Below are 461373 nucleotides of genomic sequence, written 5' to 3'. Positions count from 1 at the left end.
TAAATCGCGACGGTACTCTTTGGTATTGGTCAAAAATGTCACAAAGTTACTTATCCCAACAACATCGATACCAGCACTCAAACGATCGTTAAAATGAATCATGGACGCCAAAACCATGTAACCCCCATATGATCCTCCGGCAACTAAAACTTTTTTGCTGTCGAGTTCAGGTTGTGCGGCAACCCAATCGAGGAGCTTGCCAATATCTTTTACCGAATCTTCGCGCTTATAACCATTGTCTAGCTTGAGATAGCTCTTACCGTATCCTGCGGAACCGCGAACGTTCGGAGCAACTACTGCCACGTTCAATTCATTTAAGTAATATTGAATACCTGAACTAAAACGCGGACGATACTGGCCTTCTGGTCCCCCATGAATCAAAACCACTACAGGAAAAGGACCTTTACCTCGTGGACGGTAATAAAATGCAGGAATTTCCCGTACTTTGTCTCCGAATTTGTCAAACGTTGGGTAGTGAATTAAAGTTGGTGTAACAAATTTATCGGTATTGAGACCTCCCACTTCACTATGCGTCCAGCGTTGTAAACTTTTGTCTTTCAAGTTATAAGAAAATATATCTCCTGGCGTTTGTGGAGTATTAATCGTCAACGCGAGATTTTCCCCACTGTTGTCAAAACCAAGGCCACCAATTGTTCCCACGGGAACGTTTACCTTACTTCTTTCTTGCGTTGTCGTATTATAAATGTACACTTGGGTCATACCATTTTCGTTGGTGGTAAATGCGACACTATTTGTTTTGCTCACCGTAACACTTTGAACATCCCACAAAATGTCTTTTGTTAAACTAGTGAATGTTTTACTTTCTAAGTCGTAGTAGTACAATTGACGAAACTCACCGGCAAAGTCAGAAGTCAGATAAATTCCTTTGCCATCCTGCGACCACACCGCATCGCCATAGCTTATTTTTTCCTCAGAAGGGTTGAGTTGTTGTGATTCTCCAGACACCATTTCATGAATGTACAATCGCGACTCGTTGATGGAAATATATTCGAGAATTAAAAGCTTACTATCATCCGGCGACCAACTAAGAGGAAGGCGAAGTCCCTTACTTTCCATCGTCATATACTGTTCTTTTGTTGCAGCAACATGGATATAGATATCCGAATCGCGTCCGTTGCGCTGTGTCGAATAAAAAGCAAACGCATCGCCTTTATTTGACCACAACATGCCACTATTACGCGATTTGCCATCTGTGATCATTTCGTACTTTGCGGTATCGAGATCGAAATGAAAGATTTGGTAAAACTCTGACCCACCAACATCTTTGCTAAACGCCACTTGCCCATTAGAACTTACAGCAGTACCGCGTACAGGTTCTGCGAAAAATGTAACTTGTTTACGCGCTCCCCCTGGCTTTTCCACAACATGCAACTGAGTAGTTTCGGCAAAACGCGTCGCAATGAGCATTCCCTTATTGTTTGGCAACCATCCACAAAATCGTGCTGAACGCGTATTCTCATAACGTAAGCGGCTATCAATCAGTTGCTGCGGAATCTCAGGTACATTTTCCAGGCGCAAATTTCCTTCTTCACGCACTCTTTGAACCTGCGCAAAACACAGCGAAAAAAATATCGCTATACTAAGTAAACATAAAAACTTTCTCATGATATATATTCCTATTTTCGATTTTTAAAAACAAACCTTTTGGCTTTCATTTCAAAACGCGGCAAACTTCCACGCGAAACAACCTCTACTTGCACGCGAAAGTGTAATTTATTTTGAATTATTTCCGACAATTTTTCCATAATTTCCGCTACTTCACACTCTACTTTAATCGTAATCTCCGTCATTTCCTTCACATTGACAATCTCGACCTGGAACTCTTCGATCTCGGCAAATTCACGCACAATATTTTCAATGGCAGAAGGGTACACGTTATTACCACGAATAAAAATCATATCGTCCTTACGTCCCTTAATACCACCTACCATACGACAAAATGTACGCTTACAAACACAGGTTTCGTCCGTCAAAACAGCCAAGTCCCCGGTTCGATAACGAATAAGCGGACATCCCCAACGTCCAAGATTCGTAAGTACCAATTCACCTTCTTCTCCAAAAGGCAAAACCTCCAATGTCTCAGGGTGAATAATTTCGGGAATGCACTCCGTTTCCAACAAATGCGTGTATCCAGGATTTTCCACACATTCAATTCCCAGTGAACCAATTTCCGTCATCCCCGTATGATCAAATACCCGCGCATTCCAACCGCGACTCAACGTCTCACGCAGTGGTCCCACAGCTCCCCCTGGTTCTCCGGCGACAACCAGGGCGCGTACTTTCGAACTGGCTACATCGATATTATTCTCGCGCGCTACCTGTAAAAGTCGCATAGCATACGTTGGCGTACAGCAGAGGTACGTTGCCTCGTTGTCAAGGATCGCGCGTAAACGCGCAACACTACTCATTCCCCCACCGGCAATGCACCGCAGCCCCAAACTCTGTGCTCCTTCAAACCCTGCCCAAAAACCAATAAACGGTCCAAAGGAAAACGCAAAAAAAGCCACGTCATCTTCGCGAACTCCCGTTGCATGGTAAATCATACGCCAACATTCGAGAAACCACTGCCAATCTTTAGCGGAATCCAATATCTTTAGCGGCACACCCGAACTACCACTTGTTTGATGAAAACGCACGTAATCACATACAGGATATGTAAGAATGGAGCCATATGGCGGGTAAGCTTTTTGATTTTCGAGTAGCTCCTGCTTAGTCGTGAAGGGTAGGTTTTGTAGTTCTGAAAAAGAAGAGAGTTGAAGCTGATCACCAAATTTTTCGCGGTAAAACGCATTGCGCGGTAAAATTTCACGCAACATCACATTTAATTTATCTAATTGAAGTTTTCGCAATTCTGCACGTGGAAGATATTCCTGTTTTGACTGTTGCATATTTGTCACCGTTGAGATTTGTTTTATTTGGTTAAAGACGAATTTGTGTAGGATATAGCATAATTACACCATATAAAATTCATCAATCTTTTACACAGTGCGTGTAGGTGCGGACCTTGTGTCCGCCCGTTCCCTCAAATACAGATAGATAAACTTATCAAACGCCACCGCCCCACAACACAAGATATTTGTATGTATTTTAGCAAAAATCCTACATTGAAAAAATAAATAAACAATAACAATACAGTTACGATTTATCACAATTCTCACGACATGTAAAATCTTTGCCGGATTGAAAAACTTTTTATATAATAAACGGATACTTACAAATTTGATTTAGAATGGGGAAAAAATGCAGAAGTTTATTTTCGTAGTCGCTATGGTAGCGTGGATATACGCACAAAATATCCATAATGACTACAACATGTTTGTCGTTGACGACACACCCAAAAACCCGGCCTGGGTTCATGTCGCCGATTTAGACAACGATGGTCACGATGAACTAGTGGTTTCGGTCTTCGCCGATTCAAGCCCTTTGGGAGCTGGTTTTGTTTCCATCTATAAAAGGCAAGACGGCATCAATAAATGGCAAAAATTTTACCTTCCTGGCTCAGAAAACATTGCCTTTCCCAACGATACGACAATTATTGATATCGATGGTGACAACGATTTAGATATCATTCTTCCGTCAGGATTTTTAGCCACAGCGCCTTATCATTCCGGCGCACTACGTTGGTTCGAAAACCTTGGGCAAAACAAGTGGAAGACACATGTTATTTGCAAAGAACAAAAGCTGTTCTACCACTATGTTGCATATGAAGATATAGATAACGATGGAATACACGATATGGTGACCGTTGGTGAGTTCAAAGGCCTCACGGGAGAAAGTGAAGCCAAAGTTCAGTTTTTCAAAGGCTTAGGCGAAGCTAAATTCGCGCAAAAGCCCACCACTATTATGAACTCATGCCTTGGTAGCATTCCCACATTGCGAGACCTCGACAATGATGGTGATTTAGACATCATTAGTGCCCAATATTTTGCCAAAGGTGCTTCCGCCGCTTGGCTAGAAAATAAAGGTTCTGGCAAGTGGGAAAAACATATCATCGAAAACGGCGTAGGACCTTGTATTCAACTGAGCATTATCGACAATCTTTGTCACAATGGTCAAACAATGGCGGTATTGTCCAATCACGTGAATACTCACGATCAGCCAAAGGGACCGACAGAAGGTATTTTTATGTACGAAGTCCCTAGTGATTATAAGAATTTAACCAAACCATGGTCGCGTAAACTCATATCAAAAGGTATTAAATCACGTCCATCTCCGTGGGGAGCACCACAAGCAGCCCCAGGTGTTTTTCAATGCGGTGATGTCACCGGAAACCATTTGCAAGATATTGTTGTTTCTGGCGATGGAGATTCGCGAATCTTTCTTTTAGAGCAAACTCAGCCCGGACATTTTGAAACAAAAGTGCTAATGGACAACATGGCTCAGGCAGGCGTGGCAGTTGCCGACTTAGATGAAGACGGTATTTGCGAAATCATTGTTTCCAGCTACGAGCATAACAAAATTGTTATTTTGCAAAGAAGTATGGAAAAGGTTATTGCGCGTATCACCAATGAATTTCGCCAACAAGGACGCGATATTGAATTTATCTCGGGAAAAGTGCGAACTATCCCCAAAATGCCAGAAAAATTGGGCAATGGCGGTGTCGTAGAGTACAAATTATTATACCCAGGAGGATCGAAGCGTGCCGGTTACATTAAACATGATCTTGTCGGAGGACACGTTTATGTAACAACAGTAGGCTTTAGCTTAGAAGGGACGTATCACATTTGGCAAGAAGTCAATCCCACTCCTAGACCAAAAATAGAAGTCAAAAGTAGTTTCTTCTACTCCCCGGAAGGTGGCTCGGTAAAAGTGGGAAATGGAAAAGTACGCAGTCACCTTGTGGCATTTACAACTGTAGGCAAAATGTGTAAACAAAAAATTATCGGTGGATACTTATTCATTAATCCCATCTGGGGAAGTGCAAGTGGCCACTATTTTATTTTTCAGGAAGCGATCGAAGCTAAATAACTTTGTCCACAAATAAAAATTTGAGAGTAAAGAAGAACCACTGTGAAGAAAAAAGAAAGGCAAGAAAAGGCGAAAAATTTTATCCTATTGCTAGAAAAACAGATAAAAGGTGATGAAACGGTAAAGAATCCGATACAAGTTCTTGGCCAATCTTTCAAATTAGGCTCGTGCCTCTATGTAGTATACAAAGAATGGCTAGAAGCATTCTCGTTTCAGCCGGGACGCAAAGACATCTTGCCTTACATTTTATCCTTGGTAAAAAAGATACTGGAATATAGAAGAGATAGCATTTCATACCTTTACGATGAAGAGGAGTGGAGAGAAGTTGTAAATCTTCGTGGTCCTATAGTAAATGTTACGATTAAGAAATGCAAAGCTTGCTCTAGAAAATACACAGAGATGGGTACAAGTGGATTTTATCAGGCGTATGTTTTGGTTTGTTCGAAATGTGGGGATGTTTATTTAACACCAGATCTCGGCGAAAAACCAATAGATTGTCCTGGGTGTAACGGAGTGATTAGCAAAGGTTGCGGTTGTCCACATTGTCATAATAAAGAGGGATCTGAGACAGTTGATGAAATCTCTCCCTACGAGTATTTTTATTATCATAAATTTACAAAAGCGCCCGGATTGTAGTTAAATACCGTATACATAAGCCAACCGCTTTGTGCCCAAATTTTGTATCAAAGTCGTTATATTCCACCATTCTCCGTTAAACCTCTTCATAGAAGTAATAATCGCGACAAAAATAGTAATCCAATGCGGCCATCACCACATAAAAGCCGAAGATCAACAAGCTAATGTATTGGTAACTGATCCCAGAAAAACACAACATCAAGAATAAAAAAACCGCAGAGCCGACATTTAGGCTTAGCCACACTTTAAAAATGGTAACATGTTGAAATTTATGTAATGCACACGACAAAAATGCCCACACCACATCGATAAGTGACAACACCAACAATGCATAAACAAAACTTCGCGGACTACTAATAAAACGCGCGATAATACAAAAATTCATGAGAATAATAATGTGGAAATAGAAATTAATCATAAACTGCGCAGGAGATTCGCGACGAGGTTTTTCGTGGTAGATGGTAATGCCGTGATAAAAGCGCGCAGCGGTAATTAAAAAGGTCGCAAAATTGACATAGGTATAAAACTTAGCCGATTTGCGCAAAATAAGCTCAATACCAAATTCGATTGACAGACCAATCAAAATTGCAAATAACGCTAAAGACGCCGTTCGCGCAGCGACATCATACGTTTTGTATGTTCTTCTTCTTACCATCCTGTTAATCCTGTCAAAAACCCGAGCGCCGATAGGAAATGAATGTATGTTTTGCGGCCATTGGTTTTCTTTCTGTTTTTGTGTTTAGGTATTCTTAATTCGCTTGCTTTGTGGGACAAAAATGCTGAAATCACAAAGCAATGGTGAGGGCATCAATATGAATAAGTAGTAAAGAAACGTTTATCTATAAGTATTTGAGGGAGCGGGCTGACACAAGGTCAGCCCCTACAACGCACTGTACTTTAGGTAGATTATTTTCATGCGAAAATACCTGCGTGTTATTTCAACAAACCCATCATTTCCGTGTTTTTCTCTTCTTCAGCAATTTGTCGTGCGGTTTTGTCTTCGCCATTTTTTTTGTTTAGATTCACCTTTGCCACAATCAAAAGCTGCACGATTTCGGCGTTGTTATTGTGCACGGCTATGTGAATGGGGTAACTGCCGGCGCTGTCGGGAACGTTTATATCGGCTCCGGCAGCGATTAGTCTTTTGACTACAGCGGCGTCTTCATTTTTTACGGCAATTACCACTGGGGAGCCTTCTAGCACTACGGACATGTTGACATCTACTTTCGGAAGTAAGTACTCTATCGCATCCATGTTGCCATCACTTACTGCGCGAACGAATGCGTTGTCATAGTCGTGCTGGTTCTGCAAATTTTCATAGCCACGTGGTGCGAAAGAGCATGAGGTGGCGATTAGTGCCAGAATAATACATAACGTGCGCATGATGTCTCCTATAAAAATGAATCGCGTTTGTACACGTCTTTATCCCAAACGCCTTTGACTTTAACAGACTGGTCAGATTCGTAGATAATGCCATGACCGTGTTTTTTGTCGTCTTTAAACTTGCCAACGTACTTTTCGCCATTGGCCCACATGAACGTCCCATGGCCACTTTTTTGGTCGTCTTTGAATTTACCTTCGAACTTATCACCATTGGCCCACATGAATGTTCCTGGACCGTTTCGTTGGTCATCTTTAAATTTGCCTACATAAATATCACCATTGGCCCACATATAGGTCCCTTGGCCATTTTTTTGGTCATCGCGAAATTGGCCTTCATATTTGTCGCCTTCGGCGGTGGTTAGTGTACCTTCGCCATTTTTACGACCGTCTTTAAAGTCACCTATGTACTTATTGCCTCCCGCCCAAGTGAGCGTTCCATGACCGTTCATGCCATTGTCTCTAAATTCGCCTTCGTAGATATTGCCATTGGGCCAGATAAATGTGCCTTTACCTACTTTTTGTCCGTCTTTGAATTCACCTATGTAACGCTCACCTTTGTGAGTAAAGGTTCCATAACCAGTTCTCTCACCGTTGTAAAAACTTCCTACATACTCATCACCGTTGGGCCATAGATACATTCCTTGGCCCACGATATTCGCGTTGCGAAATTCACCTGTATATTTTTCGCCGCTATTCCATACAAATGTTCCGTGCCCGGTGCGTTCACCGTCGTGAAACTCACCGCTGTACTTCTCGCCGTTGGCAAACAATAAGGTGCCGTGACCTGAGATCGTGTCGTTGGTGAATTGCCCGGTGTATTTATCACCTATCTTTTTGGCATCACCGTTTCCCCAAACGTATGTCCCCCAACCGTGCCTTTGGTTGTCTTTCCATTCACCAACGTATTCCGATCCGCATGCCCAAGTCATACGCCCGCGACCATTTTTCTTGCCGTTTTTTACTTCACCTTCGTACTTGTCGCCGTTGATCCATACAAACGAGCCTTGTCCATGAGGTACACCATCGTACCATTCGCCTTCGTAGACTAAGTTTTTTCTCTTGTATAGAAACTGTAATTTACCGCCGTAGAAAAATTCGCATTTACCGCGGGCAATGGGTTTTCCTTCTTTTAGTTGTCCCTCATATAGCGCTTTGCATACCGCGTTTCCTTCCCAAAAAGAAGTGTCTTGCAGCCACGTCTTTAAATGCTCTTTCTCGAACAAATCACAGCTGTGTTCGGCTTTTTTTTGTTGTTCGTCAGCGTCTAGTTCGCGGAGCTTTAGAGTTAGTTCTTCGTTTTCTTTTTGTTTTTCGGCCAATTGTGATTTGAGCTTCGCTTCTGCTTTGCTTAACGCTTCGTTTTCTTGTTGTAATTTGGCGACGGCTTTATTGAGCTGGTTTTCCTGACGCTGGAACTGGCGATGTTTGACAATACCTTTGATGCGTGTTTGGATTTGCTTGGTACTTTTCGCGTACAATTTTCCCACGTAAGGAATGTGATGTAGACCGAAAAGTAATTGTTCGCGATCATCGGGAAGATTTTTGATCTGTTGCCCGATGTAGTCGTCGTAGCATTTTATGCATTTATTGAGTATTTTCGACATGTAGATGCTGGCACAACGTTTTCCTGGGTCGGGATTCAAACATTTGTTAATGAGTTCTGTTAGTAGTTTCTTTACCTCTTGTGGTGCCCCAGGAAATGCAGGGTAGATACGCGCAGTTCGTTTTAAATCTTGCAATTTATAAACGAAATTGGGGGTATCATAGAACTCATCTACTAAAGAAAAATCATGGGGGATACGTCCGTGGAAAATTTCATAGAGAATAACACCTACGCTAAAAATATCTGCCGAAAAATCAGCGTTATGTGAAGATTGCAGCGATTCAGGGGCAATGTAATAGTAGGTTCCCATCACCTCCCCTTGAGTGGTCAAAGTAAGAGAAAAATCATCTTTGGCCAATCCAAAATCGAGAATAGTAATATGATCATCATCTCCCACCATCGTGTTTTCAGGTTTCAAATCGCGATGTACGATTTCCATAGAACGCATTTCCTCAAGGGCAGAGGCGTAGTTTGCGGCGATGGCGAGTTTGCGTGAAAATGGCAGAACCACATCATTTTCATTTTCTAAAAGTTGTTGCAGTGTTCCCCCTTGAATGTAATTCTGGATGATGAATTTACGGCCAGCAATTTCAAGCTCTTCCAAGACATGAACAAGGTGTTTGGCTTTGTGTTCAAAAGCGCGTTTTCCCAAACGTGCTTCTTCGGAAAAGCGCTGTGCAGATCCTGATTGCAAGACTTTTACAACTACTTTACCTTTTGTTTCTTGGTCTTCGGCAAGATAAACTTTCCCCATAGCTCCCTGGGCAATAAATTTTTCCACTTTGTAGCGTTTGGCCAACACGAGTAGATTGTTGCACTTTAGACACCATGTGGCATGTTCGGGATTTTTTGCTTTGCATTTATTGTTATAACACACGATGTTCATAGATTTTTCCTAACAGGCAAAACAGGTTTAGTCATAGCGTCGAGACGCATATTGTAGCAAATTTGCGACATTTCGCGTAAAAATTTTTATTGTAAAAATTATGTGGATAGTGCACACTGAATACTAGGTGCGCAAAGATTACGTTCTCGGTCCTATACCGTTTCCTAAAGCTTTGCTTCATTCATCGGAAACGGGATCAGAGTCGGGCTCGATATTGAGTGGGTACAATATTTTACTTTTTTCCAACTTCACTGCGATTATTTACGTATACTTAAATAACCACTCTTTGTAAAACGATCTCAATAGAAATCAAAGAAACGCTTAGCTGACATACAGATTGATGGTTAGGGGTTTCCCTAATTTCACGGCATAGCGATTAAGGTAGGAGAAATTTATGCAAAAAATATATATAGTTTTGTTGGTAGTGTTTTCGACTATATTGTTTGCGAAGGAACCAATAACTGATATTAATCTTGTGTCTAAGAAAGTGCAAGAAATAAGAGACTATGCAATTGCCCGTACTGTGGGAATTCGCATTATTATTGGTGACCGTCAAGGATATGGATCGGGGGCCTTGGTATCTTCAGATGGGCTTATCATTACGTGTGCCCACGTTGTGGAACCTGGAGATTCTCTTGTTGTTGTCACTTCTGATGGACGTGAATACCCGGCGCAAAAATTAGGATTAAACTCCGTCAACGACTACGCGTTAATCAAAATCAAAGGTAAAGATTTTCCCTATTTTGAATACGGAAACTCTGACCAACTAGACATGCTTGAATGGGTTGTCGCTCTCGGACATCCTGGTGGTCCGTACTTCGATGATCAGCCAGCAGTTGCTTGTGGTCGAATCCGTGGCTTTCACAAGAAACTCCCTATCCAAATGGGCGTAAAATTTTACGATGATGCGATTCAAACAGATGTTCCTATTTTTGCGGGAAACTCTGGTGGACCACTGATTGATCTCGACGGAAAACTCATAGGCATCAACGGTGCTATTATGCTGGTAAACGAACTCGCTTTTTCCGTTCCCATCAACGAAATTGTCACCGATCTAGAAACAATGACCGCTGGACGCAATGTAAAAGGACGTTCACCGGGAAATATATTCGACGTCTTCATGGAAATGCAGGAAGATTTATCTCCTGACGATATGATGAAGGCTTTTGACAAAAGCCCCATTGGCAAACTATTCAAAATGTTTAGCGGTACACAACAAATGCCCAAGAAAAAACCAAACCTTGGTATTGTTGTGCGCGAAGTAGAACCAGCAGGTCTACAAGTTACCCATGTAGAAGTAAACAAACTTGGTTCTCTTGCCGGTTTACGCACCGGAGATGTCATCACTCGCGCAAACGGAATCCCCCTACAACTACGCGACGATCTAAAAAGTATTGTTGCCTCAGCCCCGCGCACTGGAAAAGTGTTTTTGACATTAAAGCGCGACGGACAAAAAATACGCATACCAGTCTTCATTTCTTCACAGTCTTATTCACGCGACAACTATTTCCGTCGTCATTTCGTGTACAAAGGCTTAGAACTCATGGAAACCACCGTAAAAATTCGCAAAGGGCGCAAAGTATATGGTTACGGTGTGGTTATTTCGGAAGACGGATGGATTCTAACCGCAAATCACATACTCAACAAAGTAAAAGGTGCTGTTGATGTACAAATGCAAGATGGTACACGTCGTACGCACATTGGTGTTATTCGCGGACGCAATGGTGTCTTGGACGTAGCGCTGATCAAAATAAGCGCCGGAAAACCGCTTAAGGCAATGAAAATAGGTGACGACAAAAATGTACATATCGGCGAATGGTTAGTTTCTGGTGGAACAGCCGAAGGAATCATCAACGCCGGAATGCTCAGTGCAAAAAACAGACAAGTTTCTCACAATCGCCGTGTACCAACATTGGGCCTTTTCGGCATGTTTGGCCAACCCAATAAAAGTCCAGTACGTGCATACGACAGAGTATTTCAACACGATACCAATCTTGAAAAGAAACAATTTGGAACACCTCTTGTCAACATGAAAGGTGAACTGATTGGTCTAAACGTCGCGTATTTTTATCGTGGTACCGCTTTCGCAATCCCTATTTCATCGATTATGAAAGTATTGCCTGATTTAAAGTCTGGTAAAGTCGTTGCCGTTTCAAATCAATACAAGCCTCGTATTCCGAAAGAAGACGGCCTTAGCAAAGTATTGCGTCGCTTTTTAGGCAATGGTGAAGAGGAAGAGAAAAGCGATCCTTTAGATGATCTTCTTAAAGATATATTTGGTGGTGGTAGCAAAGAAAAGAAATCATCATCTTCAAAGGGATTCATTGGTGTACAGGTGGAAAACCATCCTCAAGGAGCCAAAGTGGCTTATGTTGTTCCTAGAAAACCTGCGCAAACAGCAGGCGTAAGAGCGGGAGACATCATTACAGACCTTGGTGGTAGTCCTGTAAAAGATGTGGAAAGTTTACTGAAGGCCGTGGGAAAATTTAAACCGGAAAGTAAAACAACCATTACCGTCATACGCGGCAACAATGAGTTCAGTCTACCGATTACGATTGGAAGTCGCTAAAAAAACATGTTCAGGGCGAACGTTCGCCCTGAAACCTATTTTTTACAAATATAAGTAAAAGCTGGTGGAACGTTTGCCCAAACAATAGAAGATTTTTTCACTTCAGAAAAGCTATGTTTTAGAAGCTGATAGAATTTTTTGCCACGAGGTAATGAAGTTCCATGTATGTATGCGAAAGAAACAAATATACCGCCGGGTTTTAAAACCTCTACTGCCGCATGCAAAATCTTTTTTTGTAAATCTTCAGGAAAAGCCGCCCAAGGAAGACCGGAAACAATACAGTCACACTGCATAACATTGTGTTTTGCCAGATACTCCTTCACATTACAAGCATCGTCGTTGTAGATAACAACTTCAGGGCAACGCTTTTTGGTTATTTCAAAGAGTTTGGGGTTAATTTCAAGAGCAATAAAAGTGGCTTCTGGAGTCTTTGTGTTGTGAATTTCTTCGGTGAACACTCCGGTGCCCACACCAAACTCAACAATTGAAGTTGCTTGTGCAACCCCCGCACTTTTTACCATTAGCCTGCCAAGTTTTTTAGAACTAGGTGCTACGGCTCCCGTATGCATGGGGTTTTTAAAAAAAGCTTTTAAAAAATCAACGGTACTCACAGAAGCTCCTTTCTTTACTAATAAATTTACATAGGACGTTTTTTAAGATACGTCGCTACATTTTTCAACGATCTTACCCACCAAACCATATTCTTTGGCTTCTGTTGCTGATAACCAAAAATCACGATCACAATCTTCGGTAATCTGATCGACATCTTTACCTGTTTCTCGAGCTATAATCGAGTTATAGCGTTCACGCAATTTGATAATTTCGTTAGCATTAATCTCAATATCTGATGCGGTTCCAAATAGTTGTGTCGATGGTTGATGCAACAAAAAGCGAGAGTTCGGTAGTGAAAAGCGTTTATCTTTTTCTGCCGCCATGTAGATAAGAACAGCAGCACTTGCACATATCCCAGAGCAAATCATGTGAATAGGAGGTGTGACAAAACGCAAAATATCATAAATAGCAAAGCCAGAATCCGCTGAGCCACCAGGTGAATTTACATACACGGTTATAGGCGCATCTTTATCATCTTCTTGCATCAGCAAACATTGAGCCGTTACTGCTCTAGCGAGTTTATCAGTAATTTCTTCGGAGATCATGATAACTCTAGCTTTAATCAAACGCCCAACTAAAGCATCTCCATCTTTTTTTTCTTTTTCTTCTTGGCTCATATTAGTTTCCTTATTTTCTAGGTTTATCACTAGCAGGCCTGATACCTGCGGATACAAATATATTTGGTACACAGAATATTAGTATGTTTACTACCTGTAGTCAAATAAATTCCCAATGTCGTCGTTATTTTTCATTGGGTTACTTTTCGTATTCAAGTACAATCTCCATCCCCATTTTCACTTGCAAGCTTTGCGCAGCATTTCCTAAATTTTGCGCAATCTCCAACAAGGTGCTACTATTGATGAGAGCTAAATGTTTTTTATATTCGCAATCACTGTAGCTGGTAACAATTTCATTTAACGACAACTGATTCAGAGTAATTTTTACTTTATGGCGATTGGCAACTAATTGATCGATAATCTCTTCGGAAATATTCGTGGTGATGTTACCAAAATGATCAACATCGATAACGCGTCCGTAAATACGACAAAGATCGGTATCCACTTTTACCGGAGGCAATGAAAATTGATGAATTTGATCATAGGGGACTTCTGGTCCTAACAGTGCAGGATCTAAGCCGCTGGCAAGATGCCCTGCCACCGGTGCAAAAATATCGCGTCCGTGAAATGTATTCGATACTTCCGATAAAAAGTACTCTTCATTGGTCACTTCGCGAATTACATCGATATTCTCGGAATCGAGTGACGATAACACGCCGTTGTCAGGTGCCAAAAACTGTTGCTCGCTTGACTGCACATACAAAATACGCCTGTTTGACCCAACGCCAGGATCGACAACAATAACATGCAAGGTGTCTTTTGGATAGTAAGGAATAATAGACGAGATCGTCAAATCCGCTTTACGAATGTCTTGTGGTGGAATGCTATGCGATATGTCAACTAGCTTTGCTTGCGGCGAGATGCTTAAAATAACTCCCTTCATCACCCCTACAAAACTATCACTTAAACCAAAATCGGTAGTTAAAGTTACAATCATGAATGTTTGTCCCAAAAGATGTATTGCAAAAAGCGTTCACAGAACGAAATTGCGGGATAAAAAGTATTTTGCGATGTTTATTTCATTATATTATCAATTGCAAAGTTTGACAACGATAATTAGCTTTGTAAAATCGACTTGTTTTTCTCGAACACTACCAGTAAAATAGCTGCAATGGTTCATCAAGTCATGGGGGCACGCTTATGAAAAAAATTGTTTGCATGTGCGGTAAAAAAATTCGCGTTTATGAAAAAACCCTGGGAAAAAATGGAAAATGCCCGCGGTGTAACAGGGTCATTACGATTTCAGCAAATATTTGGAAAAATTCTCCTGAAGTTCATGAAATAAACGACTACTCTGTTATTCGCGAAATCAGCCGTGGCCACATAGGTATCGTTTATGAAGTGATTGATAAAGAAGAAAAAAGATTTGCGATAAAAATTGCCTATTCACGTGACGAAAATGAGATGCTCGAACGCGAGTACAATTTACTCAAAGATATCTCACACAAAAATATTGTTTGTTATCACAAAATCGCCAAGTACAAAGAGCGCCTATTTGTGGTGATGGATTTTATCGATGGTAAGTCATTACAGGATATTTTACTAGGACTCCCCGGACAACTTCCCGTCATTATTTGCTTACAAATTGCACAAACACTAGCGAAAACTCTAGGCTACTTACACGCGAAAAAAATTATACACTGTAATATCAAACCATCCAATGTACTATTCACCAGTAACTATGATCTCGTAGTAATTAATTTTTCTATCGCGCATACGGCAAACAGCGATTTATTAATTCCCACAGAATTTGGTAGTAGTCCACGTTATAGTGCTCCCGAACAAAGGCTACACCGAAAAGTTCAGCCACAAAACGACATTTACTCCATCGGTTGTGTGTTGTTTGAACTTTTAACGGGGGAGTCCGTGGTGCAGGACGAAGATTTGCTCAAAAGTCAGCATATTTTTTACTCATCTCCGCACGCGATCAATGCAAGCATTCCTCAAGAAATTAACACTATTTGTCGTAAGGCAATCCACCAAGATCAAGAAAAACGTTACTCTAGTACCACACCATTAGTGTACGATATTGAAAGTTACATAGGTAACTCTTGTGACCCTCTCAGTTTACAGCTGCAAAAGTTTTTCAATGAATTCACCTTCGAAGAACCCATCCAATCCTTAAATCCCCAGGTAACCGTGGAGAATGAATTCGCACATTTTCGCATACTACAATATTTTCATCGCGATCATTACGGTGTGGTATATAAGGCCTTAGATACGCACAACAATAAGATCATCACCTTAAAAGTTCTTCTAAACGCAGATGACACAAAAAATAAAGAGTTTCGCGATACATTCCACGAGATCAAGAAGCAACGCCATCCACATATAGCAAAAATTACCTCCTACGGAGTGAGCCCACAAAAATACTATTCTACGGAATACTTATGGGGACAACCCTTAACCAAATTAATTGGCACCACAAAATATCGCAAATTGGCAAAAATATTTTATAAAATCGCCACAACATTGCATTTCATGCACGAGACTACGGTACACGGAGGTTTACACCCACAAAGTATTCTCATCACCGATGACCTTTCGCCGAAAATCATTGACTTTGGCTTAAGTTCTTTTTATTCACCACAACGTTTTCTACAAGACAGTATGCTGTGCTATACTTCCCCGCAACTACTCGAAGAACAAGTAGTAACGCAACATGACGACATCTATGCCTTTGGGGCAATTCTCTACCATCTTCTAACAAAACGTCCTCCCTTCGAAGGTGAAGACAGCACTGTAATGCGACAAATTCGAACTACCGCCGCCGTTCCGCTGTGTCAAATTAATCCAGATATTCCCAATGAGTTAGAATATATTTGCTTAAAATGCCTGCACAAAAATCCAGAAGAACGCTATGCCACGGCGGAGCTTGTCGCTCTAGACTTACAAAAATTTATGGAAAACAAACCTTTATACAATGAACCACAACGTAAAATTCCCATTGCGCGTGTAGGAGTGGCGGCGCTATTTTTACTTTTAACGGTGATCCTGGCAGTAAACCATTGGCGCAATGCACAGAAAATCAATACACTACAGCAACAACTCACCGCTAATATATATGAAAAAGCCCATACTCTTTATCAGCAAAAAAAATGGCAACAAGCACAAATTTTGGCAAAGAAAATTGCAGATATTGATAATGGAAAGTATAAAAGTGCAGCACAACATATCATGCAAAAGTCTCACATGAATCAACAATTGCAGTGGCGCATTCCGCATAATTTTCAGCAGATTAAGTTTAGTTTAAAGGGAAATGTACTTGGTGCGATGAAGGGCGAAGAATGTTTTATTATAGATTCACAAACGGGAACGATCTTACAACGGCACACCTTTGCAAAACAAATTCTCCATATTACATTTGCAGTAAACGATGAAGTAATTATCTTTCTCGCAGATAATACCTGCCAAATTTGGAACTACAAAAACAAAAATATATACAAAAAAACGCGTAATTTTCCACGTATATTGGATTGCGAAGGAAAAATATTGGCCTATGCGAAAGAACAACAATTGTGCTTATTTGATCTACATAATTGGAAAGAAATCGTCTGCTGGGACACGACATCATCGCATCTAAAAATGAGTCCTCATGGCAAATACATCGCCTTTAACGATAAAAACCATGTAGAAATATGGAATGTTGCGGAACAAGTACAATTGTATTCAGACAACAACAGTACTTGCCTTGCGCTGTCCAACCAGTTGTTCGCATTGTACAACAAAGAATATGTATCTCTTTACAACCTAGAAACACAAGAACAACTACAGCACATTTACATAAACGATTTAGTCGCGGCGAAAATCTCTCCTGACAGTAAACATTTGATGCTAATTACACGCAATACCATCAAAGTATACAATATTACATGTCGGTTAGTGGAATATCAATTCGCAAACGCCAAGGAATGTGCTTACCACCCTACCAAAAACGCGTGGGTTGCCGTGGGAAAAGATTGCAGTTATATTCACCATGAATATTCATTAACACTCACTACCGAAAAAATAGCGTTAACAAAAAGTACACCAACAAATACAATCAGAGAATTTCACCCGCACATGAAATTTTATGAGAAAGCTCCACAGAAAAATTTGGCGATTGCGATAGAGCATAATATCGCATTTTTGTGGAATACTATAGAGAATAAGGTTCTATTTAGTGTACCTATTTTCGTAGATGATATTCATATTGAAAAATGTGGTTGGTTATCAGAAACGCAGTTTGTTATGGAAACCCATACGAAAAACATTTGTGTAAATTTACATGAAATTCAAAAGCACAAAAAACAATGAGCAAACAAATTTACTGAATCAAGAATGTATTAAAATAGACATTGCTAATACGACCATTTACTTTTTCAAACATTATTTCGTTAAATTTATTTTTGATTTCCTCTTTCAACAATTTCTTATTATCATAGCCATCGATCGTTGCAATCGTTTTACTCGACAAAATCATTAGCATTACATCTGTAAGCAGTACTTGTTTCGTTTCTAAAAACGCCGCCGTTTGCGACAGATCTTCACTGTAGTATTCGATAGAAATACCAACTTTGAGATATCTCTTTCCTCCTGAACCACTTAAATTGGCGATAAGAGACGGCATGTTAAATAAGGTCTTATCTTGGGCAACGTCTTGTTGTTGCTGTTCTTTTTGCTCTGATGTGGGAATAAAAACCGCCACAAAAATATATGCAAACAAAAAAGTTCCCATCACACCAAAACCTAAAAGAACTTTGGGATTTTTTAATAATTTCTTCATTTCTAGCCCTCTGAATTAATAATCTTGGTGATACGCACGCCGAAACGATTTTCAATGGTAACAATTTCACCTTTGGCAATTAATTTGTCATTCACCAGCAAATCGATAGGTTCGTCAAGTTCTCTTTGAAGGTGTATCAAAGAACCAGGAGCCAAGACCAAAACATCTTCAATGTTCATATAAATATGGCCTAGCTCCGCAGTAACAGTGACAGGAATATTTTTTACAAAGTCTATTCCCAAATGATTATTTGCATCATTATCTTGTATTTCGATATTTGGCGCATTGATGGGAGAAACCTCTACATTCTCTTGCACCGTTTTTTGTGTTGCTGGCGCGGGGTGCTTTAATGGAGATGCCGGGTTTTCTGTTGTTGACTTAGCATCACTTGTTTCGTCGTTAGGTGTTGTCATATTGATCTCCTTCTTTGTCAATTAAAAAAACCCAACGGTGCTTGTAATTACCTATTTTTCCAGTAAACTTCGGAGTATCCTCAACATGCAATAACGCGGAGTAATTAGGTGGTCGATCTAACTTAATAACATCGCCTGGAGACAAATTAATTAACTCATCGTATGTAAGGTGCGCATTGCCAATTCTTACCGAAACGCGCATCGGAACTTTTTGTAGATGCTGTTGTAGTTCCTGATTGATGACGCGATTTTCTATCTTTTTATTTACCTTACTTTTTTCTAAATAGGTAATGGCGTCCATTGCTGAGATACACAATAATATTTCACCTTCAGGCAGAGCGCCTCCTATTTTAAATGCCAAAATCAATACATCGTTTTTATCTGAGAGGATAGAAACTAAAAGAGGGTTCGTCTCATGCTTGCGAACTACCCATGACAATTCTCCAATGTCTTTGAGTGACTTTTGAATTTCCGCCAATATCAAAGTGTTTAACCGTGCAACAAGACCTATTTCAATAGAAGTAAACTTAACTTCTTGCGTAGAAGAAGCGTCATCTGCTCCCAAAAGACGTTCAATAATAGCCGACATAGTAAACGTATTGTGTACCAACAAAGAAAAATTTTGAAATGTAGGCTCTTTTAAAATTTGAATAGAACAATGTGGTGGTAGGCCTGTAATAAATTCTTTGTACGATGGTGTGGAAACCCCTTTCCATTCTATCTCTACTTCCATATGCAAATATTGCTTGATGAACATTTGAATTTTCTGAGCACACAAATCGCCTATTTGATGTAGCAAATCAAGATATTGACGCGACAATTGCGCTGAATCGGGTATATATCTTTCTACGCGAGAGGCATCCATATGATTAGCATCCATATTAAAACTCTTCAAAAGAAATTTCGACCATTTGTTTATCAGAAGATAGACCTGTTTTCGCCATGGGGCGCATCTGCTCCATTTTGATATCGTATTTGTACAAATATTTGGTAATTGCCAGCGCTCTACGAAAGGCAAGTTTGAGGTTCTCTTCCGGAGAGGAATACTCTTGGTGTGAATAACCAATAATGTTAATCATTTCCTTCGTTTGCATTTTTTTCACTAAACTTTGCAAAATATTTTTTTGTTGTTTTGTTAATACGGCACTTTTTTTTGCAAACTTAGGAAGAAAAATTTTTGTGGAAAACCCTCGTTCAAATTGCTTTATGCGTGTACCTGTAATTGTCGGCAGTGGTGATAATTCTTTGTTCTCTTCCTCTTCTTCATTTTGTTTTCCGGGAAAAGGAGGAAATTTTGGCTTTTCCGAACTTAGATTTACCGGTTTATCCCCGGAGGTGGTAATGCCTGGTAATCCCATAGAATCTATAGCGACGTTAAAGGCGTCTATTCTTTCTTTTACAACGCCCAACTGACGTTTATCGGCATAGCTGTACAACAAAATGAAAAATGTCAGTACAATAGTCATCATATCGGCGAATGACGTCATATATGCGGGTACTGGTACTTTTTCAAAACTTTTGTTTTTTGCCATTTTATTCCTTGCTAAAATTCTTTAGGCTGTTCGTTCCATACCACAATATCCACCGTGGATTTTTTTTTGTTCAAAAAACCATCTGTTGGAAAACAACTCGCAATGGTTAGGCGGTTGGGATTGATTTTGTGACGTACAAAATAATTCCAAATTTTATATCCACGTTTTGCCGCCACAACGTAAACTTGCGATTTCTTTTTCACGCTGCGTGGATACGCATAGCATTTTATGGTAATTTCATTGTCTGTATGTTTTATAAACTCGGCAATGGAATCTAATATCTCGTAAGATTGTTTGGACAACTTCGTTTCATTTCGATGAAAGTAAATCTGCGTTTTCAAGAGCAAATACTTATTGTACATCGTCTCATCAATGGGCACTTTGGTTTCTAACTGAATAGGGTTTCCCTCTTCACCTTGGTAGGGCCCTGGAACTTCACTGTGTCTTTTCGAAGGACTTTTGATAAAAGCGGTCGTACGACTTTGTACACTAGAGCTATCGCGTTTAGGTTCACGTAAAACCCCTATCGAACCTTGTAGTGACCCTCTTACCAATTGAAATTCCTTCGAGTCGAATGCCGAATATGTAAGTAGCAATACAAAAAACGTCACCAACAGCGATATGATGTCAGAAAACGTGACTACCCACTCGGGAGTTTCCGGACCACCTCCCATATCTATTTTTTTTCTGGGTCTTCTTCTATTTGTCATTGTTGTCATCCAATTGATAGCGTTTACGTGACGGCAAGAATACTTTAAGGCGTTCTTTCATAACAAACGGATGTTCTCCAGATTGGATTGCCAAAATACCTTCGGTAATAATTTCGTTAATGACTTGTTCTTCATAGTTACGCGACTCTAGTTTTCCCGCAAGTGGTATAAAAACTAAATTCGCCATAAGAGCGCCATAAAAAGTGGTCAAAAGAGCAACGGCCATACCGGCACCGATTCCTGATGGATCGGATAAATTCTGTAGCATCTGCACCAAACCAATAAGAGTTCCGATCATTCCAAAAGCGGGTGCAGCTGCTCCCATTGAGTCGAGAATTTTCTTTCCCATGGCATGTCTAGTTGAGATAGCGTCCATTTCCAAAGTAAGAATATCGCGAATAATCTCTGGTGGCGTATTATCAATAACCATTTGCATGCCCCCTTTCATAAAGGAAGGCATTTCATCCATTTTCTCTTCTAACGACATAATTCCGTCTTTACGAACAATCTGATTATATTCAATCAGTTGTTTGATTAAATTGTGAGGTAATATAGAAGTACCTTGAAAGGTATTTTTCACAATCGCAAAAGTGCTGGTTACTTTAGCAAGAGGAAAGTTGATCAAAGTAGAAGCAATCGTACCTCCTACGGTGATTAATATCGAGGGAATATGCAAAAAGATACTTGCTCCACTGCCCATTAGAATGGAGCCAAATATTAATCCCAGCCCAAGTATTATTCCTCCAAGTGTTGCTAGATCCACTTATATCTCCTTTGGTTAATAATTATTTGACATTCTGCATGAGCTGTGTAACGTCTTTTACAATATCAGGATTCAAAGAAGCAAGTATTTTCGATGCACTGCGCGAACTCATGGAGAGAAGAATTCTCGCAATGACTTTTGGTTTCATTTTATTCAAACGCTGCGATGCCTGTTCCGCTTGCATCCCTTCAAACATTTTCGACAGTTTTTTTAAATTCTGCACCTGTTGCTTGGTCAAAGGGGTGTCGTCACCATCCGCAGTTTTCTTCGCGCTTTTCTCAATTTCTCCATATAGTAAGCTAACTTTTTGCATCAACTTCAAAACTTCTAAACGACGTTCCTCAATATCTTGGCGGAAACGTTCTAACTCTTTTCTTTCGATTTCCAAACTTTTGAGTTTTTCGTGGTATTCTCTCTTCACTTTTTTTAGTTCATCAGACAAACGCGACACTTCTGCGAAAGAAAAGGGTGAGGGTAATGAGTAGTTTACTTTTTGCGGTCGCGTGATAGTTTCTTGTTTGGCAATTTCATCCTTCCCAAAAAGGGAATCCAAAGTTTCGCTATTGAGTCGGCCTTGCATAAATAAAATAATCAATACAAACATCCCAAAGGCACATAAAGCCGCAAAACCTGTAATAAGCCATTTCATTTGTCCTTGCATAATCTATACCACTTGCCTACTTAGTTCAACGAGAAGCGCCTCCTCTTTTGCTTGCTCTTCTGCGGCTTCCTGCTTCTCTTTTTTTTCTTTCATTCCTTCGATAAGAACACGGTTTTGCATTTTCTCTTTCAATTTTTCTAATATTTTTTCGCACTCTGTTTTACAATCCATCGTCTGTTTTTGAAGTTCTACAATGTATTTTTTTATCTCTAATGATTGGTTATAGGCAAACTGCAAATTGATAGGGTTCATGATGGAACTGAGCTTTTTTGCATAAGAATTTGCACGATTTTGTAGTTCGAGAACCTCTTGTTGTAAACGATTGTGCTTTTGCTGCAACTCAGCATATTCCTGTTGATAATTTTTTTCATAGATTTTATTTACTTTGATTAAAGTATCCATCCATGAAGCCATTTTATTCTCCTTTGACAATAGAACCAAGATTTTGCAACATATCCTCATAGTCTTCTGTAGTTCGTAAGTCTTGTCGCAAAAACTGTTCCATTTGTTCATGTTTTTTTATTGCCATATCAATTAAGGGGTTACTTCCGTGCTTATATGCTCCAATATTGATCAATTCTTCTGACTTTGTATAAGCACTGCGTAAATGACGAAATCTATTCGCAAGATCCTGGTGATCGCGACCAATCACGTCGTTCATTACACGACTCACACTTTTTAGAATAGAGATGGCGGGAAAATGGCCTCGTTGCGCTAGCTCGCGATCGAGAATAATGTGACCATCAAGTAGACCACGCATTGTATCCGCGACGGGTTCGTTAAAATCGTCGCCCTCAACAAGTACAGTCAAAAACCCGGTAATACTACCATTGTCCGTGTTTCCCAAGCGTTCCACCATTTTTGCCAGCTCATTATATAAAGATGGTGGATAACCGCGTAAGGTCGGTGGTTCTTTACGCGCAAGACCGATATCTCTTATGGCCATTGCCACACGAGTCATCGAATCGCAGAGAAATAAAACATTGCGTTGCTGATCTCTAAAATATTCGGCAATGGTCAAAGCTGTCAGACAAGCTTTGTAACGTTCAATGGGGGAAGCGTCCGAAGTAGCAACAACGAGAACGCTCTTGGCCAAACCATCCCGTCCCAAGGAATGATTGATAAAATCCATTACTTCGCGTCCACGCTCTCCGATCAAGGCAATGACCGAAATATCCGCTTCACTATTTCTCACCAAAGATCCCATTAGTGTACTTTTACCAACACCACTTCCGGCGAAAATGCCTATGCGTTGCCCTTTGCCACATGTAAGAAGGCCATCAATCGCACGGATAGAGGTTTGGAAAACCTGCTCGATGGGGGGACGTAATAACGGATTGGGGCATTCGCGCTCTACAGGAACTTTATTACCTTTTAACAAAGAGCTTTTATCGAGAGGTTTTCCAAGACCATTGAGAACCATTCCCTGTAGAAAATCACCTACGCGTATCGTAAATTTTTGATGACACTGCTCTACACGATCACCACGTCCTACACTCTCTAGGGTTTCTAAAGGCATCAACAAACTGGCCTCTTGTTGTATACCGATAACCTCACAAGGTATTTTTTCTTTGTGTTTGTTAATGATATAGCACATCTCACCCACTTTGGGCGCGATCCCGGAGCATTCGATAATTAAACCAGATATTCGCTCGACATGTCCCTGACACTTTGCCCACTCGATAAAACGTAGATGATCGCGATAGTTATTCAGGTTTAACACAACCATCACCTTCCCTATGCACTGCGTTAAAAATAGAGTGCAGTTGTTGCAAACGATCTTTTAGGGAGATACTAATTTTCCCCCACTTCGTTTTCATAACACAATCCGCTCTTTCAACGCTATTGTCGGCAATTAAACTGATATTATTCAAAGATAGTTCTTGTAAAGTCTTTATATCATCGGGATGACAGTGCAGTTCTAGAACTTGTATATCTGGAGAAACTTCCTGAAAACCTAAGTCGACGATCTTGTCGATAGCATAGGCTCCACGCGAAACTTGTTGCTGCATAAGATGACCAACAACTTCAAGAATAAAATCGATTATTTGTGGTTTTATTTCTTCAAAATTCAGTCGTTGTTTTAATTCGTTTATGTTTGCATCGATACGCGCAAGAAGAACTTGTATATTTGCTTGTGCTTCGTTGTTTTGATGTTGCTGTTCGCGTTTTTGACCTTCGGCAACTCCCTGTTCAAAAGCCTGAGCAACTTTCGCTTCCATCTCGCACTGCAATTGTTGTATGATCCCCTCATAATCAGGTTTTGCTTCTCGGGAACATACAGCAATTTTTTTTATACTTTTTCCTAGATGTAAACATACTTTTTCCATAAAGTTACTCCAGCATACCTTCTTGTCCATCTTTTAGGATGCGTATCACCCCTTCTTCTTCCATTGTCTTTACTTCTCTCATAATGAGCTGCTGTGCTTGTAAAACTTCGTCTGCAGGCAGTGGGCCAAGAGCTTCTTTTTCGTCCAAAACAATCCCTTGAACTCTCTTGGACATAGCGCTTAAGATGTGCTCCTGTAAAGCTTGCTCGACACCTTTTAAAGCCATCGCAACTGTTTTGGACTCCACTTTTGCCATAACTTTTTGAATATCTCGGGTTGCGACAAAAATAAGATCCTTGAATACCAACATGTAACTCTGAATTTTTTCGACTATTTCAGGAGAATCTTGGCTTAGTCCATCCAGTATTTCTTTACTACCTCCCAGATTATGTAGAATCTCGGCAACATCTTTGGCTTTTTCGTCATTGTCGCGTTTAATAATAGATCTTCCTTGCGACCATGTTGAAGCTGTCGTCCACAACCGTTTTGCAATTTCGCGTTTCACTTCTGACGGACTTTCGCGTAATGTTAAAAATCTCTTAATAATATCAATACGCTCATTTAAAGAAAAAATGCTCAATATTTCAGCGGCTTTTTCACGATCCATATGCGCGAGAACTAATGCCACAGTTTGTGGATGTTCCACCTGAAGAATATTACCCAACGTACCGCTATCTATATCACTCAAACTATCAAATGACTGATCGGAAGACTCTTGTATCTGATTGATTAAACTTTCCGCTTTGATAGGACCAAGCGCTTCAGATACCATACTATACAACTGCGTAAAGGATTGATTAAGAACGGTGAGGTCTTTCAAATTTTCTAAGTATTCTTCAAAAATTCCCTCAATAACTTCTTTTTCAATGTCGACTTTTTCGATCTCTTTTTTTGCCTGAAATAGCAAAAACAATTCCTCATCGTTAAAAGACTTGATCGCTTCAACAGCCACATTTTGAGGTAAGTTACCGATAATTAAAGCGCATTTTTGTTTGCCAGTGAGTTTTAGATTCATCATAATCCCTTATTCGCGTAACCATTTTTTCAAAATAGAAGCACTTGTTTTTGGGTCTTCTTCGAAATTTCGTTGTACTTGTTCGAGAAGTAATTGTGTCGAAGTCTTCTCGATAACTTTGTCTTGTATTTGATTGATTTTGGCCTGCATCTCTTCTTGTATTTTTCGTTTGTTTTCTTGTTCGCGTTTTTCGGCTTCGATTTTTGCCTTTTCTTCTTTCTGTTTATTCAATATCTCGCGACGTTTTTCTCCTACAAGAATAAAGTAAACCAAATATGCAAGAATCGCGACGATCGCTAACATAACCAAATTTTTAACCATCGCATAAATAAGCGGAAATTTTTCTTGCCAAAAAGGAACAGCAGGCTTTTCTTTTACGACATTCTGTTGAAAAGGCAACGCATTTACTTCAATGGAATCACCACGTTTCTCATTATACCCCACACTTTCTTTGACGAGTTTTCCCAGTTGTTCTTGTTGCTCCTTCAACGAAACATCCACCACAAGGGCCACAGATAAACGTTTTAAGGTTTCGGCTGGCTGTTCAATTTCCTTTACTGTTTTGTCTACCGCATAAGAAGTGGTGCGCTCTTCTTGTTGTTGCTGTCGTTCTTTGAAACGTCGCGTACCAGAATTTCTTTGTACTTTAGAACGACTACTTGTTGAGCCTACGGGATAGGATTCTTTTGTTGTTGTCGTATTGGTTGTTTCACTGGCAATAATTTGATTTTCAGGATTGTAAATTTCTTGGACTTCTTTGACTTTTGTAAAGTCAATCTCGACATTCACTTTTACAATAGAGCGACCTTTTCCCAAAATCGTATCCAACATCGACTGTGCTTCGTGCTGTAGATACTTTGACATCCATTTCTGTTTTTCGACATAGCGCGTAGGCATTTGCTCTTCCATTTCCGAGCCATATAAGACATGACTATTTTGGTCGAGAATCGTCACATCTTCAGGGCGTAAACCTTCCACAGCATTGGCAATAAGATAACAAATCCCCTGTATCTGCTGACGTCCCAAATACTCTCCAGACTGTATCTCTAAAACAACAGAAGCCTTTACTTTTTTGCGCTCACGGTTAAATATGGATGGCTTTGGACGTGCAATGTGTATTGTTGCGGAATTCACTTGCATCAAACTACTAATCGTACGGCTCAGTTCTCCTTCCAGAGCGCGATTGTAATTTACTTTCTGTACGAATTCGGTAATACCAAACGAATTGGTATCAAAAATCTCAAACCCTACTCCGCGACTTTTGGGCAAACCTTGTCCTGCAAGCTCTAAACGCAACTCATGAACTTTGTCTTGCTCCACCAAAATCGCCGTACCATTGTTTTGCAATTGATAAGAAATAGATTTTTCTTTTAAGATATCCACAACTTGATTGGCATCTTCGATGTTCAGTCCACGAAAAAGCAACGTGTAATCCCCGTCAGAATGGGTAACGAAAAAATACAAAAGGCTTGCCAAAAGTAAACTAACGACTGCGGCAAGCGATATTTTTCTATTTTGACTTAAATTTTTCCAACGTTTGTGCAATTCTTTCAAGTTGTGCTCCGTTTAATATGATGCAAAGAACTCGCGGTGGTCTTTGTGTTTTACTTGATTGTAAAGAGGGGATCTTGGTCGTAGTCGTAACTTGATACTTATGAAACGGTTATAACTCTTATGTTGTCATCCCTGCAAAAGCAGGGATCCAGCATCTACAAGTCAACTTTATATTGCTGGTTTCCCGCTTACGCGGGAATGACATGCTTTGTGAGTCTTCATTAACTGGTACGTAACGGTTACGGTCACGACTACGGTCACGACTACGGTTACGACTACGGTCACGGTCACGGTTTAGATAGACATACGCATAATTTCTTGGTATGCATCTACCGCTTTATTGCGAACCTCCACCGAAAGTTTTAATCCCAAATCGGCTTTGTGCATAGATAGCATTGCTTTATGAATATCACGCGATTGACCGCTGCCAATATTTTCAATATTGGTTTGTGCATCCTGTTGTAGTTGATTTACTTCATTCACTGCATTGTTTAAAGCCTTGCCAAAACCATTCTCGTTTTGTGTAGTATTCGCGGAAGTATTTGTTTGGCTTGCACTGTTCATCGCGGCTTTTGCCATATATATATTGTTGTTTGTAGATAATTGTATGGGAATCATTGTATATCCTATTCCAAACTAATTGTTCGTTCCGCAATATCTTTAAACAATTTACCTGCCAGAAGATTCGCTTCATAAGAACGTGCTGCGGTAAGTAAATCCACCATTTCAAAATGCAGATCAATATTTGGTTTGTGAACATAGCCACTTTTGTCCGCATCGGGGTGATTGGGGTTATATTCGGTAATCGGAGAAGATTCATCTTCTACAACCTCAGCAACAACAACTCCCGCTTTTTCTTTATTTAGCAACTCTTCAAAAATAGCTTCTTTTCGTTTGTAGGGAGTTTTTTCACCGTTTTGACGCGTGGTGTTCACATTTGCCAAGTTTTGCGCGATAATATTCATGCGTGTTCTTTCCGCGCGAATACCTGTATTACTTATATTCAAACTACGAAATAAATTTTCCATAATATACCTCCTTTAAAAGTGCCCGCGAATAGCGCCGTTTAGACCTCTAATTTGGAATGTTAGCGAACGCAAATATGCTTGTTGCAATAGATTGTTCTTCGTAAGAGTTCCCACCTCGTCTTGTAGGTACGTAGAGTTGTCGTCAACGCGTTCGTTCTCTTCGACTTCGACAACTTGCGGTTTTACCTTTAATAAGCGTTTATTGTCCGCACTACCGTTTTGCAACAAGTCTTCAAAGACAACTTCTTTTCTTTTGAAATTTGAAGTATTGACATTTGCAATATTATGCGCAACCACCTTATGACGTAATGCAGAGACATCCAAAAATTTTGCAACGACATTTATGTTTTGATCAAACATCTCCATTTTCCTTCTTTAACTTAAGCTGTATGCGTTGAATGTAGTTCTTACAACGTGAATCCAACAACTGTAGTTGTTGTAAAATTTGCTGTAGGGTCTTTACTTGTACTTTTTGATCTTGTATTTGCTGTCGCAGATCTTGGGAATATTTCGCAAGTATTTTGTATTCATTTTTTTCTGGCACTAAAAAAAGCTTACGCTGTGACTTATGCAATTTTTTTGCCATAAAAGTAATTTTTTGCTGATATCTTTTAATTTTTTTCATATAGATCTTGATACGAGCCAAATATAAAGCGGCATTAGGTTCTAATACCGAAAAATCTTTTTCTAATAATTTATGGAGAACTTTTAAGCTTTTGCTATTTTTTCCATACCATTTATGAAGATAACTCTTCGTTTTTTTCGCACGACGTTTCGTTTCCACCGGATTCGCGGGCACAACTTCTTTCTCTATAGGCTGCTCTTCTACTGCATTCGTCACATTTAAAACGTCTTTACCTGCGGGGATTTCTTTTAACGGTTCTTCTTTTGGTTGTTCTTCATCTTCGTTATTGGTTTGTTGCGGCGACTCATAGAGAGCGATGTCTTGCTCCATTTCTTGCTTCCATCGCAAATAGTCAATAGACCATCTGCTTTGTCTCCGAAACATCGGCTCGTCGCGCAGTAAATTAAAGAAACGTTCTGCCTCATCGTAATCCCCCTGTGTTTCGTGAGCATAGCCTAATTTATATAATAGAGACGGGAACTTATCGTTGACTTTAGCATACATACCCAACGCTTCTTCGTATCTGTTTTGTTTCCAATATATATCTCCCAAAGCAAGATAATTCTTTCGCGAAGGAAAAGTACGAATGATAACTTCTTGGCGATTACGATCATCCCCATCGCCATCGCTTTCTTCTTCTAGCTGCTGCGTTTTTGCCTGCTGTTGTTGTTCACGCATTAGTTTGTATTGCTCTTGTAGAGTAGTTAATTTGCGTAATTCGGCCTGTAGTAATACTTTTTTATCGAGAAATGCCCCTTCGCTGGCGGAAGCCAACTGATCAATTTTTTCGTAAAGAGCTTGTATCTTTTTCTGGTAACCTTCGGAAGTTTCTTGGGCAAACACATAGGCATTCACAAGTCCCAGCAATAGAAATAACCACTTCATTCATTTTCCTCCAGTTTTTTAATCATCGAACTCACTTCAATACGCGAAAAAGCGTTCTCTGCTTTATCTGTCTCTCCTAGTTCTAAATAGCTCTTTCCTAAAAAATCAAGTGCGTGAGACATGACAGCATGCGAAGAAATCTTATCTTTATATTGGTCAAAAGTCAGTATACACCCCTTGTAGTTTTTTGCTAAAAAATCACATTCCATTAAACGCAGATATGAATGCTGCGCATTCCAATGATCTATCTGCTTTAGAACATATTTAGCCTTTTGCCATTCCTTCATCTGTTGATACGTATCCACAAGTTTCTGAGCCAACGGCATACGACAACGATTGTTAATTTCAATAGAATCTAATACCTTCTGCATTACACTAGCGGCACGTTCATATAGGCCTATTTCCATTAGAGCTGTTCCCGCCATCATTCCCGCTGCGGAACGCACTTCGGGATCGGGATCGGTAAACAACGGTTTTGCGAGAAAAAACACGGTAAAATCTTTATTACCTTTGCGTTTCACAAACTGTAATTGCAGCATTCGTACCTTAGGGGATAATGGATGAGTGTAGTATTCTTGGTAAAAGTGAACCAACTCTGAGTTGATATCAATATCGTTGCCCATTTGTAGAAACGTTACAATCTTGTGATAAACAGCTTGCGCTTTAATGGATGACTTCGCAGGGGCAATTTTTTTTATATAATCAAATGATTGCAAAGCTTTTTGGTACTCTTTCTGTTGTAAATATATAGTACCTAATTCCAAATGCAGTTGTGCTTTGTTACTGCTCTTTTTTTGTAATAAGTATTTGTATACCTTAATTGCCTGCACTAGTTTTTGTTGCCGACGATAGCATTTTGCGAGCATTAATGATGCGGTGTCTTCATGTTCGTGTTCGGGAAATAAATCAAAAAATCTTTTCAGTGCTTTAATCGCCAAGGGAGTATCTTCACTGAGAATATAACAATGAGCGAGTAACAACAATGTATTTGGCAACAAGTAACTCTTTGGATATTGACGATACAAGTTGTAAAACTCGGTTTGCGCCTCGCGGATGTCCCCCTCTTGCATATACAAAAAGCCCAAGTCAAAATAAATTTTGTCTGCACTTTTGTATTCAGAATATTCCACCAAAAAACTGCGATATGATTGAATAATGGCATATTTATTTTGGTCTTCGAGGTGGAGTATACGAATAGAGTTGCCCTCTTGTAGAGAGTAACAATCTCCACACCCAAGTAGACACTTAAGAGCATAATCAAAGCTGCGTCTTTTTAAACTTACGACCGGTTTTATTTTTTCCAAAGTACCTTGTAGCCACTTTTCACACGATACCTCTCTTTCCTCTATCTTGGTCATGCGATCAATAAGAGACCACAGGTTTTGTTCCCCAGCAACAATGGTATAACTACTATCTTTATTACGCTTTATAATCGCTTCGGCATTGAGAGAAATAATCCCGGTACAAATAAATATGAAAAAATACTTCACCATACAACTCCTTTAAAATATAGACGTCCGCGCATTTCCCCATTACAAGAAAGCAAAAAATTTGCCAGAAAAATAGATTTTGCCATAAAGCTAAAAAAATACCTGCCGATAATGGGTAGTAACCAATCGAAAAGAGAGAAAAGTTCTCGATTTTCCAATTTAAAAAATATGTTCAAGGAGGGGTTGCTTATGGCTATTTCTATAAACAACAACGCTTCATCCTTAAATGCTTCGCGACAACTCAATAAGTCGCAGAGTAATTTAGGGAAATCTTTCGAAAAATTATCATCAGGTCTACGTATCAATCGCGCCGCGGACGATGCTGCGGGCTTGAAAATATCCGAACGATTCAATTCACAAATCAAAGGATTAGGTCAAGCAATACGCAATGCCAATGATGGAATCTCTTTGGTGCAAACTGCCGAAGGTGCTCTCAACGAAACAACAAGCGTTCTACAAAGAATGCGTGAACTCGCCGTACAGTCAGCAAACGGAACATTCAGTGATAGCGATCGTTCGTCCATTCAAGACGAAACAGGTCAGTTGATTAAGGAAGTCGATCGAATCGCTTTAGAGACTAGTTTTAACGGTAGTAAAGTACTCGATGGCTCCGCAAACAACATCCAATTCCAGGTGGGAGAAAACGCAGGGCAAAATATTTCGATCTCCGTACGTGGAGCAACAAGTAAAAGCTTTGGACAAATCGCCAAGAATACCGGAGGTGCTGCCGTTGACGCAAACGCACTCGGTGTGGGTGAATTGGAGATAAATGGTCAGCTCGTAAGAGGTTCTTCAAACTTTGCAGGAAGCGAAGCGGGACAAACCGCGGATAGTGCTTTTGCAAAAGCTGCTGCCATCAATGCAAGTAACACGGGTGTTCGAGCGGAAGCACAAGCCACAGACGTACAAATAGCAGCAAGTGGTGTCGCTGTTGATGCAGATGAAACTCTAGAAATAAACGGTGTTTCGGTATTCGACAATAACCAAGGATCAAGTATTGGTTCTGCCGAAGAGCTAGCGGAAGCTATCAATGCTGTTTCTTCTGAAACCGGTGTAGTTGCAGAAGTAGACAATGTAAATGATACCTTCACTCTAACAGCTGCTGATGGCCGAAATATAGATATCGCCACCACAGGTACCACCACTACTTTTACCGCAGGTACCACACGAGGCGAAGTCCAACTAAGTAGTACAGATAATATTGAACTTGGCGGAGACGTTGCATCAATCGGTTTTACTGGTGTCACCGGGATTGCCAAAGATTCGGACTCTATTCGCGACATCGACTTGAGCACTCAAGCTGGTGCAACAGAGGCGATTGAAAGAATAGATGCGGCTCTAAGTTCAGTAGGTGACAGTCGTGGAGAATTGGGTGCGCTACAAAATCGCTTTGAATCTACTATTTCTAACCTCAGTAATGTAAACGAAAATCTTAATGCTGCCAAATCGCGACTTGTAGACACTGATTTTGCCGCGGAATCGATTAACTTAACGCGAAACCAATTGTTGCAACAAGCGGGAACCTCGATACTTGCACAATCAAAGGCTAGTTCACAAATCGCATTAAACTTACTATAGAGAAAAAGAAATATCTTTATGATCAAAGTACTTATGGTGAGGCAAAATGACGCACACCTTACAAAAAAGCTGAGTCATTTTGCCTCATTAGGGTTCTCGTTTTGAGGTATAGAAATTTCAAAGCGTTTGAGTTTGCGCCACAAGCTCTTACGCTCTATACCTAATATTTTAGCGGCTTGCGTTTGATTATAACTTGTGTGCATGAGTACTTTTTCTAGGTATTTCTTTTCCATTTCCTTTAGAGTATATAGTGAGTCAAAATTCAGACTTGGAGAGGATGTTTTCGATTGTAATGCCGACGGTAAGTCCTGTTTTTGAATTTCTTTACTGTTGGAAATAATCACGGCATGCTCAATTGCATGGTCAAGTTCCCTTATGTTTCCCGGCCAATCATAGTTAATAATTGTTTGCATCGCTTCTTTGGAAAAACTTTTCTTCGTATTTGGGGAATATTTATTTAAGAAGTGCTGGGCCAAAAGAGGAATATCTTCTCGCCTTTGATGGAGCGGGGGAAGGTCGATACTAAAAACATTTAAACGATAATATAAATCGCGACGGAACTTACCTTCGTTGACCATCTCCTCGATATTATCGTTGGTGGCCGTAACAATACGTACATCTACTTTGATTTCTTTGTCACTACCAATCGGTGTTATTTCGCGTTCTTGTATCACGCGAAGTAGTTTAGGTTGCAACTCTAGAGGCAGATTTGTAATTTCATCGAGAAATAAAGTTCCTTGGTGCGCCCGTAAGAAAAAACCTTTCTTTTTGCGAACTGCTCCGGTGAATGCTCCTTTTTCATGCCCAAATAATTCACTTTCCAACAAAGAGGACGGAATAGCTCCACAATCAATGGCAATAAATGGGTGTTTACTTCGCAAACTACTTTCATGAATTGCTTTGGCAACTAAACTCTTCCCTGTACCACTCTCCCCTTTTACAAAAACAGTCGCATCACAATGTGCAACTTGAGCAATACGCGTCATCACTTTTTTAATTGCAGGTGTTTTACCGATAATAAGCGACTGATTTGTCTGCAATTGTACTTTTAACGACGCGATTTCCCTTTGTAATTTACTGTTGTCAAGTGCACAACGAATCAAGGTTTGTAATTCGTATGGCTGCACGGGCTTCGACAAGAAATAAAATGCCCCTAACTTCATCGCTTCTACGGCTATTTTTACATCTCCATGCCCTGTAATAAAAATAATGGGAATATGCGAATACAATTTATTTTCTTTTATTCGCGAATAAAGCTCGATCCCCGAAACATCTGGAAGAGAAATATCCAAGAGAATTAAATCTATTTTGTTATTCTCTAGAGTTGCCAATACATTATGCCCTTTTGTCAGAGCAAATATTTCTTCATACCCGTCATCTCGTAAAATAGCCTCTAGTGCGTCAATGTAGAGCTCATTATCATCTATAATTAAAATACTCTCTTTGCTCATAATAACATCTCCTAGTTTCATTTCGGAAAATTGGCGCACATAAATTCAAAGACGAAAACAATGTAGAAATTGCATTAGGCACACTTAAAATACCACAAGGTAATATATTACATTTTTTTTTGTTTATAAACAAACTTTTAAAATTATGAAAATAAATAAAAAGACAACTACTACCGTATCATATTTTCTGCTTTGTGGAATATGTTTGAGTGGTGTAATGATTTTGTTAGTTGTAGGCATGAGTGACGAATAAAACTTTGCGGAGATATATTTCGCAAACGATTACCTTTGCCAGGCGTCGTCGAAAAAAATTCCTCATCGACAAAAATACCATCGGCAGACCATAAAACATGACCGTCGTGTGCGGCAATTAAATCAACCTTCAACCCCAATTTACAGGGAAGATCTTGATAGGTGGTTACACGCCCTCTTATGATGGCTTGGGCCTGAAACACCCGAGAAGCTTTAATGATATCATTTGCAGGTAACAGTTGATCACTTCGTGATAAGGAAAGCTGCATTTGTCGTACTTGAGCGGCAGAGGCAATGACAACTTCAAATTTTTGTTGGTGCTGGAGAGCTTCCCCGAACAACGAAGTAATGTTATGTTGCTCGGATTTTCCATGTAGTTGAAAAGGAAAAACAACTACGCGAAAAATTTTATATTCGGAGAAGTGAGGAGATAGGTATGCACTTGTCGAAACACCTGGTGTACGACAACTGGAGAACAATATACAAAATAGTAAGACAATGAATTTCTTCATGAACCATCTTTTTCTAACTGCATTTTTAGCTCGAGTATTTGCTGTTCTAAACGTACTTTTTCAATAAACAAATCTAGTATTGCTTTTTCTTGTTCTTTCGTTAAATTTTCCGTTTTCTGTAGCTGATCTTCCATGTTGGCATTTACTTTTTTGTAAAATTCCAATTCGTTGTGCACAAAAGTAACTTCGTTTTTTAAATTCTGCTTATCCAGCTTTTCCTGAGTGACCATATCACGCATTGCATTATATTTATTTTTTAGCATAGAGATTTGCTTTTGTGTGTTGTGTAACAATGTGAGAGGGCTTTGCTGATGATTTTGCAGCTCGCGAACAGGGCTGGGTTGTGCTAAGTACCCATGAGAAGGGTTCGTAGCACAACTACTTGCCAATATGAAAATAAGTAATATCCTACACATAAAAAACTCAATAAGAAAAATGAATGACAATAGATTTACCACAACCGCAATTTACGACAACACCTGTCACAACATCAGCGTTCTTTTGTACGCTAACTTGAAAATCGTGATCATGAATCACTTCATCATCATTGTATTTTTTTGTTCCTTGTGGCGTAAGATGTTCGTGATAAACCACTTTCTGATTTTTAACAATCGACGACTCTACTAACGTACTTTTCATTGACTATTCTCTTTTCTTAAGTACTGATTTAGTTGGTAAATAGCACGTGAGTGAAGATGTGATATCCGCGAAGGTGACACTCCTAATACTTCACTGATTTCTTTTAGCATCAACCCTTGGTAATAATAAAGTGTAACCACTTGGTGCTCTCTCTCAGGTAACTTGGAGATTGCTAGGGCCAATTGCTCCTCTAGTTCCTTCTTCTCTGCAGATTTCGAGGGATCATCTCCACGTGGATTTGTCAAAATAGATAAAAAAGCATTGTCTTCACTATTTGCATCTTGGTCAATCGACAAGAAGGTAATACCACGTAAAGCGACGAGTAGCTCACTAATTTCATCGTAGCTCATTTCCAAACGCTCACTAAGTTCTTCTAGTGCCGGAGGGTATCCATATTTTTCGTGTAACTCGTTATATTCACGACGAAACAACTTGAGCTTATCGCTAAAGTTACGCGAAAAAAATGAGGTCTTACGTAACTCATCAAGGATAGCTCCGCGAATTTTAGTATATGCGTATGTTTTTAGTGATGATCCCAATGTTGGATTGTAACTATCAACAGCAGAAATCAAGCCTATAATGCCAACTTCGATAAAGTCTTCCACATCTAGAAATGAAGGTATATTGATAGACATTCTACCAACGACATACCTTACCAGAGGTAAAAAGTTCTCGATAGTTTTATCTCTATCATTTATTTGCTTCTGGTTGTAAGTTAGCATATCAAAAGTTTTCCTTACCTTTCACATAATAGTTTTTTTGTTTTTACAGCAATAATAATGCCAATTGAGAAAAATTATAGGCTCTCTGTAGGGATTCAAGTATTCTTAAATCTGAACCACACCAATGCATTGTATCTGTGGAACGCTCATCACTTCTTGAAAAGATAATACTGGAACATCCGGCAAGGAATGATTAATAAGTTCGCGAATACCATAACGAACGTCGGCACTCACTAACAAGATCGGAAGTCCACTCACCACCGCGGTATTTTGTTGTTTAATACTACTAATAGACGTCACTAACTTTTGTAAAAAATCAGGAGCAAGAGGCGTTTTGCTCGATGATGTAATTACCTCGCGCAATGTTTGCTCATTTTCAGGTGCAAGCGTAATGACAGGCAAGCTACCATCAGAAGACTGATATCGCGAAGTAATACTTATGGCTATGTCTTGACGTACAAAGGTAACTAGCTGCGCCATATCTTTCGTTTTTGTAATATGCTTTGATAGACTCTCTAAAATACGTGGTAGGTTCAAAATAGGAATTTGTTCCAACAGCAAACTTTGTAAAACTTGATGTAGTTGAACTAGAGACACTTGATCAGGGATGGTATTTTTCACAAGAATAGGATAATTTTTTTCTGCGACATCAACGAGGAATTGGACATCATCACGTGAGAGTATGGCATAAGCACTTTTCTTGATAGTTTCCGACAGGTGTGTCACAAGCACAGATGCGGGATTAATGACAGTGTAACCGAGCATTTCCGCTTTATCTTTCTGCACAGAATCCACCCACTTGGCAGGTATCCCAAAAGCGGGCTCTTGAACTTTTATACCGACGAGTTCATCAGAGTCCTGATTTCCAAGAATATTGTGAATATCATTTTCCAGGTTGCTTTCCTCTTCTCCAATCACTAAAAAGAGATCGGGGTACAATGTATTTTCCGCAAGTTTTTCCCCTTCCATCAAAATACGATAATTATTCGGTGGAAGTTGTATATTGTCGATAACATGTACCGGAGGAATCACAATACCATACTCTTGGGCCAACTGCTGTCGCAACGAAACAATACGTGACATAAGAGTGGGGTGTGAGTAGGTATCAGCGATCTCGACGAGTTTATAACCAAGTTCAATACGCAAACGATCTAAACGCAGCCACTGTTCTTCGCTAGGCTCTTGCGGCACATCTTCGGTTATTTGTTCCGGTTCTTGTTGTTCCCGTTGTTTTTTTTCCGTACGCTGCATATTGTAAAAGACAAGACCCGACGCCATTGCCATGATAAAAAACGGAAAAAAAGGCAAGCCAGGCATGACGCTGAAAAGTAAAATAACTGCCGTTGTCATCGCTAGAGTACGAGGGTAACGTGTTAATTGCGTTTTAATTTCATTTGCCAAGTGCGAGTTGGAAGAAGTTTTGGTAATTAAAATCCCTGTAGTTACCGCAATTAAGAGAGCAGGAATCTGACTAACTAATCCATCTCCCACAGTCAAAATGACATATTTTTTCACCGCTTCGCCAATAGACATTCCCCGCATAATACCCAGAATAATACCACCGAGAATATTGACAATAATAATAATGATTCCGGCAACAGCATCACCTCTTACAAACTTACTAGATCCATCCATCGCCCCATAGAACTCTGCTTCTTGGGTAATTTCTTTGCGTCTTTCGCGTGCGGCATCTTCGGTAATCGCTCCAGCATTTAAATCGGCATCAATGCTCATTTGCTTACCAGGCATGGCGTCTAGTGTAAAACGCGCGGCCACTTCGGAGATGCGACTTGCCCCTTTCGTAATCACAATAAATTGAATGATGATCAAAATGGTGAATAGAATCATCCCGACAATGGGGTCCCCTCCCACAACAAAGAAACCAAAAGCTTGGATGACCGATCCGGCATCACCGTGGAGTAAGATGAGACGCGTAGAGGCAACGTTTAAAGACAGACGAAATAAGGTAATGATCAACAAAATAGAGGGGAAAGACGAAAATTCCAACGGTTGCCTTATATTCAAAGTAATGAGTAGTAACAACACAGTCGTGGAGATACTAAGACAAATTAAAAAGTCTAAGATTTCTGGTGGGAAAGGCACAATCAATATCAATAAAATTCCCACAATAACTCCGACAAGCAATATATCACTTTCGTCGCGTAGTAAATTTGATATTCTCGTCATCATTTAACCTTTTTTTTGGAAAATACATACACTAGAACAGATGCCATTGCTTGATAGAACTGCTCCGGTATTTCCTGGCCAGGTTCTACAAGGGAATACAGTGATCGTGCCAAAGGTTTATTTTCAACAATAGGAACCTCATTTTCATTTGCAATGCTGCGAATTTTTTGTGCAAGATAGCCTTTTCCTTTTGCCACCACTTTCGGAACAGGACTTTTTTCTTTGGAATAAAAAATAGCGATCGCAAACGTTGTTGGATTGGTGACAACTACTGTCGCTCCGGGAACCTCTTGCATTGCACGAGAATGCGCCATAAGAAACATTGCTTGGCTCCTCTTCTGTTTTATTTCAGGAGAACCATTTTCTTGCTTCCATTCGTCTTTGATTTCTTGTTTAGACATCTTCAACTTGTTTTCACGTTGTCGCCATTGCACAGCGTAATCCACCGCACCGATAAAAACTAGCATCAAGGTCGAGTACAGTACTATTTTTTGCAAAGCGGTACCCAACTCAAAAGCCAAGGAATCAACATTCGCGGGATATCCAGCTAGCCATAGGTAAAAAATAGGCACAACAACGAAATAACTCACGGTAACAATAACCAACGTTTTGGCAATAATGAGAAACGGTTGCGCCGCTTTACTAATGCTGAACATATTTTGTACGTTTTTTACGACATCAAGCTTGTCGAGAGAAAATTTTACTTTTTCTTCAAAGACAGCAAATTTAGTTTGCGCACCACCAATAATGATCGTTATAACTGCGGCAAATCCGGTAATGGGTAGCAAAATAGTCATCACGTCGCGAAAAATTTTTTGTGCTAACCACGTCTCGTCAATAGAACGATCGACAAAAGAGGATGGTATGCTAAAAAAATCTTTGATGATGAGCTGTAATTGCGTGACAATAAACGGACCGACTGCTTGTATAAATAGAGCAACAGAAAGTAACAGCAGTGCTGCATCTAAATCTTTACTACGAGTAAGATTTCCCTTCTTGATCGCGTCTTGTCTTTTTTTATCGGTTGGTTGTTCCGTTTTTTCGTCGCTCATCTTTACCCCAATAAAACCGTATATACATCGACAACTATATTAAAAACGTTCGCAAAACCCAAAGTAAGTGATGGCAAAAACCATGCCAGCAAAAATATACTAATACCTAAACGAATCGGGTATTCCATTAGAAATACGTTCATCTGCGGTACAAGTCGACTTAAAATACCTAGCTCAATGGAAATCGTAAAACCCATAAGTAAAAAAGGGGCTACGAGTATCAAGGTAAAACGGCAAAAAATAATCCACTCGCGATGGATAAGATGAAATATTTCTTCCGATAAATGAAAACTTCCTGGAGGGATCACTTCAAAACTCAATACAATAATTTGTAGTAAGTAGTGATGCGCATCGAACAAAATCAGAATAAATACCCCGTAATAAAAAATAAAATTTGCCATCAACGATGAGGGACCAAAATTTCCAGGATCAATAGTTTGCACAATCTCTAAACCTGCCAATTGCGAAATCATTCCGCCCACCATTCGCAACAGTCCGCCCAGTAAAAAAACCACAAATCCCATCATGGCCCCTGTGGCGATCTCTTGAACAAAAAGTATAAAAAGAGAATCTATTTCCTTGGCAAAGGAATACGTTCTTGGCATTACCGCGGTGATAACAACCGCAAGTACAAAGCAAAGAAATATCTTGGCGTATTTCGCACTTTGTTTTGTGGGGAAAAACGGAAAAAATACCAGAAAAGAACTGATGCGTAGTAGAACGCACACAAAAAATATTATGGACGAAAAAGTAAATGATAACTCCATAAACCCTCACTCTAATTGCGACTTTTTAGCTCTAAGCGAACCGGAAAAACTTTTAAGTATCGGTATATGTTAGTGTGCGAAGCCCCCACAATTGGCTTTGCCGATTACTCCCCCACAGGGATGACAAGGTTAGGTTTTATGTAAAGCTTATGATGCAAGGTACTTATGGCTAAAAGTAGATATTATTTCAACCTAAAGTTTCCCCAGGGTGTCATTCCTGCGAAAGCAGGAATCCACAATATAAAGTCGACTTGTAAACGCCTAGATCCCTGGTCAAGCCAGGGATGACAACCTGGGATTCGTTAGTAAAAAAATTTCTATCTCTTTTCTATATATGTATTTAGCCAGAACCTACCCCTGACAGCCCAAGCCCATTGACTTAAGAAAATCTAGTAAGTAGGTTTTCGTTTTCTTTTATAGTAATTAACTTGTTTTCGAGGAGATTTAACTCGGGGTCGAGGGCGATCTTTTCGAATGCAAGTAGGAGAAGAAAGAAAAAGTTGAGTAAGTTTTTCAAAAAGTAAATCAGAGTCATTTTCAAAAAGTAAATCAAGAGCGTAGTTTTTAATGGTATTAAAAGAAACGGATTTATTGACCTGCTGAGGATACTTATTGCTAGAAGTTTTCTGATCAAGAATATCTTGAGCATCTTCAATAAGAATAGATTCAAGACCACTAATGTAAATAGTAGCATAGAAATCTTGTTGAACAGATAGAGTAGTTTTGCCAGTGAAATTCTCAAGGTCAAGACGGTTTTTAATGCGATCAAAGAAAGTTTCTATACCCCATCTAAACCAATAAAGCTCTTTAAAATCATCAGTGGGGTACAATTGTTCATCCACTAAGGAAGAAACAAGGACTTCAACATCACCTGTATCAAGCATAACACGAACAAAACGTACAGAAATTTTCGATGGTAGAGACTGGTCATTAACTAATTTCTTTTTATCGTCAGGAGGTTCAATAGTTGTAATACAGCTCTCAATTTTCTGCTTAAACATTTTGTTTGCTTGATAGAAAGAATTAACAGGACATCTAACTACAAAATTGATACCTTTTTTACATAAATGTGCTAACAGGGTATATGAACAATAACCTCTGTCGAAGAGAATGAGATCATTTTCATTTGCATGTTGAAAGTGTTTGTAAGCAAATAGCTCTTCATCTTTTTTACAGTGTCCTATTTCGCTATCAATTGCGATTTCGTTTAGTAGATCATAAAGTACTGACACTGTTGCAAATGCGTGTGATCCTTCTACACTTATGTTTTTATTTTTATATCTTATTGTGCCAAAATGTTCTTCTATCTCTTTTTCATTTGGAAGTCTTACTTTTGATCCGTCTATTGCACATAGACGAAAACCTTTGTATTTTCTGTAGTCTTCATCTTCATACAATGTTTCAACTACTGCTTGCTTATTTAACTCTATAAAGGCTGTATAATTCAGCTTTTTCCTTGCTTTTGTATATGCTCCTGAGGTTACCGTTGTAAAATTTGTAAGCAAGTCTTTTACGAATTCGTTTAGCCTATTTTGTATTGATTTTATGCTTTTACGTATCATGAATACCATTAATCTTGAAAAAGGTAGTTTTCTTTCTCTTGTAAAGTCTTTTTCGTTTTTACGATGCATTTTTTTGAAACGCTCTGACTCTAATAGTTCTTTACTTTTATCTATTACTCTTTTTTTTCATAATCTCTTCTTTTACTGTTTTAAATTATTTTATACTATATACTTACGCTTAAGTCAATGGGCTTGCCCTGACAGCCCCCACAGGGGGAGTTTACGTAGTTCAAAAAGTATTGAAAAAACGACACTTTGGTTCGAGTCTATATAACAAGTATCCCGATTTTTTACCTACAACACCTCGGTATTTGTAAGCAGTGCAATAATAACGCCAAATAAAAAATAAAAACCGCTAAATAAATTTTGAAAACAGCCGATACTAGTAATAAAGTCTCCAAAAAATTATTGATTACATGTTAAAAAGAGGAGCTACATATGCAGACACAAGAGTTAAATTTAGTCAGTCAATTCGAAGATTTTACGAACGAACAAGATTTCAAAATTCCAACTATACCTCAGAATACGTTGAAGTTACTCGATTTACTAAATAGCCCCAATTCATCTACGGAAGAAATTGAACAAGTCGTTTCTCTTGACCCAGCAATTGCAGGTGAAATTTTAAAGGTTTCTAATTCGGCGTTGTATGGTAGTCGTATTGAAGTAACATCTATTAAACTTGCGATTACACGCCTTGGGCGCAGAAAGCTACGCACCATTCTCTTTGCTATTTCTATCAAAATTTCGTTTATCAAAGACCAAGCGTATCGCAAGCAGTTGACAAGAATATGGGAAAAATCTTTATTCTGTGCTTTTGTTTGTAGCACTTTGGCCAAAAAAAGCAAAAAAGACGAAGAAGAATATTTTCTAGTCGGTCTTATGCATAATATCGGCCAATTGGTTATTGTTTCCGCTTTACAGAACTTCTGTGAAAAAATACAAAGCGATTTTTGCATTGAAGAAGATTTACTAGAGATGTTATTTGCAGCGCACGAACACAAATTAGGGAAACGACTATTGAATATATGGAAAATTCCGGAAAAAACGATTAATGTGATTATGTCACAAAACGAGGATTCGGAAGAAACATACATTTTAAAAATCGCTTTATCTTTGTATGAGGAAGACGAGGAAGCAACAGTTGAATATTTAAACGTCTTAAATTTTGAAGATGTTGATTATTGGTTACAAATCGCAGCAAAAACAAAACAAGAAGTCTCTTCTATCTTTTAGGGGGCCACAAATGCATAAGGTATTAATCGTTGATGATAATGAAAATTTTCGAGAAGCGTGTACTGATGTATTTCTTGATAACGGCTGCCAAACTATCACTGCCGAAAATGGCAGTGATGGTTTACTCAAAATGCAAAAATACAATCCAGACTTAATCGTTCTCGATGTGTGTATGCCAAAACAAAATGGCCGCGATTTTATTATTCGCATGCAGGAAATAAAGTGCAATATTCCGGTTATTATTGTATCTGGAAGCACAAACTTAAAAGAAGACCCTGAAATTTACTTTTGTAAACAGGTAAAAAGTTTCTTTCCCAAAGATATTCAACTAGGAGAGCTCTACCAAAAAGCGGAACAGGTAATGGCAAAGGGAGAGAAAACGCAATTTTCTTTCCGCGAACGTCTAATGTCGCACCCTAAAAAACTAGATGGTGCATTTTGGAGCGGTTATCGCCTAGAAAAATTAGTTGGTTATAGCGAAAGTACGGTTGTATATCGTGCTTACCATACAGGTTTAGATATTCCCGTGTTACTAAAATTATGGTACAAAAGTGAATTCCTATCGCCTAAGTTTTCGCACGATATCAATACTTTGATTAACGTAAAAAACCCTTATCTCGCAAGTATTCTCAACGGGGGAATAAAAGATGATATCGCTTTTTTATTGTTGTCAGATGTTCCGGGGAAAACGCTAGAAAAAATCAGTCACGAATTTTCTTATTTACAAATAGCCGAATTTATGCGGCAGATTGCAACAGGTTTGCAAGCAGCACACGACGAAAGTATTTTTCATGGCAACATAAAACCAACAAACATTCTTATATCGCAAGAGAACAAAGCTCTTTTGTTTGACTTTTCCTTACAGCAGTTAAGTAAAAAAGTACGTCTAAAAGATGCGCAGTATTTATCTCCTGAACAATGCCTAGGCGTTCCGATAGATCAACGAGGAGATATATATAGTATGGGAGTATGTTTTTTTGAATTTTTAACAGGGCAATTACCTTTCCAGTCAGAATCATTGGAAAATTTACTATTGATGCAAGCAATACGACCGGTAACTCCACCGCATAAACTACAGAAGAAAATTCCAGAAAACCTCTCGGCAATTATTTGTAGAATGATGGAAAAAAGCCCTAAAAAAAGATATCCTTCCGCCTCGGAATTGATAGATGACTTGAGATTATATATAAATACTGGGTAAATGGTGGAAAATCAAATGCTCACATTGGATATAGAAAACAGAAAAGTAAAACAACAAAGTGCATGTATTGTAAAAATCAGTGGAAGTTTAGATAATGCAAATATCAATAAAATCTCCCCTTTACAAGTAGCGGAAAATATCCACTATTTCATTTTAGATTTTGCGAATGTAAAGTACATCAATCATGGAGGGATGTCTTTCTTAATCGATACGGCGGAAAAAATTAGCCAAACAGCGCAGTGTTTTTGTATTCATTTGAACTCAAAAATACAAACTATTTTTCGCTCGGTGGGTCTCAATTTACTTTATACCGTCAAAGAAAATTTATCAGATATATTCTGCGTCGCGCCGAAGTTAAACAGAAAAATTCTCGACAAGCGTGATTTACAATTCCTAGATTATTTGCAGAAAAATTTAAAAAACAAAATTGATTTACCGTTGCTGCCAGCAACGGCACTTCGCTTAATGGATCTCAGTGCAAATCCAAATAGTAATCTCAATGAGTTAGAAAAAACAATCAAAGACGATGTAACCATCACTACCGTTCTTTTGAAAACAGCAAACTCCATTAGTTTTGCGGGAAATTGGCCTGTAGAAACCGTACAATCTGCCATTGTACGCTTAGGGAGAAAGCGGTTACGTAGCATGATCATGAGTTTAACGCTAGCGTGTACCGTAATAAAGGGGAATAAAATAGATTTGCTCGCCAGAGACCTATGGAACCACAGTATGTCTTGCGCGCACTTAAGTTCATCGATTGCGAAGGAATTAGGTGTGGACGATGGAGTTGTTTTTGCGGGAGGCTTATTGCACGATATTCATAAAGCCGTACTACTGTCTATTTGTCGCAAAATATACAAAAAGCAAGGCGACTATTTTCCAACAGTTACGGTTTTACAAAACATCTATGATAGTTACTTTGAGCAAGTGACAAAAAAAATAGCAAGCGAATGGCATTTACCACAAAATTTAGTTTTTGCCATTCGCAACACATTTTACAGTACTCCGGAAAATAAAGAGCAGGCTGTAGTAAGTTTTGCGAGCAAACTCATCGATTATATTGAAAAAAATCTCGATGATTTTTTCTCATTTGCCACCGCAGAAATAGATCTTTTACAAATTCGCCGTAACGACGTATATAAACTTATTGGTCGAGGTCAACGTATTTATTGTTCATTGAAGCAGTCAAAGACATAGACAAGAGTCCACAACAATATTTAAAATAACTAAGATTTTCTTGAATTCTTCATTGTTTCCTCAAGAACCGTTACAAATGATTTTTTTTGGGCGGAACTTTCTTCAGATTCGTCAATGTTGAGTTCGGTAACATTGCTAATATTGTGAGGGCTCACCCCTATAATCATCAACTTATCTTTTATCTGTACGGCATGAAGAAACGTTTTATTTCCGAGATAGATTGTCTCCCTTAGAACGAGACGTTTTCCCTCAGGGAGTTTACCATGAGGGAACCATAACTTTTTAACAAACGTTATGACAACAATAAAAATAATGAAGATAACACTAATTACCGAAACGACATAAGTTGCCGTAGGAAATTTTATTGGCTCTGCTTTTTTTGTAAGATATTTTTGGTAATCGAGATCTAAAGTATCGTCTGCTTGACTTACAATCACAGAGCACAATAGCATTACAAGAAGTAAATATTTTAACATTTACACACTCTTATCTAATGTGGAACCACTTGTTTTCATAAAATAACCATAACGTGCTTTTTTTACTTCAAGTAACATCTTCAGGTTGTCAATGATACTTCTTTGTGATAATTGTGCTTGGGTAATCGTTTCTTTATCGATATTTACAATTCTTTTTATAATAGCAATAACTTCCTCATTATCCGTGGGAGAATCAGCATATTTTTCCTGAATATCTTGTTGTATTTTAACCTTAGTTGTTAACAGTGAGGCGACATCTTCGTTTTGATTTGCCTTTACTGCCTGCCACAAAGACTCAGATGCTTGTAAAAGACTTTCATAGTCTTTTATTTCTTCGCACATTAGACCATCCTTGCAATTTGTTGCCAAGTTTCCAGCAAATCTTTCAACCACTTTTGGGCGTTACGTAAACTATCTAAATCGTTATGGGTATTTGCCTTCGTTAAATGCGCAAGAATAATTTCATACGCTTCATGCAACCTTTTTGCAACGTCACCTTGAGAAAAATCGAGATTACTATTGAGCAAATTGATAATATCAATGGTTTTCAAAATTGCTTGACCTTTAGCACTATAATCTTCATTTATTAATTTTTGTTCTGCTAATATCAAAGACTGTATACTCTTCTTGTACAACAAGATAATGTTTTCCACTGGAGAGGAAGTATTTACAATAATCTTTTTATATTGATTGATGCCACTGTACATGTTAATCCTCCGTAATTCTTTGTATTAATTTTAAAGATTCCTGCATGATTTGGTCTTCTACTTTTTTTTTCCGTAGTTTTAATATAAGACTACATTTCATCACACGTAAATCGGCAAGTTGTAAAGTCGCTTTTTTTTTAGAATCCTTATCGTCATCGATCCTTGCCATAATTTTGTAATATAGTTTACGTGCCTCTTTATACTGTCCATTTTTATATCGATGATCGGCGATTTTCACCAGCTCGTGCAATTCGTAATCCTCAGAAGAGTCAAATTTGAGTACTTCAGGTGCTGCCGTACTTAACTTTTTCTGGGGCGTACGTGGAGAAAGCTCGTACAAGGATACTAATTTTTTTTTGGTTCGATAGTAACGTGGGTAATTAGTTGGAGTATTTGCTAAAACCTTCTCCAAATAATAAATCGCGTCCTTGTATTCTCCTCGATCAAAAGATTTTTTGGCAATGTCTTCCCAGTCGGAAATAATGTCAATTTTTGGTTTATCTGTGTCGGTACTCATCAAGCGCATAATAATGACAAACTGCACAAACAAAATAATAAAAACGATAATCCCTATAGTATTCGATTTTTTATTCGTCGATTCTTCTTTTGATCCCATCACCATCTCCAAACAGTCATACATACTGTTCAATATCACTGCTGTTTAGCAACAACCAACATATATTGAAAAAAAACATTCACCAGAAAAATTAATGTCCTCATCATCCACGGAAAAGCGATAAAGATAATAAGCATCACCGTAAACATCTTGGGGATAAAAACCAATGTCTGTTCTTGGATACTTGTAACTGCCTGTACAATACTCACCACCACTCCCACCAATGCAGCGCTAATTAAAATGGGAGATACCAACATTGCAGTTGTATAAAAGACTTGCTGCATAATTTCTAAAATCATTGCTTGCGACATTACTTTTCCTAACCAAAACTTACCACCAGAGTTTTTGCAACTAAATGCCACCCATCTACCATAATAAATAGCATCACCTTAAAGGGAATCGCAATGACAGTTGGTGGTAACATCATCATACCCATAGCGAGAAGTGTACTCGCGACAAGAATATCTATAATAAAAAACGGTATCAAAATAAGTAATCCCATCTGAAAAGCTATTGTAAGTTCACTAATAACAAAAGCAGGAATTACAATAGATATTGGAATATCGTTTACCGTTTTTGGTGGCTCACTCTTACTGAGAAAAATCATCAGTGCCAGATCTTTTTCGCGGACGTGTTTAAGCATAAAAGTACGTAATTCCTGCAGCGAACGAGACAAAGCTTCTTGAGTATTGATCTCTTCTTTTTGATAAGGAAGATAGCTATTTTGGTATATACCATTCCACACCGGAGTCATCACGAAAATAGTTAGGAATATTGCTAAACCTATCAAAATTTGATTTGGAGGAAGACTTTGAACTCCAAAAGCTTGCCGTGTGAATGATAAAACAATGAGAATGCGTGTAAATGAAGTCATTGTTAAAAGAATCGCGGGAATAAAAGACAACAGCGTCATAAAAATAAGTATTTTTAGCACTGGTGCCCACTCACCTGTATTTTTCGGTAAGTCAAGCTTGACATTTAACTGCTGATTATCAGCATATGCACAAGACAAAAACACTAAGAAAAAAATAAATAAAAATTTCTTATGTGCCATAGTATCCCCCTGAATGATTCGTTTACAAGCCGAATAATTAACTGCATATCGAGGATACATGCAAGAATGAAGCCAAATAGAAAAAGTGAAGGTTTTTTTGTAGGAAGCGTCTACATGCTGAAGAATAACTACAGTAGTGCTATTTAGTCAATAGCAATAGACTGTACAATTTGTCAAAAATTTATGACAAATCTATATTGATTTTGGAAGGTGTGTGGCATATTTACTATGTGAAATATTACCAAGTGCGGCATTTTGCCGCAGATAGCCATACTGCGAAATATGGCTAAAATTTAGCTTTTCAAGAGGACGATCTCTATAGGTGGGTCATTTTGCCACCCCTAGAGACCACCTTTTAAAATATTTTGTGCTGATTTTTTATCCATTTGTGGCGAAATACCAGACTCAAGCATCTCTTTTGCTTGTTGAATTTTCTCCGGGCGAATTCCACCATCCGCCTTCATAACTTCCTTTAAGCGTTGAATTTCCGTATCCATATGTTGCTTCTGCGCTGTGTTTACAGAAAAGGAATCTGTTTTTTGGGATGTTGTTTTTGGAGAAACGTCGTTCTGGGTTCGCTTTATGTATTGAGGACCACCTACACGATTAATTTCCATTTCTTTCCCCATAAAATTATGCCCAGCCTTTTTAAATAAAGTATCTTACGGCTTCGAGCACACAAATTTTTTCCAAATAACCTACCCATGACTATCAAATCTGGTAGACCAGTATAAGTATCTTATCGGACACTTTCTTTACAACTTTAGTATAAATAGTATTTTTTTTCTATTTTTCTTTGTAATGATCTATTTTACTAACGTTTCTACAATTTTAACATAGATACTTTTAAAAAAAAATAACGTTTTATTTAAATTTTGGCAATCTTTTTGAAATAGTGTTTCGCGAACATATTTTTTAAATTGAAAAATTGGTAATAGGGACTCCCAGGAGTCTCTATATTTTTTTAGGTAGAAACGTTTTGAAAATAGCAAATATTTTACAAATGACCCAACAATGCGCAACATCCAAAGAGGAAACATCGTCTTCCGCGGATGAATTTGCCGATATATTTGCTAGTGAAATGTGTTGTTGTCCTCAATGGCAAGAAGGTAAAAAAAGCGTTGTGACATGGTTGCAAGACATAAAATCGCAACTGGAAAACCACCATGAGTTACAGGATACACCAAGTGATGAAGCAGCGTTTTGTTCTCTGGTGTCTGAAATAAAACAAATTCCATTGCAAAAAGATTTTTGGCCTGGTGTATCTCAGGAGCTATCAAATAACGAACAAGTTATTGAACAGCATTTTGATGTACTTCAAGCGAAAACAGAAGTGCTGTGTGAAAATGACCAAAACTTTCCCATGGAAAGCTTCGCGGCACAAGACCTCGCAAGTCATCCAAAAATTGTTTCGCAATTGATGTCCGACACAGAGCCTACAGATAAAAATTTGACGGTACCTTCGCAAGAGAAAGTGTTTTTCAACAAAATAAATCTATCTACAAAACTAGAACAGCAAACATCATATAGTCGACTTGAAGAAGCACATAAAATAACGATTGACACAAAACACAACATTGAGAAACCGCACGAAACGATGCAAGAGATGCCCATCGAAATGGCACAAAAAGCAAATATGGAAGCACAACAAAGAACCAATATTGAAGCAATACGAGAAACAAACATACGAGCAATACAAGCAGCAAATGTCGAGACAAATGCTGAGGTAGATGTTGAGACAAATGTTGAGGAAATACAAGAAGTAACCGACGAAACGACGTGTGAACAATCAGCGACTCATAACAAGACAGTTGTCAAAGAGCTATCACCTAGATCCTCCGTTTACATGCACGGCTCTGAAAAAATCGAAGATAAAATCACACAAGAACGCATGGAAACATTTTATCTATCGCGAAATGCGGAGAATAGAACAAAAAATAGCGAGTCTATCGATATGTCTTCGCCGCAAAATATTTTTGAGATAGAAAATCTATTAGAAGAAAACGACGTACAGGTAAATCTTGTAGATTCTCAAGAGATAGACCTACAACTAAAGTATGGAGATGAAAACGACGACGTACACTTAAATATTGCAATGAAAGAAGATACTTTGTTTCTCAAAGTAGGTTCCGAGCAACAAGAAACACTGGAGCTGTTGAAAAACAATATAGAATCACTACGTCGCGATCTTCTACAAAAAGGACTCAAGTTACACGATGTCGAATTTTCGCGTAATTTTTCGCAGAGTTTTTCTCAAAACTCAAATCATCGTGGCAATCAGCACTTTTTACAGCAACGGTTTTCTGCAAAAGTAGAAGAAAATGCACGAGAGGTAAATCCTAACCAGATTTACTACAGCAATAAAAAAGTCAGTTACTATATTTGAGATGACCAACTTAACAACTGGAATTCAGCGATAAATCTCACGATTAAAAAAAATCGTCATTAGTAACTACAAATACTTAAGCGTTATCATCTTGTTGTTTAGGAGAATTCAAATGATCAATGAATTAACCGCTATTAGTCCAACACAAACAACTAACAACACCACAGGAAAACAAAAAGTAAATGAAGATGTATTTTTCCAGATTTTAAATGTGGAGTTACAAAACCAAAATCCCCTAGATCCCATGGACAATAGTCAATGGCTAGGACAACTTTCACAAATGCAATCGTTGGAACAGACCTCAGCGATGGCAGCAGAAATAAAAGAAATGAAACAATCTCTCGGCTTTTTTCAAGCCGCAAGTATGGTTGGGAAAGAAATAGAATATAAAGATACCAATGGCAAAACCCTTTCAGGGCAAGTCAATTCTGTAACGCAAAAAAATAATCAGCTTTATTTAAATGTTGCAGACCAAGAAGTGACCGTAGAACAAATCATTCGTGTAGGAGGAGCTGAAAATGACTAATTCACTATTTTCGGGTGTGTCGGGACTCTCTTCGTACCAAAAGATGTTAGAAGTTATTGGTGGAAACATGGCAAACATCAACACGCCAGGTTTTAAAGCGGGATCTTTTCGTGCTGTTGAAAATTTTTCACAAACGATAAAAGAGGCCGCTGCCCCAAATAACATCACTGGTGGGACAAATCCCGTTCAGGTAGGCGGTGGTGCAAATATCGGTGCCATTGTTGCCAACTTTGGCCAGGGAAATTTTGAACAAACAGGAAGAAATTTAGACTTGGCAATAGAAGGCGAAGGTTTTTTCGTACTAAATGGCGGTGAGCAAAACCTATTTTCACGCGTAGGTAGTTTTGCTTTGGATGAAGATAGTCAGTTGGTGGATCAAATTAGTGGTTTTAAGGTAATTGATGTTAACAACCAACCAATTACCATAAACACAGAGGAACCACTTCCTCCTTCTGCCACTTCACAACTAGGTCTACAAGGAAACTTAGACCCGACAGTAGCGATTCCCGCGGGTACGGTAACATTATCGAGTACCGTCGTCGATCCACAGGGAGCCAGCCACACTGCAGATATTACTTTCACCCATGTCGCTGCGGATCAATGGGACGCGCAAGTAAGTCTTCCAAACGGAGATGGAGTTGTCAACGACGCAGATATCACCGGGCTTACCTTCAATCCAGATGGTTCTTTTGCTAGTGTTGCCGACAATGCTTTTAGCATCACCTTCAATGGTTTTGCCACCCCGCAAACCGTTACTTTAGATTTTGGCAATGCAAATAGTTTTAACGGCGTTACCCAAGTTAGCGGAGCAACAACAATAGTCGCCAATCAAAACGATGGCTTTTCATCAAGTCCTCTTATTGACATAGGTTTTGACGCCGAAGGGCAAATTATTGGGCAATACAGTAACGGAGAACGACAAGCTCTTGGACAAATTGGCATCGCCACTTTCTCCAATCCCGAAGGACTGGAAAAAGTCAACGGTAATATGTTTTCTACCACTGGTAACTCTGGTGAAGCAAATATTACAGGTGGTCTTACGGGGCGTGCTGGTGCCGTACTGAGTGGTAACCTTGAAACAAGTAATGTCGATACCTCTAAAGAAATTGCCTTGATGATCATAGCACAACGCGGTTTTCAGTTTAACGCACGTGTGATTACCGCTTCCAATGAAATTTTGCAAGAAGCAGCGAACCTAATAAGATAGTGAGATAACGATGGATAATACCTTATACCTACTAGCTGGTTCTATGGATAGCGCCGCACAAAACCAACAACGCTTAGCAAAGAACTTGTCTAATACAAGTAGCCCTGGCTTTAAAGAAGTTTTCACACGAGTAGAAAGTGAAACCTCTAGCGGTGAAATACCCTATTCGCAAAATTTTCTGTCGTTCTCACAAGGAAGTGTTGTTAGTGATGAAGACCCTCATAGTTTTGCAATTTCAGGCGATGGTTTCATCGAAGTTGTCAAAGATGACGAAGTGGCCTATGTTCGTAGCGGTTACTTATATGTCAACAACAATAACGAATTGACAACTTCGGAAGGCCGTGTTGTTCAGGGAATTGATGGAGCAATCATCGTCCCCCAGGGTCAACAAGCACAAATCAAAATTTCAGAGGAAGGTGTCATTCAAGCCGGGGAACGCGAGTTAGGAACATTAAAATTAATGCAGTTTAGTGAGCCGCACAAACTCATCAATGAAGGTGGGACGTTTTGGAATCCCGCCAAAGTCGAAGCAAATGTTGATAAAGACAGCCGTGTTCTTCAAGGTCATATTGAAAAGTCAACGGTAAATAACTTTACTTCGATGAAGGATCTTGTCGCCAACATGCGTTACTTTGAGACGATTAACAAAGTAACGCAAACGGTCGATCGCAGTTGGCAAAATTTATTGCAAAACGGTCGCTAAAATCTTATCCACGGGAGGTATAAAAAATGATTAAATCTCTAGATAGTGCTGCAAGCGGCATGTTAATACAACAGACTACTGTCGATAATATTGCAAATAACTTGGCAAACGCTAATACGACTGCGTACAAAAAAAGTCGTATGGAATTCCAAGATTTACTCTATGTTTCCAAAGGAAATTTTACCGGAAAAGCAGACCCAGATCAACAAGTGCTCTCCGACATGCAAATAGGTAGTGGAGCAAAATCTGTGGCAAATGTCAAAAGTTTTGGGCAAGGAACCCTTGAGGAAAGTAACCGTGAATTGGACGTGGCCATCGATGGCCAAGGTTTCTTTCAAATTTTGGTGAACGAAGAAACTTTTTTCACAAGAGACGGCTCTTTTAAAATTGATGCACAACGTCAATTGGTTACCTCTGCGGGACATGCACTGGAACCGGCAATTAATGTTCCTGAAAACACCGAAAATATTATTATTGGTAATGACGGAACTGTCAGTGCTAAAGTCGCGGGGCAAGATCAACTACAAGTCTTAGGAGAAATAGAGCTAGCAACTTTTACCAACGAACCTGGTCTACAAAGCTTGGGCGGCAATATCTACCGAGAAACTCCTGCTTCAGGAGAACCAGAAATTGCGAGACCAGGTGAAGAAGGCAACGGCGTGTTGCGGCAAAATTTCTTAGAAAGATCAAATGTCGATACCGTAAGCGAAATGGTAAAACTTATCGTTGCACAACGCACCTATGAAATCAATTCAAAGGTAATTCGTACTAGTGACGAAATGCTTTCCATGACCAACAACTTGATAAGATAAAACATGAAATTTCTTTTATTGCTGATAGTCTTCATGACATATGTGATGAGCCAAGAAATTTTTTTGCAGCCGCGCGCCGAGGTAAAAGGACTTGTTATTTTTTTGGGCGACATTGCCAATGTAAATAATAACAAAGCTTTGCAAAAACTGAAAATTGGCGCGACACCTGCCCCAGGAAAAACGCGTATTTATCAGGTCGAAGAAATTGAAGATATTTTATTGCGAAATGGTGTCGTCGACTTTGTACTTCACGGTGATGAAGTACAAGTTGTCGCGAGTCGACTAGTTATCTCTCCAAAGGAACTAGCTCCACTTGCCAAGGAGTATGTTCATTTCTCTTTGGGAAAAACATGGAATGACTTTTCGATAGCACTCAAACATATTGCGACGCGACCAGTGATACTTCACAAGCCGCGCATTGGGTTAAAAATTAGCTACAGCAAATTAGAAATTCGTCGGCGGGGACAACAGGTATCGGTATATATATTGTTGGCAATTGACGGAAAAGTAATGCGTAAGGTCAAAGTTATATTTTCCGTAAATATTTACACAAAAGTGCTGGTAACACGACGCGCCATTTCTGCGAAGAAAAAACTAACTCCTTCTTATGTCAGCTACAAGCGTATAAAAATAGATAATCGCCAAAAATTTTTGACATTAAATGAGGCGAAAAAAAATGTGCGTGTGCGCCATACTTTACCAGTAGGGCATGTCTTGTTAAAACGCGATGTAGAGCGCGTTCCCATGATTCAACGCAATTCTAAAATAAAAATGCTATTCAAGATGGGAAACTTGAACATCGAAGTAAAAGTTAAGGCGTTAGAAAAAGGTTTCAAGGATGATATTATCCGTGTTATGAACATTTCGTCGCGACGTGTACTAAAGGCAAAAGTAATTGGTGAAAGCAATGTTGTTTTTATAAGCGAGGGATAATATGAATAGATGGTTGTGTCTTTTTTATGTCGTTATATTAGGATGCAGTAGTAGTAAAACTGTGGCTCCCAAAGAAATTCCTACATATTCCCCACAGCAACTTTCACTGCAACCCTTAGCACCCGAAAAACCACCACAGCATGGTTCATTATTCGACGAAAATTTTACTTCTTTTTACAACAATCGAAAGTACAAAAAGGGTGACATTCTTACCGTATTAATCAATGAACGCAACGACGTACAACAAGACAATGAAGTGGAACTTTTAAAGAATTCTCAGTCGCAATTAGATGTAGATCCTGGAGCAGGAGATCTTTTGCAGCAAGTAGGTGGCTCTTTGGTAACGGGCATTTCCTCGTTGGATGCATCGCGCAACAAAACGCACATTGGTGAAGCAACGTACCAACAAACATCTTCATTTGACGACCGAATTGCTGTTGTTGTTACTGAAATTCGCGAAGATGGTCTATTGGTGGTATGGGGAAAAAGAAATATTAGATTGGATGGTGAAGCCAAAACCCTTGTAGTGAGCGGTATGGTACAACCACAAAGTATATCAGATGATAAAGTGATCAGCTCTAGTCAATTGGCCATGGCAAATATACATCTCGAAGGAAAAGGAACTTTAACCTCAACAACGGAGCCTGGCACTGGGTCAAAAGTTTTTGGCAAAATACTTGATATTATTTGGCCATTTTAAGGACAGATATGAAAGTTCTAGTGTTTCTAATATTACTTGGAATGGTACATGCTGCGCGTATTAAAGATATTGTCGAAGTTGTGGGGCTACGCGAAAACCCCATAACTGGTATGGGATTGGTTGTTGGCTTGCCACAAACGGGTGATCAAAATCCCGCAGCATTAAAAGCCTTAAGAAACGTACTACAACACTATGACTTCCGCGTTTCGGAAAGAGACCTAGCACAAGGCAATGTGGCTTTAGTTATGGCCACAGCTCAACTTCCACCATTGGCAACGCGCGGAACAAAAATTCGCATCACAGTATCTGCCATTGGTGATGCAACGAGCTTAAATGGTGGAGTATTACTCCCTACTTTCCTGAAAGCTTTAAACAAAAAGATTTATGCTGTAGGACAAGGTACATTAAGCACCGATTTACAGTCTCCTACGGTGGCGACAGTACACAATGGAATTGTAGAGCGCGATGCCCCGGCCTCGTTTGTCACAGCCAAAGGACAAATATTTTTGCGTCTCAAAAATCCTGACTTTAATACTGCGAATAGAATTTCACAAGCAATAATGCAAAAATTCGACAACGATTGTCACACGCTAAATTTAAATACTGTGCGCGTGCAAGTTCCCTACGAGTATAAAAAGAAAAACCGTATTTCACAATTCATTGCCGAGATATACACCTTAGAGGTAATACCAGATATTCCCGCACGTGTTGTTATTAATGAAAGAACTGGCTCGATTATTGCAGGAGATAGTGTAACAATTAGTCCAGTAACCATTACACACAACACCATTAAAATTACAATTGGTTTAAATAACGGTCAACAAAAAATAACCGTCGAACAACTGACAAACGCATTGTTATCCGTGGGAGCTACCTCAAAAGATCTCGTTGTCATTTTTCGTATGTTAGAAGCAATGGGTGCGCTCCATGCTAAATTGATTTTTCTGTAGGCTTTATGGAGGGATAAAATGGATATCTCCATGATTACAAATAATTCGATACCGAAAAATAGTGCAAAAAATACAAGTACCGAAGTAGACGAGGCACAAGAGTTCAGCAAAATATTCGTCAAAACAATGCTAAAATCGTGTGCAAAAGGTCTTTGTCCCGAAGGGCAATCATCTTCGTACATGGATTCCTTGGTAATTCCTATTTTAGCGGACAAAATCGTCGATAAAAATTTTCCTCTTTACCAACAATTACAAAATTCCATAGAGGACAATAAACGTGGATGAAGAAATTATTCAAAGAGAATTAGAATGTTACGAAAATATCGAACATTTACTCGTTACTTTGCGCAATAAAATTTCTTACGAATGCATTGAGCAACACGTTCAACAACTGCAATATGAAATGGAAAAAATAAAAAAAATAGTCATTTGGCGACACAAAAACGCGCAAAAAATAGATGAAAAAAATATGGAAAAAATTCGCGACATTCAAGATGTACTAAAAGAAGTCAAGTTCTTACATGAAAATCAAAAACAAATGTGTAATAAAATGATTGCAATAATAACACCAGGAAATTGTTCTTATAACAAGAACGGAACAACAAATAAGGGCTTAACATATGGCAAGAGTATTAATTATCGAGGATGATCCGAAATATCGAGATCTATACGCTGATACACTTATAGATTCTGATTACCAAATCATTATGGCCAAAAATGGTGAAGACGGATTAAAAAAACTACAGAAATATAAACCGAGCCTAGTTCTTTTAGATCTAGTTATGCCAAAAATGGACGGCTGTAGTGTTTTGGCGGAAATGCGAAATTTAGGTATAGATGTCCCGGTATTTATTATCAGTGGTGATCCTAATTTAAAAAATGCACCTGAAATTTCTTACTACAAAAACGTCCAAGGTGTTCTACAGAAACCCATTAGCTTTATGGAAATAATGACCATAATAAAAGGTGTACTAGAGAAGCAGTCCATGGAAATTGAGGGGGTACGTGGAGAACTAATGATGGCTCCCGAATTTTTGATTAATTCAACCTTCGCGGAATGTAAACTGCAACAAGTACTGGGACAAGGGGCCAATGGCGTTGTATACAAAGGTACACATACAGGGCTAAATGTGGATGTTGCCATCAAGATTTTACACCCTGAATTTGAAATGACATCCCAAGAGGTAGGACGTTTTATCCGCGAAATAAAAGTTTTAACGCGACTCAAGCATCGAAATCTCATTCAAATCATCGATGCGGGAATTCATCAAAACCTTTTATTTATCATGACCCCTTATATAAAAGGTAAACCAATGGACGACCACATCGAAAGCAAGACATATTCGATAAACGAAGCGACACCGATGATGACGGAAATTTGCGAAGGTTTAAGTGTGGTACACGATGCGGGCATGGTTCACCGTGATCTAAAACCGCAAAATATACTCATCACGGAAAACCATATTCCATTGTTACTAGATTTCGGATTGGCGCGCGCGAAAAGAGATACAAAGATTACCAATAAAGGTACTCTTTTGGGAACACCGTTATACATGTCCCCAGAACAGTGCTTTGGACATGACACGGATATTCGTTCGGATATATATAGTTTAGGGGCGACATTTTATCATTTCATTGTTGGCCATCCACCTTTTATCGGACCAACTTGCTTCGCCATCATGAATGAGCATGTGTATACACCAATAGCTCCTCCTCATGTAGTGGCTCCTCAAATACCAAAAAGTATATCCAACATTATCGTGCGTATGATGCAAAAACTTCCTCACGATCGTTACCAAAGTATTCAGGAAGTCATCAATGAATTTAAAAATTTAACTTTAACTGTTACATAGGATAAATATGCGTTTAGAAAATGTATCTCGATCCATACAAATAAACCAACAAGCGATTCAGACTACGTCGCACAATATAACAAACGCCAATACGCCTGGCTTTTCCAGGCAAGAGGTGTTGTTAAAAGCCGGTGTTGCAGAAACAAGTAACATTGGCAAATTGGGCATTGGTGTAGACGCTTCGGGGGTTGAACGTAAGGTCAATAATTTTCTAGAACAACGTATAAGTACCAATTTACAAAATCAGGGTCGCATTGAAGTGCAAAAACCCATTATTTTACAGCTCGAAGATATTTTTGCCTCTTCTCCTGGGGACCTTATATCCCGCATAGATAAATTTTCTCAAAGTTTAGGAGAGGTATCTTTAAGACCAGAAGATAATGGATTACGCGAATTATTTATTGATACAAGCAAGGAATTAACAGACTCCTTTCGCGACCATGCTTCCAAATTTGCACAAGTAGAACAGCAAGTCAATGAGGAACTACAAGATAGTGTCGCAAATTTTAATTCTCTCATACAAGAAATTGACGGACTGAATAAGGGTATCGTCAGTTCTCCTGAAGCGGCAAACGATCTTTTAGATCAACGCGATCAAAAAATTCGCGAACTGAGTTCGTTAGGCAATATATCTGTTTCTTTCAGCCAGGAAGGGCATGCTCAGGTATTTTTGGGAACACAACCTATCGTAGACCAAAATCAAGTGTTCTCGCTCGAAGTAGCCAACGACGGAGGATTACAACTCCAAGGAACAAATAACAATATTGACGTCAAAAGCGGAAAATTGGGAGGTTTACTACAACTAAACAATGAAATATTACCGCAGCACACAAATCGTCTCAACGACTTGGCAACAAATTTTGCGTTTGAAATGAACAAAATTCATGCGACAGGTATAGGAAAAGAAACAGGTTTAACGGATACATTGTCCTTTGTAGGAGCTAGTGATCCACTAGCAAATTTAGATACACTCAACCTACCGATACAACAAGGTGATTTGACCGTACAACTTCGCGAAATTGCTACGGGAAATATTAGTGAAACAACAGTAAGCATCGACCCAACAACGGAAAGCTTGGAGGATATTAGAGCAAAACTAGATGCGGTCGCGAACATCAATGGAACCATTAATGCCAATGGTCAGTTGGGTTTGCAAGCAGATGCTGGCTTTGACTTTTCATTTACAGCAGATACTAGCGACTTTTTAGCAAGTTTCCAAATAAACTCAATATTCGTTGGTGATGATGCAAACAATATAAATGTTGCCACACAATTGGAAGATGTCAACCGGCTAGCATTGGCAAAAAGTTTTTCCGCTGGTAACAATGAAAATTCTCTTTTGCTACAGGAAACTTTGGAAAATAATAACAGCAACTTGCAAGACTTAAATTTTAGCGATTTCTTAGGTACAAGTATTTCAGAAATCGGACAACAGTCGCAAAATTTGCAAAACCAAGAAAATTTACAAAATTCTGTTATACAAAACCTTGAAAATTTGCGAGAATCGGTTTCTGGGGTTTCTGTGGATGAAGAGTTAGTAAACTTAAACAAATTCCAACGTTCTTTTGAAGCCTCCACAAGAGTGTTTCAAACACTCAATACTCTACTGCAAGATATTATAAACCTAGGTCGTTAACAAAGGATTTTAATACATGAATGAAAAAAATTCCATAGAGATACTTGCTGGAGGCATTGCGCACGACATTAATAATATATTGGGAGTTCTGATTACATACCCGTCTTTAATCTTGGCCAAATTACCTAAAGACAGTGCTCCGTACAAATATGTAGAAAAAATGTCTCGCTCGGTAGAAGAGTTGTCAAAACTATCGCAAAATTTAGCACAAGTCTATCGCGAAAATAGCTGTATCCTTACCACCGTCGATATGGATGAAATGATACAACAACTAAAGTCGAATTGGGATGATTATGTTCAAATCGACCTCAATGCAAAAAACGCAAAATTTTTGGGTAATTTTGAGCGTGTTTCCACACTGATAGACAATTTCATTAAGAATCTAGAAGATGGTATCCAACCTTCCGAAAGGTTAAAAATAACCTCGCAAGTTTTAAACGTTGAAAAAACAGAAACGCCATATGCAATCATTCCCAAAAAGGAATATATTGTGCTGGAAATACATAGCTGCGCATTTATAGAAGAAGAACATTTACCAAGAGTTTTTGAACCGTTCTACATAAAAAAAGTGTTGAGAAGATATCGCGATGGTTTTGCCCACGCACTACTTGCCATTTCCATTCGCAACATAGCAGGATATCTCAATGCGTTAAACAGAGACAAGGAAACTATTTACCAAATATACTTACCTTTGTCAGGGAGAAAATAATGCGAGTGACGACCAACGGTATACATCAATTTCAATTAGCTGCTGTACGTCAAAAAGGTGTTGAGTTACAACAAGCGCAGGAAAAAATAGCGCTTGGTAAAAACAACATACGCGTTTCTGACGACCCTAACCTAGCAAAAAATGCCTTGCGCATAAAACAAGATTTACGGCAAAATGACATTTTCACAAAAAACATAGAACATATCACCAATACACAGGCCAACAATGAAACGGCACTACGTGAAGTCAACAATGTCATTACAAGTAGCAAAAATTTGGTATTGTTCTCGGTAAGTTCGCTGGGGCAAAGTGATCGCGATACGATTGCCAATGACTTAAATGAACACATTGAACAAGTTGCTGGTATCCTAAACACCAAAAAAGAAGGGCGCCATCTATTTAGTGGCACTTCGGCACAACAACCTTTCGCGTTAAGTCGCGATGCCAACGGCAATATCGATGGTGTAACGTATAACGGTAATGACGAACAACAACAAATTTTCATTGATACCAATGTAAAAGTGGCAAATAATATACCGGGTAGCGATCTATTACCCGTACTTGAAACTCTCATTAATGCGCGTGATGTGCTACTGAATACTGGTGGGTTGTCAGAGCCGCAGATTCAACAGCAACTTTCCGACAATGTTGTTGCGGAACTAGACGCAATATTTGAAGACAATTCCAACAGAATCGCCAGTGTGGGAAGTTTAGTACAACGCCTCGATGAAACAAACGAAAAGCACATTGAAAATAAACTACAACTAGAGGTGCGTCTTGCCCAATTGGAAGATTTAGACATCGCCGAAGGAGCGATTGATTTAAATAATGCAGATACCAACCTACGCTCCACATTTTTCGCCGTTGGTAGGGGAAATCCAAGCTTACTAGATTTCACTTCGTAACCAAGAGCTTGTCAAGCTCTTGGTTACACAGCACCAATTTGTTGTAATAAAAAATTCTGGTTAGATTGTAAATTTGATACAACTTGCTCTAAATTGACAAATTGCTTGCGTAAGGTATCTTCTCGTTTCACTAATCTTTTCTCTGCCACATCTATTTGGTCCTGTAAACTATCCGCCGAACTTTGTAAACCATCTTGACGTGTGGCAATAAAACCTGTGGGATCGACAAATTCTTTTACGATACTCACCAAACGTCCTGAAACACCTTGTTCCGACTCACCGCCGGCAAACACACCTCGAACCAATGTAGGGTTTTCATCCACCGCCTCTAAAAACTTAGCCGAATCAAAACTAATCAGTCCATCTTCGCCTGTGGTGAGTCCAATTTCTGATAGAGAAACTCCCCCCTGCGCTTCGGTGAGTAAATTGCGAATACGACTTTGGGCGCTAATCAGTACGCGGTCTCCAGCAAGAACTCCAGAAGCTTTGTTATCGGAAGATCCTGAATTGGCGTTCACAAAAGACAATACATCGTTAATTTTGCTAACAAAATCACTTACTTTATTTTTAAAAGCGTCGTTGTCACGAGAAACAGTGATGATTGCCTCTTCTTCGCTAATGTCGTTTAACTCCAGAGTCACACCATCAATAGCGTCAGAAACAGAGTTGGTTCCACGAGAAATGTCAATTCCGTCAATGGTAATTTGCGCATCTTTTGCCTGCTGCACTTCTTCAAAATCACTGGTGGCAAATCCTGCAAGCGTCGTTTCTGCATCGTTGATAGAAACTGCGTTTTCCACCCCGGTACTTCCACTGGAAATTACCAAGCGAAAACCATTGGAGGCACTACCATCGTTTACAATCGAAGCGGAAATAGACGCGTCGAGATCATTAATTTGTGCCGCAAGACCTTCCAAAGTCGTCTCACCACCTTTAATTTCAAGTGTTTCTTCCGAAGATCCGATGTTGATAACAAGATTGGCGTCGCTTGCAGAAATCGCCGCTTCTTTATCATCCACTCCCAAATGCGCGAGTCTTGTCCCTTGGGCCAACTGATTCACTTTCACATTGTGTGTAGCTGGTTTTGCCCCTTCTTTTACCGAAGCTTTTATAAAATCAGAATCGCTCTTCGCTTTAAATGTCAGCAGTTCTTCCTTAGAGCTTGCGGCAGAAAGATCGTCATTTTGTCCATCTATTTTTTGCGCAGCACTTTTTAGATCGTTCATCTTGGTTTGCAGCTGATCGTAAGCCGCTTTTTGCGCCTGAAAACCATTTTTCCGTTGCTGCAAAATACCAAGTGGACGTCTCTCAACACTAATAAGTTGTCCTACAAGCGATCCAAAATCTATCCCTGTAGCCAAACCTACATTCAGTGATAAGGTCCCCTCAGCCATAAAACTCTCCTTGAATATGTAAACGCAAAAATCCCAGGTAGGTCTACCTGGGAAAGAAATAAGAATAAAGATACCAATTACAGCAATTTTGCCATAACCGTAACTGGTACATTTAATCTTCATAAATATTTTTTATTAGTGCTTGATAATAAGTTTTTTGTTTAGGGGCTGTCATCAATTAAAGAATATTTCCTTTACTGTGTCATCCCGCACCTGATGCGGGATCCACGCTTTTTAAGAGAAAAAACAATAAAAGAAAAAAATTCTAATGTAAAAAGAAAGTCTTACTTTTATTGGGTTTTACAACTTTATTCGTGGATTCCTGGTCAAGCCAGGAATGACACTAGGTGTATATTTTTTCTAAATTTGGTGCGTTTAGCTAATTGATGACACGCCCTAATAAAAAACTTATTATCGTTTTTAAAATTATCCTAAAAGATTCAAGGCAATTTGAGAAGATTGCTTCGATTGTGCAAGAATTGTTGTTCCTGCCTGTTGTAGTAATTGGTTCTTTGTTAGGTTAATGGACTCTTGCGCGAAATCTGTATCTAGAAGTCGCGAACGAGCAGCATTTAGGTTTTCATTTACATTGCTTAGGTTCGAAATCGTAGATTCAAAACGATTTTGAAGAGCACCAAGTTCTCCGCGGCTTTTTCCAACAGAGTCAAGAGCAGCATCAATTCTCTCAATCGCTTCTGTCGCTCCCCCTTGTGTGGAAAGATCTAAATCACTTACCGAGTTATTGTCACGAGAAATTCCAGCAACCCCTGTAAAACCGATAGAAGCAACGTTTCCAGCTAGAGCAATGTCATCAACACTAGAAAGTTGAATTTCTCCTCGGGTAGTTGCAGTACCGAAAGCTGTCGTTGTACCATTATTAACAACGTCAATATTGCGTCCATCAGCAGCGGTAAGTGTAAAAGTGTCATTTGTTACATCCACAGTAGCTGTTACCCCTGTATCTGCGGAAAACGCATTGATCGCCTCTGCGAGTTCTTCGGCATTCGTAATGTTTGAACCTTGGTTGTTGTCAAAAATGGCCACACCATTAATTTCAAGTGTTTCGTCTGCGGCAACGGCTATTCCACTTGCAGCTACTTCAAACTCAGTAGCCTGAGCCTCGGCGCGTACTCCGGTTCCACTTGCGTTAATTGCCTGCGCTTTCGCAAAAGCACTGGTAGCGTCTTGTCCAGCGGCACTACCAACAAAAGATGACGAACCACGTACAAGTTTACCATTAATTTCTAATTCACCTTCGGCAAGAGCGTTACCGTCTACTGCGCTATTTCCGGTGCTTTGTGCGATTTGTCCAAAGCTCTTGCTGGTGGCTCCACGTACAGAAATATCGATGGTTTGTCCGGCGTTTTCTCCCACCTGGAATTTTAAATTATTTGCTGAACCATCTAGAATTTTACGACCGTTAAAACTGGTTTCTAAGGCGACACGGTCAATTTCTTGAATAAGTTGCGATGTTTCATCTTGTATCGATTCACGGTCGCTATCGCTGAAAGTTCCGTTTGCGGATTGTACAGCAAGTTCTCTCATTCTTTGTAAGATACTCGTTGTTTCATTCAGAGCACCTTCGGCAGTTTGAACTAAAGAAATTCCATCATTGGAATTGCGAATTGCTTGACCTAGACCTGAAATTTGTGAATTAAATCTTTCTGCGATTTTTAATCCCGCAGCATCGTCAGCAGCGCGATTGATGCGTAGGCCAGAAGATAATTTTTCAAAAGATTTTCCTAAATACTTTTGAGATTTGTTCAATTGACGTGCAGAGTTTAGAGCAGATGAATTGTTGAGTATAGAAATTGACATAATTGCCTCCTTTAATTCCAAATGGTATCAGTTATTCTTATACCCTAATTCTCGGATGGGTAAAAAATAACTTTAGGGGAAAAAATTTTTTTTTTCCCCAGAGGCAAAATATCATGATAGTAATTGTTAATTATCTGTGGTAGGTAAGTAACTTTTTAATTCTTCACTGGTCCAATAGTAACATATTTTTAATGAGTCAACAAAGTAATCCACATTTTCACTTGTGGCATCACCATGAATTTCGTTACAAACTTGTGTAAATCTTCGCAAACCCAAATCTTTAAAATCTTTCTTTAATTCTTTTACTTTCTTGCGAATATCTTTTAACTCTAGACCATTTTCAATTTGACCAATTACTTCGGGAACCTTGTTTAAAAAATATTGAGTCTTAACATCAAGATAATCTTTGTCTATTTTTGCGATTACTTTTCGATCAACTACTTGCGAATTGAGAAGTTTATGATTTGTTGTAATTGTCTTACGCCGTGTTTTTTTATGATAACAGCGTTGAAGAGTATCGCGTAACTTTTCTATAGTTACTGGTTTATACAGCAAATCATCCCAACCATTTTTTAATAGATAGTCTTCTTCATCAAAAATTTCGGCTGTTAATCCTGCAATTAAGGGACAGTGTTCGGGTGCAAAGTTCTCGCGTATGCACGATGTCGCTTCAAAACCATCCATGATCGGCATGTGGATATCCACAAAAATAAGATCATATTCAGAACTCATCGCATAATTCACGGCCTCTTGACCATTACTTACCACATCAATTTCGTAACCTAGAATAGAAAAAGTATCTGTAAGAACCATGCGATTTGTTTCGTGATCTTCGGCAACAAGAATTTTCAAAGGGTGTTTCTGGAAAAAATTACCTGTGTCAGAGTGGCTAGCATCATAGCTAACGACGATGTCTTTGGCACGAAAAACTTCTATATCGAAAAAAAACTCTGAGCCTCTCCCCAAATCGCTACGGACTCCCAGCTTTCCTTTCATAATCTCCACAAGCTTTTTACAAATAGAAAGCCCAAGACCCGTTCCCTTGTAATCCTTTTGGTGTTGAACCTGATAAAAGTCGTCAAAAATGCGCTGTCGATCTTCTTCACATATTCCCAAACCTGTATCTTTCACTGAAAATAGCAACCTTGCATAAGAATCATCACAGGATTCTAGCTGAACAGAAATTTGAATACTTCCATGTTCCGTAAATTTAATCGCGTTGCTCGCTAAGTTAATTAAAACTTGTTTTAGTGGCTTTACATAACCACGAACGGGAAAATCGATACGCTCATCAATATCTAAATTAATTTTCAGATCTTTTTTTTGCGCTTCAGGGCTTACCATGTGAAAAATTTCACACAAGCACTCTTCGACCTTGAATACTTCTGTCTCTAAATTCAATTGGTTTGATTCTATTTTAGAAAGATGCAGAATATTATTGATAATGTAGAGTATGTGTTTACTACTATCTAGTAGGATTTTGGTGTACTTTCGTTGTTGTTCATCAAGTTGAGTTTTACTCAGTAACTCAGATACCCCAATTACCGCATTCATCGGAGTACGTATTTCGTGGTTCATATTGGCTAAAAATTGGCTCTTCGCTTTATTTGCCACTTGCGCCGCCTCGCGTTTTTTCACTTCCACGCACTCTAGACAGCGAGTCTCCAATGCTTTATTGAGTTCATTTAATTCCGTGGTTCCCTTATCTACTTGTACTTCTAAATCATCACATGCTTTTTGTAAACGGTTTGCTTTTTTTCCGCGTACCACATATTGCAGTATAAACAAGAACTGAATAACTAAACAAGAAATGGTGATTATTTGAAAACGATAAAGATCCCAAAGTGTTTTTTCGCGATAAAATATTTCACTCAACTTAGGCAGCTTTTTTTCATTTATGTTCCAACGTTTCAGTTGACGCATGTCAAATAGAAATTTTTGCCCTCCATCCACATTTTTGTCAACCTTTTCTCCCTTTAAAATCTTTACCGCTATTTCGGCTGCCTGTACTCCATCGAACTCAGCACAAGATACTCGTCCGCCGACAATTCCTCCCCCAAGAAGAGAATCCCATAAACCATAAATAGGGGCGGTAGAGTTTTGCGATATTTTAGAGAGTATTTTTCTTGGTATGAAATCTTTCCCTTCTGCATCGACAATCGTCAACAAATACAGCACGATTGTTCGCGGCGGAAGTTTCTTCACTCTTGAGAGTACAGTCTTCATGGAAAGACCAGTTAAATTGATAACAGAATAATGATCTCTGTATTTTTCGAGAACCTCTTTTGCTGCTTTTTCATACAGTTGCTCAACTGGTGAACATCCGCAAATAACCGCAATATTTTCCGTATCAGGGTGTAACGTAAGAGCAACATCTAAGGTGGCTTTTATGTCCACATCTGAAAATACCCCCACCATGTTTTTTATACCTAAGATTTTATCCTGGTCTTGTTTGTCAGAGATAAAAACAACAGGCGCCTTCCATGGTAGTTTATCGCGATATTGTGCAACAAAATTAGCAGCGGGAACATCAACTACAATAACCAAATCAATGTCATTGCGGTACTTGTGGGTATACAAATCGACCAAGTTTTGTTTAAAACCTGGGGTGTGCATCTGTGCCAGCCCGGTATATTCTAAATGAATTTCCAGTACTATGTTTGTGCGATCAAAAAAACGATTAATAGCTTCATTAACAGTTTGTTGCCATGGCATACCATAATTATATGAGTTTAAAATTAAAATATTTTTCGCAAGTTTCCTCTGTTCTTTTGCTAAAAGTGACGGCAGAAGAATAATAATGAGAAAAAATATTATTTTTAAAGCACGAGTCATTTATTAGCCTTTAAGAAAGAAGTGCGATTTCAATGTAAAAGTAATACCTGATCACTTTCAAAACGAAAAAATTATTGCTTATACATATATATACGTTTCTTTTTCGCAAACCGGCAGGTATTTTTTTAAATAAACATTACAAAAATATGCAACATGCAAAAAACAGACCAAAAAATGTAGAGTATACAAAACACAATAACGTAGGATAAAAAACACAAATCGCTGTAGAATATAGATTACAATGGGGTTAGCGAGATATACAGTATAACAAAAGAAAAAAAAATGCAATAATTTTTTCACAAATTCAATTTATTATATTTTTTTAAATTTCAACAATTAGTCCCTTGTGGAAGAGGTGTCTTCACAAAAAATCGAAATATCGAATGGATGACAACCTTATATTTGAATAAATCAAGAGATAGGTTATTTAGAATAATAAAAATTATGGTTTGTGCTAGTTGATTGAGGAGAAACGGTCCTGATCCCATTCCTGAAACAAAAGGCTTTCGTTATTTTGAGAAAAGTAACAAAAATTCAATGGGGTAATTTTTTTATGTCTAAAACGGTATAGGGATCTGGATAATAGAAATGGTGATAGAATTCCAGCGCAGAAAGCGTCGGAATTCAAATCGGCAATGCGGTGTATTTTTTACAACTTATACATGTAGAACAGACATCGCGCATAAAAAAATGTCACAACGCTGCCCATGGCTAGTTTGGGAAAAAAACTTGGAGCAAAAGGTATTCCGATAACCCCAAAGTAATTTTTTACACAACAACAGATAATAAAGGCCAAAGGAAAAATAAATACAGCGGCCATGTATTTACGACTTTCAAATACCAAATATGCGGAAAACATACCGATAAAGAAATCAAAAATATGCAAACTCAGAGAAAATCGATACATATAGAAGATAGGTAAAATGGAAAACAAAAACCCGAGAGCACCGATCAATAACTCAAATAAAGAAATGGGTCGTTGAACAATTTTAGGTTTCTCTACAGGTGTAAATGCCGGTATTATTTTCTCTTCTTCAGGGTACTCCCTTTTTACCTCAATGATGTGCTGTGGGTTCTGCGAAATAATATTCATTAAACTTTTTGGTTCTGCAACCAAAGGAGGCATAGATTTGCGTGCTTTTGTCATGGGGTCTTGATTGAGAATCTTCACTTTTTTAGTATCGTTGCGATGAAACTCTTTTTTTAATATTTGGTTACATTCACTACAATAAAGTGACTCTTTGTTGTTTTCTGTTCCACAAACCAGACAAATAACACCATCTTTAGGGGTACTTTTTACGACAGGTTTAGGTAGAGGTGTCGGTGTAGATGCATGGGCTTTTTTTATCGATAGAAATTCTTCAAAGTCATACAAGAACTCTTCTGCGGTTTGGTACCTTTTTTTGATATTGTTTTCTAACGATTTATTGATAATGCCCTCTAAAATATCAGGTATTTTAGGTAGATAAGTACGAATAGGCTCTGGTGGATTATTTGCTATTTTATAACAAATATCAATTACATTACCCCCTTCGAAAGGATTGTGTCCTGTTAGGGCTTCGTAAAGGATAATTCCCAAAGAAAAAATGTCTGTTCGTTCGTCTTGATACTCAACTTCCCCCTTGGCCTGTTCAGGAGACATGTAACCTGGGGTTCCCAATATTTGCCCTTCGAGAGTCAAATAGGTTTCATCTTTTTTATCGCTAAAATCAACACACTTTGCCAATCCAAAATCGAGAATAATTGGTTCTCCACTATCTTTCACAAGAATATTTGCCGGTTTGATATCACGGTGAATTACTCCTGTATCATGGGCAAACACGATTGCTTTCAAGATGGTGTGAAATAGCTTAAATTTTTGATCAAGAGGAAGACTTTGTTCTAAATACTTTTTTAAAGGCAAACCTTCAATGTAGTCCATTACAATAAATATTTTCCCTGAGATTTCTCCTTTTTTACGGAAACGTACAAAGTTAGGGTGATTTAGCCGTTTACTTGTCTCCGCTTCTCGCTCAAAACGCTTATATTGCGAATCATTCACCATGACCTTGATTGCCACAACCTCTTGTGAATCAACATGTCGTGCTTTGTAAATAGCTCCCATCCCACCGTCGTCTATTTTTTGAATGATTTCATAGTCGGCAAATCTTTTTGGGGGTTGCCAAGTTTTTTGAGTATCCATGGATTTTTTCTTAGTTATTGAGTATTTTAAAAGCCACAGGAGAAATTTTTTCTACCCACATAGTATACATTTTTGCAGATGGATGTAAACCATCATCTGCGGTTAACTCAGATTCAACAGAGGCTTTTTTAGAGATAGGTGTAATATCTACATAGTAACAATGTTTTCGGCTAGCTTCCTCTGCGTTTATTTTGTTGTACAAGTCTATCTGTTCGCCAATTTCCAAAGAAGATCTCTCGTCCTTTGCAGCGAAAGGAGTTACTCCCCAATCAGGAATAGAAATGACCATCACCTTGTTTGGGTCATTACTTGCAAAAACGATGGCCTGTTCCAAAAGTTCAACAAATTCTTTGCGGTATTCTTCGGCACTTCGTCGTCGGTATTGATTGTTGACACCAATCAGCAGGCTTACCATGTCAAAAGTTTCACTTATATTTTCTTTATGGATCGCCTCGGCGAGCTCGTCCGTTGTCCAACCTGTTGTTGCAATAATTTTCACATCTAAACTTATTTGGGACTTCATAACTTCTTTTAGATGAATTGGCCAAGAATTCTCACGCTTTACACTTTCGCCGATGGTATAAGAGTCGCCTAGTGCTAGAAATTTTTTAGCGGACATGTCTTTCTCACAAGTGGTTGGAAACGCAAAGTTACACAAAAACAATGGATGTTTCTATGCCTTTTTATTTTTTAACTTTATGTGTGTTCCAACGGAGCAAAATATCATTTTATCTTGACTTTTACAGTACATGCTTATATCTTAACAATAATTTTATAATGAATCTAATTTTTTTCCACAGAAAACTAAAGATCCTAAAAATAAAACTACACTGAGGTTTTTACATGAAGTTACTCCTTATTTGCTCAATATTATTGTTTGTGATCTCTTGCGGTGGTGGTATTAGTGAGCAAACAGCGAATTTAAAAAGTACCCGATCTCAAGACCGTGTTTGGGCAATTGAATGGTTATATGACAATGTAGACAATAAAAACATTGTAAAAAAAATGTTGAAAGAAGCTCTACTTCGCGACCAAAGTCCCGTTGTACGTTCCATTTCAATACGCTTAATGGTGAAATCTGGGGACAGAGAATACCTACCCCTGGTCGTAAAAGCTTTAGATGATGAGAATGCATTGGTGCGTATGGAAGCAGCACAGTCAGTAGGATCCTTCGCTGGTTTTGAATACCAAGAATTATTGGGCGAAAAGTTAGTCGACGAACAAGATGTCTGGGTAAAACTTAAACTAATAAAATCATTACGCTACTTAAGAGCGAAAAAAGTAGTTCGCCCACTCATTGATATGCTTCAAGATGAAAATCCATCGGTAAGACACCAAGCGCTGGCAGCTTTAGAGATATTTACCAAAACAAAGTTGGGTTTCAAATACGAAGCATGGGATGAATGGTATAAAAGTAACCAAAAACCTACGCAAAATAAATAACCATGCGAAAACATCTTAGTTTTCTACTACGATTTAGCATTACACTCGCCATCTTGCTTTACCTTGTCAACTATATGATTGTATTTCACGATACAATTCACTTAGCTGACGGTGGTGTCATCCCCTGTAGTATTCAGCAAATTACTGATTCCGTCCATATCATCAATGCACAAAATACCGAATTAAAAATCCCTCTATCACATATTGATCCGAAAAAAGGCATCGAATACGGATTTTATTCTATTATTCGCAATTTAAACATCGCAATGTATTTGGCATTTACCCTGTTTATCGTATGTAACATTTTTTTAACCTCGTGGCGTATCATATTGCTATTACAACCACAAAATATCAATATTACCTTTTGGCAAATGTCAAAAATTAATTTTGTATCGACTTTTTTTGGTAATTTTCTTCCTGGTTTCACAGGAGGAGACGCATTGAAAATTTACTATCTTGCCCGAAAAAGCTCACAGGTATTAAAACCTATCGCCATTGTTCTATTCGATCGCGTCATTGGGCTAATGGCTCTCATATTTGTCGCTACATTGGTCACTTCACTACAAATACACATTGCTGCCATTCAACATGTCGCCCCTTTTATTTTTATTCTTTTCTTGGGTGCGATAACAGGAATTTTGATGCTATTTTTTCTACCTTTGAGTTTCATACAGAATAGGCATTATCTACTAGACCAGATAATCGATATCGTCATTATTACACGTAAAAATCCATTTATTTTTGCAAAAACGATTTTCATTTCCGTTGTGGTGCACTCTTTGACAAACATATGGGTATATGGTTTTGCCACCGCTTTGGGCATCAACTTGCCTATTTACATCTTTTTTGTATTTGTCCCCATAAGTTTTATCATCATAATGCTACCTATTTCATTGGCGGGATGGGGAGTTGGTGAAGCAACATACAGTTATCTCTTCAGCACTGTAGGGGTTCCAAAAACAAAAGCAGTTACCTTGAGTGTTCTGACAAAATTTGGGAAAATGTTGGTGGGTACTATCGGAGCATTGATTTGGGTAAGTGATAAGGATATTCGTCGTAAAGAGTAACTTTACGAAAATGCTGGAAACCAATCTGGTTTTTTGAATTCACTATCGAATCTTGTGTTTCCACCTGTACACAAGCGTGTGGCAAGTCTTTCGTCGCAAGACAAACCTCTCTTCTTATGTTTATCCACTGTTTTCTGTACATCGTAACCTACTTGGCGATATTCAATATAACTCTTATAATCGATTGTAATGTAAAGAGCATAGCGTGCATTCGGATTATTATCGCGAGGCTGCCCAACAGATCCAGCATTGATAATCATTGTTGGAAATGGATCATTTACTTCGAGACGGTAAGACTTGGAGGATTTTCCACGAGGCAGCATAGTTTTTTGTGCCGGTGGTAAAAAATAGTGTCCGTCATTTCCAAAAAGGCTAATAGGGTGCCAATCTTTTCCAGCGGAATATTTAGAATATATAGCCGGTACATGAGAGTGACCAACGAAGACTATCTTGCGATCTTGAAAGTTTTCTCCTGCATTTTTTGTTTTGAGATATTCCCACTTTTCAGGAGAGGGATTTAGTGTACTATGCACAAGCCAAAAACGGCCAATCTTTTTTATCAATTCTTTTTGGCACAGTTCTCTTATATAGCCCGCTTCATCCGTCCCTTGCATTTCATTGATCGTCCACTCCATAACCTCTTTTGCCGAAGAACTAAAGTTGCTAATGTCCTGATCGCAAACTCCATAATCGTGATTGCCTGCAACAGTAGCAATGAGTTGTTTTGATTCGACGAGGTCCATAAGACGGCGTGTACACGCCATGGGATCGGGTCCGTAACCAACTATATCTCCAAGGCAATATATACTAGATACCTGTTGGCGCTTAATATCGTCCAAAATAGCTTCTAGCGCTTCCAAGTTTCCATGGATATCTGATATAAATGCAATTGCATGATAGTAGGGCTTATTTGACGGCATAGAAAATCTCGTAAGGAGGAGGTATTGAAGAACGGAGAGGGCGGGATTCGAACCCGCGGTAGCTCAAATAGTGCTACAATAGATTAGCAATCTACCGCATTCGGCCACTCTGCCACCTCTCCATTTTTTTTATCGGAGACGGTAGGATTCGAACCCACGATTCCCTCCCAGGAATAACGGTTTTCAAGACCGCCGCATTCGGCCACTCTGCCACGTCTCCAATGCAAGTGAAGTATAGTTTTTTTTTCGGCAAAGTCAAGAAAAAATATAAAAAAATTATTAGAGCGTGTCCTAGATAACTTTATTTAACAAAACCATGGACGTAAACAGGTATGTATTCTTGCGTTACACAATCGGTACGAACTTTAACAATGTCGCGAAATTCACCTTTGGGGGCATTTTTTGTATCTACATCAATATATAAGTAATAATATTTTTCGTCGATGACCTTTTCCGTACGTACTTTGATAAAAGAAGAAGAGGTTTTAGTACTAAGAATTTGGAATTTTTCAAAATTGTTGTGATACAACGTTACACGCTTTGTAAAAGTTTTTGGTGATGTAATTCCAGCGAATGTTACATAATCGGGAACGGTTGTTAAATCCCCAGTAACATAAAAAAATACGGGTACTTTGAAGGTTTTGTTTTCAGCTATGTTGGTGTGAATTGTTAAATATTCACTGTGGCGTCCAAAAGGTATGTCATCTTTTAATGAAACGGTAACCTCATAACCTGTCTGTGTACCAGGATAAAAATCTGTGATTGTTTTTTTTTCATGGACAACGGTTAAAAATTTTTGAGAACACTCAATACTATCAACAATAAAATCTGTTTGATGAGGAGACATAACCACTAGAGACGCCGATGAACTTTTTCCCTTTTTTACAACTCCAAAATTGATTTGTGTTGGATAAACAAAGAACTTCTTGCGTATTTTTGCACTAACAGAGATCGTAATCTCCTGATTTTGGTTGATTTCAACGGGCACTCTCCAGTTAAAATCACCTATTTGTCCTCTTGGTTCAACAGTAACGGAGATTTCTGTTGTTTCATTCACTTGGAGTGTTTTTTGTTTTATCTGGTAACGAATACAACTACAACCGGTTGGTTTTTCCGCAAGAACTACTTTTTTCTCTGACTTATTACGCAATACAAATTTTTTGACATGAAGACTATCATGCGCAATTGTTTTTAAGTCCCAAAAAGGGGGAGAAATTTCTATTTCTCCCATGGCCATGGCAATAACAGCTAAAATCAATAGGAGGTGTCTCATATCTAACCTATTTTCTTTTCTTTTTATGTTTTTTTAACACATCGGGACCAATAGAGATCATATCATCTTCAAACAATTCATCAGGATCTTCATCAGACAACTCTAAATTCATGCGCAACATTTGTGTACGTCGATCTTTTTTCTGCGTCTTCTTCTTTGCTTTTTTCTTCGCAGAAGAAAGAGACACGACATCATCTTCATTTTTCGTTTCCACTTTCATTTTGGATGTAAAAGAAAAACGATTGTTGTTTAAATCAGACGTATCTATGCGCGAGACTTCCTCTTGATCTTTTTTGTATACTGTTTGCTCAAAAAAGTCATCTTCCATCACAGAAAATTCATCGTCAGAAAAACTGGTAAGCGATTGCAAGGCACCTATTTCTAGGTTCGTTGTATTTGTATCTTCGGGAAAAAAGCTCAAGTCTGAAGTGGTAATAGAAAATTCTGCTTTGCGCTTCAGTTGGTTGTTGTAATCATTCTTCATTTTTTCCGTCGCTTTGGCAGTTACATCTTCAAGATCTGGCATTTCTTGGGCGTACATTTCATCTGTATCTAAAGAAATTTCACGCGGCCAAGCATGCTTAATTTCGCTGGATGATGTAGACTCAACTTCGGCAAATACTTCCTCTTCTATACGTTCTTCTGATTGATCAATGTCGTGCTTGCGCCTAGAAATTAAATCGTAAGCTTCGTCTTCTTCAGGTTGTGTTTCAGAAAATTCATCTTCGGCTGCGGCTTCGTCTTCATCTTCTTCAGGTTGTGTTTCAGAAAATTCATCTTCGGCTGCGGCTTCGTCTTCATCTTCTTCAGTTTGTGTTTCGGAAAATTCATCTTCGGCTGCGGCTTCGTCTTCTTCTTCAGTTTGTGTTTCTGAAAATTCATCTTCGGCTGCGGCTTCGTCTTCTTCTAAATCTTCGCTAGGCTGCGTTTCAGATTTTTCTTCTTCTGTATCTTGCTGTGCAGTGGTTTCTTCACTGGTTTCAAAATCTTCACTCGCAGTTGATTCGCTGGTAGATATTTGTTCTTGGGTTTCCTCTTGTGGCGAAGCAATCTCAGAAGTCTCATCTTTGTCAGTTGTTGTTTCTTGCTCTGTACTTTTGTCTTCGTCTTCTTCATCTTCAACAACCGCTTGAACAACGGGCATTTGCTGTATTTTTAGAATGCCTTCTTCAATATCAGACTTATACTTCTCGAGTAATTCCGACTCGTCTTCACTCGCTAAACTCTCCGGGACCTCTATAATCTTTTGGCATTTACGGCACGGGAAACGAGCTTTTGCTGGTAAGCCGACAATGTTGTAAGGTGTTTGACATTGGGAGCAAGGTAGAATTTTATCTTGTTGTAACTGTACAACTTCTTCGATTTGCTCATAGGTGAGATATTCATCGTTGTATAAAATTTCAGATAACCTAAACAGCAGACCTCTTTTGGCAACATCGCCTTGCAACTTCAAACATTTCACCAAATCGTTTATCGTTAAATAGTCATGACGAAACGCAATATAACCAAACGCCATATCTTCCTTGCGTTCCTCTGGTGATTTTACTGGGCGAGGGAGATTTTTTTTTTGTGCCTGAAGTATTGCTTTTACCTGGCTACGTTTAATCTGACCTTTTTGTCTCAGAATGTAGCTGACCGAGCGCATAGGTTTAGATTTCTTTTGTAGGTTAAGAGCCGCATCTAACTGCTCTTGATTGATTATATTATTGAGTAAAGCAATACGTCCAAATAACAAATCTTCTTTCATAAATATTCCGGGGCTATATGCTAGAGTGTTTTAGAACTCTCTAAATCGAATTTCGCCCAACCTCCTAATGTAAGGATTGAGTTTTGCCAATTCTATTTTGCTGTCTGTACGTTATTTTATCATTGATATTGTTTGTTGTCAATTAACTGGGGATTATAGATGTGACTTTGTCAAAAATTAAGACCTTTCGATTGCGACAAAAGTGGTTTTAAAATCGCGCTCGCTCCATATTTGTAAAAATTTATTTATACAATGTATCGGTGTTTTTGTATACTTGTATCAGTGGTCTGTATTTTTTGCACCTCATTTTAATCGTCTGAAAACAACAGGTGAGCAAAGTACATGTTGATTAAGATTTTTCACACAACAAACAATAAAGTATTTCAATTAGATGTTACCCCTGAAACATCACTACGCGAAATATGCAATTCACTGGTGCGTAGAGGCGATTTATCCTCCCACTTAGACGTTGTATTTGTATGGAATAAAAATGTTCTCAAATGGGAATCGACGATTAAAGAGCTAAAAGTTTTTTACAACTTTATTCCCGAACAACATCAAATTCAAGTCAATGCGGTAAAAAAACCTCAGACTTTTAACACCGACGAAATTTTTTACTTACTACAAAAAACGCTTGATGAAAAAAACAAAAGTTGGCATGAAGGCCACCTAAATCCGGACAGTGCGCACTCACAAACGCCAAAGGTCAACTATATTTTTGCGCAGCGTTATCAGATCATCACCGAAATTCGCGAAAAAAATATAATTCAAACCTACCAAGCTCTCGATATCAAAGAACAGCGTATTGTGTATTTATTTGTCGGCTATAAAAGTATTATAGATTACCATCCTGTCGCAAATACAAACCAGCTATCGATACTCAAAACCTACCATGTGGGGGAGTACGAAAACTACAGCTACAGCGCCGTAGAATATTTTCCGGGAAAATTTTTATCGGACATCATTGAAAAAAAAGAATTGTCCATCACTGATATATTAATTATTTTTACTAAGCTAGCACATACCTTATCAACCGTACATGAAAGTGGCTCTATCCATGGCAATCTCACGGCACGGGATATACTTCTAGATGAGCATTTAACACCTTGTTTGATTTTTAGTGGTTTACTATATCGCGAACACCCCAAACGTACATCAAATCCTCTACGAAAAACTCCTTTTGTAGAAGAGCCATTATACTCAAGCCCTGAACGCGTTTTTAGCCAAAAACAAGATGCCGCTAGTGACATTTTCGCTTTTGGTGCGATCCTGTACCATACATTGACAAATAATCCACCTTTTGGCTGTTACAAGGATCAACTTATTCACGATGATTTAGTTGCCGCAGAGAATTTTTGTCCTGAAATCCCCAGTTCTCTCGCGAGAGCCTTAGAGGCGATGTTAGCGGAGGATGCTAGCACAAGACCAAAAACAATGAAGGAAATTGTGGCCACGTTAGACCTTGCGTACCACGAAATTATAGTAGAGCAAATCGAAAATAGTGAACAACGAGACTTTGCAAACGCAATTCGTAATCTTCGCCAAGCAGATATAGAAAAGGCCAATGCAATACAAGAAATTGTTTTTTTGTGCTGTCAAAAAAACATGGCCTTAAACGCTGAAATGCGCGTGTTTATCCAAGCGGCCATACAGAAAAATGAGCCATTGGCATTGGCAAGTTTTAAAAACATTCCGCAAGACTTGCGTTCACAATGGGTTGAGCGCATACTTTATAAAGTTTCCCTCCCCCCTAAACTAACAAGCTTCATCTCAATAAAATCTTTAAATGCACTTGTTAAAAACCGTAACGAACACACCAGGCGTCGTATCAATCGCTCTTTGGTACTCTATAACGCCAATATTTCTCTATTTCACATCTTACAAGTAATAGAACAATGTAATGCGCAAAATCAGGAACAACTATACAAATACTTACATGCAAATAAGGAACAACTGCTTCCCGTTTTTTTTATACTGCTCTTCGAAAATAAAAAGCATAAATTAAAACTTGTGCATCATATACTTACACAATTAAATTTAGCTGTTGTTGTCGATGCCGTGACAAAGCTAAAAAAAGGCGAAGATGCCTCGTGGTGTAGTTTAATGAAAAATTTAGAACAACAACCTAAAATTTACTTTTCGTTGTTAGCAGCACTCAATACCTTACTGCGAGATAAGAGTCGTAATATCCGTTGGTTGGCAGGTCACGCGTTTTTCTTGTTGGGAACAACAACCCTAGTTCAAAAATATATACAACATCTAAAAGCGGAAAATAAAATAACCCACTTGTTACAAATCATAAATTTTTCAGGTAGTGAAATAGCCCTTTTCACAGCAAATTCACTCCGCGGAAGTTTAGACGATCAATTTTTAAAATACATTTGGAGCTTACGCTGGAGTTCGAAAGACGAAGAACGAATTCTTACATGCCAAGCATTCGGAAAACAAAAAATAGCACGTGGAATACAATTTCTAGTAGAAACACTTTTTTCCAGCAATCGCACATTGAGAAAAGAGGCAGAAAATTCTATTGCACAGATAGGCGTTTCCGCAGTAGGTGAACTTATTTTTTACATTCGCGACAAAGATTTGCAAAATTCTATCCAGAATATATTCCGCAACCTTGGACAACAATCCATCGCCCCACTAGCATCTTTTCTTGAACGCAATAAAGATTTGGTAGAGAAAAAAACTATTATCCAAATATTGGGACTCATCGGAGGAGAGGAGGCCATTTGTGCTTTACTTCCCTATCTAAGCAAAGAATATAGTACTTTTTACGGCCTTGTAAAAGAGCAAATGGTGGCTCAAAAACAACATTGCGAAGAATGGTTGCTACCAGCGTTAAAAGGAACACTGTATGTTCGACAGCGTGTACAAGAAATTTTAGTAGCGATAGGAAGTGCAAAAGCAATAGGAAGTTTATTTGAGGATCTACGATGCAGTGATACTGATACAGAGCAACATATCACAAAATTAATTGTACAGATCGACATAAAAGTCCTAGAAAATTTCCTAGACAAAGTACCCGCTGAACACCTAATAAAGTTATATTGCTTAACCAATAAACAAGATATTAAACAGCTATTGGAAAATCATCTCAAATCGCGTGTACAAGATTTCTACATCTTCCAACAATTTCTATCCTCCAATGTCAGCGCCGACCTAAAAGACCCTGATTTCTTTTGCGTACTTGTTTGTAAATTGCTAGAGCTTTCAGCAAAATTGTCTCCAAGATGTGCACAAACCCTAGTAAGTAGTTTCCCAAAAGAAAGTTCTCCTTACCTTGTCGATGCTTGGTATGATTTATGGAGCAGGCATATTTTTCAATTGGTTTTACATGGAGAATTGAGTATTCAAGACCTAAAAATACTATCTCCTCCCGCCAACGTAGATATTTATCAAGAATGCATAATAGATACCGCAGACCACGCCATTCCTTATTTAATGGAAAAGCTCCAACACTCTATTACTCCTATAGGAATGAAAATAATCGATTTGCTAGGTAAAATTCGTTCACAGCACGCCGTGCAACAGCTAAAAAACATCTTAAAAAACAACAGTTTAGGTAAATTTTTACGCCAGTTTGCGCACATAACACTATGCACAGTTAACAATGAAATTGATTTGCTGATTCAATTTTTTCAACAACAGCGCGGTACATATCTTGGAGACGAGACCCTCAACGTTTTACTAGAAATCGCCACGACTAGCTCTGCAAACATCATCGTGAGTAGTATTGCAAAATTGAAAGCCGATGAGGTATTTCGCGAGTTACTAGACAGAGTACTACACAGCCGGCTCGAATCGATACTATTTATGCCTTTTTTGGAAGAATGTCCCAAAGAAACACTAAAACCGCTACTACTTGAGAATATAAACAATCCCAACGGCCACGTCAGCGAACGTGCCATCGAATTTCTTGCCCTCTGCCCCACAAAGCAAATTCTCAACGCATTGCAAGTTTTGCTTATGAGGCGCTCAGACAAAAGCGCTATCATTGAAAAATCTATCGAAAAAATTCGCCAACAACTCGATCAAAAGTGAAAAGCTTTATTGTTGAGCGTGTTCTCAAAATCTATCGCAACAAGACGATTTGTGGCTTAATAGCGCGTGCGTCAAAAATTGTCGCTTCTATTGACCTAAGTTTTCTACGGGGATGTTCGTGTAAGTAGAGAACGTCTATCTCTATTCGAGGGAACGGGATTGGAAGGGATTTGGGATCGTTTTGCTACTCTAATAGAACAAAACCATTAATTAGAAAATCTGCTGGCACGAATGCGCCAATACAGATTTTCTGGTTTTTGTTAAGGATAGTTCTCATTTTGCACACAGAATATTCGAATAAATTTAGATTTGCCTATAGTGGTCAATCCTAACTTTAAAATCCCAAGAAATTTAGAGTGTAACGTAGTTCCCCTACGCAAAAACACATAAAAACTAAACTAGAATTTATATATTTTGCGGCGGCAAACCAAGAGTCACTATTTCATGAAAGTGGATTTATGCCAGGAATGGCACTGTTTAGATTTGACAAATATTCATTCAAATATTTTGTATACAAATTAAGAAAGGCAATTACGCAGGGGGTGATCGAGATTTTCTATTGCGGACACAACTACTCAAAAATTTAGGCAACGAAATGGTAACTCTTTTGAGAATAAGTAGTTGTACTTGAGGAATGTTTGATGAGTTGTCAAAATAGCTATTTGCCAACAATAGACAGATATCACAAGTTTGTGAATTTTGTGGTGATTCGTCGTGTTCGTGATGCTGGTGTCCACATTTACTTATGGGCTGTTTGACTGTGCAGCAGTGAAAATGATGTAGGTAGAAGTTTAGTGGTGTAATCAGTATAAGTAGTGTGAGTAAATAAACTAATTTTTTCATAATCTTGGTTGGTATAGTACACCATTTCGACAAAATCAAAAATCTAAAGTTAGTAGCTAAAAGTTTTATTTTGTTATTCACTGGTACCCCACACAACACGTTTGTTGTATGGATTTTTGTTAGTTAGGAATATGACAAATATATTTGGAATTTAAGTCTTAATTTAATAGTTTTTGTGTAGAATTTTTCAATTTTGGTATTCTACAACATAAATATACTTTATCAATAAAAACTTGTAGATAACTTTAGATTTTAGATTTTTTCGCATGAGGATGTTTCCTCACAAGACTATGCAAGGTTTTTATTCAGTCTTCACTTGTCCAAAGTTTTTTTGCTTCAATCACGGCTTGACAAAGCGCCTGAGTATTCACCAATTCATTTTCTAGATAGTCAAGTCCACCCATCAACCAATCAGCGATTTCTGATTTTGCCAAGCTGTAAAACTTGTGTTTACCTTCGCGTCTTTCTTTCACTAGTTTATGAGCTTTTAATAAAGATAGATGTTGAGAAACACGTGAACTGGAAGTACCTAAATAGGCTTGCAGAGCACTGACATCTTTTTCGTTGGCTCGCAACTCTTCAATGATTCTTATCCGGTCTGCGTTCGCGAGTACTTTTAGTAAAGCAGCTAATTCTCTCGCTACAATTATTCTTGCACCCATATTTTTCACCTATTTGCATGAATTATAAGCTTAGTTCATGTTCACATTACTATTTTATCATTTTTTACTATGATAACAAGATAATATATACCAAATTTTAAACAACATAGTTAATTTGGTTATTTGTTGTATTTATATGAAGCTTTTCATTTTAGATGTAAAAAAAAAACTTCATAAAAATTATTTTATAGTTGTAAATTGTGTTTTACTTATTATACTATTTTATTAAGTAAACATCTTATGTTTTTATAATATGTTTATATTACAACGAAATCAACAAGATGTAAACAAATTTTTTAACAAAAAATAAATCAAGGCAAAAACTTCTTGTTTATAGAAATGCGACTTGATTTAAAAGTTTATGTTTTAGTTTACTTTAAACCACTCCCATATGGACTTGTTCATTTGGAGTAACAAAGTAAAATTGTTGAGCGTTGTAAAAAAATGTTGGAAACGATTCCAACATCTAACAGTTCAAAAAGCTATTCCTTTATGCAAGGAAAACCATTAGAGTTTCACAGATGGGTATTATGACATAAGCAAGGAATTATAAAAGAATACGATTTTTCCACCTTGGATGTAAAAGTTTTAACGAAAAATCAAAGTCTGATATCTAGCTTTAAGAAATGTGTATAGTAATTATATGATGTGTATTTTGTTTTGATGTGTGTGAAACGGAGGAGAAAAGTGATGCTTTCTTCTCCGTTTTTCAATAATAATGCTTCAATTTTTGCCAATATATCCACAATATAAATGCAATAATAAAAACGGAAAAAAAAATGACAAAAAATAATGCTTCAGTATCTCAAAATAACATGGCGCAAGAAATATTGTCGTCTGTTGTGGTGTTTCTTGTTGCACTACCGCTATGTATCGGTATTGCCGTTGCGTCGGGACTACCTAATGCTGTAGAAAAAGGACTAATTACCGGAATTGTCGGTGGAATAGTTGTAGGTTTTTTAGCCGGCTGCCCCTTACAGGTTAGTGGACCAGCAGCAGGCTTAGCAATAATAATAAAAGAATTAATAGAAAATCCAGATATTGGTATTGCAGGACTTGGAGCCATTGTTTTTGCCGCGGGAATTATTCAACTTGTGGCTGGCTCTTTTCGATTAGGGCGAATGTTCCGTGCAATTTCTCCTGCTGTAATTGTAGGGATGTTATCTGGTATTGGAGTACTCATATTTTCGTCCCAATTCCACGTGATGATCGACGACAAAATAGACGGGGGCGGAATACAACAACTAATTTCAATCCCTGGAGCCTTTGTGAAAGTCATGTTTCCCATGGCCACTGATACACACCACTTAGCCGCTTATGCCGGTGTACTCACCATAGTCACATTGCTACTGTGGAATAAGTTTCGCCCTGAAAAACTAAAGTTTATTCCTGGTACACTCCTAGGTGTCGCCGCTGCCGTAATCTTTGTGCAGATTACTGGATACAATGTTGATAAAATCACACTACCAAAATCTCTCGTCACAAAGGAAAGTTTACTAAATTGGGGGGATGCATGGTCCATTTTACAGACACAGCAAGGAATTATTCTAGCCTTTACCGTTGCGATCGTCGCAAGTGCCGAAACGCTACTTTGTGCGACAGCTGTTGACAAACTTCACGATGGACAACGAACGAACTACGATAAAGAATTATTTGCCCAAGGTGTCGGAAATATTATATGTGGTTACCTAGGTTCGTTACCAATGACCGGAGTAATCGTACGAAGCTCTGCAAACATCAACTCGGGCGCAAAAACGCGTTATTCAGCTATTCTTCATGGATTTTGGCTCCTACTATTCATCGCCATTTTTCCGGGGGTCATCAACCTAATCCCTAAAGCAAGTTTAGCTGCGATTCTAGTATACATCGGCATAAAACTCATCAATGTTGGCTTCATTAAAGAACTGAAACAGTACGGTCGTAGTGAAGTTGTGATTTATATAGCCACCATTGCTGGTATTGTAGCTACAAATCTTTTGACAGGTATTATGATTGGCTTTGGGCTAGCGATTTTAAAAATGCTATATACAATGAACCACTTATCCATAACCGTAACCAAAGAAAAAGACCCAGACCAAGAATGCTATGTTATGCGCTTTGATGGCTCTGCTACCTTCTTAAAAATACCAGAATTAGCTAAAAATTTAGAGGCACTACCGCTGGATAGTGAAATTCACATCCATCTTGATGGACTCAGCTATATAGACCACGCCTGCATTGATCTGCTAAAGTCGCATAGTTCACAGGTAGAAAAACGCGGGGGAAAAATGGTTCTTTGTTGGGATAGTGTGGCTGAACTTTTTCAGAAAAGTAAGATGGGTAAAAATACAGAAAAGAAAGTGAAAAATTCACAAGACAAAGATTCAAACAAGTAGACCTCGTAAATCAAAAATATAATAGTAGTGATTTGTAATAACAACTTATGAACCTCATTCGGTCGAATGAGGTTTTTTTATTTTTGGTTTCATAATTCGTGGTTCGTGGTTCGTGGCTCGTGGCTCGTGGTTCGTGGCTCGTGGCTCGTGGCTCGTGGCTCGTAGGTTAGAAAAGTGTATCCAACTACATTTGATAGAACGGGCGGACACAAGGTCCGCCCCTACATTCTGACGGTGTATCCCTTTGATATTTGGTTTGCTAATTGTCAATTCTCTTCAGGGCATTGTACAACTCCGCATAGTATCCTGGCAAATTTTTCATACTACGCTGTGGTTTAAGAGCGGCGATCTTCTTACTTGGCCATTGTGCACGTATTTGCTTAGACAGTTTTATTTGTAAAGGTGATAAGTATTTCAGGTAATCATTTTTTCCATTTACCAATGCATGATTGAGCAAATTTACCTGCCGATGAGTTAAAGGCAAATAATAGTATTGTGGAAATCGACGCAACTGATACTTTTGGTCACGGGAGCTTGCGGCAGCACTTTTTTGCGTACTGTATACCGCCTTTTTACCGACAATTTTTTGTGCTGTGGAAAGTTGTTGCGTTGTACGTGCAAAAATGCGACTACTACAACCCAAATTTTTGGCACGTTTCACTAGTGTACTATACGCAACCACCTGTGGATTAAAATAAACGTCCACCACTTCATAACCTTGTAAATGTCCAGCCATTGTGTAATGAACGCCTTCTACTCCCGAGAGTTTAGACTCACCAGACCAGTAACAATACATGGCAAATGTTGCTTTTTGTAAATTTTTTGTTTCATATTCATCTAATGCGAGTTGCAAATACAAAGGTATCTCTTTACCTGCTGCTTTTAACGCTTTGGCAATCTGTTTAATCAAAAACTCACTGGAATATTTTTGGCGGCGTGGAATGAGATCTTTTTCTTGGTGGTTGAGAAACCGAACAACAGGATTATTCCATGACGGTTCGCCAAATTTCCGTAGAATCTTGGCGTCTTTTCCTTGGTGGTTGTTAAAAACAACAACTGGTACAAATTCCGACTCAGCAGCGGCAACCACCACAGGGTGTTGCAGAGGGCCTTGTCCAAAGTTTACACAAGTAGAACAACCAGGCACTTCATCAAAAAGAACCATCAATGGCTTGTTTTCTTTTTTTGCTAAGAGAAGAGCTTTCGGAAAATCGCGCTTCCATTTTATTTTTCCCAATTCCCTGGGAGAATCTGCGGCAATACGGGAAAATAAAATACAAGTGACGACAAAAACTATTGGCAAAATCGCTTTTTTATACATTACAATTCCTTTCTCGATATGGTTTTGTAACATAGTCGTCTATTTATTCACGACCTTACATTATTTTTTCTTTTGCCAAAAGTCTTTTAAAAAAAGTGATATAGCCGATCATCACGTATACAAACCTTATAAAATAAGCATTTTCAGGACCTCAAAATACTTCATCCCTTATAAAATAAGGATAAGAGACTTTGGGTGTGCAATGTAAAATGATATGTTACTATATTTACACAATTGACAATTAAATTATTTTGAAAGGAGAAAGTAAATGAAAGCTTTAAAATCATGTTTGATAAAATTAATCATCTGTTTGCTAGTTTTAAGTTATTGTTTGTATTCTTCTGGTAATGCAATAAATTTTGATACAATTGCATTAACTATTCTATCTTGTCGTTATTTTGTTCTTTTTTGTGTAGAAGCTATATACGCACGTCTAGATAGACTAAGCTGTTTACCAGCATAAGAACCAAAATTTTTTAAGAAGTTTTTTTATTGAGAAATATATATGAGTTTTAGTCGCCTTATTGCAGTATAAGGGAGTGCTATAATCCAATCCACTATGGATTATGAGCATCTCCTCCCAAAGACGGCTTAATCGTCCAACAAAGACCTACCTAATTTCAAATCCACATACGGAATTTTTTGTTCGTGCTCTACGTTTATGGCATAAACCTCCACTCCATTTAGGTATTGACCGGTAAAAGTAGCATTTGCATCACTGGTAAAAAATCGTGAGCTTTGCCCATTAAGATTTTGTAAATTTTTACCCAAATAACGATAGAAAACGCCTTTTTCTGTTGTTGGCAGTAATTTCTGAAGTACCTCGTGATCTTCAACGCATGTCACATAAATTTTCTTTTGCTGTTGCTGTTGTAATATTTCGAGCAATGACTGTGTTTTTTTGTGTTTTGCTTTGATATGTGCGATGGTTTCCTGCAAAGTAATTTCAAGAGCTTTTTTGCCCGAAGTAACATCCACTTCGCCGCCAACATGGATAAATCCAGCTGCTAAACAAGCATCTTTTCCGTTACGATGTAAACTCTGGTACCACATAACATGATAGGCCATGTACTCACACAAAAAACGTCCAGGATCTCCCTGCCAATCGACCCAAGCCTTAAAACCCAAATCCGCGGCATTTACTTTCTCTGCAATTTTTGCAACCGGAAGCGTCGAGTGAAGAGTAAAATTATCGGCACGCGTAACATCGGGCTTTGTGAGAGGAAACTGCGGAATTAAATAATCCTTACGCCAATTTTCTACTGCTAGATTACGCGCGTTAAATTCAATTTCCCATGGCCCCCGTCCCAAACCAAAAGCAATAATCGCATGGGGTTTTATCCGTTCAACCACTTTCCAAAAATCGCGCGAAGTGTCCTGGTAATCTACTTCCAAGTTTCCCTCCCCACGTCCATTTTCTCCTTTTACCCCCTTGGGAAACGTAGGAAAAAAAGAATAGATATCGTAACCGAGATTTTGCCAATTTTTTCCTTTCCAACCTCCAGGATTTAGAGCAGCATCATTACTAAAATCTTGTACAATTGCATTTGTCGGTGGCCAGTATCCCAAAACAAGAATATTTTTTTCTTTCGCAAGCAAACCACCCAGTAAAATAAAACTCAAAATAAAATAATGTAATTTCATAAACAACCCTTTCTGACAGTTAACCAATAAATGTTGTAAGAAACAATCTTACTAGCGCTTACACTTAATACAATTTCAAAAATTTTAGTTGATTCTTCCCCTATTATCCAATATTTTAATCTTAGTGTAAATTTCTTAATCTTAACAATGGAGCAAACGAATGATTGAAAGAAGTGAAGTTGAAGCAGCCCAAGAATCTTGGGGAACATCTTTGGTTAACGTTGGTGCCGGAGAAACATGGGAAGAGTCTCGTGATCGCGCTGAGGCAATGATCAAAAGTCACTACTTACTAGATGACGGCGCATCTTTGCTATTTTGCCCAACGAAGGCATCAGTTAAGCAGTTTAGAAGTAATTTAAAAAGTGCATTGTCTTATTTTGTAGGTCGTGATTCAGAATACGATGAAGATAAAGGTTTTGCATTAGAACCTTGGAAGAGTGTTCGATTTGAAAATACAGATGTTGTTTGTAAACAAGATATTGCATTTGCAATGGGCAATTACTACTTCACAACGATGGATGACACAGAAGTAAAAGTAGAATATTCTTTCGTATATGTTCGCGATAACGAAGGAAAACTAAAAATACAACTGCACCATTCTGCTATACCTTATAGCCATTAATAAAAAAACTCCCGAAACGGGAGTTTTCTTCAACTGCCAAGTTGCTTAATTACTTATTTAAAGCTTGCGCTTTTTTCACCAATTCTACAAATTCTTCGCGGTAACTGTCCTTTCCTTTACTCTCTGCGGCTAATTCCAGAACAAAATCATAATTCATATTGCCTTTGTATTTTGAATCGCGTAATAACATTCCGAAAGAAGCCACAGCAGAAGAAAAAACAAAATCCTGAGATGCGTCCTTTAGTTTAGCACCTTTATCGGTAATAGGGAAAGTGAGTAACTTGCTTTTATCACCTTCCGGTTGCTTGTAACGCAATTTTACCGTCATCATTTCATTACTTTGTGCCGCTTGTGTGGGCTGTTTACTTTGATACTTTAAATCATCCACGTTTCCTTGAGAATCTTTACCTTTTGGTACGATCTCATAAAGTGCTGTCACCGTGTGCCCAGCGCCTATTTCACCGGCATCTTTGGTATCATCGTTAAAATCTTGGTGACGAAGTATGCGATTTTCGTAGCCGATTAAGCGATATGATCCCACCACAAGAGGATTGAATTCAATTTGGATTTTTACATCTTTGGCGATGGTAACAAGAGTTCCCCCTACTTGTTCCACAAGAACTTTGCGTGCTTCTTTCACATTGTCAATGTAATAGTAGTTACCATTTCCTTTATTCGCGATTTGTTCAAGAAGAGCATCATTGTAATTGCCCATTCCAAAACCAAGTACTGTTAAAAAAACATTACTCTTGGCTTTTTCTTGGATAAAGCGAACCAAAGACCCTTGATCAGTGATACCTACATTAAAATCACCATCGGTAGCAAGAAGAACGCGATTAATGCCACCTTCAATGTAATTTTGAATGGCAACATCGTATGCCAACTTAATTCCTTGCCCACCATTTGTAGAACCACCTGCGCGAAGTTTATCCAAGGACTCAATAATCGCTTGTTTGTTGTCACAAGGGGTCGATGGCAACACTAAACCAGCAGCACCTGCATATACAACAATTGCAACGCGATCATTTTCTCCCAAGTTTTCTACTAACATCTTCAATGCTTTTTTGAGAAGTGGTAGTTTGTTACCATAGTTCATCGATCCAGACACATCGAGAAGAAAAACTAAATTGCTAAATTTTTTATCGTCGCGAGAAATTTCTTTTCCTTTAAGCCCAATACGTGCCAAGCGATTTTTAGCATTCCATGGGCAAGAAGAAATCTCTGTGCTGACAGAGAAAGGCGTATCATCGTTAGGAGCTGGGTAGTCATAAGAAAAGTAGTTGATCATTTCTTCTAAGCGTACAGCATCTTTAGGAGGCATACTGTTGCGATTGAGAAAACGTCTTACGTTTGCATATGAAGCCGTATCTACATCAATCGAGAAAGTCGAAAGTGGATCATCGCTAACCTTAATAAATGGATTTTCCACGATGTGGTTGTAATCTTCGGTGTTGTGTTCTGGTTGTTGCTTGTTCATGGAAGGATCGGCAGGAGCTGGCTGCGCAACCGGTGGTTGTGCTGGTTTAGCGGCGGCTAAATTTTGCATGAGCTTGCGCTTTCCTGCAATTTTTTTCACCTTCGCTCTTACAGGACGTTGTTCGGATTCTTCTTGTATAGCGTCACGTTTTACAACTATTTCTTTTACTTTACCTGGATTTTTAGTGGCTTCGTTTTTTTTGATACTTCGCGTATCGTTGTTTGCATTCCCCTTAGAAGTAGCGTTATCACATCCAAGTAGTAGTAAAAAAGTAAGAATAGATATTATTATATTTTTCATCGTAAATCTCCTGGTATTTGAAAACAATCTTTATTACCTTAGAGAAACATCGACAAAAAAAGTTCGTGAAAAAATGAAAAGTATGTAAAATTATTTGATGAAAAATATTGTAATCTTTGTACAAAAGGAAAATACATGAGAGAAAAATTAGCAATAGGAATTGCTTTCGTGATATTGATATCCGTGAGTTTACCAGCTATACGAGAGATGATGGACCCAGAGTTGAGAAGATACAATACATTTTGTACACAACTCACAAAATCGTCTGGAGATGAACTGGTCAGAATTTATGATAAGGCGTCGCAAACGGGAAATCAAAAAATACTACGTAAAATATTTCGCAAACGTAAAAGTAATGGCGCCGCTCTTGCGTATTGCTATTCATTAAACATCAAAAGAGGTATGGAACGAGAGCATGTCACTTTTCCTATGCTGTTAGGAATGGAGGTTGAGGTGGTAAAAAACGTAATACGCCAAGTTTCTTCACCTGATGCTAAGAGACGTCTTTGTGCACTGCGCTCCATGACAAATTTGTTGGACTTTGAGATAGTTTCCAAAGCTTTTCACGAAGCACAAAACGACAAAAATCTACAAGTTTCCACGCTAGCGAAAGATGCAATACGACAACACGAGGAGTTTAGCGCGAAACAGTGGAAAAAATTAATCAACAAAGTAAAAGAGGATGAGCAGAGAAAAAAGATAGATATCCCAAAAGGGCAAGATATCGAAGCTGTGGAAAAAAAATAAGTACTATGTCCCAAAAATGCAAAAAAATCAACTCCCCAAAACATTCAAAAACAAGCTCCGCAGCGGATCATCACACATTCAAGCCTTTACATTCAAGCATCGCGAAAAGTCAAAACGCCCAAAGCCCCATTTCTAGGGGCTTATTCGTTTTGGGTGATTAGACGCAAGAAGTTTGTTACATTATTAACATAATAAAAATAATAACTTACTAAACAAATCGGAGATCAAAAATGAAATCTATTAAATCATGCCTAATCAAATTAGTTTTGTGTTTATTAGCTCTATCTTACTGCTTTTATGCTTCACCAAATCAAGTCACCTTTGACATCGTTGCAATATCTCTTTTATCTTGTCGTTACTTTGCAATTCTTTGCATTGAATTTTTGTATGCACGATTAGACAGAATCAACTACCTCGCATCATAACTTAAAAACTGTTTTGCTCCATAAAACGAAAGTAAATTTTTCCAAGCAATTCTATATGAAGAAGAACGTCTATTTATCACAAAAAAATAGTAGTTTTGTAATAATATCTTCTCGACTATTTTGTTACCACTCTCGTGACAAAGAGAAGACAAAATCTCTGGAGTTGCACTCTTTCCATATTTGTACATATGCTGCAAAAAAGAATCATCTTTTGTCAAGTGAAACATTCCTAGTAAAAAAACAGGATTATTTTTGTCAAGGTCATAAGCTTTTTTTAGATAGCTAGACGCTTTTTGATCCTTTTCCACGCTCAACAGCAAAAACATATAGTAGTGGTACTGTGCCACAGAAGAATCTAAAGTAATTATTTGTTGTAGTAATTCTTTGATTTCACGTCGATGTTTTACATCTTGAAAATATTTTTTTGCCATACTAACATTCGCCCAAACTCTCTGCTCAGCGTTAATTTCAGTTAAAAAATACTTGGTAAACATTGTGGCGTCTTGGGTATCAATTTTATTTTGCACTAAATAAAACAAAGCATGAGCAACTGTTCTTTTCAATGAAGCATCATTTTTTCTACGTGTTTCGAAAAAAACATTCCTGCGTATGGCTCTATCCGACATAAAAACATAAGAATAATATGCTGCTGTTTTCACATTTTGGTGTGGATGTCTTAAATACTTTTTTGCAATTTCTATTTTTTCCTCACGAGAAGCTTGCCTTTGTGGTGTCCCCAAAATATTGATTTTTTTATTCAGAGCTCCTGTACCAACCGTTAACAACGTGAGTAGCACAGCCTTCATATTCAAATTCTTCTCTCGCTTGACAAACGGTATCATATTTTTAGACATCATGCTATCAAGAGCATAACCATAACTTTTTAATAATTCATTGGGTTGCTCTATCAAAAAATTTGTGCGCAGGGGTATTACTTTTTGTGCTAACCACAATAATCCTTTTTTTTGATCTCTTTGCAAATACTGCGTCACAATAGTAAATGTATCTATAGCATGTTTTTGAGCGGCAAAAGCCCTCAATACATCAATGTTCATTTTATTCGCGTAATATACAATTAAATCTCTAGGGGATTCTAACTTGCTAAAAGCCTTTATGGCCAAAATATGTATTGATATATCCGAAGTCTTTTGCAACAGCTCACGAATAGACGTTTTTAGGTACGGAAACTTTAAAGTCGCTGCGGACTGTAACAATGCTTTTTGTACTTCTTCTTGATCGTTGATTCCCTCCTGCCAAATTTTGCGGAGAGTCGCGCTAGAAAATGTAAAATTTTCTTTTTGGGAAAATTGTTTCCAAAAAAAATAGTACGCATTTGCTCTAATATTCACATCTTTGTGATGCATCCATTTGCGAAGTATTTCTTGACACTCCGGTCTCCTACTTGCAAAGTATTTATTTGCGATATTGAGAGAAATAAATGCTTTATCGTGATTTAAAAGCCGCGTAATTTGAACACTATTTTCCAAAAAACAATTTTTGGCAAAAATAAGGAGTAAAAAAGAATCTTGTGGTATCGACAATGGCATTGACTTAGCCACCCCTAAACCGATATCTTTCAAAGCGGATAAACATATAATTCGTTGAGCATTGTCACCTTTTTTATAAATATTGACAACCGTCGAGAACAACGATTTACTCAAAAGTGCCTTGGCTGCCAAATATCGGAAAATACTTTGCTCATTGCTGTTCTGTAAAATAGCAATTAATTTTTTTTCCGCAATGTAAACAATCGTACGCGGCTGCAAATATAATTGGGTTAATTGGTAATAAACAGAATGCTGTTCTTCCGTCGCCCGGGCTGTTGTTATCTTAGTATAAATTTTATTGAGTGCTCGGAATCTTTCGCGAGAAAATGCTTTATCTAAGTCTGGATGATAGCGCATTACCCACAAAGCGTTATAGGCATTCTCCACCAAATGGGGATCTTTGGAGAATAGTTTCTCAATTAACGGCAAAATGTTGCCTTTTGCATCTAATACTTTTTGCTGTTGTAAATAATTATGACGGTACTGATTCGCTAAAAATACAAATTGCGAACGTAGCAAATCAGGCGGATCGTAGCGATACTCATCTATTTCACGCATAATTTGTACATAGCGCCCGCGTAGAAAGCGAACATCGGCATACGCTACTTTGGTGAATCCTTCAAATGCTTCCATATTTTCGTGGTTTAGTTCTTTTGCTTTCGCAAAGCTTTTGCTGGCCTCTAAATATTTTTTTTGGGCAAAAAATGCCTTTCCCAACTCCGAAAAATGATAGCTATTTGTGCTGTCTAACCGTATACACTGCTCAAGTGATTCTTGCGCACCACTGTAGTCTTTAAAAGCTAGTTTAATCTTCCCTAAATAGAAATAACTTTTTACAAAGTAAGGATCTTTTTTAATTTCTTGCTGAAAATATGACCGTGCCTTAGACAGTTTCTTTAAAAGAAAACAACACTTCCCCATAAAGAAATCAGTGTGCTCCTGCTCCACAAACACAGCATTCATTGCTTTTATTGCTTTAAAAAAATCTAGAGCCTTGCCATATTTGCGCTGCAAAAGCAGAATACGTGCTAAATAATAACCTGCGCAAGATTTTTGTTGTGCGTTCCCTTCTTTCCAAAGAGAAGAAAAAATGGTATGCGCTTGCTCAAAATCTCTCTCTTTATATAACATCCGTGCATTTGCCAACTGCATAGAAAGTGATTCTCTCAAAGGTATATTTAGATTTTCGTAATATGAAATAAAGTCGTCTCGGTTCCCAATAAAGGAAGAGATGGTCGTCATATACATGAGAAAATCTTGTTGTGACAAAAGCTTGTTTTCGTAAGCTTTACGGAAAGACTTTTGCGCTTGTTGATAATGACCTCTTTTTAACCAGTTTTGTGCCTCTTGTAATTCGTTAATGTGAATGGTAACCTTGGGCAACAGAGGCTTTTGTATTTTAAAAATATACAAGAGAAAACTGCACAGTAGAACCAAGGCAATAAGCGTACGGGGAATATATTTACGATATAAGGAATATGTGGTTACCGTTTTATTCTCAAGGTATCTATGTAAGTCATCGGCAAAGAGTTTAGCTGTTTTATAGCGATACTTCGCTTGCTTTTGCAACGCTTTTAAGCAAATATTTTCTAAAACAATAGGTATGTTTTTATCTACTTTTCGCGGCATGATGATGGGATGTTCAATAATTTCAAGTAATATTTGAATCGTAGAGCTCTTAGAAACAACAGGTTGCTGCGTAATAATTTCGTAAAAAATGGCTCCGAGAGAATAAATATCAGAAGGTCTTGACAGTGTACTGACATCTCCTCTCGCTTGTTCAGGAGACATGTATCGCGGAGTTCCAACGATTTGGCCCGTTTGTGTAATGGAACGATCAATACCGTCAATCACTTTTGCTAGTCCAAAGTCTAACAAGTAAGGTGTTTGTTGTTGATCGATAAGAATATTACGTGGTTTTAAATCGCGATGAATGATCGACCGCTCATGAGCGTAATCAACAGCGTGGACAATCTTGAGGAACAGTTCAATTTTTTCGCGTAGCGTTAAGGAGTGGGCTTGTAAATATTTATCAAGGGTCATCCCTTCAATGTACTGCATAATCATACATGTGGTATTTTTATACTTCACGTACTCATAAACACGTACAATGTTCGGGTGCTTTAGTTGTGCGATTGCTCGTGCTTCCCGAGCAAATCTTTTCATGGCCATCGGTGTGGTGTCGTGAATTAATTTCACGGCAACTTTGCGTTTTATCTGGAGATCATAAGCCAGGTAAACGGTTCCCATTCCACCACGTCCGAGTTCGCGGACGATTTCATATTTTCCTGCCAGAAGGTTTTTTGTCACAACTTATAATCTCAACTGTAGGTTCGTACAGATTGAAAAAATCTGTACGAACATTGCTTTTATTTATTTACGTTTTGTTGCCTTCCATACATAGCTACTTTCGGCAGGCAATACTTTATCTAACGATGCAAGCTGAGTTCCATCGTGATTCTTAGTAAACTTTCGTGCCTTAATGGTGATAAAATCAGCGGCCTGAGCGATATCTTTTTTATTGTTAAAATTCAAACCTTTAAATAGTTTTAACAATTCTTTGATTTCCGCAATACCACCTGACTTTTTATCTACGGCATTTAAACGTTTAAACGCAGTATCTGCACGCTTCATCATTGAACTGAAATAGCGTCCTTTTTTTGTCGCAATTCCAATACCTCTCAATGCATATTCAAGATCAAGCATTGCACCAACAACAAACATAACGCGTAAACGTTCCTGAGAGTTTTTCGCATTTTTGACGTTATCTCCACGAATGTAGTTGTGGCGAATCATACCTTGCGACCAACGAACAATTTCAAAAGAATCACTTCCCGCTTTGTGTCCACCAACGTTCACTAAGTTTTCATTGGGGATACTGTGGCAACGATAGCAATTTTGTGCGATTAAGTATACATCATCGGTATTGTTCATTCCCAATTTCATTGCCTTGGAAATTCTTTCTTGTCGTGGTCTGGTTTTATCATTGTGGAATTCAACCCAATCTGCAGAAACACCATGGCATGATTCACATGATACACCGGAAACGACTTTCGGTTTTCCGCGCACTTCATCACGAGTATAGTGGCATCGATGGCATAAGTCATTACGCTTCATGCTACCTTTCATGCCCATGCTCTTCATAATTTGCTTTGCTCTTTTGCGTTTATGAAGTTGATCAAAAGTTGTGGAGTGTGGAGTTTTCTTCCACACTTTAATCGCTCCACCATGACAATCTTTACACTTATTCACGGTAAGAACTTTGGTGTGGTCCATTTCCAACGACTTTTGCCCCTGAATTTCTTTTAGCATTGCATATTCTTCTTGGGTCAAATTTGTATTTACTGGTGGACCTGCAGGACCCGCTCCTTCGTCTCCGCCTGAACTAGCCTGAGCTTCCGCAAGTTTTGCCTTTGCAGTTTTTAGTCTAGCCTCTGCTTTTTTGAGAGTTTTTTCGTATTTGGCAACTAGACTTGTATATTTTTTTACATATTTTTGCCATTTTGCAGAACTTGGTTGTGCGGCTAACTTTTTCTTCGACACGTTAAGTCTCGACTTCGCAACCCCCAAGTTTTTTTGGTATTTTGCTATAATACCCGTGTACTTTTTTACGTAGCCTTCCCATTTTGCTGCGTCATCCGCGTGCAAAGAGGCTATCATAAAGAAAAACACTAAAGATAAAATGCGCTTCATTGTTAAGTATTCTCCTCTAACTATACAAAACATCAAGATGTACAATCTTTTCTCATGTAAATATCCTATTGTACACCCTGAAATCTTAGTGATTTGTAATTATATTATATTATTATAGGGCCTCTCAATGTATTTTACCACTATTAGATTTGGCCGCTGCACTTAATTATGCGAAATTTTTCGTAAAAAGGAACGAAATTTTGCAAAAATTTCATCGCAATACATGCGAATTTTGTGTATTTCTGTTTCAACTAGTTTTTTGCTTGAGAAGTGCCTCTCCCCACTTTTTAAGAAGGCACTGCAATTTTGCCATTGTAATGGGCTTACTGATATAATCGTTCATTCCCACACTAAAGCATTCTTCGCGATCTTTTTGCCTCGCATTTGCCGTCATGGCAATAATAATCGGATTTTCAGACTGTGTTGCCGTAATAATTTTCGTGGCCTCTAAGCCATTCATTACTGGCATTTGCATATCCATAAATACAATATCGTATTTTTTTTCTTTTAAGATATTTACCGCTTCTAAGCCATTGCAAGCAATATCTATATTGTATCCAAGCTCCTTAAATAAAAAGCCCGCCACTTTTTGATTGATTCGATCATCTTCCACCAACATTATATCTAACGGATACTCGATAGAAAATTTTCCCAAAGCTACTTGGTTTGATGTATAGACACTTTCCTTTTCGGTCAGGCTGAAAACATCCATGAGTGCGTGAAATAAGCTGGAAGCTTTAATTGGTTTATGCAAAACAGTAATTTCGGGGGAAATATCGGATGTGGACTGCGTGGTGGCCAGAAGTACAGGAGTGCGAGGTAGAGCACCTTCCATTATTTTGTTGTCACAAAAAATGACATCATAGTTATGGACCGCGTTTCCCTCTAAACGAGAAGCCTTTACCCCCCACAACTGACACTGCTTGTTTAAGAATGAAAACACCATCGAACTCGGCGTTGAAATTCCCATATGTTTGCCCACGAGATAATCGATATCTTTTTCAAGATATTTCAGATCGTTTACTTTGGATGATTTCTGAACTTTAATAGCAAAAGAAAATTTGGTGCCTCGGTTGACATGGCTTTCGCAAAAAATAGTCCCCTCCATCATTTCAACTAACTTTTTGCAGATGTTAAGCCCTAAACCTGTTCCCCCATAAATTCGCGAAGTGGAATTATCCACTTGGCTAAAAGCCTCAAAAACACTACCTACTCGATCTTGAGGAATACCAATACCTGAATCTTCTACAATAACATCTAAAATAATACTCTCGGACTCCACACGATGCGTTACGCGAATAGCGATATGGCCTTCATTGGTAAATTTAATAGCATTGCTCACCAAATTAATTAGTATTTGTCGAATGCGTTTTGCATCTCCCACAACATATTGAGGTGTACAACAGTCGACTTCGCAGATTAAATCAAAATTGCTTTCATTTACCTTCGCAGAAAATAAATTTACCACATCTTCTAAACATTCTCGAAGGTCAAAGTCCTCTTTTTCTAATTCGAGCTTCCCTGATTCTATTTTAGAAAAATCTAGGATATCATTCATAATGTGTAATAGAATGTTACTGCTCTCGCGAATTGTTTTTGTCCACTGTTTTTGTTGCACGGTAAGATTTTCTTGTTCCAATAAAGCCGCTAAACCAACGATACCGTTCATAGGTGTACGAATCTCATGACTTACATTTGCTAAAAATACATCCTTGCTTGCATTCACTTCTTCAGCATACTGTTTTGCTTTTTGCAGTCTAATCTCTGTTAACTGTCTTTTACAGATTTCTTGTGTCGCAACAGAAAGAGCCTCTTCCACAGCCCCTTGTTTTTCTTGCAAAGATTCCAACATCTTATTTATTGAAGATGTCAACGCCGCAAACTCATCTTGCCCTTCAATACGCAACGGTTGGTACTCTTTGCTTTCCGCAATATTTTTAATTTGCTGTGTTGCTTTTTCAAATCGCGCTAATATAGATCTCTCTAAGAAAAATAAAAACAACAAGGTAACGATAAAACCCATCAAAAATAGAATCAAAGTAAATAGCTTAAATGCCTCTAAACCTTGTAGGTATATCTCGCGTTTGTGGGTGATGGATAAAGAAAAGAGATAGTTGTCATTTATATCCAAATATCTTAAACAAGTATGTAATGTGTGTTCATCAGTTGTGCAACAAGGATGTTCACATTTTGTTGTTTTGACATTTACCTGCAATTGTAAAGATTGATCGATGAGTTTTTTGCAGCGTTCCGGGGTAAGATAATAACCCCATATCAATGTTCCACCGATGGGTTCCTTTTGATCATTTTGTGTAATAGGACGCGAAATAACCATAGTTGGCGTATCTAAATCGATGAAACCACGAAGGCTGCTTTTGGTATTTTGATGTTGTAATAGCTGCTTGAACTTTAATATACGTTGTAATTTATCTTTGGGTATTTCTTCTAGTGATTTTGAACAGTGACTTGTTTGAAAATTTAGAACAACTTTATTATCTCGGTTACAGTAAATGACAAAATCAAGAAGGTTATAAACGGTCTCATATGTGAGATTGATTTTGATATAATTGGGGTTATTTCCCTGCACAAATTGATACGTATCATCCCAAGAACTCCAAAGTAATGCCTTATCATCTAAATTACTCAGGTAATTTGTTACAACTTTATTTGTTCTTTGAGTATCAAGACATACACGCTTTTCTTCTAAAGCCAAAAAGCGTTTCATAAATATGCTCTTACAAGCCATGCTGACACTATACGTAACAACAATGACTCCCGATATAACAATTAAAAATACTTTGTATCGCAAATTCATATAAAACCGTGTTTAAATAGTTAAAACAACTTTTCCTATATTTTTTCTATTTTCGATATAGTCGTGTGCTTCGGCTACTTTCGAAAAAGAAAATGTACAATCGACATGAGGTTTAAGCCACCCTTCATGAATGCCTTCGAGCAGCGTGTTCATCCAAGTTGATATTTTTTCTATTTCATTCCACAAGATACTTATATTAACACCAAAAACCCCTTTATTGCTGTTCATCAAAGACAACGGACCAAATTTAGGCAAACGTACAATAGACTTTATTGCTTGTAAATTGCGCTTTATTCTACTTGTTCCGTGAACTGTTGAAATTCCAAACATTCCGAGTCTACCTGTGCTACACAATGCACGGTAACTTTTTTTCCAATGATTTCCGCCAATAGGATCAATGACCAATTCCACACCTTTCCCGTGTGTTTTTTCGTTCAAAATTTGTAACCAATCAAAATTGCGGTAGTCAATCGCATGGTGTAAACCATATTTTTTTAGAAACGTATGCTTTTCAGGACTTGAGGTTCCATATGTTTTTGCACCAATATGAAGTGCGATATTGAGAGCCGCTAAACCCACTCCGCCACCCACATTGTGAATTAAAATAGATTCGTCTTTGCGTAAACCTCCCATAACAACAAGCAATTGATACGCAGTCAAATAGACCACAGGGATCGAAGCTGCTTCTTGAAAAGTTAAGCATTCTGGCTTGGGAAAAACGTATTGTTGTGCAACAACTACTTTTGTGGCATAGCCTGATAAAGGAGTCAAAGCAATAACACTTTGGCCTACCCACTTTTTGTCAACATTGCGACCTACATGTTCGACAACTCCTGACACTTCATAACCAACAACACAGGGTAATTCAGGCGTATTAGGGTATAAGCCTTTGCGAATTAGAATATCAGAAAAATTAATTCCTATCGCTTTTACATCTATCTGAACCTCGTTGTCTTCTATTTTGGGAAGGGGTTTTTCAATAGTTTCGAGGACAGACGAGTTTCCATGTCGCGAAATAAGAATTTGTTTCATATACATATACTTAATAAAAATAATTGATTTAAGAACTAAAAGCAATTTTAGAATTATTTTTTATATTATAAATTTATTACAACCAATATTCTACTCAAAAAAAAAATTAGCCGAACAAAGGCATATGTTCGACTAATTCAAAGTACCTGACTATTAGGTAATACGGTCTTAAATGTTGCAACATTCTTATCTTACTTCCGATTCTGTTTACGCCGCTTCCTTCTCTGTATCATCTGGCGTTACGGAATTAATGTATACTGAACATGCCATATCTCCCACAACGTTCACCGAAGTACGAAACATATCCAGCAAGTTATTCACCGGAAGAATGAATAAGATTCCTTGAGGAGGAATTTTTACAGCAACGAGAATCATTGTCAAAATAACAATACCTACTCCAGGTACAGCCGCTGTTCCAATCGATGCCATAACGGCCATCATAACAACGGTTAGCTGATCGGCCATGGTCAAATCAATACCATACACATTAGCTAAAAATATAACCGAAATTCCTTGGAATAGAGCTGTTCCGTCCATATTGATTGTCGCCCCTAGGGGAATAACAAATCCAGCAACTTCGTTTTTTACCCCTAGTTTATTTTCCGCAACCTCTAGGGTCAGAGGCATTGTCGCCGCACTTGATGCAGTAGAAAAAGCGGTAATCATCACCTCTTTTACATTCTTGAAAAATTTGATCGGACTATATTTCGATAAAAATACCAAGGATGTCACATTCAAGACAAGCAAGTGTGTCACTAAGCCTAACAATACACATATGGAAAAAGGTACGAGAGCCGTTAACATTTCGGTATTTTGCGTACCGGCAATTTGAGCAGAAATTAGAGCAAAAATACCGTAAGGAGCTATACGCATCACCATCATGATAATCCGCACGGTCATCTCTGTAATACCAGTAAAAAAGACAATTATCGGTTGAGAATGTTTTTCTTCTATTTGCAATAAGGCAATTCCACATATAAGAGCAAAAAAGATCACCTGTAACATATCGGGCTTGGCGTTGCTCACTGAGGTAAGAATATTTTTGGGAAATATCGCCTGCAAACCTTCAAAAAGCGTTTGTTTATTCTCTTCTGCCGCTTTTACTTTATTAGAAGCGGTATCTGCCAATTGCTTTTCAAATTGTTGTCTTGTTTCTTTTGATAAGTTGCCTGGTTGCATGAGATTTGCAAAGAATAAACCAATAGCAATCGCAATTGCCGTAGTGCAAATATAGTAGACAATGGTGCGCATACCAATACTACTGAGTTTTTTCACATCCCCTAAACTCGTAACTCCGGTAAGAATAGAAGAGAAAACCAGAGGAACAAGAGCCATTGTCAAACAGTTCATAAAAATCTTGCTTCCCACAGGCTTGATGGCAAACAACAACGTATTGTCAAAAAGGCCACTCAACGCAGAGAACACCCCTAAAACAAGCGCGATTAGAATTTTGACAAATAGGGAAAACTCAAAGCTTTCAAAAAGAACAAACAAGCTAATAAATAAGGAGAAATATCCAATATAACTGAGGTCGTATTTGGCTTTTGCCTCATCTGGCTGTACAGCTTCGACGGGCTGTAAAAAATATATGCTCACAGCAAAAAGCACGGCAAACAATACAACTTTTGCAATTGGATTTAGACTTTTTAATTTCTTCATTGTTTCGTAAACGAGGACTATTCAGTTTTAGAGTTTCAGAGTGGCTAGGAGTATTTTTCCAAATTTAATTGCAAACTGAGCTAGGACACTTACAAAAATTTAATGTCTAAGTAAACCTCGTATCTCCCTTCTGGAGTAAAAAAACACGAATCCAAGTAACATAACTTCATCATTCAAAATAATATTCTGTTGCGAGAATGACATCATAACATATAATAGCTCTAATTTCTAGCTGATAGCTAGGGCGTGTCGTCAATTAAAGTTTATTTAATTGATGACACGTGCTAATTAGAACCCTTTGAGTTTTATTACAAATGGAGAACAACATGACCGAACTAAAAGATTACACTTTGTATTATTCTCCTTATTGCCCATTTTGCGTTAGAGTACTCAATGCATTTAAGGAATTAGATGTTACCGTTGCCATGAAAGATACCGGAAATGCGGCAAACAAGAAAGAATTGATAAATGGAGGGGGAAAAGGAACTGTTCCATGCCTAAAGCATCCCGATGGGACTTGGCAATACGAATCTCTTGACATTATTAATTTTATGAAAGAAAAGCTGCAATCTTAAAAAAGGCTCTAATTTGTGGGTGGTGCAAAATATAGTTGCTACAATTTCAAAAAAATGGAATAATAAGAAAAGCATCTTCAAATAGAGTGCAAAAAACGTTATTACAAGGAAAATAGGCGTATCAGTCGTCCATTTATTGAAAGATTCTCAGTATGCATAAAAAAAATTTAAGTTTTTTTACTATGCTTGAAAACGAAGAATACACCACATTGACGATATTTAACAATATAGAGCAACAAAACGTCGAGTATACCTTAAATAAAGAGTGGTCAAAAACAGTAGTTTGGAAGGGGCAAGATAGCAAAGGTCTGTTAAAAAAAGTAAAGAAAGCCAGTGACAAACAGTTTACAGAACTCATTGAAAAATATTCTTTACAAGAATATTTAAGAGATGTTGTTGACTTAATGAAAAACAACAGACACAAAAAACTGATATTTATCTACGACCCTAAAAATAACATTCGTTGTATACTAGCCTGCCACAATACGAACAAAGAATACGTGGTGGGTGGACTGAGAAGAGCGCTCGAAGTACAAAGTGAGTGGCAGATTATTTCCGATGCATTGTGTTTGGCACGAGGAATGAGTTTCCGCTGTGCCGTGGCAGGTCTACCATGCTCAGGTATTTCACTGGCCGTTCACGGCCCTGCTCCTAAAGGAGATGTCGTTGATGAATTTTTCGGTTTTGTATCTTATATAATAGAACGTTTTGAAATCTTTGTCGCGGTAGAGGGTGGATTTTCAGGAAAGGACGTCTCATTACTAAAATCCTACACATCAAACTGCGTTTCTGAAGAAAGTAATTCAAAAAATACCATTAGTTTAGCTGCCACATATAGCGTGTATACTGCCATAAAAGTAGCTCTTCAGTGTCGCTATCCCGAAAATAGCCAAATTCAAGGAAAAACAATTGCAGTGCAAGGGTTGGGAAGTATCGGATCTAGCTTGGCTTTGCAACTTTTGGACGAAGGGGCCGAATTAATAGTGGCAGATATCGATGAGCGTAAGGTCGAAAATTTTATGAGCCGTTGTAGTCGCCCACAATCTGTAGTTGTAGAAGAGTTTCATTCGATTCCAATGCAAATGGGACACGTTTTTGCTCCTTGTGCGTTTAGTGGTGTTATTGATCGTGATACAATGTCGCATTTTGATTACCACATCATTGCTGGTGGTGCAAATAACATTATGTCAGAACCTGTCTACGAAGACGAAATTGCATTGGCGAATTTACTAATGAAAAAAGAAATCATTTACATTCCAGATTGGATTTCAAACTTCGGAGGTGCGATGCATGGGGTTTCGCTGTTCATGGATAAAAAAATAGCGGCTTAAAGAAAACCCAGAAAAAAATAGACAAGATAATGAAAAAAGTTATCGAGGAGCTTATAGGGGAAAGTAAGCAAAAAAATATTTCTCACTTGGAATTGGCATATCAAAAATTTGAACCGTTAATTTAAGGTGATTTGCGATGAAGACATATACACAAATTGTAGTATTCACAATGCTTTTCTTCATGATAGGCTGCCAGAGCACAACACAAAATACCAACAATAGCACTCAAGACAACGTCCCTGCAGCGAAAAAAATTGCGCAGAGTAACGAAGAAGAGCAAATGAACGAAATTATAAAAACGGAAGAAATCAACGACTCACAACCAACTATAAATGTGGAGTATGAAAAAACGCAGTTGTATGCGGGGCAAAAAGCAGATTTAAAAGTATTGTTATTGAATGAAAACAAAGAGTATAACGCTTCCGCAAGTGATTTCACCTACTCAGCAACATACGGCAAAATCGCAAATGGTATATACACAGCCCCACTGCAAATAGGATTAGATACCATAACAATAACACATACCCCTAGTAAAATCGGGAAGGCAATTAATGTACAAATTGTCGATACCCCGAAACTCAACGTAGATGTTAATGAAACTCTGTCGTGCAACGATGTCGTAGAATTTCAGCCCAAAATTTACGTTGGTGACACGGCAAAAGATTACCCATTATCCACTTTCGTTTATTCCGCAGAACATGGTCTTTTTACACGATCGAAATATCGTTGCCCAGACCAAGAGGTTGACGACACAATCACCATCAGTTATCCGGCTCTAAACATCGAAAAGAAAGTGAAAGTGGCAATCCGCGCCAAACCAGTATTGACACTAGAAAAAGTTCCGGAGTCTATTGAAAAAGGTGGCCAATTTGTGGTAAAAGCCTTTTTCAAAAAAGCGCAAAATAGAGAAGATATTCCCAACAGTGCACTTTCCTTTCGCTGTACATTAGGACGTTTTGAACAAAACAAATACATGGCGGCCAAAATAGGCACTACAGAAATTACAGTTAGTCACAACGCTTCCGGACAAAAAGTCACAAAAAAAATCGTAGTTAAAGAATCGTTAAAACTACAAGTTAAAGTCCCGAAGCGTCAATTAGAAAATTTCTCGACGATGCCAATAACAGCCAACTTACTACAAAGTAAGAAAGTAATTGATTCTGAAATTGAAAACTTTGAATTCAAAGCACAAAAAGGTTCGTTCACAGGTAATATTTACAAAGCACCGTCCGTTGATTCGGGACAAGGTGAAGTTGCTGATGTTATTACTGTGCGTCACAAAAAAGAAAACTTAACCGAAGAGGTCAAATTAAAAGTAATCTATTCCAAGTTTTTAACTGTGCGCACAAGTCGTTTTTCCATGCCTGTACCTAGTAATTGGTATGTCAAAAATAAAGATATGGGGTTTTTAGCTACCTCTCTTCCAGGGAAACCACAACTTGACCAAGGTTCTGAAATTAAGGCACTAGCACTTAGTGGCTTTGGGTTTCTTGATCCACAAACTGTAATGGTTCTATTCCAACAACAAGGAGGAATAGGCCGTAATATGGAAAAAGTGGGTGAAGACCAGATCAACATTGCAGGCCAAAATGTTACACGGGTACTTTTCGAAAGTAGTGGACAGGCATTACGTCGTAGTTGGTGGATTATCTTCAAATACAAAAGAATTATGTATCTCTTAACTCTTAGTGGAGAAGAAACTTTTTTTGAAGGTTCGAATAGTACCGCCTCACAACTACTAAGCGAATTCAAACTTCTCCCACTTCAAACAAAAGACAGCTCCCTTGCTATGTCTGCGGAATACAGAAATATAGATGAGCCGTTTTTTAATTTGAAAGTTCCGAAAAGCTGGAAGTCAGACAATATATTCGATGTCTTTTTTGCATCGAGTTCTGTTGCCCATGAAGGTGAAAAAATTGGTTTGTTCGTCTTTGCACACCGCAGTCGCGAAATCCAAAGTATGGATTTATCTCTAATATTATTACTATTTCGCCAAGAAATAGTGAAAGATCCTACAATGGTTGCTAGTGAAGAAGAAGAGATTGAAATTCAGGGGATTCCTGCTAAAATGGTAGAGTTTTCGGGAGGAAAAGAAAGTACAGATCGAATGTGGATTATCGCCATCAAGCATAATTTTACAGGATATGTTGTTGTTGTAAACGGACCAGATCAGATATGGAAAGCGAACCCACAGTTTGCCGAAAAAATAAAAACAAGTTTTCGACCCAAATAATTTTATTGTTGTTACTACTGCCTTCCTGTATTGAGCATACGCTCATACCTGGACAAATTGAGCAACAAGGACAAATTTCGCGCAGAATTACTCCAGACCACCACGATGTACTGAAAGGTGGTCTGTTAAAACAAAAAATTGCTTCACAAACACTTGTAGATCGCGTGCGTTTTTTGGCATTCTATCCACTACATTTAATGGCAATGGGAAATTTTGTAGAACAAGGTGAGTTAGAGAAATCGTTGCCTTCATTTGAACGACAAAATGTTATTTTTGCTTCTCAAAATAGACGAACACGCGAAGTAAAAAAGATGTTAACATCAGAAGATCGCGACACACGAGAACTTGGAGCGGGGTTAATTGAACAAAAAGAAAATATATTTACCTCTCTCTACAACATAGACGACTATGTGCGTCTAGCAGCCATTTATAAACTACGAAAATACGATTTTTTAGAGATAAAACCACATCTGACGAAACTGATCAACGATCAAAATAAATTCGTACGTTTAGAAACTGTTCGTTTATTGGGATTTTTTCCCCAAGAAGATATTTTTCCATACATACACGAATTTTTAATCGACTCAAACTCAATGGTTCGTGGAGAAGCAATTGTAACTCTAAACACCCTACACAATACTCGTAGTATCCAAAAATTATGGCCGATGCTCGAAGACTCAGAAACATATGTTCGCAAAAAAGCAGTACAAGCTCTTGAAAATTTAACAAAAACCAGTGTTGATTTCCCTTACAATGCAAATAAAAAAATACGCGAAGAAAATATCGCGTTGTGGAAAAAAAAGTGGTTTGAAAAAATAAGGTAGATTTTCCTAAAAAAAGGTATTTTTTGTAATGGCTAAGGTAAAAGATAAAGAATTAGGCAAGTTACTAGTAAAAAAAGGACTTGTTAGTTCTATAAAAATGAAAGAATGTATTCAAATCCAAAAAGATCTGTATGAACAAGGCGAAAAGAAATCATTGGAAGCAATACTTCTTGAAAACAAATGGGTGACATCCCAAGATATCATAACGATAAAAAATTACTTGCTTCTTGGAGAAGAAGTCGATTTACCGAATATACAACTTCTTAAAAAATTAGGTGAAGGGGCGATGGGGGTAGTATTCAAAGGTGTACAAATTAGCCTTGAAAGACCAGTTGCCATTAAAATTTTAGATCCTGATTTAGGCAAAGAGCAGGCTTTTGTCGATCGTTTTCATCAAGAAGCCAGAATGTTGGCCTCCTTAAGCCATCAAAATATCGTCAAAGGAATAGATTTCGGAGTCTCCGGCAATGTATACTATTTTGTCATGGAGTATTTGAAAGCAAAAACCCTAGGAGAAATCGTCGCCGTTAATGGTCCTCTTGACTACCAGATGAGTTTCAAAATTTTACAACAAATGGCCCAAGCCTTGGAATACGCGCACAAAAAAGGTCTTGTGCACCGCGATATTAAGCCAGACAACATTTTGCTATGTAGTAACAAAAAAGCCAAATTGTGCGACCTTGGTCTAGCAAAGTGGCGAAAACGCAACCTAGAATTAACATCAGCAGGGACAGTCATTGGTACACCCTACTACCTTTCTCCCGAGCAAGCGCAGGGCGAAATTGATGTTGATATTCGCAGCGATATTTATTCATTGGGAGCCACTTTTTACTTCTTATTGACAGGTGAACCTCCCTACGACGGAGACCGCGAATCAGTAATTCATTATAGACATATCTATGATCCTCCACCAAAAGCAACGGAAGCAAACCCACAACTACCGTCAAAGTTAGATATACTTTTTGAAAAAATGATGCATAAAGATAAAACCAAAAGAATACAGACACCTGCAGAACTGATTAATCATTTGCAAAAAATGAACTCTAGCGCCCGAAAATCAGACATTGTTCGCAAAGACCCACCACCAGCAGTGGTAAGTGAACCCAAAGTAGTACGTAAAGCCGCCACGCGAAAAGCACCTCCGAGGGCAGCTAAACGTTACAAAAAAGAAGAAAACGATTCTCGTGAATTTTTAATCGCCTTTCTCATTGTGTTAATTGTATTTTTATTAGTAGCTATCATTTACGTAACCTCGCAAAGGTTTTAACTCTATGCGTCTCTCAGATTATATTGTTGATCATTTACATTTTAAAATAAACTCGCAACTACAACTATCCCTCATGCTACCGAATAAAACAGGGGGAATATGCGAAGAGCATAGTTCTTTTAATTTTGTAGACGGTAAAAAAAACATATTGTATATCTCAAGTGCAAGAGCATGCAAAACGTACAAAAAAAGCAACTACAATCTAATCTGCATCAACTACCAACTACGCGATGAAGTTTTCGACATTTTAGAAAAAGATGCTAAAGTAGAAAAAAAACAAATTATCCATTCATTTATACAATCAGACAGCAATCTGGCTGTGGTTTTAATTATAGATGAAGACATTTATTATGTAGATGCCATTCGTATTGTACGATTTTTGCGAAAATCTCTACGCAGCAATATCCCTATTCATATATATGTTTTATTACCTATTATAAACGACTTATTATATTCGCGCTTACTTCTACTCGACTGTGAATGCTATACTCCTTTTGCTCCTGAGACCTTCTATGGAAAACATACGCCGCAACAGCATCAACATTTTTTACATACAGTCGACAAAATACGACAAGACCTTCCGCAAAAACAAGACCCGAAAGAAACACAGGTCATGGACATAGAAACATATCAAAACTATAACTTTGATGAGTACAATATCCCAACAATATTCGATACATCATCCGTAAAGTTTAATAGCTGTGACTACAAAGTAAGAATTGACACCAATGCCTATAGCACCCTAAATACACAACGTCAGGCAAGTACCCCGATTGGTTTAGATGTTTTTCCAGACATAGAGTTGTATCTAACGCTATCGGTACTGTGGAAAAGTTTTTCAAAGATTGTCCTCTACATCAATAGTTTACTGGGTAAAAAACTACAATTATTATCGGTATACAAAAGTAGCTTAAATACACTAGATAGCGAAATGCACCATGCGCCACAGTATCAAATTTTCTACTCTAGTATAGAAAACTCTTTGCTAGAAATATTTGAAAATCCAAGACAGGAATCGAACTACTTAGTGGAAACAAACGGAAATCATGAAGAAATCAATACATACATCTTTTACTACTATCATCTAATGTGTAGGTTAACGGCGATTATCGTGTACAATATTAATGACGAGCTTGAGCGTGAAGAGAAGGTCAAAATTGCTGTAAAAATAGTAGAAATACTAAAAAAAGACGTTGGTCTTTTTCCTATTCCTGTTCGCATCAACGATCGATGGGCGGAACTTTCTATTCTCGACATATTTAAACACTTTCGTAAAAATAAATTATAGGATGTTGTTATGTTTGAATGGCTTGATAAGCGACTACTAATCCGTGAAGCTCTTTGTAAACCATCTCTTCCGCGAGGAAGATCAAGCTGGCAATATTTTCCTGGTTTTATGACCTTTATACTGTTTTTTTCTCAGTTCATCACCGGAATATGGCTATCATTCAACTTTTCATTGGTTTCTCTTTCTGACCACTCTTCCTTCATGTTTAAATTACATCATGTGGGAGCACATTTATTACTTTTCTTTATGACACTACAGGTATTGCGTAATTTATTTGTCGGTTCATATCAACAGCCACGTGAATTTCACTGGTTGCTTTTAATTTCTGTATTCTTACTAACATGGCTAAATTACTACTTATCACTACTCATGCGCCCAGAAATTGATGAAAAAACATACCTGGCTATAAAATGGCTATATAATTTTTCATTTGCCACAGATTATTTACCACGTGACGGCAAGATGACAATTTCACAACTCAAGAATGTATTTGTTCTTCATGCATTGGTTATTCCCATGATTACTTACTCTTTATTTGTGTGCTATTTATGGCTACTACAACGAACGGGTTTAGAATGTCGTAACAAGGATTAGCTCTTATGAAAAATTTAAAAACAGGAATCGTGATAGGGGACTACAAACTCGAAGATCGATTAGCCAAGGGAACTTTTGGTGAGACATGGAAGGCATTTTCAGCAAATCAAGAGTTGGTGGCGGTACAATTCGTTGCAAATGAGTTATATGCAAAAACAATTGCGCAGTCTAGTTATAAATTTCCCAGCACAACAAACCCTAATGTCAGCAAATTAGTAGAATGGGATAAACAAAATCAAATGTTTGTGTGGGAATATGTTGCCGGACGCAAACTTTCTGTATTCATCCAACGTTTAAAAAAAATTAAACTGAGTATCGCGGTGTATATTGCGCGTAAAATTTTAGAAGCATTGAGCTACAGTGCCTCACAAGGTTTAGTTCACGGTTGTTTACGACCAAGTCGCGTAGCAATTACCTCTGACAAAAAAATTCGTTTAACTCACTTTGGATTGGGCAAACTAGAGCAACAAATTTTATATGACTTATATCAAAAAAAAGATTCCGTCATCAAAGACATTCAGATTTATTTTGCCCCAGAAGTATTAGAAGATAAAATCTTTGAAGATCCAAAGAGTGATATATATTCGGTAGGTATTATTCTGTGCGATATGTTGCTGGGAGAAAAATTTACACGCCAAGAAATTCCCAAAAAACTAACAGAAAACAATATTCCAAAAAATTTAATTAATATTATTCTCAAATCTATCGCTGATTTTGGCATGCGTTACAATCACCCCAATGAAATGCATCGTGATTTAACCAAACTTCTCAAACTATCAGAATCAAAAGAAAAAATATATGTGAATCCCCCTGTGCCTGGTAACCCAGAAAAAAATGCACTAGAAGCTGTTCCCGCGGATTCAGAAGAATATAGAGTTTATCAAGCAGATCACAATTTTGCCCGCCAAAGCATTGACGCGGGAGTTGTGGTAGCAGAGCCTGCCGAACCTGGAGAAAATGAGGAAGAGGAAGAAGAAAAGCAACAAATTACTGAAGAAGAAGCCAAAGAGAAAATAAAGCATATTTTACAAAAAACCGGGCGAATAGATGTCGAATCTGTCATGTTCGGCACCTTTGGCGACACAATGCTCACTCCGTTAGAAAAAGTACCCATTTGGCCACAAATATTTATAAAATATACCATAGCAGCGTTAATCTTTTTGGGCTTTGGCTTCTTTTGTGCGATATCACCCAGTCTACATTTTTTTATCGATGGCATGAGTGAAATTATATTACTTCCCTTTTACATAACTAGCCAGTGGCCGCCCCATATCCAAAATATCATTTTTTGGTTCATATTGTTAAATGTTACAGCGTTGATAACGCTTCCGTTTTGGGACTGGCGCGGTAAACTAACTCTCAATAACTTTTTTATCCCCTTTTACATGACGACAATGGCAGGATTAATCAGTTTGAGCCTATGGCGCTCGATAGCACAAAATACTGTTCACGGGATTATATTGGTGTCCATCCTCTTGGGTTTGGGAATTATCGCAGGTATGATAACCCCTCATGTATCTAGATTTTTGCGTAGGCAGTGGTAATCATGGATGAATTTGAAAACGAAAACGAAAACAAAGAAGTAATGGACGGCGTCAATGATTCAGAAAACGAACAAACAGCAAACGTATCGCTAAATGATATAAACGAAAATATCACAAATTTAAATGAATTATTTGTCGCAAAAATCAAAAACGATCATAATCAACGTGAGGCATTTGAAAAATTATACGCAGAGATGAAACTCTACAAGGATAATTTTTTGCGTTCGGCCACCAAGCCAATTATTCTCGATATTATATTGCTCTTTGATCAAACGAAACAGCAATTAAAAAAAGAACTCAGCGACGAAATGCGTAAATTTGTCACGCATACACTAGAAGAGCTAGAAGAAATACTATATCGTCGCGATGTAGAAATTATCAATACAACAAATGAAAAACTAGATAAAAAATACCAGAGAGCCATTAAAGTAGTTCCTACAGAAGAAAAAGAAAAGGATCAACGGATCTCAGAAGTAGTTCGTGATGGTTTTATGTGGGAAGAAGTGGTACTTCGTCCACAAGAAGTTGTTATTTTTAAATACAGCGGTGAGAGAGAAAATCATGAGTGAAAAAAACATAGTCGTCGGTATCGATTTAGGCACAACCTTTTCAGCAATTGCTTACTTAGATGAACATGGAAAACCCACTATCATCCCCAATAGTGACAATGAGAGAATCACTCCGAGTGTTGTACTTTTCGAAGAAGACGAAGTGATTGTAGGCAAAATAGCAAAATCCAGTGCCTTGTCTGATCCACAACACGTGGTAGAATTTATCAAACGCGATATGGGACGTCCAGAAGAAGAACGTGTATTTTATGGAAAAACGTACACCCCAGAAAGTATTTCGGCTCTCATCTTGAAATACATTGTGAACGATGCAGAAAAAAATCTACAAAGTAAGATTACCCAAGCAGTCATTACTGTCCCCGCCTATTTTGGAGATATTGAACGCAAGGCAACCCAAGACGCAGGAGAAATTGCTGGAATTGAGGTTTTGGGTGTCATTAATGAACCAACGGCAGCGGCACTTTCCTATGGTCTAGATCAACAAATGCAAGACGGAACTATTCTAGTTTACGACCTAGGTGGAGGAACTTTTGACGTTTCGATTTTACATATATCAGGACAGGACATCAAAGTGCTTGCCACAGACGGTGAAGTGCAATTAGGTGGTAAAGACTGGGACGATGAAATTATCAACTATGTTGCCGAAGAATTCTTACAAGAGCATGGTGTGGATCCACGAGAAGACATCGATGCCAGCCAAGCGCTACGTGACGCCGCTGAATCCGCAAAAATCACGCTTTCCAAAAAGGAAAAAGCACGCATAGTTTGTCAATCACAAGGCAATATGACCAAAGTAACGCTAACGCGCGAAAAATTCAACGAACTCACAACACCCCTATTAGAGCAAACGGAAGCCTACATTCCGGTAGTTCTTGAAAAAGCAAATTTACAAGTAGGTGATATTGACCGCGTACTTTTGGTGGGAGGAAGTACACGCATGCCACAGGTGAAAGACATGCTAGAAAAGATGTTCCACAAACCTGCAGATGACAGTGTAAATCCCGACGAATGTGTTGCGTTGGGAGCGGCACTGTATGGCGCTATTACTAAACTAAAAAGTGATGGCGAACTGTCTAAGGATCACTATCTCCCCGAAGATGTGAAAGAAAAACTCACGGGACTAACTATTCGCAACGTTACCGCGCATAGTTTAGGACTTATCGTCCGCGAAAATAAAGTACGTACCAATTTTATTTTAATTCCCCAGCAATCGGAAATTCCGATAGAACGTTCGGAAACTTTTGGTACAGAGGCCGACAACCAAACACGCGTAACCGTCGAAGTGACCGAAGGAGAAAGCAAAGATCCGGAGGAATGCGTCGCGATTGGAAAATGCGTGATATCCGGCCTGCCTCCGCGTCCAGCAGGTGCTCCTATTCAAGTTTCGTTTAAATACAACGAAGATGGACGCATTGAAGTGCATGCTATTGACAAAGGTACCGGTAAGGAAGTACGTACAGAGATCTTGCGTACACACGGCCTGAGTAATGAACAAATACAGAAAGAGAAGGCGTCTTTGGATCAGGTGGACCTTGGTTAGGTTAGCTGTTGAAGGTGAAATTCTTTCTTCGTATTGGTGCCCTCACCAATAATTGTTGAAGGTTCATTTTCCATTAGAGATTCTTTCTCCGGATTGATGCCCTCACCATCGAATTAGCAGGTTTCAGCTGCGCTGAAAACCTACTATTCTCATACCTCTCCCACGGGAGAGGTTTCAGTAGTCTCTTTTGTAAAAAACTAAATTCGTTTGAGTTGCGAGACAATAGTATAGCGTTACTATACTATACAATTATGGTTGTGTATGCGGCGGCACAACATAACACAATAAGAGTAATTAGGACGTGTTACGCCTCTCCCCGTGGGAGAGGCATGAGGCTTGTTGCTTTCAGCGTAGCTGAAATCTACAAGCCGATGGTGAGGGCACCAATCCGGAGAAAAAATCTCCTACCTCACTTAACCTTCTCATACAAGGGATGCCAGTTTTTGATATCGTCATCTAAACCTAAATCGTCTTCGCCGTCTTTGCCGCATGAGTATATATCAAAAAGTTTGCGATTGTATTTTGCGGGAAAACGATAGCGGATGGTATTTCCCCAATAATCGCGCAAATTGCCTTCGCCATCTATGCGTCCCTTCCACACCTGTAAATAGTGTTTGCTATCTGCGACGTCCTGTAATACAAAGGCAAGTTTATCACCACTTGTAGGAAACTCCCCTTTATGTAAACGATACTGTATAATTGCCTTTTCCAATTCGGAGAGTAAAACGTTTTCATGACGATAGCGCGCGATGTCTAGGCCAATAAAGACAAGTGAAACAAACACCACCAATATAATTCCCCAGCCTACATAGCGAACCCATCGAATGCGCCGCTGTGCTTTTCGTAGAATCGTATCGGTAGAAACATCGATATTTTCCTGCTCCCAATTTTGCAATTCTCGCAATTCATTTTGCAAGTTGCGATGTTTGCTACGACAATCATCACAAACATCGAGATGCTCCGCAATTTTTTGTAACTCATCCTCCGGCAATTCGCGGCAACTGTATTTATACAAATCAATGTCTTCACACTTCACGACTTCTCCTCCAAAAATTCGCGCAATTTCTCTACCGCGTAAAACATGCGACTACGCGCTGTTTGTTCATTGCATTTCACTACCAAGCTTATTTCTTTATAGGAAAATTGCTGTTGTACGCGCAATAAAAATACCACGCGATGTTTCGCACTCAATTTACAAATCGCTTGCTCTACGTGCTCCATTTTCTCTTTTTCCAAGAGATTTCCCAGAGGAGTTTTCACATCACTAACTTCACATGCATTTAAATCATAACGATACTTTTTACGACGACGTACTTTATTCAAAGCAAGATTGGTGGCAATTTTAAACAACCACGGACGAAAACGACGTTGATCGTTAAAACGCGGTAAAGACACTAAAACCTTCACAAAAGTTTCCTGAACGAGATCTTCGGCAATGTGTCGGTCATACACAAAGCGATACAAATAACCATATAACGATTTCTGATAGCGCGAAACGATCAAAGAGAAAGCCACTTTGTTTCCCGAAAGATAGTAAGCCACAAGTCTTTCATCACTACATTTTTCCCAATCCACAAAAATTCTCCATAAACAGTCAATCTAACATCTATTACACATGGAGAATAGATATGTTCAAAAAAAATTTAAAAAATTTTCGTCGTATTACAAATCAAAGTGATTTTTTCCCCATTTGCACATCGTCATGATAATATCTCTAAGACTTTCCCCCACTTCGGTTACTGAATACTCCACTTTGGGTGGCACTTGGGCGTAGACCTTGCGATTTATAATTCCGTCGCTTTCCAGCTCGCGAAGTTGTTTTGTCAACATACGCTGCGTCACACCTGGCATAACGCGCTTCAATTCTCCAAAACGGTAAGTTCGTTCTAGCAAATGGTATAAAATAACCCCTTTCCACTTGCCACCAATCAATTCCAAAGTTGCTTCTACGGGGCATCCTTGGTTGCATTTATAAGTTTTGTGACGCATATTCCCTCCCATTAGTATCATTTTCGATACTACGTAACTAAATAGTGCCTACTTGACTACATTTACAGTACAAGCTATATTTTACCCAAAGGTAAAGAAATGTAACGAAAAATTTATAGCTATATAAATAGTAACGAAAGAGAGAAACAATACATGCAACACGCTGCAAAATTATTACGCCATATATTTATAAGTATGCTCATTATCACGAGTACGTGGATATTTTGCGATGAGAGTACTTCACCATTAGGAAAGTCAGAGAACACGGTTGTACTGGTGTCTGAAGTAAAATGGGAGCAGTTGAATCCTGCTCGTGGTGACAAAAGTCCTCAAGCAGGAACTCTATGGGGAGATCGTAACGGTTCTAGTGCAACAGGTTTTCTACTGAAACCATCTCCGGGTTTTCAATCTCCTCCACATATTCACAATGTATCCTATCGTGGGGTGGTGATTCGTGGTCTCATTCACAATGACGATCCTGGTGCAGAGTATATGTGGATGCCACAAGGTTCTTTTTGGACACAGCCCAAAGGCCAAGACCACATAACGGCAGCAAAAGGGAATGATACCTTAGCCTACATTGAAATTGATGAAGCCCCATATTTGGTTCTTCCGTCTAAAAAAGCATTTGATAGTGGTGAGCGCCCAGTGAATATCGATAGATCGAATATCGTTTGGACAGACACCTTAAAGAATAGTATTTCGAAGGCAGGAGTCAGGATTGCTTATCTTTGGGGGACTCCACAACAAGGCAAACTCAACGGTACAATGGTCAAAATGCCTAGCGGATTCTCAGGAGAGATACAGACTTCTGGTTCCAATTTACGTGCAATTGTTATCAAAGGAAAAATACAATATACAAAGAACAAAAACAATATAAAAACTCTAGCGCCAGGAAGTTATTTTAGTTCCAAAGGAGAGGCACGACATCAGATTGCCTGTGCATCAGAGTGTATCCTTTACATACGTACATATGGCAAATTTAGACTACAGGTAAAAGAATGAAACACAAATAATTAATCCTCTTTAGGAACAGTACAATAAGGCTTTGTGTATAGAATATATGGCAAGGTAAGCGTGTCACCCACTAGAGTAAAAGGAACATCGACAATGAGCAGTATTCCAAAAGGGTAAGCAATCACCATGAATGAGAAATCATATAGGACACCACCATAAGGCATCCCTTCAAATCCAAGGGCTTTGTGAGAGTTTTCGGCTTGTAAATTTAGATATGTTCCGCAACCACAAAGAGTGATTGCCAGGAGTACGCATAGTAGTTTTTGCATAAAGTTGAGAAGTTCCACATCGTAATTGATGTGGAACTTTTTCTATTATTTTATGGCGTCTAATAGAGTTTGAGAAGTTTCAGGTATTTTCTTCAATTCTGCACGTATCGCTTCTTTTTGTTCTTTTGTGATAGATGTTTTACCACGTAATTCTTCTAAAAGCTTGCGAAGTTCAGGATTGCTTTGTTCTAGTTGCGCCATTTCGATGGTGATCATATCTTTGTTATCTGTTGTTTGTTCGAGTGTTTCCCAACCGAAAAACAGTGAAAGATATGGAAGATACACTTCATCTTCAGGAACGGGCTTGCTATCAATTTTAGGAGCAACTTTTAAAGCATCTGCAGCGCGATATACACCATTTCCATAATATTTTTCAGAATTTGGTAGATCTTTACGTGCGGTACTAAAAAGTGCATGACGAACAGCATTCACTCTTTGCCATTTATGTTCGTATTTGAAATCGCGATATTTATGCAACCACAATGCTGCTGTTGCGGCAATTTGTGGCGTCGCGGCGGAAGTTCCCCCACCATTGCCAATGTGGTTTCCCTTGCCCAATTTTCCAGCAGGTGTATTTGGTGTGTACGCAGCAATTGCAGAGCCCATCAACTCTTTTGGTCCCCAGTTTCCTTGCATTTCGACAAACCATTTATCGTCTTTAAAATATGGGTTGTGATCATAACCAACACCGCACACTGCGATAACGCGTTTAAACTTTGCAGGATATACTAAATAGTGTGTCGGAAGTTGTGCAACATTGTTTCCTGCTGCGGTTACCACAACAACACCGTTATTGTAAGCATCATTTACTGCCTCTGCCCACAATTTTGAAGCAACCCCACCCATGGACATCGATACGACATCGCAATCGCTTTCAATTGCGTAGTACAATCCTTTGGCAAATACATCTACTTGAAATAGCAATACGGTTGTAGATAGACGTACAGGTACGATATCGGCTTCGGGTGCACCACCAAGATAATCATTGTATTTTTTATCTGGTAGATCAACGCGATTTCCCGCCAGTACACTCATCGTAGATGTTCCGTGTCCTGGTTGATCGATAAGACCATCTGTTCCTGGGTCAGCCGCTAGGTTTTCATCTTCACCTTTGACAAAGTTTTTTTGCAAATCAAGACGCAAACTTTCTGGCGTAGTAATATTTGCTTTAGGGTCGTAACCTGTGTCGAAATGAGCTATGCGGATACGACGTCCACTTTTGTATGCCGCTTCACGTCGTGCTCTTTTTAACTGACCATGACTATCTTGCAAATGCCAACCAAAAACATCTGGGTCTGGATAACTCCATGTATCGTTGTAACCACGAGTATCATTTTGTGCATGCTCTTTTTTCAAAGAACGCGCCAATTCGCGATACTTGTCGTTCATTTTTGGGCTGTTGGGTTCACCGTAGATAACATCATCGTTTTCTTCCACCAATTGGTGTGCAAGATCCCATGATGATTTGTCTGATCTTTCATTGCTTGTTGCAATGAACCAATTTTTGGCAAAACGACTGCGTTTATTTGTGAGTGGGCGAATTTTAAAACTAATCTCACCCGCGCGAATTTCTTTTTTTGTAAAACTAGAAACGCCATCTGCTTTTATCTTAATAAGAATTTCTTCTGCACCAACAAAAGAAATGATAAAAACAAGACAAAATAATATTTTGTACATAATCTCCCCTTGACGTTAAATAAAAATAATCAATAAAATTATTATAACATCTTAATGACGTTGTGATTAAGAAAAAATAGCTCATACTAAGATATTCTTTTATCTTGACGACGAATATATGTAAATTTTATGATAATTGAGTATGTACAATGAAGTGATCCGTCAAAATAATTCCTCAGTAACATTTTGTTTCCCTTTCACAAGGAAAAGCATGAAAAAAAATAATGGATTTACATTTGTAGAAGTTATCGCAGTTATCATCATTTTAGGTGTCTTAGTTGCGGCATTGCTCCCTGCCTTAAGCCAAGTGAATGAAAACGCACGTAATGGAAGATGCAAGGCTTGTTTATCACAAATTGGCAAGGGGATGAATATGTATTTACTTGACTTGGGCAAGCAAGTTCAATATCCACAACGCAGTGCCCAGGGTTTTATTGCTGCGCTCTACGAAGAAGGAGTACTTATTGAGCCTGAAGTCTATTTATGTCCTAGCACAACAGACACAAATAGAGAGTATGAAACGTCTATTGGCAATACCAAATCTTCAGCAGCAAGTATTGCCGGCGCACCTGATTTGGGAAATGCTTCTGGACCAATTAGTTATGCGGGACGCCTCAATAAAAACCAAAATATATATCCTGGTATTTTTCGCCCAAGAGAAGATCTTACTACCACTCCTATTGTTGGGGACGACTTAGGAAGTCCTCACAATCATGAAAACGGACAAGTAATGTTTTTTTTGTTTTTGGATTCACATGTTGATCACGTACGTAGAAGAAACAGTGACTTTACAGATATGTTTTCGGTTCTAGGCAATTAAATACATTGTTTTACTAACATGTATTTAACTATATGGATTATTTATCAGTATAGAAAGTAAAACAATCGTTGAGTTCACCTTGTAGCTCAACGATTGTTTTATAGTAACTACGAATTACTTAGCTTGCATAAGATCGCGTAATACAGACACCGATTCTTCTAAAAATAAATCTTCGTCTTTTTTCACGGCATCTTCTTCCTCTTGCTGCCCCAAGATCTTTTCAATTTGCTCATACCATTTCTGCTCTTGTTCTTGCATCGTACGTCTTTTTTCCAAATTTAGAGACACGGCATTATCTTGTTGACGTTCTCTTACCTTAGCGATATAGCTCTTTAAGGTTTGGAATTTAGCGTCATTGTCCATGCGTTCTCGCGCTTGTTTTTTTATTTGCGCTAAAGATTTATGAGCATTGAAAACTTCTTGATTCGGAGACAATGATTTTATTGTATCCCAAGGCATCACATGTGGTAAGCTCGATTCGCCGTACTTGTTCTGATCAACAAATGTTGGATATGTGATATCTGGAGCAACACCTTTTTGCTGTGTGGACGCTCCCGTAGGACGATAGAACTTTGATATGGTGTACTTCAAGGCTCCGGCTTTCGGCTTACGCCCTAGACCAAATAGACTTTGCACGGTTCCTTTACCATAAGTGTTATTACCAACGATAATACCTCTCTTATAATCCTGGATAGCACCTGCGAAAATTTCTGAAGCAGAAGCACTGAAAGTATCGGTAATCACAACAAGCGGCATTTTATAGGCAAAGTTATCGTCATTGTCTTCACGCACTTTGATTTCGCCACTTAGGTTTTTCACCTGTACAACAGCTCCCTGTGGAATGAACAGACCGACTAGATCTACAACTTCATCAAGGCTTCCCCCGCCATTAGAGCGTAGGTCAATCACCAATCCTTCGACATTCTTTTTTTGCATATCCTCGATAATGCGTTTTACATCACGGGTAGTACTTTTTGCGTTGGGATCTTCACGTTCAAATGCATCAAAATCGCGATAAAAAGATGGTAGTGTAATCACACCAATATTCTTCTTTTCACCACCGTTTAGGGTAATCTCACGTGTATCGCCTTTAGCGGCCCTCTCCGTTAGTTTAACTTCATCACGAGTAATGACAATGTTAAATGGTACATCTTGTAAATTTTTTAGGACGGTCAGGGTAACTTTCGTACCTTTTTCTCCGCGAATTTTTTGCACAACCTGATTTAAAGGCATGTCGATAACACTAGTTTGTTCACCATTTTCTTGCGTGACAGACACAATGTAATATCCTGCCTTTAGCTCTCCTTGACGGTCGGCTGGTCCGCCAGGAACAACGCTTGATATTTTAGGATAACCATTTTCAGAAGAGATCACCGCTCCAATTCCTTGCAAAGAAAGACTCAAGGAAATTTGAAAGTTACTCAATGTGCGCCAATTTAAATAATTGGAGTGTGGATCAAATAGACTCGTAAGGCTTGTCAAGTAAGCTTCGAGTATATAGTAGCCATCATTTCCACTCATAAATGTATGGTAGTTTTTGTAACGCTTTATAATGCGCTCTTCTGCGGTTTGCTTCCAATCTTTTTTGCTGTCTTTTTCATCGGCAACTTCGCGATTGTCTTTTTCATCAGCAACTTCACGATTGTCTTTTTCATCAGCCACTTCACGATTGCTATTTTGAGGATCGGTGTTCTCATCCTGCTTAGAATCTTTTTTGTTCGCCTTCTTCTTTTCGTTGTCTTTTTGCTGTTGCATTTCTTGCAACTTAGCTTGTAACAACTGATTCTTTATGTGTTTGCGCCAAATTTCATCTAACTCATTTTTATCTTTTGCCCATGAGACACCTTCGCGTTTGACCACAAAAGTTTCATCTTTGCTAAAATCAAATTTATTGTTGATATTCTTTTTCACGTAATCATTACGTTCTTCTAATCTTTGCAAAAAACGCCGATAGACCACAAAAGCAAAGTCAGTATTTCCGGTCTTCAATTGGTCGTCTAAAGAAGTTTTGTACTCCGAGAATATTTTAATGTCGTCTGCTGTAAAATACAGTTTATTTGGATCTAATTTTTTTATGTATTCATCAAATAGTGATTTAGATACATCGTCGTTGATTTGCGGTTTACTATAGTGATAGTTTTCTAGTATACTGATAATAGTTGTCGCAATGTATGATCCTTCGGGTACTGGCTCGTGTTTACCACGTTTCTCTTCTGCCGTTGTCGGTAATACAAAAGCAACAATAAGAGTCACTAAGACAACGACTCCGGTTGTGATACCTGTAAATATTTTTATATTCTTTTTACGATTGTCCATTATTCACCTCAGCGTTCTTTAGTAAATTTTGATATAAACTTCCTGTTTTTAATATAGAAACTATCCACACGAATACAATAACAAACACTACGTAGCTCAAATTGGTCAAGGAGTACTCCATGCCATTCATGGCTAAAAAGAAAAGATAAAACGTGACCATGAGTGAACTACCAGCATCACCTAAGCGGAATAAAAATGTATCACAGACTGCTTTTGCTTTGTATTTTATATTTTTATCTGTAGGAACATAGAATATTTCTACACCGACCTTATATAGAGTGTAGTTTAACGATAGTGCAATAATTGCAAAATATCTTACCGCATATACGGAAAGTTCTTCAAGAAAGAAGATTGCTCCCACAAATAGAACCAACGGATATAGACATATACCGATTGCGGGACCTAGTAAATAAATCAACAAGGGAGTAATAATCATACACATCAGTATATTACAAATCCCCATATAGAAATTATTATCTGCCCACAATTGACCTTGCAAGCTAGATTGTGTATTGACCAATTGTGGAAATGACTCTTCTAAAATTAATTTGTTAATGACAATGATTTGCTGTGTTGTCAAATTTCCTTTATCAAGTTCTTTAGACACACGTTTACTCAATTTTATTTTATGAAATTTTTTTCCGGCAAAAACAATAAAATTTTTATTTGTGTCAGACTCCACAGGTCGCAATGCAAATACATCTTTATTGTAGAAAGACTTATTTTTAATTGATTTGTTAAGATCTTGGCAAACCAAAAACCATAATGGAATATGGATATCTTCGTTCTGAGAAGTGATATATTTATTGAGTTCTTTCTGCGTTTCTGTGCTTAAAAAAGAGGCAATATAATTTGTCAAAGGTTTTTCACGTTTGTGTAATTCTGACAAAAATTGGCGATTTTTAATCAGTCGAGGGGTTATGGTTAAAAAATTTCCGGGATACACTTCATTCAAAAACAACTTATTTCTCATGAAATTAAGAGAGCGTTGTTGTTGCGATTCGTCAAAAAACAAATTTCCCAAAAAAGATGTTGGTCGCGGGATCTCTTCTTTGTGCATAGCTGAAAATATTGAGTCTTCGTTGCCTTCCACAAAGTCTTTCGTTGCAAGAATAGTATTCAATTCGGACACGGCCTGTGCTGAAAGTTCTTGCTGTTCATTTATTTGCTGTTGAACTTGCTTGGAAAGCGCTTTGTAAAGTTTCGAATTCTCCTTTGTTGCACGTAACTTTTGAATCAAGTCCTTCTCATTACCCATATCTGATTTTTGCACAGCATAAAAACTACGGTCATCGAGGATGGAATTGTCTACTAGCCAACTAAACTGTTGGTCAGAAACTGTACTGGTGAAAGTGGCCAGCACCATAATAAGACCAATAAAAAAACATAGCGATTTTTCAAAAATAATTGAAAATCTTCCAAAGCACCTGTAGGAGTTGGCTTGGCGTTATCATCAGCAGAAGCCGGTATGTAAAACAATTCAATAAGAAGCCACGTAAGTCCCAATCCTCCGGCAGCGATGAGAAGTAGTAGCTCATAATTGTTACCGACGATAAACGTAGAGGTAAACTTGGACCCACCAATCACTCCAAGTTGCCCTCCCAGGAAAATATAGGGATAGAATTTTTTGGCCTCTTGGTTTTTATGAAGATCATGACTTATGGACCAAAATAGAGCCGTGACAAACAGTACATATAACGAAACAAAAAAGAAATATATAGTGGTCATCGTTGCGTCATATGCTGGCTGGTTACCCAAACTATTCATTAAAAGCGCAAAACACAAAAACGCTCCAATGACAATGGCATATAAAGTTCTCAGTAGCTGTTTACGTGAAAAACGGTTTACCAAACGGTTATAACCAATCACGGCAAACAGTGTAACAACTACGCTTATGTTATAAAAATGGTGAAGATATTCCTTACCCACATAAGTAAAAAGTAAAGGTTTGCGTGTAGGCTTTAGCACATAATAAGAACCTATTAAGAAAAAAAAGCTCAAAGACGCAATAAAGGTTCGCCACAAATTACGTGTAGATGTTTCACTCATCTTTTTTTTCCTCTCTTTTTTGTTCGGCGATTTCTATCAATGTTTTTACTTCATCGCGATTGGGATATTTAGGATTAATATGGATAGCTTTACGTAAATCGCGAATAGCTTCATTGTAATTTCCTAAATGTAAATGTGCTCGCCCTCTGTAAATATAACCTTTAACAAAATCAGAAGCGCGAGAGATAGACTCGGTTAAATCTTCGATGCATTTCGTGTATTGTTTTTTGTGATAATAAGCTTTTCCTCTTGTGGAATACGACATAAAATTGTGTATTCCTTTTTTTATCAGTATACTTAAGTCTTTAATACAATGATCTAATTCACCAGTGTAATATCTCGCAACACCCCTATGGCAAATACTTTGATAATTTCCAGGATTGTGTACCAAGACTTCGTTTGCCTCATCAATTGCATTCCCGTAAGCCTTATTTTCGATAAATAAACGCGAACGTCCTATACGACACAGCTCATTTTTCGGGTCAAGTTCGAGTATTTTGTTATAAATATCCAATGCTTCATCCACTTGTTTATTTTTAGCTAAAATAGCTGCCTTGTCTAAACACCACGGGATATTTTCGAGCGTAACCTCTTCGGTGTTAGGTATTTTCATCTCCTCCACAGATGCGGGAATAACGAAAATCTCTCCACTGTCAATTGCTTCCTGTAGAGAATTACGACATTGACGACACTGAAAATTTTCAGCAGGTTCTTTTGCCAAGTTCAAAACACGGTAATTGATATTACAACTTGTACAAAAAAAGTTAGTGATTGCGTCGTCTCCAAATACGCGAATAATATCTTTAGGCACAATAACATTGTTCATCAGCATAATATTACACAACGGTAAAATTTCACCTTTGCGTTGGATATCAAGTTGTTCGCGTAAAGCATTTTCCAGTTGCTGCTTGGAAATAATATTTTGGTCTAAAAGAACACGAGCAAAACTAGCATCCTCATCTCGCACTTCAAGGACCTCTGCTTCTTCTTCGGGAACATACTGAGGTATATCTTCCGCGACATGTACTTTTTTTGTTTTGCGCTCCTTGCGAAACTCATCCACAGACAACGCTCGCGTCAACCCTTCTTTTGCTCTTTCACCGCCATGTAGTATCTCATCAATTTTTGTATCCCATGCAATAGAGGTAATTTCAATAGCATTTATTTGGGAAATAAGAGGCAATGTCTGCCCTTTTTCGATGAGGACGCTAATCGCTTCGAGTATGATGGATAATTTTCGTACTTCATCTTTCTTAGACGGAAAAGTTTCCAATACAGTTTGCACTTGTGTTAAACTTGATACTGCCAAACCAAAATTACCACGGCGTAGATTTTTACGAATACTTTCTAGTTTATCTTCCAAAATAAACGTTCTTTTGTTCCAGGTGCTTTCGCTATTTTTTTCTTCTGCCATGTATATCCACGCAGAAATTTTTTCTTCTAAGTTCGCGGGCAGTAGAATAATATCATCCACCATATGTGCAAATGACACCTTGTTGTTTATTTGTCCAAATGATACCACGACAATCGGAATGCGTTGTAAATAGTGGGCGGTTTTTTTCGTACTGCACAACTTCAATAATTTTTCGTAAAATTCATCCTGTGCTTTATCATGATAGATAGCAATTAGTTTAATTTTTCTTTTATGCAGCTTAGCGATAAACTTATCTAAATTGTATTTATTCAGGTGAACTTCGTAGCCTGTATCGCGCAACTCATTTAAATAAGGAAGAATTTTATCGTCTTTATCCCCGATAAAACAAATATTTTTAGACATAGCTCCTGACCTCTCCGCCTGATTATCGACAAATTTTATATCCGTTAAAACTGCGCTCTATAGTATTAACGAATATTACTCCCTAAAAAAACTACAATAATCGCTAATGCAGTTGTTGTGTATAAACCAGGAGTCATAAAAACGAACGTAAAACAAAACAATATTATAACTAGCAATGATGTAAATCGAATACTTATTTGCAATAAATTGCTAAAAGAGCATAAAAAAAGCAACGAGCTAATGCCGATACTTACATGATCAACGGCAAAAACAAAAAAAAGAGAGCCACTCAACAATATGGGAATTATTTTAAAAAAACATAGAGAGCACAAACTACTGATCGCAGTATAATACCCTTTTTTGTCGGGTAAAACACCTATAACCCACAACCAATCCCGGATAAATATAGTATAAAATGGTAAGACAAACACAAAAGAAATTGGTGTGAGAACAACAGGGTCCACCATTGGAAACAAGGCGACAGCAATAAAAACCATGTGAAGGCCAGCAAGAAAACGACGAAAATTACTGGGAGGAAGCGCAAACAATTCTTTATTGCGTCGGCACAAGATGTGTAAAATAAAAAAATAGCGAAATAAACCAACAAAAATATACACCATAGGCAACTGCTGTTGTTGTACACAAATTACTGTGGCAACAAACATACCAAGAGCATCACATTCTGTATCCATTTTTTCGCCAAATACACTTATGTGATTTGTCATACGCGCAACAAAACCATCAGCAACATCGAGAACAACGACAAATAAATACAAAAATGCCAAAAATAAATCCAAAGAATTTCCCAAATAACCACTCATGATGGCAATACAACCACCGCGAAACAATGTAATATAATTTGCAAGTCCGACATCACAATAGACACGACTGTCGTCACAATAATTAAGTGATGAAAATCTCTGAAATAAAACTCCTAAAAACACACTACAAATCCCACTAAAGTACCAGTGGAAATTTTCGATGTAGAAGTATTTTATTCCTAAAGCTACTGTAGTCACAGCCATGACAAAAAAAACAACGAGACGATTGACTTGCGGTGGAGAAGGTTTATCTACCAACACTTTTATATATAAATCCTAGTTGTTCCATTTTCTTGGGATCGTACATATTACGACCGTCTATAACAATTTTCTGTTTCATTTTTTGTTTGATAACTTCCCAATCGGGAGAGTCGAATTCTGCCCACTCCGTCAATATAAGCAAACAATCAACATCAGTTACTACATCGTATGCGCATGAGCATAGCTCAACATCTTGCAACGTTTGTTGTAGATGTTGTGTATGGTTATCGATTGCAGGCATTTGTAGAATTTCATTTGCTTTTTGAATTGCTTGAGGGTCATAGATTTTGATTTTTGCTTGTTCACGCTTCAATTCATTAATAACATCTAAAGCCGGCGCTTCGCGCATATCATCTGTGTTTGGTTTAAAAGAAAGTCCCCAAATAGCAATCGTTTTATTTTTTACTACCCATAAAGTCTCTTTAATTTTCTTTAAAAAACGCTTTTTCTGCCTGTGGTTAATTTTTTGTACTTCTTCTAATAAGGCAAAATCATAGCCTAATTCACGAGATATATTGACAAATGCGTCGACATCCTTGGGAAAACAACTCCCCCCATAACCAACACCTGCTCTCAAAAAGTGCTCACCAATACGTCGATCTAAGCCAATTCCCTTTGCAACTTCTTCAATGTTCGCCCCGGAAAGTTCACAAATGCTGGCCACCGCATTAATGTAAGATATTTTCATCGCCAAAAAAGAATTTGCCGCGTGCTTGATAATTTCGGCGCTATTGACATTGGTCACGATTAAGGGGGCTGAAAAATCTTTGTAAATTTCGCTTAAAATTTTCTCCGCTTTCACAGACGGAACACCAAATACAATACGATCGGGGTTAAATGCGTCTTCCAAAGCCTGTCCTTCGCGTAAGAATTCAGGATTAGAAGCGACTTCAAATTCGACCCCTTGCGGAGCAAAACGTTTTATTGTTTCGTGAATTTTTTCACTTGTGTGAACCGGCACGGTGCTTTTCTCGACAATCAAACGATAACCGTCAAGATATTGAGCAATCTCCATTGCCACTCGTTCGATATATGTCATATCAGGTTCGCCGCTGGCAAGCGCAGGTGTGCCTACAGCAACAAATATTGCTTTGGCATGTTTGACACCTTCTTCGATACTATCGCTAAAGCGCAAACGCGATTTGTTTTTCGTCATCAATTCCTGAAGCCCAGGCTCATAAAAGGGAACTTGCCCGTTTTGTAGTTTTTGCAACTTATGACGATTGTTTTCGATACATAAGACATCATGTCCTTTATCGGCAAACAAAACTCCTGTTACCAAACCAACATAACCAGTACCAACAATACTAACCTTCATTTTTCGTTTTATCCTTCAAATGTTTGCGTAATCTTAGAATGGCATAAATAGTTTGTGGATCAGAAATTTCCATATCGAAAATCATCTCATAAACTTTTTCTAAAGGTATGTGCGCAACCTGCATATCTTGTTCACCGGCATCGCGCTCTAAGCTTTTTTTCTGTAGATTTGTCGCATAAAAAATAAATGCATAAGCCTTAAAAAAAGTACTCATAGGCTTTTGTTCTTCAATAAACTCTAACGTTTGCGGAAAGTACCCTACCTCTTCTTGCAACTCACGCACGGCTGCTTCATCTGGCTTTTCCCCAGGCTCAATCGCCCCTGTGGGGATACGCAATACATATTCGCCCGCAGCTCCACGATATTCGCGTACCATAATGAGTTCGTCGTTATCCGTAACAGCCAATACCTTAGCCCCTGGTTCTTTTAGTACCACATGCTCCCATGTTTCTTTGTGACCATCGGGAAACTCCAAGTCTTCCTCAATAAGTTTCAATTTTCGCGCCTCATGCAGAACACGTGTTGCATAGACTTTGGGTTTTTTTAATTCCATTGTTTACTTTCTGTTTAAAACGTTTTCTACCAATTGGAACAAATGCTGTGCACTTGTTTCCCAGTTATATTTATTTGCTTGTATTTTTCCCTTTTGTATCATAATTTGTCTTTGATTGCTATCATTGATTAGATTTATGATAATGCTACGCAATTCGTCACTTTTCCAACTTTCAATGTAGCAAGCGGCATCCCCTGCCACCTCAGGAATAGAGCCGCAACGAGATGCGACAACTGGACACCCATGAGCGAAAGCTTCCAGAATAGGAATCCCAAAACCTTCATTACGTGATACGTACAAAAAGCACTGTGCACCTTCATAAAGAGAAAGTAAATCTTCTTGGGGAGCATAACCAGTGAAAAAGACATTCTTTGGTTTGTTATTTATTATACTTGCATCTTGTATTTTTCCCACACAGATTAAATTTATTTCCGGTAAATTTTGAAACGTTTCCAACAGCAATTGAATGTTTTTTTTGGGACGTATTGTTGAAACAAATAAGCAATAATTCCCTTGGGGAATACCATAGTGACCGAAAACTTCATGAAGCGGTTTTTTCATTGTTTTATCAAAGGGATCTGCGGCAGGAGGAATGATTTTGATTTGTTTTGGTGAAAAAGGAAGTTCGCGCTTTATGTCTTCTTTGGTACATTGTGAGTTCGTCAGCAATATTTCGCATCTTAAAGCGGCAAGCCATAAAGCAGTACGATGTTTCCATGAAATTTTTTCTGCACAATCATGAAGCCAGGGGCACTCATGAATATACGCTAGTTTTGGTATGCCACAAAAACCAGGTAAGGCTGCAACAGGAGAAATAAAAATTTGGCATTTATTACGGCGGATGTAGATAGGTAAATTGGTGTAGCGCCACAATTTTCCTTTGGGAACTTCACATATTTTAACATTTTCCGGAAGAGATAAATGACTAGGGGCTGTGTGGCAAAATAAAACGTGTTGGTGTTCAGGGGTTAGCTTCCATAAATGGGCAAATAAATATTTTGCTAATTTTTCTACCCCTGTCAAACGTGTACCTTGTAATACACTTATATCGTAACCAATAATAAACAATTTTTATTCCATTATTCATTGCAAAAGGAAACAACATCTGCGATGATCGCATCGCATTCGTAATCATACAACATTATGTGATTGCTACGTGGATATTCATTAATCGTCACATTGCTATGTTGTGAAAACAATTCATTGATTTTCGCAAAAGAAATTACTTTATCATTGCGCGAAGCAACAATAAGAGTGGGAATAGATAACTTTGGAGCCACGTCTATGGCTTCCGATGCAAGAAAATTCAACTGACGAAAAGCAAGTGATGAAACGAGAAAAGTCCCAGGTATATAAGTATTGCGACCTTCTTTAGAGTATAATTGGCCACTGGCGAGTTTAGGTACCACAGGCAAAACAAATCCAAAAAGTTTATTAAAATTGACCAATGCATTGTGGTATTTCGGTAAAGAGTAAAAAGGTGCGATTAGAACCAATTTATCAATGCCATCCTCAGCAGCAAGAACTGTAGATAAAGTTGCCCCCATCGAAAAACCAATGAGATAGGGCTTTCGGCCAAAACGTTCCTGCTCTTCTTTAATTATTTCGCGGAGCCACTTAATAAAAAAAGCATGGGTAAATTTCCCGCGATTGTACGCCAAATAGTCCTTCGTCTGTCCAGGCATAATAGGGATGCGTACTAAAAATCCATTTTTTGCTAACTGCGAGGCCAAAGGTTTAAAATCAAAAGGGCTTCCCCCAAAACCATGGACCATCACAACACAGCGCCGTGAGTCTTGTTCGGGCTTCAGCAATTGTTCTTCCGTACACCACGACGTATTTTCTCCCCATGACACCGAGTATTCGTATATAGCAAAAACGAATATCCAAATATTGAAAATAACCAGCATAACGATAAAAAACATAAGTGTTTTTTTTGAGTAGCGATACAATGCGGTCATGTTTTTATTGCGAGCATGACATTGTATACTCGCTTCCTTTCTAAATTTTCGACAAATGCAAACATTATCCTATTATTGTTTGCTAATTGGCAATGTGCCCTATTATAATGTAATAAGTCGACATTGTATCACGAAGTAGTAAAAAAAACAAGAGATAGGAGTGATGCCTCTCTTGAAGTTGAATCACTAGAATTAGGTAACAAAGATGTTTAAAGATGAAGCAAAAATATATGTTCGTTCGGGCGATGGTGGAAATGGTTGTGTTTCATTTCGCCGTGAAAAGTATATACCCAAAGGTGGCCCTGACGGGGGAGACGGAGGGAAAGGCGGGGATGTTATTATTCGTGCCAACACTCACTGCTCCACTTTACTCGAATTGATCCGCTCACGTAAATTCATTGCCAAAAATGGAGAAAATGGCAAAGGTAAAAAATGTACGGGTCGTTCAGCAAACGACTTAATCATCAAAGTTCCCATAGGAACTATTATCCGTGACGAACAAGGTGAACTCATTGCTGATTTAACAGAACACCAAAGCGAAGTCGTTGTAGTAAAAGGTGGCAAAGGTGGACGTGGTAACGTGCACTTTGCTACGGCAACTCACCAAACTCCTAGAGAGGCGGAGAACGGCCAACCAGGAGAAGATAAATACCTACAACTCGACCTCAAATTAATTGCCGATGTCGGACTTGTAGGTTTTCCCAACGCAGGAAAGTCAACTTTACTTTCGCGCGTTTCCGCCGCAAAGCCAAAAATTGCGGATTACCCATTTACAACTTTAGAGCCACAATTAGGCATTGCACAACTTTCAGAGTATCAAACAATGGTAATCGCTGATATTCCTGGTCTTATCGAAGGTGCACATAAAGGGGTAGGTCTCGGAGATCGCTTTTTACGACACATTGAACGAACGAGAACACTACTGTACGTTTTAGAAATGACTCCTGACCAAGCTCAGTCCCCTAAAGAATCACTAGAAATTCTACAAAAGGAACTCAAGTCTCACAGTAAAGTCCTCAGTGAAAAAAAATATCTAATTACCGCAAGCAAAATGGATATACCCGGTTCAGAACAAATATATGAAGATTTTGCAAAAGAAGTTGGACAAAAAGTCTATCAAATTTCGTCGGTAACTGGACAAGGTTTACAACAACTTTTGTTTGCGCTCTATGAATCGGCACAAGCATCGAAAAATGATGAGGAATAACACATGAGAAAGTTATATCTGCTATTAGTATGCTTATTTGGAGGTGCCGTGCTGGTTGCAGACCCCCAAACCGAGTTAGTAAACTTTTTCAAAAAAATCAATTGGAGTAGGGCATTCGAACAGTTAAAACATTCAAGAGACTTGGAAATCTTATGTTGTGCTCTACTTTTTGCGATGAGCACAATGCTTATGCTATTTGCCTTAATGACAAATCACGTATATATATATTGGCATATATTATTTATCATTGCCGGTATTGTCCTAGGTGGCGTTTTTACCTACAACGAGTACGAACATTCGCAATACGCTACTCAAGCAGCAGTATACTTAATTGCTGGCGGCCTAATGGTCGCGACGAATATTATTTATTTGGTTCTCGAACGCCTTTTGTATAGGCATTAGTCACCACGGCAAAATAAGTCTTTTACTCAACAAATTTTTTGCTATAATCAGGTAAGTGACCTAACAAAATAAAAGTTCTGGAGTTTTGTTCTTTTCACCCACAACAAAACTTTTGTCGATAACTCTACTCCACATATCATAGGTTGAAGGTAATGAGTGACCCAACTAACGGGAAAACATACAGTGAAAATCTAAAAAGACAAACCATCCAATTTTTTATTCTAATATCGCGCCCTTTTATTGACTTCTACTACAACAACGGCCTGACACGCGCAAGTGTATTGTCCTACATTCTATGCGTAAACTTAGTTGTATTTGTCTATCTAGGTTTAACAATGGGATCCACCATCTTTGTAGCTCCTCTACAAGACCCGGAGGCAGCAACGCGTTTCATGGAACTACACTTCTTGTGGCCTGTTAAAGTAAAACGTTTATTACAAAATGTCCCTCCCGATTTTGGGGCTTCTCGTGGTGACTTGGTAACCGCACAAGAATACGAAGATTTACTCAAAAAATACTGCTTAAGACACAAAGCCGTCCCCGACAAAATAGAAGAAGAACAACTAGCGTATGTAAACTTCTCCATTACACGCAAATTAGGAGATGCCTTTCATAAGGCTGTAGGTGAATTTTACAATCAGCACGGTAACTTTTTACCCGGAGCAGGTTTTTTTATCGTGTTGGCCATCGCTTATATTGCCTTACTACTCAACATAAAGACGAACCTTGCAGAAAGTGTTTCCCCACTCATTTGGGGTAACCTACCTATATCGAGTAGACGATCACAAATTATGAAAATTTTGTGGCGTATTCCCTCATTTAAAACGATAAAAAATCGCTTGGTAGTATTTTTCATGCTACCCTTTGTATTTATTCTCGCCATTATAGTTTTATATTCTGGTGAAAAAGCCATTGATAAACTCATTGAACCGTATACATTTTTCAATACGTTGTTCACGGCGCTTATTTCGTTATTTATTACGTCGCTTGTCTTCTTTCTTTTATACAAAATCAATATCACGGGTATTTCGCATCGCAATTTATTCATTGGAGCTTTTGTAGCCGCAACTCTATGGATGGCTGGACGTTGGTGGTTCACAACTTTCCCGCTAAATTCACTGTATAAAAATTTGCGAAATTTCGCATTTATACCTATATTTCTAACATGGTTTTACTATCTGGGGGTAGTTTTCCTATTCGGCAGTTATGTTTCACAAACTTGCGAATATGTGAATCTTTCGAACACGGGTCGCGCGTGGATTATGCGTGATATTACATTCCTTCAACAATACACAACGCTGTCAAAATGGGTACGACTTGATTTTCTATTCCGCTTGGCACAAAATCGTTATGAAGAGTATCCTCCTCCATTTATCGGCATTCAAATTACAGGAGATACGGCAGACGAAATAGCACGGCAATCTTATTTGCCAGCACACTTTGTACGCGAATGTATATTGGAAATGATTACCTGCGCTTCCGACATATTCTATGTAGAAGTGGAGGGAAATAGGCAGTATTGTAAACTTAAACTTCCACCGGAAGAGGTGGATGTACGAATGTTAGTTACCGACAAACATCATTTTGTTCTTATGGCGGAAATGGAAGAGTACGAATTCGGTGATTTTATATTAACGCAATACAAACACACATGGAAAGCTCCGGCATTACCACTGTCAGAGGTTTATGAAGATTACAAGGCGCATTTAAATAAAAAACATGCGCAAATATACCAGGAACATATTGACCGCACCGAAGAATTGTTACCGTAAGTAGGAAGAATATATGGTAAGAGTAGCGATAATTAGTGATATTCATGCAAATTTAGAAGCTTGTGAAGCTGTACTAGCGGATATAGATCGTCATGGAATTGATGATATTATATCCTTGGGCGACAACGTGGGCTATGGTCCCAACCCTGTAGAAGTTTTACTTCGTTTGCACGAGAGAGATATAATGACTCTGGAAGGTAACCATGATTTGGCTGTCATTAATCCAAAATCATTTGCAAATGCATCAGGTTACGCCGCAAGTGCCTTAGAATGGACAAGAGAGCGCCTATCCAATCATGTAAGCGAAGATATGGGATTTCAAGAAATTCTCGGTATATATTTTGGCGCCCCCGCATACTCTGTATTGCACGATAACCACAACGTTCTTCTAGTTCATGGTAGTCCAGGAAAACACAAAGTGCGTTTTAATTACCTACTAGCTCCCGAAGACTTCTTGGCCCCCAAAAAGTATATGAAAAAAATGCGTTGCAATATTTGTTTTTTTGGCCATACTCATCGGCAAATTATGTGGGAAGTCGATAACGAAGGTGTTTCATTAATAGAATACGAAGTAGATGAAGCTTTAGAATACTCAGATGCGGAATTAAAAAATCTTTATTTGTTTTTAAATCCAGGTTCTGTTGGGCAACCGCGCGACAATAACCCTGATGCCGCCTACCTTATTTACGAAAAAATAGATGACCGCAATATTATCACCTTTAAACGTGTTGCCTACGATGTAAACACGACCATCGAAAAAATATACCAAGAAGATTTGTTGTCAAACATGCTAGGAGACAGACTCATAAGAGGTGCATAGCTCATAGCAAAATTTGTTACAAATATTTCTTGTAAAAAACTTTTATTCAATGAATAATCAATTATAGTGCGTATTACGAAACAATGACTCCCTGTCAGAGTGATTTTTAGTTTTGAAATCAGTACTTCTTAAGAGAGAAATTCGATGGAATCGTTTGATATAGACGCTTGGTTCAATGAGTTACCACAAAAGCTTTCACAGCTTTGGTATGATCTCATGCAACCGGTCCCCCTTGCTATTTTTGCAATTTTTTTGGTGTTTGCATGGCAAAAGTTAAAACTAGGCAAGAAGTTTACTGTATTTTTTCACAAGTTTTTTAAACTGGTAAGGACAATAATCGTTGTTGGTATGATTATACTAATTGCATATTTTGTCCAATATATGAGTTCTGGTAATACAACAACAACGGACAACGACCAAGTGGCTCAACAAAAAACGCAAAAACAACAGCCCGAAACTGCAAAGCCGCAACCAAAAACCATACAAAATAACACAGATGATATCGAAATTCCCAAAACAACAGAGATAAAAAAACCGCAAAAAACTCCACAACAAATCATTACCACAACTCTATTCAATCGCTATATATTCCTATTGCCTGATAAGCAAGCCTTACAAAACGAGCGTGTGGAAAGACATTACAACGAAGGCCTTATTGCAGCGCAAGAACAAAACTATAATAAAGCTGTTCTTCATTTATCCAAGGTCATTGGTTACACAACTCAATACGCATTCGTATACTGTGCCCGTGGTATTAGCTATGCCAAACTAGGTGAGTATGAAAAAGCATTGGCAGACTTCGACGAAGCTATATTCATTGATTCCAGTGCCGGAGAAGTGTTTAATAATCGCGCGGTAGTTTTTGCAGAAAAACAACAACTGCAAATAGCCCTGAGAGATTTTAATAACGCGATTTTTTTAAATAAGAGTATTTCCCAAATATATATGAATAGGGGATACATAACCTACCTTCTCAAAGATTATGAAGAAGCCATTTACAACTGGAAAAAGGCGATATCAATCAACAATAAGTATGCAGATCAACTAGGAATATGGCTGCAAAAAGCATATGATAAAAAATATAATTAAAAATAAAGATCGCGTGATACTGTTTGCGTACATTGGTATCCTACTTTTTTTATCTCTAAAACCTCCGGGGAAAGAGCCGCAAATAGACTCCGTGTTTGATTTTGCGCACGCCGACAAGATCAAACATTTTATTGCCTACTTTATTCTTTCGTTCCTACTATTGCGTTTTTTTCACAACGCACGAGAAAAAATAAATAGAACGATTTTTATCGCGATATTACTGGGAGTATTGATAGAAATCTTACAGATTTTTGTGGGAAGAGAATTTGATATATTGGATATGATCGTCAACGGTTTTGGAGCATGGGGCTACTGTTTCTTTTTCCAAAAGTATGGGAAAAACACCAGGATGCATACTCGAAAATAAAAGACAGGAACTATTTTGTAGGGTTATCCCTGGATTGACCAGGGATCCAAGGTTAGAATGTGTATAGAAGCATCTCAATAAATTCATGAATGTAAATATTTGGTATCGGTTTCAATTCTACTCAAAAAATTCCTGAAAATACTTGATTACATTTGCGATTTCTTCTGATTTTTCGTAGGATTGAATTTTACCATTTAAAAACATGAATGTGTAAATATGTTCTCGTAGATCTCTCGAATAAAAATCGAGTAATAAGTTTTTGCCTCGTTTAAAAATTAAAAGCATTTCTTTCAGTTTTTCACTCCCTCTCATTCTTTTAATTTTGAGAGTTGAGTCAAATTCATCGGTGATTTTTTCAAAATTGACTTTAATCAATACTTTTTTCTTAAAACAAAGTTCTAGTAAACCATCAGGAATGTTTTTTTGTTTTTCGTACCAATCGATTAAAGCTTGCGCAATACGCTTTTCAAGGAGAGATAATGAGTTATAAACCTTTTTCTTTCTTCTTTTGATCTTTATAGCAGCTAAATGTTTTTCCAGAAGTGCACGGCGTTTTTGTTGTTCTTTCTCTTGCTTCTCTTGACCCTCTTTGATGTGCGATATGTGCTTTTCAATGTCCCTATCCGTAACCTCTGTTTCTGTCATGGGGACATGTTCATCCAAGTTTTTGCTCTTTAAGTGATTAATCCACGCTTTTAATTTTGTCACGGTAGTAGAACCGGGTTTATCCATGCTTTTTTCCCCTGTTTTGTATTTCTTGTGATTGTGCACCAAAACAATCGTATTTTTATTCTATGCTTTCTGCTGTTTGAATACAAGACATTTTTCTATACTAGCTTTTCGAAGGAGAATAGTAATGCGCTATTTTATTTTTATCCTACTCACTTGTAACTTTTTTGTCCTCAGTGCCCAAGAGGACATAGCGGAAACGATACAAACAATACTTAGTAAAGAAGGAAAAGGTCTAACGGAAGCCGAAGAAGCGATATTTACCAGTTGGAAGGAGAATGTCGATTTTAAACCGTGGATCGACGCGATGGATAAAAAGTTTATGATCAAAGAAAAACTCATCAAGGTACAAAATAAACATTTTTACACCTTTGAAGATAAAGAAATCGCGGACAACCTCGAGGTAAAAATAGATAAAAAAGCCAAAACGTACCTTATTTTTGATACGATTGCGGAGAGCATCAATAATTTAGAATGGAATGCTGACTTTACCTACAAAGTGCCAGAATTTTCTTTAAAGAAAAAACAGGCGTATGCCTTCATGGAACTTATGCTACTCGATGATAAATCATCGGTATTAAAAGATGCGAAAAAGGCCATAAAAAAAGCAAAACTAATACCAGAATTAGAAGCACCCTTTTTAGCGGTAATCAAAGACTTTCAAAAAGAAATTGCAAAACGCGTAAAGGCCATAGTGGCAAAAAACGATAAAATCTTCGAGGCGCTAGAAGACGGAGAGGAACCGGAGAAACTGTGGCATTTGAAATTCACACTAGACAAAGAAGTGTACTATGCTTTGAGTGAAGACGTTTTTTCAGAGGACGCGCTAAAAAAACTCCGTGAACAAAAAGACTAATGTTAAACGAAATCATACTAATCGGCGGTGGAGGTCACTCTAAAGCTTGTATCGATGTAATAGAAAGTACACAACAGTACAAAATTGTGGGTATCATTGATAGTTATAAACAGCCAGGCACAGATGTGCTTGGCTACACAATTATAGGCGGCGACCAGCATATTCAATCACAACCATGCCAACTATTTGTCATAAGTGTTGGTCAAATAAAAAGCGTTGCCGCGCGTATCAAACTGTATGAAAAAGTCTTACAAGCAAACAAATCCTGTCCAAAGATCATTTCTCCACATGCATATGTGTCGCAACACGCTTCAATAGGTGATGGGACAATTGTTATGCACGGTGTATGTGTCAATGCCGCCGCACGCATAGGTATAAACTGTATCGTAAACACCAAAGCCAATATAGAACATGATGCCATTGTCGGCAACCATTGCCATATATCGACGGGGGCGACAATAAATGGGGACTGTAAAGTGGGTAACAACTGCTTTATTGGCAGTTCAAGTGTGGTGAGCAGTCAAGTAAGTATCACAGATAACGTTATTATTGGTGCAGGTAGTGTCGTTGTAAAAAATATTGACATGCCAGGAACTTATGTGGGCAATCCAGTTCGTAGAATAGCATGATGTTTAGTTCATTTAGGATTAGGGGTTTTGTTTCCGTATTGGTGCCCTCACCATCGTTATTTAGGTTCAATTGGGATTAGGGGTTTTGTTTCCGTATTGGTGCCCTCACCATCGTTATTTAGGTTCAATTGGGATTAGGGGTTTTGTTTCCGTATTGGTGCCCTCACCATCGAATTTCAGGTTGTAGCTTCGCTAACAACCTTCATTCTCATGCCTCTCCCACAGGGAGAGGCGTAACACGTATGAATTTGTTTCCATTTGCTTTCTTTGATGCATATCATAATACAACCTCAATCAAATGGTGTATTACACCACTACTTATGGCTCGCAAATCAAGTGAATTTTGTTTTTTACAAAAAAGAAGCATTACACCTCTCCCTGTGGGAGAGGTATAAGAATGGCAGGTTGCAGCGAAGCTGCAACTGCTAATTCGATGGTGAGGGCACCAGTCCGGAGAACGAACCCCATAATCTATTTATTTTCTCTGGCTTTTCGTCTCGCCTCAATGTTAGCGCGTTTATTGCGTCTACGTTCAAGTATACGTTGTGCATAGCGGCTATTATCGTTAAATGCAGGGTTAGCTACCTCGGGCGAGTTGTCGATGATTTGTTGTATTCTTTTGGTTGCTTTCAACGTTCGGCCACCGCGCATTTTAAGATATCCGCGAATCATGGAGACGTTGTTGAAAGATGTGAATTTGTATGTGTCTACTAAAACTTTTCGTTTTCCGGGAACAATCACTTTGCGATAACTTCGCGAACGACGAAAAACTTTACTGTTCACGCGTAACGCAGTTCTTTGACGCACTTCACATTTCTTCGCATTATCGTTAATCAGCCAAATTTGAACTTGGTTGAATGTAGGATTTTCTACCGAAATGTATACTTTGTCCCAGGAAAAAGCTTTTTCTTCTGTAGAAGAAAAGGAATACTTTTCCGCATACAGAGTTGTGATAGTAAGGGCGAGTATCATCATAGTTGTTTTCATAATTGCCTCCTTAAAAGTAATAGAAACGACTACTACTTACACATAACAAAGCAACAAAAGCAAAGCTTTTGTTGTTCCTATTATGATACACAATAACTCATTTTCCAAATACAAAATCAATATTTTATCTTACCGCACCATCATGTGCACGAATAGCTTTTTCCATAAGCCTTGCAGAAGCTTCAACACTAAATTCACACTTGGCTTTTTCATATGCTTTTTCACCAAGAGTGAAACCTAGATCGCGATTTTCAAACAACATGTCCATTGTCTGTGATAATTTACAAACATCTTTTACTGGTACTAGCAAACCATTTTCACCATGATCGATAATCTCCAAAGGACCTCCGGCCTGTGAAGCAATCACTGATTTTTTCGCAAGCATACCTTCCACAACGGTAATTCCAAAAGGTTCAGGGGTAATAGATGCGTGGACAACGACATCACTTGCGGTGATGATCTGTGGGATGTCTTTGCGAAAGCCAGTAAAAATAACTGATTCCGCAGCCGCGAGTTGTTGTAAACGTCGAAAAAATGGTTGATCATTGGCATGCGTATAATCCCCCACAACAAGCAACACAGCGTTTTTTTTGTTGCGCATTTTTTTAAACGCCTCAATCGCAATATGCTGCCCTTTCCACTCTTGTAACCGCCCCACAATCGTATAAATAAATTTCTGTGGAGAGATGGCAAACTCTTTACACAACGACTCTCTAGCATTTTTATTGTCAATACCTACAAATTTATCGACATTTGCCGCGGGATAGACGATTGAAGATTCTTGGCCAAGAACTTCGGCAATACTTTTTGCTGTAAACTCAGAATTCGCAACATAGAGCCATGGTTTCATACAACCGGCCAATAGAGTAATAGGTGACTTCCAGTACTGTGGATTGATATCATTCGCCACGTAAAAAATACTGCGAATACGCGCCAAACGCGCAATGATCGCCGCATAGACCCAAGAATTATTACCTTTACCGATAACAAATTCAATGTTGTTGTTGCGCACAAAACGCGTTGCCGTACGTACGGCAATGCCTACTTTAGCAATTTCACGCAAACGGCCACCATTTAAAAGTATTACATTTGGTGTTTTTTGCCATTTTAGGTAACGCGAATATTCTCCGGCCTTTACAATCCCTAAATATGCATCGCAATTTTTATGAGCCTTGACCACATGCGCGAGATAAGTCTCAATGCCTCCTACAGTTTCTCCCCCACAATGAATGTATAGAATTTTTTTCTTCGCCATACCACTAACTTTCGTCAATTGCCTGCAAGATGCTCAGTCTTTTTTTCTCTAAACGCTTTGCAGAAATAGGATACAAAGTCTTGAGTTTTTGTGCGAAGACGGAAATCTTAAACTCCTCAATCATCCAACGATACTCTTCAATCATGTTTACAATATCATCGGGATGATTTTGACTGGACGATTTTAGCTCGCGATATCTTTCAATATGTGGTTGAACTTCTTCTTTTTTACGCTGATCTTTATACAGATCATGCATCGCTTTCCCAATACGTATCTGTAAACATTTTAGGTAGCGTGGGTGATGCTTTATCTGTCCTAGCGTATGGAATGTTAAAAATTTAATGGGGAATAGCTCCCTAATTTCCGCGTACACTGTTTTTTTATAAATGTCGGAAAACTTACCTTCGTACAAAATCTCCTCTATTTTGTCCAATTCATCGATAATTTCTTCCAATAAATCGACATATTCAAGGGTAAGCCGCGGCAATGATTGGATAATGTTCCGACATTTTTCCTGAAAAGCTTCACGAGTGCGAATTACTTTATCTGTAAACAACAGCGTGTTACGTAAAAATTGAATACTTTCTTTCTTAACATCGTTACTCAAACCAAAGTGCTTCATGTCATCACGAAGATCTTTTGACAATTTCAATAAACGCTCTAGCTTCTTCAGTTCTTTCTCCAGCGAAGTGGCTAGTAAAAAATTTATCGCTTCCCGTGTCGCATTCTCGGCTTTACCTAGCTTGCGAAATAAGGTACGCTCCACCTTATTATTGATAAGCTGCAAACCTGGATAACCCAAATAAGGAATATCCCCAGTATCTTCAGTAACATTTATCGATACGGGAAGATCTTCAAAACTCCACGTAGACAAATCCTTCAAAGCCCACTTCTTTAAAGCTTTATGCCAAGCATCGTCTTGTGATTTCGCTTGAAATCCTTTTTGTAGAGCCGCTAAGTCGCGATCTATAGCAAGAATCGTCCCGTGCTTATCTACGACTTGAAAACGCATTTGCAAGTATAAGTCTAAACGATCCATGCGCCAATTTTCTTTGGGAATCGATAGAGAAAAGTGCTCGCGAATGTACTTGCGTATTTCTGCTAAAAGAGAGTTATGTGTGCGTGGTAAACCTTCGTAGATTTTACGTGCATATTCGGCACTCGGTTGCATTTTGCGTCGTATATCTTTTGGCAAACTCTTGAGTAAACCGTGAATCTTATCCTCCAACATTCCAGGAACAAGCCATTCAAAAGGCTCAGGGGTTAATTGATGTAATAGATCTCGTGGAATAGTCAGGGTCACGCCATCTTTGTCATCCACAGGTTCGAAATGGTAACTCAGTGGCATGCGCAAATCGCCCAATGCGATATAGTCAGGAAAGAGTTCTTCATCGATCTGAGGATCATCTTCAATTTGCAAGACATCCGATAATTTCATGTAAAATTTGTTATATTTGGGGTTTGTACGCATAAAATTTTTCAGTTCGCGTACATCAACAACATTGGGAAGAGTTCGGTAGTAAAATTCTTTCAGGTCTTCATCTTCAACGAGCAAGGTGTGTTTGCGAATCTTGTTTTCCATTTGCATCACAGAGTGGATAAGTTTCTGATTGGCTTTTAAGAAAGAAAAAGAGTGAAAAACTTCACCAACAACGATCGCTTGAATAAATATATCACGTGAAACTTGAGGATTAATCTTTCCATAATATACGCGCTTTTGCGGTATAATAACCAGGCCGAAAAGCGTTACTTTTTTGTCGGCGACTGGTTGCTGCCCCTTCAGGTTCCATCGCGCGTTACTATAAGAATATTTACATAAATCCCGAGCGAGCGGTTCAATCCACTCCGGCTGAATTTTGGCTACTGTTCTCGCAAACAACTGTGAAGTTTCGACTAGTTCTGCGGCGACAATCCACGGAAATCCTTTGCCATACTGCCCAGAACCAGGGAAGATCAAATACTCTTTATTGGCACGCCCCAAATAGTTATTTTTTTCTTTTTTACTACAAATATTGCTGAGGAAACCACTCAAAATAGCTTTGTGGATCGCTTCATATGAAGCAGGCTCTTTGTTTATTTTTGCGTTATTTTCGTGCTTCATAATGACCGAGAGTTGTTTATGTATATCATGCCATTCACGCATTCTCATGTACGACAAAAAGTGCTTATTGCAAAATTTGCGCACTTTGTTCTGCGTTTTGAGAGTCTCCCAAGACTCTTGATACTTATCCCAAATATTCAAGAAAGAAACAAAATCAGAATGCTCATGTACAAACATTTGGTGCATACGATCCGCATCTTCTTGCTTTTCCGATGGCCGCTGGCGTGGGTCGGGAATACTAAGTGCCGAAGCAATCACCAACACTTCACGCAGAGAATTTTCTTTCTGGGCTTCAATTAGCATCCGTGAAGTGCGTGGATCAATTGGAAGACGCGCCATTTGTTTCCCGAGCTTTGTGAGGGATTTTCGATCGTTCAGTGCTCCTAACTCTTCTAAAATATCAAACCCATCGAGAATTGCTGTGCGTGAAGGCGGTTCAATAAACGGAAATGTTTCAATATCCCCTAATTTAAGTGAAATCATCCGTAAAATAACTTCCGCTAAATTGGAACGGCGAATTTCCGGAGAGGTGTACTTTTCGCGGCTAGCAAAATCTTCTTCGGAATACAAACGTATACACACCCCATCAGCAACACGCCCGCATCTCCCTTTGCGCTGATTTGCACTACTTTGTGACACAGGCTCAATAGGCAAACGTTGTGTCCTAGTTCGCGGAGAATAGCGACTAATACGCGCACAGCCACTATCCACAACATAACGAATTCCCGGAATGGTAAGCGAGGTTTCCGCAATATTTGTCGCCACAATAATTTTGCGTTTGTCACTGCTACGAAACACGCGGTTTTGTTCTTTCGACGACAACCGACCAAATAGAGGCAAAATGTCACTTATTTGACTCCATTTTTGCAACTTTTCTACTGTTTCACGGATATCTTGTTCTGCGGCCATGAATACCAAGATATCTCCACTGCTCTCCGCATCGTCAATAATAAGATCCACGGCTTGTACCGCTGCATCAATAACCGTTACCTCCCCTGCGTCTTCTAACTCTTTATCTATGGGGAGATACATTACTTCCACGGGATACAAACGTCCTGAAACCTCAATAATAGGCGCATTATCAAAAAATGCCGAAAATCGTTCGGTGTCAATTGTCGCAGAGGAGATGATAATTTTTAACTCGGGTCTTTTTTGTAAAAGCTGTTTTAAATACCCCAAAATAAAATCAATGTTAAGGCTACGCTCGTGCGCTTCGTCAATGATAAGAGTGTCATATTCCATCAAATAACGGTCATTCTGCGTTTCAGCAAGCAAAATTCCATCGGTCATTAATTTGATGTAAGATTTCTCTGAATCGCTACTGGTAAAACGAATCTTGTAACTCACCGCTTCTTCACAACTTTGTGGCAACTCTTCGCGTATGCGATCCGCGATAGAAGTTGCCGCAATGCGCCGTGGCTGTGTACAACCAATTTTCCCCGAAATACCACATCCCGCTTCAATACACATTTTTGGTAACTGTGTCGTTTTCCCCGAACCAGTTTCCCCACAAATTACCACAACGGAGTTATTGCGAATGGCATCAATGATTTCCGTTTTCTTTTCTAAAATCGGCAGCCCTTCGGGATAATTCACAACAGGAATGTTCTTTTTACGATACTCATAAAGAGCTATGGACTCCTCAATGCGAACGTTTGCTTCAAGTAACTTTTCCTCGAAATTGGGCTTATTGTATTTTTTTTTCAAATTGCGCAACATTTTACTCAATGAGTAGCGGTGAAACGGAAGACAATTTTTCAGTTGCTTATTCAAAACATCTAGAGACTGCACGACGAAAACCTCAATAAATAAAATAGGCGCTAAGAGCAAAAAATAAGCCGGATTCTGTTCCCAAAGGGCAACGATCATTTATCTAGGATAAATGTTGCCATTTACCTCATACGGTCTACCCTGGAGTCAAACGAGACGGACAGCCTCTTCTCCTTTATTTGACCTCTCATCAGGTGGGGTTTGCCCTGCCAGAAATGTCACCATTTCCGCGGTGAGCTCTTACCTCACCATTTCACCCTTACCTATAAATAGGCGGTATATTTTCTGCGGCACTTTCCCTAAGATTGCTCTCGGTGGATGTTATCCACCACCTTGTCCTGTGATGTCCGGACTTTCCTCTGTAAAATTTACAGCGATCGTTTTTTTTACTCTTGCGCCTAAAAACTTAATATATATTTTTAATAATTACTATTGCTTTACACTAGTATGAGATGCCCCTCTGCCGGCGTTAGCCGCTCCCGAGGGCATCGCATACTAGCGATTTTATAAACAAGTTATGTATCTAAATAAAACCTAACGAACCTTCTATGGTTCGTTTTTTTATTTTTTAAAGTAATTTTTCGACCGTTACCTTCTCTTTATCAAGATGTAAGCTTCCCAAATCAATTAAATTTTCGGACAAGCGAATTACAGAAGGTTTATCATGCGGTTCACCGGCCTTGACTTGTATCGAACGAAGTCCACCAAGCCACGCACGTGGATCGGCAACAAAGAGTATGTCTCCTGGTTTTGCACACAATTTCTCCATATCTTCTGTGGATAAATGTGCGACGTCACCTTCGCCAACTTCAAGAGTTAAATGTAGTTTAACATCTGTACCTTCTTCGCTTGGTTCACCACCTTTGTAGCTACGCTTTGCATCATCGATAGAAGCCATCGTTAAACCTTTTGTCTCCTCTTGTTCACTGTGCTTGGTTAAGAATGTTGTTACAATAGCAATAACGAGAGAGGCTACTGTTCCAAAAAATGCACGCATGTGAACATAAGGTACATATTGTCCTTCTGCGACAGCGCCACTTTCATGTGCCGCTAAGTTTACTCCATGGTCAATAAATTCAATCATCCATGGAAAGACAAAAGACGATGCTGTCACCGCAAACCCAAGAACTAATGTTGTAAAAGCCGCGTTTGCCGTAAAGCGTTTCCAAACAATCGCTAAAGTAATCACCACAACCATGGATGGTGTCAACAAGGCCATGACGAGCGTAAAGCCCTCCATAATCAGGTCGAATTGATTGTAAATGGGGACGAGTAACATACCAACTCCCGTAGCAGATAATGCAAAATATCTCGCCATACGCAAGTAATACTTATCATCTTTACCAGGACTAATGTACGGACGCCAAATATCATTCACCGCGATCGCAGAAACAGCATTGATTAACGTATCCAGTGTCGACATCAAAGCCGCAATAAGAGCTGCAATCACAAATCCAAAAATACCTGGACTTGAAACCATGTAGGATACAACAACAAACATCTTGCTAACCGGCGTATCGGCAGGAATTTCTCCCTTTGCCACAAGAGCTGTCCCCAACCATCCAGCATTACTAACAGCAATCGCTGCGATTGGCATAAATACTAGTATAACAACACAAATCGCCTTTTTACCATCGCGAACACTTTTTACGGACATAAAGCGCATGAGAATTCCCTGGTTCATACAGTAAAAACCAATGGAAGCGGTAATTGCGTCTGACCAAAATGCCCCTATAGCATGAAAGCCGTTAGGAGTATTATAGTGGGGAAAGGGTAGCTTATGATCCATAGGCATCGACGACAACCAGTTACCAAATCCTCCCAAGTGGTAAATTCCCAATCCAAAAACGAGAAAACCTGCGCCAATGAGTAGAAAACCTTGGAGAAGGTCTGTCATAATTACCGAAGTCTGGCCCCCATGGTGCATATACATAATGGAGAACAGCCCCACACCAATTGCCGAACCATACAAAATAAGCGAATCTTTTGCAAAAATAAAACCAAGTAACTCAACTGAGGCCCCTGGGTCGCCAAAAATTCCCTGAAAACCCTTACCAATAGTATGCAAATTGATACCAATATAACCAACCAAATACAGCATGATAATGCACAATGCTGCCAAACGGGTTTTATCATCGAAACGACGACCAAAATATTCAGGAATAGAAAGTACACGAGAAAAATAAATAATCGGTAACCAGCCGAGCATAAAAATAGGTAGGATAAACCAGTCATTCGTATAATAAACCGTCGAACTAAGACCTGAAGTATAGCCTAATTCAGAATACGTAAGAAAACTATAAGATCCCACTAAAGTGGCCACACAAGATACGGCGACCAGCCACCAGGAAAAACGTTGACCTCCCAAAAAGAAGTCTTTGGTGGATTTTGTATAACGTCCAAACCAAATTCCAGAGGCCAGGACTCCTGAAAAATACAGGAATATAACTATATAGTCGTATATATGTAATTTAACCACAATGTGTCCTTTATTTAGTGACCAAGTACGTCCAAATAGAATGTACCCCTAGAAAAAAAACAAACCCAAAAATCAACGTCTTTAGTGTATTGCGATCTTGCTTTGATGACATTTTAAGCGCCTTGGTTTTTAAAGCCCAAAATATCATAAAGAAAAAAATACATCCTCCCACAGTGTATTGGTAAACTAACGTTTGCCAGTACTCAGGAAGAGATTGCCACCATCCAAACATAGGGAACCTTTCTAGGATTTCACGACATCACAGTTATGAACTAGTTTCTTAATTTCTTTCAGTACAGGGAGAGAACATGTAACATACACGATGTCACCAAGTTGTATCTGGCGATCTCCACGTGGGAACTTCAAACGTTCTTTTCCAGAAATTAACTTGAGAACGACTAAGTCTTTGGCCATCAGCTCATCGAGAGTCTTGCCAATAATATCACATTCATTTTCAATGCGCAGTTTTGCAGACACAAACAATTCTTTATCTACACGTACAGATTGGAATACCGCCTCATCAATAGAAGCCGCCGCAAATACGGATGCCGATAAACCAGAAGCACTAAACGCTATCTTTAATCCGAAAGCATTCTTCACTTTCTTTGCCAAATCCTGATCAAACATTCTCATAACGATGATAATATCTTCGCGTTTTTCACGAGCCATGAGCGCTACTTCCATGTTGAGTAGGTCATTCCCGGTACAAATAATCATGGACTTAGCATGTTGAATTTGTGCAGCATCAAGGCTATCGCTATTTTTCAAATTCTCTATTAGTACCTTGCATTTGCGTTTTTTGGCAACTTCCACCAAATCTTTATCATCTCCACGGTCAATGATAACAAAATCTTGTTCTAAACGACTTAATTCTTTGGCAATTTGATACCCAACGTTCCCCAATCCGCAGATAATAATGTGATCTTTCATTCTTATTTTCTCCCTAGCCATTAAGCGCGAAATTTTTTCCGATACTAAATAATTGACTATAACACTAAAACCGACTGTAACACACATAAGGCCCATCGCAGCCTGGATGACCATAAGTGTTCCTGTAATCAATTCGAGGTTATCGAGATTGAGGTTGAGCGGTTCTCCAGCGGTAAATAACATTAAGGTAATAAATACAGAGTTAGTGAACGATTTTTCTTCTGCGATCATTAACACTGCAATAGTAACTGCGGAGAAGAAGATAAATATCCACGTCAAATAGACAAATATTTTTTTCAAGATGTTCTCCTAATATTTTAGATTTGTACGTAGGACGTATTTTGCGATAGATACCCAAATTACGAATTGAGAGTAAAGCAAACCACAGAGATCTCAGAGAAACGTCAAACAGCGCAGAATAATTGATCCCAGATGTGTCATTCCTGCGAAAGCAGGAATCCACAATATAAAGTCGAACTTGTAAACGCCTGGATCCCTGATCAAGTCAGGGATGACATTTCATAGGTGTCATTCCTGCAAAAGCAGGAATCCACAATATAAAGTCGAACTTGTAAACGCCTGGATCCCTGATCAAGTCAGGGATGACATTTCATAGGTGTCATTCCTGCAAAAGCAGGAATCCACAATATAAAGTCGAACTTGTAAACGCCTGGATCCCTGATCAAGTCAGGGATGACACAGAAAGAAAGTTAATGACACATAAAGAAAGTTATCTAGTTCCAAATTGCCTCAGAACTCTGTGTTCTCTGTGGTTAGTTTTTCGAAAGGCAACTAATCATTAGGGTATTTATTCGATAAGCAAGATACGCTCTAAAATTTACGTGCGTATTGTAACTAAATTGAGAAGATTGGTCAATTGTTTCGAGTTTTTCATTTTTTTGGGAACTTGTAGATAGACTTTCCCTCTAATGAAATAAAACGAAATTCTTTTTAAGGGCATAACTATGCGGAGAATCACAGCACTATTATTTGTAAGCTTGCTTTTTTTGGGGTGCCAACAAACCAATGAAATTACTAAAAAAGTTGTAGGGCAACCGTACTGGTGCCTTGTTGAAGCGACAAAAGATGGAAAACAGATACCTTTAAAATTCAAAACCGGTTTTTCGTTGTATAACACAAATAATATTTCAGGTACTTTTCCGGTAAATGGTTTCCGTGGTGAGATGTATATCGCACAAGATGGTGCGGTAAAGTTTGGCGAAGTTATGTGGACATCCATGGCAGGAAGCCCTGAGCATATGAAGGAAGAATCAGCTTTACAACAAGTACTGTTTGAAATAACAAAAGCCGAAGTAAAAGAACAGCAACTCGTTATGAGTAACGACAGTGTCACATTAAAATACGCCGCATGTGACTTTGGTTACATGGATAATTTGAGAAAGAATACGTGGCAATTGGTGGGAATCGAAAAACAAGAGCCTTCTGATGTAGTTGTGGCCCATAGTGATCCCAATACACAATACAAAAATCTACAAAAAAAAGAAGATATCAAAATAACTCTAAAATGTCTGTTAGGAAATGAATACAATAGTAGTACAGCAAGTATCGTTTATAGTATCTCGGGAAAAATAGGGGAGAAAGAATATACCGCTAAACTAAACGTCAGCAAAACAACCGGACGTATGAGTGTGAGTGATGTTAAAGGCGGCGAAGAAAATGAGTTTACGACATACCTAAAAGATTTGAGTAATTTTTCTTTTATGCATGACAATTTACACATCGATACCAAAAATAACGTGTTGCTTGTGTTTAAAAAGAGCTAGTGAAAAAGTGTTCTCTTAACGAGAACACTTTTCAAGATTACTTGGAAGACTGGACTAAAAAATCGTGGTATTTCTTAGGATCTGCCTGAAATTTTTCCACACATTCATCGCAACAAAGATAAACTTTTTTATCTTCATAAACCACAAATGTCTCCTTATCAACCGCTTCGTCCTGCATCACAGGGCACATCTTATTACCCCACTCTTCGGTGATCTCAACAATAACAGGCTCATTACTATTATTCGCCTCATTGTTACTCGCATTGTTGCTTGCATCGTTATTTGCACTTTCCTGATTTTGCCCACCCTGACCTTGTGCGTTATTATTTTGTTCGTTGCATCCAACAATCAAAACGAACATTAAAAATAGTACAATGATTTTTTTCATGATAACACCTCACATAAAATTTGGTTAAAATTAATTACTAGCATTAATTCGAAGTTCGTGGCTCGTAATCCGTGGTTCGTGACTCGTGGTTTCAGAAACGTATGCCTAACTGTATTTGAGGGAACGGGCGGACACTAGGTCCGCCCTACATTTCCGTTATGATTCCCTGTGTTAGTCTTCGCTTCCTGCCATCCAAAACAGACTATACATTCCCTCATTCACATTGTCCGCTTCTACTTCGTAAGTAAAGTAGCTAAATGTTTCATCTATATTTACTTTGCACTTCAGATTACTATTACTCGTCTGGCATATAACTACTGGCTTCTTGCGAAATTTTTTGGCAAAGCTAATTTTTCCCTTTGTCGTTTTCCCTGAAACTACTTGAAAAGAGTCGCGACCAATCATAAAGTTACGCGGAAAATTATCTAGTTTTCTTTTAAATCTACTTAGTTCGCTCTCAAACATTTGTTGTTGCGATATTATTTGCAGATAATCCCTATCAGGAGAGGTTATTTCGGGGCTTAACATCGCAAGACGATTCTCTAAATTCACAATCCGCTTGTTCACATTTTTGGCAAAGTTAATATGAAAAACAAACATCACAATGAGCAAGGCTCCACCAAGAACAAAACCAATAAGGAATTCAGTCCATGGAAACCCACGATTGTTTTTCTTTAGCTCTTCTGCTTGTTCAGCGGTGACAGAAATTACTTGTTCTTTTAATTCGTCCACGTGCTTTTCAGGAGACATTCCTTCGAAGACATCTATCGCTTTTGCTTTTTCAAGACGCGCAGTGATCCCACTTTTTTTTTCTTGTGGAATTTCGGTTTCTTCTAAATTTTCTGATCGCTTTTTGTTTTTATTTTTCTTCTTAGCCATGGCTTCTCCGTTATTTATTATTTTGCAATTTTTTTGCCATAACTTCGGCGCGATAATGAGCATGGGAAATCATTTCTTTGGCAATAAAACGCGCCCCTCCCGGTTCATTTTCACAACAATAGAGTAAAGGTTTTCCTTGGGTGTGCTTCATTACCATTTCCATATACTCATAAGCTTTGTGCGCATCTTTCTCCATAACTTTTTCGTCAAGATACAGATTTGCTAAATGATAAAGGGCAATGAATCCTTCATTCGTTTCGCGTATATTCCTGCGCGAAGCAAAAGCGGTTTTCTCATACCACTCTTTTGCTTTTTCATAGTCCTTTTTAATTCCGTGTCCTAGTTCGTAGGCAACCCCCATACGTAAAAATGCCCAAGGTTCTCCCTCTTCAGCCTTGTATTTGACAATTTTCAGTGAATAGTCGTGATATCCTCGTAAAGTGTAATAATCTGCATTTTCTTTTGTGGGAGACGCAGTACAACCGTAGACAAACACTAGACACAAACAAAGTATAATCTGTGGCATTACAAATTCCTATCAGTTTACAGTAGAATTAGGTACGAGATATTTCGAGGAAAGATATGATTTTTTACGAGAGGTTGTAGGGAAGTTGTTTTTTATCTTCAATACAAAAAGTAATGGACGTACGATCGTACGTCCATATGAGCAAGTCGAAACTAACTTTGTTCTTTAATAACAAGCACCACCACCAAATCCGAAACCAAAGCCTGTTCTAAAACGTCTTCGGTGTCTATGTCCAAAGCTAAAGCTTGAATAAAAACTTGGATAATAGTAAAAATGCGGATAGTTGTAGTAGTAAGAGGTGCGATATTCAACTTCTCTCTTGATAAACTTAGTTAAACGACGATACTTGACACCACCAATATCATAGTTCCAAGTAATGCGAAAGGAACCAATTTTTCTTAAGTTGTAACCTGGAGGAAAAGGATACAATAATGTAAAGTTTGTAGAACTTTGTGGATACAGTACTATAGAGGGTGACGCATTTTGCACAGTAGGGCTAAAATTGTTAGCCTCGTCATCAATTAGATTATAAGAGTGCGGATTGATTGTTATTGGTTCGTTACCTACGTTTGTTATTTTAAAAGAAAATTTTGCTGTAGGAGATACATCTTGCTCTGTCTTTTTTATACCTCCAAAAGCTATCTTAAATTTTATAGGGTGAACTTCTTGAACAGAATTGGCATCATTTGAAATGGTCTCTACTGAACGAAAAGTGTAACGACGGCTTTGACACCCTACAAGTACGAGGAAACTTATTAGAAAAATCATAGATTTTTTCATAATTTTGTTACGAGGTAACTTCTAAAAGTTGTGAAGTTCTGTTTAACCTCGCATCTCCTTTCTGAGAGTAAAAGTAACCATCAACTCTTGTATCTATATAATAGTGGAATACTTGTAGCAAATTATTCTCAAGTTAGATAAAAAAATCTAAGATAGAGAGAGTTTTTACTTGATAAAAACCGTCGCATATTTTTCATCAACGGCGGAAAAGCTTATTTTTTCTTAATAGCAACAAGAGTGATATCGTCGTGCTGTGGAGCATTTGCCATAAATCTTTTTAGATCTTCCAATAAACATTTACATATTTGTTCTGCGGGTAGATGCCCATATTTTTCGCATAAAGTAACAAGATTTTCAAGCTCAAACATTTTTTTCGCAGGGTTGATTGCTTCCGTAACTCCATCGGTATATAAAATTATAGCGTCACCTGGCTGTAATGCAAGGTATTGATCTTTAAAAAATCGATTGGCTTTCTTCATCATGCCTAAAACAATACCGCCAGCACGAATTGTTTCACATTTTCTTGTTTGTGCCCGATAGACAATTATGTGCTCGTGTCCAGCACCAGTCCATTGTATTTGCTCTTTTTCAGCATCCCAGCTTAAAACCAACATCGACATAAACATGTCTTTTCGTGTATCTTCTACCAAAAATTTATTCATTTCTTCTATAATCATTTTGGTATTTTTACATGAAATAATCAAGGGACGGAAAAAACATCTTGCCATAACCATCACAAGACCAGCAGGGACACCTTTTCCGGAAACGTCACCAATACAAATGAATAGTTTACGGTTGTTTGAATTTTCGGGAATAAGGAAATCGTAATAGTCTCCTCCAACCTCTTTTGCGGGTTTCATTAGCCCATAAACTTCAAGTCCTTCGGTGACAGGAAGGTTCTTTGGTAAAAGTTTCATTTGAATATCATTTGCGATATCTAATTCTCTTTGCATTCTCTGCTTTTCGCCAAGATGCTTTACGAGAATTGCGTTTTCCATAGCAAGGGAAGCTTGCATCGCTATGGCAGTAACTAATCGTAAGTGATCTTCTCTAAATCCCTGGTTTTGTCTAGTACTATCTAGGTGTATTATACCTAAAATATTGTTATTTTTTCCAACTAAAGGAACGCAGATCGCTGCTTCAATACTTTGGTTGACAATAGAAACCGCCATATCTCCATAATCACCCTTGGCATCTTCGGTTAAGACACCTTCTTTGGTTTGCAGCACTCTTTTTATAATTGTACGTGACGGAACAACATCTTTTGTTACTTTAGGACGCTTTTTTGAAGCCATGGGCCACAATTTGCTACTCGCATCGGACTCTTTAAGAAGAACCATTCCTCGATCAACACTGGGGATCTCATCAAACATAATGTCTAATAATTGCGCAAGGAGCTCTTTTGGCTCAAGTTTAGACATGATGGCATTACTAACTTTTAGCAATACCTTTATATTTTGTGATGCTTTCTGAGTTCCATCATCAAGGTTCGCAAGAGCCGTATTTGTGTCTTTGTAGTATGTTTGGGTATTGGTAATCATTGGTTCATTGGCGTTTTGTTGAGGAGGTCCACCACCAACTAGCGCAGATTCACCAGTAGGCTCCTCGCCATAAAGCAACATGATATCGGCCAGCGTAATCATATCACCGTGGATTAATTTGCGTTCTTTGTGAATGGGCTGTCCATTGACCAATACACTACCAGCAGTAGCGCCTTGAATGTTATAATGACTGGCTTTCTTTTTGATAATTGCTTGAATATCTGCAATATTCGCACTTTGCAATCTTATATTGCAATTACCACCTCTACCAATGTTGTTAACTGCGTCCAGTTCATATGTCGTACCAGAGCCTGGCCCGTCCATAACTATAATTTGAGCCACTTCTATCCCTTCAATTAAGAAGCCATTACTTTTATTTTTATAGAATTATAGCACACAATATAGGCAAGACGCAAAAGATTTTTGAATGAGCCTAGTGATCGTCTTTTAAATCATCTTCAAACTGATCCCAAGCTTCATCTTCCGTTTCTCTTTTTAGTGTACGTATTTTTTCGGTTAAGTGTTCAATTATCTTGGTATACTCACTGATGCGCGTTTCTTTTTCCCGTAATTTTTTTTCCATTTCAGCAATTTTTTTCTTGTACATTTTAATTTCTTTTGCAACAGATTTCTTATATTCTTCAAGCTTTTTATTCGCTTCCTCACTAACTTTCTCTGCGAATTTTTTCTCACTCACTGTACGATAAGGCGAAAAAAAATATACAAATTTTTCGACGCGATCAAAAGAAATCTCACATGTACTTTCGGAAAAATCATCTTTGTGAATCGTTACATTCAACTTGCCAATGGTATCGTGATCCCCTAAGTCAAGATCAACAACTTCAATTTTAATCTGAAAATCCGGATAAACTTCAATCTGGGAGCCCATTTCGCTATCTACATGAAGTGTATTGTTGTAAGAATTACTAGTAAAGGCCTTTTTCCATATACCATTTTGTAACGTGTATATATTACATTTTACATCAGGGCTTCCCTTAAAACTATCCCAATGTTTACCATTTTGCTTTAGTTTATGGATTTTAAACTCTTTAATGTACAAATATTGTGGTGATTGGCATAGTCCAAAAGGGACCAAGACAATATACAACATTAACAAAAAATAAAGTGGCATATCAACCTCATAATTGAAGAAAGTATCCAACAGTAACCGTCACCATAGTCACCGTGACCATGACCGTCACCAAAGCGACAGTAACGATCACAGTAACAAAACATTTACTACATGTAAAAATAATGAATGTATTCAGGAAAAATACATAATAGAACCGCACTACACGCGATGACGATTGTCAAAACAAATTTACGAAATGAATAATTGCGCCTAGAGAATATTCTACATGCTGAAGCAAGCATGATCAAGAACAATAGACCACAGAATTGCACGATAATCCACATCTTGTCTTCACGAGGTTGGCGATAACAACGTACTTCCAGTTTTGCATTACCTTGTTTTTTTGTAAAATATGCCTTATGTAAATTATCAGGTGTTTTTATATCAAAATTGAAAGACACCGCCAATTGTTTCCGTTTTTCTTCTTGTTGCTTTTGAACAAGCAAGCCCAAAGCATCGTTTTGATCTTGGACAAATGAAGATTGTTTCTTTCCGGCAACGGCACTTGACTTGCGATCCTGAATCACCTTCTTGTTGCTCCCACGACGAACACGCTGTGCGGCCTGTAAATTCAAAGTACCATACTGCTTAATTCGATCGATATCTTCGAGATTACTAAAAAAAGCATTCTGTTTTTGTTGTTGTTTTTGAAACCAGTCATTCTGCCGTTTTTGAATAGCATTACTATTGGCCAAAGCTTTGTAAATATTGCCTTCATTTTCCAAAGCAGATATAGAAGTCGTTGCACGCGACACATCTTCATACTGTTCAAACTTGAATTTCGATACCTTGCTGACATTTCCACCAAAACGATATAAAAATTCACGAGGAGCACGCAAAGTCCAGAACACCTGATTTATTTGCTCAATATTTCTCACCTTTGGTGGGTTAAAAAGCAAAGTAGTTTTATGTGCTAAAGTTGCAATTTCTTCATCGTAGATAATGCGTACTGCGATCTTTCTTTCCTTATGCCCTGTTTGGTACAACGGAATTAAAATGATATTTTTTCCCTGAATTCTTTTTTGGGAAGGGCGCACAAAACGATTCGCAACAAAGGCTCCCCAAATACGAATTTTGGCCTCTTTTTCCAACTCCAGCTCTAAAAATTGCAGACCACTATGTCGCAAATTAAAAATCATGCGGTGGTAACAATCTTTTGGGGCTTGTACAACGGTATCGATTTTAATTGCATCAATAACCGCATGAATAGAGTGCTCTATTTTTTGTTTATTTTCCGAAAACACCAACTCCCATTCATCACTATTCACCTTGTAAGCACGAATAAAATCTACCTTAGTTGTGTCGGGTGGTAAAAAGGCGACTTGATGAATACTTGTCGGGGTAATGCCCTGCATTTTTTGCTCTGTAATTTCATACTGCGACTGATTTTGTACGACAATATTGCTTTGGTTTTGTATATTTGGAGGCAATAACATTGGGTAAAAAACAATACCTGTACCGTTATTTTTCGCAATGTTTGGAAAAATGCTCAACTCATAAGCACCTTTCACTTTGTTGTGCAGGGTAATGGTGACCGAAAGATAACCATCAGCTTCGACAATGCGTTTCTCGCGAATATTTTCCCCCAATACATCCACGTGTTGCCCAATCGCTTTTGGTAAACGAAAATGAAAAGTGTCCACACCGGCGTATTTGATGGCGAAACGCAAAAAGTAACCAAAATTAATCCAATCATCTTCCACCAACAAATTAATCACCGTTTTTGCACTTACTTCCGCCTTACGCAATTCAACAAAAATTTTCCCTCGGTAAGTGGTGTCCTGGTAGCGATAAGCGAAACGCTTTACCATATCCCTTTTCCTCAGAGAAATACTCGAAGTGTCTATTTGCTGCAAACCAAAAACCTCTGAGGTCCGTAACTCCAAATCCTCAGAAGACATTACCGTAATTGTTCCCGATTCAAATGAAACATTTTGTCCTTGGAAAACAGGAAGAGTAAATGGTTGTTTATTGTCATATTCGGCGTCTAATTGTAAATAAAGAGGCATACGCCCATCTTTTTTTACACTGCGATAAAAATTAATTTGCAAAAGATTACGCTCTTTATCGAAAGGCATTATCCGCCAATTGGTAACATTCCCTTTATACCCTTTACCTTGTTGAACTTTGTTTACACGCCAATGTTTCGCTAACAGCAAATTGTAGTAGAATATTTGCTTTCCTTTCACCTCTATATTGGTATAAAGTTCTACTGCCGCCTTGTCTTTTTCGATACTCACAACAGTATTGGACTTTGTTGTATTATCAAATTTATCTTTCATAATAGAAAATTCGAGAGAAAAAGGATGCTGATTATAACGAAATGACTCGGAAAATTTTCCCCGAGAAAACGAACTATTTACCTTACGTACTTGTGATTGATTCGTTACAAGCACTTTGTATGGGTCTTGATAGGTAACAATCGCCTCACCATTTTCGCGGTTAACTCCCAATGGTTCAACTTCAGGAAAGGAATGTTTTCCTGCCACAGACGCTAACTTTTTCTCCGCAACGATGACGACACGTAATTGCCGATACTGGTTGTTCGCCAATCTTACTTTAACAAGGTTATAGCCAAGCTCTTTTGTAAGAATCCAACTCTCCAAATTCGTACACGAAAATCCGACAATTTCATAATTTTGCGGAAATTTCATCGACAATTGCTCACATTTTCCCGACGCGACCTTATACGTAATATCACTATTGAGACGTAATACATTGTCACCTATGAGTAATTCGTGTTCACTTGTTGCAGATATATTTAAGCCTTTTGCACGATAACGCTCAGACGATTCATACCACAGCATTTCGAGCGAACTCTGATTTTGTGGAAACATCGTAATAACCTTATGCTGTGCTTGTAACTTTTCGTACCAACTTCCCGAAAAACCCTGCAAATCAGCTTCCATATCTTTGTCGAGAAAAAATTCGACTTGCGTTGTAGGAACTTCGGCCAAATTTATTCGAAATTTGCCGCGTTTTTGCGCCATTTCAAAAGAAGGTATAAACTCAAGGCGAAGCGTATACACTCCTTTCTCCACCACTGTAAAGCGATACCCTTTATCATGAACATCTAGAGCTAAATCGTTTTTTCGCAAAGCACTTTCTAGACTAGCGGAAGTCACAGAGGCATCCATTAAGCCAATTTCCACATTGACAGGGCCTTTAAAAACCTCAACGTTCATAGACGCCGAAAACACTACTTGATTTTCGACAATTTTTCCGCTGTATTTTGCATTGTACAACACAAAATGGGGTAGCTTTTCGCGAAGATTTTCTTCTTGCTGAGGGTGAACTTTGTTCCACAACTCGGTATACTCTGCGTAAGAAAGAAATATGTCTTTCTTACTATTTATCTGTGACATTTCTGTCGGGGAGTAAGGAACATATATATGTCGTACGTCTTCTTGGGCATAGTTCACATTACTTGTAACAAATAAACACAACAGTACGAGTGCTGCTTGAAAACCAAACCACCCACCTACTTTTTGCGTTATTTTTAACAACAAACGCATAATCCCACCTGAAATATACAAACCAATGGAAATCACCAAACCGAGTACAACAGCGTTGCAATAAGGGATTAACCACTTACCGAACCACATCGGTGCAAATGTTGCACACAATAACAATGTTAAAATAATCGGAAGACGCGGCAATTTATGTTGTGCAATTAACATGAGACACAGTGCCATCGACGCAATGACTAACCCAATAATTAAACTGCGAAAAGTGCTTGCCTTGGAATATTTGACATCTAAACTTCGCGTTGTCGCGGCAGTTGTTTTTCTACCAACAACCGTTTCATGTGTATCAAGCTCAATATCCATAGAACGAAGTCCTTTTGCCTTTAGCGTTTCGACATTAGATACATTCTTTAGACCTCTTTTCCCCACGATATTACCAATGGCTTTGTTTTTGTTTACCAATTTATTGTTTTTCCAAAAATTGGCATCTTTGAGCTTATCGTTTTTCGTGTAGCTTTTTCCAAGACGTTGATCTCGCTCATTCACCTCATTTTGAGGAACGATCTCATCAACGTCTGAATTCATGTCAACAAAATCGTCAAAATCAGCACCTTCTCCTGCCGAATTCATTTGCTCTTCTTGCGCAAGTTCTTTTTCAAACTCTTGTTGTATGCTGCGCTTTTTCTCTTGTAGTTTTTGGTAACGGCGTTGTTCATATTTTTTGCGTTCCATCTCTCTTCGGTTGCGATAAAAATCTTGACGCGGTTTCTTCGGCTGATTGTAGCGACCGCTACTTTGGCTTTGTGGCATTTCTTGTGGTCTTGCGTCATAACTTCTGGATGTTTTCGGACTAGAAAGACTGAGGTCTTCAAACAAATACCGCGAAGAATCATAGATGCGCTTTAAAATGCGTTCACTGTGTACATACCACGGTACATCGAGAACTAGACGATTGCGTATACCTGCCGCCATTTGATATTCTTCGGGAAGATGCACTTCCCATTTTAATGACAACACCGGAATTTGTGCGGATGTTTGCGGACGCGTTAGTTTAATTTTTCCTTGGCGCTCTAACGGTGGCGCTGGTCTCTCATACATAACGCGAATGCGAATGGCACGTCCACTATTCGGTGGGATCGGAATGGCAATGGTATTTTTACTACGCAGAGGTCTTTCTCCCTTACCATCGACAACAACCGCCCAAAAATTCGCTTTTTCAGGAAGCTGCACATTAAAGAACTGCTCTCCTAAATGTTTTAAATTGTAAATGCACTCTACGCGTTCGCTATTGTTTCCCGGAAAAATAGAACGAATCACCACATTCTCTAAAACAGCAGGAACGGTGTCCGCTTTATCGTGGACTCCCACACGCAAAGATAATTGATAATCTTCTTTGGTATACTTTGCCACATAAGAAAAATCGGTGGTGCTCACAAACTTAGGATGTGGAAAAATCGGTATTTGACTTGCGGGCACTTCTTCTAAATTCTTTAGAGATTTTTCTACTTCTAAGCGCGAATTTTTTTGAATGCCAATAAACCCCTTTATGTAGTCAACATCCGAAAACAATATAGGGTAAAATTTGTAGGTCTTGTCTTTTTGTGCAATGGGTAATTCATATGTTAAATACAAACAATAATTGCCCAATATTTTCTTTTGTACATTGACTTGCCAAACTCTATTTTCACCTTCCACATAGCTGCGTTTTTCCTTAATCAGTGACTGCTTTCGGTCATCACTAATATTCAAAATTCCCTCGAAACTTTTTGGCATAGCAAAGCGAAAGGAACTTCGCGAAGCACTTTTGACACTATATATCAAAGTCGTCGCGTAGGTAATTTTTTCAGGCTGTATGGAAATGTAGTGTGTTGCGAGAACCGATGTTTGAGGTTTTTTTTGCTCAACTTCAATAACACCTTTTGCCGCTGCCGTTTTTATAATGTAGCCTTGCTTTAGGTTTTTGCTATCGATATTTACGCTGCGGATAATTTTTAAGTCCACAGAAGACAAATCGCTAAAATCGCGCGCGGTGATCTTGTAATCTTGGTGAGCAATAATTCCTAAAAACGACGGTAAGAATTTTACATTTTGGGGGATTACAAGAGGTAGGTCGATATAGCGCTTACCTTCCCACTTATCCATACGCTTCAAGTTTTGCAAAGTAACCGACGCTTTGAACACCTGCCCTTTACGTAACTTATTTTTTAAAGGAATATGCAATATATCTTCTTTTATGTAGTAGTTGTCGCTTGATGTGGGCAAGAAGCGTCCCTGATATTTAGAAATAAAGGTCTCTAAATTTGTCAGCAACCAGCCTTTTGGTAACTGAACGGAAAGCTGCTTCGCCTCTCCTTCGACAACAGTAAAATTTACATGTCCAACCAATTCTAAACCATCGGGATAGAGGCTGACACCTATGGCAACGTCACTTTCCACAACTTGTTCAATCACAGATTTCCGCAGCTCAACGAGATAATTTTCATTCCAAATTTTCATGGTCATAAACGCCACCTCGCCAAAGGAGTGAATATTTCCACGCTTACGACTTTTTGATTTTTTATTACTGTAATTGCTCGCTGTCGTATGCTGATCGAGTTGTCGTGTTTGTTTCGCATCTACCAACTCTAGTTTTACATCGCGGTTATTTTCAATGTAAACAAGACCAGTTTGTCGAAAAAGACGATTTCCCGAAGCAACAATTTTCGGTAAAACAAAATCTCCATGCTCTAAAAGTTGCGTCTCAGCATTAATAAAAATACGATGTTCACCCAAAAGTTCCTTCTCGAGCTGAACAGTTAAAATCTTTCCGTCGTTTGTTTCTTCGATATCCCAACGATTTTCAGAGATATTGAGTAAGTATAAACTCTTGGGAATCAAAAACTGAAACGTCTTCAATTTGCGATGCTTCACGTGTAGATTTATCACAAAACGCGATTTAATCGCATCGAGCTTGATCAAATGCGAAGATGCAATATCCACGAGCAAAAGTGCTTGCTTTTCGTCACGCTTCTCTTTTGGTTTTACCACCAAATGAATATCCTGATTTTTTTGAGGATATATGGTTAAATTTTGTTGCTGTTCATCTAAATCGTGAATAGGGTCCGTTTCATATGTGTTTTCTGCCAAAGTTTGCAAATAAAATGTTTGCTGGGGAAAATTTCCCAGGACAACATTTGTAGACAAAATGTCGCGTTTACTATGCATATTTGAATGGCACGTTACAGTAAAAACATGGCTTCCCTTACCTGGGATTAACAAACGATACTGCCAACGAGAAGATTTCGTAGAAGGAACTTCATCAATTTGCTGAACGTCATTATTCAGCATGTCATTAGGCATATTATTGAAATTATCATTGTCGTATTCCAAACCGGAGGAAACAATTTTTTGCAAAAACAACGGAGCATCTTTTCCATTTAGCTTGGCTTGTGTTAGACCATATTCGCCAAAAGTAAAATCGCAAAATGTACGATGGTTCACAAATGACTCAATCTCAACACGCATGTCAAAAATAAGTGTATTCCCGTGAATACGTCCGCGATAAGTCGCATTTCTTACAACGAGTTCTTGCGAAGGAATCGCCTTATGAGTCTGCTGTTCTAAAAGCTTTCGGTACTGATCCTCAGATAACTTTACTTTCTTTTTTCCTTGCCATACTTGCTGCCAGTCTTGGTAAGGAACGTATATATATTTTTCGCGTTTTGCTTCTTGAGCGCTAAGAAAGCCCGCTACAAGAAGTAGTACGACAAAACGCTTCCATTTATTTATCATACCTTATCCTTTCGCACTTTCGTCTTCAGATTTTGATTCGTTTTGCGTATCTTTTTTCTGTTCGTTGTCACTGGAGTCTACAGCGTTCTTTTCTTCTTTTTTCGTTTCACGATACAAATTATGAGGTTTTGTAACTTCAGATGTACGTGTGATCCCAAAAAGAAAAGCACTCACCAATCCAACTCCCGTACCATAAATTACCGACAAATATGTATGTCCATATCCTTGCAAATCTAAAGTACTCAGCAGAAGAGCTGCTGCAAAAACAAGCAGGGAAAGATTGATACGGCTAATAATTTTTAATTTGGGAACAATGGAAATAATAAACCACGTGGCAAGAAAAATTCCCAAATACAGGGTATATACCCAATTTTGGTGCATATATTCCACCTTGATGTAACCATCACCACTTAGACGAGAAAACGAATAGCCTTTGCCTTGAATATCGTAACGAGGAATAACACCTGTTTCCGCATCTTGTAAAATAACAGCGTTGTTGACATTTCTTAGATCCATCAGAGCATGCCATATTCCCATGTGCTCTTTTTCTACCGTTTTACGGACAAGATTAGACTTAAATCTCATGTAGTCGTACTCTGTCGGCAAACCTAAATCCCAAGTGAAGTAAGACACAGGAATACTACCAAACTGAATAGGATCTATCTGAAAATTACCATGCATATCCATTTCACCACTTTGCAATGGATACGTATATTTAATCGTAAGAACAAAAGACGCGTCTTTTTTTACGTTGGAACTAATATTGACACGATATCCATTCCCGTCTTCATTACGCGAAGGCGTTATCGGCACAAAATAACCACCTCTTTCCAGCGTTGTGACATGAGTAGGAGACGTCAAAGGTTTTTGCAAACGTGCCACGGAAGTCACCTTACCGCCTTCGGGAATAGTGAAATCTAAAAACTGTTTGCGGTTATTGATGATGGAAATCACCGCTTCATTCTGCGTGGTAAAATCTTTGTTGACTGCCGAAACGATATGCAAACGGTTAATGACCGTATTGAGAACTGGCTCGAATTGTAATTTTTGCAATAAAATGGATAAGGAAAATCCATGAGAAAAGTACTTAAAAATAGCCAAGACATCGGTTTTGCTACCACGTGGAGAAAATTTCGGATCATTGATGTCTGTTGTTTCTAACAAGTTCACATTGGAAAAACTCAATGAGAAGTTATTGTTTTTCTTCACAACTAAAAAGCCATTTTCGCGTTCGATATTTTGTGTTTTGAGTTCAAAAACGTCCAATTTTAGTATTTTGCCTTCTTCTACTTGCTGTAAATTTTCTTCGTAGGACACTTTGAGTTTGTAAACACCCTCAATATCTTTTTGTGTGATCACTTTATAAAGGTGAGTGTTACTGCCTTTTTGTTCGACAATGTCGATTTCTTTAATAAATTCTTTATCATCTTTAACGCGATTTTTCGGCACTTTTTTGGAAATATCACTGGGCAATGTAAACGAAAATTCATTTATTCCAGTAAATTCGACGTTATAAAAAATATGAAATTCGTGCTTCAAAGTATTGTCGTTTACACTAATATAATCGTAAACTTCTGCGGTGACATATGGGTCACGTTTTTCAATTTTAAACTTTGCTGCAAGAGGGTGGCTGTGGTAGCGAAGCCCTATGTCAATAGAGCTAGCCCGCGGTCGGCTACCTGTTTTAAACAACGCGTTTTTATCCAGAGAAAAAACGTTTTGTTGGCTATCATTTATTGTGGTAATACTAAAACTTGGCTTAACTCCTAAACCAATGTTTCCGATCTCGCGCTTTGCCCCTATCACTTTAAATACCGGCAACTCAATCTCACGAACATCTTTCTCGGCGAATTTTTGTTGTAAATGCGCTTTTATGACGAGCTTTGTTCCAGAAGCAATGGCTTTCTTAAAGGTAATTGCGACAATATTTTCTTCTTCTTTGATAAAACGTTCTTTAATTTGATCTTCAGAACTTCCTCGCTCATTCGCCACCAGTTCGCGCAACACAAATCCCTTCGGAATCGATATTTGCGTTTGGAAAATCCGTGATTTTTTGATGGTGTATTCGAAATGAGTGTGCAGATCATATGTTGTTTCTTCCAGATAGGCACTCGTGTTTGTCACCACTTCATACACAGGATCGATTTTGGTGAGTTCTACAATAATTTCATACGGTGTTTTCAAATACTTAAAAGGAAAATTGACATCTTGAGAGGTCACATAGGCAGGAAGGTCCCCCGTCTCAAGCTGACTGATGTCTTTTCGCGAGATAATCTTTAGATCATGAAGATCATTGACACTTACAGTATAATAACCTTTTTCTCTTTCGATCCCAATTGTTTCTAACTTTGGTAAGACAAGCTGCCCCTGTAGATCCTTCACTATTTTTTCGAGTTTTATCTCTAAAAGAAGATCGACTTTTCCTTCACCGCGATTTTCTACATTCCCCAATAAATTGACATGCAGCGTACCCTCTTGGGTATTCCAATCGTTTATACCTTGTCCAGTAGTCGATTTTACCGAGTACACAGTAAAGCCTTGCGGTATCTTGACCTTGACATCTCCGATCTCTCCCTGAATCAGGTCGTAACGAATTTGCGTCGTAATGTTTAGAAAATTCTCACCAATTTTCAAACTAGTAATATTTTCCGCATGCACGATTTGCTTAATTTCTACCTTACGTTCCACTTCAGATTGCCAGGCAATACGTATACGATTATTGTTTCCCAAAAGAGAGGTCACTTTAGTATGCGTGTCTGTTTTCGTAATTTTGTTTGTAAGAGAAGGAGTCACTTCAATCTTCATGTTCGGTGTTTCACTAGAAGATGGAAGACTTAGTTCTAACTCTGCGATTGGAGAACGAGGAACATTAAATTCAACAAGAGCATTCATTGTCTTGCCAAAATGAATAGGTACAACAAAAGAAATCTCTAATGTATCTTGACCTTTTTCCAAACGTTCAAAAATAAGTTCATAAGAATCACCATTCAAGGCCAAAAAGGCAGGTTTGTCATTGAGTAACGCCTTCTGAATGCCTATCTTTTCAAAATTTAATGGAAATTTATGCCAACCTGGTTGCAAAGTATCAATGGTATACTTTGCAGTCACTTGCAAAAACTGTTCATTAACATTACATGTATAATGAGCTTTTGAAATGAGTACTTGTGCAGGAAGTTCTTGAGGAGTGTCCTCACCCTTCTTCGCCAAATCTAACAGTTTTTGATATTCAGAAAAAGATAGATATATTCCCTTTTCTGGACTATCTTTGAGCAATTGTTCCAACTGTTGGTATGGCACATAAATAACACGTTCTGTTGCCTTTGAGTTTTCTTGGGCAAAGATTGGTATCAGAAAAAAAATTCCCATGACAAGGAGAAACTTGTTCACCATAATATAACCTTTCGCAGATTTTCGTAATTTATCTAACTCAAATAATTATTACCCTAATCGCTAGTTAAATTCCCCAGTGTGTCATCCCCGTGAAAACGCATACCTGTCAAGCTAAGATGTAAAATATTTCTAAATAAAGACTTACAAAACCGTGTCATTCCTGGCTTGACCAGGAATCCACAAAACAAAGTTAAATTGTATGCGCCTGGATCCCTGATCAAGTCAGGGATGACACTGGTAAGGTAGTTTTTTAGTTTTAGAGAAAAAAATGTAATTCTTTTATTTGTAGTACTTTATGTCTTAGCTTGACAGCCATGCGTGAAAACGGGGATCTAGCAATAGGATTTTTTTCACATTACTGGTTTACCGCTTTCGCGGCAATGACATAAGCATTTGCAAAATAGTACATTAGACTCTTCAACTCTAAATTTAATTAGCAGAGTAATTATTCCATAGAGCATCATAACAAAATTATAAATAAACTGTGTAACAACTTTGTAAAACTAGAGAGTGTTATTGATTAAACTTAGATGAACATTAGCAAGTTAAGTTCCCGAAAAAAATGAATTTTTTTAAAAAAAGTGCATTTTCGCATTTTGATTTGTCAGGAACTACTTGTTTATGACAAAGAGTATGGTAAAATTTTTAAATTAGGACGTGTCATCAATTAACCTTCATTCACTATTGAGCCCTTCTAAATACTAGCGTCGTTGCTCCTTATTCAAATAACCTAGCTATGATGCATACGGAGCGCCTAGCTAGAATTTACAATAACTTTAATATTAAATAAACTTTAATTGATGACACGCCCCAAACCATGTGAAAAGCGATATGTTGTGATTGGAAGAAAAGGAGCTAAAAATGATGTTGCGAATATCCATTCTCATCATAGTCATGATCATAAACCCATTTAGCGATGAAAATGAAATCGTTCAAAAATGGTTGCAAGCAAATCAGACGTTTAAAAATGCGAAAAACACCGAAGATTATCTACAAGCGATAAGTCACTACGAAGATATTCTCAAAAAAGGTATCAAAAATGGACATATATACTACAACTTAGGCAATGCCTACTACAAAGCAAAACGCTTAGATCATGCTATTCTCAACTATAAGCGCGCGCAAATTTATATTCCCAATGATCCGTATTTGGTGGAAAATTTAAAATTAGCGCACACCAAACTACAGCAAAAAGTGAAATTTGAAAAGCCGACACAACAAAACACCTTTCGCTATCTATTTTTTTGGCATTTTAATTGGAAATATGATACGCGTTTGTTACTATTTATAGTTACATACATGTGCTTTTGGTTACTGCTCATCGCGAAATTACTATCTTGGAAAATTCCATTTTGGAATTTATTTATTCCCGTAACCATTTTTTTACTCGCAATTGGTTGTAGTGTGGCGTATGATTCATTTGAGGACCCAAATAGCAACAAAGCGATTCTCATTGGTGAAACTATTGAAATCCGCAAGGGAGATGCCACGACATATGAATTACTCTATGGTGAGCAAAAAATTCCAGGTGGAGTAGAGGTTCGTGTTATGGAAGAACGTAACAATTGGAGCAAAATAGAGCTACCCGATTTTTTGTATGGCTGGGTACAAAAACCTTTTATAAAAAAGATATATGACTAATATTAACAGTGAAGACTTAAAGAGTATTATATGTACGGTATCTTCGCATTTTAGTGAAGATGATAACTTCCCACAAATGTTTGTAGACAACGTATGCAAAAAGTTGGAAGAAACAGACCAGGATCGCGAAAAAACAATACTCCAAGTTTTTCAAGAAATGGGTCGTGCGGAAATGATTCCCTTCTATCATATATACTTAAAAGAAAAGGAAAACACATACAATAGTTTAAAACAAGAAAAGATAGAAATTCTTGTTGGCCCTACCTCCAATGATGATTACATTCCCTGGGAAACTCAAAAAATAGCACAAGCACTGGTACGTGAAGGCGGAATTCCCAAAAGTATTGCACAAAAAGTTGCTCTTTCCGTAGAACAAAAAGTACTCCACTCCGACAATCGCTACATCAGTACCGCTCTCATTCGCGACTTGGTCAATAGCGAATTATTCCTCAGCGGTCACGGCTACTATGTAAAAAAACAAACGGTGCTGGGTATTCCCAAATACAATCTCAATAGCTTACTCTACACACGCAATGGTGAAAACAATATTAAGAATATCCAACAATTAGAGAGCAAAATAGCGAGCATTACTTTTCGACAATATGCCTTAGAGGAAGTGTTTTCTAAAGAGGTCGTACAAGCTCATTTATCCGGAATTATCCATATAGAAGATCTTGAGTGGCCGGTCAAATACTTTTCCATCAACAGCGACATTCCCTCACAGTTTCAGGTCAAAAAGAGTTCCGATATAGAGAATATTGTTGAACTCTTGGCAAACATCCAACGCGTTTCACAATTCATCAGCCACTCGTTAAATATCTACAGCATAGATACAGAAGAAATGAATTGGAATAAGTCGATGTTGAAGTCTTTCATTTCTGGTATTTCACAAAATAGCTTCTTAAGCTATAATATCATCCTTCATCGTTTAGAATCTAGTTTTACAGACAATCTATACAAATGCTACAAAGATTTTTCTGGTAATGGAAAGTACAAACTTCCGCGTTTTTGGGTCCCAATAAATCCAGAAAGTTTCGAAAATAAAAAATTATTGAAAAAAATCGGAAATATTGCCTTAACCACCAATAACATTAACTTCTATTTCAAACCGCAAAATTTGTACGATGAAGAAAACAAACCACGAACGGGTTGTGCAATGAACGCTTTTGTCATCAACATCCTACGTGCCGCACTCACGGCAAAGACAAAAGAAAGTTTATGGCAAGAACTAAAAGAAACTTTTAACCTAACAGTAAAAGCTCATCTAGATAAAAAACGTTTCCTCTTCAACCTCTCTGATGGTACTCTTACACAGTTAACCCAATACAACAACATTTGCCAAGTTGATATCAACGACTCGATTTGTTTTTTGAGCATAGCGGGTCTTCCCGAGGCAATTTCATTTTTATGTGATGGCAACGATATGAGTGCCGGAGAAGGCTGGGAGTTAGCCATTGAAATTCTCGAGCGTTTAAATGAAATGGCGGTCAACTTAGAACAAAGATATGACATCCGCATCCGATTAGTCGATTACTCAAACAGTAAGGCCGTACAACATTTCGAAAATGTGCATAAATCTATTTTGAGTAAATTGCCAATCAACAAATACACTTTCGGCCCGCACTTTTCCGAAAACACCGAAATGAACCACCGCGAAAAAATACTCAAAGAGGGACAACTTCACCAGTATATAAAATCCTACATAAATATCAAAGATATCAAAGACGGTAAATCGTTGCTTTCTCTACTTGAATTTACCTACCAAGAGACAGATGCCAATATTTTGCGCGTTATTTAGGATATAAATTGTTACCGTGATGATTACGGTTACAATTACGGTCACGATTCACTCATCCTTTTCCAAGAGATCTTGAACATTGTTTTTTTCGTTATTCTCCATTCTTAAAATAAAAAAAACAGCGCCATTAAATACCGTAAAAAAAATAACAAAAGTCATCGCACCAAAAATAGAGGCTTCTAGCAGATTGCGATTGTCCATGTATTGTTTGTAACCAACAGCAATCGCAGCAATCATATATATAACAATGGAAACTTTGTGTATTTTCCAACCGATTCGTGTAAGCAGTGATACGTAAACATTTTTACCACACGTAGAGCATTTGTCCTGAGTATCGAGAACCAAGGCTTTGCACCATGGACATAGCTCATGAACAGCTTCGCACTTATCACAAACCAAACTCTTATGTAAAGAGCTGTTACATTTCATGCATTTATTTAGCATTTTTTTCCTATCATACCTATTCGTAACAAAATAATTGAGTTTCTGTGCATTTTATTTCAAAATATATTCAAACTTTTTTACCACAAAAGACACTATACACAAAAAGCTTATCGAGGATGACATATGTTGAGTACATACAAAAACAAAATAATAGTGTTCACTTTACTAATGATTACCTCATCTTGTTTTACAGGGTGTGCGGCAATGGTTCGCGCAATGCTAGAACCAGGTGAAAAATTCTCATATAGTGGAGTTCCCTACCTCCCAGACTATTCTCAACAGAGCGCCTGGGCGGCACTTCCCACAAAAAAAGATACTGCGGATGTTGTTCCACAAGGAGAAAAAGATTTGCAAAATACAGCGATCGCAGATGTATTTTTTATCCATCCTACGAGTTACAGCCGCGGTGAAAATTGGAACCAAGATATATATGACGAAAAAGTAAACAACAAAACCGATAAAGGGGCTATTCGTCATCAAGCCAGTGTGTTTAATTCCGCAGCGCGAGTATTTGCTCCGCGTTATCGCCAAGCGATTTTGTATTCTTTTCTTACGATACATCGCCTTCATGAAGCAAACAAGGCTTTGGAACTTGCCTATTCAGATGTTAGTAAAGCTTTCGAGTACTATTTAAAGCACCACAATAAAGATCGTCCCATTATTATTGCTGGTCATAGTCAAGGAGCGTTTCATGCGTTGCGTTTGGTTCGCGATTATTTCCACGATAAACCGCTGTATAAAAAACTGGTTGCCGCCTACATCGTTGGAATGAATATACCTCAAGAAGTTTTGACGCAACAACTTCCCCGTATACCAGTGGGTAATAGTGCTAGGCAAACAGGTTGTATTCTTACATGGAATACATTTGCGGAAGGAACGGACGTTTCGTACATCAACGATAGTTTTCCCTACGAATACTTTCAAGGTTTGCGCACAAATTTACAAAAAAAAGTGGCTTGTGTAAATCCTTTAACGTGGACAACAGATGAAGAAAAAGTAGCCAAAGAAAAACATCTAGGAACAGTTGCATTTCATGGCAGTGAAAATAACTCTCCAGGAATTGATGCACAAATGGTATCCACGCAGTGTAAAGATGGTGCACTTTTCATATCACCACCTTTACGTAAATATCGCTGGGATTTTTTTGGTAACTATCACATTATGGACTATACCATGTTTTACATGAATATACGCCGTAATGCAGAAGAACGCGTACAGGCTTTTTTACAAAAACATTAATCCTGTAGCGCTGGCAGCTTTGCCAATGCCCGTGGAATGTGAATAAGACCACTACCAAAATTATTGTCTTTACCTTTGTCCCCCAAGTCTTGAGCAGTTAGTTCTAGTGCTTTTAATAAGGCGCTCTGCTTGGTTTTTGGTTGGAAATACAACAATAGAGCCATTGCTCCCGCGACATGAGGAGTCGCCATAGACGTTCCTGAAATAGTACGCGTAGCATCTACACCGCCAATCCAACATGAGGTAATGTCAACACCAGGAGCAACGACATCGGGCTTTATGTATGGCTCTCCATATTTAATAACGGGACCACGGCTACTAAATGGTGCTATCCAGTTGCGAAAATTGGTGGCACCGATAGTAACAACGTCTTTTTGGTCCCCAGGAGAATCAATAGTACTTTTATAATGACCACTGTTTCCTGCAGCTACCGCAAAACGTATCCCCATTGCCAAAGCATTGTCGAAAGCATCGCGCAAAATCTTCTTTATCGGAGATGGACCACCTAGACTCATACTTACGATATCAACGGTTTGTCCATTCTGGTTGAATTCTGCAACATATTGGACACCACTTGCAATATTTCCCCAAGTTCCTCCACCATTTTTGGCCATTACTTTCACCGCGAGAATAGTAGCTTCAGGAGCAACGCCAAGTGTAGTTCCAGCAACGGTACCTGCACAGTGCGTTCCGTGACCGTTGTCATCCATAGAATCGTCATCGTTGTTCGCAAAATCTCGTCCGTTAATCACACGACCTTTTAGCTCATTGTGCAAATAATTGACACCTGTATCAATTACTGCGACGACAACACCTTTACCACTGTTACCATTTTGATTGACTTGCTTTGAGCCTATTTTCTCTAGACCCCACTTGTCTCCTGGACGTTGTTTACTACCTTCGATATAGTGAACAAACTGATGCTCGGCGTCGAGAAAAATACGTTCAACTTCAGGCTGCACGGCAATTTCGCGAATGGCGGTAACGGATGTTGTCATTGTCACCATATTGGCAATCCAATATGACTTATAGTTTTTTACAGGAAACTGTCGTGTCGCACATAACGAGCGCAACCAGTGTTGTGACTCTAATGCGCGATTTTTCATCGTTTGTACAACGGTAGAATGAAAATTTGCCGCTTCGTTTGTGATGGCGAGTTCGCCCATAATTTGCGAACAGTGGATACTCTTTTTCAAAACGACAATAATGGGAAGTGACTGTTGATTTTCTTTGTCTAAGGCAACTTGTAGTTCACGGTCAATGACATCTGCAAAGAGAAAAGATGTACTAATACATAATAAGATAATCCATTTTTTCATAATGTGGTGGCGAGTTTTTTTAGAAATAGTTTGTTTTGACATTAGTTTATCACTAATGCCCTCTGACCTCGCACTTCCTTTCTAAAAAATAGTTTTGCGAAAAGCGGTCTTTCTTCTAGATGCTCAACTAATAACATGTACTAGTATTTGTTGCGAATTTCTTTTTTATTAAAGCATCTCTCAATATTTTTCTCGTATATATCGATAGATTTACTATTTAAACAATATACAATAACTTTTTTAAAGTACTCGATCGCTTCATCGTATTTACCTTGAAGTTCTTTCATAATACCCATTTCGCAATAAATTTTTTCTTTATTGATACCAGGAACTTCTAAGGCTTTCCCCAATAATTCTTCCAGCTCTGTAAACTTTTGACATGTGGAAAGCAACACGGCGTAGTTTAAATATGTTGCGGGATACTCGGGAGCATAATCAATAGCGGTGCGATAGTAAAATTCAGCCTTGTTGTAGTTTTGGTATTTGGTTTCATATAAATAACCCAGGTGGTTATAAGCTCTACCATACTCGGGAAAACGATCCGTAATTTCATATAGTAATTTTAAGGCGCCTACAAAATTACCATCTTTAATTTTTTGATCTGCTTCGAAAAACATCTGATCGGCTTCAAATGTTTGGTCAAAGTAGGAATCACCTTCACTCATGATTTCTCTCCTTGTTATTATTTTGATAGACGAGCTTTTCTAGGAATATAGCAAAAATGTAGTGGTGTTGCTAGAAATTCATAGACTTTTTTTTCGTAGATGGGAAAGACAGTAATGCTTGGTGGCGTATGCTTGGCTTTAAGTTCTTTGATGCCACCAAGGTCACTTTAACTAGCATCGAATTCGTTCACATGATCAAAAAACTTCAATTTTCTACCTCAAAATCCATCCAAAACACCATGCAAAATCTTTCTTTCCCTTGCTTTCTGAGTCTTACACGCCTTCCTTACACTTTTTCTCTTTTCAAACTTTACAACAACCAAAATCCATTTTAAGGAACCGTAATATGGTTACTTGACAGCAAGTTCCATATTGACATTTTCCAGAATTTCTGCTAAGTTTAGCCTCCTTACTCATTCGTAAATTTCTAAATCCATATGTTTAGCACTCAACCAACTTAACTACCTTAACTTGGAGAGAAAAATGCCCCCAGAATTAACAGCTGTCGACTTCAAAGACCCATTAGATTTAAAATATTTGTTAATAAACCTTGCGATTGGAGTTATTCTATCGTTAATTCTAAGTTTTCATTTTAAACGTTTTGGATCTACACTATCAAATCGCAACGAGCTATCCCAGGTTTTTCCTTTTATTCTTTTGACCACAATTCTCATAATTTCAGTAGTCAAATCATCATTAGCACTTTCTCTTGGTCTTGTAGGCGCATTATCTATTGTACGCTTTCGTACTCCTATCAAAGAGCCTGAAGAACTTGCTTACTTGTTTATGGCCATAGCCATGGGACTAGGGTTGGGGGCGCATCAAGGACTTCCAACAATTATATCCAGCATTCTAATTTTGGGAGTTATGGCATTTATTAAGACGTATCGTAAAGACTTAAAAGGGAAAAGTATGTTTCTTTCCGTGGATTGGAATAGTTCGGAATACCCAGATAATAGTTTAAATTCCTTAAATGAGATTATTTCCAAACACAGTTCTTCGTGCGATTTGCGACGTTTTGACATCCGCCAAGACTTATTGGAAGCTGTTTATTTTGTAGATTTCGTTAGTGATAAAAATCTTTCAGAGATAACAGAGGAATTGCGTCAAACCTACCCTAAAATAGGAATTACCTTTTTAGATCAAAGTCAGCTACCCAGTGTCTAAGTTAAGTAACTAAGCCATTTAAAATAAAATCCTCTACAGAGCTCTTGGAAATAAATATTTTATCAAGGACCTATCATGAAAATTACGTCCCATAAACGCCGTAAAACAAAGAAAAAATTTTTTTCGCCCCTAAAAAAAACATTTCTTGTTTTCTTGCTGTTAGGGTTTCCTATTTTTTTTATATATTTGCATGAGATTAAAACCTATATTTGGAAAATGGCGGAAAATAGAGGGCATTTTTGGATTCGAAAAGTCACTTTAAGCAGCCAACTCAAACAATTCCCAAAGCTTTTAAAGCGCATGAAGTTTAACAATATTTCCAGAGTATATATAGATATTAAATTTGAACATTTAAAAAAACTTCATGCTAAACGGCAGCAAGCATTATCAGAAGGCATTTTGACTCAAAAAGAGGATGATTTTGTTCCTGCTAAAATGCGTTTTGGAGAACGCCAAGTGAAATGCAAACTTCGTTTAAAGGGTGATTGGGTCGACCACTTGCAGGGGAAAAAATGGTCATTTCGCATTCACATTAAAAATGGCGATCAGCTATTTGGGTTGCGTCGATTTTCAGTACATCACCCTCAAACTCGAGTTTATCAGGGGGAATTGTTGTTTCACGAAACACTTCGCATGTTTGGTGTGCTTGCGCTTAAATACTTTTTTGTCGATGTTACAATAAACGGTGATAGCATCGGAATTATGGCAGTAGAAGAACATTTCTCTAAAGAACTTTTAGAACGAAATGGACGTAAAGAAGGAGTTATAATCCGTTTTGATGAATCCCTATTTTGGAAGTCGCTGAAATATAAAGATGCTGAAAAGTTAGCATTTGATAGTTATTTGAATGCAGATATCGATGCATTTCAATCGACAAAACTACAAAAATCAAAAAGATTAACACGCGAGTATGCGACTGCTGTAGGTTTATTGGAAGGTTTTAGAGAAGGAAAAATAAGTTCCTCGGAAGTTTTTGATGCGAAGCTATTGGGCAGATATTTAGCGGTGTGTAAATTTTTTGGGGCCGATCATGCTGTTAGATGGCATAACCAAAGGTTTTATTTCAACTCGCTGACTATGAAGCTAGAACCAATAGGTTTTGATGCAAATATACACTTCGATTTAGATATTCATGCTCGTAATTCTATTCGCCTTATGAGAGAGCCCATAGTTCGAGAAATGTTAAAAGATCCTAATGTTTACAATGTTTTCCAAGCCACTCTAAATAAACTGATCAATGACGCCAAAAGTGGTACGCTTACTGCTCACCTAAAAAAAATAGAAAAACCCTCTTTACAAATAATGCAAAAAGAATTCATATTTTTGGAATCTTTTCCTGAGGACTGCGTAAAAAAAATGGCCCAACAAGTCTTTACGACAAATGTACAACTCCTACCCATTCATATTCGCGCAGGCACGATTGAGAACAAAAATACTGGTTCGCTTCACATTAAAAACACTGTACCTTATGAAGTGGAAATTTTACAAATCTATTGGATCAACAAATCAGGAAAAACTTTAAAACTAGAAACTTCTGAAAAGTTAGAGCTGCCATTGGTCTTATCCAAAACAAAATTGCGAACTCAACCCAAATCACAAATAATTAACTATAAAGCTTTACCACCAAAAAGCGGTTACTGGTTAGAAATAAAATCCAAAATCAAAGGACCTTCAAAAGTCACGACAACCAGAGTAAAAAAAACATTTCCAGTTCTATTTCAAAATCCTATGCCGACTGATCGCCTAAGCAATCAATTAGCCAAGCATTCTTTTCTATCTGTCTCAGGTAGTAATACTATTAATGTCAAATCGGGAAAGTGGCAAGTTAAAGACTCGATCATTATACCTAAAGGCTATAAACTTTTCATCTCTGGTGATACAACTTTACAGTTCTCAGAGAATGGTTCTATGGTAGTATTTGGAACGACTATATTTAAAGGAACAGCGCAAAATCCTATCATTTTTGAAGGGATAGCAAAAAGCAAAAGAGCAGGAACTTGGCAAGGAATTGCAACATATAATTCTGAGACAAGATGTGAATGGTCTCATGTGATTGTCAATAACACCACAGGAATGAATTGGCCACAATGGAAATTGACAGGTGGAGTTACGTTCTATAAAAGCGATGTCGATTTAAGTCATTGCGTTTTCGATGGTAATAGGGGAGAAGATGCTTTAAACATCATTCACTCTAATTTTAAACTGGAACAAATACAAATAAAAAACACTATCTATGATGCCTTTGATGGAGATTTTACCACAGGACAAATAGAGAACTGTTTATTTCAAGAGATTGGGAGTAGTGGTAGTGGAGATGGAGTAGATGTTTCAGGCAGTAAAATTCAAGTGTCGAATTCAAAGTTTATTGGAGTTAAAGATAAAGCGATTTCTGTTGGTGAAAAAAGTTTTTTGCAAGCGCGCGAAGTAGTCATTGAAAATTGCGGAATTGCGGCAGCAAGTAAAGATAATTCAATATTAGAAATCAACGACTCTAAAATCGAAAATGTTTCGACAGCTCTTATGGCGTATATTAAAAAAGCCGAATATGGCCCCACTAAATTAATAGCTAAAAAAGTTAGAATTACAAACTCTAAAAAAATAACTCAGGTACAACATGGTAGTTATTTAGAAATTGATGGCGAGCAAGTTTCGGCAGAAAATCTAAATGTAAAAAAGTTATATGAAAATGCAAAAAAACAGGATCAATAATGAATAACATCCCAAAAGACAGTCGCTTTGAAATCAAATTTGTCGCCCATGAATCAGAGGTCAATAAAATAAAGTTATGGCTAAAATTACATTGTGCAGGATTTTATACACCTCATCCTGATCGTTATGTAAATAATGTCTATTTTGACACATATGACTACTCTGCTTATAAAGAAAACCTTGCAGGAGAAAGCCACCGCGTCAAATTACGCTACCGCTGGTACGGGGAATATGCATATCCACAACAAGGCTCTCTTGAAGTGAAATGCAAAAGAAACTACTACGGTTGGAAAATTCGTTTTCCTAACAAAAACTCTCCTTATAAAAAAGGAGACCGTTGGCGCGACATTCAACAGAGAATGAAAGAGCAAATGGGGGAACAAGCCAAAAAATGGCTCAATTTCTATCCCCAACCAGTGCTTATCAACCGTTACTTGCGGCACTATTTTGTTAGCCGCGATGGCAAAATAAGAGCGACAATTGACCAAAAACAAAAAATGTATGATCAGCGCTACAAGTCTTTACCTAACGTCCAAAAACAGTTGAATGCTCCACAAACACTTGTTTTAGAATTTAAATTTCAACGTTGTGACCAGAATATTGCAAAGCAAGTTTTTATGGGGTTGCCACTAAGAGTTGGTAGTCATTCCAAATATATAACAGCAGTTAAATCCATGAAGTAGATGTAGTACCCGCAATGCTATTGTGCCCTAAGAAACACTCAGCTCGATACCTTACATATCATCGCGTCCAAATACATAGGTTAAAGCCCAGTAAGACACACCAAATTTTCTAAGAAACATTGACTTGTCGAAGTCTTTTGTATAACCTCGTATGTAAGTCATGGATTTTACGTGCGCTCTCAGAGATAACATTTAACAGACATAGAAAGATTAATAATGTTTAAGATTTTAGTTTTGTTTATTGTATTTTTTTGTTTACAAATAACTATTTACTCACAGTTAGCTATAAAGTCTCCTATTAACCAAAAATTTCTAACAAATGATAATAAAAACTATAATTTTCTCGTTTTAGGGCACACTTATGGTGCTCCTGAAAATAAGCATTCGGTTTTTCCTTCTTCTAGCTTGTTAGCAAACCTGGATAATATCAATAATTCTGAGTGTGCTTTTGTTGTTTCTTTAGGAGACACTGTTAGAAATTCAACAGACATTCAACTCGCAAATTATAAATATTTTTTTGCCCAAAAGTTAAAATTTCCAATATTTAATAGTGTTGGTAACCATGAAATGACGGATCGAAAAAAATATGAAAGTTACTTTGGAAAGACATACTACTCTTTTGCTTTCCAGAAAGAATTATACATTTTTTTAGATAGTGAACTTGACGATTGTAAAATTGCAGGTAAACAGTTGAAATTTTTTTTAGAATGTCTTGAACTAAGCAAAACAAACGAAAATATTAAGCGCATTTTTATTTTTACACATAAGCTTTTGTGGGCAAAAAATATACCGGTGTATTCATCTTTTTTGAAACATATAAACGATTCAAGATATAAACCAGATGAAAATTTTAGCAGTGTAATTATACCATTACTAAAAAAAATCAGCCGCACAAAAGAGGTCTTTTGGCTAAGTGGAGACATTGGTTGCTCTTGGTCATTACCATTGTTTTATGATAAAAATAAATCTTTGGGTATTACTTTTATAGCTACTGGGTTAGGAGATACTGTAAAAGATAAAGCCATCAAAATGCATGTCGGTGAAGAGGTATCATTTTCTGTATTTTCTTTAGCTCTTACGAAAGAAAAACAGTTACCATTAGAAAGCTACAATTTAGAATATTGGAATAAGCACTTTAAAAAAGAAAAAGTGAGTTTTCGACCTACTTTTATTTCAAAAGCATTTAGAGTAATCTTTAACAAGTACTACTGGGTAGGATTTTTTACACCTTTTATAATATTTTTTGCGACAAGATTATATATTCTTGCAAAAAAGTAGGCATCTAGTGTAAAAATCAAACCAAATTTTTCCCTTATTTTCCGGTAGTACTTTTTCCACGTAAAATCCATGACTTATGCAAAATAAACATTGAAACGTTGCAAAAAATCATACTATTGATAGGATAGTTTAAGGTACTCATCTAAACAATAAGCCTTTTCAGATGTATAGGAGAATTCATGGATTCAAACATTGACTTCGAAAAAAAAGCTTATGAATCAGTAAGTATTTTCAAAGCTTATGTTGCATGGTTATTTGGTGGGTGGATGGGAGTCCACCGTTTTTACTTAGGAAAATGGTTTAGCGGTGGCCTATATATGATATCATTTGGGCTGTTTATCGTCGGATGGGCCATTGACTTTTTATTGATTCCAGCCATGGTCAAATCAAGACGCGCCCAACTTGCTAAAAAATGGCAAGACGAAGCAGAATGGGCCAGACAAGTGGCCGAAGCCAGCGGCGAAGACATTGCCATTTTTGAAGATAAATTCGAATTAGCCCCATGGGCGGGAAAATCAAGCTGGATTTCTTATATAGAATTTCCATTCCGCTTGTTATTTTTTATATTTGCTCCAGCCATATTTACCTACTTTGCCCTTATACAAGGTAACTGGGAACTTATTGTTTTAATGGCTGTCATTCTTGTTGCCACAAGTTTTATCCACACTGTGCAAAAAATGCTGCATTTTCATCCCGAAGTGGACAAAATTCCCGTACTAAGCGAAGCGTTATCCTCTTTTAAAAAACTGTACGCTTACTACATGGAAAACAAACCACGCAATTTTTTATTTTACGTGGGTTATTTCTTTTTCGGCTTTCTCTCTATGCCATTTTCGCAAAAAACCCGTACCGAATTTAATCTATATCGCAATATGATCTTCGGCATTTTCATTTTACTCATACTGGAAACAGCACTGAGTTATAAATCCGTTTATCCTCCCTATTTGGCCATTGGCGACGCTGCCACTTTATTAGTCGCCGAATTACTTCTACTATTTTTCATGGTAATCAGCTTTATGATGCCAATGGTAACCACATCGTTTTCCCTTAGTTTATCGGGAAAACAAAACATGCTACGCGTCCTCACTTTAGTGGCCGTAGGATTTACCATACTAATTACAGTAGCCATTTACCAAACAGGAGGCTTTGACACAGATTCTCTTGGAGACTCAATGAATTTTAGCTCACGCATGCAAAATAAAGATTTTCGTCGTGATATGGGTGCAACAAGTGAAATGTTCCTTTCGTACTACGGCCGTAGAGCCCCCCTAAAACAAAATGCAGCAACCAAGGTATCCTTTCACGAAGCAATGACAGATATGTACAGGCGTAATATCACCGGTTTTGTCGCGGGAAATGAGACAGTCCTCGTCAAAGTATTTGTGATCGAACGTCCCGGAAAGCACGATGCATACGGCCTACGCTATGGAGATTGGATTTTATTTCTCGCGGATCATAGTGGAGAGGTATACAAAAAGTGGAAAGATGTTCCCAAAGATATCCAGGATGTGTTTGAAGTTGTCACAATAACTCCTCTAGGAGACGAGAAATATCGCTATATAACAAAACAAGGTCTCATTGACGACTTATACCAGGAAAAATAATGCCCACAAAACACTACTTTACTCACGATACTTTTACCTTATTGCGAATTTTACACAAGGAGAAAAGTGTCGACGTATATCTGGCAAATAGTGATGCGTTTTGTGGCTCTGTCCAAGATCCTTTTCAGGATGTATTTCAAGAGGTAGCGCAAAAACTACCTCGTTCACTAAAAAAGCTGCTCATTACCGAAAAAGATGTTTTTTGCCGCACGCACGACGCGCAACATATTCTCGATTTCTATTGGGGAGCTTTCACTTTCCGCAGCGGTGCTTTTAGCGGTGCCAAGTTGTTCATGTGGATCAACCACCACATGTTGCAATTTGGGCTTTGTAGTGGTCCTGTGCACAAAGACAAACCTTGGTTACAAACCCAAAACAATATATCCATTCCCAAAGTTTCTGCTGATGAATGGTTACAAGACAAACGCAATAACATGGAATTTTCCACAACATTGACAAAAGATGAAGTTTTATCTTTTAAACGAGAGCAGTTTGTTGCATTTGTGGTCTCCACGTTTGAGAAAATATACACTCGCCTTTCCATTTTTGACGAAACAACCCATACACCGCGTAAAAACATCCACTATCCCATTAAAAAATGTGCAGCCGACACACACATTTCCTATAAAAAAATTTCGATGTGGTTGCGCGCGATACGCCATAAAAAACACGCCATTATCTATGGGCCTCCTGGCACTGGAAAAACTTATCTTGCAGAACGACTGGCCCAAGTTATTCTAAATGAGAAAACCGGAATATCGACAACAGTACAATTTCACAGTAGCTACAGCTACGAAGATTTCATTCAAGGTTTGCGACCGCAAGAGGACGGATCTTATCGTATTACAAATGGAACATTTTTACGTTTTTGCGAACAGGCAAAACAACAAGACGCGCCGAGTGTTCTCATTATCGACGAAATCAATCGTGCGGCAATTGATCGCGTTTTTGGTGAACTCATGTATCTATTGGAGTATCGCGATCGAAGTATCACCTTGCTTTCAGGAGAAACATTTAGTATTCCTCCTCAGGTCCATATCATTGGAACAATGAACACCGCCGACAAATCAATTGCCATTCTCGACTACGCACTACGCCGTCGTTTTGCTTTTATACCACTCTATCCTGATTATAGTTTGATTCAAAAATTCTCGTATGATAAAAAATGTAATATCAAAGCTTTAACATCAACTTTACAAAGTTTAAATAACGAAATTTCTGATCAAAATTTTCAAATAGGTACTTCTTTTTTTTTAACCGCAGACCTAGCTGATCATATCGAGAATATTTGGCGCTTTCAGATAGAACCATATATCGAAGAGTATTTTTTTAACGAACTTCACCGGGTGGAAAGATACAGATGGAACAAAATTTGCAAAAAAATTACGCAAATTTAACAGATATCACAATACGCGAATACAAGACAATATTTTTACCCAAAAATTTTCTGTCGCAAAAGATCGCGGAATGTATTTGGCATAATTACTCTAGCTACTTAAATATAGATTTCCCTAGCGCAAAAACCGGTAATAAGTGGAAACTCACGGCCAGAGGTTGGGTCGGTTATTTAGCGATCTCTGACAATAAAAATATTACGATAGAGCCCAAAGTTAGTGTCAAACAGTTTTTCCAAATGATAGAATGTGCCTTTGATATTCGCGTGAAGACTTTTACCCAATTGTCAAAGTGTGCTTCGATACATGCTTTTTATAACTTTTTAGCCAAAATACTCATAGAAAAAATACGCAGGATTAAACACCTAGGACTAACGCGTTCTGTCACCGAAAAACAAGAATGGTTACCTCATGTTCGCGGCAAAATACAACTTCGCGAAAGTTGGAAAAAACGCCACCAGTTTTTCGTTCACTTTGACGAACATTCGGTAAATAACTTCGACAACCAAGTTCTCATCGCAACACTAAGAGTCATTTTGTACAATACGCGATGTTTTGAACAGTTGCAACAGCAAGCAAGAGAAACGTACTATTGGTTATGCAAACACGTTTCGAGCTCTTTAATACCACAACAAGAATTACTTGCGCGTTTACAAAGAGGTAATCATTATAATCGTCTAAACGCTCACTACAAACCCATCCATGCATTATGTCGCTTTTTCTTGTCGCACACGGCTCCATTAAAAAGCAAAGGGGATCATCCAGTCACATCCTTTTTGGTCAATATGCCGTATTTGTATGAAAAATTTGTGGCAAACTGGTTGGGAAATAACCTTAAAGGGAGTTTTCGACTCACCACCAAAGAAAAAATAACATTTTGTGAGAAACACTTTTCATTTGTAATAGACATGGTTTTGTATAAAAATAATCAGCCTTTTTGTGTGATAGACACAAAATATAAAAATGTAACAAAACCACCACATGCGGATATTTTTCAAATAATATCTTATGCAAAATTACGTAAGTGCTCGCAGGCAATTTTAATTTACCCATGTGCTCTCGAACACAAACTAGATCAAAAAATAGGAAATATCCGCGTACGCAGTTTATCTTTTATGCTAGATAACGATTTACAAACAACAGGAAATAAATTTTTACGAGATTTGTTGTAAAAACCACAACCTAACAAAGGAATTTAAAATGAAACCTAACTTAGAAAAACATGGTATCTTGGTAAAAGACATCATACACAACGCCTCACCTGCACGTTTATATGAAGAAGCTCTAGCTCAAGAAAAGGGTTCCGCGATTGTCGCGAGCGGTGCTCTTGCCGTAAAGTCTGGAGTAAAAACAGGTCGTAGCCCAAAGGACAAAAGAATTGTCGATGATCCAGAGGTACGCGATGATATATGGTGGGGAGATGTCAACGTCAAACTAGATGACCATATTTTCCTGGTAAATCGCGAAAGAGCTATTGATTATCTAAACACGTGTTCCAGGATCTACATCGTAGATGGATTCGCTGGTTGGGACCCCAAATACCGTATCAAAGTCCGTATTGTATGCACAAGAGCATATCATGCGCTTTTCATGAATAACATGTTAATTCGCGCTTCACAAGAAGAACTCCAAGACTTTGGCGAACCGGATTACACTGTTTTTAATGCCGGAAAATTTCCAGCAAACCGCTACACATCTAAAATGACATCAAAAACAAGTGTTTCTCTTTGTTTTAACCGCAAAGAGTTCGTTATCCTGGGAACAGAGTATGCCGGCGAGATGAAAAAAGGTGTGTTCACTATCATGAATTACATCATGCCTAAAGCAGACGTTCTATCAATGCACTGCTCGGCAAACGAAGGCAAAGACGGTAATGTATCTCTATTCTTTGGACTTTCTGGAACAGGAAAAACAACTCTCTCTGCAGATCCCGAACGTGCTCTAATTGGTGACGACGAGCATTGTTGGTCAGACGATGGTGTATTCAACATCGAAGGTGGATGCTATGCAAAATGTATTGATTTAACAGAAGACAAAGAGCCAGAAATTTATCGCGCCATTCGTTTTGGAACTGTATTAGAAAATGTTGTGTATTCGGAAGCAGATCGTCGCGTCGACTACACGAACAGCTCACTAACACAAAATACACGTGCCTCATATCCAATAGAATACATTGACAATGCGAAAATCCCTTGTACAGGTGGACACCCGAAAAACATTATTTTTCTAACATGCGACGCTTTTGGTGTACTACCTCCCGTAAGTCGATTGACTCCAGAACAAGCCATGTACCATTTCATTAGCGGATACACCGCGAAAGTTGCGGGAACAGAAATGGGAGTAACCGAACCTGAAGCAACTTTTTCTGCGTGTTTTGGAGCAGCGTTTCTCGTATGGCACCCTGGAAAATATGCAGAAATGTTGGCCGAGAAAATGCAAAAGCATGGTGCTAAAGCATGGTTAGTAAACACCGGATGGTCAGGCGGAACCTATGGTGTAGGTGCTAGAATCAAACTAAAGGCCACACGTGCAATCATCGATGCCATAAACGACAATAGGTTAGATGATATCGAAACCGTAGAAGATCCTATTTTCGGATTCGCGATTCCTACTTCATGTCCAAATGTTGCAGAATCATTATTACAACCGAAGAAAACCTGGGCAGATCCGCAAGCCTATGACCAAAAAGCCAAAGAGTTGGCACATCTATTCCGCAAAAATTTCACCGCTTATGAGAGTGGTGTGAGTGATGCGGTAAAAGCTGCTGCTCCTAAGGTGTAGTATAATCGGTCACGGTCACGGTCACGACTACGGTGACGGCTACGGTGACGACTACGGTGACGACTATGACTACGGTGACGACTATGACTACGGTGACGGTATTTGAGAGAACGGGCGGACACTAGGTCCGCCCCTACATTCCAACATATTGCCCATAAATTTTAGTTTGTGTTTACAACATGTCCGCTTAAAAATCCTCTTGAGCTTATGTACATCAATGCGTTATAATATAGAAGTTCATCGACAAATGTTTGTCGATAATTTTCTCAAATCTGGAGGTTCAGATGAATAAATTATTCGTATTTGCTCTTGTTGCACTTCTAACTGTTTGTGCATGGGCGGATGGCCTATCCATTTCACAAAAAGTGGACAATATGCTTTTCCAAGGCCGTTACGCTAACGGCGAGATTGTTGTAAAATACGTTGAAGGTAGCTTTGCTGCACAAAACGTAGATACACGTTCTGTAAAAAACTTAGGTAACAACACTTTCTGCATGAAGCTACGCGGCGACATGAAGAAAACATTGGTTCAACTTCTACAAGACCCTAACGTCAAGTATGCAGAGCCTAACTACCTATACAAAACTATGGCAACCCCTAATGATGCTAAATTCAACCAACTTTGGGGAATGAAAAAGATCAATGCTCCTGCGGCTTGGGATACCAAGTCTAAGGGTAAAGGTGTTTTGGTTGCAGTGATTGACACTGGTATCAACTACAAGCACGAAGATCTAAAAGACAACGTATGGGTTAACGAAGCAGAAGCAAATGGTAAACCAGGTGTTGATGATGACGGCAACGGTTATGTTGATGACATCCACGGTATGAATGGTATCAATCAGAGTGGTGATCCTGCAGATGACCAATCTCATGGAAGTCACTGCAGTGGAACCATTGGTGGAACAGGTAACAATGGCATCGGCGTTACTGGCGTATGCTGGGATGTTGACATCATGGGTTGCAAGTTCCTTGGCGCTGATGGTAGCGGAAGCCTTGAAGGTGCTATTCTTTGCATCGACTACGCTGTAGAAAATGGCGCAAAAGTTCTTAGCAATAGCTGGGGTGGCGGTGGATTTAGCGTTGCTCTTCGCGATGCAATTGTAAGAGCACAAAAGAAAGGTGTTCTTTTTGTTGCAGCAGCTGGAAACAGCTACAATGGTGAACTTTCTTACCCTGCAAATTACTGCATGGCAACTACTCACAATGGTCAAACATATGAAGGTTTGGACAATGTATTGGCAGTGGCAGCAAGTGACCAAAATGATGGCAAAGCTTCTTTCTCTCAATACTCTGTAGATGCAGCTAAATCTGGCGACATGATTGCTGCTCCAGGAACAAGTATCCTAAGTACTGTTCTTGGTAACGACTACGCAAGTTATGATGGTACATCTATGGCAACTCCACACGTTGCCGGTGCCGCTACTCTTGTTTGGTCTAACAACCCAAGCCTAAGTGCAGTAGAAGTTAAAAAACTTCTCGTCAACAGTGGTGACACTCTTGAATGGAGCAGTGGCTGGTGGGGACCTAAGTTTAACGTTCAACGTCTAAACTTGAACAACGCAGTTAAACAAAGCAAATAATAATAAGCATCGACCAGAATGTTGCGACCCTTCGGGGTCGCTTTTTTTACAATTAGGAGAATTCGATGCGCATAGTTTATATACTAGCAGGCGCAGGCGGTATGTACTGTGGTGCTTGCAATCGCGATGCCGATTTGGTCAATGGCATCGTAAAAAAAGGGTTAGACATAGAACTGATCCCACTTTATACGCCACTACGCCATGACAACGAGCAACCTTTACAAACTAGCCGTATCTTCTATGGCGGTATCATCACCTTTCTCGAACAACGTCTCAAAATTTTTCGTCACACCCCCGCTTTTTTCGATTATCTATTCGATAACCCTACTTTGCTGAAAATTCTCGGTAAATTTACGATCGCAACTCAGCCACAAAAACTCGGGGCGATGACAGTTTCTGTTCTTGCAGGGAAAGACGGTAACCAAAAAAAAGAACTACAAAAACTCATCGAATATCTACAAACCGTAAAACCAGATGTCATTAATATAACCAACTCCATGCTATCAGGTATTGCTGTTTCACTAAAAGAAGCCCTTAATATACCTATTGTGTGTACATTTCAAGGAGAAGAAGCTTTTATCGATTCCTTAAGTGAACCACACCGAACGCAAGCAAAAAACTTACTCGAATCCAACGCACAAAGTATTGACCATTTTATTGTACCACACAACCGTTATGTCGATGAAATTATATCCTACTTAAAAATTTCACGCGATAAGATGTCGGTAATTCTTCCTGGAGTTGACCATCAACGATTTGTGTTTCAAGATAGCTGTGATCAAAGCGGGAAAATAGGATATCTTTCGCGGATTGCTCCGGAAAAAGGTTTAGATACACTTCTCGAAGCTTTTTCTATCTTACACAAAAAAAACAACGACCTCACTTTACATATTGCTGGGCAAATCTATGTAAAAAGCTTTTGGGAAAAAATGCAAAAGTACATCAAAAAAAACAAGTTGACAGAGCATGTCATCTACCATGGAGAATTAACACTCAAACAAAAACAACAGTTTTTACAACAATGTAACGTTTTTTGTGTTCCCAGTAAATTTAACGAATCTCGTGGCCTTGCCATCTTAGAAGCTGTCGCAACCGGAACACCAGTTGTCGTTCCCCCTATGGGTATCTATCCACAAATTGTAGAAGACACCCAACACGGCATAATTGCTGATCCAGCAACGCCCGAAAATTTTGCATCCTGTATAAACGATGCTTTGCAAAATGAAGCAAAATACCGCGGAGAAAACCGCGACATTTTTTTACAAAAATACGGCTTGACACGCATGGTTGATGAAATCATCCTTTTATATGAAGGTCTTGTTTCCAAAAAGACTTAAAAAATTAGGTGTTTATACGTTTTATGACGATAAACCAGCAGAGAACATCCATTGCGAAATGGATTTACAACCTTGGCGCGAAATGGTAACCTTACCATCGCAGCACACAACGCCAACAATTGAGAGCGTTTCAATATCTCTCTCAATTGTTCGTTCGCTTACTTCATACTCCTGTGCTAAATCCATAACTGTCGTTTGTGAGTGAGGAGACAACTGGCCTAATATACTGAAAAGTCTTTGTAATCTAGTATTCCACATACAAAATCTCCTTATTGTTTTGTAACCTATTCCGGACCTCAGTGGTTTTATACAACCACAAAAATGTTACCTCATATGTTGATATCTAACTTATGCTAAGTTGCTAAAGCAAAAGTAATGCCAAACATATACGCCAAGACGTAAACCATTTTTAAATATAGCTTTACCTTAAAACACGCAAGAAACCTCTTATGGTTATTTTGTATCACTACCGCACATCATGTGTGCGAAATCGCTCATTATTTGTGAGATCATCATGGAAATAGAAAAATACCAACCACTAGAATTGATAAGTTCATGGGAAGGCGGTGTTTGTTACCAAGCCCACGATCAAGAAGAAAATATAGTTGACTTGCGTATATTTAAACACGGTTATTTCTCACAAGAAAGATGGCAATACCTAAGCAAAAAACTACTACGCCTGTACGCATTAGATCATCCTGCAGCTTTAAAAATCATTGATATGGAACTTGTTAGTTCGCCGCGTTTTCTTGCTTTTGAATTCTGTAATACAAAACCATTGCGAGAAATAGATATAAAAAAATGGGAATTATTGGATCGCATGCAATTTGCAACACAAGTTGTCGATTTGATAACAGAAGCCCATCGTTTAGGAATTGCGCACAACAATTTATCTATAGATACAATTCGTGTAACAAATGAGAATAACATAAAGGTTGATTTTGCACATAGATTGTCGATGCAACACGACACATCATCTTTTTTATCTCTAGATGAAGATACATACTCAATGGCAAATGTTTTATTCTGGATTTTGAGTGGTGGTAAAGAATTTAGTGAAGGCATAGACAAAGAAGATACCATTGAAAATCAATATTTTGCTGTTACACAATTTCATGATTTGTTTCACCTCACTAGTGAATGCATTCAACAAACCATAAATGTACAAATGCATGAGTTCAAAAAAGCTCTCCAACAATTTATCGCAGCGATCAAAAATATTACTCAACAAATGCAAGGACAAAAAACAGTCATTATTGACGACCTTGCCGATCATTCTCTTTTTGGCGGTGCAAATGCGGAAAACAATTTAAACGACCTAAAAAAGTTAGGACGCTTTGCCATAGAGAAGGAAATTGGTAGTGGTGGAATGGGTGTTGTTTACTTAGCCAAAGACACAATCGATGAAAGTACCGTAGCCTTAAAAGTAATTTCGGGCAAATGCGCTGCTGACAAAAACTATCTACAACGCTTCCATAAAGAAGCACGTCTGCTCGCCGAAGTCAACAATCCTTACGTTGCCAATATGTTGGAAATCAACCGTGAGAAAAACATTCATTACTTGGTGATGGAATTCATCGCAGGAGACAATGTCAGTAATTTACTAAAAAAACACCAAAAGTTAAGTGAAAAACAAGCTCTATGCATCATTGCAGACGTTATTCGCGCTTTGGCAATCGCCCACGAAAAACAGATCATTCATCGAGATATCAAACCTGCAAATATTATCTCTACCAAAAAAGAAATACTCACAGAAATAGACAATACTTCCGCGCAAAGTACCGCAACAAAAATATTTGCCAAACTTTCCGATTTTGGATTAGCACGTCATGTCATTGAAAACGAATCGCTTGACTTAACACAACCAGGGGCCATTCTCGGCACACCAAAATACATGTCTCCGGAACAGTGCGCAGGCAAAGAAGTAAGCATTCGTAGCGACCTATATTCCGTGGGGGCAACCCTATTCCATTTTTTAACAGGGCACCCTCCTTTTGAAGCAGATACTCCTTTTGCCATCATAAATAAACATGTAAACTCCCCTGCTCCCTCCATAAAGGAATACGATACAAACGTAAGCGATGGTTTGTGTTCCATAGTCGAAAAGCTATTGCGAAAAGACCCCGATGAGCGTTATCAAAATGCAAATGAACTTCTCCATGATATAGAAAATTTACTACGCGGCAAACCGACAAAACTAGTCATTCACCCACAACTACCTTCCGTAGATGACCCTGACGTACTTCATTTTGAATTCAAATGGCATTTAAATTCGAATGTGCAGCAATTGTGGCCACACGTATCCGATACCGAAAGAGTGAACAAAGCATTGGGGTTAGTTGCTCCCGAATATTCCTATTCCAAAACTTCGAGCAACAAACGCAAACTTCTTGCGAGAAATCGCAGTAAGGTATTCGCCTTAGAGTGGCAAGAGCACCCCTATGAATGGTTAGAAGAGAAACGTATGAGTGTATTGCGAGAATACAATTATGGCGTATTCAAATGGATGGCAAGTATAGTAGAATTTTACCCACAACAACAAGGAACACTATTGGTTCATAAATTTGTCATATCTCCACGAAATTGGTTTGCACGCATTTTATTAAATTATCAATTCAAAAAATCCATTTGCAAAAAACTACAGCTCATATATCAACGTATAGACCGTGTTTGTCAACGAACAAAAAATAAACAAATCATGAATGCCTTTGCCGAAGACAACGAATTACCAACAAACAAAAAAATACTATTGCGACAGCTCATGAAAAAAAGTTGCGATAATACGATTAGCAAAAACACGCAAGAACGATTTGCTCTATTTCTAGAAAAATCATCTGCGCAAGATGTTGCGCGTATTCGTCCACTAGCACTCGCACAACAACTGGAAGTCGAACCACAAGAACTGATCACTTTGTGCCTCAACGCTGCGGCCCAAGGTCTACTGACCTTGTTATGGGATATGATTTGTCCGCTATGCCGTATTCCCTCTGATCTAAAAGATACGCTACGCGAAATGAAAAACCACGGACACTGTGAAGCGTGTAATATAGACTATGAACTCGACTTTGCAAATTCGGTAGAACTGATCTTCCGCGTCCACCCCTCAATACGCGACAGTGACTTACAGGTCTATTGTATTGGAGGTCCTATTCATTCTCCACATGTCATTTCGCAAGTAAAATTGCGCGCCCAAGAACGTATGGAGCTTAACTTACAACTATTAGAAGGCGCCTATTTACTTCGATCTCCGCAGTTGCAAAAGCCTTGTCAGCTGCACGTTTCCAACAACAACACGACTTATCAACACAACATACAAATTTCTACTTTGGGTAACCGAGAATTACACTTACCCCTAGGAAAGCAATGTATACAACTTATCAACGACTTTGATGATGAAGTGGTCATTCGTTTAGAGCACACAGTTTCTAGACGTAAAACACTCACGGCTTCCTATGTCTCTTCTTTGCCTCTCTTTCGCAAACTATTTCCATCTGAGGTTCTATCCCCGCAGCAGTTAGTGGCTATTTCTAACTTAATTCTTTTTGCTGTCGACATCGATAATTCTGAACTTTTTTATCAACAAAAAAGTGATGCGGAGGCTTTTCAACAACTTTACAACTATCTACAACTTCTAGAACAACATGTCGCTGAACATTCAGGGGTGGTCATAAAAACGAAAAACGAGGGAATCATCGCGTCGTTTCCCGAAGTCGAAAAAGCGATTAATGCAGGTATTTTCCTACAAAGAAATTTACGTAAATCCAATTGCGAACTAATGGTAAGAGTAGCGGTACATCGTGGAGCGGCTATGGTCGCCACTATTAATAACCGCCTGGATTATTTTGGTTCGACAATAAAATCATTGGAATATTTATTAAAAGTAGGTAACACTGACGAGGTAGTATTTAGTCAAAGTATTGCGGAAGATCCGGTATTTACACAATTGATAAACAAACATCAATTGCGTAAAATTGTTCAAGAAGCGAAGGTACCTAGAACTAAGGAGTATATTATAAAGACACCTAGTTTGATTTAATACGGTCACGGTTACGATTACGGTTACGGTGACGGTCACGGTCACGGTGACGATTACGGTTACGAACGGTTACGATTACGGTTACGGTTACGGTTACGGTTGATAATACTGAATTTTGAAATGGAATGGAAAAAAGATGTTTAGATGTATCATCATCATGTTGAGTATAAGTTGCTTATTTGCGCAAGTCGAGACACTCAAAAAAGATATATATTTATGGCAGTATCAGCGTCAGGGTGTTGCAAAACTTCATTCTCTTCTGGAACATGAAAACCACAACATCCGCTTGTTGAGCGTTAAAGCCTTAGGGCAAATTCAAAATCCTAATTCGATTGGCAATATTGCCAAATGTCTCAAAGATAGTGATCAAAATGTACGAATGCATGCTGCGTTTGCTTTGGGGCAGATGTGGAATGAGGCGAGTGAACTGTTTTTGTTACAGGCTTTGGAAACTGAGAAAAGTTTGGCGGTGGTTAATATCATCATCGAAGCTTTGGGAAAAGTTGGTACAGAAAAAACTATCAAAAAATTCATCGAAATGTTTTCGCAAAAAAAATCACCACACACGGAAGCCATCGCATACAGTTGTGGTTTATTGACTTACCGGGGTGCACACAATGATTCCCTGATACGTCAATTGATTGCTTCTTCCCTGCGCTCTTCTGCGAAAGCTCGTGGTCATATTAGTTATGCTCTCATGCGTGCAAAGGAACCACGTACCGCAAATCATCTGTTACAATTACTTTATGATAAAAATCCTTACTGTCGTATGAATGCTGCGCGTGGAATCGGCTATATAAAGAATCCTAAAACCCTTGCGCACTTGTATGTGGCCATGAATGACAAAGATATGCGCGTTGCGGTAAATGCATTAAATGCTTTACGTAGTTTTTCTAGTGTTGATGTGACAAAGATTGTGCCGCTTGTTCACCATAAAAATCATCATATTTCTTTAACAACGATCGGTGTTATAGGAGATTTAAAACTTGATGCGCACCAACAACTACTCAAAATTTTTCCCGAAAGTGATGGCATCAAAAAAGGACAAATACTAGTTGCCCTTGCAAAAATAAAACCACAAGCCTGTATACAACAAATCGCATCGTTAGAAAAACCAAGCGTACTTTTACGAGCCAAAATTGCTGAGGCTTTAGGATTTATCGATAATAAGGCATCTGTTACTAAACTACGACAGATGCTAACAACAAAAAACAACTATATACTACAAATGGTTGTCGCATCTCTTGGTAAAATATCTTGTGACGATACCACTGAAGATATCGTCGCTAGCCTAAAATCACGAGATATGGCGGTGATTACCTATGCGGCAGAGGCTTTAACAAATAAAAAAGCATTGAGTACTATGCCACATCTTATTGAAATCTACCAACAACTAAGTACCCCAGATGACATTGAAGCAATGCAAGCAATTATCAATGCCGTAGGTAAAATGACCGATTCATCACACAAAAAAAGCATTGATTTTTTACAGCAAGTGGCCACTGATTCCCATCCATTGTTGTCAACCATGGCCCGAGAGTATCTCACTAAATTAAAAGTAACTATTCCCCCATCAACAAACACACCTAAAGTACCTAAAGTACTTTTTACCTACGAAGAGATTTGCAATTTACCAGATTTTACAGTAGAGGTCGTGACGAATAAGGGAAAATTTGTCATTCGTCCCAGTGTTGACGAAGCCCCGATTGCCGTGTATAACTTTTACCAACTGATCAAGAAAAAATTCTACCACAACCTCACATTTCATCGTGTCGTCTCCAACTTTGTCGTTCAAGGAGGAGATCCACGCGGTGATGGTTGGGGAGGTCCTGGATACAATATCCCTTGCGAATATAATATGCTACGCTACAAACGCGGAATGGTGGGAATGCCGCTTGCTGGAAAAGATACGGGAGGATGCCAATTGTTTATTACACATTCACCACAACCGCATTTAAATGGGAAATACACTATATTTGGTGAAGTAATCAACGGAATGGACGTTGTTGACTTAATTCATACAGGGGATACGATTCGCGAGATGAATATTATCGTACATAAACAGCAAAACAAAACAAAATAAAACAAATCAAAACAAAACCAACAGGAGAAAAAATGAAATCTTTTTTAATCACAATATTTTTTGTGTCTGTTTCTTTCATTTTTACTGAAAGTCACTGGTACAATGTGTATAACAACCAGAAACAAAAAATAGGTTACGCTGTATCGGAAACTTCATCGACACCGAAAGGCTTTACTTGTTCCGAAAAAGTGTTCATCTTAAACGGCAATGATTTTATACTTGCTGACTCCTCGGAAGCCAAACTAGATAAGAAATATCGTCTACTCAGCATGACAAAAAAAAGTCCACGAAAAAATTACACCTACACAGTAGACGTACGTAAAAGAGTCATGTACGTAAAATTGGACACAGGTAAAATATCCATCCCCTTCAAAGGGGTCATTTACTCTAATCTAAATGGTAAAGAAGCAAAAGCGTTAAAACTTCTAAAAAAAGGACGTAAAGCAACTATACAGGTCGCCGAAAATGGAAAACTTGTCAAATACACGGCACGTACAGTTGCTCGTGGTAGTTTAGTGCATGGCAATGGCAAGGTTACTGTTTATGTTATTCAAGTAAGTTCTTCCGGACAAACAGGGCGTATGTTTGTTTCAAAAGATGGTGTTATGTACAAAATGAAAGTTGCTGGTGTCGAGCTTAAGAAAGTCACCAAAGAACAGGCTCAATCCGTCGGCGACATCCATTCTTCATCTGATAAACCGAGTAACAGTAGTAACCTGGGCAGCAATTCGAACAATATTCCAAAAGTTGCCAGCATTTCACGCGTTGATGGCAGCGGCGTTAACTGGTCAAGAGTAACAAAACACCCAGAATTAGATCAAATAGGACAGCGAGTCGAAGATGAATGTAGTCTTGGACAAGGGCAGTACTTAAACTCCATCGTTGATATTAACGCCTTGGCAAATACTGTTACGACAAACATCGGAGTAACAGGTGCTGAAAAAGCGCAATACGCAATGCAACTGCGTTCTTCGTTTAACTTTGGAACTACAATAGCCGGCGTTGTCACCCAAGGCGGATCATATAAGTTTTTGCGCTCTTCCAGTAATCCACAAGGGCTTCTATTTCGTTTAATCGACCCAAGAGGAGCATTAAATTATCATTATTATAAAATGACCAAGGCAAGTGGTCAGTGGAAATACACCGATATATATGTCTATGCAACGGGAGAAGACGTTACAACCTCTATGTCAACAGCCATTTCATTGGTAACTCAAAAATTGGGCTTTTTTGATCGCGTGATGGGGGGAGAAAGCGACGCACAAAAATTTGTACAAATGACCCAAGCAAGCCGCCAAGGCCAGTATTACAAGGTAGAACAAATATACAACACCCTGTCAGCAAAAGCCCAAAAGGCCAAAATTTGTTTAGTTGTAAGAGCGAAGGCCGCCTCACAATTGGGCACAGAGGTCTATCAAAAAGCTCTACAAGTTTACTTGAAGCACTTTCCAAACGAAACGGATAGTAATTTGATGGCGCTGGATTTTTATTTTTTAAGAAAAGAATTTAGCAAAGTTTTGGTTTCTGTAAACAAAGTAGATCAAGTAATTGATGATCCCTATCTAAATATCTTTCGTGGTAACGTATACATAGAAATGGGTGATAACAACAAAGGAAAAGCAGCGTTCAATAAAATTCTCGACGCAGAACCGGATAATCGCATGGCATACTTTTCCTTAATAGGAGTTGCTCTCGAAGAAAAAGATTACCCTTCGATAACACGTTACTTAATTGCAGCGGAACAAAAGGCGGGTATACAATGGTCTTTGGACAATGTACCTGAATATGCTGGTTATGTCGCTTCACCTGAATATCAAAAATTCTTAAATCGCGGTAAATAAGCAGAGTATGGAGTGTAAAATCACACTCCATATTTTATTTACAACACCTGGAAATATTTATTTAGATGTTAGTTCAAAAATAGGAATAATACCGCCTCCTGCGCTTACATTAATCACTTTTGATTCTGAAATTCGCCCCAGGCACCCAACGTATTTTCCTTTAAAGATATAAGGGTTTACATTGAGATTTTTCTTCTCCAATACGACCTTATTTCCACGCAGAACAGGAAACTCATATTCAGGTATATCTACGGCCTCTTGGACAATCCACCATGGGCAACCAATCGCAGACTCCACAGCACCAATCCATTCATCTTTAGGGGTTACCTTGCCCACATATACATCATACCCCCCTGCCCCGGCGGTAGGTTTCAAAACCAGTTCTTCTTGATGATTAATCACATACTCTTGCAAGGCAACATCGCACCCTTCTTTGGATATGGTAATCGTTTCGTCCATTTTCCGTGTCCACGGTACGTATTTTTTGATACACTCCGCCTCTTCTTCCGTAAAATAATGATGGTTTTCTTCATTCGTAATAAAAGACAACGCTTCTTTATGAGAAGCAATAAGAGCACGAAAGTGATTTACACAACAAATATTGTTATCGCGTATTGCCGCGAGGAAATCTTTCATTTCGTTGGGGAAACGCTTAAAAAAAGTAAAACGAAGTGTCAAATTCACAATATCAAAAGGAACATTACCCGAATATAATTTCTTTTTGCGATATTCAAAATCGCGTGCATCAACGAAGTTAGTTTCAATGCCGTTTTCAATCAAATAATCGCGAACAATTTCATCGTCAGAACCAGCGAGAAACTTCTTGAAAGACACCAAAGCAACTCGTGGGTTACTTTTCTTTCCTCCCCACTCCTTGTAGCAAGAAAGTAAACTATCCTTTAGTGCGCGTAACATTCGACGTTCGCTAGGTGGCGCAAATTTATTAATCAAATCACTATAAATAGTGTGTTTGCGAAAAAGTTCTTCGGAAATATCACTCCACCCACGTCCACCTGGATTGTCAGTGTTAAATTCGATAAACTTCAAATTTTTTCCATCAAAAATCGCATCATGGCGGTTCAAAATGGTTGGTTTTTCATATCCAGAATCCCAGTTAATCCACTCTTTCGGGATATCGGTATAAGGAAAGTAAGAAGCGACATACTCATCTTCAAAATACGCTTTGGTAACCTTATCGAGAATGCGATCGAGTTGTTCACCCACATCGGCAATCAGTCGCATAGACTCTTCTTTTAAAAACAGCGGGGAAATCGTAATGGGAAGTATTCCTCCCTTACCACCGTAACAGCAACGCTTTTTTAAAAGCTGTTGCATGAAATGCTTACGCTCCTTGATCATCTTTTCAGGGTTTTTCATCATCCATTCAATAGTTTTTTCTTCTGCTTTGTGAAAGGAATCTTCTAACACCGCTTTATCAACAACTTTTTTTTTGGCAGTAGATTTCTCTACCTTCGCTTTAGAAGACTTTTTGGTACTTTTCGCCATTTTATTCTCGCTGAATGAAATCCAATAAAATTTTTTCGGGCACAACACCCACAAAATTCCGAATACTTGCACGTAAATATATCAATTTACATAACGGTAGCAAATGATTTATTGAAATAAATCGCGATGTTTTTCACACACCACTTTCCAAGAGAGATATTTGGAGAAAAAAGAATAGGCACTTTCTTGTATTTCTTGACGAAATGTTGCGTCGGTGTATATTTTGTTTAGATGTTCGATTAAGGTTTGCGTACATAGATGTTTCAACAAAATGGCACCACTTTCGCGACACAAAATACTGTCTGTCAACTCCCCTTTGTTGCTCACAATCACTAACGAATTGGCAAAAGCAGCACACAAGGAGCCACTGTGCAAGAAAATCCCCTTTTCTGGAAATTCCCAAATAAGAAAAATGTCAGACATGGCCAAGTATTTTGCCGCAGTATCTGCGGCAACATAACCCGTAACATGAATGTGTTCTTGCATCCCTAAACGAACAATTTCATCGTAAAATGGTTTACATTTTGCACTTTGATAGCTACCAACAAGTAGTATTTTCCACGATATTTGTTCTGAATCTAGCTTTTTTAGCGTCGGCAAAAGTTCGTGATTATTGCGAATATTACCAAAAATAGCAAAGAGTAAGTCGCATTCTCCAACGGTTTGTCTGCGCAACTCTTGTAAAATATTTTCAGGAAGGGAACATGAGGGAATGTTACTACCAAGATGAATCAACTGCGTGCGCTTTTCCCCTAAAAATTTTGCGACACATTCGTTGCTGACAATAAGATGATCACTCATGCGGCAAATAAAATAGGCAATGAAACGTTGTGCAATCGCAACACACAATTGTTTTATTCTAGGAGAAATTTCGATGGCGACTTCATGAAAAAAAATAGCCTTTTTCCATGCGCGCAATCGCCAGAATAGAACACACAAATAAAAAGGCATTCCCTTTTGATGATACAAATACGGTACATATTGCAGTAGTATTTGTTGCGGAGAAAGCTGTTGTATTTTGTCAATAACAACTTTCATTCCCCTTAAATTCCAAGTGTCCACAATTGGAAAAACGTCGACATTGTCAATTTTTTCCAATTGGGAGTTTACCGAAGTAATGATAGACACTTTCATGTCGCGATACTGCGCTAAATGTTTCGCTAAATTGTATGTATAGTCCGCTACACCGCAATTACGAGGAGGAAAACTTCGACAAATAATCAACAAGTGTAACCGTTGGGGTTTTGGATTTTCCACAACCACGCACTTTCCATAATTTTTTCGATACACGAAAACTTCGGTTCCCATCCGAGTACTTTTTTCGCCTTTGCAGCATCGGCAACAAGTAACGGAGGATCTCCCACTCTTCTCTCAACAAACTCAACAGCAATGTGCTTTTGTGTTACTTTCTTGGCAGCATTGACCAAATCCATAATGGAATACCCTTGACCATTGCCTAAATTTAACGCTTGCGATGTACCTTGTTGCTGCAAATATTCGAGAGCGGCGATGTGTGCGCAAGCCAAATCATAAACATGTATATAATCCCGGACGGCAGTACCATCGCTTGTCGGATAGTCACTACCGTTTATACATAAAACGTCTTTTTCCCCCTTGGCTACCGCCAAAATATTGGGAATGATGTGTGTTTCAGGTTGATGAAATTCGCCATGTTGCTCCGTGGCACCACAAGCATTAAAGTAACGCAAGGCCACATAATTCAAATCGTAAGCGTATGCATAACTCTCAAGAACTTTTTCAATGGTCAGTTTACTCCAACCATACGGATTTATAGGGGCAAGTGCTTCGTTTTCGACAATCGGCAACTGCGAAGGAATCCCATACACGGCGCACGACGAAGAGAACACGATTTTATCAATTTTTTTACTCCGTAAAGTATCGATAAATTGTAAACTGCTCGAAATATTGTTCTCGAAATAAATATGTGGCGAAACTACGGATTCTCCGACATACGCGTATGCAGCAAGATGTATACACTGTGTGATGTTGTGTTCATCTATAATTTTTTTTACGAGTTCGTGATTCTTTATATCTCCACGATAAAAGGCACAACCTTTTGGTACTGCCCCTTCATTACCACGCGACAAGTTGTCCAGCACCACAAAATCTTGTTTTTGTCTGTTGAGTAACTCAACAATGACACTTCCTATATACCCAGCGCCGCCTGTAACCAAAGTTGCCATCATGCTCTCCCATAGATAGATTCATATCCACACCAAACTTTTTTGAGCAGTAGTTTTCGCGATTTTTTTTTGTCTTTCAATATTTCTCGATCTTTGTAAAGAAAGATCCCCAATGAACACAGTAGTATGTATTCCGCTAAGTGCCGCAAAAATAAAATCGGATGGAGTATATATTTTGTAGGTAATAATTTATGCTTATCTAAAAATTTATAACGGTTGCGGTAAAAACGCAGTACCCTTTTTGCTGTGCTTTGAGGGCTACCTCCACCTACGTGGAAAACACGTAAATCATTTGATATTTTCAAACGCCATCCCTTCAACCGCAAACGCATAAAAAAATCAATATCCCCGTCTAAAAAGTCAAAACTCTCATCAAAGCCATCAATACTAAAAAAAGCCTCGCGACGGATAACTACACCGCAAGAGTAGCAAACAAATGGTGCATTTTCTTTGCGTTTCCCTCGCAACTTTCCATAAATCTTTTGTCCGAGAATTAGTCCCCAGCAGTTGGGAACTCGTTCATGATTTCCTGTCACTTGTCCTTTCTCGTCAACAAGGTGAAGGGACATCGCCCCTAAAGAAGGGTCTTCTACAAAATTTTGCGTTAACGTCTCAAAAATGTTCATAACCGGATATGCATCGCTATCCAAAAGCACAACTAAGTCTTCACGAATGTACTGCATACCAATATTCACAGATGCGACATAACCACAATTTTTCTCATTACGAACCACCTCAACCATCGAGGGAAATTCTTTTTGGCAAGTATGTGTAGACGCGTCGTCAACAATAACGATTTTTTCAATGCGATCAACACCATATTCATAGATCTTTTCCACACAACGATGTGTAAATTCCCAGGTGTTGTAATTTGTAATAAGAACGGCGATTGATAGAGGACTACTCATGGCAACTCCACATGTTGATTTCGGAGAACTATTGTATTTTCTCCTTGCATGAAATGTTGATAAGGACCGTATTTTTTTAACGCGCAGTAAAAACTTTGTTTACAACCAGGCACCATTTGTTCATGGAGTTCAATAACAATTGCCCGCGTATGTTGAATCCAATCCGTGTTTTCCGAAAAAACTTGCTTTTCGGCTCCCTCGATATCTATTTTACAAATATCGATTTTTGGCCACTGTAAAGAGCGTAAAATGTCCGGAACTGTAATACTTTGGATATTTGACTGCGGTACTTGTGACACGCGAAAGGCGTATTTTTCATCAGAAGGGTTGTCGATTTGCAAACACGCAGTTGTGTGCCACAAAGCATTAGGTAAGACTTTTATTTTTTTATGTTGCCGTATATTTTGTCGCAAAATTTCCACATTGGAAATTTCTGGCTCAATACACACAATAGATGCCTCAGGATATTTATGTGCAAAAAAAAGCGCTGCATACCCAACATTTGCCCCGGCATCAATAATGAACTGTGCTGACTCCACACAGGAAAGTGCATACTCTTCGAGGATAAATATTTTTTCGAAGGTAGCGACATCCGAAGTTCTTGGACGTATAAAGACATGTTGTTGTAGCAAAGGTACAAAAACGCCAAACTTTTGCCTCCTTACCGCTAAAGATACAATACATTTACTTGCATTTACAAAACCTAGTTTGCGAAAGTACTTTAACTTAATCCATTTACGATAAAATGCCCGCCACATATTGCGCAATATCTTTTTCAGTTTCTCAGGCAGAATATTTTTGTAATTCAAATTCGTCACAGGCCTTTAAAATAAATTCGACACCAATTCCCATGTTAATACGTTTATGACTACCTAATATACTACAACCATAAAAATATGTAAATAAAAAGCCTCCGATTTTACAGAGCCCTCTCTTCACTGTTTTGCATTGCATCTTGTCCACATTTTAGATAAAATGAAAAAAAAACAATGTACATTTAGGATGAGAATCATGAGTACAGCAACCCAACCTGTTGAAGATGTCAAAAAAACGTCGCTACAAAACAAAGACCAAAACCACAAACAAAAGAAATCACTACCCAGTTTTATGAAAGCGGCATTTTCCGGAAGAATAGATCACAAGCTAATCTTTCCATTTCCCGAACCTTCGAAAGAAGAATTAGAAGAAATGGACTCTTTTCTTCAAGAATTTGACAAATTTTGCAAACAAAAAATAAACGCAATGCAAATCGACGAAGACAGCAAGATTCCACAAGAAGTCCTCGATGGCTTAGCCGAATTTGGGATATTCTCCTTAACGGCTCCCGAAGAGTACGATGGACTAGGAATTTCGAACGTTTTCTTTTGCCGCTTTATGGGGCTGATTTCTCGTCACTGTGCTTCCGTATCAACAACATGCGGTGCGCATCTTTCCATCGGTAGCAAGGGTCTTTACCTATTTGGAACCGAGGAACAAAAACAAAAATACATACCCGGAATTACCAGTGGCGAAACAATCGCCGCATTCTGTCTAACAGAACCACAAGCAGGTTCCGACGCCCATAGTATTCGTACTACCGCAAAGCTCTCTAAAGACGGAAAACACTATGTCTTAAATGGAGAAAAAATCTACATCACCAATGGCGCTTTCGCCAATTTCTTTACCGTATTTGCCAAAATTGCTTCGGAAAACGAAGAAGAAAGTGGTTTTACCGCCTTCATTGTCACACGCGACATGGGAGGAATCACCAACGGCAAGGAAGAGAAAAAGCTGGGTCTAAAAGGCTCCTCTACCACACCAATTGTCTTTAACGATGTACAAGTACCTGTAGAAAACGTTCTTGGCGAACCAGGCAAGGGATTTAAAATTGCCATGGAAATACTAAACCTTGGACGTCTTGGTCTTGCCGCAGCGTGCGCTGGTGGAGTCAAGCGCTTGGTAGATGAAGGTGTTCGCCAAGCCGCAGAGCGAAAACAATTCGGTTCTCCTCTGAGTTCTTTCGGACTCATACAAAAGAAAATTGCCCGTATGGGCGCTTTATGCTATGCAATGAACAGCTCTGTACTTTTAACCGCAGGACTAGCTGACACCAAAGAAATAGACTTTTCTATTGAGTCAGCCATTTGCAAAATTTTCACCACAGAGTCCACATGGGAGATTATCAATGAAACCGTACAGATATTTGGAGGAAACGGTTTTATTGCTGACTTCGAGCTAGAAAGAGCGCTACGTGATACAAGAGTGAACATGATCTTCGAAGGAACCAATGAAATTTTACGTCTGTTTATTGCCTTGACGGGAATAAAGGACTTCGGAAACTACCTCAAAAACGTTGGGAAAGCTCTCAACAAACCCCTGAAGTCGATGGATGTTATCATCGAATATTTATCGACAAAAGTAATTCGTTCCATTGCCAAAGAAAAATTCGACAACGTGAATTCTCTACTGAGTACCGAAATAAAAGTTGTGGAAAAGTACATTGCTCTTCTAAACCACGTCGCGGAAAAGCACATCAAAATGTATAAAAAAGATATCATCCACCAACAGTTTCTACTAGAGCGTATGGCGAATATGGCGATTTACATTTATGTTCTCGCCGCTTGTATCAGTCGCATTGATACACAAATGAAAAAAGGCAAAACCGCCGAAGATCTCAAACATGACCTTGAGTGCCTGCGCATGTTTGGAGAAATGGCAAGAGAACAACTTGAGTATAACTACAACGGGATCAACAGTAACTATGATGATTCTATTACTAAAATCAGTAACCATATGTGCGAACAACAAAAATATCCATTTAAGGTTTGGGATTAATGAGACTTTTTAATTCACTTGTTGCTCATACATTGCCCTACGTACCAAAATCAATTGTGGGTTTGGTATCCAAACGTTACTTGGCAGGGGAGACCATTGCTTCGGCCATGGCAACTGCCAAGGCGTTAAACGAAGAAGGGGCGGTATGTACCATTGATTTATTAGGTGAATTTGTCACATCAGAATCGGAAGTACAAAAAACCATTGCTCTTTACAAAGACATCATCACCAAAATTCACGAAGAAAAAGTAACTTCGAGTATATCGCTAAAACCCACTTCATTTGGCGCGCTTATCGATCGTGAACAATGCGCAAAAAATATCTACGATTTGGTAGTCTTTGCCAAAGAAAAAGACGTGCAGGTTACCATCGATATGGAAGACCACCCGTATACCGATTTTACCCTAGAGACATACGATAAACTGCGTAAAGAATTTCCCCAACACATCCGAACAGTGGTGCAAGCTTATTTGAAACGCACATTGCCAGATGTCAAAAAGCTCGCAGAATCCGAAAGATGCTGCTTGCGCTTATGTAAGGGGATCTACGACGAACCAGCAGATATTTCCTATAAAGATCGCAATAAAGTCAACGAAAATTATTTGGCAATATTGCGGGTAATGATGGAAAAAAAGAGCTATGTTGGTATCGCCACTCATGACGACTACCTAGTTTACAAAGCGTTTGAAATGATTGAGGAATTTTCCTTGACCGAAAAAGACTACGAATTTCAAATGTTATTGGGGGTTCGTTCTGAATTGCGCAAAGAAATTCTCGGCAAAGGGCATCCATTGCGCATCTACATTCCCTTTGGGGAAAAATGGTATGAATATAGCTTACGCCGCTTAAAGGAAAACCCTAACATTGCAGGCAATATCATAAAAGGCGTTTTGACTTTTGGACGATAGTCCTTGTGTGTTGATTCATAAACTCATAGGTGGATTTGTTCATTGTAAAGTACATCTGTATTGATTTGAGGGAACGGGCGGACACTAGTTCCGCCCCTACATTTCCACCTTGTTTCCATGGTTGTATAAAAAAAGGCATGTGTTTGACACACATGCCTTTTTTTGTTATTCGATCGCGAACGCCAGACTTGGTACCTTCTTGCGGTGGATCACCGTCGATATCTCATAGCGCAGTCGTCCACTAAAACGCGCTAGCTCACGCTGCACTGCCTCGATAGAATTGCTTCCATTCGTCACAATTGTTACCAAAAGCCGCGACGTATTTGGTGCAGGGATCGCTTGTTTTGCGTACAAAGAACTCACCAGCTCGCCATCAATTTCGGCAAATGCCAAATTAATTGCCTGCACAACTTGACTACAAAGTTGCTTATTCTTGCGGTGTATTCTCTTACGCCGACTATTTTTATCGCGTTTTTTATACTTACGCGGATCGACACCGTCACCTTCACAAATGACAGCACAACATTTCAATAAATCTCTTTGCGATTTTTCCATGAATTTCTCCAGTAGTTTTTGAATTCTATTATTTACCGAAGCCCGTCCATGTTTCGTCGCTATTTGATATAAGTCACACCAATAAAATAGTTTGTGTTTTTTTCATATGTATAAAATCTTTGAGGATGCCATACATTTATATTTACTAGCATAACAAAAAATGCTATACTGCGGAATAATAAACATAAATATAATCACTATAGTGTTATAGACATATCATCAATTAAGCAACAACCAGACACACAACATGCAAAGGTACTTATTGTTATTTTTGGTGAATCGAAAACCACAATTGTAAATAAAATATCAAAAAACAATATTTTTGTTTTAGATTTTTTCTTTCATATTGTAAAGAGTTATGGGTTAGGAATTTAACACAGAAGCAAAAGTCCATTTAATTGATGACGAGTCCTAATAATAACGTTATTTATTCATAAATAAATTCCTATCTGGCAACTCGCGAGGTCAGATTAAGTTTATGGAGGGAAACATGTTTCCAACTAAATTACGCTTCTTCACTATCATGCTAATGATGGCCGCTTTGATTTTAGTCGGCTGTGACGGTGGAGATGGCGGCGATAACAATGATGACAACAACAATGGTGTTGGTAATATTGATGCCAACTTCGGTAATGCTGGAGTATTACTTGTAGAAGCACAAGGTCAAGAAATTGTAGAACCTGAACAAGATGCTCAAAACATCGCGGCACAAAACCGCAACGAACAACAACGTCGTGAACTACTTTTTGCCAACCGTATTAATGATTTGCAAAGAAGACCGAACGACCGTTTTAGAGCTGCAGGTGACGACATTCTTGAAGCAGTTGATTTCAACGCAGCACAAAACAAAATTGCCTATGCTGGTATCACTGACACAGTAATTACAAAGGTAATGATTGCGGTAACAGACGTGAATGGTGTTTTAGACGTTACTTTTGGTGGTGACGGAAGAGTTGCTATTGACGCAGATGCCGCGAACATCGGTGACATTGTCGTCAACGGTGTTGTAATGCAAGATGATGGTAAAGTTACCGTAGTAGGTACTCGTACACAAGCAGGTAACCAAGATGTTCTTGCTGTTCAAGTAAATGCCGATGGTACAGTTGACAACACTTTTGGTGTCAATGGCGTTGCCGCTTTCGCTAACCTAGAAGGTGGTGCAAACCAACAAGACCAAGGTAACTCTGCTGTTTTAAGTGGTGGTAATATCGTCATTGGACGTTCAGGTACTTTTGACGGTGCTACATTCAGAGCTGGTATTTTAATCATCGACAATACAGGTGCCGTAGTAAGTAACTTTTCTAGTGGAGCCGACAATTCCACGTGCCTAAACGCAACGGTTGACGGTAATGGAAAACTTATTGGTGTTGGTGCTCGTGCCGCAGGTTCGCAAGTTTTCAGATTAAACGCCGATGGTACAGCCGACGCTACATTTGATGGAGTTGATGGCATCATTGAAGTAGCGGGTAGTGATTTTGTTTCTGTGGTAACAGACGCAGCCAATAATGTGATCATTGCAGGTCGCGATCAAGCAACTACAGACACTTTCCTTACCAGAAGATTGGATGTTGGTGGTGCGATAGACGCTGCTTTCAACGGTGGTGCAGACCTAGTATTTGAACCTAAAGTAGGTGGCGACAACCAGTTTGGTACAGACGTTTTTCTACGTGGTACACAAATTGTAGTCGTTGGTGGTGGTGCTGCTGGTGGAGATGTATTTGGCTTCGTTACTATTCTAGACGCTGCAGGTAACATAGTCAGCACTTTTGAATCAGAAGGTATACTTGATGATGACGTCATCAATGAAGACTTCAAGGAAGGCTTTGTTGAGCCCGCTTCTAACCGTGTTGTCGCAGTAGGACAAGCTGTTGAAGATGGTCAAAATACATTTGACGGCGTAGGTATACGCGTGATCGACTAACTTTATACCAAATAAATTAAGTGATACTTTTTCAAGTATCACTTAATACAAACCTTAGAACATCGCCATCTGTTCGTCAGACTCATTCTGTTCCTTGTCCTTATCCTTCTCTTTTTCTTCCTCTTCCAACTTCTGCTGCTGCTCTTTTGCTAACAACTGTTTTCCCTGTTCTTCCTCCAGAGGCTGTATTTTCAGTAATTGATATGTACTTAAACGGTTTCCTGTGGCTTTCCATCCCTTAATGGCAATAAATTCCACCAAGTCAATCACCTCATCTACAAGTTTACGTGGACGCTTGCGCATATAACTCACCTGTACATAAGGATGTGGCTGTGTAAATATGTGCAGTAAACGCGATTCACTATGAGTGGTGGTGATTTGCAGTAGTTTTCCAGAATGTTCCTCTTCGAGCTTGAAACGCTTCACGAATATTTGCTTCTTGTTTCCGTCGTGGTGAATGACTGTAAGCGGGTTTGCTGGGTTAAATTTTTCGATTAAGTATACGTCTTTGTACTGAAAGTCTAGTTGATAAGGAGAGATTTCGACACAGCCATTGTTGTAAAAAATAAGTAGTAGATCTTCGGCCAAAAATTCTCCCAAAAAATCGCCACGTTCTTCGTTGTTTACCTGACCAATGGGTTCATCAAACCACAGCTTTGTCGGTCCAAAAGTCGATTTTCCTTGGCTCTTTTGCGTCACGCGGGTGACAGGATATTTTGTCACCAAATTTCCATTAGCACTGCGACCCTTTACCGCCAATTCCTCGAACTCAAAATCAATTGTCTTATTGCGCGCTGTTGCCTTGGGGTGCAAATGCAAAGTAACCGTTTCGGTTTCGCCATTGGGATTCACGGTAAAATACAACACGCGAGAGCCTTTGGTTCCTTTAGTAAGGTCATATTCCTTGTCGCGGGTAATGGCCGTTACATTGAAGCGTTTTGCTAAAATACGCCCGCCGGTACCATCGCGATACACCATGTTATAGACACGACGTTCGTCGTTCTTTTTCCACACGTCAATATGGATAATATCTTTACCAACAAAAACCTTATCGGTAATGCGTACTACCTTAAAAATACCGTTTTTCAAAAACACAATGATGTCGTCAATGTCAGAGCATTCACAAACAAACTCATCTTTTTTGAGTGACGTCCCTAAAAAACCGTCTTTGCGATTTACATACAGTTTTTGGTTGGCCACCGCCACTTGTGCCGCTTCAATCGTGCTAAAACTCTGCATAATCGTCTTGCGTTCGCGACCTTTACCGTATTTTTTCTTCAACGACTGGAAGTAACGAATGGCGTAATTTTTTAAATTGCGTAAATGACGCTCTATTTTTTCAATTTCGGTTTCTAGACTACGAATTTGCTCTTCGGCTTTGGTATGATTGAATTTTGATATACGCTTTATTTTTATTTCGGTGAGTTTCACAATATCATCATTGGTAATCGGCTTATGTAACTGATCACTAAATGGTTGTAAAGCGTTTTTAATACAAGAAATTACTTCTTCCCAGGTTTCGCATTCTTCAATTTTGCGGTATATCTTTTTCTCGATAAAGAATTTCTCTAACGACGCAAAGTGCCACTTTTTCTGCAACTCTTTCAAAGAAACCTGTAGTTCTTTCTTGAGAATTTGCACCGTGTGGTTTGTCGACTTTTCAAGTAAATCTTCCACACTCAAAAATAGAGGCTTGTCTTCGTATATGATACAGCAGTTGGGGGAAATAGAAACTTCGCAATTGGTAAAAGCATACAAAGCATCCACCATAATCTGCGGTGCAATGCCCGAAGGAAGTTCGACAAGTATTTCCAACTCTCGTGCGGTATTATCGATAATTTTTTTTATCTTAATTTTACCGTTGTCATTGGCTTTAACGATCGAATCAATCAAAGAAGATGTGGTAATTCCATAAGGGATACTGCGTATCGCCAAGGTTCTTTGATCCACAACATCAATGTCGGCACGTACGCGAATTTTTCCACCTTTTTGTCCACCATTGTAATTGCTAAAATCAGCTTTTCCTCCATGAGGAAAATCAGGAAAAATTTGTACTTTTTGTCCGCGAAGAATATTGCAACTCGCATCGAGTAGTTCATTAAAATTATGCGGCATAATTTTGGTGGCCAGCCCTACTGCAATCCCTTCAACGCCTTGTGCCAAAAGTAAAGGAAACTTCACCGGAAGATTGATCGGCTCTTTACGTCGTCCATCATAGGAAACCTGCCATGAGGTTACACTGGAGTTAAACATCACTTCTTTGGCAAAAGGAGTCAAACGCGCTTCGATATAACGTGCGGCAGCCGCAGGATCTCCAGTACGTGTATCTCCCCAGTTTCCTTGAGGATCAACAAGAAGAGTTTTCTGACCAATATTTACAAGCGCATCATTGATTGCAGCATCTCCATGAGGATGGTACTGCATGGTGTGCCCAATAATATTTGCCACTTTATGATAGCGACCATCGTCAATTTCATTCATTGAGTGTAGAATACGTCTTTGTACAGGCTTGAGACCATCTTCAAGAGAAGGAACCGCACGTTCTAAGATCACATATGAAGCATAGTCCAAAAACCAATTCTCGTACATATTCTCTAAATGCGATTTAGGTGGTATAAAATTTTGTGGGGCCTCACTCTCATTTTGTGGCTCATTCTCATTTGTTTTCGCTTCGTCTTCATTAGGTATTGGTTCGTTTTCATTAGACATTGGCCACATCCTTTTCTACTTTTAGGTTATCGATAATAAAACGCTGGCGATTCGGGGTATTTTTCCCCATATAGTAGTCAAGGGTTTTGTCAACAGGAGTATTGTGGTTTAAGATAACAGGCTCTAAGCGCATATCTTCACCGATAAAACGCGAAAATTCATTGGGTGAAATTTCTCCCAAACCTTTGAAACGCGTAATTTCAGATTGCTTCCCGAGTTTTTTAAGCGCTTGTTGTTTTTCACTTTCACTATAGCAGTAAATGGTTTGCTTTTTGTTGCGTACGCGAAACAAAGGTGTTTGCAGAATATACAAGTGACCATTGCGTACCAATTCTGGAAAAAATTGCAGAAAAAAAGTGAGTATGAGAAGACGAATGTGCATACCATCGACATCAGCATCTGTGGCAATCACCACGTTGTTGTAACGCAAATCTTCAATGCTCTCTTCAATATTAAGTGCATGTTGCAACAAGTTAAACTCTTCGTTTTGGTATACAATTTTTTTGGTCAAATTGTAGCAATTGAGAGGCTTCCCACGCAAACTGAAAACTGCCTGAGTTTGAATATCACGCGCTTTGGTAATCGAACCACTCGCCGAATCCCCCTCGGTGATGAAAATGGTGGTGTCGTAACGCCTGTCTCCACGGCGGTTATTTAAATGCACCTTACAATCGCGTAGTTTTTTATTATGCAAGTTGGCTTTTTTTGCTCTTTGATTTGCCAGTTTGCGAATACCCGCCATTTCCTTTCGTTCACGCTCTGACTGCATGATTCTTTTCAATAAACTATCTGCTGTTTCTTTATTTTTGTGCAGATAGTCATCAAGTCTTTTCTTCAGGAAATCGTTAACAAAAACACGTATACTCGCGCCCTTCGGGGCAATTGTCAAAGAACCAAGTTTTGTTTTTGTTTGTGATTCAAATACCGGATCTTGAACACGTATACTTACCGCTGCTGTAATTGCTTGACGCACATCAGAAGGATCAAAATCTTTTTTGTAAAAGTCGCGCACTGTCTTCAACAATGCCTCGCGAAACGCCGACAGATGTGTTCCCCCTTGTGTCGTATACTGGCCGTTGACAAAAGTATAATATTGTTCTCCGTAATGACTACCGTGTGTCATGGCGATTTCGATATCATCACCTTGCAAATGAATAATAGGGTAACGATGGGTTTCCACCTCGGTTTTTTTGGTCAATAAATCAAATAAACCTTTTTTCGAATGATATTTTTCACCATTGAATAAAATGCTTAATCCTGCGTTTAAATACGCGTAATTCCATAGCAGTCCATCGAGATGCTCGGGAATAAAACGAAAGTTTTTGAATATTTCGTTATCAGGGATGAAGGTGATTTGTGTACCATTCGCTTCCGTTGTTTTGGTTTTCGGAGGGTCGCTAATGAGTTGACCGCGGTGAAATTCCGCCATTTTTTCCTTACCGTCGCGAATAGAACGCACACAAAAGTAGCTAGATAGCGCATTGACCGCTTTTGTTCCCACTCCATTCAGTCCTACGGATTTTTGAAACGCTTTTGAGTCGTATTTCCCACCTGTGTTTATTTTGGCCACGCAATCGACGACTTTTCCTAGAGGAATTCCACGCCCATAATCGCGCACAATGACTTTTTCATCGGAAATAGTTACTTCAATCTTGGTTCCGTGTCCCATCATGTATTCGTCAATACAGTTGTCTATCACTTCTTTTACTAGGACATATATACCATCATCGGGGGAAGAACCACTTCCTAATTTGCCAATGTACATTCCTGGACGCATGCGAATGTGTTCGCGCCAGTCTAAGGAACGAATATTCTCTTCTGTATATTTGACTTCCATAATACCACATTCCATTAAATAAAAACGATTCTAACGTTTTGGTAGAACCAGCGTAAAATAAACTAGGCGGCACTACGCCGCCTAATAAGCTCTATAAAACTAATACAATTTAGGTCAAATTTTGTGACCACTTAATCATACAATAATGTACGTAAAAATGCAAGTTTCTAATACGGTTTAACTACGGATTAATCATTTTTTTCGCATAAGCGATAAACGAAGGAATCCTCATATCTTGACCGTTATTATACACAATGTCCTGATTATTGGAAACGCAAACCGTTCGCCCACCTGCTTCGCGAAGTATGATATCCGCTGCCGCAATATCCCATTCCATCACAGGTGACAGACGAGGATAGAGATGAGCTTCCCCTTCGGCCAAAAGCATAAACTTCAGAGAGGATCCCTTTGCCAAGGTCTGCGGATTGTTTAATTTTGCAATATACTCTTTTGTTTCTTCGTTTAAGTTTGACCGCGAACAAACAACACTTAAGTTTTCATCGCTCATTTTAAATTCTTCACAGCACAGTTTTTGAACCCCATCTTCTCCCTCACAATAAGCGCCTTCGTTTAACTGTGCCCAATACGTCTTTCCCGAAACGGGAATATGTATAACTCCCAATATGGGCGAACCTTGCTCAATCAAAGCAATATTGACCGTAAATTCGCCATTTTTTTTGACGAACTCTTTTGTACCATCTAGTGGATCGACTAACCAAAATCGCGTATATTTTTTGCGTACTTCATAATCGACGGCTTCATTTTCTTCACTCACAATTGGTATGTCAGCGTAGTTCTCTTGCAATTCTTTCACAATATAATCATTTGATAAGCGGTCGGCTTTTGTCAAAGGGCTACTATCTTCTTTTGTTTCGACAGCAAAGTCTTCACTATTGTACACTTTCAAAATTTGTTGTGCAGCACCAATTGCAATTTTTTTTATCAACTCTATATCTACTGAACTCATCGCGATTTTTTCCTAAAATTTTTTCGTTGTTCTTTTAGTTTTTCTTTCACATGGGACGAAACTTTCTCCACCGCCGCCGAAAAAGCAACGGAGGATATGTCATTTAAATTTTTTTCCATAAAATCTAAGGTTGCTTCTGGATATACATTTCCCACTTCGCGCAACGTCCATCCAACGCCTTTTTGTACATAATAGTCTGTATCCTTCAACAACTTCTTCACCAAGGAGAAGATCTTCGTTTTGGCGATTACCTTTTGCCGCAAGGTACTATAAAATATCAAACTAACAACAGACTGCCGACGAAACCATGGATTTTTTGCGCTATTCCACTCTTTTAACACAGGATATACCTTCTTTGGATTCTGTTCCAGCAAATGTGAATAAAAACGTGATAAGCGATCAGAGTGCTCCCAGTTATCTACCCCATCCAACCATGAAGAAAACAAAGACCAATGCTCATCATAGTTGATTTCATTCATTTTTTTTTCGTAATAGAGTATTGCCTGTATTTTTACATCAAAAACGCTAGATTTATTCCATATATAGTCCCAAATCTTCATGATTTCTCGTGGCTTCTTGTCGTAAAATGAAAACGACTTATTGATTTTTTTTAACTCGGGAACTGTCAAACCAATCACCGTTAATTGCGTGTTGTATATAGATTTTCTTTTCTGAGCTTGCGCATCAGGCACAGATTTTACCCCACACACCTTAGTGTAAACTTCGGTTAAATATTTTTTACTCATTTTGAACCTGAAATAAAGATTTAGATACCGTAGCGCATACTATTTTCGCTACTTGGGCATAATTACAAACTATTAGTTACGGATAAGTTACCATCTTAACACATCGTATTTTTTACTCAAGATGTAAATTCTTCGCTATTAAAAAAGCGAAATAAAACAGCAGATAATATTCCACCGGCAAGTGGTCCAACGATATAAATATATAAATTTCCCCATGATGCACCGTTATTCAATGCGTCCATAAAAATAGGCCCCAAACCAACCGCCGGGTTAAAAACAGCTCCAGAAATTTTTCCCACACAAAGAGCCCCGGCCGTTACAGTAAGTCCAATGGCTAAACCATAAATATAATTTCCATCCAGTTTTTTTGTTGTTGCGACATTCAAAATGACTGTTACGAGTAAAAAAGTAAATAAAATCTCTGCAACCATCGCTTGAGAAACAGTTACTTCAGCTCCCGGCTTAGGCACAAATGCTTTCCCCGTCATATAGTAACATATTGCTGCGGCAACAAAAGCACCGGTAACCTGTGCCAAAATATACAAAACGATATCTTTTATCTGTAATTTTTTACTGCGCATCCATATTGCAATTGTCACAGCAGGGTTATAGTGGGCCCCGGATATATATGCCCCCATATAGATAAGCGCTGTTAACATTGCTCCTATCGCCCAAGGATCTCCCGTTAATCCAATTGCCAAAACTAAAAACATCGTACCAATAAATTCCATTGCGTAACTTCGCATGCTTTCTCCTATCAAAATCGATTCCACTTTACCGTAGCAAAAGTGTCGTAAAATGCAATGACTTTTTTACCATATAACACCAGTACTGCTGAGGTAAGATACAAAAACGTAAGAATCACATTGATGCTCAGTTCAAGTTATTGTAAAATTACCGAAAAATACAAATACGTTAGTTTCACTTACCGCGCTAGGAGAAAACATGGCGGAAAAAATAGTAGATACCTTGATAATTGGTGGTGGCCCTGGAGGCTATGTTGCCGCAATTCGCCTTGGGCAACTGGGTGTCAAAACGTTGGTCGTGGACAAAGACCGGGCTTTTGGTGGAGTTTGCCTCAACTGGGGATGCATACCATCAAAATCATTAATTCAAATGGCAGGCGCCTACGATAAGGCACAAAATCTCTATCCTAAAATGGGGGTAATGGTAGACAGCGTCTCGGTCGATTGGCCGAAAACCCAACAGTGGAAAAATTCCATCATACAGACTTTAACAAAGGGAATTTCAGGGTTACTAAAAGGCAATGGGGTTGACCAAATATTGGGAACAGCCACATTAACATCTGCTTTTAGTGCCGAAATTGAGGCACAAGATGGTGAAAAGCACAGCGTAAAGTTTAAAAATGCCATTATCGCCACAGGCTCAAGACCACGAACAATACCCGGATTTGAGTTTGACCACGAGAGCATTTTAGACTCCACAGATCTTTTAGAACTTATGGAAATACCCAAGTCACTTATTTTAATTGGCGGCGGAGTCATCGGCCTGGAGTTGGGTACCGTATACGCAAAACTAGGTGCAAAACTAACGGTGATCGAAGTGATGGATCAACTTCTACCCAATATTGTTTCAAAAGATGTTGCGAACGTTGTACATAAGAAGTTGAAGAAAAAAGGTGCGGACATTCATCTCAACGCCCGTGCGAAATCGTGGAAAAAAGTAGGAAAACAAGTCGAGGTTACCTTCGAGTGTGATGGAAAAGAGCACACAGCTCAAGCCGATTTTATTAGTGTTGCTGTAGGACGTAGCGCAAATGTAGACTCGTTTGGCGCGGAAAAAGCAGGCATTACTATCGAAAATGGCTTTATCAAAGTCGACGACCAATTGCGCACCAGCCAAAAACACATTTTTGCGATAGGTGACGTAGTTGGCCAACCAATGTTAGCTCACAAAGCTTCCAAGGAAGGTGAAATTGCCGCAGAAAATATTCATGGCGAAAACTACTCCACCGACGACATTCAGGCAATTCCAAGTATCATATTTACTGATCCAGAAATAGCAACCGTCGGTGTCATCGAAGACAAGGCACAAAAAGACGGCTTATCATTCAAAACAGGCAAATTTCCTTACGCCGCTTCCGGACGAGCGCGATCTACAGGTGAAACAGATGGTTTTGTAAAAGTAATTGCCGAACAGGAAAGCGAAATAGTTTTGGGAGTAGAAATGGTCGGAGGTCATGCTTCAGATCTAATTGCAGAAGCGGGATTGGCCATTGAAATGACCGCAGAGCTAGACGATCTATCTCTAACCGTACACCCTCACCCAACACTGGGAGAACTTATCATGGAAGCTGCGAAGGTTGCCAAAGGCGAACCGATACACACGCTTCCTAAAAAATAACACGCATAAAATTTTATATTTAATAAAATGCGTTACAGGGCGGACCTCATGTCCGTCCATTCTCTCAAATACCGTTAGACTATAGAGAAACGAGGAAAAAATGCAACCCACAACTATTCTCAATTATTGGTTTGGAGAAACAATACAAGACGCAGAAAATACCGCTAGCGACAAGCAACCACTTTGGTTTACAGGTAGTAAAGACATTGACAGTGAAATTACGGAAAAGTTCGGCAGCGCACTTGAAGACGCTAAAAATGGAAAATTCAATGATTGGGAAAATACACCTCAAAACAGACTAGCACTTATTATTTTGTTAGATCAATTTTCCCGTAACATCTATCGCAACACGCCGCGCATGTACGAAAGTGATCCACAGTCTTTGCAACTCTGTCTGGCGGGAATCGAACAAAAAGTCGATGATGAACTGTTTCCCATCCACCGCCAGTTTTTTTACATGCCCTTACAACATGCCGAAGACTTACAGTTGCAAGAAAAGTCCGTTCAAATGTACACAAAAACTTGGGAAGAAGCCCCCGAATCGACAAAAGAGTACTTCGCGCAAACAGTGACATATGCGAAAAAGCACCATGACGTCATTGCAATGTTCGGACGATTCCCACATCGCAATGCTATTTTACAAAGAGAATCCACCAAAGAAGAAAAAGAGTTTTTGCAAACTCCTGGCAGTTCTTTTTAAATAGGCAGCGTTTCGCTTACTATAAGGTTCATTTATACAAGCCACAATAATTTTTTATATTGCCCTACCGCATAATTTAGTACAATATTAAGTGTATTACGTACACAAACCATTTAAATCAACAACTTACAGGAGTTTTACATGAAATTTCTAACACTTTTCGCTGTGATTGCAATGATCTTTGCAGTTGCCCCAACAGCTGATGACTATAACATTGATGCATCTCACTCAGCAATGGCGTTTAAAGTACAACACTTTGGTGCAGGCTATACCCACGGAAGATTCAATGATTTTGGTGGCAGCGTTACTTTTGATGCCAAAGACGACAGCAAAAATTCTATTTCTATCAACATAAAAGCCAAAAGTATAGATTCTGGTAACGCAAAACGCGATGATCACCTACGCGGTAAAGATTTCTTTTTTGCAAAGAAGTACAAAACTTTGACTTTCAAAAGCACCTCTTTCAAGAGAAAAGCTGGTTCTAAAAACGAATACGAAGTTAAAGGTGTTTTGAAAATGCATGGTAAGAAAAAAGAAATTACCGTAAATGCTAAATTCCTAGGCGAAGGTAGTGATCCTTGGGGTAACTATCGTTGTGGACTAAGCTGCAACTTCACTGTTAAGAGAAGTGATTTTGGTATGAAGTATATGCCAAACGGTATCGCAGACGAAGTTCATATTACCGCAGATGTGGAAGGCGTTCGCAAGAAGTAGATTATGAATCCTGAATTTTTAAAAATGCAACTCTTTGGTGCGGTAATTCCCGCAACTATTTGTGCGATAGTTGTTCTTGTCTTTGCTCGTCCGTGGCGCAAAGACATCGACAGCCTAAACAACAAACCGTACTGGAGTATGGCGCTCGGGATGGCCGCAGGGTATATCTTCGCCTATTGGGCAATTGTGGGAGAAATTCCCTCTTTCCCTGTAGATGTAGAAGAATATGATTCCGATAGCTGGCTAATTTATATCCCATTTGTTCTAACATTACTTGCATTTGCACACAACTTCACGGATACGACAATAAGCAAAGGACTGTTTATTGCCATAAGCGCAATGCTAAGTGCATGGCTTATTGTTCCCGAATGGATCGTTGATGAAGGTGAAAGTAGCGCTTTACTTTGGTATTGGCGCTTGGGATTCACGGCAACAGCGGTGGTAATGTTCACCGCCTTAGAGAAACTCACAAACGTGACAAAAGGTCGCACATTCTCGTTGCTTTCCTTTTTCCTTGCTACCGCGGCAAGTGGAGTACTTGTACTATCCGCAAATGCCAAAATGGGACAACTGTGTGGTGCAATTGCCGCGATGTCCATGGCTATGTTTGTGCTATCTATTGTCTTCAAAAATATATCTTGGGCAAGTAGTGGAAACTATTTTCTAGCTATAGTACTCACAGGTTTACTTGTCAATGGTTATTTATCCGGAGAGGCCCCCCTAATATCTTTTGCGCTCATCGCAATTGCGCCTATTTTTTGCTGGGGTGCTCAAATAAAAGCCATTCAAAAATTTCCACCGATTGCCATTGGAGTTGCGCAAATTTTATTTGCATTTATACCTATTATTACCGCTTTACTTATCGCTTTTCAATATTACGTTGATTGATAAGTACAAGAGTTTTTTCGTGACATCCCACACCCTGTGTAGGGTGTCACACTTCAACTTAACCAGAAAATTTTATGCAACACGTCCCATGAAAACTCTCACCTCGGAAATGCCTTTTTAATCCTGTACATCCTGTTAATCCTGTCACAATTCCCCCATAAGCATACGAATTACTTGCAAAATAACTTTGTAGTTTATATTGAAAACATTTATAATATTTTAAAGATCATTTTGTTATGTAGTTGCAAAAAACAAATATCATCCTTTTCACAGAGGTAACATGGACATCTCTACGCAAATTTTGCAAAAAATACGCAATAAAACCACTCTATTTTTTTGTGGAGCAGGTATAAGTTTAGAACCTCCAGCAGGTCTACCTGATTGGAAAAAATTACGCGATTTCACTCTGGAATCTATCACCAAAAAAAATGAACTACTTTCTTTACACTTACCTTCTCTAATAGAAACCCCAATGATCGCTGATCCTGGAGAAAAAGGCATCACCCCCGAAGTTGTCGCTTCAGAAATAATGGCGAATTGCAGCGGGTATTTCGAATCGTTTCGCGCTTTAAAAGATGGCAAACCCAATATAAATCACATATATTTAGCCAAAATGGCACGCGCGGGTTTTATTCGTTATATCATCACCACCAATTTTGATACCTTTATCGAAGATGCCCTACACAAAGAAAATGTACCATTCTTTGTTTGTCGTACAGATGAAGAATTCGCAAAATTTGACGAACAGCAGCAAACCGTTGTCCTCAAACTTCACGGTTGTCTTTCATTACCCAAAACCATTACCTCAACGGTGGAACAAGAAGCGGTAGGATTATCTTTTGAGAAAAAACAAGCCATTCGTACACTTCTTGGTCATTATCACTTTTTGTTTTGGGGGTACAGTGGTGCCGACCTAAAGATAGATCTCGATTATTTAGAACATGTATCTTGTAAAGATCGCGCCAAAGGATTCTACTGGCATTTCATCGAAAAAGGTGACTTTGTCGAAAAAGTGAATACAAATGTCGAAAAATTAGTTGATATTTATGGTCACAGAGGAAACACAATTCATGGCTTATTTCCTGATATATTTCGCGAACTTTTTCCAGAAGAAGAAATGGTAAGCATTGATTGTAGCTATGAAGAACAACAAGAATGGCAACAACAAAAAAACCAAAAATGTAAAAAAGAACTCGATGAATGGTCAAACGAACATCTTACGGAATCACAAGCCTGTACAATTGTGGGTAACCTTCTATATCACAATGGAAAACTGCAAGAAGCCTTTGACTGTTACGCACGAGGCATTGATGTTTGTCAAGAACAACAAGACCAAAGTGGACTAGCGGTGTCTTTAAGTAATTGCGGTAGTATTTACCGTATATGGGGAGAATATGAAGAAGCGTTAAGTCACTACCAAAGGGCAGAAAAAATTGCTCGTTCACGGCAAGATTATGAGAAACTATGCATTTATCTCAACAACATCGGTAAAGTTTATCGCGTTCAGGGAAATTATGCGCAAGCCGCTTCTTACTACAAAGACGCAGCAAAACTCAGTAAGCAAATCGGCAACCAACAAAGCGAAGGAGTCGCGCTCAACAATTTAGGCATGGCTCATTTTTACATGGAAGACTACGAAAAAGCACAATTGTGCTATGAAAGATCGTTGTTGATTTCCAAAAAGGTAGGCGACAAACAAACCACTTGTGCACAACTCAACAATATCGGAAATATTTATGGTCGTATGCAAAATAGCCAAAAATCGTTAGAGTATTATTCTCAGGCGTTAGAAATAGCATTGGCCTTGGGAGATAAAAATAGTCTGATCGTTTGCTGGAACAACTTAGGAGTAACAAGTCGCCTTCTCGAAAAATACTCACAGGCGAAAGAGTACTTTCTAAAATCTTTACAAGCGTCACAGCTTATTGGAGACCTAATAAACGCCGCGACCACAAGCAAGAACTTGGCTATTTTAAATGAAATGGAAGGCAAATATTCTCAGGCAATAGACTTCTATGAAATGAGTGTGGGTTATTTCCGCAGCTTACAAGACACAGAACAAATAAACAAAATTCAAAACCGTATTTCTAAATTGCATCTAAAAGAAGATGAGTTAGAAATACAAATGCCGAGTAGTATTTTACAAGCCGAAGAACCTCCTCTATCCAATGATGAAATTCTATCGTTATTACAAATTGGAGAAGAAGACCTACAACAATTGGTTGCCGAAGGAAAAATTTTCGCCGGCGCTACAAAATCAGACGTGGAAAATCTTCGCGAAGAACTGATGTTAGAACAAACGGTTGTTATTCCGGTTATGAACGTAAATGCCTCAAAGACCAACGTTGATCCAAACCAACAACAAAAAGCCCAAGACAAGGCGATGAACGAGCTACAAATTGAAAAAAACGAATTGAACACTCTCATCCAACAAGGCAAACTTTCCCAAGCTCCTACAATTCGAGAAATCGAAAACGTCAAAGACGAGCGCATGATGCAGGCCACCATCGTCATGAACTCTCCTATAAGCCCCATAAATAAAGGTGAGGAAAAAATAACATTCTCAAGAGCCTTAATGGAATTGCAAATGGAAGAAGAGGAGTTAGAAAAGTTCATCGAATCAGGGGAAATATCAGCTGTAAAGCAAGGGGAAGAAATATTAATTCCCAAACAAGAGATTGATAATCTAAGAACATCTGCAATGGTAGAGCCAACTATCATCATGCCGACAACGCAAGAACTCGTAGATGAGAATTTGGCCATTATTCCAGAATTCCATCCTGACCAGCAGCAAAAAGCACAAGACAAGGCGATGAACGAACTACAAATCGACCAAAAAGAATTGGACAAACTTATTAGATCAGGGAAACTATCACAAACACCAACCCTACAAGAAATTAGCGGTTTAAAAGACGAACGCATGATGGAACAAACCGTAATCATGAACGCCCCTAATCTAAAAAAAGAACGCCAGACATTGAAAAACCTCTTCGAAACAATCAGTACCCCTGCCTTGGAAGAAATGGATGAAAGTATACACCCTATTTTTGTGGTCAACTCAGAGGAAAACAGCGAAGATCCGGAGAAACTGAGACAACGCGCCATGAACGAACTACAAATTGACGAAGAGCAACTAGAACAAATGATTGTTAGAGGAGAAATATCGGCAACTCCAAGTATAAAAGAAATACAAAACCTAAAAAATGATAGGATGGCGCAAAAAACAATGCAAATGGCTTCCTTTCATCTAAAAGAGGATCCCCCCTCAGATCTACAAATTTTATCTTCTCCGGAAAGACCTCGTATGGCAAGTCAAATGCAATCCATGAGTTTAGAGTTTCCTCCAAAACGCGAAAGACCACGAATGGAAACGCAAAGAGGGTCAGCCGAAATTATACTTCCTTTTGAAGATGATCCACTAGAATAATTTTCTGCATAGAGAAACAACCATCGAGTAGTATAATAGATACAATGATAATTATTATTTTATTCTCAGAAAGGAATACGAGATCGAAAAGGAATCGAACATGCCCCTTGTATAAATGAAACGTCGATTCCTAAGCAGCTTATAAAAGTAGGTACTCGTAGTAGACTGATGAATACGGAAAGAACATATACTTTTTTAGTAGTAGAAGATGATTCCCTATCTCGTAATTTAATACGACTAATTATTGAGGAACTTGGGCATAAAGTTCTAGAAGCTAAAAGCGGAGACGCTGCTCTAGAAGCTTTTGAAATTGCAGCCCCAGATATCGTTCTTCTAGATATCAACATCGGAGATCCCGATGGTTTTGAGGTATGCAAAAAGATACGTGAAACATATCCTGATTTAGGTGTCACAATCGTTTTTTTAACGGGAATGTCCAGTGAAGAGCACGTAATAAAAGCCTTGGATGAAGGAGGGGACGATTACATAAAGAAACCTTTTAGTGCCAACGAACTCTCTGCTCGCTTAACGGCTCACATAAAAAGACTAGAAAGACAAAGCCAAAAACCCAAGTGGGCAGATGGCAATAATTTTACGATAGGCTCGACCTTGAGAAGTCAACAAGACGAGTATATTCTAGACAGTCGCTTGGCCCAAGGAGGCATGGGAGTTATCTTTGCCGGGCATCGTAAATCCGACAATATGCGTGTGGCAATCAAGACACTCAATGCTGACAATATCAAGCATTGCTCTGACATCCAACGCTTCTTACGCGAAATAGAGCTATCGATACAACTAAATCATGAAAATTTAGTTCAAAGTTTAGACTTTATCAAGACGCCCAATTACGTATGCTATGTGATGGAATACATTGACGGCAAACCAATTGATGAACTAATGCTCACCGGTTTTATATCGATAAAGACATCCATAAATATCGTTAGACAAGTAGCACAAGGATTGGAATATCTTCATTCTCAAGGATTGGTGCATAGAGATATTAAACCAGCGAATATATTGGTAACAAGTAACGATCGCGTGGTTCTTGTCGATTTAGGACTTGTCAAGAAAAGTCGCCAAAATAGTCAACTGACAACACAAGGAATTATAATCGGAACGCCTGACTATCTGTCACCTGAGCAGGTAAGAGAAAAAGAGGTAACCATTTGTAGTGATATTTATAGTTTGGGTGTGACGTGGTATTATATGATATCGGGTCTTTTGCCATTTGAAGCTACATCAACAAACGAGCTAATGGTAGCGCGACTTTACTATGATCCTAAACCTCTAAATATTGATGGCCGCGTTTGGGCTGTTATCAAAAAAATGTTAGAAAAGGATATCGAAAATCGCTATGCTACCCCTACGGAGTTATTGAGAGATCTAAATGCTTTATGATGACTCCTCGTCTCCATTATTTCCGCCCGCTAAATCGTGAATATTTGCATCAACAATAGTTTCGTCCATGGAACTTTGAATTCGTTCAGTTTCTTTATTTGGTAAATCATCTTTGTTGTCTGTTTTTTCTTCCTTTACTGCGGGCTCTTCAATTAAAGTTTCCATGTCTTCGTATTTTTTGTTTTCCGCATCTTCATCTATAAAGTGGGCGACAACAATAGTGATATTATCTGTTCCACCTTCTTCTTTTGCTAGTTCAACTAAGTTTTTACAAATATCTTCTGCATTGGTATTCAAGTCCATCAGACAGTTAATTTCTTTATCGGTAACATGCTTATTCAAACCATCGCTACACAATAAAATCATATCACCATGCTGCAATTCTAGTTTACAAATATCAGTGGCCAACTCAGAACTATTACCACCGATGGCGTTCCACAGTAAATTTCCCCATTGCACATTTTCAGCTTTTTCTTCTGTAATAACACCATTTTCGACGAGTTGTTGTACCACAGTGTGATCTGTAGTAACTTGCTTTAAATCAGATTTCCTCTTGAGGTAACATCTACTGTCTCCAGCATGAACGACATATAACCTTGGCCATGTAGCGCAAGCCATCGTTAGTGTAGTTCCCATGCCTTGTAAATCGGGGAATTGTTCGGTAGCTTCTTGAATCTTATCCTGGCAATGAAGAATTGCTTTTTTCAATTCATCTTGGAAATCAGCATCTTTCGATTCATCCAAGAATAAAGACCATTGCATACCGCGTAATATGTACTCAACAACTGTTTCTACCGCGATTGCACTTGCTTGCTCTCCAGCAACAGCTCCTCCCATACCATCGGCAACAACAAAAAGTTTTCCATAAACGCGTTCAAGCTGTGGATTATTTTCGTTATGAAGACTTGAATGGGAAAAAGACATTTTTTTTGCTAGGTCGGCTATTACAAATTGATCTTCATTACCTTTGCGAATATTTCCAACGTCGCTAACACCATAACAATCTATACGCACTGCCATAGTGGTATTTCTCCAAATACAACACTTTACGACTGTATGAGTCGTACACTTTACATTTTGTTTTAAAGTAAGTGTTTGCCTAATGTTTTATGAACACGATGTCTAAACATCTAAACTCTATAGTTAACTACATGCCTCTTTTTCTGCTAAGAATCTAACCCCAAGCAGATATTTGATCAAAACTATGCCACTCAAAGTGATTATTCTAACGCGTAATGGCATGATCTTCAAGAATTAAAAATAAACCTTGCTAAAAAGATGAAAAATTAGGGCGTATCATCAATTAAATAAACTTTAATTGATCGCACACCCTAAGCTGTCACTGCTTTATTGCTGAACAAGATGCCCATCGACAACAAGAGTTGCTCCACCTTCACCCTTAGCGTTTACCGAATACTTCAAACTCACTTCCTGATCAAGGCCATTTTCGCGAAGTATTTGATGGATCGCATGTAGACGATTGGCGATAATTGCTTTCACTTTATCACTCACTGTTCCTTTTTCGCTTTCATCTTGCTCCAAAGTTAATTTTTTCTTTTCTGCCATTGCTGTTACAGAAGATCCCTTACTACTATCCGCCTTAGTGCCTAATATATCTTCAACAATTGAAGAAGCTAGATCAAGCTTTTCATCGGAGACAAAACCTAAATTAGGAAAGTAGTTATTTGGATAACTCAGCGTTTTTGTCACAAGTTGTAAAGTACCAATAAGAAGTTCGCGATCTGCTAGTTGGAAAGAGTCGTTGTCGACCTTTTTGAAAAGACTTTCATTTGCAAGAACTTGCTCACAATATTTAGAGATATAATCAACAGATAATGTAAGAAGATTACTCACATGCAAAATCATATCACTTGCAGAAAAAATAGCCTGATCGTCACCTTGTGAGATAATTAAAGATGTCATTTGATACAAAACATGCGCTCTAAAGTCTTTAATTTTTAGAGGATGGACGTTCTCATTTGCCGTATTTAAACGCGAGGTTAAATTGAGAACAATTTTTTCCATCCATGAAGGTAAACGCCGTAATACGTTTAACATTAATTCCCGGTCAATAACCAATACTTCAATGTCCCCAAGTGCAGCAACATTCGCCGATCTCTTTTGGGCAGAAATGACCGCCATTTCCCCGACAATGTCTCCTGCACCCATTCGTGCAAAAACAACCTCTTTACCATCAATATAATCGTAAACTTTTATGTCACCGCGTAAGATCACATAGGCCTCATCACCGATGTCACCTTTTTTCATCAACATCTCGCCCGCTTTAAAATTGAGAGGCTCTCTTACGATGTCTCCTTCAAGAAAAGAATCAATATCGCGGATCATCTCGTTAACAGTTTGATAACGTTCTTCCTTTTTTACCGCCATTGATTTTTGGATAATAACTTCCAATTGGTTGGGGATTAACGCACCATTTACCGTTTGTTTTGGAGGAACGATATGCCCATTACGTACACGATTAACCAAATCTTCCAAAGAAGAACCGTCGTGAGGAAATTGCAAAGTCATCAAATGATAAAGTGTTGCTCCAAGCAAATAAACATCACTACGATAATCAACCAGGGCACTATCCCCATATGTCTGCTCCGGAGCAAAGTAACGCGGTGTACCTTGAATCATACCTTGTTGGGTGGTGGAAAAGTTTTTTTGTAAACGCATAGAATAAACGGCAGAAGTATCTGAAAAATCAGATGGAGGTGTCGAGCCGATAAATTTTGCAAGTCCCCAATCGAGAGTCAACACTTCTCCGTATTCACCAATCATGATATTTTCAGGCTTGATATCGCGGTGTATTACTTGACGCGAATGCGCAAAAGCGACCGCATCGCAAACTTTGCGAAACATAGATAATCGACGAAAAATAGAGTATTTTTTATCATAATCGTCTACTTTAGCATGTATCTTACGAATGATGCTGATCATTTCTTCCCCAGCAACTTTCTTCATTGTAAAGTATACATTGCCATCGGACAACATTCCCATATCATGAAGAGGAACGATGTTGGGGTGTTCTAGTTGCGCTGTAATCTGTCCTTCTTCGACAAAATAGTCCATATTTTTTTTATCTTCTTCGGGACCTTTGGGAAGAAGAACTTTCATCGCCAAACAACGGTTGGTATTTTTGTCGAGGACATTATAAACAATCCCCATACCACCGCGTGCAATTTCACCAATAAGGTGGTATTTCTCTTCTGGTTTGTAACGCGAAAGCATAGCGGCGATTTTACTTAAACGAATAGTACTATTACGTCCGCTCATTAACCTAGATTGCGTTTCGGAAAATACCCCATCGTCTGCTGATTCTTCACTTTCGATTCCAGGCATCTCCACATCTGAGTCCTTAGGCACTTTCATTTCGTGTTCGTCTTGTGGATTTTCGGTGTTTTCATTGTTGGTGTTGTCATTTTGATTTTCAGACATTTCTTTTCCCTTTGCAATATAGAGCTAATATCTTGCATGTTACTGCAGAAATCTACCTATTTGTGTTTTTCCAGGTAACGCACATCTTCTTCGTTGAGTAAATGCGGAGAATTTTGGCGAACAGTATTATAATCTTCAACAGCTTTTGTGTGCTTATTGTTTTTCGCATAGAGTCTGGCGCGTTCAACAAGACACAAGTTAAAAATTCTATTTGTGGAGGAAGGATTTTGGAAAAAACGAATTCCTTTAGAGAAATCGTTAAAAGCTTCACGTAAAAATCCTTGTTTTTTGTAAGCAATTCCTCTGAAGTAGAAAAAAGGAGTAAATGTATCGTTATAACTTATTGTGTATCTGAGTGTCGGATCAAGAGCTTCCGCACGTGTAAAGAACTGAATACTTTTATCCCATTGTTTTAAAAAATAGTACGCATACCCCATAGTATAGAATGCCGGGGGAAATTTGCGGTTTTTCTTTAATGTTTCGACGGAATAGGTAATCGCTTTGTTGTATTCTTCTTGATGTAAATAGCACTTCGCCAATCCATGATAGGCGCGATAGTTGGATGGACTGAGCTTAATCAAATCTTGTAATTTATTTTGCGCTTCGGTATATCGATGTTCGAGTAAATAGGTGTCACAAAGTAACAACACAATCTCGACATCGTTTTTCTGCGTAAGAAAATATTCAAAATCTTTAATGGCATTGTTGTGCATTTTAAAGTACACAAATATTTTTCCGCGTAGAAAGTATGCCAGAGATAAACTAGGATCGATAGAAATTGCTTGATTCAAGCTTTCGCGAGCTTCTCTGTATCTCTTCGCACTGATTAAGAAATAAGCTCGGTAGCAAAAAATAAGAGCCTGTTCTTTCTTGTTAACCGATTCACCAATACTTTCAACAATGTTTAAAGACTCTAGGGGTTGATTACGAATATTACAATCCATAGCTTGTAACAATGTCATCATATTTTTACTACTGTTTTGCGATAAAGACGCTCTTTGGTACTCACTTTTTAAATTTTGCAGCTTTACCAATACTTTATTGTATTTTTCTTGTAAGTCGTTATTTTGGTCTTGGTTGTTAAAGAAAAAAAACTGCAACACATTGAGTAACCCAAGCAAAATACACATGCCAATAAAAAACCATAAACGGTAACGTTGCGCTTTTTTATGAAGTAAATAAAACTTGTTTTCTTGGCGCGCAACAACAGCTTCACCATTTAAAAAACGAGCGATGTCATCGGCAAGAGCATTGGCAGAACGATAACGTTTTTGTTTATTCTTTTCCAGTGTTTTTAAACATATCGTTTGTACATCTTGTGGTATTTCACTACGATAGTTACGCGGTGGTAGTACTTCCTTATTCAAGATGCTATAAGAAACGCTAAGGGGTGTTTCACCTAAAACAACTGGTTTCCCCGTCAACATTTCGTAGAACACAGTTCCTAATCCATACACATCTGTGGCACGAGAAATACTACGATTGTCACCTTTTATTTGTTCTGGAGCCATATACTTTGGCGTACCGATAATTACACCACTTTTTGTTATATCTTGGGCCATTTTGGTATTTTTAGCCAAACCAAAATCCATGATAACCGGTCGATTGTCCTTAGTGATGATAATGTTTGAAGGCTTTATGTCGCGGTGAATAACACCTTTGTTATGTGCATAATGTAATCCCAAAGCTATTTGCTTGGTAATTTTACAGGCATCATCGATAGGCAGTGGCCCATTCTGAATGATATCCCGCAAGGAAGTACCTTGAATAAAATCCATCACGATATAGTTTAAACCAAGAGCAGTGCCTACGTCGAGAACAGCAACAATATTGGGATGTTGTAATCGCGCTGTCAATTTAGCTTCGGCAACAAATCTCTGGTGGTCTTCTTGCGAAACGACTTGCTTGTCCATGACTTTTATCGCAACAAACCGTTCTAATTTTTGGTGATAAGCGCGATAGACTCTTGCCATACCACCCTGTCCCACTTCTTCGATTACCTGGTATGGACCAATATAACTACCTTTAGGAAATATAGTTTTAAAAACTCGCGTATTTGGCAAGTTTTCAAATAGCATATCTTGCTGTTCACCAGAGAATTCGGAATTCACTTAATATCCTACCTATAACATGGGGGATTTTTGTCGACGGGAAATTGCAATAAAAATAGAAAAGCACAAATTTGTTGTTTCGCGTTTAATACGCGACCTAATACATTGACAACAAGCACTATTTTAACTTTTCCAGTTTAACAGATTGCGCAAAAAAATCCAAGAAAGAAAACAACCGTCGCGGTATAATTTATAACTCAAAAACACTGGCGAGATCACCTGTACTAAAATAGTAATTGCTGCACAAAATCCACACCTAAAACCTATAAAATGATAAAAACTAGGAATCTGAAAAGGCAGAGATATCAGAGATATCAGAGTCTGCCGCATTTCATTTTATATTAACAAAATAAAAATATTCAATAAAGCGATAAACTTTATTATTATATCTACTAGTTCGGGTGTTTTGCGCTACCAATACGAATAACAAATTGCCGTATGAAAGAGACTCTTATGGATGTGCACAAATTTTCACGTTATCGCATTGTTCAAAAATTAGGGCAAGGAGGGATGGGGATTGTTTATAAAGCCTATGACTCAAAGCTGCAACAAAACGTTGCACTTAAAGTGATTGAAAATCTCCACGATGAAAATCTCGTCAAAAGATTCATGCGCGAAGTACGTGCCATGACAAAATTAAATCACCCTAACATTATTCGCATTTACGAATACGGAGAAAAACCAACACCATTTTTTACCATGGAGCTTATAGAAGGAGTAACCCTTAAACAATTTATAGAGACCTCGCGTAATGAATGGCATAAAATCACCGAAATAGTAGAACACTTAGCCGAAGCTCTGCACGAAGCGCATAAAAACAATATTATACACCGTGATATTAAACCTTCGAATATAATGCTTACGAAGGACTTGACTCCCAAACTAATGGATTTTGGGCTGGTAAAAGACCAAAGTGCCGAAGATATAACAAAGTTGTCCAATACTGGTCATATATATGGTAGCCTTGCCTACATGTCCCCGGAACAAGTGCAAGGAGAGCCGAATACTTGCAGTGACATTTACTCATTGGGAGCCACTTTTTATCACTTACTCACCAAACGGCAACTTTTTCCAGATAAATTTGGTTATCAAATGATCTTCAGTATTTTAGAAAGTACCCCCCCCGCTCCCAAACAAATAGATCGTAATATTCCTACAGCACTTGACCTAATTTGCAGTAAATGCATTGAAAAGTTACCAGAACACCGCTACCAAACAGCGTATGAATTGATTCGCGACCTACGAAAATTTCGCAAACATCGTCACATATCAAAAAAATCAAAAAGAATTCCCCTACACACTTGGATAAAAAGTACGGCAACTTTTATTTATATTCCAGCGTTCGTCATCATCATTTTTTTGAGCTACAATCTCCTACAACAGAGAAAGCAAATCGAAAAGCTTTCCGCGGAAAAGCAGAAACTTTTTATTGCCAACGTAAAGGTAATGAAGCACTCAGATAAAATTGTCGCATTGGAAAAAAAAATCAAAGACCAAGAGAAACTCCTCAGCGATCACAATTCTTTGGCAAAGAAGCAACAAAAGGCGATAGATCATCTTCAAGAAAGCCTAGATTTTACATTGGAAAGGGCTGTATTTTATTTACGATTAACAGAGAATTATCACCGCGCGGAAAGAATAGTAGCACAGGTATTAGAGGAAAATCCACAAATGGCACGTGCTTATAAAGCAATGGGTGTCATTTTTCTCGCACAAGGTATAAAAACCCAAGACCCACAACAACAACAAGAGCTTTTTCGCAAAGCCAATCAGTACATTGCAACCATCATCAATCAAAACTTAATGGAAAAAGAAGCGCCAAAATTCCAAGCAGCGGTGTACATAGATTATGCAAAAAGTTACGCTCTTCTTAAAAATGAAGCGGTGTGTAAAAAGTATATGGACAAAGGAATTGCCATCGTAGAAAGTGCAAAAAATTATTGTGATAGAGCCGTCTTTTATTTTCTCTACCTAAAAAACGATATCGTAAATGCGCGCCACGATATTCAAAAAGCTTTAGAAATTGCAAAACAAAAGCCAAATCAACTCAACGAGCAAGAGTTTACCGTTCTACAGCGATACAATGATCGGTTTGCGCAAGGCTTTGGATTAGAAGAAAAGGAACTGAATATTTGGTTCAAGGTACTTATTCGCTAGAGTTGTTCTAAGAAATTTCAAAGCCCTAAACAGTACTTTGAAATTCCTTGATCACAATAAAATTTTTATTCTTCAACTCCGATAGGATACAATTTCCACTCTGAGTCGAAAAAAGAAGTTTGTTGGTAAAACCAATATAGTTTTTCTCGAGCACTTGCCTTAGGGTTTTCCGCGCAATATTTCTTAAATTTTTTGGCCAATTGTGGATCTTTTTCCAACATTTGTTGTGCCAAAGGTTCCATTACATAAGCTTCGACATACTCCGTACGTTGAAAAACTTCCCAAAAAAATCCCCATTGAAAAAAGGAATCAGGACTTTTTGGTTCTAGTAACACAATGGCTAAATTGCCTAAATCTTGATTGGTCGAAACGCGCACCGAGCCTTTGGGGAAAACCCGTTCAACTGTTTCACATTGCAATTGGGCATTTTTAACTTGTATATGTCCTTCGTAAGGTGTACCCACAGCGTAATCGGTAACACGATACATCTTCACCTTGACCTTTTGAGGCTCCGACAAAATTTGCATTTCAATTCCATGGACCTGCAAACGTTCGATAATCTCTTTCCACACCGCAGGAATCCAATATGCCTTAGGGCGATTTACACTGTCTTTTTTTCCTGGCGAAGAATACACCGGAATGTTCATTTTTTCCGCTTTTCCCGTCCACACCACGACCTTACTTCCAGTGATCGTACTTTGTTTATGTGTAAAAGATACGCCGCGAAAATCAGTATTACCTATTTTTTTGTCTGGTAGCCAACTTAAGACGACATTTTCCGCGCGTGTTTTACGATCTTCAGCAGTGGCCGCGCGTAGCGACTTCGTTTCTTTTCCCAGTAGTTGCATCGCACTTTCTATGAGCACATATGTTCCAAGTACTCTTTGTTTGTAAGGCTTTAGAGAATGATTTTCGACAAGAATGGTTGCCAAATTGCGTAAATCTCCATAACCATTCGAAAAACGAGGCAGAGCAGTCCAGTCTTGCACGCCAGCATACATATTGCTACCATTCATCGCAAACACTAGAGGACCAGGTATATGCCCCCACGAAGATAAGTCCGCGGATACATGTGGACGAAAAACATCATTAAGCCACTTGCCAATGTTTACGGCATAACATGGAGTCGAAATAAATCCTCCGCCATTAAAACCAAAGGTAATATCATATTGATAATCAGCGCCATTGGTGACGTGAATATCAAAATAAAGATCGGGTTTCCACTTATTCACCACCTGGATGAGAGCCTGTAATTCTGGCGTATCGAGTTTGGCATAATCTCTATTCAGGTTTAGGTTCTTGGCATTTGTACGCCACCCACATTTGTGAGGTCCACGTTGATTGCTACGATTAAATAGCGAAAATCTTTCGTGACCGTCGACACTTAAGATAGGAACAAATAGTAAATGACAGTTTTTTAGGAGATCCATTTTTCCGCGAAAAGCCATGTCGCGCAATAACATCATCCCCGCATCTTTTCCGTCAATTTCTCCAGAATGTATCCCTGCTTGTACTAGCAGAATACCCTTTTTGCTCTTCGCCATATCTTCGGGAGAAAAAGCACGCTCTTTGGAGGCAATCACCATCCAAATATCGCGTCCTTCATCACTTTGTCCAATAGACTGCATTGAAAATTCAGGGACACGGTCTACCAAATTTTTCATCCACAAAATAGTTTCCTTGTAACGCGGAGTGGACATAAACTTCGCTTTTTCCACAGGTGTAATTTCGCGGTGATCTGCCGGCACAATCAACTCTTCACTTCTACCTTGCCACGGAAGTTGCGGAGGTAACGGTAGCGAATCCATTTGCGCCACAGTAAAAACAATCATACACCACCAACAATATAGAAACTTCATACATTACTTCCTCTAAAATAGTTTCCCAATGAAAATTCCGACAAGCACTGCGATGCCGACAACAACCCACTTACTGTAGTCCACTGTGGATGATTCTTTTTTCTTCGTCGCAACCATCGTTTCTCCAAACGCCATTTCAGGATCAAAACCAGGTGTTGTCTCGCGATATGCAAATTCATTATTAAAATGCTCACGCGGACTATCTTTTCCAAGATCTGCTGTTTCTAAGTGTTGCTGTAGTTCCTCTTCTAATTCACTAGCGTCATAGCCAAACTCTTTGGTTTTTGCTAAAACCATACGACAAAGATCATAGTTTTTGTCAATTAAACCCAATTTAAAATACAAGACCGCACCTTCCCTATTGCCCGCAAGAGCTTTAGGATTTTCGGGCCAAATACGCAGCGCTTCGCCAAAGCCAAACAATGCACGAGAAAGTGGACAATACGGATTGGGATGCTCCTTGAGTACCTCTTCTTTGCTTTTCACTTGAAGATCCTTGTAGATTTGCCTTCCCATAACTAAATACTCCTGAGAATCTTCCGTAATCTGAATACTCTCCCAGTGGACTTTAAAATCTTGAAGCGCTTTTTTAAACTGGTCCATAGTGTGGTAGCGGTCATCGGGATTTCGTTGTAAAGACTTTGTACAAATTTCTACGAGTTCTTCCGGTATATCATCGCGAAATGGTGGAATGTTACCCTCCGCAGATAAACTAATGCATCCCCACAAATTGTCGGCAACGTGCGGTGGTCTTCCCATTAAAATGCGATACAAAATCGCCCCCAAAAGATAGGTGTCGGTCCACGATCCAATAACATCCCCCTGCCCCATCGCCAGCTCAGGAGCCATGTAATGCGGTGTTCCCATAGGACTTTGAATGGTAGAACGATGAATTGTAATGGCATTATTCTCGTCTGTTGTCACCGCAATTCCCCAGTCCATAACAAAAACTTCACCAAACTCTCCAACCATGATGTTTGCAGGTTTAAGGTCGTTGTGGATAATATTCTTACTGTGCGCATAAGACAAGGCATTACATACATTAATCAAAATATTGATTTGTTCCTTCATGTAATCAGGAGAATATTCTTCAGATGTGTTCTCGCCGAGAATTTGTTTCCAAGACTTACCACGTACCAATTTCATCGTAATTAAAGGATTACCATCGTGGTCAACGCCAAGTTCATGAATAGGAATAATATTGGGGTGGTCAAGAAACGCTGTCACACGCGCTTCCATAACAAATTTTTTCTTCTCATCCACGGCTTGTTCGTCTTCGGCATTTAGTAATTTTTTGATAGCAATATCGCGTTGTAAACTATTCTGTTGTCCTTTTAAAACAACTCCCATTCCTCCACGAGCAATTTCTTTGTGAATTTCCAATGTGGAAAATGAATTGGAATGCACTGATGAAGTGTCCTGATGAAAACTACTACTTACCGCTGCCGCATATAAATCATCATCGATAATAACGCGCTTTTTGTCGGCAACTGTAGGCATCGTATCTTCTTGATTACTCGTTTCCTCATTGGTATTGGGATAATATTCCTCCGTAGCAGCGGCATGATCAACAATTTCAGGTAGTTTTACTTTGTCGTCTTCACCTTTACTTCTAATAGTTAAGGTTGGTAAATCCATTAACGATGTTTTCTCTGCCACACTATTTGTTTTATATGTAAATTCAGCATCTTCGACTGTTGCATTTGTAACAATTGTTTTCCAGGCATTCTCTATATTCGAATTCATTTTGCTTTTCCTTAAAAAAGTTACCGCATCGCCTCGATTTTATTTTTAATATCAGCAATTGTTTTGTCTGCCAAAGTACTTTTTAGGGCCCGTTCTCCTTCTTCAAACACTCCACTTAAAACATTAGATATGTTACAACTAATGTAGCACTGCGAAAACACTTCGCGATTGGAAGTTTTTAATGCTGGCGAAAGTGATAGAGCTTCGTAAATCTCAAGTAAGGTAATATCTTCAGGGGCCTTAGATAACTTCATTCCTCCATTTTTGCCAGCATAGCATTTTATAATCTCAGCTTTGTGCAGTTTTGCTGCGATACGTCGAATTAAACCTGGGTTAGTGCACACGCTTTTTGCAAGTAACTCTGAGGTGGCTAACTTGTCAAAATAAGAGAGAACAACAACAATATGGATTCCCGTTGCAAATGTTTTATCAAAAGCCAATTTTTACTCCTTCTTAATTGTTACTAAAAAAATAACAGTTTAAATAAAATTGTCAATATATTTTTATAAAGTGACCGTTTATTTTGCAAACTACCGCAGCAATATGTATACTATAAAAAACAATAAATACGAAAATGAAGAATATAAGGCACAATAAATTGATAGGAAAAATAATGTCTCATACAAAAAAATATATACTATCGCAAGTACTGCGTGATGGATTGATCAATGCGTATGCTGTGGAAGGATTACCGATAATATCTATATACTGTGATGATTTTTACGAAAATTATGACTACGACATCATCGCCCCCAAAGAGCGCAAAAAACTAGCAAAGATTTTTGAAGAACTCAAAATGAAACGTCGTTCCTCTCGTTACTACACTTATGAAGACACCGACATTTGTCATCCCAAGCCAACGCGAACACTAGGAGGAAACCCTATCGATGAAGTTGTAAGAGAATTGCAACGCGAGAACAGAATTATATTGGCCACTCCAACACAGGCAATACTCTCTACTTTACTGTACTGCCATCAAGGACACATACAAATAGATTTAGAAGACATATACAGACTGGTTTATGTACAACCTGCCAACTTGGATAAGATCCAACAATGGTCGGTTCACGAAGGTTATTCTCATTTATTTAAACCACTGCGACATAGATGCACAGCAATACAGCGTGTCGTTTTTGCCAGACGCAAAAAGCATAAAAAATTCGATTGGACAGAAAAAAGTATTTCACAAATCATCGCTGATATTCCCGCGTAAGGACTTAATTATGTTTTTTGCGTTTCTCGTTTATGCTATGATATCGGAAACAGAAATATCATAGGGGAGAAAACATGAAAAACATATTGTACTTACTTCTAGTACTATGTCCGCTGTTCGCTCAGTCATATGTAGAATTGACTGTAGACACAAATCGCGACGGGAACCTCGACGATACCACTGACAACATTGACGAAGATGTTTGGTCAAAAAAAAGTGGTGCGATTTTTTTCTATAACAACGACAGCGACGAAAATACAGGTATACAAGACTGTGTTGACAAAAAAATAAATGGCCAAAACGATTTACGTGATCTAAGTATCATTCGATTAAAGAGTGACCAAAAAGTCAAACTATACATAGACGCGAATTCGCAATCAAAAGTAAACTTGTTCATAAAAAACAATGATAAATATACCTACATATCAGATTTCCCATACAGCACACCATCCACCGATTGCGAATTTCGCATAGAAAGTAAATCTTATGCCGACGCAACATGGAACGGAGTTGTGACGGTCACTGCTGAAATAGACGGAACAGAAATCCGCGATGTTGTCGCTCTAAAAGTAGCACCGTTTATTTTATTACCAAATACCCAAGAAGTCCAAACACTATACATTCGCGAATATCCAGGAAAAAACGATACAATGATCGCGCAGTTGCGCAAAATAGCGACCAAGTCCAACACTGAGATCAAAATTGTTCCTGCCAATTTGTATCCGTATTACCAAATTTGGATGCAGGACACCATGGAAATTGGCTATACACAAGGAATCAATCACTGGTTTCACGTTGTTCTACCGGCAAACCGTAATCGCCCTTTAGACAATTGGTCTCGTGATCACATGTTACAAAAAGACTTTGGTTGGTTTCGTTACAGTCGCTATCGTCACGAATTTGCCCGTGGCGGAGGCTCAAATGGCTGGCTGGATTGGTATGGAAATTTAGAGGTTTCCCCACCACTCCCAGGCTACCCTTTCGGTAGAATATACTACGGCGCAAATGGTGTATATTCGCTAAATCCTGAAATAACAGATATGCTTGACAGACAAAATGTACAACGTCCTCTAGTAAAACTAGATACCGGATGGCTGCTCATCAAACATGTCGATGAAATCCTCTCATTTATTCCCACCAAAAATCAACAGAGGCCTTTTAAAGCTCTCGTACCTAGTACAAAGCTGGCGATTGATCTATTGAAGAAATGGCAGCAACAAGGCAAAGGAAATGTCAAAATACTCGCGCGCAATAACAAAGGTTGGACAATCAATTCTCTTTTACAAAACACGCGTCTAATGAATAGTAACCTAAATCTACAAAAACGCATTGATCGTTTGTACGACACTGTAAAAAAAGAATTTGTCGTTAGCGAACAAGACATTGTTTATATCCCTGCTCTGGTACAAAATGGAGAGTCACTCATTCCCAATATGGTAAATAGCGTTGTAGTCAACGGCAATTTACTCATGGCAAATCCAAACGGACCAATCGTTGATGGAAAAGATTTAATACAAGAATATGTCAAAGATACGCTACGAGAAGTTCCCCTGCAAATTCACTTTTTAGATGATTGGCGCTATCATGTATGGGCAGGTAACGTACATTGTGCGACGAACACAACGCGAAAGAAATTTGACAAAAATTGGTGGGATGAATAAACACGCAGACTATTTTATTCGTTTTTGTGTTTGTTCAACGCGAAATTGAGGGACGGGCGGACACAAGGTCCGCCCCTACTACAACGCACTTTGTAAACGAAATAGTTTATTATGCGTTATAAAAAACTCCTCGGAGGAGGAGTTTTTTACTTCTTAGCGGAAACTAGACATACGATTTGCACTGGTATTCAAAACACGTGCATTGTTATGGCGTGAAGATGTTCCCATCACTTTTCCACTATTTTTCTTGGCAGGATTTGACCAATGATTGATGCGTTTACAACCACCCGGGCAATTGTAAGCCATAATGGTACGCCACTTACGACCAGGATCTTGGTAACCGTGCCCATATGCAAAAGGCTGACTACTAGAATCATTTTCCGGATTGTGTCTTGCTCCCTGAAGATGTCCTATTTCATGAGCGAAAGAATAGTACCCAGTGGCGCAATCGTAGTGTACAGCAGCGAAAGCAGATTGTGCACTAGCATAAACATACGCTAAACCACAATATTGTTTATTGTTCACGATAAGAACGCAAATATCCGCGCGATGCTGATCACGTCTAGAGTGAACCTCGTCCATATGTCCATCGTTTTTATTGCGAAAACGACTTAAATCGGTATTAAAATCACCACTTTCGCGATAATTTGTGCGGTAAGTATGTACAAGACGCAACTTGATATCAATACCACTATTGCGATATGATTGATTGCTCTCGGTTACTGCGAGCTTAATCAAACTGCTGATATTACCAGAAGTAGACGCCGCAGAAGGAGTGTAGGCAACTAATATATCAATGGTCTTTGCTCTAGAATCCGATTGTTGTGTCTCTTCACGTTGCTCTTCAACCTCTTCCACAAATACATTTTCTTCTAGTGGCGGATGTTCCATCGGAAACATACGTGAATCAATTTGCGAAATAGCATGCATTCCGTTACCAAGAGGTGAAATACGATATACTTCGTCATCTTGGGAAATAGTACCTGTCGCCATATCTCCTTCGACAACAATTGTTGCTGTACCATATCCTTCGGTAACAATACCATTCCACACATACCCAGAACGACTACGTTCCATTTCTGTGCGCAGTACTTTTATTTGTTTTCCAGGAAAAAGGTTCAAATCAATTTCGATCTGACCTTCCAATACTTTAAAATCTACTTCAGTGGTTCTTGCGTTCAATGTTGTTTGTCTTTGCCAAATAGTGTTGACAAGTTGTTGCTGTTCGACAGTGAGTGCTTGTGCATCTCGACTAGAGTCGATAAAAAGGTTGTCGGCAAAACACAAACTACACATACACAAAACCAAAAGAACAAATATACGCATACTCCCCCCTTTGTTTTTTGTAATGGTAGGTGCTACAAATTGTTTTTTCATCTACATCAATTTAGATGTATATAAATATATTACAAAAAAACGACATGCGTGTCATCAAGAATGTTTGGCAACTTAGTACCAATCGACAAGATACACGTTAGGTAATAGCTTCTCTATTTTTTTGCGTTGTTTGTCATCTATAGGTGTGTACCGTAATTCTTTCAAGTTTTTTAGTTGTGAAATGGTGGAAGGAATTTCGCGAATTTTATTTCCGTCGATGCTTAACTTGCGTAAATGAACTAATTTACCTATTTCCATAGGAAGTTCTGTAAGTAGATTGTTTCCAAGATCAAGCTCTCGTAAACTCAAAAGCGCCCCAATTTCTTTCGGTAGTGTAGTTATTTTGTTATTTGCTAAATACAAATTATGTAAATTTTTGAGTTGCTTTATACCAGGGGGAATTTCTACAATTTTGTTGTCGGATAAATCGAGATTATGCAACTCTGGCAAGAGTGATATTTCCTGTGGTATTTTCACGATCTCATTGCCTCTCATGTGCAAATGCATCAAGTTCACCAACTTAGTAATTGCGGTGGGAAACTCCTGCAAACTATTGGCATTTAAATTCAATTTCCACAATTGAACAAGTTGCGAAATTTCATCAGCGACATCAACAATATTGTTATCTGGTAGCAGTAATCTTTCCAAATGTATCAAATTTCCTATCGAAGCAGGAATTTCCGTAAGTGCGTTTTTTCCCAGGTCGAGATGCTTTAAAGGATGCGATTTGCGAATGGTATCGGCAATTTTCGTGACATTGCACTTAAGACATGTCAAACTTTTTAACTGCGGAACTTGCAAAAGATGTCCTGGCATCTTTGCCAAACGACAAGACCTCATTTCAAGAGAATAGAGATTGTTTAGATCTCTAATGGATAAGGGAATTCCATTTAAAGAACAACGATCGATTTTGAGTATCTGTAGGTTATTTAATTGCGAAATTTGGTTTGACAAATGCAGTTTTTTCATCGAGCGAAATGACAATGATTTCAAACTAGAAATGCCATAAATTGCTGCCAGATTGTCTTTATCTAAATATATATGTAAGTCTTGTAACTTTTGCAATTTTGCCAACTCTGAAGGGATGTGTGTGACCATTCGTCCGAATTTCAATTTATTAGTTTCAGGAAAATTTAAAATGTACGGCATATGGCGATCGTGCAAAAGCTCGATTTTTTGAAAAAAATTCCATACATAAGGAGTATATTTCCCCGACCTTTTTCCAACAGCGTATAAAGTAAGGCCGTAGTGAAAAGAAAAATCGCGTATTTGAAAATCATCTCCCTGATATCTTCTAGCAAAAGAAGCTTTTCCTTCCATGACTGCGCCGTATAAAAAAATACTACCCGCCGTTGTTAGGATAATACTCCATATAAATATTCGCTGTAGCCATTTCGCTTTTTTTCCTTTTTCCACGCTATTCTCCTTAAACGATCACATAACTCTCGCGATAAACTTTATAACTATCATTATAATCATAAATTCAATAAAAACCAAACAGCGAAATAGGAAACGAAGTAACACTCCTTAACACCGCACTTATGTGCGCACCGTGAGCCTCGTGTTTTTTTCGATTATTTTTTTAGTTTTTCAGCCTGCTGTTTATGGTATGCAGCTTTTTTGTTTTGATTTAGAGCTTTATAGCATAAGTATAGACCGTGGTGTGGTTGCCACATATTTGAAGAAATTGAAATTGTTTTATTAAAGTCCACTATAGCTTTTTGGTATTTTTTCAAATATAGATAGAGCGCTCCGCGATTATTGTAAGCGAAACCGTTATTGGGATCTATAGCGATGGTTTTATTGTAATCCGCAAGAGCTTTTTCATGCTGCTTTAGATATTTATAGAGTGCTCCGCGATTGTTATACGCTTTGGAATTATTGGGATCGATGGCGATGGTTTTATTGTAATCCGCAAGAGCTTTTTCATACTGCTTGAGGTCTTTATAGAGTGCCCCGCGATTGTTGTAAGCTTTGAAATTATTGGGCTCGAGGGCAATGGCTTTATTGTGGTCAGCAAGAGCTTTTTCATACTGTTTTAGATCTTTGTAGAGTGCTCCTCGATTGTTATAAGCGAAACTGTTATTAGGATCTATAACAATCGTTTTATTATAATCCGCAAGAGCTTTTTCATACTGTTTCAGATGTTTGTAAAGAAGTCCACGATTATTGTAAGCCTCGAAATTATTGGGATCTATGTCAATGGCTTTATTGTAATCTGCAAGAGCTTTTTCATACTGTTTTAGATCTTGATAGAGTATTCCTCGATTTTTGTAAGCTACAAAATTATCTGGATCTATAGCGATGGCTTTGTTGTAATCCGCAAGAGCTTTTTCATACTGTTTTAGATTTTTATAGAGTGATCCACGATTATTGTAAGCTAAATCATTATTGGGATTGTTTTTTATTTGCAAAGAGTAATATTTTATACTACTTTGAGAATCTCCACTTTGTCCAGCGATGAATCCTTTTATAAAACTCCAATCTTGATTTTTTTCATATTTTTCTAAATCTTCAATAATTTCAGAAAAGAAACTAGCAAATACCTCATCTTTTTGTAATACCTGATATTTTCTAACAGAGTAATTAACAGCTTTCATTACTTTTTTTAGCGCATTACTCGTTTTGTTTTTCTCTTTTTCCATTTCAAGAGTTGCTTGTGTAGCCAAATTACGATTCTTATTTGCTTGCTCCCATGCAATGAACAAAGAAAAAGATACAATTGACAAAGCAACAACAAAAAAAGTGACAAGACTGAAAATAATTTTGTGTTTTCCTATAAAGCTTTTAAATACATCGATAGTACTATACGTTTTAGCAATAATTGGCTTATGTGACTTTAGGTTTTTTAGTTCCCGAGTTAGTTGTTTGAAACTTTGATATCTTTTTTCTTGCTTTTTGGCTATGCATTTCAAACAAACCGCTTCGATATAGGGAGATATATTTGGGTTGAGTTGGCGCAGTGGAATTGGATCATTTTGTAATATTTGAAAGAATATGTTGTGGTAAGAGTCTCCCTGAAAAACATTACGATATGTTAACGATTCATACATAGTTGCACCAATAGAGTATATATCACTTCTTTCGGTAGCTTTGCCATTAATTTGTTCGGGAGCCATGTAAAGTATAGTCCCCAGAACATCACCCGTTTTAGATAGATTTTTTTCACTTGCACCTGAAATTTTAGCGAGGCCAAAATCCATGACTTTTGGTTCACCTTGGTTGGTAATCATAATATTTGATGGTTTTATATCGCGATGAAGAATCTTATGTTTGTGTGCGTGTGCAAGGGCATCGCATACTTTAATCATCAAATCTAAGAGAAACAAAGGTTTTATTTTTTTTTCTTTGATAAGATCCGCAAGAGTAAAGCCTTCGATATATTCCATGGTAAAAAAAGGTTGTGGAGTTACTCCAAACTCATGTAGCTTAACAATATTATTGTGCTCTAATTGCGCCATAGCGGAGGATTCACGTATGAATCTTTTTATATCGTTTTGGTTACCCTTTAAGATAACTTTAAGTGCAACAGTTCTTTTAAGTTGCGTATCAGTGGCTTTATAAACAACACCCATTCCACCACGACCTAACTCTCCTTGTATCATATAACGACCAAAAGGTTGCCCCTCTTGTATAATTTGGTAGTTTTGCTGTTGTTGTTCATCTTCAAAAAAACGAGCAGGGATCTTCTTTTCAGGTATGCTGTATATCGCAAAACTATCATTCATTTTACCTTTACGTGCTTTTTGACTTTGAGAGCTATCTACCTGCTCGTCAAAATTATCACTATCAAAAAAGTTGAACTGGGGATCCATGGCCATCACTCACAATATGAGAAAAAATTATTACACCTAAGGTAAATTATATATTTTTCCTCAAAAGCGGCAAAAAAAAAAATAAACGTGTATTTGTCATGAATAACGATGCATAACTCTGCTTTTGTAAAAATCACCAAAAATTTCATCTGCATAACGTTGTATTTTTTTAGATTAGACACCTTAAATTTGAAACAAAATCACAAATAAAAAAGTCCGCCAAATATGCATTTCCTGCATACTTAACGGACTTAAAATTTGAATTAAGCCTAACCCGCTTGCAATTTTTCAGTAATCGTGTCACAAATAGAATTATATTCCTTCTCGTTTAATGACTCCACAAGGATGTGGTGTTCGTCGAGAAACTTAATTTTTTCGGGTATTAGCTCAAATATCATTTTTCGTGGAATGGTATTCGGAGCCCCATTTTCGCTGATAATACCAAAAAGATCACAGTCGGGGAATAAGTAATTTATTCCTGGCCCCCACACACAAAAAGACTTGTTGTAGTGCTTCATGATGATGGTATTTGCCACAAAAACATTTTGGTCTTTGAAGTAAATGACATCTTTAATCATCTTTAGCAACTTTTGTCGTGCGTTTGCGTTGCACTCTATCTTTTGCGCAGTGTTTGGTCCTAAGTAAAAATCGCGAAAAAGACACGGAATTTTTACTGTTGTTTCGTGATTTTGTATCTGGCTTAGTAAGTCGTGAATGTACTGATTTTCCAGTTCCTCAATCCAACGCTCATTGTGTATTTTTAAAAACGCATCAACTTCGTAACTTATTCCCTCAGCACAAATGTTTGCATTCATTGTATTTGCCGCTTGTTGTGCAAGTATAAATGCTAATTGATAGTCTTCATTTGTCGAACAAATAAAAGTTACGATTTGTAGTGAGTTGTCTTTGGCATTCCATACAACATCCACTCCTCTCGTTGACTTTTCTCTAAAATAACAACGCAACCCATTTATCAAAGAATCTTTCACACAAACTTTGTGTGTTTTTCTTACATTCTCAACTAGTGTGTTTATACATGGTTTCTCACCATGTATTGCGAAGGTGTAACTCATAAATACCTCCTTAAAAAGTGAGATGTTTTGGCAACACAATTGTGTAACCATGGATGTAAAGTATATGGGCCGCAAAAATACTTTACACCCAAAACCTCAAAGCCTTTCAAGGCAAGGATTACAGCCTTCGACATACCGAAGGCCTTTATTTAACGGGCTTACAACAATTGTGCCTAGCGGATATCAACATGTATACGCGCAACAACATATTCGTTATCTGCATAGCGTGCTCGTAAATAGTAATCTCCGGTTTCATTGCCAGCAGTGAATGTCATCGTCTTTTGATCCCATGAGCCACCCAAAAACTCCCAGGTAATGCGATTCAGACCAACCTCAACACCTTGATCGTTGGTTACACGGCACTTCGCGCGAAAACTTTGCCCTGGGGACAGTTTTACTTGACGTGGTGATAGCTCAATCCACACACGAGGAACGTATTCATCATTACGCGGAACAATCGCCACGATAGATGTGGCCTCAATGCCCTTGTCTCCTGTCAAAGTAACATAATGTTGGCCGTGTCCATATCCTGCGGTGTAAAGTCCCTGGGCCGTTAGACGTCCACCTTGAAATGACCAACTCAAAGATGTAGGTGTTCTATTGCCATTTTTGTCTAATGCTTGAAAAGAAAACTGGATTTGATCCATAGGATAGATACGTTTTCGTTGTGGTGTTAACACAATTTTTGCCAGTGGACCTGGTCTTTTCGGTTGTGTACTCACAACGTCTTCACCCAGGATTTTAATTTTCGCTTCGGCTTTGATTCCTTCAGGTGTCTCAAGAACGATTTTATATGTTCCTGGACGGTCTCCAGCGGTGTAAGTCCCATTAGGAGTAAATTTACCTCCTGAAAATTGGATACTTGCACGTGGAGTAACCTCTTTTCCATACTTGTTATACGCGCGAATGGCGAACTGTTGTTTTTCTCCTGGGTTTAGCGCTGCGTATGTAGGAGAAATTGTCAACGCATCGATGGTGTTATCTTGTGGCGTATTTTGTGTATTATTCGTATTGTTTGTACCACTATTTGTTTGGCTTCCCGAAGAGGCATTTTTCTTCATGACATGAATTCTTGCCATACCTTGTATTTTGTTTTCCGCGGTAACTTTAAATTCGTAGCGCCCTGGTACTTCTCCTGCGATATATTCCCCACCAGAGCTCATTTTACCACCACCTAACGCCACAGATAAATTACAATCGACTTGTTCACCAAATTTATCATACGCCTTAAATTGAAATTTAGTTCTCTCCCCAGGATACAAAGAGACGCGTGCCGGTGTAACCTTTATGTATACAGGTTCACGTTCGCTAGTTGCCACATCACCAATAAATACTTTCGCCTCTGCCTTAAGACCACTCGGTGTACTAACGATAAACTTATACTTACCGTGCTTACTTCCTGCCACAAAATTTCCTTTTTTGTCAAGATTTCCTCCGCCAAAACTAATTTGTAAAGGGGCGGCAACTTTCTCGCCGTGGCGATTGTAAGCAGCGAAAGTAAATTGACATTTTTGTCCCGGCTGCAAATGGATTTGTTCGGGTAAAATTTTTAAATAGCGCGGTGTATTGTCTTTTTTGTATATTTCCTTGATAGTAATTTTTGCACTACCAACAACGCCATTTGGAGATTTTGCCTCCAGCGTATAAGTTCCTGGTCTCTCACCGGCAATAAAGCGTCCATCGTGGTGTAGTTTTCCACCAGCAAATGTCCAGGTAAAGGCCGCAGGAACCTCTTTACCTTCGGCGGTAAAAGCCTGAAATTTAAAGTGAATCGTTTCACCAGGATACGCTTCAGGATTCGCAGGCGAAACCACCACCTTGCGGATCGTTACGTCTGATAAGGGAATAGCACCATCGTCTTGCGCAAACAAACAACAAGAGGCAATAAAAACAATCAATATTTTTTGTAACATTTTCGCACTCCAAAAGAATAAGAGTTATAATATTCGTTGGTATGCGATGCCCACCTGCCGGCTAGTCGCCGGCTGTCCTCCCTGTGGGAGAGTCAGCGGCAATTAGCCGCTGGAGAGGGCATCGCACATCAGCGAATCACTAACTAAAACTACTACCAATATTATTACTTTACCCAGAGGAATTTTCTATGCAAAAAAGTTTCCAACCTTTAAAAATTGCCATTCTCAAAATTTCAGATACACGAACAGAGGAAACCGATACCGCAGGACAAATGCTTAAGGAAATGATTGAAAGTGACGAACACACCTTTGTCGAAAAACGCATCGTGCCAGACTGCAAATACCACATCCGTGCTGCTATTTCTGTATGGGCAGCGGAAGAAAAAGTACAAGTTGTCATTACCACCGGAGGTACAGGATTAACAGGTCGTGACTGTACTCCTGAGGCAGTGTTACCTCTCCTTGACAAAGAAATAATGGGCTTTGGAGAAATTTTTCGCGCAAAATCATTTGAACACATTGGCATGTCAACCATTCAATCACGCGCACTTGCAGGAATCATTAATGGTGTTTATATTTTTTGCCTACCAGGTTCGAAAGGTGCGTGCAAAGACGGATGGAATCTAATTCGCCAACAATTAGATCCACGTTTAACACATTGCAACCTTGTTGATTTAATTCCGCGTCTTAAGGAAAAATAATTTCGTGTAATAAAAAACTTGCGCAGGTAATTCCTTTACACTATAATGATTGAACATTTATTGACTGGCTACCTAGTCTTCGGACGATCCCTGTGTGGTTTCGATCATGTATCCATTGGTATCCAATGGGGAAGGGAAAGGTTTCTCTAAGATATATACCCTACTAGAGCGTCTCTTGATCGAGGAGCTTGTTCGGTGGTATGTGGGTGCACTACTATTGTATGCTCCCTTCACCACTGCTGCAACTGGTAGATGATGATGTTGTATTTTAGGGGTTTTCAGAAGGATACTGGACACAACACTCTCTCAGAGGGGGTGCAGACTACTAATTTGCTGTCCTAGAACTTTATTGCGCAGTCATAATAAAGAAGCTTCCAAATAGTTTTCTATTTGGAAGCTTTTGTTTTATACATTCCCTATACCTAAAACACGCATATCATGCAGTCACCTTACTTTACAACAAACTCTTGATCATGCTGATAAATAATTCTCTTGCATGAGGATATTATATAATTTATAATTTAAAATTCTTTAGGAAGTTAGGGAAATTACTAAAAGTAGCCTTGTACAAACCACAAAATATTAAACCACTAAGGCACATTTTAATACTTTAGGAAAGTAGATTCTATGGCGGTTGAAATTCGTTGTCCAGAATGCGGTGCTGCTTTTCAGGCGGAAGATGTTTTTCCTGGAAGTAGAGTATCTTGCCCCAGTTGCGAAGCAATACTCATTCTCGATGTAGAAAAACAAAGGCTTTCTCGAAAAAGTATAGTTCCTCCTGTTCCAGGACCAAAAATCTATAAACCAGAGGATCAAGACAGTCTTAAACGCGCAGCAATAAACCATCTATCCAATTGGTTAGATATTCCAGCAACTCAAATCAACGAAGCATTGGCCAGTCTCCAAAAAGGAGAAGGTTACAACGACTGGAAAATTCCCAAAGGAAATGAATATAGTTTCCGCGAAATATCTGCACCAATTCAGATACTGAAAGATATTCAAAGAAGAGTTCTCGATAGATTATTGTATCGCATACCTGTATCAAACGCAGCCCACGGTTTTATCAATGGTAGATCTATAGTTACCAATGCGTCATATCACTTAGAAACGGCACAAAGCATACTCAACATAGACTTAAAAGACGCTTTTCCTTCGGTAAAAAAAGAACGAGTGAAACATCTATTTGTAAGATACATCAAAATTCCACTAAAACACCTGGGAGAACAAATTGATCATGGTGTTTTAAATAAAGTAGTGGATATTCTTGTCGAACTTACAACTCACAATGGTGGGTTACCCCAAGGTGGGCCCTGCTCTGGGTATTTACTCAATGTAGCATGTATCACTCTAGATAAATCAATATATCGCTTGTTGCAAACTCATAGTACTCAATACATCCAATATCGTTACACTCGATATGCCGATGATATTACGATATCAGCCAATGCACCAATCAGCAATATGTTGAAAAGCGAAATACAAAAAGCAATTTTGAATAACGGTTATCAAATAAATCCTAAAAAAATCCATTATGCCGAAAGAAAAAGAGGGCAAAAACTGGAAGTTACAGGTTTAATAATCGAGAAAAACAAAGTGCGTATACCAGCTAGCCGTCTGGATAATTTCAGAGCGAATATTCATCAAGCAAGTCTTATGAATACTGCGGATCTAACACCTGAGAAAAAACTAGAAGTACAAAGTATCATTGCATTTGCAAAGATGGTATACGGTAAAGTTCCTCATCGTCTGTGGGGACCTTACAATACTTATCTTGAAAAACATGGTTTAACACATCCTTTCGGAAGAAAAGGATTACAGTGGGATCAATATCCTAGCTAATTATTTTTATAGAGGTATGAAACTATGGCTATGACGCCAAAAAATAAAAATAATGTTGTCGAAAAATATCGCAAACATGAAAAAGATAGCGGTTCTCCAGAAGTTCAAATAGCAATTTTCACAAAACGCATTGAAGAATTGACTCAGCACTTAAAAAAGCATCGTAAAGACTATGCAACCCGCAGAGGTTTACTAATGCTTGTAGGTCAAAGAACTTCTCTTTTACGTTATTTGAAAAAGAAAGACGTTAGTCGCTATCAAGCAATTATTAAAGAATTAGGTATACGTAAATAATTTAGATACCTTACATATTTAAAAGCAAAACTCTTACGTACCTTAATTTACCGTAGGAGTTTTGCTTTTCCTTTTTATTATTTTATTATTTTTAGGAAGCGAACCTCAAGTGAGTTTTATCGTAGAAAAAGAAATTGCAGGAAAAACGTTAAAAATTGAGACTGGTAAGATGGCGCGTCTAGCTGCTGGGTCCGTAACAGTTCAATACGGTGAAACGATTGTTCTCGCCACTGTTGCGACAAAAGAGCTGGATTCCAATCCGGGTTTTTTACCACTATTAGTTGAGTATAAGGAAAAGAGTGCGTCAGTAGGAAAAATTCCTGGAGGTTTTTTTAAAAGAGAAGGAAGACCTACCACAAAAGAAATTCTTACCATGAGGTTAGTGGATCGCTCGATACGTCCTTTATTTCATAAGACTATGTGTTCTGAAATACAAGTAATTGCACTTGTTCTTTCGGCTGACCAAGAAAATGATCCGGACATCATCGCAATGATTGCAGCAACCTCTGCCATTGCCGTTGCTGGGTTGCCATTTAACGGTCCAGTTGGTTCGGTACGTGTAGGACGAATAGATGGTCAATTTATTCTAAATCCTACCCTCGAACAGTTAAAGGAAAGTGATATCAATCTTGTCGTTTCGGGAACATATGATGCAATCAATATGGTCGAAGCGGGGGCAAATGAAGTTGATGAAAGTGTCATGACACAAGCAATTTTATGGGCCCACGAACAAATTCGCGTTATTATTGGAATGCAAAAAGAATTGATGCAGAAGTGTAACGTATCTTTTCCTGAAGAACAAGAACCAGAAGTGAACGAAGAAGAAACCAATTACTACAATATTTTGCAAAAAAAATATGCGGCAAATTTGGAAAAAAGTGTCCAAATTCACGCAAAGCAAGAGCGTTCTTTAGCTTTAAAAGAGTTGTTATCTCAAATTAAACTAGATTTAGTTGGAGAAGAAGAAAGCGACGAAAACAAAGAAAAAGAAAAGCTTGTAAAAAATGCGTATCAAAAGTTAACCAAAGACATCGTACGTAGACTCATTACTCAAGGTAAGAGAGTGGATGGACGTGGTTTAAAAGACATACGTAATATAACTAGCGAAGTAGGTTTAATCCCACGAACACACGGTTCAGCGCTTTTTACAAGAGGTGAAACTCAATCTCTTGTCAATGTAACTTTAGGAACTTCGAGTGACAAACAAGTCATTGATGGTCTTCATCCTGAGTACCATAAGCGTTTTATTCTTCACTACAACTTTCCACCTTTCTGCGTGGGAGAAGTGGGGTTTATGCGTGGACCAGGACGTCGCGAAATCGGGCATGGCGCTTTAGCCGAAAGAGCTTTAGAAGCCGTTATTCCGGACAATGAACGTTTTCCTTACACCATTCGTGTCGTTTCTGATATCCTAGAATCTAATGGATCTAGCTCAATGGCGAGTGTTTGTGGTGGAACTCTATCCATGATGGATGCGGGAGTCCCCATAAAAAAACCTGTTGGTGGAATTGCCATGGGTCTCGTGAAAGAAGATGATAACTTTTATATTCTTTCCGATATTCTCGGACTGGAAGACCACCTAGGTGATATGGACTTTAAAGTAGCAGGAACCCAAAGAGGTATTACCGCGCTACAAATGGACATAAAAATCACTGGTATTGACCGCCAAATACTCGAACAAGCTTTAAGTCAAGCACGTGAAGGCCGCATTCATATATTACGCGAGATGATGAAAGCTCTTAGTCGTCCACGTAAAGAAATATCCAAATATGCGCCACGTGTTGTACGTATGGAAATAGATCCAGAAAAGATAGCTCTTGTCATAGGACCTGGAGGCAAAAACATTCGCAGCATTCAAGAAACAACAGGTGCTAAAGTTGATGTAGAAAACGATGGAGTTATCACCGTTTACTGCATTAAAAAAGAGGGAGCTCTCAAAGCAAAAGAAATGATCGAAACATTGACGGAAGATTTAAAAGTTGGTAAGATTTATGAAGGAAAAGTCACTTCAATTAAGGATTTTGGAGCATTTGTAGAAATTGCGCCAGGACTTGAAGGACTTGTTCATGTCTCCGAACTGGAAAATTCCTTTGTACAAAACGTCAATGACAGTGTAAAAGTAGGAGACAAAATTTCGGTAAAGGTTTTGGCTATTGATGATCAAAACCGCGTAAAACTGAGTAAAAGAGCAGTTGATGGTCCTTCTTCTGAAAGCGAAGAAGAAACAAATGAAGAAGACGTACCGCAAAAGTCCACTCATTCAAACGACAGTGAAGGGACAAAGCGCAAACACCGAAACCACAAAAACCACAAGAAAAATTACAATCGACACAAAAGAAATCGTCATCACAAAAGATAATTGTATATGACCTGATCTGGTGCTTTTAGGATATTGCTATGCCGACTGTACAAAAATTAACTCAAGAAAATTTGCAGTGGTGTTTAGAATTAGCAAAAAAAGTTTTCACTTTCTATATTGAAAATAATGAAATCCTAGAAGTACCTATCGAAGAAATTCCTCCACGATTGTTAGAACATCAAGCTTGTTTTGTAACATACAAAAAACAACAGCAACTAAGGGGATGTATTGGAAGTATTTTTCCAACTTGCCCCTTGTACCAAGAAATTACAAGACAAGCTGTACATGCTGCTGTAGAAGACCCGCGTTTTCCACCTATTTCTAAATCAGAGCTACCTCTTATCTCCATAGAAGTAACTATTTTATCTCCCACATTTTCCATACCAACCCCCCATGAATTTATTGTTGGTGAACACGGCATTATCTTACGTCAAGGTCAACGTAGTGCTGTTTTTTTACCTCAAGTTGCAGAAGAACAGGGCTGGGGAATGGAAGAAACGTTGATGCACCTTTCCTTAAAAGCAGGTTTACCACAAGACGCTTGGCAAAATCCAGATACTTGTTTTGAAGTATTTTTCGCACAAAAAATTTCACAAGAAAAGTAATTCTCATGACTGGAAACAATCACACTCAAAAATTTTTCCAGTATCTTCAAGGACTGCAATACTATACAATTATTAAGCTCATCTTACACAAATTACTCATAGCGATTGTCCTTCTAAATATTCTATCCCCACAAATATCATTTGCTGTGCTTATATGTATATTTTTGTTTACGCAATATAAATTCTCGTTCGTAGATTTAGCAAAAGATTTTGATCGTCGTTATGATTGCAATGATCTAATTCTAAGCACTTACTATCTTACAAAAGAATCACAAAAAACTACCTTCTATCCAGTAATTGTTTCTCAAGCAACCGTGAAATTACAGCAATACCTACCACAAGAAAAACGGAGAATACACAAAATATACATGCAGCAAAGCTTCATGATCGCTATAGCAATCATTTGTTTGGGAATCACGTTTGCCTCATCTGGACAGAAAAGTTTACAAACAAACGAAAAGAAAATTTTGCGCATCTCGGCCAAAAAAATGCAAAAAATAGCTAAAAATATTGAAATGTTAAATGAAAAAGATGCAAAATTTTTAAAGGACATTGCCGAAACATGGCAACGAATGGATATAGAAAAAAAAGATATCGCCAAAAGCCTACAACAACTAAATGATAAAATACAAAAAATTCGCGATCGATATAAAGAAATACAAGCGCAACAAACGGCAACAGAACAACAAATCAAAAATTTATTGCCGCAAAATCAAAAAAGTGTGTTGGAAAAAATAGCGCAAAGTCTTCCATCAGATATTTATGAAGAAATACGCAAACACATCGAAGACAAAAAATGGGAAAAAGCCCTGCAAGTTTATAAGTCGTATAAAACTAAATTACCCAATAAAGCCTTGCAAGAAGCCACGAACCTTACAAATAAACTACATAAACATTTATTAAAAACAACGCAAATAAAAGCCACGGCAAATACCACAGACCCTTTTGAGGTAAAAATGTCGCAAAAAAAATTTCATTTTTCAAAAGCAACTACAGTTCATATAAATAAAGGTTGGGAAACAATTACTTATCCTGGCAAGTACCATAATGTCGTGCATTCTTATCTAGAGGAAAGAAATAATAATGAAAAAAAATGAGGCTATTATCGTTCGCAACCGCGGCGGAAAACTTATGGAAATAAAAATCATTTGCCATGGAACATCTAAAAATAAACGATTTTCAACTGATAATGTCGTCGATGGAGCCATGGAAACAAAAACTATCCCCAATAAACTAGATAACTTCATTTCATGGGTTGATAAGAATGGACGTATGGAAGAATTAGAAAAGCTCATTCACTATGTAGCAAGATAAATAAAAATTGATATAATTAAGTGCAATAATAAGAACAACTTGAATACAAATAGACAACTCGGAAGGACAAAAAATGAAAGCATTCATCACTACTATTATTATTTTATGTTCGCTAAATTTAGGTTTCAGCGATGACTGGCCTAAATGGCGAGGAGAAGATAGTTCTGGAATTTCATCAGAAACAAATATACGTACCTCTTGGCCAAAAAGTGGCCTTAAAACCGTGTGGAAAATTTCATTAGGCTCTGGATATTCAGGTATCTCCGTAGCAAAAGATCGTGTATTTACTATATACGGAGACAGTAACTACGAAAATGCCGTAGCTTTAAATGCAAAGACCGGTAAGGTAATCTGGAAAAAACGCCTTGGGTATGTCTTTAAAAATATGTTCGGCGATGGACCGCGTTCGACTCCCACAGTGGATGGCGATCGAGTATACGTTATCAGCTCTAATGGCGACCTGCAATGTCTATCGACAAAAAATGGTCGTAAGTATTGGGGAGTGAACGTTCTTCGAAAATTTGCGGGTGAAAATATTAGTTGGGGAATGTCTGGTTCACCTTTTATTTGGAAAAACCTTCTTTTTTACAACGTAGGTGGAAAAAAAGGCTCCATCGTCGCTCTAGATAAGAAAAATGGCCGTACTAGATGGGTATCTGGAAATTTTCCCGCAGGATATTCGACACCGATTACAGCCACGGTTGGTGGCATTTTTCACGTAATTATGTTTACCGGAAACCATGTCGTAGGGTTTACCCCTGATAAGGGAAAAATTCTTTGGAAATACAAGTGGGTCACAGACTACAATGTCAATGCAGCAACACCTATTTTCCACGACAATCACGTATTTATCTCTTCAGGTTATCGTTCAGGAGCAGCGCTTATTAAGCTATCTGCCAATAAAAAACAAATTTCTGCTCGTGAAATGTGGACAACCAACCGTATGAAAAACCACTTCTCTTCTTCCATTTTACACAAAGACAATATCTACGGTTTCCACCAAAAGCGTCTAAAGTGTATGGATTTTTACACTAGTCAACAAAAGTGGATACAAGGTGGTTTTGAAAAAGGTTCCCTTTTGGGAGTAGACGGTCACATGATTATTTTGGGCGAAAAAGGTGGCCTAGCCATCGCAGAACTTTCACCAGAAAGTTATACACAAAAAGGATATATGCCTTTATTTCGCGGTACAAAATGTTGGACAGTTCCCACACTAGCAAATGGACACCTTTATGTACGTAATGAAACAGAAATGGTTTGTTTGGATATAAAAAAATAATGCGTTATTTCATTCTTTTAATATTTATTACTTCCATCACATACACCGAAGATTGGCCTTGTTGGCGTGGGGCAAATGGCAATGGTATCGCTAAAGTGAAAGGCGAGGCCATTGCCTGGTCACCACTAGGTCTCAAAGAAAAATGGCGCATTCCTCTCGGTGTTGGCTATGCATGTTTATCGGTATATAAAGATAAAGTTTATACTCTTTATGGAGATAATCATTTTCAGTATTGTATAGCCCTAGATGCAAAAAACGGCAAAGAAATATGGCGTCACAAAATTGATTATATGTATCGCGCCGGAAGATCAGAGAGTGGTCCACAATCCACTCCTGCAGTTTCAGATGGAAAAGTGTATGCAATAAGCTCCAAAGGTGAGCTGTGGTGCCTTGACGCACAAAACGGTGATGAAATTTGGCATTACAACATCATCGCAAAGTTTGGTGGCGTTGTAAAGTCATGGGGGACCTGTTCTTCACCCTTGATATACAAAGACAAACTACTCTTTCATGTTCCGGAGCGTGGTGCTGTCGCTGTGTCGAAATTAACTGGAGAAACAATTTGGAATAGTGGTGAAGAAGTAGGTTCATATGCCACACCAATTATGACAAACAGCAATCCTCCCTATACCATTTTCTACACAGGAAGTGCTTGCCTAGGAGTTGCCCCGAAAGACGGACAAATTTTATGGCGCTATCCATGGGTAACAACAGGCGGAGCAAATGCCGCAGCTCCTATTTTCCATAAAGATAAGGTATTCTTGTCTGCCGACTACGGAAAAGGTAGCGTTGTAATACAAATAAATAATAACTCAAGTGTAGAGGAAGTTTGGAAAAACAAAAAAATTCGCAATCACTTTAGTAGCTGCATTTTGTGGAAAGAACACCTCTATGGTTTTCACGTACGTTTTTTGGTATGCTTTGATATCAATACGGGAGAAATAAAATGGAAAAAACGTGGATTCCAAAAGGGAATGATTACAGGTTTGTCCAGTGGTCAAGCGATCATTCTGGGTGAAAAGGGTAACATGGCTCTTATAGAGCTCTCTCCTGAAAAATATATCGAAAAGGGTGTACACTTTCCATTTCCGGATAGTTTATGTCGTACAATACCGACTGTAGCCAATGGTCATATTTTTGTGCGCAATCTTCAAGAAGTTGTTTGTTTAGATTTACGAGAGAATTGATGAAAAAAATACCTATGCGTACATACATTTTGTTTGGTATCCTTGTGGTACTCACATCCGTGTATGTCTATTTCTTCGTATACAAAGAATTCCGAGTATACAAATCTTACAATACTTACAGAGTACAAGATCCACTAAAAGATATTTCTAAACTAGTTCAACTAAAAGAATTGAAAGCATCTTACACAGAAGAAGAACTCGCGTACGATGATACGTCCCTATGTCAAATACTCGCTAAACGGTCCAACACGTCCGAAAATATTTTGGCATTGCTGGCAAAACACGAAGACATGTATGTGCGACGCTGTGTGGCAGCAAATTCGTCTTGTACACCGAAAATACTGAGTTCATTGGTTGATGACGAAGACATTTTTGTACGCCGATTAGTAGTTCGTCATCCTGCAACAACCTTTGAAAATATTTATGAAATTGCGCAAAAAATAAATCCGCAAATATATTGGGAAGTAGCTCGCAGTCCTCTGTTTGACAATAAAATATGGACGTTATGGAAATCGCCCTCAAAGACACAAAGAGTTTTTTTATCAGCGCTTTTCAATATTGCACGCAATGAAAATTGTCCTCCCGAAATTTTACATGAGTTAGCAGATAGGGAAGAGTTTTTTATTCACGCAAGCATTGCCCAAAATAAGAATACACAAAAGAAAACGTTAGAAAAACTAAAGAGTCTAGACAATACACAAATAACAGCAATAGTGGAAATGCGTTTAAAGGAGCAAAAATGAACCACCGTTTTCATACAACGAAGAGAGTGGAATTTTCAGACACGGATATGGCGGGTATTGTTCATTTCAGCAATTATTTTCGTTACATGGAAATCGCAGAACATGATTTTTTCCGTTCATTGGGTTTATCCGTAGTAATGGACCATGAAGGCAATACAATTAGTTGGCCAAGAGTAAAATGTTCATTTGAGTACAAACAACCGATAAGATTCGAACAAATTATTGATATATACATAGATATAGAGCACATAGGTAAAAAGTCTCTAAAATATGTGGCATACCTCAAACACAATGAACAAATAATGGCGATTGGACATTCAACAATTGTATGCTGCTCTTACGATAAAGACGGTTTAAAGAGTATCGAAATCCCACAACATTTTCGCGAATGTTTTTCACAGTGAGGTGATTTATGCTTGTTTATTTAGAAGATGCTCAGAAAAAAAAGTATTTGATAGACGAGGATAGTTTTAATATTGGACGCGATGGTAGTCGTTGCCAACTTAAGCTTCCTAACAATAGGATATTTTCAGCTCTTCAAGCAACAATAATTGTGCAAGAAGATGTTCCACTACTTGAAAAATACATCCTCGTTGATCGCAGTAGCAATAAGAATACTTTTGTAAATGGCAAACAAGTAGACAAAAAAATGCTAAAGCATGGAGATCGTATAACTTTTTCTCAGCAACAAAATTTTGTGATTACTTTTAGATTAAATACCAGTGCTCCCACGTTGGTTCCAAGTAACGAAGGATACATTAGGCCACAATTGGAAGAAGGTAAACCTGATAATCTTCATCCCACCATCATGGAAGATAAAAGTACAGCTGCCACCAATGGTATTCAACAAATTGGAGATGAAGAGATTCAGGATCTACGTAATTTCATGCAAAAAAGTATGCTAGAACGAAAAGAAGAAGAGCCACAAAACTTTGCAGAAACCAACGATGATTTTTCTATTGCAGATAACGATAAAAAAACCACGGAAACTACTGAAAATACAGAACAAGAACCTGCTGAGAAAGTCAAAGGTATAAAAATATCTGGAGCAGGTGAAGAAACGGAAGTCGATTTAAAAACAGATAAAACAAAACTTCGTCAAGCATACGATAAAATGGTTGAAAAAAAACCACAACAAACACCCTCATCTTTGACAAAGATAGAATTAATCTCCGTGATAGATGGGGCAAGATTTCCCATCGAAAGCGGTGTCGTTATTTGTGGCAGTTCTCCTAAAGCACACATTTGTTTCTCCAATGACCCAGGCATCGTTGAGCAGAACTTTAAAATCATCAAAGGAGAAGATAGTATCGTTATCAACCCCTTAGACAATGAAAATATTCTTGTCAATGGTGCTGTTTTACGTGAATCGCGCAAACTAAATTCCAAAGATATTATTCGCGTAGGCCGACAAATTCTATATTTTTTAAGTGGAAATAAGAAATACCGTAGCGCACTGACAAAATCAATTACACAAACAAAAGACCGCGTAAAAAATTTCTACACTTTACAAAATGCAGCAAATGACATTCCTCTTAGCAAATTTGAAATTAAAATTTCACATAAATTCAGTGACAAAGAAAATGTACTGTATTGTGTGTCTCAAAATAATGACGGTGTATTTGTATTCATGGGAGATTTAATATCTACCAATATTGGTTTTGCACTTGTGGTTCAAGAATTGCGCGGAGCTTTTTCCGCTCTTACCAGTGTAACGGACGACCTAACCGTTATCGCTAGGGGACTTGATAAAATACTAAAAAAATACCAAAGTTATAGTTGTGAAAGTAACGTACCACTAGTTTGCAAAGGTATACTACTTAAGTTTGATCACGAAAAATTATCTTGGCTCAATTGCGGAAGTTATCTACCCCCTATACTCATCGATAGTGAAGAAAACAAAGCTAAGGAGTTATCCAGCGATTGTAGAGTAAGTCTACTGGGGTATTTGTTTGACGAAGAAATAGCTCCTGCTACTACTTGTAACTTTGACAGAGAGTCAGCGCTTCTATTACAACCCGACTGTATTCCTACAAAAAATATTCCCAAAATAATGATCAAGCAAAAAGATGTCAGTGATTTATTGGCGAAAATGAAAGAACCTTCTATCGATACAGCAACTCAGCGCTTATTAGCTTCGAATGTAACTAGCTTAGTCATCATTCAGCGAAAATCTACAGAACTAAAGTGTTTACAATGTGAACGTGTGTTTCCTTCTGATTATGTTTTTTGTCCTTATGACTCAACAAAGTTAGTGTAAATTATGATAGGAAAAGTAGATAAATACGAAATTTTAGAAGAGTTGTTTATTGGACGAGATACCTTTGTATTGAAATGTAGCCGAGATAAAATCTACGCCATGAAATTACTTATTCTCAATCAAACTAGTAAACAAATGGTAGATCGTTTTAAACGTGAAATGAAAATAACCGCAACCATTAATCACCATAATATCATTAGAGGAGGTGATGATTGTGGTTTAGGAAAATGGCGCCAGAAACAATGTTTTTACTATTTAATGGAATATGTCAACGGCCCTTCGCTGCGCGTTTTAATGGAAGACGGTTTTAAATTTAGTGAAATAGATGTTCTCTTTATTGCACTTGAAACGCTCAAAGGCCTTACCTTTCTGAAGAACAAAAACATCATACATCGCGATATAAAACCGTCGAATATTCTCATCGACCAAAACTGTAGCGTGAAAATTGCCGACCTAGGATTAGCGAAAATCGTAGAGCACATAGACAGCCACACACAAATTACCATGGGTCCGACCATACTCGGTACCCCTTACTATTTAGCACCAGAGAGGACTTTTAACAGCGACATTGATTATATAGGAGACATCTATAGTTTAGGAGCGACATTGTACGAAATGCTAACGGGATTTCCGCCGTTTCGCGATTTTCTAGGCAATTCCCCTTCCTTAAGTGACTACATCGATATTTTAGACAAATATAGCTCTCCGACATCTGTAAAAAAGGTAAACAAAAGCATTCCCTCCAATGTCGCAAAAATTGTAGATAGTATGTTACATCGTGATAAAAAACGTCGTCCTTCACATGAAAAATTGACAAACTCCATATCGAAAGTTATCCAAATGTTTCCGCGTTACCCAACAGATGAACTTTTAGCCAAAGTTCAGCAAATTGCCAAAAAAAATAATGAGGCACTCGCGGAAACCAAAGATGATATAAAAAACGTGGATCTTGTAGACAAAGCTTCCGCCGGCAGTCCAAATCGAGAAATAGTATCACAACTAGAAAATTTTGATTTTTTCAAAGATACGATTATTACCTTGCACCGATATCGCAATGTATTGTACGCTTTACGTATAAAAGAAAAACTCTCTCGAGAAGAAAAAATTGCTTTGTCTGTTGTCTTACGCGAATATACTACTTCACAGCGTGATATGGAAATTTTTCGCTTTCTAATAGCTATTTGCTCTGCGTTTCGTCAGCAAAAACAACAAAATATAGTCAAACACGTTTTGACACAAAAAATTTCTTTTGATTTAGACTTTTTAGAAAAAGTAATGAATGGTTTTATTCGTTGTGTTAATTTAGGACCAAACCACGAAGCCGTAAAAAAAATGGTATTCTTACACAAAGAAAAACAATATACCTATATACATGTGCTCAATGACATGCTAAAACAAAATATCGTCACCAAAGCAAGTATCCGTGTTGCGCTGATGCGTTTACTTGTAGAAAATGAATTATATTAGATAGGGACTGTCATGCCATATTTGAAAATACAATTGGATAACAATGTTTTCCAATCGCGAGAAATTATAGAAGCTATTTCAATTGGTCGTGGAGAACAAAACACTAACGATTTAATCATAGATGACGCTCGATGCTCAAGATCTCACGCTCGCATTTATATGGAAGGCGATCAACTAATACTAGAAGACGAAAACTCTTCTTATGGAACTTTCGTCAACGATCAACGTGTTGATAAAAAAGCATTACAAAACAATGATGTCATTACCATTGCTTCACAAAAAATTTGGTATATAGAGAAAGAACTTTCTCCATGCCAATTTGTCTTAGATTATCGGAATCCAAATCTTGTAGATACAAACTGGATGCAAGTACTTAAAGCAATCGACGTCGAATTTATTGTTCCCACAGTCGCGGATAAAATTACTCAGGCATTCACAGTTTTATATGAAAAAATTAATTTACTTATTAAGATGGGTATTGTTTCCAACACTTTTATGAACTCTATACGTTCGGCAGCCTCCAACGCTGTAAAGCATGGAAATCAAAATCATCCACAACTCTGTGTATTTATTCGTGTCACTATTGTAAATAACAAGCTTCTCGTTGAAATTCGAGACCAAGGCAATGGTTTTGAATATACCAAAGAATTAAAAAAAGTAAAAAAATCTATCGAAGAGCACAATAAAAAAAATATGGGTATCAACGAAATACTTAAAGGTGCAGATATGGTAGAATGGAATTTAGTGGGTAACCAAATCAAATTATGGAAAAACTTTTCGGCACAAAATACCCAACTTTCTCACCGTGACTTTGAAGAAAGCGTCGCAGTAATACGTACCAAACAAAACATTCATCTAATTTAGAGAGAAATAAATTGTTAGCTAACACAAACCACGCACAATTGGCCCGTAAAATTTTTGAAGCAACTTCATGCGCAATTATGGTGACAGACTCCAGTGGTAATATTGTTGCTATCAACAAAGCTTTTACAAAAGTAACAGGGTATCATCCCCAAGAAATTTTGGGTGAAAATCCGCGAATTTTACAGTCGGGAAGACAAAGCAAAGAATTCTATACAAAATTCTGGCAAACACTTAGAGAAAAAGGTAGTTGGCAAGGTGAATTTTGGAATCGACGTAAAGACGGAGAAATTTACCTACAGTGGGCAAATATCAGCTCCATTACAGATGACGACAAAATACATTATGTCGCCATTTTCTCAGATATAACCACAGTAAAAAGCGAAGAAAAAAAATTACGAAAAATGGCCTACTATGATCACCTAACGAGTTTGCCAAACCGTTTGTTGCTCTGCGAAAGACTTGAACACGCGATTACCACAGCAAAACGTCGCCAAAGTATGGTTGCGGTATTATTCGTAGATCTGGACAATTTCAAAACCATCAACGATTCCCTTGGTCATGATGTAGGAGATCAATTTTTACAAGATGTGGCGAAAAAGATGGCCAGTTCCGTGCGTGAAAACGACACGGTAGCACGCATTGGAGGTGACGAGTTTGTCATTATACTAGAAGACATCAAAGAAGCGAAAAATTGCGAGTTAGTCGCTTATAAAATCATTACTTCTGTTTCGGAAGTTATTGTAAAAGACTTACAGGCCGGGGCAAGTGTAGGAATCTCTGTAGGCCCGATGGATGGTTATGAAGCGCAAACTCTTCTCAAAAAAGCCGATATCGCAATGTACAAAGCCAAATGTTCGGGAAAAAATAATTTTGCGTTTTATGAAAAAGATATTGAATATGATCTAAAAACAAAGCGCATAAACCATTCCGCCTTGAGAAAAACAGAAAGACATCATTGGTTTTAGGTGTATCATCAATTGAACAAATTTTAATTGGTGATGCGCTAATATTTTTTTCGTCATCAAACCAGCAAATTGCTACAATAAAAATGTCATTTTTTACCCAAATATATCCACAAGGAGAGAGTATAATGAAAAAAATAGGCGTTTTTATCGCAGTAATTATTGTGATTATAGCCGGAGTGGCTGGTTATTTTTTTATGAGTGGCGGTAACATTGGCGTACTCATTAAACACGGAATACAAGACAAAGGATCGATGACATTAGGAGTGCCGGTAACCGTAGATAAAGTGACGATGCCCATCTTAACCGGTAAAGGAAAAATAGAAAACCTAGTAGTAGAAAACCCCGATGGACAAGAGTTTAGTTACACTTTCAGAATAGAAACTCTCGACCTAGATATAGATCCTGAAACCATACGCACTGAAAAAGTACATATAAAAAAAATAGTGATCAATGCTCTCGAAGTTGCTGTAGAGGGAACTCCACAAGACAACAATATCACTAAATTGAAAGAAAGTGTCAACAAACCCAAAGAAAAAAAGAAAAAGAAGGTACAAATAGATCATCTCCAAGCACAAAACTGCAAACTCAATATCAAGCTAAACGACAAATCTGCAAAAACAATTCCACTAGATAGTTTTGAATTACACAACCTAGGAAAAAACTCCGAAACAACTATGCGCGATGTGACACAGCAAGTGGTAAAAAAGATCATCGAGAAAACAACACAGGCGATAAAAAACGAATTTAAAAGCGGAATTCACAACATTAGAGACAAAATCAAAGAAAAAATGAAAGACCGCAAACCGCCCTTTTTTAAATAAGGCGAAATCACTACAGTAAACTATCTTTCACAAAGTGCATTGTAGGGGCGGACCTTGTGTCCGCCCCTACAATGCACTTTGCTAAAGGTAGATTTCTTTTATGCGAATGTCTTCACTCTACTACCAGTCCTTACCAAAATGTTCGTCGCATTTTTTCACATCTTCATTCATGATCTTTTCCAAATGCAAACGAATCTCTTCTAGCTCTTCGCGACTAGCGTCTTTTGGTACGTAGATTGGTTCTCCATGTATTACGTAAACTTTGGTAAAAGGTTTAGGGATTAGATAGCGATCCCATGATTTTACTACCCAAGCACTTTTGCATCCCCACATCTCGGATAGCAACGGTGCACCGGTTTGTTGGGCAATGAGTATCGAACCTATTTTTACTTTGCGTTCTGGACCTGTAGGGCCATCGACTAACATTCCTGCGGATTCGCCTTGCTTGACCATTTCGATAAGTTGTTCCATGGCGTTTTTGCCGCCTTTGTCGACATTTTTTTTACGCGTAGAGCCGCGAACGCATTTAAAACCCAACCAATGTGCAATCTTGGATGCCCATTCCCCATCTTTACTCGCAGAAATCATCATGGTGACATGAAGACTACCAAAAAAATGAAAATGGTAAAACATGCGCTGGTGCCAGGTACAAAAAACAGCTCTTCCGCCATGCTTTTCTAAAATTTTACGGCGATCTCCTTCAATGTGTACAATGCGATACGTCAAACAAAGTAATTTCATTAATCCCGCGACAATAGGCGGAATGATGGCCAATAATATTTTTTCCCACCATGGAATACGTAGCGTCTTTTTCATATTACAAACGCGAGAACTCATAAACAATTTTGCCTCTCGCTCCCTTTCTTGTAGAATATACCGCTCTGACTATAGTAAAATAGATTGTATTGCGAACTATGTTAGCAAAATTTTATTTGGATTTCTAGCGCGTTACAGTGTTACGACCAAGAGTTTCAACGAAAGTGAATTATTATGCCTAAATACTATATCCTCGGCGTTTTTATACTGTGTATCATCACGATGGGAGCACAGGAACAAGACAATAAAAGAATTGAAAATTTAGAAAAAGAGAATAAAAAACTACAGCAACAACTCCAAACCCAAAATGATTTACTACAAAAATTGCAAAAAAAGCTTATCGAATTAGAGAAAGCTGTACTCAGTTTAAAAGAAAAAGATAAACCACTATCTGCAAAAGAAAAGCAAGAATGGTTAAAAAAAATTACAGAGCAACAAAAAAAGCTGGTAAAATCCCAGGGAGAATTGCAAAAACTTCGCAACGATGAACAACAACTTTTCATTTTGCATGGAGCGCTAGCTTCTTTTTGTGAAAAGGCAAAGAAATTTAACACAAAAGACTCTGTTGACAAATACTTGCAACAAAAAAAGATTAAATATACGTTTAAGGAACAAAAACTCTCGAAAGAGGTTTATGCACAAAGTTTAAGCTATGAATTTATCGTGGACGATATTAATTTAATTTGCGAATTAATTGCCTCCATAGAAAAGCAATACGTTGCTATTCAAAAGTTAGAATTAAAAAGCGTACAGTCAAATATAAAAGTTGATCTTCACTTTTACACCATCGATGTGGTATATATCAAAAATGAGCTATCTAAAGCCAAAAAGTTGATCACAAATGTAAAGTCGACAAAAGAAACCAAAAAAAGCATAGAAGAAAATAAGCTACCAACATACAAAGTTTCGCTACAACAGAACAAAAACATATTCAATAAAAAACGAAATCTCCCAACGTCTGTTTCCACAGAATCGCGAATCCTTCCTGTAGAGAAACAACAAAAAAAACCGAAGAAAAAACCACAAAAAACCGTAAAGAAAAGCGCGACGAAAATTAGTGTCAGTACCGCAAAAGATGCACAAAAAAAACTACAAGAAATTACAGACAAAACAAACAAAATCCAAAAAGTCTTAGTAAATGCGAAACAAATTGCTACAACAAAAGAACTCATACAGAAAATGAAAAAGCAAATTGCCAATCGCCAAATAAATACAGCTTATAAACTCAACAAAATATTTTCCTTGGTTCAGCAAAATCCCTTAGTTATTGATTCGCTTGTTCTGGATTATCAAAAACAAGGACGCAAAAAACCGCAATACAAATATACATGGAAAATCGACTGCTTTTATTTTGCCACCTCCTTGGAACCAACAGTGGCATTTATTGAAAAATTAGTGGTACAAGGCTTTTCCAATCAAACACCTTTACAATTTAAGAAAAAAACCCTCATGGGGCGTAAAGGTTATCAATTTTTATTAAACCTTAGCCATTCTGCAAAAAACGCAAACGACAAAAGCTAATAAAAATAAACATCACAGAGGATCATCACGTAAAAAACCCTTATATCATAAAGCTTTCTGAAATCAAAAATGAAAAACCCCTTATAAAATAAGGGGTTTTTGTTTTGGGTGATCGAGCGAAACAATTTTGCTACATTAGTAACATAATAAAAATAATAACTTACTTACTAAACAGGAGATCAAAAATGAAATCTATGAAATCATGCCTAATTAAATTAATTGTATGTTTACTAGCTTTAGCTTATTGTTTCTATGCTTCTCCAAACCAAATCACTTTTGATATTGTTGCTATATCTATTTTATCTTGCCGTTATTTTGCAGTTCTTTGTATTGAATTTTTGTATTCACGTTTGGACAAAATTAACTACGCTGTATAACAAAACAACGAGACAAGAGTCAGACTCATATATAAAACACAGAGGGAGTCAGACTCACAAACCCGATCCAAAAAAAAACCTACCTAACCACAGTATTTTCGTTTAGAAATACAGTACTTTGCTACAGCAAACGCTCTTCTATATTTTTTTGATAAATCTGTAATTTTTCTTCGTACTTCATTGCAGCATGTGCAGGAGAAGTAGATGGTAAAGCTTTCGTATAAATATCAATATCTTTGTGATATTTGTTGTATACTTGCTGTGATTTCTTGCCATTAAAAAATATTGTATGTATTTGAGAATATTTTTCTAAAAGTCCTTTAATATCATTTCCTTCCATTACCTTCAACTCGCTATCAGATGAATTCTTACGTTCACATACACGAACAGAATCCCACAATGCTATTTTATTGTGTAACACTAAATTTTTTCTTTGCAAATTTGTTTTGGCATCTCCAAAAAATATTTCATTCATAATTGGCCAAAATTGGTTGCGTTTATTGGCATAGTAAAAGTCGTGCTTTACCGATAAAACACTAGGAAACGAACCGAGTATTAAAATACAACTATTATTATCAACGATAGGGGCAAAAGAGCTTTCTTTTCTGAACATTCACGTCACCTGCTATTTATTTTTTTTTGAAAAAATCGAACCTCATTTGGGTTTTATTGGTTTGTATATTTTGTTATTATTATAAACAAACTACATTCAACTTCAACATGATCATAGTGGAAAAAAATATATGCAATCTTTTGAACAAAAAACTCATTCGACCCCAGAAGAAAGAGCCATACTAATTGGCGTACAACGACCACGAGAACTACAATCTTACGAGCCACCCCTCACCGAATTGGGAAATCTTGCAGATACTGTAGGTGTTGAGGTTGTCGGTAAATTGATACAACGTCGTCATAAATTTCATCCTGGTACCTACATGGGCAAAGGTAAGCTACAAGAATTGAAAACACTGGCAGAAGAAACAGACGCTACCTTAATCATTAGTGACCATGACCTTTCTCCTGGGCAATCGCGCAATATAGAAGAAATGACTGATATACGTGTAATTGATCGTACGGAACTTATTCTGGATATATTTGCACAACATGCAAAAACCAAGGAAGCAACTCTGCAAGTGGACTTGGCACAAATGGAATATGTTATGCCGCGCTTGAAACGCATGTGGACACACCTTGAAGGATCACAAGGCGGGGTTGGATTCCGTGGACCTGGTGAAAAACAACTTGAAACAGATAGGCAAATCATTAAGAAAAAAATTGCCGATTGCAAAAGCGCCATCAGAAAAATCCAAGAGCGCAAAAATCGCGAAGTAAAGTCGCGTAATCAAAAGTTCTTCACGATCGGTTTAGTGGGATACACAAATGCGGGAAAGTCATCTCTGATGAACGTTCTCACCGAAGCAGATGTTTTGGTAGAAAATAAATTATTTGCAACTCTCGATACGAGAACGCGTTTGTGGAATTTGGCTCAGGCACGCAAGGTATTATTGTCGGACACTGTTGGTTTTATCGATAAATTACCTCACCACCTCGTCGCTTCTTTCCGAGCAACATTAGAAGAAGCAGCACAGTCAGATGTACTACTCCATGTCGTAGATGCTTCACATCCCGACGCAGAAAGACACATCATGGTTGTAGAACGTGTTTTGCGTAAAATGAAACTAAATGAAAAAAATGCTCTTTACGTGTTTAATAAAATCGACCTAGTCGAAGACCCCGTAGACTTGGAAAATTTAAAGCGCGCGTATCCCAACCATGTGTGTATTTCCGCAAAACACAAGCAAAACATGGATTTATTTTCGGCAAAAGTACTAGGAATATTTGAAGCGAATATGATCGAAGTACAGGCTGTTGTGCCTGCCAAAAATGGTAAGTTATTGTCATGGGTTGCCGAATGCGCACGAATTATCGAACGCGAATTCAAAGAGCAAAGCGTTCATTTGCGCATATCGCTCTCTCATGCGAATTTGGAATGGCTACGCAAGCAACACGGAGTGCAAATATTGGCGTGAAATAAAAAATCTATGTCATTCCCGCGTAAGCGGGAAACTAGCAATATAAAGTTGAATTATAAACGCTGGTTCCCTGCTTTTGCAGGGATGACACCATTAAGAAGTACGTTCACACCATCCCAAGTTAAGAGTAACGATCTCTTAGTAAAGACTTACAAATCTATGTCATTCCCGCGTAAGCGAGAAACCAGCAATATAAAATTGACATGTCAAAAGCGTTAAAAACGCATACTCTAATTTTTAAATCGAAATCTACTACTGGAAAAAACTGCCGAAATTACATAGATAATACCAGAAATAATAATAATTGTCGCACCAGAGGGGACGTCATATTGATAACTCACACCCAAACCACTTGTCACAAATACAATACTCAATAGTGTCGCCAGCAACATCATTTGCCCAAGAGATTTAGCGAATTGCGACGCAATACCTGCGGGAATCGTAAGTAAGGCAATAACCATTACAATTCCTACAACAGTGACTAAAAGCACCACTGTCATCGCAGTGAGACAAAGTAACAAAATGTATAAACGACGTACTTTTATACCGCGTAATTTCGCAAAATGTTCATCAAAACAAATCGCGACAAGGCTTCGATAAAAAAATATACACAACACAACGATGATGACATCAAGTACAGCAATAATGCGTAGATCTTCCGCCGTCACCAACAAAATATTGCCAAACAAATATGTCATTAGATCTTCGTTATATCCAGGCGTTTGAGAAATAAACATTACCCCTACCGCCATTCCGACAGCCCACATAACGCCAATAATAGTATCTTCGCGTTGCTTGTGCCAAAAACGTACATAACCAATAAAAATCGCTGCAAGAAGGGCGAAAATAACGGCTCCATACATTGGGTCGAGAAATGTCCAACCATGAACAATATTTAAATAACGTGCGATACCAATTCCTCCTAGTACAAAATGCGAAATCGCACCTGCTAGGTAGGAAATCCGTTTTGTCACGACAAAAGCTCCGACTATTCCACAAGAAATACTGGCAAGTATTCCCGCAATAAGAGCATAACGCAGAAAGGCAAATTCTTGTAAGGCTGTAATAAACTCAAACATTTATTTTCTCTTGATACCAATGGTAAAAATCTTGTTCTTTGCCTTTTGTAAATGAAAGAAAATCTGTATTTTTATTCACAAATAGTACCGATTTGGCAAATTTAGGGACTTCATGAATGTTGTGCGTTACCACCAATATAGTGTAATCCTTGTTCAAATCGCATAAAAGGTCATAAAACAAATTCTGTGAATGTACATCCAAACTAGAAGTGGGTTCATCAAAAACGAGAATTTTAGTTTCCGTCGCCAGAGCACGCGCAATCAACACACGCTGCTTTTGTCCTCCAGAGAGAGAGGGAAAAGAATGCTGCGCAAAATTTTCCATCTGCATTTTACGCAAGTTTTCGAGGGCAATTTTCTTATCGTATTTAGAATACCAAAAACCTTTGCCTCCCAATCTTCCCATTAATACAACTTGTAAGACCTTTATGGGAAACTGTTCGTCGTAATAATTTTTTTGTGGTATGTAGCCGAGGAGTTTACGTACTTGGCTAGGTACATTGTTACAAATCGCGACGCTGCTATTCGTGGTAGACAGTTCTCCGCATAAAATATTTAACAATGTACTTTTCCCTCCTCCATTTGGTCCCACAATGGCTAAACAATCGCCCTCATTTACCTCAAAATTTACATTTTCTAATACATTGCGTTTATCATAAGCAAACGATAAATTATTTACTTTAATTAAGGCTTCGGTGTTTTTATTACGATGAGTCATAATCATTTCAAATATTCAGCGATGTTCTTGGCCATCGACAACAAATTCTCTGTATAATCGTACGCCAAAGGATCAAGGGTTATTGTTTTGCATGAAAGGGGTTGTTGCTGTGATTTATAGTGTTTCTCTAGAGCAGAGATAATGGCATTCGGAGACTTTCCCATAAACTGTTTTTGAACAAAAATAGCGCGTATCTTTTGGGTTTTAGCTTTAGATATCAATTTTGCTAAATGCTTCGCACCAGGGCTCTTACCTTCGGTTTCTACCGCAATTTGTTTTAAATGATAACGATCACAAAAATAACCATACGAAGGATGATAAACCCACATATTTTTTTGAGAAATATTTTGCAAAAGTGTACGTATTTTCTCATCTAATAAAGATAATTCATCATGAAAAACTTGCAAATTTTTTGCAAAATACTCCTTGTGAGCGGGAAGGAGTTGCGAAAGAGTGTCCGTTATAACCTGGGTTTGCTTTTTTACTAAAATAGGATCTAACCACACATGTGGGTCCTTACCGTGATTATGGTGATGATCATGGTGATGGTGACTATGTTCTTCCAAGTCACGTAGTTTAATTCCAGCATGTGTTTCGACAAGTTTTATCTTATACATACGCGATATACGCGAAACAAATGACTTCTCGAAAGGAACGCCTATTGTAAACAAACAAAGTGCCTTACTCAAAACAGCCAACTGTTTTTGTGTAGGTTCATATGTAGCAGGAGATTGTCCAGGACCTACAAGCACCTTTACATCGACAAACTCCCCACCAATTCTTTTCACAAAATACGATTGTGGTAAAATACTAACAAAGCAAACAGCTTTTTTAGAACTATCGGTGTCTGTAGAATTGCGACATGCTCCAAGTGCAATAGATACAAAGATTATCAATAAGACTTGTAATCGCATCATAAATATCCATATAAAAGAAAGTCTTCTCTTTGGTAAGTTTTGCTGTATTCTACAGCAAAAAAAGTCATGATGCAAAAAATATATTAACTATATCTTTGAAGCTTACTTGTAAACTTAAATTCGCTTGTGTAAAACAGTCTAACCAACAGTTGTATTCGTCCAAATTTCGAGATAGTTCTTAATTTGCGGATCATCTGTATTGGCAAAAGGAGTATCGGCATATTCACGGCAAAGATAATCTTTAATTTTCTTCGCGTGGGGTGACTTTATTTTTTTATACACCAGGTGCTGTAAGTACAAAAGACGCGCATACTGGTGGCGCTTTTCTTGTTTTTCGTATTTCGCATCTTTATCAAGAAGTTCTTTTTTGGCATTTTCTAAATATTGCAAACATTGCTTTGTGTCGTCCATTTTGAAATAACAGCGTCCAATTCTTTCTAAAGGAACATAATCTCTTTTGCTCGAAAAATAGCTCTCATACTCTGTAATTGCTTGTTGATAATTGCCATCCATCTCGTGGGTGCGGGCTTTTGAATAGTCTTGCTGTGCTTCATCGCTGGGTGGGGAAATCATAAATGCAATCGGCGCAAAAATCATCTCACCAATAAAGCTAGAAAAGAAAAGCCACCACGGTATCGACAGAGCAACGATAATCATCACTTTAAATATAATTTCTCCAATATTTGTAATGCTTACATTACTAACATACGCAATATTGAGAAATAAAAATACCGCAACTCCAGCAAACCCCACCGCATAGCGCCTCCCTGTATTTTTTAGTAAATACGTGAAGAAGATCCCCGCGGCAACCTGTAAAGGACCAAATATATACAACATGCGTTATTTCCTTCTACTGTAACACCTATCCAAAAATGCAACTCAACTGATTTGAAAATTTAAATGTCGACACGCTCTGAAAAAAAATTAGGAGAGCATATATGCTCTCCTAGCTATTTGCATGATTAAGATCGAATTACATATTTGTATACTTAACCGTGAAGCAAAAGCGGTAATAAAAAAATTTATTTTTTTAACCACCTTTGAAATTGTTTTTCATTGCGGACATTGGCAAAATCGGGATTATTTTTCAAATCTTCCCAATTATTAAACTTATATTTAATTGCCTGAGCCAAATACTGTAGAGCCTTAGCTTTATTTCCTTTCACCGAATAAATTCTCGCCAAATAATAACACGCTTTTTGGCTAGGCTTATTTTTTAATGTTCTATTTAAATACACAACACTCTTTTTATATTCTCCCTTATCAAAGTACAGCATGCCTAATTTTTCAAGTGCAAGACCAAAATTGGGGTTTATTTTAATCACTTTTAAAAGATCTTGCTCTGCCTTTACGTATTCCTCTAGAAGTAATAGAGAATAAGCCCTATAATACAAAAATTTATCGTTACGTGGTTTAAGTCTAACCCCTGTGGAAAAATCTTGCTGTGCTTTTGCGTAGTTTTGTTGCTTTAGATAAATAATTCCGCGATTAAAGTACGCGTCCTCTGCTTGCGGGTTTAACGAAATCGCTTGAGAAAAATCAGCAATGGCTTTTTCGTAAAGACCGTCTTCGATATACAAATTTCCACGATTAAAGTATGCCGAAAAGTTATTTGGCTCGCGACGGATAAGATCGTTATAGACTTGTACGTTCTGATTGACAATTCCGTACAGCCACCAGCCGTCTTCTTCGTCGGACAGTACTGTCTCCAACATATCTAATTTTTTCAAGTCGATAAAAACTTGTTTCAACGACTGAATCAATCCAGGACTTTCTTGGGCATCGTCTATTTCGAAAAATACTTTATGTACCATACGTATGGCGACCTGGGAAGCTTGTACAGCACTGCGCTCTCGCTCACGAATCAGAGTATTTTGTTTTTCGATACGCTCTTTTTGTTCTTTTAAAAATGTATTTTGTTCTGCTAGTGCGTTTTTCTGACGTTCAATTTTGCCTTTTTGGGTATGCAATTTAGCATTTTGCGCGCGAATTTCCTGCTGTTGTTTTGTTAATTTTTGGTTTTGTGCCATGATTTCATTTTTTTGTTTTGCAAGCAAAGCTACTTTTTGCGAGATCTCGTCTTTTTGTTGTTGAACGATTTTCTTCTCTTTTGCCAACTGTTTGTTTTTGTCTTCCGCTTCCTTTTTTGCTTTTTCAGCTATTTGCTGTTGTTCGACAGCAAAATTGCGTTGTGTATTTGCTTCGCGATACGCATTCCCCACTAAAAAAATACCCGTTGCAAGCCCCACAATGATAAATATTGTTGCGGCGTAAACTGTACGGCGTAAACGCGCTGTTGTCTTTTGTATGCGCTGCTTTTTATCGCGTTCTTTGTGAATTTTTTCCTTAAGCGAAGCAACATTGTCACTTGACGATACATCTATTAGTTGCGCTTCCGCCAAACCAAAGTCTTCATTTTTTAGCGCTACTTCGGCAAATGCGATCCGTGCCTTTTCTTTTCCATGTAAGGCATCCGTATTACCTGCCCACAGCTGCAATGACTGGTCGAAACCTGCAACCGCTTCAGCAAATTTGCTGTATAGCAAATGATCGTCTCTTTTTTGTTTTGTTTGCAGACAGTTTTGCAGTATATTTTGGGCCTTTTGCGAAATGAATAAACTCTCACGATGTTGTAAGTATTCCTCCAACGCTCTGCGAAAATCTTCCACTTTTTGGTAGCGTTCTTTTGGCTCCTTAGCCAAAGCTTTTAGGCAAATTTCTTGCAATTCACGCGGAATGTCATCACTAAATTTAGGTTGCCGCCCTACGATCGCCGCAAAAATAGCGGTCATCGTATTCCCTTTGTGCGGAGGTGTGCGCATCAAAACTTCATAGAGAATACCACCCAGTAAATAGATGTCTGTCCATGGACCAATGTCAGGACCATTTCCGTAGGCAAGTTCACTAGGCATGTAATATGGGGTTCCCATAGGACTGTCTACCATAGTTTTATGGATTGTCAAACCACGATGCTCGTTGCCAATCTCAACGGCAATCCCCCAATCCATCACCAACACTTCGCCAAACTCCCCCACCATCACATTCGATGGTTTTAAATCACAATGTACCACCTCTTTGCTGTGAGCGTACGCAATTGCATTACAGACATTGAGAAGTATTTTTAGATGATCTTCGACACTGTATTTTTTTGTATCAACTTCATTCTCTTTGGGATACAAAAGCTCTTTCCACTCACGTCCAGCAACTAACTTCATTGCTAAAAACGTTTCACCGTCTTCGTTTTCGGCCAATTCATGTACAGGGACAACATTCGGATGCTCAAGGTGTGCAGTCACCACCGATTCGCAGAGAAATTTATTACGATTTGCCTGATTGTCATTGATTATTTTCTTGATGGCAATTTCGCGCCGTAAGCTGTTCTGGCAGCCTTTGTAAACAACACCCATTCCACCGCGAGCAATTTCACTTAGTATTTCATAGTGATTATCCACACGTTGTTTGGAAACACCCATACTAGTATCAGCAGCAACCGTATCTATAACACTCATGTTTAGATCTTTTTTGGGATCTGCTCCAATAGTAAATTCACTGGCCGTCGCTGGCGTCATGTCAAATGTTTCATGCTTAGAAAAACTCAACATTGGCAATGTTGGAGCCGTAGGATGTTCCGGCCAATCTTTAGAACGATACGTTTCTCCCCCATCGCTATTTTCGAAATCATCCTTTCTCATTACCTTTTGCCACAATTGCTTCATTTCGTCTTTATCCATGAATTATCCCTTGCTAAAAACTGCTGTTTTTTTATGCTATTTTACGATTTTTTTTGTAAAATACTCATTATGTAATACGATACGTGTAATAATATAAATAGAGTGTCACATCGCGACCACAACTAATCTTATCAAAATTGCTATCAAAAAATCTAGGACAATAGAATGCGTAAAATATTTCATCTATTTATTTTGAGTATGCTTTTCCTTACTCAATGCGAAATTTTAAAAGACCCTGCTTTCCGCAATCCACAAAATACTCCCGGAAATACTCCTGGGCAGTCAACAGGTGATTCAGGTATAGGACTCCCCGACCTTGGAGGAACACCCAAAGTCGAAAAAGAGAATGAATTCGTTTCCAGTGGACAATACCCACGCTTTGTTGTCAATTCATTCAATAAAGCAAGTGACTATATGGATATTGCCAAACAACCAACACCGCCAGAATTAGAAGATATACATGCCAATACAGCTTTATCCACGTTTCGCCAAGTCGCAAATCGTCACAGCAATGCAATGATTTCACCGTTCTTGCTTTCATGCGATGACAATGGCCAAGCGACAACACAAACAATCGCGCAAGTTACAAATGACAGATTGAGTGTGAGTAGTGAATTACAGTTGGAAATTGACAAAGCGGTTTATTTCAGTGCAAATTGGAAACAAAAACAACAACCACAACTCTCTAATATTATGTTCCAAGGTACACCAATTACCGCAATAAAAATTTCGGGAAAATGTTATTCTCATGAAAATGATGAACTGCAACTCATATATCTTCCGCTAGAGATTAAAGATTTTAGCGTATATCTATTTGTTCCAAAGACAACTCTGGCACAACTATTGGCCAACATGCAATTTCCGCAAATGAATGAGGCAGTACAAAAATTAAAGAAGCGCAATTGCGAAATAGAACTTCCGGCATTTCGCATGTATTTCAATCTGCCCATCAACGTCAACAAAAACGCAATCAGTATGTTACAAATAGATCAACAAGGTTGCGAATTTTCCGCAGTGCATACAAAATTGTCAGCCCCGGATAACACAATGATCGAGGCTTTTGATGCTGGTACTAATGTCGATTACGAAGACGAAGAGCTAGACCTCGCAAAAATCAAATCTCCCTATTTAAAAAACAAATCCAATGAGTCGATTAATATAACCATAGACAAGCCGTTTTTTATTGTACTGCGACACTTAAAAACAGGAGAGTTTTTATCCGCAACCGCGGTGAACAACTTACAGGAAAAATCTACATGGGGAAGCACAATACAACATCTAACACCAGAAGAGTCGCTAAGTAAGACACCAACCTTAAATCGCTTTGGATGGGGCTATACACGACGTGTACGTCCACAAGACTTATTACCAGATAACGACAATAGCTCTTCTCCAGGAAATCAGTAAATGCGTCATGTAGAACGTTATATAAGAAGACGTCGCAACCAAGACTTTTTAGAAGTCTTGGTTTACAGGGGGAAAATTCGGAAAGACGGAGTAACCAAAGGAATAGCACGACAACGATAGAAAATATCGAGTAGATGGATGCGAAATGCAGATACTCATCCAACAAAATTCCCACAGCTTATCCAAACCACAGAAAGTCCATTCCCCAATACTTCACCAATATAGCAATTCCTAAATTCGTAAAGGCGTGGGTCCAAATACATACCGCAAACGAGCGCAGATACTTATATATCAATAACGTTGCGGTAAAATATAATACACACGAAATGTATTCTGCGGTGCTATGCCCTAATGTGAAAATGATCATTGTACCCACAACACTGTATAGGTTGAGAGGAATTTTACTTAAGTCTTGCGGTTTTTCTTCCAGTGTGGAAGAACATTTATCAACGATAGAAGATTTGTCGCTTTGCTGCGACTGATGTAAATATTCGAGTAGATATGCGCGGAAAAATATTTCCTCGAAGATCGCAACGAGAATTACCGAAGCGAATGTTCTCAACCACCAATATATTTCCCCGTTTGTCACCAAGGACAATTTCTGAGACGAAAAACTATCGGTGAATGAAAGGTAATAGTAAAAGGGAATGGCCCACAATAACAATAATACAGGTGTAAATAAAAGGCTTATAAAAATATCCCTCCACCGCCACTTGCCGAAAGAGTAGTACTTGCGGTACGCAATCCAAACAGTCGTAACAATAGCTATTTTGATTAGATACACCATCCACAAAGCAACAACATCACTTAACATATTTGCCAACACATAGCAAAAATAAGGCAAACAAAAAGCTGCGAGTAGCTGCTCATATGTTTTATCCTGAGGTAACAAATTCAGTTCATTCATTGAAATTCTCTCTTATTCGAGTATTACGGATAGATTGCCAAACAATATGATATAAGTAAACTATTCGTCGCGCAACAAAATGAATTTATCGTTTACGACCTCAGAGTAATCTGTTACACTTTTTTAATATAAAAAATATAAAAACTTTAACCAAAAAATACAAAGTTTTACAGGCGTAGATAATACTCACAACCGCAAAACAAACAACGAGTAATACCTGCCGACACAAAATTTGATACCCACTTAGTACCCAGATCGCCTTAGAAAACGGAAGGCATAAATTGATGAAAAAATGTCGCTACACCACTTCTTATGAAGTAGGACAGGATAACATACAACGTTTAGGTTTTGACATACATAATCCCGTATTTGCATATTCGAGTTTACTCGTGCTTAGTTTTGTTGCAGGAACGTTACTATTACCCGAAGAATCAAAGCAGTTATTCGAAAGTACAAAATCATTTTCTATAACTTACTTTGACTGGCTATTTGCCTTGAGTGCAAATCTAGTCGTTGCTTTCTGTTTATCTCTATTGATTTTACCCATTGGCAAAATTAAATTAGGCGGAAAAGATGCCAAACCTGATTTTAGTTTAATGTCGTGGTTTGCAATGCTGTTTGCCGCAGGAATGGGAATCGGTCTTATGTTTTGGAGCGTTGCCGAACCTGTTGCATACTACACAGGCTGGTACGGTACGCCGCTAAATGTAGAAAAGCTGACCCCTGAAGCGGCAAACCTCGCGATGGGAGCAACGATGTTTCACTGGGGTTTACATCCGTGGGCAGTGTACAGTATTGTGGGCCTTTCTTTAGCTTATTTTACCTTCAATAGGGGTATGCCGCTTACAATTCGTTCGGTATTCTATCCTATTTTTGGGAAAGCTACTTGGGGATTTGCCGGAAACGTGATCGATACCATCGCGGTAATGGCCACTATTTTTGGTCTAGCCACCTCCCTCGGCTTAGGTGCGCAGCAAGCGGCATCGGGATTAAATTTCTTATTTGCTATTCCCAACGATATTACGACACAAATCATTATAGTATTTGGGGTCACGACCGTTGCAGTCATTTCCGTGGTAAGAGGTTTAGAAGGTGGAGTGAAAATCCTCAGCAATATCAATATGAGCATAGCCGCGTTGTTGTTTTTATTCGTTTTATTCACAAGTTCAACATTAGCGATACTCAACGGATTTGGTGGTACTCTATATAACTACGCGGTAAATATCGTACCGCTCAGTAGTTGGGTAGGCCGCGATGACGATACTTTTTTTCATGGTTGGACCATATTTTACTGGGCATGGTGGATTTCGTGGTCACCTTTTGTCGGTATGTTTATTGCCCGCATCTCCAAAGGGCGCACAGTACGCGCTTTTGTTACTGCGGTACTTCTGGTACCCACGATGGTAAGTATTCTATGGATGACGGCTTTTGGTGGCACCGGTTTAGAACAAGTACAAAACAATGTTGGCGAATTAGCAAATGGCATAAGTGATACCTCCTTAACCCTTTTTCAAATGTTAGAGCAATTGCCTCTTGCAAATATCACATCATTTATTGCCATTATTTTGGTATTGGTATTTTTTGTGACATCTTCAGACTCAGGCTCACTCGTCATTGATAGCATCACCGCCGGAGGTAAACTCGACGCCCCTGTTCCACAACGCATTTTTTGGGCAACAATGGAAGGACTTATCGCAGCAGCTTTGCTATTTATCGGTGGAGAACAAGCATTAAAAGCACTTCAGGCTGCGGCCATCACAGTAGGACTACCTTTTGCTCTTATACTCATTATCATGTGTGTTAGTTTGTACATGGGGCTCACAAATGAACACAAGAGTAACAAAATGTAATAACATTTGAAAAATGTTATTACAAATGATATAGATTTAAAACCTTTCAACCATTTGCTTCGCAACGATTACGGATATAAAATGTACAAATTTATTCGCACAAAAATCCCTGTATACTTTCTACTACTCATTGTTTGTGACTTTCTATTAATTTTTGGCTGTTTTCTACTTGCCGGTTTTATTCGAAATGTATTTGCCACTTTTGATTACTACAATTACATACCTCAGCAAATATTTTGCACTTTTGTCATTTGCATTTTTTTGTTTTATGCTGATTGGTATGTAAATAAATTTTCGTCGAGTATCAGCAAAGTACTGATATTTTTCAATGTCCTACGTCCTGTTTTTGGTGCCTATGTATTTTTAGTCATCACATTCTATATTTTTCCCTCGCTATTTATCGGGCGCGGCGTTCTCGGCATTTGTTGTGTTCTGCTTAGTTTTACATTATATATTTGGCGCGTATTGTTTTACTCAAAAATTATTCGCGACAAAATAGCCAAAACATGTATTATCGTCGGGAGCAATGCACTTGCTGAAAAAATACGTAGTGAATTGCAGCAACTAAAAAACGACTATTCTCACACCGTTATATTTCAAAATTTAGATGAGGCACTATCTTACCTAGAGCAAAAAAAATCTAAAGAAATAATCGTCACCTTACCACGTAACGAAATTGATATGCTACAACTGCGTAAATGTCATGCCACTCGTTGCCGCATGATTGATGGCATTTCTTTTTATGAGTGGTTAACAGGCAAGATTTGCGATGAAACATTCCACGAACAAATTGCTTTTTACGGCTATCAATCCATTCATTTCTCTTTAACAATGCTTTGTAAGAGAATAGGAGATTTAGTATTGTCTTCCATACTATTTGTACTTACACTGCCCATACAAGTCATCACCATTATATTGATTAAAATACTATCTCCAGGTCCCGCTATTTACACGCAAAAACGCGTGGGCATGAATGAAAAAGAGTTTGTCATGTACAAATTCCGCACTATGCACATAAATGCGGAAGTTCAAGGAGTACAACTTACGCAGGATAATGATCCGAGAATAATTCGCGGTGGAAAGTGGCTGCGGCGTATGCGCATCGATGAACTACCACAACTCTTTAACGTCATTCGCGGAGATATGAGCCTTATAGGGCCACGTCCAGAGAGAGCGCATTTTACCAAACAATTTGAAGAACAAATGCCATGGTATTTTTTCCGCCATTCGGTACGGCCAGGTATTACCGGGTGGGCACAAGTACAATACCACTACGCTAGTTGTTTTGAAGAACACTACGAAAAGTTACGTTATGACCTATACTATGTTAAAAATTTATCCTTAGTTTTGGATTTTGTCATTGTGTTAAAAACAGTCAAAATAATTCTAACCGGCGGCGGAAAATAACACAATTGTAATGAGCCAATAAATCACTATAATAGTCTTTACTTTTCCTACCGAGTGCACAGGTAATGCTTTTGTTTACCAAAGAAAGAAAAAACAATGCGTAATATCATGAGTGTTGACGTTGAAGACTACTTTCATGTCGCAAATTTCGCAAATAAAATTTCCTTACACGATTGGGATTCTTATCCTTTGCGTGTAGAGCAAAATACACAACGTATCCTACAAATATTCGCTCAACATAACGTCCAGGCAACATTTTACGTACTTGCTTGGGTTGCGGAGCGTTGCCCGCAACTTGTACGCGAAATTTGTCAACAAGGTCATGAATTGGCATGCCATGGTTACGCACATCAACTCATATACGAGCAAGGTCCCCAAGCATTTCGCGAAGACATCAAAAAAGCAAAATGTATATTGGAAGACATAAGTGGAGAACAAGTCATTGGTTATCGTGCGCCAAGCTACTCCATTACCAACAAATCGCTTTGGGCAATAGACATTCTTTATGAAGAAGGTTTCCGTTACGACTCAAGCATTTTTCCTACGCATCATGATCGTTATGGAATACCACAAGCCAAACGCCATAGGCATCTTGTCAAATACAACACACATGCGCTACAAGAATTTCCTCCTTCGACAGTACCTATTGGCAAATGGAATTTCCCTATTGCTGGTGGTGGTTATTTTCGCCTATTTCCCTATAGCATTACCAAAAAAAGTATCGAATTCAACAATCGCGAACAACAACCATTTGTTTTTTATTTACATCCATGGGAAATTGACCCACAACAACCGCGAATAAAAGGAATTAGTGCCACCAAACGCTTTCGACACTATGTAAATCTTCACTCAACGGAAAAAAAACTACGTCGCTTAGTACAGGACTTTTCTTTTACTTATACAAAAGAATATTTGGAATCAGTATGCGAAAAAATATAATTATTTTAGCTGTGGCTTTTATTGCCACTCTACTTACGTACATACCAACAATCGATTGGATGTACCAGCGCTGGACAAGCGCGGGTTCTTATAGCTCTCATGGTTTTTTAATCCCCTTTATTTCCTTATGGTTACTGTGGTACAATCGCCAAGCTATCGAAAACCAAGAGTTAAAAGGAAATTGGTGGGGAATAGCCATTATTGCATTTGGCCTAACGATTCATTTTCTTAGTGGCATCGCACGCATTCATTTTACTTCTGGTTTTTCCATTCCCATCACCGTAGCAGGAATACTCGTTCTATTTGCCGGAGTAAAAGGCATTCGTTGGGGGTGGTTTCCCGTTTTATACTTGTATTGTATGGTACCTTTTCCTCTCATTTTAATATCTTTCTTTACCTTAAAACTAAAATTACTGGCCAGTGAAATTGCGGTCTTTTTATTAAACTTTACAGGTATTGTTTGTATTCGCGATGGTAGCATTGTAAGTTTTACCAATGGACAAATGGTGGTAGGAGATGTTTGTAGCGGATTGCGCTCACTTGTGGCCATGGTCGCCCTAAGTTTGCCGTTTGCCTATGTCACAACAACAACTGTTGCCCGCAAAATATTTTTAGTGGCCATACTTCTCCCACTTGCCATGCTCTATAACGTACTACGCGTTTTTTTTCTGGGAGTCATTACTTACAACTGGGGAGCAGAGGCCGCAACAGGTAATATACATGATATGTCAGGTATGGTGGCTTTGTTTCTCAATATCATAACAATGCTCTTTATAAGCCGCGCTTTAGAAACACCAGAGGAGAGTGATGTAGAAAATAAAGAGACACAACAAAAAAATACAAAATTTATTCCCCCACAACTCGTTAATATAAACCTGAAGGCCGCTGCTGCAATCTGCGCACTCAGTTTAATGGCAATTACCACTTATTTTTTACTCTACAAAGAGTATCAAACCGAAGGAAAACAATACGCACAACAATTCCCTACAAATTTTGGTAATTGGTATACTCTTCAAGATTACCCCGCAGAACAGCGCACCATTGAACTTCTAGAAACTAAAGATCTACTCACACGACATTATTCTAGCCCCAAAACACCTCCCATACTGTTAGCTCTTGTCATTTCGGAAAATTCGAATCGCAAAGTATCGCACCCTCCGGAAATTTGTTACAAAGGCGCTGGATGCGAAATACTAGAGCGTTTTGCGATACGTTTACAAAATCACGATGCAATCGTACTCAAACTTGTGAATAATGGCGATCACGAATACGTTATCTATTGGTATAAATTTGGCGACAAGTTCACGGGTAACTACTACTATCACCAAGCAAACGCTCTCATGAATTTTTTTAGTTCCCAAAAAGGTGGTGCTGCTCTTGTTCGTACGTCTATAAAAATTGGCAATGATCCACAACATTCTTTTGGTTCACTGCAAAAATTCGCCAATGATTTATATCCGATTCTAAGAAAATATTTACCATGAAAATACTTTTTATCGCGCACAGAATTCCTTTTCCACCAAATAAGGGAGAAAAAATACGTACATTTCATCAACTGCGTTACTTGAATAACAAACACGACGTATTTCTGTGTTTTATTGTAGATGATAAGAGAGATTTAGGTTATACAGCTTGTTTAAATGACTATTGCAACAAAATGGTGTTTACCTTCATCTCGACATTTTACAATAAATGCAAAGCACTGCTAATGAGCTTATTTTCACAAAAACCTCTAACGCTTCGATTTTTTTATTCAAAAACTTTACAGCAACGCGTTCATCAAATTCTGACAGAGGAACAGTTTGACCTTGTTATTGCCAGCTGTTCTTCTGTTGCGCAATATATTCCGCAAAGTTTCAAACCAAAAGTGATGGACCTCATAGATATAGACTCAGATAAATGGCTACAGTACGCGCAATTTACTTCTTTTCCTAAAAGAAAAATCTACCAACAAGAAGCCAAACGCATGGCAAAATATGAAAAACATCTTCTTGATACCTGGGAACGTTGTTATGTTATTTCTCCCCAGGAAGCACAAATTGTCGATGGTGAAAAGAGATTACATGTTCTCGCCAACGGCGTTGACCTCGATTATTTTGATAACTTATATGAAAACCGCGGTTGCGACATTGTTTTTGTTGGTACAATGAATTATTTTCCCAATGTTGATGCGATGATATACTTCTGTAACGAGATATGGCCTTACGTTGTAAAAAAACATCCTAAAGTCAAATTATATATTGTTGGTCGTGATCCTTCACCATGTATTTCGGAACTACGTTCAGACAATATTATTGTCACTGGTGCTGTTGAAGACATTCGCCTTTATTTGCAAAAAGCAAAACTAGCCATCGCTCCCATTCGTATTGCCCGAGGTGTCCAAAATAAAGTCTTAGAATACATAGCCTGTGGCTTACCTTGTGTGATCTCTCCCCAAGCAGCAGAAGGCATTGATCTATCAAATCTAGATAGTGGAATTTGGATCGAAAACAATGCTACGACATTCGCACAACGCATCAACTCATGCTTAGAAGAAAATATTGAGATACCCACAACTCGAAGAGAAATATTTGCTCAAAAATATAGTTGGGAAACACACCTTGCCAATTGGGAAAAAGACCTATTAGAAATTGTCGCAGAAAGTAAATCATGACAAATAAAATTTGTATAGCACACATCCGTAGCTCAAGCGGTAAGGGTGGTGGTCCAGAAAAAACCATCATCAATTCATCGCGTTTTATCGACAAGCAAACTTTTTCCATGATACTCATTTATCTAAAAAGTGAACATGACAGCGAGTTTGATATGGATCTTCGTGCTCAAAGTGCAGGCGTTGAGATGATTGTTATTCCTGAGCGTCGCAAAATAGATTTTTCTACTTTACGCAAGCTGCGTAAAATCTTTCGCCAACGTAAAGTAGACATATATCATGCCCATGGTTATAAATCCAACTTTTATGGTTTATTGCTTAGAATGTCTGGGTGTAAGATAAAACTGATGACGACGGTACATGGTTGGGTTTCCAAAAAACGTCGCGTACGTTTCTACGACTCACTGGACAAACGAATTCAGCGCTTTTTCCGCAAAGTAGTCATTGTAACGGCAACATTACGTGAAGAATTAATACGCTACAAAGTAGCCAAAAAACGCATTGTATTTATTCCCAACGCAATCGTAACCAGTGACTTTGCCAAAGGGGTTGTCACAAGTAAGTTGCGCGAACAACTATCAATTCCCTCGCAAGCTTTTGTCGTTGGTGCCGTAGGACGTTTGGCAAAAGAAAAAGGTTACGACACACTAATTCGCAGTGCTGCCCAAGTGATTGCCCAACACCCTAATACCTACTTTCTTATCGTTGGTGAAGGGACGCAAAAAGAAGAGCTACAGCAACTCATCACCAGCATGAATTTACAAGACAAAATTATCTTACCAGGCTACTTTTCCGATATTCGCCATGTCTTCGCTATTTTAGACTTATACGTTCTTTCCTCTTTAAAAGAAGGCTTACCCAATGTAGTATTAGAAGCAATGGCAATGGAAGTACCTATTATCACAACACCTGTTGATGGAGTAGTAAACACAGTTCAAGATCGCGAACACGCCATTTATACACCTGTGGGAGATCATCAACAAATGAGTCAAAATATTTTGAATGTTATTAAAGACGAACAATTGCGTCATAAATTACAAAAAAATGCTCGTAAAATGGTGGAGGAACGGTTTTGCTTCATGGAACGCATGCGCAATATGGAAAAAATATATAAAGATCTCATGGGAGTATAAAGTGCGAAATATAGTAAAAAATTTTGCCAATTTAATATTTCTATTACTAATAATCCCCGTATTTTTGTTGTATAGAATCATTAAGTTTTTCACTAAAAGTGAAAAAACATTTCATGGTTTTTCACAACTCGTTAGCTTATTTCCCGGAACATTGGGCGAATATGTACGTAAAAGTTTTTACTATCTAGCATTAAAAAAGTGTTCTCTTGACTGCTGTATATCTTTTGGGGTGATTATTACCGACAGTGAAAGCGAAATTAACAGTGGTGTATACATAGGAACTTATTGTACTCTAGGCAAGGTAAGTATAGGACAAGACACGCTACTGGGTAGTAATGTTGATATTATCAACGGTGCCAATCAACATTATATCGAACGTATCGACATCCCCATACGTGAACAAGGGGGAGAATTTCCCAAAGTATATATAGGCGAAGATTGCTGGATCGGCAATGGTAGCCTTATTATGGAAAATATTGAAAAAAAATGCGTTATTGGAGCGAAAAGTGTTGTGACAAAACCCATAGAGGCATATTCTATTGCGATGGGGCACCCTGCAAGAATAGTAAAGAAAAGGCTTGATGTATGAAAAAAATATTGGTAACAGGTATCGCGGGCTTTATAGGTTCTAATCTTGGAGAATACTTACGAAAAAATGACTACACTGTTGTTGGTATTGATAATTTTAACGACTACTATTCTCCTACTTTAAAAAAATACTATGCAAAAAAACTCGAAGAGCTTGGCGTAAAAATTTATCATCGCGATCTAAACGAAATGACGCAACTTGACAATGATATTGACTTCATCATTCATTGCGCTGCGCAGCCTGGAATATCAGCGACAACCTCATTTGCATCTTATGTCAGTAACAATATCAACGCTACGCAAAATTTATTACACTTCGCCAAACAACTTCCTCAATTACAACTATTTGTTTACATTTCCACTTCTTCGGTTTACGGAGCCACCGCAACGGGACCAGAAACAAGCGAATTAAAACCAACATCGCACTACGGAGTAACGAAATTGTGCGCCGAAAAATTAGCGATGTCGTATTATTACGAAAACCAACTCCCTGTGTGTGCAATGCGCCTTTTTTCCGTATATGGTGAACGTGAACGTCCTGAAAAACTTTACCCGCTGCTCATCAAAAGTATTTACGAAAAAAGGCCGTTTACTTTATTTGAAGGTAGCGAAAAACATTCACGTTCTTTTTCTTATGTGGGTGACATCACCAATGGATTGTTGCGCGCAATTCAAAATCCACAATTGTGTATAGGCGAAATTTTTAATCTAGGATCAGACCAAGAAGTGACAACTGCACAAGGAATCAAAACGATTGAGGAAATCACAGGGAAAAAAATCGAAATCATACATGTTCCCAAACGTACAGGTGACCAAAAACGTACGAGTGCAAATATAGATAAAATAAAAACTGTTTTAAATTACCAACCAAAGACAACTTTAAAACAGGGACTACAAGCACAAGTAGATTGGTATTTACGAGACATGCACAACAAAATAAAATACGAGTCATAACTTATGATAAACATTTTACAAATCGTACACAGTATGCCCGTCGCTGGTACAGAAAAACTAGTATACGATATGATGCCGCTTTTTGAGAAGAAATTCTCTTTTAGCGTTTTATGCCTCGACGAGCTAGGTATATTAGGCGAAGAACTCCACCACCAACAAAAACAAATTTTTTGCGTCCACAGACAACCGGGTATTGATATATCTGTACCTCGAAAAATAGCGCGTATTTGCCGACAAAACAAAATAGATATTATTCATTGCCATCAATACACACCGTACTTTTATGGCTGCTTGTCGCGAATATTCTTCTCCTCCCCCAAACTAATATTTACGGAGCACGGTAGACACTACCCTGACATAGTCAGTACAAAAAGACAATGCGCCAATCAATTTTTAAATTTACTCACAAATACAATTGTAGGAGTTTCGCAATTTCCGGTAGAAAGTCTCGTAAAAAAAGAAAAACTACCGCAGAAAAAGATGCAGGTTATCTATAATGGAATTGACATAAGCCGTTTAAATACACGTCGTCCAAAAAAAGAAATGTTACATGAACTTGGTATTGCACAGGAGGATAAAATCGTTGGCTTCGTGGGACGAATCCATCCAATAAAAGATCCCTTAATGCTGCTGAGAGCTTTTTGCAAAGTGCACAAAAAATGCCCTCAAGCAAAACTGATTTTTGTCGGCGACGGAGAAATGATGAAAGAATGCCAAGAATTTGTATCGCAAAATAACCTGGAAGAAAGAGCGATGTTTCTGGGACTACGCCGCGATGTACTCGATATAATGCAAGTTTTCGATGTATTGGTACTTTCCTCATTAAGCGAGGCAACATCTATCACTCTGCTAGAAGCAATGGCTTCGGGCGTCGCAGCTGCATGTACGCGGGTAGGAGGAAATCCGGAAATCGTCGACGATGGAACAACAGGTTTGCTGAGTGAACGCGGAAATCACCACGAATTGGCGCAAAATATTTTGCGTATATTGACCGAGGCCAATTTAAAAGAAAAAATGGGGAAATCCGCGCGCAAAAAAGTCGCAGAGCTATTTACCATGGAAAAGATGGTCGCAAATTATAGCGAACTCTATGAGAATTTGCTGTAATTCCCACTTGATTTTACGCATAGCAACCAACAAAATAAATAAAGAACGATAAAACAGGAGGAAAATATGCATAACGTCTGCTATGTATTGGTCTTTATTTTATTGATGTTTACAGGTTGTCATTTACCAAATGCCAGCGGCAAAAATTTCAAAGAAAAATATAGTGATTTTATCGATCACCATTATAGCGAAGACCAAAAACAACAAATATACAAAGTAATAGAAAACGAACCATTACAAAAATATAAATGCATCAAGTGGTATGAAGACGCCGAAGAGGCAATTACCACTGCCAAAAAAGAAGAAAAACCGATACTGGTATTTTTCTTTGTCAACGAATTTGGACAAGAAAAAGCGCAACATTGCTGACTGGGGGGTCGCATTACGAAGAGCAGTGTGCTCTCAGATAACCAAGTACTTGATTATATCAGCCAAAATTTCGTCGCTTTTTCTCTCAATATTACCACGAATGAATTTCCCACGCAAATGGAGGGGCTAGAACTAGTAAAAATGGTATATGATAGCAATTTCATGTTCAAGTATGGCTTTTTCGGGCATGTTGCTCTAACCGCAGATGGTAAATTCTTACTTGGTCATGCCGGGAGCGGAGATAAACAATTTTATGATATATCCCCGTGCTATCATCCTGACAAATATTTGCGTTTTTTAAAAAGAAGTGAAAAGTATTTCCAACGCTGTCAAGCAATACGGCGCAACGCTTCGTTAGATAGACAACAACGCTATCAAAAGCTTAAGAAACTTGCGGAAGAAATTGTCGTTTTTGTCAACCAATACATCTACTTGCGTGAAAATGAGGATGTCTTATGAGAAGGATATGGATTGTTTTGTTGCTAAGTACAATGCTTATTTCATGCAAAGCTCTATATGAGCAGCAGTGGAAAGAAGACTTTGCCAATTATTACGCCGATTTTCCTTCAGAGGAACAGCTACCTGAGCAGTAAAATTACCGCTCAGATAACTTGGTATTAGGCTAGTCCACATTGACCTAGTCTAATACATCGGCCGAAAAGCTCTTGACTCTGGTTCCCTTGATAAGTTTGTTATCACTAAAGTACTCATGGTAACCAACACCACAACTACCACCATCGTACTTTGTATCTTTTATTGATGTGACAATTTTGCCATCTAAAATGAAGGTAATGTCGCTCCCCTTCGTTTCTATTTTCATCGTTCGCCACTGGGAATTTGCCATATAAATGGGCACTTCGCTAAGATCGACGATTTTCCCGCTGTCTACACGAAAACACCACAAGCGACCATCATGAGAGTCCCATGCCATGCCATAACAACTGCCTTTGTATGAAGAATGCTCAAAGACACCATTGCCGTTGTCACGTACAAAAATACCTACGCGTTCAAAGCCTTGTGTAGTTAACTCAGGACGATATTCGCAATAAATATCGGCAGCAATATACATAGATTTTTGTGTTGTTTTTAAAGAAATAGTGTCAACTCCACCAGAAGGGTCGCAAATTGTTGCAACAGATTCGCCTTTGACAGCAACTGTTTCGGGAGAAGTAAATTTGTCTTGCCACATACACAAATCTCTTCCATATGCTGGAAACGATTCTTTCACAGGTAAAGACACAGCTATAGGATAGCGAGAATTGAGAAGTTTCCCCTCTTTACTAAGAATCCCAGAAACTTTTGTATCTCCTAATACTTCGCGCATTTTCCGTTGTTGGCCATTTAACGTAATGCTATTTAGCACAAAACGTATTCCATGACTGTAGTCCGCATATGTGTCAATATGTCCAAGATACAACGGCTGAATATTTTTACCATTGGTACGGTGCCATCCATAAATCGCTACGCGTTTGGGTGTTGTAACAAGACGTGTTGTGACCACCACATCTTTTTTGTTTCCGGCAACCAAACTTCCCAAAGGGTATTGCGGTAAAAACTCCAAACGCTGCGCATACACCATTCGGTTATGTCTTGCAAAAACAGGAACAGTGGTCATATCAGGAGCAGGTGGGATAGATCGCGGAGACATTTTTACTACTGCTTGCGCCCAAATATCATCCACCATTTTTGTGGTAGGTAAACTGCAATCCATATAATCGGCAAGACGCTGTGCTAACAAAGGAGTCATTGGAGTAAGGAAGTAATCACTATTGTCTCCCACACACATATAATCACAAGTGACATAATAGCGTACTGTCGTACTTCCCTCTTGTACAGTAACAGGAATCATCTTTCGCAAAAATTCAGGCACATTGCCTTTTACGATTTCTTGAAAAATGACTTCTTCGCGTTTTTCTAGAGGTAAATTTACAATCATTTCAATAAATTCACTACCAGAAGCCGCATTCTGTGGACGCGGTGGTAAAGGGAGTTCTTGTGAAAATGTCACCGATAAAAATAGAACTACGCAAAAAACATATCGCATAACTTCATCCTAACATTTGTTTTTTATTTTTAAATCGATTAATATTATAGCTAAAATCCAACATACACGCAAGTTATCAAACTAAAGGTCGTTAGATGAAAAAAATTAAAAAGCAATTGCTAGAAACGATAAGTAACAATACCCAATATGAAGGTTGTACGTTTTATTTACAAAAACAACGGCGATATCGTTTACAAAATTGTGTTTTCCATAACTGTAGTTTTCGCAATCACGTTGTGTTTTCACACTTACAAAATTGTAAATTTGAAAACTGTGGATTTTCCGGTGAATGCGTCTTTGATTTATCACAACAAGATTTACAACAAATTCCCAAGTGGATTTTTTCTTTTCCGGAGATTACGGAACTCAACTTGTCCAAAAACAAACTACGAACTCTCCCCATCGAAATTACCCAACTGCACAAATTACAACAGTTGAACTTATCGCAAAACAAAATAAGCGTCCTACCTTTTGAATTGTGGCAATTGCCAAACCTGCAACAGCTAAATTTATCCAAAAATAATATACGTAGCGTACCTGAAGAACTCGAACAGTTACATCATCTACTAGAATTAAATTTATCAAAAAACAGCATCAACAACTTACCGCAACAGTTGTGGCGAATGAATCATTTGCGCTTTTTATCTTTATCCAACAATCATCTAACTACCTTACCAAGCGAAATTGCACAACTACAAAATCTGACATATTTATCCGTTGTGGGAAATAAACTCACTTCTCTTCCACCACAGATTGGAGAGTTACAAAAACTAACGCGTCTCTATCTATCACATAATTACCTCACACATATTCCCCCAGAATTGGGAAAGTTACACAACGTACAAGTGCTGTTCATATCAAACAACAAGATTTGTGATTTACCAAATGAATTCGGTGAACTACGCAGCCTAACGCGATTGTCTTTGGAAAATAACCACCTACAAAATCTACCTGAAGAATTTGCTCAATTACATCAACTAGTCACTTTGTCTTTAGCACACAACGAATTCACCACTATGCCACATCCCTTATGTAAGCTTTCGCGTCTGACAAACCTATCGATACACCACAACCAAATACACACTATACCGAAGGAAATACAGCAACTACAAAGTATCTATGGCTTAAATCTTTCTTACAATAAACTCGACGAAATTCCTCAAGATTTTTTGTACTTAAAAAACTTAACCCGGGTAAATGTGTCGGGAAATCAAATTTGTCATTTTCCAACAAAAATAAGAGAAATGCCTAGTTTAAATGAACTGTATATCGCAGACAATTTACTCACCACCGAACAGAGATCATTTCTCAAAAACAATCTGCGCAATTGCGATATTCTATTTTAGTATCTCCATTCTACGGATAAACAGAACAACTACATCTATTGCACGACATGAACCTCGCAAAACCGAACACTGTTATGTCCGACGTTGTCAATGGTTTTTTTGTCGATGTTTGCAGAAACTTGTAGCCTTTTTAGATTGCGATTGTCTTGCAGTAAAAGCACTCCTTTGTCAGTAACTTCGGTATGAGAAATGCTTAATCTTGTTATGTTTTCTAAGCCGTCGATGATTTTCATACCAGAATCAGTAATCATTGTTCGCGACAAATCCAAATCAGACAATTTTTGAAATTTCGATAAATGGACCAAATGTTTGTCGTAAATTGTGCTCACAGAAAGCGAAAGTTTCTCTAAATTTTTCAACGTCGAGAGTTCACGTATATCATCGACACTGATGTTCATGTTTAGCAGATGAAGGTTTTGAAGACTCGCTAACTTCTTTAGATGCACGACACTGTTGCTTTGTACTTTCCTCAAATACAGTGTTCTCAAATGAGAAAAAGACGCTATTGGTTGTAAACTAGTTACTTTGGACGACTGTAAATAAAGAGTTTTTAGTTTTGGCAAATTACGAAGAAGTGCTAATTCAGCATCTGAGATCTCCGCCAACAGAGACAACTCTTCGAGACTATGCATCTTCTGCAAAGATTCTAAAAATTTTTTGGTGATTTTACATGGTGCAAAAATGCGTAAAGTTTTTACATTTGAGAACTCTGGTAAATATGCAAAACCTTTATCAGTAATTTGTGGACTATGTAGTTCCAACTGCGATATACATTGTATCTCTTTGAGATACTTCAAATCAGTGTCGCTCTTCGGATTGTCGCTAAAAATTATGCGCTTTTCTTGCTTGTCTACATCATAGAGTACAATTTGGCGCAAATCGATTCCCCGGCTTATGGCAAAACAAAAAACAGGAGCATTGCTATCAGAAAAAACAACGGTAAACTCTAAATAATCCGAACCTCTACGAGATCTTCGGTCATACCTACGAACAATATCTTTTTCTAGTTTTTCAAAGGCATCAAAAGCTTTGTATACTTGCTCGTTGTAACCAGTAATTTTATCTACGCGTTGCGGAACCATCCTGTATAACTTTTGCGCCACATGCATTTTCAAACGACTGTCTCCATGGCGAAAAAGGTCAGTCAACACTGAAATCGTTTCGTTTCCCATTGCTTCGAGAGTATCTAAAGCGGCTTTTTTTGTTTTCCATGGATAATTTTTAATGAAGGAACGAATTGTAGGTAACGCGGGTAGGGATTTTTTCCCCATTTTTGCCAAAGTACGTAAAGCATAAATGCGCACACGATCATTACCATGTTTTGCAACACCACAAAGTACGGGAATAAGTGATACATCAGATGTATCTAGTGAATCGCATATCTTCAAGTATGTGACTACTCGATTTGTCTTGCGTATTTTTTTGAGAACAGCGATGGTTCCCGGTGCACCCATTTTTTGTAAAATTTGAACCACAGTCTTTTGCGACTCTAATAAAGTGCGACGACTAACTCTACCTGGAACTTCCTGATAAAGCTGATCATAGGCGTCTAAAATGTGCTCAACGTTCTTAGGAGATAGTTCCATAAGCAACCCCACAACTTGTTCTTTGACGCTTTCATCATTTGAAGATCTCAAAAGAAAATAAATCGATTGGCGAGGCATCTCTTTTAATAACAATTTTACTTGCTGGCGCAACACGTCATTATCGGTTTTTAGAAATGTAATGAGTTGTTTTGCAGCAAGTGATCCAATAGTTACTAAGATTTTTTTTGCATGTGGCCGTATTTCTTCATTTTCCAAATAACCAATACAAATATTAATCGCTGCTGAAACAGGTCTTAATCTGCATAAAAGTTTCTCTGTTAGTTTCCGTATCTCAGGATCTTGATCTTTGAGGCTTTTCGCCAGTGGTACAGCAGATGCAGCTCTTTGGGCCAGAAGCTCGTAGGCGTATTTCTGAATGTCTGGTTCTCTTAGAGCTTTGATTAGCCACGGAATACAACCATCACCGGACTTTGATAAAAGGCCAAGACCCGTCATTACTTCATCCGCATCAGCACTACGCAGCATTGCGATAAATCCTGCGGCGGTATATTGGATGTCTATTTTCAGTAAAACGTTCTTTGCCTGATACTTAATATTCACATTGCTGTGCTTTGTCATTTTCAGCAGGACAGGTATTGCATCGACAATGGAACCATCCATACCTCCTAAGATATAAATTAGTGGCAGTACCAATGATGATTTTTCATTTTCTAATTCTTTTAGGATAAACGGTAAAGCCGCTCCACCCATTTTTTTTAATACTTGTCTTGCTTCATACACAACACTTCGATTTTGATCCTGTAAGGCTTTTATGAGCAGAGGAATTGTCTCTTTTTCGTATGTCTTTAGAGAAGCAAATACGCGAATAATGTGTAAGCGATCTTCGTCGCTATTAAACACCTGTAAAACAAGTGGCAGCTCCCCTACCTCTGCTAACGAAGCGACAATTGCAGCACAGACGTCTTCGTTTTCACGTTCTTTTTGCAAAGCCTCAATGAGTATACGCGTTGTTTCTTGTGCTTTTTTCCCCAATGCTCCCATCGCTTTCGCCGCAAGAATTTTGACCTCATTAGTGCCGGTCATAACCAGCTGTGAAAGCCGCGAAACACTATCTCCCCCTTTCTCGGGAACAATCGCTAACAATTTCAAAGTTTGCGTCTGTAAACATGGGTCCTCATCGTACAAAAATTCATTCAGGTCAGGTAACATGGATAAAGCTTGGACTTCTAATCCAGTAAAAATGCGTAAAATTCTACATTGTGTCTTTTTGTTGGCACTGCGAAGCGCTTTTTTTAACTCAGGGACTGCGGCAATACCCATTTTTTGCAACGATTTGATCGTCCATAGTATAATGCGTGTATTTTTATCCTCCAGACATTTGATCAGTTTAGGAACAGCGGCCTTGGCTTTAGGTCCCAGTTTTCCCAAGGCAATAATCGAAGACAGTTTCGCCCGACTATTCTCAGATTGTAATTTTTTGATGTGTTTTTGAACATTATCGTTGAAGTCATCATTTTGCGCTGCGGTAAAATTTATTATACTAAGAAACATAAGTAGTAAGCAGAGACGTAAAATCATCGCAATTTCTCCTAGTGATTGATTTTGAAAAACGCTTATTAAAGAGACTTACTTAAATGGTATTACATACGCAAAAGAAATTCCATAAAATTATATAGGGGAATAGCTTAGGATAAAAAACATACATGAGGTCTCTTAAACTGCCCACAACAAAAGTATGTAGTGGAGTGATTAGTCACGAAAGTTTGCGCAAAATCTAACGCGACTTATTCTTGATAATCGGCCACACAGCAAACAACAAAATGACCGGAACAAAAGTAGCGACGGCAAAAGTAAAAAAAAGTTCCTCTTTACCCCATGCCCCTAGAGTGGCAAATAAAAAGGCCTGTGGAATACTCCCGCATAATAGTGCTGTAACAAAAAGCTTCATGCGCATCGACGCCAAACCCGCTAAACAGCACAGGACTTCGGGAACAATAGGAACAACTCGTGTTGCGGCAATTGCCCATACTCCACCTTTGTCAAAAAAATCTTGGAGTTTTTCTAGATTGTCTCCGGCAATAAAAACCGCGGCTTTTCGTCCCATAATGCGTACCATAGCGTAAGCAATTAGGCCAGCAATCATACTCCCTAGAATAGCATATAAACTGCCAACAAAAATACCATAGATACTACCGAGAATAGCCATCACCGTAGTTGCAGGAATGGGAAAAAGAATATCGGAAATAAGGAGTAGTATCGCATACAAGCCCGCGAAGTGCCCTTGCTCTTTTAGCCACTCTAAAGCCTCGTTGCTATTTGTCCACGTTTCAAAACGCTCACCATAAATGAAAAACGTCGTTAGTAGCACAACAATAAATATCGAAATAGAAACCGTTAAGCGCATTACATTTACTTTCTATTGCTAAGAACAAGATGTTATAATAATAGAGTTCGTGGCTTGTAAAATTGCAGCGAAGCGTGTGTCTTCCTATATTTGAAGGAACGGGCGGACACAAGGTCCGCCCCTACATTTCTATAAATTCCGAAGAAAAGCAAATGAAAACTGCCCTGATTTCTGACATTCATGGTAATTATGCTGGATTAATGGCCACTCTTAACGACATTGAGAAATGCGATTGCGACCGTATTATCTGTCTCGGAGATGTTGTCGAGGGTGGGGAAAAAAATCGCGAATGTTTTGTCGAACTACAACAACGTAATATTCCCATTGTCCGCGGCAATCACGATGAGATAAACGACCTCTCCGACTTCAAACTCAAGAGCCAATTACAAAAGTTGCCAGAGTATCTCGTGGAGAAAGATATTTTGTACACACACATTTCACCACGTAAGAAACAATACTCGCTCAATAATAACACAGAGGCATGGAATGTATTTGACGAAACCACATACAAACTCATTTTTGTTGGTCATTTGCATGTATCGCTTATTTTTGGCGAAAATTCCGACACACCTTTTTGTGCCAAACGTCATACTTTTGTTTTCAATAGACCTTATCCATTGGAGCGCACAAATCGCTATATTATCTGTGTGGGGGCTATTGGATACTCACGTAGCGCTTTACAAAAAATCAGCTATGCCATTTACGATGATACAGAGTACACCATTGAAATGAAAGCCATAGAAGGACCGCTACTCGAACTATAGAACCGTGCGTTTAATTAAATGCACCACATCTTCTATAACTTTTTCACAATTGGAAGTGTGAGCAAATCCCACTAAACTTGTCAAATCGACAAGTTTACACATTTCTCGCCAATTGTCATGGAGCTTAATACCTGCCTCCTGCAACCCACATATAAATTGAGCTACACAATTCTCCACGTAAACTTCTTCATCGCGTAGCATATTTCCTATATCGCAATAAAAACTACCTGAAAAAGCAAATTCCCAATCGAGAATAGCAACAACCCTAAAAGTTCTTGGGCAAACGAGGACATTCGCTGGATTGTAATCTCCATGCGTTAGATGGGGATGATGAAAAATTTCTCTGTACAAACCACGTCGCACGTCGATATAGCTATCAATTTTTTCACATAAACTTTCACCAATGTTTTTTTGTGTTGTCGTGCTTTGCAAACATTCTTTCACATAACGAAAAAATGGATTACGTTCTTCCATGATAAACGGAGTAACGTTAAGATTTTCATCCAACATTCCAACTTCTTCAAAACGATATTTTTGTAGATAATACAGCGGAAAGCCCAATTGAAAAAATGTCTGTGCAAGCCGCTGAGGTTCACGAATAATCGCTTCGCGTAAGGAAATGCCATCGATCCACTGCATAACGGCAAACGAATAAGGAATGATATTTTTTGAAGTATCCATATGCAAGATTTCGGCAATGGGGATACCATGTTGTAACAAATCGTGTATTGTTTTTTCCAAAAGACAACTATTCGCATCGCGCGTATAAACACGTAATAAAACTTTGCGATCATTATGGAAAATACAACAATAACTGGTATTCGCTAGCCCACCACTAAGCAACTGGATATCGCGCACTTTTTGACCTGGAAAAAAAGGACGCAATATATCAGTCACTTGCTGCTGTGCAAGTTCAACAACAGGATTTAGTCTTTGCCAACCATATTTCATTGCACTCATGAATATTAATCTTTGGGAGGTTTCACAATCACAAACATCAATATAACCAAAATAGCAGCGCAACTAAGGGTAATCCAAACAAAATTACTTTGGATAAAATCTCCTGTAGGACAAGCTTCACAAACAGTGCTACTACGCAAAATGATGATATTCAGTAAATAGCAAATTCCATTGATCAAAACCCCCGTCATTGCGAGTACTTCTTTCAATTTGCGATATGCAATTTCTTGACGCTCTTCATTTGCAAACCAATAGTCTTTCCAAGGAATGTTGACAATCGAAGCGGGAATTTTCTTAATGAGCAGTGAAAGACTTAAAAACATAAGATTCATAAACGCAATGATTATTGCGAGAATGGTATAAAAAGTTTGCTTGTCACCAAAGCCGTCAGCTTGGCCTTGAATGTCAAAATGAATCGCAATTTGTTCTGGCAAATTTGGATAAATATTCACAACTTGTACAATTAAAGCGACAAACAAGCCACACCATAAAAGTCTAAATAGATTTAACATTTTTATTCCTTTATCGAATAATCGGTTACATTAAAAATTTCGCCTGTTTTCTTTATGCGAATTGTTTTTTCCTGGTTCGAGAATATCAATATTCACTCCCACACTTGAGCCGCCACCATATTTCCCAAGTAGTTTAAATTGCGCGCTTTCGCCATTTTTTCCATTCCACTGAGTCCAAGGAACATCTTCAATTGAAAATGGTTCATAAATCCCTTCGTTGTTTATCGAAGAATCTTTTTTTGACATTTTACACCTTTTCGTGAGGATAAACCTCAATTAAAAACATGCATCGTTTACCTACATCACAGAAACTACGAATATATTTCTGTTGTATCCGTTGTTTTACAAAAACGATTTTTCATAAAACTAATCTCTTCGATAAAGCAAAAAACATAGTTTTCCACCACAATAAGACTTTTGTTATTTAATCGTGCCGTTTCACCTATTTTTAGCGTTTTGAATTTGTTGTGTTTTAAGAGCTTTCTTGTCATCACTTTTTTTGAGGAAAGTTTTTCGGGAAATTTATGTGGAGATTGACATACTTGCACATAACCATTTTCGCTTAAGTTTTCCACGGTGACAATGTAATTGTCTACGTTTATACATAATTGAACACGAGAAACCTTATCATGATGCAAAATAAAATCATTGCTCACACTTCTTCCGATATAGTTACGTGGCTTTTTTAGATAGAAAAGAACTTCGGCATTTAACAAATACAAATACGGAAATTCTTTATTGTCTTCCATTAAGAAACCTTGAAAATCCAACAGGTCCGCATAAAGCGCTATCGCACTTTGATAGCGATGGTTCATATCTTTTTGTAAACATTTTTGGCAAATGTTTAGTAAACGTCGTTGTTTCTCTGATGAATTTTCGCCAAAAATTTGAGCTAAAGATTTTCCAATATTTTCAATGCTATGCTCTTGTTGTGGATTGATGATATCTAACAATATATTTCCAAATGAATATATATCACTCACAATAGAAGGTTTGATATTGAGATGTATTCTCTCTGGAGCTGTGTATTTGGGCGTATAGCCTTTGTTATTTGTGATTTTCTGTGTGGAAATTGCCAAGCCAAAGTCAACAAGTTTAGCATTGCCTTCGCCATCAACAATAATGTTTTGCGGCTTAATGTCCTGATGGCATATTCCTTTTTTCTCTAGATAAACCAGAGCTTCTGTAACCTGTATGATCAGTTGTAAAGAACGCATTAGGTAATTTGACTCTTCGCGAAACTTTGCAATGTATTTTAGTATATCGTCACCGCGAACATACTCCATCACAATGTATGTTTGTCCATCCTGACTACCAAAATCGTGCACTTGAACAATGTTAGGATGGTTGAGAGTTGCTAAACTTCGCGCTTCCTCTTTTAGTTCATCTACCTTTGCAAGGCTGTTTTTCGTCATTTTTAAGGCGACGATGCGATTTAGTTTTGTATCGTATGCGCGATACACAACACCAAAACCACCAGAGCCTACCTTATCTTCAATATTATAGCGTTCGATCTCTGCATATACATATTTGCTAGTCTTTTTTTGGCTGTAGTTGTCCAGAACAGTTTCAATTTGTTCTTCCGTAATAGAACCCATAAACAAAAGTATTTCACCAATTTTTTTACTTGGTAGATACTTCTTTTGATGTAAAAGAGCTTCCTCAACTTTGTTTTGTGAAACAAACCCTAATTTTTCCGCTATTTCCCCAAATAACATATTACTTCTCGCTAAGGAGGCCTAAACTTCGCCAATGGTTCGCCAAAGTGTTGTGATGAACTCCAAGCATCTTCGACATTTGGTGGACACTTTTGCGCTCTATGACGGAATATTCGTATGCTTGTTTGAAAAACTCGTTCTTGAGTTCATTAAAGTTAGTCCATTGTGGAAATAAAGTTGTGTTAGACGATACATTATCCGATTTTTTCAATTCGTTTGGTTGTGAAGATTTCTCCATAACCGAGCATAAAATTTCTTTAGTAATAAATCGTTTGGTTTTCGACACTTCGAGATAACTTTGATAGATAACAGATTGTAGTTCGCGAATATTACCTAAAAATAAAGATGGTGTTGCATCTTCTTGTAAATATTGACAAGCATCAATTGCCAATTCTATTTTTTGCTGTTTTTCTTGGTTAAGCTTTTCTAAAAAATATTTAGCCAACAAGTAACAATCTTTAGCTGTACGCTCACGCAGCGGTGGAATATTAATAATTAATCGACTCAAGCGATAACGAAGGTCATTGCGAAATTTTCCACTGCGTACTTCACTTTCGAGGTTGTTGTTACTCGCACATATCACCCGTGTATTTGTTTTCATCACTTTTTTCGATCCCATGCGAGAAAATTGTTTGTCCTCAAGGAAACGCAGTAACATTCCTTGGGCCTCAAGAGACAAAGAATTGACTTCGTCGAGAAATACGGTACCATTTTTACCTACCTCAAAAATCCCTGGACGCCCCTTCATGTTTTGCACATAATTATCAATACAACCAAATAATTCCACCAACTGTATTTGCGGATCTCCATGCAAATGTGCACAATTTTGTACGACAAAAAGCTCGTTTTCCATATCATCAACGGACAATGCACGTGCAATTAACTCTTTTCCCGTACCAGTTTCCCCCTGAATGAGGATGCATGCTTTTTCCTCTTTATATTTTTCGATTTTACAAAAGACATTGCTCATCATACCACTATCTGCACTTACAATCTTTTCATTGGCAAAAGCATATCCACCGTGTAAGTACCACTCAAACATTTGTTGTTGTGTCAAACCATGGGTTCCTTCGGTGTACCCCTGGGTAATGTTTTTTTGGTATTGTTTGCTAAGCTGCTGTTGTTCTTTCGTAATACTTTCTAGTATCTTATCAACATCACCACCATGCACTGCATTAAAATCAATATTTTCATAGCCTAAAAATAATGTACCGAGTAAACGAATTTTTGTTTTTATCGGTATAAAAATAAGAGATTTTAACTGTGTAATATAGCGGAAAAACACATGAGAATCGGTATTGGTACAGTGGACAACCTCTGTGCCAATATTCACCATAACATTTGCTAGTTTTTCTGTAAAATTTTGCGAAAGCTGAGAATGCGATAGATCATTTAAAATGCAAATATCGTTTTGCTTTTTCACATCAAAATGGGTATCCTGTAAAATCTCAAACTGACTCTTATTCCATAGAATCTCGATTTTAGCGTTGGTATGGTTGAATAATATCAAATAATCTGGTGTAACTCTGCTACAGATATCGCGTAGAATATTCACTATGTGCATATTTTGTTCTCTTTTTTAGCGACGAAAATAAAGTAATCAAAACGTAGTAAGTAAATGTGCCTTAATCGAATGTAACAAAATGTGTGTAAAAAATCTACAGTTGCTTAGGGCTTGCTTTCAATAAAAAAAAGTTTTCTCGCGTTTTTTTGTACAAAATATAATAGGGGCCTTTGCCCGTGAAACTATTAACTTTATCTAGATTGCTAGTTAAAAATACAATATTAAGACAAACAATTTAGGTTGAATTTCATAATTTTAGGTAAGGAGTAGTTGCCATGAAATGGCTATTAGTGACTTGGATTTTAATGGTAGTTGTGTGCGCAGAATTGATTGAGGAGCAACTGCAGATAAACGAACAAAAAGCAAATGTCTTACACAAAGAATTCATGAAAGACTTCCAAAATGAACGAGATACGGAGTTTTCTTCGTGGCTTGGTGGCGCAAATCAAGATCAACAAAAAAAGCTACAGGAAATTTTCACTGTCACCACAAGTCGTTTGCAAAATATACAAGAGCAGTTAAAGACAAAACGCAAAAAACTACTTCTTACAGAATCAAAAAAAATTACAGATGCCTTTGGTGAAATAAAAAAACAAGGTACACCAGAAAAGATGTTAGAGCGCCGTGCGGTAGCCATGGGACATACTTTATTTCACGCTTTACAAAAAATTTACAAAGAAGAACGTGAAAGAATTACCAATATTTATTGGGGTAGTATACGCGATGCAATGGAGGTACTTGGTAAAGAAAATAGCGAAATCGACACCAACATTGACACGCGTACTGTTAAATTTAAATTAGAAGAAAGTATCAAAACGCGTACGCACAATCTTACACATACTTTCCAAGTTTTAAATGAATATGAATTCAATGATAACGAAAAAACATGGGTGTTGGGTATACTAACGGAACAAATAAAAAGAGAAGAAATAGAGCGTAGCCAACGTAAACAAAGGCTGAATAAACTGGAAAAGCAATATCTGGCCAAAAAAAGAGCGGAGTATCAAACAAAGCGCGAAGAATTGGATGAAGAAGAAACTGTTGCAAAAGCATATGTAGACAAAGACGTTGCCAACTTAAAAAGTGAAATTGCGATACGAAGAGCATCCTACGAACGTAATTTAGCCATGTACACCCAAAGACGCGTGGCCAACCTACAACGAGAAGTTTATTACTTCAAAGGTTTTATTGATGCAGAGATAGGCCGTTATAAAAAATCAAATTTTCCGCAAAGTGTTATTGACATTTTACGCAAAAATCATTGGGACGTTTTCTTGGAATTGACAAAAAGTAACTTCCAAAGGTGGTTAGTCGAAGACAGAATTATATTTGTAAGATTTCTAGTAAAAGAGTTGTCTCAGTATGGATATAGCGCAAAAGAAAGCGAAGAATATTTGTTGAAAATAGTAAAGTGATATCAAAAATTGTTGTGATAACGGGCAATAACATGTAAAATGACGGTGTCAATATCCTTCGAAAAAGCATATTCCCTAAAGAATAAAATAGAAAGGGACTTTGATGAGACACAAAAACAAAGGATATGTTTTTATTTTAGTGGTTTCACTAGTGGCCTTTGCCTGCACCTGTGGAGTAGTGATATACAAAATCAACAATCCTTCCGCTCCAAAAGTGATCACCAGAGCAAAAAGCACTAAAATCGAATTTTTAGAACATGTTATTGCCGAGTTTCAAAAAAAAGAAAAACGCCTACCATACGATCTTAACGAGCTTGTAGCCAAAGAGTATGTGACTCCTGCGGACATTTTAGACGACAATGGAAAAATATTGTTCTACGAAAATGGCAAAGTGGATATTAACCACTAAAATACAATCTCTCTCGTGTTTAGAAAATCCAAGACTGATCTTGCATTTATAAAAGGATAAAGAATGCACGAAGTATATTTTTCAGATGTATCTATTTCCGAAAATAACGTTTTATTACACAGTGATTATTTTCAGGGTCTAGTTGAGTTGGTAAATGAAAATGTATGGCGTATATTTGTGTGGCATCGTCTAGAAGATGTAGACAAGGGAAGTTGGACTGTCACAAAAAAACAATGTCATTTTTCATGTGAAAACAACGAAGATCATTTAGTTCTTGCCTCAGAAAAAGCACCTACACTAAAAATATATAAAAGCCCGTTTCGCTGGGAATGGCAAGACTTCACTACAGACCGTTTAGATGCCCGTAGCTCTAAAGAAGCGGAACAAATGGAAGAATTGGCAACAGGAGAAGGAAATCCATTTGCCGAAACCAACGATGGTTTACCAATGGGTAGTGGCTATACTTTATCTATTTGCGAAAAACCACAGCGTCACTACTATGGATTAGGGGAAAGAACTGGCTTTTTAAATAAAAAAGGGCGTGTTTGGCAAAACTGGAATACCGATATATCAAAACACGTTCCAACGACAGACCCTTTATACCAGGCTCATCCTTTTCTACTAGCCAACAACGAAGGAAACTTCTGTGCATTATACCTAGACGAGACTTGGAAAACCACTTACGACTTGGCGTTTAGTCAACCTCAAAAAAGCTTCATCACCACCGTAGGACCAACTTTTGATTTATATTTGCTTCCCGGTCCCAATCCACAAGAAATTCTCAATAAATACAGTGAACTAGTTGGTCGCTCTCCGATGCCACCGTTGTGGGCTTTAGGTTTCCATCAATGTCGCTGGAGTTACCCTGATGAGAAGTGTATTATGGCGGTTGCCAAAGAGTACAGAAAATGTGAAGTTCCCTTAGAAGCAATGTGGCTTGATATTGACTACATGGACGGCTACAAAGTATTCACCTTCTCCCCTCATCGATTTCCAAACCCTAAAAAAATGACCGACGATTTACAAAAAATGAACATTCGTACGGTGGTAATTGTCGACCCAGGTGTGAAAAAAGAACCGGGTTATGAGGTTTACGAAAGCGGCCACAAGCAAGGATTTTACATCAAAAATAGACGTGATGAAGAATTCGTTGGCGAAGTTTGGCCGGCCCCAGCGGTATGGCCGGATTTTACACAAGAAAATGTTCGTGATTGGTGGGGAGAATGGCTAAAAGTTTACGATGAGGCCGGTATTGCGGGAATATGGAATGACATGAATGAACCTGCGGCCTTCAAACTACCAGGAAAAACTTTGCCCGTTGGAACAAAACAAGGAGCGCGTTGGCATGCCGAAGTGCATAACATTTACGGGCACATGATGGGTAAGGCTACTTTCGATGGTCTACAAAAAAATGATCCACAAAGAAGACCATTTATCCTTACACGTAGTGGCTTTGCAGGCATACAAAAATATGCGTTTGTATGGACAGGAGACAACGCCAGTTTCTGGGAACATCTAGAAATGTCTATTCCGATGATTCTGAACATGGGAATGTCGGGTATTCCATTTGTAGGAGCCGACATCGGCGGTTTCTCTGGAAACTGTGATGGTGAAATGCTATCGCGTTGGACATGGCTTGGAGCGTTCTATCCATTCATGAGAAACCACTCAGGCAAAAACAGTCGACGTCAAGAACCATGGTGTTTTGGACAAAAATATCTCAAAGTGGTTCGCGAAGCCATCAATTTTCGCTACAAACTGCTTCCTCACCTTTACACACTTGCAAATGAAGCACATTCTTCGGGACTGCCCATTATGCGTCCCCTATTCTTAGAATATCCTCAAGATAGTAAAACTTACAGCATTAATGATCAATTTTTATGCGGTAAAGGTCTTCTTGTTGCTCCCGTTATACGTCCACAACAAAGCCATCGTCTCGTTTATTTTCCAGAAGGAAAATGGCAAAATATCTTTAGTGGTGAAATCTATGAAGGTCCCTTGCATACAGCGATAGAAACTCCGATAGAGAATATTCCTATCTTTCAAAACATTTCTACCGCAATTCCTTTTACCACTGTACAGCAACATACAACCGATGCTCTTTGGCCACAACTTACATGGCGCATTGCTTTAAATGAAGAAGTGTACGGACAAGTGTATTGCGATGAGGGTGACGGTGAGGTATGCGGAACAAAAAAATCTATCAAAGCCTCATACGACGGTAAAAAACTAAGCATTGAGTGTCGAGGATTTACCGAGGAACTCTGTACAGTAGAAATTTTAAATGAAAAAATACCTTGTCGCATAGAAGGTCAAGGACATGTTGCGAGCAAACAGGGGAATTTATACATAGAAATGAAAGAACAACAAATAGATCTTTTTTGGGATGAATAGGAAAAGTTATGGCAAGAAAAACAACTGTTATTATTAAACAAATGGCGCGCAATAATGTCATTGCTGAATTTTCATGTGGAGACCACCTATTTGGTATTCTCTCCTACAAAAAAGGGGTTTTCTCAATAGAAATTTATCCTCCTCCAGGAGATAAGTGGGAATTAGATATTGAGGATTTTTTGGCATTGGTGGAGCAAGGTAAACAAGATATTAGAGATCAGCTTAGTTCTCGCTCAAGATAATTTTTAACGATGTCCTCATTCATAATTTTAGGTTGAATGAGGACACATGCTAGGCATTTAGATATTTATCGCCAATATCCACGTACCCAAACCCAACCTCGGCCTCGACGTACCCAATTTCCGCGTATCCAAGCACGGTGACCGCGACGAATTCGACTCCAACGTCCACCGATCCATACATAGCGATTTCCATTCCAGTGCCAACGCCCCGGAATCCAAACATGTCTGCGACCTGGTCTACGTGGTCGGCGACGCTCAACTCTTACTGCGGGCGGAGCCACAAACACATGAATTTCCTGTGTTGTGTCTTCATAGCACTGGCCATCATCGTAATCGTCATAACCAACATCATATGTATCACCTTGATGATGATCGTGATGTTGCGGCGGGTGATGGTGTCGCGTTTCCTTGACGATAACAACTCTTCTACGACAGCCACTAGTAACAATAGCGACGAGTAAAAGACCAAGAACCAACATAGTTAATTTTTTCATAAAGTTTTCTCCTTAAAGGTATCAAGTTTTCTTTGAGTAATATTATGAAACATGAATTCGTATTTGACAAGTCTCCTTTTGCAAATTACCACGCACCAACAATTTTAGCTACAAAAGAGAATTTACTCGTGGCTTTTTTTGCGGGAGAATGTGAAGGAAGCTCAGATGTTGGTATTTGGTTGAGTAAAAAACAACAAAATGTTTGGCATTCTCCCAAATTAATTGCCACAGATAATTTTCCTTGAACGATATATATATCTTAGAAAACGATAAAGGAGAATTTTCGTACCCCGCAATTATCACCTCGCGAAGTACTATTCACATGGAAAAGGATTAATATTTGCCACTACGAATTTACACAAGAAGATTTAAATATCAGCGCTGAGATGTAGTCTGAGTTTACACTTTAATATTAGCGACTATTCAATAAACATTGCTGCAATGGAGCTCGATATGTCAACACAAAATACTCGCAAAATACTTTTTGGCCGTTACCAGATATTAGGAAAAGTAGGACAAGGTGCCATGGGAGTTATATATAAAGCCCATGATACTAAGCTGGATCGTATTGTGGCCTTAAAGACAATGCCACACAAGATGTTACGCGACGAGCAAGCAAGATTACGCTTCGAGCGCGAAGCAAAATCTAATGCAGCACTAAATCACCCAAACATAGTAAATATTTACGACTTGGGACAAAATACAAAAATGTTTTTTATTGCCATGGAGTACCTACCACGTGGTAATTTAAAAACTTTTCTAAAAAAGCAAAAACTCACCATAAAACAAAAATGTATTCTAATATTGAAAATCATAGCTGGTCTTGAACATGCACACAAAAACAACATTATACACCGCGACATAAAACCCGGAAACATACTTATTGACGAAGCCGGTATACCAAAAATTGCCGACTTTGGACTAGCAAAGTCACTACATGTCGACGAAACAAAAGTTTCGCAAACAGGAGCAATCTTAGGCACACCGGCCTACATGCCGCTAGAACAAGCCAACGGCGGAAACGTAGATCAAATAAGCGACATCTATTCCGTCGGAGCCATGTTCTATGAAATGCTCTGTGGTCGTCCCCCTTTTCAAGAGGAAAGTATTATTAGTTTAATGTACAAACTAGCCAACGAAGAACCACCCGCGTTGTCAGAAATCAATCCAAATATTCCCGTTGCCCTAGAAAAAATTTGTTCCAAAGCAATTGCCAAAAAGCGTACAGATCGTTATCAATCCATTTCGAAAATGGCGGCAGACATTCGAAATTTTTTAAACAAACCTCAGCAACACCACAAAAAAACCAACACCAACCAACAAATCTACAACAATATTTATTTATCTCTGGCGGTGTTTATGTTCATTGTAATCGGTTATAGCTTTCTATTTACAAATAATAATGACGAAGACACAACCCAAGATAATGAACATGCCGCATTGAATGAAAGTAAATCTGAGTCTGACACCAAATCTGAGGCCAAATCTGAGTCTGACACCAAATCTGAGTCTGACACCAAATCTGAGTCTGACACCAAACCTGAGTCTGACACCAAATCTGAGTCTGACACCAAATCTGCGTCTGACACCAAACCTGAGTCTGACACCAAATCTGAGTCTGACACCAAACCTGAGTCTGACACCAAACCTGCGTCTGACACCAAATCTGCGTCTGACACCAAACCTGAGTCTGACCCCAAATCTGCGTCTGACACCAAATCTGCGTCTGACACCAAATCTGCGTCTGACACCAAACCTGAGTCTGACACCAAACCTGCGTCTGACACCAAATCAGAGTCTGACACCAAAAATAAACTGAAAAAAGAAGGGCGTTCATTTATAGAGGAAATGTTTACCACAATGCAAAAAGATCCTTCGCAAGCATCAAAATACATTCCTATTAAACACTCCAGGTGGGAAAAAGCGTTCTCAAGAAAAATCATCACCGCCAATAAGTGCATAGGAGAAAAAATGGAAAATGAGATATACATACACAAAAGACAATTAACCATAGATGCGCCCATGAGAAAGATGTCTGCCACTCTGCAAATTAAAGCAAAAAAAATAAATAATAACTGGAAAATCATTCACATGAAAAAACTGGAGGTAAAGTAATGCCCTTATTTAAAATACTTATCGTCGCATTTATTTTGACAAACATTGGTTTTGCGCAAGAAAATTACTACGAAAAAACGATTCAACAATTCGAAGCGCAAGACAAAAAGGAATTTCCCGCACAGGACTCGGTCCTCTTTGTGGGAAGCTCTAGTATTCGTTTATGGAAATCATTGAGCAATGATTTCCCTGAGATAAAAACCATCAATCGCGGATTTGGAGGTTCACAAACCTCTGATGTGCTACATTTTGTCGACCGTATTGTTACGTTATACAAACCAAAAGCTATTGTTTTCTATTGCGGAGAAAATGATATTGCGGGAAAAAAAGATATTTCTGCCCCAGTGGAAGATTTCGAGAAATTCATCTCTCACGTGCGTAAAAAGTTACCGCAAACTACAGTGTATTATGTATCGATGAAGCCTTCACCTTCGCGTTGGCATATGTGGGAAAAAATGGCAGAGGCCAATCGTCAAATTGAAAAATTTTGCAAACAAAATAGCATGGTAGACAAACGAAAAACACTCGATTATATAGATGTATCGGCAACGATGATTCGCGACGGAAAACCCGACAAATCGATTTTCATTCAAGATATGTTACACATGAATGCAGAGGGTTATGCAAGGTGGACAAAGATTATTCGTAAAAAGCTCATCGATGATAAATTTCTCACAGAAGATAAAGAAAGTAAAGAAGACAAATAATGACATGGTTGAACAGTGTGTACAGCGACGGTTCTACAAATTTTATTACTCCTGAATATCCGCGCCAAGGGCAGAAAGTATCTATTAAATTGCGTTTGTATCGCAATAATCCCGTGACAAAAGTTTTATTACGTACTGCTCCCGAGGGAGAAGAGGTTCTCAATGAAATGCATGTGTGTAAAGAGGACGACACTTTTATTTGGTATACAATAAAAGAACATATACACAACACTGTTTTTGCTTATCGCTTCAAGCTCCTTACAACCGAAGGAAAATACTGGTACAATAATATTGGAATGCAACGTACAACACCTCTTGATGTACACGACTTTCGTATTATCACAAACTTCACTCCGCCATCATGGTTGCATGAGCGCGTTTTTTATCAGATTTTTCCTGATCGCTTTGCTTGTAAAAATGAACCTGTTATCCCAAAATACACGTATCTCGGTCACAAACCTATACGTAAACAGTGGCATGAAAAACCTGGAGAATATCACCAAACATACTGCATGGACTTTTTTGGTGGAAATATCGCCGGCGTTTTTAGCAAAATTTCACACTTACAAAACCTAGGCATCAATGCCCTGTATTTCAACCCTATTTTTCATGCACCATCTAACCATCGCTATGATGTACAAGACTATTTCAAGATAGACCCTATTTTCGGCGACAATAGCTCTTTTGCCATTTTAGTTAAACGTTTACAACAAAGTAATATAAAAGTAATCCTAGATGGCGTTTTCAACCATAGTGGAATGGCATGCCGCTGGTTTAACAAAGCAAAATACTATGACGAACAAGGTGCGTACCAATCTCAGCAAAGTAAATACACAACATTTTATTGTTTTATTAAGCATCCGCGGAAATATCACTCATGGCAGGGAGTAGACACGCTACCGAAGTTTAATTACGCATGTGGTAAGCTTCGCGACATGATCTATCGTCGTGCAGATTCGGTAATGCAATACTGGTTGAAAGAACCCTACTCTATTGATGGTTGGCGTATCGATGCCGCCAACATGTTGGGGCGTAGTCCTGGATGCGAAGATTATCTCCCTATATGGCGAGAATTACGCCAAATCATCAAAGACAAATATCCAGAAAGTTATTTGCTAGGTGAACATTTTTTTGATCCTAGTGATCTACTACAGGGCAACGCGCTCGATGCTGCTATGAACTATCAAGGTTTTACTTTTCCCGTACGTAAATGGCTTACGGAGAATTTTGCCACACAAGACTTAGAGGAACAACTGCGAACATTTCGTTCCACTGTTAGTTGGCAGGTCATCCTAAGTCAGTACAATCTACTCAATAGCCACGATATTCCACGATTATCTTTTCTACTTTCATGTAAAAGTTTACAAAAATTAGCCTGTGCATTTTTGTTTACCTATCCAGGTGTACCAGCGATCCTCTACGGAGAAGAAATAGGCCTGAGCGGAGGAGAGAGCTGCGAGAGTTCGCGTTTGCCAATGCCATGGCAAGAGAAAGACTGGGATAGCGAACTACTAGAGTTTTATCGCAAACTCATCAAATTTCGCAAAAACTCTATTGTTCTACAAAAAGGCGGATTTAAAACATTACACGTTGCCAAAGATATCTTCGGTTATGCACGGTTCTTAGATGGCAAGACCATTATCGTTATTCTCAATCGTGGAGCAATGTCTAATATAAATCTAAATTTAAAGCCCATAGCTATTTCAGCGAATAGCGCAATTCGTTCATGGGACAATAATGAAAATTTACACTGTGACGACAACAGTTGTTTACAGGTAACAATTCCATCTCGTAATTACTTCATGGGAATCATTGAATAGAATGCGGGATTATAATGACAGATGAAATTGTAAAAACACAACAACTACAAAAAATAGAAAATAACACTCGTTACCACGGTTGTGTTTTTTATCTCGACAGGTACAAATTCCATCAAATAAAAAATGCCCACTTTGACAACTGTAGTTTCCGCGGCATTGTTCGCTTTGATAAGATACAAAAATGTAGTTTTATAAATTGCAATTTTGCCGAATTTCATTTTGAGAGTGTGTGGGGAAATGCGCAAAAGTTATTTAGAGAACTAGTCCATATAGAAGCCATCACCCATTTGAAAATTCGTAATGGAAAGATACGTTCCATTCCCAAAAAAATTATCAACCTAGTCAATTTGCAAGTTCTTGACTTACAAGACAACTGTATTCATAAAATCCCAGAGAGTATCGGTACACTCACCAAATTGAAAAAAATAAGCCTTCATGATAATGAAATCGCAGCTATACCGCCGCAAATTAGCCACCTTACTTCGTTAACTCAACTATATCTTGGTCGCAATCAGATTGAGAAAATTCCACCACAAATAAAAAATTTACAATCACTAACACACCTTTTATTGGCATACAACAACATACGCCAAGTTCCAAATGAAATTATGCACTTAACGAAATTGAAAATATGTGACCTTCAGCACAACAAAATCGATAAACTTCCCCAAAAATTTTTACCAATGCAAAACGTGTTTAAAGGTGTGGAAATCGACGAAGGATTAGAAGACCCCGACTTTTGTAGCGGCACAAAAAATACATAGGTATCGAGTTGGGGTTCAAACATGTATCCGCCTGTATTTGAGGGAACGGGCGGACACTAGGTCCGCCCCTACATTCCAACTGCGATTCCCACTACCTATTTTGCAGAGTACAATTTTACTCGTGAAATTCAAAAACTTCGTCTTCTAGGAAATCTTCTTCTAGCATATTTTGCTCTAGCATTCTTTTACTACGTTGCTTACGCGGGTATTTCTTTTTTTGGTACTGATTCTGCATAAAAGGAACTGCTATCGACATTCCCTTTTCAAATTCTAATTGAATTGTGTAGTCGATATTATAAGGCGTTTGCAGATTTTCTCCTTGAGGAATATCGAGATCCCAACGTAAAATACCGTAATTTTTCGAAATTTTTTGATAACGCGTCTCTTTGCTTAGCTCGGTTTTGGACTTGAAAATAACATTCAAGTTTTCATTGCTCTTGGGAATACGATCATAAATTCTCACAGGAACTACGCTTTCCTTAAAATTCTCAAAAGATAAACGATATGCAACTGTCACCACTTTATTTCCACGCTCGACATATTCTTTTTTCGACAACAATTCTCGGCTAGCGCGTAATTGAGTATCGATTCCCAAACCAATCGAAAATTTTTGTCCTTTTGCCGTCATAGGAACAAAAGAATGCCCAACGAATTCACCATTTAAATAAATATTGGCTTTACCTTCTAGTAGAGCAATTTCATAGGAATTCGTAATTTTCGCTTTACGATACACATATTGAGACAATAGAGGAATCGTGACATTGTACTGCTCTTTTTCCAAAGACAGTTTCTTAATTTCGACCATTTGTTGATCACTACGGCTCGCGATACTCACTTTTCCAGGGATCTTGTAGTGCACAGTCAACACGGACTTTGTACGCATTTTTTGCGGACGAAATTGTTTAGAACCTAGCAGCTCCAAAACCTGCATATTGTTGCTTGTTTCATTGAGATTCGTGTTACTTTGTTGTTGTTGGCTACGCGTCAACTGACTACGCGTTTCCAAAATTTGTGCTTGTTGATTTTTCAACTGTGTGTAGTTAGAAATAACTTGCTCACTACTCCAATTACCGCCGTTTTTTTGTAATTCAAGAGACATAATCGATAGTGCCGGGGCATCTGCGGACATCTCCACGGAAGCAGTGGAAAGAGTTAAATCAACTTCCTCCCAACTTTCTCCACTCGTTTGTTGCACAAGAGCATTGTATTCAATACCAATACGTTTATCTTTATTTTTTGTACGCACGTTGTATGCCGGTGACCATGTGGCGTTACTTACAAGGTAATTTAAATGTATCTGCGAATTTTGCGTACTGCTTTTCTTTTCAAAAAAAATGATCGCTTTTTTCACTTCCTTAGAGTTCTGTCCAGAAATTTGGCGCATTTTTTCTTTCACAAATGCCATTTGCTTTTGGATCGCAAGAAGCTGTTCATTGACTTGGAGCTTCTGTTCACTAAGGCGCTTGCTTTCTTTAAAGATATAACTCATCATCTCCGCCATTGCGCTCGGATTTAATGAGCCCTTATGAATATCCCCCTTTGTCGCGGTAATATTATAATTTTTTAATCCCGCAAGATACTGTTCCTGGGAAAGTATAAAACGCTGCTGGTGCTGGTGATGACGAACTTTCTTCTCTAGCTCTTGGACTTTATTGCTAAGTTCGCGAAATGTTTCTTGAGGAAAATCTTCGGTTAGAGTTGTGGTGTAACGAACAGAACGAATATTAACATCATCACTAGCATTGGCAAATAAACTTTTGGGTTGTATTGTTGTAGGTAAATTGTTGATAATAAGTTGATGCTGACCAGGGGACACATTGACAGTAGCCACACGTTTAATAAGAGCCTGTCCTCTGTACAAAGTGACTTGCTCAATCTTGCCGTGTTGCTCAAATTTTTCACAGAAAATACTGCAAATAAGTAATAGAAAGATACATGTATTTTTCATAAGTTTTCCTATTAAAAAGATAACCAAAATAAACAAGCTTGTTATAGTTTAGAGGACTTCTCATACAATTAAGTTCCCAATAATAAAAAAATATGCTCGGAAATTGTCATGGACGAAAAACTCAAAAAATTAAAGCGTAACTACAATGATTTAGTTGTAAAACACAAATGGAGCGAAGCATTAATCATCGTAGAACAAATGCTAGAAATACAACCGCAATCAAAAATTTACTGTAATCAGGGAAGAATTTTCATCAAACTCAAGCAATACCCAAAAAGTATTGAAAGTTTAAAGAAAGCACTATCTCTAGACGCAAATAATAACGATGCGAAAGAATTGTTGGGCAAACTAACCTCTTCCGAAAAAACGCTACATGACATGGAAAGCCACTCCATGGCTGACACGTTATTTGCGGTACCACAACAAACAAGCACCTCTGTCACCTCCATAAATACCAAACAGTTTGGTCGCTACCAAATTATCGAAAAAATAGGTCGCGGCGGCATGGGAGAAGTTTACAAAGCCTACGATAATAAACTAGACCGCGTACTGGCTTTAAAAATTGTTAGCGCCATTATCGAAAGCGAAGAAAGTCGCCAACGCTTTGTCATGGAAGCCCAAGCGACAGCCAAGTTAAATCACCCCAATATTGTCGGAGTACACGATATTGGAGAAGAAGATGGTCGCAATTTTTTCACCATGGACTACATCGAAGGGTTGGCCCTACATCGTTTCATCAACGCGCAACACTCGTTACAGGACATTGTGCGTCTAATGATCGACACGTGTAAAGGCATACACTATGCACATGAACAGGGAATCATTCACCGCGATTTAAAACCAAGTAATGTCATGGTCGACGTCTCGGGAAATGTTCGTGTAATGGATTTTGGCTTAGCAAAAGTAATGCACTCAGACGCACACCTCTCGCGTAGCGGACAGCAAATGGGAACGCCCGCTTATATGTCGCCGGAACAAGCCAATGGTTATACAGTCGATATACGCACCGACGTTTATGCCCTAGGCGCCACTTTATACGAATTACTAACAGGACGCCCGCCCTTTCAAGGTGAAAATTCGTTCAATATTATTTACCAACTCCACTACAAAGATCCCGTATCCATGCGACTATTAAATCCCGATATCCCCAAAGATTTGGAGGCTATCTGCTTAAAGTGCTTAGAAAAATCCGCCAATGCGCGCTACGACAACGTAGAACAACTACAACAAGATCTACAAAACTTCCTCGATGATATACCCGTAATGGCGCAACCGATTACCCCATGGAAAAAGTCGTTCAAATGGATGAAGCGCCATAAAGCCGTAACCGGTGCCGGTGCTTTAGCAGTAATGAGTTTAGCACTTGTCGTTATACTATCTATTGTTTATTGGCAAAAAGCCGAAAAGGGCAAACGGCGCGCTATTTTAAGTGTGGCAGACCTTGTACTTATCCGTGCCAAAGAACAAATTGAAAAGCATGAATTTCGCCAAGCAGGCGTACTGGGAGGTAAAGCTTTGAGTTTACTGCAACAATACCCTCAAACGACAAAAAACGCGCAAAAAACGGCAAGAGATATTGTGGCAGCGGCCTTACGTGGCAACGGACTGGTATGGGAAACGCGTGTTATCGATAAAGGGCAAGTTCCCTTGGTTAAAATTGCCGGACAAACCAACAGTCGTTTTCTCCCGCGTTCCAATGTCATTGCCCACAGTGAGCAAAATAACTTAATTGCTGCGGCATGCAACGACGGAAGCATCAAATTTTATGATGAATTTAACGGTGACTTGTTATTCACCATTCACGATGAAAAAACGCCCATTTTATCGATCATTTTCCACCCAAATCACAAATGGATTATCAGCGGAAATTGGCATGGTGAAATTAAAATTTGGGATATATACACGCGTACACTGGTTAAAATAATAGGTAGACAAAGCGGCGCTATATCTTCCATGGAAATTTACAATAATACCCTTGCCACAGGTTCATGGACAATAGAAGATCGTCTCGGGGAATTACGTCTGTGGGATTTAGAAACATATTCTCATAAAACTTTACGTTACAAAGGTCAACCACAAAGCTTACAAATTTATGCGGGTATTGCCGATGTCAGTTTTCATCCTAATGGAAAGTACCTGGCATGCGCAAAAGGCACAAATATCATCATTTGGAATATAGACTCCGGAAAAGTAATCTCCGACAACAATGCCGGCTTCATCCCTTTAACATCAGTAGCTTATAGTGGCGAAGGTAAATATTTGGCCGTTTCTTCTTGGAATTACATCATTCAACTATTCCGACTAGACAAAACACAACAGCTCCTATCTAAACAAAAATTACTAGGCCACAAAGGTGGCGTTACACGGATTGTATTTGGAGACAAAGGGAGAATCATGGCCTCGGCTTCTCAAGACGGTAGTATACTATTATGGGATACCGATACTTGGGGAATCCGCAGCAAATTTTCAGGACACGGTGACTACGTACAGTATGTTTCCTTAAGTGACGAAAAAAAGTTATTATCTCTATCGCAAAATAGTATATTGCGTATGTGGGAAATACAAACAGATGTTCTCTACAGCATATCGCTACCTGACCCTACGGAAATAACATCCATGAGCTTTCACCCTAACGGAAAAAAAATAGCGGCATCTACATTTACAGGTAAAGTTTTTCTTATAGATGTTGCCAGTAAAAAAATCGAACGCCAATTCTCGGCACACCAACAAAAAATCACAGGGTTAGCATTCAACTCTTCCGGCTCACAAATGGCGACTTGTAGTATAGGTGGTAAAGCCTACATATGGGATACAGCGACAGGTAAACAAATAGAACAATTGCCGTTATCTCCCATATACAGCAATTTGTTTTCGGTGGTCTTCAGTCCAGACGACAAAAAACTAGTAATTTCGTTGCGCGAACAAGTTGCTAAAGTTTGGGATATAAAAAAACGTAAATTCATCGCCGACATCCCCACGGATTTCATTTGCTTCTACGCCGCATATACTCCCGATGGTAGTGAATTGGCTCTAGCCTCGCAAAACATAGTATTTGCCGACGCAAAAACATTCGAAAAAAAGCAACAATTTAACATCCATAAAAATTGGATTAGCAAAGTAAAATTTAGTCGTGACGGCAAGACAATGGCTTCGGCATCTGGTGACAGTACTTTACGAATATGGGATGCAAAAACGCGACGCCAAAAACATGTATTTAATTATAAAAGCTGGGTATGGGACATCACATTTCATCCGAGTAATAAATTTTTAGCTTGTGCGTGTACGGACAACACCATTAGAATAATAGATATTGAAAGTGGTGTACAAACACACAAGTTATTTTTTCAGTCAAAATTTAAAAGCGGTTTTGTCGTAGCATTTAACCCTGTCGATGGCTCATTAGTTTCGGCAAGTGATACGCTACTGTTTTGGAATTTTACCGCAAAAACAAGCCATATAACATTACCTCATTGGCAAAAACGCACAACGCTTCCTTTGCAAAGAAAATTTAACTTTCGTACAGATATTTCGGGCGCTAGTATCGAATATTCGTTACACACCGAACCATTATCCGTTTGCAAGCGTTTATTTAGTCTAGATGTAGACAAAAATTTTGTGGTTTCTCCCTTCTTTGCAGAAAGTGAGTGGAGAAAACCGAGCATTACGATTGATAAAGAGCAATACGTCTACTATCTGCAACAAGGAAAAAAAGCTTATAAGGCAAATGATACTTCTATGGCAATAGATTATTTCTTTATTGCTTGCTGTCTCGCAGAGACAAAAACATTGCAATTTTTGCAACAGCAAAATATCCCTTTAAATCGCCAACTAGCTTACCTCTTTCACAAACGCGCAAAAAAAATAGGAAGTTTTTCACAAAAAATACGCTATTATAATATTGCCATCCGCCTATATGACAACGCGCAATTTTACCTTGAGCGTGGCATTATTTTTCACATGTATCACAAAAATGACAAAGCAAAATTAGATTTCAGCAAGGCTTGCGCTAAAGATCCAAAATTGCGCAAAAAATTACCGCAATAATTCATTTGAATAAGAGAAAAAATGGGAATACTCAATTTTAAACGCACATATCGTAGTTTAGTACGCTTAAAGGAAATCATTCAAGTTCTGACCAAACATGGATTTGGTCATTTTGTAGCACGTCTTAACCTTGTACGCTACGTTCCAGGCTTGGGAAAACTCAAAGTTTTTCGTAAGAAAACAATGACAGAGGCTTCCATAGCTGTACGCGTACGTTATGTGTTACAAGAGCTTGGTCCCACCTTTGTAAAGCTAGGACAAATTCTTTCGGGAAGGCCCGATATCTTACCCCAAGAATTCATCCAAGAATTCAAATTACTACAGGATAAAGTTCCCCCTTTTCCTGTTGACCAAGTATTTTCTGTTATTGAAAAAGAGTTTGAACGTCCCGTACAAGAAATTTTTCACACCTTCACTAGTGAAGCTTTTGCATCTGGCTCTATGGGGCAAGCGCACGCCGCTGAATTGCCCGATCGTTCACCAGTGATTGTAAAAATCCGCCGTCCAGGAATCGAAAAAACCATTGCCACAGACATCGACATCCTACAATTTTTTGCAGAACTCATAGAATATTACATTGAAGAACTACGCATTCTCCAACCAACGCGTCTTGTAAAAGAATTCGCCAAAAATATGCGTAAAGAATTGGACTTCACACAGGAAGCATCGTACTGTGAAAAGTTCGGTAAAATGATGGCCGATGATCCACATATTAGCTGTCCAAAAGTATATTGGGATTACACAACAACAAATGTGATTGTTCTCGAACGTTTAGAAGGTGTAAACATCGGAGAGACCGAAATATTGAGGTCTCAAGGAGTGGACCTTAAAAATCTTGCGCGCGTTTTAGCTTCTTCATTTATGCAGCAATATTTTGTGAAAGGTATGTTTCACGGTGACCCTCACCCAGGTAATATTCTTGTAACCTCGACAGGAAAAATCAATCTGATTGACTTCGGCTCTGTGGGACACTTGACTCATGATTTAAAAAATCAATTATCAACGGTAATTATTGCGATTGTCAAAAAAGATATTCGCCTTATCGTCGAAGTATATTCGGACATAGGTGTTTTTACAGAAATGCCCGATAAACAAAAAGTAACCACAGACATTCTCGAATTACTAGACCGTTATTTAGGTGTTCCTCTAGAACATTTGGATATGGGAAAAGTATTTTTAGATGTTTTCAGTCTGGCACGTGAGCACAAAGCCATTTTACCACAAGACTTCATGTTACTCGTAAAATCAATGGTTACAATTGTCGCCATTGGTCGTGACTTGGACCCTAAATTTGATTTAATACAGGCGGCCTCTCCCCACCTACACAAAATCATTCGCCAAAAAATTTCTCCCAAACACATATTCAATCAACTATTTTTTAATTTTTGGACATTGTACAATCTATTACAAGCTTTACCGTCCGATTTAAAAGAATTAATGCGCCGTTTGAAAACGGGAAAATTGCAAATAACAATTAAACACGAAGCCACACATCGCGATTTGATTGAAATCGATAAAATATTCCAGCGCTTAGCGTACAGTATCATTGCAGCGGCTTTTGTTGTAGGAGCGTCTATTATGGCGACAGCGGGTATTGAACCAAAGTTCAAGGATGTTTCGATTTATGCGATTATTGGGTATGTAATTGCAGGATTGTTTATCACAATGGCAATGTTCGTTGGACCAAAGCCCATGAGATAAAAGTGGAGCGAAACTCCACTTTTAACTTTTGTGCAAATCTACTTATATCTCTTTATTTCACCACTTTGTATACGGCTCATAAAAGAAATCATGTCTTTCTTAATTTCAGGTGACAAGATATATAATCCAATAATATTTGGAAAACACATCGCAAAAATCATCGAGTCAGAGAAGTCAACAACAGGACCCAAACTCATCGACGCACCAATGATGACAAAAAGACAAAACAATACTTTATAGGTTGTGTTCGCGGCTTTACTTCGGCCAAAAATAAATTCCCATGCCTGTAAGCCGTAATAAGACCAAGTAATCATAGTAGAGAAAGCAAACAACACAACCGCCCCACAAAGAACAATCGGAAACCAAGTATAGGCTGTTGCAAAAGCAGCAGAAGTAACTTGAATACCATCACTTGCGCTATGCAGCGGTGACCATACTCCAGTATGAGGATCGACATGACCAGTAATTACAATAACCAAAGCGGTCATAGTACAAACAATTACGGTATCGATGAATGGTTCAAGAAGTGCAACCAAACCTTCTGTTACGGGTTCATTTGTTTTTACAGCTGAGTGGGCGATAGATGCAGAACCAATTCCCGCTTCGTTGGAGAAAGCAGCGCGTTTAAAACCTTGAATAAGTACCCCAACAAAACCACCGAAAGCCGCTTGAGATGAGAAAGCACTCGAAATGATAAGGCCAAATGCTCCAGGAACTTCTCCCATTCTTTGGAAAAGAATAGAAACAGCGGCTAGAACATAAATACCACACATGAATGGTACAATTTTATCGGTTACACTGGCGATACTTTTGATTCCACCGATAATTACAATGGCCACCAAACCAGCCATAACAACACCAAAAAGCCATCCAGAACCTGCAATAAAACTGTTTTCTCCACCAGTTACGGTTTGAAATTGTTGGAATGCCTGGTTAACTTGGAACATGTTACCACCACCAAACGATCCCCCCACACACATCAGTGCAAAGAACACAGCCAGAGGAAGTCCAATAAAACCAAGACCTTTGTTTTCAAGTCCCTTACTCAAGTATTGCATTGGTCCACCGGAAACCGATCCATCTTCATGAACTTCACGGTATTTTACACCTAAGGTACATTCCACAAATTTAGAAGACATACCAAGAAGACCTGCCATGATCATCCAAAAAGTAGCTCCAGGACCACCAACGGAAACAGCAATAGCAACACCAGCGATATTCCCCAAACCTACGGTTCCAGACAACGCTGCGGTAAGAGCCTGAAAGTGTGATACTTCACCTTCATCGTCAGGATTACTGTAAACACCGCGTACTATGTTAATAGATGTTAAAAATCCACGTATGTTGATAAATCCCATGTATATGGTAAATACAATCGCTGCAACAACCAACCAAATTAAAACAAAAGGAACTTTCACTTGATTGATGACATAGACAATATTACCTTCGGCATCTTTTTTAGGATTCCCGTCTTTGTCTAGCTCAGGAACATATACTAGATTACCCTGCTCGTCTTTTACATCAACAGACTTCATTTTTTGAACATAAACGGGATTTCCATCGGCGTCGGTGATAAGTTTTGTTTGCTTTTTTGCTATGTAAAGAGTATTGCCTTCGTCATCTTTTACAGCCTTGCCATCGTTGTCTTGTTTTTCAACATACACGAAAGCACCATTTTCGAGAACAAAAGATTCTTCACTCTTTTGAACATAAACAGGTTTTCCATCATCGTCGACTTTATATCTTCCCTTGTCGTCTATTTGTTGTTCGTAAATCGGTTTTCCGTCCTTATCGACCATTGGTTGCAGCTCTGTTTTTTTTACTTTTGAGCTACTGATGGGAACAGCACGAAATATAACACCGACTACTTTATTTGAGTAAGGCTGAATTGCTTCATTGATCTTTGTATCAACACTTTTGCCTACCATTTTGCGAACATAAGTAACGTTGCCATCTGCATCTTTACTTTGTATGTACAAATCGTTACCGTCTGCATCGCGTGCAGGCACCTTAACATCTTTTTTTTCTTCCTCTTTTTTTACATCTGTAGACTTTTCTTGTGGTTTAGATTCCCAAACAAGTCCAACAGTAATAAGTGTAATAAAAAGAATGGCTAGAAATTGTTTCATTAAAAAACTCCAAATATTTTTACTACTTGCACATTTTATATCTTCTGTATGATAACAGATTCGTTTTTAATGGAAAAGTTTTTTCTATGCAATCTTGGTGGACACAGTTATTACTTTCAAACAAACTTTAGTATTGTTATACTTAAGAACTTACAGCATAAAAAACAACCATACATTATTTCAAATTACAAAACAAACAGGAACAAATATGGATCTCAAACAAGGTGTTGTTACACGTGTGGATGGGAAAAGATGCCAAATCCACAGCGAGCAAAATACATACCACGCATACATTCCACATAAAGTCATTGGCGTTGATCCCAAAACATCTAAACCTCTTTGTGTCGGAGACCGAGTCCTTTTTATCGAAGATGAAGCCGAAGAAATAATTGTGAAAGAGCTCTTACCGCGCTACACGAAACTTTCACGTCGCGCCATAGGAGCTGTCGCGAAAGAACAAATTGTTGCGAGTAACATCGATCAACTTCTCATTGTAACAGCGGTCTACAATCCTCCTTTTCATCCGGGAATCGTCGACCGTTTTATCATAGCCGCGATCAAGGGAGACTTACAACCTGTTATTTGTATAAATAAACAAGATCTTTTGCACAAAGATAAAAATAAAGAGCGCATAGAACAGGTCATTGAAACATATCGCCAGCTAGAATATACCGTTGTGTGCACAAGTACAAAAACGCAACAAGGTCTAGATGAATTGCGCAACATCCTTAAGGACAAAACAACAGCTCTTGCGGGACACTCCGGCGTTGGAAAATCGTCCTTATTACTAACAATAGATCCCGACTTGACACTTGTCACGAAAAACATAAGCCGTAAAAGTCGCCGCGGACAACATGCAACAACTAGCGTAACATTAAATCCCCTGTGCATTGGAGGTTACGTTGTTGACACACCAGGTATCCGCGAACTCAATTTGTGGGAAACTTCCGTTGCAGAAGTAACAAATTATTATCCAGAAATTGCCGCATTGTCTTCTCACTGTCGTTATCGTGGATGTACACACACTCATGAACCCAAGTGTGCCGTAAAAGAAGCTGTCGAAAAGGGAGAAATCGAAGAATTTCGCTATGACAGTTATTACAATGTCATCGACTCTATTGAAAATCCAAGTATGTCTTCGCGACCCGTTGCCTTTCACAACAGAGAAAAGCCATTTTGATATGGAAAACGCTAAATTTGTCCATCTACCACAGCATATGCGTGGTGAAATACATCTACACGGTTCGAAAAGCTATACAAACCGTGCATTAATTCTTGCAGCATTGGCGGAAGGAACTTCTATCCTTTACAACTACTCTCCCAGTGATGACAGTGCTCTTCTTATTCGCGCACTACAATGCATGGGAATATCCACAACCCACCACAAAAACGCCCTACACATCGCCGGACAACTAAAGCCTTACCATGGCGAAATTAACGTCGGAATGGCAGGAACCACACTACGATTTTTGATTCCTCTTTGCTGTATTGCCGGAGGTGAAATTATCCTTGCCGGTACACCACGCCTTCATCAAAGGCCCATAGGAGATCTTGTCAATGCAATGCGCGATTTAGGAGCAAACATTGACTATCTTGAAACGACAGGATGTGCGCCGATTGTCATTCGTGGTTTTACAAATCCCACGGCGAAAGAAATTGTCGTAGATAATACCATGAGTAGTCAATTCATTAGTGCTCTTTTGCTATGTGGATGCGCTTTCCCTCACGGTTTACAACTAAAAGTCTGTGGCAAAAAAATTTCCCAATCATATATCCTCATGACACTAGAATATCTAAAAAAATTTGCCGTGGAAGTTCATGAATCTAATCAACGTGGCTACACAATAAAACCGCAAAAAAGCAATGCCACCGAAGTTTATATAGAGGGCGATGCCACAGGAGCCACTTATTTCTGGGGATTGGCGGCCATATCTGGTGGAAGCATCCGTGTGCACAATGTATCGCCAACAAGTGAGCAAGGGGATATCTATTTTGCCACTTTGCTAGAGCAAATGGGGTGTCAGGTTCACCATGGAGAAAACTGGATTGAAGTTAAAAGCAACGGTAACTTACGAGGGATCAACTGCGACATGACACTCCTTCCTGATAGCGCCCAAACATTGTCGGTCGTTGCGGCATTTGCGAAAGGAAAAACACACATCTCAGGTTTAAGCACACTAAAACACAAGGAAACAGACCGCTGTAAGGCAGTACATGATGAATTAAAGACGATAGGTATTCACAGTGAATTTGACGACGACTCACTGACCATTTATGGCGGTACGCCACAAGGAAAAAAACACATTCACACCTACGATGACCACCGCATGGCAATGTCATTTTCGATGCTAGGGTGTTTAGAAGAAGGAGTCTATATAGAAAACCCACAAGTAGTGGCAAAATCCTTCCCCGACTTTTGGGAAAAGTTATCTAGTTTGCAACAAAATTAGTAGATAATCTATTACGTAGGCAGTACAATAATCATTTTAATTGAGATTTAAGCAAGAAAAAACAAGGTTCTTACGTTTTTACTAGAAGTTGTTATCAATAAAAACATTTCTCTAGGTTGTCATCTCTGACTTGATCAGGGATCCAGCATTCTCAAGACAATTTTATATTGCTAGGTTCCTGCTTTCGCAGGAATGACACATCACCGAAGTTTATCTTCATAAAAATAAACAACGTATATTTTGCTTGCTTTATTTAAATTGATAACAAACTCAAAATTGACAATAAAATTCGTTAAGAATCCATAAGGAAAAAAGTTATGAGTGAAGTTATACCTCCAAGATATAATTTTTCAGAAATCGAAGAACAAATTTATCAAAAATGGTTGGACCAGGGTTGTTTCAATGCGGCCTTATCCCCCGACGGAACGGTTTTAGATGAAGAAAGAGCAAAAGCAGAAACATATACCATTGCCATCCCCCCACCAAACGTAACCGGACGTTTACATATGGGGCATGCGCTAAACAACACCATACAAGATATGCTCATTCGCTACAAAAGAATGTGTGGTTATGATGCGCTATGGATTCCAGGAACAGACCATGCAGGCATTGCGACACAAACAGTCGTAAAAAAGATGCTTGACCAGCAAGGAATTGACTATCGCGAAATTGGTCGCGAAAAATTTGTAGAGTATGTATGGGAATGGAAAGAAAAATACGGAAACGTTATTCTCGATCAACTACGTAAAATGGGCTGTAGTTGTAACTGGGAACGCACGCGTTTTACCATGGACGAAGGTCTATCTCGCGCAGTAAATCGTTCTTTCAAAAAGCTATATGACGAAGGTCTCATCTACCAAGGAACACGCATTGTAAACTGGTGTCCTGTTGACCGCACAGCACTTTCCGATGACGAAGTAGAGACAAAAGAAGGTGGAGAATCTGGTCACTTATGGCACATTAAATATCCCGTTGTTGGCGCAGAAGACGAGTATCTCATCGTCGCAACGACAAGACCTGAAACCCTTTTTGGTGACGTAGCAGTAGCTGTTCATCCCGAAGACGAACGCTATCAAAAATACATAGGCCAAAAAGTAAAATTACCTCTGACAGACAGAGAAATTCCGGTCATCGCCGACGATTACGTAGATAAAGCTTTTGGAACAGGATGTTTGAAAATTACTCCGGCACACGACCCAAACGACTTTGAAGTGGGGAATCGTCACAATTTCGAACCTATCAACGTAATGAACGAAGACGCCACAATGAACGACGAAGTTCCAGAAGCATACCGTGGACTAGATCGCTACAAATGTCGTCGTGAGGCAGTAAAGCACCTAAAAGAGCAAGAACTTCTAGACAAAGAACAAAAATACAAAGTTCCGCTAGGACGTTCTTATCGCTCTAAAGAGGTGATTGAGTATCGTTTATCCAAACAATGGTTTGTGAAAATGGACTCTTTGGCCAAAATGGCCCTAGAACGTCACAGTGAACTCAATATTCAGCCAGAACGTTGGAACAAGGTATATTTTCACTGGTTAAATAATATTCGTGACTGGTGTATTTCGCGACAAATTTGGTGGGGACACCGTATTCCCGCTTGGTATCATAAAGAAACAGGCGAAGTACTTGTTAGTGAAGAAACACCACAACAAGTTTTGGATAATCCCGATGTATGGAGGCAGGAAGAAGACGTACTCGATACATGGTTTTCTTCCGCGTTGTGGCCGATGTCAACGCTTGGATGGCCAGAACATTCCTCCGATTTTAAACGCTATTTTCCCACCACAACGCTTTCTACCGCAAAAGATATTATTTTCTTTTGGGTGGCGCGTATGAATTTTAGCGCTTTAAAATTTGAAGATGCGTTTCCTTACAAAAATGTATACATTCACCCGACCATTCTCGATGCCAAGGGTGAAACGATGAGTAAATCAAAAGGAAACGGGATTGACCCACTTGTTGTTATTGATGGTGCCACAATCGACGATTTAAAAAAGCCAGTAAACGAAGCGCGTCCAAGTGATATGAAAAAACGCCTAAAGGAAATTGAGAAAAACTTTCCTGATGGTTTCGAAGCTGCCGGAGCAGATGCAATGCGTTATACTTTACTGCACCAATGCTCGACAGGACAAGAAATTCGTTTATCTCTAAATATTTTTTATGACATTGGTCGTAGATTTATGACAAAGCTGTGGAACGCAGCGCGTTTTATCTTCATGTATATCGACCAAGAAAAAGACAATAATTCTCCCGAAGATTTCGCGGCACACCTTAGTGATGAAGATCTATGGATGCAGGGAAAGATTCAACTTGCCACCAACAAACTACGTGAGAACTTAGATAAATACGATTTTTCTCATTTGGGGGAAATTTACTACCAACTTATCTGGAGTGACTTTTGCGATTGGTATGTTGAACTATGTAAAGCAAGACTTACATCAGAAGACGATGTTCAAAGAAAAACAGCTCTACACAGTCTAATCACAGCGTTTGCCGATATATTGCGTCTATTTCACCCGATTGCCCCATTTATCACCGAAGAGTTATGGAATAAACTCATTGAAGTAGGAGATAAGAGTAATTTATGGGGAAGTAAACGTCCGGAGTCGCCATTACTTGTTATGGAAAAATTTCCCGAAAGTCAAGAGCCCGAAGATTCATTGCAAGCAATTATCGCCAAATTCAATAAGTTACAAGATATTGTCACTTTGGTAAGAACCCTGCGTGCTGATTATACCATTAAGCCAGCACAAAAAATTCGCGCATATATCCTTGCCAAAAATGAACTCGCACAATCGTTACTTTCGGACAAAGAAAGTCACCGTAGTATAATACGTTTAGCGAACCTGGACAGTTTAGAAATTATAGAAAACGAAAGTGCTAAACCACAAAAAACAGTGACATTGCTAGATTCGAGCTGTGAAGTTTACGTGGATATTCACGAGTTTGTGGATGTAGACAAAGAATTGGAACGTTTGCAAAAAGAAATACAACAAGTTGAGAAATATATTGCAAGTATTAGCAAAAAATTAGATAATCGTAACTTTGTGGAGCGAGCTAAGCCTGAAATTGTTGCTGCTGAACGTGCCAAAGCACAAGAAAACCAGGAAAAATTGGAAAAATTGAAACACCTACACAAACAATTTGCCAATTTTTAGATTAAAACAATTGGTGGGGAATCTTGTAAAATTTCCCCACCAATTTCTTCAAAAGATAGCGGGAATTACCAGTGATGAACACAGTTGACAACTATAAAATAATAGAAAAAATCGCCAATGGAGAGTATGGTGATATTTACAAAGTACAAAACGAAGAAGAAGAAATTCGTAGTCTTATTACACCATTGATGAGTGCATTAAAAAATAATGAGTTATTCCAAAATGTTGTCTATAAGCACTTTTGGGGAAGCGATACTATTCGCCAAGGAGAACAATTGCGCGGAGAACGTTCGCGTATTCCACTAGCCTTAAAGGTTTTAGAACGCGAAACACCTTTGCCAGAAGACTTTTCCGACAACTTCCAACAGTACTTTGCCAAAGCAGTAGATTTCAATCACGATAATATTATTGATGTTCATCACACAGGCTCTATCGATGGCAAAATTTACTATGTAATGGAGTACGTCAACGGTGTTTCCATTGGTAGAGAAATATCCACTTGCGGAGCTTACTTTGAACCAACGGCATGTCGCATTGTGTATCAAACATCACAAGCGCTAAGTTATTTGCACGAACGAAATGTTGTTCACTGCGAAGTTAGCTCGAAAAGTATTATACTCTCGAATAACAACAAACCTAAACTACATACCAAATTACATCGTGCTGCTTGTCGCGATCGCTGGGGTATAAAAGACGAAGCCAACAATAGCCCTCTAATTAAAGATATCCGCGATTTGGCCGTTGTTTTTTATGAAATGCTTACCGGAGAAATCGCCGAAGGTGAAATCAATATAGATGACGTTGAAGCCTCGGATGGAGCAAAAGAAGTTCTACAAAAAATGTTAAGTAGCTACACCGATTGCCAAGAGATTTGTCACGATTTACAAGAAAAAGACCTACTGTCTGTTAAGTTCTGAGAATGGAAAAAACTCTTAGCCATAAAATCAAAGAGAAAGCACTGGAACTCGGATTTTGTCATGTGGGAATTGCACAAGCACAGCATCTACAAGCCGAAGAAAAATTATTGCAAACTTGGCTAGACAATGGTTATCAAGGCAAAATGCACTATATGGAAAATCATTTTGCCAAAAGAGTAGATCCATGTAAGTTAGTGCCAGGAGCAAAGTCCATTATCTCTGTGGCGATGAACTACTATACAAAACATCAACACGCCCACAATCCATCCCAAGGGAAAATTTCTCGCTATGCCTGGGGAGATGACTATCACGATGTCATGAAAAAACACCTGCGGCAACTTTTAGATTTTATTTGCGAACAAGACGAGAATATTTCAGGGCGTGTTTTCGTAGATTCCGCCCCGATTATGGATAAAGTTTGGGCCGTAAAAAGTGGTATTGGTTGGTTGGGAAAACACAATACGGTAATCAGTCGCGACTACGGATCATGGATGTTTTTGGGCGAAGTAGTGGTAAATTGCACGCTAGATTATGATACTCCCATGAGCGACCACTGTGGTTCATGCACTAGGTGCATAGATGCCTGTCCGACCGATGCCATCACTGATCCCTATGTAATTGATGCCAACAAATGCATTGCCTACCTAACGATTGAACTCAAACCACAATTTGACATTCCACAAGAACTACAACCCAAAATGGATAATTGGATTTTCGGTTGTGATATATGTCAAGACGTTTGCCCATGGAATAACAAATTTTCACAGGAAACAACCGAGGAAAGTTTCGCACCGCGCCCACATAACCTCAATCCAGAACTCCACGAGCTTTCCAACATCAGTGAAGAAAAATTTCGCGAAAATTACCGTAAAAGCCCTATTAAAAGAACAAAACACGCTGGCTTAATGCGTAATATAAAAGCAGTAACATCGAAACAACAAGAGAAATAATACATTTAGTTACGCAAAAATTCGATATGTTTCAAGGTTACCATAAATGTTTTCCATAGACTTGTAATCTTTCACCTGAAGACTAACATCTTTCAACAAGGAATCCAATTCACCATTTTTTGGTACACTGTATACAATCTCACTCCCGTCTTCAAAGGTAAAAACGTGATCCACTGCCGCACTACTGGTACTGGACTCACGATTGGTCGTAGAGACCAAAGATTGTTTTCCACTCCAAAACTCATAGTAATCAATTTGTGTATCGTGAATCCAAACAACATATAATGGGACAATAAAACGCGCCGTCTTGATTTCGCGGCAACGTACCGAATACGTCATGTATATAGATTGGATTACACTCCACGCAAAAAATAAACTAACCGCAAGCGAAACATACGCATTCTCCGTCCCCGCAAGCATAATGACAACGAGTCCTCCCGCAATCATGATACCCACCTCTAGAAAAGGTTCCTTTTCGAGGCGAACAACAAGCCAAAGTCCCATGACGATTGCTGATGCAACAAACAATCCCGAGCTATACATAATATTGACATTATTCGCAAAAGCAATCACCGCACACACACTAAGTATAAACATAACTCCCAAAGCAATGAAATGATAATCACCATCGCCAAAAAAATCATGGCAAATGACCTGCTCAGGATTGTTTTGTATTTGTAAAAGTTTTTCTTTTTCCGTAGGCGAAAGGTCCTGAATTAGTTTTGTCTTCATCCACTTTCCCTCACAAAATAAATACATCCATTTTATTGTAATAGTTTAAATAAGCGTCATCAATAATGACTCGGGTATTTCAAATTAAGTTATTTACATTATCTCCGATATTCACCATAAGTAAAATTATATTACATTATAAATAAGTATAATTTTTTCTAATGGTCAATAAATTGGCCATTGTGTATTCGTTTTACAAACTTGTTACAACAGTTCATTGTTAATTTTGTTATATTAGAACAACTAGTACTTTGGAGTATTAATTTGTGAAAGTTGCCTAAGTATAGATATTCTCTGGTATTTGGTGCCCCCACAATCGGCTTCGCCGATTACTCCCCCACTGGGGGAGTTTACGTATATCAAAAAGTGTTGAAAAAACGCAACGTTAGTTCGAACCACTTACACATGGTATAGATTACTTACCAACATGTCGTTTTTTCTTTTACGAAGTGCTATACATAAGCCCTCCCTATGGGAGGGCAGCCGGCGATTAGCCGGCGGGAGGGCATCGCATGCTAGTGATTTCCTATACTTCAGGATTAGCTAAATTTCAATGTTCCAAAGTACTAGTGCTTTGGAACATTAATTGTTGGCGGAAAACCATACCGATGTTTTTTACATTTTTTAGGATGTTAGCTATGAAAAACAAAATATTATATTTGTTAACTTGCTTATGGATAAGTGTTGTGTACAGCCAAGAACAAAAAGCACTGGCGAATAGACTTACAGACTTCACACATATCACAACAAAAGAGGTTTCCTATTTACCATTTATGAAACCAAAAGCCCCTTTGTTGTCTATTCCTGAAGGAACCATTTTTAAAATCATTAATAGTAAAGATAACACTCTTCTTATCGAATGTTCTAACGGAGTAAAAGGACATCTATCACCAGATGATCGCGGTTGGGAAAAATTAATTGTGGCATATGGTACTGTCATTCACAAACCATGGAGCAAAAGCCTTGAGTCGTGGCAGGCAGGTGGAAGTGATTATTGTGTCCTAGACATAAGTAATGAAACCCCCCAAGATTTACCTGGTCGTTTTCTGCGTTCATCGGCGAAAGTTTCCTTTGAAAAAATCAAAAAATTTCACCGCAAAAAAGTAAAGATAATCGGTGCTCCACACCGTCCCAAACCCGCAAAAGTTCATCCGATGTCACAACGTCCTATCGGAATGAAAGGGCCTGGTGCAGGAAAAGGCATTCGCGTATATGGAATATGGGCAATGAAAGAAACAACAAACTACATGCCTGAAAAACTCGCCAAATCGTTTAAAGGCTACGAGCTCTACAGTTGGCAACAACAAAACAAATGGTATTTTTGCTTAATTACTGGAACCAACCGCATAAAAACTTTTGATGAAATATCGCCTGTAGGCGAGAAAATAGAAAATGGTTGGGTAAAAATTACAGTTGTGGGAGTAAAAGCTTTTAAAGATGTACTACAGAGACTACCCGAAGGAGAAAATCTCTACTGGGGTACAGGAAAAAAAGACCAAGAACTACCGGAAAAATCGCTACGCGACGATATCAAAAAATTCGCGGCAAACTTAAAAATACAAATATTCGATTAGTCATGCGTTTAGGGCGGACATTCATCCGCCCTACAAGTTTTATATTGCAAACAAAAAGTAATTACAGTATCGTAATCTAAGCTTTATTGGTAATAATACAAATTCCATAAAATACAGAGAAACCGATGATTTACCGTCAACAGAGTTTGCAAAACTGTGTAAAAGTTTTAGGTTACATGACCCACACAGACATACAAAATATATCATCTTTAAAGATGAGCCTTGAAGAATACCTGGCAAAAAAACTGACAGGACAACAACTTAATCTTTTGCGATTATTTTTTATCAAATACATTTTTTTATCTGAAATTAGAAAACTTTCTGTTGTACAACCAACAGTGATAGACAAAATTTTTAATCATGATCTACAAAATGCAAAAAATAACCAACCACCGCAATTCGGTGACTTTGAAAAAAAAATTGCCCAACATCCTTCTTTTCTACAGATAACACCACACATACAACAAATTCTCACTGTTGAGGAAATGAAAATTTTGGATTTTATGCTCGGCAAAGCGCCAAATGCACCTTCTCAACCCATTATTTCTAACGATACGCGTAAGGGAACATCGACGCGTAGTGAATCGGAACCACAAAAAATAGACGGCATTCCCAAAATATTGGGAGACTACAAAATACTGGAAACCATTGGTGCGGGAGGAATGGGAAAAGTTTTCAAGGCATATCATCAAAACTTGGAAAGAATTGTCGCCATTAAAGTCATGTTGGGGCAAGAAGAAATAGCGCGTAAACGCTTTTTGATCGAAGCTAAACTCACGGCAAAAATGCAACATCCCAATATCATTCCCATTCACGATATTCAAAGTGAAGGACAACTGGACTACATCGTAATGGACTTCATTCAAGGCAAAACGTTGTCGGAGGTATTGCAACACAAAAGACTATCTTTTCCTCAAATAGTAACGATCATCAAGCCTATTCTTTCCGCAGTTGCTTACGCCCATAATCACCAAGTAATCCATCGTGATCTAAAGCCAGCAAACATCCTTTTAGAAGATGAAACATTACGTCCTATCGTCATGGATTTTGGATTAGCAAAACAACTAGAAAGACAAACCACCGAACAAATTACCGTTACCGGTCAACTTCTTGGTAGTCCGCGTTATATGGCTCCAGAGCAAGCAGAAACTGAAGAAGTGGATCATCGAGCGGACATTTACGCATTGGGTACCATTTTTTACGAAATGCTAACCGGTCAACCAGCTATTGATGGTGAACGTTTAGGACAAGTTATTTACAAAATCACCCAACAAAAATATTTACGTCCACGAGAAGTAAATCCTGAAATACCCGCGGCGGTAGAAAAAATTTGTTTAAAAGCGATGGCTCTCAATCGAGAAGAACGCTACCAAACAGCAGATGAATTTATGACAGGCATTGATTATTTCATGACTCATGGAAAAACAACCGCGAATGTCTCTTTTCCTGATATGCGAAATACCAACGGCAACAAAGGTAAGCGAAGAAATGTAAATGAGGGAAAACTACAAAAGACTTCTATTCGTCCCGCGCGAAAGACGAGTACACTACGTACAAATCAACGTCAAAAAACGACTCAGAAAAAAAACAATACGACAGTCATTATTTCAGTATGTACAGCAGTATTTCTCTTATTTTTGACATTCTATATTTCCCAGAACAACACCCCATCTGTTAACCAGACAAAGCTTGCACAACAAAAACTCGAAAAACAAAAAATCAAGTTTCAACAACAACTCAAAAAACAGAAAGAAAAAGCCGCAAAAGAGCAACAAAGGCTCAAGGAACAACTAGCGCAACAAAAAGCACAAAAAACTCCACAAGAGCAACCCTCAAAAAATCTCAAACTACAAGATATTGTCAAATACAATGACAAACAACGATATGTAAAAATAAGCGTCAAAAAAATAGCGCCTGCTTTGCAAGAAATTCGTCACCAGACAAGACCCATTTTTTTGAGTTTTCGCAACACCACGGTGAAGGACGATGACCTACGTTATATACAAAATGCCCCTTACATCATCGCGTTGGATTTACAGGAAACTCGTGTGGGAAACGCCGTATTAAAATATGTAGCCACTCTAAAAAATCTAAAGCTCTTAGACATAGAAGGTACAAAAATAACCGGAGAAGGCTTACAGTATTTGACAAACCCTCATCTACGAGAGATCGATCTAGACGAAACCAATATTACAGATCAACATGCTCATTACTTAAAGAATATCAGTAGTAGCCTAGTGGAAATAAATTTGGAAGGTACGCAAATTTCCGATAAAAGTATACCGATTCTTTCATCTTTGAAATCATTAAAACGACTGAAAATTTTGCGCACAAAAATAACCCCATCGGGTTTTTACCAATTGCAAAACCTAATGCCATACTGCCAAATCATTTATTAGGTAAACATACTTTGCGTATGAAAACAAATGATCATATTGCAAGTGAATTTAGTTAGGTAATTAGTTGCAATATTATTTTAAGCGCCTCTTCGCAATTTTAATGCGTAGTTTTACATTATTACGGCTTTGGGGGGGCAACGAATCAACACCTTTTATTTCCAAAGATTTTTTCCACTCATCGACAGCTTTATGGAATTTTTGTTGAGCAAAATAAATATCCGCTCGTCCAGCAATCAGCACCGCATTGTTAGGGTATAAACTCATCGCCTTATTGTAGTCTCTTAGTGCCATAGCATATTTTTTTTGGAAATAATATAAGCGACCGCGATGATGAAATAATTGCGGATGTACAAAAGAAAGTGCAATGGCTTTGTTATAGTACTGCAAAGCCTTTATATGCTGCTGGCGACTTTCAAAAATTTGCCCTAATCTGAAATAACAGTAACCTTTACGTCCCTTTACATTTAAATCAATAGCGTTTTGATACAAAGGAGCCGCAATATCATATTCGTTTTTTCTGAAGTGACACTCCGCCTTTAAAAAATATATTCGTGGTACATTTGGATTTAACTTAATTACGACACCATAATCGAGAATCGCAGAGTCATACTCTCCAAGACTAAAAAATGCGATACCTCTGGCCACATATAAATCTACTCTGCTTGGTGCAATTGTTATTGCTTTATCACAACTCTTTATAACCGCACGAAAATTATTTTGGTTTGCATATCTCTGTACATTTTCGAGATGTTTTTCCAATGCCTGTTTTTTCTCGTTATCCACTCGATCATTCAGATACTGTGTAACAGCTATTGTTACAGTGACAACGACTGAACATAGGACTAGAATAAGCCATTTATGTTTACCCACAAAATGGTTTGTCGTATCCCAGAAACTGTATTTTTTCGCTCTTATGGGTTTTTTATCTCGGAGACTTTTTAGTTCATGAACAAGCTGACGAAAATTGTCATAGCGTTTTCGTGGATTTTTTGCCAAACACTTAAGGCAAATAGCCTCAAAATAAGGAGAAATTTGGGAATTAATTTTGCGTGGTGTAATGGGAATGTCGTGAAGAATATGAAAAAGTAAATTCATTTGATTGTCACTCGCAAACAACGGTTGCGAAGTCAACGCTTCGTAGATTGTCGCACCAATCGCATAGATGTCACTTTGTTTGCCCGCTTTTCCTTTCACCTGCTCGGGGGCCATGTACAACACCGTGCCAACAATATCACCGGCTTTCGACAAGTCGCGTTCATAATCATTGGATAATTTTGCGAGGCCAAAATCCATGATTTTTGGTTTTCCCTCACTCGTAATGATAATATTCGACGGCTTAAGGTCGCGATGCAAAACATTGTGTTGATGTGCGTGGGCCATGGCGTTACACACATCGATCATTAACGATAACAAATGATCAGAATGTATTCGTTGCTGTTTAATAAGATCTGCTAACGTTTCACCTTCAACATATTCCATCACAAAATATGGCCGTGGTTTTTCATGAAATTCATAAAAGCGTACAATATTGGGGTGATTTAATTTGGCCATCACCGTAGATTCCACAAGAAACCTTTTTTGACCTTTCATCGTTCCAGGCATCATGAACTTCAAAGCAACGTCACGTTGCAATTGTGTATCAAACGCCTTATACACAACACCCATTCCGCCGCGTCCTAATTCTTTTTGCAACACATAATGTCCAAACATCATTTGCTGTGATGTAGATTTACGCAAATTTTCCTCTTCAGGATTTTGCATCATTACATTCTCCCGTTAGAAATAGAACCACAACAAATGTTTTTAGTGTAGCGCATACACATACTTATCGTAACTCGCGAAATACACAACACCATCCTCAATTAGAGGAGCACCGACAACTTCTCCCTTTGTCTCAAATTTCCATGCTTCTTTTCCTCTTTCAGTGACGGCATAAAGATGATTGTCATCACTACCAAAATAAATAATATCATCCACAATTGATGGAGAACTACGAACAATTCCTCGTGTAGAAAAACTCCAACGTAGTCTACCGTTTGCTGCGTTTACCGCATAAAGGTCATGGCTACGTGATCCAAAATAAACCGTTTTATTGTGAATCGCAGGTGTTGTAGAAATACCTCCCCCGGCTTCATACTGCCATATCTCTTTACCTTTGTGCACGTCAACAGCATACAGTATCCCTTTTACATCTCCAAAATAAACCACATTTCGTTGCACGGCGCAACCGGGTGATTTCCACTCGGCAAATTTGGCTGTCCATACCTCCTTTGGACGACCGAGTTCCACACAAAAAACTCTATTATTATCACTTGCCGCAACAAACAACCGATTATTCGCCATAGCTGGTGACCCAATAATCCGCTGCGACTTTTCAAAAGTCCATAATTCTTTACCGTCTTTCGCACGAACAGCATAGAGACGATCCGAACCAACATACACAATGTTATTATGCACAACGGGGGCCCCATGAATTCCTCTTTTTGTACGAAAAGACCAAATTTCCGTTCCCGTTTTCGCATCAACTGCATACAAACGACGATCTGCTGCCCCTGCATATACAACTCCGTCGCTAATAGTAATTCGCGAGGAGGAATCTTTCGATAACTCAAAATCCCAAATTTTTTCTCCCGTGAACTTATTCAAAGCTACGAGAAAGCTCTTGCCGTTGACAATGTACAATACATTACCACTTATCATGGGAGAACCGGTAACGTAGCCAGAAGTTTTAAATTTCCATTTTAACCCACGCAGTTTAGGCAAACCTTGTGTAACGTAGACACCGGTTCTCGCCCAACTTCCACGATGCGTCGTCTCGTTTTTAGAAGCCGCTCTCTTAACACGCCAATTGCGAAAAAAACTTTCCCCTTTTTCATCTTTCGCTTGCAACCGAATATCATTCATACCCCACTGTAACTCGACAACACAACTAAAATTTCTCTCTGTATCCCAGGTAACTTCTTTCTTCTGAATGATAAGTTGTGTAATTTTCCGGTCGACTTTTCCTTTTAGGGTAATCTTCCAAACTCTATTAGGTACCTCAATAAGATAACGGCCTTTTTTTGTAAAATTTTTCGGAGCTAAAATTTTGACACCTTTGGAAATAGAAGTTTCACTATCCTGTATTTTACTTGCAATTATCTTTTGGTAGACCTCTTGTCTTTGTTGTGGAACCTTCTTCAACAATTGTTTTGCTTGCTTCCACTCGCCATCGGCAATTAAAAAAATAACTAATCCCTCGGGTTTTAAAGATGTAACTTTTGACAAGCTACGAGCCTTAATTTCATTAAATGCGATATCATGCGTTCGCTTTTTATAGTCTTTCAATACCAATTTGTCCTCATCTATTGCGACCACGCGCCCTCTTATATATTTTTTATTGGTGAGAGAAACAGCTATTGTAGAACCCAATTTGGTATTTTTTCTTATATTGTGTATCGCTTGTTCAATTTCTTGAACTTCTCGTAAAAAAACATTAATCTCACTACGTAGTTCAGAATTTTCTAAATCGTCAACAAAATATTCCAAACGCGTCATTATATCGTCAAACCTACGTTTTCTTAACAAAGAAAACAACTGTTCGTCTTTAAATTTATACCACTGAGTCGCGATTTCTTGCACATTCTTTTTAGGGGAGACTTCTTGAACCTTGACGTCTTCAACTACTTTTTTATTCTCCTGTAAAATAGAGTCGATCTGCGCAACAATTTTTTGCAAACGTGTATTTTCCCGCGTCATTTTTTGCGCAATAATGAGCCACCCCCCCAATGGGATGGGAATACTATGCAGCTTTTTTTGTTGGAGTGCCAATAGCCACCCTTGGCAAGCAACAACAGTTTGTTCCTCAATTTCCATTCGCATTTTTTTTACCTGTTCCATCAGAGCAGGTGGTGCATTTTGATAACGCAAAATAAAATTTCCACAAAGTTCCCAGCGTACTGGGGGAGGTTGACGAAGAATCTCACGTTGAAAACGTTTTAAAGTCACTTCAAAATCTGGTGGTGTCGTTAGTGTTTCCTCTTTTTCTGGTTGCGGTTCTTTTTGTTGTTCTTGTTTCTTTTGTTGTTCCTTTGCAATGGAGATCATCTTAGCCTTAATTTTTCTCTGCAACTCTTCAAGCTCACTCTTCAAATACTCGGGTAACATAAATTGTGTAAAAGCTTGGTCAATTTTAAGAGAAATTTCCGATAGAGCTTTGGTATTTTTGTCACCCAATTCTTTTGCACTCCACAAACGTAGAGTTTCCACAAAACCAGTAAGTAACAATGTTTCTTCAGGATATTGATTCAAAAGCAAAAAGTGTAAACGATACGATGCCACAAAACGTTGTTGTTCCAAATAATCCTGTGCTTCCCTGTATTCTTCCTTCCATGAAGGTGAGCTGGTCGCAACAATTCCCCATCCGAGAAGAGCAACAATAACAACAACCCCACAAACAATCAACCATATAGAGTTACTGTTGGTATTCGCTTTAGGTCGATTTTTTTGAAGACGTGTTTTGGCAGTACGACTAGTACTACGCAAAGCTTTTCCCGAAGCGAAACTGGCAAGATCTTCGGCCATTTTCGCCGCCGTAGCATAACGATTTCGCGGTTGCTTCAATAATGATTTCATACAAATTTTGTCTAAGTTCGCCGGAATCTTAGGATTTAACTTTGAGGGAGCCTTCGGGGGCGCTTTAATCACTCTTTGCAATAACAACAACGCTGTTGGGGCGTTAAAAGGACGTTGCCCAGTGATCATTTCGTATAAAATTGTTCCCAAGGAATAAATGTCACTTTGGATGCCTATATTTTTTGAGCCGGACGCTTGTTCAGGAGACATATATAGAGGTGTACCAATAACAGTTCCTGTTACCGTTAGACGCTGACTATAGCTGAGTGTTTTCGCCAAACCAAAGTCCATAATAAAGACCTTGTTATCTTTGCTAATCATGATGTTTGAGGGCTTTAAATCGCGATGGACAATACCTTTACTATGTGCATGTTCTATGGCCATAAGAATCTTGCGTACCAGAGCGACGCAATGTCCAATGTCAGGTTGTTTTTGCTCCACATACTCTAACAAAGTAACACCATCAACCCACTGCATGGTAAAATACAAAATATTATTAAACTTTCCTGAGTCAAATAGCTTCACAATATTAGGGTGCGACAACATTTTTGTCATGCGCACTTCTTGTAAAAAGCGCTCTTTGTAGGATTCTTGTTCTACTAAATACGTAAAAAGAATCTTTAAAGCTACGATCTTGTTATTTCTCGTATCCAAAGCTTTATAAACGCAGCCCATGCCTCCTTCACCGATCTTTTTCAAGATTTTGTAGTGTGCAAATAGACTATTATCGGCTAATTCGTTATTGTTCACTGTTTGTGGAGATTGGCTTGCAAGTTTATTCAAACCACGCGCATCTTCGTTACTCAAACTTTGGCGTACATTCCACTTCGCCGTGGTTTTATTCTCTTCTAAACTTTTGTATACTTTTTGCAATAATTGTGAAAGTTCTGTCGCACTTTGTAGTCGGTTTTCTGGTTTTTTCGCCATGGCTTTATGCAAAATATGCGACATCTCGATATACGCTTTTTTTTCGTGACCAGATGTAAAACCGTCAAGACGATTGACAAGAGGTAGCAAAGATTCACTACAAATCGCTTTCATCGTTGCCATAGCAGTTTGTCTCTGAAAAGGAGATTCTTTAAGTCCCGCAAAAAACTGATACAGCACCACACCCAATGAAAAAACATCGCTACTGATGGTACAATCCCCCTCGGTTTGTTCTGGGCTCATGTACGATGGAGTCCCCATCGCAACACCAGTTTGCGTCAAGTTAGAACCTTGCCCAAGAGATTTGGCAATCCCCAAATCCAATAATTTTATCAAACGCGTTTTTTCACATACCATGATATTAGAAGGCTTAATATCGCGATGCAAAATCCCCATGGCGTTGAGGACTTCAATAGGACGGATCATCTGGCTAGCCATAGCGAGCTTTACTCGCAAAGGCGTATTAGAAATTTGCGGAATATACTCGCTAAGAAGTACTCCTGGAACGTATTCCAATACCAAAAAGAAAAAATGAATATCTATTTGAGGGGTCGATTCAGAGATATGAAAGTAATCATATGCGCGCACGATATTCATATCTTTTATCTTGCTCAGGAAATAATATTCGCGCACAAAACGCGATTTTAACTTTTCCATTGATTCCATCGTTGTCGACTGCAACTGCTTGACCGCGACTAGACGGTTTTCTTTTAGATCTTGAGCAAGATAAACCATGCTTGTGGCTCCTTGACCAAGGAGCTTTTTTATTTCGTATCGATCTTTTAATATTTTGGGTGATTTTACCATGCGCTACTCCATACAACTAATTAACATTCAGATATTTTAGAATAGTAATTATTTATTGGTAAAACAATACTTTTTTGCGATCACAAATCAAATCAAGGCAAATATTTAAACTAGATTATCATCCAAATTACACATTTTACTTCACATTGATGGGTAACTGGTGACTTTGAATTTCACCAACGACAATTTGCAATGCATTTGTCCAAACTTTATATAAACTATGGTCTTTGGGATAAGTTGCGACAAGTTTTTTTAGAATCTCTACGTCATATGCATCTTGCATATACAATTTTTCATAAATGAATCGCGCTTTTTTTATAAAAACCTCATCTGACTTCACATTGTTCATTTGCTCGTAAATCTTCGCAATACGCAGCAAAAGAAAACGCTGGGTTGTTTTTTCAAATAGCTCATCCAAATGATGGACTAACTGGTGATGTATATTTCTTTGCGAAACTTCCATTTCGATTTTTTTTAATCGACAAAAAATATCGTGAGGATCTATTTCCAATGCTGTATTTAATAAATGAAGTGCTTGTGTCTTTTTTCCTAAAAAACAGTAAATAATAGCTCTTTCCAATAAGTACCGACAAGATGTGCGGTCAAAATCGTAGGCTCTGTTTAATTCCAGTAAAGCGTTTTGGCGAAAATCCTTATCTTTTATTTGCTGACGAAAAAAAACGAGATATTTGTGGTAACTGTCGTCTTCAAAATAACTTTTATTTAAAGGAAAAGAATGTACAAGTCGCCCAAACTTTAAGAATTGCTTTATATATTCGCGTCGTTGATGCTGAATAAAAACAGTTTTTAGGCGCATGTAAAATCCTTGGGCAAAGTCTTTTTTTCTTTGAGTATTCAATTTTTGCCATTTTTTATATTCTCGCGCAATAGCATTGTCACGTAAATAAATAGCTTTACTCATCCACAACGCCAACTGCCGCTCCCCTGGTTTCTCTCTTTGTTTTGCAAGGTGAGCATTCAATAACAGACGGATTTGTTTGCGCTTTTGCAAACGTGCTTGCTTCTCGCGTTGTTCTAACTTTGGTAATTTTTTGCGTAACTTTTTCACAAGAAACATAGTTCGCGGTTTGGGATTTTCACAAAATATACGAATAGGAAAATCAATTATTTGTTCACCAACAGGACTAGTTAAGTAATTACTTAGCAATTGCCGATGTAATCCTGCTTGCTTAGGATCATCTAGTAATCGGTAGAAATCGGCCATGGAAAACACATGTTGTTGAAACTTCAAAATAAGTCCTTGTAAGAGATTCTGATCCACAACGTTTATACCGTCAACAAGTCTCAATGTATTGTGTAACTCATCAGAACTTTTTTTTACCAAATATTTCTGAAAATATGCTGATACACTAGTGTCGTTCAATGAATAAAAATAAATCATTGCCCGAGCAAAATAAGAAATGCGACTTTCATTTAAAAATATATTAATTTGTCGATGATAGTCTTTCTCACCTTTGAGTAAACAACACCACACTTTTCCCGCAATAATTGCAGTATCAATATCGGATGCGTCTAGCATTATATTATAAATTTGTTTTCGCAACGAACTATAATCGCGCGATTTGCGTTCATCTACATTTTTGAGTAAAAACTGTAAAGCTAATTTTTGGAACAATTTCTTTTTCAGACCGATTTTTAAAATATCATTGTTTTTCTCTAACCACAAGTTACAGCGCTGTAATAAATAATAGTATATCGTCGAATGGTAGCCCTCAAAAGGCTGCTGTATTTGATTTAGAAGATATTGCCTACTTTGCATATATAGTTTGTCATCTTGTGTACGCGAGTATACGTATATCATATTTAAATATGTTTTCGCGGGTCTATTTATTAAAAGATCACTTCCCCTTTTGAGCAAAATATCGTAAATCAACGCTTGCAGAATGGGCCGATCGCCAGAAGGAGCGTTGTGTTCGGCCCATTGCCACAGAGTTTGAAACTCCGCTTTTTCGAATTGGTAAAGACGCTCTTTAAACAAGGCTAAATGATAAATGAATTGACCACTACCAGAAATTTTTTCGCCCCATTTTTGTATGGTTTCGAAATTACAAACACGTAGCAAAATATTTATCGCCAGATAACGCAGTAAAACAGATTGCTGTTCGTCACATAAAATACCATAAAAGATATGCGATGCATTTTTACTTATAGTACTTTCCATTTCTATATCACGATGATTATACAAGTATAGCAAATAGTAGCAATACAGTTGCATTTTCTTGTTGTAATAAAATTGCTTTATCGACTTATCAAATAGCTTAGGAAAATCACGTTGCAGTGGTTTAAGTACCTCTGGCGCTGCTGGCAATAAATATAAAATTGTTTTTGCGGCTTCCGGATGACTTTTTTCAAAGATTTTATAAATTTGCTTCTTATTCTTTTGGTAGTTACGCAATCGTTCCTGATGCAAACGATAATCGGCCACATATGATATTTGCCTTTGTTTCGCGACATAAAAATTTATCATATCTGGACTTGCTATTCTTTCGTATATCGAAAATCGTTTAATAAACAATTCGAGTATATTCTGATTACGCACAATGTGTTTTGCACTAATTTGCAGTAATAAATTAAGTACTCTAGAGTCTTGAAACCCCAACTCAACGGATCGCTGCAAACTTTTACACGCCAAACTCGTTTTCCCTTTTAACCAATGTATCCTTCCTAACCAGTAGTGATGTCGGGCGACCATAGGTTCCTCTTCAATTAATTTCATTAGAAGTTCACATAAGTATGTGTACAAATCCAAATTTTGAATGTGCAGTGTTCCACGGCTTCGTTTAATTTTTGGTACACATTCCAACATTCGAATTCGCGTGAGGGGATCAAAACTAAGGTGATAAGATTTATGCATGTACAGAAAAGCTTCCTCAAAATTCTTTTCTTGCAAAGATACCTCTCCCAGGTAATGATAGTACTCGGGGTAAACATTTGCGAGTTTCTCACGATTTTGAGGTGCTATAGTTTGCAGAAGCTGTGAAAACTGCTTCTGTAATTGCACGTTTATATTGATATTCGCAATGCGCTCCTGGTAAAAAATTTTTGCTCTTAAAAAGAGTAAAGCATCTTGCTGCGATATACCAGAACGATATTCTTCTTTAGAAAAGACAGTACTATTTTCTAATACACGCTTTGCTCGCTTATAAAAATGGTAGTGCAAACAACTCTCTGCAATAGCCAACAGTACAACAGGCTGATTATTATGAGCAACGTTAGAGTGCTTAGACACAATTTGACCATATTGCTTTGAACCCAGTAAAGTAAGTAATTGCAAAGGAAACATTTTTTTTTGGTGTTGCGGAAATAACCGGAGAGCTTCTTGGTAGGAATAAAAAGCCGTTATATAGTCCCCCCGAGATATTTCTTTTTTTATTGCCTTTATGTGTATGTGGATGTCACTCGAAGGTTTTACGATTTTGTCAATCGTTGTCTGTTGTGTTTTGCCGGTAGTTTGTAACATTTTAAATGTAAAAAGCATGGTGAATAGAATAAAACAAATGGCTACAGCATAAGTCTTACTACGATCCCAAACACGACGGCCTTGTAAATATCGACGTAAATCTTCGAGAAATTCCTTCATCTTCCAGTAACGAAATCTACGCTCACGCGTTGCCTGTGCACAAATGCAATCGAGGGCCTTAGGAACATTAGGCACCAACTTCTTAAGAGAACGACGCTTTCCCATACGTAAATTATAAAAAATTTCCACAACCGTACTTCCCTGCGTCATTTTCTCGCCGCTAAGCACTTCAAATAAAATACAACCAAGAGAGTAAATATCCGTTCGTTGATCAACTGCTCTACCACGAACCTGTTCCGGAGACATATAATGAGGTGACCCCATAACCTCATGGGTTTGCGTTAATTGTTCCTTGGTAAGTTTTGTAGATTTTGCAAGTCCAAAATCCAATATCTTAGGGTTACCATTTTCTTCGATAAAAATATTTGATGGTTTAAGATCACGATGAATCACATCTTTTTCGTGGGCATAGTTCAGTGCAACAGCTATTTTTTCAATAATCATTACTCGTTCACGAATAGACCAATTTTCCCACACAAAATCATCTAAAGTTTGTCCTCGTAACAACTCCATGACGATATATAAATGTCCTTCGTATACTCCAGCGTTATAGACAGAGATAATATTGGGATGATGTAAATTTCCCAATATCTTCGCTTCACGCAAAAATCTTTTTTGCGAAATCGCCTTATTGTTTTGCAACAAAAATTTTACCGCGAAAATACGCTGAGAACTCATTTCCTTACATTTGTAGACAACCCCCATTCCGCCACGTCCAATTTCATCAAGGATTTGATAGTTGTCAAAAACGTGATTTTGTGAAATACTCACCAATATTCCCTTCTACAAATGTTTCTGAGTGTTATCTCTTTTTACCGAATTAATTGATTAGTTGCTCTAAAACTTTTTCATCGCGGTAGAACAAATTCATAGTGTCAAAAGGAATAATGCGTCCATCCTTATGGACAATATGAACACAGGATTTTTTCACTCCACGCACATCAAAGTTGTAAGCATCATAAAATTGCATAATTATAATGCGAAATAAGTTTCGGTAGCTAAGTTGCGGAAGGTCTATCTGTGGAAGGCAACACATTATGGATTGTAATTCACTTGACGCACTCTCATTCGAAGCTCCCGTGCTAAAGATATTTTTCATTTTTTCGCGTATTTCAGGGAGGTTTTCAAAATTTATGGTGTTTTGCGAAGTGGTCAATAGATCTTGGGGGTCAAAATAACGAGTTAAAGGTATCACTTCACCGCCTATTTTGAAAGCGTAGGCCATGGCAATTGCATCGGGATGACAAGGAACAGGTACAATATCTTGTGGAGAAAACAAGCTGGACTGTTCAAGAATAGATGTTCTTACTTCGCCAAGAGTTACACGGTCTTTCTGAGGATCAAAATTATCTAATCTACCGGCGATTTGCGTTGGCTGATACGTGACACCGCGAACACAATCCTGCTTAACGGCATAATCTAAAATTTTGCCCACCTCTGTATCGTTCAAACCTTTTTGTAGAGTAACAACCAAAGTAGTAGAAATATCAAACTCATTCAAGTGGCGCATTGCTTGCTCGCGCATTTCTCTTAGATCTTGTCCACGTAAAGATTTCAACACTTCCGGATCAAAAGAGTCAAATTGTAAATAAATCTCAAAACCGGGCATATACGTAGCGAGTTTTTCCACAAACTTTTTATCTTTGGCGATACGTATTCCATTGGTATTGACCATTAGATGGCGAATAGGTCTTTGTTTGGCCATATCGAGAATGGTAAAAAAATCAGGGTGTACGGTCGGTTCTCCGCCACTAATCTGTACAACATCTGGCTCACCTTCATTTGCCACAACAATGTCTAACATACGTTCAATTTCTTCTAATGTACGATGTTTACCGATGTTTGGTCCCGAAACGGAATAACAAGTCGGACATGTCAAATTGCAGCGATCTGTCACCTCGATAAGTGTTAGACAAGAGTGCTGTTCATGATCAGGGCATAAGCCGCAATCGTAGGGACATCCATACTTAACTTGTGTATTAAATTTCAGAGGTAGGTCCCCAGGTTTATTAAAATCACGACATTTTTTATAGTATTCCACATCACTAGAAATGAGAACTTTTTCGCGCCCATGCTCCAAACAATTCTTTAGCATATATACGCGGTCATTTTGAAAGACAATCTTTGCCTCTAATTTTTTTAAACATTGACTACAGACACTGTTTGTAAGCTCATAATAAATATAGTTTCTCGTTGCCATAATATATTCTCTTTGTCTCAGGTGGACTTCTCCTCTTAGAGAGCATCTGACACCTAATTAGTTTTTTGTTTGGTGAAAGAAAACTGCTTATACAAGTAATAAAGTAGTCCACAAATACACGCCATCTGAATCGCCGACACCCCCAACGATTCGTAGTAATAAACGGGTTTAAAAAACTCAATAAATAGACGCCATCCAAGATAAAAAATCATAAATAGCTCAAACAAAAAGCCATCGCGAAGAGATTTTTCACGGCGTACAATTAATAGAGTTCCCCATATACTCAACAACACAAATATTTCATATAAAGCGGTGGGGTGTCGTCTAAGACCATCTCCTAAATCCATTCCCAAGAAAAATGTTGTTTCGATTCCGTGAGTTCCATCCTCAATACCTGACAAAAAACAACCGATGCGTCCCACAATCATACCAAGAATGATGGGAAAACAAAATAAGTCGCCAGATGAATTCTTTTCTCCAATGATTTTTTTTGTCCACTCAACACCTATTAAGCCACCAAGAAGCCCACCCACAATCGTTTTTGTCGACATAAAAAACAAAATTTTTTTCGAAAACGGTAGCGTAAAAAACTGTGGATGCTCTAGAACCCCCAAAACCTTTGAAAGTACTAAAGCACCTACTGCAGCTCCCACAATAATTGCAATGCGATTTTTGGAATGTATCTTATCTTGGCAACCACTACGCAAATATATGTAATAGCGATATGCAATAATGTATGCGAGAATTTCAAACAACAAATGCGAGTCAATATGTACACCCGCTATTTTAAAATCAAACGGTAGTTGCATGCGATGTCTCACTTGTCCAAAACAAAACGTAAAGATTCACTTGGGTAAAATTAAGTCACTTTGGGATAGAAAAACTTAATAAAATTTTTCTTCCACAATGATACCAGCAAAACAAGTGCCAAAACCTACGATTAAAACAATTGCTGCTGCTGCCAAGTAGTACAAAGCATGGGATTCGCGATCGATGGGAGGCTTCACTTTTTCTTTAATTGCCAAGATTAGACAAATAATTGCGTGAAGTCCTGTAATCAAAGCTAACAAAAACAGAATTCCCAACGTATAGTGTTCCTGCCCCCGAACAAGAGGAGTATAGATGGCATGTATAATGAGATTGTAAAAAAACATAACCGCAAGATTTATTTTTAGTATTTTAGCCATGATTTTTCCATTATTCTATGTGTTTTATTTTGTAAGTTGTTTAATGCGCAAATCAGCAAATTTTCTCATACGCTCTTTGTCAGATTGAGACATTGGGATCTTACGAACAAAGTAATCAAATATCTGGTTTACTTGTTCTTCACTTTGGGCATTTCTCACTGATTCAACAAAGGTCCGAAAAATAACTTCACTTCTTCGCGATTCGAAAGACTCTTTCTTCTGTTCGGTCTTCTGTTTTGCACGTTTTTTTTCTGGTGACTTTGAAAAACGGCTTTTTTTGCTACGACTTTCAACAACGCGCGCGTTTGCTTGACTTTTCTCATATTGTTTGTACATTTTCATGGCCAGAAATAGAAACCCCACCACTAGGCCGATAAAAAAAACAAAACATCCAAAGCCTTCCAGGTATACCACAAATTTGTTTTCTTGCCCTTCTTGATTGCTCACAGGAACCCTTTCTATTTATTCATTTCATGCAATACTTTGACTAGAGTATCATCCATTAACAAAATTTAATTGACGCCACCTGTCGGTATTACAACTCCATTTTTTTTTCGGTAAAATAGATACCATTTTCATTTAATTCTTTCAGCACCGGCTCGTAAATTTCTTTGTAGATAGGAATGTGCACTCCAGGTGTCGTAATTGTCTCATTTAAAATCAAACGTGAAACAATCGCCACTGGAAGTCCAACAGTACGTGCCATCGCTGTATGAACTTGATTTTCACCTTTGGTTACCATCGAAGAATTAATCTCATAGCGCTTGCCATCCAATTGATAAATAAATTTATGTAGCATAACGATCATGTCTTTGTCCCCGGGGTCGAGTTTCCATTTCTTTTCCAGTATGCACTGTAAAGCCTGCGCAGGGGTTGCGTTGGGAATACCCAAGGGCGTGTCTTCAAAAATTCCCAACCACTCTAGTTTTTCCCACAATGCCACATCATCTTGATAAATTCCAAGGTAGTGTTGTAATTTTAATTCCACTGAGTCACTGGGATTATAAAGAAGAAAAGAATTGATAAACTCGCGATGTGTCATTGTTTCCGAATTTTCCATGACGTAGCTGTCATTGGTGGCTCCCAACTGTACAAACACATTCCACGCACGACAAAAACCAGGGCGGCGCAATGTTCCACGGTACATGGTCTTTACATCTTGTAAATTGTAAATTTCACGGTAGGATAGTGAATCGCGATTCGCATACCCTTCAAATTTTCCATATCCCTCAATTTCCAACATCTCCACTCTGCGAAATAAACGATGATAAGGAATGTACTTGTAACAACCTTCCTGGATAAATTTGACTATACCTTGCCCTGCGAGAACTACGTTACGCGGATTCCAGGTAAATTTATAATTCCACGGATTATTATCACTCTCTGGTGCCACCAAACCTCCCGTAAACGTTTCAAACGCTTCAATTTCACCACCTGCATCGCGAATTTCATCAAGAACGCGCATCGCGGAAAGATGATCGATTCCAGGATCAACTCCAATTTCGTTCATTAAAATCACATTGGCTTTTTTGGCTTCTTCGTCCAATTCCCTCATCTCTGGAGAAACATACGATGCGGTCACCATATGCTTGCGTAAACCAACACAGTCACTTGCCACTTTGACATGCATATGAGCAGGTAACATCGAAATCACAAAATCCGAACGACTAACTTCATTCAAACGTTGAATATCATTGGTAACGTCAAAATGAATTGCCGTGGCCCTTTCACAATCTTCCACTTTAGACTGAGCAAGTTCCAGAGACAAATCACCGACAACGATGTTCCAATCTTCACGAACAGCATTTTTCTTTAAGTATTCAATAAGAGATGAGCTAGAAAGTCCTGCTCCAATAACTAATATTCTTTTCATTTTCTTATCCTACGAAAGATACCTCTGTAAATAAGTATATTCTTCGGTCAATTGTCCATTGTGTACAATCATTGCTCTTTTAAAAGGTTCAGGAATATCTAAATCAGAAAAAGGCACACTGTAATCGGCTTTTGCTAATTGCGCAACAAAAGGCAACAAACCTTCACCAAATGTCGCCGAGGATTCTTTGGGAATCTCTCCCGGTAGATTGTCCACCGCCAAGACCACGACTCCTTTTCCTTCAAAACCATCCACATCTTTTTGAACAAAAGGGTCATACACAAAAACAGGATTTACGGTTTTCGTAGCTTTTACAGTAAACTCAACTGATCCACCAATATCACAAGTAATGTCACCAATTACTTTCAAACGTGGATTTTCTTGCGAATATAAATCTTTCAGGTTGTCTATGGTCAATAAACGTGGATAACGGGGTTCCCAGTAAATTCCATTTATTAAAATGGAAAGATGCGCGGCATACTGGGCAAAACAACTTTCGTATTTTTCGGGTGACTCTAAATATTCATTGAAATCACAAGCTTTATCTTTTTCTTTCGGAACGACAATTTTATCGTCGGCAAAATGGACCTTGTAAACAACTTTATTCGAATTTTCATTCAGAAAAGAAGAAGAAAGTAACTCTTCTGGGGTAATTTCAACAATAGGTAAAAGATCGTAGATTTCTCTCGCACCTTGCGAAACACGACCACTTCCCGTAAAACCACACACTAGCGGTGTAATCTCTGCCGGTAACCCATTTTGCGAAATTTCTTGTCCCACTTCGCGAATCGCATTTTTTGCGGCTTCTAAACTATCGTATTCATTCGCCTGTTTCACTTTCGCCAGTGGATTCGACACATTCTCACGGTGCAATCTCTGTCCATAAGCCCAAAGAGAATCAATCATGCCTGCAAAACCCGCAAATTTACCAAATGCAATAAGGCGAAACCCTTTGTCATTCACCACGCGCTCGTAATCAAAAAGTGAATTTTTACCCGTCAGGATCTGTTGCAATAAGGGCATATTATGACTTTGACCTTTAATTGTGTGAGAAAAAAAACAATATGTTTTTCCAGGTAATAAACACTCAATAGGCACTTCTTTTACACCAAAAATAATGTTACATGAAGATAAATCGGTACCAACAGTTGCTCCCACCTGCGCATAATCGTCACCAACAAAAGCGCGCTTACTAGAAGACTCCACAATAGTACTTACACCTTGTTCTTGAAGCTGTTGAATTTGTTTAGGTGTTAATGCAACTCTGCGATCTTTTTCTTCTTTACGAATACCAATTGTTCCCTGCATAAATTTTCTCCTAGTAAAACCACATCAAATAACATTTATCATAACAACTTCTAGGGTGTATCATCAATTAAAGTTTATTTAATATTAAAGTCATTGTAAATTCTAGCTAGGCGCTCCGTATGCATCATAGCTAGGTTATTTAAATAAGGAGCAACGACGCTAGTATTTAGAAAGGCTCAATAGTGAATGAAGGTTAATTGATGACACTCCCTAGTTTTTTTACAAAAAAAATGGCAAATCACAACAAATCCTTGTGATTTTAAATAGAATAACGACTACTGCCAACCTTGCAACCACTTTTCATTGTCTTGTAACTCACTCCATTCGATGAAGGAAGATTTTTTGCTGTAAACGGCTTCGAGCTTTACAGTTTTTATTTTATCACCTTTCTCTTTAAAACATTGTGTAACAATAAAATGCTTTTCTTTGTTTTGTGGATTTATAGCCGTCCACTTAGAACGAAGTAATTTCTTACGATGAATCATTTTTTATCCTCGCAATATAAATCTCAATAAAAATGCAATATCATTTTTCTCTACACAATTGTCATGGAATTGATTATCCTGATATAACACTCTGAGCATGCTACTTATTAAGGTATTCCCCCATGGACAACAAAGATGTTTTATTTGCCAACAAAGTACTAGAGTTACGTCTTATTGATCAAAAAAAGTTGAAAAATTGCCACACGGTTCAAGAACAATTGAAAAAGCAGGGGAAAAATTTCACATTGAGTCAAGTAACCATCAAACTCGGCTTTATCACCCCTCAGCAAGCGCTATCCATTCACAATCTTATCAAAGAAATGGGCAACCAACCACTGAGCAATGCTACACATTCTGACAAAATAACAAATACACCACCTGTTAGCAATATAGGTAACTTGCCACAATTACAAAACACAGACATAACCATGCATGATTCCCCCACAGCGCCCCCGATTAGTCACCTAAGCAATGGGAGTGCCTTATTCACAAGTAGTACTGTCCAAAGTTATCCGCGTGCAACTCTAGATATAAATGATACTTTTCATCATTATATCATAGAAAAAAAATTAGGTCAGGGGGGAATGGGAGCGGTATATCAAGTTCGCGATGATCGTTTGGGACGTAGTGTGGCATTAAAAGTGATCATAGGCTCCGGTGCCTTAAGCGAAAAACAAGTCCAACGTTTTTTGACAGAAGCGCGCGCCACTGCCTCACTAAAGCATCCGAATATTGTTGAAGTCTATGAAATCGGATCACAACCACAAAATTATTTTACCATGGAACTCGTACAAGGAAGATCCCTATCCGCTTTGATTCGTAGCAGAAACCTAACGCCACAAAAAGCGGCCATTATCATGGCAAAGTGTAGTAAAGCAATACATTACGCGCACAAACAGGGAATTATTCATCGCGACATCAAACCATCAAATATCATGATGGAACGCAACAAAGAGCCAAAAATTATGGACTTCGGTTTGGCTAAAGATGTAGAGAGTGAAGAAAAAGTATCGACAACAGGTAATGTATTGGGAACACTATGTTACATGTCCCCCGAACAAGCAAATGGCAAAGAGACCGATGCGCGGAGCGATATTTATTCCTTGGGTGCTTCGTTATATGAAGTTTTGTGCAAAAGACCACCCTTTCAAGGTGAAGATTCCATGAACCTTCTATGTCAAGTGTTTACCGAAGATCCGATAGAATTACGCCTTCTAAATCCAGATATTCCCAAAGACCTAGAAGCCATTTGTTTAAAATGTTTGCACAAAAAAGCAGAGAAACGCTACCAAACAGCGAAACAACTCGCCGATGATTTAGAAAACTTCGTACATAACCGCCCAGTAAAGGCACAGCCGATCACCAGATGGATTCGTATAAAAAAGAGTATTGCACGTAATAAAATGCTAACACTTTTTATGTTATTCGCCTTTGCGAGTCTGTCGGCCATTGCCGTATTGGCGGAATCAGGAAAACGAGAAGAATTTAAAGCAAGGCAAACTGCGGAACAGCAACGACAAAAAGCACTAGAAGCCAAAAAAGAGGCGGAAGATGCACGAGTCATTGCCGAAGAAGCACTCAAAGATGCAGAGGAAGCGCGATTCATCGCCGAAGAAGCGCAGAAAGAGGCAGAACGCGAACGTCGAAAAGCCGAAGAAGCCCTATACAAAGCCAGTATAGGCCTTGCCAAAGGACACAACGACAATAATCGCATTGCAGATGTGAATATTGCTTTAAAACAAGCTAAAAAAAGTATGCCCAAAGCAGAAACGTTTTGGGAATATCGCTGGCAAAAAAATCGTCAACATTATGAACAACAGCAGATTTTTTCACAAACGATAAGAAAAATTGACATGAGTAACAATTTGCTCATCGCAATAGACGAGGAAGGCGCATTTCTATTTGATATAGAAAAAAAAACAACCAAACTACTATTCACTGGTAAATATACAAAATGCTGTGCCATCAGTCCTGACGGTTTACAAGTTGCTGTCGGAGATTTATTTGGCAGTATTTTTATTTGGAATACCAAAACTTTTGAAAAAAAACAGATCAACGTAGCGGAATCAAAACCAAAAACTCACCGCGGTAGATTTAGTAACACAGGGCAACAAATTCAAGACTTAGTATTCAGCAGCGACGGCTCAAAACTGCTTGTCGCGCGACAAACAATAAACGAAGTACGTAGCGAAAACTTCACAAATTTCGTCCAGTCGTTGTTGGTCATAAACACAAACAGCAACACAATTGTGAAAAGATTTTCCATTCCCAAAGAATACTTAGGCATGGATACAGATCGTCGCGATAAACTCTACCGAAAGTTCATCGACGCTCATTTTGTCAGTTGCGATTTTAGTAGTGACCAAAAAATCATTATTGGCGCCGCCGATGATAGGTATGTCTATGCTTACAGTAAAACGAAAAAAACACGCTTTTTCGGGCCTCATGAAGCGCGGATACTTAGTTGTAAAGTACACCCCAAAAACAGCAGACTTATTGCAAGTGCTAGCGGAAGAACCGTACATTTTTGGGACTACAATATATGGAATCCGCTAAATCGCAAACGACAAAAAGAACAACAATCGTTGAAAACTTTAAATACAGAAAGTCGCATTAACAGCTTGGACTTTAGCCACGATGGTACACAAATCATTCTAGGAACAGAAAATGGTCAAATCCACTTGTGGAAAATAAAAATAATAAAACGCAACAACAAAATAGAATTGGCATTATCCAAAAACGATATGATTTTTAGTGGACATACCAAAGTAAATACTTGTATCTTCGCAAACAACAAAAGTATTTACTCAGCAGGCGACGGTATAAAGTTTTGGAATACAAAAATATACAAAAAACCTCTCAAGAAAAGTTTAAAGAATGCCGCCTTATTCGCCCTCTTTCATAACCAAAAAGATACGGTAATCACTTCTTCGTTAACGTCGGTAATTCTTTTAAATAGTAAATCAGGAGAAAAAGCGAAAGTAAACAACCGTCACGAAGTGTTCATGCATCTTTCCAATGTAAGTCATGCACAAATCAGTAAAAAACAAATTCTATATACCTCAGGGTTTGACGGGTCTATCAATGTTTGCGACTTGCAAAAATTCCAAAGGTTACAAATAAATTCGATCATGAATAAAATAAAGATAGCAAAATTTGCATTGGTAAACAACGAAACACAAATCATTGCGGTAAGTGATAGAGCGCAAATACACATCTTGCAATTGAATGACCAGGGTCTCATTGGCAAAAAGAAAAGTTACAAAATAAATTACTTTATCAACAACAATCCGAAATTTGCAAAGATGCAAATAAATGAAAGAGGCAATCTCACCCACATATCTTTTAATAAAAAAAATCTCGTCGCAATTACTACGACGAATCGTTGGCTGTATTTGTTCAACACAAATACAATGCAACTGGAAAACATCTTTGATGTAAAATCCAGTAATGGCAAATGCTTTTTGGAATATGATCCACAAACCAAAGCAAACTATATTTTTTTAAGCAACCAAAATAAAATTACCAAATACAAAATTGTAACAGACACCTTACAAAAAGTCGCAGAACTCGTCGGGCACACTCTAAAGGTATCGCATATGGCAAAAGATCCGAACAATGGTCGTATGATAAGTTGTGGTGAAGATGGCTCCATTCATTTCTGGCCAAAGACAGGAACGCAAATAGATAAGTCCCGTACGATAAATCCTTATTTTACCCTAACCACTTCCGGTGTTTTTACTTTTTGTTCCTTTGATCGCAGCGGAGATAAAATCGTCGCTGTTGGCGGTGACGACACACATCATTTTGGAGGCAGCAGTCCCTTCATTATGGTGTGGGATGCTTCTCAACCCAACGAACTCAAAAAAAATAAATAGGTCCCCCAAAAAAATACAGAGGTAAAAATGCAAAAGTTTTGGAAAAATCGAAAATTCTTTACCATATGGTTTGGCATAGGTGTTCCGCCGTTCTTATTTGGAACCGTATATTTATCATTTTTGTTGTCAATGACCTATGGCATCATATCCACAATTATTATCATTGCCTGGATCTATGACACTTTCAACACAACTTGTCGTAGATGCCCATTTTACAATACCAGTAAATGTGGTCTTCCAGGGATGATAGTCCCATTTCTATTTTCGAAAAAATCCCCTTACGACATATCACGACTACGTGTCAAAATTCACTACCTATTCGACCTAGGAATGATACTCTATGTAAATTGGATCTATGTACACTATCCTTATCTATACCCATTTGTATTTGTAGGTTCTGTCGTGGGATACATCGTGGTTTTCCACTCCAAACGATTTCATGGATTGCTGTTTCGCCTAAAATCCCCCAAAACAGCGAACACAAATTAAAATAGGATGATAAAAATACCAATATAGTTTTAGCAAAACATAGGGCAACAACACAGGTGCAATATTTTTATTGCTACGCAAGATTTTAACTGCACCAAGATATACAAAATATTTTATTGTCTTTTTCCGCGTAGATTATAAAATAAATCCAGAAAGTCATCGTTTCTCAAGTAAGAGATTTAAAATATGACACGCTTTCATAGAGTTAACTCTCTGTTAAAATTTTGCGTGTAGTAAACATCAAAAAATTATTTAGGTGTTGTATACAGTTTTGGGTATACATTTTGCAAGTACCTACACTTGGTCTAATTATTAAAATAATAAACCTGCTTTAGGAGGGTGGTTGGAGAATCCGCCACAATAAAATGAAAGAAAAAAAAATTGATAGCAAAGTCTGGCCTACGCTCATTACTTTAGGTAATTTATTTTGTGGATTTTTAGCTATCAGTTACATTGCTGATGAAAAAATTTTGGCAGCAGCATGGCTGATATTTCTGGGGATGATTTTCGACATGTTTGATGGTAAAGTTGCACGTATGACCAATGGAAGTAGCGATTTTGGTATCCAACTCGACTCTTTAGCAGACATGATTTCCTTCGGAGTTGCTCCTGCGTTTTTAGTAAAAACCTTTATTCTCACGGAAGAATTTTTGTGGTCGCAAAAAATTGTATGGGGATTGTGTTTATTTTTTGTTATTTGTTCCGCCGTACGTTTAGCAAAATTTAATGTCGAAACAGATGAAAACGATTCACATACTTATTTTTATGGTTTGGCAACTCCTGCCGCTGCTGGTGTACTGGCTTCTTTAGTACTTGTGGCAAAAACCGTTTCCATAAATATGTATGTACCAGAAAATACGTATAAGATAGCGCTATTAATTACCACAGGAATATTAGGTTGCCTCATGGTGAGTCAAATACGTTATTTGCATGCAGGAGCTTTTCTATTCAAAAAGCGCCCTTTATTTTTACAACTGGTCGTATATGCATCTTTACTTGCACTAATTATATACTACTTTTCCTTGATCACAGTTTTGTTGTGTTCCACATTTTTAATATACACAATATCAGGGATTGCAAATGAATTAAAAATTAGAAGTAGCGCAAAAAACGATGATTTAGCTAGCGCTCACTAGTAACACTTAAACAGAATTATAATTTTATGGTCTTTTATAGCTGCTTACATAGCAGCTATTTTTATTACCATAAATAATTCTAAAGCACAATTGATGGCACGCCCTAGTTCTCTTGGTGTTTTTCCACTAAAGACAGTAATCGTCCCAAAGTCTTTCGCATTTGTTTTTTACACTCATTTGTGGTTCGACATCCTTGAGCATCGACAACCATATGGAAAAACAAACGGCTTTGACTGTTACCCATATCAATAAACGCAAACATCATTTGTAAATGCTCTAAACGTTTTCCAATCCATGAATTTTTTGTGTCGCGAATTAAATTTTTTTCGACAATCCACATATTTGTTTTTTCTTTTTTAGGAAAAACAAGCTTAGTTGAACAAGGCCACCATTTTTTATTCACTTTTTGATGCTTTTCCTCAAGCTTGAATAATTCTCCTGCAAGCCAATGATCATAAACTATATGGTATAACGCTTTATCTTTTTTTTCAGCAACAGTTATTTTCTGAGAAAAATAACCATCTTCAACCTTTTTTGTATTTTTAGTATAAATAGAGTGAAGTGTATCATAATCGAGTTCTAAATCTACCATTCCATGTATACTATGGTCTTTTAGTTCTTTTCTTTCTACCAATTCAGGAGATTCAAAAATATAAAGTTCACCTATTTTTTTTTCTGCCAAAATACAGCTAATAATGGTAAAAAATAGCAGACAAAATCTCATTTTTTATACACCTTCCTAAAAGTGTTATCATAGATTATTTTCATCTAATTCTATTGTATGATTTTAGACGATAAGAAAACAAAATTTTTTAACAAAAAATTTTTTTTTACACCAAAAGTACTCTGAAGGTACACATATACTATAAAGCGATATTACAATATATGTTTTGGATGCTCATACCTAACCCTCTACAAAATGGAGACAATATGAAATACTTATATCTTACAATCTTACTAACCGCGTTATGCTACGCACAAAATGCACGAGTCGACCGTTTTTTTAAACTGAATGATACAAATGGTGATGGTCAGGTAACCCAAGAGGAACTAAAAGACGCCAATGCTTTTAACATATTAGACAAAAACGGCGACGGAGTGATTACTCGCAACGAAATAGATCCGAATGCTCCCGCATCTGAAGCTCAGCAACAAGAAGATCAAAAAAACAAAAAAGGTAAAATGTTTATTCGATTTGACATTAATTCCGATGGAAAAATTTCAAAAGAAGAATGGCCAGGAAATCAACAAGTTTTTAACAAACTAGACGAAAATCAAGACGGATTTTTAACAAAAAACGAAGTAAACAAACAAGCTTTACGTCGCATGAAAAGAAATCCGAATAAAGAACAAAGACAAGGTTTAGTATCGCGTCTGGATGCCAATGGTGACGGTAGTATTTCTTCCGATGAATGGAAAGGTCCACAAAAAATATTTAACCACCTTGACAAGAACAGTGATAACATCATTTCTCCTGATGAGTTACCACGGGGAAAAAGAAACAATAATCCGAAAAAAATGCTACAAAGAATAGATAAAAACCAAGATGGTAAAATCTCAAAGGATGAGTGGCCACGTAATCCTCAAGCTTTTGATCGCCTAGATAAAAATCAAGATGGCTTTATTACACGCGACGAAATGAAACAAATCCAGAAAATGCAAAAAATGCAAGGCGGCAAAAATCACCTCAAAAAATTACAAAAAATGCTGCAAAAAATGGATCAAAACCAAGATCAAAAAATCGATGCCAGTGAGTGGAGGGGAGACGTCGAAAAATTTAGCAAATTAGACGGAAATGGCGACGGTTTTTTAACAAAAGAAGAGATACAACAACAGATAGCGAAAAGATTTAGAAACAAAGGACGCGAGGGCAATTCTGATGGGGGGAATTTCCGTGATAAAATGCGTAATCGTCTAAAAATGTTAGATCGCGATAATGATGGTAAAATATCGCAAGAAGAATGGCCAGGAAACCTCGAACGCTTTGAACAAATGGACCGTAATGGAGATGGTTTTTTGAGCGAAGAAGATCGTAAACAAAGATAATTTTATTTATCCCGCATAATAATGCGGGATAAATACAGCGTTTAAAAATAACGAAAACACAAATACATTGCTGACACAAACAATAAAATTAATCCAATAGTACTTGTGCATCCTCTCTGTCGCTCAAAGTTATTTAACTGGTATTTGGACTGCAACAGTCTTTGATCCTCTACAAAAGGATGAAATGAGCAATTCATCATTTTTGCGAACATCTGTCCATATTCATGAACTTGGTCCAAACTATCGTGGTCATGAATTCTTTTTGCCGATAAAGAAGATTCGAAAGAATAAATGATCACCAAATAATTGCGAAATCCATCATTTTCTGAATAGGCAAGAATGTCTGTTACTTCATCAAAAGTAGTTACAAAAATTTCCTTTTTCCCAAAGAAAAAAACATCATTGTGGTAAATAATTTCTTCATGCTTAGGATCGATGATAAAGTAACTACGATACGTCAACAACACAAATATCGTATACAATACGAAAATAATGCTCACGTAACGCACAACCATAGGAAATTGCTGTTGTATGGCAATTCCAGAAAAAATGCCACCAATAATAAGCAAAAAACTCCAAATTACATGCATTTCTGCGGCAGGCACTGTTTTTATTTGATGTTCAATAACATAATCACGAGGCAAAAAATCAAGATGTACAACTTGGCGCATGTTTAGAACTCAATTCTAAAATTTACTTTTGGCAAATAAAGTACGACCATATCGCAAACGGTATGTATCATTCACTTTACGAAAATTATCTTTTGCTGCTTTGTATTTAGATTTGTCAGAACCACGTAGTTGTCCCTGTTTCTCTCTTTTAATCCACTTACGTAATTCCAACATCACTGGTAAAAACACCTCTTGGTATTTTTCTTCCGCTTCTTTTTCCATTAGATTTAACTGATTCAACAAGCTTTTTGCCTTATTACCCCTTTGTTTGTATATCTTGTAATTTTTCCAGCTTTCATCGTAAAGGCGGTAATAAAAACAATAAGTCGCTGCGAGTAAGTAATCGTTATCGTTAAATCCCCACTGATTTTCAATCAAATTTTTATATGTCCATTCGGGACTTAACTTTTTTAAATTCAATTTCTTGCCAATAAAACTTTTACTATATTGATATGGAACCAAAGTCGATATGTAACTGCCATTCCACGACTTGATTAAAATATGTGACATTTTAAATTTAGGTAAGATTTTACGTAAATCTTTATCTTCTTTATCGGAAAGCATACGTTTGGAATTGCGATGTTCTTTACTTTTCAGTTTTTCGTTTACGCGATCTACCAACTTTTCCAAAAGTTTCATATCAGCAACACGCGCTTTCAAAACTTCACGACCTTTTTCATTTTTAATTTTATTCACAAAAGAACTCAATAATTTACGACTTTTGGCGTACTGATAATCGAGAAGCAATTGATATGCTTTTTGTTGTTGTTGTTGCGAAAGTAATATCAAATTTTTACGTGATGCAATCACTTTTTCCTGTTGTTCTTTAATTTTTAAAGCTAAAGCATTATACATTCTCGTCGATTCAACTGTCCCAATCGCTTTCATTTCTTTCATAATTTCATAAGCTGCCTGGTATTTTTTTTCTTCAATAAGACGCGAAGCGGCCGCATTTTTGGACACAAGCACTTGCTGACGTAATTCGTTTATTTTCTTCCGCTTGTCTTTAATTTGAATATTGATTTCATCAAAACCGACAAACTTCATTTCAATTTCATTCAACTTTTTCCAAGCTTCTTGGTATTTTTTGGCGTTGACTAAACGATCAATGTCTTTTTCGTATTCGAGAAAAACAATGGCCATTTCTTGTTTTTTCTCAAACGTTTCTTTTGTTTTTTGCAGACGAACAATTTGAGTTTTCGCGTCTTTAACAAACTCGATAAAACGCTGTTCGGTGTCAAAATCGACAACTTTCTGAAAACGCGCAATCACTTCGTCGTATTCAAAAGGATTTTTTTCTTCGTACTGCATCGCATCTTGTAAAAGACGATACACTTGTTTCTCATCTTCTTTTTGCGCCGTTTTTTCAATTTTTACGCGTAAGCTTCGCGCACGTTCGGCATACATAGTGTCGCTATATGTAGTTTCGATGTCACGCAATAAAGAAATCACCGCCTCATTACCACCATGAAGCTCATATTGTTCCACAGCGGTTTGGTAAGACTGTTTTGCCAGGGGGTTGTCTTTGTTACCAGAAACTTCTTCTTCAATATTTACTTCACCATCATCGGTTTTGGCACTACCACCAGCAACAATGTAATATCCTAGAAAAAAAATAAGGGATGGGACGATCACCGGCAAAACGTTGTGCAAAATTTTAAGCGCGGCGTTTTTTGTTGGATTTCCACTAAATTTGTCTTCGGTTTTTTTCACATTGCGCACACGTGAATGACGACGTAAAGGTCTATTTTTTTTACCGCGCTCTAGATCTTTTAGGATATCGCTATTTGTCTCATAGCGATCTTCGGGATTTTTTGCCATCATTTTTTCAATAATGGTCTCGATATACTCAGGAAGATCAGGATTTAATTCGCGCATAGGAGTTGGTGTATCATGAATGTGGCGTTGAATGATTTCTTTACTGCTACGTCCTTTAAATGGTGTAGTTCCTGTTAAAATTCGATAAAAACTTGCTCCACAAGAATACATATCCGAACGATGGTCAACAATCCCTCCTGTAATTCGTTCTGGAGCAAAGTAGTGTGGTGTACCATACAATTGTTCTTTTTCTTTTTTGTCATCGGTTAAAGATTGCGCCAAACCCAAATCGCCTATTTTGACAATATTTTCTTCGGCCAACATTAAGTTTTCGGGCTTAATATCACAATGGATAATTTGCTTCTTTTCCGCAAACTCAAGTCCACTTAAGGTATCTTTAAAATAAGATAAGGCTTGGTCTAAAGGTAATTTTCGTCCCCCACTGATTAGGTCTTGAACAGAACCTCCGGGAGCATACTCCATAGAAAAAAAATATTTTTTACCACTTTGAGTTACATCATAAACTTGAATAATATTTGGATGGTTCAATTTTGCACTGGAACGCGCTTCTTCAATAAACTTTTCGACAAAAACTTCATTTTTTGTCAATTTAGAAGATAAAATTTTCAAGGCCACATCGCGATCAAGGGAAATTTGTTGCGCAAGGTAAACACGCCCCATACCACCTTTTCCCAAAAGTTCACCAATTAAATAACCAGAGAGCTCTTTTCCAATAAGAGGGTCACTACCTGCTTCTGGTAGTTTATCGAGCCACGAAAAAATAGTTTCACCTATTTGAATACAACTTCCAATTTCAAGAGGCATTGGACGCTCAATAGACTCTCCGTTTAGTATAGTTCCGTTGCGACTTCCCAAATCTTCGATAAAGAACTGATTTTCTACGTCATATATTTTAAAGTGATTGCGCGAAACAGCCGTATCGTCAATTTTTAAATTGGTTCTTGCATCGCGGCCAACAGTTATCGAAGACGAATTCCACTCGACATGTTTATTTTTATTTGGCCCTTTTTCTATAAGTAATACTGGCATATCTCATTCCTATTTAAATATAGCAGATCCGACTCGTACAAGTGTAGCTCCTTCTTCAATAGCCACAGGAAAATCACCACTCATCCCCATTGATAGCTCTAATTTATCTTGTTGAATATATCCCTTGTCGCGCAATTTCTCTGCAAGAATTCGTGTTTCTCGAAAACATTTGCGACACACATCCATATCAGCAGTAAAAGGCGCCATTGTCATTAAGCCACAAATAACAATATTATCAAAAGTAGAGATCTCCGTTATCTCGTTACACAGTTGTTCGCAATCAAAGCCGTGCTTGCTCTCTTCTTTACTTGTGTTAACTTGCAACAATATTTTTGTCGTTTCCGTACTGCATTCGGAAATTTTCTTCGCAAGTTTCATACTGTCAACAGAATGTATCATATCAAAAATAGGTAAAGTAACCTTCACCTTATTGGTTTGCAAATGACCAATCATATGCCAGGAAAAATCGCTAATATTACACAATTCGTTATATTTACTTTGAGCATCTTGAACTCTGTTTTCCCCAACATTTTTTATTCCCAAATCAGCTAATAGCTTCATTGTAGCCGCAGTCACTGTTTTTGTTACCGCAACGAGAGTCACACTTTGCGGGAGTCTATCTACTTTAGCACATGTTTCACTTATTTGATCTTGGATACGACAAATATTACGCTGTAATTTTTCACTTGTTAGCACATCATTCATAATAACGGTCCAAAAATATCAAGTTATTCTACTCTTTACTTTTATTTACCAGCTATTTATACTATAACAAAAATTTGGTATTTTCTTCCAGTTGAAAAACGTTTAAATTAACGGGGTCTCAATGAAAAAATATCCACCAGCTTATTACTCAGACTATTTAGGCTTAGACAAACTGCTGTCTTCTCAAGAACTTCTTAGTAAAAAATACGATAGCGAAGCACATGATGAAATGCTATTTATCATCGTGCACCAAGCATACGAATTATGGTTCAAACAGATTATTCATGAACTCGATTCCGTCATTAACATGTTCAGACATGAATACATTGACGAAGTCAATATTGGCATTGCCGTTTCGCGCTTAGCACGTATTACAGATATTCAAAAATTACTTATTGAACAACTACGCATTTTAGAAACAATGACATCGCTAGACTTTTTAGACTTTCGCAATTTTATTACCCCCGCTTCGGGATTTCAAAGCTTTCAATTTCGCCTTATCGAAAACAAACTCGGTCTAGATCCGACACAGAGAACCATGCTAAATGAAAAAGGCTACCGCTCATACTTCGCAGAAAAACATCAAAAACAACTCAAAGAATCAGAAGAACAAAGCTCCTTATTTCATTTGGTAGAAAAATGGCTAGAACGAACACCTTTTTTGGAGTCAGAAGGTTTCAATTTTTGGGAAAGTTACAAAAAAGCGGTCATTACGATGCTGGATGAAGACAAGCAAACCATTATCAACAATCCAATTATATCCGAAGAAAAACGTCAAAAAGAACTCAACGCTCACGAAAACACCCGTGAAAATTTCCGTGCTATTTTTGACCAAGACAAACACGATGAACTCGTACACAAAAATCTACGCAGAATGTCTTTTCGTGCAACTCATGCGGCACTGTTTATACACCTTTATCGCGACCAACCTATTTTACAACAGCCGTTTAAATTTTTAACTCTTCTTGTTGATATTGATGAACTCATGACCGCATGGCGCTATCGTCACGCTCTTATGGTTCTGCGTATGATCGGTACAAAGATAGGGACCGGAGGAACTTCGGGTCACGATTATTTGAAAATGACCGTCGAGAAAAGTAAAGTCTATCAGGATTTGTTTAATATGGCGACATTTTTTATTCCAAGATCAACCCTACCTCCATTGCCTGACGATATAAAGAAAAAACTGGGTTTCTTTTACACAACACAACAATAGAGAGGTGTGTTATGCGTAAAGGTGCACTATTGGTAGTTGCATTTATCATTTCGGGTTGTGCACATAATTTCTACAACGCCGGAGGAAAAATGGGGGACATTCCACGCTCTGATTGCAATGTAAATATGCTATTGATGGGGGCTAGATGGGGCAAAGGAACAAGAGTAATTGATGAAAACGCAAATGTCACTCTGCGGGGAAGAACAAGTATTTGGTCGCCTATCTTCGATTATGAAAGTTTTGACAATAATACCAAATGGAAATTTCCAGGACCAGCCCTACCAAACCTGTTTGGTTATATAAACGTAGGTGGACAACAAGGAGTGGTAACTCCTATATATTCCCAACATAGTGGTAACTTGAATTCATGGTGTATAGGTCCCATTTTCCTTCCCATTTTGCGCAGAGATTGGGCCGATGACGACTACTACAGTTATACAATTTTGGGAATAGTACAATTCGGTTCTTTCGGCGTATCACTACCATTTTTGCACGCAGGAACTGCTCCACGTCCTTTATATACTGAAGGGCATTATGAACAGCACAAACGCGGCCAAGTGATTGAATCATGGGAAGGACGCTGGGCTGCTGGTTTCTAGATAAGATAACACTCTATCACTAGGAAAAAATTTGACTAATCCTGTCAAATTTTTTCCAGTTAAATCTCTTTATATTTATCTGATATTTGTAAATTTTTATCCACACATGTACGTTCGTCAAAAACAAAACAATCGCCATCGTAGTGTGCCCCACCGCACTCCTCAAAATACTTTAGAATTCCACCTTCTAACTGGTACACTTCTTTGAAGCCGTATTCTTTTAAAAATAAAGACGAGGCCTTTTCACAACGAATACCACCAGTACAATACATGACAACCGGTTTTTCTTTTATGTTTTCATCTAAATCTTGTGCTTTTTTCGCAAATTCAGTAAAAGATTTTACATTCAGATGCTCCGCTTTATAAAATTTTCCACATTCAACCTCATAATCATTTCGTGTATCGAGAACATAAATATCGCGATTCTCATCCAACCATTTTTTAAATTCTTGTGGGGCAATGCGCGGCCCTGTAAACTCCTCGGGATTTATGGCATCGTGCTTCATCGTAATAATCTCGTCTTTTATCTTCACGAGCATACGACGAAATGGTTGAAAGTCCGACCAGCTTTCTTTATATTCCATTTGTGGAATACCGCATTTGCCATGCAAGTACCTCTGCAATGCATTTACGTCTTCACGAAAACCGCAAACGTAGAGATTGATACCTTCTTTAGCTAATAGAATCGAGCCTCTCAAACCTTTTTCATTGCAAAACTGTAGCAAATTTTCTTGTAATTCTTCAATGTGGTCAACATGAAAAAAAACATACGCCGCTACATTCAAATATTTTTGTTCCATATTTTACTCCTTGTGTTGACCTTTAAAATAGCACCTCATAGCAAAATCTTATTCTCATAATGAAATGTGAAACTAATCAAAATCAAAGTAACGAAAACCTCCATTGCGTTCGACAAAACACAAAAAATTTTCGAACTTAGAAGCAATTTTATTCGAGTATGCTTGTTTAAAATAAGGCTTTTCGTCTACTTTAGTGGAATGGACATGATACTTTACCAAATGAGCTTGCATTTTCTCAATACTACATTTGATCGCAACATGCTTTGCTCCCCCCTTAAGCATTGATTCTCCATTAGCGCGTAACCAATTGTCTAAAATGCCTGATGATTGCATAGGTGCAAGCTCTTGGTGTGCGAAATCTTGATCACGTTCTTTTTTCCGCAAATGTACTTCACAAACAATTAAAACACTGCTATGAGGATGCTCCATTACTTGCACACCTTTATTTCCATAATCTTTCACAAAAAAAGATTTTGAGCAGCGAAATCCCAATGTTTCAAAAATCTGCACTAGTATTTTAAAATTTTTACGACCACTCCAAAAAGTCAAATGATCGCAGTTTCCCCAACCAAGTCCACATTTATCTTGGAAAAATTTTTGCAAATCTCCCACATGAGTCTTATATTGCCAATAAGCTAATTCGCTTTGTAAAACAATGTGTGCAGCACGCTCTACTCCCACCATATCCACAATACGATACGCGAGTGACAGAGTTTGTCTCATTCCTTCTGTTGCCAACTCAAAATCTCGTTCGCGATTAAACCATAAATCACGTGCTTTTTTTTGTTGCAAAAATTCTTCGCTATCAATGTCTACAGGTACAACATACCCCATAACAGTTGAGCGTTCGACAACGGAAAGTACATAATCGCGCTTATTCGAAATGGACATAGTGCGGGCTAAAGAACAAGCGCTACCTTCAATAGGTACTCGTAGTTTATTTCGCGCGCGAAATGCAACAACAGAATCAACAACGAGAACAACCTCAAAACAACTATCGCGCATAACAATACGAGGAAAGCTTGTTTCTGCAACATAAAAGACATCTTTATCCGTTTCGCTACATTCAAAACCGAGCTTTTCGATTTTTTTACGCATTTGCGAATCACTAGGAAAAACAAAACTATCTATCCAATCACTAAAACGCGTACCCGTTTCTTCTTCCATACGAATAGCTAATTCTTTGGCAAATTTATTATTTTTAAAAAAATCTTCCGTATGCTTTTTTAAAAAGCTTCCTATTCGGAGTAGTTGTTTGGCATCCAATATTTAGCTTTCTTATCAAAAATTTTTCTTATGCAAGAGATAACTCGCCCATAAATTGAAATGGTACATCTTTGTCTAAAACAACATAATTCACATAATAGCAAATAGATATTTTTTCTCAAAATTGTTTTTACCTTATATGCATTTTAAGGTAAAATCATAAAATTCCGTACAATAACCGTATTTTCAATTAAAGGATTTTTTGATGAAAAAACTAGTTGTATTACTTATAGTTTGTTTTGTTGTGGTATTGACATCTCAAGCCGATGACAAAAAGCAATCGGAAAAACAACCTGAATATTATCCTAAATTAGCTATTTCCGAACATCACAAGTTACTACAGGGGGGCATTGGGGAATGGAAATTCACACAAAAAATGTGGGGTAATCCAGACGAAGAACCAATGACAGCAACGGGCACTTCCGTATGCAAACCTATTTTAGGTGGGCGAGGAACAATTGTTTTTGTAGAATCCAGCTCAGAAGTGGCGGGAACATTTCAAGGCTTCGGAGTTTTTACGTGGAATAGCAAAGAAGAAAAATACGAGTGTTCATGGGTAGATGTTTACAGTTACTATGGAATAGATTCCATGGAAGGAACCCACGACCCAAAAACAAACACAACCACATGGACAAGCACCATGAAAGATCCGACAACAGGCGCTGAAATGGCAGTTTCTATGGTCGAAACATATCCAAATGAAGATACCATGATTTCGACATTTTATATGCACATTGGTCAGAACAAAATCAAAACAATGCAAAATACATACACACGAATAAAAAAAGACAACAAAGAAACAAAAGAAACTGCACCGAAAAAAGAATAATGACAAGTCTTCTCCCACGCAAAGTGGGAGTTACTTTTCAAAAGAATCATAAAAAACACGGCAAGATTTACTACCACCTACAAATTCACCTATAATCCCCACTAAAAATAAAACAATCGCCATCACTAAGCTACAAATAACAATTTTTGATGTTAGAGGCCACAGCATGGCAAAAATACCAAAAGCAAAAAAAAGAAGACTACTCTTTCCGAAAAAATAAAGGGGTCTTATTCGATAAGTAATCCATAAAACTAATACATCAAGTATAACTTCCAAACTACGGCCAAAAAAACCATATTTACTTACTCCTGTTGTTCTTGGGGCATGACTAACAGACACTTCAGTGGTTTTTCCTCCCATACAATGTACAATTGCAGGAATCAAACGGTGATAACCTTTCTTCATTGCAATTTTTCGTGCAATATCGCCACGCAAACAATTCATTCCTCCCATATCCTTAAAATGACAACCCATAACTTTACTGATAAACCAATTTGCAATAATAGACGGTAACTTTCGTATAAAAAAAGAATCTTGCCTTTTATTGCGTTCTCCCGAAACTAAATCATAACCTTGGCGCGCTATATCAACTAAAGCAATGATATCTTCCGGAGGATTCTGTAAATCGCCATCCATCATCACAACATAATGTCCACGTGAATGCTGAAAACCACAAAACAAAGCTTCAGATTGCCCCATATTGCAAGTAAATGCTAAATAGCGAACTCGGGTATTGTTATTTGAAATTTCTTGTAAAATTTGCCCTGTATTGTCGGTAGAACCATCATTCACAATGACAATTTCAAATACATCACGTTGCAAAACCTTACATATACGTTCAATTAAAATACGAACAGCTTGTTCTTCATTGTAAACTGGTATAACAACAGAAATGTCAATAGGATCAACAAATAATTGTTCCTCTGGCGAAAAATAAGACACAACTGATTGCTTATTTCTATTAAACTCAAATACTTTTTGCATCTCAACCAACTTTCTTATATATTTCACCCTATACTCAGCAACGAATAAAACAAGCACCAATCAAAACGTTGGGATGAATCGTCATTAAATCTTCAAAGATTATAACAACTGACAAATGCAATACAACTTATTGTATTAGAATTAACACAAAAATAAGAAGGATTTAACATGGACATAACCATTATTTGTGGATCTCAAAGAGTCCAGTCTGAGTCAGGCAAATTGGCACTTTTTTTACAAGAAAAAATAGCGGAGTTATTCCCTGAAACCCAAACCAATTTATTTGATTTAGGCAAAAACCCACTACCGCTCTGGAATGAAGGCGTGTGGCAAGGAACAGACGAATGGAAAACAATATGGCATCCTATTGCCGAAACACTCAATAGTAGTGATGGTATTATACTCATTTCACCTGAATACGGTGGTATGGTTCCTCCTGCCCTTAAAAACTTTCTATTGTTATGTGGGGGCAAGGATATCGCCCATAAACCAGGATTAATCGTTGGTGTATCCAGTGGGCGAGGTGGTTCTTATCCAATTGCGGAACTACGAACAACAGGATATAAAAATAACCGTCTTTGTTGGATTCCCGATCATGTAATTGTACGTGATATTGCAAATTTCAATAAGAATCCATCAGAATACCAACGTGATATAGATAGAATGGAATATTCATTAAAAATGCTAAATGAATACGCAAAAGCTTTAACACTCGTAAGAAATTCAGGAACAATCGATTTGGATACTTATCCTTTCGGCATGTGATTTATTCTATAGTTATCCACATTTTGTGGATAACACTGTGGATAAGTAATGAATTTTTATTTTGTCATAGTTCGTTATTCACAAATCATCAACAAAGACACATTTGCGATATTTGTCGTCTATTCAAGAAAAACGCAAGTTATCCACAAAATGTGGATAACACTGTGGATAAGTAATAAGTGTACTTTTAGATGAAGTTGTCCACGATTGTGGATAAAGATGTGGATAAATGGTGATTGATTTTTGGTAAGTTTTTGGTCAAAAAAAAAATGGGCCGAAGCCCATTTTTTACTTAACACATTTTACGATGTTATTTAATATCCACAGAGGACCTATTAACAAATGCACAAGGTTGTCCATAAAAGACGGTTTCTCTTTTTCAAAAATAATGTGCCCAAGCAATTGTAAAATCCAACCAACAACAAAAACTCCCCATAGAATATAAAGAGATAAGTATTGTGCTCCAACATACAAACCGCCCAGACATATTAACATAAATATCGACAACAAAAAATGCATACGTATATAAAATAAGAAGTAAACTGCTACTGTGGTAATAATGGCAAAATCAATGCGATAACCAGCATACACTTCAAAAGAGTAAGGAATACGGGCCAAAAGTCCCATCAATCCTAAAATAATAAGAGGTATTCCAAAATAATGAGTCATCTTATTGTATTTATTACAATGATGCCCTTCATACTCGCAAAAGTATTCTTGAACTGTTCTCATAACTAGAATCCTTAAACATCTAAATTTTGAACATCTAAAGCGTATTTCTCGATAAAATCCCGTCGTGGTTCAACAACATTGCCCATTAAAACCGAAAATAAACGTTCTGCCTCGATAGCATCCTCAACAGTAACTTGGAACAAAGTTCTCGTGCTAGGGTCCATCGTCGTTGTCCATAGTTGGTCGGGATTCATCTCACCAAGACCTTTATATCTCTGAACATTTAACCCCTTGCGTCCATACTCTAGGCATCGTTGAACAACATGAGAAAGAGACTCTGTAGTTTCCTCTTCTTCCCCATAAACAATTTGATATTCACGTTTCTTGGAATCAAAGAAATCTTCAGGAGAAAATCCAGTGTCTTCAATGGCAAGACAATGTTTTTCCATTTCTTTACAGCCGTAAACTTCGGATAAAAATAAAGCTTCATCATCCGTTGTTGTCGTGCGGAAAAAATTAACAACAGTTAATTCATCACCCATCTCATTGGAACGTTCTTCGCAAAAATTATCCTTTTCTTCCTCTGAAAAAAAGTAACCTGTCGCACCTTTATAGGTATATCGATATCGCGGTAATTTAAATTCATCTTTTTTGCGATTGTTCCAAAAATCTTGTAGGTCAATATCATACTTCAGTAAATTACCCACCAAACTATCCATACGAATAAGGGTTTCCAGAAAACTACGTAGGGATTCTTTTTCTAAAAATGAATTATCTGGTAGTTTAAGTTTTGCTTCTTCAACTCCAAAATCAAGTAAAGCACTTTGGAATTCTTTATCGCTATAAACATACTGCTCTTTGCGTTTCTTTGTAAACTTATACAAAGGTGGTTGTGCAATATAAACATAGCCTTCTTCCACTAGAGAGCGCATTTGTCGGAAGAAGAAAGTGAGTAATAAAGTTCGAATGTGTGAACCATCAACATCTGCGTCAGTCATGATGATCAATTTGCCATAACGTCTTTTTTCAATATCGCACTCATTTTGAATGCCAGTCCCCAACGCAGTAATGATCATTTTGATTTCGTTATGATCTAAAATTTTGTCCACACGTGCTTTCTCAACATTTAAGATCTTTCCCTTGATAGGTAAGATTGCTTGAAAGTGGCGATCACGGCCAGATTTCGCGGAACCACCCGCTGAGTCTCCCTCCACGATATACAATTCAGTTGTGGCAATATCACGGCTACTACAGTCGGCCAATTTACCAGGTAAACCACCTGAATGTAATGGACTTTTACGATTTCGTTCAATATCGCGAACTTTACGTGCCGCTTCACGTACGCGTGCAGCATTGACACCTTTATTGACAATATCTTTTGCCACAGCAGGATTTTCTTCAAGATAAGTACCAAATCTTTCATTTACGATAGATTCCACTAAACCTTGAACTTCGCGATTTCCCAACTTCGTTTTTGTTTGCCCCTCAAACTGAGGATCTGAAATTTTTACGGATATAACACAAGTTAAACCTTCGCGCCAATCATCTCCTGTCGGAACTAACTTGTCTTTAAACAGGTTTTCTTTCTTGGCGTAAGTGTTCATTGTTCGCGTCAGTCCGGATTTAAAACCAGAAAAGTGTGTACCGCCTTCGCGTGTGTGGATGTTATTTGCATAGCTATATACAGTTTCGTTATAGCCATCATGCCACTGCATGGCAACTTCAGCACTAATTTTTTGATCGTCTAGATCAACTTCTTTGCCAAAATAAATAACACCATCATGACAAGCTGTGCGATTTTGATTTAGGTGCTTTACAAAGGATTGAATACCTTCTTCACTGTAGAATACTTCTTTTTTGTCGTCGCGTTCATCGATAAGGGTAATGTAAATACCTTGATTTAGAAACGCCAATTCTTTTAAACGCTTAAGTAGTATCTCAAAACTATAGACTGTTTCTTCAAAAATTTCAGTATCTGGCTTAAACCACACTTTGGTTCCGGTAATTTTTGTATTTCCAATAGCTTCTACTTCTGTTGTTGGAACGCCTCGTTCGTATTTTTGTTGATAAATGTTTCCATCACGATAAACGGAAACCTCCATACTCTCGGCCAAAGCATTCACAACGGAAACCCCTACTCCGTGCAAACCTCCCGAAACTTTGTATGTGGAATTATCAAACTTACCCCCCGCATGTAAAACAGTTAAAACAACCTCAAGAGCCGACTTACCCGTTTCCTTGTGCACATCAACAGGAATACCTCTTCCATCGTCAACAACCGTAATACTATCATCTGAGTGTATACGAACTTCTACGTTTTTACAATAACCTGCAAGTGCTTCATCAATACTATTGTCAACTATTTCATATACCAAATGATGTAATCCTGCACTTGAGGTGCTACCAATGTACATAGCAGGTCTTTTTCGAACTGCTTCTATTCCTTCAAGGATTTTAATATTATCAGAATGGTACTCATGAGGTTGTGGACTATTTGAGTTTTCATTTTGCTCACTCGTCACCTTTTATATCTCCTACCTGAAATATGATATTGCTGATATAAATTTCGCGATGATAACTCGCTAATTTTTTAAGAATATTTTTTTTCTTAAAATTCTGTATTTCGAACAAATATGCTGACGAATCAACTAAAACATAAAGTTTTTTATTTAAATATTTCACCACTTTTGTGTGTTTTATCGTTTCATCATCATTAACGTCATTCCATATATCAACAATGCGCTGATCTTCTCGTTTGATGATCTTGTTTTTGGTAAACAATTGATCAATTAGCGACCCTATCCCCACTGGTTGTCGGGCGTTTTTCCACCACAATTCATCACTCACTAGCCACCTCTTGTGGTTTTATCGGCAACACAACATACTGGAAATCTTCACCGTCTTTTATCATAGCTGGTGAGGCAAAATCTTTTAAAAATACGGTAATCTCTGGGGAATCGATAATTTTAAGCATATCATTAAAAAAATCGGGATTAAATTTGATATCAAAGGGTTCCCCTTCGAAAACGACGGGCATTTCCAGGGAGGCTTCGCCAGCACCTTCGTCATTGGCAAATAATTTTAGTGCATCAGAAGAAAAACTTAGCTCAATACTTTTGTTTTTCTCATCAGTAAACCAACAAACACGGCGAAGAGCAGACGAAAAATCTTTTACTTTTAAAAATGCTTTATGAGGAAGATCTTTAGGTATAACTTTTTCGTAAGGAGGAAATTTAGCATCGGCAAGTCGTGTAGATAAAACAACTTCATCTGTTTGAAAAAGTAACTGGTTTTCAATCAAACCTAATTTGACTTTTTCAGGAGATGTAGCGCTCAAAACCCGATCGATCTGTTGTAAACCTTTACTAGGTACTGTAAATTCTTTACCTTCAAGAGAAGAATTCTCATTACATGGACGATCACAAACAGCTAATCGTTTACCATCGGTCGCCACAAAACGCAATTGATCCTTTAAAATCATAACAAGTACATTATCAAGATTATATCTTGTTTTTTCCGTTGTTGTAGCAAACAACGTTTTTTTAATGAGTTTTTGAAAATCTGCTCCCAAAATATCTAAAGAATCAGCTTCTTGAAACTCGGGAACTGGTGGAAACTTTTCAGGTTCTTCTCCCAAAATTTTAAATGTACCATCAGAACACACAATGGTGGCATTAAAGGTGTCAGCCTTTTCCACAATAACTTCTTCGTCGGGATTTTCCTTTACAACATTAAAAAATTTAAATGCTGATATCAGCAATTCTCCGGGCTCCAATATTTCAAATTGGTCATTGGATAGAGAATATGTAAGAGAAATTTTTAAATCTGTCGCCTTAAGTTTTAAGGCACCATCATGCGCTATTATTTTTACGTTGGCCAATATAGGATAGATGTCTTTTTGTGCAGCAACACCTGTTATTGTCTGAAGCGCTTGTAATAGGACCTGTTTTTTACATTTGATTTTCATAAAGCTTTAGCCATAACCTCTAGAATTTATATTGTTGTATTATGTGTACTTGATTACTGATTATTTTATGTATTGCTTCTCTATTATAAAACATGATTTTTTTTTATTCAATAATTAACTAAAAGCATTTTTTATGAAGTAGTCATCTCTTTTCAGTTTTCCACATACCTATATATATATACTATATAATAATAAGTAATGTAAGTAATAATATACCGCAAAATGTGGATAACTTTTAACCCAATCTCCTAAGTTGTTATTTTAGATATATTTAAATATACTCTGTGGTACAGAGTTTGTTGTGGATAACCTGTGGACAATATGTGGATAACTATGTGGATAACTATGTGACGGTTTTTCGTCGTGGATAACTCGGTAGTTATCCACATTCTATCCACAGGTTATCCACAGGTTATCCACATTTTTTTGCGCTTACTGTTAATTTACGGTTTTTCGTTACTAAAATATACTCAAAAATGAAGAAAAAGTCAATAAAAATTTTCATAAAAATTTTCATAAAACTTTCATAAAATAACCTTGAAAATAAAGGAAAAGAAACGATTTGTAATTTAAAGTTTACGAGTTGACTTTGTGCATTTCTTGGGCGTTATTTAACCGTACTAAAATGACGAAATAAAAAAGGCAAAATTTTTTGTATTGAGAGCGCTTTGGTGGATGAACAAGAGGGTTATTATTTACAAGATTAATAGGATGTTTAGGCGGGGATTGTTTGACGGAATCATTAGTACAGGCCCTAAGTGAGGGAAGTGCCTTAAGATTGACGGATGTAGTTGCTGATGCTTGTTACCAATTCTATTAAGTTGGGGCCTAAAACGGGTTGCTGTATCCAACGCTTTATTAATATTTCGTAACCGTAGCCCTAGCCGTTATACGTGCTCTCCCACTGGATGATTTGCATATAGTATTTCGTAATAGAAAAAATGACAGGTTAACGCGAGACAAACTCATGCGCATGGCTGTCAAGCTAAGAACGGCAAAAAATGTCTAAGAGATACTCATGATGATAGGTTTACGATTCATCGAAGTTGTACAACGCATAACATCAATATTTCTATAACACAGCGCGTTGTAGGGGCGGACCTTGTGTCCGCCCGTTCCCTCAAATACAGATGGATACTCTCTACTTAAGAAAGTTTTCTCGCTTAGCTTGACACATATGCGCGTAAGCGGGAAACCAGCAACATAAAATTGACTTGTAAACGCTGGATCCCCATTTTCATGGGGATGACATGTACTTGTAAGCTTTACATTATAAGGTATTGCATTTGGCTAAACCTTCTAAACCCTTTTAATTCGCGGATTAAAACCTTAACTTAATGGCATTGATTTCTGCTTTCGCAGTAATGACATTTCGCGATAGTTTCGCCTCAGTAAAAATAAATTATCCACAGAGTTATCCACGTTTGTGGATAACTGTTATGCTTGGAATGAGTGTTTTGTTATCCACAGAGTTATCCACAAGAATGTGGATAACTTACTTGAAGGTTGTGTGGTTAGCAATTTTTGAACACTTTGTGTTGTCGATTTGTTTTTTCATTTTGGATAACATTTTGAGGCTAAAAAGGTAAAATTTTACGAATTTTACAAATTTTCACTAAAAAAATAGAGTTATCCACAGGTTATCCACATAAAAATGTGGATAACTTACTTTTTGACAAACGGATCAATACCCGCGCATAGGCGAAAACCGCATGATTCCGCTGTGGCAGTTTCGACGGAATACAATGTAAAATCGATAGGGGCTAAAATACCATCTTTCCAAGAATTTCCCTTTAGTCCAAATTTATTATTTTTATCGAGGATATATTCTTTGACGTTGCCTCCCAGGTCTTCAGCTAAAAATATTGAGCGATCACTTGAGTATGCTCCTACTGGGTATATGCGTTGCATCGATTGAATACTGAAAGATGTGTTGTAAAAAACAGCGTTATTGTAATTGCTCGCTACATACTTGTTGTTCATATCTCCACGTGCGGTGTATTCCCATTCTTTTTTACTTGGGAGACGCCAAACGAAACCTTTTTCTTTCCAACTAGTGTTGGTATTTTCGTTTTTCCAATCGAGAAACTTTTTTATTTGTTCTACGCTTACAGCAAAAATAGGCCAATTGTTTTGTCCTATTATTTGTGTAAACTCGCCTTTGTACATGTAGAAAAGTGGCTTACCTGTACTTAGAATTGGAATAACGTTCTTCACCGCTTTTTTGCCTTGCATACGATATGTCGCATATAGGAATTGTTTCCATTCTTTTATGGTAACTTCGTTACGTCCGATTATGTAGCCATGTTGATTGTTTAACTTACTTTTGGGAAATGCGTACAAAATAGATACGTAATTTTTTTGTAATTCTTGTGGTAAATTGATTTCTTTATCCATCTTACCGAGTGAATGTGAAAGTGTATCCACATTTTGTTTTACATGAAATGAGCGAAAATAGTTATTTTGATAAATAACGTAATTTCCTACAGGTAACTCTATGGGAGATGTGGTTATTTCATTCGTAGGATTTTCTGATGATTTTGGAGGCGGTGATAAAAAGCCTAACTTCGTCAACGAGTTAAAGGGTATATCTTTTTTGGTATAGAAACGACTACTACGGAAAATAGAGGTAGGAATTTCCGCAGAGATACTCTCGTAATTTCTAATGATTTGACATGATACAGTTTTTTTGTAATGGACTGCATTGTACAGGAGCCGATTACTATTGATATATTTGTTGTTTATTTTGTAGATAAGATCGTTTTTTTGTAAGCGTTTTGTGCGATCAATAACAGAGGTAACCCGCAAGAGGATGTGATTACCATTAATTATGTTTTGGTAGAAATGAGCCATTGTTTGGATATGGTCGTGAATAAATTTTGTTTTTAATTGTTTTTTGTTTTTTATATTTGAGTCATTGATCGTTTGCAGTGCTTTTTTTTGCCACGTTTGGAACGCGGCAGACTTTTGTTTTTGCAAGGACGACATATATAAAGAGACGCAAAGTAATTGGTAGGCGTCGATATAGAGTGGAGATTTTTTTATTACTGCTATAAGGATTTCTTGGGCTTCAAAGTGTTGTTTTTTTAGAACTCGTTGTAGGGCTTTTACAAATAAGTTCATACTTTGCGGAGAAAACTTTTGTTGTGCATTATTCTTCGTTACGGTTTGTTTTTCTATATCGAATGCGCGTATTTCGTTTTGCCCAAGTAGGTTTTTTTCAACCTTAAACAGATAGCTATTTCTTGGATTATTTATATTTACTTTTATTGTTTTTTGCTGACTTGGTGCTAGCTTTTGATATTCACTTATGTATATTTCTTGTTCTGTTTCTGGAGAGAATATAATGATATTTTTTAGCACTTCTAGTAATTTGTCATGATGTTGTTTCGAAGGTTCTTGCAGGTATAATTTTTGGCATATAGGTAATAGCTTTGTTTGCAATATTGTTTTGTATTGTAACTGCAGTTTGTGAATATTTTCTTGGTAAACTTTTTTTTGTATATAAAAATTTTCGGGAGTGGATATATCCGAAGGACTTGCTAATTTTTGTAGGTTATCAAGGTAGTCTGTTTCGTATTTTTGCTGAAGATTTTCAACGGTTTCTATACTTGTGGTAACATAAATACCTTGTGGGGTATAAATGATTTTTGCTGCGACTAAAAACAAAAATATTACAAAAATATAAACAATGTAATTCGCAAAGCGGTAGCGTCTTTGTATGTCGGTTAGCCAATTGAATGATGGAGCGATGATAGGTTTGTGTTGCAGTAGTTTGTCGATGTCATCAGCAAAAATACTTGCATTTTGGTAGCGTTTTTTTGCTTGTTTGGCAAGAGCTTTAGAACAAATACTTTCTGCTTCGCGAGTTATATTTGGCCTTCTCCAGAGAGGTAAATATAGTTTATTGCTCTCGAAACTATTTGTCAGCAATTTGTACATGACAGCTCCAAGAGAATATACATCGTGTAATGGAGATAGACTTCCAAATAACACAGAAGGCGATTGGTACGTAAAGTCTTTTTGTAGTTGTTTATCGAACATTCTGTTCATATAAAGATCTGTAGATAATCCGAAGTCAACGAGAAATGGCTGACCTTCTTCGTTGATGATAATGTTCGATGGCTTAATGTTACGATGTACAATACCCTTGACATGAGCATATTGCAATGCGCGTGCTAAATCTCTTATTAGCATTAGGCATTTTTGGATGCTTAGTTTGTTTTCCGTCGCGTATTGTTCTAAATTTTGTCCGGATATGTTTTCATAAGCGATGTAGTGGGTATCCCCACATTTGTTGATTTCAATAATACGCAAAATATTGCGATGTTCTAAAACCGAAGCGTCGGTGGCATCCTGTATAATGGCTCTTGTGTATTTATCTGTACCGTTTAATATTTTGATGATCAGAGGTTTGTTGTTGCGTAAGGCTTTGTATATCGTGCCTAAATACCCGCGACCTAACTTCTTTTTTAGAATAAAATTTCCAAAATAATCATCTCTCTCATCCATGGATACTTTCATTTCTTCTGTCGCATCGTAAGCCTTTTTATTAAATTCAATTTTCTGAAATTGATGCCAAAAATTTTGTACGTCTTGTTGAGAAGACTCCAATGCTTGGCGAATAAGAGCGGAATATTTCGCGGGAATGTCATTTAGTTGTGGAAGCTTATTTTGTTGTAGAAGAGACGCGTATTCTTTTTTGGGAATGGTAGAGAAGGGGACTTTTGTTGTTGTAAGAAAATAAAGCAATGAACCCAGTAAAAACGAATCTGCCTCTTGTGAGACATTGTTACGGATTTGTGAGTGATGCACAAATCCATGTACCTTGGGTAGATTTTGACAAAGATTTGTCGCCACTAGTCGTGAGTAAAAGTGCCCAAGAATAAAAATGTTGCGCTCCGTGTCTAGGTAAATGTCATGAGGATTTATGGCGGCGTATAGTTTTCCTTGTAAATGTAAGTCATGAATAAAGTCGGTTAGAGATTCGATAATGGATGCGATTGTGTCGCTGTCAATTTTCTTTTTTTGGGCAATAAGATCATGTAAAGTGGTTCCTTCTACATAATTGGTAATCCACGCATACAAACCGACTTGTTCATCGAATATGATATTTTCGATATCTAATGTTTGTTCCAATGATAACTGACGTAAATTGTTTGCCGCTTGCATAAAAGAAGCGACATATTCTGCTTGTGAGACATAAGCAGGCTTTAATATTTTTACTACATAACGCCCGCAGTGATAAATCCATGTGAAGTGTCCTTCTGCAATTTTACTCATTTTACCATATTGTGATTCGATTGTTTGTTTCCAATCAGGATAACGATCTATTGTTTCGTTGTCGTGTTCAATTGTACATTCAATGATGGAGTTTTTAATTTTGATTTTTATGAATGTTTTTGTTGCAGAAAGTGAGATGCTATGCGCTTCATTTTTTGTTATGATACGACTTTGATCTTGATACTCTGAAATAATTTTTTTGTGTGCCTGAAGTTGCAATTGCATAGATTGGCTATCAACACAAAGTGTTATGTGTTGCGGAAAAGCTTCTTGAATCCATATATCTTGTGAATGATCACTACCTATGTCGATTGTTTTTTTTTCGTTAGCGGGAACGTATTTGGTAATTGATGATCGATCACTACGGCGAATAGTAATTGTCCATATCAGATTTTGCAAAGCTTTACCTTTCGTTATGAAATCTTACAATGTAAACAAATTTCAAATGCCCAAGATAAATCATAACATCCATTTATAAAAAAGGAACTCTATTTTGAAAATATATGTTGGGATTCTTTGCTTCTTTTTACTTGGTTGTACCTCACAAAATGCTCCTCAGAAAATAGCCAAAGTGTTTAATATAGATGAGCATTCTTCTTATGTTGTAGCGGTAAATATTTCGACGAAAGATCATGGGGTATTTGGAGCTACTGGTGTTCTTATTGATGAAAAGCATGTCGTAACCAACTACCATATTTTAGAGGACGATACTTTACGAATATGGATTGAGTGGTCTTCTCGTCTTGATAGAGAGGCAATAAATGCGGAGGTTGTTTTTACAGATAAATCAAATGATTTGTTACTCTTAAAATTAGAAGAGGAAGTGGCTTATAAAACAGCAGATGTTTTTGGAGATAGATCTGTTTTCCTTGGGAAGGAAATTTTTATTTTGGGTTTCCCCGAAGCAACACAAATAAGTAACACAAGCACTCTACATGTATTCAATGGTTTAGTATCAGCACAACAACCAAAATCACAAAGTGATTTTCCGCGTCTGATTTTAGATGCTAAGGTTATGCAAGGCAATAGTGGTGGACCTGTTGTTGATCGAGAAACTGGAAATATTGTGGGGCTGATATCCGGAACAATTGTTGATATTATCGATAGTGATGATGGTTCTAAAATTGAAGGGGAAAGCGTAGGAGTCGCCATCCCTCTAGAGCTAATCCAGATATTTCTACAACGTTACCGTGAGGTTGATAAACAAAGTTGATGGTAAAACTGTGTTGTAAATGCTTACAATATATATTATATTAGTATTGTATTTTGTCAAACTTAAGTTTCAACATTAGGGGAATATTATGAACACAAATACACAACCCAAGCCACAACCACAACAAGTTCTTTTCGGACAAGTTGTATCAAATATCGTTGATGATGCTAAAAAACATGCACCATTGTACAATAGCACCTGTGTTGTTCCCAAAGGTGGTGAATAAGTTTTTATATGTTTTCTCGATTAATGGGTTTAGAAACCGAATACGCAATTCGTTTTACGCCTTCAAAATATTTTAAAAAACGTCGTCCAGACCATACTGTTGTCTTTTTTGCAATGAAAGAAGCTATTTCTCGAATTGTTAAGACATGTGAAGGTGAAGGACTTATTGCGGCCCAAAAAAAAAGCTTCTTCGTGCAAAATGGAGGAGCTTTTTGTTATGAACACCTTCCTTATGCCATCGAAGATGGCTTATTAGAAGGACAAACACCTGAATGTTGCACGCCTTTACAACTTATACGTTATCAACAAGCCCAAGATTTCCTTATCGCCAAAGCCATACCTATTGCAGATGAAATTCTTGAGTACCAAGGATTCCACGGAACACTTGCTTTTTTAAAAAATTGCAAAGACGCCAAACAGAATATTTACGGAGCCCAAGAAAATTACGAAGCGCAAGTCGCAAGCGGTTGGCAGTTGTTTTTATACCGATTGACCTCCTTAGCCATGTTGTTGATTTTTATACCCATATTTTTGTTTCTAATTATGATAAGTATGGTCTTTGTTATCGGAAGCGTTGTCCTTGTTCCTCTTTTCGTTATGCTGAAACCACGTTCAATGTCGATGATGGATTTATTTGGGGCGATCGGAACGGTAATCGAAGTGACTTTAACCTTTCCTGTTTATTGTCCCTTATTCTTTTTTCATCGTTTGTTTGCCTTCCGTTCTTTGCGAAAACAGATGACGGCTTTTATGGTTTCACGCATTATTTTTACCGGAGCCGGAACCCTAAATCCTCTTTTTGAATTGAGTGAAAAAGCAGGAGCAATACGGCGATTAACTAGATTTTCTATTTTACCGGGGGATCGACCGATTTTTGATACATCGAATATTTATAAATATTTTATGGATACTTTTTCTGGCGGTGCTATCAAATCTCTTGTCAGTTCAAAACAGCGTTTTCAAATTAGTTTTTCCGATTCTAATATGGCTCCAATTGCCGAATATCTAAAGGTTGGCGTTACCTCTCTAATTATTGAAATGATTGAACAAAATTTTATTCAGGATGCACCTCAATTGAGAAATCCTATTGTTGCTTTGCGCATCATAAATGGAGACGATTCTTTACTTACCAGCGTGGATACGAAGTGTGGAAAAATGACTGCGCTTGAAATTCAACGTTTTTATCTAGAAAAGGCCAAACAATATTCTCAAGAAACGACCAATATTGAAGTACGTGAGTTGGTAAATCTCTGGGAAAAAGTACTCAATGATTTAGAGAGTTCTCGCCAAAAATTGATTGGTAAAATTGATTGGATAACAAAAAAGTTTCTTTTAGAGCAAGTGGCTGATGAAGAATTTTCTGTACGTAAAAAAATGGACTTGCGTTATCACGAACTCAATAGTGGTTATTTTGCGCAGTTACAAGATAAAATTGACAATCTACGTTTATTTGATGAGCAGCAAATAGATGAAGCGATATTTAGTCCTCCAGGAAATACACCCGCATTTTTCCGTGGCAATTTAATTTCAGGATCTCATGATTTAGACTTACGTGTGGGTTGGAAACATGCAAAAGGCAAAGATGGTCGTGTTGTTTCTTTTTATCGGAAAAAGTAAGCTAATTTGTTGTGTCACTTAGTTTTATTTGACGTTTTTTTCCTCTCTCCCAAATATAAACATTGTAAGAAACCTCTACTTTTGTGGTTGTTTTGTCCGTTGTGGCTACTGTCGCAAAATTCCTATTGAACATATTGCAAATAATGTTAAAATAAAAAGAGTTAATTTTTTCATTTTTTTATACCCCAAATATTTAGTATCTGAAATACGTACTACACGTATTTTCAAAAAATGATGTTTTTCTGCTAACCCAACTGCACCAAAGGCAGAAAAAACATCATTGCTTTCTTGTAAGACATGTAGCATTGTTTTGTATAATGCTTACATTTTCCTCCTAAAAGATGCACGGCCAAATCACCATACGCCAATTCTCGTTCCTCATAAACTCGACGATTGATATACCATATCACTAAATATCAAATACCCCTTTTCGACAAGGCGATTTAGCATGGTTTTACCGTGCGACATTTGGATTTTATACAAATTACTTAACAACCTATTTGCAACTGTTGAAGGAAAAAATCATGAAGTGTTTTGTATGGATATTTTGCTGTGTGCTACTCATTGGATGTTCTTCTTCTCCGATAGAATTCAAACCGACCACCATTGAAGAATCATGGCAAGATCAGCAAAGTAATGTTCTAAATTCGCAGATTCTTAGTCCGCAAACGCAACAACAACTGCGTATTTATTTACTCACCGATTTGTTTTTAGAATCTCCAGGTAAAGCGATTGTTGGTTTACAAAAACAATTGATCAATGAAAAGAAACGAGAAGTGTGTTTAGCTGTGGCGGAGTTGTATTACGATTACGCGAATAAGTCGCAAACATATAAAGAAAAAATAAAATACTACACCGAAAGTATGAAGTATAGTTATTTTTATATGTTTGATAAAAATTTAGGTGAGCAATATTCTTTTGACACAAATTTTAAACTCATTGCCGATATTTACAATCAGTCCTTAACCAAATGTGTATTCTTGAGTCAAAAGCAAAAAAAAGAGTCACCGACGCTGTTTTTGCGTACGTTGAATTGGCCTGCGACGTATCATGGTTTTTCCGTGGCAACGGAAAATATACAAGGCTTTTTGTTTGCCAACCAATACAAACTTACCGGAATGAACAATGTCTATGAAACGTATGGTTTGGGAGTGCCCTTGATACTTTTGGCGCTACCCGATGCCAATTATCCCAATATAGATGAATTCTATTTAGACGAAGAGCAAAGTTACCCCGCGACTATTTTTGCAAGAATCCAAGGTTCTTTTCTCGAACCGGAGAATGTCGATGTGCATTTAGAATTTCATAACTCGATGAGAGCTAGTTATACAGAGGTAGAAGGACAAAAAATATCGTTACAAACGGATATTACAAAACCCTTTGCGCATTCTTTAGGTATTCACAATTTTCACGAATTTGAGTTGTCTAGTATTTTCAATGTAGAGGAAGAGAAGATACGTTTGTTTATGTCGGAACCATACACCAAAGAAAAAATTCCGGTACTGTTGATTCATGGTTTGTACTCTAGTCCTCTAACATGGTTACAAATGGCAAATGATTTACGTGGTGATCCTTACCTTCGCGAAAAATACCAATTTTGGTTTTTTGTATATCCGACGGGCAATCCTTTTCCCATTTCGGCAGCGGCATTGCGTCAAAAATTGGAAACGTTGGCTTCCATTTTAGATCCAGATAAAAATAACACAAGTTTTCAAAAAATGGTGTTGATTGGACATAGTATGGGGGGCTTACTCACTAGACTGAACATTAGTGAGAGCCGAAATCATCTTTGGAAAATGTTGAGTGAGAGAGATTTTTCCGAAGTGAAGAAGAAGTTACCTGAAGAAGTAAGAGGCAGAGTTGAGAAGGCGGTATTTTTTAAACCGCAATATTTTGTAAAACGTGCTGTTTTTATTGCGACACCCCACAGAGGAAGTGCATTCGGACATCACTGGTTGTCACAGATGTTGACATCATTTATTAAGCTTCCGGGGCGTTTTTTAGAAGGAGCTAAGGCTCTAAATAAAATTTTGTTGCTACAAGAAGAAGGTATTGATTTAAGCCATATGAACAGCATTTCTTCTTTGAGTTCTAAAAACCCAATATTTAAAGCGATAGAAAAAATGAGAATAGATATTCCCTATCATAGTATTATTGGAAATACCGCTATGGATAGTGAAGAGGAGTACTGGACAGATGGTGTTGTCGCTTACCAGAGTTCTCGTATGGAAAATGCCGTTTCTGAAAAAATTGTTCCTTATAGCCATGGTTGTACTTCACACCCAGTGACGATCCAAGAGGTAAAAAGAATTTTGAAGTTACATTACACGAATGATTGATTGTTTCACTTCGTGTGTATGCATTCCTTTATTTTGTGGTAAAACGTCCAGTTTTGTGCCTTTATGTGTGCGATTTGCAACATGCAAATACTGTGGTAAGCCATTGAGTGACCAAAGGGAAACATGACGAATGTTTGTTTTAGTGTGGCTATGGAATTAGGGACGTTTTCCACCAAAGATTTTTGCCATTCTCGCAAGACAGTCGCTAGGCATGTATTAGACATGGAGGTTGTCGATAGAAAGTTTTGAAAAAATTCTATGTGATTTGTTTGGGCTGAGGCTGTAGCTATACTAACAAAAACTTTGGCTTTACAGGTATTGTCTTTTATGTTTTGCGCAAGTTTTAGAATTTGTGGAAATAGTTGTGATACACTTGCCGTATCATTGGTTTTTGTCATGGCGTGTACTATGTAAAACAAGGCTTGGGATTGATGCCAATCGTTTTTTATACACCGCGCTATTTGTAAAATTTGCTGGAAAAACTCTGTTGTTGTGTCGGTATTTTTTGTATCTAAAATGGTTTGCACCACCTCCAGTAAAACTTCAAATTTATAAAAACGATCTGCGGTACTCTGGGCTATTTTTAAAGCTTGTTGGAAAGTTTGTGCCGCTTGCTCTTTTTCTTCCACCTCTTGCTGTATTTGTGATGCGATAAATAGTAAATTTGACTTATTCTCCGGTATATCTATACTTTGAGCCAGTGTCACAATTTGTTGGCAAAGGTTAGCCTTGTCGTGAACATTTTTAGCATTGCGCAGGTTTTTAGATATTGCGAGCAATGCCGTGAAACGGTCTGCAAAAAAAGTATCGTCAATATTTTTAGCTATATTTAGTGCTTGTTCGAAATTTTTATGTTGCGCTGCGATCTTTGCCAACTCTGCTAGAGTCATATATCTATGTATATCGTCCTCGATTTTTATATTTAGAACATGACTAAATTTTCCAGCTCGTACTAAGTTTTTTGCGAGTTCGGATAACACATAATCATTTTTAGCGTTTTGCATTACTTGGTGAAATATTTTTGTCGCTTGTTCTTTTTCTCCGGCGTTATTTAGAAATAAAGCTATATACGGTAAATACATGATGTCATTGTTTTTCCAACTTTTGGCTATCGATAAAATTTGTTCAAATAGAGCGGATTTTTGCGATACATTTTCAACTTTTTGCACCGCTAGTGTAATTTGCAGTAACGATTTGACTTGATAGCCTACTTCTTCCATATTTTTTGTTAATTGCAGGGATTGCTCAAAAAGACCGACTTTCAGCAGAGCCCTAATACTGCTTAAGAAGCGCTCGTTTTTATCTTTCGCAGGATAATTCTCGGTTAGAAACTGCAGGAAAATGTTGAATTTTTCTGGATGTTTGAGGTCTTGCAAAATTTGAGCGAGATCTTTAAATACCTCCTCTTTAAATTTCCAATAATCTTGTCTTACCTGTAAGACTTTTTGGAAAAGGCTGAATTTTTCGGGAATACCTTTCGCTTTTCGCAGAAACTTGGCTACCTGAGATAGCGAATCTAACTGCGCTTCATCACTTTCTATATTTGATATTGTCGTTACAACTTGATGTAGTATTTGACTTACCTTTTCTTTTTTACCCGCCTTTTGTAAAATTTTTGCTATTTCTAGTAAAAACTCCCCTTTGTGTTTCGGTGAGGAAATGTTTTGTGCCAACTCCAACGCTTGTGGAACCCTGTCAGCTTGCGCTAAATTTTGAGATACAAATGACAGTGTCTCTGATTCATAGTTGCCGAACTCTGCGTGAGGATTTGTTTGTAGGGCTTCTTTAAATGTTTGTAAAGCCTGTTTTTCGTTACCTATTTGTTGTTGGATTTGCGCTTTATACATTAAAATATCAAAGCTAGATATTGTGTTGTTTATTGCCTCTAGGGCGCCTTGTAAATTTCCGGCTTGCGCCCAGATTTTTACTACACGTAGTAAGGTATCTATTCTTACTTCTTTTCTCTCCATATCGTGAATAATCTTGATCATTTGTTGTGAAAATTCGCAATAGCCGGGAGTATTTTTGTGTAGATTGCGAGCTATGGAGCAAAGAGCATTCGATTTATGGTAATGCTCTTGAATATCTTTTGTTATCTTAAGTACTTGTTGGAAAATACGATTTTCGTACTGTTTCATTGTATTTATTTTTGATAGCAGGTAGTCGATTATTTTCGCTTGTTCCCTAGAGTTGAATTGAGATATTTTGTTTTGTGCAATACTAAAGGCTTTTTCAAATGCTTTTTCCGCTTTTTCATTTGCCCCTGAATTTTGTAAAAGTTGTGCTGTCTTTAGTAAAAAACGCAATTTATACTCTAGGTTTTCAATATCTGATGCTATTTCCAAAGCTTGTTGAAAGTCTTTGGTTGTTACTAGTGCTTCCGTTAGAGCAATGAGTGCACTAAATTTAACTTGATCACTGTAATGGTTTTTTACCATTTGTAAAATTTGTTGAAAAATATTATAGGGAATGATACCCGTGTTTTGCCAATGGTCTGTCATATTTAGAATAAAAGGCATGATATGGTGGTCATGGTCGTTTTGGTCTTGGATTATATTTAGAGCAAGTTGGTATGCTTGTCCTGCGGCTTCTTTGTACTGCATCTCTTGTTGTAAAATGGGGGCGATATGTAAGATGACCTGCGCAGAAGATGCCGTGAGTTTTGAATATTCGGCATTTTTTGTTATATCTAGGATTTGTAGAAAAAAACTCAATTTATTCGCCACCGTTGTTTTTTGTAAAAGTCGCGTGGTTTTGAGTAGAAGTTTCGATTGCTCTTCGTGATCTTCAATGTTTTGTATGATTTCTATCGCCTGCGAAATATTATCAGATTTCACTAATTTTCGTACTTTATGAGAAGTGATTCTCGAAAGGCATTTGGTTTTTTCATCCCCCTCAACATGCTGCAAGGATTGCCTAAATATGTTTAGAATGTTTTCGTGTTTTCCTATTTTCTGAAGACATTCATCTGCATACAACAACGCTTTACCTTTGTCATTTTCTTCCATTGCCAATATCGTTTTGTGAAGTTGATGAAATAGATCCGGTTGATAAAGTATTTCCTCCTCCGTTAATGCACGAATTATGGAAAATATTTGGCTGGTATCTTGTTGGGCGATAAGTAAAACTTGCTCGAATAGTTGTCGGGCTTTCTCAGTTTCGCCAGCTTCATACAACACAGGGCATATTTTTAACAAAAGAGGAAATTTATCGTAATTGCGTTTTAGGTTTTGAGTCATTTCTAAAACTTGCGATAAGATTTGTAGATGATTTTTAGCGTTTTGTAGAGCTTCTATTATACTCTTTAAAAGCATGAATTTTTGGATGTCACACGAAATGTTTTTGATAATGGTAAGGGCCTTTGAAAATTGATTTTTTTTGACAAATATAGTGGCGAAGTCGGTTAACAATTGTGCATGGAATATTTTGAGTATTCTTATGATACTTTTTGGTTCTGCTGTCACAGATACAATTTCTAACCACCACTCTATAAAGGATCTATCCACAATATTGTGTGTGGGAGGAACGCGTTTTTCTATTGTGTGTATGACGTAATCTATTTGTTTTGCTGTTCTTTTTTGTGGTGGCAAACTTTGTTGGCGTACGGTTTCAATCCATATTAAAAGTAACGCCGCGATATAAAATTCACGCTCTTTCAAGGTTTGTAGGCAAGTTAGGCTTAGTTGTATTTTTCCTTGTTGGGCCCATGTGAAGGCTTGTGAGATGTTTTCTTTTGCCTGTAGTGCAATTTGATCGGCTTTTAGTGCCAATGTACAAAGTTTGTACTCGTCATCAATTGTGGCGCCGTTTATAAATGCTTCTATTCCATGCTTCAGGGAATCGTAGGTGGCTTGGTAATTTTCAAAGTATTCAATTTGACATGCAATAAATTCATCTCCCTGTAACAATTCATATAGCTTATCTTTTTGCCCTTTCTGAAGAAGATTTTTGGTATATTCACGTAAAGTACGCTCGTCCCACGAATTTGACATTCTCATTCCTTCCAAGCTTTCTAAATGATGAGCGAAATTGTAGCGAATGATTTTTAGATGTATATTTACGCCAATGCGAGTGCATAATGTTTTGTTATCGCGTAACACCAATAAAGTGTAAATATTTATCTCCACGTGAAAAGTGTTGTTCTTCAGTGATTTTGTTGAAGTCTTTCCAGCGCAGGTTGTGTTTGGAGAATTGTATACGGCGGTCGAAGTGCATTCTTTCTTGGTAGATATCTTTAGTCGCAAAAAGTTTACGACGAATGTTCTGGAGGGACATAGATTTTTGATTTTGCTGATTTAAGTTAACAATCATGTGGTTTGCACGGATATTGTAAGTCAGTTCTTCATATAATTTATAGTCTGGATAACGCTTATGTAGGCGGAATTCAATGTGTTCGCGTACGAAATCTACCGCCGATTTTTTATAAAATACTGCCAGAAGATACGCAAATACTTGTTGCTGGCCTCGTGACCAGTTGTGAATGTCTCCCTCGCTAAATTTGATCGTGGAAATTAGATGGTTATTTTTTTCTTGGAAGTAAATGGTAAAGCGATAAACTTCGCTTGTGTTTTTCATTGCGATTGTTGTATGGATCGTGTTGTAAGTGCACGCAACGTTTTCGATATCTATCGTAAATTTTTCGTCAAATAGAGGGTGCATTTGTAGCATGAGAATGAAGTCGCGTTTGATGTATGTTTTTAGTTCGTGCTCTACTACTTCCATTTCGCGTTTCAAGGGTAATACCGGAGAAAAATCGCGTTGATTTTGCTGCATCTTGATTCTCGCGTGGCGTAGTTTGTCAAATAGGTGAGGAATTGTACCAGAGTGAAAACCTGGACGCAAAAATTGCACAATGGTTTTACCTTTTCGACCAATGCGGTTAGGGGCGATTGATTTGCGCCAATTTTCTTTGTAAAGTTGCCAGTTCTCCTTTAGCTCCCAACTCAAAAAGCCAAATAAGCCCGTAAAGACAAATCCGGTGAACCACGCAAAAGTATAAGCCATGATGGGTGGCAACATAGCGTTGGCGATATTTTGTATCATGAAAATGAGCTGTAGATAGACTTCGGGAAATACCAACAGCAGTTTGTAAGTAATCGACACGATGGGGAATTTGAGTGGATTTATTTGCGGTTCTAAAAACAAAACAATGTACAAGGTGATAATGTAGGCCAGGGGAAACCAAATTAAAGCCATGATGGCTTTGAACAAAGAGGTGGTATAACGTGCGCCATAGATTAAGCGTAAATAGTCGGATACGATATAAGATGCATGTTCTATTTTTTCGAGCGTTATGCGCGATAGGTACAACAGAAATGATAGAAAACGTAGCAGGACACCGCGACCTAACGCCTGTACGATAAGAGCAATAAACTCAATAAAGGTGTTTTTTACAATAATACCTAGACGTGAATTAAAGAAAATGAACGCGATTACCACACAGGCGGTGTATATAATTTCGTAGTAATACGCATGGCTCCAATGCGCAGGCTTATACAAAAGAATTTCGCGATGAAATCTAAAATATAAAGCGGAAAACAGTATCACACTTCCCGTAAAGGGGAGAATGAGTGTTTTTTGGATGACTGTGGGAAATTTTCGCAATAGTTGTATTGGGGCCGTACCTACGTATTTGATCGGTTTCCAGATGAACTTCTTTAACCATGTACGCGAATGTTCTACATAAAAAAATAGCTGTAATACAACACCCGTTGATAGAATGTAAGGACCGGAAATTAGGTCGATGTTTGGCATGAAGTGTTCAAGCAAAATTTGTAGTAGTACCATCAAAATTACGGCACCACCAAAGGGAAAGAAGAAAAATTTACACATAAATCTGCCGGTGGGGGTTCCAAAAAACATCGCGCTGACAATTTGTAAAAAATGTATGTATAGTTCTGCCGGACGGTGGATTCCACGTAGTTTTTTTCCCAGTAGTCTATCGAGTTTGATGAGTTGGTCTCCGGTGAAGACTTGTTTGGTTTCCAAGTTTTCCAGAGCCATGCGATTGCGACTTACTAGGTCTCTGAGTCTTGCAAAGTAACTATACCCATCTTCGCCGATGATATTTAAATATCCTTGCCGTACTTTGTGGAAAGCCATTTTTTGGTCGAGAGTTTTGCACGGAAAATTTTGTTCTTCCATCGCCGCCGTGACGACAGGTTTAATCTGTTCACTTATTTTTTGTTTGGTCTTATCCAGAGCTTTGCGCACCGTATCGACGTATTTTTCTAATAGGTGTTGTTCCAATTTCATTTTCTGCGTCTTTTTGTACGCGGAGCGCAAGTGTTTTAAGCGTCGCATTTGACCGTTGTATAAAAGCGGCGTAATGAGCTTTTCTTTTCCAAAAGAAAATAACCAACTACGAATACTTAACTCGCAAAATTTGGTATTTCCGTCTATATAAGCATTTTCTAAGTCAAGTAGAATAAAACGTTCGGTGGACCATCTTTCGCGACGAATTTTCGCACTTAAGTAATTGATAAAATCTTGAAAATCGGCACGGTCGCGTTCATCTAAATTCAAGTCGTTGATTAGATATTCACTTACTGGTTTTACATAAGATTCATATTGTTGTTGTAGATCATGGCGAATTGTATCTAGCATTTCTAGTTTACAACAGTACGTTGCATGTTCTAGGATGGATTGTGCTTGACGCAGATTGAGAATGCCTCGTCCAATATTTTTTTTATGACTTACGAATAAAAAACGCATGTAGTATTTGTGGAAGAGTATTTTGTCAAAATAATATCTGGTACTCATTGCCCAGGCAAACGATAGTGATAGATTGCGCACACAAAGATGTATAAACCATCCCCCGAGAATATAATAAAATATAAATCCGTACAACGTCCGCATAATTTCATTGAGCAAGGTTGGTTTTGGCATTGCCATGCACTGTGACAGTTGTGTGAGAAAAATTTGTGTCGTTTTGTTGATTTTTTGATGGTGCTTATCAGCAATGACTTTTCTACGTGGACGAAGAGAAACCATTATTTTTTGAGTAGGAGTTGCTGCGGTATAGTTTTGTGCGAAATAAAAAATCATTAGTTCGTTGAGGGTGAGTAACAGTTTTTTGGACACATACACTTTTTCGCGAATGGCAAGGTTCACGATGTCAGAAAAACGAAGTTTTCCGATGATTTTTTGTTGTTGCACAACCTGAGATATTACGAAGGTCACAAATGCTTGATGTTGTTCGACAAGTTGGGGACGTGTTTGGTGTTCATGGATAAAGTGAGGATGCGAAAGAATTTTTTTGACAATAATTGTTGGATCTGAAGAGTGGTGTAGATCCGATGAAATGCTCTGAGGGCGACAACTTTCGAGTAGGTTTTTATAATTCAATTGGGCGGCATTTGCGATGTTTTCGATATTTTGCGTATATTTTTCTAAAGAAGGAAAGCACGAAGAAAGTAGTTCTTTATGAAAGTAACGTATTTGGAAATAAAAGGCTAAAAATTCTTGTAGAACTTCATGATTATCATTACTTTTGAATATCTGGTTTTCTTGATACAGAACAGCGCGAATTTCTTCAAATACCATAGGAGGAAAAAAGGAATATATTTCTGTGTCTGTCAGGTCGCTGAGATAGGTAGACTTTTGACAATGTATGTCTATTTGCGCGTGGAATAATTGCTCCCAAACATAACGCGCAAAATTATGCATACTTTGTTTTTTTAACTGCCTCTTCGAAGGGAGAGCAATGAGTGTCACATATTCTGTTTCGATGTTTTGGTAGAGTATTTTTTCTTTGAATATACTGTCATACGTCTCTAGAAGTTTAATAAAATCTACTGTGGGTAGAGTAAAAATTTTATTATGTGGTACAGATAGATAAAAAACATTTAATTGTTTGTGAAGGCGAATGATACGCCTAATCATATCTGCAGAAATGAAAAAAAGCCCTTGAGTGGCATCCTCAAAGTGGGCAATAATTTCTTCGTAAGATATCCAATTATTAGCTATGTGTTGGGATGTCTCTTCCATGAGTGACGACTTTTCAATTTATGTTTTATCGAGATTTGATAGTGTAGCTGTCTTTTACTTCTATGTTACTGATCTCTTTTTTACACTCTTCACATAATGTGACTTGTTTGTCTAGTTGCATTGCTTTTTTGTGTGCTTGCCTTTCCGTTTTTGCTTCTACAGTTCCTACATAAGCGGTAGCCGTTATTTCGGCATAGACATCGTATTTTTTGACTTTTAGATCGCGAATTGTTGTATGTTTTGGTTTGAATTCAGGGTGGCTACTTGGTTGCCAACTGAGATGGCGCTCCTGAATAAATCTTTCCGTAAAATTAGGAAAAAATTTGGCGATCCCTTTCCACACTTCTTCTTTACTCGGTGCGTCTATAAGGGCGTACAATATTTCCATGCCATCAGCATTGTAGTTTTCACGACGTCCATATTCAAATGAGGTTTCTACTTCTCCATCAGGAGTGTACCAGGATACCCAATAGCGTTTTAATTTTTCTTCCATACAACACCCAATATTTAATATGTTAATAATTAGAATAAATTGACCTTGTACGTTTTTATTTTAAACCGTAACAACAATTTTTACAAGAGACAAATGAATTTCCGTTTTGAATTTATGTGCTCTAAACAGGTCGTGAGTAGATATAGTAAGTTCCTAAATCATCCATGCCTGTGGTGGTGAGTTTTAAACCTGCTTTTTGCAAAACGCCTATAGAGGCGTTGTGGTCGTGATCGATTGAAGCGATGACTCGGCGAATCTCTGGGGTATTTTTGGCATAATTGACGAGTGCTTTTGCCGTTTCTGTTGCAAATCCTTGGCCCCAATATTTTTGAAAAAACAAAAATCCAAGTTCGACAACATTGTTTTGCGAGGTGCGCTCTAAAAAGCAATGTCCAATATAATTATCTTGGTAAGTCACCGCCCAGCATTTTCTATTTTTATCGGCGAGTATCTGTAAAAAAAGGTCTTTTGCTTGTCGCAATGACTTGGGGCCATCCATATTTTTACGTACGATGGGATCGACATTTAGTGTAATAAAGCCCTTCATATGTTTCAGGTTGTAAGGACATAGTGTTAATCTTTGTGTGTTGATACAGCGATTTTGAAATTTACGCAAAAGAATGGTTTTGATTTCCTCGTAGGAAATGGGGCGATAACGCTCGACGATATTTTCCTCTAAAGCATATGAATGCGCTACGGCATCTACGCCGATATCGATCGCAGGCAAGTTAGGGTCATCAGGTAATGTATTGTGACTGTGTCCATACAAATGCCACGATCCATGATGACTAGCATTCCACACACGTAAAGCATAGTGAAGCAATATTATTTTGCATTTCCCTTGTGGTAGTGTATCGTCTTTTACCTTGAGTTCGAAATAATCTTTTACCCAAACACAGTGTTTTTGTATGACCTTTGTGTTGTAGTCGTGATTGCCACGTAGAAAGTAAATATTACCATTTAGACGTGAAAGAATTTTATCTGTATAGGCATCATTTGCAAAGCCAAAATCGCCAAGGTGGTAAATACGATCTCTGTTGGTAACACGCGCATTCCAATTCGCAATAAGTTGTTCGTCGTGTTTACGTACGCTTTGTGGAGAAACACGCATTTTGGCATAGTTTGCGATATCTTGTTGTGTTGCTTGTGGACGATGAGCAAGTTCATAGATTTCTTGTTCTTGCCCAGAGAAAAAGGGACGTAGCGAATGTTTGATAATATTCGCGTGCCCAAAATGCGTATCTGAGGTGAACCATATATTTCCCATAAGAAAAATTCCTTAATTCGATCCCGTTCTTGTTTCGATCTATCCTTTATTTTAGCATATTTGTTTTAACGATTGCCATCCTTGCTGGTGAGTGTTGCACCAGTGGCAAAAGTTTTTCAAACGCAAATACGTATTTTATTTTAGTATTCGCTTTGTGGGAATATTGTTGTTTTTGATCGTCACTTCACTACAAGCACAGAAATTTGATCTAGTAATATTTGCATATTGTGTTATGCTAGAAATAGAGAAATTATATCTTACTTTGTGTTTAACTTAATACACTAGAGTAAATTCTGATTTTTTAACGGAGCGTATTTTTTGCTTATGAAACCTAAGCTATCCGTATCATTAGAGTTTTTACATCTAGAAAACGCTATTTTTTGTGCTGAACAGAGTGTTTCTGCTGGTGTAGATGTTATCGAAATCGGCTCTACTCTGCTAAAAAGTACAGGACTTACCAGCATTAAGGTATTGCGTGAACGTTTTCCCGAAGTGACACTGGTTGCCGATATGAAGGTGCAATCGAATGTTGAGTCGGAGATCAAAGCAATTGCTGGTGCTGGGGCAAATAGCATAACAGTTTCTGGTAATGTTTCTTCTGAAATTTGGCAACAAAGTTTAGATGTGGCCAAAGAGCATGAAGTTGATGTTATTCTTGATTTTCGCGATCTTGTTCGCCCTCAACAATATATAAATGAACATATTCCTGATGGTTTTCACTCGATTATGTTATCTTTAGATAAATCGTCTTTTGCTCTTTTACAAAAAACAACGTCCTTGTTATCAACTCCGATCGGAGTACAAGGGGTTGAAGAAGAAGATGAAATTGTCGAAGCGATATCTTTAGGTGCCTCTACGATTGGAATTCGCTTTTGCGATGAAAAAGACAAAAGCATACAGGAAGCAGTAAAGTCGATTTTAACGATCTTGTCTAATGCCAAAAGAACTTTTCCCAAAGATCCTTTTTCTTTGCATGAAGAGCAACTTTTGCAATTGTTGGAACAAGTTTCGCCTAGCGACTTTTGTGAGGTGAGCGAGCGTCCATGTTTCTTAGAAAATGTTTACCCTGTTCAAAAATATACAAAAATTGCAGGTAAAGCGGCCACTCTAAAAGTTTGGCCTGGAGCTGAAATGGCAGTTCTCGATTTTTTAATGAAAATGGAACCGCGCTGTATATTAGTGATCGATGCTGGTGGTCGTGGTTCCGCTGTTTGGGGACAAATGGCGACAGAAATTGCGATAAAAAAAGAACTTGTTGGCGTAGTTGTTTACGGTAGCATCAAAGATGTAAACAAGATTCGCGAGAAAGGTCTACCTTGTTACACTAGTTCGATTACTCCTATTATTTCTAAAAATCAAGATTCTAGTTTTAGTGAAAATTGTCCATTGAAAATTGGCGAAGTTTTTATTAAACCTGGTGACTGGCTAATTGGAGACGATACAGGAATTATTTCCATTTCCAAAGAACTTATTTTTTTCAAAACGGATGAAGCTCTTAAGCTTTACAACGAGCGTATGGAGATTATTCGTGGAATTGAAAATGCGAAAGACAAGGAATTGGAAGAGCTTGTAAACAAATACAAGAAATTGCATAGCTAGAAGTAATCTCTCTATAAAAACAGTGGCTATTTTAGCCACTGTTTTTTTTTGCCCAAATTCATTTTGAATCCACATGCGTTTTTTCCTAAAATAGGATAGATACACAAGTTTAATTCGTAAATTAATTTGGAGAAAGTAATGCGATATATAGCAATTATGCTTGTACTTTTTGGTTGCTTGTTTACAGTGGCTAATGATGATCAAGCTCTAGTGTACTATGCCTCATTTGATGAAGGGCAAAGTAATTGTATTTACGATGGCTTGGTCGCTTTAGGTAGCGAAGGTCAACAAGTTGTCAAAGTGAAGGCGATGAATGTCGTTTTTTCACAAGAACAAATTGGTCGTGTTGACTTAGTTGTAAAAGCGGGAGATCAGGTACAAGAATTTTTTAGCGTTGCAAGTGGTAAACAAGAATTGAATTTCGATTTAGCAAAAGCAGCTAAACTTGAGGTCAGTTCTCAAGCATACGCATTTTCTGGTATAGAAAATGCGATGGTTAGCGTTGTTTTTGACGTTGAATTTGCAGCCTCTGCAGCCGATGTACGTGCTCCGAAAAAGCCATATGGTAATTTACAACTTCAAGTTCACAAAGTAAAAAATGGTAAGAACATTTCTTTTGTGGGTGCGATGAACATCAACCGTGCTGGTTCTTTTAATGCGGCAACTTACACTGCAAAAACCGCAGGTAATGTCAGCATTAAAGTCGCAGCAATTAACAAAAACGGTGGTGGTAAAGAAATTGCTTTGTTCAACAAGAAAACCAAAAAGGGTGAAACATACTTTCTAAATCACAAACCTATTCGTTCCAATGGCATATTTGTAGTTAGTACTGTGGTACGCAATGTCAATGGTGCGGCAAAATTTAATGCCGGTGCTGTTACTTACGCTGTGATCAAGAAAGCGACAGCTCCAGGTCAAAAACCAAACAATGCACCAAAAAAACCTTATGGCAACTTGCGTCTACGCGTAAGTCCATATAATCAAGGCAAAGGTGCTTCTTTTGTTGGCCTTAGCGAAATTTTGCATCGCGGTAATTTTAATTCCGCAACATTTACTGCTCAAACAACAGGTAAAGTTGTCATTAAAGTTGCAGCAATTAACGCTAACGGTAACACCAAAGAAATTTCTCTGTTCAATAAGAGCGTCAAAAAAGGCGAGACATACCTAGTTAACCATAAACCGATTCGTTCTACTGGCATGTTTGTTGTAACAACAACTGTGACAGGTCCAAAGAGCGCAAAAGGTTTTAACGCAGGTGGATTGTCTTACGCAGTGACCAAGAAGTAATTTCTTTTTATATTAAAAAGCCAACTCATTTTTTAATGTGTTGGCTTTTTTTGTTTTAAGGAGATGTTGTGAAAGTAATTTCAATGGTTCCTTCATGGACGGAAACTTTGTTATGTGCGGGAGTAAATGTCGTTGGACGCACTCGTTTTTGTTTGCATCCGAAAGATAAAGCGGCAAATGCAAAAAATGTGGGAGGAACGAAAGACATTTCTTGGGAAAAAGTACGCGATTTACAGGCCGATTTTTTACTACTAGATCGTGAAGAAAATACGAAGGAAATGGCCGAAAATAGTCCTATCGAAAACCTAGTGAGTCACATTCGTGAAATTGAAGATATTCCACCTTTTTTGACAACGTTGGGAGAACGTTTGCAAAACGATTTACTTCTCAACTATAGTGATCGTTGGCAGAAAGTCGCAGAGCGCAAGATAACGAGTAGATCTTTAGCAAATATTCCTGGTATTAAAGAGTGGATTACACCACTAAAAGACACTTGTGAACAATTTGTATATCTCATTTGGCGTGATCCATGGATGTGTGTCTCTTCAAATACTTTTATTGGTTCTGTTTTCCACCATTTGGGGTTAAGTGGATACCATTGGAGCAATGAGGAGAAATACCCGCAGATTGATGTGAATGACTTTGATCGCAACAAAACACTGTTGTTGTGTTCAACAGAGCCGTATCCTTTTCATCGTAAAAAAGACATTCTGAAGGAATTGGGTTTTTCGTGTGCTATTATCGATGGGGAACCATATAGTTGGTTTGGCTATCGCTCTTTGTTGTTTTTAGAAGAGAATGGTTCCTAGGGGGGAATCGTGCCACAGGTTCATGTTAGGTTAAGAATAAAAGTCTTAATCAAGACTTACAAAAACATGTCATTCCCGCATAAGCGGGAAACCAGCAATCTAAAGTTGACTTCAAAACGCTGCCTCCTTGCGTTCGCAGGGATGACACAATGTGACACCATGGGTTTTACGAGGACTTTTTTCCTACGATAACACTTCCCACAGGGCTTCTTTTGATACTTGCCACGATAAAGTCGTAAACAAAGGCAAAATAGGAAGAAATATACGGCGCACCTTTTTCTGTTAAATCTTCTTTCAATTGTTTATGCGTTTCTGGAAGATTATACCATGGAATATTGGGGTATAAGTGATGTTCTAGGTGGTAGTTTTCATTACACATGAAAAAGGTAGTTATTGGATTTGTCAGTATCGTTCTTGTACCTTTTATTGTGTCTGACTCATGTTCGAGAAGTGTGTGCTGACTCATACCGCGGATGTTCACCATGGTGTTAATAATAATCATTGGAATTAGCCACATGTGCAAAAGTAGTGTCCATGATAATGAAGAAATGCAAACGAAATAAATAACGGCTGTCATTGCTAGTAATTCCAAGACGATATATAAGCGATCCTTCATCGTTCCTTGGCGGAAACCGAGAATGGGAATTGCGGTGATGTAAGCGGGATAACCTAAGATTAGGCGTCCCCAGTGCATAGCAAAAACCAACCACGACCACGAGGTATAGTTTTTATAGTGGTCTGGGTCACCTTCTAAACCTAAGTGGCGATGGTGACTTAAGTGTAAAACACGATAGGCGGCGAAATTTTGCAATACTGGCATGGCGCATAGAGCACTTAAGATGTGATTCCAGGTTTTGTTGTTCGACAATACACCGTGAACGCCTTCATGTGTAAACAAACTAATTCCATGAAGAGATGCTGCGGCAATGACGTATAACGGTATCATTGCCAATGTCGCCCACCACACATTCATCCATAAAACAAAGTGATATGCACCATAGGCGCTGCTCAAGTAAAGAGCAATAAAAATGACTATGCGTAAATATGTTTTGCCATGATGGAGTTGGTGTAGTTTTTGCACTTGTTGCTGTGGTATATTTAGTTTTGCTACGCAGGGATCCATGAAAAACTCCTTACTTTATTAAACCTTGTGTGGATGATTTTTGCCATGGGTATCTAGGGGCAAACCAATAGATGGAGTTGTCTGACATAACGGCCACATAGCGAGTGTCACTACCTTTTGTGTAAGTACTAAATAAACGAATATTTGTGCCCTGTGGAAGACCTTTTGTGGAAGATTTTTGCCAGGGGTAATTAGGAGCAAACCAATAGATGGAGTTGTCGGACATAACCGCCACATAGCGAGTGTCACTACTTCCTTTTGTATAAGTGGACAAGCATACAATATCTTTGTGTTGCGGAAGGCCTTTTGTGGAAGATTTTTGCCACGACTGTCCAGGAGCAAACCAATAGATGGAATTGTCTGACATAACAGCCACATAGCGTGTGTCACTACCTTTGGTATATGTACTAAAAATTTTTATGTCGTGTTCCAAGGGAAGACCTTTTGTGGAAGATTTCTTCCACGATTGTCCAGGGGCAAACCAATAGATGGAGTTGTCGGACATAACAACAACATAACGCGTATCGTGACTACCTTTTGTGTAGGTGGATAAAAATTTAATATTGAGGCGCGGTAAACCTTTTGTCGAAGATTTTTGCCACGGATAGTTAGGAGCAAACCAATAGATAGAGTTGTCAAACGTAACGATAACATAGCGAGTGTCGCTACCTTTGGTATAGGTAGAAAGCGCTTTGATTTCTTTTTGTTGTGGTATACCCCTCATCGAAGATCTTTGCCACGGTTGTCCAGGGGCAAACCAATAAATTTGTCCTGTATCAGTTGCTGCAACATAGCGGGTGTCAGAGTTCCCTTTGGTATATGCGGAAAAATGAGTAATATTTTGTGCATGTAAACTGAAAAGGACAATAGATAAAATAACTAGCTTTTTCATAAAACAAACTCCTTAATCTTTTACAAATTGTAGTTTCGCGATACGGCTTTTATCTAATCTATTTACGAGAACAGTCGTATACTCGTTGTTGGTTTTATAAGCTTGATCGATAAGGTCGTAAAAATGTTGGGCATCTTTTACACGAACGTCATCGACAAGAGTAATGATTTCATAGGTTCGTATGCCAGCAATCATAGCGGGTTTACCTTGCGTTACTTGAAAAACCACAACGCCTGTTGTTGTACTCGGAATGTGCAGGGCTTGTTTTACTTCGTATGTCAAATCTTTTACCGTTATGCCCAGAGATTGCACTTTTATTTTTTCGGCAGTCTCGAAATCAAGTGGAGCTTTGTGAAGTTTACAACTTTTCGTTTGTATTTTTCCATTACGAAAATATTTGATCACTACTTCGCGATTTTCGCCAAGCTTGGTGAGTATATCGATAACACTGTGATTTCTTTTGCTAAAAAAGCGGCTAAACTCCAAATCTCCCCATGCAAATCGCGGTGCCACAGAGTCGCTGTGATAAGAGTACTGACTTTCGAAAAATATTTCATTTTTGCTGTCTTGTGGAGTAACACTTAAGATAATGTCTAGAGGCTTTAGACCTATTTTTTGCGCAGGAGAGTTGTCATACACATAATTCACGATATAGCCGATTTTGCCGTACTGGGTAACCGTTGTTGCTTTTAGATGCTCAATAAGTTGTGTTTTGGGTATTTGAATTTCTACTCCCAACCACGTTTTTGTTTGTTCTTTTTCTTCTACAGGTACGGCTTTTTTATCAAAGTGTGCCGTGGGATCATTCAAAATTTTATTCACATCTTTAAACAAAAATACGTTTGGTTTATTTGCGGGAGAACTATAGCTGGAGGTTTTGAGGCGATCCTCTTCATCGATTTTAAAATCAGTAAAAAAGCCAATTACTTCGTTGTGTCTATTAAGTAGAAATGTATCTAAGTTTTTGGAAGTGTAAATATCGATGAATTTATTGTCCTTATAACCTATTGTATACTTATCAAAGCGCAAAGGAACGCGTTTAATATCATCAATGTTTCCCTTGTCAGCGCTAATGGCAAAAAATAGTTCTTGTCTTTGTAAATGGTAGTGACGATTGATTTTTGCATGGTGATTTTTCAAATGGGGACAATGAATGAGCATGGCGCCAATATTGTTGAAAATGCCCAAAAAGCTGGCATTGAAAGACTTTACGCCCATTTTTACTTCGATGTTTTGAATACGTTTTATGTGCTCTGTTGCGAGATCGGAAGATATCAATAAAGTCCCATTGTTGTCGATTAAACACCCACTGGTTTTCAGTTCAATAGTATCGTTGTTTACTCTTCCACGATGGCCATAAAATGTCATATCGTTTTCTTCTTTAGGACGATGTCGAAACTTAATGGTAATCGGTAGAATTGTGCTATTTAAATCTTGCGAAATTTGTTTTTTCGCGTTTTGTATTTTTAGATTTTCCGTGTGAATCATTGGGGTGTTGACATTGTTTTTGTCTACCCACTGTTGATGTTCACCATGAAAGGAGTAAGAAGAAAAACTATATGCAAAAGGGCGTCCTTGTGGTGTGAGAAGGAAATGGAAACCTATTTGATGTAGAGAATCGTCTTTTTGCCCTTGTGAAAAAGGTATTCGTTGTTCGCGATTTTGATGTAATACGTAATTAAAGTATATTTTATGTTGACGTTCGACAAGACCAACGGCATAAAAATCGTTGCTTGCGTCACGTAAATCATAGTCTTCTAAAGCAGGAGTGGGGATATCTTCGGCAGTTTGAAAGATATCAACAGCGTATTTTTCAAATGTCCCATGATATTTTGCCGGTATTTTTTTCCCTGTTGCTGTTATCACCTCGACTTGTTTGAATTGATTGGGAAAGGCCCCTATTGAGCTGGTAATTATCCAATTTTTTTTGGGATAGGCAACACCCATTAAACGCCGTGTTATTTTATTGGTAATAAATTGTTCGTTGGGTTCATAGTCGTAATCGTTTTTGTTGAGTACTTTCTTTTCTATATTTTTACCCAACTTTACTTCAACGGTAAAAAAATACTTTTGCACATTGATGATCGCTTCGCTTATAGGTACTTTTGCATCTTCTTGGGCCAAAACGACAATAGTAAAAAATACAAAACAAAATAAGGTTCGCAACATTACTGTCCCTCTATTTCTTTGAAATCTCGCCGATAATCAAGAACTAAGTAATACGGAAGACCTTGGCGAAATAGTTTAAATAAAAGCTTCTTTTCCGAATCAGGTCTATTTAGTGATTTTTCGTAGATCGTTTTTATTTTTTCTAAGGAATCGATATTTTCGCCATCAATTTGTAGTATGATATCTCCCATTAAAAAATGACTACTTTGTGCGTTACCAACATACTGAACTCCTTGGATGTATACGCCTTTTTCGCGGAAAAAAGCCATATTGGGACTGGAGAATTTATTGATACCTTTCACTGTCATGTCCCAACGATCACATTCGAAATTGTCTCCCTTTATTTTACCTTTGGGACGCAAATGCATTTTGATATGCATTGTTTTGTCTCCACGGCGAATTTTTATGTCGGCAATGGATTTGTTGGGAAGTTTGGCAAAAAAGGCACGTGTGGCTGGTAAATCTTCCATATAAATGCCCATAATTTTTTGGTTATTACACTCTAGAATGATATCGCCCGTTTGTATTCCCGCATCTTTTGCCGGAGAATTTTGATCGACGCTGGCGACGAGAACCCCAGCGTCGGCATTGATGATAACTTCTTTGGAGTAATCGCGTAATGCTTGAAATGTAATTCCTGTCCAAGTACGCGTTACTTGGCCTTTTTCTTTGAGAATGGCGATCACTTCTTTTACCGTATTTGCCGGAATGGAAAAAGCAATGTTATTTGCCCTTGCTCCCAGTGTATTAATACCGATGATATTTCCGGTATCATCCACTAGTGGTCCGCCAGAATTTCCAGGATTAATCGCCGCATCAGTTTGAATCCACAAATTATATGGACCTTCGCGTAAGTAACGTCTTGTATAACTGATAATTCCAAAAGATATGGAACGACTGAAGCCAAAAGGACTGCCCATTGCCATAACAAATTGGCCTTCTTCGATAAGGTTTGAATTACCAAATTTAGCAAAGGGTAGAGTGGTGTTTTCCGGGAGATCTAGTTTTAGGAGAGCTAAGTCAGTTTCTTTATCCAAACCGATAATTTTTGCGGGGACTTGTCGTTTATCAGATAAAACGCATTTGATGCTTTTGGCGTTTTCCGCCACATGGTTATTGGTCACAACATAACCATCGGCGGAAATAATAACTCCACTACCAAATACTTGTTGACGTTGCGCTTTTCCACTGTAGAATACTTCCACAATTGGTTTGACAAAAACCAGTGCGGGAAAAACGCGTTGTTTGGCGTTCGTTATTACCGTTTTAAAATCGTAATTTGTTTGGGCGGAAATACTACAAATAACAAGAAAAAAAATACCACATCTTAAAATCATAGATTCCCTCATCTGTTATAGTTCGGTCTCAGGAGGCTCTAGTAAACGTAGAACCCCGCGAACCTGCCGTTTGGCAAAAGGCGCTTCCCTCGTTTGCGAAATGAGTAGAAGATACAAGTAAATAATAAATATGATTGTCAATACTAAGAAAAACGTACTAATCGATGCATATTTAAAAATAATACCACAAAATAAACAGCCGAACATTGCCCCAGCACTATTATACAAAGTATAGGCCCCTGTGGCCGCTCCGTAGTACTGTTCGTCATCGATACTTTCCAATAGCCATGAAAAGCCTAGTGGATGTAGCCCACCTTCTACGAGCCCTAGTATGAAAAAGATGAGAAGAGCATATTCTAGGCGAATGTAGTAGGGAAGTAATATACAGCAGATAATGGCGATAAATGTGAGACTACGTAGAATTTTTAGAGGGCCAATTCTATCGCTGATACTACCGAAAACGTAACTACTAATCACAGCGCCAAGAGCAAGGACACTTGCAAGGTAATCTTCGCTCAAATACGGAGAAGGGTTGTCTCCCATTTTCTGCTCAAAGGTTGGAAGAAATACGATGAATACACCCATTTGAAAAATTCCATAGATCATCGAGGCAAACAGCGGAACGCGTGAGACGGCGAGTTTTTCCGCCGGAAGTTCTTCTTCCGTATCTTCTGTTGTTGCAGCGCCCAAACGAATGTGTTTGTATGAAAATGGTAGAGTGATCAGTGATACGATTACCCACAAAATAGAAGCAGAGAAAACGGGAGCGAGTCTGTCGCTAACCCCTGGAATTTGGATGCCTTCAAAAAATGCTGGTAGAATAAAGCCAATTGCTGCCGCTGCTGTGGCGGTGATGGATGCAATACCTAGCATTTTACCACGCTCTCCAATACCGTACCAACGACTAACACAAAATTCTGTACCAATACCGGCGGCAACCAAGCCGATTGCTTGGACAAATTTTATGGCGAGGTGTCCATAAATATTACTGCAAAAAGGTAGAAATGGCATGCATAGTAGGTGAATAATAAAGCCACCGAGAATCAATTTGTGTGCTACACCACGGTCGGCGAGTTTCCCAAGGTAACTGCCCCATATAATCGCTGGGAAACACATAATGAATGTGCTTAGCCCACTGTATAGTGGTAGGTTGTCGGTTTCTCCCACAAATATTTTATCTAACTCAGACAAAATAACCGCAGCTCCTGCATACAAACAGAAAATTGTCCAGAAAAGTAATTTGGTGGAGCGCGTTTCCGCGACGTTTTGTTCTATTTTCGCGCTGAGTATTTTGAGTTCGTTTGTTGCCTGGGCAAGGGAAAAATATTCTGTTTGTGCACCAGGAACTTGCTCTCCTTGTTGTGGGAGAGATATGTATTCTGTTTTGTCCACCTCGGGAGCAATGGGACGTCTTTTTGAACTGGGAGACTCTTTTGGAAGAGGTACTACTTCTGTTTGATATGTTTCGTCTTGTAGAGATAAAATTTGTGTTTGGGCCCATTCTTGTACGATTTCATCGGCTTCATGTACAGGGCTTTTGCGAATGGCAACTCGCTCATCGACGTAAACCTGTTCAAATTCACGTCCCAGATTAGAAAGCGAATACGGAAACATTGAACGAAATAGTTTTTTTCGTCTTTCTTTTTCCGACTTCATACCTATCGATAATAATTTGTGATGTGTTATGAGTCCACGGTCACTTCCTGACACAAAAGCGAGATCTATACTCGCGGTACTTTGATCACTTGGAAGATCTTCATGGTCGATAATTCCTTTATAAATAAGGATATTCGACCCGTCCATTTTTACTAAACCTATTTTTCGCAGTTTTTCTGCCAGTTCGTATTCTTTGGTATATTTCTTTTCGTAATCGGGGTTTTGAATAGAAAAAAGGCGTGCTCGTGAATCAATAAATTTGACATTAGGGTTTTGATTAATCGCGGTGATGTATTCCAAAACCATCGCAACGGAGTGAACTTCGGTTCTTTTTGCATAGCCAAGAAAGAATAGAATTTCGCTGTATTTGAAGTCTACGTCTAATTTTAGTGCTTGGTTCCACACATCCAAAGCGTGTAGCGCTTCTTGGTCTTTGAGTTTGAATTTCTTTTTTGCCAAAGCCGCGTAGAGTATTTGTTCACACTTGCGGCGAAAACGCGCTTCTTTTACTTGGCGTGGCGATGTGAGGATAACGCGTTTACTTTCGATGTTGGGAATGAGGTTCTTGTAAGGGGCAGTTAGGTAACCTTTGGTATTTAGTATAGACAATAACGAACGATGAAAACCTTTTTTGGCCAGGGTGTTTTGAATATCTTGGCAATAAATTAAAAACTCTTGTGGAAAAGTACTTTCCTGCTTGTCTTTATTGCGAATTCCGTCGATCAAATGGTTGATAGGAACCGAGGCTTTTTGGGTAAAAATTTGGTCATCTTGTTCTGTAAATTCATAGACAATACGCGTTGGATAGCGGCGGATTCTTTTGGAATAATACAATCCCCAAAAAATCGCTTGAATTTGTTCAGCGCTTAGCATTTTTCGTTCATACATGATATGCGGTAAACGCTTATTTATTCCCAGTTCTTGTAATAATGCTACTTCGCGTATGGCCGAACAAATTTCCTCTTTCTGAGCAAAACCAAAAATAAGAGAAAATTTTGCAAAATCTATATCACTACCGCGAGACATACTATTTATACCTTTACAATACTAGAAACCTAGCTTTCATATACTCAGGATTCTAAAAATAGAAAATACCTAATGGTTAGTTGATTTGTGTTTTTCGGTTTTTACAAGACCAACAATTAGGGTGAAAATTAACTCAAACCTGTGAATACAAATAATACTTGAACTACCAGGGAAATACCAGAAAATTATTGCAAATGCAAATAATTATTCTTTTGTAGATAGTTCAAGATTTGCGTTACATTTTCTTGTGTAGTGTGCTTATCAGTGTGAACTGTAATTTCTGGAGATTCTGGTGCTTCATAAGGAGCTGAAATTCCCGTGAAACTACTAATTTCACCTTTACGGGCTTTTTGGTAGAGTCCTTTTGGATCGCGTTGTTCGCAAACTTGTAGTGAGCAAGATACATATAATTCGATAAAATCGCTTGTGCCAAAGAGCTGTCGCACTGCTTGCCTGTCGCTTATGTATGGCGAAATAAAAGAGGTGATGACTACAATACCCGCATCAACAAATAACTTTGCTGTTTCGCCAATACGGCGTATATTTTCTTTACGATCTTGTGGAGAAAATCCGAGATCGTTATTCAAGCCGTGACGTATGTTGTCACCATCCAATAAATAACAATGTATTCCGTTATTGTGAAGTTCTTCTTCTAGCTTACATGCCGTTGTCGATTTTCCACTTCCTGAGAGCCCAGTAAACCACAAGCAACACCCTCGATGTTTATTGAGTTGTTCACGGTGTGTGCGGTTAATAATACCATGATGCCAATATATATTGCGCGGTTCCATTTGCGATCCTTTGTGCTATAATAAGGGATGTTGAATAATTGTTTGAACAAAATGAAATTGAATACAGCGTGAAGTTATTGTGTTGTGGCAAATTTTTATTTTATAGTAGGATACAATCATGGATAATTTTTTTCAACAACCACCGCAATTAAAAAACCAATTTACTTGCGACATGCTCTTACAAAACTATCTACAGTGGAAACTACCTAAAGAGATGTATGCCAGCATTCATGACGATTTGCTGCAATTTGGCAATCGAGTTGTGAACGATATCTTGCACTTAGGTGAAGAAGCCGAGAACACGGAACCTACTCATATTGCGTATGACAGTTGGGGAAAGCGCATTGATGAAATCCGCGTCAGTCATGCGTGGAAAGAACTAAAAAATATTTCCGCAACCGAAGGACTTGTTGCGATTGGCTATGAACGTGATTATCAAAATTATTCTCGTTTATATCAATTTGCTAAATTGTATTTATTTCATCCCTCGTCGGCTTTTTTTACCTGCCCGTTGGCGATGACCGATGGTGCGGCGCGTGTCCTCGAAATTTACGGGGAAGATGATTTTCTACGTGGTGCTTTTGCGAATTTAACTTCTCGCGATCCACAAAAATTTTGGACATCAGGTCAGTGGATGACGGAGCGACGCGGTGGGTCTGATGTAAGTCAGACAGCAACCACAGCGATACGGAAAGAAGGCAAGTTATACAACTTGGAAGGTACGAAGTGGTTTACTTCCGCGACAACTTCAGAAATGGCATTAACCTTAGCACGTGTTGACGAAGTAACGGGTAGTAAGGGACTTAGTTTGTTTATGATTGAATTGCGCGATGGTGAACAGAAATTACAAAATATAGAAGTTCATCGTCTTAAAGATAAGCTAGGGACGAAAGCGCTTCCCACTGCCGAACTTTCTTTACATCAAACACCAGCACAAATGGTAGGAGATTTAGGTCATGGTGTACGTAAAATTGCTTCTATGCTTAATATTACGCGTTTGTATAATTCGATAACTGCGCTTGGTCATATGCGTCGCTGTTTGGCATTGGCGATAGACTATGCTGGGAAACGCAAAGCATTTGGCAAATATTTAATTGATCATCCCTTACATTACCGTACCTTATGTGAATTACAGACCGAGTTCACTGGATGCTTTCATTTGATTTTTTTCTTGATTGAGCTTTTGGGAAAAAGCGAAACCAATACTGCGACGGCAGAGGAAGACAAACTACTGCGCACCTTGACTCCCATCGCCAAGTTATATTCTGCAAAAAAAGCCATTGCAATTTCAAGTGAAACGCTGGAGTTGTTTGGAGGAGCGGGATATATCGAGGACACAGGTCTTCCGCGGTTTTTGCGTGATGCACAAGTATATTCTATATGGGAAGGGACAACGAATATCTTGAGTCTTGACGTATTACGTGCCGTAGATAAAGAACAGTCGTTTCCATTGTGGTGTAAATGGATTCAGGGAAAATTAACGACAGCGGAAAATGCACCAAGTTCTATAAGTGAAAGTATGCAAAAACTCATTAAATTTGTGAGCAGTGCGGAACGTGAGACTTTAGAAGTGGAAGCAAGGCAACTGGCATATTCAATTGCACGCATCACAATGGCGACATTGATGGTAGAATACGCAAAAGTGCATCCTGAGTCGCAAATTATGGTGAATAAATTTTGCCAAAACCTCGCTTCTGTAGAACTTTTCTCTATGGATGATCTGAAATCATTTATATTGTAAGTTTACAAAGAAAAACGTTTAATAGAGAAGCATTCTAATGGAAAAGGTGTTGTGTTTGTTGTGATTAAAGAAGTGATTATTTCTCCAATAACACTTGCAAACTTAAATCCATGCCCCGAGCATGGACTAACAACCCAAACGTTTTTGTGTTGTGGATGGTTGTCGATAATAAAATGACCATCAGGTGTATTTGTATACATGCAAACACTACTTTTAATAACTTCGGGGTTTACATGTGGCATATAGGTCTTTATTAACTTTTGTACAGGAAGAATGTCTGTCTTTTCACAGATATCGCGGTTAAGGTTTTGCACCGTAGTTATTTGTCCACTGTGGTGCAGAGCAATTTTAATTCCTTCCCCTATGTCTGGTAAAGAATAGAAGAAACAGTTGTTGGCATATTCCCAGATATTTACTGGGCAAAGATGGTGATCTTTGCTCCCGTTAAACCACAATTGCACAAGTCGTTCGACATTTAGGTGTTTTTCGAGAGCAGAAAACAAGTTTGTCATCCATGCCCCTGCGGAAAGTACGAGTTTTTTTGCACGATACTTTCCCTTAGTCGTTGTGACAACAACACCGTCTTCGGTGGCGTTCCACGAGAGTACTTCTTCTGAGAAGTGTAATTGGGCTCCTTGTTCCTGCGCCAATTTGATATATGCTTCTATACATTTTTCCACAAATAAAACTCCTGCTCGCGGTTCCCATACAGCATACATACTTTCACGAGGGGAGAAAAAGGGAAAGCGCTGCTTTATTGTTTGTGCGTCTAAAATTTCATGAGAAAGGTTGTGTTCTATGGCACTCTTTTCGGCTCCACGAAATACCAAACTATTGCGCGGACCAATCATAAGTCCTCCTACTTGTTTCAGTAGAGAAGTTTGGGCTTTTTTTTCTAAATGACTCCAGTTATCGTAAGCGCGTTGTACCATCGGGACGTAAACAGGATCTTCAAAGTACGCCTCGCGAATTGCTCGCGTTTCGCCGTGAGAAGAACCTAAGTTATGGGCTACGGTAAACTGTTCAAGTCCGAGAACTTTCTGTTGCTGTGAAAGGTAGTACGCGGTGGCACTTCCCATAGCCCCCAGACCGACAATAATAGTATCAAATGTTTCCATATATAATCCGTCCATTTTTGTAAAGTTAATGTGTGTTTATGCATAAATAGTACCACATGAAAGTTGTTTACTAAATCTTTTTATTTTTTGGAGTGACGAATGAGGTATATATTAATCTCTTTATGTTGTGTAGCGGTGGTTTTTTCTCAAGAAAAAGACAGTTCTTTAAATGAAACTATACAACATTTACAAAATCTGATTGATGCTGTAAAACAGAACACAAAACTACAAAAACAGAACACAAAACTACAAAAACAGAACACAAAACTACAAAAACAGATACAAGATCTAACAGCACAAAATAAAGAATTAAAATCTCAGGTTTCCCCGAAAGGTTCCCGTGGATGGACTTTCGGTAAAGTAGTGAACAATTACGCACACCGAATCCACGTAGTCTCACTATTGAAGAAAAAAACAACGTCAACGAATAATGGTTGGTACGACTACAAGAGCGACTTAAGTATTTATGTGCCGCAAAAGGGTTACATTGATTTTAGCGCCCAAGGATTTTTTACGGCACCAGATAACTATCGTACTGCGTATTGGTGGATGAAGGTCATTGTTTATGGAAAAGTTGCATGGACAATGAAGTGGAATGCTGATGGAGTAGTGGATTTGCATCTCGATAAAGAGGGGAATGTAACTCTCAAAAGCGCTGCAAAGCAAACGCAGGTTTTTGCCGGAGATACTGTTCCGAAGAATCGCCCTTTTCGCTTTGATAAGTGGCGTTACCCCGAGAAATTTTATCGAAATGAAATGGATAAAATTTACAGTCGTATTCCTGCCGCAAAGAAAAACATATGGGAAGGAAAAGACACTATTTTTAATGATAAAAATTGGAGTTATCACCAAACAAATAATGACTCTTATCCAGTGGGAGATGGCAACACGGTTATTTTAACTCCTGATGATCGCGGAGGCGCTGCGGGAGTTGTGTGGTACAAAAAAGAAGTGAAAGTTCCTTTTGCTGTGGCGTTTGAATATTCTATTTATGACGATGATGGCGGGAGAAATAAGGTTTACAACTCCGCAGATGGTATTGCGTTTATGTTTGCGAAAAATGCAGCAAATTATGACAAGCCTCCTGTGGGTAGTGACTGTGGTTTTGTCAAAGACGGAACAGGCTATGGAGTTTTTTTTACTACGTACGAAAATCGACGTATCGTTGTACGCGATGGTAAAGGGGACCTCATTACCGATAAATGGGATCGCGGGATATATACTCATGGAAAATGGCGTAAAGTAAAAATTGTGGTGTATGCCGATCGCATTGAGGTGTATGTTGATGGAAAAGGCAAGCCGATTGTTCGTTATAATCGCAAGTGGAATAGTAAGCATAATCGAATTGGTTTTGCCGCTGCAACAGGAGGAGCAGATAGTAAACATGAAATTCGCAACGTCTTAATTGCACCTCTTGATTAACTGAATGACATTTCTCCGTCGTGAATAACACTTTTCGTTAGGAATGACACTTTCTTAGGGGCATTCCTGACTTAATCACATCTAAGATATAAACCCCTTATGGTGTTCTCTGGAACTACAAAACAAAATGGTTTTGCAATCTTGACCGTAAGTGATAATTGTACAACACTTTATACGACCAAATTGTACAATTCCAACAGCAAGTTGAAGTAGTTTGATTTTAACAAAACAACAGCGAGCTGTTGGGCACGGTCATCCCTGCAAAACAGGGATCCAGCGTTTACAAGTCAAGTTTGTATTGTGGATTTTTGTTTTTTAGGACTTGAGGAAAATTTTGCGCTCATAAAACGGTTACTCATGACTGTCCGTACCCGAAATTTTATATTCGATGTCCACTAGTTTTTCATGAAGATCCTTGTCTTGTTTACGTAGATCTTTGATTTTCTCTACTGCATGTAATACTGTGGTATGGTCGCGTTTCCCGAAAAAATTCGCTATTTCTAACAGCGAATAGTTGGTGAGCTTTTTCGCGAGGTACATGCCCGCTTGCCTGGGGACTACTATGGATTTATGGCGTTTTTTTGACTGCAGGTCGGCAATGGTTACATTAAATTCTTTGGCCACGACATTCATGATGAGTGGTAGTTGTATCATCGTTTCTTCGGGGATGATAACCTCTTTTAAGTGTTGTTGAGCAAATTCTATTGTTATGTTTTGTTTATGTAAGTCCGACAGTGCCAGTAAGTGATTAATCGCTCCCTCTAGTTCGCGAATATTGGAAACGATATTTTCGGAAACGTATTGGCAAACACTGTCGTTAAAAGGTGTACCTTTTAGACGTGATTTCTTTTTGACAATGGCAACGCGCGTTTCAAAAGTGGGAACATCTACTTGGCTGACTAAACCCCACTTAAAACGCGATACTAAGCGCTCTCGTAATTCGGGAATTTCCGATGGTGGGCTGTCACTGGAAAGTATAATTTGTTTGTGTGCGTTGTAGAACATGTTAAATACATGGAAGAATTCTTCTTGTGTACGTTCTTTATTCGCCAAAAAATGAATATCATCTATGACTAAAATATCAATGTAACGAAATGTTTGACGAAAGCCTTCGACGTTGCCGTGTTCGACGGAAGTAATAAATTGATTAATAAACTCTTCGCAGGACAAATAAACGATATTGTGTTTCTCCGAAGCGGATAGGATATTATGACAAATCGCTTGTAGCAAATGAGTTTTTCCAAGACCTACGGCACCATACATAAACAATGGATTGTATGTTTCTCCTGGCTTATTGGCTACGGCGAGTGCTGCGGCATGTGCTAGTTGATTTGATGGACCGACGACAAAATTATCAAATGTGTACAAATCGTTAAGCTGGATACGTTGTTTCACCGCTTCTATATTGGCGTGCACCGCGGGAAACTCTTTTGCTCCTTCTTGTTGCCAATAGGCATTGGCTTTTTCTTCAAAATCAAAAAATCCTTGCTCTTCCTTGTTCTCCTCGCGAATGATCAACTCTAACTCCGGCTGGTCACCACAGCATTTAAATACGGCATCGACAATGTCTTGTTTATGGTTTTCCAAAATTCGCTGTTGAATAAATTCATTTTCAACACTAATCGTAAGCAAATCTTTGGAGTATGAAATGAGTTCGGTGTTCTGGAACCATAAACTGTGGTGGCGGTTGGATACTTTTTCTTCCAATTCTGCCAGTACCGCATTCCATAGATTTTTATTATAATCTGAAGTCATAAAGAGATATCCCACATGAATAATGATAAAAAGCAAGCCTATTATTATATTTTCTCAGATTAGTTTGTCAAGAATGACCTTTCCTACAACTCGTTATTGCTTTATTAAATCAAATTATGTAGTTCCAAAGAACTATTGAGAATTTCCACAGTTTTTGACGATGTTTATTATTCTGTTCAAGTCGTCTTCTGTTAGAGAAGTTCCTGAAGGAAGGCATAGTCCTTGGGAGAAGAGTTTGTTGGCAACTCCGTTTTCCACAACACGGCAATGACGAAAAACTGGTTGCAAATGCATTGGCTTCCACATTGGACGTGATTCGATGTTGTGCTCTTCCAATTTTTGGCGCACATCTTCATATGTACCTCCGAATTTTTCTGGATCAATGAGAATGACGCTTAGCCAACTGTTTCCTTGGCCATATGTGGCTTGAGGCATAAAGGTAATACCCGGAAGATCTCCTAGATGTTGTTGATAATATGTAAAAATAGCGCGTTTTTGTTGTACTTTTTTATCGATAATTTCCAACTGTGCACATGCAATTGCTGCTGATATGTTGCTGAGCCGATAGTTATAACCAATTTCCTGGTGTTCGTAGTAAGGAAAAGGCTCGCGTGCTTGCGTTGACAAAAATCGTGCGTAATCAATGAGATTTTTGTCATGAGAGGCGAGAATACCTCCTCCTGACGAGGTGATGATTTTGTTGCCGTTGAGTGAGTATATTGCGGCAGTCGCATCGTATCCTACATGGTGATCTTTATACTTGGCTCCGATTGCTTCGGCAGAATCCATCACTACAGGAATGCCGTGTGGTTTACAAATGCGCGAAATGGCATCAAAATCGCAACTTTGGCCATAAAGGTCTGTAGGAATAACAGCCTTAGGAAGTTTACCGTTTTTCTTACAACGCGTTATTTCTTCTTCGAGTAATTGTGGGTCCATTGTCCAAGTATCTTCACTTGAATCAATAAATACAAGTTGGGTTCCCATGTGAGCTGCCGAAGATACGCTTCCAATAAAAGTTAAAGTAGAGGCAATGACAATATCTCCTGGTTGTACTTTTAAGCCTTTGAGAGCCAGATGTAGAGCTGCTGTTCCACTGGTAAGACCTACGCAATAAGGAATTTTACTGTACTCACTAAATTGTTTTTCCAATTGATTGAGCATAGGGCCACACGGCGCAATGAAGTTGCTGGCAAAGGCCTGTTGTATATACTCTAGCTCCCGTCCGTCCATATGTGGTGGAGATAAATATATTCTTTTGTTTGTCATTGTTTATCCAATCATGTAAAATTTTTGCAACTAATTCCATAACGTCAAGTATACAATAAAAGTGAACAGTATAAGGTAGATAATTATTGTTTTATTCTAAAGTAAAGCGTATTCTAGACTTGGGTTTGGCAACTTTTTTACTTATTTTATCCATTCCCTTGCTTGTTTTTATCGTAGGCATTGTGGCTGTTTTTATGGGACGCCCTATTTTATTTTCGCAACAGCGTGTAGGTTTGCGCGGTAATATATTTACCATTTATAAATTTCGCACGATGAACAACAAGACCGGTGCCAATGGAGAGCTGTTACCTGACCATGAACGTTTGACGTTATGTGGAAAGTGGATGCGTAAATTGTCGGTGGATGAATTACCACAGCTTTATAATATTCTAAAAGGGGAAATGAGTTTTATTGGTCCACGTCCGCTTCTTGTGGAGTATTTACCCTTGTACAATAAGGAACAAATGCGTCGCCATGATGTATTGCCTGGAATCACTGGTTTAGCTCAAGTTAAGGGACGTAATGCCATTAGCTGGGAGAAAAAATTTACGTTCGATGTGGATTATGTGGACAACATATCATTTGCGCTAGATTGTAAAATATTTTTTCTCACTTTTATTGTTCTCTTACAAACAAAAAATGTTCATGAAGGCTCACCTACACGTTTTATGGGAAATAATGGTGACAAAGATTAAGATTTTGCATATTTTTGGCTGTATGGATTTAGGCGGAGCAGAACTGCGTACCTTAGAATGGTTTAAGGCTATTGATCACAGTAAATATGAATTTCATTTTTATGCTTTATCCGGTAGGAAAGGCATTTTAGATGAACAAATTACGCATTTGCAAGGAAAGGTTTTTTACGGGGACCTATCTTTTGGGTTTGCAAAACGTTTTATGAAATTGTTGTCGCGCGAAAAATACGATGTGGTGCACTCCCACGTTTATTACTTTTCAGGGTATATACTATTTCTTTCCTATTTGCAGGGGGTTAAGACACGCATTGCTCATTTTCGCAGTAGCGCAAGTGATGAACAAATCTCTCTGTATAAAAAAATGTATAACGGGATAATGAGATTTGCTATTCAAAGATATGCCACGGATATATGTGCTGTTTGTCGCAAAGCTTTAGATTCTTTATGGCAAAAAAACGAACAAGACCAGCGCTTTTCTGTGATATATAATGGTTTTTCTAATCATTTCCCTATGAAAGACGCTTTATATGTAAAACGCACATTTTCTATCGCAAACGAGTTTAAGATAATTATTCACGTTGGTAACTTTCGCAAAGAAAAAAATCACGAACGTCTATTGAAAGTTTTCTGCCAAATAAAAAAAAGAAAACCTCATGTCAAATTATTGTTGGTTGGTAGACAAGATGATGATATTTTTGGAAAAATAAACAATATCGTGGAAAAAAATAATTTAAAAGATGATGTTATTTTTACGGGAATACGCAATGATGTTTCTCAATTATTGGGCGGGAGTGATTTGTTATTATTCCCTTCCGTACGTGAAGGTCTTCCCGGGGTCGTGATCGAATCGTGTGCGATGTCTACCCCTGTGCTAGCTAGTGATGTAGGTGGAATACCTGAAATTGCGATGTTTTTTCCTGCGTTTGTTTCAAGTATCTCGTTGCAAGAACAAGATTCTATATGGTGTAAAAAGGCATGCGAAATTTTGGATAAAGATGCCGATAATACAAGTATTGACCTTGGACAAACACCGTTTAGTTTGTCCACAAGTTTGGAAACACTCATGAGTATTTATCACAAAAAGGTTGATGTTTGATGAAATTAGTTGTCGTTTTAGAACATCATTTTATACGCTGTCCCGAGGGCGTTTTTACTCCTCTTGCATTTGGTTATACTTTTTGGCAGGAATATTTAACCGTTTTTGATGAGGTGTGTGTTGTTGCGCGTATGGGATATAAACAATATCCGCCGCAGGATACATTAATCGCGAGTGGAGATAAGGTTACGTTTTACGATATGACGGATTATTGTGGTATGTGGGATTTCATGGCAAAGTTTTTTCCGTTTATGTGGAGAGCGATGCGTGTCCCTCAGCTAGGTAACTCTTTCATTCTTTTTTCAGGAAATGTTGGGGTTGTGGTATGGTTTAGCTTAATATTGCGTCGCAAGAAATATTTTTTTCGCTGTGTAGGTAACGTTCAGTTAGGGATTGCTACCGAAAATAAGAATTTTTTGTATAAGTATATCGCAAACGTATACCATTTTATTACCAAAATGCAAGCAAAGCATGCTGCGGCTTCATCATATACCAGTGACTATTTACGCCGTATTTATCCAAATAAAAACAACAAAGAATATGTTTTTTCCAACGTAGAACTTTTAGACTGTGTTTTTTCTAAGCCAAAAACAATCGAAGATTTTATGCAGCAGCCTTTTCGTTTCATTAGCGTTGGTCGTGTAGAAAAACAAAAGGGACACCATTGGCTTCTACAAGCGGTAAAACATTTGAAGGATGAACCTTTATCGATACCATGGAGTGTATCTATTGTTGGGCCGGGTAGTCAAATGGAACCTCTACAGAGCTACATCGATACACACAAACTACACAACTATGTTACATTTCATGGAAGCATAAAGTGGGGAAAACCACTGTTTGATTTTTTAGACAAAGCGCATGTGTTTGTGCTTCCGTCCTTAACCGAAGGGATGTCACGGGCATTATTAGAGGGGATGGCTCGTGGGCTTCCGTCAATTGCTTCGAACACCGGGGGGAATCCCGAAGTTGTTTCGCAAGACTGCCTCGTTGATGTCGGAGATATTTTAGGCCTTGCAGAGAAAATGAAATCTTTTATGTTAGAAACACCTAAGCTTGTGGAGTTATCTCGTTCAAATTGGGAAACTGCTCAAAAGTTTAAGCATAACTCCACTAAACAACAATTTTTACGGTATACATATGAAAATTCTTCATCTAGTTAAGACGACCGATGGAGCACGTTGGGCATTACATCAAGTGCAAGAGCTCCGAAAGAAAAATATTGAAATTCATGTTGCCTTACCTTCGCTTAAGTCGGGATATTTCGCCGACGAATGGCGCGCGTCTTCTGCAAAGATATATGAGTTAAATGCCGATTTTCCCGTAAAAAAAATATGGCAGTATGGAAAAGTACTGCGTAAATTACAAAGCCTTGTTGAAGAAATTAAGCCTGATCTCATACATAGCCACTTTGTCGGGACCACTCTAATGGTGCGTTATGCCCTTCGCGACAAAAAAATTCCTATTGTCTTTCAAGTTCCTGGACCTCTACATTTAGAGAGTCCATTCTATCGAAATTGGGATCTGAAAACCGCAGGAGATAACGATTACTGGATTGCATCTAGCAAGTATATTGCGAGTTTATATAGGAAGCACGGGGTCGCTGAAAATCGTCTGTTTTGCAGTTACTATGGCTCTTACCTTAACTACAAACAACAAAAAAACATTCAAGAACTCAAAGAAAAATGGTCGTTACCTAGCGACTGTTATATTGTGGGTAATATGAATTATATGTATGCCCCTAAATATTATTTAGGACATACATTGGGTATCAAGCGTCATGAATTGATTATTGACACCCTTGGAATATTATTAAAGAAACGCACAGATGTTTTTGGCTTATTAATTGGCGGTGCTTGGGGGCAAAAAAATAGTTATGAAAGAAAATTACGCAAGCGCGCTAAGAAACTCTCTGACCGAATCGTTCTTCCAGGTTATGTCTCTAGTCAAGAATATAACTGTTGGAAGTTATTTGATTTAGTCGTGCATACTCCTTTGTCGGAAAATTGTGGTGGAGTGAATGAAGCTATGCTGGAAAAGGTACCAATAATTGCTTCGAATACGGGGGCGCTTCCTGAGGTTGTGCAACATGAAAAAACAGGTTATCTCGTTCCACATGATGTCACACCTTCACATCTTGCCGAAGTTATCAGTAACGTTCTTGATAATCTTGAATATTATCAAGAATTGGCTACCGCAGGGCAAAAATGGATGCGTGAAAATTTTGATGTTGTGAATACTGCCGAAGAGGTTTTCCAAGTATATAAAACTATTTTACAGCGTGTATAAATGATTTTTACCAGTTTAGACTTCGTGATTTTTTTTATCGTTGTTTTGTATTGCTACTGGAGACTTTGCCGGCGTTGGCAAAATATTTTTATAGTGATCGCCAGTTATTTTTTCTATGGATATGTCCACCCAGCATTCTGTATTTTGCTTTTTACTTCTACGGTTAGTGACTATTATCTTGCTTTAGCAATTGAATATCGCTCACATCAAAAAAAGCTATTTCTCACATGTAGTATCGCAGTAAATCTTGGTATCCTCTTTTTCTTCAAATACTTTAATTTTTTTGTCGACAACATCAGCGCTGTTCTTGCAATGCTGGGCTGGAACATCGGGGAAACGACATTGCGCGTATTTTTACCTGTGGGGATTTCCTTTTATACATTTCAAACGCTTAGCTATACAATTGATGTTTATCGCCAAAAATTACAACCCACACACAGCATAATAGATTTTGCGTTATATGTGTGCTTTTTTCCTCAGCTCGTTGCTGGTCCTATTGAAAGAGCTATAAGACTTTTACCTCAAATTAGCAAAGCGCGTATGATAAATATTACAATTGTTCGCTACGCTATTGTTCTTATTGTTTGGGGATTTTGCAAAAAGTTGGTGATTGCCGATAATGTGGCCGTTTACGTAAACCAAATTTTTTTACTTAAGGATCCGTCTCTAGTCATGCTGATTGTAGGAAGTTTTGCTTTTTCCATTCAAATTCTTGCTGACTTTTCTGCATATACAGATATTGCACGTGGCTGTTCGTATCTACTGGGGTTTGAGCTTATGGAAAATTTTAAGCGACCATATGTCGCTATTTCCCCTTCCGACTTTTGGCGTCGTTGGCATATTTCTCTTTCGTCGTGGATACGCGATTATTTATATATTCCGTTAGGGGGATCAAAAATTACCCATACGGGCAAATTTTTTGCCGTAGTGATGATTACCATGATTCTCAGTGGTTTGTGGCATGGCGCTGCATGGACATATGTCACATGGGGAGCGTATCATGGACTTTTGGTTTTTATTTACCATCAGTTTGGAATCAAAGGAAATTGGCAAGTAGCAGGTGTAAAAAAAATAGTGGCGTGGGCACTCATGTACTCCTTTACTCTATTTGGTTGGTTGTTATTTCGCGCCCCTAGTATTACGTGGCTGACGAGTGTTTTTGTCGACCTTTCTTGGTTTGATCATACTCAGTTTGTTGCGGCCGTAACTATTTTTCTTTCGGTGTTGCTATATACATTGCCATACGCTTGTTATTTTTTGCTGCAATTTGTAAAAGAGGATTCTTTGTCATATCCATTATTTTTGGGAATAGCTCTGTGTCTTATTTTTGTGCTAGGAAATGAAAGTGGCCAAGATTTTATCTATTTTAGATTTTAAGAAATGTAGCGTATTTTGTTTGCCATTTCTCGTTTTTTTTCTTGTACACTACACGATGTTTTCACCGAGCTATAAATCTTATACAACAAATGGCGCTTCGGTCATTTTGTTAGGGAATTCTATTCTCGATAGAGGTATTTCTCGTGAGATTTTGCAAAAAAAATGGGATATCACTGTGGAGAAAATTGCGCAAGATGGCTCTGCATCGGCATTTTGGTATTTGGTGTTCAAAAATATCATTGTAAAACAACGCACTAGCAAGAAAGTGATTATTTTTTTTCGCGATCATTACTTGACACATCCGAGGTTTCGAACAACAGGTAAATATCGTAATCTCTTGATGCGGGTTGCTACGGACAATGATCCGGTATTGTGGCAATTGGTGTTACGACACGATCCCGTGTATTATAAATTACCCGGATATAACGAAAGAGAACATTATCAGCGTTTTGTCTTTTCCACTATTCCTCAGAAAGTTGTGAGTTCTCTATTGCAAAGCGATGCGCGTAGTGCTTTAGATGAGACATTTGCCGTCGAAAATTTACAAACGAATTTACAAACACTGCAGCAGGTTAAGCTCGAAACGGAAACAGATTTTCCTATGTATAACTTTACACAACAAATTAGGACATCGTTTTTACCGTACATCGTTGCTTTAGCAAAACAGTTTGACATTCAGCTTATATTCGTAAGAGCGAAGCGTTGTAACAATTCAAATAAAAAGCATATTGGTTTATATATCAATGATTTGAAAAAGTATTTACAAAAAGAAAAGGTTCTCTTCTTTGATTATAGTAGTACAACTCTTCTGAAAGAAGAACACTTCGCCGATGGTGACCATCTCAACTTGGAAGGTCAAAAAGTTTTCTCGACGCTGGTTGCGGAAGATTTATACTCACGAATTAAATCCACTCATCATTAGTATACTTAACGACGATAGGAAAGAAATGGAGAACCCTATGTCTGAATTAAAGGGCAAAAATTTAGAGTACTGGCAACATTATTGCCGCGAGAAAAACGTTGCGGAAGACACTTATGTAGAAGCTGGGATGGCGGGGAATTCCGAAATTACGGATGGCCTCTTACATCTTTATCTACAAGGAAAAAAAACCGCAGGAAGTGGCTTGGTACAAGACTACAAACAAAGTGGTGACCCTCTCCCGAAAATAGGTAATCATTGGATTATTCTGGACGCGCAGCAAAATCCACGCTGCATCGTGAAAACAATCGCTGTAGAATTTCACTTGTTTAAAGACATTCCCTTGCGTATTGCCATTGCCGAAGGAGAGGGCGATTCTTCTTTAGAATATTGGAGAAAAGGGCATCGTATTTTTTTTAGCGCTTTCTTGGCAGACCTTGGTATTGACGATTTAGATGAAGCTGAGATTGTTACTGAGTTTTTTGAGTTGGTATGGAAGTAATTTCTCCGAAATAAAACCACACAGATCACAGAGAAAAAATGATGAAAATTTATGCGCAATGATGCTTCTCTGTGTTTTGTGGTTATTTTTATGTTTTTACTATTGTCGTGTGGTGTCACTGCCTATGGTTGCGTCGTTTTCTATTAGCATATCTTCAAGGACAGCAGTACTTTTCTTCTCACGATCATTGAAAAATGGTATGTCTTCACTAAAAAGAAAGACAATAGAGGCTAAAGTCGCAAAAATAATGTAATAAATGCTGTAATTCATCGTAATTTTGCCAACAAGCAATAACACAAAAAGAAAACCCGCGATCACAAAATATACCTTTTTATCTTTTTGTGATTTGTCTTTGTATTTCGCAATAGCACTATGTTTCTTAGAAGCTTTTCGCATTGTTTCACCACCTTTACGTTTATTTTGTCCTGTCCATCCCGTTAATCCTGTCGAATTATTCCTGTGAATCATCATTACCAAATCGCAATAGCTTCGTAAACAGCGACGACCACTTTACCCATTTTATCATAGTTTAAACGATTGGCGGTGTCCCCTAGTTTATGATATTGAAAGTTGCGCATGAAAGCGGTATCGGTGACCATGAGTCCTGGCGCGCCGAATTTCCAGTAATTATGGTGATCGGAAAAATCAATTCCCTGTAGTGCCGCAGGAGCGTTTATCGAATATACAGGTACATCTGTTGCTCCCTGCATTCCCACTTTTAGTTTACGCGTTTCCGAAATATCGGCTAAGTGACTGACAATTGCGATGAAGTTCCCCTGTGTTGGGTAAAACAATTTTAAGAGCGGGAATGGATACTGTTGTTTTTTTTCATCGGTAAAATAGCCTATCATTTCCAAAGAGATCATCAAATCGATTTGTATACCAGCATCATGAGATCTTTTTGCATGAACGTAACTTCCCATCCACTTTGTTTTGAAATTTGGTGGTTCTTCTAATGTGTAAGCAACTAATTCAATAGTGCGGTCCAGGGGATACTTTTGCAGTAGATATCCCAGCTCGATAAGTCCTGCTACACCACTTGCATTGTCGTCTGCTCCCGGTGTCATACCACAGGTGTCGTAGTGGGCACCAATTACAATGCGTTTATTGGTTTTTTTGCCAAAAATGGCAGTAACATTTTTATAGGTTCTGCGTCCGGTTTCGTATTCTTGAAACTGAACTTCTGTGGCTCCCGCTTTGGTAAAATGTTCGTAAATATAATCGGCACATTTATTCAGATTGTCTATGGATACTTCATTGCGCGGATAAAATGTTTGCGACAAGGTGACAACATGCTCTTTTAATTTTTCACTGTTGATGGTCTTTGTTGATAGACTGTTTTTACTAAACGTTGGTTGCGTTAAAGTAAACCACAATACGACAACAGGTGTTACAAGCAAGATAAATATAATCATGAAGATTCTTATGCGTTTTCGTTTTGCTGAGGACATTTATTTCTCCATTTTTACTGGGTTCGTTGTTATAATAAATACCATTGTAGTTTTTTTATCTATTCTCGTGGAGAAAAAAATGAAGTTCATTTTATGTTTACTTATCCTTAGTTGTTGCTTTGCCAATGACGATACTTTTAGTGTCATTCTAAACGGTTTTAATCCAAACGGCTCGACAAAACAAGGAACTTTTGGTATTGCCGAAAAAGAAAAGTTAATTGTTAAGGCTGCTAAAGTTTTGGGAGTGCCCGATGGTTTCGATGATCCGTATGCTAAGAATCAAATTGTGCAAGTGGCATACTATGGTGATACTCCTCCTAAGTACTACACTGAAGAAGATATCAAAGAAATTGAAGCTGCAGGCAAAGGTACGCCGCGCTACGCTCTTATTGCCGCTAAATTTATTAAAAGACGCTTAGAATTAACTAAGGCTTCTGGAGTTAATTTAGGTGGTGGAAGTTATGGAGCTCTTATTGGCCGTTACCTCATCGAGAACAATCTTGAAAATCTTGCTGCCGAAGGTAAGATAAAGAAATGGTTAACTCTCGAAGGTGTTGTTTGTGGTGCTTGGGCAGCAGGACTAGCCGCTGACGAAGATATTCGCAAATTTGTGGAAGAAGTTTTGGAATTGGATATTTCCGATCCAAAGACAATGCATCATCAGTGGGTGAATGAAAACATTCACAATCCTCATACTGCAACAGATTGCGAATACTTTAAAGATATTCTCATTGGTCATTATATTTCATCGAACGACAAACTGAATGAACAGTTGCTTACTTTGGCGACAAATCGTCCCAATGATGGCGTTCTTCTCGTAGATGACATGTATTTGCACGATGTGGCTCCACAAAGTCGTTTTCGTGGTAGAATGCCAGCGAAAGTTATCGGAAACACAACGCACTTGTCTGCATCAAAAGACGATATTTTTTTACAAAATATTGTGAGCTTTGTACGAGGTACCCGTAGAGTTACGATTAAGCTTCTACAGGGAAAAGCAAGCCAGTTTGATGAAGATGAGTATTGGTATGGTGATGCAGAAGTTGTTTTCCAGGCAAAAGTATTTTCTCCTTACATCAAAGAAAAATGGAATGTGGAAAAAGAAATTGCTTTGGTCAATCGCGAAAACCACACCGCTAAAGTGATTAAATTTGGCAAGAATCGTAATAGTAAAGCAATTGAAAGCACTCTATTTGATTGGTTTGTGAATCCTGAAGAAAAAAGCCTAAAGTTAGAGTTGTGGGCGGAAGAAGTGGATTGGGATGATATGTATAAAATTGAAGAAGATATCATGAATCCGTATGAAGATTTGGGAAAAACACAAATTGAAATACCACTTGATTTTCGTGGCAAAAAACTATTTCAGGCGAAGTCAGAGAAATGGGGTGTATCCATCGTTGTTGAGATTGATGATTACGCTTCTTCTAAATAATTTATATAAAAAACGCGATAATAAATTCATTATCGCGTTTTTTTGTTTTATGAATTGGCGGTGTTTTTTTCAATCTGTACAATGATGTTTTGTAGCCATTCTTCACTTTGCTGTTGATTGTCGAAAGCGCGGTTGGCCAAATCACCTATTTGTTTGCGATATTTTTCTTCACCGTTCAATAACGCTTTTCCTTCCTCAATTACTTTTTTTTGCATTTCTGCGGACTCTTCACTGATAAATTCCTTGATGACCTTGTTGTCTTTGCCATCGTCGGCAAACCACGCCGTCAAAAGTGTATAAGTTTCGGGAAAAGTATCTCTAAAATTTTGCATCGTTGTAGCCTCTATCGAACTATTTTATACCGTAATCGGATGCTTTTGCTTTCGGGTAGCACGTTAATATGTAAGCGACACCTTTTTTGGTGTTTCTTTTCAGAACGAGAATCACTTCACACTTTTTGGTGATTTCCACTCTTTGGTTAGGTTTTTCTTTAAAGAATACATAACCTTTTACTTTTAAATCAGCGGTAAATGTTTCTTTTACTTTTGTGGTTTTTGTCCACCATTTCTTGATGTCTTTTACGTTTTTATTGAAGACTCTTTTCGCCGCAGACCCCGCTGCCTTTTTATCTTCAAAAGAACTCGCGGCCTTGAGTCCATCTTTTTTCAAACGCTTTTTCAAGTATTTGTCTTTTTTGGCAACGTGTTTTGCAACGGTGTGTCCCCAACCTTCATGATCGTCAATATCTATTTTGGGAATTTTTTTGGCTACTATGCCATCAGTGAGTTCTTGTAACTTTTTCAAGTCTTGGGCATTGGTGCTTAGCGAAAACAAGAAGCAGAAAAGTACAAGATAAATACTTTTACGTAACATATCGTTCCTTTCATTTGAGATAATGATTTGTGTATAAAGTACTACTCATTATGGCTTTTTTCCGGCAAAAAAACTATGAAAACTTTCAGTTACTCACTGTTTATGTACTTGAAAATTATTCTTTAGCCCGTTTGCGAGCCTAGGCCCAACCCCCAAAAAACTTCCCTAGGCTTCCACAGACTAATAATAATTTGACATACAAGGCCTTGGGGTTGGTTTTTTTCTTATTTAGATCAGGCAATAGTCTCGATAAACATCAGCGAGACAAAATTAAGTTGAGTATAAACAAACAAGTGATAAACAAAACTATGACAAATATTGCATTTTTTGGTTGAAAAATCCATGGGATCGTAAAGAAATCTCCGAAAAAATTTTCGTCTTGCTCTCTCTCCAGACGAAGATCTTTAGCAACTTGACCATAAATACGATCTTCTCTAAAGCCAGGCCAGTCAGGAAAAAGTTCTTTTATCTTTAACCAATCCTCTTCTAAGTCATCTCTTTTTTCTCCAAGAGACAATGATCCTCTATATCCTATTGCTCTTGCTAGTATCATATGATATATGATATCATCATTCGGTAGTTCATCTGACCAAATAAATCCGCCACGCATAATATCATACGAACGTTTAGCATCTTTTGAATATCTACATTTTCTTAAATTTTCAATTATTTCTTCTTCTTCCATTTCCACAAATCTATCCTCTTATAGCAATAAAAATTATAAGTATAACTTTGACAAAACAATATTCGGGAACGATTTAAATATTTCCTATACGATAAATTATTATTGCACTGTAGAAACCTATGAAAGTTTTTTGGGGTTGGACCTAGACCCCAAGTAGATAAAGGTGTTAGAAAGAACGATTTTTGACTTTCCTGTTTTATACATATTCTTGCAAAGTACACAACATCGAAGTAATTTTACTTGGCACTTCTGGTAGAGGAGACAAACCTAGCTTTTCTCGTGCACTATTCACTACATTCAGATCAGAGAATGACTTTTGATCGCGAATGGCAAGAAATGTCGTGATGATAATCGTTTTTAATGTATTACCACGTATGCGAAAAGTGTTGGGGGAATATCTTGCCGGGTGTATATGGATATATTTGGTGTCTTCGATGAGGCGCAAGGTGAAAATTGTTTTGTCACTTAAGGTATATTGGTAGTAATAACCAAATCTTTTGATATCACCTTTGGTTTCTAGATAGACACGATAACTTTCTAGGTCTTTTACACCTTGACTTTCAATGAATTGAAAAACTTCGTTTTCTATTTCCTGGGGGGATAGTGAACCTACGTAAATGTCAGTCACTCCATCAAGACCCTTGATTCTCTCTATGATATATTCTTCTTTGCATTCATCGCTTTTTGCGTAATCGATGATACGACGTGCTATATCGGGGAAATGATGTTTTCCAGCATTAAAGAAGACAGGATTCATGAAAAATTCCTTGCTTTGATAAAAGTTGCAGAGAATTAACGTACAAACCACACATTTTGAATAAGATCATTATGTATTTCGTAGATTGCGATGACATATACCGGTTCGGGTTGTACTCCATGAACGCGCTCGTGATCAATCACTGTATTTCCTTGGATGATACGCTTTAATAACTCTGCATGTAGTTGGGGAATGTTAAAGCGGTGGTCTCGATAAAATAGGCGTAAATTTTCACGCCCTTCTAAGGTGAGTTTCATTGTTGGAAAGTCGTAAATTTTTACATCTTCTGCGTATTGAGCAACAAACTCTTCTAGGTTGTGTTGATTGTAGGCATCAAGCTGCGCTTGTACCGGAATTTCACTATTCATATTTTGGTCCTTATGATTTGTAAACGCGTATACTGCCTGATATTTTCCAATCTCCTTCGTTTTTCCAACGACATGAAAAACTTTTTTTCTTTTTATTCATTAATTCTTTATGCGGATAAATAAAACATTTCCAACCGATAACATCGTCCTGATTGATAGCTGTCCAGATATGACGCAGCAAATTTTCATTTTGTATAACACTTTTTTCTATGGATTCACTCACCGATGTGGCGAAACGTTCTATCTGTTGTGGAGATATAGAGCGACTTTGCTCGTTGAGATACGGAATGGTATCGTTTAGAGCTTTTTCGATCCCCTGAACGAGTTTTTCGTAACATGATTTTGCGGCGCGACTACTCATGTGGTCTTGTTCCATAAGAATGCAAAATACACCAATGACTCCCTGTGCCAGGGCCCAATTATCATAATCGTGTATGGGAATCGGTTTTAGAGTTGTCTTCCACTTTCCTATTGTCGAGGGAATGTCTACGATATCTCCGGCATCGACTTGTTTGACACCTAAATTTTGTTGTGCACCGTCTACGGAATGCAGAAGAGCATTACCGCCGAGTGTAAGAGTTTCTAACGTTTCGAAATACACTTTTTCGCCGTCGATTTTAAAAAAAACTGGCCATAAATAAGGTTCGGCCTTACCAAAGCCATCCCCTTCATCAAAGCAGTGTATTTTTTCAAGTACAACGGCAACATTGAGATTTGTATCGAATTCGTTTTCGTGCATTTCTAGAAGAGTGTGATCCATGAAAATACCTTTACAAATTTGACAATATCTTTGATTATATTTTGTACTACGGTACGATTAATCGTATAAGCTTTTATGAAAACGGTAGTGCTGTCACTACTTGTATTTGTATATATCTTGATATACCACGTCTGGTGTATTTTTTTGGCAAACGGTGGTACAACGTCAATTTTAATTCTTACCGTTGTATTGGGAGAAACCCACTCATTTGTTAGAGAGGTTTTTACGCATCCACACGATGGCTGAATGCGTACAATACGTATAAACTCCTTTCCTGTATTTCGTACAAACACATTGGTGTGGAGAGGCGTGTTGTCGTAAATAAAAGTCGGCGAATTTTGCGGTACCACGATTTGTAGTTGCGCTGTGCTAAAGTTTATGAAGAAGACAAAGAACAACACTATTTTTAGAAGATTCATTTTTTGAAATCCGATTGTGGTAGCCGTGTGGCCTTTATATTGTGCCCTTTGGTGTAAAGATATTCTGTTTCTGTATCGTAAAAAACCATGGGCGCTTTGATATTTGTTCCTTCTCCTTTGATACGCACATAAGGGTAATCGGCAATGAAAACGCGTTTTTTGGTTTCATTCCACCGTAACTGTGTTCCATATACGGTATTTTTTTCTGATTGAAGAATGACATTGTCATAAGCAATTAACTCTTGGATCACTTGTTTTTTTAGTATAACTTCTAGACGTTGGCATTTGAGGGTACGTTTGTCAATAGTTGCATGAATGTTATCAACAAGGCGTATTTTTTCTTGCTCATTGAGATACGTAATTTTTCCCTGACTGGTGATGTGTATTGTTTTTCCCGAAATTAGCTGTTGTTTCTTTTTCTCTGTCTTTCCTCGTGGGAGTACTATTTTGATAGGGCCTTGCCCTTGCACTTCCTTACGATCTATGTAAAAATCAAATTGCGAAGAGAATATTTCGCGTCCACTGTGTGCCATACGTGCTTTGTTGCCGAACAGTTGTGCTTTTTTTTGTTGAACAAAATAAATGAATTTGTTCCCTTCTCCACGCTGTGTTGCATCGTCTCTGTTGGTGACAACGACATTCTTGAGCGCTGTAAATTCATTTAATTTCCATTTCCCTTTGCTAAGAACATCTCCTTGTGCTCTTTGTTGTTTGTCAGATTCGTTTGTGAATACTGCCTGAGCCTCGTCACAGGTTAATTGAAAGTTTCGCGGTTTTTTTTGTGAAGATTTTTTGTTGCGTTTTTGACTTTTTCCCCATAAATCTAAACCGTTGCCTTTTCCATTGTTGCTGAACAACATCTTTACGTTGTCGTATGCATGAGCCATATTGTCTTTTTGAGAAAATACTATTTTTTGGGCAAAAAGTGTATTGGGATTCGTGGTAGTCGCATCTATTTGTTGTAGTTGCGCTGGATTTCCCCATAGAGTTGCGGTGTCTTTCTGTGTTGAGTAATACAAACGATCTCCATTACCTTGTGCCCCTTCGGCGAAAAGTTTGACATTATCTGCCACGTGAATTAAACGATTCTTTCCGGTAATAAACAGCTTATCCCCAGTAATTTTTGACTTATTTTGTTGTAGCGTAACATTGCCTAATAATTGAATATTTTTACTATTGTCTTTTAGTGTTTTTACATATAAACGATCTCCCATTGCCGTGCGTCCTTCGTCTTCTATGTAAACTTCGCGCTTTGCCCGTAGACTATGCAATGTACGTTTTTTTTCTTTGGGGTTTTCGACAATTTGTGCAATTAGATCGTGTGCTTTAAATTTTCCTACTTGCGTGTCTGTTTGGTGTTTATATCTGTACATGTCGACATTTTTTTTGGCGTTGAGTAAATAGCTTTGATCTTGTGTATTTTTTACAATGACAATGGCTTTTTCTGCGCGAAGTTCGATATCCTCTTTGACGTTTGTTGATTTTTGAGGGGATTTTTTTTCTCCCAGAAGTGCACCACCCTGTTTCACATCGACTTGGTATGCGATGACTTTGGGATTTTTTTGTAGAACGATATTTTCGTATATATCTTTTTTTAGCCAAGTAAGAGTTTGACCACTCGCGTAGATTTTGTCGTCACGATATAAAACATCGTCTAAGGCCACCGCTTTTTTTAAAACAAATTTTTTGTCGCTGTTTTTCTTGTGATTTTTTAAGCGAACGATAAGCCGTTGACATTTAAAGCTACCGATTTGTTTTTTCGTTCCCGCTGCATAGCGCAAAATGTTTACGTCTTTTTTACTATGGCACAAATGTTTGCCGTTGCTGTGTCTTTGTACGGTAATGTATGCGCGTGAAGTGACTTGAATATCTTCTTTTTTGTCTTGTTTCTTTTCTTGATCTGTATTTGATGATTTTTGTCCACTTTGTGTGCCGGAAACGTTCAAAAATACGATGCGATTATTGCGACCAGTCATGTACAATGTGTCTGTTTGCGGAGATGTCTTTTTCCACTTGCAATAGTTGCCTGCCGCACGTAGTTTTTTGTCGTGATACATAACGTTGCGTTTGGCCTCTAGGTAAATAGGTTCGCGTTTTTCTTTTTTTTTCGCGGCATCTAAACGCGTCGCGATGTCTAATTTTATGTAATCTCCATGGATTTTTGTTGTACTTTTGTTTTGCAAATATTCATATATTTTTGCTTGGCCGATGAAATATACACTTTCAATCGTTACAATAGCTCCATATTTCTTTTTCCAGCGAATTTCTTGTGTCGCACTTCCTTCTATGCGCTGCGCTTTACGTTTATCTACAATCTTTTGTAAACTCTCCTGTTCTTTCTTGTCTAAAAGAGTTAATTTTCCTTCGAGTGCGATATGGGCATTTTTTTTGAGAGTAATACGTTCTTCGTCGTGAAGAACTCTTTGTTGGAAATTTTCGCAACGCATACTATTTTTGCCATCGTCAAATTTTACTTGGCCGGTTGCGATAAATTTACGCGCATACATTTTTTTGTCTTGGTTTTGCTGGAGTTCTATTTGCAAATAGTTACATTGCAGCTTTGCTTTTTTGCTTTTTAGGGCTACTTGCGTTTCTTGGCTAATAATAAATAGCTTTTGTGACATTTTTTGTAACTCTAACGCTCCTTGCGATGTGGAAGTTACAGTACCATCATTTTGTTTTTTTTGTACAGTTAAGTGGACGTTTTGTAAAAATTTGACCTTGTCCGACTTCAAGAAAGTCTCCATTCCCGTTGCTTTTATCGTAAAAGCATGGTCTTTTTGTAGTTGTACTTTGGCTTTTGTTCTTAGGGTACGATTGGTCAAATTAATTCGGAGTGTATTTGTTGTTGCCGTACTTTGTATTTTGCCTTCAGAAACACCCTGAACCTTCACATTTTTCTTGAGTATTAGTAAGTCAAAGTCTTTTTTTCTCTTTTTCAAGATAGCCGTGTCTGCATTTACAACATAGGTTTTGCTCAGTTGTAGTTTTCCACTCGATTGTTTTTTAGCAACAAAGTAAACACAATGAGGTTTTTCGATAAAAAATGAATTTTGAGTTTGAGGTAACATTTTCTCACAGGTAATGACCCATTCTTTTTGTCGTTTTTCGTTGTAATGAACGTAACGTACTTCTTCTAAACGATTTTCTTTATCGAGTCGAATTTTTTTTGTTTCCGTTTTGGTTTTACCTTTTGCTTCCAAGATCATCGTGGTTTCAGATGTGTCTTTTACTTCTTTAATAGGGGAAATTTGCGGTTGAACAAAAATTCCTCCTGAAAATGAAGCGAGAAATATAATACTTACCACTGCTAATCCTGAAAAAATGACCAATGTTTTTTTCATGCCTTGCTCGCTATGTTCAAATCTTTGATAATAAGGAATGATACAGTTTATATCGTGCTACACCAGAAGACACCGCGAAAGAAAATTTTCTTAATGGGCGATATATATAAATTATATATCAAAAAAAGCAATACATCACGAAATTTATTATTCAGCTTCGCCGTTGAGGTATTGTACAAAATAATCGAGTGCCTTTTGTGATGATTTTTTGTAAAATATGAATGCACTCTTATAAATGGCAGTAGTCAATTTAAAGTTAATTAAGGAAAATTTGATGAAAAACATCCTATGTTTTTTTACTGTTTTGGTTTTGAGTACGCTTTATGCCGATGAATGGACGATTCATCCTGATAAGGTTTACAATTTAGATTTTGCTCCTACCTCATACAATAAGGTAAAACTGCAAATTCCTTTGAAATCGGTGGAGTCTCCTACGAATATTTCTCTAAATCGCATTAAGGGAATTATTGATCCTCCCGCTTTTGGACTGGGGCCTGCAGTAGAAATTGGTCCACAAACGACCTTGAAGAACATTGCGACATTGACGTTACCGTTTGAAGAAGGACAACTACCAATCGCCGATGTTACCATTAACGTATGGTACAAAAAAAATAGGAGTGACCAAGCGACGGTTTTTCCACAAAAACAATTGAAGATAGACTACAAAAAGAAAACAGTACAATTTGAAATAAAAGAGACGGGTATTTATCAAGTGGGAACTTGGCAATCCCTTGCTGAAAATTGGGCACCAGCAAGTTTTAGTTTGCAAAGTCCTTCTCCGGGAAGTTCTTTTGTCTTGGAGGGGCAAAATACCATTACATTTACTTGGCAACAAGCGGTAGACCCAAACCGCGACACGGTAGCATATAAAGTTATATTTGCCCAAGATTCGGAAATGTCGATTCCCATTGCTACTTTAGATTGTGGTAGTGATACTTTTTTGCATGTTTCTGCTTCTACGCTTAAGACGTTACTCAAAGAGTATTTTTATACGAATATTTTTTGGGCGGTAAAGGCTGCCGATGCAAGTGAACAGACTTTATCATTGCAGAGCTATCCGATTACTTTTGAAGATAGCAGCTCACGTGAAATTCCTCATGTGGTGTTTGATTACGGTTCTTCTTGGAAATACAACGATACACAAAAGCTTGACGGCCAAAATTGGCGAGATGTAAGTTTTGATGATAATGCTTGGAAAAGTGGAAATGGTATTTTTGGATTTGGTGACTGGCAAAAGCACAGTCCCGAAACGAAGCTGAAAAGTAGTCGCACAACATATTATTTTCGCAAGAAAGTTACTTTGGACGAGATACCAGAAGCCATTACTATGCGTGTAAAATATGACGATGGTTTTTTGTGCTATGTCAATGGTAAGATGGTTCATGGGGAAAATGTAAAAGAAAATGCCAAATACGGCGATTATGCAGAAGGAAAACGCGAGTCTATCGCTAATTTTTTTATCGATGGACAGCATTTTAATGTCGGCGAAAATGTCATAAGCATAGAAGTTCACCAGGCGGATTTTCTAAGTTCTGATATTGCTTTTGATGCACGTATGGAAAAAGGACAAAATGCCATTGCCATTACTTGGGGACCATGGCTGACATTACCGATGAACAATAGTGTGACAGTTGTGTGGCAAACAAGCGAACGCGCTCTTTCCGAGCTTCACTACGGTGCAAGCAAAAGTATGGAAAATGTTGTCAAAGGTACTTCGAAAAATAACATCCACAAGCTAGTGGCAACGGGTCTTATACCTGGACAGCGTTATTATTACAAGGTTGTTTCGGGAACAGTGCACTCTGCCGCAAAATCTTTTATCGCTCCAACTAGTAAAGACACCAATATTCGCATTGGTATGTATGGAGATAGTCGTACATTTCACTCTTACCACCAGATTGTTGTGAAGTCTATTGCGAAACATAAGCCACACATGATTGTGAATTCGGGTGATATTATTGAAAATGGCAATAAACTCCACGAATGGTATGAACAATTTCTCACCCCTGCGGCTTCATCTATCGATGAAATCCCTTACATTGCCTGTCACGGAAACCATGATGGATCTATTAACGGCAACATGTGGGATTTTTTACCTCTACCACCTAGTGCATCTTCTCCACAGGAAATGTACTATTACAATTTTCGTTATGGACCACTCACAGTAATGGTCATTGACACAGAGGTCTCGTACGAAAAAGGTAGTAAACAATATGAATACATTGAGCGTGATTTGAAAAAGTATCATCGTGATAATTGGCTTCTTGTTGTATTTCATCGCCCTGCATATTCTTCTGGAGTTGGGCATGGTGGTGAAGAGAGTCCTAAAATAGCCGAGGATTTAGTTGTATTGCTCGAACGTTATGGGGTTGATTTTGTACTGAGTGGACACGATCACTTTTACGAACGTAGTTTTAAAGAAGGAATTCACTATATTTTGTCGGGAGGTGGCGGGGCTCCTTCTACCTTTGGTGGAGTTAGTCTGAATCCATATAGCGTCACATACGATAATTTTGTATTGTGTTACAATATTATGGATATTACTCCTTTCTCTTGCAAAATGCAAACCTTGACACCCGAAGGCAAGGTATTAGATTCCATTTCTATCGATGGACGTAAACCACAAATTGATGTACTACAACCGCGTGGAGCCGTAGAAAAAATAGCGACCAAAAATGGTAAACGCAGCTATTATTTGAATAACAATGATGCGGCATTTACTGCCAAGCGTGGGGAAGTATTTCGCATATATTTTCGTACCAAAGATTTAGATAGCGATGCACGTGTCACATTATCTCTTGACAACGATACCAAAATGGGAAATACTACAACTATTGCAGAAAATCTTTCTGAAGATACACACCATTACTATGACTGGCAAGTTCCTGAAGATTTCACACCAGGAAAATATTACATTCATGCTAAAATAGACGATGGTAGTAATCACAGTGAAGATTACTCTCATTTTTACATAGTGGTAGAATAAGGTTTTGTAGTAACTTTGAAATAAGTTTCAAATAATGAGCGCTTCATGCGCTCTTGATCAGCCTTTTTTCGATGAGGTTCTACATGAGATTTATATTAACTAGTCCTGATAAAAAACTATATGAATGTTTGAAGCAAAGGTTTGACGATTGCCCTGAAGTAGAGGTTGTGCAACGTTACTTTGAAGAAATAGAGCACTTTGATTGCATTATCACTGCGGGTAATTCATTTGGTTTGATGGATGCAGGAGTAGATAAGGCTGCCGTTAAGTTTTTTGGTATGAAGTTGATGGAGCGTATTCAGAAAAAGATTTTGACGGATTATTTAGGTGAACAGCCTGTGGGAAGTTGCATTATTGTGGAGACAGGAAACTATCGTCATCCGTTTGTGGCCCATGCCCCGACGATGCGCGTTCCGATGAATATTTCACGTACAGATAATGTTTACGTTGCGTTGTGGTCATCTTTGATTGCGGTACACAAACATAACTTGTCACATGAAAAAAAGATTGAGACTCTTGTTTGTCCAGCTTTAGGGACAGGGACGGGAGGCATGGGGATTGTCGAAGCCGCATTACAAATGCACTTGGCTTACAAAAATTACAAGAACCCGGTAAAAGCGATCAATGGTTCCATGGCTCAAATGCGTCATGAATCCATTCACTATGGCGGTAACTGGGGTTTTCAAAATCCTAGAAAGTAAAAAAATGAAATGGATAGGCATTCTTTGTTTGTTATTATTTTTGGGATGTAATGAACAATCACAAAAACAACTTCCCGTGTCTGTTGAAGGTTATCCTTTACAAATTACAGACGCTCACAAACAAGTCATAGAGATAACTGCTCCACCGCAAAAAATCGTTGTCGCGGGGACAGCTCTCTATGCTCAAATTGTTGATGATTTACAAGCAAGTAAAAAAATCGTGGGGCTTACGCAGTCGAAAAATGTTCCTGCTAAGTTGCAAAAAATTACCTCTGTGGGGCAGCCTTTGCGACCCAACTTGGAGAAAATCATTTCCCTACAACCTGATGTAGTGTTTGGTGTCAGCAACGATATACGTCACAAATTGCAACAAGTAGGTATTCCGGTTTTTATTGCCGGTGAGCCACCGTATGGTGTTATTAATTCTCTTTTGAGTTTACATAAGGCCATTCGTGATATGGATCGCATATTACATGGTAATACGAAACAATCTGAACATTTGATCCAAGAAATGCAGGCAAAAATAGATAGTTACGAAGAGAAGGTCACAAAAAAAGTTTCGGTTGCGGTGGTGTATTTTTCTACGCAAAGTACTCCGTATGTTGTGGGAAAACCCAGTATTGAAAGTGAGCTACTCGAAAAAGCAGGTGGGCAAAACGTTTTTGACAAGTCGGGTTCGATCAGTGTGGAGGATCTAATTAAAAAAAATCCTCAGATCATTTTTACGGACCCATCACAAATCGAGGTCGCAAAACAGAATCCTAATATGCAGAAGCTTCAAGCAGTCGTGAACGGACGATTAGTTGCGATAAAGGCATCCAGCTGGGTTTCTACTAACTTAGCGCAAACATTTGCGAAAGTTGTCGCTGCGGTTCAAGGAAAATAAAATGAAAGCAACACGTGCGCAATTGTATTTTCGTTTAGCAACACTTATTGAGACGGGAATTGCCATTCCAAAAGCGTTCAAAATTGTCGCAGAAAATTCAAAAGACAAAGGATTTCTTCTTGCAGCAGACGCATTACAACAAGATGGCGATTTGCAAAAAGCACTCATTACAACCAAGGCTTTTTCCTCTTTAGAGATTGCTTTGAGTATTACTGGCGAAAAATCGGGAACTTTACCCGATATTTGGCGTTACCTTTCGGAGTATCATGAGAAAAGAGCAAGGCGCATTCGGCAGTGGATTTCAAAACTGTACTATCCTGCATTTATGGTGCATGCAGGGATTGTTGTTGGGAGTGCTCCCATGCTGATTTCTACCGGAATGAACGCTTTTTTGACAACGGTAATGATCAGTCTACTTTCTTTATATTCCACCATTCTAGTTCCCATAATTATATTCCACATAGCGCGCAGTTATTCGGAAAGTCGTCGCTATGTTGATTATGCCCTAGTAAACATACCATTTATTAGTAAAGTTTTAATCTACATGCACACATCTTACGCGTTTACGATTATTCACGGTATGTACTATAGTGGTATCAATATTAAATCGGCTTTTAACCAAGCACAACACTCCATCTCTTTTGTGCCTCTACAGGAGGCCCTAGGGAGAATTAAGGATAAAATTAGCGCAGGCCAACTGTTGGCAGATGCGATGCAAAACGAAACGATTTTTCCGCGTGCCGTTTACGAGGCAATTCTCGTCGGTGAAGAAGCCGGAAAGCTGGATACTACATTGAAGAAGATGTGTGAGTTTACCAATGAAATGTCCTCTGATCTACTCGATTGGATGATTCGCATCGTTACTGGCATTGTTGTTGGACTTGTGATGTTGTGGATTGTTGTGCAAATTTTTGCTTCCTTTGGTGGCTATGTTAGCGCCATAGGACGCTAGAGTAAAAGGCTAAATAAATGATACGTATACTAATAATAAGTTGTTGCCTTTTGTCGCTGTACGGGTGTAAAACATCTGTTGTTATCCACTCCGAACCTGGAAAAGCGGTTGTGTATTCGGAAGGCAAAAAAATAGGTGTAACTCCATGTAAATTGGATGTAGAATTTTGGAGAGAGTACATCACTTTTAGCATCGAAAAAAAAGGTTACATAACGCAAGACCATTTTATTGTACGGCGTTTTCTCGACGGTACAGGAGGCTTTTTTACCTTGGGTTGGCCTGAAGATGTTCATTACCGTTTAATGAGTAAAGAAGAACAAGATCGTCGTCGTAGATGGTTGAAGATGGAGTAACTTGCTTTTACTAAGAGGAAGTGTAACCTCACTTTCTCTTAGTATGGTTTTGTTTTTATTTTCGCGTATATGTAACGGTTCCTGCCCCATCAAGCATACTTTGTGGATTAAGATAAGCAAAAAACGATTTACCGTTAATAATAAATTGCTCTGAGTATCTACGAAAGTATTTAGGATCACGTCCGAAACCGTCATTAATACCATAACTATGGTTTTTTGTACTGTCTTGTAGATGTAAGTCTTTGAAAATTCCATTTTCGAATGTAATGTTTCCGGTTTTGATAGATACTTGGTCCAGAAATGTAAATTTGGTTGTTGTTGCCTCGATTTCTTCCTTTCCTTTTCCCCTCAATTTTTCTGGGTTGTAAGAAAAAGATCCTTGGTAGGTGTTGCCTTGTAAACTTCCTGACACAATATTTACTTTGAAATCGTAATGTACTAGCTTTGTTTGGTAGGCGTATAAATATCCGTCTGTGCTCCCTACATATATGGTTTTTTCGTAAAACGCAGGTGAAGAGTATTCAAAGTAATTTTTTGTCGTTTTTTTTACTTTATGATACAAAGTGGTTTTTTGTGTGTTCATATTTACTGAGCAAAATGAAGTTTCGCTACTGATAAAGATATCGTCGCCAAATATTTGTGGCGATGACCCTACTTTTCCAATATTTTCAGCCTCAATGATTTGTTTTATTTTGCGTTTTGCTAAGTCGATGATGTGTATATATCCATCGTTGTCGACAATTGTTATGGTATTGTTATCGCAAATACCTGTTCCCCCTATATAGTGTTGTAGTTTGCATTGCCAAAGTTGTTCGCCATTTTTGGCATTGAGAGCATGAAAGGTGTTCCCTGACGTAACATAAATGGTATCTTTTATGACAATGGGAGAACTATAACAACGGCGTTGTATACGTGTTTCCCATAAAACATTGCCTGTTTTACAGTCCAAGCACAGAACCTTACCCGTGTATTCTGTAAGAATAATGTAGTCTTTATAAAATGAAGGGGAACTATAGAATTCGTCTTGGTTTTCGCTTTGGTAACGCCATATTGTTTTTGCTGTTTTTAAATCGATAGCATAAACGTTTTCCATATCAGTGTTGACATAAATAATGCCATCTTTTAACAGCGGAGAAAAACGTTGGGGTTGTCCCAAAAAACAGTGGAATAGTTGTTTTCCCGTATAGATATCTAAACCATATAAACTTCCGCTTTTATTGCCAAAGTATATTATGTTGTCAAAGATAGAGCCATAACCGCATATTCCATCTGAAGATTTGAATTTCCACAACAGTTTTCCATGTTTGTCTACGCAATAGAATATTCCACTTCTATCTCCGAAAAAGATGTGATGTTTAAATGCTAAAGGAGAAAACGTAACAGGAGAATCCTGTGTGGAAAATTTCCATTGCAATTTTAAAGGTGTTATTGTATCTGGTTGGGTTTTGGCCAAGCGTTGTACATTTTCTCGAAATAATATTGTGTTTTTTTCTTGGGTGCGTGTGAGTTTTCGTTGTAATTTGTAATATTGTCCCGAATTATGTAGGAAAGTAATGTCGATGGTATTTTTGCCATAGTGTAGTAAAACTTCTTGAGTAAATTGTGTTTTTCTTTGATTCCAAGGTATTCTTTTTTCATGAGTATGTATTTCTACAATTCCAGGGGGTAAGGATATGGCTAATGAAATGACACCTGTTGATAAGGAAACGGTTTTTGACAAATTATTTTGCAGGAACGCCGGAGAAATAACTCTAATGTTGTTTTCTAATGAGCTTTGACGGAAAAAGTTAGAGGAGAAAATCCCCAACAATAAGGAAGATAGCGCCACGGCTAAATATGTAAGGATTGTCGGCCTTTTATTTTTAGAGGTTAAAGCTTTTTGTTTGCGAAGTCTTGAGGTACTGTGCCCTTTATTTACGTTACGTTTGGGAGTGTTATTGGTACCTACTTTGGGAGTTGTGCCGTCACTTGTGATATCACGGTTTTGCAACATAAGAAACATGTCGTGCGCGGACGCAATTCTTTGTTGGGGATCTTTTTGTAATGCTTGGGAGAGTACTTTTGACAAAAAAACAACGCTGTGGTTGTTTGTATTCATGCAGGCGGTTAATGGCGGAACTTCAAGACGGAGAACACGATCCATCGTGGAAATGATATTGCCACCATAAAAAGGAGAATGTTTTTGCCAAGAGAAAAATTGGTATAGCATGGCTCCTAGTGCAAAAACATCGGTATTTTTACCAATCGGCATTTTGTCATCGATTTGCTCGGGACTCATGTACTGAGGTGTGCCTATGATTGTATTTGTTTTGGTAATATTTGCTAGCTCACTGTTAATCGCTTTGGCAATACCTAAATCCAGTAATTTTGGTTCTAAGCTGTTTTTTTGAACAATAATATTATCTGGTTTTAAGTCGCGGTGAATAATATCATTTTCATTGAGTGCAGCAACAACATCACAAATTTTTTGTGCGATATGTAACTGTTCTTCCAAGGTGATGGAGCGCGGATGGCTGTGAATGAGTACTTGTAGAGTCATTCCTTCGACAAATTCCATCACGATGAAATAACGGCCTTGTTGTTGAAAAAAATCAAGTGCTGACACTAAGTTGGGGTGTTGAATTTTTTTCATGAATTGGTATTCGCGTTTTATGCGCTCTATGACGTTTTGCGCATTTTCTTTTGGAATACATTCTTTCACCACAACCAATTCGCCAGAAAAAGTGTCTTCGACAAGATACACTTTTCCCATACCGCCTTGGCCAATTGTTTTTTGAAATTGATAGCGATTGTTTAACAAAGATACCATCGTAAATCCTATAAAAGTAAACTTGTACGCGCGCTTTTACCTTTGGGGTGTATACTTTACTTTTCCTGCGCCATTAATACGACCCTTGTACGTATAAGCAAAAAAAGAGTTTTTTTCATCAAAAATAAATTGTTCGGCACTGTTGAGAAAGTGTTTGCGGCTACGACCAAATCCGGAATTAATGCCAAAGTTGAAGTCTTTGTTCGAACCTCCCAAATGTAAATAACGCAATTTACCATCCTCAAATGTAAGATTTCCCAATTTATAGAACGTTTTGCCATGAAAGACAAATTTTGTGGCTTGCGTGGGGATTTTTTCCGTACCTTTTCCTGTTAATTGAGTGGGGTCGTATGAAAAAGACCCGTCGTAGGTTCTGCCGATTAGACGCCCTGAAACAATGTTTACCTGAAAACTGTAGTGCGTTATTTTCCGTGGTTTGTAGGCATACAAAAAACCATCTGCGCTTCCGACATATAGTGTTTTATTGTGAATCGTGGGAGAGGAGTATTCATAATAATCTTGTTTGTTTGCTATGGTATGGTAATTCGTGATCCTTTGTGTGGCTAAATTTAGAGAGTAAAATAAATTCTGACTGTGGATAAAAATGTCGTTGCCGACAATCTGTGGAGAGGACCACACTTCTTGGTCGTTTTTGGGCCGAATAATCTTTTTTACCTCAGGTTTTTTGAGATCGATGATAAATATATACCCCTCATTGTCAACAATGACCATCGTATTACTTCTATGATCATAAACTCCTGTCCCTCCAATTCGATGTTTTTCTGTGGGGGCGAGTCGCCAAAGTTGGTTTCCCTTTTTTGCGTTAATCGCATAGAGTGAGTCTTTGGCCGTAACATAAATGATATCACCGATGACCATTGGTGAACTATAGCATCTCTCTGAGATCTTTGCCTTCCATCGTTCCTTTCCGGTTTTACAATCCAAACAAAACATTTCTCCTAAATATCCTGGAAGTATAATTGAATCCTTGTAGAAGGCCGGAGAGTTATAAAACTCTTGGTCACTGTGGCTTTTATAACGCCATATTTTTTGCGATGTTTTTAAATCAATGGCATAAAAATTTTCCAGTTCGGTATTTACATAGATAACGTCGTTTTTTACCAAGGGAGAAAAGCGCTGTGGTTGTCCTAGGGAGTGATGAAATAGCTGTTGTCCTGTATAAATATCTAAGCCATAAAGATCTCCGCTTCGATTTCCAAAATAGACAATATTGTCGAATACAGAACCATAGCCATATATGCTATCGGAAGATGTAAACTTCCACATGAGTTTTCCTGAATCATCAACACAGTAAAAAATGCCATCTGTATCACCAAATAAAATACGCTCTTTCACTACCAAAGGTGAAAAAGTTACGGCAGATTTTGACGTGGAAAATTTCCATTTTAATTCTAAAGGACTCATGTTGCCATTGTAAGCTTTTCTTAGGCGTTTAGTATTTTTTGAGAATAATACCGAATTGACTTCTTTTGGTCGCTTTAGTTTACGCTGTAGTTTATAGTATCGCCCTGATTTATGGAGGAAAGTGATTTCGATAATGTTTTCGCCAAAGTTCAGTGGAATTTCCTGTACGAATAGAGTTTCTTTTTGATTCCAGGCGATTTTTTTTCCCAAAAATTGTATTTCTGTAATTCCCTGAGGTAAGGAAATTTCTAATGCAATTGTACCTGTTGATAATGAAACCGTTTTACTCTTCTCACCTTTTAAAAAATTAGGAGAGATAACCGCAATACTTTTTTGTAGATAATTGTTTTGTGCAAAAAAAGAATATACATTTGTGCATAAACTGATGCAAAGTACTAACGCAAAAATAATGGGGAAGCGTTTGCGTATAATCCAATCCGTTAATTTTACCATCTTGCGTGACGGAAGTTTTTTAGAGGTGTTTGATGCGCCGCTTTTGCGTAATTCTTTTATTTTACGTAGGTGAGTACTCAATTGTCGAAAATTGCGGTAGCGCATCTCGGGTTTTTTGGCAAGACATTTTAAGCAAACTTCTTCTAAATCGGCAGATATTTTCGGGTTGATTTCTCGTGGTGGAATGGGCTCAACTTGTAATACTTGAAAAATAAGGTTGGCTTGGGAAACACCGTCAAATAATTTTTGAAAAGTCAGCGCTTCATACATCGTCGCTCCCACAGCATATATGTCACTTGCCATTCCCACATTTCCACTAATTTGTTCGGGAGCCATATAGTGAACAGTACCTACAATATCACCTGTTTTGGATAAATTGCTAGTTTCGTCGTTGGTGAATTTGGCCAAACCGAAGTCCATAATTTTGGGAGTGCCATCTTTGGTGACCATTATATTTTCGGGTTTTAAATCACGGTGTAAGATTTTTTTATCGTGAACTTCTTGCAAGCAATCACAAACAGTGATTAGGGTATTTATTAAAAATAATTGTTTGATTTTTTTTTGGGCAATGAGGGCTTTGAGAGTAGTTCCCTCGATAAACTCCATCGTAAAGTGCGGTTGGGGAGTACTTCCGAATTCATAAAAACGCGTAATGTTGGGATGATCAATGTTCGCCATCGCCACGGATTCGTTTTGCAAACGGCGTATGCTTTTTTGATTGACGTTTAGAAGTATTTTGAGAGCGACATACCTTTGTAATTGTAAATCATAGGCTTTGTACACTACGCCCATACCACCACGGCCTAGTTCTTTTTCTATCACATATTTACCAAACTTTTTTTGTTGCGTTGTCGGTGTCGATTCCATAGATTTTCCTAACGAGTAAATAGGTTTGAAAGAGTTGTCTATTATTTGATGAATTTACCGTTTTGTTATTCGTATTTTGATCGGAAGACAATTGCAAATGTTGGTATGTTTTAGCGCATACAATTTGCATGCGCTAAAATGTTTTATTGGCTGAATAAAAACTTCGTTTCGAATTCAAACAACACAGGAGTACATGTTCCTTGGGTAATCGTTTTTTCGATTCCCGTTAGTACTTGACCAACAGCGATGTCGTTTTCTCTGATAAAAGCGCTATCCGTTGGTCTGTCAATTAGTTCGCTTAGTATGTATTGATGGCCTTTATGATCCAGCATTACATGGTAACTTTGTCCAAATGGACGGATTTCGGTGACAGCCATAGAGAATGGTTGTTGATAGTACTCACAAGGCTCTCCTACTTTCGAATCTTGCGACGCTGAAGATGTTGAAGATGTCGAAGATGTCGACGAGTTCAATGTTTCACATGAACTGAGTACGAGACAAATAATCAGTAAAAATTTCCACATAGTAACCTCTTACAAAATATTTCCAAACTAAACTGTATTATGAACACATTATAACATAGTAAAAATATTTTTGAATTGCTAACATAGTCTTACAACTATTAACATAGAATTTTTTATCAATAATTTTATAGTAGAGGTAGAAAAATAGGAGTTTTATGATGAGTGCTCAAGAAAAACTACTTCACAATCACCCTTTAGCCAACATAGACCGCAGTCAACCTTTAAACAAACAGCTACAAGATCTCCATGAGGTTGTTAAACGAAATTTTGCTTTTATCTCGCGTATTGCCGTGGCTTTGTACGATGACAAAATTGGCAATATAAAGACTTTTTTGTCCAGTGGTACGCAAGGGGTTTTGAAGCACTACGAAATATCCCTAAATGAAGTCCCTACCCTAAAAGAACTGGCCAAGGGGGGACAAGTTCGTGTGGTCAATGATTTGGAGCTTTACCAAGGTTCGAGCGAACACACACAAAAAATTAAAATACACGGTTATCGCGCCAGTTATACTTACCCTATTATGGCCCATGATGAATTCTTGGGGATTGTATTTTTCAATAGCTACGAAGCAAATTGTTTTGATGAAGAAAATATATTGGTCATCGGTCTCTATGCCTACATTATTGGGCAAATGATTATGGAAGAAATCTATCGCACACGTAGTCTACTTGCCACGCTAAAAACCGCCTCTAGTTTAATGCACTATAAAGACCCCGAAACAAGTAACCACATCCAGCGTATGGCGCGCTATACACGTTTAATTGCTAAAGAACTTGCCCAAACAAATAAATACGACTTTACAGATGAGTATATTGAGCGCATCTTTTTGTACGCGCCACTTCACGATATCGGTAAAATAGCTGTTCCAGACGAGATTTTGCAAAAAAAAGGCAAGCTGAACGAAGAGGAATGGAAAGTGATGCAAGCACATACCATAAAAGGTCGTGAAATTATTGATAATATTTTTGAGAACCTGGGATTTTTAATTGCAGGTGACGCAGAAATTATCAGATGTATTGCCGAACAACATCACGAAACGATTGATGGTTTAGGTTATCCTCACGGTTTAAAAGAAGAACAAGTTTCTATTGCCGCAAGAATCGTTTCTGTTGCCGATATTTTTGACGCTCTTACCAGTGAAAGACCTTATAAAAAAGCTTGGAGTAATGAAGCGGCGATTGCCCAGTTGAAGAAACTATCAGGCGAAAAACTTGACCGCGATTGTGTTCAAGCTCTCATTGACAACTTAGAAGAGGTCGAGAATATTCAAAAACTTTTTATTGATGAAAACTAAAATGCTCCTATCGCTTTTCTGCCGATGTAAAAATAGAGGCTCTTGCGAAAAGGTTTTGTAAATCCGTGCTGTTTCTAACGGCATGGATTTAGCGAAGTTTTGTCTATTTATCAAAAATTATTTCTGCGCTTGGTAGTTTTCTAGAACTTCCATAAAGTTTTTCATTCTAACGGGTTTTATGAGAAACTCGTCACATCCTTGTTCGATACACTTTTGTTTGATGGATTCCACAATACTACCCGTTACAACCACCACGTAAGACTTTTTCCGCTGTTGTTGCGCATTGATATCGTTTAACTTTTTTAGAAAGGTTATGCCGTCCATCTTGGGCATTTGTAAGTCGGTGATGATTAGATCGTACTCTTTTTGAAAGTATGCTTCTATTGCTTTTTCAGGATCGCCAAAAGAATCAAAATCGTCATATTTGAGGTGCTTGAAGTACGTTTCAAATAATTTTTTTGTGGCACGGTCGTCATCTAAAATCAAAAATTTCATTTCGTGTACCTTGTTTAGTTACTCACTCGCATTTTTATGGAAAAAGTCGAGCCTACTTTTTCTTTGGATTCAACATTGAGTTCACCTTTTAACAACTCGACAAGTTTTTTTGTTAAAGCTAATCCCAAACCGGTACCACCATACTCTTTCTTTATGGTGTCATCCTGTTGAGAAAATTCTTGGAATATATTGGCTAAGTAGCTTTTTTTAATACCAACACCATTGTCCTTGACGGCAAATATTATATACGGCAAACCACTTTCTTCTTGCGAGATAATTTGCACAACAACTTTTCCATTTTTGGTAAACTTCATGGCATTGGAAATTAGGTTAATCATCACTTGGTAAAGGATGGTGATATCGGAGTCGAATTTTGTGTAGTTGCTTTCGTTTTGTAGTACAAATTGATTATTATTTTCTATATTTAGCGTCTTTGCATAGAGTTCAATTTTATTGGCAAACTTGTCTAAGTCAATTTTTTCGAATTTGACATCAATTGTACCACTGTTTATCTTCGAGAAATCAAGAATGCTATTTACAATATTTAAAAGATGCTCACTTGATGATTCGATCACCTTAATTTTTTCTTGAATTTCGTCATTTTCTTGTACAACAGGATCAAACAGCAGAAGGTCTGTATATCCAATAATCGATTGCAAAGGCGAACGAATTTCATGTGACATATTGGCAATGAAGCGATCTTTCACTTTGTTTGCTTCGATTTCTTTTTGCTTTTGGTTATTCAACTCTTGAATCAATGATTTTAGTTTGGCTTTTTCTTGGTAGCCTACAATTAATTGGCAACAAGTACTGGTAATGGGTTCTAGATATTCAACGCTAGCATTGCTGTAGTCTTCTGCTGCATTGGCGATACCAACCATTCCAACAAAACGATTTTTAAGGAAAAATGGAATGCCTAAGTACTTATGTAATGGAGGATGCCCTTTTGGTAAACCTTGTGCACGAGGATCATCCTTGGGGTTATTGCTAATGACGATTTCTTTGTGAATGATCGTATAGCCAAACAAAGTGTTTAAGTTATAGAATTCCAAACCTGTCGGGGCATTTTTGTCGTAAAAATCTCTTGTTTCTTCATTCCATGCGATGTTTGACAATGCATAGGTCTTTAAAAAAGGTGAACCATCTTCTTTATACCGAACTTCACCAATAAAACCGTACTCTGACTCGGTTATTTCCAATAGATAGTTCAGCATCTTGTCGAAGAGAATGTTGGGTTTGGTCTCATCAATATACATTTTTTGTATTTCAGAGATGATTTGTAGTATGTAGTGTTTTTCGCGCTGTCTCATTTTTGTTCCAGATTTCTAATTGATTTTTAGAATAAAGATAACATAAAAAAGGCTCACTTTAAATTGAAAATTTTTGCTAAAGTCGCTGGCTGTGTAGTTATTGTCGCTTTGTTATGGCGACTCGTATTCCTCTATAATCTCTAAATCGTGGTAATAATCGCTCTCTTCTTTTTTTCTACAATTTTCGCAAATTACGTATCCTGTTTCCCCTGGTATTGCAATGATCCTGTAATCTCCCTGCGGATACAAACCACAATGCACACAGGTTGGTTTCATTTTAAAGAACATAAAATAAATTATGCCAATAAATAGCAAAGATAGCACCATGTACAATATGTATTTTTCGTTAGGACTGAATTGTTTTGTAAATTCAAAACTCTCAATCAAAATGAAAGAAGTTGCGAATGAGCCTATGCATACCAAAGGTACGTACCAACTGTTATTCATTTTCGCCACCGTTTATTGTTTGCTTTTAGTATCTTTTGTAATTTTTGAAACAGCACACGACAGTAAGTTATACCTGTTCGTTCCATAAAATCTCCCATCAAATAGTCTGAATTTATATCAAGATATGATACCAAATGTGTGCCTTATTATCAGATAAATTGAAGTTATATATAAATTTTGTTATATAAACGTGTTATTTATCCGTTTTACACAACATTGTTTTAGAAAATGCGTACCATTATCTTTGTATCTAACTTTACTCGAGCTATAATACTAATGTAGATCTTAATCCATAATTTTGTAATAAAACGAAAGGTAATTTTATGAGATATCTTTTATGGACAATACTTTTTTGCGGTGTCGTTTTTGCGCAAGAAAAATATGTTCTAGTCGTTCATGGTGGTGCCGGAACCATCCTAAAAAAGAATATGACCGCAGAAAAAGAGCAACAATACCATCAAAAGTTAGCCGAAGCGATTGCCGTAGGAGAAGCGATACTCAAAAACGGTGGTAAGAGTGTGGACGCTGTAGAAGCAACCATTAAAATTTTGGAAGATTCACCGTTGTTTAACGCAGGTAAAGGAGCGGTATTTACCAATAGCGGTACCAATGAAATGGACGCATCTATTATGGATGGCAGTGATCTAAATGCTGGTGCTGTGGCATCTGTAAAAAATATTAAAAATCCCATTAGTGCGGCACGCAAGGTAATGGAACGTTCTCCCCACGTACTCCTCACGGGAGAAGGAGCACAGCAATTTGCACAAGAAATGGGTTTGGAGATTGTTGATCCAAAGTATTTTTACACCGAAAGCCGGTGGAAAAGTTTACAAAAGATCAAGAAAAATGAAAAGAATGTGAATGAGAATGACAAACACGGAACCGTGGGCGTCGCGGCTTTAGACATCCATGGTAACTTGGCGGCAGGAACTTCAACGGGTGGTATGACCAATAAAAGATACGGACGTGTTGGCGACTCGCCTATTATTGGAGCGGGGACGTATGCGAACAATAACACTTGCGCCGTTTCGGCAACTGGACATGGTGAGTATTTTATCCGTCTCGCTGTGACACATAGTATTTCTATACTCATGGAATATGGAAACCTTTCTTTACAGCAAGCCGCAGAAAAAGTGATTCACCAAAAACTAACGAAACTGGGGGGGACAGGTGGTATTGTTAGTGTAGATAAAGACGGTAACATTGCCATGGTATTTAACACTGAGGGAATGTACCGCGGCCATGTAAAGTCAGGTGAGAAAATACAGACGTTTATCTACAAGTAATTTTTACAGGATCGTTAAGAGTTATAGACTGTTCATCGCAAAAAGAAATACAAATGGTCAGATTGCACAAGAATTTGTATTTGTGAAAAGTGGGTTGATTTTTTGTCAGCCCACTTTCCAAAGTATAAAACATCACTGTGATACCCACATCAACCTAATCAAACATAACTTGGCAATCAGGTAACCACGATTGAATTTTACGCTGCGTTTTTTCTTCGATTTTATTGTTATCTAAAATAAGTATATTTAAATTTGCGCATTGACTTATCTCGGGTGGCAGGGTTTTTATTTTGTTACTTTCTAGTTCTATCACATAAAGATTTTTGAGCTTTACCAGTTCGACAGGCAAGTTCTCTATAAAATTATGGCCCAAACGTAATGAGTTTAGATTTTGTAGTTTTCCTATGGATGTTGGTAAATTCTTGATGTGATTTGAAGTGAGGTCTAGCGTTTGCAAGCTCTGTAATTGGCCGATTTCTTCTGGTAGGTGTGTTATCCCGTTGCCATGTAACTCTAACATTTGAAGCTGTTGTAGTTGGCCGATTTCTTTAGGGAGAGACTTCATTTCGTTGTAGTTAAGATTTAGTTCTTTCATCTGTTGTAATTGACCGATTTGTGGCGGTAGTTTTTCTAGTTGATTTGATTTAAGGTCGAGTATTTCTAATTTGGTAAGTTGGCCGATTTCTTCGGGTAAGTGTTGTATCGAATTGAGGTCTATATTCAGTACGCGTAAATTATGTAACTTACATATGTCTTTTGGGAAAATTGCTAGATTGCTACTTGCCAAAGAAAGCGTTTCTAGGTTATGGAGTCCTTCTATTTCGTGCGGTATGTGTTTGACCATATTATTTCCTAGTAGTAATTCGCGAAGGTTGCTTAATTTTCCTATTTCGGGAGGTAAGCTACGTATTTTATTGGCTCCTAAAAATAACTCTTCAAGGTTTTGCAATTGATCTATTTCTTTTGGTAATTCTCTAAGCTCGTTTCCTACGAGATCTAAGCATTTGAGATTTTGCAGTGTTGCGATCTCCGTTGTAAAATTGTCTATTTGATTGAAGCTCAAGTCCAAAATAGTAAGTTTGTGTAGTGCGCCAAGTTCTTTTGGTATACTTTGCAGTTGGTTTGTTGTTAAATTTAGAGATTCTAAATTTTGTAATAAAGCGATTTCCTCTGGCAAATGTTCCAGATTGTTGTAACCTAAGTGTAATTCGGAAACAAATGGTAAATTGAAGAGACATGGAGGGATTTCTTGTAATTCAGTTTCCGTCAAATCGATGATAATGGAACCGCTAAAACCACAGTTAATAAATTCGCAGCGTTCTAATCTACGTAAAGTAACATTGGTGCGGAAACTACAATTTTCAAAAGTAGAATCTGTAATATTATGTGCTTTGTCCTCGTCAAGATAAAAAGTGCACCCAGAATATAGAGTTTTACTAATAATTTTTTTTAATGATTTTCCTTTGATCTTGTTCATAAACGTTCCTATTTGAGTAATTTTTTATAGAAAGTAATACCAAACACTTTCTGATTACAATACTACCATTTGTAAGACTATCAAATATAACATGATCTACGAAAGAGAACGGAAATGAAAATAATTTTATTATATCTATTGTTTTCTGTGAGCATTTATGCTCAGAGTTATACATATTCCTATTCAAGTAGTGACCATAACAAAAGTCAACAATTGGCCATTGACAGTGCCATAAATCAATTACTGCAAAAGTTTTGTGAGAAAAAACACTTTGTTTATAATCGCAACGACTATAAGATGATTTTTCGAAATCCTTCCTGGGCTGTGAAACAAATATCTTCTTCACAGAAAAAGAGTTTCTTTGGCTTTAAATCGACGATCAATGTAAGTTTGACGATCGATAACAATATGCTAGTAACTCTTGCCGGATTGATAAAATCAACACGAAAATGGTCGAGGAGCTTGCACTATAAAGTTTTGCCTGTGCATAAGGATGACGGGGTAGATCTAAACGATTTGCGCAAATTACAACTTCCTCTGCCACATCATATGGAACAAATTGGTAATGATGAGATTGTGGTGTATTTGCCAGATTTGGATGCAGAAACATTGCGTCTTGTTAAAGAAGAGTTTTCTGGTCCTAGAGGTATTATGCTGCGTTTTGTAGCTTCCGCGAAAATAGGCGTAGGGGTTGACTCATACAAGGAACAGCAACAATATGAACGCGTTAGGCGCCATACGCAAAAACGCGATGAATACTTTGCTGATTTAAAAAAACAAGGCTATTTGTGGATGAGTGGCAAAGATAAAAAAGACTATCTACTGTGGCTCGACGACCCCTACAACATTATGACGAAAAACTTTAAAGAAGTTCGCTACAATAGTGTGAATAAATCGGTTTTCTTTTCACTAACGAAGGAGTCCGTTACCACCTTCGCGACAATGACCAAACAACACCAACGAGAACAATTGGCTATCATTTCACAGGGTAAAGTAGTTGCTGCTCCCGTGATCCAAAGCCCTATTGTCGAAGGGGAGGGAATTATTATGGGAATGACCCCCGTGGAATGTTATGAATTGGTGAAGTTGATTAAGGCCGGATGGGTTGACTACCTTTTCTCTTTACAACAGGAAAAAATACAAGACAATTTGAAGCTACCCCTTATTGAAGGGGCGTATGCTGAAGTTCACCTTGCGAAAAAAACGTCGCATAGTGTTTTGCAAAAAGTCTGTGAAGAAGTTTCGCAAAAATGTCAGATTACTTCTATTTCTGATAAAGATTATGCTTTGCGTATAGAACTAAGAGATGGGCAAAAGATAGAAGACATTGAGCAGGCTTTGGAAGTACATTCGGATATCACGGTGAAAAAAATAACCTTTTTGACGACGTTGTGTAGTACAGAATCGCAATAGTGGGAAAGAGCAACTGTTCATTGTGTACGGTGTGCGATGCAAATGATGACCCCAAAGCATCACACACCATATAAATTTTATACAGGAAAACAGAGTTATGAATTGCTTTTAATCGCCGTTAGTGATGCGTATTTTGTATACTGTATCTCTTTTAATACGCCAAAAATGTTTCTAAAAATAAAGCATGATTATAGTCGACTATAATCCATGTATTTGAACCCGAAGCTAAGCGCGATCCCCATTCCCCTTTGGCATAAAAAAGTTCTACCTCTTCCCATTGTCCGATAAGCGGAGTAATGGCACAACATGCCGCTAGCGGGTCGTGCAGTTTTTTGTGGCTTCTTTTTTGTAGATATATATCCATTCCCAAGTACATCATATTTAGTGCTTTTGATCTTTTGCGCACAACCCGTACTTGCTTGTGTAGATCTTGGTCATACAATACGCGGTGACAAACGTTTTTTGACACAAAATATCTACGTGGTATTCCCGAATATTCAAGAACAGCTAATGCCGATTTACGGTCGCCATTGAGGTTAAAAGTGGGACATGTTTTTTTCCCTTTGAACTTTTCCATTTGCAGATACTTTGGGACAACCCCTTCTCCGGCAAAACCTCCTTGAGCAACAAGTTTTTTTACTTTTAGTGAATTGTTTTTTATCGCACGTCCCACGTTTTTTAATGCCGCACCAGTTATTAACGTTGTTTTTTCATCACAATTTTCTGCGAGGACTTCGTGTCCTTCGCGCGCATCGCACGAAGGTGGAATGTTCCCATAAGCTCTGTAGTGCCAAGGAGAAACGCAGGTTTTTGGATGGTTGATGTTGTACGCGCCCACCGGAATATCCACTTCAAAACAACTTAAAGCATAGCGCACTACTCCTACCTGCGCTTGCGAACCAGGTGTGACTGTTACCGCACGTAAATCAATACGTGGGTGTCCTAGTAGTAACAGCAATGTCAAAAAATCATCCGGGTCTTGTGTTTCCATATCAAAAACAACTTTTAAAGCTTCCACTGGTCACTCTCTTTCGCTGGTAGATAAATTCAATACGTAGAGTAGAATACCTTAACATATTATCACAAATTTGAAATCTTGCTATATGCAATCTTTGTTGGATGTTTATTTATTGAAGAAGATAAAATTTTACATACGAATATTTAGTGATAAAATACCAGCATTTAAAGCGAACTAATCGACAAAATTCTGATAGATTTCATAGGAGATGTGAGAACTTCGTATTGGCGAAGAAATGCTCACTGTAGACACATGTTTAATAAACATTTTATTATATTTTTGATTCTCGGCGTGTCGTTATGCGCACAAGACAATACCGTCGACCAATTGATCGAAAAATTATCGCAAGGTAGTAAACAACAGAAATATCTCGCGATAAACGAGCTCGGTAATATGGGGGCTGATGCCGCGAAGGCGATCCCTCAATTAATTGAGACTTTGCGTGGTTCTGACTATTTGCTAAAAGTGATGGCAGCAGAGACTTTGGGGAAAATCGGCGAAAAAGCTGTGGAACCATTGGTGGCATTATTTCGTTTACAAGACCAAGAAACACGAGAACACGCTGTGGATGCTACCCAAAGAGTAGGAGATGCGGCGTTTGCTATTGTTGTCAAGCACAAAGCGGATGACAGCTTTCATGTACGTGTTTGCGTTGCGACAACTTTGGCTGTTGTCGGAAAAAACGCAGCCGTTTTACCCGAGCTTTTAAGTATGTTAAAGGATGAACATCTCGAAGTAAAAAAAGCGGTGATCAAGGCCATGGGAAAAAGAAAGTCCAGCGTTGTGCTCCCGCAACTCATCGCACAACTAAGTGATGAAAATAAACAAGTACAACTTTGTACGATTCAGTCGATAGGTGAAATCGGAGAAAACGCAAAAGAAGCCATCGCGCATTTGATTCCATTTTTGGGAGAGGTGGAAACGTTGGATACCACGGGGATTTCTCTTATGCAAATTGGGGATGCCGCTGTTACTCATTTGCAAAAAGCGTTGCGCCACGAAAAACCACAAATTCGCGGCGGTGCGGCGCAGGCAATTGGACGATTTGGAACAAAAGCTCATGTGGCACTTTCCGACTTGGTCGCCGTTCTACACGATGAAAAACCATTCGTACGTATTTCCGCAGCAATTGGCATAAAAAGAATAAAAACAGGAGTGAAAGAGGCCGTACCCGCTTTGGCAAAAAACTTAGCGGACGAAGAGCGCACTGTACGTCAATCTTCTATGGAAGCTTTGGCGGCTATTGGCAAAGAGGCCAAGGGAGCACTTCCTGCTGTTACGCAAAATTTAGGGAAAAGAAGAATCGATTTTCGCATGCAGACTTTGCAAATTTTGAAAACATTGGGAAAAGACGCCATTGATTCTATACCTGCCTTGGTCGAGTCTTTAAACAGTGCACCGACATACGATCGCGAAATTGTCGACGTTCTCGATGCCATTGATCCTCAGTGGCGTGAGAAATACAAAAACCAAGTTCCCATCGTTTTCACCGAAGGCATAAGTCTCGAAATCTCGTGTAGTCAATCCTCCCCAAATCGCATTGCCGTTACCATTACCGTGACAAATCTCGGAAGTTCAGATCTTACGAACATCCTATTAAACGCACAAGTGACCGAGAAAGACACGGCGATAATTTCTGCGCAAGATAATACCGAAATCTCAGGAAATGTTGCCATATGGAAATTGGACTCTCTTGCCGGAGAACAGACAAAAAAATACCATATGACAATTTCTTATAAAGGCAAGTATAATTGTGCTGCAAACGTAAGCACAAAACAAGGCGTAAAAGATACAGCAGAGTGTCGTAATTTACCCTTCGATGATTTTTAAAACGCATACCAAAAACATAACTTTGACAAAGTGCGTTGTAGGGGCGGACCTAGTGTCCGCCCGTTCTCCCAAACATATACGATCAACATTTCCAAATTCAAACCAATATATCCAATCAACAGGAATTATGACGATCAAATTTATGCGCGACAACAATCGGTTGGTAATAACCACTTTCTTCCGGCATATACCAACGAATATTACGAAAACCGATTTTCTCTAGTAAATCACTCAATTCACCACGGCGATAAGCGCGGTATGTCGAAGGAAAGCACTTTGTTTCCCAATGTGTTTCTTGTTTTTGCAAAATAAATAATTGAAAATTATAAATGTTCGTTTGTGGTTGCCACTCCCAGGTTTGAAAAGTAATGCGTTGCCCAAATTCATCATCGATGTTTCGTGGCAATGTACTTTGCGGACGGTTTTCTAATATGGCATCGTAATCGCGAATGGAAAAGATAAACGTACCTGACGGACGTAAACACTCATATATGTTGCGAAAAGCGCAAAGTACATCTCTTTCTATAAGCAAATGTGGGATGGCATTGTCGAAAGCAACGACCATATCATAATGTCTATCGGTATTTTTTCGTAAATGACGCATGTCAGAGACAAAAAACGAAATGTCGATGGCAAACTGTTGTGCATTCTTTCGGGCTTTGGCAATGGATTGTGGGCTTAAATCGCAAGCATGTACATCATGACCCATTTGCGCCAATCCAATGGCCTGTGTTCCCACACCACACGTACAATCAAGTAACAACATATTTTTTGGTAGAGAAATGGCATCAAAAAATGTTTGAAGCTGTTCACGTTGCCTAACCACTGCCTGCTGCCAGTTATTGGCAATGAGATGATAATGTTCCGCTAAATTATCGTAAAATAGTTTTGGGCTTTCTTGAGGAGTTTCCATTGTGCCAATTCCTTGTGAAATTATATAGTCTGGACATGGATCTGCGAGTCTTTTATGTAGAAAGCTTGACACATATGCGCTTTTGCACATATGACAACAAAAGTGCAACATTCTTCATTGACAACACGCTTCATTATAGAAAGTTTTTCGCTACAAAAGCCAACAACAAAAAATCCTAGTCGTCAAGATCATCTTCCTCGTTCCCTTCGTCGAGATCACCCTCTTCGTCGATATTCTCGTCTAACCACTCATGTTCTTCGTCGATTTCGATGTTGTTGGAGTCATCGTAGTTTTGTTCTTGCATTTCGTCCGGGTCTATATCTGACGTATCGGTGTAACTAGAGTGAAGCAAGTCGTCGGCGTCGTCTTCTTCAAAATCACTGGCTTCGTCACCGCCATCGAATAAATCGCTGTCCACATATACATCTTCACCAATAGAACTATCACTTTGGTAAACAATGTTTCGCGAATTTGTATTTACTTTTCTCGCTTTTTCTTTACCGCTGCGCATTTTCGCCAACCATTCATCTACTTGTGCAATTTGTGGATTTTGGTGTTCTATTACCTGCTCAGAGATCGCTTCGGTTGCACATGAATGCAGAAGTTTTTCCCACAGTTTGCTGAACAGAAAATTAGATCCATATATGTCTGCCTGGTTGAGCTTGCCATTGATGGCGAAAATAAAACCAACACTATCCGATTTTTCGGAGGCTAGATGCCGCAATGCTTCCATGTATTGCTGCGTTTTCTCTTTTAGTTTTTTATTTTCCAGCGTTAATTGCATACTCGTTTGTGAAACATTGGATTGTACATTGGTATTCAAATTTTTTGACAATTTGCTTTGCGCTGTACGCACTTGATTCCAAACCTGCTGTTGATTTTGCGCATACTTCACCGCGAGTTTGAGTTTTTTGCTCGCCACTTGATACTTGTTGCTACTAAATTGATCTAATTTTTCACCGGCACGCTTACTCCAACGACCCGACTCCACACAAAAAGAACGCACACTTTTTTTTCCGGTCTTTGGTAGAAGAACCATATCGTTGGCAATGGTTCTATCTTGTTTGCCACCCTTGACAATGTCACCCGCATGTAAATAAATGGCCGTGTCTGCTGTTAAATTTTCCACCGATAGCTGGCTGACAGTACCGGTTTCATAAACTTTTATTTTTTCTGAGGCCATGGCTTCATCTAAGGTGATGATATTCTTCGTTTTGATTTTGTCTTCTCCGTGTAGAAGGTAAATACACAAGTTTTCATACATGTAGGGACCCGAAATTTGGTATTTACTTTTCTTTGACGGAGCAGGACTTGTTGTTTCTGTTACCTCCATCGTCGGAAGTGGTGCGTCACTTTGCTCTAAACTGTTTACCTCGAAACTTTGTGCAGGAGCACTATTCGATAATAGATTTTTTTCTTCCTCTAAATTTTCACGGTGATTTTCGTGTGTTACTTCGTTTTCTGTGGCCTCTTTTTTTGACTCTTCACCTTTGTTTTTCTGTGGGACGCTTACGATTGCTTTTTCCGTTTTATTTTGACTTGTTTGCAGAAGGGCCTCGTTATTTTTACTGTTGGTACAACAACACAATATTGCGAATATAACAAAAAGTATGTAATGTCTCATAGCATCTCCTTTACTTTTCAGGAATTGTTTTGTTTTTATTTTAGAAAAGTAATTTCATCAAAATGTCATGAAACGGTAATTTTTACGTAATAATTTCATTTTTTGTCTGTTACATTGCGATTTTTCTTTTTAAAACGGGCGTTTGGTAATATTTGATAGTATAGTATAAAAGTAGTAAGTTATCCATAACTATTGCACAAATTTGCACAATAATACAATAAACGGGCACGTTTTGGCCCCTAGCTTTTTTTTCCTAAACATACGGGGGTGCTATGGCACACAAGAAAAATAACAAGTGGATTGGCTCAATAACTCTGGCCGGTAAAAGATATCGCAAAACATTCTCCGCCAAAAAGTATGCGCAACTTTGGGAGGTGTTTCCGCGAAGTAATCCTCATCAATATCTTTTATCTCATCAAATACATTTGTCTGTGCGGACGAAATACTTTCTTTAATCGCATCGATGCACGATTTATCTTTGGACGTGTTGATCGCACACAACCAGTCGTCTATCTTTTCATACTCCGGATCCCACGAGATTATCTTGGGGATTGCGCGACGTTTCCACAGCCACAACCAAAGAGAGAGTAATTGTTTCTCCAGGTCTGGTTTTCGTATCTCCGGCCGATCAAATGCAATGTAAACTTCACGCCCCTTTAGTGTGATCTGTTTCCACTCCGGACAGTTTTTCCACTGTGTGATACCACTGGATCCCAGAGAGAGATATTGTTGCCCTGCGAATTGCGAAACACAGGCAGTTTTCTTTTCACCTTCATTGAAGATAATCGGAATGTGGTTTTTGCGTAGCTTTTTCTCATCGCTTTTTAGGTAATAGAGATGCGTCGAGCTACCCTTCGCGCACAGATATTTCGCATCATCTATCGCCGGGTAGAGTCGCACTCTTGTGTAATCATCACATGGATACGGAAAAGCCAAAATATCACTACACACTTGCGATAAGCAACTTTTCTTGCGCTTGGCATAGCCAAGGTTGTTCTTGAGCCACTCCACACGATCTTTTCCTGGGGGAAGAGAGTAACATCCCATCCCGCGGATTGTATCTTCATTAAGGGCGGATCTTTGTAAATCTTGTAGAGCAACTGCATTAATGTTTTCCATGCCGCCCCCTTTCCCAAAAAACTTGTATTTTTTTACTAGAATTTACCATCATTCTACCCTATAATTTTATTACTAGAATTTAAACCGAGCCCGTGGGTGTTCCAGCACCTGCGGGTTTTTTTGTGTCTAAATGTCCCCTGAGAAATTCCCAGGGACTGATAAAAAGAAAAACCGTATAATATCCGTAAATTCTAAAAGAAAAATCTACGTTTTGTCGTTATAATAACTTTGTGATTACAGCTGTTTTGTTGACGCGAAAACGGTTTCGCCTTCTTTTGTGGTTATTTTTAGATCAATTTCGACCTGGTGGTATAGAACAGAACTGATTTTTTGCTGCAAGTCATATATATTGATCTCCGCGAACATAAGAAACGCAAGGCCCATTGCGCTATGTTTGCGATACGTTTCTCGACATATGCCACAGCCGAGTTTGTCATAAAGTACTCCGGAGCTAATCTGGTTTGCTTCGGATTTACAAGTCGGACAAAGTTTCTTTTCTGTATTAACTTGAGGTAGGGTAGTCACAGTTTTGGCCTTTCTAGTCCTGGCAATTTAGGACTTTTTTATGTTACACTAAGATTAGACTACGACGTTTTGAAAAGCACCACCATGCGGCCTCTTGAATCCCCATTCGTTTCGGTCCGTTATTCGGTGTTATCAAAAAGAAATACTTGCTATTCTTTTGTAGTCTGACATTTTTGCAATGGATGCATCCGCAAGGGTGCATCTTCTCCAAATACTCTCGGAGTTCTCGGTAACTCATTCTCGCACGATCCATACTTCCTCCGTGTACTTGTTTTCGCTTATGTGTTTTGGGCAATAAAATTCATAGTCATCTCCCACACTATCCGCGGTTGTTTCCACTGGGGTCCCACAATCATTACACGGAACCAAACTCATGCGATCCATCCAATCTTGAATTTGTTTGCTATACGACACTTTTACTCCTTTCCGATATTTTTGATGTGCGCGTCGAGGTCCTTGCGCATTTCTCTTTTGATAAACTTGAAATGCTCTCTGAGCATCTTCTTGCACTCGCTACTACTTACTCCGTTTTTCTCGCAGAAATACAGAATATCCCACATCTGAACTGCTATTCCCGATTGAGCTATTGTTGGAGCGTGTTGTTTTTGGTTAAAGTCGCACCTCGCTTTCTATAATCCACGTAAGAAGTTTTCTACTGCAATAAAAGTGAATCTCTTTTTCGCCGCTGGGTATTTCGCCCGGATCGCCCCCTCTTTCTCTAGACGTTTTATTGTTCGGACGTTTTTATCGGACATCATTGCCACATCCTCATAGGAGAACATCTGGCGTGTTAAGTCCGGGCGCGTTAGGTGTTTTTTTAGCGCGTCAACCTCTTGACGCAATTGGTTGTTTTCCGCTTTTAATTCGACTATTGCGTTAGTTAGCTGTTGCTGATTCATTTTGCCACCACAGCCTCCATGAATTCACTGCTCAATATATTCATTCCAAGTATGGACTCTAACTTTGTTAAATTTTCCATACTTGGACACATTAAACCCCTCTCCCACTTAAAAATTGTTGTTGGGGAACAACTCATTTTTTTAGATAAAACTAATCTGGTCATCTCTTTTTCTATACGCATCTTTTGAATTATTTTACCCATTCTCTTTTTATTCATAAGTCCCTCCAGTTATCACTTTAATACCTCTATGGTATAAATATACCCTTGGGTAATAAAAAAAGCAAATTTAAAATAACTTAGTGTTATAAAAATAACTGTAGGTTGTCGCAAACGATAACAAATGCTATCATTTGTATATGAATTAAGGAGATCTACATGGATGTTGGTGAGATAATTAACACTGGAATGAAAAGAAAGGGGTTATCGCAGCGAGAACTTGCTGAACAATTAGATGTCAGTCAACCAAATGTTGCAAAATGGGTTTCTGGCAAAATGATGCCCCGCGCAGATAAATTGATAGAGATAATAAAAATACTAGATTTATATGATGACTTTTTCCCGGAGAAAAAGTTGTTTAAGGCAAACGAAACGTTAGAAAATAACAAGAACGAAAATTTTCTGACATACACAAATATGGATCAAATACAAAAGTTTCTGGAGCAAATATTAGAGATAAAAGACTTAAAAGACCGAATAATTGAGCTAGAGAACAAAATAGAAAAACAAGCCACATAACTCCCTCAAAAACAATCTGCCATAAACTTACTATTAACCTACGATTTTTAACCAATGAACTCCTCTCTCAAAATCAACTAACAAATTCATACGATCATGTAATTTAGTCCGACAAAAAATGTTGTCTGCCAAAATTAAACTTCACATTTGTTTCACTTAATTTTATTAACTTCTTGGTTTCTTAATTGATTGAACCATTTTTCAATGTGAAGCTCTATAATCGAGCGAATTTCTTTCTCGTCGAGAATCAATTTTCTAAAATCTTGCCAATTAACTATATAATTTAATTTCTTTTTGTTGTAAAAAATAGTAATTGCAGCTTTTACTTCACATTCTTCGTATTGTATTGTTTTTACAAAAACAATTTTAATCACCTTCCTAAGGATAACTTGAGTGTGTAGAGTTAGGACCAAATTATCATTATCTTCTTTTACTTCTCTAATATGACCAAGGGCTTGTAGAGTAACTCCTGTTTTACTTGTTTGTTTACCAAATATGGAAAGTATCTGATTTTTTTGCTCTATAGCTGTTTTTATTGGTTGCCAATACATTTTTTCATTAGGCGTAAGAATCCATATTGCCGATATCACAGCAATATGGAGGATAACAAAAGTACAGAGTTGCAATACAGTTTGTAGAGAGATACTTTTTCTACAATAGTAGTAAGGATCAATACCTATATGTTTGGCAATATTTGGTAAATCATTATCTCTTACTCCAACAATAATCGGTTCATCACTGTGCTCATAATTAATACTTTGTATAGTATGTATTTTTTTTTGTAATTCGTGTGCTAAGAGTATAGCATGCTCTTCTAGAATAATAAGAGCTTTTGCCTTTGCCATAACTGCAACTTTATATTTTTGTAATAGCGAATCTTTTACAATAGAAATATCACAATACGATGTTATTCTTGCATTGAGAAAAGGTATGGCACCTGGAGGATGCCTCACTGCAGCACTGAAGAGCAGCAATGGAGCATTTTCTGAGTGATTACGTTGAAATACTGCTAAAATTAATGCTAGATGCATAGAGTCACCATCATCGTGGATCATTCCAGCACGTACAATACTTTGACGTTGATCGTCAGATTCAATTAATGTGCCATAGACTCCACGACTACAATAATTGAGAATTCTTGCCCCTGCAGGATTTACGATTTTATAAGTATTAGTTTTGTTACGTATGTACTTAAATCCTTTATGGACACATGGATGTAATATAACAGCCGTACTTTTATTGTGCTGTGGATCAGCACTAGCACAAGGATAACCAATACGGTATTTGGGAACAGTTGAGTGACGTCGAAATAGCTGAGATATTGCTTTCCTCGCAGACCATTTTTTTAGATTTTCTTTTTTTAAGTTAGCTTTTCTGTTATTTTTTTCTTTAAGGTTTTCTTCTTGGAAATACGCTCCAAGAACATTCGTTCCTGTAAGATCTGCCCCTGCAAGATCTACCCCTGTAAGATCTACCCCCGTAAGGTTTGCTTTTGTAAGATCTACCCCTGTAAGATCTACCCCCGTAAGGTTTGCTTTTGTAAGATCTACCTCTGTAAGATCTACCCCCGTAAGGTATGCTTTTGTAAGATCTACCTCTGTAAGATCTACCTCTGTAAGGTTGGCTTTTGTAAGGTTTGCTCCTGTAAGATCTACCTCCGTAAGTTTTGCCCATGTAAGGTTTGCTCTTGCAAGGTTAGCTTTTGTAAGGTTTGCTCCTGTAAGATCTACCTTTGTAAGGTTTGCCCATGTAAGATCTACCTCTGTAAGGTTTGCCCATGTAAGATCTACCTCTGTAAGGTTTGCCCATGTAAGGTTTGCTCTTGCAAGGTTGGCTTCTGTAAGGTTTGCTCCTATAATATCTGCCCCTGTAAGGCTTGCTCTTGCAAGGTTGGCTTCTGTAAGGTTTGCTCCTGTAAGATCTAACTCTGTAATAAGGTTTGCTTCTGTAATCTTTGCCCCTGTAAGTCTTGCTCTTGCAAGGTTGGCTTTTGTAAGGTTTGCTCCTGTAATCTTTGCCCCTGTAAGGTTTGCCCCTGTAAGATCTGCTTCTGTAAGATTTGCTCCTGTAAGATCTAACTCTGTAATAAGGTTTGCTTCTGTAATCTTTGCCCCTGTAAGTCTTGCTCTTGCAAGGTTGGCTTTTGTAAGGTTTGCTCCTGTAATCTTTGCCCCTGTAAGATCTGCTTCTGTAAGATTTGCTCCTGTAAGATTTGCTCCTGTAAGATTTGCTCCTGTAAGATTTGCTCCTTCAAGATTAGCTCCCTCAAGATTGGCTGCCTTAAGATTAGCTCCTTCAAGATTAGCTTGATAAAATCCAACTCCTTTGAGATATGCTTTTTCTAAGTTTACCTCTTTAAGGAACAAATTTTCTTTTTTATTCTTATTTTTTAAGATGAGGACATGCCGAGCCCGAGCTTCAATTACTTTGGTAACTACAAATTTTTTGCGCATTTCAAAATCACTATTCCAAATTTTTTGCCATTTATCCATTTCCTGTATGGATAACTCTCTGCGTAGAGCTTTGTGGAATAGTTCATTCTTCACATTATTCATTGTATCCTATACCCTTAGAAAATTTTATGTAGAACATATCACTTACTCTACTAACATATCCTCTAACTGTTGACTCTTGTATGTTTAAACAATGAGCAATATTTTTTGAATCCCACTTGGCTAGATGAAGGAGATATGCTGCATTTTGCTTTGTTTGATTTTTACTAAAATAATTGATTATTTCGTCATCCACTCTGATCTCCAGTTAATATCTATGACGCTTGAATGTTGAAATGCCCCCTTTTTAACCCTTTGATATTTAATAGTTTATGTGGCTACAGCGGAAGTAAGCGTTATTTTTTTTGGTATAGGGGAGGGGGAGAGTAGAAACTCCTTACAGAATCTACTATAAGAATCGTTGTTAATTTTAGAATGATTTTTATGCTAAATTAAAACTGTAATCCAAGTAATATCATCTAAAAAGGAGTTCCAAATGCAAAATTTTATTTTGATAGTATGTGCAGTCTTAAACACAATATGTAAGGTCGTTGAGACAGCTAAAAAAATAAACAAAAATAAAACTGCTAAAGAAGTAAAAATTAAGTAATAGCAGTTGCCTTTACGCAACGCAACCCCCATTGCGTTGCATACTCTATTATAAAATATTTGTCTAAGACTTGCAAATTTCTACATACTGATAAACGATCTATCTTTTTGAAAAAAACCACTTGAGCAACAATTTTTACAAGTAAAACAAAATATATTCTTGCAAAGGTCTGAAATTACAAGTATAAATAAAAAAAGAGGGGTTTTCCCCTCTTCCAATATCACTAATTAGTTACTTAGGTAAAAAAATCTAGTAACCATTCCAAAAAATCTTTGATCATTTGCCAAAGACCTTTTCGGAACCTCTCATCAGTTATATCTGCCATATAGCCCGGTAGAGGTTCCGGTACTTCAAGAAATTTGTGATTTTCCTGTTCGCGAACAGGTTTCACTATTTCTTGGTTATGAACTTCATTTTTGTTGTTCATAACAGTTTCCCCTAAAAACAGGAGGCTTCTGACTCGCTTTTATCCCCAATAACACAAAGGGAAGTTTGTCTACCTGTATGGGGCTGACTACTAAAACCACTTTAGACATGGTGTAGTGCCCATCTACCCTTTTTTAAAGATAGATAGCTTGTTTTAGGAGTTGCTATATGGTTTTCTTAAAATACAGTATTGATGCTTGAAATTCAATATTGTTGTTTAAAACAATATATTTATGCTTTAAATAAAACATTTATTTCTTTATCGTTCTTTTTATCAAGAACTGTTAGAATATCTTCCTCTGTGAATCTATCTAGGTAGCTAACTAACTTAATACAACCTTTTATCGTTGTAGCTGTTTTATCTGACCCTATTCTTTCCCCTAACTTATCTATATAGTCTAGCATTTTTTCATCCATGGCTAAAGTTACGTTTTTAGTTTTTCTTTTCTCTTTCATTCAATTTTCCTTAAAGTTAGGTGCTTTCTTCCTAAATATACATCTAAAAGATTAATTTGTCAATTTTTTATTTGAAAATAAGTTAAAAATAAGTTAATAATAAGTTTGTAATAAGTTGAATATAGCTTGGAATAAGTTAAGTATAAGTTTGAGATAAGTTGGTGGTGAAGTGAGGTAAGATTAAGAATAGGTTAATGATAAGCTAAGGTAAGTGAATGATCACTTGGTAGTTAAGAAAAGTGTTAACGATTCTATTCATTTCAAAGTCTATAGGAGAATAGAGAATGCTACAAATAAGAAAAGTTGAAATATTTGAATATAGAGTTCTTCAAAATGTAAATGTAGAGTTTGAAGAAGATAGTGATCCTCAAATTTTTCCTATTGCAAGTAATAACGGTGGGGGAAAAAGTACTTTTATACAACTAATATTTGCGGTATTAACTGTTGGTAATCAAAAAGATTATAATTTACTCTCAAATATGATGTCGCATGTAGACGAATTCTCAATGAGAATAGAATTACAATACCTAAAAGGGAGTATTACTTTATTAATTAAAAAAAATAACGCCTCTAAAATATTGAGTCTCTATTCTAACAAAGAAGATTGTATTGACGCTTTAAAAAGTCGTTTAAAAGATACAGCGACTGTTAAGAATCCTAAATTACAATACAATTCACTTGATGGAGGTTCTTATCGAGGAACTAGGGAACTAATTTGTCAGAGAATAAGAGAAGATATACGTAAATTAGAAGAAGAACAACTTATTCTTGAAAAAAAATCCCAATCTTAAAAAGGGATCGAGAGGTTTTTGTTCAAGATACCATCATCAAAATAGAGTCTTCTATAATATACAATCCAGAGATATTGCTTTATGAGATATCTCAAAATGTATTTATGATAGGGGCTCCTTCTGAAATATATTTGTTCTTAAATCAAGAAGATAGGGAATTAGCTCTCCAGGTAGATAACTTTAAATATTATCAAGTGATATGCTCCTTAAAAAATAATTTCGACAATTTTATGACATATGACATGATGGGGGCGGAAATTTTGATCAAAGCTATATATAAATTTCAAGATCTTGATTTTGAGATGAAGATGAAAACAGGAAAATACGGAGATCATATAGATCGTTTACTAGGAGATTTGGATTCTTTACTCCAGAATAAAAGAATACGTCCAAATGAAGATCGATCTGCACTAGTTTTTTTAGATTTGCAAGGAAAAAAACTAGACGTATCATGTTTAAGTAAAGGAGAAGTGAAGCAATTAGCTGTGTATATTTGGCTAAAATATATTGTTTCTGAAAATTCAATAGTTCTTATAGATGAACTAGAAACTCATCTGCACCCTGATTGGCAATCGGATATTCCTAAAAACTTAGAAAAATGGGGACCATCAAATCAATATATTATTTCTACACACTCGTACGATTTGTGTGATTCTCTTCCACCGTCAAATATAAAAGAACTTGGAGTAAAACTTAGGTCTAGCAAAAAGGGAGACTAACTATGACAAATATGTCTATAGAAAAGTTATCTGATTTTATCCTCGCTAATGCTAGAAGTCGGTTTAAAGATAAAGTAGTTATACTTTGTGAGGGAAGGACCAACTTATCCGATAGGAGTAATCCAAGTACTGTTGCGAAAAGAAGAAAACTTGCAGATGCAACATTTTTTAAACGTTG

361 protein-coding genes, 2 tRNA genes, 1 other RNA gene and 2 pseudogenes (2 of these 366 only partly in view) are annotated in these 461373 nt (G+C 38.1%); 166 read left to right on the top strand and 200 right to left on the bottom strand.

Features of this window, described 5'->3' with window-relative positions:
• A protein-coding gene (locus tag UABAM_RS16770; RefSeq protein ID WP_151969162.1) for a S9 family peptidase crosses the window boundary here: on the bottom strand, positions 1-1626 show its 5' portion. It extends 300 nt beyond the left edge of the window; 1626 of the gene's 1926 nt are visible here — the first part of the coding sequence; its start codon is at positions 1624-1626; the stop codon falls past the left edge of the window.
• Positions 1627-1637: 11 nt separating this feature from the next.
• Positions 1638-2909: a phenylacetate--CoA ligase family protein gene (locus UABAM_RS16765; protein ID WP_151969161.1), complete on the bottom strand. Its 1272-nt coding sequence runs from the start codon at positions 2907-2909 to the stop codon at positions 1638-1640.
• 352 nt (positions 2910-3261) lie between these two features.
• Here UABAM_RS16765 and UABAM_RS16760 point away from each other — a divergent pair, with 352 nt between their 5' ends.
• Together UABAM_RS16760 and UABAM_RS16755 are read left to right on the top strand one after the other, a co-directional pair.
• Positions 3262-4989, top strand: coding sequence for an FG-GAP repeat domain-containing protein (locus UABAM_RS16760; RefSeq protein ID WP_151969160.1), 1728 nt, complete (start codon positions 3262-3264; stop codon positions 4987-4989).
• Positions 4990-5031: 42 nt separating this feature from the next.
• The gene (locus UABAM_RS16755) at positions 5032-5625 is read left to right on the top strand and encodes a hypothetical protein (protein WP_151969159.1); all 594 of its coding nucleotides are present in this window, start codon (positions 5032-5034) and stop codon (positions 5623-5625) included.
• 76 nt (positions 5626-5701) lie between these two features.
• On the opposite strand, the gene UABAM_RS16750 is transcribed toward UABAM_RS16755, so the two are convergent.
• From UABAM_RS16750 to UABAM_RS16740, 3 genes are all read right to left on the bottom strand, one after another.
• A complete protein-coding gene (locus UABAM_RS16750; protein WP_151969158.1) occupies positions 5702-6280 on the bottom strand; it encodes a hypothetical protein in 579 nt (192 codons plus the stop codon).
• Between the two features lie 278 nt (positions 6281-6558).
• On the bottom strand, positions 6559-7008 hold the full coding sequence (locus UABAM_RS16745) for an ankyrin repeat domain-containing protein (protein WP_151969157.1): 450 nt from the start codon (positions 7006-7008) through the stop codon (positions 6559-6561).
• An 8-nt stretch (positions 7009-7016) separates the two neighbouring features.
• Positions 7017-9497, bottom strand: coding sequence for a protein kinase domain-containing protein (locus UABAM_RS16740; protein ID WP_151969156.1), 2481 nt, complete (start codon positions 9495-9497; stop codon positions 7017-7019).
• Between the two features lie 394 nt (positions 9498-9891).
• On the opposite strand from UABAM_RS16740, the gene UABAM_RS16735 reads away from it, so the two are divergent.
• Positions 9892-12066 (top strand): S1C family serine protease, encoded by a 2175-nt coding sequence (locus UABAM_RS16735; RefSeq protein WP_151969155.1) that lies wholly within the window; start codon positions 9892-9894, stop codon positions 12064-12066.
• Positions 12067-12101: 35 nt separating this feature from the next.
• Here the strand turns inward: UABAM_RS16735 and UABAM_RS16730 are convergent, their stop codons facing one another.
• The 3 genes from UABAM_RS16730 to UABAM_RS16720 all read right to left on the bottom strand — a co-directional run bounded on the left by UABAM_RS16730 (position 12102) and on the right by UABAM_RS16720 (position 14232).
• Positions 12102-12677: a class I SAM-dependent methyltransferase gene (locus UABAM_RS16730; RefSeq protein WP_151969154.1), complete on the bottom strand. Its 576-nt coding sequence runs from the start codon at positions 12675-12677 to the stop codon at positions 12102-12104.
• Positions 12678-12719: 42 nt separating this feature from the next.
• Entirely contained in the window at positions 12720-13295 is a 576-nt protein-coding gene (locus UABAM_RS16725; protein ID WP_151969153.1) for a ClpP family protease, read from the bottom strand.
• Between the two features lie 139 nt (positions 13296-13434).
• Positions 13435-14232 (bottom strand): SAM hydrolase/SAM-dependent halogenase family protein, encoded by a 798-nt coding sequence (locus tag UABAM_RS16720; RefSeq protein WP_151969152.1) that lies wholly within the window; start codon positions 14230-14232, stop codon positions 13435-13437.
• A gap of 203 nt (positions 14233-14435) precedes the next feature.
• Between UABAM_RS16720 and UABAM_RS16715 the strand changes: the two genes are divergently transcribed.
• A complete protein-coding gene (locus tag UABAM_RS16715; protein ID WP_151969151.1) occupies positions 14436-17591 on the top strand; it encodes a serine/threonine protein kinase in 3156 nt (1051 codons plus the stop codon).
• 10 nt (positions 17592-17601) lie between these two features.
• Here the strand turns inward: UABAM_RS16715 and UABAM_RS16710 are convergent, their stop codons facing one another.
• From UABAM_RS16710 to UABAM_RS16630, 17 genes are all read right to left on the bottom strand, one after another.
• The gene (locus UABAM_RS16710; protein WP_151969150.1) at positions 17602-18060 is read right to left on the bottom strand and encodes a flagellar basal body-associated FliL family protein; all 459 of its coding nucleotides are present in this window, start codon (positions 18058-18060) and stop codon (positions 17602-17604) included.
• A gap of 2 nt (positions 18061-18062) precedes the next feature.
• A complete protein-coding gene (gene fliN, locus UABAM_RS16705) occupies positions 18063-18473 on the bottom strand; it encodes a flagellar motor switch protein FliN (RefSeq protein ID WP_151969149.1) in 411 nt (136 codons plus the stop codon).
• Positions 18460-19353, bottom strand: coding sequence for a FliM/FliN family flagellar motor switch protein (locus UABAM_RS16700; protein WP_151969148.1), 894 nt, complete (start codon positions 19351-19353; stop codon positions 18460-18462). Before UABAM_RS16700 ends, fliN begins: the two co-directional genes overlap by 14 nt.
• Position 19354: 1 nt before the next feature.
• On the bottom strand, positions 19355-20005 hold the full coding sequence (locus UABAM_RS16695; protein ID WP_152022020.1) for an OmpA family protein: 651 nt from the start codon (positions 20003-20005) through the stop codon (positions 19355-19357).
• An 11-nt stretch (positions 20006-20016) separates the two neighbouring features.
• On the bottom strand, positions 20017-20715 hold the full coding sequence (locus UABAM_RS16690) for a flagellar motor protein MotB (protein ID WP_173013370.1): 699 nt from the start codon (positions 20713-20715) through the stop codon (positions 20017-20019).
• Positions 20705-21478, bottom strand: a complete 774-nt coding sequence (locus UABAM_RS16685) for a motility protein A (RefSeq protein WP_151969146.1) — start codon at positions 21476-21478, stop codon at positions 20705-20707. Before UABAM_RS16685 ends, UABAM_RS16690 begins: the two co-directional genes overlap by 11 nt.
• A gap of 22 nt (positions 21479-21500) precedes the next feature.
• Entirely contained in the window at positions 21501-22139 is a 639-nt protein-coding gene (locus UABAM_RS16680) for a MotE family protein (RefSeq protein WP_151969145.1), read from the bottom strand.
• Positions 22140-22142: 3 nt separating this feature from the next.
• Complete coding sequence (locus UABAM_RS16675; protein ID WP_151969144.1) at positions 22143-22553, bottom strand: hypothetical protein; 411 nt, start codon at positions 22551-22553, stop codon at positions 22143-22145.
• Between the two features lies 1 nt (position 22554).
• A complete protein-coding gene (locus UABAM_RS16670) occupies positions 22555-23868 on the bottom strand; it encodes a FliI/YscN family ATPase (protein ID WP_151969143.1) in 1314 nt (437 codons plus the stop codon).
• Entirely contained in the window at positions 23846-24469 is a 624-nt protein-coding gene (locus UABAM_RS16665) for a FliH/SctL family protein (protein ID WP_173013369.1), read from the bottom strand. The genes UABAM_RS16670 and UABAM_RS16665 overlap by 23 nt, the downstream gene beginning before the upstream one ends.
• Before the next feature lie 4 nt (positions 24470-24473).
• Positions 24474-25487, bottom strand: coding sequence for a flagellar motor switch protein FliG (locus UABAM_RS16660; protein ID WP_151969141.1), 1014 nt, complete (start codon positions 25485-25487; stop codon positions 24474-24476).
• 6 nt (positions 25488-25493) lie between these two features.
• The gene (fliF, locus tag UABAM_RS16655; RefSeq protein WP_151969140.1) at positions 25494-27038 is read right to left on the bottom strand and encodes a flagellar basal-body MS-ring/collar protein FliF; all 1545 of its coding nucleotides are present in this window, start codon (positions 27036-27038) and stop codon (positions 25494-25496) included.
• A gap of 294 nt (positions 27039-27332) precedes the next feature.
• Entirely contained in the window at positions 27333-27656 is a 324-nt protein-coding gene (fliE, locus tag UABAM_RS16650) for a flagellar hook-basal body complex protein FliE (protein ID WP_151969139.1), read from the bottom strand.
• A gap of 8 nt (positions 27657-27664) precedes the next feature.
• On the bottom strand, positions 27665-28066 hold the full coding sequence (gene flgC, locus UABAM_RS16645; protein WP_151969138.1) for a flagellar basal body rod protein FlgC: 402 nt from the start codon (positions 28064-28066) through the stop codon (positions 27665-27667).
• 12 nt (positions 28067-28078) lie between these two features.
• Positions 28079-28426: a flagellar basal body rod protein FlgB gene (locus UABAM_RS16640; RefSeq protein WP_151969137.1), complete on the bottom strand. Its 348-nt coding sequence runs from the start codon at positions 28424-28426 to the stop codon at positions 28079-28081.
• On the bottom strand, positions 28419-29576 hold the full coding sequence (locus UABAM_RS16635) for a tetratricopeptide repeat protein (RefSeq protein WP_151969136.1): 1158 nt from the start codon (positions 29574-29576) through the stop codon (positions 28419-28421). The genes UABAM_RS16640 and UABAM_RS16635 overlap by 8 nt, the downstream gene beginning before the upstream one ends.
• Positions 29573-31069, bottom strand: a complete 1497-nt coding sequence (locus UABAM_RS16630) for a tetratricopeptide repeat protein (protein ID WP_151969135.1) — start codon at positions 31067-31069, stop codon at positions 29573-29575. The genes UABAM_RS16635 and UABAM_RS16630 overlap by 4 nt, the downstream gene beginning before the upstream one ends.
• Positions 31070-31255: 186 nt before the next feature.
• On the opposite strand from UABAM_RS16630, the gene UABAM_RS16625 reads away from it, so the two are divergent.
• Complete coding sequence (locus UABAM_RS16625) at positions 31256-32644, top strand: flagellin N-terminal helical domain-containing protein (protein ID WP_151969134.1); 1389 nt, start codon at positions 31256-31258, stop codon at positions 32642-32644.
• A gap of 74 nt (positions 32645-32718) precedes the next feature.
• On the opposite strand, the gene UABAM_RS16620 is transcribed toward UABAM_RS16625, so the two are convergent.
• From UABAM_RS16620 to UABAM_RS16580, 9 genes are all read right to left on the bottom strand, one after another.
• The gene (locus tag UABAM_RS16620; RefSeq protein ID WP_173013368.1) at positions 32719-34095 is read right to left on the bottom strand and encodes a sigma-54-dependent transcriptional regulator; all 1377 of its coding nucleotides are present in this window, start codon (positions 34093-34095) and stop codon (positions 32719-32721) included.
• Between the two features lie 170 nt (positions 34096-34265).
• A complete protein-coding gene (locus tag UABAM_RS16615; protein WP_151969132.1) occupies positions 34266-34859 on the bottom strand; it encodes a hypothetical protein in 594 nt (197 codons plus the stop codon).
• The gene (locus UABAM_RS16610) at positions 34856-35275 is read right to left on the bottom strand and encodes a hypothetical protein (RefSeq protein ID WP_151969131.1); all 420 of its coding nucleotides are present in this window, start codon (positions 35273-35275) and stop codon (positions 34856-34858) included. Before UABAM_RS16610 ends, UABAM_RS16615 begins: the two co-directional genes overlap by 4 nt.
• 7 nt (positions 35276-35282) lie before the next feature.
• On the bottom strand, positions 35283-35498 hold the full coding sequence (locus UABAM_RS16605) for a hypothetical protein (protein ID WP_151969130.1): 216 nt from the start codon (positions 35496-35498) through the stop codon (positions 35283-35285).
• Positions 35495-36220, bottom strand: coding sequence for a sigma-70 family RNA polymerase sigma factor (locus UABAM_RS16600; RefSeq protein WP_151969129.1), 726 nt, complete (start codon positions 36218-36220; stop codon positions 35495-35497). Before UABAM_RS16600 ends, UABAM_RS16605 begins: the two co-directional genes overlap by 4 nt.
• 105 nt (positions 36221-36325) lie before the next feature.
• On the bottom strand, positions 36326-38410 hold the full coding sequence (gene flhA, locus UABAM_RS16595; protein WP_151969128.1) for a flagellar biosynthesis protein FlhA: 2085 nt from the start codon (positions 38408-38410) through the stop codon (positions 36326-36328).
• Positions 38407-39459, bottom strand: coding sequence for an EscU/YscU/HrcU family type III secretion system export apparatus switch protein (locus UABAM_RS16590; protein ID WP_151969127.1), 1053 nt, complete (start codon positions 39457-39459; stop codon positions 38407-38409). The genes flhA and UABAM_RS16590 overlap by 4 nt, the downstream gene beginning before the upstream one ends.
• Before the next feature lie 2 nt (positions 39460-39461).
• Complete coding sequence (locus UABAM_RS16585; RefSeq protein ID WP_151969126.1) at positions 39462-40226, bottom strand: flagellar biosynthetic protein FliR; 765 nt, start codon at positions 40224-40226, stop codon at positions 39462-39464.
• Between the two features lie 389 nt (positions 40227-40615).
• Positions 40616-41902, bottom strand: coding sequence for an IS4 family transposase (locus UABAM_RS16580; RefSeq protein WP_261344000.1), 1287 nt, complete (start codon positions 41900-41902; stop codon positions 40616-40618).
• 324 nt (positions 41903-42226) lie between these two features.
• On the opposite strand from UABAM_RS16580, the gene UABAM_RS16575 reads away from it, so the two are divergent.
• The 3 genes from UABAM_RS16575 to UABAM_RS16565 are packed head-to-tail and all read left to right on the top strand — an operon-like array spanning position 42227 to position 45419.
• Positions 42227-43021 (top strand): HDOD domain-containing protein, encoded by a 795-nt coding sequence (locus UABAM_RS16575; RefSeq protein ID WP_151969125.1) that lies wholly within the window; start codon positions 42227-42229, stop codon positions 43019-43021.
• Between the two features lie 10 nt (positions 43022-43031).
• On the top strand, positions 43032-44222 hold the full coding sequence (locus tag UABAM_RS16570) for a protein kinase domain-containing protein (protein WP_173013367.1): 1191 nt from the start codon (positions 43032-43034) through the stop codon (positions 44220-44222).
• Positions 44223-44237: 15 nt separating this feature from the next.
• Entirely contained in the window at positions 44238-45419 is a 1182-nt protein-coding gene (locus UABAM_RS16565; protein ID WP_173013366.1) for an HDOD domain-containing protein, read from the top strand.
• 29 nt (positions 45420-45448) lie between these two features.
• Here the strand turns inward: UABAM_RS16565 and UABAM_RS16560 are convergent, their stop codons facing one another.
• The 7 genes from UABAM_RS16560 to UABAM_RS16530 all read right to left on the bottom strand — a co-directional run bounded on the left by UABAM_RS16560 (position 45449) and on the right by UABAM_RS16530 (position 48889).
• Positions 45449-45895, bottom strand: coding sequence for a flagellar biosynthetic protein FliO (locus tag UABAM_RS16560; RefSeq protein WP_151969122.1), 447 nt, complete (start codon positions 45893-45895; stop codon positions 45449-45451).
• Positions 45896-46237 carry a hypothetical protein gene (locus tag UABAM_RS16555; RefSeq protein ID WP_151969121.1) on the bottom strand — a complete coding sequence of 114 codons (342 nt, stop codon included), beginning with the start codon at positions 46235-46237 and terminating at the stop codon, positions 45896-45898. It lies immediately after the preceding gene.
• A complete protein-coding gene (fliS, locus tag UABAM_RS16550; RefSeq protein WP_151969120.1) occupies positions 46237-46602 on the bottom strand; it encodes a flagellar export chaperone FliS in 366 nt (121 codons plus the stop codon). Before fliS ends, UABAM_RS16555 begins: the two co-directional genes overlap by 1 nt.
• Position 46603: 1 nt before the next feature.
• Positions 46604-47218 (bottom strand): hypothetical protein, encoded by a 615-nt coding sequence (locus UABAM_RS16545; protein WP_151969119.1) that lies wholly within the window; start codon positions 47216-47218, stop codon positions 46604-46606.
• A 35-nt stretch (positions 47219-47253) separates the two neighbouring features.
• A complete protein-coding gene (locus UABAM_RS16540) occupies positions 47254-47529 on the bottom strand; it encodes a flagellar biosynthetic protein FliQ (protein ID WP_151969118.1) in 276 nt (91 codons plus the stop codon).
• 8 nt (positions 47530-47537) lie between these two features.
• Positions 47538-48272: a flagellar type III secretion system pore protein FliP gene (fliP, locus tag UABAM_RS16535; RefSeq protein ID WP_151969117.1), complete on the bottom strand. Its 735-nt coding sequence runs from the start codon at positions 48270-48272 to the stop codon at positions 47538-47540.
• A gap of 341 nt (positions 48273-48613) precedes the next feature.
• Complete coding sequence (locus UABAM_RS16530) at positions 48614-48889, bottom strand: hypothetical protein (RefSeq protein WP_151969116.1); 276 nt, start codon at positions 48887-48889, stop codon at positions 48614-48616.
• Positions 48890-49251: 362 nt separating this feature from the next.
• On the opposite strand from UABAM_RS16530, the gene UABAM_RS16525 reads away from it, so the two are divergent.
• From UABAM_RS16525 to UABAM_RS16460, 14 genes are all read left to right on the top strand, one after another.
• The gene (locus UABAM_RS16525; protein ID WP_151969115.1) at positions 49252-50658 is read left to right on the top strand and encodes a flagellar hook-length control protein FliK; all 1407 of its coding nucleotides are present in this window, start codon (positions 49252-49254) and stop codon (positions 50656-50658) included.
• A 112-nt stretch (positions 50659-50770) separates the two neighbouring features.
• Positions 50771-51184 (top strand): flagellar hook capping FlgD N-terminal domain-containing protein, encoded by a 414-nt coding sequence (locus UABAM_RS16520; RefSeq protein ID WP_151969114.1) that lies wholly within the window; start codon positions 50771-50773, stop codon positions 51182-51184.
• Positions 51177-52391: a flagellar hook protein FlgE gene (locus UABAM_RS16515; protein WP_151969113.1), complete on the top strand. Its 1215-nt coding sequence runs from the start codon at positions 51177-51179 to the stop codon at positions 52389-52391. The genes UABAM_RS16520 and UABAM_RS16515 overlap by 8 nt, the downstream gene beginning before the upstream one ends.
• A gap of 10 nt (positions 52392-52401) precedes the next feature.
• Positions 52402-53094 (top strand): flagellar basal body rod C-terminal domain-containing protein, encoded by a 693-nt coding sequence (locus UABAM_RS16510; protein WP_151969112.1) that lies wholly within the window; start codon positions 52402-52404, stop codon positions 53092-53094.
• Between the two features lie 26 nt (positions 53095-53120).
• Positions 53121-53906, top strand: a complete 786-nt coding sequence (flgG, locus tag UABAM_RS16505; protein ID WP_151969111.1) for a flagellar basal-body rod protein FlgG — start codon at positions 53121-53123, stop codon at positions 53904-53906.
• 3 nt (positions 53907-53909) lie between these two features.
• Positions 53910-54839, top strand: coding sequence for a flagellar basal body P-ring formation chaperone FlgA (gene flgA / locus UABAM_RS16500; RefSeq protein WP_151969110.1), 930 nt, complete (start codon positions 53910-53912; stop codon positions 54837-54839).
• A gap of 1 nt (position 54840) precedes the next feature.
• The gene (locus UABAM_RS16495; RefSeq protein ID WP_151969109.1) at positions 54841-55539 is read left to right on the top strand and encodes a flagellar basal body L-ring protein FlgH; all 699 of its coding nucleotides are present in this window, start codon (positions 54841-54843) and stop codon (positions 55537-55539) included.
• An 8-nt stretch (positions 55540-55547) separates the two neighbouring features.
• On the top strand, positions 55548-56489 hold the full coding sequence (locus tag UABAM_RS16490) for a flagellar basal body P-ring protein FlgI (RefSeq protein ID WP_151969108.1): 942 nt from the start codon (positions 55548-55550) through the stop codon (positions 56487-56489).
• 18 nt (positions 56490-56507) lie between these two features.
• On the top strand, positions 56508-56774 hold the full coding sequence (locus UABAM_RS16485) for a hypothetical protein (RefSeq protein ID WP_151969107.1): 267 nt from the start codon (positions 56508-56510) through the stop codon (positions 56772-56774).
• Positions 56767-57138, top strand: a complete 372-nt coding sequence (locus UABAM_RS16480) for a hypothetical protein (RefSeq protein ID WP_151969106.1) — start codon at positions 56767-56769, stop codon at positions 57136-57138. Before UABAM_RS16485 ends, UABAM_RS16480 begins: the two co-directional genes overlap by 8 nt.
• Positions 57110-58342 (top strand): protein kinase domain-containing protein, encoded by a 1233-nt coding sequence (locus UABAM_RS16475; protein WP_151969105.1) that lies wholly within the window; start codon positions 57110-57112, stop codon positions 58340-58342. The genes UABAM_RS16480 and UABAM_RS16475 overlap by 29 nt, the downstream gene beginning before the upstream one ends.
• 7 nt (positions 58343-58349) lie before the next feature.
• Positions 58350-59978: a flagellar hook-associated protein FlgK gene (gene flgK, locus UABAM_RS16470; protein WP_151969104.1), complete on the top strand. Its 1629-nt coding sequence runs from the start codon at positions 58350-58352 to the stop codon at positions 59976-59978.
• Between the two features lie 16 nt (positions 59979-59994).
• Entirely contained in the window at positions 59995-60687 is a 693-nt protein-coding gene (locus UABAM_RS16465) for a hypothetical protein (RefSeq protein ID WP_151969103.1), read from the top strand.
• Positions 60687-61592 carry a flagellin N-terminal helical domain-containing protein gene (locus tag UABAM_RS16460; RefSeq protein ID WP_151969102.1) on the top strand — a complete coding sequence of 302 codons (906 nt, stop codon included), beginning with the start codon at positions 60687-60689 and terminating at the stop codon, positions 61590-61592. The genes UABAM_RS16465 and UABAM_RS16460 overlap by 1 nt, the downstream gene beginning before the upstream one ends.
• A 23-nt stretch (positions 61593-61615) precedes the next feature.
• Here the strand turns inward: UABAM_RS16460 and fliD are convergent, their stop codons facing one another.
• The 5 genes from fliD to UABAM_RS16435 form a co-directional block, all read right to left on the bottom strand.
• Positions 61616-62986: a flagellar filament capping protein FliD gene (gene fliD, locus UABAM_RS16455; RefSeq protein ID WP_173013365.1), complete on the bottom strand. Its 1371-nt coding sequence runs from the start codon at positions 62984-62986 to the stop codon at positions 61616-61618.
• Between the two features lie 426 nt (positions 62987-63412).
• Positions 63413-64804, bottom strand: coding sequence for a flagellin N-terminal helical domain-containing protein (locus UABAM_RS33765; RefSeq protein WP_151969100.1), 1392 nt, complete (start codon positions 64802-64804; stop codon positions 63413-63415).
• A gap of 126 nt (positions 64805-64930) precedes the next feature.
• Positions 64931-67639 carry an ATP-binding protein gene (locus UABAM_RS16445; RefSeq protein WP_151969099.1) on the bottom strand — a complete coding sequence of 903 codons (2709 nt, stop codon included), beginning with the start codon at positions 67637-67639 and terminating at the stop codon, positions 64931-64933.
• 649 nt (positions 67640-68288) lie between these two features.
• Positions 68289-69821: a serine/threonine-protein kinase gene (locus tag UABAM_RS16440; protein WP_151969098.1), complete on the bottom strand. Its 1533-nt coding sequence runs from the start codon at positions 69819-69821 to the stop codon at positions 68289-68291.
• 10 nt (positions 69822-69831) lie between these two features.
• Positions 69832-70440, bottom strand: coding sequence for an SGNH/GDSL hydrolase family protein (locus UABAM_RS16435; protein WP_151969097.1), 609 nt, complete (start codon positions 70438-70440; stop codon positions 69832-69834).
• A gap of 224 nt (positions 70441-70664) precedes the next feature.
• Between UABAM_RS16435 and UABAM_RS16430 the strand changes: the two genes are divergently transcribed.
• Both UABAM_RS16430 and UABAM_RS16425 read left to right on the top strand, forming a co-directional pair.
• Entirely contained in the window at positions 70665-71264 is a 600-nt protein-coding gene (locus tag UABAM_RS16430) for a HEAT repeat domain-containing protein (RefSeq protein ID WP_151969096.1), read from the top strand.
• 2 nt (positions 71265-71266) lie between these two features.
• Entirely contained in the window at positions 71267-72331 is a 1065-nt protein-coding gene (locus tag UABAM_RS16425; RefSeq protein ID WP_151969095.1) for a lysylphosphatidylglycerol synthase transmembrane domain-containing protein, read from the top strand.
• Between the two features lie 2 nt (positions 72332-72333).
• Here UABAM_RS16425 and UABAM_RS16420 read toward each other — a convergent pair whose 3' ends face one another.
• The 5 genes from UABAM_RS16420 to UABAM_RS16400 form a co-directional block, all read right to left on the bottom strand.
• On the bottom strand, positions 72334-73251 hold the full coding sequence (locus UABAM_RS16420) for a metallophosphoesterase family protein (protein WP_151969094.1): 918 nt from the start codon (positions 73249-73251) through the stop codon (positions 72334-72336).
• 32 nt (positions 73252-73283) lie between these two features.
• A tRNA-Ser gene (locus UABAM_RS16415) sits at positions 73284-73373 on the bottom strand.
• Between the two features lie 11 nt (positions 73374-73384).
• Positions 73385-73471, bottom strand: a tRNA-Ser gene (locus tag UABAM_RS16410).
• 81 nt (positions 73472-73552) lie between these two features.
• Positions 73553-74524, bottom strand: coding sequence for an Ig-like domain-containing protein (locus UABAM_RS16405; RefSeq protein WP_151969093.1), 972 nt, complete (start codon positions 74522-74524; stop codon positions 73553-73555).
• 7 nt (positions 74525-74531) lie between these two features.
• On the bottom strand, positions 74532-76271 hold the full coding sequence (locus UABAM_RS16400) for a hypothetical protein (protein ID WP_151969092.1): 1740 nt from the start codon (positions 76269-76271) through the stop codon (positions 74532-74534).
• Between the two features lie 342 nt (positions 76272-76613).
• Between UABAM_RS16400 and UABAM_RS16395 the strand changes: the two genes are divergently transcribed.
• Positions 76614-80318, top strand: coding sequence for a protein kinase domain-containing protein (locus UABAM_RS16395; RefSeq protein WP_151969091.1), 3705 nt, complete (start codon positions 76614-76616; stop codon positions 80316-80318).
• Between the two features lie 1148 nt (positions 80319-81466).
• On the opposite strand, the gene UABAM_RS16390 is transcribed toward UABAM_RS16395, so the two are convergent.
• Positions 81467-81823: an ArsR/SmtB family transcription factor gene (locus UABAM_RS16390; RefSeq protein WP_151969090.1), complete on the bottom strand. Its 357-nt coding sequence runs from the start codon at positions 81821-81823 to the stop codon at positions 81467-81469.
• Between the two features lie 779 nt (positions 81824-82602).
• Here UABAM_RS16390 and UABAM_RS16385 point away from each other — a divergent pair.
• Positions 82603-84198: a SulP family inorganic anion transporter gene (locus UABAM_RS16385; RefSeq protein WP_151969089.1), complete on the top strand. Its 1596-nt coding sequence runs from the start codon at positions 82603-82605 to the stop codon at positions 84196-84198.
• A gap of 259 nt (positions 84199-84457) precedes the next feature.
• Here UABAM_RS16385 and UABAM_RS16380 read toward each other — a convergent pair whose 3' ends face one another.
• Positions 84458-85519 (bottom strand): VPGUxxT family thioredoxin-like (seleno)protein, type 2, encoded by a 1062-nt coding sequence (locus tag UABAM_RS16380; protein WP_173013364.1) that lies wholly within the window; start codon positions 85517-85519, stop codon positions 84458-84460.
• Positions 85520-86110: 591 nt separating this feature from the next.
• Positions 86111-87163: a pyroglutamyl-peptidase I family protein gene (locus UABAM_RS16375; protein WP_151969087.1), complete on the bottom strand. Its 1053-nt coding sequence runs from the start codon at positions 87161-87163 to the stop codon at positions 86111-86113.
• Between the two features lie 160 nt (positions 87164-87323).
• Here UABAM_RS16375 and UABAM_RS16370 point away from each other — a divergent pair, with 160 nt between their 5' ends.
• The gene (locus tag UABAM_RS16370) at positions 87324-87785 is read left to right on the top strand and encodes a hypothetical protein (RefSeq protein WP_151969086.1); all 462 of its coding nucleotides are present in this window, start codon (positions 87324-87326) and stop codon (positions 87783-87785) included.
• 49 nt (positions 87786-87834) lie between these two features.
• Here UABAM_RS16370 and UABAM_RS16365 read toward each other — a convergent pair whose 3' ends face one another.
• Complete coding sequence (locus tag UABAM_RS16365) at positions 87835-89562, bottom strand: vWA domain-containing protein (protein ID WP_151969085.1); 1728 nt, start codon at positions 89560-89562, stop codon at positions 87835-87837.
• Positions 89563-89697: 135 nt separating this feature from the next.
• Between UABAM_RS16365 and UABAM_RS16360 the strand changes: the two genes are divergently transcribed.
• Positions 89698-90309, top strand: a complete 612-nt coding sequence (locus tag UABAM_RS16360; protein ID WP_151969084.1) for a hypothetical protein — start codon at positions 89698-89700, stop codon at positions 90307-90309.
• Between the two features lie 409 nt (positions 90310-90718).
• On the opposite strand, the gene UABAM_RS16355 is transcribed toward UABAM_RS16360, so the two are convergent.
• From UABAM_RS16355 to UABAM_RS16335, 5 genes are all read right to left on the bottom strand, one after another.
• Entirely contained in the window at positions 90719-94591 is a 3873-nt protein-coding gene (locus UABAM_RS16355; protein WP_151969083.1) for a serine/threonine-protein kinase, read from the bottom strand.
• A 63-nt stretch (positions 94592-94654) separates the two neighbouring features.
• Positions 94655-95974 (bottom strand): cytochrome c family protein, encoded by a 1320-nt coding sequence (locus UABAM_RS16350; protein ID WP_173013363.1) that lies wholly within the window; start codon positions 95972-95974, stop codon positions 94655-94657.
• A gap of 247 nt (positions 95975-96221) precedes the next feature.
• On the bottom strand, positions 96222-98699 hold the full coding sequence (locus UABAM_RS16345) for an ATP-binding protein (RefSeq protein ID WP_173013362.1): 2478 nt from the start codon (positions 98697-98699) through the stop codon (positions 96222-96224).
• A 102-nt stretch (positions 98700-98801) separates the two neighbouring features.
• Positions 98802-99821, bottom strand: coding sequence for a zinc-binding dehydrogenase (locus UABAM_RS16340; protein WP_151969080.1), 1020 nt, complete (start codon positions 99819-99821; stop codon positions 98802-98804).
• 207 nt (positions 99822-100028) lie between these two features.
• Positions 100029-101480, bottom strand: a complete 1452-nt coding sequence (locus UABAM_RS16335; protein ID WP_151969079.1) for a dicarboxylate/amino acid:cation symporter — start codon at positions 101478-101480, stop codon at positions 100029-100031.
• A gap of 326 nt (positions 101481-101806) precedes the next feature.
• Between UABAM_RS16335 and UABAM_RS16330 the strand changes: the two genes are divergently transcribed.
• The 10 genes from UABAM_RS16330 to UABAM_RS16285 all read left to right on the top strand — a co-directional run bounded on the left by UABAM_RS16330 (position 101807) and on the right by UABAM_RS16285 (position 113245).
• Entirely contained in the window at positions 101807-102055 is a 249-nt protein-coding gene (locus UABAM_RS16330) for a glutathione S-transferase N-terminal domain-containing protein (RefSeq protein WP_173013361.1), read from the top strand.
• Positions 102056-102207: 152 nt separating this feature from the next.
• Positions 102208-103386: an NAD(P)-binding domain-containing protein gene (locus tag UABAM_RS16325; protein ID WP_151969077.1), complete on the top strand. Its 1179-nt coding sequence runs from the start codon at positions 102208-102210 to the stop codon at positions 103384-103386.
• Between the two features lie 136 nt (positions 103387-103522).
• The gene (locus UABAM_RS16320; RefSeq protein WP_151969076.1) at positions 103523-105619 is read left to right on the top strand and encodes a hypothetical protein; all 2097 of its coding nucleotides are present in this window, start codon (positions 103523-103525) and stop codon (positions 105617-105619) included.
• The gene (locus UABAM_RS16315; RefSeq protein WP_151969075.1) at positions 105562-106443 is read left to right on the top strand and encodes a HEAT repeat domain-containing protein; all 882 of its coding nucleotides are present in this window, start codon (positions 105562-105564) and stop codon (positions 106441-106443) included. Before UABAM_RS16320 ends, UABAM_RS16315 begins: the two co-directional genes overlap by 58 nt.
• A gap of 28 nt (positions 106444-106471) precedes the next feature.
• Positions 106472-107710 carry a serine/threonine protein kinase gene (locus tag UABAM_RS16310; protein WP_151969074.1) on the top strand — a complete coding sequence of 413 codons (1239 nt, stop codon included), beginning with the start codon at positions 106472-106474 and terminating at the stop codon, positions 107708-107710.
• Between the two features lie 4 nt (positions 107711-107714).
• Positions 107715-108998, top strand: coding sequence for a hypothetical protein (locus tag UABAM_RS16305; protein ID WP_151969073.1), 1284 nt, complete (start codon positions 107715-107717; stop codon positions 108996-108998).
• 9 nt (positions 108999-109007) lie between these two features.
• Positions 109008-109592: a cytochrome b N-terminal domain-containing protein gene (locus tag UABAM_RS16300; RefSeq protein ID WP_151969072.1), complete on the top strand. Its 585-nt coding sequence runs from the start codon at positions 109008-109010 to the stop codon at positions 109590-109592.
• Between the two features lie 5 nt (positions 109593-109597).
• Positions 109598-111136, top strand: a complete 1539-nt coding sequence (locus UABAM_RS16295) for a protein kinase domain-containing protein (protein ID WP_151969071.1) — start codon at positions 109598-109600, stop codon at positions 111134-111136.
• Positions 111137-111138: 2 nt separating this feature from the next.
• The gene (grpE, locus tag UABAM_RS16290) at positions 111139-111705 is read left to right on the top strand and encodes a nucleotide exchange factor GrpE (protein ID WP_151969070.1); all 567 of its coding nucleotides are present in this window, start codon (positions 111139-111141) and stop codon (positions 111703-111705) included.
• Positions 111698-113245: an Hsp70 family protein gene (locus UABAM_RS16285; RefSeq protein ID WP_173013360.1), complete on the top strand. Its 1548-nt coding sequence runs from the start codon at positions 111698-111700 to the stop codon at positions 113243-113245. Before grpE ends, UABAM_RS16285 begins: the two co-directional genes overlap by 8 nt.
• A gap of 409 nt (positions 113246-113654) precedes the next feature.
• Here the strand turns inward: UABAM_RS16285 and UABAM_RS16280 are convergent, their stop codons facing one another.
• The 3 genes from UABAM_RS16280 to UABAM_RS16270 all read right to left on the bottom strand — a co-directional run bounded on the left by UABAM_RS16280 (position 113655) and on the right by UABAM_RS16270 (position 115234).
• Positions 113655-114281 carry a type II secretion system protein GspG gene (locus tag UABAM_RS16280; protein ID WP_173013359.1) on the bottom strand — a complete coding sequence of 209 codons (627 nt, stop codon included), beginning with the start codon at positions 114279-114281 and terminating at the stop codon, positions 113655-113657.
• Positions 114278-114820: an RNA polymerase sigma factor gene (locus UABAM_RS16275; protein ID WP_173013358.1), complete on the bottom strand. Its 543-nt coding sequence runs from the start codon at positions 114818-114820 to the stop codon at positions 114278-114280. The genes UABAM_RS16280 and UABAM_RS16275 overlap by 4 nt, the downstream gene beginning before the upstream one ends.
• Positions 114821-114907: 87 nt before the next feature.
• Positions 114908-115234 carry a winged helix-turn-helix transcriptional regulator gene (locus UABAM_RS16270; RefSeq protein WP_151969066.1) on the bottom strand — a complete coding sequence of 109 codons (327 nt, stop codon included), beginning with the start codon at positions 115232-115234 and terminating at the stop codon, positions 114908-114910.
• 153 nt (positions 115235-115387) lie between these two features.
• On the opposite strand from UABAM_RS16270, the gene UABAM_RS16265 reads away from it, so the two are divergent.
• The gene (locus UABAM_RS16265) at positions 115388-116239 is read left to right on the top strand and encodes a DUF4437 domain-containing protein (RefSeq protein WP_229759410.1); all 852 of its coding nucleotides are present in this window, start codon (positions 115388-115390) and stop codon (positions 116237-116239) included.
• A gap of 11 nt (positions 116240-116250) precedes the next feature.
• Here the strand turns inward: UABAM_RS16265 and UABAM_RS16260 are convergent, their stop codons facing one another.
• Both UABAM_RS16260 and UABAM_RS16255 read right to left on the bottom strand, forming a co-directional pair.
• Complete coding sequence (locus tag UABAM_RS16260) at positions 116251-116520, bottom strand: YceK/YidQ family lipoprotein (protein ID WP_151969065.1); 270 nt, start codon at positions 116518-116520, stop codon at positions 116251-116253.
• 45 nt (positions 116521-116565) lie between these two features.
• Positions 116566-118197 carry a S8 family peptidase gene (locus UABAM_RS16255; protein ID WP_151969064.1) on the bottom strand — a complete coding sequence of 544 codons (1632 nt, stop codon included), beginning with the start codon at positions 118195-118197 and terminating at the stop codon, positions 116566-116568.
• A 211-nt stretch (positions 118198-118408) separates the two neighbouring features.
• Here UABAM_RS16255 and UABAM_RS16250 point away from each other — a divergent pair, with 211 nt between their 5' ends.
• Positions 118409-119017: a type II secretion system protein gene (locus UABAM_RS16250; protein ID WP_151969063.1), complete on the top strand. Its 609-nt coding sequence runs from the start codon at positions 118409-118411 to the stop codon at positions 119015-119017.
• A 114-nt stretch (positions 119018-119131) separates the two neighbouring features.
• Here the strand turns inward: UABAM_RS16250 and UABAM_RS16245 are convergent, their stop codons facing one another.
• The 9 genes from UABAM_RS16245 to UABAM_RS16205 all read right to left on the bottom strand — a co-directional run bounded on the left by UABAM_RS16245 (position 119132) and on the right by UABAM_RS16205 (position 130037).
• Positions 119132-121333 (bottom strand): carboxy terminal-processing peptidase, encoded by a 2202-nt coding sequence (locus tag UABAM_RS16245; RefSeq protein ID WP_151969062.1) that lies wholly within the window; start codon positions 121331-121333, stop codon positions 119132-119134.
• A complete protein-coding gene (locus UABAM_RS16240) occupies positions 121320-122699 on the bottom strand; it encodes an Npt1/Npt2 family nucleotide transporter (RefSeq protein WP_151969061.1) in 1380 nt (459 codons plus the stop codon). Before UABAM_RS16240 ends, UABAM_RS16245 begins: the two co-directional genes overlap by 14 nt.
• Positions 122645-123382, bottom strand: coding sequence for a hypothetical protein (locus tag UABAM_RS16235; protein ID WP_151969060.1), 738 nt, complete (start codon positions 123380-123382; stop codon positions 122645-122647). The genes UABAM_RS16240 and UABAM_RS16235 overlap by 55 nt, the downstream gene beginning before the upstream one ends.
• The gene (locus tag UABAM_RS16230; RefSeq protein WP_151969059.1) at positions 123375-125159 is read right to left on the bottom strand and encodes a tetratricopeptide repeat protein; all 1785 of its coding nucleotides are present in this window, start codon (positions 125157-125159) and stop codon (positions 123375-123377) included. Before UABAM_RS16230 ends, UABAM_RS16235 begins: the two co-directional genes overlap by 8 nt.
• Positions 125160-125224: 65 nt before the next feature.
• Positions 125225-126241 carry a CDP-alcohol phosphatidyltransferase family protein gene (locus UABAM_RS16225; RefSeq protein WP_151969058.1) on the bottom strand — a complete coding sequence of 339 codons (1017 nt, stop codon included), beginning with the start codon at positions 126239-126241 and terminating at the stop codon, positions 125225-125227.
• On the bottom strand, positions 126228-127559 hold the full coding sequence (locus UABAM_RS16220; RefSeq protein WP_151969057.1) for a UDP-glucose dehydrogenase family protein: 1332 nt from the start codon (positions 127557-127559) through the stop codon (positions 126228-126230). Before UABAM_RS16220 ends, UABAM_RS16225 begins: the two co-directional genes overlap by 14 nt.
• Positions 127549-128112: an NUDIX domain-containing protein gene (locus UABAM_RS16215; RefSeq protein WP_151969056.1), complete on the bottom strand. Its 564-nt coding sequence runs from the start codon at positions 128110-128112 to the stop codon at positions 127549-127551. The genes UABAM_RS16220 and UABAM_RS16215 overlap by 11 nt, the downstream gene beginning before the upstream one ends.
• A gap of 3 nt (positions 128113-128115) precedes the next feature.
• On the bottom strand, positions 128116-129180 hold the full coding sequence (locus tag UABAM_RS16210) for a glycosyltransferase family 4 protein (RefSeq protein ID WP_151969055.1): 1065 nt from the start codon (positions 129178-129180) through the stop codon (positions 128116-128118).
• Positions 129181-129191: 11 nt separating this feature from the next.
• On the bottom strand, positions 129192-130037 hold the full coding sequence (locus tag UABAM_RS16205) for an alpha/beta hydrolase (RefSeq protein WP_173013357.1): 846 nt from the start codon (positions 130035-130037) through the stop codon (positions 129192-129194).
• A gap of 241 nt (positions 130038-130278) precedes the next feature.
• On the opposite strand from UABAM_RS16205, the gene obgE reads away from it, so the two are divergent.
• From obgE to UABAM_RS16175, 6 genes are all read left to right on the top strand, one after another.
• Positions 130279-131280: a GTPase ObgE gene (gene obgE / locus UABAM_RS16200; protein ID WP_151969053.1), complete on the top strand. Its 1002-nt coding sequence runs from the start codon at positions 130279-130281 to the stop codon at positions 131278-131280.
• 3 nt (positions 131281-131283) lie between these two features.
• A complete protein-coding gene (locus tag UABAM_RS16195) occupies positions 131284-131682 on the top strand; it encodes a hypothetical protein (protein WP_151969052.1) in 399 nt (132 codons plus the stop codon).
• Positions 131683-131834: 152 nt separating this feature from the next.
• Positions 131835-133454 carry a YhjD/YihY/BrkB family envelope integrity protein gene (locus UABAM_RS16190; RefSeq protein WP_151969051.1) on the top strand — a complete coding sequence of 540 codons (1620 nt, stop codon included), beginning with the start codon at positions 131835-131837 and terminating at the stop codon, positions 133452-133454.
• Positions 133455-133467: 13 nt separating this feature from the next.
• A complete protein-coding gene (locus UABAM_RS16185) occupies positions 133468-134274 on the top strand; it encodes a metallophosphoesterase family protein (RefSeq protein WP_151969050.1) in 807 nt (268 codons plus the stop codon).
• 144 nt (positions 134275-134418) lie between these two features.
• Positions 134419-135363, top strand: coding sequence for a tetratricopeptide repeat protein (locus UABAM_RS16180; protein WP_151969049.1), 945 nt, complete (start codon positions 134419-134421; stop codon positions 135361-135363).
• Positions 135344-135730: a VanZ family protein gene (locus UABAM_RS16175; protein ID WP_151969048.1), complete on the top strand. Its 387-nt coding sequence runs from the start codon at positions 135344-135346 to the stop codon at positions 135728-135730. Before UABAM_RS16180 ends, UABAM_RS16175 begins: the two co-directional genes overlap by 20 nt.
• Positions 135731-135847: 117 nt before the next feature.
• Here the strand turns inward: UABAM_RS16175 and UABAM_RS16170 are convergent, their stop codons facing one another.
• Entirely contained in the window at positions 135848-136462 is a 615-nt protein-coding gene (locus tag UABAM_RS16170; RefSeq protein ID WP_151969047.1) for a hypothetical protein, read from the bottom strand.
• 124 nt (positions 136463-136586) lie between these two features.
• Here UABAM_RS16170 and UABAM_RS16165 point away from each other — a divergent pair, with 124 nt between their 5' ends.
• Both UABAM_RS16165 and UABAM_RS16160 read left to right on the top strand, forming a co-directional pair.
• The gene (locus UABAM_RS16165; RefSeq protein ID WP_151969046.1) at positions 136587-137315 is read left to right on the top strand and encodes a hypothetical protein; all 729 of its coding nucleotides are present in this window, start codon (positions 136587-136589) and stop codon (positions 137313-137315) included.
• Complete coding sequence (locus UABAM_RS16160) at positions 137315-137944, top strand: NeuD/PglB/VioB family sugar acetyltransferase (protein ID WP_151969045.1); 630 nt, start codon at positions 137315-137317, stop codon at positions 137942-137944. The genes UABAM_RS16165 and UABAM_RS16160 overlap by 1 nt, the downstream gene beginning before the upstream one ends.
• Before the next feature lie 471 nt (positions 137945-138415).
• Here UABAM_RS16160 and UABAM_RS16155 read toward each other — a convergent pair whose 3' ends face one another.
• The 6 genes from UABAM_RS16155 to UABAM_RS16130 all read right to left on the bottom strand — a co-directional run bounded on the left by UABAM_RS16155 (position 138416) and on the right by UABAM_RS16130 (position 147766).
• Positions 138416-138931: a hypothetical protein gene (locus tag UABAM_RS16155; protein WP_151969044.1), complete on the bottom strand. Its 516-nt coding sequence runs from the start codon at positions 138929-138931 to the stop codon at positions 138416-138418.
• 124 nt (positions 138932-139055) lie between these two features.
• Complete coding sequence (locus UABAM_RS16150) at positions 139056-140186, bottom strand: glycosyltransferase family 4 protein (protein WP_151969043.1); 1131 nt, start codon at positions 140184-140186, stop codon at positions 139056-139058.
• Positions 140187-140190: 4 nt separating this feature from the next.
• On the bottom strand, positions 140191-144078 hold the full coding sequence (hrpA, locus tag UABAM_RS16145) for an ATP-dependent RNA helicase HrpA (protein ID WP_173013356.1): 3888 nt from the start codon (positions 144076-144078) through the stop codon (positions 140191-140193).
• A gap of 28 nt (positions 144079-144106) precedes the next feature.
• An RNA gene (rnpB, locus tag UABAM_RS16140) (RNase P RNA component class A) lies at positions 144107-144450 on the bottom strand.
• Positions 144451-144625: 175 nt separating this feature from the next.
• On the bottom strand, positions 144626-146536 hold the full coding sequence (locus UABAM_RS16135; RefSeq protein WP_173013355.1) for a sodium:solute symporter family protein: 1911 nt from the start codon (positions 146534-146536) through the stop codon (positions 144626-144628).
• A gap of 243 nt (positions 146537-146779) precedes the next feature.
• On the bottom strand, positions 146780-147766 hold the full coding sequence (locus tag UABAM_RS16130; RefSeq protein WP_151969040.1) for a potassium channel family protein: 987 nt from the start codon (positions 147764-147766) through the stop codon (positions 146780-146782).
• Between the two features lie 665 nt (positions 147767-148431).
• Here UABAM_RS16130 and UABAM_RS16125 point away from each other — a divergent pair.
• Positions 148432-149250: an META domain-containing protein gene (locus tag UABAM_RS16125; RefSeq protein WP_151969039.1), complete on the top strand. Its 819-nt coding sequence runs from the start codon at positions 148432-148434 to the stop codon at positions 149248-149250.
• A gap of 37 nt (positions 149251-149287) precedes the next feature.
• Here UABAM_RS16125 and UABAM_RS16120 read toward each other — a convergent pair whose 3' ends face one another.
• The 8 genes from UABAM_RS16120 to UABAM_RS16085 form a co-directional block, all read right to left on the bottom strand.
• The gene (locus tag UABAM_RS16120; RefSeq protein WP_151969038.1) at positions 149288-149638 is read right to left on the bottom strand and encodes a hypothetical protein; all 351 of its coding nucleotides are present in this window, start codon (positions 149636-149638) and stop codon (positions 149288-149290) included.
• A 171-nt stretch (positions 149639-149809) separates the two neighbouring features.
• Positions 149810-150517, bottom strand: coding sequence for a hypothetical protein (locus UABAM_RS16115; RefSeq protein ID WP_151969037.1), 708 nt, complete (start codon positions 150515-150517; stop codon positions 149810-149812).
• A 10-nt stretch (positions 150518-150527) separates the two neighbouring features.
• The gene (locus UABAM_RS16110; protein WP_151969036.1) at positions 150528-151043 is read right to left on the bottom strand and encodes a tetratricopeptide repeat protein; all 516 of its coding nucleotides are present in this window, start codon (positions 151041-151043) and stop codon (positions 150528-150530) included.
• A 165-nt stretch (positions 151044-151208) separates the two neighbouring features.
• On the bottom strand, positions 151209-151823 hold the full coding sequence (locus tag UABAM_RS16105; RefSeq protein WP_151969035.1) for a putative periplasmic lipoprotein: 615 nt from the start codon (positions 151821-151823) through the stop codon (positions 151209-151211).
• Positions 151824-152035: 212 nt separating this feature from the next.
• Entirely contained in the window at positions 152036-153706 is a 1671-nt protein-coding gene (locus tag UABAM_RS16100) for a SpoIIE family protein phosphatase (protein WP_151969034.1), read from the bottom strand.
• Between the two features lie 91 nt (positions 153707-153797).
• Complete coding sequence (locus UABAM_RS16095) at positions 153798-154496, bottom strand: hypothetical protein (protein ID WP_151969033.1); 699 nt, start codon at positions 154494-154496, stop codon at positions 153798-153800.
• A 107-nt stretch (positions 154497-154603) separates the two neighbouring features.
• Positions 154604-161734 (bottom strand): hypothetical protein, encoded by a 7131-nt coding sequence (locus UABAM_RS16090; protein ID WP_151969032.1) that lies wholly within the window; start codon positions 161732-161734, stop codon positions 154604-154606.
• Positions 161735-161737: 3 nt separating this feature from the next.
• Complete coding sequence (locus UABAM_RS16085) at positions 161738-165124, bottom strand: hypothetical protein (RefSeq protein WP_151969031.1); 3387 nt, start codon at positions 165122-165124, stop codon at positions 161738-161740.
• Positions 165125-165985: 861 nt separating this feature from the next.
• Here UABAM_RS16085 and UABAM_RS16080 point away from each other — a divergent pair.
• Positions 165986-166765, top strand: coding sequence for a tetratricopeptide repeat protein (locus UABAM_RS16080; RefSeq protein ID WP_151969030.1), 780 nt, complete (start codon positions 165986-165988; stop codon positions 166763-166765).
• Complete coding sequence (gene nrdD, locus UABAM_RS16075; RefSeq protein WP_151969029.1) at positions 166758-168563, top strand: anaerobic ribonucleoside-triphosphate reductase; 1806 nt, start codon at positions 166758-166760, stop codon at positions 168561-168563. Before UABAM_RS16080 ends, nrdD begins: the two co-directional genes overlap by 8 nt.
• A 48-nt stretch (positions 168564-168611) precedes the next feature.
• Here nrdD and UABAM_RS16070 read toward each other — a convergent pair whose 3' ends face one another.
• The gene (locus UABAM_RS16070; RefSeq protein WP_151969028.1) at positions 168612-169007 is read right to left on the bottom strand and encodes a hypothetical protein; all 396 of its coding nucleotides are present in this window, start codon (positions 169005-169007) and stop codon (positions 168612-168614) included.
• Positions 169008-169130: 123 nt separating this feature from the next.
• Here UABAM_RS16070 and UABAM_RS16065 point away from each other — a divergent pair, with 123 nt between their 5' ends.
• Positions 169131-170246, top strand: a complete 1116-nt coding sequence (locus tag UABAM_RS16065) for a DUF3089 domain-containing protein (RefSeq protein WP_151969027.1) — start codon at positions 169131-169133, stop codon at positions 170244-170246.
• Here the strand turns inward: UABAM_RS16065 and UABAM_RS16060 are convergent.
• Together UABAM_RS16060 and UABAM_RS16055 are read right to left on the bottom strand one after the other, a co-directional pair.
• On the bottom strand, positions 170243-171607 hold the full coding sequence (locus UABAM_RS16060; RefSeq protein WP_151969026.1) for a S8 family peptidase: 1365 nt from the start codon (positions 171605-171607) through the stop codon (positions 170243-170245). The two genes, UABAM_RS16065 and UABAM_RS16060, sit on opposite strands and share 4 nt — an antisense overlap.
• Positions 171608-171705: 98 nt before the next feature.
• Complete coding sequence (locus UABAM_RS16055) at positions 171706-172230, bottom strand: tetratricopeptide repeat protein (RefSeq protein WP_151969025.1); 525 nt, start codon at positions 172228-172230, stop codon at positions 171706-171708.
• Positions 172231-172713: 483 nt separating this feature from the next.
• Between UABAM_RS16055 and UABAM_RS16050 the strand changes: the two genes are divergently transcribed.
• The 8 genes from UABAM_RS16050 (at position 172714) to pckA (ending at position 183846) form a co-directional block, all read left to right on the top strand.
• Positions 172714-173397, top strand: a complete 684-nt coding sequence (locus tag UABAM_RS16050) for a DUF4956 domain-containing protein (RefSeq protein ID WP_151969024.1) — start codon at positions 172714-172716, stop codon at positions 173395-173397.
• 75 nt (positions 173398-173472) lie between these two features.
• Positions 173473-176106 (top strand): CotH kinase family protein, encoded by a 2634-nt coding sequence (locus UABAM_RS16045; RefSeq protein ID WP_151969023.1) that lies wholly within the window; start codon positions 173473-173475, stop codon positions 176104-176106.
• A complete protein-coding gene (locus UABAM_RS16040; RefSeq protein ID WP_151969022.1) occupies positions 176106-176789 on the top strand; it encodes a VTC domain-containing protein in 684 nt (227 codons plus the stop codon). Before UABAM_RS16045 ends, UABAM_RS16040 begins: the two co-directional genes overlap by 1 nt.
• A gap of 216 nt (positions 176790-177005) precedes the next feature.
• Positions 177006-178067, top strand: coding sequence for a metallophosphoesterase family protein (locus UABAM_RS16035; RefSeq protein ID WP_151969021.1), 1062 nt, complete (start codon positions 177006-177008; stop codon positions 178065-178067).
• 179 nt (positions 178068-178246) lie between these two features.
• Entirely contained in the window at positions 178247-179671 is a 1425-nt protein-coding gene (locus tag UABAM_RS16030; protein WP_151969020.1) for a TM2 domain-containing protein, read from the top strand.
• The gene (locus UABAM_RS16025) at positions 179671-181068 is read left to right on the top strand and encodes an McrB family protein (protein WP_151969019.1); all 1398 of its coding nucleotides are present in this window, start codon (positions 179671-179673) and stop codon (positions 181066-181068) included. Before UABAM_RS16030 ends, UABAM_RS16025 begins: the two co-directional genes overlap by 1 nt.
• Positions 181032-182237: an McrC family protein gene (locus UABAM_RS16020; RefSeq protein ID WP_151969018.1), complete on the top strand. Its 1206-nt coding sequence runs from the start codon at positions 181032-181034 to the stop codon at positions 182235-182237. Before UABAM_RS16025 ends, UABAM_RS16020 begins: the two co-directional genes overlap by 37 nt.
• Positions 182238-182265: 28 nt before the next feature.
• On the top strand, positions 182266-183846 hold the full coding sequence (pckA, locus tag UABAM_RS16015) for a phosphoenolpyruvate carboxykinase (ATP) (RefSeq protein WP_151969017.1): 1581 nt from the start codon (positions 182266-182268) through the stop codon (positions 183844-183846).
• On the opposite strand, the gene UABAM_RS33460 is transcribed toward pckA, so the two are convergent.
• Positions 183795-183968 (bottom strand): hypothetical protein, encoded by a 174-nt coding sequence (locus UABAM_RS33460; RefSeq protein WP_173013354.1) that lies wholly within the window; start codon positions 183966-183968, stop codon positions 183795-183797. The two genes, pckA and UABAM_RS33460, sit on opposite strands and share 52 nt — an antisense overlap.
• Before the next feature lie 162 nt (positions 183969-184130).
• On the opposite strand from UABAM_RS33460, the gene UABAM_RS16010 reads away from it, so the two are divergent.
• The gene (locus tag UABAM_RS16010) at positions 184131-185426 is read left to right on the top strand and encodes a S8 family peptidase (RefSeq protein WP_151969016.1); all 1296 of its coding nucleotides are present in this window, start codon (positions 184131-184133) and stop codon (positions 185424-185426) included.
• Positions 185427-185491: 65 nt separating this feature from the next.
• Positions 185492-186763 carry a glycosyltransferase family 4 protein gene (locus UABAM_RS16005; protein WP_151969015.1) on the top strand — a complete coding sequence of 424 codons (1272 nt, stop codon included), beginning with the start codon at positions 185492-185494 and terminating at the stop codon, positions 186761-186763.
• 21 nt (positions 186764-186784) lie between these two features.
• Here UABAM_RS16005 and UABAM_RS16000 read toward each other — a convergent pair whose 3' ends face one another.
• The gene (locus UABAM_RS16000) at positions 186785-187021 is read right to left on the bottom strand and encodes an HTH domain-containing protein (RefSeq protein WP_151969014.1); all 237 of its coding nucleotides are present in this window, start codon (positions 187019-187021) and stop codon (positions 186785-186787) included.
• A gap of 256 nt (positions 187022-187277) precedes the next feature.
• On the opposite strand from UABAM_RS16000, the gene UABAM_RS15995 reads away from it, so the two are divergent.
• From UABAM_RS15995 to UABAM_RS15985, 3 genes are all read left to right on the top strand, one after another.
• Positions 187278-190799, top strand: a complete 3522-nt coding sequence (locus UABAM_RS15995) for a protein kinase domain-containing protein (RefSeq protein WP_173013353.1) — start codon at positions 187278-187280, stop codon at positions 190797-190799.
• Between the two features lie 136 nt (positions 190800-190935).
• Positions 190936-192882, top strand: coding sequence for a HEAT repeat domain-containing protein (locus tag UABAM_RS15990; protein WP_151969012.1), 1947 nt, complete (start codon positions 190936-190938; stop codon positions 192880-192882).
• Between the two features lie 32 nt (positions 192883-192914).
• Positions 192915-194723 carry a tetratricopeptide repeat protein gene (locus UABAM_RS15985; RefSeq protein ID WP_151969011.1) on the top strand — a complete coding sequence of 603 codons (1809 nt, stop codon included), beginning with the start codon at positions 192915-192917 and terminating at the stop codon, positions 194721-194723.
• A 57-nt stretch (positions 194724-194780) separates the two neighbouring features.
• On the opposite strand, the gene UABAM_RS15980 is transcribed toward UABAM_RS15985, so the two are convergent.
• The 5 genes from UABAM_RS15980 to UABAM_RS15960 form a co-directional block, all read right to left on the bottom strand.
• Complete coding sequence (locus UABAM_RS15980; protein ID WP_151969010.1) at positions 194781-196229, bottom strand: hypothetical protein; 1449 nt, start codon at positions 196227-196229, stop codon at positions 194781-194783.
• Positions 196230-196337: 108 nt separating this feature from the next.
• On the bottom strand, positions 196338-197486 hold the full coding sequence (locus UABAM_RS15975) for a glycosyltransferase family 4 protein (protein ID WP_151969009.1): 1149 nt from the start codon (positions 197484-197486) through the stop codon (positions 196338-196340).
• Positions 197450-198436: a UDP-glucose 4-epimerase GalE gene (gene galE, locus UABAM_RS15970; RefSeq protein WP_229759409.1), complete on the bottom strand. Its 987-nt coding sequence runs from the start codon at positions 198434-198436 to the stop codon at positions 197450-197452. Before galE ends, UABAM_RS15975 begins: the two co-directional genes overlap by 37 nt.
• Positions 198433-199341 (bottom strand): glycosyltransferase family 2 protein, encoded by a 909-nt coding sequence (locus UABAM_RS15965; protein WP_151969008.1) that lies wholly within the window; start codon positions 199339-199341, stop codon positions 198433-198435. The genes galE and UABAM_RS15965 overlap by 4 nt, the downstream gene beginning before the upstream one ends.
• Positions 199338-200150, bottom strand: coding sequence for an FkbM family methyltransferase (locus tag UABAM_RS15960; RefSeq protein WP_151969007.1), 813 nt, complete (start codon positions 200148-200150; stop codon positions 199338-199340). Before UABAM_RS15960 ends, UABAM_RS15965 begins: the two co-directional genes overlap by 4 nt.
• Before the next feature lie 202 nt (positions 200151-200352).
• On the opposite strand from UABAM_RS15960, the gene UABAM_RS15955 reads away from it, so the two are divergent.
• Both UABAM_RS15955 and UABAM_RS15950 read left to right on the top strand, forming a co-directional pair.
• The gene (locus UABAM_RS15955; protein ID WP_173013352.1) at positions 200353-202155 is read left to right on the top strand and encodes an acyl-CoA dehydrogenase family protein; all 1803 of its coding nucleotides are present in this window, start codon (positions 200353-200355) and stop codon (positions 202153-202155) included.
• Positions 202155-203063: a proline dehydrogenase family protein gene (locus UABAM_RS15950; protein WP_151969005.1), complete on the top strand. Its 909-nt coding sequence runs from the start codon at positions 202155-202157 to the stop codon at positions 203061-203063. The genes UABAM_RS15955 and UABAM_RS15950 overlap by 1 nt, the downstream gene beginning before the upstream one ends.
• A gap of 165 nt (positions 203064-203228) precedes the next feature.
• Here the strand turns inward: UABAM_RS15950 and UABAM_RS15945 are convergent, their stop codons facing one another.
• Entirely contained in the window at positions 203229-203618 is a 390-nt protein-coding gene (locus tag UABAM_RS15945; RefSeq protein ID WP_151969004.1) for a hypothetical protein, read from the bottom strand.
• Between the two features lie 490 nt (positions 203619-204108).
• Here UABAM_RS15945 and UABAM_RS15940 point away from each other — a divergent pair, with 490 nt between their 5' ends.
• Positions 204109-205539, top strand: coding sequence for an NHL repeat-containing protein (locus tag UABAM_RS15940; RefSeq protein WP_173013351.1), 1431 nt, complete (start codon positions 204109-204111; stop codon positions 205537-205539).
• Between the two features lie 54 nt (positions 205540-205593).
• On the opposite strand, the gene UABAM_RS15935 is transcribed toward UABAM_RS15940, so the two are convergent.
• The 5 genes from UABAM_RS15935 to UABAM_RS15915 all read right to left on the bottom strand — a co-directional run bounded on the left by UABAM_RS15935 (position 205594) and on the right by UABAM_RS15915 (position 212544).
• Positions 205594-208248 (bottom strand): DNA gyrase/topoisomerase IV subunit A, encoded by a 2655-nt coding sequence (locus UABAM_RS15935; protein ID WP_151969002.1) that lies wholly within the window; start codon positions 208246-208248, stop codon positions 205594-205596.
• Positions 208241-210085, bottom strand: a complete 1845-nt coding sequence (locus tag UABAM_RS15930; protein ID WP_151969001.1) for a DNA topoisomerase IV subunit B — start codon at positions 210083-210085, stop codon at positions 208241-208243. Before UABAM_RS15930 ends, UABAM_RS15935 begins: the two co-directional genes overlap by 8 nt.
• A gap of 181 nt (positions 210086-210266) precedes the next feature.
• Positions 210267-211052 (bottom strand): 3'(2'),5'-bisphosphate nucleotidase CysQ, encoded by a 786-nt coding sequence (gene cysQ, locus UABAM_RS15925; RefSeq protein WP_151969000.1) that lies wholly within the window; start codon positions 211050-211052, stop codon positions 210267-210269.
• On the bottom strand, positions 211049-211798 hold the full coding sequence (locus UABAM_RS15920) for a DNA alkylation repair protein (protein ID WP_151968999.1): 750 nt from the start codon (positions 211796-211798) through the stop codon (positions 211049-211051). Before UABAM_RS15920 ends, cysQ begins: the two co-directional genes overlap by 4 nt.
• Positions 211799-211914: 116 nt before the next feature.
• Positions 211915-212544, bottom strand: a complete 630-nt coding sequence (locus UABAM_RS15915) for an MIP/aquaporin family protein (RefSeq protein ID WP_151968998.1) — start codon at positions 212542-212544, stop codon at positions 211915-211917.
• A gap of 199 nt (positions 212545-212743) precedes the next feature.
• On the opposite strand from UABAM_RS15915, the gene lpdA reads away from it, so the two are divergent.
• The 6 genes from lpdA (at position 212744) to UABAM_RS15885 (ending at position 221289) form a co-directional block, all read left to right on the top strand.
• A complete protein-coding gene (gene lpdA, locus UABAM_RS15910) occupies positions 212744-214162 on the top strand; it encodes a dihydrolipoyl dehydrogenase (protein ID WP_151968997.1) in 1419 nt (472 codons plus the stop codon).
• A gap of 100 nt (positions 214163-214262) precedes the next feature.
• On the top strand, positions 214263-214862 hold the full coding sequence (locus UABAM_RS15905; RefSeq protein ID WP_151968996.1) for a DUF924 family protein: 600 nt from the start codon (positions 214263-214265) through the stop codon (positions 214860-214862).
• A 141-nt stretch (positions 214863-215003) separates the two neighbouring features.
• Positions 215004-215576, top strand: coding sequence for a YceI family protein (locus tag UABAM_RS15900; protein ID WP_151968995.1), 573 nt, complete (start codon positions 215004-215006; stop codon positions 215574-215576).
• A 3-nt stretch (positions 215577-215579) separates the two neighbouring features.
• A complete protein-coding gene (locus UABAM_RS15895; RefSeq protein WP_151968994.1) occupies positions 215580-216464 on the top strand; it encodes a hypothetical protein in 885 nt (294 codons plus the stop codon).
• Positions 216465-216744: 280 nt separating this feature from the next.
• A complete protein-coding gene (locus UABAM_RS15890) occupies positions 216745-219891 on the top strand; it encodes a tetratricopeptide repeat protein (protein ID WP_151968993.1) in 3147 nt (1048 codons plus the stop codon).
• A 168-nt stretch (positions 219892-220059) separates the two neighbouring features.
• Positions 220060-221289 (top strand): protein kinase domain-containing protein, encoded by a 1230-nt coding sequence (locus tag UABAM_RS15885; RefSeq protein WP_151968992.1) that lies wholly within the window; start codon positions 220060-220062, stop codon positions 221287-221289.
• Here the strand turns inward: UABAM_RS15885 and UABAM_RS15880 are convergent.
• The 3 genes from UABAM_RS15880 to UABAM_RS15870 form a co-directional block, all read right to left on the bottom strand.
• Positions 221284-222309 carry a PP2C family protein-serine/threonine phosphatase gene (locus tag UABAM_RS15880; protein ID WP_151968991.1) on the bottom strand — a complete coding sequence of 342 codons (1026 nt, stop codon included), beginning with the start codon at positions 222307-222309 and terminating at the stop codon, positions 221284-221286. The genes UABAM_RS15885 and UABAM_RS15880 overlap by 6 nt on opposite strands.
• A gap of 327 nt (positions 222310-222636) precedes the next feature.
• Complete coding sequence (locus UABAM_RS15875) at positions 222637-224730, bottom strand: protein kinase domain-containing protein (protein WP_151968990.1); 2094 nt, start codon at positions 224728-224730, stop codon at positions 222637-222639.
• 56 nt (positions 224731-224786) lie between these two features.
• Positions 224787-226841 (bottom strand): serine/threonine-protein kinase, encoded by a 2055-nt coding sequence (locus UABAM_RS15870; RefSeq protein WP_151968989.1) that lies wholly within the window; start codon positions 226839-226841, stop codon positions 224787-224789.
• A 453-nt stretch (positions 226842-227294) separates the two neighbouring features.
• Here UABAM_RS15870 and UABAM_RS15865 point away from each other — a divergent pair, with 453 nt between their 5' ends.
• Positions 227295-228998, top strand: coding sequence for a serine/threonine-protein kinase (locus UABAM_RS15865; protein WP_173013350.1), 1704 nt, complete (start codon positions 227295-227297; stop codon positions 228996-228998).
• Positions 228999-229063: 65 nt separating this feature from the next.
• On the opposite strand, the gene UABAM_RS15860 is transcribed toward UABAM_RS15865, so the two are convergent.
• From UABAM_RS15860 to UABAM_RS15850, 3 genes are read right to left on the bottom strand one after another with little or no spacing between them, the layout of a single operon-like run.
• Entirely contained in the window at positions 229064-230857 is a 1794-nt protein-coding gene (locus tag UABAM_RS15860; protein WP_151968987.1) for a M14 family metallopeptidase, read from the bottom strand.
• Positions 230858-230869: 12 nt separating this feature from the next.
• The gene (locus UABAM_RS15855) at positions 230870-232603 is read right to left on the bottom strand and encodes a serine/threonine-protein kinase (RefSeq protein WP_151968986.1); all 1734 of its coding nucleotides are present in this window, start codon (positions 232601-232603) and stop codon (positions 230870-230872) included.
• Positions 232604-232623: 20 nt separating this feature from the next.
• Positions 232624-233043, bottom strand: a complete 420-nt coding sequence (locus tag UABAM_RS15850; RefSeq protein ID WP_151968985.1) for an RrF2 family transcriptional regulator — start codon at positions 233041-233043, stop codon at positions 232624-232626.
• A 173-nt stretch (positions 233044-233216) separates the two neighbouring features.
• Between UABAM_RS15850 and UABAM_RS15845 the strand changes: the two genes are divergently transcribed.
• Together UABAM_RS15845 and UABAM_RS15840 are read left to right on the top strand one after the other, a co-directional pair.
• Positions 233217-233816, top strand: a complete 600-nt coding sequence (locus UABAM_RS15845) for a hypothetical protein (protein WP_151968984.1) — start codon at positions 233217-233219, stop codon at positions 233814-233816.
• 74 nt (positions 233817-233890) lie between these two features.
• Positions 233891-235477, top strand: coding sequence for a protein-arginine deiminase family protein (locus UABAM_RS15840; protein WP_151968983.1), 1587 nt, complete (start codon positions 233891-233893; stop codon positions 235475-235477).
• A 153-nt stretch (positions 235478-235630) separates the two neighbouring features.
• Here UABAM_RS15840 and UABAM_RS15835 read toward each other — a convergent pair whose 3' ends face one another.
• The 5 genes from UABAM_RS15835 to UABAM_RS15815 all read right to left on the bottom strand — a co-directional run bounded on the left by UABAM_RS15835 (position 235631) and on the right by UABAM_RS15815 (position 243655).
• Entirely contained in the window at positions 235631-236803 is a 1173-nt protein-coding gene (locus UABAM_RS15835; RefSeq protein WP_173013349.1) for a M12 family metallo-peptidase, read from the bottom strand.
• Between the two features lie 123 nt (positions 236804-236926).
• Entirely contained in the window at positions 236927-238270 is a 1344-nt protein-coding gene (locus UABAM_RS15830) for a leucine-rich repeat domain-containing protein (protein WP_151968981.1), read from the bottom strand.
• A gap of 158 nt (positions 238271-238428) precedes the next feature.
• A complete protein-coding gene (locus UABAM_RS15825; protein WP_173013348.1) occupies positions 238429-240669 on the bottom strand; it encodes a tetratricopeptide repeat protein in 2241 nt (746 codons plus the stop codon).
• A gap of 269 nt (positions 240670-240938) precedes the next feature.
• Entirely contained in the window at positions 240939-241742 is an 804-nt protein-coding gene (locus UABAM_RS15820; RefSeq protein ID WP_173013347.1) for a DUF4299 family protein, read from the bottom strand.
• 173 nt (positions 241743-241915) lie between these two features.
• Entirely contained in the window at positions 241916-243655 is a 1740-nt protein-coding gene (locus UABAM_RS15815; protein ID WP_151968978.1) for a PKD domain-containing protein, read from the bottom strand.
• Between the two features lie 188 nt (positions 243656-243843).
• On the opposite strand from UABAM_RS15815, the gene moaB reads away from it, so the two are divergent.
• A complete protein-coding gene (moaB, locus tag UABAM_RS15810; protein ID WP_151968977.1) occupies positions 243844-244356 on the top strand; it encodes a molybdenum cofactor biosynthesis protein B in 513 nt (170 codons plus the stop codon).
• A gap of 72 nt (positions 244357-244428) precedes the next feature.
• Here the strand turns inward: moaB and UABAM_RS15805 are convergent, their stop codons facing one another.
• Positions 244429-244653, bottom strand: a complete 225-nt coding sequence (locus tag UABAM_RS15805) for a hypothetical protein (RefSeq protein ID WP_151968976.1) — start codon at positions 244651-244653, stop codon at positions 244429-244431.
• A gap of 330 nt (positions 244654-244983) precedes the next feature.
• Between UABAM_RS15805 and UABAM_RS15800 the strand changes: the two genes are divergently transcribed.
• The 15 genes and pseudogenes from UABAM_RS15800 (at position 244984) to UABAM_RS15730 (ending at position 260353) form a co-directional block, all read left to right on the top strand.
• Positions 244984-246195, top strand: a complete 1212-nt coding sequence (locus UABAM_RS15800; protein WP_151968975.1) for a reverse transcriptase domain-containing protein — start codon at positions 244984-244986, stop codon at positions 246193-246195.
• A gap of 24 nt (positions 246196-246219) precedes the next feature.
• On the top strand, positions 246220-246489 hold the full coding sequence (gene rpsO, locus UABAM_RS15795; RefSeq protein ID WP_151968974.1) for a 30S ribosomal protein S15: 270 nt from the start codon (positions 246220-246222) through the stop codon (positions 246487-246489).
• A 109-nt stretch (positions 246490-246598) separates the two neighbouring features.
• A pseudogene (gene pnp, locus UABAM_RS15790) lies at positions 246599-248692 on the top strand (polyribonucleotide nucleotidyltransferase); the annotation flags it as partial.
• Positions 248693-248886: 194 nt separating this feature from the next.
• Positions 248887-249453, top strand: coding sequence for an AmmeMemoRadiSam system protein A (amrA, locus tag UABAM_RS15785; protein ID WP_151968973.1), 567 nt, complete (start codon positions 248887-248889; stop codon positions 249451-249453).
• A 5-nt stretch (positions 249454-249458) separates the two neighbouring features.
• Positions 249459-250550, top strand: coding sequence for a hypothetical protein (locus UABAM_RS15780; protein ID WP_151968972.1), 1092 nt, complete (start codon positions 249459-249461; stop codon positions 250548-250550).
• Positions 250537-250767, top strand: coding sequence for a hypothetical protein (locus UABAM_RS15775; RefSeq protein ID WP_151968971.1), 231 nt, complete (start codon positions 250537-250539; stop codon positions 250765-250767). The genes UABAM_RS15780 and UABAM_RS15775 overlap by 14 nt, the downstream gene beginning before the upstream one ends.
• 73 nt (positions 250768-250840) lie before the next feature.
• Positions 250841-252046 carry a PQQ-binding-like beta-propeller repeat protein gene (locus UABAM_RS15770; protein ID WP_151968970.1) on the top strand — a complete coding sequence of 402 codons (1206 nt, stop codon included), beginning with the start codon at positions 250841-250843 and terminating at the stop codon, positions 252044-252046.
• Positions 252046-253233, top strand: a complete 1188-nt coding sequence (locus UABAM_RS15765) for a PQQ-binding-like beta-propeller repeat protein (protein WP_151968969.1) — start codon at positions 252046-252048, stop codon at positions 253231-253233. The genes UABAM_RS15770 and UABAM_RS15765 overlap by 1 nt, the downstream gene beginning before the upstream one ends.
• A complete protein-coding gene (locus tag UABAM_RS15760) occupies positions 253233-253976 on the top strand; it encodes a hypothetical protein (RefSeq protein ID WP_151968968.1) in 744 nt (247 codons plus the stop codon). The genes UABAM_RS15765 and UABAM_RS15760 overlap by 1 nt, the downstream gene beginning before the upstream one ends.
• Positions 253973-254380 carry an acyl-CoA thioesterase gene (locus tag UABAM_RS15755; RefSeq protein WP_151968967.1) on the top strand — a complete coding sequence of 136 codons (408 nt, stop codon included), beginning with the start codon at positions 253973-253975 and terminating at the stop codon, positions 254378-254380. Before UABAM_RS15760 ends, UABAM_RS15755 begins: the two co-directional genes overlap by 4 nt.
• 8 nt (positions 254381-254388) lie before the next feature.
• A complete protein-coding gene (locus tag UABAM_RS15750; protein WP_151968966.1) occupies positions 254389-256236 on the top strand; it encodes an FHA domain-containing protein in 1848 nt (615 codons plus the stop codon).
• A gap of 3 nt (positions 256237-256239) precedes the next feature.
• Entirely contained in the window at positions 256240-257703 is a 1464-nt protein-coding gene (locus UABAM_RS15745) for a serine/threonine protein kinase (RefSeq protein ID WP_151968965.1), read from the top strand.
• Between the two features lie 12 nt (positions 257704-257715).
• The gene (locus UABAM_RS15740; protein ID WP_151968964.1) at positions 257716-258567 is read left to right on the top strand and encodes an FHA domain-containing protein; all 852 of its coding nucleotides are present in this window, start codon (positions 257716-257718) and stop codon (positions 258565-258567) included.
• 11 nt (positions 258568-258578) lie between these two features.
• Positions 258579-259532 carry a GGDEF domain-containing protein gene (locus UABAM_RS15735; protein WP_151968963.1) on the top strand — a complete coding sequence of 318 codons (954 nt, stop codon included), beginning with the start codon at positions 258579-258581 and terminating at the stop codon, positions 259530-259532.
• 125 nt (positions 259533-259657) lie between these two features.
• Positions 259658-260353 (top strand): hypothetical protein, encoded by a 696-nt coding sequence (locus UABAM_RS15730; RefSeq protein ID WP_151968962.1) that lies wholly within the window; start codon positions 259658-259660, stop codon positions 260351-260353.
• 120 nt (positions 260354-260473) lie between these two features.
• Here the strand turns inward: UABAM_RS15730 and UABAM_RS15725 are convergent, their stop codons facing one another.
• On the bottom strand, positions 260474-261190 hold the full coding sequence (locus tag UABAM_RS15725; protein WP_151968961.1) for a lysophospholipid acyltransferase family protein: 717 nt from the start codon (positions 261188-261190) through the stop codon (positions 260474-260476).
• 153 nt (positions 261191-261343) lie between these two features.
• Here UABAM_RS15725 and UABAM_RS15720 point away from each other — a divergent pair, with 153 nt between their 5' ends.
• The gene (locus tag UABAM_RS15720; RefSeq protein ID WP_151968960.1) at positions 261344-262690 is read left to right on the top strand and encodes a hypothetical protein; all 1347 of its coding nucleotides are present in this window, start codon (positions 261344-261346) and stop codon (positions 262688-262690) included.
• 498 nt (positions 262691-263188) lie between these two features.
• Here UABAM_RS15720 and UABAM_RS15715 read toward each other — a convergent pair whose 3' ends face one another.
• Positions 263189-263680, bottom strand: coding sequence for a DNA-deoxyinosine glycosylase (locus UABAM_RS15715; protein ID WP_151968959.1), 492 nt, complete (start codon positions 263678-263680; stop codon positions 263189-263191).
• A 130-nt stretch (positions 263681-263810) separates the two neighbouring features.
• Here UABAM_RS15715 and hflX point away from each other — a divergent pair, with 130 nt between their 5' ends.
• Positions 263811-265097, top strand: a complete 1287-nt coding sequence (hflX, locus tag UABAM_RS15710; RefSeq protein ID WP_151968958.1) for a GTPase HflX — start codon at positions 263811-263813, stop codon at positions 265095-265097.
• Between the two features lie 233 nt (positions 265098-265330).
• Here the strand turns inward: hflX and UABAM_RS15705 are convergent, their stop codons facing one another.
• From UABAM_RS15705 to UABAM_RS15685, 5 genes are all read right to left on the bottom strand, one after another.
• The gene (locus UABAM_RS15705; RefSeq protein WP_151968957.1) at positions 265331-266179 is read right to left on the bottom strand and encodes a metal ABC transporter permease; all 849 of its coding nucleotides are present in this window, start codon (positions 266177-266179) and stop codon (positions 265331-265333) included.
• Complete coding sequence (locus UABAM_RS15700; RefSeq protein ID WP_173013346.1) at positions 266172-266897, bottom strand: metal ABC transporter ATP-binding protein; 726 nt, start codon at positions 266895-266897, stop codon at positions 266172-266174. Before UABAM_RS15700 ends, UABAM_RS15705 begins: the two co-directional genes overlap by 8 nt.
• A gap of 2 nt (positions 266898-266899) precedes the next feature.
• Positions 266900-267814, bottom strand: coding sequence for a metal ABC transporter solute-binding protein, Zn/Mn family (locus UABAM_RS15695; protein ID WP_151968955.1), 915 nt, complete (start codon positions 267812-267814; stop codon positions 266900-266902).
• A gap of 138 nt (positions 267815-267952) precedes the next feature.
• Positions 267953-268651, bottom strand: a complete 699-nt coding sequence (locus tag UABAM_RS15690; RefSeq protein WP_151968954.1) for a tetratricopeptide repeat protein — start codon at positions 268649-268651, stop codon at positions 267953-267955.
• A gap of 185 nt (positions 268652-268836) precedes the next feature.
• Positions 268837-271545, bottom strand: coding sequence for a protein kinase domain-containing protein (locus UABAM_RS15685; RefSeq protein ID WP_151968953.1), 2709 nt, complete (start codon positions 271543-271545; stop codon positions 268837-268839).
• A 165-nt stretch (positions 271546-271710) separates the two neighbouring features.
• Between UABAM_RS15685 and UABAM_RS15680 the strand changes: the two genes are divergently transcribed.
• A complete protein-coding gene (locus UABAM_RS15680; RefSeq protein WP_151968952.1) occupies positions 271711-272952 on the top strand; it encodes a serpin family protein in 1242 nt (413 codons plus the stop codon).
• Between the two features lie 178 nt (positions 272953-273130).
• On the opposite strand, the gene UABAM_RS15675 is transcribed toward UABAM_RS15680, so the two are convergent.
• A complete protein-coding gene (locus UABAM_RS15675) occupies positions 273131-273859 on the bottom strand; it encodes a CPBP family intramembrane glutamic endopeptidase (protein WP_151968951.1) in 729 nt (242 codons plus the stop codon).
• A 284-nt stretch (positions 273860-274143) separates the two neighbouring features.
• Between UABAM_RS15675 and UABAM_RS15670 the strand changes: the two genes are divergently transcribed.
• The 12 genes from UABAM_RS15670 (at position 274144) to UABAM_RS33455 (ending at position 285449) form a co-directional block, all read left to right on the top strand.
• Positions 274144-275709 (top strand): BCCT family transporter, encoded by a 1566-nt coding sequence (locus UABAM_RS15670; RefSeq protein ID WP_151968950.1) that lies wholly within the window; start codon positions 274144-274146, stop codon positions 275707-275709.
• 81 nt (positions 275710-275790) lie between these two features.
• A complete protein-coding gene (locus tag UABAM_RS15665) occupies positions 275791-277116 on the top strand; it encodes a sugar transferase (RefSeq protein WP_151968949.1) in 1326 nt (441 codons plus the stop codon).
• Positions 277117-277212: 96 nt separating this feature from the next.
• Complete coding sequence (locus UABAM_RS15660; RefSeq protein WP_151968948.1) at positions 277213-278055, top strand: XrtA system polysaccharide deacetylase; 843 nt, start codon at positions 277213-277215, stop codon at positions 278053-278055.
• On the top strand, positions 278040-279539 hold the full coding sequence (locus UABAM_RS15655) for an exosortase C-terminal domain/associated protein EpsI (RefSeq protein ID WP_151968947.1): 1500 nt from the start codon (positions 278040-278042) through the stop codon (positions 279537-279539). The genes UABAM_RS15660 and UABAM_RS15655 overlap by 16 nt, the downstream gene beginning before the upstream one ends.
• Positions 279536-280708 carry a TIGR03087 family PEP-CTERM/XrtA system glycosyltransferase gene (locus tag UABAM_RS15650; RefSeq protein WP_151968946.1) on the top strand — a complete coding sequence of 391 codons (1173 nt, stop codon included), beginning with the start codon at positions 279536-279538 and terminating at the stop codon, positions 280706-280708. Before UABAM_RS15655 ends, UABAM_RS15650 begins: the two co-directional genes overlap by 4 nt.
• Positions 280705-281838, top strand: a complete 1134-nt coding sequence (locus UABAM_RS15645) for a glycosyltransferase (protein ID WP_151968945.1) — start codon at positions 280705-280707, stop codon at positions 281836-281838. Before UABAM_RS15650 ends, UABAM_RS15645 begins: the two co-directional genes overlap by 4 nt.
• A 1-nt stretch (position 281839) precedes the next feature.
• Positions 281840-282427 (top strand): acyltransferase, encoded by a 588-nt coding sequence (locus UABAM_RS15640; RefSeq protein WP_173013345.1) that lies wholly within the window; start codon positions 281840-281842, stop codon positions 282425-282427.
• Positions 282424-283380, top strand: coding sequence for an NAD-dependent epimerase/dehydratase family protein (locus UABAM_RS15635; RefSeq protein ID WP_151968943.1), 957 nt, complete (start codon positions 282424-282426; stop codon positions 283378-283380). The genes UABAM_RS15640 and UABAM_RS15635 overlap by 4 nt, the downstream gene beginning before the upstream one ends.
• A 3-nt stretch (positions 283381-283383) precedes the next feature.
• Complete coding sequence (gene pelF / locus UABAM_RS15630) at positions 283384-284487, top strand: GT4 family glycosyltransferase PelF (RefSeq protein WP_151968942.1); 1104 nt, start codon at positions 283384-283386, stop codon at positions 284485-284487.
• Positions 284488-284553: 66 nt separating this feature from the next.
• Positions 284554-284856 carry a hypothetical protein gene (locus tag UABAM_RS15625; protein WP_151968941.1) on the top strand — a complete coding sequence of 101 codons (303 nt, stop codon included), beginning with the start codon at positions 284554-284556 and terminating at the stop codon, positions 284854-284856.
• Between the two features lie 27 nt (positions 284857-284883).
• A complete protein-coding gene (locus tag UABAM_RS15620; RefSeq protein ID WP_151968940.1) occupies positions 284884-285315 on the top strand; it encodes a hypothetical protein in 432 nt (143 codons plus the stop codon).
• Positions 285312-285449: a hypothetical protein gene (locus tag UABAM_RS33455; RefSeq protein ID WP_173013344.1), complete on the top strand. Its 138-nt coding sequence runs from the start codon at positions 285312-285314 to the stop codon at positions 285447-285449. The genes UABAM_RS15620 and UABAM_RS33455 overlap by 4 nt, the downstream gene beginning before the upstream one ends.
• 44 nt (positions 285450-285493) lie before the next feature.
• On the opposite strand, the gene UABAM_RS15615 is transcribed toward UABAM_RS33455, so the two are convergent.
• Positions 285494-286900, bottom strand: coding sequence for a hypothetical protein (locus UABAM_RS15615; protein ID WP_151968939.1), 1407 nt, complete (start codon positions 286898-286900; stop codon positions 285494-285496).
• 95 nt (positions 286901-286995) lie between these two features.
• On the opposite strand from UABAM_RS15615, the gene UABAM_RS15610 reads away from it, so the two are divergent.
• Complete coding sequence (locus UABAM_RS15610) at positions 286996-288246, top strand: leucine-rich repeat domain-containing protein (protein WP_151968938.1); 1251 nt, start codon at positions 286996-286998, stop codon at positions 288244-288246.
• A gap of 35 nt (positions 288247-288281) precedes the next feature.
• Here UABAM_RS15610 and UABAM_RS15605 read toward each other — a convergent pair whose 3' ends face one another.
• Complete coding sequence (locus UABAM_RS15605; protein WP_151968937.1) at positions 288282-291371, bottom strand: HEAT repeat domain-containing protein; 3090 nt, start codon at positions 291369-291371, stop codon at positions 288282-288284.
• Between the two features lie 196 nt (positions 291372-291567).
• Positions 291568-292197, bottom strand: a complete 630-nt coding sequence (locus tag UABAM_RS15600; protein ID WP_151968936.1) for a TVP38/TMEM64 family protein — start codon at positions 292195-292197, stop codon at positions 291568-291570.
• 152 nt (positions 292198-292349) lie between these two features.
• On the opposite strand from UABAM_RS15600, the gene UABAM_RS15595 reads away from it, so the two are divergent.
• Positions 292350-292961, top strand: a complete 612-nt coding sequence (locus UABAM_RS15595) for a metallophosphoesterase family protein (RefSeq protein ID WP_151968935.1) — start codon at positions 292350-292352, stop codon at positions 292959-292961.
• Here the strand turns inward: UABAM_RS15595 and UABAM_RS15590 are convergent.
• The 5 genes from UABAM_RS15590 to UABAM_RS15570 form a co-directional block, all read right to left on the bottom strand.
• Positions 292956-293921, bottom strand: a complete 966-nt coding sequence (locus tag UABAM_RS15590; RefSeq protein ID WP_151968934.1) for a phosphotransferase family protein — start codon at positions 293919-293921, stop codon at positions 292956-292958. The genes UABAM_RS15595 and UABAM_RS15590 overlap by 6 nt on opposite strands.
• A gap of 5 nt (positions 293922-293926) precedes the next feature.
• The gene (locus UABAM_RS15585) at positions 293927-294433 is read right to left on the bottom strand and encodes a DUF1648 domain-containing protein (protein ID WP_151968933.1); all 507 of its coding nucleotides are present in this window, start codon (positions 294431-294433) and stop codon (positions 293927-293929) included.
• A 30-nt stretch (positions 294434-294463) separates the two neighbouring features.
• Entirely contained in the window at positions 294464-294679 is a 216-nt protein-coding gene (locus UABAM_RS15580) for a hypothetical protein (RefSeq protein ID WP_151968932.1), read from the bottom strand.
• Positions 294680-294744: 65 nt separating this feature from the next.
• Positions 294745-296151 carry a serine/threonine-protein kinase gene (locus UABAM_RS15575; protein WP_151968931.1) on the bottom strand — a complete coding sequence of 469 codons (1407 nt, stop codon included), beginning with the start codon at positions 296149-296151 and terminating at the stop codon, positions 294745-294747.
• A gap of 1 nt (position 296152) precedes the next feature.
• Positions 296153-297715: a sigma 54-interacting transcriptional regulator gene (locus tag UABAM_RS15570; protein WP_151968930.1), complete on the bottom strand. Its 1563-nt coding sequence runs from the start codon at positions 297713-297715 to the stop codon at positions 296153-296155.
• 275 nt (positions 297716-297990) lie between these two features.
• Between UABAM_RS15570 and UABAM_RS15565 the strand changes: the two genes are divergently transcribed.
• The 4 genes from UABAM_RS15565 to UABAM_RS15550 all read left to right on the top strand — a co-directional run bounded on the left by UABAM_RS15565 (position 297991) and on the right by UABAM_RS15550 (position 302175).
• On the top strand, positions 297991-299130 hold the full coding sequence (locus UABAM_RS15565; RefSeq protein WP_151968929.1) for a hypothetical protein: 1140 nt from the start codon (positions 297991-297993) through the stop codon (positions 299128-299130).
• Between the two features lie 103 nt (positions 299131-299233).
• Positions 299234-299539, top strand: coding sequence for a hypothetical protein (locus tag UABAM_RS15560; RefSeq protein ID WP_151968928.1), 306 nt, complete (start codon positions 299234-299236; stop codon positions 299537-299539).
• A 63-nt stretch (positions 299540-299602) separates the two neighbouring features.
• Positions 299603-301933: a glycoside hydrolase family 31 protein gene (locus tag UABAM_RS15555; protein ID WP_151968927.1), complete on the top strand. Its 2331-nt coding sequence runs from the start codon at positions 299603-299605 to the stop codon at positions 301931-301933.
• Between the two features lie 8 nt (positions 301934-301941).
• Positions 301942-302175, top strand: coding sequence for a hypothetical protein (locus tag UABAM_RS15550; RefSeq protein WP_151968926.1), 234 nt, complete (start codon positions 301942-301944; stop codon positions 302173-302175).
• A gap of 65 nt (positions 302176-302240) precedes the next feature.
• Here UABAM_RS15550 and UABAM_RS15545 read toward each other — a convergent pair whose 3' ends face one another.
• Entirely contained in the window at positions 302241-302669 is a 429-nt protein-coding gene (locus UABAM_RS15545) for a YXWGXW repeat-containing protein (protein WP_151968925.1), read from the bottom strand.
• Positions 302670-302713: 44 nt separating this feature from the next.
• On the opposite strand from UABAM_RS15545, the gene UABAM_RS15540 reads away from it, so the two are divergent.
• From UABAM_RS15540 to UABAM_RS15520, 5 genes are all read left to right on the top strand, one after another.
• Positions 302714-302914 (top strand): exo-alpha-sialidase, encoded by a 201-nt coding sequence (locus UABAM_RS15540; protein ID WP_151968924.1) that lies wholly within the window; start codon positions 302714-302716, stop codon positions 302912-302914.
• Positions 302915-303122: 208 nt separating this feature from the next.
• Positions 303123-304784 (top strand): serine/threonine-protein kinase, encoded by a 1662-nt coding sequence (locus UABAM_RS15535; RefSeq protein WP_173013343.1) that lies wholly within the window; start codon positions 303123-303125, stop codon positions 304782-304784.
• Entirely contained in the window at positions 304784-305491 is a 708-nt protein-coding gene (locus UABAM_RS15530; RefSeq protein WP_151968922.1) for a GDSL-type esterase/lipase family protein, read from the top strand. The genes UABAM_RS15535 and UABAM_RS15530 overlap by 1 nt, the downstream gene beginning before the upstream one ends.
• Positions 305491-307311, top strand: a complete 1821-nt coding sequence (locus UABAM_RS15525; RefSeq protein WP_151968921.1) for an alpha-amylase family glycosyl hydrolase — start codon at positions 305491-305493, stop codon at positions 307309-307311. The genes UABAM_RS15530 and UABAM_RS15525 overlap by 1 nt, the downstream gene beginning before the upstream one ends.
• A gap of 14 nt (positions 307312-307325) precedes the next feature.
• Complete coding sequence (locus tag UABAM_RS15520) at positions 307326-308075, top strand: leucine-rich repeat domain-containing protein (RefSeq protein WP_151968920.1); 750 nt, start codon at positions 307326-307328, stop codon at positions 308073-308075.
• A 115-nt stretch (positions 308076-308190) separates the two neighbouring features.
• On the opposite strand, the gene UABAM_RS15515 is transcribed toward UABAM_RS15520, so the two are convergent.
• Positions 308191-310023, bottom strand: coding sequence for a mucoidy inhibitor MuiA family protein (locus tag UABAM_RS15515; RefSeq protein ID WP_151968919.1), 1833 nt, complete (start codon positions 310021-310023; stop codon positions 308191-308193).
• 108 nt (positions 310024-310131) lie between these two features.
• Between UABAM_RS15515 and UABAM_RS15510 the strand changes: the two genes are divergently transcribed.
• Together UABAM_RS15510 and UABAM_RS15505 are read left to right on the top strand one after the other, a co-directional pair.
• On the top strand, positions 310132-314067 hold the full coding sequence (locus UABAM_RS15510) for a serine/threonine-protein kinase (protein WP_151968918.1): 3936 nt from the start codon (positions 310132-310134) through the stop codon (positions 314065-314067).
• Between the two features lie 21 nt (positions 314068-314088).
• Entirely contained in the window at positions 314089-315768 is a 1680-nt protein-coding gene (locus tag UABAM_RS15505; RefSeq protein WP_151968917.1) for an ABC1 kinase family protein, read from the top strand.
• 38 nt (positions 315769-315806) lie between these two features.
• Here UABAM_RS15505 and UABAM_RS15500 read toward each other — a convergent pair.
• A pseudogene (locus UABAM_RS15500) lies at positions 315807-317207 on the bottom strand (alanine/glycine:cation symporter family protein); the annotation flags it as partial.
• Between the two features lie 898 nt (positions 317208-318105).
• On the opposite strand from UABAM_RS15500, the gene rsgA reads away from it, so the two are divergent.
• The 5 genes from rsgA to queG all read left to right on the top strand — a co-directional run bounded on the left by rsgA (position 318106) and on the right by queG (position 325375).
• Complete coding sequence (gene rsgA / locus UABAM_RS15495) at positions 318106-319077, top strand: ribosome small subunit-dependent GTPase A (RefSeq protein ID WP_151968916.1); 972 nt, start codon at positions 318106-318108, stop codon at positions 319075-319077.
• Positions 318986-320347, top strand: a complete 1362-nt coding sequence (gene aroA, locus UABAM_RS15490) for a 3-phosphoshikimate 1-carboxyvinyltransferase (protein WP_151968915.1) — start codon at positions 318986-318988, stop codon at positions 320345-320347. Before rsgA ends, aroA begins: the two co-directional genes overlap by 92 nt.
• Positions 320348-320664: 317 nt before the next feature.
• Entirely contained in the window at positions 320665-323508 is a 2844-nt protein-coding gene (locus UABAM_RS15485) for a valine--tRNA ligase (protein ID WP_151968914.1), read from the top strand.
• 74 nt (positions 323509-323582) lie between these two features.
• Complete coding sequence (locus UABAM_RS15480; RefSeq protein ID WP_229759427.1) at positions 323583-324425, top strand: protein kinase domain-containing protein; 843 nt, start codon at positions 323583-323585, stop codon at positions 324423-324425.
• Positions 324426-324427: 2 nt separating this feature from the next.
• Positions 324428-325375, top strand: a complete 948-nt coding sequence (queG, locus tag UABAM_RS15475; protein ID WP_151968912.1) for a tRNA epoxyqueuosine(34) reductase QueG — start codon at positions 324428-324430, stop codon at positions 325373-325375.
• Positions 325376-325384: 9 nt separating this feature from the next.
• Here queG and UABAM_RS15470 read toward each other — a convergent pair whose 3' ends face one another.
• Entirely contained in the window at positions 325385-326107 is a 723-nt protein-coding gene (locus UABAM_RS15470; RefSeq protein ID WP_151968911.1) for a hypothetical protein, read from the bottom strand.
• 638 nt (positions 326108-326745) lie between these two features.
• Between UABAM_RS15470 and UABAM_RS15465 the strand changes: the two genes are divergently transcribed.
• Both UABAM_RS15465 and UABAM_RS15460 read left to right on the top strand, forming a co-directional pair.
• Complete coding sequence (locus UABAM_RS15465) at positions 326746-327681, top strand: hypothetical protein (RefSeq protein ID WP_151968910.1); 936 nt, start codon at positions 326746-326748, stop codon at positions 327679-327681.
• A 125-nt stretch (positions 327682-327806) separates the two neighbouring features.
• Positions 327807-330080, top strand: a complete 2274-nt coding sequence (locus tag UABAM_RS15460; RefSeq protein WP_151968909.1) for a serine/threonine-protein kinase — start codon at positions 327807-327809, stop codon at positions 330078-330080.
• Positions 330081-330152: 72 nt separating this feature from the next.
• On the opposite strand, the gene UABAM_RS15455 is transcribed toward UABAM_RS15460, so the two are convergent.
• The 10 genes from UABAM_RS15455 to UABAM_RS15410 form a co-directional block, all read right to left on the bottom strand.
• Positions 330153-331844 carry a protein kinase domain-containing protein gene (locus tag UABAM_RS15455; RefSeq protein WP_151968908.1) on the bottom strand — a complete coding sequence of 564 codons (1692 nt, stop codon included), beginning with the start codon at positions 331842-331844 and terminating at the stop codon, positions 330153-330155.
• A gap of 39 nt (positions 331845-331883) precedes the next feature.
• Positions 331884-336428 carry a protein kinase domain-containing protein gene (locus UABAM_RS15450; protein ID WP_151968907.1) on the bottom strand — a complete coding sequence of 1515 codons (4545 nt, stop codon included), beginning with the start codon at positions 336426-336428 and terminating at the stop codon, positions 331884-331886.
• Between the two features lie 136 nt (positions 336429-336564).
• Entirely contained in the window at positions 336565-340800 is a 4236-nt protein-coding gene (locus UABAM_RS15445; protein WP_151968906.1) for a serine/threonine protein kinase, read from the bottom strand.
• A 49-nt stretch (positions 340801-340849) separates the two neighbouring features.
• Positions 340850-342229: a radical SAM protein gene (locus UABAM_RS15440; RefSeq protein WP_151968905.1), complete on the bottom strand. Its 1380-nt coding sequence runs from the start codon at positions 342227-342229 to the stop codon at positions 340850-340852.
• A gap of 53 nt (positions 342230-342282) precedes the next feature.
• Positions 342283-343038, bottom strand: a complete 756-nt coding sequence (locus UABAM_RS15435; RefSeq protein ID WP_151968904.1) for a prolipoprotein diacylglyceryl transferase — start codon at positions 343036-343038, stop codon at positions 342283-342285.
• Positions 343039-343113: 75 nt separating this feature from the next.
• The gene (locus UABAM_RS15430) at positions 343114-343416 is read right to left on the bottom strand and encodes a hypothetical protein (RefSeq protein WP_151968903.1); all 303 of its coding nucleotides are present in this window, start codon (positions 343414-343416) and stop codon (positions 343114-343116) included.
• A gap of 24 nt (positions 343417-343440) precedes the next feature.
• A complete protein-coding gene (locus tag UABAM_RS15425; RefSeq protein WP_151968902.1) occupies positions 343441-343863 on the bottom strand; it encodes a hypothetical protein in 423 nt (140 codons plus the stop codon).
• 88 nt (positions 343864-343951) lie between these two features.
• On the bottom strand, positions 343952-345289 hold the full coding sequence (locus tag UABAM_RS15420; protein ID WP_151968901.1) for a saccharopine dehydrogenase family protein: 1338 nt from the start codon (positions 345287-345289) through the stop codon (positions 343952-343954).
• A gap of 9 nt (positions 345290-345298) precedes the next feature.
• Entirely contained in the window at positions 345299-346597 is a 1299-nt protein-coding gene (locus tag UABAM_RS15415) for a bifunctional lysine ketoglutarate reductase /saccharopine dehydrogenase family protein (protein WP_151968900.1), read from the bottom strand.
• Between the two features lie 275 nt (positions 346598-346872).
• Entirely contained in the window at positions 346873-347082 is a 210-nt protein-coding gene (locus UABAM_RS15410; protein ID WP_151968899.1) for a TIGR02450 family Trp-rich protein, read from the bottom strand.
• 122 nt (positions 347083-347204) lie between these two features.
• Here UABAM_RS15410 and UABAM_RS15405 point away from each other — a divergent pair, with 122 nt between their 5' ends.
• The 3 genes from UABAM_RS15405 to pssA all read left to right on the top strand — a co-directional run bounded on the left by UABAM_RS15405 (position 347205) and on the right by pssA (position 352585).
• Positions 347205-350960: a protein kinase domain-containing protein gene (locus UABAM_RS15405; protein ID WP_151968898.1), complete on the top strand. Its 3756-nt coding sequence runs from the start codon at positions 347205-347207 to the stop codon at positions 350958-350960.
• Positions 350961-350987: 27 nt separating this feature from the next.
• Complete coding sequence (locus UABAM_RS15400; RefSeq protein WP_151968897.1) at positions 350988-351449, top strand: hypothetical protein; 462 nt, start codon at positions 350988-350990, stop codon at positions 351447-351449.
• Positions 351450-351814: 365 nt separating this feature from the next.
• Positions 351815-352585 (top strand): CDP-diacylglycerol--serine O-phosphatidyltransferase, encoded by a 771-nt coding sequence (gene pssA / locus UABAM_RS15395; protein WP_151968896.1) that lies wholly within the window; start codon positions 351815-351817, stop codon positions 352583-352585.
• Positions 352586-352688: 103 nt separating this feature from the next.
• Here the strand turns inward: pssA and UABAM_RS15390 are convergent, their stop codons facing one another.
• Positions 352689-353267: a hypothetical protein gene (locus UABAM_RS15390; RefSeq protein WP_151968895.1), complete on the bottom strand. Its 579-nt coding sequence runs from the start codon at positions 353265-353267 to the stop codon at positions 352689-352691.
• Positions 353268-353515: 248 nt separating this feature from the next.
• Here UABAM_RS15390 and UABAM_RS15385 point away from each other — a divergent pair, with 248 nt between their 5' ends.
• Positions 353516-354631, top strand: a complete 1116-nt coding sequence (locus tag UABAM_RS15385; protein WP_173013342.1) for an EF-hand domain-containing protein — start codon at positions 353516-353518, stop codon at positions 354629-354631.
• A 41-nt stretch (positions 354632-354672) separates the two neighbouring features.
• Here UABAM_RS15385 and UABAM_RS15380 read toward each other — a convergent pair whose 3' ends face one another.
• The 3 genes from UABAM_RS15380 to UABAM_RS15370 are packed head-to-tail and all read right to left on the bottom strand — an operon-like array spanning position 354673 to position 358875.
• Positions 354673-355302 (bottom strand): hypothetical protein, encoded by a 630-nt coding sequence (locus tag UABAM_RS15380; RefSeq protein WP_151968893.1) that lies wholly within the window; start codon positions 355300-355302, stop codon positions 354673-354675.
• A 15-nt stretch (positions 355303-355317) separates the two neighbouring features.
• Positions 355318-358170, bottom strand: a complete 2853-nt coding sequence (locus UABAM_RS15375; RefSeq protein WP_151968892.1) for a protein kinase domain-containing protein — start codon at positions 358168-358170, stop codon at positions 355318-355320.
• A gap of 9 nt (positions 358171-358179) precedes the next feature.
• The gene (locus tag UABAM_RS15370) at positions 358180-358875 is read right to left on the bottom strand and encodes a YggS family pyridoxal phosphate-dependent enzyme (RefSeq protein ID WP_151968891.1); all 696 of its coding nucleotides are present in this window, start codon (positions 358873-358875) and stop codon (positions 358180-358182) included.
• A 121-nt stretch (positions 358876-358996) separates the two neighbouring features.
• On the opposite strand from UABAM_RS15370, the gene UABAM_RS15365 reads away from it, so the two are divergent.
• Together UABAM_RS15365 and UABAM_RS15360 are read left to right on the top strand one after the other, a co-directional pair.
• Complete coding sequence (locus tag UABAM_RS15365) at positions 358997-360091, top strand: tryptophan 2,3-dioxygenase family protein (protein WP_151968890.1); 1095 nt, start codon at positions 358997-358999, stop codon at positions 360089-360091.
• Between the two features lie 11 nt (positions 360092-360102).
• The gene (locus UABAM_RS15360; RefSeq protein WP_151968889.1) at positions 360103-360690 is read left to right on the top strand and encodes a hypothetical protein; all 588 of its coding nucleotides are present in this window, start codon (positions 360103-360105) and stop codon (positions 360688-360690) included.
• Between the two features lie 59 nt (positions 360691-360749).
• Here the strand turns inward: UABAM_RS15360 and trhO are convergent, their stop codons facing one another.
• Positions 360750-361490: an oxygen-dependent tRNA uridine(34) hydroxylase TrhO gene (gene trhO / locus UABAM_RS15355; protein WP_151968888.1), complete on the bottom strand. Its 741-nt coding sequence runs from the start codon at positions 361488-361490 to the stop codon at positions 360750-360752.
• 72 nt (positions 361491-361562) lie between these two features.
• Entirely contained in the window at positions 361563-362756 is a 1194-nt protein-coding gene (locus UABAM_RS15350; protein ID WP_151968887.1) for a hypothetical protein, read from the bottom strand.
• A gap of 205 nt (positions 362757-362961) precedes the next feature.
• On the opposite strand from UABAM_RS15350, the gene UABAM_RS15345 reads away from it, so the two are divergent.
• Positions 362962-363585, top strand: a complete 624-nt coding sequence (locus tag UABAM_RS15345; RefSeq protein WP_151968886.1) for a DUF1579 family protein — start codon at positions 362962-362964, stop codon at positions 363583-363585.
• A 30-nt stretch (positions 363586-363615) separates the two neighbouring features.
• Here UABAM_RS15345 and UABAM_RS15340 read toward each other — a convergent pair whose 3' ends face one another.
• Positions 363616-364569, bottom strand: coding sequence for a glycosyltransferase family 2 protein (locus tag UABAM_RS15340; RefSeq protein ID WP_151968885.1), 954 nt, complete (start codon positions 364567-364569; stop codon positions 363616-363618).
• A gap of 168 nt (positions 364570-364737) precedes the next feature.
• Between UABAM_RS15340 and UABAM_RS15335 the strand changes: the two genes are divergently transcribed.
• Positions 364738-365334 (top strand): NADPH-dependent FMN reductase, encoded by a 597-nt coding sequence (locus UABAM_RS15335; RefSeq protein WP_151968884.1) that lies wholly within the window; start codon positions 364738-364740, stop codon positions 365332-365334.
• Positions 365335-365622: 288 nt separating this feature from the next.
• Here UABAM_RS15335 and UABAM_RS15330 read toward each other — a convergent pair whose 3' ends face one another.
• The 5 genes from UABAM_RS15330 to UABAM_RS15310 form a co-directional block, all read right to left on the bottom strand.
• Positions 365623-366066 (bottom strand): Mpo1-like protein, encoded by a 444-nt coding sequence (locus UABAM_RS15330; RefSeq protein ID WP_151968883.1) that lies wholly within the window; start codon positions 366064-366066, stop codon positions 365623-365625.
• Between the two features lie 11 nt (positions 366067-366077).
• Entirely contained in the window at positions 366078-368528 is a 2451-nt protein-coding gene (gene gyrB, locus UABAM_RS15325; RefSeq protein ID WP_151968882.1) for a DNA topoisomerase (ATP-hydrolyzing) subunit B, read from the bottom strand.
• Positions 368518-368853, bottom strand: a complete 336-nt coding sequence (locus UABAM_RS15320) for a DUF721 domain-containing protein (protein WP_151968881.1) — start codon at positions 368851-368853, stop codon at positions 368518-368520. The genes gyrB and UABAM_RS15320 overlap by 11 nt, the downstream gene beginning before the upstream one ends.
• Entirely contained in the window at positions 368846-369973 is a 1128-nt protein-coding gene (gene dnaN / locus UABAM_RS15315) for a DNA polymerase III subunit beta (RefSeq protein ID WP_151968880.1), read from the bottom strand. Before dnaN ends, UABAM_RS15320 begins: the two co-directional genes overlap by 8 nt.
• Positions 369974-371638: 1665 nt before the next feature.
• Positions 371639-375655, bottom strand: a complete 4017-nt coding sequence (locus UABAM_RS15310; RefSeq protein WP_151968879.1) for a protein kinase domain-containing protein — start codon at positions 375653-375655, stop codon at positions 371639-371641.
• A 94-nt stretch (positions 375656-375749) separates the two neighbouring features.
• On the opposite strand from UABAM_RS15310, the gene UABAM_RS15305 reads away from it, so the two are divergent.
• The 4 genes from UABAM_RS15305 to UABAM_RS15295 all read left to right on the top strand — a co-directional run bounded on the left by UABAM_RS15305 (position 375750) and on the right by UABAM_RS15295 (position 380650).
• The gene (locus UABAM_RS15305; RefSeq protein WP_173013341.1) at positions 375750-376469 is read left to right on the top strand and encodes a S1 family peptidase; all 720 of its coding nucleotides are present in this window, start codon (positions 375750-375752) and stop codon (positions 376467-376469) included.
• Between the two features lie 88 nt (positions 376470-376557).
• A complete protein-coding gene (locus UABAM_RS33450) occupies positions 376558-376695 on the top strand; it encodes a hypothetical protein (RefSeq protein ID WP_173013340.1) in 138 nt (45 codons plus the stop codon).
• 8 nt (positions 376696-376703) lie between these two features.
• A complete protein-coding gene (locus UABAM_RS15300) occupies positions 376704-378311 on the top strand; it encodes a proteasome accessory factor PafA2 family protein (RefSeq protein ID WP_151968877.1) in 1608 nt (535 codons plus the stop codon).
• 524 nt (positions 378312-378835) lie between these two features.
• Positions 378836-380650 (top strand): esterase/lipase family protein, encoded by a 1815-nt coding sequence (locus tag UABAM_RS15295; protein ID WP_151968876.1) that lies wholly within the window; start codon positions 378836-378838, stop codon positions 380648-380650.
• 5 nt (positions 380651-380655) lie between these two features.
• Here the strand turns inward: UABAM_RS15295 and UABAM_RS15290 are convergent, their stop codons facing one another.
• From UABAM_RS15290 to UABAM_RS15275, 4 genes are all read right to left on the bottom strand, one after another.
• Positions 380656-384642, bottom strand: a complete 3987-nt coding sequence (locus UABAM_RS15290; RefSeq protein WP_151968875.1) for a tetratricopeptide repeat protein — start codon at positions 384640-384642, stop codon at positions 380656-380658.
• A 94-nt stretch (positions 384643-384736) separates the two neighbouring features.
• A complete protein-coding gene (locus UABAM_RS15285) occupies positions 384737-388639 on the bottom strand; it encodes a hypothetical protein (RefSeq protein ID WP_151968874.1) in 3903 nt (1300 codons plus the stop codon).
• 25 nt (positions 388640-388664) lie between these two features.
• Positions 388665-389132 carry a hypothetical protein gene (locus tag UABAM_RS15280; RefSeq protein WP_151968873.1) on the bottom strand — a complete coding sequence of 156 codons (468 nt, stop codon included), beginning with the start codon at positions 389130-389132 and terminating at the stop codon, positions 388665-388667.
• A 121-nt stretch (positions 389133-389253) separates the two neighbouring features.
• Positions 389254-390399 (bottom strand): GNAT family N-acetyltransferase, encoded by a 1146-nt coding sequence (locus UABAM_RS15275; protein WP_151968872.1) that lies wholly within the window; start codon positions 390397-390399, stop codon positions 389254-389256.
• 324 nt (positions 390400-390723) lie between these two features.
• Here UABAM_RS15275 and UABAM_RS15270 point away from each other — a divergent pair, with 324 nt between their 5' ends.
• The 3 genes from UABAM_RS15270 to UABAM_RS15260 all read left to right on the top strand — a co-directional run bounded on the left by UABAM_RS15270 (position 390724) and on the right by UABAM_RS15260 (position 394094).
• Positions 390724-391998 (top strand): orotidine 5'-phosphate decarboxylase / HUMPS family protein, encoded by a 1275-nt coding sequence (locus tag UABAM_RS15270; RefSeq protein ID WP_151968871.1) that lies wholly within the window; start codon positions 390724-390726, stop codon positions 391996-391998.
• A gap of 138 nt (positions 391999-392136) precedes the next feature.
• The gene (locus tag UABAM_RS15265; RefSeq protein WP_151968870.1) at positions 392137-393285 is read left to right on the top strand and encodes a hypothetical protein; all 1149 of its coding nucleotides are present in this window, start codon (positions 392137-392139) and stop codon (positions 393283-393285) included.
• A gap of 68 nt (positions 393286-393353) precedes the next feature.
• Positions 393354-394094, top strand: coding sequence for a helical backbone metal receptor (locus UABAM_RS15260; RefSeq protein WP_151968869.1), 741 nt, complete (start codon positions 393354-393356; stop codon positions 394092-394094).
• Between the two features lie 166 nt (positions 394095-394260).
• Here UABAM_RS15260 and UABAM_RS15255 read toward each other — a convergent pair whose 3' ends face one another.
• From UABAM_RS15255 to cysC, 6 genes are all read right to left on the bottom strand, one after another.
• The gene (locus tag UABAM_RS15255) at positions 394261-395217 is read right to left on the bottom strand and encodes a fatty acid desaturase family protein (RefSeq protein WP_151968868.1); all 957 of its coding nucleotides are present in this window, start codon (positions 395215-395217) and stop codon (positions 394261-394263) included.
• Positions 395218-395227: 10 nt separating this feature from the next.
• Positions 395228-396109, bottom strand: coding sequence for a hypothetical protein (locus UABAM_RS15250; protein ID WP_151968867.1), 882 nt, complete (start codon positions 396107-396109; stop codon positions 395228-395230).
• A 12-nt stretch (positions 396110-396121) separates the two neighbouring features.
• A complete protein-coding gene (locus UABAM_RS15245) occupies positions 396122-398278 on the bottom strand; it encodes a PDZ domain-containing protein (protein WP_151968866.1) in 2157 nt (718 codons plus the stop codon).
• On the bottom strand, positions 398278-399615 hold the full coding sequence (locus UABAM_RS15240; RefSeq protein ID WP_173013339.1) for a trypsin-like peptidase domain-containing protein: 1338 nt from the start codon (positions 399613-399615) through the stop codon (positions 398278-398280). The genes UABAM_RS15245 and UABAM_RS15240 overlap by 1 nt, the downstream gene beginning before the upstream one ends.
• Before the next feature lie 15 nt (positions 399616-399630).
• Complete coding sequence (locus UABAM_RS15235; RefSeq protein ID WP_151968864.1) at positions 399631-402297, bottom strand: MFS transporter; 2667 nt, start codon at positions 402295-402297, stop codon at positions 399631-399633.
• Positions 402298-402482: 185 nt separating this feature from the next.
• The gene (gene cysC, locus UABAM_RS15230) at positions 402483-403088 is read right to left on the bottom strand and encodes an adenylyl-sulfate kinase (RefSeq protein ID WP_151968863.1); all 606 of its coding nucleotides are present in this window, start codon (positions 403086-403088) and stop codon (positions 402483-402485) included.
• 118 nt (positions 403089-403206) lie between these two features.
• Between cysC and UABAM_RS15225 the strand changes: the two genes are divergently transcribed.
• Positions 403207-404829, top strand: a complete 1623-nt coding sequence (locus UABAM_RS15225; RefSeq protein ID WP_151968862.1) for an acyl-CoA dehydrogenase family protein — start codon at positions 403207-403209, stop codon at positions 404827-404829.
• A gap of 2 nt (positions 404830-404831) precedes the next feature.
• Here the strand turns inward: UABAM_RS15225 and solA are convergent, their stop codons facing one another.
• Positions 404832-405947 carry an N-methyl-L-tryptophan oxidase gene (gene solA / locus UABAM_RS15220; protein WP_173013338.1) on the bottom strand — a complete coding sequence of 372 codons (1116 nt, stop codon included), beginning with the start codon at positions 405945-405947 and terminating at the stop codon, positions 404832-404834.
• A 99-nt stretch (positions 405948-406046) separates the two neighbouring features.
• On the opposite strand from solA, the gene UABAM_RS15215 reads away from it, so the two are divergent.
• Complete coding sequence (locus UABAM_RS15215) at positions 406047-407369, top strand: lectin-like domain-containing protein (RefSeq protein ID WP_151968860.1); 1323 nt, start codon at positions 406047-406049, stop codon at positions 407367-407369.
• A 351-nt stretch (positions 407370-407720) separates the two neighbouring features.
• Here the strand turns inward: UABAM_RS15215 and dnaA are convergent, their stop codons facing one another.
• Both dnaA and UABAM_RS15205 read right to left on the bottom strand, forming a co-directional pair.
• Positions 407721-409124: a chromosomal replication initiator protein DnaA gene (gene dnaA / locus UABAM_RS15210; RefSeq protein ID WP_151968859.1), complete on the bottom strand. Its 1404-nt coding sequence runs from the start codon at positions 409122-409124 to the stop codon at positions 407721-407723.
• 132 nt (positions 409125-409256) lie between these two features.
• Complete coding sequence (locus UABAM_RS15205) at positions 409257-410393, bottom strand: DegT/DnrJ/EryC1/StrS family aminotransferase (protein WP_151968858.1); 1137 nt, start codon at positions 410391-410393, stop codon at positions 409257-409259.
• An 86-nt stretch (positions 410394-410479) separates the two neighbouring features.
• Between UABAM_RS15205 and UABAM_RS15200 the strand changes: the two genes are divergently transcribed.
• The 7 genes from UABAM_RS15200 to UABAM_RS15170 are packed head-to-tail and all read left to right on the top strand — an operon-like array spanning position 410480 to position 417268.
• Positions 410480-411088, top strand: a complete 609-nt coding sequence (locus UABAM_RS15200; protein WP_151968857.1) for a sugar transferase — start codon at positions 410480-410482, stop codon at positions 411086-411088.
• Positions 411072-412184, top strand: a complete 1113-nt coding sequence (locus tag UABAM_RS15195; protein WP_229759408.1) for a glycosyltransferase — start codon at positions 411072-411074, stop codon at positions 412182-412184. Before UABAM_RS15200 ends, UABAM_RS15195 begins: the two co-directional genes overlap by 17 nt.
• On the top strand, positions 412184-413344 hold the full coding sequence (locus UABAM_RS15190; RefSeq protein WP_151968855.1) for a glycosyltransferase: 1161 nt from the start codon (positions 412184-412186) through the stop codon (positions 413342-413344). The genes UABAM_RS15195 and UABAM_RS15190 overlap by 1 nt, the downstream gene beginning before the upstream one ends.
• Entirely contained in the window at positions 413322-414470 is a 1149-nt protein-coding gene (locus UABAM_RS15185; protein WP_151968854.1) for a glycosyltransferase family 4 protein, read from the top strand. Before UABAM_RS15190 ends, UABAM_RS15185 begins: the two co-directional genes overlap by 23 nt.
• Positions 414471-415847, top strand: a complete 1377-nt coding sequence (locus UABAM_RS15180; RefSeq protein ID WP_151968853.1) for an MBOAT family O-acyltransferase — start codon at positions 414471-414473, stop codon at positions 415845-415847.
• A complete protein-coding gene (locus UABAM_RS34335; protein WP_229759407.1) occupies positions 415816-416769 on the top strand; it encodes a hypothetical protein in 954 nt (317 codons plus the stop codon). The genes UABAM_RS15180 and UABAM_RS34335 overlap by 32 nt, the downstream gene beginning before the upstream one ends.
• A 37-nt stretch (positions 416770-416806) precedes the next feature.
• Positions 416807-417268, top strand: a complete 462-nt coding sequence (locus UABAM_RS15170) for an ASCH domain-containing protein (RefSeq protein ID WP_173013336.1) — start codon at positions 416807-416809, stop codon at positions 417266-417268.
• Positions 417269-417367: 99 nt separating this feature from the next.
• On the opposite strand, the gene UABAM_RS15165 is transcribed toward UABAM_RS15170, so the two are convergent.
• Entirely contained in the window at positions 417368-417664 is a 297-nt protein-coding gene (locus UABAM_RS15165; protein WP_151968851.1) for a hypothetical protein, read from the bottom strand.
• 74 nt (positions 417665-417738) lie between these two features.
• On the bottom strand, positions 417739-418719 hold the full coding sequence (locus UABAM_RS15160; RefSeq protein ID WP_151968850.1) for a M28 family peptidase: 981 nt from the start codon (positions 418717-418719) through the stop codon (positions 417739-417741).
• A 79-nt stretch (positions 418720-418798) separates the two neighbouring features.
• Between UABAM_RS15160 and UABAM_RS15155 the strand changes: the two genes are divergently transcribed.
• On the top strand, positions 418799-420151 hold the full coding sequence (locus UABAM_RS15155) for a hypothetical protein (RefSeq protein ID WP_151968849.1): 1353 nt from the start codon (positions 418799-418801) through the stop codon (positions 420149-420151).
• Between the two features lie 47 nt (positions 420152-420198).
• Here the strand turns inward: UABAM_RS15155 and UABAM_RS15150 are convergent, their stop codons facing one another.
• From UABAM_RS15150 to lptC, 8 genes are all read right to left on the bottom strand, one after another.
• Entirely contained in the window at positions 420199-420483 is a 285-nt protein-coding gene (locus UABAM_RS15150) for a contact-dependent growth inhibition system immunity protein (protein ID WP_151968848.1), read from the bottom strand.
• 19 nt (positions 420484-420502) lie between these two features.
• Positions 420503-421024 (bottom strand): RNase A-like domain-containing protein, encoded by a 522-nt coding sequence (locus UABAM_RS15145; RefSeq protein WP_151968847.1) that lies wholly within the window; start codon positions 421022-421024, stop codon positions 420503-420505.
• 256 nt (positions 421025-421280) lie between these two features.
• Positions 421281-421715 (bottom strand): hypothetical protein, encoded by a 435-nt coding sequence (locus UABAM_RS15140; protein ID WP_151968846.1) that lies wholly within the window; start codon positions 421713-421715, stop codon positions 421281-421283.
• Between the two features lie 190 nt (positions 421716-421905).
• The gene (locus UABAM_RS15135; RefSeq protein ID WP_151968845.1) at positions 421906-422466 is read right to left on the bottom strand and encodes a hypothetical protein; all 561 of its coding nucleotides are present in this window, start codon (positions 422464-422466) and stop codon (positions 421906-421908) included.
• Positions 422467-422501: 35 nt separating this feature from the next.
• The gene (locus UABAM_RS15130; RefSeq protein WP_151968844.1) at positions 422502-422834 is read right to left on the bottom strand and encodes a nuclear transport factor 2 family protein; all 333 of its coding nucleotides are present in this window, start codon (positions 422832-422834) and stop codon (positions 422502-422504) included.
• 10 nt (positions 422835-422844) lie between these two features.
• Positions 422845-423594: a hypothetical protein gene (locus tag UABAM_RS15125; RefSeq protein ID WP_151968843.1), complete on the bottom strand. Its 750-nt coding sequence runs from the start codon at positions 423592-423594 to the stop codon at positions 422845-422847.
• Complete coding sequence (locus UABAM_RS15120) at positions 423576-424013, bottom strand: DUF1573 domain-containing protein (RefSeq protein WP_151968842.1); 438 nt, start codon at positions 424011-424013, stop codon at positions 423576-423578. Before UABAM_RS15120 ends, UABAM_RS15125 begins: the two co-directional genes overlap by 19 nt.
• Positions 424010-427357 carry an LPS export ABC transporter periplasmic protein LptC gene (gene lptC / locus UABAM_RS15115; protein ID WP_151968841.1) on the bottom strand — a complete coding sequence of 1116 codons (3348 nt, stop codon included), beginning with the start codon at positions 427355-427357 and terminating at the stop codon, positions 424010-424012. Before lptC ends, UABAM_RS15120 begins: the two co-directional genes overlap by 4 nt.
• A 274-nt stretch (positions 427358-427631) precedes the next feature.
• Here lptC and UABAM_RS15110 point away from each other — a divergent pair, with 274 nt between their 5' ends.
• The 5 genes from UABAM_RS15110 to UABAM_RS15090 all read left to right on the top strand — a co-directional run bounded on the left by UABAM_RS15110 (position 427632) and on the right by UABAM_RS15090 (position 433235).
• A complete protein-coding gene (locus UABAM_RS15110; RefSeq protein WP_173013335.1) occupies positions 427632-430343 on the top strand; it encodes a purple acid phosphatase family protein in 2712 nt (903 codons plus the stop codon).
• 83 nt (positions 430344-430426) lie between these two features.
• Positions 430427-431044 carry a macro domain-containing protein gene (locus tag UABAM_RS15105; RefSeq protein ID WP_151968839.1) on the top strand — a complete coding sequence of 206 codons (618 nt, stop codon included), beginning with the start codon at positions 430427-430429 and terminating at the stop codon, positions 431042-431044.
• Between the two features lie 4 nt (positions 431045-431048).
• Positions 431049-431930: an ABC transporter substrate-binding protein gene (locus UABAM_RS15100; protein WP_173013334.1), complete on the top strand. Its 882-nt coding sequence runs from the start codon at positions 431049-431051 to the stop codon at positions 431928-431930.
• A gap of 1 nt (position 431931) precedes the next feature.
• The gene (locus UABAM_RS15095) at positions 431932-432882 is read left to right on the top strand and encodes a type II secretion system F family protein (protein ID WP_151968837.1); all 951 of its coding nucleotides are present in this window, start codon (positions 431932-431934) and stop codon (positions 432880-432882) included.
• Positions 432883-432899: 17 nt separating this feature from the next.
• Entirely contained in the window at positions 432900-433235 is a 336-nt protein-coding gene (locus UABAM_RS15090; RefSeq protein WP_151968836.1) for a PEGA domain-containing protein, read from the top strand.
• Between the two features lie 55 nt (positions 433236-433290).
• Here the strand turns inward: UABAM_RS15090 and UABAM_RS15085 are convergent, their stop codons facing one another.
• The 3 genes from UABAM_RS15085 to UABAM_RS15075 form a co-directional block, all read right to left on the bottom strand.
• Positions 433291-436044, bottom strand: a complete 2754-nt coding sequence (locus UABAM_RS15085; protein WP_151968835.1) for a protein kinase domain-containing protein — start codon at positions 436042-436044, stop codon at positions 433291-433293.
• Between the two features lie 36 nt (positions 436045-436080).
• The gene (locus UABAM_RS15080; RefSeq protein ID WP_151968834.1) at positions 436081-438789 is read right to left on the bottom strand and encodes a serine/threonine-protein kinase; all 2709 of its coding nucleotides are present in this window, start codon (positions 438787-438789) and stop codon (positions 436081-436083) included.
• A gap of 143 nt (positions 438790-438932) precedes the next feature.
• Entirely contained in the window at positions 438933-439313 is a 381-nt protein-coding gene (locus UABAM_RS15075) for a hypothetical protein (RefSeq protein ID WP_151968833.1), read from the bottom strand.
• Between the two features lie 155 nt (positions 439314-439468).
• On the opposite strand from UABAM_RS15075, the gene UABAM_RS15070 reads away from it, so the two are divergent.
• Positions 439469-440608, top strand: a complete 1140-nt coding sequence (locus tag UABAM_RS15070; RefSeq protein WP_229759406.1) for an HD domain-containing phosphohydrolase — start codon at positions 439469-439471, stop codon at positions 440606-440608.
• Between the two features lie 117 nt (positions 440609-440725).
• Here the strand turns inward: UABAM_RS15070 and UABAM_RS15065 are convergent, their stop codons facing one another.
• Both UABAM_RS15065 and UABAM_RS15060 read right to left on the bottom strand, forming a co-directional pair.
• The gene (locus UABAM_RS15065) at positions 440726-441103 is read right to left on the bottom strand and encodes a response regulator (protein ID WP_151968832.1); all 378 of its coding nucleotides are present in this window, start codon (positions 441101-441103) and stop codon (positions 440726-440728) included.
• A 14-nt stretch (positions 441104-441117) separates the two neighbouring features.
• The gene (locus UABAM_RS15060) at positions 441118-442413 is read right to left on the bottom strand and encodes a sensor histidine kinase (protein ID WP_151968831.1); all 1296 of its coding nucleotides are present in this window, start codon (positions 442411-442413) and stop codon (positions 441118-441120) included.
• 770 nt (positions 442414-443183) lie between these two features.
• Between UABAM_RS15060 and UABAM_RS15055 the strand changes: the two genes are divergently transcribed.
• Positions 443184-444146: an isoaspartyl peptidase/L-asparaginase family protein gene (locus UABAM_RS15055; RefSeq protein ID WP_151968830.1), complete on the top strand. Its 963-nt coding sequence runs from the start codon at positions 443184-443186 to the stop codon at positions 444144-444146.
• 154 nt (positions 444147-444300) lie between these two features.
• Here the strand turns inward: UABAM_RS15055 and UABAM_RS15050 are convergent, their stop codons facing one another.
• Positions 444301-445623, bottom strand: a complete 1323-nt coding sequence (locus UABAM_RS15050) for a leucine-rich repeat domain-containing protein (protein WP_151968829.1) — start codon at positions 445621-445623, stop codon at positions 444301-444303.
• Between the two features lie 114 nt (positions 445624-445737).
• On the opposite strand from UABAM_RS15050, the gene UABAM_RS15045 reads away from it, so the two are divergent.
• Positions 445738-447036, top strand: a complete 1299-nt coding sequence (locus UABAM_RS15045; RefSeq protein ID WP_151968828.1) for a SecDF P1 head subdomain-containing protein — start codon at positions 445738-445740, stop codon at positions 447034-447036.
• Between the two features lie 151 nt (positions 447037-447187).
• On the opposite strand, the gene UABAM_RS15040 is transcribed toward UABAM_RS15045, so the two are convergent.
• Positions 447188-448054 carry a nucleoside hydrolase gene (locus tag UABAM_RS15040; RefSeq protein ID WP_151968827.1) on the bottom strand — a complete coding sequence of 289 codons (867 nt, stop codon included), beginning with the start codon at positions 448052-448054 and terminating at the stop codon, positions 447188-447190.
• Between the two features lie 252 nt (positions 448055-448306).
• Between UABAM_RS15040 and UABAM_RS15035 the strand changes: the two genes are divergently transcribed.
• Complete coding sequence (locus UABAM_RS15035) at positions 448307-449884, top strand: HEAT repeat domain-containing protein (RefSeq protein ID WP_151968826.1); 1578 nt, start codon at positions 448307-448309, stop codon at positions 449882-449884.
• 115 nt (positions 449885-449999) lie between these two features.
• Here UABAM_RS15035 and UABAM_RS15030 read toward each other — a convergent pair whose 3' ends face one another.
• From UABAM_RS15030 to UABAM_RS15000, 7 genes are all read right to left on the bottom strand, one after another.
• Complete coding sequence (locus UABAM_RS15030) at positions 450000-450797, bottom strand: class I SAM-dependent methyltransferase (protein ID WP_173013333.1); 798 nt, start codon at positions 450795-450797, stop codon at positions 450000-450002.
• A gap of 175 nt (positions 450798-450972) precedes the next feature.
• Complete coding sequence (locus UABAM_RS15025) at positions 450973-452421, bottom strand: ARPP-1 family domain-containing protein (RefSeq protein ID WP_151968824.1); 1449 nt, start codon at positions 452419-452421, stop codon at positions 450973-450975.
• A 270-nt stretch (positions 452422-452691) separates the two neighbouring features.
• Complete coding sequence (locus UABAM_RS15020; RefSeq protein ID WP_151968823.1) at positions 452692-453540, bottom strand: DUF3854 domain-containing protein; 849 nt, start codon at positions 453538-453540, stop codon at positions 452692-452694.
• 234 nt (positions 453541-453774) lie between these two features.
• A complete protein-coding gene (locus tag UABAM_RS15015) occupies positions 453775-454065 on the bottom strand; it encodes a hypothetical protein (RefSeq protein WP_151968822.1) in 291 nt (96 codons plus the stop codon).
• A gap of 234 nt (positions 454066-454299) precedes the next feature.
• On the bottom strand, positions 454300-454479 hold the full coding sequence (locus tag UABAM_RS15010; RefSeq protein ID WP_151968821.1) for a hypothetical protein: 180 nt from the start codon (positions 454477-454479) through the stop codon (positions 454300-454302).
• A gap of 215 nt (positions 454480-454694) precedes the next feature.
• Positions 454695-454964: a hypothetical protein gene (locus UABAM_RS15005; RefSeq protein WP_151968820.1), complete on the bottom strand. Its 270-nt coding sequence runs from the start codon at positions 454962-454964 to the stop codon at positions 454695-454697.
• Positions 454961-455182 carry a helix-turn-helix domain-containing protein gene (locus tag UABAM_RS15000; protein ID WP_151968819.1) on the bottom strand — a complete coding sequence of 74 codons (222 nt, stop codon included), beginning with the start codon at positions 455180-455182 and terminating at the stop codon, positions 454961-454963. The genes UABAM_RS15005 and UABAM_RS15000 overlap by 4 nt, the downstream gene beginning before the upstream one ends.
• A 159-nt stretch (positions 455183-455341) precedes the next feature.
• Between UABAM_RS15000 and UABAM_RS14995 the strand changes: the two genes are divergently transcribed.
• Positions 455342-455701, top strand: a complete 360-nt coding sequence (locus UABAM_RS14995) for a helix-turn-helix domain-containing protein (protein ID WP_151968818.1) — start codon at positions 455342-455344, stop codon at positions 455699-455701.
• A gap of 152 nt (positions 455702-455853) precedes the next feature.
• On the opposite strand, the gene UABAM_RS14990 is transcribed toward UABAM_RS14995, so the two are convergent.
• The 4 genes from UABAM_RS14990 to UABAM_RS14975 all read right to left on the bottom strand — a co-directional run bounded on the left by UABAM_RS14990 (position 455854) and on the right by UABAM_RS14975 (position 459685).
• Entirely contained in the window at positions 455854-458256 is a 2403-nt protein-coding gene (locus UABAM_RS14990; RefSeq protein WP_151968817.1) for a pentapeptide repeat-containing protein, read from the bottom strand.
• Positions 458249-458449 carry a hypothetical protein gene (locus UABAM_RS14985; protein WP_151968816.1) on the bottom strand — a complete coding sequence of 67 codons (201 nt, stop codon included), beginning with the start codon at positions 458447-458449 and terminating at the stop codon, positions 458249-458251. Before UABAM_RS14985 ends, UABAM_RS14990 begins: the two co-directional genes overlap by 8 nt.
• 589 nt (positions 458450-459038) lie before the next feature.
• Positions 459039-459230 carry a hypothetical protein gene (locus UABAM_RS14980; protein ID WP_151968815.1) on the bottom strand — a complete coding sequence of 64 codons (192 nt, stop codon included), beginning with the start codon at positions 459228-459230 and terminating at the stop codon, positions 459039-459041.
• 230 nt (positions 459231-459460) lie between these two features.
• Positions 459461-459685, bottom strand: a complete 225-nt coding sequence (locus tag UABAM_RS14975; RefSeq protein WP_151968814.1) for a hypothetical protein — start codon at positions 459683-459685, stop codon at positions 459461-459463.
• A gap of 284 nt (positions 459686-459969) precedes the next feature.
• Here UABAM_RS14975 and UABAM_RS14970 point away from each other — a divergent pair, with 284 nt between their 5' ends.
• From UABAM_RS14970 to UABAM_RS14960, 3 genes are all read left to right on the top strand, one after another.
• Positions 459970-460476: a hypothetical protein gene (locus tag UABAM_RS14970; protein WP_151968813.1), complete on the top strand. Its 507-nt coding sequence runs from the start codon at positions 459970-459972 to the stop codon at positions 460474-460476.
• Positions 460477-460580: 104 nt separating this feature from the next.
• Entirely contained in the window at positions 460581-461195 is a 615-nt protein-coding gene (locus UABAM_RS14965) for an AAA family ATPase (protein ID WP_151968812.1), read from the top strand.
• A gap of 2 nt (positions 461196-461197) precedes the next feature.
• Positions 461198-461373, top strand: partial view of a hypothetical protein gene (locus UABAM_RS14960; RefSeq protein ID WP_151968811.1) — the beginning only. Its footprint extends 772 nt past the window's final position; the window shows 176 of its 948 coding nt (coding positions 1-176); the start codon lies at positions 461198-461200; the stop codon falls past the right edge of the window.

Source organism: Candidatus Uabimicrobium amorphum, from assembly GCF_009002475.1.
GTDB lineage: Bacteria > Planctomycetota > Uabimicrobiia > Uabimicrobiales > Uabimicrobiaceae > Uabimicrobium > Uabimicrobium amorphum.
The sequence above is the reverse complement of the archived record's forward strand: the minus strand, read 5'-3'. Positions and strand labels throughout refer to the sequence as shown.

Bases quoted from the DNA above. Each gene is read 5' to 3' on its own strand.
- UABAM_RS16765 (WP_151969161.1), bottom strand. From the start codon at position 2,909: ATGCAACAGTCAAAACAGGAATATCTTCCACGTGCAGAATTGCGAAAA.
- UABAM_RS16760 (WP_151969160.1), top strand. From the start codon at position 3,262: ATGCAGAAGTTTATTTTCGTAGTCGCTATGGTAGCGTGGATATACGCA.
- UABAM_RS16750 (WP_151969158.1), bottom strand. From the start codon at position 6,280: ATGGTAAGAAGAAGAACATACAAAACGTATGATGTCGCTGCGCGAACG.
- UABAM_RS16745 (WP_151969157.1), bottom strand. From the start codon at position 7,008: ATGCGCACGTTATGTATTATTCTGGCACTAATCGCCACCTCATGCTCT.
- UABAM_RS16740 (WP_151969156.1), bottom strand. From the start codon at position 9,497: ATGAACATCGTGTGTTATAACAATAAATGCAAAGCAAAAAATCCCGAA.
- UABAM_RS16735 (WP_151969155.1), top strand. From the start codon at position 9,892: ATGCAAAAAATATATATAGTTTTGTTGGTAGTGTTTTCGACTATATTG.
- UABAM_RS16725 (WP_151969153.1), bottom strand. From the start codon at position 13,295: ATGAGCCAAGAAGAAAAAGAAAAAAAAGATGGAGATGCTTTAGTTGGG.
- UABAM_RS16720 (WP_151969152.1), bottom strand. From the start codon at position 14,232: ATGATTGTAACTTTAACTACCGATTTTGGTTTAAGTGATAGTTTTGTA.
- UABAM_RS16715 (WP_151969151.1), top strand. From the start codon at position 14,436: ATGAAAAAAATTGTTTGCATGTGCGGTAAAAAAATTCGCGTTTATGAA.
- UABAM_RS16710 (WP_151969150.1), bottom strand. From the start codon at position 18,060: ATGAAGAAATTATTAAAAAATCCCAAAGTTCTTTTAGGTTTTGGTGTG.
- fliN (WP_151969149.1), bottom strand. From the start codon at position 18,473: ATGACAACACCTAACGACGAAACAAGTGATGCTAAGTCAACAACAGAA.
- UABAM_RS16700 (WP_151969148.1), bottom strand. From the start codon at position 19,353: ATGGATGCTAATCATATGGATGCCTCTCGCGTAGAAAGATATATACCC.
- UABAM_RS16695 (WP_152022020.1), bottom strand. From the start codon at position 20,005: ATGGCAAAAAACAAAAGTTTTGAAAAAGTACCAGTACCCGCATATATG.
- UABAM_RS16690 (WP_173013370.1), bottom strand. From the start codon at position 20,715: ATGACAAATAGAAGAAGACCCAGAAAAAAAATAGATATGGGAGGTGGT.
- UABAM_RS16680 (WP_151969145.1), bottom strand. From the start codon at position 22,139: ATGCAAGGACAAATGAAATGGCTTATTACAGGTTTTGCGGCTTTATGT.
- UABAM_RS16675 (WP_151969144.1), bottom strand. From the start codon at position 22,553: ATGGCTTCATGGATGGATACTTTAATCAAAGTAAATAAAATCTATGAA.
- UABAM_RS16670 (WP_151969143.1), bottom strand. From the start codon at position 23,868: ATGGTTGTGTTAAACCTGAATAACTATCGCGATCATCTACGTTTTATC.
- UABAM_RS16665 (WP_173013369.1), bottom strand. From the start codon at position 24,469: ATGGAAAAAGTATGTTTACATCTAGGAAAAAGTATAAAAAAAATTGCT.
- UABAM_RS16660 (WP_151969141.1), bottom strand. From the start codon at position 25,487: ATGATGAATCTAAAACTCACTGGCAAACAAAAATGCGCTTTAATTATC.
- fliE (WP_151969139.1), bottom strand. From the start codon at position 27,656: ATGATTCCCATACAATTATCTACAAACAACAATATATATATGGCAAAA.
- flgC (WP_151969138.1), bottom strand. From the start codon at position 28,066: ATGGAAAATTTATTTCGTAGTTTGAATATAAGTAATACAGGTATTCGC.
- UABAM_RS16640 (WP_151969137.1), bottom strand. From the start codon at position 28,426: ATGTTTGATCAAAACATAAATGTCGTTGCAAAATTTTTGGATGTCTCT.
- UABAM_RS16635 (WP_151969136.1), bottom strand. From the start codon at position 29,576: ATGAAGTGGTTATTTCTATTGCTGGGACTTGTGAATGCCTATGTGTTT.
- UABAM_RS16630 (WP_151969135.1), bottom strand. From the start codon at position 31,069: ATGGTGAAGTATTTTTTCATATTTATTTGTACCGGGATTATTTCTCTC.
- UABAM_RS16625 (WP_151969134.1), top strand. From the start codon at position 31,256: ATGGCTATTTCTATAAACAACAACGCTTCATCCTTAAATGCTTCGCGA.
- UABAM_RS16620 (WP_173013368.1), bottom strand. From the start codon at position 34,095: ATGAGCAAAGAGAGTATTTTAATTATAGATGATAATGAGCTCTACATT.
- UABAM_RS16615 (WP_151969132.1), bottom strand. From the start codon at position 34,859: ATGAAGAAATTCATTGTCTTACTATTTTGTATATTGTTCTCCAGTTGT.
- UABAM_RS16610 (WP_151969131.1), bottom strand. From the start codon at position 35,275: ATGTGTAGGATATTACTTATTTTCATATTGGCAAGTAGTTGTGCTACG.
- UABAM_RS16605 (WP_151969130.1), bottom strand. From the start codon at position 35,498: ATGAAAAGTACGTTAGTAGAGTCGTCGATTGTTAAAAATCAGAAAGTG.
- UABAM_RS16600 (WP_151969129.1), bottom strand. From the start codon at position 36,220: ATGCTAACTTACAACCAGAAGCAAATAAATGATAGAGATAAAACTATC.
- flhA (WP_151969128.1), bottom strand. From the start codon at position 38,410: ATGATGACGAGAATATCAAATTTACTACGCGACGAAAGTGATATATTG.
- UABAM_RS16590 (WP_151969127.1), bottom strand. From the start codon at position 39,459: ATGAGCGACGAAAAAACGGAACAACCAACCGATAAAAAAAGACAAGAC.
- UABAM_RS16585 (WP_151969126.1), bottom strand. From the start codon at position 40,226: ATGGAGTTATCATTTACTTTTTCGTCCATAATATTTTTTGTGTGCGTT.
- UABAM_RS16575 (WP_151969125.1), top strand. From the start codon at position 42,227: ATGCAGACACAAGAGTTAAATTTAGTCAGTCAATTCGAAGATTTTACG.
- UABAM_RS16570 (WP_173013367.1), top strand. From the start codon at position 43,032: ATGCATAAGGTATTAATCGTTGATGATAATGAAAATTTTCGAGAAGCG.
- UABAM_RS16565 (WP_173013366.1), top strand. From the start codon at position 44,238: ATGCTCACATTGGATATAGAAAACAGAAAAGTAAAACAACAAAGTGCA.
- UABAM_RS16560 (WP_151969122.1), bottom strand. From the start codon at position 45,895: ATGTTAAAATATTTACTTCTTGTAATGCTATTGTGCTCTGTGATTGTA.
- UABAM_RS16555 (WP_151969121.1), bottom strand. From the start codon at position 46,237: ATGTGCGAAGAAATAAAAGACTATGAAAGTCTTTTACAAGCATCTGAG.
- fliS (WP_151969120.1), bottom strand. From the start codon at position 46,602: ATGTACAGTGGCATCAATCAATATAAAAAGATTATTGTAAATACTTCC.
- UABAM_RS16545 (WP_151969119.1), bottom strand. From the start codon at position 47,218: ATGGGATCAAAAGAAGAATCGACGAATAAAAAATCGAATACTATAGGG.
- UABAM_RS16540 (WP_151969118.1), bottom strand. From the start codon at position 47,529: ATGTCGCAAGCAATGATTTTAGAAATTATGCAGCAAGTCTTTTATACA.
- fliP (WP_151969117.1), bottom strand. From the start codon at position 48,272: ATGGCACATAAGAAATTTTTATTTATTTTTTTCTTAGTGTTTTTGTCT.
- UABAM_RS16530 (WP_151969116.1), bottom strand. From the start codon at position 48,889: ATGGAAATTAATCGTGTAGGTGGTCCTCAATACATAAAGCGAACCCAG.
- UABAM_RS16520 (WP_151969114.1), top strand. From the start codon at position 50,771: ATGATCAATGAATTAACCGCTATTAGTCCAACACAAACAACTAACAAC.
- UABAM_RS16515 (WP_151969113.1), top strand. From the start codon at position 51,177: ATGACTAATTCACTATTTTCGGGTGTGTCGGGACTCTCTTCGTACCAA.
- UABAM_RS16510 (WP_151969112.1), top strand. From the start codon at position 52,402: ATGGATAATACCTTATACCTACTAGCTGGTTCTATGGATAGCGCCGCA.
- flgG (WP_151969111.1), top strand. From the start codon at position 53,121: ATGATTAAATCTCTAGATAGTGCTGCAAGCGGCATGTTAATACAACAG.
- flgA (WP_151969110.1), top strand. From the start codon at position 53,910: ATGAAATTTCTTTTATTGCTGATAGTCTTCATGACATATGTGATGAGC.
- UABAM_RS16495 (WP_151969109.1), top strand. From the start codon at position 54,841: ATGAATAGATGGTTGTGTCTTTTTTATGTCGTTATATTAGGATGCAGT.
- UABAM_RS16490 (WP_151969108.1), top strand. From the start codon at position 55,548: ATGAAAGTTCTAGTGTTTCTAATATTACTTGGAATGGTACATGCTGCG.
- UABAM_RS16485 (WP_151969107.1), top strand. From the start codon at position 56,508: ATGGATATCTCCATGATTACAAATAATTCGATACCGAAAAATAGTGCA.
- UABAM_RS16475 (WP_151969105.1), top strand. From the start codon at position 57,110: ATGGCAAGAGTATTAATTATCGAGGATGATCCGAAATATCGAGATCTA.
- flgK (WP_151969104.1), top strand. From the start codon at position 58,350: ATGCGTTTAGAAAATGTATCTCGATCCATACAAATAAACCAACAAGCG.
- UABAM_RS16465 (WP_151969103.1), top strand. From the start codon at position 59,995: ATGAATGAAAAAAATTCCATAGAGATACTTGCTGGAGGCATTGCGCAC.
- UABAM_RS16460 (WP_151969102.1), top strand. From the start codon at position 60,687: ATGCGAGTGACGACCAACGGTATACATCAATTTCAATTAGCTGCTGTA.
- fliD (WP_173013365.1), bottom strand. From the start codon at position 62,986: ATGGCTGAGGGGACCTTATCACTGAATGTAGGTTTGGCTACAGGGATA.
- UABAM_RS33765 (WP_151969100.1), bottom strand. From the start codon at position 64,804: ATGTCAATTTCTATACTCAACAATTCATCTGCTCTAAACTCTGCACGT.
- UABAM_RS16445 (WP_151969099.1), bottom strand. From the start codon at position 67,639: ATGACTCGTGCTTTAAAAATAATATTTTTTCTCATTATTATTCTTCTG.
- UABAM_RS16440 (WP_151969098.1), bottom strand. From the start codon at position 69,821: ATGGATACTCAAAAAACTTGGCAACCCCCAAAAAGATTTGCCGACTAT.
- UABAM_RS16435 (WP_151969097.1), bottom strand. From the start codon at position 70,440: ATGTCCGCTAAAAAATTTCTAGCACTAGGCGACTCTTATACCATCGGC.
- UABAM_RS16430 (WP_151969096.1), top strand. From the start codon at position 70,665: ATGAAGTTACTCCTTATTTGCTCAATATTATTGTTTGTGATCTCTTGC.
- UABAM_RS16425 (WP_151969095.1), top strand. From the start codon at position 71,267: ATGCGAAAACATCTTAGTTTTCTACTACGATTTAGCATTACACTCGCC.
- UABAM_RS16420 (WP_151969094.1), bottom strand. From the start codon at position 73,251: ATGCCGTCAAATAAGCCCTACTATCATGCAATTGCATTTATATCAGAT.
- UABAM_RS16405 (WP_151969093.1), bottom strand. From the start codon at position 74,524: ATGAGACACCTCCTATTGATTTTAGCTGTTATTGCCATGGCCATGGGA.
- UABAM_RS16400 (WP_151969092.1), bottom strand. From the start codon at position 76,271: ATGAAAGAAGATTTGTTATTTGGACGTATTGCTTTACTCAATAATATA.
- UABAM_RS16395 (WP_151969091.1), top strand. From the start codon at position 76,614: ATGTTGATTAAGATTTTTCACACAACAAACAATAAAGTATTTCAATTA.
- UABAM_RS16390 (WP_151969090.1), bottom strand. From the start codon at position 81,823: ATGGGTGCAAGAATAATTGTAGCGAGAGAATTAGCTGCTTTACTAAAA.
- UABAM_RS16385 (WP_151969089.1), top strand. From the start codon at position 82,603: ATGACAAAAAATAATGCTTCAGTATCTCAAAATAACATGGCGCAAGAA.
- UABAM_RS16380 (WP_173013364.1), bottom strand. From the start codon at position 85,519: ATGTATAAAAAAGCGATTTTGCCAATAGTTTTTGTCGTCACTTGTATT.
- UABAM_RS16375 (WP_151969087.1), bottom strand. From the start codon at position 87,163: ATGAAATTACATTATTTTATTTTGAGTTTTATTTTACTGGGTGGTTTG.
- UABAM_RS16370 (WP_151969086.1), top strand. From the start codon at position 87,324: ATGATTGAAAGAAGTGAAGTTGAAGCAGCCCAAGAATCTTGGGGAACA.
- UABAM_RS16365 (WP_151969085.1), bottom strand. From the start codon at position 89,562: ATGAAAAATATAATAATATCTATTCTTACTTTTTTACTACTACTTGGA.
- UABAM_RS16360 (WP_151969084.1), top strand. From the start codon at position 89,698: ATGAGAGAAAAATTAGCAATAGGAATTGCTTTCGTGATATTGATATCC.
- UABAM_RS16350 (WP_173013363.1), bottom strand. From the start codon at position 95,974: ATGAAGCGCATTTTATCTTTAGTGTTTTTCTTTATGATAGCCTCTTTG.
- UABAM_RS16345 (WP_173013362.1), bottom strand. From the start codon at position 98,699: ATGAAACGCTTTTTGGCTTTAGAAGAAAAGCGTGTATGTCTTGATACT.
- UABAM_RS16340 (WP_151969080.1), bottom strand. From the start codon at position 99,821: ATGAAACAAATTCTTATTTCGCGACATGGAAACTCGTCTGTCCTCGAA.
- UABAM_RS16335 (WP_151969079.1), bottom strand. From the start codon at position 101,480: ATGAAGAAATTAAAAAGTCTAAATCCAATTGCAAAAGTTGTATTGTTT.
- UABAM_RS16330 (WP_173013361.1), top strand. From the start codon at position 101,807: ATGACCGAACTAAAAGATTACACTTTGTATTATTCTCCTTATTGCCCA.
- UABAM_RS16325 (WP_151969077.1), top strand. From the start codon at position 102,208: ATGCATAAAAAAAATTTAAGTTTTTTTACTATGCTTGAAAACGAAGAA.
- UABAM_RS16320 (WP_151969076.1), top strand. From the start codon at position 103,523: ATGAAGACATATACACAAATTGTAGTATTCACAATGCTTTTCTTCATG.
- UABAM_RS16315 (WP_151969075.1), top strand. From the start codon at position 105,562: ATGGAAAGCGAACCCACAGTTTGCCGAAAAAATAAAAACAAGTTTTCG.
- UABAM_RS16310 (WP_151969074.1), top strand. From the start codon at position 106,472: ATGGCTAAGGTAAAAGATAAAGAATTAGGCAAGTTACTAGTAAAAAAA.
- UABAM_RS16305 (WP_151969073.1), top strand. From the start codon at position 107,715: ATGCGTCTCTCAGATTATATTGTTGATCATTTACATTTTAAAATAAAC.
- UABAM_RS16300 (WP_151969072.1), top strand. From the start codon at position 109,008: ATGTTTGAATGGCTTGATAAGCGACTACTAATCCGTGAAGCTCTTTGT.
- UABAM_RS16295 (WP_151969071.1), top strand. From the start codon at position 109,598: ATGAAAAATTTAAAAACAGGAATCGTGATAGGGGACTACAAACTCGAA.
- grpE (WP_151969070.1), top strand. From the start codon at position 111,139: ATGGATGAATTTGAAAACGAAAACGAAAACAAAGAAGTAATGGACGGC.
- UABAM_RS16285 (WP_173013360.1), top strand. From the start codon at position 111,698: ATGAGTGAAAAAAACATAGTCGTCGGTATCGATTTAGGCACAACCTTT.
- UABAM_RS16270 (WP_151969066.1), bottom strand. From the start codon at position 115,234: ATGCGTCACAAAACTTATAAATGCAACCAAGGATGCCCCGTAGAAGCA.
- UABAM_RS16265 (WP_229759410.1), top strand. From the start codon at position 115,388: ATGCAACACGCTGCAAAATTATTACGCCATATATTTATAAGTATGCTC.
- UABAM_RS16260 (WP_151969065.1), bottom strand. From the start codon at position 116,520: ATGCAAAAACTACTATGCGTACTCCTGGCAATCACTCTTTGTGGTTGC.
- UABAM_RS16255 (WP_151969064.1), bottom strand. From the start codon at position 118,197: ATGTACAAAATATTATTTTGTCTTGTTTTTATCATTTCTTTTGTTGGT.
- UABAM_RS16250 (WP_151969063.1), top strand. From the start codon at position 118,409: ATGAAAAAAAATAATGGATTTACATTTGTAGAAGTTATCGCAGTTATC.
- UABAM_RS16245 (WP_151969062.1), bottom strand. From the start codon at position 121,333: ATGGACAATCGTAAAAAGAATATAAAAATATTTACAGGTATCACAACC.
- UABAM_RS16240 (WP_151969061.1), bottom strand. From the start codon at position 122,699: ATGGTGCTGGCCACTTTCACCAGTACAGTTTCTGACCAACAGTTTAGT.
- UABAM_RS16235 (WP_151969060.1), bottom strand. From the start codon at position 123,382: ATGAGTGAAACATCTACACGTAATTTGTGGCGAACCTTTATTGCGTCT.
- UABAM_RS16230 (WP_151969059.1), bottom strand. From the start codon at position 125,159: ATGTCTAAAAATATTTGTTTTATCGGGGATAAAGACGATAAAATTCTT.
- UABAM_RS16220 (WP_151969057.1), bottom strand. From the start codon at position 127,559: ATGAAGGTTAGTATTGTTGGTACTGGTTATGTTGGTTTGGTAACAGGA.
- UABAM_RS16215 (WP_151969056.1), bottom strand. From the start codon at position 128,112: ATGGAATTAAAAAAACCCAAAGTCTATGCAACACGTGTTCTGCATGAG.
- UABAM_RS16205 (WP_173013357.1), bottom strand. From the start codon at position 130,037: ATGTTTTTTATCGTTATGCTGGTTATTTTCAATATTTGGATATTCGTT.
- obgE (WP_151969053.1), top strand. From the start codon at position 130,279: ATGTTTAAAGATGAAGCAAAAATATATGTTCGTTCGGGCGATGGTGGA.
- UABAM_RS16195 (WP_151969052.1), top strand. From the start codon at position 131,284: ATGAGAAAGTTATATCTGCTATTAGTATGCTTATTTGGAGGTGCCGTG.
- UABAM_RS16190 (WP_151969051.1), top strand. From the start codon at position 131,835: ATGAGTGACCCAACTAACGGGAAAACATACAGTGAAAATCTAAAAAGA.
- UABAM_RS16185 (WP_151969050.1), top strand. From the start codon at position 133,468: ATGGTAAGAGTAGCGATAATTAGTGATATTCATGCAAATTTAGAAGCT.
- UABAM_RS16180 (WP_151969049.1), top strand. From the start codon at position 134,419: ATGGAATCGTTTGATATAGACGCTTGGTTCAATGAGTTACCACAAAAG.
- UABAM_RS16175 (WP_151969048.1), top strand. From the start codon at position 135,344: ATGATAAAAAATATAATTAAAAATAAAGATCGCGTGATACTGTTTGCG.
- UABAM_RS16170 (WP_151969047.1), bottom strand. From the start codon at position 136,462: ATGGATAAACCCGGTTCTACTACCGTGACAAAATTAAAAGCGTGGATT.
- UABAM_RS16165 (WP_151969046.1), top strand. From the start codon at position 136,587: ATGCGCTATTTTATTTTTATCCTACTCACTTGTAACTTTTTTGTCCTC.
- UABAM_RS16160 (WP_151969045.1), top strand. From the start codon at position 137,315: ATGTTAAACGAAATCATACTAATCGGCGGTGGAGGTCACTCTAAAGCT.
- UABAM_RS16155 (WP_151969044.1), bottom strand. From the start codon at position 138,931: ATGAAAACAACTATGATGATACTCGCCCTTACTATCACAACTCTGTAT.
- UABAM_RS16150 (WP_151969043.1), bottom strand. From the start codon at position 140,186: ATGGCGAAGAAAAAAATTCTATACATTCATTGTGGGGGAGAAACTGTA.
- UABAM_RS16125 (WP_151969039.1), top strand. From the start codon at position 148,432: ATGCGGAGAATCACAGCACTATTATTTGTAAGCTTGCTTTTTTTGGGG.
- UABAM_RS16120 (WP_151969038.1), bottom strand. From the start codon at position 149,638: ATGAAAAAAATCATTGTACTATTTTTAATGTTCGTTTTGATTGTTGGA.
- UABAM_RS16115 (WP_151969037.1), bottom strand. From the start codon at position 150,517: ATGGCTAAGAAGAAAAATAAAAACAAAAAGCGATCAGAAAATTTAGAA.
- UABAM_RS16110 (WP_151969036.1), bottom strand. From the start codon at position 151,043: ATGCCACAGATTATACTTTGTTTGTGTCTAGTGTTTGTCTACGGTTGT.
- UABAM_RS16105 (WP_151969035.1), bottom strand. From the start codon at position 151,823: ATGAAAAAATCTATGATTTTTCTAATAAGTTTCCTCGTACTTGTAGGG.
- UABAM_RS16095 (WP_151969033.1), bottom strand. From the start codon at position 154,496: ATGCCACTTTATTTTTTGTTAATGTTGTATATTGTCTTGGTCCCTTTT.
- UABAM_RS16090 (WP_151969032.1), bottom strand. From the start codon at position 161,734: ATGATAAATAAATGGAAGCGTTTTGTCGTACTACTTCTTGTAGCGGGC.
- UABAM_RS16085 (WP_151969031.1), bottom strand. From the start codon at position 165,124: ATGGTGAACAAGTTTCTCCTTGTCATGGGAATTTTTTTTCTGATACCA.
- UABAM_RS16080 (WP_151969030.1), top strand. From the start codon at position 165,986: ATGATGTTGCGAATATCCATTCTCATCATAGTCATGATCATAAACCCA.
- nrdD (WP_151969029.1), top strand. From the start codon at position 166,758: ATGACTAATATTAACAGTGAAGACTTAAAGAGTATTATATGTACGGTA.
- UABAM_RS16070 (WP_151969028.1), bottom strand. From the start codon at position 169,007: ATGCTAAATAAATGCATGAAATGTAACAGCTCTTTACATAAGAGTTTG.
- UABAM_RS16065 (WP_151969027.1), top strand. From the start codon at position 169,131: ATGTTGAGTACATACAAAAACAAAATAATAGTGTTCACTTTACTAATG.
- UABAM_RS16060 (WP_151969026.1), bottom strand. From the start codon at position 171,607: ATGTCAAAACAAACTATTTCTAAAAAAACTCGCCACCACATTATGAAA.
- UABAM_RS16055 (WP_151969025.1), bottom strand. From the start codon at position 172,230: ATGAGTGAAGGTGATTCCTACTTTGACCAAACATTTGAAGCCGATCAG.
- UABAM_RS16050 (WP_151969024.1), top strand. From the start codon at position 172,714: ATGCCCCCAGAATTAACAGCTGTCGACTTCAAAGACCCATTAGATTTA.
- UABAM_RS16045 (WP_151969023.1), top strand. From the start codon at position 173,473: ATGAAAATTACGTCCCATAAACGCCGTAAAACAAAGAAAAAATTTTTT.
- UABAM_RS16040 (WP_151969022.1), top strand. From the start codon at position 176,106: ATGAATAACATCCCAAAAGACAGTCGCTTTGAAATCAAATTTGTCGCC.
- UABAM_RS16035 (WP_151969021.1), top strand. From the start codon at position 177,006: ATGTTTAAGATTTTAGTTTTGTTTATTGTATTTTTTTGTTTACAAATA.
- UABAM_RS16030 (WP_151969020.1), top strand. From the start codon at position 178,247: ATGGATTCAAACATTGACTTCGAAAAAAAAGCTTATGAATCAGTAAGT.
- UABAM_RS16025 (WP_151969019.1), top strand. From the start codon at position 179,671: ATGCCCACAAAACACTACTTTACTCACGATACTTTTACCTTATTGCGA.
- UABAM_RS16020 (WP_151969018.1), top strand. From the start codon at position 181,032: ATGGAACAAAATTTGCAAAAAAATTACGCAAATTTAACAGATATCACA.
- pckA (WP_151969017.1), top strand. From the start codon at position 182,266: ATGAAACCTAACTTAGAAAAACATGGTATCTTGGTAAAAGACATCATA.
- UABAM_RS16010 (WP_151969016.1), top strand. From the start codon at position 184,131: ATGAATAAATTATTCGTATTTGCTCTTGTTGCACTTCTAACTGTTTGT.
- UABAM_RS16005 (WP_151969015.1), top strand. From the start codon at position 185,492: ATGCGCATAGTTTATATACTAGCAGGCGCAGGCGGTATGTACTGTGGT.
- UABAM_RS16000 (WP_151969014.1), bottom strand. From the start codon at position 187,021: ATGTGGAATACTAGATTACAAAGACTTTTCAGTATATTAGGCCAGTTG.
- UABAM_RS15995 (WP_173013353.1), top strand. From the start codon at position 187,278: ATGGAAATAGAAAAATACCAACCACTAGAATTGATAAGTTCATGGGAA.
- UABAM_RS15990 (WP_151969012.1), top strand. From the start codon at position 190,936: ATGTTTAGATGTATCATCATCATGTTGAGTATAAGTTGCTTATTTGCG.
- UABAM_RS15985 (WP_151969011.1), top strand. From the start codon at position 192,915: ATGAAATCTTTTTTAATCACAATATTTTTTGTGTCTGTTTCTTTCATT.
- UABAM_RS15980 (WP_151969010.1), bottom strand. From the start codon at position 196,229: ATGGCGAAAAGTACCAAAAAGTCTTCTAAAGCGAAGGTAGAGAAATCT.
- galE (WP_229759409.1), bottom strand. From the start codon at position 198,436: ATGATGGCAACTTTGGTTACAGGCGGCGCTGGGTATATAGGAAGTGTC.
- UABAM_RS15965 (WP_151969008.1), bottom strand. From the start codon at position 199,341: ATGAGTAGTCCTCTATCAATCGCCGTTCTTATTACAAATTACAACACC.
- UABAM_RS15955 (WP_173013352.1), top strand. From the start codon at position 200,353: ATGAGTACAGCAACCCAACCTGTTGAAGATGTCAAAAAAACGTCGCTA.
- UABAM_RS15950 (WP_151969005.1), top strand. From the start codon at position 202,155: ATGAGACTTTTTAATTCACTTGTTGCTCATACATTGCCCTACGTACCA.
- UABAM_RS15945 (WP_151969004.1), bottom strand. From the start codon at position 203,618: ATGGAAAAATCGCAAAGAGATTTATTGAAATGTTGTGCTGTCATTTGT.
- UABAM_RS15940 (WP_173013351.1), top strand. From the start codon at position 204,109: ATGTTTCCAACTAAATTACGCTTCTTCACTATCATGCTAATGATGGCC.
- UABAM_RS15935 (WP_151969002.1), bottom strand. From the start codon at position 208,248: ATGTCTAATGAAAACGAACCAATACCTAATGAAGACGAAGCGAAAACA.
- UABAM_RS15930 (WP_151969001.1), bottom strand. From the start codon at position 210,085: ATGGAAGTCAAATATACAGAAGAGAATATTCGTTCCTTAGACTGGCGC.
- cysQ (WP_151969000.1), bottom strand. From the start codon at position 211,052: ATGAGTTCAGTAGATATAGAGTTGATAAAAAAAATTGCAATTGGTGCT.
- UABAM_RS15920 (WP_151968999.1), bottom strand. From the start codon at position 211,798: ATGAGTAAAAAATATTTAACCGAAGTTTACACTAAGGTGTGTGGGGTA.
- UABAM_RS15915 (WP_151968998.1), bottom strand. From the start codon at position 212,544: ATGCGAAGTTACGCAATGGAATTTATTGGTACGATGTTTTTAGTTTTG.
- lpdA (WP_151968997.1), top strand. From the start codon at position 212,744: ATGGCGGAAAAAATAGTAGATACCTTGATAATTGGTGGTGGCCCTGGA.
- UABAM_RS15905 (WP_151968996.1), top strand. From the start codon at position 214,263: ATGCAACCCACAACTATTCTCAATTATTGGTTTGGAGAAACAATACAA.
- UABAM_RS15900 (WP_151968995.1), top strand. From the start codon at position 215,004: ATGAAATTTCTAACACTTTTCGCTGTGATTGCAATGATCTTTGCAGTT.
- UABAM_RS15895 (WP_151968994.1), top strand. From the start codon at position 215,580: ATGAATCCTGAATTTTTAAAAATGCAACTCTTTGGTGCGGTAATTCCC.
- UABAM_RS15890 (WP_151968993.1), top strand. From the start codon at position 216,745: ATGGACATCTCTACGCAAATTTTGCAAAAAATACGCAATAAAACCACT.
- UABAM_RS15885 (WP_151968992.1), top strand. From the start codon at position 220,060: ATGAATACGGAAAGAACATATACTTTTTTAGTAGTAGAAGATGATTCC.
- UABAM_RS15880 (WP_151968991.1), bottom strand. From the start codon at position 222,309: ATGGCAGTGCGTATAGATTGTTATGGTGTTAGCGACGTTGGAAATATT.
- UABAM_RS15875 (WP_151968990.1), bottom strand. From the start codon at position 224,730: ATGTCTGAAAATCAAAATGACAACACCAACAATGAAAACACCGAAAAT.
- UABAM_RS15865 (WP_173013350.1), top strand. From the start codon at position 227,295: ATGGATGTGCACAAATTTTCACGTTATCGCATTGTTCAAAAATTAGGG.
- UABAM_RS15860 (WP_151968987.1), bottom strand. From the start codon at position 230,857: ATGAAGTTTCTATATTGTTGGTGGTGTATGATTGTTTTTACTGTGGCG.
- UABAM_RS15855 (WP_151968986.1), bottom strand. From the start codon at position 232,603: ATGAATTCGAATATAGAGAATGCCTGGAAAACAATTGTTACAAATGCA.
- UABAM_RS15845 (WP_151968984.1), top strand. From the start codon at position 233,217: ATGTCTCATACAAAAAAATATATACTATCGCAAGTACTGCGTGATGGA.
- UABAM_RS15840 (WP_151968983.1), top strand. From the start codon at position 233,891: ATGAAAAACATATTGTACTTACTTCTAGTACTATGTCCGCTGTTCGCT.
- UABAM_RS15835 (WP_173013349.1), bottom strand. From the start codon at position 236,803: ATGCGTATATTTGTTCTTTTGGTTTTGTGTATGTGTAGTTTGTGTTTT.
- UABAM_RS15825 (WP_173013348.1), bottom strand. From the start codon at position 240,669: ATGGATCCCCAGTTCAACTTTTTTGATAGTGATAATTTTGACGAGCAG.
- UABAM_RS15820 (WP_173013347.1), bottom strand. From the start codon at position 241,742: ATGAGTTACACCTTCGCAATACATGGTGAGAAACCATGTATAAACACA.
- UABAM_RS15815 (WP_151968978.1), bottom strand. From the start codon at position 243,655: ATGTTACAAAAAATATTGATTGTTTTTATTGCCTCTTGTTGTTTGTTT.
- moaB (WP_151968977.1), top strand. From the start codon at position 243,844: ATGCAAAAAAGTTTCCAACCTTTAAAAATTGCCATTCTCAAAATTTCA.
- UABAM_RS15800 (WP_151968975.1), top strand. From the start codon at position 244,984: ATGGCGGTTGAAATTCGTTGTCCAGAATGCGGTGCTGCTTTTCAGGCG.
- rpsO (WP_151968974.1), top strand. From the start codon at position 246,220: ATGGCTATGACGCCAAAAAATAAAAATAATGTTGTCGAAAAATATCGC.
- amrA (WP_151968973.1), top strand. From the start codon at position 248,887: ATGCCGACTGTACAAAAATTAACTCAAGAAAATTTGCAGTGGTGTTTA.
- UABAM_RS15780 (WP_151968972.1), top strand. From the start codon at position 249,459: ATGACTGGAAACAATCACACTCAAAAATTTTTCCAGTATCTTCAAGGA.
- UABAM_RS15775 (WP_151968971.1), top strand. From the start codon at position 250,537: ATGAAAAAAAATGAGGCTATTATCGTTCGCAACCGCGGCGGAAAACTT.
- UABAM_RS15770 (WP_151968970.1), top strand. From the start codon at position 250,841: ATGAAAGCATTCATCACTACTATTATTATTTTATGTTCGCTAAATTTA.
- UABAM_RS15765 (WP_151968969.1), top strand. From the start codon at position 252,046: ATGCGTTATTTCATTCTTTTAATATTTATTACTTCCATCACATACACC.
- UABAM_RS15760 (WP_151968968.1), top strand. From the start codon at position 253,233: ATGAAAAAAATACCTATGCGTACATACATTTTGTTTGGTATCCTTGTG.
- UABAM_RS15755 (WP_151968967.1), top strand. From the start codon at position 253,973: ATGAACCACCGTTTTCATACAACGAAGAGAGTGGAATTTTCAGACACG.
- UABAM_RS15750 (WP_151968966.1), top strand. From the start codon at position 254,389: ATGCTTGTTTATTTAGAAGATGCTCAGAAAAAAAAGTATTTGATAGAC.
- UABAM_RS15745 (WP_151968965.1), top strand. From the start codon at position 256,240: ATGATAGGAAAAGTAGATAAATACGAAATTTTAGAAGAGTTGTTTATT.
- UABAM_RS15740 (WP_151968964.1), top strand. From the start codon at position 257,716: ATGCCATATTTGAAAATACAATTGGATAACAATGTTTTCCAATCGCGA.
- UABAM_RS15730 (WP_151968962.1), top strand. From the start codon at position 259,658: ATGAAAAAAATAGGCGTTTTTATCGCAGTAATTATTGTGATTATAGCC.
- UABAM_RS15725 (WP_151968961.1), bottom strand. From the start codon at position 261,190: ATGAGTTCTCGCGTTTGTAATATGAAAAAGACGCTACGTATTCCATGG.
- UABAM_RS15720 (WP_151968960.1), top strand. From the start codon at position 261,344: ATGCCTAAATACTATATCCTCGGCGTTTTTATACTGTGTATCATCACG.
- UABAM_RS15715 (WP_151968959.1), bottom strand. From the start codon at position 263,680: ATGTTCAGAAAAGAAAGCTCTTTTGCCCCTATCGTTGATAATAATAGT.
- hflX (WP_151968958.1), top strand. From the start codon at position 263,811: ATGCAATCTTTTGAACAAAAAACTCATTCGACCCCAGAAGAAAGAGCC.
- UABAM_RS15705 (WP_151968957.1), bottom strand. From the start codon at position 266,179: ATGTTTGAGTTTATTACAGCCTTACAAGAATTTGCCTTTCTGCGTTAT.
- UABAM_RS15700 (WP_173013346.1), bottom strand. From the start codon at position 266,897: ATGACTCATCGTAATAAAAACACCGAAGCCTTAATTAAAGTAAATAAT.
- UABAM_RS15695 (WP_151968955.1), bottom strand. From the start codon at position 267,814: ATGATGCGATTACAAGTCTTATTGATAATCTTTGTATCTATTGCACTT.
- UABAM_RS15690 (WP_151968954.1), bottom strand. From the start codon at position 268,651: ATGTTGTATATATTTGGTCCTTTACAGGTTGCCGCGGGGATCTTCTTC.
- UABAM_RS15685 (WP_151968953.1), bottom strand. From the start codon at position 271,545: ATGGATAAAGACGAAATGAAGCAATTGTGGCAAAAGGTAATGAGAAAG.
- UABAM_RS15680 (WP_151968952.1), top strand. From the start codon at position 271,711: ATGCGTAAAATATTTCATCTATTTATTTTGAGTATGCTTTTCCTTACT.
- UABAM_RS15675 (WP_151968951.1), bottom strand. From the start codon at position 273,859: ATGAATGAACTGAATTTGTTACCTCAGGATAAAACATATGAGCAGCTA.
- UABAM_RS15670 (WP_151968950.1), top strand. From the start codon at position 274,144: ATGAAAAAATGTCGCTACACCACTTCTTATGAAGTAGGACAGGATAAC.
- UABAM_RS15665 (WP_151968949.1), top strand. From the start codon at position 275,791: ATGTACAAATTTATTCGCACAAAAATCCCTGTATACTTTCTACTACTC.
- UABAM_RS15660 (WP_151968948.1), top strand. From the start codon at position 277,213: ATGCGTAATATCATGAGTGTTGACGTTGAAGACTACTTTCATGTCGCA.
- UABAM_RS15655 (WP_151968947.1), top strand. From the start codon at position 278,040: ATGCGAAAAAATATAATTATTTTAGCTGTGGCTTTTATTGCCACTCTA.
- UABAM_RS15650 (WP_151968946.1), top strand. From the start codon at position 279,536: ATGAAAATACTTTTTATCGCGCACAGAATTCCTTTTCCACCAAATAAG.
- UABAM_RS15645 (WP_151968945.1), top strand. From the start codon at position 280,705: ATGACAAATAAAATTTGTATAGCACACATCCGTAGCTCAAGCGGTAAG.
- UABAM_RS15635 (WP_151968943.1), top strand. From the start codon at position 282,424: ATGAAAAAAATATTGGTAACAGGTATCGCGGGCTTTATAGGTTCTAAT.
- pelF (WP_151968942.1), top strand. From the start codon at position 283,384: ATGATAAACATTTTACAAATCGTACACAGTATGCCCGTCGCTGGTACA.
- UABAM_RS15625 (WP_151968941.1), top strand. From the start codon at position 284,554: ATGCATAACGTCTGCTATGTATTGGTCTTTATTTTATTGATGTTTACA.
- UABAM_RS33455 (WP_173013344.1), top strand. From the start codon at position 285,312: ATGAGAAGGATATGGATTGTTTTGTTGCTAAGTACAATGCTTATTTCA.
- UABAM_RS15615 (WP_151968939.1), bottom strand. From the start codon at position 286,900: ATGCGATATGTTTTTTGCGTAGTTCTATTTTTATCGGTGACATTTTCA.
- UABAM_RS15610 (WP_151968938.1), top strand. From the start codon at position 286,996: ATGAAAAAAATTAAAAAGCAATTGCTAGAAACGATAAGTAACAATACC.
- UABAM_RS15605 (WP_151968937.1), bottom strand. From the start codon at position 291,371: ATGATTTTACGTCTCTGCTTACTACTTATGTTTCTTAGTATAATAAAT.
- UABAM_RS15600 (WP_151968936.1), bottom strand. From the start codon at position 292,197: ATGCGCTTAACGGTTTCTATTTCGATATTTATTGTTGTGCTACTAACG.
- UABAM_RS15595 (WP_151968935.1), top strand. From the start codon at position 292,350: ATGAAAACTGCCCTGATTTCTGACATTCATGGTAATTATGCTGGATTA.
- UABAM_RS15590 (WP_151968934.1), bottom strand. From the start codon at position 293,921: ATGAGTGCAATGAAATATGGTTGGCAAAGACTAAATCCTGTTGTTGAA.
- UABAM_RS15585 (WP_151968933.1), bottom strand. From the start codon at position 294,433: ATGTTAAATCTATTTAGACTTTTATGGTGTGGCTTGTTTGTCGCTTTA.
- UABAM_RS15580 (WP_151968932.1), bottom strand. From the start codon at position 294,679: ATGTCAAAAAAAGATTCTTCGATAAACAACGAAGGGATTTATGAACCA.
- UABAM_RS15575 (WP_151968931.1), bottom strand. From the start codon at position 296,151: ATGTTATTTGGGGAAATAGCGGAAAAATTAGGGTTTGTTTCACAAAAC.
- UABAM_RS15570 (WP_151968930.1), bottom strand. From the start codon at position 297,715: ATGCACATAGTGAATATTCTACGCGATATCTGTAGCAGAGTTACACCA.
- UABAM_RS15565 (WP_151968929.1), top strand. From the start codon at position 297,991: ATGAAATGGCTATTAGTGACTTGGATTTTAATGGTAGTTGTGTGCGCA.
- UABAM_RS15560 (WP_151968928.1), top strand. From the start codon at position 299,234: ATGAGACACAAAAACAAAGGATATGTTTTTATTTTAGTGGTTTCACTA.
- UABAM_RS15555 (WP_151968927.1), top strand. From the start codon at position 299,603: ATGCACGAAGTATATTTTTCAGATGTATCTATTTCCGAAAATAACGTT.
- UABAM_RS15550 (WP_151968926.1), top strand. From the start codon at position 301,942: ATGGCAAGAAAAACAACTGTTATTATTAAACAAATGGCGCGCAATAAT.
- UABAM_RS15545 (WP_151968925.1), bottom strand. From the start codon at position 302,669: ATGAAAAAATTAACTATGTTGGTTCTTGGTCTTTTACTCGTCGCTATT.
- UABAM_RS15540 (WP_151968924.1), top strand. From the start codon at position 302,714: ATGAAACATGAATTCGTATTTGACAAGTCTCCTTTTGCAAATTACCAC.
- UABAM_RS15535 (WP_173013343.1), top strand. From the start codon at position 303,123: ATGTCAACACAAAATACTCGCAAAATACTTTTTGGCCGTTACCAGATA.
- UABAM_RS15530 (WP_151968922.1), top strand. From the start codon at position 304,784: ATGCCCTTATTTAAAATACTTATCGTCGCATTTATTTTGACAAACATT.
- UABAM_RS15525 (WP_151968921.1), top strand. From the start codon at position 305,491: ATGACATGGTTGAACAGTGTGTACAGCGACGGTTCTACAAATTTTATT.
- UABAM_RS15520 (WP_151968920.1), top strand. From the start codon at position 307,326: ATGACAGATGAAATTGTAAAAACACAACAACTACAAAAAATAGAAAAT.
- UABAM_RS15515 (WP_151968919.1), bottom strand. From the start codon at position 310,023: ATGAAAAATACATGTATCTTTCTATTACTTATTTGCAGTATTTTCTGT.
- UABAM_RS15510 (WP_151968918.1), top strand. From the start codon at position 310,132: ATGGACGAAAAACTCAAAAAATTAAAGCGTAACTACAATGATTTAGTT.
- UABAM_RS15505 (WP_151968917.1), top strand. From the start codon at position 314,089: ATGGGAATACTCAATTTTAAACGCACATATCGTAGTTTAGTACGCTTA.
- rsgA (WP_151968916.1), top strand. From the start codon at position 318,106: ATGGATCTCAAACAAGGTGTTGTTACACGTGTGGATGGGAAAAGATGC.
- aroA (WP_151968915.1), top strand. From the start codon at position 318,986: ATGACAGTTATTACAATGTCATCGACTCTATTGAAAATCCAAGTATGT.
- UABAM_RS15485 (WP_151968914.1), top strand. From the start codon at position 320,665: ATGAGTGAAGTTATACCTCCAAGATATAATTTTTCAGAAATCGAAGAA.
- UABAM_RS15480 (WP_229759427.1), top strand. From the start codon at position 323,583: ATGAACACAGTTGACAACTATAAAATAATAGAAAAAATCGCCAATGGA.
- queG (WP_151968912.1), top strand. From the start codon at position 324,428: ATGGAAAAAACTCTTAGCCATAAAATCAAAGAGAAAGCACTGGAACTC.
- UABAM_RS15470 (WP_151968911.1), bottom strand. From the start codon at position 326,107: ATGAAGACAAAACTAATTCAGGACCTTTCGCCTACGGAAAAAGAAAAA.
- UABAM_RS15465 (WP_151968910.1), top strand. From the start codon at position 326,746: ATGAAAAACAAAATATTATATTTGTTAACTTGCTTATGGATAAGTGTT.
- UABAM_RS15460 (WP_151968909.1), top strand. From the start codon at position 327,807: ATGATTTACCGTCAACAGAGTTTGCAAAACTGTGTAAAAGTTTTAGGT.
- UABAM_RS15455 (WP_151968908.1), bottom strand. From the start codon at position 331,844: ATGATGCAAAATCCTGAAGAGGAAAATTTGCGTAAATCTACATCACAG.
- UABAM_RS15450 (WP_151968907.1), bottom strand. From the start codon at position 336,428: ATGGTAAAATCACCCAAAATATTAAAAGATCGATACGAAATAAAAAAG.
- UABAM_RS15440 (WP_151968905.1), bottom strand. From the start codon at position 342,229: ATGGCAACGAGAAACTATATTTATTATGAGCTTACAAACAGTGTCTGT.
- UABAM_RS15435 (WP_151968904.1), bottom strand. From the start codon at position 343,038: ATGCAACTACCGTTTGATTTTAAAATAGCGGGTGTACATATTGACTCG.
- UABAM_RS15430 (WP_151968903.1), bottom strand. From the start codon at position 343,416: ATGGCTAAAATACTAAAAATAAATCTTGCGGTTATGTTTTTTTACAAT.
- UABAM_RS15420 (WP_151968901.1), bottom strand. From the start codon at position 345,289: ATGAAAAGAATATTAGTTATTGGAGCAGGACTTTCTAGCTCATCTCTT.
- UABAM_RS15415 (WP_151968900.1), bottom strand. From the start codon at position 346,597: ATGCAGGGAACAATTGGTATTCGTAAAGAAGAAAAAGATCGCAGAGTT.
- UABAM_RS15410 (WP_151968899.1), bottom strand. From the start codon at position 347,082: ATGATTCATCGTAAGAAATTACTTCGTTCTAAGTGGACGGCTATAAAT.
- UABAM_RS15405 (WP_151968898.1), top strand. From the start codon at position 347,205: ATGGACAACAAAGATGTTTTATTTGCCAACAAAGTACTAGAGTTACGT.
- UABAM_RS15400 (WP_151968897.1), top strand. From the start codon at position 350,988: ATGCAAAAGTTTTGGAAAAATCGAAAATTCTTTACCATATGGTTTGGC.
- pssA (WP_151968896.1), top strand. From the start codon at position 351,815: ATGAAAGAAAAAAAAATTGATAGCAAAGTCTGGCCTACGCTCATTACT.
- UABAM_RS15385 (WP_173013342.1), top strand. From the start codon at position 353,516: ATGAAATACTTATATCTTACAATCTTACTAACCGCGTTATGCTACGCA.
- UABAM_RS15380 (WP_151968893.1), bottom strand. From the start codon at position 355,302: ATGCGCCAAGTTGTACATCTTGATTTTTTGCCTCGTGATTATGTTATT.
- UABAM_RS15375 (WP_151968892.1), bottom strand. From the start codon at position 358,170: ATGCCAGTATTACTTATAGAAAAAGGGCCAAATAAAAATAAACATGTC.
- UABAM_RS15370 (WP_151968891.1), bottom strand. From the start codon at position 358,875: ATGAATGATGTGCTAACAAGTGAAAAATTACAGCGTAATATTTGTCGT.
- UABAM_RS15365 (WP_151968890.1), top strand. From the start codon at position 358,997: ATGAAAAAATATCCACCAGCTTATTACTCAGACTATTTAGGCTTAGAC.
- UABAM_RS15360 (WP_151968889.1), top strand. From the start codon at position 360,103: ATGCGTAAAGGTGCACTATTGGTAGTTGCATTTATCATTTCGGGTTGT.
- trhO (WP_151968888.1), bottom strand. From the start codon at position 361,490: ATGGAACAAAAATATTTGAATGTAGCGGCGTATGTTTTTTTTCATGTT.
- UABAM_RS15345 (WP_151968886.1), top strand. From the start codon at position 362,962: ATGAAAAAACTAGTTGTATTACTTATAGTTTGTTTTGTTGTGGTATTG.
- UABAM_RS15340 (WP_151968885.1), bottom strand. From the start codon at position 364,569: ATGCAAAAAGTATTTGAGTTTAATAGAAATAAGCAATCAGTTGTGTCT.
- UABAM_RS15335 (WP_151968884.1), top strand. From the start codon at position 364,738: ATGGACATAACCATTATTTGTGGATCTCAAAGAGTCCAGTCTGAGTCA.
- UABAM_RS15330 (WP_151968883.1), bottom strand. From the start codon at position 366,066: ATGAGAACAGTTCAAGAATACTTTTGCGAGTATGAAGGGCATCATTGT.
- dnaN (WP_151968880.1), bottom strand. From the start codon at position 369,973: ATGAAAATCAAATGTAAAAAACAGGTCCTATTACAAGCGCTTCAGACA.
- UABAM_RS33450 (WP_173013340.1), top strand. From the start codon at position 376,558: ATGAACACAAATACACAACCCAAGCCACAACCACAACAAGTTCTTTTC.
- UABAM_RS15300 (WP_151968877.1), top strand. From the start codon at position 376,704: ATGTTTTCTCGATTAATGGGTTTAGAAACCGAATACGCAATTCGTTTT.
- UABAM_RS15295 (WP_151968876.1), top strand. From the start codon at position 378,836: ATGAAGTGTTTTGTATGGATATTTTGCTGTGTGCTACTCATTGGATGT.
- UABAM_RS15290 (WP_151968875.1), bottom strand. From the start codon at position 384,642: ATGTCAAATTCGTGGGACGAGCGTACTTTACGTGAATATACCAAAAAT.
- UABAM_RS15285 (WP_151968874.1), bottom strand. From the start codon at position 388,639: ATGGAAGAGACATCCCAACACATAGCTAATAATTGGATATCTTACGAA.
- UABAM_RS15280 (WP_151968873.1), bottom strand. From the start codon at position 389,132: ATGGAAGAAAAATTAAAACGCTATTGGGTATCCTGGTACACTCCTGAT.
- UABAM_RS15275 (WP_151968872.1), bottom strand. From the start codon at position 390,399: ATGGGAAATATATGGTTCACCTCAGATACGCATTTTGGGCACGCGAAT.
- UABAM_RS15270 (WP_151968871.1), top strand. From the start codon at position 390,724: ATGAAACCTAAGCTATCCGTATCATTAGAGTTTTTACATCTAGAAAAC.
- UABAM_RS15265 (WP_151968870.1), top strand. From the start codon at position 392,137: ATGCGATATATAGCAATTATGCTTGTACTTTTTGGTTGCTTGTTTACA.
- UABAM_RS15255 (WP_151968868.1), bottom strand. From the start codon at position 395,217: ATGGATCCCTGCGTAGCAAAACTAAATATACCACAGCAACAAGTGCAA.
- UABAM_RS15250 (WP_151968867.1), bottom strand. From the start codon at position 396,109: ATGAAAAAGCTAGTTATTTTATCTATTGTCCTTTTCAGTTTACATGCA.
- UABAM_RS15245 (WP_151968866.1), bottom strand. From the start codon at position 398,278: ATGTTGCGAACCTTATTTTGTTTTGTATTTTTTACTATTGTCGTTTTG.
- UABAM_RS15240 (WP_173013339.1), bottom strand. From the start codon at position 399,615: ATGATTTTAAGATGTGGTATTTTTTTTCTTGTTATTTGTAGTATTTCC.
- UABAM_RS15235 (WP_151968864.1), bottom strand. From the start codon at position 402,297: ATGTCTCGCGGTAGTGATATAGATTTTGCAAAATTTTCTCTTATTTTT.
- cysC (WP_151968863.1), bottom strand. From the start codon at position 403,088: ATGGAACCGCGCAATATATATTGGCATCATGGTATTATTAACCGCACA.
- UABAM_RS15225 (WP_151968862.1), top strand. From the start codon at position 403,207: ATGGATAATTTTTTTCAACAACCACCGCAATTAAAAAACCAATTTACT.
- solA (WP_173013338.1), bottom strand. From the start codon at position 405,947: ATGGAAACATTTGATACTATTATTGTCGGTCTGGGGGCTATGGGAAGT.
- UABAM_RS15215 (WP_151968860.1), top strand. From the start codon at position 406,047: ATGAGGTATATATTAATCTCTTTATGTTGTGTAGCGGTGGTTTTTTCT.
- dnaA (WP_151968859.1), bottom strand. From the start codon at position 409,124: ATGACTTCAGATTATAATAAAAATCTATGGAATGCGGTACTGGCAGAA.
- UABAM_RS15205 (WP_151968858.1), bottom strand. From the start codon at position 410,393: ATGACAAACAAAAGAATATATTTATCTCCACCACATATGGACGGACGG.
- UABAM_RS15195 (WP_229759408.1), top strand. From the start codon at position 411,072: ATGGTGACAAAGATTAAGATTTTGCATATTTTTGGCTGTATGGATTTA.
- UABAM_RS15190 (WP_151968855.1), top strand. From the start codon at position 412,184: ATGAAATTAGTTGTCGTTTTAGAACATCATTTTATACGCTGTCCCGAG.
- UABAM_RS15185 (WP_151968854.1), top strand. From the start codon at position 413,322: ATGAAAATTCTTCATCTAGTTAAGACGACCGATGGAGCACGTTGGGCA.
- UABAM_RS15180 (WP_151968853.1), top strand. From the start codon at position 414,471: ATGATTTTTACCAGTTTAGACTTCGTGATTTTTTTTATCGTTGTTTTG.
- UABAM_RS15170 (WP_173013336.1), top strand. From the start codon at position 416,807: ATGTCTGAATTAAAGGGCAAAAATTTAGAGTACTGGCAACATTATTGC.
- UABAM_RS15165 (WP_151968851.1), bottom strand. From the start codon at position 417,664: ATGCGAAAAGCTTCTAAGAAACATAGTGCTATTGCGAAATACAAAGAC.
- UABAM_RS15160 (WP_151968850.1), bottom strand. From the start codon at position 418,719: ATGTCCTCAGCAAAACGAAAACGCATAAGAATCTTCATGATTATATTT.
- UABAM_RS15155 (WP_151968849.1), top strand. From the start codon at position 418,799: ATGAAGTTCATTTTATGTTTACTTATCCTTAGTTGTTGCTTTGCCAAT.
- UABAM_RS15150 (WP_151968848.1), bottom strand. From the start codon at position 420,483: ATGCAAAATTTTAGAGATACTTTTCCCGAAACTTATACACTTTTGACG.
- UABAM_RS15145 (WP_151968847.1), bottom strand. From the start codon at position 421,024: ATGTTACGTAAAAGTATTTATCTTGTACTTTTCTGCTTCTTGTTTTCG.
- UABAM_RS15135 (WP_151968845.1), bottom strand. From the start codon at position 422,466: ATGAATCCTGTCTTCTTTAATGCTGGAAAACATCATTTCCCCGATATA.
- UABAM_RS15130 (WP_151968844.1), bottom strand. From the start codon at position 422,834: ATGAATAGTGAAATTCCGGTACAAGCGCAGCTTGATGCCTACAATCAA.
- UABAM_RS15125 (WP_151968843.1), bottom strand. From the start codon at position 423,594: ATGGATCACACTCTTCTAGAAATGCACGAAAACGAATTCGATACAAAT.
- UABAM_RS15120 (WP_151968842.1), bottom strand. From the start codon at position 424,013: ATGAATCTTCTAAAAATAGTGTTGTTCTTTGTCTTCTTCATAAACTTT.
- lptC (WP_151968841.1), bottom strand. From the start codon at position 427,357: ATGAAAAAAACATTGGTCATTTTTTCAGGATTAGCAGTGGTAAGTATT.
- UABAM_RS15110 (WP_173013335.1), top strand. From the start codon at position 427,632: ATGAAAAACATCCTATGTTTTTTTACTGTTTTGGTTTTGAGTACGCTT.
- UABAM_RS15105 (WP_151968839.1), top strand. From the start codon at position 430,427: ATGAGATTTATATTAACTAGTCCTGATAAAAAACTATATGAATGTTTG.
- UABAM_RS15100 (WP_173013334.1), top strand. From the start codon at position 431,049: ATGAAATGGATAGGCATTCTTTGTTTGTTATTATTTTTGGGATGTAAT.
- UABAM_RS15095 (WP_151968837.1), top strand. From the start codon at position 431,932: ATGAAAGCAACACGTGCGCAATTGTATTTTCGTTTAGCAACACTTATT.
- UABAM_RS15090 (WP_151968836.1), top strand. From the start codon at position 432,900: ATGATACGTATACTAATAATAAGTTGTTGCCTTTTGTCGCTGTACGGG.
- UABAM_RS15085 (WP_151968835.1), bottom strand. From the start codon at position 436,044: ATGGTATCTTTGTTAAACAATCGCTATCAATTTCAAAAAACAATTGGC.
- UABAM_RS15080 (WP_151968834.1), bottom strand. From the start codon at position 438,789: ATGGAATCGACACCGACAACGCAACAAAAAAAGTTTGGTAAATATGTG.
- UABAM_RS15075 (WP_151968833.1), bottom strand. From the start codon at position 439,313: ATGTGGAAATTTTTACTGATTATTTGTCTCGTACTCAGTTCATGTGAA.
- UABAM_RS15070 (WP_229759406.1), top strand. From the start codon at position 439,469: ATGATGAGTGCTCAAGAAAAACTACTTCACAATCACCCTTTAGCCAAC.
- UABAM_RS15065 (WP_151968832.1), bottom strand. From the start codon at position 441,103: ATGAAATTTTTGATTTTAGATGACGACCGTGCCACAAAAAAATTATTT.
- UABAM_RS15060 (WP_151968831.1), bottom strand. From the start codon at position 442,413: ATGAGACAGCGCGAAAAACACTACATACTACAAATCATCTCTGAAATA.
- UABAM_RS15055 (WP_151968830.1), top strand. From the start codon at position 443,184: ATGAGATATCTTTTATGGACAATACTTTTTTGCGGTGTCGTTTTTGCG.
- UABAM_RS15050 (WP_151968829.1), bottom strand. From the start codon at position 445,623: ATGAACAAGATCAAAGGAAAATCATTAAAAAAAATTATTAGTAAAACT.
- UABAM_RS15045 (WP_151968828.1), top strand. From the start codon at position 445,738: ATGAAAATAATTTTATTATATCTATTGTTTTCTGTGAGCATTTATGCT.
- UABAM_RS15035 (WP_151968826.1), top strand. From the start codon at position 448,307: ATGTTTAATAAACATTTTATTATATTTTTGATTCTCGGCGTGTCGTTA.
- UABAM_RS15030 (WP_173013333.1), bottom strand. From the start codon at position 450,797: ATGGAAACTCCTCAAGAAAGCCCAAAACTATTTTACGATAATTTAGCG.
- UABAM_RS15025 (WP_151968824.1), bottom strand. From the start codon at position 452,421: ATGAGACATTACATACTTTTTGTTATATTCGCAATATTGTGTTGTTGT.
- UABAM_RS15020 (WP_151968823.1), bottom strand. From the start codon at position 453,540: ATGGAAAACATTAATGCAGTTGCTCTACAAGATTTACAAAGATCCGCC.
- UABAM_RS15005 (WP_151968820.1), bottom strand. From the start codon at position 454,964: ATGAATCAGCAACAGCTAACTAACGCAATAGTCGAATTAAAAGCGGAA.
- UABAM_RS15000 (WP_151968819.1), bottom strand. From the start codon at position 455,182: ATGAATAAAAAGAGAATGGGTAAAATAATTCAAAAGATGCGTATAGAA.
- UABAM_RS14995 (WP_151968818.1), top strand. From the start codon at position 455,342: ATGGATGTTGGTGAGATAATTAACACTGGAATGAAAAGAAAGGGGTTA.
- UABAM_RS14990 (WP_151968817.1), bottom strand. From the start codon at position 458,256: ATGAATAATGTGAAGAATGAACTATTCCACAAAGCTCTACGCAGAGAG.
- UABAM_RS14980 (WP_151968815.1), bottom strand. From the start codon at position 459,230: ATGAACAACAAAAATGAAGTTCATAACCAAGAAATAGTGAAACCTGTT.
- UABAM_RS14975 (WP_151968814.1), bottom strand. From the start codon at position 459,685: ATGAAAGAGAAAAGAAAAACTAAAAACGTAACTTTAGCCATGGATGAA.
- UABAM_RS14970 (WP_151968813.1), top strand. From the start codon at position 459,970: ATGCTACAAATAAGAAAAGTTGAAATATTTGAATATAGAGTTCTTCAA.
- UABAM_RS14965 (WP_151968812.1), top strand. From the start codon at position 460,581: ATGATAGGGGCTCCTTCTGAAATATATTTGTTCTTAAATCAAGAAGAT.